Annotated in this window: 428 protein-coding genes, 32 pseudogenes, 4 riboswitches and 5 other annotated features (2 of these 469 only partly in view); of the genes and pseudogenes, 103 read left to right on the plus strand and 357 right to left on the minus strand. The window is 34.5% G+C overall.

The window, feature by feature from the left end; all coding sequences use genetic code 11:
- From ltaS to ACX9TM_RS14750, 11 genes are all read right to left on the minus strand, one after another.
- Nucleotides 1-1,529, minus strand: partial view of a lipoteichoic acid synthase gene (gene ltaS / locus ACX9TM_RS14700; RefSeq protein WP_000808770.1) — the 5' portion only. 445 nt of this gene lie to the left of the window's left edge; the window shows 1,529 of its 1,974 coding nt (coding positions 1-1,529); it begins with the start codon at nt 1,527-1,529; the stop codon falls past the left edge of the window.
- A gap of 527 nt (nt 1,530-2,056) precedes the next feature.
- Complete coding sequence (locus tag ACX9TM_RS14705) at nt 2,057-3,682, minus strand: ABC-F family ATP-binding cassette domain-containing protein (RefSeq protein WP_000633864.1); 1,626 nt, start codon at nt 3,680-3,682, stop codon at nt 2,057-2,059.
- A gap of 299 nt (nt 3,683-3,981) precedes the next feature.
- The gene (locus ACX9TM_RS14710) at nt 3,982-7,104 is read right to left on the minus strand and encodes an MMPL family transporter (protein WP_139256942.1); all 3,123 of its coding nucleotides are present in this window, start codon (nt 7,102-7,104) and stop codon (nt 3,982-3,984) included.
- A gap of 209 nt (nt 7,105-7,313) precedes the next feature.
- Nucleotides 7,314-7,880 carry a TetR/AcrR family transcriptional regulator gene (locus ACX9TM_RS14715; protein WP_001107309.1) on the minus strand — a complete coding sequence of 189 codons (567 nt, stop codon included), beginning with the start codon at nt 7,878-7,880 and terminating at the stop codon, nt 7,314-7,316.
- Nucleotides 7,881-8,109: 229 nt separating this feature from the next.
- Nucleotides 8,110-9,267 (minus strand): GNAT family N-acetyltransferase, encoded by a 1,158-nt coding sequence (locus ACX9TM_RS14720; protein ID WP_065382635.1) that lies wholly within the window; start codon nt 9,265-9,267, stop codon nt 8,110-8,112.
- Nucleotides 9,268-9,391: 124 nt separating this feature from the next.
- The gene (gene aroA, locus ACX9TM_RS14725; RefSeq protein WP_000664630.1) at nt 9,392-10,681 is read right to left on the minus strand and encodes a 3-phosphoshikimate 1-carboxyvinyltransferase; all 1,290 of its coding nucleotides are present in this window, start codon (nt 10,679-10,681) and stop codon (nt 9,392-9,394) included.
- A 17-nt stretch (nt 10,682-10,698) separates the two neighbouring features.
- Nucleotides 10,699-11,799: a prephenate dehydrogenase gene (tyrA, locus tag ACX9TM_RS14730; RefSeq protein WP_065382606.1), complete on the minus strand. Its 1,101-nt coding sequence runs from the start codon at nt 11,797-11,799 to the stop codon at nt 10,699-10,701.
- The gene (gene hisC, locus ACX9TM_RS14735) at nt 11,792-12,892 is read right to left on the minus strand and encodes a histidinol-phosphate transaminase (protein WP_001197280.1); all 1,101 of its coding nucleotides are present in this window, start codon (nt 12,890-12,892) and stop codon (nt 11,792-11,794) included. The genes tyrA and hisC overlap by 8 nt, the downstream gene beginning before the upstream one ends.
- Nucleotides 12,893-12,910: 18 nt before the next feature.
- A complete protein-coding gene (gene aroC / locus ACX9TM_RS14740; protein WP_072769980.1) occupies nt 12,911-14,083 on the minus strand; it encodes a chorismate synthase in 1,173 nt (390 codons plus the stop codon).
- 53 nt (nt 14,084-14,136) lie between these two features.
- Nucleotides 14,137-14,356 (minus strand) — a binding site (T-box leader).
- A 9-nt stretch (nt 14,357-14,365) separates the two neighbouring features.
- Nucleotides 14,366-15,442: a bifunctional 3-deoxy-7-phosphoheptulonate synthase/chorismate mutase gene (locus ACX9TM_RS14745; RefSeq protein ID WP_001273575.1), complete on the minus strand. Its 1,077-nt coding sequence runs from the start codon at nt 15,440-15,442 to the stop codon at nt 14,366-14,368.
- 194 nt (nt 15,443-15,636) lie between these two features.
- Nucleotides 15,637-15,872 (minus strand) — a binding site (T-box leader).
- Between the two features lie 54 nt (nt 15,873-15,926).
- Nucleotides 15,927-16,162, minus strand: a binding site (T-box leader).
- A gap of 107 nt (nt 16,163-16,269) precedes the next feature.
- Nucleotides 16,270-19,752: a DUF4020 domain-containing protein gene (locus tag ACX9TM_RS14750; RefSeq protein ID WP_100650505.1), complete on the minus strand. Its 3,483-nt coding sequence runs from the start codon at nt 19,750-19,752 to the stop codon at nt 16,270-16,272.
- A 181-nt stretch (nt 19,753-19,933) separates the two neighbouring features.
- Between ACX9TM_RS14750 and ACX9TM_RS14755 the strand changes: the two genes are divergently transcribed.
- Nucleotides 19,934-20,371, plus strand: a complete 438-nt coding sequence (locus ACX9TM_RS14755) for a YndM family protein (protein ID WP_000997702.1) — start codon at nt 19,934-19,936, stop codon at nt 20,369-20,371.
- Nucleotides 20,372-20,521: 150 nt separating this feature from the next.
- Here ACX9TM_RS14755 and ACX9TM_RS14760 read toward each other — a convergent pair whose 3' ends face one another.
- The 4 genes and pseudogenes from ACX9TM_RS14760 to ACX9TM_RS14775 all read right to left on the minus strand — a co-directional run bounded on the left by ACX9TM_RS14760 (nt 20,522) and on the right by ACX9TM_RS14775 (nt 22,094).
- Nucleotides 20,522-21,052: a cysteine hydrolase family protein gene (locus ACX9TM_RS14760; RefSeq protein ID WP_000709538.1), complete on the minus strand. Its 531-nt coding sequence runs from the start codon at nt 21,050-21,052 to the stop codon at nt 20,522-20,524.
- A gap of 34 nt (nt 21,053-21,086) precedes the next feature.
- Nucleotides 21,087-21,623 carry a GNAT family N-acetyltransferase gene (locus ACX9TM_RS14765; protein ID WP_065382445.1) on the minus strand — a complete coding sequence of 179 codons (537 nt, stop codon included), beginning with the start codon at nt 21,621-21,623 and terminating at the stop codon, nt 21,087-21,089.
- Nucleotides 21,624-21,635: 12 nt separating this feature from the next.
- A pseudogene (locus ACX9TM_RS14770) lies at nt 21,636-21,854 on the minus strand (YfzA family protein); the annotation flags it as partial.
- A gap of 138 nt (nt 21,855-21,992) precedes the next feature.
- Nucleotides 21,993-22,094, minus strand: a complete 102-nt coding sequence (locus ACX9TM_RS14775) for a YfzA family protein (RefSeq protein WP_000502345.1) — start codon at nt 22,092-22,094, stop codon at nt 21,993-21,995.
- A 101-nt stretch (nt 22,095-22,195) separates the two neighbouring features.
- Here ACX9TM_RS14775 and ACX9TM_RS14780 point away from each other — a divergent pair, with 101 nt between their 5' ends.
- Entirely contained in the window at nt 22,196-22,720 is a 525-nt protein-coding gene (locus ACX9TM_RS14780) for a kinase (protein ID WP_000070150.1), read from the plus strand.
- A gap of 18 nt (nt 22,721-22,738) precedes the next feature.
- On the opposite strand, the pseudogene ACX9TM_RS14785 reads toward ACX9TM_RS14780, so the two are convergent.
- The 3 genes and pseudogenes from ACX9TM_RS14785 to ACX9TM_RS14795 form a co-directional block, all read right to left on the minus strand.
- Nucleotides 22,739-23,074 (minus strand): annotated as a pseudogene (locus tag ACX9TM_RS14785) (hypothetical protein); the annotation flags it as partial.
- Nucleotides 23,075-23,184: 110 nt separating this feature from the next.
- Nucleotides 23,185-24,786 (minus strand): cell wall-binding protein EntB, encoded by a 1,602-nt coding sequence (gene entB, locus ACX9TM_RS14790; protein WP_077393156.1) that lies wholly within the window; start codon nt 24,784-24,786, stop codon nt 23,185-23,187.
- 213 nt (nt 24,787-24,999) lie between these two features.
- Nucleotides 25,000-25,491, minus strand: a complete 492-nt coding sequence (locus tag ACX9TM_RS14795) for a hypothetical protein (RefSeq protein ID WP_001071241.1) — start codon at nt 25,489-25,491, stop codon at nt 25,000-25,002.
- Between the two features lie 180 nt (nt 25,492-25,671).
- On the opposite strand from ACX9TM_RS14795, the gene ACX9TM_RS14800 reads away from it, so the two are divergent.
- Together ACX9TM_RS14800 and ACX9TM_RS14805 are read left to right on the plus strand one after the other, a co-directional pair.
- Entirely contained in the window at nt 25,672-26,052 is a 381-nt protein-coding gene (locus ACX9TM_RS14800) for a VOC family protein (protein ID WP_000687534.1), read from the plus strand.
- A 58-nt stretch (nt 26,053-26,110) separates the two neighbouring features.
- Nucleotides 26,111-26,401 carry a BBE domain-containing protein gene (locus ACX9TM_RS14805; RefSeq protein ID WP_002183659.1) on the plus strand — a complete coding sequence of 97 codons (291 nt, stop codon included), beginning with the start codon at nt 26,111-26,113 and terminating at the stop codon, nt 26,399-26,401.
- A 96-nt stretch (nt 26,402-26,497) separates the two neighbouring features.
- Here the strand turns inward: ACX9TM_RS14805 and ACX9TM_RS14810 are convergent, their stop codons facing one another.
- The 3 genes from ACX9TM_RS14810 to ACX9TM_RS14820 form a co-directional block, all read right to left on the minus strand.
- A complete protein-coding gene (locus ACX9TM_RS14810) occupies nt 26,498-28,045 on the minus strand; it encodes an MFS transporter (RefSeq protein ID WP_065382475.1) in 1,548 nt (515 codons plus the stop codon).
- Between the two features lie 20 nt (nt 28,046-28,065).
- Nucleotides 28,066-28,641 carry a TetR/AcrR family transcriptional regulator gene (locus ACX9TM_RS14815; RefSeq protein WP_000517411.1) on the minus strand — a complete coding sequence of 192 codons (576 nt, stop codon included), beginning with the start codon at nt 28,639-28,641 and terminating at the stop codon, nt 28,066-28,068.
- Between the two features lie 134 nt (nt 28,642-28,775).
- The gene (locus tag ACX9TM_RS14820; RefSeq protein WP_000337440.1) at nt 28,776-29,822 is read right to left on the minus strand and encodes a DUF2332 domain-containing protein; all 1,047 of its coding nucleotides are present in this window, start codon (nt 29,820-29,822) and stop codon (nt 28,776-28,778) included.
- A gap of 380 nt (nt 29,823-30,202) precedes the next feature.
- Between ACX9TM_RS14820 and ACX9TM_RS14825 the strand changes: the two genes are divergently transcribed.
- The gene (locus ACX9TM_RS14825) at nt 30,203-31,705 is read left to right on the plus strand and encodes a malate:quinone oxidoreductase (RefSeq protein WP_000069138.1); all 1,503 of its coding nucleotides are present in this window, start codon (nt 30,203-30,205) and stop codon (nt 31,703-31,705) included.
- A 47-nt stretch (nt 31,706-31,752) separates the two neighbouring features.
- Here the strand turns inward: ACX9TM_RS14825 and lsrB are convergent, their stop codons facing one another.
- Genes lsrB through ACX9TM_RS14845 form a run of 4 tightly spaced genes read right to left on the minus strand, consistent with a single transcriptional unit; the run spans nt 31,753 to nt 36,210 of the window.
- Nucleotides 31,753-32,796 (minus strand): autoinducer 2 ABC transporter substrate-binding protein LsrB, encoded by a 1,044-nt coding sequence (gene lsrB, locus ACX9TM_RS14830; RefSeq protein ID WP_000823660.1) that lies wholly within the window; start codon nt 32,794-32,796, stop codon nt 31,753-31,755.
- The gene (locus tag ACX9TM_RS14835; protein ID WP_000878529.1) at nt 32,793-33,782 is read right to left on the minus strand and encodes an ABC transporter permease; all 990 of its coding nucleotides are present in this window, start codon (nt 33,780-33,782) and stop codon (nt 32,793-32,795) included. Before ACX9TM_RS14835 ends, lsrB begins: the two co-directional genes overlap by 4 nt.
- Nucleotides 33,779-34,732, minus strand: a complete 954-nt coding sequence (locus ACX9TM_RS14840) for an ABC transporter permease subunit (RefSeq protein ID WP_000682148.1) — start codon at nt 34,730-34,732, stop codon at nt 33,779-33,781. Before ACX9TM_RS14840 ends, ACX9TM_RS14835 begins: the two co-directional genes overlap by 4 nt.
- On the minus strand, nt 34,729-36,210 hold the full coding sequence (locus ACX9TM_RS14845) for a sugar ABC transporter ATP-binding protein (protein ID WP_000432617.1): 1,482 nt from the start codon (nt 36,208-36,210) through the stop codon (nt 34,729-34,731). Before ACX9TM_RS14845 ends, ACX9TM_RS14840 begins: the two co-directional genes overlap by 4 nt.
- A gap of 197 nt (nt 36,211-36,407) precedes the next feature.
- On the opposite strand from ACX9TM_RS14845, the gene ACX9TM_RS14850 reads away from it, so the two are divergent.
- From ACX9TM_RS14850 to lsrF, 4 genes are read left to right on the plus strand one after another with little or no spacing between them, the layout of a single operon-like run.
- Entirely contained in the window at nt 36,408-37,340 is a 933-nt protein-coding gene (locus ACX9TM_RS14850; RefSeq protein ID WP_000192709.1) for a sugar-binding transcriptional regulator, read from the plus strand.
- Nucleotides 37,340-38,902, plus strand: a complete 1,563-nt coding sequence (gene lsrK / locus ACX9TM_RS14855) for an autoinducer-2 kinase (protein ID WP_000018817.1) — start codon at nt 37,340-37,342, stop codon at nt 38,900-38,902. The genes ACX9TM_RS14850 and lsrK overlap by 1 nt, the downstream gene beginning before the upstream one ends.
- 25 nt (nt 38,903-38,927) lie before the next feature.
- The gene (locus ACX9TM_RS14860) at nt 38,928-39,290 is read left to right on the plus strand and encodes a cupin domain-containing protein (protein ID WP_000909986.1); all 363 of its coding nucleotides are present in this window, start codon (nt 38,928-38,930) and stop codon (nt 39,288-39,290) included.
- A gap of 6 nt (nt 39,291-39,296) precedes the next feature.
- The gene (lsrF, locus tag ACX9TM_RS14865; protein ID WP_000219765.1) at nt 39,297-40,079 is read left to right on the plus strand and encodes a 3-hydroxy-5-phosphonooxypentane-2,4-dione thiolase; all 783 of its coding nucleotides are present in this window, start codon (nt 39,297-39,299) and stop codon (nt 40,077-40,079) included.
- 109 nt (nt 40,080-40,188) lie between these two features.
- Here the strand turns inward: lsrF and ACX9TM_RS14870 are convergent, their stop codons facing one another.
- From ACX9TM_RS14870 to ACX9TM_RS14885, 4 genes are all read right to left on the minus strand, one after another.
- On the minus strand, nt 40,189-40,608 hold the full coding sequence (locus ACX9TM_RS14870; RefSeq protein WP_065382449.1) for a VOC family protein: 420 nt from the start codon (nt 40,606-40,608) through the stop codon (nt 40,189-40,191).
- 235 nt (nt 40,609-40,843) lie between these two features.
- Complete coding sequence (gene hmoA, locus ACX9TM_RS14875; protein WP_000469498.1) at nt 40,844-41,170, minus strand: heme-degrading monooxygenase HmoA; 327 nt, start codon at nt 41,168-41,170, stop codon at nt 40,844-40,846.
- Between the two features lie 96 nt (nt 41,171-41,266).
- Complete coding sequence (locus ACX9TM_RS14880; protein WP_000769173.1) at nt 41,267-42,487, minus strand: MFS transporter; 1,221 nt, start codon at nt 42,485-42,487, stop codon at nt 41,267-41,269.
- 51 nt (nt 42,488-42,538) lie between these two features.
- On the minus strand, nt 42,539-43,582 hold the full coding sequence (locus ACX9TM_RS14885; RefSeq protein WP_017673827.1) for an ArsR/SmtB family transcription factor: 1,044 nt from the start codon (nt 43,580-43,582) through the stop codon (nt 42,539-42,541).
- A 303-nt stretch (nt 43,583-43,885) separates the two neighbouring features.
- Here ACX9TM_RS14885 and ACX9TM_RS14890 point away from each other — a divergent pair, with 303 nt between their 5' ends.
- Both ACX9TM_RS14890 and ACX9TM_RS14895 read left to right on the plus strand, forming a co-directional pair.
- On the plus strand, nt 43,886-44,377 hold the full coding sequence (locus tag ACX9TM_RS14890) for a DinB family protein (RefSeq protein ID WP_000532733.1): 492 nt from the start codon (nt 43,886-43,888) through the stop codon (nt 44,375-44,377).
- A gap of 332 nt (nt 44,378-44,709) precedes the next feature.
- A complete protein-coding gene (locus tag ACX9TM_RS14895) occupies nt 44,710-45,903 on the plus strand; it encodes a NupC/NupG family nucleoside CNT transporter (RefSeq protein WP_000545478.1) in 1,194 nt (397 codons plus the stop codon).
- 49 nt (nt 45,904-45,952) lie between these two features.
- Here the strand turns inward: ACX9TM_RS14895 and ACX9TM_RS14900 are convergent, their stop codons facing one another.
- Both ACX9TM_RS14900 and proB read right to left on the minus strand, forming a co-directional pair.
- On the minus strand, nt 45,953-47,200 hold the full coding sequence (locus ACX9TM_RS14900) for a glutamate-5-semialdehyde dehydrogenase (protein WP_001006612.1): 1,248 nt from the start codon (nt 47,198-47,200) through the stop codon (nt 45,953-45,955).
- A 16-nt stretch (nt 47,201-47,216) separates the two neighbouring features.
- Nucleotides 47,217-48,320: a glutamate 5-kinase gene (gene proB, locus ACX9TM_RS14905; RefSeq protein WP_000744808.1), complete on the minus strand. Its 1,104-nt coding sequence runs from the start codon at nt 48,318-48,320 to the stop codon at nt 47,217-47,219.
- Between the two features lie 139 nt (nt 48,321-48,459).
- Nucleotides 48,460-48,670: a binding site (T-box leader), on the minus strand.
- Nucleotides 48,671-49,010: 340 nt separating this feature from the next.
- Here proB and proC (ACX9TM_RS14910) point away from each other — a divergent pair.
- On the plus strand, nt 49,011-49,829 hold the full coding sequence (gene proC / locus ACX9TM_RS14910) for a pyrroline-5-carboxylate reductase (RefSeq protein WP_000360723.1): 819 nt from the start codon (nt 49,011-49,013) through the stop codon (nt 49,827-49,829).
- Between the two features lie 178 nt (nt 49,830-50,007).
- On the opposite strand, the gene ACX9TM_RS14915 is transcribed toward proC (ACX9TM_RS14910), so the two are convergent.
- Entirely contained in the window at nt 50,008-51,648 is a 1,641-nt protein-coding gene (locus ACX9TM_RS14915) for a M20/M25/M40 family metallo-hydrolase (RefSeq protein WP_000049571.1), read from the minus strand.
- Nucleotides 51,649-51,722: 74 nt separating this feature from the next.
- Entirely contained in the window at nt 51,723-52,472 is a 750-nt protein-coding gene (locus tag ACX9TM_RS14920; protein WP_000250758.1) for an IclR family transcriptional regulator, read from the minus strand.
- Between the two features lie 267 nt (nt 52,473-52,739).
- Here ACX9TM_RS14920 and ACX9TM_RS14925 point away from each other — a divergent pair, with 267 nt between their 5' ends.
- Both ACX9TM_RS14925 and ACX9TM_RS14930 read left to right on the plus strand, forming a co-directional pair.
- Nucleotides 52,740-54,164: an amino acid permease gene (locus ACX9TM_RS14925; RefSeq protein ID WP_000079991.1), complete on the plus strand. Its 1,425-nt coding sequence runs from the start codon at nt 52,740-52,742 to the stop codon at nt 54,162-54,164.
- A 305-nt stretch (nt 54,165-54,469) separates the two neighbouring features.
- Nucleotides 54,470-54,928 (plus strand): VOC family protein, encoded by a 459-nt coding sequence (locus ACX9TM_RS14930; protein WP_065382385.1) that lies wholly within the window; start codon nt 54,470-54,472, stop codon nt 54,926-54,928.
- 253 nt (nt 54,929-55,181) lie between these two features.
- Here ACX9TM_RS14930 and desA read toward each other — a convergent pair whose 3' ends face one another.
- The 4 genes from desA to ACX9TM_RS14950 form a co-directional block, all read right to left on the minus strand.
- Nucleotides 55,182-56,213, minus strand: a complete 1,032-nt coding sequence (gene desA / locus ACX9TM_RS14935; protein ID WP_000171504.1) for a Delta(5) desaturase DesA — start codon at nt 56,211-56,213, stop codon at nt 55,182-55,184.
- 307 nt (nt 56,214-56,520) lie between these two features.
- Nucleotides 56,521-58,908, minus strand: coding sequence for an immune inhibitor A domain-containing protein (locus ACX9TM_RS14940; protein WP_000727440.1), 2,388 nt, complete (start codon nt 58,906-58,908; stop codon nt 56,521-56,523).
- Nucleotides 58,909-59,141: 233 nt separating this feature from the next.
- Nucleotides 59,142-59,972, minus strand: coding sequence for a VanW family protein (locus ACX9TM_RS14945; RefSeq protein WP_001028241.1), 831 nt, complete (start codon nt 59,970-59,972; stop codon nt 59,142-59,144).
- A gap of 473 nt (nt 59,973-60,445) precedes the next feature.
- Nucleotides 60,446-62,119 carry an alkaline phosphatase gene (locus ACX9TM_RS14950; RefSeq protein ID WP_000935916.1) on the minus strand — a complete coding sequence of 558 codons (1,674 nt, stop codon included), beginning with the start codon at nt 62,117-62,119 and terminating at the stop codon, nt 60,446-60,448.
- Between the two features lie 298 nt (nt 62,120-62,417).
- On the opposite strand from ACX9TM_RS14950, the gene ACX9TM_RS14955 reads away from it, so the two are divergent.
- Together ACX9TM_RS14955 and ACX9TM_RS14960 are read left to right on the plus strand one after the other, a co-directional pair.
- Nucleotides 62,418-62,900: a DUF2975 domain-containing protein gene (locus ACX9TM_RS14955; RefSeq protein ID WP_000809113.1), complete on the plus strand. Its 483-nt coding sequence runs from the start codon at nt 62,418-62,420 to the stop codon at nt 62,898-62,900.
- 10 nt (nt 62,901-62,910) lie between these two features.
- A complete protein-coding gene (locus ACX9TM_RS14960) occupies nt 62,911-63,126 on the plus strand; it encodes a helix-turn-helix domain-containing protein (protein WP_000974619.1) in 216 nt (71 codons plus the stop codon).
- 40 nt (nt 63,127-63,166) lie between these two features.
- Here ACX9TM_RS14960 and ACX9TM_RS14965 read toward each other — a convergent pair whose 3' ends face one another.
- From ACX9TM_RS14965 to ACX9TM_RS14985, 5 genes are all read right to left on the minus strand, one after another.
- Entirely contained in the window at nt 63,167-63,478 is a 312-nt protein-coding gene (locus ACX9TM_RS14965) for a hypothetical protein (protein ID WP_063220882.1), read from the minus strand.
- 357 nt (nt 63,479-63,835) lie between these two features.
- Nucleotides 63,836-64,414, minus strand: coding sequence for an HAD hydrolase-like protein (locus ACX9TM_RS14970; protein WP_063220881.1), 579 nt, complete (start codon nt 64,412-64,414; stop codon nt 63,836-63,838).
- 23 nt (nt 64,415-64,437) lie between these two features.
- Nucleotides 64,438-65,019: a kinase gene (locus ACX9TM_RS14975; protein WP_000106113.1), complete on the minus strand. Its 582-nt coding sequence runs from the start codon at nt 65,017-65,019 to the stop codon at nt 64,438-64,440.
- Complete coding sequence (locus ACX9TM_RS14980; protein ID WP_063220880.1) at nt 65,019-65,561, minus strand: GNAT family N-acetyltransferase; 543 nt, start codon at nt 65,559-65,561, stop codon at nt 65,019-65,021. The genes ACX9TM_RS14975 and ACX9TM_RS14980 overlap by 1 nt, the downstream gene beginning before the upstream one ends.
- A 14-nt stretch (nt 65,562-65,575) precedes the next feature.
- Complete coding sequence (locus ACX9TM_RS14985) at nt 65,576-65,959, minus strand: glyoxalase/bleomycin resistance/dioxygenase family protein (protein WP_001049849.1); 384 nt, start codon at nt 65,957-65,959, stop codon at nt 65,576-65,578.
- A gap of 280 nt (nt 65,960-66,239) precedes the next feature.
- On the opposite strand from ACX9TM_RS14985, the gene ACX9TM_RS14990 reads away from it, so the two are divergent.
- Both ACX9TM_RS14990 and ACX9TM_RS14995 read left to right on the plus strand, forming a co-directional pair.
- Nucleotides 66,240-66,485 (plus strand): hypothetical protein, encoded by a 246-nt coding sequence (locus tag ACX9TM_RS14990; protein ID WP_000433602.1) that lies wholly within the window; start codon nt 66,240-66,242, stop codon nt 66,483-66,485.
- Between the two features lie 145 nt (nt 66,486-66,630).
- A complete protein-coding gene (locus ACX9TM_RS14995; RefSeq protein WP_063220879.1) occupies nt 66,631-66,924 on the plus strand; it encodes a hypothetical protein in 294 nt (97 codons plus the stop codon).
- Between the two features lie 118 nt (nt 66,925-67,042).
- Here the strand turns inward: ACX9TM_RS14995 and ACX9TM_RS15000 are convergent, their stop codons facing one another.
- Both ACX9TM_RS15000 and ACX9TM_RS15005 read right to left on the minus strand, forming a co-directional pair.
- Nucleotides 67,043-67,579, minus strand: a complete 537-nt coding sequence (locus ACX9TM_RS15000; RefSeq protein WP_000448416.1) for a DUF2812 domain-containing protein — start codon at nt 67,577-67,579, stop codon at nt 67,043-67,045.
- A gap of 7 nt (nt 67,580-67,586) precedes the next feature.
- The gene (locus ACX9TM_RS15005) at nt 67,587-67,904 is read right to left on the minus strand and encodes a PadR family transcriptional regulator (RefSeq protein WP_000991882.1); all 318 of its coding nucleotides are present in this window, start codon (nt 67,902-67,904) and stop codon (nt 67,587-67,589) included.
- A 206-nt stretch (nt 67,905-68,110) separates the two neighbouring features.
- On the opposite strand from ACX9TM_RS15005, the gene ACX9TM_RS15010 reads away from it, so the two are divergent.
- From ACX9TM_RS15010 to ACX9TM_RS15020, 3 genes are read left to right on the plus strand one after another with little or no spacing between them, the layout of a single operon-like run.
- A complete protein-coding gene (locus ACX9TM_RS15010) occupies nt 68,111-69,040 on the plus strand; it encodes an AAA family ATPase (RefSeq protein ID WP_000608783.1) in 930 nt (309 codons plus the stop codon).
- Nucleotides 69,037-70,203 (plus strand): DUF58 domain-containing protein, encoded by a 1,167-nt coding sequence (locus ACX9TM_RS15015; protein WP_072770338.1) that lies wholly within the window; start codon nt 69,037-69,039, stop codon nt 70,201-70,203. The genes ACX9TM_RS15010 and ACX9TM_RS15015 overlap by 4 nt, the downstream gene beginning before the upstream one ends.
- On the plus strand, nt 70,175-71,284 hold the full coding sequence (locus ACX9TM_RS15020; RefSeq protein ID WP_000860489.1) for a DUF4018 domain-containing protein: 1,110 nt from the start codon (nt 70,175-70,177) through the stop codon (nt 71,282-71,284). Before ACX9TM_RS15015 ends, ACX9TM_RS15020 begins: the two co-directional genes overlap by 29 nt.
- A gap of 56 nt (nt 71,285-71,340) precedes the next feature.
- On the opposite strand, the gene ACX9TM_RS15025 is transcribed toward ACX9TM_RS15020, so the two are convergent.
- Entirely contained in the window at nt 71,341-72,798 is a 1,458-nt protein-coding gene (locus tag ACX9TM_RS15025) for an MFS transporter (protein ID WP_001186926.1), read from the minus strand.
- 402 nt (nt 72,799-73,200) lie between these two features.
- On the opposite strand from ACX9TM_RS15025, the gene ACX9TM_RS15030 reads away from it, so the two are divergent.
- Nucleotides 73,201-73,461 carry a hypothetical protein gene (locus tag ACX9TM_RS15030; protein ID WP_000889737.1) on the plus strand — a complete coding sequence of 87 codons (261 nt, stop codon included), beginning with the start codon at nt 73,201-73,203 and terminating at the stop codon, nt 73,459-73,461.
- Nucleotides 73,462-73,544: 83 nt separating this feature from the next.
- Complete coding sequence (locus ACX9TM_RS15035; protein WP_000335242.1) at nt 73,545-75,041, plus strand: glycosyltransferase; 1,497 nt, start codon at nt 73,545-73,547, stop codon at nt 75,039-75,041.
- Nucleotides 75,042-75,184: 143 nt separating this feature from the next.
- Here ACX9TM_RS15035 and ACX9TM_RS15040 read toward each other — a convergent pair whose 3' ends face one another.
- The 6 genes from ACX9TM_RS15040 to ACX9TM_RS15065 form a co-directional block, all read right to left on the minus strand.
- The gene (locus ACX9TM_RS15040; protein ID WP_000752474.1) at nt 75,185-75,427 is read right to left on the minus strand and encodes a hypothetical protein; all 243 of its coding nucleotides are present in this window, start codon (nt 75,425-75,427) and stop codon (nt 75,185-75,187) included.
- Nucleotides 75,428-75,537: 110 nt separating this feature from the next.
- A complete protein-coding gene (locus ACX9TM_RS15045; RefSeq protein WP_001277646.1) occupies nt 75,538-75,738 on the minus strand; it encodes a hypothetical protein in 201 nt (66 codons plus the stop codon).
- A gap of 305 nt (nt 75,739-76,043) precedes the next feature.
- On the minus strand, nt 76,044-78,365 hold the full coding sequence (locus tag ACX9TM_RS15050) for a glycosyltransferase (protein WP_002025986.1): 2,322 nt from the start codon (nt 78,363-78,365) through the stop codon (nt 76,044-76,046).
- Between the two features lie 52 nt (nt 78,366-78,417).
- The gene (locus tag ACX9TM_RS15055; protein ID WP_000839298.1) at nt 78,418-79,935 is read right to left on the minus strand and encodes a glycosyltransferase family 2 protein; all 1,518 of its coding nucleotides are present in this window, start codon (nt 79,933-79,935) and stop codon (nt 78,418-78,420) included.
- A 221-nt stretch (nt 79,936-80,156) separates the two neighbouring features.
- The gene (locus tag ACX9TM_RS15060) at nt 80,157-81,179 is read right to left on the minus strand and encodes a hypothetical protein (protein WP_000429607.1); all 1,023 of its coding nucleotides are present in this window, start codon (nt 81,177-81,179) and stop codon (nt 80,157-80,159) included.
- A gap of 271 nt (nt 81,180-81,450) precedes the next feature.
- Nucleotides 81,451-82,668, minus strand: a complete 1,218-nt coding sequence (locus ACX9TM_RS15065) for an aspartate aminotransferase family protein (RefSeq protein ID WP_001286475.1) — start codon at nt 82,666-82,668, stop codon at nt 81,451-81,453.
- 301 nt (nt 82,669-82,969) lie between these two features.
- On the opposite strand from ACX9TM_RS15065, the gene ACX9TM_RS15070 reads away from it, so the two are divergent.
- Entirely contained in the window at nt 82,970-84,349 is a 1,380-nt protein-coding gene (locus tag ACX9TM_RS15070) for a catalase (RefSeq protein WP_001003610.1), read from the plus strand.
- A 218-nt stretch (nt 84,350-84,567) separates the two neighbouring features.
- Here the strand turns inward: ACX9TM_RS15070 and colA are convergent.
- The 31 genes and pseudogenes from colA to ACX9TM_RS15225 all read right to left on the minus strand — a co-directional run bounded on the left by colA (nt 84,568) and on the right by ACX9TM_RS15225 (nt 112,056).
- Nucleotides 84,568-87,204 (minus strand): annotated as a pseudogene (gene colA / locus ACX9TM_RS15075) (collagenase ColA).
- Nucleotides 87,205-87,693: 489 nt separating this feature from the next.
- A complete protein-coding gene (locus tag ACX9TM_RS15080; RefSeq protein ID WP_000719375.1) occupies nt 87,694-88,206 on the minus strand; it encodes a hypothetical protein in 513 nt (170 codons plus the stop codon).
- Between the two features lie 108 nt (nt 88,207-88,314).
- The gene (locus ACX9TM_RS15085; protein ID WP_000517626.1) at nt 88,315-90,069 is read right to left on the minus strand and encodes an adenine deaminase; all 1,755 of its coding nucleotides are present in this window, start codon (nt 90,067-90,069) and stop codon (nt 88,315-88,317) included.
- 356 nt (nt 90,070-90,425) lie between these two features.
- Entirely contained in the window at nt 90,426-91,592 is a 1,167-nt protein-coding gene (locus ACX9TM_RS15090) for a serine hydrolase domain-containing protein (RefSeq protein ID WP_000710640.1), read from the minus strand.
- A 258-nt stretch (nt 91,593-91,850) separates the two neighbouring features.
- Nucleotides 91,851-92,357, minus strand: a complete 507-nt coding sequence (locus ACX9TM_RS15095; protein WP_000843838.1) for a DUF3902 family protein — start codon at nt 92,355-92,357, stop codon at nt 91,851-91,853.
- A gap of 183 nt (nt 92,358-92,540) precedes the next feature.
- Nucleotides 92,541-93,281: a hypothetical protein gene (locus ACX9TM_RS15100; RefSeq protein WP_000247497.1), complete on the minus strand. Its 741-nt coding sequence runs from the start codon at nt 93,279-93,281 to the stop codon at nt 92,541-92,543.
- A gap of 15 nt (nt 93,282-93,296) precedes the next feature.
- Nucleotides 93,297-94,406 carry a DUF58 domain-containing protein gene (locus tag ACX9TM_RS15105; RefSeq protein WP_001075941.1) on the minus strand — a complete coding sequence of 370 codons (1,110 nt, stop codon included), beginning with the start codon at nt 94,404-94,406 and terminating at the stop codon, nt 93,297-93,299.
- Entirely contained in the window at nt 94,403-95,335 is a 933-nt protein-coding gene (locus ACX9TM_RS15110) for an AAA family ATPase (protein WP_000105657.1), read from the minus strand. Before ACX9TM_RS15110 ends, ACX9TM_RS15105 begins: the two co-directional genes overlap by 4 nt.
- Nucleotides 95,336-95,635: 300 nt before the next feature.
- Nucleotides 95,636-96,883: a PoNi-like cognate immunity protein gene (locus tag ACX9TM_RS15115; RefSeq protein ID WP_001205551.1), complete on the minus strand. Its 1,248-nt coding sequence runs from the start codon at nt 96,881-96,883 to the stop codon at nt 95,636-95,638.
- Nucleotides 96,884-96,911: 28 nt separating this feature from the next.
- Entirely contained in the window at nt 96,912-97,118 is a 207-nt protein-coding gene (locus ACX9TM_RS15120) for a hypothetical protein (protein ID WP_000063993.1), read from the minus strand.
- A gap of 498 nt (nt 97,119-97,616) precedes the next feature.
- Nucleotides 97,617-98,144 (minus strand): hypothetical protein, encoded by a 528-nt coding sequence (locus ACX9TM_RS15125; RefSeq protein WP_001278748.1) that lies wholly within the window; start codon nt 98,142-98,144, stop codon nt 97,617-97,619.
- A gap of 12 nt (nt 98,145-98,156) precedes the next feature.
- Nucleotides 98,157-98,732 carry a hypothetical protein gene (locus ACX9TM_RS15130; RefSeq protein ID WP_013142011.1) on the minus strand — a complete coding sequence of 192 codons (576 nt, stop codon included), beginning with the start codon at nt 98,730-98,732 and terminating at the stop codon, nt 98,157-98,159.
- Nucleotides 98,733-99,049: 317 nt separating this feature from the next.
- Nucleotides 99,050-99,328 carry an RNA 2'-phosphotransferase family protein gene (locus ACX9TM_RS15135; protein WP_000747779.1) on the minus strand — a complete coding sequence of 93 codons (279 nt, stop codon included), beginning with the start codon at nt 99,326-99,328 and terminating at the stop codon, nt 99,050-99,052.
- Nucleotides 99,329-99,432: 104 nt separating this feature from the next.
- Nucleotides 99,433-99,771: a hypothetical protein gene (locus ACX9TM_RS15140; RefSeq protein ID WP_000540189.1), complete on the minus strand. Its 339-nt coding sequence runs from the start codon at nt 99,769-99,771 to the stop codon at nt 99,433-99,435.
- A gap of 24 nt (nt 99,772-99,795) precedes the next feature.
- A pseudogene (locus tag ACX9TM_RS15145) lies at nt 99,796-100,410 on the minus strand (polymorphic toxin type 50 domain-containing protein); the annotation flags it as partial.
- A 413-nt stretch (nt 100,411-100,823) separates the two neighbouring features.
- A complete protein-coding gene (locus ACX9TM_RS15150) occupies nt 100,824-101,138 on the minus strand; it encodes a hypothetical protein (RefSeq protein ID WP_000350221.1) in 315 nt (104 codons plus the stop codon).
- A gap of 26 nt (nt 101,139-101,164) precedes the next feature.
- A pseudogene (locus ACX9TM_RS15155) lies at nt 101,165-102,270 on the minus strand (EndoU domain-containing protein); the annotation flags it as partial.
- Nucleotides 102,271-102,473: 203 nt separating this feature from the next.
- Nucleotides 102,474-102,812, minus strand: coding sequence for a hypothetical protein (locus ACX9TM_RS15160; protein WP_000872895.1), 339 nt, complete (start codon nt 102,810-102,812; stop codon nt 102,474-102,476).
- A 16-nt stretch (nt 102,813-102,828) separates the two neighbouring features.
- Nucleotides 102,829-103,389 (minus strand): annotated as a pseudogene (locus tag ACX9TM_RS15165) (polymorphic toxin type 50 domain-containing protein); the annotation flags it as partial.
- 326 nt (nt 103,390-103,715) lie between these two features.
- Nucleotides 103,716-104,174: a hypothetical protein gene (locus tag ACX9TM_RS15170; protein ID WP_000409336.1), complete on the minus strand. Its 459-nt coding sequence runs from the start codon at nt 104,172-104,174 to the stop codon at nt 103,716-103,718.
- Nucleotides 104,174-104,578, minus strand: a complete 405-nt coding sequence (locus tag ACX9TM_RS15175; protein WP_000745181.1) for a hypothetical protein — start codon at nt 104,576-104,578, stop codon at nt 104,174-104,176. Before ACX9TM_RS15175 ends, ACX9TM_RS15170 begins: the two co-directional genes overlap by 1 nt.
- Before the next feature lie 99 nt (nt 104,579-104,677).
- Entirely contained in the window at nt 104,678-105,913 is a 1,236-nt protein-coding gene (locus ACX9TM_RS15180; protein ID WP_000551898.1) for an IS110 family RNA-guided transposase, read from the minus strand.
- Between the two features lie 156 nt (nt 105,914-106,069).
- Nucleotides 106,070-106,855, minus strand: a complete 786-nt coding sequence (locus ACX9TM_RS15185) for a recombinase family protein (protein WP_065212578.1) — start codon at nt 106,853-106,855, stop codon at nt 106,070-106,072.
- A gap of 204 nt (nt 106,856-107,059) precedes the next feature.
- The gene (locus ACX9TM_RS15190; RefSeq protein ID WP_306292718.1) at nt 107,060-107,266 is read right to left on the minus strand and encodes a hypothetical protein; all 207 of its coding nucleotides are present in this window, start codon (nt 107,264-107,266) and stop codon (nt 107,060-107,062) included.
- Nucleotides 107,267-107,614: 348 nt separating this feature from the next.
- Nucleotides 107,615-108,052 (minus strand): SMI1/KNR4 family protein, encoded by a 438-nt coding sequence (locus ACX9TM_RS15195; RefSeq protein ID WP_000190068.1) that lies wholly within the window; start codon nt 108,050-108,052, stop codon nt 107,615-107,617.
- A 5-nt stretch (nt 108,053-108,057) separates the two neighbouring features.
- Nucleotides 108,058-109,743 carry a T7SS effector LXG polymorphic toxin gene (locus ACX9TM_RS15200; RefSeq protein ID WP_065212577.1) on the minus strand — a complete coding sequence of 562 codons (1,686 nt, stop codon included), beginning with the start codon at nt 109,741-109,743 and terminating at the stop codon, nt 108,058-108,060.
- A complete protein-coding gene (locus ACX9TM_RS15205; protein ID WP_000077520.1) occupies nt 109,740-110,102 on the minus strand; it encodes a DUF3958 family protein in 363 nt (120 codons plus the stop codon). Before ACX9TM_RS15205 ends, ACX9TM_RS15200 begins: the two co-directional genes overlap by 4 nt.
- A 40-nt stretch (nt 110,103-110,142) precedes the next feature.
- Complete coding sequence (locus ACX9TM_RS15210; RefSeq protein WP_000503635.1) at nt 110,143-110,418, minus strand: TIGR04197 family type VII secretion effector; 276 nt, start codon at nt 110,416-110,418, stop codon at nt 110,143-110,145.
- 212 nt (nt 110,419-110,630) lie between these two features.
- Nucleotides 110,631-110,924 (minus strand): putative quinol monooxygenase, encoded by a 294-nt coding sequence (locus ACX9TM_RS15215; RefSeq protein WP_000583805.1) that lies wholly within the window; start codon nt 110,922-110,924, stop codon nt 110,631-110,633.
- Nucleotides 110,925-110,970: 46 nt separating this feature from the next.
- Nucleotides 110,971-111,609 (minus strand): nitroreductase family protein, encoded by a 639-nt coding sequence (locus ACX9TM_RS15220; protein WP_000185392.1) that lies wholly within the window; start codon nt 111,607-111,609, stop codon nt 110,971-110,973.
- Between the two features lie 18 nt (nt 111,610-111,627).
- The gene (locus ACX9TM_RS15225; protein ID WP_000204162.1) at nt 111,628-112,056 is read right to left on the minus strand and encodes a MarR family winged helix-turn-helix transcriptional regulator; all 429 of its coding nucleotides are present in this window, start codon (nt 112,054-112,056) and stop codon (nt 111,628-111,630) included.
- Nucleotides 112,057-112,321: 265 nt separating this feature from the next.
- Here ACX9TM_RS15225 and ACX9TM_RS15230 point away from each other — a divergent pair, with 265 nt between their 5' ends.
- Entirely contained in the window at nt 112,322-114,265 is a 1,944-nt protein-coding gene (locus tag ACX9TM_RS15230) for an elongation factor G (RefSeq protein ID WP_063220522.1), read from the plus strand.
- A 45-nt stretch (nt 114,266-114,310) separates the two neighbouring features.
- Here ACX9TM_RS15230 and ACX9TM_RS15235 read toward each other — a convergent pair whose 3' ends face one another.
- On the minus strand, nt 114,311-114,976 hold the full coding sequence (locus tag ACX9TM_RS15235) for an alpha/beta hydrolase (RefSeq protein ID WP_167316397.1): 666 nt from the start codon (nt 114,974-114,976) through the stop codon (nt 114,311-114,313).
- The gene (locus ACX9TM_RS15240; RefSeq protein WP_063220521.1) at nt 114,977-115,444 is read right to left on the minus strand and encodes an NUDIX hydrolase; all 468 of its coding nucleotides are present in this window, start codon (nt 115,442-115,444) and stop codon (nt 114,977-114,979) included. It lies immediately after the preceding gene.
- A gap of 193 nt (nt 115,445-115,637) precedes the next feature.
- Between ACX9TM_RS15240 and ACX9TM_RS15245 the strand changes: the two genes are divergently transcribed.
- Complete coding sequence (locus ACX9TM_RS15245) at nt 115,638-116,429, plus strand: DUF4240 domain-containing protein (RefSeq protein WP_065382346.1); 792 nt, start codon at nt 115,638-115,640, stop codon at nt 116,427-116,429.
- A gap of 64 nt (nt 116,430-116,493) precedes the next feature.
- Here the strand turns inward: ACX9TM_RS15245 and ACX9TM_RS15250 are convergent, their stop codons facing one another.
- The 10 genes from ACX9TM_RS15250 to ACX9TM_RS15295 form a co-directional block, all read right to left on the minus strand.
- A complete protein-coding gene (locus tag ACX9TM_RS15250; RefSeq protein ID WP_063220519.1) occupies nt 116,494-116,925 on the minus strand; it encodes an SMI1/KNR4 family protein in 432 nt (143 codons plus the stop codon).
- 52 nt (nt 116,926-116,977) lie between these two features.
- Nucleotides 116,978-118,003: an SDR family oxidoreductase gene (locus ACX9TM_RS15255; RefSeq protein ID WP_063220518.1), complete on the minus strand. Its 1,026-nt coding sequence runs from the start codon at nt 118,001-118,003 to the stop codon at nt 116,978-116,980.
- 166 nt (nt 118,004-118,169) lie between these two features.
- Nucleotides 118,170-118,841 (minus strand): ABC transporter ATP-binding protein, encoded by a 672-nt coding sequence (locus tag ACX9TM_RS15260; RefSeq protein ID WP_063220517.1) that lies wholly within the window; start codon nt 118,839-118,841, stop codon nt 118,170-118,172.
- Entirely contained in the window at nt 118,841-120,103 is a 1,263-nt protein-coding gene (locus tag ACX9TM_RS15265; RefSeq protein ID WP_065212574.1) for an ABC transporter permease, read from the minus strand. The genes ACX9TM_RS15260 and ACX9TM_RS15265 overlap by 1 nt, the downstream gene beginning before the upstream one ends.
- Nucleotides 120,104-120,108: 5 nt before the next feature.
- Nucleotides 120,109-121,194 (minus strand): FtsX-like permease family protein, encoded by a 1,086-nt coding sequence (locus ACX9TM_RS15270; protein ID WP_059303694.1) that lies wholly within the window; start codon nt 121,192-121,194, stop codon nt 120,109-120,111.
- A 65-nt stretch (nt 121,195-121,259) separates the two neighbouring features.
- Entirely contained in the window at nt 121,260-121,541 is a 282-nt protein-coding gene (locus tag ACX9TM_RS15275; protein WP_224742150.1) for a hypothetical protein, read from the minus strand.
- Between the two features lie 294 nt (nt 121,542-121,835).
- On the minus strand, nt 121,836-122,783 hold the full coding sequence (locus ACX9TM_RS15280) for a serine hydrolase domain-containing protein (protein WP_063220514.1): 948 nt from the start codon (nt 122,781-122,783) through the stop codon (nt 121,836-121,838).
- Nucleotides 122,784-122,807: 24 nt separating this feature from the next.
- Nucleotides 122,808-123,698, minus strand: coding sequence for an AraC family transcriptional regulator (locus ACX9TM_RS15285; protein ID WP_063220513.1), 891 nt, complete (start codon nt 123,696-123,698; stop codon nt 122,808-122,810).
- A 48-nt stretch (nt 123,699-123,746) separates the two neighbouring features.
- Nucleotides 123,747-124,217, minus strand: a complete 471-nt coding sequence (locus ACX9TM_RS15290) for a GNAT family N-acetyltransferase (protein WP_016122751.1) — start codon at nt 124,215-124,217, stop codon at nt 123,747-123,749.
- Between the two features lie 17 nt (nt 124,218-124,234).
- Nucleotides 124,235-124,642, minus strand: coding sequence for a DUF3980 domain-containing protein (locus ACX9TM_RS15295; RefSeq protein WP_042990604.1), 408 nt, complete (start codon nt 124,640-124,642; stop codon nt 124,235-124,237).
- Between the two features lie 96 nt (nt 124,643-124,738).
- On the opposite strand from ACX9TM_RS15295, the gene ACX9TM_RS15300 reads away from it, so the two are divergent.
- A complete protein-coding gene (locus ACX9TM_RS15300) occupies nt 124,739-125,206 on the plus strand; it encodes an NUDIX hydrolase (RefSeq protein ID WP_000623966.1) in 468 nt (155 codons plus the stop codon).
- A gap of 18 nt (nt 125,207-125,224) precedes the next feature.
- Here ACX9TM_RS15300 and ACX9TM_RS15305 read toward each other — a convergent pair whose 3' ends face one another.
- On the minus strand, nt 125,225-126,136 hold the full coding sequence (locus ACX9TM_RS15305; RefSeq protein ID WP_063220512.1) for a DMT family transporter: 912 nt from the start codon (nt 126,134-126,136) through the stop codon (nt 125,225-125,227).
- A 125-nt stretch (nt 126,137-126,261) separates the two neighbouring features.
- Between ACX9TM_RS15305 and pdxR the strand changes: the two genes are divergently transcribed.
- On the plus strand, nt 126,262-127,704 hold the full coding sequence (pdxR, locus tag ACX9TM_RS15310; protein ID WP_000454914.1) for a MocR-like pyridoxine biosynthesis transcription factor PdxR: 1,443 nt from the start codon (nt 126,262-126,264) through the stop codon (nt 127,702-127,704).
- 81 nt (nt 127,705-127,785) lie between these two features.
- On the plus strand, nt 127,786-128,226 hold the full coding sequence (locus ACX9TM_RS15315) for a YaiI/YqxD family protein (RefSeq protein WP_000708762.1): 441 nt from the start codon (nt 127,786-127,788) through the stop codon (nt 128,224-128,226).
- A gap of 86 nt (nt 128,227-128,312) precedes the next feature.
- Here the strand turns inward: ACX9TM_RS15315 and ACX9TM_RS15320 are convergent, their stop codons facing one another.
- The 7 genes from ACX9TM_RS15320 to ACX9TM_RS15350 all read right to left on the minus strand — a co-directional run bounded on the left by ACX9TM_RS15320 (nt 128,313) and on the right by ACX9TM_RS15350 (nt 133,451).
- Nucleotides 128,313-128,627: a DUF3892 domain-containing protein gene (locus ACX9TM_RS15320; protein ID WP_063220510.1), complete on the minus strand. Its 315-nt coding sequence runs from the start codon at nt 128,625-128,627 to the stop codon at nt 128,313-128,315.
- 80 nt (nt 128,628-128,707) lie between these two features.
- Nucleotides 128,708-129,532 (minus strand): DUF2785 domain-containing protein, encoded by an 825-nt coding sequence (locus ACX9TM_RS15325; RefSeq protein WP_000141231.1) that lies wholly within the window; start codon nt 129,530-129,532, stop codon nt 128,708-128,710.
- Between the two features lie 92 nt (nt 129,533-129,624).
- On the minus strand, nt 129,625-130,086 hold the full coding sequence (locus tag ACX9TM_RS15330; RefSeq protein ID WP_000490271.1) for a hypothetical protein: 462 nt from the start codon (nt 130,084-130,086) through the stop codon (nt 129,625-129,627).
- A gap of 27 nt (nt 130,087-130,113) precedes the next feature.
- A complete protein-coding gene (locus ACX9TM_RS15335; RefSeq protein ID WP_001080563.1) occupies nt 130,114-130,782 on the minus strand; it encodes a nucleoside/nucleotide kinase family protein in 669 nt (222 codons plus the stop codon).
- Nucleotides 130,783-130,952: 170 nt separating this feature from the next.
- Nucleotides 130,953-131,696 (minus strand): metallophosphoesterase family protein, encoded by a 744-nt coding sequence (locus ACX9TM_RS15340; RefSeq protein ID WP_000357656.1) that lies wholly within the window; start codon nt 131,694-131,696, stop codon nt 130,953-130,955.
- A gap of 13 nt (nt 131,697-131,709) precedes the next feature.
- Entirely contained in the window at nt 131,710-132,639 is a 930-nt protein-coding gene (locus ACX9TM_RS15345; protein ID WP_072770002.1) for an aminoglycoside phosphotransferase family protein, read from the minus strand.
- Nucleotides 132,640-132,653: 14 nt separating this feature from the next.
- Nucleotides 132,654-133,451 carry a VOC family protein gene (locus ACX9TM_RS15350; RefSeq protein ID WP_065382379.1) on the minus strand — a complete coding sequence of 266 codons (798 nt, stop codon included), beginning with the start codon at nt 133,449-133,451 and terminating at the stop codon, nt 132,654-132,656.
- Between the two features lie 97 nt (nt 133,452-133,548).
- Here ACX9TM_RS15350 and ACX9TM_RS15355 point away from each other — a divergent pair, with 97 nt between their 5' ends.
- Nucleotides 133,549-134,559, plus strand: coding sequence for a sulfite exporter TauE/SafE family protein (locus ACX9TM_RS15355; protein WP_002024365.1), 1,011 nt, complete (start codon nt 133,549-133,551; stop codon nt 134,557-134,559).
- A 36-nt stretch (nt 134,560-134,595) separates the two neighbouring features.
- Here the strand turns inward: ACX9TM_RS15355 and ACX9TM_RS15360 are convergent, their stop codons facing one another.
- On the minus strand, nt 134,596-135,045 hold the full coding sequence (locus ACX9TM_RS15360) for a GNAT family N-acetyltransferase (protein ID WP_000764604.1): 450 nt from the start codon (nt 135,043-135,045) through the stop codon (nt 134,596-134,598).
- A gap of 320 nt (nt 135,046-135,365) precedes the next feature.
- Nucleotides 135,366-135,559: riboswitch (Lysine riboswitch) on the plus strand.
- A gap of 112 nt (nt 135,560-135,671) precedes the next feature.
- Between ACX9TM_RS15360 and ACX9TM_RS15365 the strand changes: the two genes are divergently transcribed.
- The 3 genes from ACX9TM_RS15365 to ACX9TM_RS15375 all read left to right on the plus strand — a co-directional run bounded on the left by ACX9TM_RS15365 (nt 135,672) and on the right by ACX9TM_RS15375 (nt 138,362).
- Nucleotides 135,672-137,138, plus strand: coding sequence for an amino acid permease (locus ACX9TM_RS15365; RefSeq protein ID WP_001083397.1), 1,467 nt, complete (start codon nt 135,672-135,674; stop codon nt 137,136-137,138).
- A 114-nt stretch (nt 137,139-137,252) separates the two neighbouring features.
- Nucleotides 137,253-137,558 (plus strand): iron-sulfur cluster biosynthesis family protein, encoded by a 306-nt coding sequence (locus tag ACX9TM_RS15370; protein ID WP_002026004.1) that lies wholly within the window; start codon nt 137,253-137,255, stop codon nt 137,556-137,558.
- A 33-nt stretch (nt 137,559-137,591) separates the two neighbouring features.
- Entirely contained in the window at nt 137,592-138,362 is a 771-nt protein-coding gene (locus tag ACX9TM_RS15375; protein WP_000521693.1) for a DNA alkylation repair protein, read from the plus strand.
- Nucleotides 138,363-138,471: 109 nt separating this feature from the next.
- On the opposite strand, the gene ACX9TM_RS15380 is transcribed toward ACX9TM_RS15375, so the two are convergent.
- Nucleotides 138,472-139,452, minus strand: coding sequence for a hypothetical protein (locus ACX9TM_RS15380; protein WP_000827149.1), 981 nt, complete (start codon nt 139,450-139,452; stop codon nt 138,472-138,474).
- Between the two features lie 214 nt (nt 139,453-139,666).
- Nucleotides 139,667-139,948 carry a hypothetical protein gene (locus ACX9TM_RS15385; protein WP_000714730.1) on the minus strand — a complete coding sequence of 94 codons (282 nt, stop codon included), beginning with the start codon at nt 139,946-139,948 and terminating at the stop codon, nt 139,667-139,669.
- 311 nt (nt 139,949-140,259) lie between these two features.
- On the opposite strand from ACX9TM_RS15385, the gene ACX9TM_RS15390 reads away from it, so the two are divergent.
- A complete protein-coding gene (locus tag ACX9TM_RS15390) occupies nt 140,260-141,021 on the plus strand; it encodes a class I SAM-dependent methyltransferase (RefSeq protein WP_000817566.1) in 762 nt (253 codons plus the stop codon).
- 180 nt (nt 141,022-141,201) lie between these two features.
- On the opposite strand, the gene ACX9TM_RS15395 is transcribed toward ACX9TM_RS15390, so the two are convergent.
- Nucleotides 141,202-141,726, minus strand: a complete 525-nt coding sequence (locus ACX9TM_RS15395; RefSeq protein WP_002182860.1) for an NUDIX hydrolase — start codon at nt 141,724-141,726, stop codon at nt 141,202-141,204.
- Nucleotides 141,727-141,884: 158 nt separating this feature from the next.
- Here ACX9TM_RS15395 and ACX9TM_RS15400 point away from each other — a divergent pair, with 158 nt between their 5' ends.
- Complete coding sequence (locus tag ACX9TM_RS15400; RefSeq protein WP_265736937.1) at nt 141,885-142,508, plus strand: cephalosporin hydroxylase family protein; 624 nt, start codon at nt 141,885-141,887, stop codon at nt 142,506-142,508.
- 34 nt (nt 142,509-142,542) lie between these two features.
- Here ACX9TM_RS15400 and lepB (ACX9TM_RS15405) read toward each other — a convergent pair whose 3' ends face one another.
- The 13 genes from lepB (ACX9TM_RS15405) to ACX9TM_RS15465 all read right to left on the minus strand — a co-directional run bounded on the left by lepB (ACX9TM_RS15405) (nt 142,543) and on the right by ACX9TM_RS15465 (nt 154,328).
- Nucleotides 142,543-143,064, minus strand: coding sequence for a signal peptidase I (gene lepB, locus ACX9TM_RS15405; protein WP_002094069.1), 522 nt, complete (start codon nt 143,062-143,064; stop codon nt 142,543-142,545).
- 81 nt (nt 143,065-143,145) lie between these two features.
- On the minus strand, nt 143,146-145,299 hold the full coding sequence (locus ACX9TM_RS15410) for a peptidoglycan D,D-transpeptidase FtsI family protein (protein WP_001249191.1): 2,154 nt from the start codon (nt 145,297-145,299) through the stop codon (nt 143,146-143,148).
- A gap of 324 nt (nt 145,300-145,623) precedes the next feature.
- Nucleotides 145,624-146,352: an NAD-dependent protein deacylase gene (locus tag ACX9TM_RS15415; RefSeq protein ID WP_001183803.1), complete on the minus strand. Its 729-nt coding sequence runs from the start codon at nt 146,350-146,352 to the stop codon at nt 145,624-145,626.
- A gap of 75 nt (nt 146,353-146,427) precedes the next feature.
- Nucleotides 146,428-147,075, minus strand: coding sequence for a pyroglutamyl-peptidase I (gene pcp, locus ACX9TM_RS15420; protein ID WP_000859710.1), 648 nt, complete (start codon nt 147,073-147,075; stop codon nt 146,428-146,430).
- 16 nt (nt 147,076-147,091) lie between these two features.
- The gene (locus ACX9TM_RS15425; RefSeq protein WP_001021642.1) at nt 147,092-148,054 is read right to left on the minus strand and encodes a DUF979 domain-containing protein; all 963 of its coding nucleotides are present in this window, start codon (nt 148,052-148,054) and stop codon (nt 147,092-147,094) included.
- A gap of 1 nt (nt 148,055) precedes the next feature.
- Nucleotides 148,056-148,751, minus strand: coding sequence for a DUF969 domain-containing protein (locus ACX9TM_RS15430; RefSeq protein ID WP_000593392.1), 696 nt, complete (start codon nt 148,749-148,751; stop codon nt 148,056-148,058).
- 22 nt (nt 148,752-148,773) lie between these two features.
- Nucleotides 148,774-149,535, minus strand: a complete 762-nt coding sequence (pxpA, locus tag ACX9TM_RS15435; RefSeq protein ID WP_000207320.1) for a 5-oxoprolinase subunit PxpA — start codon at nt 149,533-149,535, stop codon at nt 148,774-148,776.
- 18 nt (nt 149,536-149,553) lie between these two features.
- Nucleotides 149,554-150,543 (minus strand): 5-oxoprolinase subunit C family protein, encoded by a 990-nt coding sequence (locus ACX9TM_RS15440; RefSeq protein ID WP_000382245.1) that lies wholly within the window; start codon nt 150,541-150,543, stop codon nt 149,554-149,556.
- On the minus strand, nt 150,534-151,247 hold the full coding sequence (pxpB, locus tag ACX9TM_RS15445; protein WP_000672280.1) for a 5-oxoprolinase subunit PxpB: 714 nt from the start codon (nt 151,245-151,247) through the stop codon (nt 150,534-150,536). Before pxpB ends, ACX9TM_RS15440 begins: the two co-directional genes overlap by 10 nt.
- 14 nt (nt 151,248-151,261) lie before the next feature.
- A complete protein-coding gene (locus ACX9TM_RS15450; protein ID WP_000026361.1) occupies nt 151,262-152,014 on the minus strand; it encodes an IclR family transcriptional regulator in 753 nt (250 codons plus the stop codon).
- 155 nt (nt 152,015-152,169) lie between these two features.
- A complete protein-coding gene (gene lepB, locus ACX9TM_RS15455; protein ID WP_000662501.1) occupies nt 152,170-152,721 on the minus strand; it encodes a signal peptidase I in 552 nt (183 codons plus the stop codon).
- A 23-nt stretch (nt 152,722-152,744) separates the two neighbouring features.
- Complete coding sequence (locus tag ACX9TM_RS15460; protein WP_000895121.1) at nt 152,745-153,422, minus strand: copper homeostasis protein CutC; 678 nt, start codon at nt 153,420-153,422, stop codon at nt 152,745-152,747.
- A gap of 198 nt (nt 153,423-153,620) precedes the next feature.
- Nucleotides 153,621-154,328 (minus strand): ArsR/SmtB family transcription factor, encoded by a 708-nt coding sequence (locus ACX9TM_RS15465; RefSeq protein ID WP_001103807.1) that lies wholly within the window; start codon nt 154,326-154,328, stop codon nt 153,621-153,623.
- Between the two features lie 69 nt (nt 154,329-154,397).
- Between ACX9TM_RS15465 and ACX9TM_RS15470 the strand changes: the two genes are divergently transcribed.
- Complete coding sequence (locus tag ACX9TM_RS15470; protein WP_000991272.1) at nt 154,398-154,868, plus strand: DinB family protein; 471 nt, start codon at nt 154,398-154,400, stop codon at nt 154,866-154,868.
- 215 nt (nt 154,869-155,083) lie between these two features.
- On the opposite strand, the gene ACX9TM_RS15475 is transcribed toward ACX9TM_RS15470, so the two are convergent.
- The 8 genes and pseudogenes from ACX9TM_RS15475 to ACX9TM_RS15510 all read right to left on the minus strand — a co-directional run bounded on the left by ACX9TM_RS15475 (nt 155,084) and on the right by ACX9TM_RS15510 (nt 162,445).
- Entirely contained in the window at nt 155,084-156,232 is a 1,149-nt protein-coding gene (locus tag ACX9TM_RS15475) for an acyl-CoA dehydrogenase family protein (protein ID WP_001218362.1), read from the minus strand.
- A 301-nt stretch (nt 156,233-156,533) separates the two neighbouring features.
- Complete coding sequence (locus ACX9TM_RS15480) at nt 156,534-157,166, minus strand: YdcF family protein (RefSeq protein WP_000662215.1); 633 nt, start codon at nt 157,164-157,166, stop codon at nt 156,534-156,536.
- A 329-nt stretch (nt 157,167-157,495) separates the two neighbouring features.
- Nucleotides 157,496-158,083, minus strand: coding sequence for a GNAT family N-acetyltransferase (locus ACX9TM_RS15485; protein WP_000402585.1), 588 nt, complete (start codon nt 158,081-158,083; stop codon nt 157,496-157,498).
- Between the two features lie 388 nt (nt 158,084-158,471).
- Nucleotides 158,472-159,800: a YjiH family protein gene (locus tag ACX9TM_RS15490; protein ID WP_072770346.1), complete on the minus strand. Its 1,329-nt coding sequence runs from the start codon at nt 159,798-159,800 to the stop codon at nt 158,472-158,474.
- A 111-nt stretch (nt 159,801-159,911) separates the two neighbouring features.
- Nucleotides 159,912-160,790 (minus strand): aminoglycoside phosphotransferase family protein, encoded by an 879-nt coding sequence (locus ACX9TM_RS15495; RefSeq protein ID WP_072770345.1) that lies wholly within the window; start codon nt 160,788-160,790, stop codon nt 159,912-159,914.
- Nucleotides 160,791-161,306 (minus strand): GNAT family N-acetyltransferase, encoded by a 516-nt coding sequence (locus ACX9TM_RS15500; protein ID WP_000440749.1) that lies wholly within the window; start codon nt 161,304-161,306, stop codon nt 160,791-160,793.
- A 23-nt stretch (nt 161,307-161,329) separates the two neighbouring features.
- Nucleotides 161,330-161,794: a DUF2691 family protein gene (locus ACX9TM_RS15505; protein ID WP_000820201.1), complete on the minus strand. Its 465-nt coding sequence runs from the start codon at nt 161,792-161,794 to the stop codon at nt 161,330-161,332.
- Nucleotides 161,795-162,010: 216 nt separating this feature from the next.
- A pseudogene (locus ACX9TM_RS15510) lies at nt 162,011-162,445 on the minus strand (ferritin-like domain-containing protein).
- 309 nt (nt 162,446-162,754) lie between these two features.
- Here ACX9TM_RS15510 and ACX9TM_RS15515 point away from each other — a divergent pair.
- Nucleotides 162,755-163,261 (plus strand): GNAT family N-acetyltransferase, encoded by a 507-nt coding sequence (locus ACX9TM_RS15515; protein ID WP_001139523.1) that lies wholly within the window; start codon nt 162,755-162,757, stop codon nt 163,259-163,261.
- Nucleotides 163,262-163,366: 105 nt separating this feature from the next.
- Here the strand turns inward: ACX9TM_RS15515 and ACX9TM_RS15520 are convergent, their stop codons facing one another.
- On the minus strand, nt 163,367-164,548 hold the full coding sequence (locus ACX9TM_RS15520) for a YhgE/Pip domain-containing protein (RefSeq protein ID WP_065382595.1): 1,182 nt from the start codon (nt 164,546-164,548) through the stop codon (nt 163,367-163,369).
- A gap of 171 nt (nt 164,549-164,719) precedes the next feature.
- Between ACX9TM_RS15520 and ACX9TM_RS15525 the strand changes: the two genes are divergently transcribed.
- Nucleotides 164,720-165,337, plus strand: coding sequence for a TetR/AcrR family transcriptional regulator (locus ACX9TM_RS15525; RefSeq protein WP_001205504.1), 618 nt, complete (start codon nt 164,720-164,722; stop codon nt 165,335-165,337).
- Between the two features lie 103 nt (nt 165,338-165,440).
- Here ACX9TM_RS15525 and ACX9TM_RS15530 read toward each other — a convergent pair whose 3' ends face one another.
- Both ACX9TM_RS15530 and ppsA read right to left on the minus strand, forming a co-directional pair.
- Nucleotides 165,441-167,828, minus strand: coding sequence for an immune inhibitor A domain-containing protein (locus tag ACX9TM_RS15530; protein WP_016122771.1), 2,388 nt, complete (start codon nt 167,826-167,828; stop codon nt 165,441-165,443).
- A gap of 242 nt (nt 167,829-168,070) precedes the next feature.
- Complete coding sequence (gene ppsA, locus ACX9TM_RS15535; protein WP_072770344.1) at nt 168,071-170,677, minus strand: phosphoenolpyruvate synthase; 2,607 nt, start codon at nt 170,675-170,677, stop codon at nt 168,071-168,073.
- A gap of 488 nt (nt 170,678-171,165) precedes the next feature.
- Here ppsA and ACX9TM_RS15540 point away from each other — a divergent pair, with 488 nt between their 5' ends.
- Nucleotides 171,166-172,023 carry an MBL fold metallo-hydrolase gene (locus ACX9TM_RS15540; protein WP_065382536.1) on the plus strand — a complete coding sequence of 286 codons (858 nt, stop codon included), beginning with the start codon at nt 171,166-171,168 and terminating at the stop codon, nt 172,021-172,023.
- 311 nt (nt 172,024-172,334) lie between these two features.
- Nucleotides 172,335-172,811: a YndM family protein gene (locus ACX9TM_RS15545; RefSeq protein WP_000680664.1), complete on the plus strand. Its 477-nt coding sequence runs from the start codon at nt 172,335-172,337 to the stop codon at nt 172,809-172,811.
- A gap of 35 nt (nt 172,812-172,846) precedes the next feature.
- Here the strand turns inward: ACX9TM_RS15545 and ACX9TM_RS15550 are convergent, their stop codons facing one another.
- Nucleotides 172,847-173,362: a DUF3231 family protein gene (locus tag ACX9TM_RS15550; protein WP_001986359.1), complete on the minus strand. Its 516-nt coding sequence runs from the start codon at nt 173,360-173,362 to the stop codon at nt 172,847-172,849.
- A 294-nt stretch (nt 173,363-173,656) separates the two neighbouring features.
- A complete protein-coding gene (gene sasP, locus ACX9TM_RS15555; RefSeq protein WP_000517671.1) occupies nt 173,657-173,869 on the minus strand; it encodes a small acid-soluble spore protein, SasP family in 213 nt (70 codons plus the stop codon).
- A gap of 265 nt (nt 173,870-174,134) precedes the next feature.
- Here sasP and ACX9TM_RS15560 point away from each other — a divergent pair, with 265 nt between their 5' ends.
- Nucleotides 174,135-175,268, plus strand: coding sequence for a zinc-dependent alcohol dehydrogenase (locus ACX9TM_RS15560; protein ID WP_000649086.1), 1,134 nt, complete (start codon nt 174,135-174,137; stop codon nt 175,266-175,268).
- Between the two features lie 233 nt (nt 175,269-175,501).
- Nucleotides 175,502-176,356, plus strand: coding sequence for a manganese catalase family protein (locus tag ACX9TM_RS15565; protein ID WP_000500358.1), 855 nt, complete (start codon nt 175,502-175,504; stop codon nt 176,354-176,356).
- Between the two features lie 260 nt (nt 176,357-176,616).
- Here the strand turns inward: ACX9TM_RS15565 and aspA are convergent, their stop codons facing one another.
- Both aspA and ansA read right to left on the minus strand, forming a co-directional pair.
- On the minus strand, nt 176,617-178,047 hold the full coding sequence (aspA, locus tag ACX9TM_RS15570) for an aspartate ammonia-lyase (RefSeq protein WP_001251924.1): 1,431 nt from the start codon (nt 178,045-178,047) through the stop codon (nt 176,617-176,619).
- 53 nt (nt 178,048-178,100) lie between these two features.
- A complete protein-coding gene (gene ansA / locus ACX9TM_RS15575; protein WP_000722302.1) occupies nt 178,101-179,105 on the minus strand; it encodes an asparaginase in 1,005 nt (334 codons plus the stop codon).
- Between the two features lie 183 nt (nt 179,106-179,288).
- Between ansA and ansR the strand changes: the two genes are divergently transcribed.
- From ansR to ACX9TM_RS15590, 3 genes and pseudogenes are all read left to right on the plus strand, one after another.
- A complete protein-coding gene (gene ansR / locus ACX9TM_RS15580) occupies nt 179,289-179,666 on the plus strand; it encodes an HTH-type transcriptional regulator AnsR (protein WP_000893569.1) in 378 nt (125 codons plus the stop codon).
- A 57-nt stretch (nt 179,667-179,723) separates the two neighbouring features.
- Nucleotides 179,724-179,939: pseudogene (locus ACX9TM_RS15585) on the plus strand (DUF1304 domain-containing protein); the annotation flags it as partial.
- Between the two features lie 103 nt (nt 179,940-180,042).
- Nucleotides 180,043-180,129, plus strand: a pseudogene (locus ACX9TM_RS15590) (IS3 family transposase); the annotation flags it as partial.
- Nucleotides 180,130-180,254: 125 nt separating this feature from the next.
- Here ACX9TM_RS15590 and ACX9TM_RS15595 read toward each other — a convergent pair.
- The 11 genes and pseudogenes from ACX9TM_RS15595 to ACX9TM_RS15645 form a co-directional block, all read right to left on the minus strand.
- Nucleotides 180,255-180,387: pseudogene (locus tag ACX9TM_RS15595) on the minus strand (excinuclease ABC subunit C); the annotation flags it as partial.
- A gap of 148 nt (nt 180,388-180,535) precedes the next feature.
- Nucleotides 180,536-181,615 (minus strand): Ger(x)C family spore germination protein, encoded by a 1,080-nt coding sequence (locus ACX9TM_RS15600; protein ID WP_000832873.1) that lies wholly within the window; start codon nt 181,613-181,615, stop codon nt 180,536-180,538.
- A 2-nt stretch (nt 181,616-181,617) separates the two neighbouring features.
- A complete protein-coding gene (locus ACX9TM_RS15605) occupies nt 181,618-182,700 on the minus strand; it encodes a GerAB/ArcD/ProY family transporter (RefSeq protein ID WP_072770270.1) in 1,083 nt (360 codons plus the stop codon).
- 20 nt (nt 182,701-182,720) lie between these two features.
- The gene (locus tag ACX9TM_RS15610; RefSeq protein WP_000802295.1) at nt 182,721-184,220 is read right to left on the minus strand and encodes a spore germination protein; all 1,500 of its coding nucleotides are present in this window, start codon (nt 184,218-184,220) and stop codon (nt 182,721-182,723) included.
- Between the two features lie 360 nt (nt 184,221-184,580).
- Nucleotides 184,581-186,986: a PAS domain S-box protein gene (locus ACX9TM_RS15615; protein WP_065382271.1), complete on the minus strand. Its 2,406-nt coding sequence runs from the start codon at nt 186,984-186,986 to the stop codon at nt 184,581-184,583.
- Nucleotides 186,987-187,416: 430 nt separating this feature from the next.
- Nucleotides 187,417-187,644 (minus strand): annotated as a pseudogene (locus ACX9TM_RS15620) (hypothetical protein); the annotation flags it as partial.
- A gap of 20 nt (nt 187,645-187,664) precedes the next feature.
- Nucleotides 187,665-189,065 (minus strand): hemolysin BL regulatory component HblB, encoded by a 1,401-nt coding sequence (gene hblB / locus ACX9TM_RS15625; RefSeq protein WP_065382270.1) that lies wholly within the window; start codon nt 189,063-189,065, stop codon nt 187,665-187,667.
- Nucleotides 189,066-189,440: 375 nt separating this feature from the next.
- Nucleotides 189,441-190,568 (minus strand): hemolysin BL binding component B, encoded by a 1,128-nt coding sequence (gene hblA / locus ACX9TM_RS15630; RefSeq protein WP_000591977.1) that lies wholly within the window; start codon nt 190,566-190,568, stop codon nt 189,441-189,443.
- A 36-nt stretch (nt 190,569-190,604) separates the two neighbouring features.
- A complete protein-coding gene (gene hblD, locus ACX9TM_RS15635) occupies nt 190,605-191,825 on the minus strand; it encodes a hemolytic enterotoxin HBL lytic component L1 (protein WP_000714435.1) in 1,221 nt (406 codons plus the stop codon).
- Between the two features lie 61 nt (nt 191,826-191,886).
- Nucleotides 191,887-193,206 carry a hemolytic enterotoxin HBL lytic component L2 gene (gene hblC / locus ACX9TM_RS15640; protein ID WP_000850223.1) on the minus strand — a complete coding sequence of 440 codons (1,320 nt, stop codon included), beginning with the start codon at nt 193,204-193,206 and terminating at the stop codon, nt 191,887-191,889.
- Between the two features lie 1,180 nt (nt 193,207-194,386).
- Entirely contained in the window at nt 194,387-195,616 is a 1,230-nt protein-coding gene (locus ACX9TM_RS15645) for a helix-turn-helix domain-containing protein (RefSeq protein ID WP_001097917.1), read from the minus strand.
- A 435-nt stretch (nt 195,617-196,051) separates the two neighbouring features.
- Between ACX9TM_RS15645 and ACX9TM_RS15650 the strand changes: the two genes are divergently transcribed.
- Complete coding sequence (locus ACX9TM_RS15650; protein WP_003288606.1) at nt 196,052-196,180, plus strand: hypothetical protein; 129 nt, start codon at nt 196,052-196,054, stop codon at nt 196,178-196,180.
- 679 nt (nt 196,181-196,859) lie between these two features.
- Here the strand turns inward: ACX9TM_RS15650 and ACX9TM_RS15655 are convergent.
- The 12 genes and pseudogenes from ACX9TM_RS15655 to ACX9TM_RS15710 form a co-directional block, all read right to left on the minus strand.
- Nucleotides 196,860-197,090 (minus strand): alpha/beta-type small acid-soluble spore protein, encoded by a 231-nt coding sequence (locus ACX9TM_RS15655; RefSeq protein WP_000897399.1) that lies wholly within the window; start codon nt 197,088-197,090, stop codon nt 196,860-196,862.
- A 166-nt stretch (nt 197,091-197,256) separates the two neighbouring features.
- On the minus strand, nt 197,257-197,898 hold the full coding sequence (locus tag ACX9TM_RS15660) for a GIY-YIG nuclease family protein (protein WP_001292165.1): 642 nt from the start codon (nt 197,896-197,898) through the stop codon (nt 197,257-197,259).
- A 165-nt stretch (nt 197,899-198,063) separates the two neighbouring features.
- Nucleotides 198,064-199,479, minus strand: a complete 1,416-nt coding sequence (locus ACX9TM_RS15665) for an amino acid permease (protein ID WP_000067463.1) — start codon at nt 199,477-199,479, stop codon at nt 198,064-198,066.
- Between the two features lie 133 nt (nt 199,480-199,612).
- Nucleotides 199,613-200,430, minus strand: a pseudogene (gene proC, locus ACX9TM_RS15670) (pyrroline-5-carboxylate reductase).
- Between the two features lie 324 nt (nt 200,431-200,754).
- Nucleotides 200,755-201,948, minus strand: a complete 1,194-nt coding sequence (locus ACX9TM_RS15675; protein WP_000680795.1) for a Ger(x)C family spore germination protein — start codon at nt 201,946-201,948, stop codon at nt 200,755-200,757.
- Complete coding sequence (locus tag ACX9TM_RS15680; RefSeq protein WP_065382611.1) at nt 201,945-203,036, minus strand: spore germination protein; 1,092 nt, start codon at nt 203,034-203,036, stop codon at nt 201,945-201,947. Before ACX9TM_RS15680 ends, ACX9TM_RS15675 begins: the two co-directional genes overlap by 4 nt.
- Before the next feature lie 26 nt (nt 203,037-203,062).
- Complete coding sequence (locus tag ACX9TM_RS15685) at nt 203,063-204,637, minus strand: spore germination protein (RefSeq protein WP_139256981.1); 1,575 nt, start codon at nt 204,635-204,637, stop codon at nt 203,063-203,065.
- Nucleotides 204,634-204,768, minus strand: a complete 135-nt coding sequence (locus ACX9TM_RS15690; protein ID WP_000267088.1) for a hypothetical protein — start codon at nt 204,766-204,768, stop codon at nt 204,634-204,636. Before ACX9TM_RS15690 ends, ACX9TM_RS15685 begins: the two co-directional genes overlap by 4 nt.
- A 552-nt stretch (nt 204,769-205,320) precedes the next feature.
- A complete protein-coding gene (locus ACX9TM_RS15695; protein ID WP_000274085.1) occupies nt 205,321-206,265 on the minus strand; it encodes a response regulator in 945 nt (314 codons plus the stop codon).
- Between the two features lie 4 nt (nt 206,266-206,269).
- Nucleotides 206,270-207,586, minus strand: coding sequence for a sensor histidine kinase (locus ACX9TM_RS15700; protein WP_000584790.1), 1,317 nt, complete (start codon nt 207,584-207,586; stop codon nt 206,270-206,272).
- 233 nt (nt 207,587-207,819) lie between these two features.
- The gene (gene glsA / locus ACX9TM_RS15705) at nt 207,820-208,800 is read right to left on the minus strand and encodes a glutaminase GlsA (RefSeq protein WP_023521957.1); all 981 of its coding nucleotides are present in this window, start codon (nt 208,798-208,800) and stop codon (nt 207,820-207,822) included.
- Between the two features lie 124 nt (nt 208,801-208,924).
- Complete coding sequence (locus ACX9TM_RS15710) at nt 208,925-210,349, minus strand: alanine/glycine:cation symporter family protein (protein ID WP_065382360.1); 1,425 nt, start codon at nt 210,347-210,349, stop codon at nt 208,925-208,927.
- Nucleotides 210,350-211,303: 954 nt separating this feature from the next.
- On the opposite strand from ACX9TM_RS15710, the gene ACX9TM_RS15715 reads away from it, so the two are divergent.
- Nucleotides 211,304-212,455, plus strand: a complete 1,152-nt coding sequence (locus ACX9TM_RS15715; protein WP_000659298.1) for an anion transporter — start codon at nt 211,304-211,306, stop codon at nt 212,453-212,455.
- A 164-nt stretch (nt 212,456-212,619) separates the two neighbouring features.
- Here the strand turns inward: ACX9TM_RS15715 and ACX9TM_RS15720 are convergent, their stop codons facing one another.
- From ACX9TM_RS15720 to ACX9TM_RS15740, 5 genes are all read right to left on the minus strand, one after another.
- Nucleotides 212,620-212,880: a cytochrome gene (locus tag ACX9TM_RS15720; protein WP_063220672.1), complete on the minus strand. Its 261-nt coding sequence runs from the start codon at nt 212,878-212,880 to the stop codon at nt 212,620-212,622.
- Nucleotides 212,881-213,223: 343 nt separating this feature from the next.
- Complete coding sequence (locus ACX9TM_RS15725) at nt 213,224-214,381, minus strand: serine hydrolase domain-containing protein (RefSeq protein ID WP_000857790.1); 1,158 nt, start codon at nt 214,379-214,381, stop codon at nt 213,224-213,226.
- 588 nt (nt 214,382-214,969) lie between these two features.
- Entirely contained in the window at nt 214,970-216,298 is a 1,329-nt protein-coding gene (locus ACX9TM_RS15730) for an erythromycin esterase family protein (protein ID WP_072770303.1), read from the minus strand.
- A 521-nt stretch (nt 216,299-216,819) separates the two neighbouring features.
- Complete coding sequence (locus ACX9TM_RS15735; RefSeq protein ID WP_072770302.1) at nt 216,820-218,409, minus strand: bifunctional metallophosphatase/5'-nucleotidase; 1,590 nt, start codon at nt 218,407-218,409, stop codon at nt 216,820-216,822.
- Nucleotides 218,410-218,813: 404 nt separating this feature from the next.
- Nucleotides 218,814-219,650 (minus strand): bromoperoxidase, encoded by an 837-nt coding sequence (locus tag ACX9TM_RS15740; protein ID WP_001074300.1) that lies wholly within the window; start codon nt 219,648-219,650, stop codon nt 218,814-218,816.
- 501 nt (nt 219,651-220,151) lie between these two features.
- Between ACX9TM_RS15740 and ycaC the strand changes: the two genes are divergently transcribed.
- The 4 genes from ycaC to ACX9TM_RS15760 all read left to right on the plus strand — a co-directional run bounded on the left by ycaC (nt 220,152) and on the right by ACX9TM_RS15760 (nt 224,044).
- The gene (gene ycaC / locus ACX9TM_RS15745) at nt 220,152-220,796 is read left to right on the plus strand and encodes an isochorismate family cysteine hydrolase YcaC (protein WP_000131229.1); all 645 of its coding nucleotides are present in this window, start codon (nt 220,152-220,154) and stop codon (nt 220,794-220,796) included.
- Nucleotides 220,797-220,960: 164 nt separating this feature from the next.
- Nucleotides 220,961-221,605: a hydrolase gene (locus ACX9TM_RS15750; RefSeq protein WP_000067162.1), complete on the plus strand. Its 645-nt coding sequence runs from the start codon at nt 220,961-220,963 to the stop codon at nt 221,603-221,605.
- Nucleotides 221,602-222,195 (plus strand): antibiotic biosynthesis monooxygenase, encoded by a 594-nt coding sequence (locus ACX9TM_RS15755; RefSeq protein WP_000806860.1) that lies wholly within the window; start codon nt 221,602-221,604, stop codon nt 222,193-222,195. The genes ACX9TM_RS15750 and ACX9TM_RS15755 overlap by 4 nt, the downstream gene beginning before the upstream one ends.
- 13 nt (nt 222,196-222,208) lie before the next feature.
- Nucleotides 222,209-224,044 carry an amidohydrolase gene (locus tag ACX9TM_RS15760; protein ID WP_001052854.1) on the plus strand — a complete coding sequence of 612 codons (1,836 nt, stop codon included), beginning with the start codon at nt 222,209-222,211 and terminating at the stop codon, nt 224,042-224,044.
- Nucleotides 224,045-224,350: 306 nt separating this feature from the next.
- Here the strand turns inward: ACX9TM_RS15760 and ACX9TM_RS15765 are convergent, their stop codons facing one another.
- The 7 genes from ACX9TM_RS15765 to ACX9TM_RS15795 all read right to left on the minus strand — a co-directional run bounded on the left by ACX9TM_RS15765 (nt 224,351) and on the right by ACX9TM_RS15795 (nt 231,398).
- On the minus strand, nt 224,351-225,229 hold the full coding sequence (locus ACX9TM_RS15765) for a LysR family transcriptional regulator (RefSeq protein WP_063220668.1): 879 nt from the start codon (nt 225,227-225,229) through the stop codon (nt 224,351-224,353).
- A 219-nt stretch (nt 225,230-225,448) separates the two neighbouring features.
- Nucleotides 225,449-225,892, minus strand: a complete 444-nt coding sequence (locus ACX9TM_RS15770; RefSeq protein WP_000111421.1) for a MarR family winged helix-turn-helix transcriptional regulator — start codon at nt 225,890-225,892, stop codon at nt 225,449-225,451.
- A gap of 441 nt (nt 225,893-226,333) precedes the next feature.
- Nucleotides 226,334-227,284, minus strand: a complete 951-nt coding sequence (locus ACX9TM_RS15775; RefSeq protein WP_000388923.1) for a magnesium transporter CorA family protein — start codon at nt 227,282-227,284, stop codon at nt 226,334-226,336.
- A gap of 305 nt (nt 227,285-227,589) precedes the next feature.
- Entirely contained in the window at nt 227,590-228,615 is a 1,026-nt protein-coding gene (locus ACX9TM_RS15780; protein ID WP_063220667.1) for a ParM/StbA family protein, read from the minus strand.
- A gap of 35 nt (nt 228,616-228,650) precedes the next feature.
- Nucleotides 228,651-229,052, minus strand: coding sequence for a hypothetical protein (locus ACX9TM_RS15785; RefSeq protein WP_000683216.1), 402 nt, complete (start codon nt 229,050-229,052; stop codon nt 228,651-228,653).
- 85 nt (nt 229,053-229,137) lie between these two features.
- On the minus strand, nt 229,138-229,524 hold the full coding sequence (locus tag ACX9TM_RS15790; protein WP_065382324.1) for a YflT domain-containing protein: 387 nt from the start codon (nt 229,522-229,524) through the stop codon (nt 229,138-229,140).
- 335 nt (nt 229,525-229,859) lie between these two features.
- Complete coding sequence (locus ACX9TM_RS15795; protein ID WP_017673630.1) at nt 229,860-231,398, minus strand: alpha/beta hydrolase; 1,539 nt, start codon at nt 231,396-231,398, stop codon at nt 229,860-229,862.
- A gap of 555 nt (nt 231,399-231,953) precedes the next feature.
- On the opposite strand from ACX9TM_RS15795, the gene ACX9TM_RS15800 reads away from it, so the two are divergent.
- The gene (locus ACX9TM_RS15800) at nt 231,954-232,319 is read left to right on the plus strand and encodes a YxeA family protein (protein WP_065382364.1); all 366 of its coding nucleotides are present in this window, start codon (nt 231,954-231,956) and stop codon (nt 232,317-232,319) included.
- A gap of 87 nt (nt 232,320-232,406) precedes the next feature.
- Here ACX9TM_RS15800 and ACX9TM_RS15805 read toward each other — a convergent pair whose 3' ends face one another.
- From ACX9TM_RS15805 to ACX9TM_RS15815, 3 genes are all read right to left on the minus strand, one after another.
- On the minus strand, nt 232,407-233,117 hold the full coding sequence (locus tag ACX9TM_RS15805; RefSeq protein ID WP_025688069.1) for an alpha/beta hydrolase: 711 nt from the start codon (nt 233,115-233,117) through the stop codon (nt 232,407-232,409).
- Nucleotides 233,118-233,220: 103 nt separating this feature from the next.
- Nucleotides 233,221-233,676 carry a TspO/MBR family protein gene (locus tag ACX9TM_RS15810; protein ID WP_025688067.1) on the minus strand — a complete coding sequence of 152 codons (456 nt, stop codon included), beginning with the start codon at nt 233,674-233,676 and terminating at the stop codon, nt 233,221-233,223.
- Nucleotides 233,677-233,787: 111 nt separating this feature from the next.
- Entirely contained in the window at nt 233,788-235,218 is a 1,431-nt protein-coding gene (locus tag ACX9TM_RS15815; protein WP_001179969.1) for a cryptochrome/photolyase family protein, read from the minus strand.
- A 213-nt stretch (nt 235,219-235,431) separates the two neighbouring features.
- Between ACX9TM_RS15815 and ACX9TM_RS15820 the strand changes: the two genes are divergently transcribed.
- A complete protein-coding gene (locus ACX9TM_RS15820; RefSeq protein WP_065382363.1) occupies nt 235,432-236,001 on the plus strand; it encodes a DUF3841 domain-containing protein in 570 nt (189 codons plus the stop codon).
- A gap of 136 nt (nt 236,002-236,137) precedes the next feature.
- Here the strand turns inward: ACX9TM_RS15820 and ACX9TM_RS15825 are convergent, their stop codons facing one another.
- The 9 genes from ACX9TM_RS15825 to ACX9TM_RS15865 form a co-directional block, all read right to left on the minus strand.
- Nucleotides 236,138-237,355 carry an NAD(P)/FAD-dependent oxidoreductase gene (locus ACX9TM_RS15825; RefSeq protein ID WP_000365634.1) on the minus strand — a complete coding sequence of 406 codons (1,218 nt, stop codon included), beginning with the start codon at nt 237,353-237,355 and terminating at the stop codon, nt 236,138-236,140.
- Nucleotides 237,356-237,654: 299 nt separating this feature from the next.
- Nucleotides 237,655-238,176, minus strand: a complete 522-nt coding sequence (locus ACX9TM_RS15830) for a carbonic anhydrase (protein WP_001086255.1) — start codon at nt 238,174-238,176, stop codon at nt 237,655-237,657.
- 79 nt (nt 238,177-238,255) lie between these two features.
- A complete protein-coding gene (locus ACX9TM_RS15835; RefSeq protein ID WP_063220664.1) occupies nt 238,256-240,862 on the minus strand; it encodes a DUF2309 domain-containing protein in 2,607 nt (868 codons plus the stop codon).
- On the minus strand, nt 240,862-242,394 hold the full coding sequence (locus ACX9TM_RS15840) for an NADH dehydrogenase subunit 5 (protein WP_065382459.1): 1,533 nt from the start codon (nt 242,392-242,394) through the stop codon (nt 240,862-240,864). Before ACX9TM_RS15840 ends, ACX9TM_RS15835 begins: the two co-directional genes overlap by 1 nt.
- Before the next feature lie 627 nt (nt 242,395-243,021).
- Entirely contained in the window at nt 243,022-243,384 is a 363-nt protein-coding gene (locus tag ACX9TM_RS15845; protein WP_000798162.1) for a Na-translocating system protein MpsC family protein, read from the minus strand.
- Between the two features lie 366 nt (nt 243,385-243,750).
- Nucleotides 243,751-244,839 carry a GerAB/ArcD/ProY family transporter gene (locus ACX9TM_RS15850; protein WP_000703146.1) on the minus strand — a complete coding sequence of 363 codons (1,089 nt, stop codon included), beginning with the start codon at nt 244,837-244,839 and terminating at the stop codon, nt 243,751-243,753.
- Between the two features lie 27 nt (nt 244,840-244,866).
- On the minus strand, nt 244,867-246,054 hold the full coding sequence (locus ACX9TM_RS15855; protein ID WP_000052112.1) for a Ger(x)C family spore germination protein: 1,188 nt from the start codon (nt 246,052-246,054) through the stop codon (nt 244,867-244,869).
- Nucleotides 246,051-247,643: a spore germination protein gene (locus ACX9TM_RS15860; RefSeq protein WP_025688055.1), complete on the minus strand. Its 1,593-nt coding sequence runs from the start codon at nt 247,641-247,643 to the stop codon at nt 246,051-246,053. Before ACX9TM_RS15860 ends, ACX9TM_RS15855 begins: the two co-directional genes overlap by 4 nt.
- A 343-nt stretch (nt 247,644-247,986) precedes the next feature.
- Nucleotides 247,987-248,829: a polysaccharide deacetylase family protein gene (locus tag ACX9TM_RS15865; RefSeq protein ID WP_063220663.1), complete on the minus strand. Its 843-nt coding sequence runs from the start codon at nt 248,827-248,829 to the stop codon at nt 247,987-247,989.
- Nucleotides 248,830-249,224: 395 nt separating this feature from the next.
- Here ACX9TM_RS15865 and satA point away from each other — a divergent pair, with 395 nt between their 5' ends.
- A complete protein-coding gene (gene satA, locus ACX9TM_RS15870; RefSeq protein ID WP_001054996.1) occupies nt 249,225-249,782 on the plus strand; it encodes a streptothricin N-acetyltransferase SatA in 558 nt (185 codons plus the stop codon).
- Between the two features lie 79 nt (nt 249,783-249,861).
- Here satA and menA read toward each other — a convergent pair whose 3' ends face one another.
- The 3 genes and pseudogenes from menA to ACX9TM_RS15885 all read right to left on the minus strand — a co-directional run bounded on the left by menA (nt 249,862) and on the right by ACX9TM_RS15885 (nt 252,110).
- On the minus strand, nt 249,862-250,773 hold the full coding sequence (gene menA / locus ACX9TM_RS15875; protein ID WP_000526090.1) for a 1,4-dihydroxy-2-naphthoate polyprenyltransferase: 912 nt from the start codon (nt 250,771-250,773) through the stop codon (nt 249,862-249,864).
- Nucleotides 250,774-250,930: 157 nt separating this feature from the next.
- Nucleotides 250,931-251,074: pseudogene (locus ACX9TM_RS15880) on the minus strand (DJ-1/PfpI family protein); the annotation flags it as partial.
- Nucleotides 251,075-251,126: 52 nt separating this feature from the next.
- The gene (locus ACX9TM_RS15885) at nt 251,127-252,110 is read right to left on the minus strand and encodes a phosphotransferase (RefSeq protein ID WP_065382515.1); all 984 of its coding nucleotides are present in this window, start codon (nt 252,108-252,110) and stop codon (nt 251,127-251,129) included.
- Between the two features lie 147 nt (nt 252,111-252,257).
- Between ACX9TM_RS15885 and ACX9TM_RS15890 the strand changes: the two genes are divergently transcribed.
- A complete protein-coding gene (locus ACX9TM_RS15890; RefSeq protein ID WP_000826917.1) occupies nt 252,258-252,743 on the plus strand; it encodes a hypothetical protein in 486 nt (161 codons plus the stop codon).
- A 63-nt stretch (nt 252,744-252,806) separates the two neighbouring features.
- Here ACX9TM_RS15890 and ACX9TM_RS15895 read toward each other — a convergent pair whose 3' ends face one another.
- The 17 genes from ACX9TM_RS15895 to ACX9TM_RS15975 all read right to left on the minus strand — a co-directional run bounded on the left by ACX9TM_RS15895 (nt 252,807) and on the right by ACX9TM_RS15975 (nt 273,273).
- Nucleotides 252,807-253,367, minus strand: coding sequence for a class I SAM-dependent methyltransferase (locus tag ACX9TM_RS15895; RefSeq protein WP_065212229.1), 561 nt, complete (start codon nt 253,365-253,367; stop codon nt 252,807-252,809).
- A gap of 109 nt (nt 253,368-253,476) precedes the next feature.
- Complete coding sequence (locus ACX9TM_RS15900) at nt 253,477-254,307, minus strand: GNAT family N-acetyltransferase (protein WP_065212230.1); 831 nt, start codon at nt 254,305-254,307, stop codon at nt 253,477-253,479.
- 299 nt (nt 254,308-254,606) lie between these two features.
- Nucleotides 254,607-258,077 (minus strand): glycosyl hydrolase family 95 catalytic domain-containing protein, encoded by a 3,471-nt coding sequence (locus ACX9TM_RS15905; RefSeq protein ID WP_072770299.1) that lies wholly within the window; start codon nt 258,075-258,077, stop codon nt 254,607-254,609.
- A 161-nt stretch (nt 258,078-258,238) separates the two neighbouring features.
- Nucleotides 258,239-260,308 (minus strand): bifunctional aldolase/short-chain dehydrogenase, encoded by a 2,070-nt coding sequence (locus ACX9TM_RS15910; RefSeq protein WP_063220658.1) that lies wholly within the window; start codon nt 260,306-260,308, stop codon nt 258,239-258,241.
- Between the two features lie 191 nt (nt 260,309-260,499).
- A complete protein-coding gene (locus ACX9TM_RS15915; protein ID WP_063220657.1) occupies nt 260,500-262,290 on the minus strand; it encodes an L-fucose isomerase in 1,791 nt (596 codons plus the stop codon).
- Nucleotide 262,291: 1 nt separating this feature from the next.
- Complete coding sequence (locus ACX9TM_RS15920) at nt 262,292-263,785, minus strand: rhamnulokinase (RefSeq protein WP_072770298.1); 1,494 nt, start codon at nt 263,783-263,785, stop codon at nt 262,292-262,294.
- Nucleotides 263,786-263,813: 28 nt separating this feature from the next.
- A complete protein-coding gene (locus ACX9TM_RS15925) occupies nt 263,814-264,464 on the minus strand; it encodes a class II aldolase/adducin family protein (protein WP_063220655.1) in 651 nt (216 codons plus the stop codon).
- A gap of 53 nt (nt 264,465-264,517) precedes the next feature.
- On the minus strand, nt 264,518-265,513 hold the full coding sequence (locus ACX9TM_RS15930) for an ABC transporter substrate-binding protein (protein WP_063220654.1): 996 nt from the start codon (nt 265,511-265,513) through the stop codon (nt 264,518-264,520).
- 47 nt (nt 265,514-265,560) lie between these two features.
- Nucleotides 265,561-266,565, minus strand: a complete 1,005-nt coding sequence (locus ACX9TM_RS15935) for an ABC transporter permease (RefSeq protein ID WP_077393162.1) — start codon at nt 266,563-266,565, stop codon at nt 265,561-265,563.
- A 34-nt stretch (nt 266,566-266,599) separates the two neighbouring features.
- Nucleotides 266,600-268,105 carry a sugar ABC transporter ATP-binding protein gene (locus ACX9TM_RS15940; protein ID WP_063220653.1) on the minus strand — a complete coding sequence of 502 codons (1,506 nt, stop codon included), beginning with the start codon at nt 268,103-268,105 and terminating at the stop codon, nt 266,600-266,602.
- Between the two features lie 59 nt (nt 268,106-268,164).
- Entirely contained in the window at nt 268,165-268,596 is a 432-nt protein-coding gene (locus ACX9TM_RS15945; protein WP_063220652.1) for an RbsD/FucU family protein, read from the minus strand.
- A 41-nt stretch (nt 268,597-268,637) separates the two neighbouring features.
- Nucleotides 268,638-269,648 (minus strand): LacI family DNA-binding transcriptional regulator, encoded by a 1,011-nt coding sequence (locus ACX9TM_RS15950; protein ID WP_063220651.1) that lies wholly within the window; start codon nt 269,646-269,648, stop codon nt 268,638-268,640.
- A gap of 323 nt (nt 269,649-269,971) precedes the next feature.
- A complete protein-coding gene (arsC, locus tag ACX9TM_RS15955; protein WP_000428364.1) occupies nt 269,972-270,376 on the minus strand; it encodes an arsenate reductase (thioredoxin) in 405 nt (134 codons plus the stop codon).
- A 20-nt stretch (nt 270,377-270,396) separates the two neighbouring features.
- Nucleotides 270,397-271,437, minus strand: a complete 1,041-nt coding sequence (arsB, locus tag ACX9TM_RS15960; RefSeq protein ID WP_063220649.1) for an ACR3 family arsenite efflux transporter — start codon at nt 271,435-271,437, stop codon at nt 270,397-270,399.
- Between the two features lie 18 nt (nt 271,438-271,455).
- Nucleotides 271,456-271,893 carry an ArsI/CadI family heavy metal resistance metalloenzyme gene (locus ACX9TM_RS15965; protein WP_001271013.1) on the minus strand — a complete coding sequence of 146 codons (438 nt, stop codon included), beginning with the start codon at nt 271,891-271,893 and terminating at the stop codon, nt 271,456-271,458.
- A 60-nt stretch (nt 271,894-271,953) separates the two neighbouring features.
- On the minus strand, nt 271,954-272,259 hold the full coding sequence (gene arsR / locus ACX9TM_RS15970) for an arsenical resistance operon transcriptional regulator ArsR (RefSeq protein WP_002026021.1): 306 nt from the start codon (nt 272,257-272,259) through the stop codon (nt 271,954-271,956).
- A gap of 504 nt (nt 272,260-272,763) precedes the next feature.
- Nucleotides 272,764-273,273: a DinB family protein gene (locus tag ACX9TM_RS15975; RefSeq protein ID WP_050229045.1), complete on the minus strand. Its 510-nt coding sequence runs from the start codon at nt 273,271-273,273 to the stop codon at nt 272,764-272,766.
- A 348-nt stretch (nt 273,274-273,621) separates the two neighbouring features.
- On the opposite strand from ACX9TM_RS15975, the gene ACX9TM_RS15980 reads away from it, so the two are divergent.
- The gene (locus tag ACX9TM_RS15980; protein ID WP_050229042.1) at nt 273,622-274,167 is read left to right on the plus strand and encodes a dihydrofolate reductase family protein; all 546 of its coding nucleotides are present in this window, start codon (nt 273,622-273,624) and stop codon (nt 274,165-274,167) included.
- A gap of 224 nt (nt 274,168-274,391) precedes the next feature.
- On the opposite strand, the gene ACX9TM_RS15985 is transcribed toward ACX9TM_RS15980, so the two are convergent.
- The 3 genes from ACX9TM_RS15985 to ACX9TM_RS15995 all read right to left on the minus strand — a co-directional run bounded on the left by ACX9TM_RS15985 (nt 274,392) and on the right by ACX9TM_RS15995 (nt 277,957).
- Nucleotides 274,392-276,248 (minus strand): alpha/beta fold hydrolase, encoded by a 1,857-nt coding sequence (locus tag ACX9TM_RS15985; RefSeq protein WP_063220648.1) that lies wholly within the window; start codon nt 276,246-276,248, stop codon nt 274,392-274,394.
- A gap of 58 nt (nt 276,249-276,306) precedes the next feature.
- Nucleotides 276,307-276,873 carry a TetR/AcrR family transcriptional regulator gene (locus tag ACX9TM_RS15990; RefSeq protein ID WP_001072320.1) on the minus strand — a complete coding sequence of 189 codons (567 nt, stop codon included), beginning with the start codon at nt 276,871-276,873 and terminating at the stop codon, nt 276,307-276,309.
- Between the two features lie 319 nt (nt 276,874-277,192).
- Entirely contained in the window at nt 277,193-277,957 is a 765-nt protein-coding gene (locus ACX9TM_RS15995; protein ID WP_000793421.1) for an SDR family oxidoreductase, read from the minus strand.
- 167 nt (nt 277,958-278,124) lie between these two features.
- On the opposite strand from ACX9TM_RS15995, the gene ACX9TM_RS16000 reads away from it, so the two are divergent.
- Nucleotides 278,125-278,565: an Lrp/AsnC family transcriptional regulator gene (locus ACX9TM_RS16000; protein ID WP_001181719.1), complete on the plus strand. Its 441-nt coding sequence runs from the start codon at nt 278,125-278,127 to the stop codon at nt 278,563-278,565.
- Nucleotides 278,566-278,733: 168 nt separating this feature from the next.
- Here the strand turns inward: ACX9TM_RS16000 and ACX9TM_RS16005 are convergent, their stop codons facing one another.
- From ACX9TM_RS16005 to ACX9TM_RS16020, 4 genes and pseudogenes are all read right to left on the minus strand, one after another.
- The gene (locus ACX9TM_RS16005; protein WP_000501343.1) at nt 278,734-279,939 is read right to left on the minus strand and encodes a M20 family metallopeptidase; all 1,206 of its coding nucleotides are present in this window, start codon (nt 279,937-279,939) and stop codon (nt 278,734-278,736) included.
- An 88-nt stretch (nt 279,940-280,027) separates the two neighbouring features.
- Nucleotides 280,028-280,129, minus strand: a riboswitch (SAM riboswitch).
- A 76-nt stretch (nt 280,130-280,205) separates the two neighbouring features.
- Nucleotides 280,206-280,733: pseudogene (locus ACX9TM_RS16010) on the minus strand (phospholipase D-like domain-containing protein); the annotation flags it as partial.
- A gap of 143 nt (nt 280,734-280,876) precedes the next feature.
- Nucleotides 280,877-282,007 (minus strand): RNA-guided endonuclease InsQ/TnpB family protein, encoded by a 1,131-nt coding sequence (locus tag ACX9TM_RS16015; protein WP_000599325.1) that lies wholly within the window; start codon nt 282,005-282,007, stop codon nt 280,877-280,879.
- Nucleotides 282,008-282,648: 641 nt separating this feature from the next.
- Nucleotides 282,649-284,430: pseudogene (locus tag ACX9TM_RS16020) on the minus strand (DEAD/DEAH box helicase); the annotation flags it as partial.
- A 111-nt stretch (nt 284,431-284,541) separates the two neighbouring features.
- Between ACX9TM_RS16020 and ACX9TM_RS16025 the strand changes: the two are divergent.
- Nucleotides 284,542-284,934, plus strand: a complete 393-nt coding sequence (locus tag ACX9TM_RS16025; RefSeq protein ID WP_001145268.1) for a VOC family protein — start codon at nt 284,542-284,544, stop codon at nt 284,932-284,934.
- 351 nt (nt 284,935-285,285) lie between these two features.
- Here the strand turns inward: ACX9TM_RS16025 and ACX9TM_RS16030 are convergent.
- A pseudogene (locus ACX9TM_RS16030) lies at nt 285,286-285,468 on the minus strand (hypothetical protein); the annotation flags it as partial.
- Nucleotides 285,469-285,877: 409 nt separating this feature from the next.
- On the opposite strand from ACX9TM_RS16030, the gene ACX9TM_RS16035 reads away from it, so the two are divergent.
- Together ACX9TM_RS16035 and ACX9TM_RS16040 are read left to right on the plus strand one after the other, a co-directional pair.
- Nucleotides 285,878-286,969 (plus strand): low temperature requirement protein A, encoded by a 1,092-nt coding sequence (locus ACX9TM_RS16035; protein WP_000391548.1) that lies wholly within the window; start codon nt 285,878-285,880, stop codon nt 286,967-286,969.
- Between the two features lie 69 nt (nt 286,970-287,038).
- A pseudogene (locus tag ACX9TM_RS16040) lies at nt 287,039-287,219 on the plus strand (alpha/beta fold hydrolase); the annotation flags it as partial.
- Nucleotides 287,220-287,787: 568 nt separating this feature from the next.
- On the opposite strand, the gene ACX9TM_RS16045 reads toward ACX9TM_RS16040, so the two are convergent.
- From ACX9TM_RS16045 to ACX9TM_RS16055, 3 genes and pseudogenes are all read right to left on the minus strand, one after another.
- On the minus strand, nt 287,788-288,141 hold the full coding sequence (locus ACX9TM_RS16045; RefSeq protein ID WP_000833211.1) for a YxeA family protein: 354 nt from the start codon (nt 288,139-288,141) through the stop codon (nt 287,788-287,790).
- A 270-nt stretch (nt 288,142-288,411) separates the two neighbouring features.
- Nucleotides 288,412-288,915: pseudogene (locus ACX9TM_RS16050) on the minus strand (YdcF family protein); the annotation flags it as partial.
- Between the two features lie 94 nt (nt 288,916-289,009).
- A pseudogene (locus ACX9TM_RS16055) lies at nt 289,010-289,197 on the minus strand (hypothetical protein).
- 99 nt (nt 289,198-289,296) lie between these two features.
- On the opposite strand from ACX9TM_RS16055, the gene ACX9TM_RS16060 reads away from it, so the two are divergent.
- Nucleotides 289,297-289,428 carry a hypothetical protein gene (locus ACX9TM_RS16060; RefSeq protein ID WP_255309955.1) on the plus strand — a complete coding sequence of 44 codons (132 nt, stop codon included), beginning with the start codon at nt 289,297-289,299 and terminating at the stop codon, nt 289,426-289,428.
- 1,202 nt (nt 289,429-290,630) lie between these two features.
- On the opposite strand, the gene ACX9TM_RS16065 is transcribed toward ACX9TM_RS16060, so the two are convergent.
- The 3 genes from ACX9TM_RS16065 to ACX9TM_RS16075 all read right to left on the minus strand — a co-directional run bounded on the left by ACX9TM_RS16065 (nt 290,631) and on the right by ACX9TM_RS16075 (nt 293,457).
- A complete protein-coding gene (locus ACX9TM_RS16065) occupies nt 290,631-291,371 on the minus strand; it encodes a YrrS family protein (protein WP_000532032.1) in 741 nt (246 codons plus the stop codon).
- A 237-nt stretch (nt 291,372-291,608) separates the two neighbouring features.
- Complete coding sequence (locus ACX9TM_RS16070) at nt 291,609-292,043, minus strand: hypothetical protein (RefSeq protein WP_002164503.1); 435 nt, start codon at nt 292,041-292,043, stop codon at nt 291,609-291,611.
- A 604-nt stretch (nt 292,044-292,647) separates the two neighbouring features.
- Entirely contained in the window at nt 292,648-293,457 is an 810-nt protein-coding gene (locus tag ACX9TM_RS16075; RefSeq protein WP_059303649.1) for a CPBP family intramembrane glutamic endopeptidase, read from the minus strand.
- A 588-nt stretch (nt 293,458-294,045) separates the two neighbouring features.
- Between ACX9TM_RS16075 and ACX9TM_RS16080 the strand changes: the two genes are divergently transcribed.
- Both ACX9TM_RS16080 and ACX9TM_RS16085 read left to right on the plus strand, forming a co-directional pair.
- Nucleotides 294,046-294,636, plus strand: a complete 591-nt coding sequence (locus tag ACX9TM_RS16080) for a TetR/AcrR family transcriptional regulator (RefSeq protein WP_065212240.1) — start codon at nt 294,046-294,048, stop codon at nt 294,634-294,636.
- Between the two features lie 245 nt (nt 294,637-294,881).
- Nucleotides 294,882-295,644: pseudogene (locus ACX9TM_RS16085) on the plus strand (transposase); the annotation flags it as partial.
- Between the two features lie 352 nt (nt 295,645-295,996).
- On the opposite strand, the gene ACX9TM_RS16090 reads toward ACX9TM_RS16085, so the two are convergent.
- The 9 genes from ACX9TM_RS16090 to ACX9TM_RS16130 form a co-directional block, all read right to left on the minus strand.
- Nucleotides 295,997-298,081, minus strand: a complete 2,085-nt coding sequence (locus ACX9TM_RS16090) for a serine hydrolase domain-containing protein (protein ID WP_063220643.1) — start codon at nt 298,079-298,081, stop codon at nt 295,997-295,999.
- Between the two features lie 91 nt (nt 298,082-298,172).
- A complete protein-coding gene (locus tag ACX9TM_RS16095) occupies nt 298,173-299,339 on the minus strand; it encodes a serine hydrolase domain-containing protein (RefSeq protein ID WP_063220642.1) in 1,167 nt (388 codons plus the stop codon).
- A gap of 375 nt (nt 299,340-299,714) precedes the next feature.
- On the minus strand, nt 299,715-300,020 hold the full coding sequence (locus ACX9TM_RS16100) for a monooxygenase (protein WP_000323757.1): 306 nt from the start codon (nt 300,018-300,020) through the stop codon (nt 299,715-299,717).
- Between the two features lie 223 nt (nt 300,021-300,243).
- Nucleotides 300,244-300,594, minus strand: a complete 351-nt coding sequence (locus tag ACX9TM_RS16105; RefSeq protein ID WP_025686870.1) for a DoxX family protein — start codon at nt 300,592-300,594, stop codon at nt 300,244-300,246.
- A gap of 331 nt (nt 300,595-300,925) precedes the next feature.
- Complete coding sequence (locus tag ACX9TM_RS16110; protein WP_001048566.1) at nt 300,926-301,345, minus strand: MarR family winged helix-turn-helix transcriptional regulator; 420 nt, start codon at nt 301,343-301,345, stop codon at nt 300,926-300,928.
- A 505-nt stretch (nt 301,346-301,850) separates the two neighbouring features.
- Nucleotides 301,851-302,249, minus strand: coding sequence for a DUF1259 domain-containing protein (locus ACX9TM_RS16115; protein WP_000589729.1), 399 nt, complete (start codon nt 302,247-302,249; stop codon nt 301,851-301,853).
- A gap of 405 nt (nt 302,250-302,654) precedes the next feature.
- A complete protein-coding gene (locus ACX9TM_RS16120; RefSeq protein ID WP_000441009.1) occupies nt 302,655-302,816 on the minus strand; it encodes a hypothetical protein in 162 nt (53 codons plus the stop codon).
- A gap of 241 nt (nt 302,817-303,057) precedes the next feature.
- Nucleotides 303,058-303,381, minus strand: a complete 324-nt coding sequence (locus tag ACX9TM_RS16125; RefSeq protein ID WP_065382430.1) for a PepSY domain-containing protein — start codon at nt 303,379-303,381, stop codon at nt 303,058-303,060.
- Between the two features lie 20 nt (nt 303,382-303,401).
- Nucleotides 303,402-303,872, minus strand: a complete 471-nt coding sequence (locus tag ACX9TM_RS16130) for a hypothetical protein (protein WP_000521304.1) — start codon at nt 303,870-303,872, stop codon at nt 303,402-303,404.
- A 264-nt stretch (nt 303,873-304,136) separates the two neighbouring features.
- On the opposite strand from ACX9TM_RS16130, the gene ACX9TM_RS16135 reads away from it, so the two are divergent.
- Together ACX9TM_RS16135 and ACX9TM_RS16140 are read left to right on the plus strand one after the other, a co-directional pair.
- Nucleotides 304,137-304,811, plus strand: a complete 675-nt coding sequence (locus ACX9TM_RS16135) for a response regulator transcription factor (protein ID WP_001264526.1) — start codon at nt 304,137-304,139, stop codon at nt 304,809-304,811.
- Nucleotides 304,808-306,181, plus strand: coding sequence for a sensor histidine kinase (locus tag ACX9TM_RS16140; protein WP_025686867.1), 1,374 nt, complete (start codon nt 304,808-304,810; stop codon nt 306,179-306,181). The genes ACX9TM_RS16135 and ACX9TM_RS16140 overlap by 4 nt, the downstream gene beginning before the upstream one ends.
- A 191-nt stretch (nt 306,182-306,372) precedes the next feature.
- On the opposite strand, the gene ACX9TM_RS16145 is transcribed toward ACX9TM_RS16140, so the two are convergent.
- From ACX9TM_RS16145 to ACX9TM_RS16155, 3 genes are all read right to left on the minus strand, one after another.
- Nucleotides 306,373-306,588 carry a hypothetical protein gene (locus ACX9TM_RS16145; RefSeq protein ID WP_001104104.1) on the minus strand — a complete coding sequence of 72 codons (216 nt, stop codon included), beginning with the start codon at nt 306,586-306,588 and terminating at the stop codon, nt 306,373-306,375.
- Between the two features lie 346 nt (nt 306,589-306,934).
- Nucleotides 306,935-308,380, minus strand: a complete 1,446-nt coding sequence (locus ACX9TM_RS16150; protein WP_001064061.1) for a L,D-transpeptidase family protein — start codon at nt 308,378-308,380, stop codon at nt 306,935-306,937.
- Nucleotides 308,381-309,016: 636 nt separating this feature from the next.
- Nucleotides 309,017-309,895: a CPBP family intramembrane glutamic endopeptidase gene (locus ACX9TM_RS16155; RefSeq protein WP_063220639.1), complete on the minus strand. Its 879-nt coding sequence runs from the start codon at nt 309,893-309,895 to the stop codon at nt 309,017-309,019.
- Nucleotides 309,896-310,254: 359 nt separating this feature from the next.
- On the opposite strand from ACX9TM_RS16155, the gene ACX9TM_RS16160 reads away from it, so the two are divergent.
- The 3 genes from ACX9TM_RS16160 to ACX9TM_RS16170 all read left to right on the plus strand — a co-directional run bounded on the left by ACX9TM_RS16160 (nt 310,255) and on the right by ACX9TM_RS16170 (nt 314,419).
- The gene (locus ACX9TM_RS16160) at nt 310,255-311,592 is read left to right on the plus strand and encodes an erythromycin esterase family protein (RefSeq protein ID WP_072769970.1); all 1,338 of its coding nucleotides are present in this window, start codon (nt 310,255-310,257) and stop codon (nt 311,590-311,592) included.
- A gap of 345 nt (nt 311,593-311,937) precedes the next feature.
- Nucleotides 311,938-312,516, plus strand: coding sequence for a sensor domain-containing protein (locus tag ACX9TM_RS16165; protein WP_000842190.1), 579 nt, complete (start codon nt 311,938-311,940; stop codon nt 312,514-312,516).
- Nucleotides 312,517-312,631: 115 nt separating this feature from the next.
- Entirely contained in the window at nt 312,632-314,419 is a 1,788-nt protein-coding gene (locus tag ACX9TM_RS16170; protein ID WP_072769969.1) for a helix-turn-helix transcriptional regulator, read from the plus strand.
- A gap of 321 nt (nt 314,420-314,740) precedes the next feature.
- Here the strand turns inward: ACX9TM_RS16170 and ACX9TM_RS16175 are convergent, their stop codons facing one another.
- A complete protein-coding gene (locus ACX9TM_RS16175) occupies nt 314,741-315,169 on the minus strand; it encodes a DUF5412 domain-containing protein (protein WP_065382547.1) in 429 nt (142 codons plus the stop codon).
- A gap of 550 nt (nt 315,170-315,719) precedes the next feature.
- Between ACX9TM_RS16175 and ACX9TM_RS16180 the strand changes: the two genes are divergently transcribed.
- A complete protein-coding gene (locus tag ACX9TM_RS16180; RefSeq protein WP_139256940.1) occupies nt 315,720-317,831 on the plus strand; it encodes a TerD family protein in 2,112 nt (703 codons plus the stop codon).
- Nucleotides 317,832-318,041: 210 nt separating this feature from the next.
- On the opposite strand, the gene cypD is transcribed toward ACX9TM_RS16180, so the two are convergent.
- The 3 genes from cypD to ACX9TM_RS16195 all read right to left on the minus strand — a co-directional run bounded on the left by cypD (nt 318,042) and on the right by ACX9TM_RS16195 (nt 323,599).
- Nucleotides 318,042-321,239 (minus strand): bifunctional P-450/NADPH--P450 reductase, encoded by a 3,198-nt coding sequence (cypD, locus tag ACX9TM_RS16185; protein ID WP_072769968.1) that lies wholly within the window; start codon nt 321,237-321,239, stop codon nt 318,042-318,044.
- Between the two features lie 569 nt (nt 321,240-321,808).
- Nucleotides 321,809-323,287: a DHA2 family efflux MFS transporter permease subunit gene (locus ACX9TM_RS16190; protein ID WP_000005110.1), complete on the minus strand. Its 1,479-nt coding sequence runs from the start codon at nt 323,285-323,287 to the stop codon at nt 321,809-321,811.
- A gap of 72 nt (nt 323,288-323,359) precedes the next feature.
- Entirely contained in the window at nt 323,360-323,599 is a 240-nt protein-coding gene (locus tag ACX9TM_RS16195) for a hypothetical protein (RefSeq protein ID WP_000243463.1), read from the minus strand.
- Between the two features lie 114 nt (nt 323,600-323,713).
- Between ACX9TM_RS16195 and ACX9TM_RS16200 the strand changes: the two genes are divergently transcribed.
- On the plus strand, nt 323,714-324,310 hold the full coding sequence (locus ACX9TM_RS16200; RefSeq protein WP_072769967.1) for a hypothetical protein: 597 nt from the start codon (nt 323,714-323,716) through the stop codon (nt 324,308-324,310).
- A gap of 130 nt (nt 324,311-324,440) precedes the next feature.
- Here the strand turns inward: ACX9TM_RS16200 and ACX9TM_RS16205 are convergent, their stop codons facing one another.
- The 5 genes and pseudogenes from ACX9TM_RS16205 to ACX9TM_RS16225 all read right to left on the minus strand — a co-directional run bounded on the left by ACX9TM_RS16205 (nt 324,441) and on the right by ACX9TM_RS16225 (nt 330,703).
- Nucleotides 324,441-324,989: a hypothetical protein gene (locus ACX9TM_RS16205; RefSeq protein WP_001201796.1), complete on the minus strand. Its 549-nt coding sequence runs from the start codon at nt 324,987-324,989 to the stop codon at nt 324,441-324,443.
- A 260-nt stretch (nt 324,990-325,249) separates the two neighbouring features.
- A complete protein-coding gene (gene cuyA, locus ACX9TM_RS16210; protein WP_001046615.1) occupies nt 325,250-326,245 on the minus strand; it encodes a D-cysteate sulfo-lyase in 996 nt (331 codons plus the stop codon).
- A 356-nt stretch (nt 326,246-326,601) separates the two neighbouring features.
- Nucleotides 326,602-327,834 carry a DUF4073 domain-containing protein gene (locus ACX9TM_RS16215; RefSeq protein WP_065382365.1) on the minus strand — a complete coding sequence of 411 codons (1,233 nt, stop codon included), beginning with the start codon at nt 327,832-327,834 and terminating at the stop codon, nt 326,602-326,604.
- A 197-nt stretch (nt 327,835-328,031) separates the two neighbouring features.
- Nucleotides 328,032-329,572: pseudogene (locus ACX9TM_RS16220) on the minus strand (serine hydrolase domain-containing protein).
- A 210-nt stretch (nt 329,573-329,782) separates the two neighbouring features.
- Nucleotides 329,783-330,703, minus strand: a complete 921-nt coding sequence (locus ACX9TM_RS16225) for a class I SAM-dependent methyltransferase (protein ID WP_072769966.1) — start codon at nt 330,701-330,703, stop codon at nt 329,783-329,785.
- Between the two features lie 203 nt (nt 330,704-330,906).
- Here ACX9TM_RS16225 and ACX9TM_RS16230 point away from each other — a divergent pair, with 203 nt between their 5' ends.
- Both ACX9TM_RS16230 and ACX9TM_RS16235 read left to right on the plus strand, forming a co-directional pair.
- Entirely contained in the window at nt 330,907-331,509 is a 603-nt protein-coding gene (locus ACX9TM_RS16230; RefSeq protein ID WP_139256938.1) for an AAA family ATPase, read from the plus strand.
- Between the two features lie 140 nt (nt 331,510-331,649).
- Nucleotides 331,650-332,762, plus strand: coding sequence for an LPXTG cell wall anchor domain-containing protein (locus ACX9TM_RS16235; protein WP_000851004.1), 1,113 nt, complete (start codon nt 331,650-331,652; stop codon nt 332,760-332,762).
- Between the two features lie 49 nt (nt 332,763-332,811).
- Here ACX9TM_RS16235 and ACX9TM_RS16240 read toward each other — a convergent pair whose 3' ends face one another.
- Nucleotides 332,812-333,483 carry an ABC transporter ATP-binding protein gene (locus ACX9TM_RS16240; RefSeq protein ID WP_000202606.1) on the minus strand — a complete coding sequence of 224 codons (672 nt, stop codon included), beginning with the start codon at nt 333,481-333,483 and terminating at the stop codon, nt 332,812-332,814.
- Entirely contained in the window at nt 333,483-334,547 is a 1,065-nt protein-coding gene (locus ACX9TM_RS16245) for an ABC transporter permease (RefSeq protein ID WP_072769965.1), read from the minus strand. The genes ACX9TM_RS16240 and ACX9TM_RS16245 overlap by 1 nt, the downstream gene beginning before the upstream one ends.
- 185 nt (nt 334,548-334,732) lie before the next feature.
- On the opposite strand from ACX9TM_RS16245, the gene ACX9TM_RS16250 reads away from it, so the two are divergent.
- Together ACX9TM_RS16250 and ACX9TM_RS16255 are read left to right on the plus strand one after the other, a co-directional pair.
- The gene (locus tag ACX9TM_RS16250) at nt 334,733-335,356 is read left to right on the plus strand and encodes an ArsR/SmtB family transcription factor (RefSeq protein WP_000805797.1); all 624 of its coding nucleotides are present in this window, start codon (nt 334,733-334,735) and stop codon (nt 335,354-335,356) included.
- Between the two features lie 69 nt (nt 335,357-335,425).
- The gene (locus ACX9TM_RS16255) at nt 335,426-336,685 is read left to right on the plus strand and encodes an MFS transporter (protein WP_072769964.1); all 1,260 of its coding nucleotides are present in this window, start codon (nt 335,426-335,428) and stop codon (nt 336,683-336,685) included.
- A gap of 104 nt (nt 336,686-336,789) precedes the next feature.
- Here ACX9TM_RS16255 and ACX9TM_RS16260 read toward each other — a convergent pair whose 3' ends face one another.
- From ACX9TM_RS16260 to ACX9TM_RS16280, 5 genes are all read right to left on the minus strand, one after another.
- The gene (locus ACX9TM_RS16260) at nt 336,790-337,260 is read right to left on the minus strand and encodes a DinB family protein (protein ID WP_000820996.1); all 471 of its coding nucleotides are present in this window, start codon (nt 337,258-337,260) and stop codon (nt 336,790-336,792) included.
- A 201-nt stretch (nt 337,261-337,461) separates the two neighbouring features.
- Nucleotides 337,462-338,838, minus strand: coding sequence for a sensor histidine kinase (locus ACX9TM_RS16265; RefSeq protein WP_000839517.1), 1,377 nt, complete (start codon nt 338,836-338,838; stop codon nt 337,462-337,464).
- A gap of 1 nt (nt 338,839) precedes the next feature.
- Nucleotides 338,840-339,517, minus strand: a complete 678-nt coding sequence (locus ACX9TM_RS16270) for a response regulator transcription factor (RefSeq protein WP_000781961.1) — start codon at nt 339,515-339,517, stop codon at nt 338,840-338,842.
- A 152-nt stretch (nt 339,518-339,669) separates the two neighbouring features.
- Nucleotides 339,670-340,509, minus strand: coding sequence for a YitT family protein (locus ACX9TM_RS16275; RefSeq protein ID WP_000747495.1), 840 nt, complete (start codon nt 340,507-340,509; stop codon nt 339,670-339,672).
- A 340-nt stretch (nt 340,510-340,849) separates the two neighbouring features.
- Entirely contained in the window at nt 340,850-341,119 is a 270-nt protein-coding gene (locus ACX9TM_RS16280; protein ID WP_000440733.1) for a 2TM domain-containing protein, read from the minus strand.
- A 265-nt stretch (nt 341,120-341,384) separates the two neighbouring features.
- Between ACX9TM_RS16280 and ACX9TM_RS16285 the strand changes: the two genes are divergently transcribed.
- Nucleotides 341,385-341,639, plus strand: coding sequence for a SunI/YnzG family protein (locus ACX9TM_RS16285; RefSeq protein WP_063220630.1), 255 nt, complete (start codon nt 341,385-341,387; stop codon nt 341,637-341,639).
- Nucleotides 341,640-341,833: 194 nt separating this feature from the next.
- On the opposite strand, the gene ACX9TM_RS16290 is transcribed toward ACX9TM_RS16285, so the two are convergent.
- Nucleotides 341,834-342,460 carry an ATP F0F1 synthase subunit alpha gene (locus ACX9TM_RS16290; protein ID WP_063220629.1) on the minus strand — a complete coding sequence of 209 codons (627 nt, stop codon included), beginning with the start codon at nt 342,458-342,460 and terminating at the stop codon, nt 341,834-341,836.
- Nucleotides 342,461-342,923: 463 nt separating this feature from the next.
- Between ACX9TM_RS16290 and ACX9TM_RS16295 the strand changes: the two genes are divergently transcribed.
- The 3 genes from ACX9TM_RS16295 (at nt 342,924) to ACX9TM_RS16305 (ending at nt 345,701) form a co-directional block, all read left to right on the plus strand.
- Nucleotides 342,924-343,421 (plus strand): hypothetical protein, encoded by a 498-nt coding sequence (locus ACX9TM_RS16295; RefSeq protein WP_063220628.1) that lies wholly within the window; start codon nt 342,924-342,926, stop codon nt 343,419-343,421.
- Between the two features lie 655 nt (nt 343,422-344,076).
- The gene (locus tag ACX9TM_RS16300) at nt 344,077-345,108 is read left to right on the plus strand and encodes a S66 family peptidase (protein WP_065382325.1); all 1,032 of its coding nucleotides are present in this window, start codon (nt 344,077-344,079) and stop codon (nt 345,106-345,108) included.
- A gap of 197 nt (nt 345,109-345,305) precedes the next feature.
- Nucleotides 345,306-345,701, plus strand: a complete 396-nt coding sequence (locus ACX9TM_RS16305) for a DUF3224 domain-containing protein (protein WP_063220626.1) — start codon at nt 345,306-345,308, stop codon at nt 345,699-345,701.
- A 61-nt stretch (nt 345,702-345,762) separates the two neighbouring features.
- On the opposite strand, the pseudogene ACX9TM_RS16310 reads toward ACX9TM_RS16305, so the two are convergent.
- The 18 genes and pseudogenes from ACX9TM_RS16310 to ACX9TM_RS16395 form a co-directional block, all read right to left on the minus strand.
- A pseudogene (locus ACX9TM_RS16310) lies at nt 345,763-345,936 on the minus strand (hotdog family protein); the annotation flags it as partial.
- Nucleotides 345,937-346,022: 86 nt separating this feature from the next.
- Nucleotides 346,023-347,270 (minus strand): DUF1015 domain-containing protein, encoded by a 1,248-nt coding sequence (locus ACX9TM_RS16315; protein ID WP_001063074.1) that lies wholly within the window; start codon nt 347,268-347,270, stop codon nt 346,023-346,025.
- A gap of 13 nt (nt 347,271-347,283) precedes the next feature.
- Complete coding sequence (locus tag ACX9TM_RS16320; protein WP_000490228.1) at nt 347,284-348,456, minus strand: 3-phosphoglycerate dehydrogenase family protein; 1,173 nt, start codon at nt 348,454-348,456, stop codon at nt 347,284-347,286.
- Nucleotides 348,457-348,468: 12 nt separating this feature from the next.
- Nucleotides 348,469-349,551, minus strand: coding sequence for a 3-phosphoserine/phosphohydroxythreonine transaminase (serC, locus tag ACX9TM_RS16325; RefSeq protein WP_065382345.1), 1,083 nt, complete (start codon nt 349,549-349,551; stop codon nt 348,469-348,471).
- A 208-nt stretch (nt 349,552-349,759) separates the two neighbouring features.
- Entirely contained in the window at nt 349,760-349,951 is a 192-nt protein-coding gene (locus ACX9TM_RS16330) for a DUF378 domain-containing protein (RefSeq protein WP_000670804.1), read from the minus strand.
- Nucleotides 349,952-350,040: 89 nt separating this feature from the next.
- The gene (locus tag ACX9TM_RS16335; RefSeq protein WP_000739790.1) at nt 350,041-351,108 is read right to left on the minus strand and encodes a glycoside hydrolase family 113; all 1,068 of its coding nucleotides are present in this window, start codon (nt 351,106-351,108) and stop codon (nt 350,041-350,043) included.
- Nucleotides 351,109-351,309: 201 nt separating this feature from the next.
- Nucleotides 351,310-351,549 carry a cupin domain-containing protein gene (locus tag ACX9TM_RS16340; protein ID WP_000997182.1) on the minus strand — a complete coding sequence of 80 codons (240 nt, stop codon included), beginning with the start codon at nt 351,547-351,549 and terminating at the stop codon, nt 351,310-351,312.
- A 293-nt stretch (nt 351,550-351,842) separates the two neighbouring features.
- Nucleotides 351,843-352,670 carry a helix-turn-helix transcriptional regulator gene (locus ACX9TM_RS16345; protein ID WP_000762815.1) on the minus strand — a complete coding sequence of 276 codons (828 nt, stop codon included), beginning with the start codon at nt 352,668-352,670 and terminating at the stop codon, nt 351,843-351,845.
- Nucleotides 352,671-353,205: 535 nt separating this feature from the next.
- Nucleotides 353,206-355,596, minus strand: coding sequence for a penicillin acylase family protein (locus ACX9TM_RS16350; protein ID WP_065382344.1), 2,391 nt, complete (start codon nt 355,594-355,596; stop codon nt 353,206-353,208).
- A gap of 102 nt (nt 355,597-355,698) precedes the next feature.
- A complete protein-coding gene (locus ACX9TM_RS16355) occupies nt 355,699-359,112 on the minus strand; it encodes a DUF4132 domain-containing protein (protein ID WP_072769961.1) in 3,414 nt (1,137 codons plus the stop codon).
- A gap of 111 nt (nt 359,113-359,223) precedes the next feature.
- A complete protein-coding gene (locus tag ACX9TM_RS16360) occupies nt 359,224-360,084 on the minus strand; it encodes a DnaD domain-containing protein (protein ID WP_100655473.1) in 861 nt (286 codons plus the stop codon).
- Nucleotides 360,085-360,466: 382 nt separating this feature from the next.
- A complete protein-coding gene (locus ACX9TM_RS16365; protein ID WP_002026061.1) occupies nt 360,467-362,266 on the minus strand; it encodes an S-layer homology domain-containing protein in 1,800 nt (599 codons plus the stop codon).
- 334 nt (nt 362,267-362,600) lie between these two features.
- Nucleotides 362,601-363,059 (minus strand): hypothetical protein, encoded by a 459-nt coding sequence (locus ACX9TM_RS16370; protein WP_000591625.1) that lies wholly within the window; start codon nt 363,057-363,059, stop codon nt 362,601-362,603.
- 155 nt (nt 363,060-363,214) lie between these two features.
- A complete protein-coding gene (locus ACX9TM_RS16375; RefSeq protein ID WP_000992196.1) occupies nt 363,215-364,171 on the minus strand; it encodes a DUF3994 domain-containing protein in 957 nt (318 codons plus the stop codon).
- 56 nt (nt 364,172-364,227) lie between these two features.
- Nucleotides 364,228-364,557 (minus strand): hypothetical protein, encoded by a 330-nt coding sequence (locus ACX9TM_RS16380; protein WP_065382314.1) that lies wholly within the window; start codon nt 364,555-364,557, stop codon nt 364,228-364,230.
- Between the two features lie 101 nt (nt 364,558-364,658).
- On the minus strand, nt 364,659-364,997 hold the full coding sequence (locus tag ACX9TM_RS16385) for a DUF4064 domain-containing protein (RefSeq protein ID WP_000831725.1): 339 nt from the start codon (nt 364,995-364,997) through the stop codon (nt 364,659-364,661).
- Nucleotides 364,998-365,118: 121 nt separating this feature from the next.
- Nucleotides 365,119-365,493 carry an immunity 22 family protein gene (locus ACX9TM_RS16390; protein WP_063220623.1) on the minus strand — a complete coding sequence of 125 codons (375 nt, stop codon included), beginning with the start codon at nt 365,491-365,493 and terminating at the stop codon, nt 365,119-365,121.
- Nucleotides 365,494-365,586: 93 nt separating this feature from the next.
- Nucleotides 365,587-366,075, minus strand: coding sequence for an antitoxin YezG family protein (locus ACX9TM_RS16395; protein ID WP_000403551.1), 489 nt, complete (start codon nt 366,073-366,075; stop codon nt 365,587-365,589).
- Between the two features lie 224 nt (nt 366,076-366,299).
- Between ACX9TM_RS16395 and ACX9TM_RS16400 the strand changes: the two genes are divergently transcribed.
- Entirely contained in the window at nt 366,300-367,007 is a 708-nt protein-coding gene (locus tag ACX9TM_RS16400; RefSeq protein WP_063220622.1) for a DNA alkylation repair protein, read from the plus strand.
- A 110-nt stretch (nt 367,008-367,117) separates the two neighbouring features.
- On the opposite strand, the gene ACX9TM_RS16405 is transcribed toward ACX9TM_RS16400, so the two are convergent.
- Nucleotides 367,118-367,441, minus strand: coding sequence for a DUF3895 domain-containing protein (locus ACX9TM_RS16405; RefSeq protein ID WP_063220621.1), 324 nt, complete (start codon nt 367,439-367,441; stop codon nt 367,118-367,120).
- 307 nt (nt 367,442-367,748) lie between these two features.
- Here ACX9TM_RS16405 and ACX9TM_RS16410 point away from each other — a divergent pair, with 307 nt between their 5' ends.
- A complete protein-coding gene (locus tag ACX9TM_RS16410) occupies nt 367,749-368,003 on the plus strand; it encodes a SunI/YnzG family protein (protein WP_000900616.1) in 255 nt (84 codons plus the stop codon).
- 184 nt (nt 368,004-368,187) lie between these two features.
- Here ACX9TM_RS16410 and ACX9TM_RS16415 read toward each other — a convergent pair whose 3' ends face one another.
- The 52 genes and pseudogenes from ACX9TM_RS16415 to phaZ all read right to left on the minus strand — a co-directional run bounded on the left by ACX9TM_RS16415 (nt 368,188) and on the right by phaZ (nt 403,238).
- Nucleotides 368,188-368,661 (minus strand): Imm30 family immunity protein, encoded by a 474-nt coding sequence (locus ACX9TM_RS16415; protein ID WP_065382315.1) that lies wholly within the window; start codon nt 368,659-368,661, stop codon nt 368,188-368,190.
- 91 nt (nt 368,662-368,752) lie between these two features.
- Entirely contained in the window at nt 368,753-369,250 is a 498-nt protein-coding gene (locus ACX9TM_RS16420; protein ID WP_016124884.1) for an ankyrin repeat domain-containing protein, read from the minus strand.
- A gap of 59 nt (nt 369,251-369,309) precedes the next feature.
- On the minus strand, nt 369,310-369,765 hold the full coding sequence (locus ACX9TM_RS16425; RefSeq protein WP_065382494.1) for a YrhA family protein: 456 nt from the start codon (nt 369,763-369,765) through the stop codon (nt 369,310-369,312).
- A 254-nt stretch (nt 369,766-370,019) separates the two neighbouring features.
- Nucleotides 370,020-370,490 (minus strand): Imm30 family immunity protein, encoded by a 471-nt coding sequence (locus ACX9TM_RS16430; RefSeq protein WP_016124886.1) that lies wholly within the window; start codon nt 370,488-370,490, stop codon nt 370,020-370,022.
- A 102-nt stretch (nt 370,491-370,592) separates the two neighbouring features.
- Entirely contained in the window at nt 370,593-371,027 is a 435-nt protein-coding gene (locus ACX9TM_RS16435; RefSeq protein ID WP_016124887.1) for an SMI1/KNR4 family protein, read from the minus strand.
- Between the two features lie 114 nt (nt 371,028-371,141).
- Nucleotides 371,142-371,609: an Imm30 family immunity protein gene (locus tag ACX9TM_RS16440; RefSeq protein ID WP_065382493.1), complete on the minus strand. Its 468-nt coding sequence runs from the start codon at nt 371,607-371,609 to the stop codon at nt 371,142-371,144.
- Between the two features lie 87 nt (nt 371,610-371,696).
- Entirely contained in the window at nt 371,697-372,221 is a 525-nt protein-coding gene (locus tag ACX9TM_RS16445; RefSeq protein ID WP_000415780.1) for a hypothetical protein, read from the minus strand.
- A gap of 56 nt (nt 372,222-372,277) precedes the next feature.
- Nucleotides 372,278-372,733, minus strand: coding sequence for an immunity protein YezG family protein (locus ACX9TM_RS16450; protein WP_065382492.1), 456 nt, complete (start codon nt 372,731-372,733; stop codon nt 372,278-372,280).
- Nucleotides 372,734-372,761: 28 nt separating this feature from the next.
- On the minus strand, nt 372,762-373,229 hold the full coding sequence (locus ACX9TM_RS16455) for a DUF2004 domain-containing protein (RefSeq protein ID WP_065382491.1): 468 nt from the start codon (nt 373,227-373,229) through the stop codon (nt 372,762-372,764).
- 72 nt (nt 373,230-373,301) lie between these two features.
- Nucleotides 373,302-373,955: an SMI1/KNR4 family protein gene (locus ACX9TM_RS16460; protein WP_072769959.1), complete on the minus strand. Its 654-nt coding sequence runs from the start codon at nt 373,953-373,955 to the stop codon at nt 373,302-373,304.
- A 113-nt stretch (nt 373,956-374,068) separates the two neighbouring features.
- Nucleotides 374,069-374,179: pseudogene (locus ACX9TM_RS16465) on the minus strand (cytoplasmic protein); the annotation flags it as partial.
- 144 nt (nt 374,180-374,323) lie between these two features.
- Nucleotides 374,324-374,425 (minus strand): annotated as a pseudogene (locus tag ACX9TM_RS16470) (cytoplasmic protein); the annotation flags it as partial.
- 6 nt (nt 374,426-374,431) lie between these two features.
- Nucleotides 374,432-374,623, minus strand: a complete 192-nt coding sequence (locus ACX9TM_RS16475; protein ID WP_000152601.1) for a hypothetical protein — start codon at nt 374,621-374,623, stop codon at nt 374,432-374,434.
- A 32-nt stretch (nt 374,624-374,655) separates the two neighbouring features.
- Nucleotides 374,656-375,052: pseudogene (locus tag ACX9TM_RS16480) on the minus strand (immunity 22 family protein).
- Between the two features lie 108 nt (nt 375,053-375,160).
- Nucleotides 375,161-375,583, minus strand: a complete 423-nt coding sequence (locus tag ACX9TM_RS16485) for a hypothetical protein (protein ID WP_016124895.1) — start codon at nt 375,581-375,583, stop codon at nt 375,161-375,163.
- Between the two features lie 11 nt (nt 375,584-375,594).
- Entirely contained in the window at nt 375,595-376,011 is a 417-nt protein-coding gene (locus ACX9TM_RS16490) for a tetratricopeptide repeat protein (protein WP_016124896.1), read from the minus strand.
- Nucleotides 376,012-376,917: 906 nt separating this feature from the next.
- Nucleotides 376,918-377,400: an antitoxin YezG family protein gene (locus ACX9TM_RS16495; RefSeq protein WP_016124897.1), complete on the minus strand. Its 483-nt coding sequence runs from the start codon at nt 377,398-377,400 to the stop codon at nt 376,918-376,920.
- Nucleotides 377,393-378,090 (minus strand): annotated as a pseudogene (locus ACX9TM_RS16500) (DNA/RNA non-specific endonuclease). Before ACX9TM_RS16500 ends, ACX9TM_RS16495 begins: the two are co-directional and overlap by 8 nt.
- Nucleotides 378,091-378,458: 368 nt before the next feature.
- Nucleotides 378,459-378,926 carry a DUF6985 domain-containing protein gene (locus ACX9TM_RS16505; RefSeq protein ID WP_089603457.1) on the minus strand — a complete coding sequence of 156 codons (468 nt, stop codon included), beginning with the start codon at nt 378,924-378,926 and terminating at the stop codon, nt 378,459-378,461.
- Nucleotides 378,927-378,941: 15 nt separating this feature from the next.
- Nucleotides 378,942-379,733 carry an HNH endonuclease gene (locus ACX9TM_RS16510; RefSeq protein WP_072769957.1) on the minus strand — a complete coding sequence of 264 codons (792 nt, stop codon included), beginning with the start codon at nt 379,731-379,733 and terminating at the stop codon, nt 378,942-378,944.
- Complete coding sequence (locus ACX9TM_RS16515; RefSeq protein WP_370685259.1) at nt 379,700-379,879, minus strand: hypothetical protein; 180 nt, start codon at nt 379,877-379,879, stop codon at nt 379,700-379,702. The genes ACX9TM_RS16510 and ACX9TM_RS16515 overlap by 34 nt, the downstream gene beginning before the upstream one ends.
- A gap of 80 nt (nt 379,880-379,959) precedes the next feature.
- Nucleotides 379,960-380,478 carry an SMI1/KNR4 family protein gene (locus tag ACX9TM_RS16520; RefSeq protein ID WP_065382265.1) on the minus strand — a complete coding sequence of 173 codons (519 nt, stop codon included), beginning with the start codon at nt 380,476-380,478 and terminating at the stop codon, nt 379,960-379,962.
- A gap of 428 nt (nt 380,479-380,906) precedes the next feature.
- Nucleotides 380,907-381,119 (minus strand): annotated as a pseudogene (locus ACX9TM_RS16525) (hypothetical protein); the annotation flags it as partial.
- A 470-nt stretch (nt 381,120-381,589) separates the two neighbouring features.
- The gene (locus ACX9TM_RS16530; RefSeq protein WP_065382264.1) at nt 381,590-381,898 is read right to left on the minus strand and encodes a hypothetical protein; all 309 of its coding nucleotides are present in this window, start codon (nt 381,896-381,898) and stop codon (nt 381,590-381,592) included.
- Nucleotides 381,899-381,912: 14 nt separating this feature from the next.
- Nucleotides 381,913-382,293: a hypothetical protein gene (locus ACX9TM_RS16535; protein ID WP_065382263.1), complete on the minus strand. Its 381-nt coding sequence runs from the start codon at nt 382,291-382,293 to the stop codon at nt 381,913-381,915.
- A gap of 55 nt (nt 382,294-382,348) precedes the next feature.
- Nucleotides 382,349-382,579 (minus strand): annotated as a pseudogene (locus ACX9TM_RS16540) (DNA/RNA non-specific endonuclease); the annotation flags it as partial.
- Between the two features lie 614 nt (nt 382,580-383,193).
- Nucleotides 383,194-383,649, minus strand: a complete 456-nt coding sequence (locus ACX9TM_RS16545; protein WP_001113308.1) for a hypothetical protein — start codon at nt 383,647-383,649, stop codon at nt 383,194-383,196.
- A gap of 16 nt (nt 383,650-383,665) precedes the next feature.
- A complete protein-coding gene (locus ACX9TM_RS16550) occupies nt 383,666-384,640 on the minus strand; it encodes a hypothetical protein (protein ID WP_000609922.1) in 975 nt (324 codons plus the stop codon).
- Nucleotides 384,641-384,657: 17 nt separating this feature from the next.
- Nucleotides 384,658-385,182 carry a hypothetical protein gene (locus ACX9TM_RS16555; RefSeq protein ID WP_236783525.1) on the minus strand — a complete coding sequence of 175 codons (525 nt, stop codon included), beginning with the start codon at nt 385,180-385,182 and terminating at the stop codon, nt 384,658-384,660.
- A 71-nt stretch (nt 385,183-385,253) separates the two neighbouring features.
- A pseudogene (locus ACX9TM_RS16560) lies at nt 385,254-385,428 on the minus strand (HNH endonuclease); the annotation flags it as partial.
- Between the two features lie 187 nt (nt 385,429-385,615).
- Nucleotides 385,616-386,056 (minus strand): hypothetical protein, encoded by a 441-nt coding sequence (locus ACX9TM_RS16565; protein WP_059304301.1) that lies wholly within the window; start codon nt 386,054-386,056, stop codon nt 385,616-385,618.
- A gap of 598 nt (nt 386,057-386,654) precedes the next feature.
- Nucleotides 386,655-387,353, minus strand: a complete 699-nt coding sequence (locus ACX9TM_RS16570) for an SMI1/KNR4 family protein (protein WP_016124901.1) — start codon at nt 387,351-387,353, stop codon at nt 386,655-386,657.
- 38 nt (nt 387,354-387,391) lie between these two features.
- Nucleotides 387,392-387,838, minus strand: a complete 447-nt coding sequence (locus ACX9TM_RS16575) for a hypothetical protein (protein ID WP_224742191.1) — start codon at nt 387,836-387,838, stop codon at nt 387,392-387,394.
- Nucleotides 387,839-387,870: 32 nt separating this feature from the next.
- Nucleotides 387,871-388,527, minus strand: a complete 657-nt coding sequence (locus ACX9TM_RS16580; RefSeq protein ID WP_065382261.1) for a hypothetical protein — start codon at nt 388,525-388,527, stop codon at nt 387,871-387,873.
- Between the two features lie 36 nt (nt 388,528-388,563).
- A pseudogene (locus tag ACX9TM_RS16585) lies at nt 388,564-388,971 on the minus strand (pentapeptide repeat-containing protein); the annotation flags it as partial.
- Nucleotides 388,972-388,990: 19 nt separating this feature from the next.
- Nucleotides 388,991-389,770 carry a hypothetical protein gene (locus ACX9TM_RS16590; protein WP_016124905.1) on the minus strand — a complete coding sequence of 260 codons (780 nt, stop codon included), beginning with the start codon at nt 389,768-389,770 and terminating at the stop codon, nt 388,991-388,993.
- A 48-nt stretch (nt 389,771-389,818) separates the two neighbouring features.
- Entirely contained in the window at nt 389,819-390,688 is an 870-nt protein-coding gene (locus ACX9TM_RS16595) for an ADP-ribosyltransferase (RefSeq protein ID WP_224742190.1), read from the minus strand.
- 397 nt (nt 390,689-391,085) lie between these two features.
- Complete coding sequence (locus ACX9TM_RS16600; RefSeq protein ID WP_000049179.1) at nt 391,086-391,574, minus strand: SMI1/KNR4 family protein; 489 nt, start codon at nt 391,572-391,574, stop codon at nt 391,086-391,088.
- Entirely contained in the window at nt 391,571-392,398 is an 828-nt protein-coding gene (locus ACX9TM_RS16605) for an HNH endonuclease (protein ID WP_072769954.1), read from the minus strand. Before ACX9TM_RS16605 ends, ACX9TM_RS16600 begins: the two co-directional genes overlap by 4 nt.
- A gap of 241 nt (nt 392,399-392,639) precedes the next feature.
- Nucleotides 392,640-393,338 (minus strand): endonuclease V, encoded by a 699-nt coding sequence (locus ACX9TM_RS16610; protein ID WP_033690210.1) that lies wholly within the window; start codon nt 393,336-393,338, stop codon nt 392,640-392,642.
- On the minus strand, nt 393,331-393,783 hold the full coding sequence (locus tag ACX9TM_RS16615; RefSeq protein ID WP_063220681.1) for a toxin-antitoxin system YwqK family antitoxin: 453 nt from the start codon (nt 393,781-393,783) through the stop codon (nt 393,331-393,333). The genes ACX9TM_RS16610 and ACX9TM_RS16615 overlap by 8 nt, the downstream gene beginning before the upstream one ends.
- A 1-nt stretch (nt 393,784) precedes the next feature.
- Entirely contained in the window at nt 393,785-395,467 is a 1,683-nt protein-coding gene (locus tag ACX9TM_RS16620; protein WP_063220617.1) for a YwqJ-related putative deaminase, read from the minus strand.
- A gap of 32 nt (nt 395,468-395,499) precedes the next feature.
- Nucleotides 395,500-395,826: a hypothetical protein gene (locus ACX9TM_RS16625; protein WP_059303594.1), complete on the minus strand. Its 327-nt coding sequence runs from the start codon at nt 395,824-395,826 to the stop codon at nt 395,500-395,502.
- Nucleotides 395,826-396,545, minus strand: a complete 720-nt coding sequence (locus ACX9TM_RS16630; protein ID WP_065382103.1) for a DUF5081 family protein — start codon at nt 396,543-396,545, stop codon at nt 395,826-395,828. Before ACX9TM_RS16630 ends, ACX9TM_RS16625 begins: the two co-directional genes overlap by 1 nt.
- A gap of 22 nt (nt 396,546-396,567) precedes the next feature.
- Entirely contained in the window at nt 396,568-396,873 is a 306-nt protein-coding gene (locus tag ACX9TM_RS16635) for a WXG100 family type VII secretion target (RefSeq protein WP_000014538.1), read from the minus strand.
- Nucleotides 396,874-396,899: 26 nt separating this feature from the next.
- A complete protein-coding gene (locus ACX9TM_RS16640; RefSeq protein WP_000883457.1) occupies nt 396,900-397,322 on the minus strand; it encodes a hypothetical protein in 423 nt (140 codons plus the stop codon).
- 646 nt (nt 397,323-397,968) lie between these two features.
- Nucleotides 397,969-398,700: a M15 family metallopeptidase gene (locus ACX9TM_RS16645; protein WP_000241995.1), complete on the minus strand. Its 732-nt coding sequence runs from the start codon at nt 398,698-398,700 to the stop codon at nt 397,969-397,971.
- A 48-nt stretch (nt 398,701-398,748) separates the two neighbouring features.
- A complete protein-coding gene (locus tag ACX9TM_RS16650) occupies nt 398,749-399,984 on the minus strand; it encodes a CapA family protein (protein ID WP_072769951.1) in 1,236 nt (411 codons plus the stop codon).
- A gap of 563 nt (nt 399,985-400,547) precedes the next feature.
- The gene (locus ACX9TM_RS16655) at nt 400,548-400,748 is read right to left on the minus strand and encodes an NETI motif-containing protein (protein ID WP_000166303.1); all 201 of its coding nucleotides are present in this window, start codon (nt 400,746-400,748) and stop codon (nt 400,548-400,550) included.
- Nucleotides 400,732-401,928 (minus strand): MFS transporter, encoded by a 1,197-nt coding sequence (locus ACX9TM_RS16660; RefSeq protein ID WP_065382101.1) that lies wholly within the window; start codon nt 401,926-401,928, stop codon nt 400,732-400,734. Before ACX9TM_RS16660 ends, ACX9TM_RS16655 begins: the two co-directional genes overlap by 17 nt.
- 118 nt (nt 401,929-402,046) lie before the next feature.
- On the minus strand, nt 402,047-402,274 hold the full coding sequence (locus tag ACX9TM_RS16665) for a hypothetical protein (RefSeq protein ID WP_000549500.1): 228 nt from the start codon (nt 402,272-402,274) through the stop codon (nt 402,047-402,049).
- Nucleotides 402,275-402,335: 61 nt separating this feature from the next.
- Nucleotides 402,336-403,238 (minus strand): intracellular short-chain-length polyhydroxyalkanoate depolymerase, encoded by a 903-nt coding sequence (gene phaZ / locus ACX9TM_RS16670; protein WP_000594877.1) that lies wholly within the window; start codon nt 403,236-403,238, stop codon nt 402,336-402,338.
- Nucleotides 403,239-403,427: 189 nt separating this feature from the next.
- Here phaZ and ACX9TM_RS16675 point away from each other — a divergent pair, with 189 nt between their 5' ends.
- The 3 genes from ACX9TM_RS16675 (at nt 403,428) to ACX9TM_RS16685 (ending at nt 406,419) form a co-directional block, all read left to right on the plus strand.
- On the plus strand, nt 403,428-403,844 hold the full coding sequence (locus ACX9TM_RS16675) for a MarR family winged helix-turn-helix transcriptional regulator (RefSeq protein WP_000343680.1): 417 nt from the start codon (nt 403,428-403,430) through the stop codon (nt 403,842-403,844).
- Between the two features lie 15 nt (nt 403,845-403,859).
- Entirely contained in the window at nt 403,860-405,059 is a 1,200-nt protein-coding gene (locus tag ACX9TM_RS16680) for an MFS transporter (protein WP_001190318.1), read from the plus strand.
- A 100-nt stretch (nt 405,060-405,159) separates the two neighbouring features.
- Nucleotides 405,160-406,419 (plus strand): serine hydrolase domain-containing protein, encoded by a 1,260-nt coding sequence (locus ACX9TM_RS16685; protein ID WP_065382100.1) that lies wholly within the window; start codon nt 405,160-405,162, stop codon nt 406,417-406,419.
- Nucleotides 406,420-406,510: 91 nt separating this feature from the next.
- Here ACX9TM_RS16685 and ACX9TM_RS16690 read toward each other — a convergent pair whose 3' ends face one another.
- Genes ACX9TM_RS16690 through ACX9TM_RS16700 form a run of 3 tightly spaced genes read right to left on the minus strand, consistent with a single transcriptional unit; the run spans nt 406,511 to nt 408,437 of the window.
- Entirely contained in the window at nt 406,511-407,299 is a 789-nt protein-coding gene (locus ACX9TM_RS16690; RefSeq protein WP_001065773.1) for an ABC transporter permease subunit, read from the minus strand.
- The gene (locus tag ACX9TM_RS16695; protein ID WP_000764116.1) at nt 407,296-408,201 is read right to left on the minus strand and encodes an ABC transporter ATP-binding protein; all 906 of its coding nucleotides are present in this window, start codon (nt 408,199-408,201) and stop codon (nt 407,296-407,298) included. The genes ACX9TM_RS16690 and ACX9TM_RS16695 overlap by 4 nt, the downstream gene beginning before the upstream one ends.
- On the minus strand, nt 408,198-408,437 hold the full coding sequence (locus tag ACX9TM_RS16700; protein ID WP_001175971.1) for a PLD nuclease N-terminal domain-containing protein: 240 nt from the start codon (nt 408,435-408,437) through the stop codon (nt 408,198-408,200). The genes ACX9TM_RS16695 and ACX9TM_RS16700 overlap by 4 nt, the downstream gene beginning before the upstream one ends.
- A 125-nt stretch (nt 408,438-408,562) precedes the next feature.
- On the opposite strand from ACX9TM_RS16700, the gene ACX9TM_RS16705 reads away from it, so the two are divergent.
- Entirely contained in the window at nt 408,563-409,108 is a 546-nt protein-coding gene (locus tag ACX9TM_RS16705; RefSeq protein ID WP_001060889.1) for a transcriptional regulator, read from the plus strand.
- 250 nt (nt 409,109-409,358) lie between these two features.
- Here ACX9TM_RS16705 and ACX9TM_RS16710 read toward each other — a convergent pair whose 3' ends face one another.
- Nucleotides 409,359-409,841 carry a hypothetical protein gene (locus tag ACX9TM_RS16710; protein ID WP_000597307.1) on the minus strand — a complete coding sequence of 161 codons (483 nt, stop codon included), beginning with the start codon at nt 409,839-409,841 and terminating at the stop codon, nt 409,359-409,361.
- Nucleotides 409,842-410,189: 348 nt separating this feature from the next.
- Here ACX9TM_RS16710 and ACX9TM_RS16715 point away from each other — a divergent pair, with 348 nt between their 5' ends.
- A complete protein-coding gene (locus ACX9TM_RS16715; RefSeq protein WP_063220613.1) occupies nt 410,190-411,536 on the plus strand; it encodes a short-chain fatty acid transporter in 1,347 nt (448 codons plus the stop codon).
- A 40-nt stretch (nt 411,537-411,576) separates the two neighbouring features.
- Here the strand turns inward: ACX9TM_RS16715 and ACX9TM_RS16720 are convergent, their stop codons facing one another.
- From ACX9TM_RS16720 to ACX9TM_RS16735, 4 genes are all read right to left on the minus strand, one after another.
- Nucleotides 411,577-411,930: a hypothetical protein gene (locus tag ACX9TM_RS16720; RefSeq protein ID WP_001006477.1), complete on the minus strand. Its 354-nt coding sequence runs from the start codon at nt 411,928-411,930 to the stop codon at nt 411,577-411,579.
- Nucleotides 411,927-412,502 (minus strand): NAD(P)H-dependent oxidoreductase, encoded by a 576-nt coding sequence (locus tag ACX9TM_RS16725; protein WP_001101572.1) that lies wholly within the window; start codon nt 412,500-412,502, stop codon nt 411,927-411,929. The genes ACX9TM_RS16720 and ACX9TM_RS16725 overlap by 4 nt, the downstream gene beginning before the upstream one ends.
- Before the next feature lie 23 nt (nt 412,503-412,525).
- Nucleotides 412,526-412,915, minus strand: a complete 390-nt coding sequence (locus tag ACX9TM_RS16730; protein WP_000271526.1) for an SWIM zinc finger family protein — start codon at nt 412,913-412,915, stop codon at nt 412,526-412,528.
- Nucleotides 412,916-413,177: 262 nt separating this feature from the next.
- A complete protein-coding gene (locus ACX9TM_RS16735) occupies nt 413,178-413,435 on the minus strand; it encodes a hypothetical protein (RefSeq protein ID WP_000171476.1) in 258 nt (85 codons plus the stop codon).
- 100 nt (nt 413,436-413,535) lie between these two features.
- Nucleotides 413,536-413,634: riboswitch (SAM riboswitch) on the minus strand.
- Nucleotides 413,635-413,765: 131 nt separating this feature from the next.
- On the opposite strand from ACX9TM_RS16735, the gene ACX9TM_RS16740 reads away from it, so the two are divergent.
- Nucleotides 413,766-413,957 (plus strand): hypothetical protein, encoded by a 192-nt coding sequence (locus tag ACX9TM_RS16740; RefSeq protein ID WP_000554032.1) that lies wholly within the window; start codon nt 413,766-413,768, stop codon nt 413,955-413,957.
- Between the two features lie 30 nt (nt 413,958-413,987).
- On the opposite strand, the gene ACX9TM_RS16745 is transcribed toward ACX9TM_RS16740, so the two are convergent.
- The 7 genes from ACX9TM_RS16745 to rraA all read right to left on the minus strand — a co-directional run bounded on the left by ACX9TM_RS16745 (nt 413,988) and on the right by rraA (nt 421,653).
- A complete protein-coding gene (locus ACX9TM_RS16745) occupies nt 413,988-414,710 on the minus strand; it encodes a YwiC-like family protein (RefSeq protein WP_063220612.1) in 723 nt (240 codons plus the stop codon).
- A gap of 182 nt (nt 414,711-414,892) precedes the next feature.
- Nucleotides 414,893-415,594: an ECF transporter S component gene (locus tag ACX9TM_RS16750; RefSeq protein ID WP_000043896.1), complete on the minus strand. Its 702-nt coding sequence runs from the start codon at nt 415,592-415,594 to the stop codon at nt 414,893-414,895.
- The gene (locus ACX9TM_RS16755) at nt 415,567-417,228 is read right to left on the minus strand and encodes an ABC transporter ATP-binding protein (RefSeq protein ID WP_065382099.1); all 1,662 of its coding nucleotides are present in this window, start codon (nt 417,226-417,228) and stop codon (nt 415,567-415,569) included. The genes ACX9TM_RS16750 and ACX9TM_RS16755 overlap by 28 nt, the downstream gene beginning before the upstream one ends.
- The gene (locus tag ACX9TM_RS16760; RefSeq protein WP_002178524.1) at nt 417,201-418,079 is read right to left on the minus strand and encodes an energy-coupling factor transporter transmembrane component T; all 879 of its coding nucleotides are present in this window, start codon (nt 418,077-418,079) and stop codon (nt 417,201-417,203) included. The genes ACX9TM_RS16755 and ACX9TM_RS16760 overlap by 28 nt, the downstream gene beginning before the upstream one ends.
- A gap of 22 nt (nt 418,080-418,101) precedes the next feature.
- Nucleotides 418,102-418,938, minus strand: coding sequence for a DUF4430 domain-containing protein (locus tag ACX9TM_RS16765; protein ID WP_033695789.1), 837 nt, complete (start codon nt 418,936-418,938; stop codon nt 418,102-418,104).
- A 57-nt stretch (nt 418,939-418,995) separates the two neighbouring features.
- Nucleotides 418,996-420,834, minus strand: coding sequence for a DUF4430 domain-containing protein (locus tag ACX9TM_RS16770; protein ID WP_065382098.1), 1,839 nt, complete (start codon nt 420,832-420,834; stop codon nt 418,996-418,998).
- Nucleotides 420,835-421,173: 339 nt separating this feature from the next.
- Nucleotides 421,174-421,653 (minus strand): ribonuclease E activity regulator RraA, encoded by a 480-nt coding sequence (gene rraA, locus ACX9TM_RS16775; protein WP_000266037.1) that lies wholly within the window; start codon nt 421,651-421,653, stop codon nt 421,174-421,176.
- A 200-nt stretch (nt 421,654-421,853) separates the two neighbouring features.
- On the opposite strand from rraA, the gene ACX9TM_RS16780 reads away from it, so the two are divergent.
- Nucleotides 421,854-423,284, plus strand: a complete 1,431-nt coding sequence (locus tag ACX9TM_RS16780) for a YfcC family protein (RefSeq protein WP_072769948.1) — start codon at nt 421,854-421,856, stop codon at nt 423,282-423,284.
- Between the two features lie 157 nt (nt 423,285-423,441).
- Here ACX9TM_RS16780 and ACX9TM_RS16785 read toward each other — a convergent pair whose 3' ends face one another.
- The 3 genes and pseudogenes from ACX9TM_RS16785 to ACX9TM_RS16795 form a co-directional block, all read right to left on the minus strand.
- The gene (locus tag ACX9TM_RS16785; protein WP_000672193.1) at nt 423,442-424,269 is read right to left on the minus strand and encodes an endonuclease I family protein; all 828 of its coding nucleotides are present in this window, start codon (nt 424,267-424,269) and stop codon (nt 423,442-423,444) included.
- Between the two features lie 499 nt (nt 424,270-424,768).
- Nucleotides 424,769-425,125 carry a hypothetical protein gene (locus ACX9TM_RS16790; protein ID WP_001229415.1) on the minus strand — a complete coding sequence of 119 codons (357 nt, stop codon included), beginning with the start codon at nt 425,123-425,125 and terminating at the stop codon, nt 424,769-424,771.
- A gap of 287 nt (nt 425,126-425,412) precedes the next feature.
- Nucleotides 425,413-425,502: pseudogene (locus ACX9TM_RS16795) on the minus strand (transposase); the annotation flags it as partial.
- Between the two features lie 134 nt (nt 425,503-425,636).
- Between ACX9TM_RS16795 and ACX9TM_RS16800 the strand changes: the two are divergent.
- Entirely contained in the window at nt 425,637-425,966 is a 330-nt protein-coding gene (locus ACX9TM_RS16800) for a hypothetical protein (protein WP_000566271.1), read from the plus strand.
- A 293-nt stretch (nt 425,967-426,259) separates the two neighbouring features.
- Here the strand turns inward: ACX9TM_RS16800 and ACX9TM_RS16805 are convergent, their stop codons facing one another.
- Both ACX9TM_RS16805 and ybaK read right to left on the minus strand, forming a co-directional pair.
- Nucleotides 426,260-426,400, minus strand: a complete 141-nt coding sequence (locus ACX9TM_RS16805; protein ID WP_001156925.1) for a hypothetical protein — start codon at nt 426,398-426,400, stop codon at nt 426,260-426,262.
- Between the two features lie 303 nt (nt 426,401-426,703).
- Nucleotides 426,704-427,180 (minus strand): Cys-tRNA(Pro) deacylase, encoded by a 477-nt coding sequence (gene ybaK / locus ACX9TM_RS16810; RefSeq protein WP_000710860.1) that lies wholly within the window; start codon nt 427,178-427,180, stop codon nt 426,704-426,706.
- A 340-nt stretch (nt 427,181-427,520) separates the two neighbouring features.
- On the opposite strand from ybaK, the gene ACX9TM_RS16815 reads away from it, so the two are divergent.
- From ACX9TM_RS16815 to ACX9TM_RS16825, 3 genes are all read left to right on the plus strand, one after another.
- On the plus strand, nt 427,521-428,798 hold the full coding sequence (locus tag ACX9TM_RS16815; protein WP_000425988.1) for a histidine--tRNA ligase: 1,278 nt from the start codon (nt 427,521-427,523) through the stop codon (nt 428,796-428,798).
- 160 nt (nt 428,799-428,958) lie between these two features.
- Nucleotides 428,959-429,270 (plus strand): hypothetical protein, encoded by a 312-nt coding sequence (locus ACX9TM_RS16820; RefSeq protein ID WP_000860726.1) that lies wholly within the window; start codon nt 428,959-428,961, stop codon nt 429,268-429,270.
- Nucleotides 429,271-429,491: 221 nt separating this feature from the next.
- Complete coding sequence (locus ACX9TM_RS16825) at nt 429,492-430,091, plus strand: hypothetical protein (protein WP_000914420.1); 600 nt, start codon at nt 429,492-429,494, stop codon at nt 430,089-430,091.
- 91 nt (nt 430,092-430,182) lie between these two features.
- On the opposite strand, the gene ACX9TM_RS16830 is transcribed toward ACX9TM_RS16825, so the two are convergent.
- Nucleotides 430,183-430,563: a winged helix-turn-helix transcriptional regulator gene (locus tag ACX9TM_RS16830; RefSeq protein WP_000340581.1), complete on the minus strand. Its 381-nt coding sequence runs from the start codon at nt 430,561-430,563 to the stop codon at nt 430,183-430,185.
- Nucleotides 430,564-430,692: 129 nt separating this feature from the next.
- Here ACX9TM_RS16830 and ACX9TM_RS16835 point away from each other — a divergent pair, with 129 nt between their 5' ends.
- Nucleotides 430,693-431,376, plus strand: coding sequence for an NAD(P)H-dependent oxidoreductase (locus ACX9TM_RS16835; RefSeq protein WP_000185713.1), 684 nt, complete (start codon nt 430,693-430,695; stop codon nt 431,374-431,376).
- A 154-nt stretch (nt 431,377-431,530) separates the two neighbouring features.
- Nucleotides 431,531-431,812 carry a DUF1292 domain-containing protein gene (locus ACX9TM_RS16840; protein ID WP_002026117.1) on the plus strand — a complete coding sequence of 94 codons (282 nt, stop codon included), beginning with the start codon at nt 431,531-431,533 and terminating at the stop codon, nt 431,810-431,812.
- Between the two features lie 50 nt (nt 431,813-431,862).
- Here the strand turns inward: ACX9TM_RS16840 and ACX9TM_RS16845 are convergent, their stop codons facing one another.
- On the minus strand, nt 431,863-432,921 hold the full coding sequence (locus ACX9TM_RS16845; RefSeq protein WP_065382073.1) for a pyruvate kinase: 1,059 nt from the start codon (nt 432,919-432,921) through the stop codon (nt 431,863-431,865).
- A 282-nt stretch (nt 432,922-433,203) separates the two neighbouring features.
- Here ACX9TM_RS16845 and ACX9TM_RS16850 point away from each other — a divergent pair, with 282 nt between their 5' ends.
- Entirely contained in the window at nt 433,204-433,680 is a 477-nt protein-coding gene (locus ACX9TM_RS16850) for a hypothetical protein (protein WP_001056353.1), read from the plus strand.
- Nucleotides 433,681-433,751: 71 nt separating this feature from the next.
- A complete protein-coding gene (locus ACX9TM_RS16855; RefSeq protein ID WP_065382074.1) occupies nt 433,752-434,684 on the plus strand; it encodes a hypothetical protein in 933 nt (310 codons plus the stop codon).
- A 61-nt stretch (nt 434,685-434,745) separates the two neighbouring features.
- On the opposite strand, the gene ACX9TM_RS16860 is transcribed toward ACX9TM_RS16855, so the two are convergent.
- The 5 genes from ACX9TM_RS16860 to ACX9TM_RS16880 all read right to left on the minus strand — a co-directional run bounded on the left by ACX9TM_RS16860 (nt 434,746) and on the right by ACX9TM_RS16880 (nt 439,282).
- On the minus strand, nt 434,746-435,468 hold the full coding sequence (locus ACX9TM_RS16860; protein WP_065382075.1) for a hypothetical protein: 723 nt from the start codon (nt 435,466-435,468) through the stop codon (nt 434,746-434,748).
- 338 nt (nt 435,469-435,806) lie between these two features.
- Complete coding sequence (locus ACX9TM_RS16865) at nt 435,807-436,565, minus strand: SDR family oxidoreductase (RefSeq protein WP_000716965.1); 759 nt, start codon at nt 436,563-436,565, stop codon at nt 435,807-435,809.
- 57 nt (nt 436,566-436,622) lie between these two features.
- Nucleotides 436,623-438,281 carry a putative ABC transporter permease subunit gene (locus ACX9TM_RS16870; protein ID WP_065382076.1) on the minus strand — a complete coding sequence of 553 codons (1,659 nt, stop codon included), beginning with the start codon at nt 438,279-438,281 and terminating at the stop codon, nt 436,623-436,625.
- Nucleotides 438,274-438,999, minus strand: a complete 726-nt coding sequence (locus tag ACX9TM_RS16875; protein ID WP_000570204.1) for an ABC transporter ATP-binding protein — start codon at nt 438,997-438,999, stop codon at nt 438,274-438,276. Before ACX9TM_RS16875 ends, ACX9TM_RS16870 begins: the two co-directional genes overlap by 8 nt.
- Nucleotides 439,000-439,087: 88 nt before the next feature.
- Nucleotides 439,088-439,282: a hypothetical protein gene (locus tag ACX9TM_RS16880; RefSeq protein WP_000958863.1), complete on the minus strand. Its 195-nt coding sequence runs from the start codon at nt 439,280-439,282 to the stop codon at nt 439,088-439,090.
- Nucleotides 439,283-439,461: 179 nt separating this feature from the next.
- Between ACX9TM_RS16880 and ACX9TM_RS16885 the strand changes: the two genes are divergently transcribed.
- Nucleotides 439,462-439,821 (plus strand): DUF3796 domain-containing protein, encoded by a 360-nt coding sequence (locus ACX9TM_RS16885; protein ID WP_000859213.1) that lies wholly within the window; start codon nt 439,462-439,464, stop codon nt 439,819-439,821.
- Nucleotides 439,809-440,012 (plus strand): helix-turn-helix transcriptional regulator, encoded by a 204-nt coding sequence (locus ACX9TM_RS16890; RefSeq protein ID WP_000896308.1) that lies wholly within the window; start codon nt 439,809-439,811, stop codon nt 440,010-440,012. Before ACX9TM_RS16885 ends, ACX9TM_RS16890 begins: the two co-directional genes overlap by 13 nt.
- Nucleotides 440,013-440,059: 47 nt before the next feature.
- Here the strand turns inward: ACX9TM_RS16890 and ACX9TM_RS16895 are convergent, their stop codons facing one another.
- The 6 genes from ACX9TM_RS16895 to ACX9TM_RS16920 all read right to left on the minus strand — a co-directional run bounded on the left by ACX9TM_RS16895 (nt 440,060) and on the right by ACX9TM_RS16920 (nt 445,613).
- A complete protein-coding gene (locus ACX9TM_RS16895) occupies nt 440,060-441,025 on the minus strand; it encodes a tubby C-terminal domain-like protein (protein WP_065212037.1) in 966 nt (321 codons plus the stop codon).
- 329 nt (nt 441,026-441,354) lie between these two features.
- Nucleotides 441,355-442,065, minus strand: a complete 711-nt coding sequence (locus ACX9TM_RS16900) for a YjjG family noncanonical pyrimidine nucleotidase (RefSeq protein ID WP_000875906.1) — start codon at nt 442,063-442,065, stop codon at nt 441,355-441,357.
- Nucleotides 442,066-442,171: 106 nt separating this feature from the next.
- Nucleotides 442,172-442,630: a DUF2262 domain-containing protein gene (locus ACX9TM_RS16905; protein ID WP_063220412.1), complete on the minus strand. Its 459-nt coding sequence runs from the start codon at nt 442,628-442,630 to the stop codon at nt 442,172-442,174.
- 260 nt (nt 442,631-442,890) lie between these two features.
- On the minus strand, nt 442,891-443,910 hold the full coding sequence (locus ACX9TM_RS16910) for a tyrosine-protein phosphatase (RefSeq protein WP_065212038.1): 1,020 nt from the start codon (nt 443,908-443,910) through the stop codon (nt 442,891-442,893).
- Nucleotides 443,911-443,999: 89 nt separating this feature from the next.
- The gene (locus tag ACX9TM_RS16915; RefSeq protein ID WP_065212039.1) at nt 444,000-444,839 is read right to left on the minus strand and encodes a hypothetical protein; all 840 of its coding nucleotides are present in this window, start codon (nt 444,837-444,839) and stop codon (nt 444,000-444,002) included.
- Between the two features lie 51 nt (nt 444,840-444,890).
- Complete coding sequence (locus tag ACX9TM_RS16920) at nt 444,891-445,613, minus strand: GNAT family N-acetyltransferase (RefSeq protein ID WP_065382077.1); 723 nt, start codon at nt 445,611-445,613, stop codon at nt 444,891-444,893.
- A 123-nt stretch (nt 445,614-445,736) separates the two neighbouring features.
- Here ACX9TM_RS16920 and ACX9TM_RS16925 point away from each other — a divergent pair, with 123 nt between their 5' ends.
- Together ACX9TM_RS16925 and ACX9TM_RS16930 are read left to right on the plus strand one after the other, a co-directional pair.
- Nucleotides 445,737-446,576, plus strand: coding sequence for a DUF2785 domain-containing protein (locus ACX9TM_RS16925; RefSeq protein WP_000355451.1), 840 nt, complete (start codon nt 445,737-445,739; stop codon nt 446,574-446,576).
- 17 nt (nt 446,577-446,593) lie between these two features.
- Nucleotides 446,594-447,040, plus strand: coding sequence for an NUDIX hydrolase (locus ACX9TM_RS16930; protein ID WP_000540452.1), 447 nt, complete (start codon nt 446,594-446,596; stop codon nt 447,038-447,040).
- An 8-nt stretch (nt 447,041-447,048) separates the two neighbouring features.
- Here the strand turns inward: ACX9TM_RS16930 and ACX9TM_RS16935 are convergent, their stop codons facing one another.
- The 4 genes from ACX9TM_RS16935 to ACX9TM_RS16950 all read right to left on the minus strand — a co-directional run bounded on the left by ACX9TM_RS16935 (nt 447,049) and on the right by ACX9TM_RS16950 (nt 452,500).
- On the minus strand, nt 447,049-448,047 hold the full coding sequence (locus tag ACX9TM_RS16935) for a tryptophan--tRNA ligase (RefSeq protein ID WP_065212041.1): 999 nt from the start codon (nt 448,045-448,047) through the stop codon (nt 447,049-447,051).
- A gap of 44 nt (nt 448,048-448,091) precedes the next feature.
- Nucleotides 448,092-448,299: a binding site (T-box leader), on the minus strand.
- Nucleotides 448,300-448,642: 343 nt separating this feature from the next.
- Nucleotides 448,643-450,595, minus strand: a complete 1,953-nt coding sequence (locus ACX9TM_RS16940) for a hypothetical protein (RefSeq protein ID WP_065382078.1) — start codon at nt 450,593-450,595, stop codon at nt 448,643-448,645.
- Nucleotides 450,596-451,066: 471 nt separating this feature from the next.
- Nucleotides 451,067-452,188: an AI-2E family transporter gene (locus ACX9TM_RS16945; protein WP_000411484.1), complete on the minus strand. Its 1,122-nt coding sequence runs from the start codon at nt 452,186-452,188 to the stop codon at nt 451,067-451,069.
- Nucleotides 452,189-452,251: 63 nt separating this feature from the next.
- Entirely contained in the window at nt 452,252-452,500 is a 249-nt protein-coding gene (locus ACX9TM_RS16950; protein WP_000539727.1) for a GlsB/YeaQ/YmgE family stress response membrane protein, read from the minus strand.
- Between the two features lie 209 nt (nt 452,501-452,709).
- Here ACX9TM_RS16950 and ACX9TM_RS16955 point away from each other — a divergent pair, with 209 nt between their 5' ends.
- A complete protein-coding gene (locus ACX9TM_RS16955) occupies nt 452,710-453,171 on the plus strand; it encodes a GNAT family N-acetyltransferase (protein WP_065382079.1) in 462 nt (153 codons plus the stop codon).
- Between the two features lie 38 nt (nt 453,172-453,209).
- Nucleotides 453,210-453,352, plus strand: a riboswitch (cyclic di-AMP (ydaO/yuaA leader).
- Nucleotides 453,353-453,448: 96 nt separating this feature from the next.
- Entirely contained in the window at nt 453,449-453,592 is a 144-nt protein-coding gene (locus ACX9TM_RS16960) for a hypothetical protein (protein ID WP_000945243.1), read from the plus strand.
- A gap of 73 nt (nt 453,593-453,665) precedes the next feature.
- Here ACX9TM_RS16960 and ACX9TM_RS16965 read toward each other — a convergent pair whose 3' ends face one another.
- The 4 genes and pseudogenes from ACX9TM_RS16965 to ACX9TM_RS16980 form a co-directional block, all read right to left on the minus strand.
- The gene (locus tag ACX9TM_RS16965) at nt 453,666-456,179 is read right to left on the minus strand and encodes a BC_3345 family exosporium-associated protein (protein ID WP_050279510.1); all 2,514 of its coding nucleotides are present in this window, start codon (nt 456,177-456,179) and stop codon (nt 453,666-453,668) included.
- Nucleotides 456,180-456,201: 22 nt separating this feature from the next.
- Entirely contained in the window at nt 456,202-458,709 is a 2,508-nt protein-coding gene (locus ACX9TM_RS16970; protein WP_050252092.1) for a collagen-like protein, read from the minus strand.
- 146 nt (nt 458,710-458,855) lie between these two features.
- A pseudogene (locus ACX9TM_RS16975) lies at nt 458,856-458,984 on the minus strand (ubiquinone biosynthesis protein UbiE); the annotation flags it as partial.
- Between the two features lie 42 nt (nt 458,985-459,026).
- Nucleotides 459,027-459,941 carry a tetratricopeptide repeat protein gene (locus ACX9TM_RS16980; RefSeq protein ID WP_063220402.1) on the minus strand — a complete coding sequence of 305 codons (915 nt, stop codon included), beginning with the start codon at nt 459,939-459,941 and terminating at the stop codon, nt 459,027-459,029.
- 299 nt (nt 459,942-460,240) lie between these two features.
- Here ACX9TM_RS16980 and ACX9TM_RS16985 point away from each other — a divergent pair, with 299 nt between their 5' ends.
- Both ACX9TM_RS16985 and ACX9TM_RS16990 read left to right on the plus strand, forming a co-directional pair.
- Complete coding sequence (locus tag ACX9TM_RS16985; protein WP_065382499.1) at nt 460,241-460,615, plus strand: hypothetical protein; 375 nt, start codon at nt 460,241-460,243, stop codon at nt 460,613-460,615.
- Nucleotides 460,616-460,692: 77 nt separating this feature from the next.
- Nucleotides 460,693-460,932 carry a DUF3923 family protein gene (locus tag ACX9TM_RS16990; protein ID WP_000747696.1) on the plus strand — a complete coding sequence of 80 codons (240 nt, stop codon included), beginning with the start codon at nt 460,693-460,695 and terminating at the stop codon, nt 460,930-460,932.
- 122 nt (nt 460,933-461,054) lie between these two features.
- On the opposite strand, the gene ACX9TM_RS16995 is transcribed toward ACX9TM_RS16990, so the two are convergent.
- A protein-coding gene (locus tag ACX9TM_RS16995; RefSeq protein ID WP_000938438.1) for a DUF2179 domain-containing protein crosses the window boundary here: on the minus strand, nt 461,055-461,373 show its 3' portion. Its footprint extends 230 nt past the window's final position; the window shows 319 of its 549 coding nt (coding positions 231-549); its start codon lies off the right edge, out of view; it ends in the stop codon at nt 461,055-461,057.

A 461,373-nucleotide genomic window follows, 5' to 3' on the forward strand; every position in this document is an offset into this window, starting at 1 on the left:
GGTACACGTTGTAACTGTGCATTTTCAAATGAGTTCATTTCTTTACCCATTACTTTTGACATTGCTGCGTTATGATTATCTGAAATACCGTAATGGTCTCCGTACATAACAATAATTGAGTTATCATATAAACCAGATTGTTTCAAGTAATCGATGAAGCCTTTTACAGATTCATCTAAATAGCGTGCTGTTTGGAAGTACGTATCTACTGATGAATCACCTGTTGTTGCTGGTTCAATCGTTGCTTCTGCCTTATCGATTGGATAAGGGAAATGGTTCGATAACGTAATAAACTTCGTATAGAACGGTTGTTTCAACGTTTGTAATAACGGAATAGATTCATTAAAGAACGGTTTATCTTTTAACCCGTAGTTTACTACGTCTTTTTCATTCATATCGTAGTATGACGCATCAAAGAATTTATTAAAACCAAATGATTTATAAATATCGTCACGGTTCCAGAATGTTTTGTAGTTACCGTGGAATACTGCTGATGTGTATCCTTGTTGTCCTAAAATAGCTGGTGCTGATTGATACGTATTATGAGATTTCGTTGTAAAGACAGAACCTTGCGGTAAACCAAACATTGAATTCTCTAACATAAACTCCGCATCAGATGTTTTCCCTTGTCCTGTTTGATGGAAGAAGTTATCAAAATAAAGTGTATTCGCATCTTTTGTAAATGAGTTTAAGAACGGTGTAACTTCTTGACCATTTAATTTGTAATCAATTAAGAAGTTTTGGAATGACTCTAAATGAATGTAAATTACGTTCATTCCCTTTCCTTTACCGAAATACTCAGGATTTGGACTTGCATAAGTTGATGTTAAATAATTTCGTACTTCTGTCATATTATCGCCATCAGCTAATGCTCGTTCTGTCGATGCTTTCGCACTTTGAATTCCATCATAAATTGTGTAGTTGTATGCACCTAAATATTTCACAATATAATTACGGTCAAACGTTCTTGTTAATAATTCAGGACGGTCAGACTCTGCAAGACCTAAGTTAACACTGAATAATAAAATACCTGCTACAAATACTAGAGATAATTTATGCTTCGCAACACGAATTGGTTTTGGATTTGCAAATTTTGTTGCGACTAACACAATTAATATAATCGTGTCTAAGAAGTATAATGGATCATAAAGATGTAGCAACGCAAGAATACTACCACCTAAATCTCCAAAGTTATTCGTTTGTGTTAATGTCGGGAACGTAATAAAGTCACTGAAAAAGCGATAGTATACTACGTTTGCGTATAAAAGAATCGACAATAACAAATTAATGATAATTAACCAAATATAAGATCGTTTCCCTTTTGCAAATAATGCAAGTCCTAAAAATAGAACTGCTGAACTAAGCGGGTTAAAAAACAGCAAGAATTTTTGAATTGTGTTTGAAATTCCTAAATTGAATTCCGTTACATAAGCTGCATATGTTTTGAGCCACAATAAAATAACGGCAAACAGAAAGAATCCAAAATGATTGCTTAACACGCTTTTGCTCTTTAATAAGAACTGTTTCATTTCTCCACCTCTTTTGATCATCCAAGGCTTATTTTTTTATAAGTCTGTCTCTCTATTCAAATTTTCTTCTTCAAATAGATTATCTTTATTTAACTATATGAAGAATATTAGTAATTATAATTTGAAGCTAGTATTTATTCAACTATTTCTTTCTAGACATTTTGACCTTGGTTTCTATTTAACAAAATAAATTTGTAACATTTCCTGTTTTCCCCCAAGATTCATCCACTAATTATGACACCCCATACTATATACCTTTATAAACTCATTCGCAAACTATTCTATCTCCAAATTTGGTACATATTTCACATGACAAAATAATACGATTTGATTATATTACTCCACTTACATTTCCCTTCTTCAACTAACTCTTTAAATCTTAAAGTCATTACATCCCTTCATACATGAAAAAATTCTCCTGTTCATTAATATTATATTTGAATAATTATTCATTTGACCGACCAGCGATGTTACGTTTTCTCGACAAAAAAACTCGCTCTAAAAAGAGCGAGTTTTTTCATTATATATTATTGACCTTTGTACATTGCATCTACTTGTTTTTGAAGTTCCTCATTTTCTAAGAACTCATCATAAGTAGCCTCTTTATCGATTACGCCGTTTGGTGTTACTTCGATAATGCGGTTTGCAATTGTTTGCACGAACTGATGGTCATGAGATGTGAATAAGATTGTACCTTTGAATGCAATTAAACCGTTATTTAATGCTGTGATTGACTCAAGGTCTAAGTGGTTCGTTGGATCGTCAAGTGTGATTACGTTCGCACCACTTAACATCATTTTAGATAACATACAACGAACTTTTTCGCCTCCAGATAATACAGAAACGTTCTTCTTAACTTCTTCACCTGAGAATAACATACGGCCTAAGAAACCACGTAAGAAGCTTTCAGACTCATCTTGTGGAGAGAATTGACGTAACCATTCAACTAAGTTGTAATCACTGTTCTCAAAGTACTTAGAGTTATCTCTTGGGAAGTAAGATTGAGAGGTTGTAACACCCCATTTGAATGAACCGCTATCCGGCTCCATTTCACCCATAAGAATTTTAAATAATGTTGTCATCGCAATATCGTTACGGCCGATAAATGCAACTTTATCACCTTTATTTAAAGTGAAGTACACATTATCTAACACTTTTTCACCATCAATTGTTTTAGAAAGACCTTCAACAGTTAATAAGTCATTTCCTACTTCACGCTCAGGTGTGAAGCCAACGAATGGGTAACGACGTGATGACGGTCTAATATCATCTAATGTAATTTTGTCTAATAATTTTTTACGAGAAGTTGCTTGTTTCGCTTTAGAAGCGTTTGAACTAAAGCGTGCAATGAAGTTTTGTAACTCTTTTACTTTCTCTTCTTTTTTCTTATTAGCATCTTGTGTTAATTTTAAAGCTAATTGGCTTGACTCATACCAGAAGTCATAGTTACCAACATAAAGTTGAATTTTACCGAAATCAAGGTCAGCCATGTGCGTACATACTTTATTTAAGAAGTGACGGTCATGGGATACTACGATAACTGTGTTTTCAAAGTTCATTAAGAAGTTTTCTAACCATTGAATCGCTTTTAAGTCCAAGTGGTTGGTAGGCTCATCTAATAATAGAATGTCAGGTTGACCGAATAAAGCTTGAGCAAGTAATACTTTTACTTTCTCTGCCCCAGTTAATTCTGACAATTTCTTATCATGAAGATCTTCACCAATACCTAAACCTTTAAGAAGAATTGCAGCTTCTGACTCAGCTTCCCAACCGTTAAGCTCAGCGAACTCACCTTCAAGTTCAGCAGCGCGCATTCCATCTTCATCACTAAAGTCTTCTTTCATGTAAATAGCATTTTTCTCTTGCATTACTTTGTAAAGTTGCGTGTGACCCATAATTACTGTTTCTAATACTGGGAACTCTTCATATTCGAAATGGTTCTGTTTTAATACTGCTAGACGCTCACCTGGCGTAATATGTATGTCACCTGTTGATGGTTCAATTTCCCCAGATAAAATCTTTAGAAATGTAGATTTACCAGCACCGTTTGCTCCGATTAAACCGTAGCAGTTACCTGGCGTGAATTTTATGTTAACATCTTCAAATAATTTGCGATCCGCGAAACGCAAACTAACGTTACTTACTGTAATCATTTGTGTCCTCCTACTAATACCGCTTATTTCAGCGTTTTCTCACCGATTGTCTTAAAAAATCGCATATTACGACTCAATTATTGTAGACTATAGCTATTATATAGTAGAAGCTGGATGAATAGCAACGGTTGATTACCTTTCTACAATGAAATCGGATAGTTTTTGTCCATTCCCCTAGCTATTGTATGTATATCATCGACCTCTTTCTCATATAACCTTTCACTGCTCATTCTGTCATACATCGGATTCATTTTCATCTGAAATATTATATACCGAAAAAACTGTAGAGAAATCATTCCCTACAGTCTCTTCTTATTTCTTATTTTCTCTTTGTAACTCTTCATTTTACTCGTTAACCCTATTAACGCCGGTAATAATATCGGCATCACAATTAAAGCTAATAGAAGAAGTGCAACGCCAACTACGGATGCTACTTGTATAAGCGTTAATACACCTGAAGGGATTAATGCAGCAAATGTACCACCTAAAATAAGTGCCGCTGATAATACGACTCCTCCGATATGACGAGAAGCAGTTACAATTTTCGTCGCTGGGTCCCCTTCTAACTCATTGTATCTCATCATTACAAAAATACTATAATCCACTCCTAAAGCGACAATCATTATGAAACTAAAGAATGGAACATTCCAGCTTAATGAATCTACATGTAAAATATGCGTACTAATTTGTTCACTTATCCCTAATGATGCAAAGTAAGCTAATAGTAACGATCCAATAATAAAGATGGTGTTTAATAATGAACGTGTAATCACAATTAATACAATCGCGATTCCAATTAACATAATTGTAGCTGTACGTAAGAAATCTTGCCCAGTTACTTCTTTTAAATCAACGTTTCTAGCTGTCGTTCCTCCGATTGCTGTTTTCGCATGATTTAATTCCGACCCCTTCAAAGTACCATCTATTGTGTTATTGATTTCTTGAATAATTGGCATCGCTTCTTTTGAATACGGATTTACGTCTAAAATGATTGTCATTTTAGCAGTCTTTCTATCATGTGACATGTACGTATTCAAAGCTTTTTGGAAATCTTCTCCCTCCAAAACTTCTTTTGGAATATAGAATTTCTCAGAGCTTTTTGATTCGTTCAGTTCTCCTAAATATTTCTGAGCATCCCCTAGGCCATTACTTACCTTTTCAAGGCCTTCTGTACTTTTAGTTAGTCCGGATTGTAATTGACCCATCTGTTCTTGCAAGTCTTTCAGTCCGGTTAATAGCTGACCTTGCCCATCGTTTATTTTCGTTAATCCGGTTTGTAACTCAGATGACTTGTTCGCAATTTGTTTTGAACCTGAAGCACCTTCATTTAATCCATTTTTAAGATCAGCTGCTCCTTTTTGTAACTTAGTAACTCCATTGTTCATTTCTTTTAAGCCATTATCCACTTTCAATAACGATTGATTCGCTTCTTTAAATGATCCCATCGCCGCATTATGCTGCGCTTTCAATTTATTTAATTCATTTGAAAGCCCACCTAATTGCTTTTGAGCCTCTTTAGCAATTCCTATCGTCTGCAGAATGTTAGGATCATTTGCTAATTCTGGTTTCGTTTGAATGAAATTGGTCATTAACATTTCAATTTGTTCATAACCTTTCTTCGCACCGTCAATCGCTTGAGAAATACTTCCGAAGTATTGATCGTAAGAACTTAAACCTTTTTCTAACTGTGTATAGCCAGCATGAAGTTGTGAAGTTGCTTGAGATAATACACTTATATTTTCATTTACTGAAGTTAACCCACTCTCAATTTGCCGCGCACCTTGTGCTCCGTCATTTATGCCATTGGATAGTTGATTTAAAGCTGTTCCTAATGCTGATACACCACTTTTCGCTTCATTTGTTCCATCAATTAACTTTTGAACGTTCGCAAGACTATTTGAGTCCTTATTACCCATCTTATCTTTCGCAGTAGTTAATCCATCATTAATTTCCTTTATACCACCATTGGCATCTCCTAAACCTGTATTTAGTTCACCCGCTTGTTTATTTATATATAGTTCTTTAATCCTATCACCAGTTGGACGTGTCGGTGAATATACTTCTGAAACACCTTTTACTTTCAAAATCTTATCAGTTAGTTCATCTAAAGCTTGAAGCGAACTCGCCTCATCTAACTTGTTATTCGATTGAATGACTAACGTACTTGGTGAAGAAAAACCAGGTGGAAAATGTTCTTCTATTACGTTAATCCCCATTTTCGACTCATATTTATTGTCTACTTCAAATAAATCGTTGTAATTAAGTGTATTAGAATACTTTAATATGAAAGGAATTGATATCACGAATACAATAATTAAAGCTACAAATGGTCTCACTACTGAGTTTTTCGCAAAGAATCCCCATAGACGACTGTCTTCATGACCTTTAAATGTTTTAACGGGATAAAACATCCCTTTTCCTAAAAGCACCATAAAAAACGGATTTAACGTAGTTAATACTAGTAATAAAACTGCGACACCAATTGCTACCGCTGAAGTAGATTGATATAGTTTAAAACTCGCTAAAGCAAGAGATGCAAAACCAATTAGTACTGCTATCCCGCTATATAAAACGGTTTTCCCTGCCGATTTAAATGTTTCTTTCGTAGCCAAAAATGCGTTTTCTCGTTTACTTAATTCTTCTTTAAATCTCGTAAATAATAAAATGTTATAGTCTGTTCCAACCCCAAACAGGACAACAACGACAAACACTTGTGTAAAGTTAGAAAATGGAAAATTAAATTGATCTACTAAATGAGCAATAATCCCCATTGAAACTAAATATGATACCCCAACAGTAAGAAGAGAAACAATTGGAACAATAGGTGAACGGAATACAATGATTAATATTACAAGAATGAAAATGATTGAAATAACTTCAGTCTTTTTCACTCCCTCTTGAGAAGATGTAAGGAAATCTCCTGCTATTAAATCACTTCCTGTTAAGTACGTTGTTACCCCTTTCATTTTCACTTTATTATGAAGGTTATTTGTAACTTTCGATATTTCACCATGCTTTTTATCTATCGATATTTGCGTTAAAATAGTCGTATTATCTTTAGAAACTAATTGTTTCTCTAATTCTTTATTATCTAAATGTGAAACAACTTCTTTAATTCCTAATTGTTCTTTTTCATTTTGCAAAGCGTTGATTGTTTTTATTATTTCCTCTTTTTGCTCAGTCGTTAAAGCTGTTTTACTGTCACTATTAAAAACAACTATAATGTCATACTTTTCTGTCCCGTCTTTATCCATTTCTTTTATCATTTTGTCAGCAATACTACTTTGTTCTGTATTAGGAATCGTAATGTGCCCTTTTTCTTTCACTAATTTATCCATATTAGGCATCGTTACGATCATTGTAATGGTAATAACTATCCATAATAGAAAAGATAAACTTCTCCAATTTTTCAGCTTACTCATTTGCATCATCTCCCGCGATTAAAATTTACGTTAGTTAAGGAATGAATATTCATTCCTATTATTCTATTACATTATTTGTAAACTCTATTAAACTAGTCTTTCCGGAATGAATATTCATTCCTTTAGTTGCACAAATACCCTCTCCTACTCTCATTTTTTAATTCTATTTAGGAATGAATATTCATTCCTGTCCTTATAAAGCTATAGAATCAAATGATTCTAATAGCGTTCCAAGAGCTTTCTTCCAATTCTTTTACTAACTCTTTCGAGTATTCTAATTGCCCTGTTGCAATTACTTTCGTTAATTTTTCTAACGGTTGATATACAATAATAATTAAAGCAACTGGAGGCAATGGACGAAGCAAACCTTTTGCGATTCCATCTTCAATAATATTCATAAAGAAGCCTATAAAATCGTCAAATATTTTCTTACTCTGCTCATCAAGAAAATAACTATCACAGTGAGAATTTGTAAATAAAAAAGCATCCACATTGTTTCTCGCAAATTCAAATAAACGGTTATACGTATGACTAAACTGTTCACGAATATTTGCTTCAACAGGAAAATCCGTTTTTATCATTTCAGAAAGCTGTAACATACTTTTTGAAAATAATGAGTTAACAAGCGCCTCTTTATTTTCAAAATAGCGATAAATAGTACCCGCACCGACATTTGCTTTTTCAGCGATCATTGGAATTGTCGTACCATCGTAACCACGCTCTGCAAAAAGTTGCATCGCAGCATCAAAAATATCCTCTTGTTTGTTTTTAGCCATTTTTTCCACCTCTATTTTCAGGAATGAAAATTCATTCCGTTTTTAATTATAAATTACAGGGAATAAAAGTCAAGTGCGTGACAACGTATAGTTGCGATTCTATTCTCTTGTATGTGAATAAAATTATATCAGCGATTTTCAGGATATATCAACTTACCGACAAAAATTAATACAATGAGATGGAGCTATCCCAAAATTTTGTTCGAAACAACTCCATCTTATATGCAAATTAAAAGAAATCATAAATAAACGACTTGCGCACTGGTACTACATTCTCAAATGCCCGTATTTCCTCTTCGCTTCCGCTAATTAATTCTAATTCATTTAGTTCTAATGGGCGTTTGTATCCAAGCAGTATTGTAGATAGTGCATTTATATCTAGGTTGATCCCTTTATCCATTGGTTCTTCTATAATTGCTATTTCATAATTTGCAAGTCTCACCGATACATTATTCCACGGTGCAAATGAATCTGTAATATGTAAAATGACTTCTTGTTGTACATTGTTCCAGTTTAACTCATACTGTTTTAAGAACTGCTCTACATCTACAATTCTTCCCATAAAATATGGTTTTATTTCTGTTTTCACACGTGGTTCTTGCAATGTATATAACAACTGTTCGTTTTCACTTACTGTCATTTCAAGCTCTTTAATCATAGAATCATGCTGGCAAATAAAATTCCATAGACCATTTCGTGCTTCATTATGCAGTGGAACAAATTCATCTACTGTCATTTTATAGTTTTCTATTTTATATAACATATAGCCGGCTGCAGTTTTATTTTCATCGTAATAAATTGCTAATGTTAAATCCTCATAAACAGCTTGTAACCACCATTTTTCATTGCGAACTAGCATACCAGAAAAACGTTCTGCAAATGTTTCATAAAGCTTCTCGACCTCTTCTGGGTGATTTTCTTTATTGAAACGTTTCACAGTACCATTCACTTGTTTTTTCATAACTAAATCACTCTTTGTCAAATGACATACGAGAAGATTCGCACAAAGTTCCCAGCCGTATTTACGGTAAAATGTAACAGCAAATGGGTGTAACATAGAGACTGTAAAGCCATCTTTTTTCATTGTTTGAAGTGAATGTTGAAGTAGCTCTTTTACATACCCACTTCTTCTGTACTCTGGATACGTCGCTACTCCTGCAACGCCACCCATTTTAAATTTTTCTTTACCTATGTAAATATGAAACGGGATGAGGTGTAGTTTTGCAGCTAAGTCCTCACCTTCCATAATACCGTATACTTCATGACTTTCCTTCATTTTTGTAAGTTGTTGCTGCATTCGTTCTTCTTCTACTTTATATTGAAAAGCGTATTCTGATAAGCGTAGTGCTTCTCTGAATTTATCTTCTTTTAATTGTATGACATTCATATAATTCTCCTCCATTCCCTTTTTGAATTGTATCATAATTCTTACTATTATAGTTCGGTAAGTGAAATTACAAGGACGTTTTAACAAAAAAGCAGATACATCACGTATCTGCTTTCCACCCTTTTTATTTAGCTAACTTTTGAAGTTCGTCAAAGAATGTAGGATATGATACACCTACTGCTTCTGCATCTTCAATAATTGTTTTTCCTTCTGCTAGGCAGCCAGCAATTGCAAGCATCATTCCGATACGGTGATCACCATAACTATTTACTGTATTGCCTTTTAGAGCTGATTTTCCGTAAATGATCATACCGTCATCAGTTGCTTCTATTCGAGCTCCTAGTTTCGTTAACTCAGCAACGACTGTATCAATACGGTTTGTTTCTTTTACTTTTAATTCGTGTGCATCTTTAATTACTGTAATTCCTTCTGCTTGCGTTGCCGCTAATGCGATTACAGGAATCTCATCGATTAATCTAGGGATAATATCTCCGCCAATTTCAATTCCTTTTAATGAAGATGTTTCGATTGTAATATTTGCAGCTGGTTCCGATGCCCCTTCGTTAATTAGGTCTACAGTGAACGTAGCACCCATTTTTTCTAAAACATCAATAATACCTGTACGGGTTGGATTCATTCCTACATTTTGTAATACTAGTTTACTATTTGGGATGATTGCACCTGCTACTAAGAAAAATGCTGCTGATGATACGTCACCGGGCACTTGAATGTCTGTTGCTGTTAATTTTTGTCCACCTGACAGCTTCACTGTTTTCCCTTCGCGAGTTACTTTAACACCAAATGCTTCGAGCATTCTTTCCGTATGGTCGCGTGAAATATGTGGTTCTGTAACAGCTGTTACACCTTCTGCACGAAGACCTGCAAGTAAAATAGCTGACTTTACTTGTGCACTTGCAACAGGAGAAATATATTCAATTGCTTTTAAATCTCCGCCACGTATTGTTAACGGTGTAAATGTTCCTTCTTCTCGGCCGTCTATGTTTGCGCCCATTTGTTTTAATGGGTTTGTTACACGCTTCATCGGTCTTTTTGCGATAGATTCATCACCTTGTACGCAAGAGAAAAATGGTGTGTTAGCTAATATACCTGACATTAATCGGATTGTTGTACCAGAATTACCAACATCTAATACAGCTTTCGGTTCTTGTAAACCTTCTAATCCTTTACCAACTACAGTAACCTCATCACCGTTTTGCGTAATTTCTACTCCCATTTCTTTAAAACATGAAATCGTACTTAAACAGTCTGCACCGGGCAAGAAACCTTTAATTGTTGTTTTCCCTTCTGCAATAGAACCGAACATAACAGCACGGTGTGAAATGGATTTATCACCTGGGATTGTAATATTGCCATTCAATCCGTTATTAACAGGTTGTATTGTTCTTTCTTTCACGTTTTTCACCTTCTCATTTAAATTGTTTCATAAGTTTGGTATTCTTCTTCTCCAAGCGCTAGTTTTGCTTTCATACGATCTTCTTCCCTTTGGAAGCTAATACGTAATACCCCAAGCAGTCCTTCACGCGCTTCTAATATTTGCAAGTTCGTAATACTAATTTCCTCGCGCGCCAAAATACTCGTAATATGAGCCAATGCCCCCACCTTATCTAATACATCGACGTATAAGTCGTGATAGGCAGGAATTGCCCCTCTCTTTCTTACTGGTAAAGAATCACGGTATTCTTTCGCATCTGCAAAATAGTTTTGAATCTCGCATGCATCTCCGGTAGAAACTGTTTTATATAAATCTTCCATTTCAGAGATCCACTCTTTTAATAATACCATTAAATGCTCACGATTTTGCTTTACAATATCACTCCACATTTTCGGACTACTAGATGCGATACGTGTAATGTCTTTAAACCCTCCAGCAGCTAGCTGATGAATGAGCGGATTATCTCCTGCATGTTTCTCTACTTGCTTCACTAAACCTGCAGCGATAAGGTGCGGGAAATGACTAACGATCCCTGTTACATAATCATGTTCTTCTGTATTTAAAACAAGGAAATGTGACCCTGTTCCTTTTAACCAATCTTTTAACTCTTCCACTTGTTCATTTGGCACATGATGCATCGGTGTTAAAATGTAAAATGCATTTTCAAATAAATGCGCTTTTGCACTTTCAACTCCCGTTTTATGAGAACCTGCCATTGGATGTCCACCAATGAAAGATACTTCCTTTGAAAATAAAGTTTCTGCTTCATTCATAATCGTGCCTTTTGTACTACCAACATCAGTCACTATAACATCTTCTCGTAAACGGAATGACGCAAGTTTGTGTAATAGCTTCTTCGTTTCTTCAACTGGAGAAGCAAAAACAATTAAATGTGCCTTTTCACATGCAAGCTGTAAATCAACTGCTATTTCATCTACTACGTGTAATTCTTTTGCACGCTCTACTTGTTCTTGAAATATATCATAACCTGTTATCGTTACATCGTGCTCTTTCTTAATTGCTAATGCGAGAGAGCCTCCGATTAAACCAGTTCCAATTAATACTACCTTTTTACGCATTTTCCTCATCTCGAGACTTTCTTTTTTTATTTTCAAAGTGTTGTTGTAACACTGAAATCACCCCTTCATTTTGCTCCCTTGTTCCGACTGTAATACGGATACCATTCGGGAACGGACGAATAATAAATCCTGCGTGTGCACAAGCTTCATAAATCTCTCCAGCATTCTCAACTGGCAAGAAGATGAAATTTGTTTGCGATGGATAAAATGGAATATCATTTTCCCTACAAAAGCTCTCGTATTGTTGTAATCCTTCTGTATTCACACGAACTATTTCTTCAATAAACTCGTCATCACCAAAAGCAATCGTCGCTGCTTTTTGCGCTAATGAAGATACGTTAAATGGCAAACGAACGACATTTAATTTTTCGATTAACTCTTCCTGTCCAACCGCATATCCAACGCGGAAAGAAGCTAATCCGTACGCTTTAGAAAATGTTCTAAGTACAAGAATATTTTTATGTTTTTCTAAAAGCGGTAATGTCTCTGGGAAATCTTTTGCTGTTACGTATTCATAGTACGCTTCATCAATGACAATTAACGTATTTTCACTAATACCTTCAATGAATTGAGTCAATTTTCGGTCATTCACATATGTGCCTGTTGGATTGTTCGGGTTACAAATCCATACAATTTTTGTATCGTTATCTACTACTGAAGAAATTTCTTCTAAGTCGTATACACCGTTATTTAACGCAATTTCCTTCACTTCGCAACCTTCTATAATGGCATGATGACGATACTGTGGGAATGTTGCACCTGCTGTTACAATGTTATCTCCCGCTCGTAATACGGCGCGGCTTATTATTTGAATGATTTCATCTAAACCACTACCACAAAGTACTTGTTCCATTTTCACATGTAACTTATCTGCGATTGTTTGACGGAGCGTTGTAGCACCTCCGTCAGGATATAAAGCATGTTCCAACCACGATTTTTGCAACTCATCTAAAACACGTGACGAACAGCCGAATGGATTTTCATTCGATGCTAATTTCACAAACGAATGATCTCCGTACACTTCTTTCATTTGTTCTGGTGATTTACCTGGTTTATATGGTTGTAATGATGATAGTTGATCTTTTACTTGCACGTTAAACCCACCTTTTTATTAAAATTCTTTTGCGTAGTTATTGTGTTGCATAATGTTTTGTTTTAATAATTCCATACGATCTTTTCCGAATTGTTCGACTAGTGCATCTGCAAGTTCCCATGCCACAACAGATTCAGCTACTACACCCGCCGCTGGTACTGCGCAACTATCAGATCTTTCAATACTCGCTTGGAATGCTTCTTTCGTATCAATATCAACGCTTGCTAACGGTTTGTATAAAGTAGGAATTGGCTTCATCACGCCTCTTACGATAATTGGCATACCTGTTGTCATACCGCCTTCTAAACCGCCGGCATTATTCGTTCTTCTCGTGTATCCTTTTTCTCCATCCCACAGAATTTCATCATGCACTTTGCTTCCTGGTTGTCGTGCCGCTTCAAAACCTACGCCGATTTCAGCACCTTTAAATGCATTTATACTCATAATTGCACCAGCAAGTTTTGCATCTAATTTACGATCGTAATGGACGTAACTACCGACGCCAATCGGCATACCTTCTGCAATGACTTCCACAATACCACCGATTGAATCTCCACTACTTTTTGCGTTGTCAATCGCATTCATCATTTCTTGCTCTACTTCTTTATCTAAACATCGAACTGGTGAGTTTTCAGTAATTGTTTGAATTTCTTCAATTGATAAGTTTGAAATATGTTTTGCTTTTACTCCACCAATTTCAAGAACATGTCCTGCAATTTCCACGCCTAATTCGCTTAAAATTTGTTTTGCAACTGCACCAGCAGCTACACGAACTGTCGTTTCTCTTGCAGATGACCGCTCTAATACGTTTCTTATATCACGATGACCATATTTAATTGCTCCATTTAAATCTGCATGTCCGGGACGTGGTTTTGTAATTGTACGTTTCATGTCTTTACTTTCTTTTTCCGAAATTGGCTCTGCACCCATTACTTTCGTCCAATGTTTGAAATCATCATTTTTTACAATTAACGTAATCGGTGATCCAAGTGTCATCCCGTGACGAACACCACTTACAATTTCAACTGTATCTGTTTCAATTTGCATACGTCTTCCGCGTCCATGACCTTTTTGTCTTCTTAATAATTCTTTATTAATATGTTCCGCCGTAAGTGTCAAACCTGCTGGTACACCTTCTAAAATAACTGTTAACTGCGGTCCATGTGATTCTCCAGCTGTAATGTATCTCATTTCTCTTGCCCCTTTACTATTTTTTTGTACAAAAAAGTCCCTACTGAGCGCTCAGTAGGGACGATGTTTATCGCGGTACCACCCTAGTTGTAGACTTCTTTCGTCTACCTCTCTTCTTCTTTAACGATCGTTTGACCGTCTTCCCCTCCAAAAGTTGTCGGGAAAGATGCTCCAAGGCTGTAATTCATGCTTACCTTTGTACTGATTCACACCGACCATCAGCTCTCTTTAACAGTGAGATAAGCACTACTGTTTCCTCTTCAACGCATATATGATATGGAATTAAGATAATTTATTTTTGAAACCTTTTAACTCATCCATGAATCTATGGAATTCTGGAATGTCCATTTGTTGTGCAGAATCTGATAATGCAACTGCTGGATCTGGATGAACTTCAGCCATTACTGCATCTGCGCCAATTGCAAGTGCCGCTTTCGCTGTTGGTAATAATAAATCTCTGCGTCCAGTTGAATGTGTTACATCAACGATAACTGGTAAATGTGTTTCTTTCTTTAAAATTGGTACTGCAGAAATGTCTAATGTGTTACGTGTTGCTCTTTCGTATGTGCGGATACCGCGCTCACAAAGAATAATTTGATCGTTACCTTGCGCAATAATGTATTCCGCTGCGTTAATGAACTCATCAATTGTTGCTGCTAATCCACGTTTTAATAATACTGGTTTGTTAACTTTACCTACAGCTCGTAATAAATCGAAGTTTTGCATGTTACGTGCGCCAACTTGAATTACATCAACGTAGTCTAATGCCATTTCAACATCGTTCGGATTTAAAATTTCACTAATAATTGCTAAGTCAAACTCGTCTGCTACTTGACGTAAAATTTGAAGTCCTTCTACTCCTAAACCTTGGAAATCATATGGAGAAGTTCTCGGTTTGAATGCACCACCGCGCATTAATTTTAAGCCTTGGTCTTTCATCGCTTGCCCTACTTGACGAACTTGTTCTAAACTTTCTACTGCACAAGGTCCCATGATGAACGTTTGTGTTCCGTTTCCAATCAATTCACCTTTTACATCAACGATTGTATTTTCTTGTTTCTTTTTACGTGATACTAGTAACGCTTTACGGTTATCATCTTCTTGTAACTCTAAGCTTGCTTTGAAAATCGTTTTGAAAATATGTTGAACTGTTGATGTTTCGAATGGTCCTTCGTTATGCTCTGCGATCATATCAAGTACTTCACGCTCACGTACTGGATCAAAGCGTTTCGTGCCTTGTACTTGCTTTTGCTCTCCAATTTTTTGAACAATTTCACCACGTTTGTTTAAAAGGTGTAATAGTTGTAAATTAATTTCATCTACCTGTTTACGTAATTGATCTAATTCATGATTTGCCATTTGGAAATCCTCCTCTAATGTTTTAAAAGTATAGTAAGAGAATAAAAAATTCTCTATTTTCTGAACTGACTAATTATACAAATTTATAGTGGAATCGATACCTCTTCTTATTTTAAACTAATAATTCGTACACAGACATAAACTACTAGTTAAAAATCCACTTTTTTGTACAAAAAAGCCCTACTGATCCAATCAGTAGGGACGATATTTATCGCGGTACCACCCTAGTTGTAGACTTCTTTCGTCTACCTCTCTTCATTGTTAACGATCATCTGACCGTCTTTCCCTTCATAAAGACAATACTATCTTTACTACGAAAAAGATGCTCTAGGACTGTAATTCGCTCTTGTTTATGTACTGGTTCGCACCAACCACCAGCTCTCTGTTACAGGGAAACAACAACTACTGCTTTTCCTTTCAATGCATGACTATTTAATTTTCAAGTTGGACCACTAAAATACAAAAAGTCCCTACTGAATAAATCAGTAGGGACGATATTTATCGCGGTACCACCCTAGTTGTAGACTAACTTTCCGTCTACCTCTCTTCACTGTTAACGATCAATTGACCGCTTTTTCCTCATAAAGAAAAACTATCTTTATTACGAAAAAGATGCTCCAAGACTGTAATTCATGATTATCCCTGTACTGGTTCACACCAACCACCAGCTCTCTGTTACAGTAAGACTAACCACTACTGTGATCTCTTCATTGCACTTTGTTTATTCAAATGTTTTTGAAATTGAATAAGTATGATTCGTATTATAGAACGCTTTTCAAAACACTGTCAACAACTTTTTATATATTTTTTAAAATTCCACTTTCGTCCTATAATTCTTTTTGTAAATCACCCATTACAATTCCTATGCGAATTATTTCATTTTCTAGTAAATGTAAAACATATCCCTCTACTTCATACTGAACTAATAATTCTTTTATTTTTATGATTTCTTTTTCAAATAAAACGGCTTCGTGACATGTTTGTAGTAAAATAAAAAACACATTTGCAAATATTTCTTTATGCGCTTTCATACTTTCTTTTTTATGAAGCATTTCAATCAATAACTGCTTCATTTCCTCACCTGCACATTTACCATGTACACTTGAAAATGCACGAGACATAATACATAATCCTTTTTCTAATATTTCATCCATGTATAAAATAATACGTAAAAGCATTACATATTCTCTTGCAGTTATCTCACCCATTTTTGGTCGTTCTCGCAAAAATACACTGAGCCAAGCTGTCCAAAATTTTTGTTGTTCTTTTACACTTAATGTTTTGACGTAATAGCATAAAAACTGCATAAACTTAATTTTATTTTCTTCATTTTCTAGTATGAGTAACGGGTATAACCAATCTGTTTTTTGCTCCCAATATAGTACACATTTAATAAATACAAAGCTAAGCCATTTCAAGAAAGCTTCTCTCGTATGCGGATGTAATACTTCCAAATGTTCTATCGCATACTTAATAAATCGCTTCATTTCTGTAAATAAAGGTAGATTTATTTGCGTGTAACATAAGCCGGCCCATGCATATTCCGTAATCTCATTTTGTTTTTTTAAATCTAAGTATGGTAACAAATATTTTCGGCACCACTGTTTTTCAATATGATATAGGAATGTAATATCTGCTATTAAACGAGCAAACATAAAGTTTGTTCGTTCCGAATTAACTCTTACTTGTTCTTCAAATAAAAATAAATATTCATATACATTACGATCGTATAAATGATCATATGATAACAACTTTAATAATACAGCTGTCATTTTTCCAACTGGATGCTGAATTGATTCATTGTAAAAATCTTGTTTCCCAAGCTTAAAGTCTGTATCACTCTTCATAACTTGAGGAAACACTGAAAAAGCAAATCGTTTTACAACACGTATACTATTCTCTTCTAACTCTTCTAGTCGATTACTAATTTCATATAGAAAACTACTAATTAACCAATGAAAAGCAGTATTTCTAATAAATTTCTGCAATAGCGGAATAATTTTTTGGATTTGCTCATTCGTCAATCCCCGATTATTTCGCCATTCTCTAATACAAACAAACCATACTTCATTACTTATTTCTTGCACTCCTACTAATTGGTATGCAAATGAAATACTCCACTCTGTGTTTAATTTACATGCTTTTGATAACATCTCTAAAAAATGGCGTTGTTCAAAAACACCATCTTGCGAAAATTGCTGAACTTGCTTCATAATTTCAACATCTTTCAGCTGCAATAATCCGTCAGCAGTTACATTACAAGTAATGCTTTGCTCTGTATCCTCTTTCTTTTGTACACTGTATCGTTCAGAATGAAAATGAGGATGCTTTTGCTTCATTAACTCATACCCATTTGCCGTAGATGGGCTATTCGAATCACACTTGAATAATAAGTCTAATACGAGACATGCATCAAATACCCTCTCTTCTGTAAGATGCTTTATTACAGTTCGAGTGACTTCTTCTTTTGTTTTTTCTAAACAATGTGCATAATGCCTTTTTAAAAGTTGAAAAACTTCGTGTTTATAAGTGAAATCTAAAAGAAGCCCTTCATGTAACAACCATTTCATTTTGTCATCTACACGAACAAAAATATTTTTATTCATCGCATCAATTGCAATTCGCTTTTGAAGTACACTATTTGCTTCTATCATTTCTGTAATATAATAATCCGCTTTTTTCTCATTGTTTTCGCATAAATAAGTTAGACACTCTTTTACAATTCGTATTAAAAATGCAAGGTCATTTTGATGAAACTCTTTCTCTACATTTTCCTTATTTCTTTTTTTCAGTGCCGTTTGTCTTAACGACAACATTCTCAATTTTTCTAATCCAATCATCATAATTGGAACAGCATAATAAGCGATATATGGCCTCATCTTTTCGTTCCAAATTTGCTCCACATGAGAAAATGTAGATACTGGTAAGCGACTCGATTCCTCGAGTTCTATTGATTCTTGCGTATCATTTCCCCATTTCCTTACACGTTTCAACTTCAGTTTTCCGTCTAAAATAAAAGTTAGTAACAATAAGGCAATTTCTTTATGCTCAGGAAAAGAACATTTTTGCAGTAACTTAGAAATCTTTTCTATAGAGCTACTATCTTTTTCAGCTGTTTCTAATAAAAGGAGTGTCCACCTTGCAAACAACAACGGGTCCATCTTACTCTTCGTTTCGGTTAAGTAGTTACAAATTGTTCTCCATAATAACGGTGATATTTTAGAATAGTTTTTATAAATTAATTGAAATAATTCTTTCTGATGACTAAAAAGAAATTGTTCGACTAACCATTCTGCAAGTAATTCATCTACTTCATTATAGTTTGGCGTAAGCATAAACAAATTTTGTAATTTACCTTCTACTTCTAACCATTCGACCCATTCATAATCATGAGCAAATTCCACAAAGTAACGAACTGTTTCAATTTTTTTAATTGATTGCTTTATGTATGATAATTGTTCCTGTTCTACTGACGGGGGAACCGTTACAATATCCCGAATACGCATTCTTTTCGTAATATAATTATCACCCATTAATTCCGCCCAGCGTTTTACCGCTTTTACGAGAGATTGATGATTATTTACTTTATTCGGATACACAATTGGTCTTATCCCTAAATGTTCCCAGTGGTACGTATTTTCTCCTTGTGCGACAAAAGCAAATCGTCTTGTACTTGGTGGTAAACCAGTTGCTAAATATTTCATTACTGGGTCATTATGACTATATCCAACGAATAAAACGGTGTAATTTGAGAATAGATCAACTAAAAATCTTCTTGCCCACCCTTCTGTTAAGTAAGCCCTTCCAAAATCACCGTCTGTTAAAATTAAAGCCTCTTTCTCCTGTTCTACATTACCATGTATGTAAGCAAGACCTTTAAAAGCTCTCCCAGTCGGTAAAGCTGGAGCGTAATAAACATTGATATCTCTATTTATTTCTTTAATTGCAGTTGTAAAATGTTGATCAAAATTTGTTGTTACAATGCGGATATCTGTATCTAAAGGAAATAACCTTGGAATTGCATAATGCAATGGATTCGGTTTTGATTTCTCTATATGAACGAGATCTCTTGCGACTTGATGTACATCTTTTGTTTTCGCAATTTTACCAAGATAATAATCATGTGGCTCTGTTATTTCACGTTTTTCGACATATAACGTTTTTGCAATTTCATCAACTAAATCATCAAAATTCGGTAAGTTTGATTTCCCTTTCATAGAAACTCCCGCTCCAACAAATAACACTAACTTTCCTTGCTCAAGGTGATCAATTAACTCATCTGGAATTTCTACTTCTGAAGTAATCCACATTTTGGATTCCCCCTTACCTAAAAATGTCATACACTCTCATTTTACTATAACATTTTTTCATTGTTTTTATAATATTTAGACTAAATTCCGAACATGAAAAAGTTTTATGTAAATAAATCCGTTACAATGTATGAACTCCAGAATTTATTGAAAAACTATGTATAAATCGGAGGTGTAAATTTTGAATGATTTCACAGTAGTGCTTATCAAGTTTATATCGTGCATTATCGCATTTAGTATTGGGCTTGCTTTATTTTTCCCTGCAACGTTTGTTCAAATTATTTCATTCAGTCTCTTTGTTACAATCGTATCCTACATGTTCGTTGATAAAATTATTTTAAATCGAATTGGCAATACTGGTGCCATTATGTCGGATTTCTTATTAACATATTTAAGCGTATGGATTTTCGGTAATATTTTATTAGACAACTATATGCAAATTGCATGGGGCAGTATCCTTTCTGCCATCGTCTTCACTTTATCTGAAGTAATCGTTCATCGCTTCTCTAACTCTCATACAAGGCACAACAATGATAACATTCGTATTAATCGCCGCTTTGCATATGGTACAGAGTTTGCTGAAGAACAAAATATATTGGATAAAGATAAGAAAAAGTAACGTTTTAATGCAGGAGCGCCCTTTTTAATTATGTGGTGCTCCTTTTTTGTATTTTTTCATTATGGTACGTGAAATTATATAAGTGATTATTTCAAAATACCGACTTACTAACAATATTTGACGCTATTTTTTCTAATAAAAAACTGCCTCTTATTTAGAGGCAGCCACTTTTAAGTCTTTTACTGCAACAACATCCGCAAACGCTCCCAATACTGCGTTATGATGTTTCACAATATCTTCAGCACGTAACACTTCTGTATTAAATGTACTATGCGCATCACTCACTAACGTTACTTTATACCCTTCACTACATGCTCTGCGCGTTGTCGTATCTACACAATACTCTGTTTGCATTCCCGAAAGAATAACGTGTTCAATTTCTTTCTCTTGTAACACTTCGCTTAAGTTTGTATTATGGAATGAATCTGGAGTCGTCTTTTCAACTATATTATCTCCTTCTTGCGGAGCGATGGCCGCATGGATTCGCCATCCATCCGTACCTTTTTCTAACGGATGGTCTTTAGGACCGTTATGTTGGATATAAATAACTGGAATATCATTTGAACGACATTCCCTAATAAGCTCTTGCAATGTTTGTAAAAACTTTCCCCCATTATGTACTGGCATTCCAGCTGTATACATACCCGCTTGCACATCAATTACGATTAATGCTTTTTTCATTTCACACATCCCCCTTTATTTGTATAAGCCATTATTATTGTTTATATTCCATCATCCAACAATCTTCTAATTTCCCCTCATGCAACTCATGTTCCTTTAAAATCTTTACTTTTTTAAATCCACTTTTTTCATAACACTTTATTGCTCGTTCATTATTTACTTTCGGATCCATTGCAATTGCTTCTGCTCCCATTTCACCCATAATATATGTAATTGCTGCCTGAACGAGTTTTGTTCCAATTCCCTTTCCCCAATAGGCTGGTTCACCGATAAATTGGTCCATACCCCATACATTTTGCGATTCTTTATAGCCATATAACGCTTTCCACTCTGAATCCACTGGGTACATTTGTATGTAACCAATCGGAATGGTATCAAATTCTATTAAACATCTTTTTTCATTACTGTTTGGACTATGTATAAAATGATCAAGCACCTTTTCTACAGGTTGCGGATTATCTCGTCCTTCGTAATACCGCAGGACTGCTGGGTCCGTTAACCATTTAGAAATGATAGATGCATCATCTTCCATTACGTATCTAATCAATAAACCTTCTTTTTGAAAAAGCATATTATACCTCTATTATTTCTTTATATTTTTTCTTGCTGTTACATCTTTCATTGCACCTACTAATGCATATGGTAGTAATGTAATCACAAAAAATGCTGTAAATACGTTAAATTGCGGGATTGTATAGAGTGTGAACCATTCAGTGAAAAATTGAGAATTTAATATTCTATTAAAAAACTCTCCGCCTGGCCTAAAGTTTGGCGCCCACGCAGTGATTTCACACAAAATAAAGTGAAACTTTAATCAGTGGGGGTTTTGTTCATCCCCCACTGATTATTAGTTGAACCAATCGGGCTTTTACGGGCAGTTGATCCCCCCACCTAACTTCTTCGCTTTCGCTGAATTTTGAGGTGGGGGTCTTACTGCCCTTTAATGCGGGGTAAACAGTAACTGAACAATAAAAAATGCGCCTAGATAACGAAACCAAGTCCGTTTCCATATAGGTTGTGCATTTTTTAATATATCTCCCATCTTACCCCCTCCTTAAATATCCATCATATTAATTATACACTTTCCTCACTTTATTTGTTAAAATTTTCTATATAATTAATGCTGTTGGGGGGAAATACATTATGTCTAATCCTATACTTACATCCACTTTAATCATTCTTAGAGGAAACTCCTCAAGTGGTAAAACAACGATTGCAAAACAACTACAAGAACATTTCGGACAAGGAACACTTTTAGTATCACAGGATGTTGTACGTAGAGATATGCTTAGAGTACACGACACAATGGGTAATTTATCACATGATTTACTATTTGAAATTACGAAGTACGGAAAAGGAAAATGTGAATTTGTTATTTTAGAAGGTATATTGAACAGTCATAGGTATGGTGAGATGTTAAAAGAATTAATTCGTTATTTTGATGAAAATGCATTTGCATATTACTTTGATTTATCATTAGAGGAAACTATTAGACGACATAACACAAGAGACAAACGACATGAATTTGGTGAGGATTCCCTACAAAAATGGTATAATCCGCACGATACTATTAAGGTTGCCACAGAAACTATTTTTACAGATAACTTTACGCAAAAAGATATATTTGATGCAATTCTTAATGATGTTGCGATCGAAAAACAAGCCTAACATAATATGTTAGGCTTGTTATGTATTTTGTATTTCAGTTTTTATAATTAAACAATCTATACATAAATAATAGTATATATTCATTTCCCCAAACTGGAAATCAACTACTGAAATAAGTCCACGTTCCTCAATATCTTGAGTAATTGTAGCAACATATTTCATCTCTTTCGCACAAGTTGGACACGCCAAATCCTTTGGAAGATCATCATATAATGGTACGTCTAATAATCTACATACATATTCAGAACCGAACAAGTCAAAAGCTTCCCAGTAACTATCTTCATCTGTAGGTATATCTTCATTTTTCATATTTATAAGCTTTACCGTTGTTTTTGGTAATGAAGCTGGTAACTTAATTACAGATTTAGTAATAAGCCCTTTAAAAATCCTATTATCCTTCTACTAACAAAATAAAAGCCAGCCTCAATAAAGAGAACTGACTTCTATTTGGATAATTATTGTTATTATAAAATTTTCACTTTAACAGTTTGTCTTCCCCAATTCATAGCTTTACTTTTTGAACCCATTAAAACATCAATACGATTACCTTTAATTGCACTTCCAGTATCACCAGCGATCGCTTCTCCATAGCCTTCTACCCATACTTTAGATCCTAATGGGATTACTTTCGGGTCAACTGCGATAATTCTCATATTCGGATTTGCCGTTAAATCATGCCCCATCGCAGTTAAAACGCGTCCACCATATGTACCATTTTCACTTGGATCAGCAGTATACGCTGTCGCTACTACCGTTAATTCACGTTTAGCAGACTGTATGTTGTTTTTAGATGCTTCTTTCGCTCTCTCTTCTTCTTTAGCCTTTGCTATTTCTTGCGCTTTCTCTTCTTCTTTAGCTTTTGCTATTTCTCTTACTTTTTCTTCTTCTTTAGCCTTTGCTATTTCTTGCGCTTTTTCTTCTTCTTTAGCCTTTGCTATTTCTCTTACTCTCTCTTCCTCTTTAGCCTTTGCTATTTCTTGCGCTTTCTCTTCTTCTTTAGCTTTTGCTATTTCTCTTGCTTTCTCTTCTTCTTTAACTTTTGCTATTTCTCTTGCTTTCTCTTCTTCTTTAGCTTTTCCTATTTCTCTTGCTTTCTCTTCTTCTTTAGCTTTTGCTATTTCTCTTGCTTTCTCTTCTTCTTTAGCTTTTGCTATTTCTTGCGCTTTCTCTTCTTCTTTAGCTTTTGCTATTTCTCTTGCTTTCTCTTCTTCTTTAGCTTTTACTATTTCTCTTGCTTTCTCTTCTTCTTTAGCTTTTGCTATTTCTTGCGCTTTTTCTTCTTCTTTAGCCTTTGCTATTTCTTGCACTTTCTCTTCTTCTTTAACTTTTACTTCTTCTTTGATTTTTGCCTCTTCTTTAGGCTTTACTATTTCTTGCGCTTTTTCTTCTTCTTTAACTTTTACTTCTTCTTTGACTTTTGCCTCTTCTTTAGGTTTTACTATTTCTTGCGCTTTCAGTTCTTCTTTAACTTTTACTACTTTTGCCTCTTCTTTAGGCTTTACTATTTCTTGTGCTTTCGTTGTTTCTTTCGCTTTTGCTACTTTCTGCGTCTTTATTTCTTTCTTTTCTTTAACTGATTTTTGTACTTTCGCTACTTGCTTCGTTTTCTCTTCAGTTTTCTTTTCAGTTGGTGCTGTACTTGATAGGAAAGAAACGTTTGCATAAGCAGTTTTTCCTTTATACTCAAATTGCAGCCATCCGTCTTTTACTTGATGCGTTGATTCAATTACATCATCTTTTTTTAGTCTGCCAAGAATTTCTGAATCTGTGTTTGCTTCAGTACGTACATTTAACAAATTCGCCGTTACATGATATACATCTTTTGTAAACTCCGAACTTACAAACACTTCTTTACCATTCAACTCAATTTTTGACCAGCCATCTTCGGTATTTATGACTTTTAACTCTTGCCCATTCTTTACTTTTTCGACCACTTTTGATTCTGTAGTCGGTTTTTCACGTACGTTAAGTACATCTGCTGTTACGATTGTTTCTGCGGTAGCAGTTGTGGTAAACGCTCCTAATCCAAAAACAGTTGCTGTTGCTGCGCCAATTACTTTTTTCATATTAGCCTCCATTAAATTTTTTTGAATTTTATCAAATGCCTCCGTAAAATTGTATAATTTTACATAATATCAAAACATTTGCAACAGTATATTAATATTGTTTAATATACTGTTATTAAAACTCCTTACTCCAATACTATCAAATTCTCATTTCTAATTCTATATATTATAAATCTCCTTATCTTTTATAAAAGCTCCATGCCCTTCTTCACACTAAATAGTTGTGGCAATTCCCGCCAAAAATAAACTTACGATTGCTAAAATTTGAGTAGCGACAATAGCCCCTCTTAAATGAAACTTATAATCTTTATATCCTTTCATACCTTCCGTACTAGGAATCACAACAAACCTTGGAGTAATCCAGCAAAAAATTAGCCAATCAATTATAAGTAAATCTACTAAATTGAAAATCATTAAAATACCAAAAGTGTGTAAATAGGCATCCATATACATTAACTTTTCATGCTTATGTAGTATATATGTAGAAATGAAAGGAGTACCGAAAAGAATAGTATTATATACAATATTAAAATAAATGGTTTGCTTTTTTTCATGAATCGATTTTGGAAAAACTACTTTTTGAATATCTTTCGGATAATCAGTTAACGAAAGTCGAGGATTATAATATAAGGACCCTAAAATCATTACGGATAGTACAATAGACATGATGACACCAACGTACATCATTTGCTCAAATTGATTCATATGCTTCATTCACCCTTTTCTGTAATTACTATGATGGTCATTCACTTAATTACATATTGTATGTACGTACATAATCAAAAATTAACAACTAGCTTTAATAGCGAAGCAAAATTGTTGCAATGCAAATGCAAATTTAATACAGTGGAAGCCTAATTGATACAGATAGGATTGGTGAAACCTATGAAAATTGAACATATTGCAATTTGGGTAAATGACTTAGAATGTATGCGTGATTTTTATATGAAATACTTTAATGGTAAAGCAAACTCTTTATATCATAATAAAACGAAACAATTTGAATCTTATTTTATTACGTTCGAATCTGGAGCAAGACTTGAACTTATGCGTAAAAAAGGGATTGAAAATAAGCCTAATTTAAACATAACTGGCTATGCTCATATGGCTTTTTCTGTCGGTAGTGAAGAACGTGTGAATGAACTGACAAAGGTGATAAAAGATGCTGGTTATCCTTTATTAAATGGACCACGTTTTACTGGAGATGGCTATTATGAAAGTGTAATAGGCGATCCAGAAGGCAATCAAATAGAAATTACGATTTAACTTACCCTTTTCCACCACCTCCGTATTTTTCCACAGATTAGGCGGTGCTGTTGTTGAGGTGCCAAATGAGGCAACTGCTTACTTTTACCGAAAAGCACTATCAAACATGCCAATATTCGCTACTTGGGAACAGCCAGAAGGTTCTGGTGGAAGTATTCGATGGGTTGAAGACTTCCGCTTAGCAATGCTTCCATTTACAAAAGGTGTCTATGTTAATACTCCTGACCTATCCATTAAAAATTGGCCAGATGCATACTTCAGTTGCAACTTTGACCGATTAATGGAAGTAAAAGCGGAATACTTTGCGAAAAATGTCTTTAACTTTCCGCAAAGTATTCCGCTTTTTTAACTGTTTAAATATTTTTTCAAACTGCTAAATAAACATTCATTTTATATTGTTTATTTAGCAGTTTAGTATAAAGACTCTTTTGTTTACATAATAATATTAAGGATTATAAGATATTACTCTTTTACTTCTCTTTTTACTTATAATTACTCTTCCTATATTAAAAGCAAAAGCGATAAAAAAGATAATACTACCCATTAGAAACACTTCATTATAACTACGAATAATTCCTTGCTTATATTTCTCCTTTAGTTGTTTGTAAGTCTTGCTCTCCTCATCAGTTTTTAATACTATCTGTTGTTTTTTATTTATTGCTTGCAATACTTTTTCCCTTTCTAAATTTGACAAATCACTTTTTTTAATCACCGTCACTACTTCCCTATTTATCTTCTCTTTTTCAACTAACAACTGATGATTCAGAAACATCACCAGTATTGCTACCCCAACAATACTTCCAACTGTTCTAGAAATATTACATATACTTGCAGCAACACCTGACTTTTCAATCGGTACACTTAAAACTGCTGTTGTTGTATACGGTGCTAATGTGCACCCAGTTCCAATCCCAACGATTATTAATCGCCAAATATAATCCCATGTAGTAAAATTTGAATCTATTTGACTAAATAAATATGATGCTACGATAAATGTTAATAGCCCTATACTACCTACTAATGAGCTTCCCCGATTTGCTGCAATTGGTGTTACGATTACTGTAACAAGCATTGAAACAATCGCTAGTGTGCTAATTATTAAACCTGACTGTAATTCAGACATACCTTCTACTTGAACGAAATAAAAAGCAAGTATAAACAAAAAGTTCATTAATCCCATTCCAACAAAGAATAAAGAAAAATTCGAGATTGAAAACTCTTTATTTGTGAATAACTTTAATGGCAACATTGGATTTTCACTTTTCTTTTCAATGATAAAAAATAATATAAAACCTATGAGTGAGAGCATAAAAAGAAATATTAAGCCTATTGTGCTTAAATGGTTTATATTTACTTGTATGAGTGCATATACAAGTAAGCATAGTGCAGATGCTGAAGTAATCATACCTGCCCAATCTATTTTAGAGCTTGCAGCATGATCATAGGATTCCTTAATACAAAGAATCACGAAGATGAAAGATAATATACCAACTGGAACATTAATAAAAAACACCCAGCTCCAATTCAATTTGTCAGTTAAAATGCCTCCAAGTGAAGGGCCAATTGCCGCTGCTAATCCCCCAAAAGCTCCCATGATGCCTCCTATCATACCTTGTTTCTCTCTCGGTACTAAATTAAGACCTAGCGGCATAGCAACTGGTACGATAACTGCTGCGGAAATTCCTTGTATTATCCTAAAAGCTACTAATGTATGAAAAGAAGTGGCTATACCACACATAAACGAACTAATAGAAAATCCCAATAAACCAATAATATATAGCTTCTTGCGACCAAACTGATCCGCCAGACGTGCTGCAATTAATAAACACGATACAAAGGCAACATTATAAGTATTAGCAACCCAAGAAATTGTATCAATTGAAGTATGAAATGTCTTTGTCATTTCTGGTAATGTGATATTCACAATATTTGAATCTAAAATCGCCATAAAAAATCCTGCAATTAAAGCTATTAATGCAAATTTATTCCTCATTTCTGCCACCCTTATTCGTTTTATTGATTTAAAATGCCACTCACAAATAAACTTACACATGTCTCTATATACTCTTCTAATTGAATTTCTTCTTCCGATATACTTACATTCATAATGTATAAAAACAATTGTCCATAAAACATATTCGCTATCAAACGGTAATTACAGGTAGAAATGTGTCCCTTCTCACCAAGTTGCTTTAAATATTTTTCTAAGTGATTCACTAGATGTGAATTCAACTCATGTAGTAATGCTTTCATCTCACTATTTTGTCTTGATTCTATTAATGCAGCCCAAATATAATTTAGCTTTGGTAAATTGGTTTGAATATATGTTTCCGCCACTTTCGTAAGGTCCTTATGTAAATCACCAGTAAATTGCTCTTCTATTTCCTCTAGCAAAGCAACTGGTGTCGTCCGTAAAATAATACTCTCCCTAAAAAGATTTTCCTTATTTTTAAAATTACGGAATATCGTTAATTCGCTTACTCCTGCTTTTTCTGCCACTTCACGAATGGTTGTCGCTGTATACCCCTTTTCCCCGAATAATAAAGTAGCAGCTTCCATAACTTTTTCTCGTGCTGTTAATTTCCCCATCTATATTCCTCCATTCAATATGTAAGTAAGTAATTACTAACATATTATCACAAAAGAAAAATGAAAGTAACTAGTTACTTTCATTTTCTGGAATTTCATTATCTAATTTCTTGAAAATAAAAATTTCTCAAATATTAACAAATCGTCTCATTTCCAATCTTCCAGCTAAACCATCTCCCGTGCCCTTCTGTTTCTCCAACCGTTTCACGATATTCGTTTCCGTTAATATAATAATCAATATGAAGGTCACGATCCCACATGTTGTTATACAGGTGGAATACATCACGTTTTGCGCCAATTTCTTGTATTTGTTTTTCTAACTTATGTTTTACTTGTTCTGGTATTTGATTTGCAACATGTGTATGGAAAATACAAATAACAGCTTCTTCACTTATTTGTTCAATAATAGATGATAATAGCTCTACACCGTCTCCTTCTATTAATTGGACAGATTCATTTTTCACTAAAGATGCAGCTTGATCAAACATCTCAAGCCTTTCTTTATGTTCTGGCCAAATTAAAGCACGTAACCATAAATAATCTTCCTTATTATGTAAATCATTCACATGTAAGTCCAGTCCAATTCTTTCTACGACAGATGGGCTTTCTTTTAGAAAATGCGGCACATTCGTCCCTCTTATTTCAGAAGTTACATGCACATTTGAATTTATATTTCCGTACATTTCATCCGTCCCGTACGAATAACTATATTGGTCCCAGAACAGTTGCAACCCAGAACTTGTCCCAATTTCAATTAACGCTAACGGCTTCTTCACTTTGTTAAATATGTAGCAGAAACTTGGGTATAAGTATGCGCACCGTCTTACTTCATTTGTTTGAACGAGTTTCGTTTGTAACAAAGTAATGATTTCTTCTCGGTACTCTTTACAGAAATCTTTAAAATGATTAAAAGCTTTATCTAAATTTGTATCAGCATTTTCAACTAAACTACTATAATACGTTTTTAAATGATGTTCTTTCCCTGCTAGCAATAAATAATGTACTGCACCTAATAGTAAGTTTGGGACTGGTTGACCTACCTGAGCATAGGACGATAGTGTAAGTACTTCCTCATCTTCAGCAATTTTCATTGATAAATATTCATATAAATCACTTGACCCTTTACATTCCTTTATTGAAAAGTTTCGAAATAAGTTTGAAATTTGTTCTTTTGTACACACTAGAGTCCCTCCTTTTTATTTTTCAGAATAATCTTACCATTACAGAAAGAATAATTCCATAAAAAGGTACTCGATTTAGTCCCTTAAGGATACGTAAGCTTTTTCGAGATAATTTCAAACTGTAATTTTTTTCTATTTATCACCTTAAAAGAGCTTGTTAAATAAGATTTTTAGCGAATAAAACGTTAAATAGTTTAAAATTATCAGATAACACTAGATATTTTAGTCTATTAATTATTATAATAGAGTATGAGATGGTTATATAATTGAGACAAAAAAGGTATACACCTAGGTGGGGCCTAGGCGGTGTTTCTCTTTTACGGCTTAGACATAGAAAACACCTACACTTTTTTGCCAATATAGGGGATGGAGAGATTATCATGAGCAACATGCAGCAAAAAACAGACGTTATCTTAATTGGTGCAGGAATTATGAGTGCAACATTAGGCTCATTACTAAAAGAATTAGCACCAGAATGGGAAATTAAAGTTTTTGAAAAACTCGCAAGTGCCGGGGAAGAAAGCTCTAACGAATGGAATAATGCAGGTACAGGGCATTCTGCGCTATGCGAACTGAACTATACTTCCGAAAAAGCTGACGGATCTATAGATATTAGTAAGGCTGTAAAAGTGAATGAGCAATTCCAGCTTTCAAGACAATTTTGGGCATATCTTGTAAAGAGCAAATTAATTCGTAATCCACAAGATTTTATTATGCCACTACCTCATATGAGTTTAGTACAAGGGGAAAAAAATGTTGAGTTTCTAAAAAACCGTTTTGAAGCGCTTTCAAAAAATCCACTGTTTCAAGGAATGGAATTTTCTGATGCTCCTGAAACATTAAAAAAATGGCTTCCACTCATTATGGAAGGCCGCACATCTAATGAACCGATGGCGGCAACGAAGATTGACTCTGGAACAGATGTTAACTTCGGTGCATTAACACGTATGTTGTTTGATTACTTAAAAACAAAAAATGTCGAGCTAAACTACAAGCATAGTGTCGAAAATATTAAGCGCACGAAAAATGGTTTGTGGGAAGTAAAAGTACACGATATGAATAGTGGTAAAATTGAGCATCATACTGCTAAATTCGTCTTTATTGGCGGCGGTGGCGGTAGCCTACCTCTACTTCAAAAAACTGGTATCCCTGAATCAAAACATATTGGTGGATTCCCGGTAAGTGGACTATTTATGGTATGTAAAAACCAAAAAGTTGTAGAGCAACATCATGCGAAAGTGTACGGTAAAGCTAAGGTTGGTGCTCCGCCAATGTCTGTACCTCATCTAGATACGAGATATATAGACAATAAAAAAGCTTTACTGTTTGGACCATTCGCAGGCTTCTCACCTAAATTCTTAAAAACAGGTTCAAATCTTGACTTAATCGGTTCTGTAAAACCGAATAACGTCTTAACGATGTTAGCCGCTGGTGTAAAAGAAATGGGACTTACAAAATACTTAATTCAGCAAGTTATGTTATCACATGAAAAACGTATGGAAGAATTACGCGAATTCATTCCGAACGCGAAAAGTGAAGATTGGGATATTGTAGTTGCTGGGCAACGTGTACAAGTAATTAAAGATACTGATGCTGGTGGTAAAGGGACACTTCAATTTGGTACAGAAGTAGTAAGTGCAGCTGACGGCTCAATCGCCGCATTACTAGGCGCATCACCAGGTGCTTCTACTGCTGTTCACGTCATGCTTGAAGTATTAGAAAAATGTTTCCCAAGCCGCATGGTAGAATGGGAAGAAAAAATAAAAGAAATGATTCCTTCATATGGCATTTCACTAACTGAAAATCCAAGATTGTTCCAAGATCTTCACACTTCTACTGGTCGTACACTTGGATTAAACGAAAAAGAAACTGTTCATAATTAATGAAGAAATAAAAAAACGTCCGATATATTCGGACGTTTTTTTGTCTACTAAAAATTATACTTATCAATATTATCTTTCGTAAATACAACTCGTTCTGGTAATACGATAATTCCATTCCCTTCTGCCTCATAATCATATCCTTGAATGGAGTTTGGCTCTACCTTCACTTTTCCAATTCCTTTTACTTCGAAGCTATCCCCTACTTTTAACTTCTTCCCTTTTACAACAATTTCATTTGCTACATACGTTGCGAGAGCACCTTGTTGTTTTACATCCCATAAACCAAATTGTGCTACTGTTCCTCGTTTTACGTAATCACGCATAACGTTTGGTGTAGAGAAGCCAGTTACGACAACCTTTTTATCCATTTTTAAATTTTCAGCTGCTTGTGCCATTGCCGGAAGTGCCGTTGCATCTGGACAAATGACTGCATTAATATCAGGATACGTTTTTAAAATATTCTCTCCTACTGACAAAGACTTTTGCGCATTATTTTCACCGTACTGCGTCGTTACAATTTCCCAGTTCGGATATTTCTTTTTAATAATTTCTTTCGCTTTCGTTACCCATTGGTTTTGATCCGTTACTGTCGGGCTAGAATAAAAGAAGGCTACTTTTCCTTTATCTCCAATTTGCTTTGAAGTCATTTCTATTAATAAATTAGCAAGTTGGTCTGGTGTTCCTTGGCTGATATAAAAGGAACGGTCTTTCGGATTCACATCAGAATCCCATGTTAACACCGTCATCCCTTTTTTCTTAGCACGTTGCAGTGATTGCGATAACCCATCCACTGACGTAGATGAAACCATAATCGCATCATAGTTTTGATTAATGAAATTGTTTATATATTTAACTTGCCCTGAAACACTCGCTTCAGACGGTCCATCATACTTCACTTGCACGCCTAACTTATCTCCCATCTCTTTTGCCCCTTCACCACCCGATGTGAAGAAACCAACTCCTGTTAATTTCGGAATAAATGCAAATTTCACATCATCAACCTTTTTCTTATCTGCCGTTTGGCTAGAACACGCAATTAAACCGATTAAACAAATACATACAATCAATACAATCCCCAGTTTTCTCTTCATGACATTTCCCCCTTATGCAAATTCTTTCTTTTCTCCGCTAAGAATTGATGTAATTTGAAATGTCTCATAATAATTGAAAGAATAAGGATAATACCTATTACTACATTGGATTGTTCATTTGTTAAACCCGTCATTTGCAAGCCATACTGCATGAGCCCAATGAAAATACTCGCCAGTACAGTACCAATAATACTTCCTTTTCCCCCCGTAATAAGTGTCCCGCCTAATACGACTGCTGTAATGATTGGTAAAATTGTTTCACTTCCCATATCAGCACGTGCGGAACCAAAATATGCGGTTAAGAAAGCACCTCCTAATCCACCTCCTAACCCGGAAAGTATGTAAGCGATAATGACTACTTTTTTCGTTTTAATCCCGGTGTATTTTGCTGTATTTTCGTTCGCACCTGTTAATTTTACATGGCGCCCGTATATAGTTCGGTGAAATAATACAGTACATAAAACTGTTAATACGATCAGTAGCCATAATAAATTCGGTATTCCTATAAAACTACCGTTTGCCAGTTGTACAAATGTGTCAGGTAAACCGCTTATTCCTTCGTACCCAGAAGCACCTGCCCCTCCTGAAATGACGAGGGCAATTCCCCCGTATAAAAACATCGTTCCGAGTGTAACGACGAGTGGTTCTACATCCGTCATTTTTATAATGAGTCCGTTTAAAGCGCCTGCTAAACAACTAATTATTAGGGCGATTATAACAGCAAACAAAATAGGTATTCCGTTCATCCAAAGTACACCGATTAAGATTGAAGTGAGCCCCATTATTGAGCCGATCGATACATCAATTCCTCCTGTTACTATAACAAAAGTCATTGGTATCGCCGCAATTGCGATAAATAGGAAATCATTTGTACTAAAAAGGAGATTACTAATATTTAAGAAATCACTATTCATTAAACTAAAAAGGATGAATTCTACAAGAAGTAATACAATTAGAACCCCTTCCCATCTATATACATACTTCATAGATTCATCCTCCTTTCTGCCTTCCACTTTTTCATAACACTATCTAATATGATGATAAGTAATAATAAAAAACCTGAAATAGCATTATTCCAAAATGCTGGTATTTTTAAAAAGACGAGTGAGCTACTTATTGTTTCTAAAAATAACGCTCCTAATGCAGCTCCAAATAAAGATCCTGTTCCTCCTTTTAAATGAATTCCTCCTAGTACAGCGGCTGCGATTACTTGTAATTCTAATCCTGTACCTGTTTGATTTGGCACGAAACCGATATTCATAACAAATATGCAACCAGCGAGCGCAGCGCTTATGCCTGAAATCATAAACGCATATATCTTCACTTTATTTACAGGTATACCAATAAGCCTCGCGCCATCTTCATTATCACCTACCGCATAAAAGTATCTTCCCAATGGCACTTTTCTTAAAAAGAAGTATAGTAGTAGTAAAATAATAAGAACGAACCATACAGTTATAGGTAAACCAAGAATGATGATAGATGACAGCTGCTTAAAATCGTTTGGAATATCTTCAATCCACTTCCCGCCTGTGAAAATTAACATTGTACCTCTAATAATTCCTAACATGCCTAATGTCATAATAATGGCTGGTACCCGAAACTTCGCAACTCCAATACCATTTACGAAACCAATAATGGCCCCAAGTATAATAGCTACAAATATCGACAAGAATGCACTATACCCATTCGTTAACATCATTCCGCAAACTGCTGCACTTAACCCCATGCTTGAACCAACTGATACATCTATATTTTTCGTAAATAAGACGAACGATTGACCGATTGCTAGCACGACTAAAATAACGCTTGATTTCATCAGTAAAGATAACGAGTTAAATTGAATAAAACTAGGGTTTATCATTCCTACAATAGCTATATACATTAGTAGTAACAGTATGATAGACGTTTCATGCATTTTTAACATATGTTTCATTCCGCTACACCTCCGTATGCAAGGCGTGTAACTTCATTCACACTCAGTTGTTCTTTTTCCATATGAGAAACAAATCGCCCATTTCTCATTACATATACACGGTTTACTAATTGGACAATTTCTTCAACATCTGAAGAGATTAATAAAATTGCGAGTCCTTCCCTTTTCATTTTTTTTATCGTCTCATACACTTCAAGCCTTGCTTTCGCATCAATTCCGCGAGTCGGCTCATCAAGAATAATAATTTTAGGATTACATGCAAGATACTTCGCAAGCACGACCTTCTGCTGATTACCTCCTGATAAAGATGCCAGTTCTTTATTCATATTCTGTACAACAATTCGGAACTGTTCTATAAACGAATTAACTAAAGCGCTTTCTTTTTCTTGATTTATAAAAAAGCGATTATTTTGATATAAACTTGCTGCTGCAATATTTTCTTTAACAGAAGCAATTGAGAAAATTCCATTCCTCGCCCTATCCTCTGGCACATAAACTAGTCCTTCGTCTAGCCTTTTATGCAAAGAACACGTATCAATTGATTTTCCACCCAATAAGATAGACCCTGATTTTATAGTTTTCAATCCAAATATTGCTTCTGCTAATTCCGTTCTGCCAGATCCTATAATGCCAGCAACACCTACAACCTCACCCGCATGTACAGTGAATGATATATTTTCGAATGCGTGACCATTTATATCAACCACTTCTAATATTTTTTTCGTCTTTACTGTCTCTTGAACTACTTCTATTTTCTCTTTCTGTTTATATCCTTTTGGCAATAGTCCCTCCATCAGCATGTCATATGTATAGTCACATACATCACCTTGGCTTACAACCATTCCATCACGTAGTATTGCTACTTTGTTGGCAATTTCAAAGATTTCTGGAAAACGATGCGTAATATAAATCATCCCAATTCCTTTTTCTTGTAAACTTTTCATCAACACAAAAAGACTCTTAATTTCGTGTGTTGTTAATGTCGATGTTGGCTCATCTAGAATAAGAATCTCAGCTTCTCTTATTAATCCTCTAACGATTTCTACTAACTGTTGTTGCGCAATCGATAATGTTCCTCCTAGTTTATTAAGGTCAATATCCCATCCTAAGCTGCTAATCAATTGCTGAATCTGTACTTTTAGTTTCTTTTTCTTTTCTTTTAACCCGATACATATATTTTCTTCAATAGTCATATGCGGAAAAATGAGTGGTTCTTGCGGTATTAAATAAATACCTTTTCGGTGTGCTTCTGATGGATTTGAAAACTGTTGCTTCCTTCCTTTTACATACATCTCTCCATCATCATACGAATATAACCCCGTTAATATTTTCATTAATGTTGATTTCCCGGCGCCATTTCCCCCCACTAAAGCGTATATATCTCCGCGCTCTACTTGTAAGTTCACTTCTTTTAATACAAGTTGATTTAAAAACGCCTTACTCATTTTCTTTACTTGTAATAAAGGTACGTTCTCCACATGATGTCACCTGCCTTTATCCAGAACATTTTTTGAGAAAATGATTATTTGTTCTACTTGTTTTGTAGCATTGTATATTCCTTTTTTTATATCTAGAACACTTTTTTCTACGTACTATTAATCGTTTCAACTGGAATAAACAAAATATATGGTACATATGTTTAAGCTGTGGTCAATTGTTGAAAGGGATGAAGAGTATGACTCAGCTGAACTTTGAAGAAAATTTATTAACTAAAGTAGCTTGGTACTATTATAAAGACCAATTAACACAACAGGAGATCGCGTCACTTCTTCATATTTCAAGAAATAAAGTCGTCCGGTTATTAGATAAAGCGCGGAGTGAAGGTATCGTTACATTTCACGTAAAAGGGACTGGTTTGCACTGTTTAAGTATTGAGCGTGACCTAATGAAAAAATTCCACTTAAAAGATGCTTTTATTATCCCTACCCCAGTAAACAATTATCATGCTTCTCTCGGAAAAGCTGCTGCACAATATTTAGAAACTCATCTCCAGCAAGGCGATTTACTCGGTATTGGCTGGGGAGAAACAATTAGCAAAATGCTAGAAAACATTCATTTTGAAAGTTCTATCAACCTTTCAATCGTAACGCTCACAGGCGGGGTAAATCACTATCTCCCGAGAAAACAAAACTATTTACACTACATGCAAGGCGAACTTCACATTATCCCTACGCCGTTTCTAGCGTCTACAACCGAAATGGCACAAAGTATTCTATCAGAACCGAGTGTAAAAGATATGCTTCAAGTCGCTTCACTTGCTCATACGGCTGTTGTCGGTATTGGGGGATTATCTCAAGACGCTACGATTGTAAAAGAAGAAAAATTAACACTACGTGAGATGACATATATTCGTAGTCAAAACGGTGCTGGCGATATTTTAGGACAGTTTTATAATACAAATGGCGATTTATTAGAACTCTCGCATCACAATCGTCTAATTGGCACGCCCCTCTCTATTTTGCGCAATATGAAGCATGTCGTCGGTGTTGCTGGAGGTACTGAAAAGATAGATGCAATTTATGGTGCCTTAAAAGGAAAGTTTATTCATTCATTAATTACCGATGAGGAAACTGCCCTCTCCTTATTACGAAAGGATGGTGATTGTTAATGTCCCATTTATTAGCTTTCGATGCTGGTACAGGGAGCATTCGAGCAGTTCTTTTTGATTTACATGGTAATCAAATTGCAGTAAGTCAAAAAGAATGGATTCACAAATCTGACCTTCGTTATCCAGGCTCTATGAACTTTGATGTAGTAGAAAATTGGAAGCTAGTACAAGAATGTACGAAAGAGGTGCTTCAAAAAAGCAACACTCCTGCCTCTTCTATTCTTGCTATTAGCGCTACAAGTATGCGAGAAGGATTTGTTTTATATGATCAAGATGGGCAAGAAATATGGGCGTGTGCAAATGTTGATGGGCGCGCATCCGTCGAAGTTAGTGAATTAAAAGAAATTCGGTCACATCTTGAAAAAGATTTATATACAAAGTCTGGTCAAACTTTTTCATTAGGTGCTTTACCACGCCTACTCTGGATAAAAAAACATGAACCCGACGTCTATAATACTATTCACTCTTTTACAATGTTAAACGATTGGATCTTATATAAATTAAGCGGAGTGCTGCAAATCGATCCTTCAAACGGATGTACGTCAGGTATTTTTGACTTACAAAATAGAGTGTGGGATAACGATGTCGCTAAGGAGTGCGGTCTATCTTTGCCATTTTCACCAACAGTAAATGAAGCTGGTACAGTAATTGGCAACGTTACAAAAGAGTGTGCAGCATTAACTGGATTACGTGAAGGGATTCCTGTCGTCGCCGGGGGTGGAGATGCTCAAATGGCATCGCTCGGAACAGGAATCGTGAAACCAAATCAAACGTTAATATGCGGGGGTAGCTTTTGGCAACAAGAAGTGAATGTTACTGAGCCAATAACAGATCCACATGCTGCGATTCGAGTAAATTGTCACGTCGTTCCGAACCTATGGCAATATGAAACAATCGCCTTTTTCCCAGGTCTCGTTATGCGCTGGTTTCGAGACGCTTTTTGCCAAGAAGAAAAGAAACTTGCTGATAAACTTGGTGTAGATGCTTATGAATTACTAGAAGAACAAGCGAAAGACGTACCTGTCGGTTCACATGGCATTATCCCTACTTTTTCAAACGTTATGAACTACATTTCTTGGCGTCATGCCGCACCTTCATTCTTAAATTTAAGTTTAGACGCTGACAAATGCGGAAAAAAAGAACTGTTTCGTGCTATTGAAGAAAATGCAGCCTTCATTACACTTGGAAACTTAAAATTAATAAAAAATCTAACTGGCACATTCCCTTCTGAAGTTATTTTTGCTGGCGGTGCCGCTAAAGGAAAACTATGGCCACAAATTCTATCAGACGTACTCGGTATTCCTGTAAAAGTACCTGTTGTGAAAGAAGCAGCTGCTTTAGGAACTGCGATTGCTGCTGGAGTTGGTGCTGGCATATATTCATCTATGGAAGAAACTGCCGAAGAGTTTGTACAGTGGGAGCAAACATTCGAACCAGTTACTGAAAATCACGAACTATATAAAGAGTTCTATGAAACATGGAAAACTGTATATGACAGTCAGCTCGCTTTAGCTGATAAAGGGCTCACCTCACATATGTGGATTGCGCCTGGTGCACTGTAACACATTACATAAAGGAGTGAACTGTATGTTAAAAGCGAATGAAAATGACTTCTCCTATCGCTTCGGTGATAACGGGCCGAAATATTTAATACAAGGGCCAAATATTGATCTTGGCCTTGTTGTCATTCAACCGGGCCAGGAGTTTCAAAACCATTATCATACGACGTGCGAAGAGGTCTTTTATGCATTAGAAGGTGAAATAGACTTCTATGTAAATAACGAAAGAGTTCCGATTAAACAAGGTGATGTCCTGCAAGTTCGCCCTCATGAATCTCACTATCTGATTAACCATTCTGACAAACCTTTTAAAGCTGTTTTTATAAAGTCACCACATTTACCAAATAAAGATACGGTACAAACGGAAAATCCAACATTAACGAAGGAGTGATTTTGAATGACTTGGGGATTTAAAAATCGATTAAATACAATTTTACCTGATGGTAGAGCGGTTATGTTAGCAATAGATCACGGTTATTTCTTAGGACCAATTCACGGATTAGAACAACCACTTGAAACAGTTAAAAACTTACTTCCTTATACAGACTCCCTCTTTTTAACACGCGGTGTACTTAGCTCCTGCATTCCTGAAAACTGCAACACACCGATGGTTATGCGTGTATCTGGTGGCGCTACTGTCGTCGGTAAAGATTTAGCGAATGAAACAATTGTTACACCTGTGAAGGAAGCAGTGAAGCAAAACGCAATTGGCGTTGGCGTTTCTGTTTTTGTCGGATCAGACTATGAAACACAAACTGTTACAAATCTCGCAAATGTAGTTTCTGAAGCTCATGATTACGGCCTACCAGTACTCGGCATTACCGCAGTCGCAAAGGAATTACAAAAACGTGAAGCTCGCTTTCTAGCACTTGCTTCCCGCGTATGTGTTGAAATGGGTGCTGATATTATTAAAACGTATTACTGCGAAGGATTCGAAAAAATAACGAGCACATGCCCTGCCCCAGTCGTCATCGCGGGCGGCCCAAAACTAGATTCAATTGAAGACGCATTAAACATTACGTACAATGCATTGCAAGAAGGAGCAATTGGAGTAGACATGGGCCGAAACATATGGCAATCCGAGCACCCAGCTGCGATGATCCAAGCAATACATGGCATTGTGAAAAATGGATTGAATGTGAAAGAGGCACTTGAACTTTATGATGATGTGAAGAATTAATGTGAAAAGACAGACTATTTATTAGTCTGTCTTTTTTACTTTACAGTGAAACTTTCATAATCCGTCTTCTAATATGATACATACTTAAATTTTATACACCTTCAAATGATTACTCTTGTTGATCGCTATTAAGCTTTGAAACTTTCTTACCTTCTCTATAATCAAGACAAGACACTTCAATTAATAAGCCATTAAATACTGTAAAATAAAAACCATAACTACTACCTCTCATCGTATACGGTTCCTTGTCTATTTCAATGCCACCAGCTACTAAACGATTATACGCTTGATCAACTTCATTTGAAGTATCCACTAAAAAACCAATATGAAAAGCTTCAGGATACATCACTTCCTTATTTCCCTTAAATGCTTTTGGATCGCTCAGCACAAGTATAAATCCACTTTCATCACTCATTACTAATAATGCCTTTCCCTTTTGCTCTAAAAATTGAAAATCAAAAAATGTTTCAAAGAAATGTCTCGCTTCTGATAAGTCATCAACACATAAATTTAAATGATTCAGCTTCATGTACTCATCTCCTTTTAAAAAGAAGGGATATAGACTCATTTTCATAACCCTTAAATATGTAAGGCAAGATATTCAAGCGTTCCGTCTAAGACTATGCTTTATAAGTCTAATACTTTTCTCCATAGCCTAGAACGTTTTTTTAAATGAATGAAAGATTTCCTATCATTCCCATCCCCCCAGTCATAAAAAAGAGGATACATGATTGCTTCTACAACATGTATCCTCTACTTATATATTACGACTGTTGATAAGCCGATTTCGATGATTTCACATAATAAACTGCATGATCCACATTAATAATATGATCTGGCTTTGGTTTACCACGGCCCGCTCTATGTCCAGCTAAGTGTTCTTCACTTGTTTCCCAGTTTTTCCATGCTTCTTCAGATTCCCAGCGAATCATTACGACAACTTCTTCGTCGCCGCGTCTTACTTTTTTCACGAGAACACTTAAATCGATGAAGCCTTCAAATTTTTCAATAATACCTTCTCCAGTGAAACGTTCTACAACTATATTTGATGTACCTTCTTTTACTGTAAATGTTTTCGTTTCGATAAACATATATCCCACTCCCTCTTTGTTATACGAATACTAGTATTCTTCTATTATAATTGATTATGATAATTATTTTCAATTGTAAAGTTTTAATTTTTTGAATTATGCTGATTTCTTTTCTATCGCCTCATCTAAAAATTTGAAATATGGAAGTAACATCCCTATTAAAGATGTAACACATATAATTGCACCGATGATTACATATAGCGCTCTTACTCCCCACATTTCACTCAATATCCCCCCTACTAACACACCTAATGGCATAGCGGATCGTATAAAAAATAAACGCACTGAAAATACTTGTCCTATCATATTATTTGGGACGGTTTGTTGGCATATTGTCGTGTTATGAACATTGAAAAATGCAATACAAATCCCTGCTATTACTTCAATTATTATTGCAATGATAATACTATGATTGAATCCTAATGAAATGTATGTGAGTCCCCCTATAAACAATCCTCCAAGCATCAGTATACGCCGGCTTTTATATGTTACTTTTCCGACTAATACTGAGCCAATTACGTAGCCAAGTGGAAAACCTGCCATGAAATAACCGTACTCTGCATATCCCGCTGACAGCTCGTCTTTTATATAAGGAAGATTTGTGACCATCGTTACCCCTACTCCAAACTGCACGAAAGTAAGAAATATACCGAGCCAAACGATGATTGGTTTTGTGAAAAAATATGTAAAACCGTGAAAAAACTGTTCTAGCCACGTTTTCCGAATAGGTTGCGACGTTCTATTTTCTTTTATATAAAATAAGAAAGTGCCACTAACAAATAAACATATGCATACGAAAGATAATGTAAGTTCTGTTCCAATCAAATGAATGACTACTCCGCCTAATACTGGCGCAAGAAACATCATAAGGCGAGTCATTCCATCAATGTACGCATTTGCATCTTGAAGTTGTTCTTTCCCTACAATGCTCGGTGTAATTGCTTGACTTGCAGGTGTATAAAGTGGTGTAATAAGTCCCACTACAATTTGAACAACATAAATGTGCCAAACTTCTATACTACCCGAAACTAGCATCACCAAAGGTAATAAAAATACGGACGCTCGTATCCATTGTGAAAATATCATAATCCACTTCCGGCTCCATTTATCAATAAATGGGCCACTTATTAATTGCAATATGAGTGATGGGATGAAATATAATAACCACATACTACTTAAAGCCATTTCTGATCCTGTTAACTCATATACTAGAATTGAATTACATAACGTTCCGAAAGCCCCTCCTAATTCAGAGATTGCACTACCAATCCACATAAAAAAGAACGAACGATTTTTCAATATATTTTTCAATTTCACACACCAACTTTTCTTTTATATTCCTCCCTTTATGTACATTCTCGTTGTTAATTATCTATTCAAAAACATATCTAATTCTTTCGCTAAAGACTGTACTGCTTTCTTTCTTAATACATATTTTCCGTCATGTATATCAACTAACTTCGCTGCACGTAACAATTTCAAATGATGGTGTACAGTCGATTTACCGAGTTGCAATCTTTCCGTTATTTCCTGTAATGTACGTTCTTTTTCAAACAACATTTTTACAATTCGCAATCTCGCTTCATCCCCAAGAGCCTTATGTTTTTGAACTAAAAAATAATTCGGTTCATACGGATCTTCAGGATGAATACTTTCATTCGCAACTGGATAATGAAATACTTTCGTATCATCAATATCTGCTTCAATATTCCACGGTCTGTACGTCATTTGCGGAATAAGAAGTACGTGATGAACACTTGGCTCTGGCATATAGTTCACTCCGCCAGTCGCCCACTCGACAAACTCTTCCGGCTTCATCTTTTTATTCATTTCATTTTTTGCTTCATAATCTCGTTTTAATATAGAAAGTATTTCTTCTTCCTCACTCTTAATTACACTCTCATACCACCCTGTCATTACAGCGATTAAATGAGATTTCAGCACTTGTACATCTACATCACATATAAAGCGAATGTACGTAGAGAAAAACTGATGATCATGTGTTAATTCCTTTAGTTCATGTATTGCAGTTCCATCTCTACTTGCGGCTAAACGTCTTTTTTTCTCATATTTCTCCCCTAAAAACGGTAAACATGTATACTTCAAATCTTCTTCTGAAAGTGAATCGATTTTAGCATGAAACTGCGATACACCCTGTATGTCTTCTTCATACAACAACTGAAGCAATGCTTTCCACGTATTATTTTCTTCGACAAATTGTAAGTGCTCTCTCATTTCTTCTGTTAATGATTTCTTAATTTCTTCCCATTCATTTTGACTCTTTTCAAGTGTATCAATTAACCTCTTATGAGTAATTGCTGCAATGCCAAGCGCACATTCGAAAAGTATCGAATATTTCACTTGAACGTTATACGTTTCCCTCTTTCTACTCGTTATGTGATAGACCTCCATTTTTATCCCCTCCTTGTTTGCTATATATCAAATTCTATTTTTATCGAATTTAACCTTCTATATTTTTAGAATTATTTTGCGACTTCAAAAAAACTCTAATCCATGAGCAAATAGAGAAAAGGTTATACTCTTTTTCATTCTGACTCAATTAAAGCCTTGATTATTAAGTATCATATTAAAAAGAAGTTTTTTAATGGCTCTGTTATAAGTTGTCTTTCACCCTCTTGTGCAACTATAGAAAAGGTTTATTGAAGAGAAAAGAGAATTGGTTTTATTAAGAAAAATGAACAGGAGGCTATACGAATGGGAAGAAAAGAAATGTTGCAAAATGGAGTCCAACAAGTTTTTTACGAAGAAGAATGGTACCCACCAATATCAGAAGCGTTAAAGAATCTTACGGTTGAACAAGCATGTTGGCAACCAGAAGGTGCTGCCAGTAATACGATTTGGGAAAATGTGAACCATTTATTAATCTTTAAAGAACGCCTACTTTCCCGTTTACATGAAGACGACACATTTGTTGCTCCACAAAATAATGATGAGACGTTTATCCAAGGTGGACCTAATGATGATGCCGCTTGGCAGCAAACCGTAAAGCGAACGCTTCAAGTACATGATGCCTTACAATCTTCATTAACCGCCCTTCAAGAAGCAGAACTAGATCAACTAAGTCCTTCTCTACCAGTTTGGCAACAATATATGAATATCCTTTTGCATGATGCTTATCATACAGGACAAATTATACAGCTTCGGAAACTTCAAGGTTCATGGCCAACTCACCGTTCTTATTTATAAAGTGAAATTTTAATCAGCTCTTACCAATCGGGATTTTGCGGGCAGCCCGTCCCCACCTCACTTCTTTGTTTTCCTTGAATTTTGAGGTAAAAATCTTACTGTCCGTTAATCCGGAATAAACGATGTTTAAAATCGCATACGTTTAATATCCAACAAAACAATTGAAAACAGCTAATTGTTCGATAATTACTGCGATTGCTCAAAATAAAGCAAATTAAAATACATTGATTCCTAACATAACTTACATGCTTCATAACTTCTAATCATAATCCAAATTTGGAAGAATAGATGCTTTTTTATATACAAATAATAACTCTCAAGGAGTTGTTGACATGCATTTCATATTGAATATGTTAGGGATTTTCGTTGTCATATTAATCATTTTCTTATGTTCGCCTAATAAAAAACATATAAAATGGAGACCAATTGTAATTCTCATCCTATTGGAGCTTTTTATTACGTGGTTTATGTTAGGCACAAAGCTCGGCAGTATTATCATTAATAAAATTGCGTCATTTTTCAGTTGGCTACTAGCATGTGCGAATGAAGGTATTCGATTTGCATTTCCTTCAGCTATGGAAAGTCAGCACATTGATTTCTTCTTTAGTGCGTTACTTCCTATCATTTTTGTTATTACTTTTTTCGATATTCTTTCTTATTTCGGAATCTTAACTTGGATTATTGATAAAGTAGGTGCAGTTATTTCAAAGATTTCTCGTTTACCAAAGTTAGAAAGTTTCTTTTCGATTCAAATGATGTTTTTAGGAAACACCGAAGCACTTGCGGTTGTTCGTGATCAATTATCTGTTTTAAAAGAAAATCGATTATTAACTTTTGGAATTATGAGTATGAGTAGCGTTAGCGGATCCATTCTTGGTGCTTATTTATCAATGGTTCCAGCAACATATATTTTCAGCGCAATCCCATTAAACTGTATTAACGCATTAATTTTAGCCAATGTATTAAATCCTGTGGAAGTTTCGAAAGAAGAAGACATTGTTTACACACCTTCAAAACATGAAAAAAAGGATTTCTTTTCTACTATTTCAAACAGTATGTTAGTTGGGATGAATATGGTTATCGTTATTTTAGCTATGGTAATTGGTTATGTAGCTTTAACAGCATGTTTAAATGGGATTTTAGGATTTTTTGTAACGGGGTTAACAATTCAAAAAATCTTCTCCATTATCTTTAGTCCTTTTGCATTTTTACTCGGTTTATCAGGCAGTGATGCTATGTATGTAGCTGAATTAATGGGGATCAAAATAACGACGAATGAATTTGTTGCAATGATGGATTTAAAATCAAACTTAAAGTCGCTACAACCGCATACGGTTGCGGTTGCAACGACATTTCTAGCTTCTTTTGCTAACTTTAGTACAGTAGGTATGATTTACGGAACTTACAATTCATTATTTGGCGGAGAAAAATCATCAGTCATCGGTAAAAATGTTTGGAAGCTTCTTGTTAGCGGGATGGCTGTTTCTTTATTAAGTGCTATGCTCGTTGGGCTATTTGTATGGTAATTAATTTTAATAATAAAAGACACCCAAGCCAATTGAGTGTCTTTTATTATTATTTTCGAATTTGTCCATTTCCACGAATCACATATTTTGTAGAAGTTAATGCTGGAAGCCCCATTGGTCCTCTTACGTGTAACTTTTGTGTACTGATACCAATTTCCGCTCCGAATCCAAATTCGGATCCATCTGTAAAACGAGTCGATGCATTATGATAAAGTGCCGCGGCATCTACAGAAGTAAAAAACTTGCTGACGTTTTCCTCGTTTTCAGTAATAATTGCTTCAGAATGCATAGATCCATACGTATTTATATGATGAATCGCTTCTTCAACAGTGGAAACCACTTTCACTGCTAGTGTGAGAGATAAAAACTCAGTTTCCCAGTCTTCTTCTGTCGCAAGTAAGATAGAAGAATCAATCGCCACTGCTTTATTATCACCACGTAGCTCCACTCCTCTTTCATTCAAGGAAGAAAACAACTCGCTACCATATTGCTCTACCCAATTCTCATGAAGTACAATCGTCTCAATTGCATTACATACAGATGGACGCTGTGTTTTTGCATTTATAATAATATTAAACGCCATTTGTTTATCTGCTGTTTCATCAATGAATATATGACAATTTCCCGCACCTGTTTCAAGTACTGGAACAGACGCTTCTCTCACTACTGTATCAATTAATTGTTTACCGCCTCTTGGTATAAGAACATCCAAGTACTCGTTCAATGTAAACAACTGTTTTGCACTATCTCTCGTTGTATCTTCTATGAGCTGTACACTTTCTGAAGGCAAGCTAGTTTGCTTAAGCGCCCGGTGAATAACGCTAACGATGGCTTTGTTAGAATGGATAGCAGAAGAACTACCACGTAGTATTACTGCGTTTCCTGTTTTTAAACAAATTGTAGCAGCATCAACAGTTACATTCGGTCTTGCCTCATAAATCATCCCGACAACACCAAGTGGTACGCGCATCTCCTGAATAGATAGTCCATTTGGCCTTTCCCATGCACTTACACATTCTCCTACAGGATCACGTAATTCAATTAGCTGCTTAATCCCCTCTGTCATATCAATAATACGATTTTCAGTTAGCAGAAGACGATCAAGGAGTGAATCAGAAAATCCTTTTGCCTTACCTTCTTCAATATCCCTCTTGTTTTCTTCTAAAATATAAGCTGTTTCTAATATTAACTGATCAGCTATTGCGGAAAGTGCTTCGTTTTTTTGCTCTGTAGATTTAAGCACAAGCTCTCTAGCAACCTCTTTTGCTTTTATCCCCTTTGCCAACACTTCATTCATTTTTATTTCCTCCTTTTTAAAGTGAAACCCAATGATCCCTATGGATGACTTCATAACTATGTCTCTCGCCTCTTACTTGAATATCTTGGCTTTGCATACCTTTTACATCTATTAGTTCCTCTGCACTATATGTGCATTGTCCTTTTCCTATTACGCGCCCTTGTTGCGTTACAACCTCTACAACTTCACCCACTTGGAAAAATCCTGATACATTCGTAACACCAGCTGGAAGTAAACTCTTACCATGCTGAATGATGGCAGTAGCTGCCCCAGCATCTACTTCAATTTGTCCGCTAACAAGCGAATGTAAGGCAATCCATTGCTTGTTCATCTTCATTTCTTTTTGAGGAGCATTACCAACATACGTTCCATCACCCTTACCCTTCAAAACATCTACAAACTTTTCCTGTCCACGTCCTGTTCCGATAAATACACTCACACCAAGAGAGAGCGCTGTCTTTGCAGCGTCGATTTTTGATTTCATACCGCCAGTCCCAAGTTTTGAGCCAGCATCTCCTGCAAGAGAAGAAATTTCTTCCGTAACTTCAGGAAGAAAATAATATTTTTTTGCATCCGGATTTTTCTGAGGATTTTTGTCATATAACCCGTTCACATCCGTAAAGATCATAAGCATATCCGCCGAAACAAGCCCGCTTACTAAAGCTGACAGCATATCATTATCACCGAACGTCAGCTCCTCTAAAGAGATGGAATCATTTTCATTAATAATTGGAAGAGCGGAGCGGTTTAATAATTCTCCTAACGTAGCGTAAGCATTACTATATTGTTCTTTTCTAGAAAAATCACTCCTCGTCAGCAAAAGTTGCGCAGTAACGATGCCATATTTACGGAATTCCTCCGTGTACGCCTGCATTAACAAACTTTGTCCGACAGCTGCTGCAGCCTGTTTCCCTTTAATCGTTACAGGTCTGCTAGGATATCCTAGCGCTGAAAAACCTGCAGCGACGGCTCCAGATGTAATTAACACAACCTCGTGCCCCTCTTCTTTCAACCGAGCCAATGCGGCAACGTGATCTGAAAGCTGTTCTGTAGAGATGCCTCCGTGACTATCTGCCAAGGAACTACTCCCAATCTTTACAACAACTCGTTGTTTTTTCACTTTTTTATCCCCCAAGTCTAAAATCAAAGTTTTTTATAAATTACACTTCATTCACTTTGTAACTATATCTATTCTCATCAATGCTGCAATGAGGTATTTAAGAGCAAAATAAAAATGACCGCTTCGCCCTTAATAAAATAAAAAGGACGAAACGGTCATTGTTCCGCGGTACCACCTTAATTGATATACATAGATATCCACTTGGTGCCTATAACGCAGGCGAACGCCTAAACTTTCATTTAAGACTCAGGGATAGGTTCGATATATTCTATACGAGGAATCTTTCAGCCGGTGAATTCCACTCTCTTTCGCAAGAAGACATATGTACTAATTCCCTTCAACGATTTTCAATCTAATTTTTTTATATTATGCGATATAGTTCGATTCGGTGTCAAGAGGTATTTTTAAAAATAAATAGAGCCGCAAGTTATTTGTATGAAATTATCGCCCTACTGAATGAAAATACAAAATGATATAAGTTTAACTCATATTCATAAACATAAAACCTTACATTATAGTGTATATATTTACATAATGTCGAATATAATTAATTTTTATCTTTTAGTGTTGCAAAAAGGAATATATTCTCTTAGAATGTTTCTTTATATTGCACAGGGATGTTATTCTTATTCTAAGAAAATAATATCAAACCGATATAATTGATTATAAAAGGAGCAAGATTGAGTTATTATGGATAAACAAATTGGATTCATCGGTTGCGGAAATATGGGAATGGCTATGATTGGCGGAATGATAAACAAAAATATAGTGTCTTCAAATCAAATTATTTGTTCAGATTTAAACACTGCTAATTTAAAAAATGCTAGTGAAAAATATGGGCTAACTACAACTACCGACAACAATGAAGTAGCTAAAAATGCTGATATTTTAATTTTATCAATCAAACCAGACCTATACGCGTCAATAATTAATGAAATAAAAGAAATAATCAAAAACGATGCTATCATCGTTACGATCGCTGCTGGGAAAAGTATTGAAAGTACTGAAAATGCCTTTAATAAAAAAGTAAAGGTTGTAAGGGTAATGCCTAATACTCCTGCTCTTGTTGGAGAAGGAATGTCTGCATTATGCCCGAATGAAATGGTGACAGAAAAAGATTTAGAAGATGTACTAAACATTTTCAATAGTTTTGGTCAAACAGAGATCGTAAGTGAAAAATTAATGGATGTTGTCACATCCGTAAGTGGTTCTTCACCAGCTTATGTATATATGATTATAGAAGCGATGGCAGATGCTGCTGTACTAGATGGTATGCCAAGAAATCAAGCATATAAATTCGCTGCTCAAGCTGTGTTAGGCTCTGCAAAAATGGTACTAGAAACAGGAATACATCCAGGTGAATTGAAAGATATGGTTTGTTCTCCTGGCGGAACGACAATAGAAGCTGTAGCAACATTGGAGGAAAAAGGACTGAGAACAGCGATTATTTCAGCTATGCAGCGTTGTACGCAAAAGTCTGTTGAACTATCTGGTCAAACTAAAAAGTAAAACTGTAAAAGAGATCGCGTTAGCTATGAATTCATATGAATTTAATTAGAAATTCACTACATGATAAACGGCCAAACTCATATATAATTGAGTTTGGCCGTTTCAGTTTTAATTATATTAAAATAATTTCATTCAAATCTTCTTTACAGGTTCTGTTTTATCCCTTACCTATTCCCTACTATGATTGTGTAATTTTATTAGAAACTAATAATTTTTCAATGCACTTCGGTAACATATCTAATAGCGTTTCAAATGCGTAGTTTACATCTAGACGTTCTGTCCATTGATGTGCATCTTTTCCTACCGGCCCCATATTTAATACTGGAACATCAAACTCTTCTAATTCCTGAAGCGGAATTGAATAACCTTTATCCCATAATGGCATATTGTCTACAAGCGAACTCATTGAATCCAGTGGATACTGCAAGCCTACATAACTTAAATCTGAAATCCCCCCAAAATAATTTTGGTTTTCAAATGTAATTTTATGATTGTAGTGTGCATACTTTTCCATTTCTACAACTACCTCTTTTATTAAAGGATTGTTGCGTGAACTCACAGCTGGATAGTACGGCGGAGCGAAGAAAAGTACAATCATCGGTGCCTTTTCTTTACATAAAATCGCTAATTTATCTACTAAATCAATGGTTACCGCACGATCATCTTTATCTCCTCTATTTTTTATAATATTAGATTGAATATGATTTATTTTTTCTCGTCCATGTTGCTCAATTGCATATGTGATAAGCTCTTCATAAGTTAATACATTTACTTTGAGATTAGGTGGTATAAATGGATTATATTTAGAAAAACGATATGCATGTTTTTCATACGACTCTTCTATTTTCTCTGCTACTTTCGTTACTTTTTGACGTAACAATGAAACTACATCTGTCATTGATTTTTCTAATAAAAACAAATTAAATAATGTAACTGCACGATGCGGAATTTGTACAGAATAATCCTCTTTTAAGTCCCTTTGAAGTAAGTTAGTTGGCGGAGGACTCGCTTCCCCTTCTACAATATCACAAAGGTCTGTGTTTAACTCTAATTCTGCTGTTATTAATGAAGCCATATAACTCCCATTTAACCCTGCAAAAGGTTCACCTACATGTGTCTCTTTTCCGTAGCAAAGAAAACCAGGTAACACTTTACCAATAGAGCCAGTGTAAATATACTTATTTTGGTCACCAGGATGTCTTGAAAACATAGGCTCTGAGTTTAGTACCGTTTTATACTCTAAATCATGTTCTCTTGCTAACTCTAGTAATCTTGGAACAGCAGCTCTCATCCCTACAGAGTTTACTTCTTCATCTGGTACAGCCAATAAAAGAACATTCCCATCAAATCTTTCTTCGCAAGCTTGCTCAATCATTGCCATTTGTAATGCGAGGCCGCATTTCATATCCATTGTTCCTCTACCAAACAGCCATTCTCCATGTTCTATATCTTCACGTACATGGTCTGGAAGTTCATCTTTATGAGAATAAAACATAGATGTTAACTTTTTAGGATTAAATGCATCTTCTTTCCACATTCCGTAATCTTGTACATCTACAACATCAAAGTGACTTACTAGAATTACAGTATTTTTTGTACTATCGCTTTTCTTTACTAGTGCTGTAACAAAATATCGTCCGTCCCCTGTCGGATTTTTTTGCAAATGGTGCGGGTTTTGTTTGAAATACTGTAAGTCAGATAATTGTTCCACAACAAAGTCTGGCAATATTACTTCAGCTTCTGAACCGGTAATACTAGGAATTTCAACAAGACTGCTTAATAATTGAACCAATTGTTCTTTTGATTGCCACTTTGACATATAAATCCCCCTATTTTCCGCATTATGAAAACTAATTCCAGTATATGAATAAAAAATGACGACAGCTATCAAAATTATAGTTCTGATGTACTGCCGATTTTTATTGATATTTCATGAGCCGCTTGTTTTACCTTGCTAATAAGAAAAGATAGTCGATCATCATTAATACGATGACTAATTAACCCAACACTTAATGCTCCTACTACTTTATGATTAAATCCGATAATAGGTGCAGCTACTGAAGCTGTCCCTTCTGTTTTTTCACCATAACTGACAGCATATCCTTCATTTTTTATTTGCTTTATTTGATTAAGAAGAATTTGCTTTTGTTCTGGTAATGAAGGAAGTAAATACTCTACAATATGTTCCATTTCATTCGTTTTCATATTGGCAAGCATCGTTTTATTTGCAGCACCAATTGAAAGTGGAATTTGTTCTCCTAGATTATCGATAACTCGAATTTTTAAAGGACTATCAATTCTTTCAATGATAATAGAATGTGTTCCGTTTGGAATATTCAAATAGACACTTTCTTCCACTTCAGAAGCCAAACGTTTCATCACTTCTCTTGCAACAGATCTATAGTCTACCTTCTCCAATTGACGCAACCCTATTTCCATCCACATTGGTCCAATTTTGTACTGTTTTGTCTCTGTAATTTGTGTAACTAACCCATGCTCCATTAGAGAGTTAAGTAATCTATGTACTGTACTAACCGGGAGATGTGTTCCATCAGCTATATCAGAAATAGCCCAATACTCTTTTTCATTTGTAGAATTCAATAATTTAATAATACTTATCGCTCGATCAATGGACTGTACCATAACTCGCCTCAACTTTACTCGTAATATGTTAGTACGCTTAATTAACTATCAATTTAGCAAACATTCGAAATGAAATCAATCTATTTATTTAATTTTCTAACAATAAAAACATATCACTAACAACGAATTGAAAACGCAAACAAAAAAATATTGACTTTTCTTTTTAATTATCTGAAAATTATAACAAGATTTCACATCACGGAATACATTCCATAATACGGAAAAACATCAAACGTTATTCTATCAACTACGAAAGTGAGGAAAACAATGGCGCAAGTAAGCAATACAAACAATGAATTAAAACGTACGATGAAAAGTAGACACTTATTCATGATTGCACTCGGTGGTGTGATTGGAACCGGGTTATTTAACGGATCTGGCTTTATTATAAGTCAGGCTGGACCTGGTGGATCCGTACTTGCCTTTATTGCTGGTGGATTATTAATGTATTTCGTTATGCTATGTCTTGGTGAACTTGCTGTAGCCATGCCTGTTTCAGGTTCTTTTCAGGAATATGCTACTAAATTCATCAATCCTGCAACTGGCTTTACAATCGGATGGTTGTATTGGTTAAGCTGGGCGAATACGACCGGTCTTGAATTTACAACTGCCGGTATTACAATGCAGCGCTGGTTTCCTGATATTCCTGTTTGGGTTTGGTGTTTAATATTTGGCGTTACCATCTTCACTATTAACGCATTATCTGCTCGTAGTTATGCAGAAACAGAATTTTGGTTTTCAAGTATAAAAGTATCTGCCATTATAGCTTTTATAATTCTTGGTGGCGCCGCTATGTTCGGTTTTATTGATTTAAAAGGCGATGAACCAGCTCCACTTCTTTCAAATTTCGTAAATCATGGTGGTTTATTTCCGAATGGACTTGCAGCTATTCTATTAACAATGGTTACAGTCAATTATTCCTTCCAAGGTACAGAGCTTGTCGGAATCGCAGCAGGTGAAAGTGAAGATCCAGCAAAAACTTTACCTCGTTCTATTAGAAATATTATATGGCGCACAATGTTTTTCTTCGTCTTAGCAATCTTTGTTCTTGTTGCTTTAATTCCTTGGGAAGAAGCTGGATTAACAAAGAGTCCATTCGTTGCTGTTTTTGATAATATCGGTATTCCATATGCAGCTGATATTATGAACTTTGTTATTCTTACTGCTGTTCTTTCTGTCGCAAACTCAGGACTATACGCTGCTACTCGAATGCTTTGGTCTTTATCAAAAAACGAAATGGCTCCAGCATTTTTAAAGAAATTATCATCACGTGGGATTCCTCTCAACGCTTTAATCATGACAATAGCTATTTCTGCTTTTTCTCTTTTGACAAGTGTAGTAGCTGCTGAAACTGTTTACTTGTGGCTCATTTCAATTTCCGGAGTCATTACCATTATTGTTTGGATGTCAATTTGTGTTTCTCAATTCTTTTTCCGCAAACATTATTTAGCAGACGGCGGAAAATTAGAAGACTTAAAATTTAAAACGCCACTTTATCCACTCGTACCAATTCTTGGTTTTGGATTGTATGGCATTATATTAATCAGTCTTATTTTTATCCCAGAACAACGACTTGGAATCTATTGCACTGTCCCATTTATCATCTTTTGCTACACTTACTATCACTTTAAAGTTAAGAAAAGAAATTCTACTAACACTCATAGTGAAACTAAAATTAGCGAGACTTCGTAATATTTGACTATACATAAAAGACTACACATGGCGTTTCACTTCATGTGTGGTCTTTTTTTATCATTTTTATATGATTTCATCTGAATTTAATGAATATATCCCCTTTCCTACAAAAGTAGTAGAGTGTTCATTTAAACACTTACTACCTCAGTGGGATTTATCACATTCCAATTTCAATATAATAGTAAATAGGAATATCGGATATAGATGTACATTACTAGGCTTATACATATTTCAACTTTAGAATTATATTCACTATTGAATTGGTAGTTACCAATAAAGAAAGAAAGAAAGGAATGATCATAATAATACAGAACATATACGAAACTCATTTACATGTAAGAAATTTAGAGAAGGCAATAAATTTCTATCAAAACAAGCTAGGATTAACGTTAGCAAGAAAACTCTCCAAAAGAAGAGTGGCTTTCTTTTGGGTCGGAGAAAATAAACAACAAATGCTTGGACTATGGGAAGTACATAACATTGAAGACTTTGAGCCGAGACATTTTGCTTTTGGTGTAAATTTAGAGTTTTTAATGACTTCTAAAGCGTGGCTAGAGGAACGTGGAATAGCAGTGATAGGAAGTCAAGGAAAAGGAAATCAAAAGCCAATTGTCCAAAGGTGGATGCCTGCTGCAAGTGTATACTTTCTAGATTGTGATGGAAACAAATTAGAATTCATTTCTATGTTACATGAGAATCCAGATGAATTAGAATATGCGTCCTATTTAAGTGTATGGAATGCGGAACACCAAGAAAAATGAATGGAATTTTCGTTCAAGTCTTTTCTTATTTTTGGATATAATGTTGTACGATCCCCCCTTTTACTATGAATTTGTTAACATAATGCATTTACTGTCATCTTATATTTGTACTTACGTACGAGCAATTCCTAATCTGCTTCAATTACAATTTGAATTATGTAAATTTTCCTCTTATCTGGTCTGGCATCTACTCTTTAAACACAAACTCCCCTTAAATCGAAAATGATTAAGGGGAGTTTTATATACGATGCAATTATAGTTCAGATTTCACTCGAACAGAAACATTATTTTTAATTATATTTTTGACATCTTTAAAGCTAACAAAATTGTTACTTTTCTCATCCCAAAGACGGAAACGTAGTGATTGTAAGCTTGTAGCAAGCGTAATCGTTGGTACATTTTTTAACGGAAGCGTATTATTGTGTGCCTCTTCTAGTTTATAGTTAGGTACCCTTGGGCTTAAATGGTGAACATGATGGAATCCAATATTACCAGTTAAGAATTGCAAAATTTTAGGAAGCTTATAAAAAGAACTTCCTTCCACTGCCGCTTTCACATATTCCCAATCTTTATCCTCTTCAAAATAAGAATCTTCAAATGTGTGCTGTACGTAAAACAGCCAAATCCCTACTGAACCTGCTATTAAGAATATAGTACCATGTACTAACAGAAACGATTGCCACCCAATTGCCCAGCAAAGTATAGCTACTACAGCAACAATTATAATATTCGTCAAATAAGTATTCATACGTTCTTTCTGCCTTGCACCTTTTCGGTTAAATCTATTTTTAAGCAAGAAAACATAAATCGGACCTAATCCAAACATAACGAATGGATTGCGATATAAGCGATATGCTAAACGAAGTCTAAATGGTGCAGCTACATATTCATCAACTGTAAGCGTCCAAATATCCCCTGTACCCCTCTTATCCAAATTACCACTCGTAGCGTGGTGAATAGAATGTTCATGCCCCCACTGATCAAATGGGAATAATGTTAAAACACCCATACACGTTCCAACTATTCTATTTGCACGTCGACTTTTAAAGAACGAATAATGGGTGCAATCATGAAAAATAATGAAAATTCTTGTCATAAATCCAGCGGCTAACAGTGCTGGAACTAATGTTAACCAATAAGAAACTGACAAACTTTTATAAGCAAGGTACCATAAAATAATAAATGGCACGATTGTGTTGATCAGTTGCCAAACACTTTTTTTAATCGTTGATTTTTCAAAAGGAGCAACTTGTTTTTTTAAATTTTTAGTATTTTCTAAGGTCATTGTTCTAATTCCTTTCCTTTTTGTTGCTAATTCATATTATAGCACACTATTAGTATCAGGTGTTAAAAGTAGCTATAATAAATATTATATACTATGAAAATCTCTTTTTTCTTACTCATTACTTACAAATTACTTACGCCCAAAATAGCTTCTATAATTGGACAGGCGGAGTATTTTATTTATAAAAGAAACTTCGAATTTTTCCAATAAGTACATAAAAAAACAGCAAGTTTTTTCACAAGAAGAAAAAAGCTGCGATAAGTCAGTTTCACCGACTTATCGCAGCTCCTCTTCGTTTTACCTTATTTTATCGATGAAGCCACACTGCACCTGCAGACTTGTCTTCAGCTTGGCCTACCACTTCAAACTTCAGTCCTAGTTTCGGTAACTTACGTCCTGCATCAGGAATAATGCTGTTGATGTATTGCTTAGAATCATCAAATTTTGCCACTCCTGGTAATCCTTTATAATCGAAGATACCGCGAGTTGGTGAATTTACTTTCCATGCTGGTGTTTGATCAAATGAGAATGCCGCATCGGCAATTTGGTAACGCGTACTGCTCTTCACAGTAGGTTGTCCGTTTAATGTCCCTACAATTGCCTCTGGATGAGAATCTACTACTCCTAAGAACCCTTCACCTGGATGAACGCCTACCCAGTTATCTGTAAAGCTTTGATCCGCATACCATACAACCATTCCTGTATTAAATACTGGGCCACGTGCATGTTGTAACGCAGTGTCAGAACCAGCGTAATTTCTCCACTCTACATAGTAATTATGTTTTTTCTGTTCAAATCCGTTAGACACAGTAAAGCCTTTTAACGTCATTGCTGGCTGACCTTCTGCATCATCAGAGAAAACAACTTTTCCATCTACAGTTAATGCTGCATTATCTAACGCAAACCCTTTATAAGCTACTGCAATATCTGTTAAGTACTCAAATTGCAGTTTTACTTTTTTTCCTTTGAATTGGCTTAAATCGTATGATTTATCAACCCACTTACCATCAGTTGTATCCGCGCCGCCTTTTACATCTTTTTCGCCCATTCTATCAATGCGTGTCTTCGTTCCATCTTCTGCAATCGCATATACGTCAAGGAAATCATACTTCGCTTCAAGTTCGTAAAATGCCTTATAATCGAACTTAGCATCCTTTGCATTTGTTAAGTCAAATACTGGTGTCTCAAGTGTTGTATGAATGTCATTTCCTTTTGTACTGTAATAGAACTTCTTACCAAACGCTGATTCGATATTTTTTATATCTTTGTCCGGCAAGTTAACACGAACGATTCCAGGTCGTTTAGATTTTGTAGTACTTTGATCTACATATGTCGCAACACCGATTCCTTTGCTAAGTTTGTCATAATCTACTTCAAGGATATTCGCCCAGTTCCCCTTCATATTCTTTTGGAAAAATTCTTTATTTTGTGGTGAGAAACTCGTTGGCTCTGTTCCTGCAATTTTTCCAGCCCAGCTACCACCACTCATAATAGACCATGACTCAACAGGTTCACCTTGTCCTGAGTACTTTGTATCATATTCATCTGGTAAGCCTAAATCATGGCCATACTCATGTGCAAACACACCAACTGCCCCGTCTTCAGGCTCGATTGTATAATCATATGCAGCCATCTTTCCGCCCCAGTTCGAAACAGAAGATTTCGTGCCATCAATTGCATATGGTTTTGAACCTAGTTTTGAACGATGTGACCAAATCGCATCATCTTTCAATTTACCGCCGCCAGCTTCTTGACCAACGCCAGCATGTACAACCATTAAATGATCAATAATGCCATCTGGCTCATTTTTATTTCCATCACCATCTTGATCGTATTGATCAAATTGGTCATAGTCTGCTAAATTGATTCCTTTTGCTACCGCTGCTTTTAATGCTTCTTTCACAAAATCTTTTGGTCCTAAAGGCCCCTTGTTATCATGCCCAGTACCCGCATCAGCACCATAATCTGATGCTTTTCCTGGAACAGTAAGCCATTCTGTTACAGTCCCATCAACTGTGTAGCTACCACCAGATTGTTCTTCATAATATTGCTTAAATGTGTTAATCTTCGATCCATCAAATAAAGTAAATGGTTCATCACCAAATAACATTTTTTGATAATGTTCACGATTAAAGTCTTTAGAATACATGTATCCTGGCTCTTGATCAATATTGTTATGCTTAAAATCGCTAAATTCTACAAGTAAAACAAGTACTTTATCTTTTCGAACAGCTCCATTGTATTCTTCTTGCTTCGCTGATGTAGTAGGTACTTTTCCATTTAATTTCCCAGGGTTCAATGCTGCACCTTGTCCAGCTACTGGGCCTACTTCAGGCTGCTGCGCCTGTTCATTTTCCTTCATTTTTGCATCTTTTACTTTTTTCATAAAATCAGAAGCTTCTTGCGTAAGACTATCTCCTGTTAAAATTTCTTTCCCAGGGTTTTCCCCTTTCTTTTTCTCAACATATTTTTCGACAGCCTTTGACGTCTCAGCTTGCGATGCAGATTGATCAATTACCCCCCGTTGTTTTAGCGCTTCAGCCAAGCGCTCCTCCGGTATTAAGTGCTCATCTATTGGTAGAGATGATGTTGGTGTCTCAGCATGCGCTGCGTGACCTCCAAAAGCAAACGTACTACTTAGTACTGCTGCTGTTGTTAATACCGCTAATGGTTTTAATTTCTTTTTCTTTTTCAATGTATTTCCTCCCCAGTGTCTGCAAATTATCGTTTTTTGCCGATAACAACATAATATTCGTTATAATACGAATATTCAATCTTTTTCAACAAATAAAATGTTGAGAAATATTTTTTATGAAGGGTGAAATACATACGATAGAAAAACAAACTCACCTATAAATAACAGTGAACTTTTTTAGTAAAAATAAGAATTAAATATTCTCTATACTATTTAATCTATGGGTTACCATATTACTCACTATTCTCATTATTACAAGCTAATAGTGGTTCGTACATCATTATAGCGTGATTCTCTGTTACATATTGATCTTCTATTAACTGTTTCTGTAGATTATATACTTTACGTTGAATCACATTATGTCGTATATAACCGCCCCAGTATGCAGGTTGAATTGAGTGTTCTTTCTCATACACTTCATATTGATAAAGTTGCGGATAGACTGTTCTCCATTCACCAACTAAATGTTCATCTGTCATATAAAGGTGAAGTTGATACGGTTGGTCCGTTTCATTTTTAATTTGTAAATCCAAATAGTTATAGGAACAAGTCGCCCCACTCCCAAACGGTTGAGTTCGCCTAGAATCAGGAAAGACATCAAAGCTATGACGATATCGTTCGGTTACTGTCAGTGGTGTATGTAAAGTCATCCAATATATTAAATTCGAAAGCTGACAAAGACCTCCTCCAATACCTGTTTGAAAAGATCCGTAGTGTAATACCATACCTTCTACATACCCTTTTTTCTTCGTTGGCTTACCTATTAAACGCCAGTAAGAAAATGTTTCTCCCGGTCTAATGACGATATCATTTAGTTTTTTAACAGCAATTTTCAAATTAACAACCTTATTCTGTTGATACCACATATCTACATCTTTAAGCTTACGAAGTAATATCGTTTGGTGCTGAATTGCTGTACAAGGTAGCTTTTCTTGTTGGAACCTTTTTGCATATGTTTTTCCGTCTGCTAACCACTGAATGTACCTCTTTGTAGAGTAATACCACTTCCCTAGCATAATGCGATACTTAGACCGCTGTTTAGGACGTAAGTGCACTATATTCATTTTATTCCCTCTCTCTTTCTTCAACTAAATTCTAATATATTTCTAATTCAATAAACTACAGTTTTCTTAGCTGCATAATAATTTTCGCAAAAAAAATAATAAATTTACTCTAGTGGAGATTTTATTTTGATGATTGCTTTATAATTATATAAAACTGCGCTGAAATACAATAAATTGAAATAAATACATTATAAATATAACGGATAACCTTAAATAAAAAATAATGAAAATTAAAGAAATTCTAAAGTATTAATATATTTTTCGTAAATATTAATTGATAACACATTAGACTTTACTATATGTATAAATTCTCTATTCTACAAAACGAAATTTTTTAATGTAAGAAAAAATATAACTCCCCTTTCACATTTATACAAGTCTCATCTGGAAAACTTTCCAAAACAATCCGAACCCTTATATTTAGAATAAACACAAAAAATTGCCGCCAGTTAGCTTAACTGGTTGGCAATTTTTTAACGAGAATGCTTTACAAATAGTTGAATTGCTTCTTCTGGTACATAGCACTTTCCATTACTCTCTACAATAATACTTCTTAATTCATGTCCTTTACCATTGATACGAATTATATTTTTGTTACCAAATAATTGTGCTTCTACTTTATTACGTTTTACTACGAGTAACGGGTTTGCTCCTTCGGTTTTGTCGGCTGTTACAGTTGCACCGATTTTCTTAAAGACTTGTTCACTCTCTAAAAATATTTTATTCGTTACTTCTTCTAAGTTAAAGCCCATCGCTTTCGCCATCGTCTTCGCAATGTCTGTATTTTGGATTAAGCCTTCTGGTTTTTGAGGTCCATAAGAATGTAAGAATACATCCTCACCTGTATGTCCTCCTGTCGTAAAGCCGATATTTGCACGATTAGCCAATAATGTAGTAAGAATTCGTCCTACATCCATTTTCTTTTTTGCCGCTTTTAATTTTTCTTTTTCATCATGAGTTAGATTATCCAAACCATATAGTTTAGCTACATCTTCTACATTTGATAAATCAGATTTCAGTTTATTTATAGTTCCTTCAAGTGTCATTTTCGCCTTTTTCAATGGATCAATGTATGCAGAAACCGGTGTAGTATTGTATCCTTTTGTCGTATTCCTATTCCCTATAGAGATGCCGCTGTTACCATGATCAGTTAAAGCGATGAGCATCGTATCCCCATCTTTCTTCGCAAATTGTAACGCCTTTGCTACCGCTTCATCAAATGCCAATATATCACTAATCATCCCAATTGGGTCATTAGCATGGGCTGCCCAATCAGGCTTACTACCTTCTATGAATAAAAAGAAGCCATCTTTATCTTTTGATAATGTTTGAATTGCTTTTTCTGTCATTTGAGAAAGTGTTGGTTGTTCTGGGTTTGTTGCTATACGATCCATATCAAACGCAAGAGCATGATGTGAGAAAGAGCCCCAAATTTTATTAGATTTGGAGTTCAATAACGCATCTTTCGTTTCAACGAAATCGTATCCTTTGTCTTGAATCACCTTCACTAAATTTTCACCATCTTTTCGGATTCCATTACTTTGCATAGGTAGCAGCGCTGCTTTTCCCCCGCCTAATACGACATCTATATTTTGATATACTTGCTGCTTCGCAATTACGTCAAATTGCTTGCGATTGACATGGTGAGCCGAGAATCCCGCCGGAGTAGCATGCTGAATTTCAGATGTAGCAACAATTCCAGTTGCACGACCAGTACGTTTTGCACCTTCTAATACGTTTGCGACCGGCCGTAACTTGTCCTCTTCTTTTATTGGCTCTAAGCTAGGCGAACTTACAATAGAAGGTAATACACCTACATATCCTGAATTTGATTTATTTCCAGTTGCTAATGCTGTTGCTGCTGGCGCTGAGTCTGTAATAGCTGATTCCGCCGAAAACGTACGAACTCCTCCTGTTACAATTTGATCTAACGTAAGCGGTGCCCCTTTATACCAGCGAGCCAATGTTGCCGCCGTTGAACTCGTTCCGTCCATAACCATTATAATTATATTTTTAGGCTGATGTTCTACTTTTTTCACCTTAGCTTTGGCCGCATGATAATTCATCATACTTTCCGTACTTAATACGCTTACTATTATAGCTGCCACTAATAGCAACTTTTTCATCTTCACACCATAATTCAACATGATTGTTCCTCCATAAACTTTGCATTCATTTTAAATACACACTATTTCCTTTTCCATACCAAAACCTACATATGTTTTATTAGTTCCCAATTCTCATAAAGCTAACAATAGTTACTTTCCCTTTCTTTCCTTTATTAAATATCGGTATGTATCATCTATCTTATAAAAAAGATTTAACATCCTTTTCATTAATTACTTGTTTAACAATAAATCCTCGATCAAAAGAAATAAAAATTTATTGTTAAACAATAAATTTCGTGTTAAATTAATAAGATATTAAATAAATGAGGTGCTTTTTATGAAACAAGGATCCACACTCTTTTTAAAGACCGTTGTGATTCTGATCGGAATCCCCGTTCTTGCTATGTGCATTTTTTTAGTCCCTAAAATAGGAGCTTTCGCTGCAGAATTATATCCAGATATTGCATATATTAAATATCTTGTATTTATCAATTTATATGCAACAGCAATACCTTATTACTTCGCACTGTACCAAACATTTAAGCTTTTAAACTATATTGATAAAAATAACGCATTCTCAGAGTTATCTGTTCAAGCTTTAAAAAATATTAAGTACAGCGCATTGGCAATTAGTGTATTATATGTATTAGGTATGCCACTTTTCTATCTCGTGGCAGAGAGAGATGACGCCCCTGGCATTATTATTATCGGAATGATTATGATTTTTGCTTCAATGGTAATCGCGGTCTTTGCTGCCGTTCTCCAAAGACTATTAAAAGATGCTATAGATATAAAATCAGAAAATGATTTAACGGTCTGAGGTGAATAATATGGCAATTATTATTAATATTGATGTAATGTTAGCAAAAAGAAAAATGAGTGTAACAGAGCTTTCGGAGAAGGTTGGAATTACAATGGCTAACCTTTCTATCTTGAAAAATGGAAAAGCAAAAGCAGTCCGTTTTTCAACTTTAGAAGCAATATGTAAAGCATTAGAATGCCAACCGGGGGATATTTTAGAATATCAACCTGAAGATACCGAGTAAAAAGAGTCCTTCATACGAGAAGGACTCTTTTTATTACACATTACGGTGCAAAACTAATTTGACCAGTAAACAATAGGATAATTGCTATGATCCAAAATATAAAAAATGATGCGGACAGTATTAATGAAAGAATAGCAATTCCCTTCTTCTCTGTTCTTTTCGTCATTGTGATTATTGAAAGTATGATACCTACACCTGTCAGGGCAATTGTAATATAATCTCCAACTATATTACCTGCATTGGCTATCCTTGTTGGCGTTATAAAAACGAATAGAAAACACAAAATGCCGATGAGTAAAGATACATAGCTTATTATACTGTACTTCTTTTTAGGAACTATTTCAGTTTTCATACTAACCCCACCCCTTCTATATAGCTATGAATTCATATTAACATGAATAACCATAATTTGGTTAAAATATAAAAAAGATAAAGTAGACGCTATCACTTTATCTTTCGGTTTATTTCTATCTAACAATTAACCTGGCTACTTCCTTAATAAAGATGGACGATCATTCTTTAACCTCTAGTAATTATTATATACAGAAAATAAAGTGAAACTTTAATCAGTGGAGGTTTTGTTCACCCTTCACTGATTATTAGTTGAACCAATCAGGCTACCCGTTAATGCGGAATAAAATGAAAGAGTTCTAAAAAATAAAGACTGTACCTTTAAAATGAAAGATTCAGTCTTTATTAATAACTTTTTTTATAAAGAAAACTCTCTATCACTCACTATCTTAAAAAACTCCGAGTAATGTGATAAAGAATAATCCGCTACATCACAATCACCTTGAAACATACATGTTGAAATACCTAATTCTTTTGCAGGTAATAAATCTAATTCTCTATTTCCAATAGCTAAATCAATATTGTATTTTTTATGCAGATGATTATAAGCTAAAGAGTTTGGCTTTCGAGGAAAGCCATCGTCAATTGTAACCATATCTACGAAGTATTTTTCCCAGCCGTAATATTTTAAAATGCCCATAACCCCTTCCCTATGTTTATGGGTCATAATCACATTTTTATTTGCAAATTTCAAAACCTCTTCGACACCTGCAAAAGGTTTCATATCTTTTGGCGTGAATTTCCCCTTCAAAACTTTAATCTTTTCTTCCTGCTCACATGAAATATTATAATACTGAATTGCATGAGAGTATGATATTTTTAAGTTTTTGTATATTTCTTGTTTTTCTACTGAATCACCTAATATTTCAGAAAGCATCATTGTATATGCAGGATACGTATCAAATAACGTCCCATCAAAATCCCATAAAATATTCATTCTATTCACCTTCTATTTTCAAATCATTCAATGACTAAATCCGCCCTATCCCTCGGCAATTCCGTTTTTAAGTAATAATCCTCTGCTTTCCAATACCTATTTTCAAACTTTGAAAGGTTTTTCTGCGTTTTTTCACTCTCACGTAGAAACCTTGTCTCTCTTGGACAGTCCAAATAGACCATATAATGAAAAAAATCTCTCCATTCTTTTCGCTGCAGAAAAACTCCTTCAATAACAATTACGCCTACAATAGGAATCTGTACTTTTTCCATTTCACATATATCTGTTTCTTCATGAAAGAAAGGTAATTTCAATTTTGTTTCATGTTGTAGCTTTTGAAAAAATTTCCGCCTTAGCCATTCAATGTCCCATTGTAAATAATAATGCTCATACCATTCTTCATATCCAGTATGATATCGTTTATTACGCTCCACTATATGATCATCAATATGGAAAATACGAAACGGAATGCCTTCTTGTTTCATATTTTCTTTTAAATTGGCTACGAATGTTGTTTTTCCAGATCGACTTAAACCATCTATACCTAAAATGAATCTATTTTCCCTATGCTTCTTCATAATCGTTATAAGTTCGTTTGTACTCATTACTTCTTCCACTCTTCTTTTAATAAAGAATATAAAATGGTATCATGAGCAACTCCATTTTGAATCATATGTTTTCGAAGTAATCCTTCTTCTTGAAATCCTGCTTTTATTAATAATTTTTGAGAAGCTTTATTTTCTACATATACAACCGCTGCGATTCTTATTAGTTGCAGTATTTCAAATCCGTAAGCTAAAATTGCTTGTAATGCTTCCAATGCATATCCTTGTCCCCAATATGTATCATCTAATTCATAACCAATTTCAGCTCGTTTATGATGATTATTAATTAAATGAAATCCGCACGTTCCGATTAATTGGCCCGTCCCTTTTTTCTCGACTCCCCAGCGAAATACACTGCCCTCTTCATAACGATTTTTGAACGTTTGAATCGTTGTTTTCGCTTGCTCAATATTTTGGAAAGAATCCATTCCGAAATAACGTATAACTGATTCTTTCGAAAAATATTGGAACATCGTTTCTGCATCTAATAGTGTAAGTTCTCTTAAGAATAAACGTTCTGTTTCTAGTTTCGGAAATCCCATCTCTCTTTCTCCCTCTATTCTAATGAACTGCAAATTTCAATATAATTTCCATCTGGATCAGCAATGTAGGCAATTGTTTGTCCCCACGGTTTTACAATTGGCTCCACTAAAATTTTAATACCTTGCTCTCTAAATTGCTCAATCGTTTCTTGTACATTCTCAACAACGAATCCTAACTCGAAATGAGAAGACTGTAATTCACCTTCTGTAAGCGGTAGTCCTGTTAATTCTTTCACATCTTGCCGCGTATTCATCGCTAAAATGGTAGTTCCAGTATTAAATTCAATATATGTGCCGTGCTCTGCTTTTATAGGTAACTGTAAAATATCTTTATAGAACTTTAAACATTCCTCAAACTTTTCTACATATAAAATGATGTACTTCATTTTCAAATTCATTTTACATCCCCCTTTGTATCTATCCCTAAAATTTCGACAAAAGTCTCATAAAACCTTGTTCCTTGTAGTAATGAGCAAAAAAAATGAGGCCGATTTCTCGGCCCCCCAGCTTATTGGCATAAAACAGGAGATTTGGTTTGGACATAACCAGTTCGTACTTTTATTATATTTTATTTTTTCTGAATTTTAAATACATTAAACACCTATTTATATTGAGAAAGTTTTTTGCTTGCATAAAATTAAAGATTTTAAGAAATGATACAAATGGAGGTGTATACATATGGAACCAATGCTATGTCCAAGTTGTAAAACGAACCGTACTCGCTTTAATATTCTTGAGCAACAAGTAAAACCAGTCAAAATAAATCCACAAACTGGTCAAGTGGAAGAAGAATACACAAATGAAACGATGAATGCTTTTCATATGGCTTATCAAGGACCTACATACCGTGTCCAATGTGCTGTATGCGGACTTGTTGAAAACCCTGAACAATTTATTAAACCTGCGCAAAATCAGTCTTTCTAATAAAAATATGATTATCCCTTGTAGAAATAGATTTTTCTATAAGGGATTTTTTCGTTTAATACGTTAATTAAAAATGTATTTCTTCCTTATTATATGTTAAAATCCACACCATTTTAGTAATATTTACATAAGGGAGGTGAAACAAATGATTTTAAATAAAAAGATAATGCTTCCATCAACATTTCTACTATTAACTTGTCACATAATAAGCTTTTACTTTTGGATTTCCGATTGGAAGAAAATCTCGACTTCTTACGGTTTAGCTATATGGATACTTTCTACTGTTTGTAGTCTTTTACTTTATTTCCTTTACAAAAAACAAAAATCTAATAAAGTGATATTCATTGCTAGTTCGTTATTATTAATTACTTCTTCATTTATGATTTTTTTAGGTATTGTTACTGGTATTATCTTTGTAACTGTTAGTTCTATGCCTTAAATATATAATGTTTTATTATATAAAAAATAGTTAACAAAATAGAATTACATAAAAATTAAAGAAGATAATATGTCATTGTTCATTGTCATCATTATCTTCTTCTAGGGTCTAATCTTTATTATAATATTTCACTTTTCAATTTCTTGATTTTCCAAAAAATCCTCATGAAGAAATAAGCATACATACAACCTACAAACCCTGTCATAACTTTCGCCCAAATTGGCACCCTTGATTCTGTTGAACTTAAAAATACGCTATACATTGAGGGTAATATAGTTATTGAAATCAATGCGAAAAATTGTAATAATTCCTTCATTTTTTGTACCTTCGTGTCCTTCTCTGAATATATGTCAGGTAACTCAATTCCCTTCTCTACTTCCTTACAAAAATAATTCCATCTTGTAAAACTTGTGACACGTTTCCAACCAGACATTTCATATATTTCAAAGTACTCCTGTTGTTTTTCTTTTGAATCCCTATAAACCAATCTAAAATCCGCTTTATATATTACATCTTTCGGTTCTGTTTTCTTAAACGTATACAACAAATTATATCTTTGTAACGCCCAACCTTTTTGATGCATTTTCCGTAAAAAAGCTTCTTCTTTTTCTAAACTCCATGCCATGAAAAATTTAAATACCTTCTTTGTCTCCATCTCTCATTCACTCCCCTAATATACTATTTCCATTCCTTACAGATCTCTGCAATCTGTTATACTCGAGCTCTAACACTTCTCTCCCAAACGGCGTTAACTCATAGCACTTCTTTCTGTCTGTAGAGGCAACTTCAACAATTAACTTCTCTTTTAGTAATTTCGTCGTATTTCCATATAAAGTACCAGGGCCGAGCTTTACTTCCCCATTTGTCATCTCTTCTACCATTTGCATAATTCCGTAGCCATGCAACGGCTTCACGAGTGACAATAATATGTAATATGTCGCCTCAGTTAACGGAATATATTTTTGCGCCTTCGCATTCATTATAACTACCTCCGATACATCGATATATGATATATCGACTCACGATACATCGTATATCGATATTGTATAATTATATTCCAAAATATGCAAGAGTAATTTAATAATTAAATATCCATTTCTTTGAATTAAAAAATCATACCAATTTTCTGAATAATTTGTTAAAATATAGAAATATTAGCTCTTTTATAATGAAAGGAATGGTACATATGATAAATAAATTGAAAGAAAACATCGGATCTGTGTTTGTTGGTAAAGAAAATGTTATTGATCTACTGCTCGTTTCACTTCTTGCTGATGGACATGTACTACTCGAAGACGTGCCTGGTACTGGGAAAACGTTACTGGCGAAAACCATTTCAAAAAGTATTGGTGGTAGTTTTTCTCGCGTTCAATTTACCCCTGATGTACTTCCAAGTGATGTAACAGGTATTGAATACTTCAACCCAAAAACAAGCGAATTCGAATTAAGAATTGGACCAGTTATGACAAACATTTTGCTAGCAGATGAAATTAACCGTGCAATGCCGAGAACGCAGTCGAGTTTGTTAGAAGCGATGGAAGAACGACAAGTGACGCTGGAGAAGCAGTCAACTCCTCTTCCGAAACCGTTCTTTGTTATTGCGACGCAAAACCCAATTGAATCACAAGGGACTTTCCCTCTTCCAGATGCACAGCTTGATCGCTTTTTAATGACGATTTCAATCGGTCATCCAACTCCTAAAGATGAGTTACAAATGATGCGACGTTTTCGGAACGATTTACCATTAGAAAGTGTCACATCTGTCATCTCATTAGAAGATATTTTAGAAGCTCAAAAACGAGTAAAAGAAATATTTGTTTCGGAACCGTTAGAACATTACATTATTAAACTTGCTCATGCTACAAGAAATCATGATTATATCGCTAACGGTGTAAGCCCACGTGCCACATTAGCTTTAGTACGTGCTGTTCAAGCTTTAGCCTTTTTACACGGGAGAGAATATTGCACACCAGAAGATATACAATTGTTAGTTCCTTCTGTTTGGAATCACCGTATCGTCTTATCAATGGAAGGTGCCCTGCGTACGACAAAGAATGATATTATGCAAAGTATTTTAAAAGAAGTTGACGTACCTGTGGAGATTGAACAAGCATGAATGGACAGCGTGTTGTAACTGTGCCTTTATTTTTTCAACTCCATATTATTCAACTAACCGTTCCAATCGCATTACTTTTCACATTCTTTTTCCCGCAACGAATGCTTATGTTTCTCTTTTTCTTCTATTATTTATTTGCGATTTTTATTTATAAATATGTCGCTTTCATAGAGAAGAAGTTTCAAATCATAAATGAGAAACAAACTACACGGATTTTTCCTGAGGAATCTGGACAGTTTTTTATTCATTTAAAAAATGGAGCCAGCATACCAATCGTTAATGGTGTTTGTTACTTTCATTTAAATTCGTCCCTTATACCGCATAAAGAGCAAGGCATTGAACAAATATCAAAAACGTTATTCTCTTTCCCATTTTCACAACTTGCACATTCGGCACAAAAATGGGGGTTAACATTAACCGCCACGAAGCGTGGCGTGTTTCAAATTGAACAATTTGAATGTGTATTAAAAGATCCATTTCATCTATTAACTGTACATTTACCTGTTTTTGATAAATTAAGGACTGAAATTATTGTGTATCCTTCTCCTAAAGAAGTAGCAGGTTTGCAAGAACTTCAGCAACTTTTGAATGGATCTTATCGAACGAATTTTTCTTTTTACAATGATGAAACATCTATTATCGGTGTAAAGCGATATGAGCGTGAGTCTTTCCGCTCTATTCATTGGAAGGCATCTGCTAAAATGCAACAAGTACAGGCGAAGCAATATGAACCTGTAAAAAATTATAGTTGGACGATTTGTCTTTCTTTAGCTGCCGATCGTGGATTTGGTTGGAAAGATAATGTAGAAGAACTTATTTCATATGCAACATACATTTTCCAGTATGCAACGAAGCACCACATTCCGTTTGAATTGTTTATTAGTGTATTAGCAGAAGGCGGTGCATTACATGTACCGTTAAATGAAGGACAAACACAATATGCAAAAGCTTTAGAAGAATTAGCCCGTATTTCAGATGATAGTACGTTACTTCCGAAACAAGGATTCCTTCATTATGTAAAGAGAAAAAGAGAACGATCGTCTACAATGATATACATTGGTTTACAAAGAAATGAACTCCCTCTTCTCTCGCAGCCAACGTTTCTCATTACTAGTGAAGGGATGGTGGAACCAGTTGAAAACTTGGCTATATCACATTCATGATTTCATTCTGCTCCTTCTGCTTTCATTATTAACAGAAAGAGATGAACTAATTAGTATTGCAATATTTTTAACAACAGGCTATATTGGAGTATTTCTTATTCATAAATTTATGCAGAAAAAAACAACAGGATTTGTAATACTTTTAGTTCTTCAAATCGTTCTTTTCTCTTTATTTTTACCTTTTTCTCTATTTGGCACAATCATATTACCACTATTTTTCTTTATCGTACATGTGGTCGGACCTGGATATCCAGTTCAAAAATCTTTAGGTGGTATTGTATGGTTTGTCGTTTCAGCTATATTTTATGCACCCTTTCCACCGTTGTGGAAACTATTAATGTTAGCCTTGCATCTTATGATTACATTTTGGTTAACCGGGGCCAATCGCAAACAACAACTATTACGTTTTTCTTCTATCATTACGATTGGCTTAATGAGTATATTAATTGTTCAAGTATTTCCTTTCATTCGACTTATTTTTGGTTTTATAACGGAAGTAGTCGCATTAGGCTTCGGCTATGCTTTAATGCCATTAATTAAAGCAGCGGAATTAAAAGATACTGAAGATGTTTGGGCAAATAAAGGACATCTCTTAAAACCAAAAATTGAAGACGGAAAAAAAATTCCTGATTTTGATCCAATACTCATAAATAGCACTACAATAATAGTCTGTACAGCTATCGCTATTTACGTCGTTTGGAAAATAGTAAAAAAACGAAAACATTTAAGTTTACCAAATATGCCCGCCTTCGAATCTACTATCATTACTGATAAAGAAGGAATGAGCCAAAATCGTTTTAAACGAAATAAACCGCCACATAACGAAATTCGGAAGGAAATTTTTAAGCTAGAGAGTAAGTTAACCCCTCCTTTAAATAGAAAACGGGGAGAAACTGTTGAGGCTTGGCTAGAAAGAATAAACGATGAAGAAGATGTAAATATTCAAAGTGATATTATTATAGATACTTATAATACGGTGCGTTATTCAAATAGTGCAAACACTGTACTTCTACATGAATTTAAGGAAGAGATTCATAAGCTTTATGCATATCAAAAAAGTTTGAAGAAACGAAAGAAATAACGTAACAAAAAGACTCCTATATTCATAGGAGTCTTTTTGTACTTCTACGTTGCTTTTTAAATGGAAGCATTCTTCCCTGCTTCAATTTCTAATGACTCTTCATGCCACCAAAGTGTTTCTTCAGGGTCTTCTTTAGCGATTTGGTGTGCTTCTTTTTTCGTTTCTACTGTAGGATATGAACCTTTTAGCGCACGCCCTGAAGTTGTAACGAATAGTACACTAAATACAACTAATCCAATAATACTTACACCTGCTAAATAAAATGCCGGTGCGAGCGGGTTACCAGTTGCATGAACTAAGTATGAACATACAAGCGGTGTTGTTCCACCGAATATCGATACAGAAATATTAAATGAGATCGAAAGTGCTCGATAACGTACATCAGTGAAAAAGAGTGATGGTAATAATGAAGGTAATGTTCCTTCATATACACTTAAGAAGAAACCTAGTACGAAAATACCTGCAAATATAGCTGCAATATGTCCGTTACCTATTAGTAAAAATGCTGGAATTGCAAATACAGTTAAACCAAGTAAACCAATTTGCACAACGCGTTTATTACCAATTTTATCACTTAATTTACCGAAATATAGTGCTAGTGGAATCATAAGTGCCATCGTAATAGAAATAATTAATAAGCCTGTTGTTTCTTCGACTTTAAGTACTTGAGTTAGATAAGAAGGAATATACGAAAGAATCATATAATTTGTAATATTAAAGAAGGCGACAATTACTGTGCTTAATAAGAAGTCTTTTTTGTGATATTTAATAATATCCATGAATGAAAATTGTTCATTGTCTTCAGATTCCTCTTGTGCTTTTTCCATCTCTTCAAAGATTGGAGATTCATCTAGATGACGGCGTAAGTATAAACCGACCAAACCAATTGGTGCAGCTATTAAGAACGGAATACGCCATCCCCAGCTGAGCATTTGCTCATCTGTTAACAATAACGTCAAAATGGTAACAATTACCGATGCAGCAATGTAACCTGAGAGTGTTCCAATTTCAAGACCACTACCGAGTATACCACGCTTTTTATCTGGAGAAGATTCTGCGATATAAACCATTGCTCCTGAATATTCGCCGCCTGTAGAGAAGCCTTGAATCATTCGGGCAACTAAAAGTAGTATTGGTGCCCATACACCAATTTGTTCATAGGTTGGTAGTAATGCGATGAATAATGTAGAAAGTGCCATTAAAATAATAGTAGTACTTAACACGATTTTTCGGCCGTACTTATCTCCTATTCTACCAAAGAATACACCTCCGATTGGTCGAACGAGGAAGGCTGCTGCAAATGTACCGAATGTAAGTACAAGTTGCAATCCACTATTATCAACACCAGAGAAGAATAATTGACTTAAAATTACCGCTAAATACGCGTATAATCCGAAGTCAAACCACTCCATTGCGTTCCCTATACCAGTAGCAATTACTGCTTTCCTGGCTTGTTTAGGATTAACAATATTAACGTCTTGAGGTTCAAAATTTAAATCATTATTTTGTTGCATATAATAAAACAGCTCCTTATTTAATTTAACTTCTTTAAGCACACCTTCTCTTATTGAATAAAATTAATTCGAAGCACTTAAGGAAAAGCAACGTCTCCTTATCTGTTATTATTATTTCACATAATTAATTATTTGTCCAATTAAATGCTCTTTTTATATAAAATTAAACCCTGTTTAACTTGTTATAGAATGACGTTCAGCTTATATAACACATACCTTTACACTACAAATGAAATTTTAATTTATTTATATCTATACGTTTCTGTAATTGCTTCCTTTAACCTAGAAATTAGTAACTTTTACTAAAGATTTGCATATATTTAAAAAGTGAACTCATTAGCTCGAATTTTGTCTTATTACATTCAAATATAGTATTATTATAGATTTAAAGGAGGGTGTTTTATGTTGGAAATAATACTTTTACTTGCTACTATTTCTTTTCTCTTCATTATTTCTGGATTTTTCATTACCTTAAAACAATATAAAGAAATAAAAAATATAAAGACTATATTAACTACCAAAAAAGAAAATGAGAAAACTACATCCGAAAACTCAATCCCTATGCAATTAGACCTGAGCGTTCTCAATAATTTACTGGCTTCTGGAATAAATAAAGGTACTAATTCAGGTAATGAAAATTCTAAGTCTGAGAAAACTAAATAGTCGTTACGTATTTAATAAAATATATATCTCCTATTTTATCTAATCTTATTAATAACTACCTCTGATTAAAAAGGAGACTACTTATGTGTAAAAATCCGATTTCTATTATTATTCGTATACAGCATAACATAAAAGTTTTACCTGAAATTTTGAAAGCCTGTGAACAACTACACCCTTTAGAAATCATCCTTACTATTAACGGATATATCGATGATTCCATTGATATTGCACAATCTTACAATTGTAAAATTATCACATTAGAAGAACCGTCAGAATTAAATAATTGTTATGTAATTGGTGCCACAAAAGCAAAGGGTAAGTACCTCTTATTTTTAGATGCAAATTACATTATCCAATCTTCCTTACTTACACAATTTCTTCAACCATTACTAGACGAATCAGCTGACATAGTATTAAACAATTTAGATGACTTTTTTTATCAAAAGCAAAAGCCAACTATAGAAATGATTTGGCAGCAGGTTACGAATCATTTTTTTCATCGTCCAGATTTACATGTTAACTCACTATTATTTCCTCCCTATGCAATAACAAAAGAGATTCTTGATGCAATTACTCCAGAAAGTTTATTAAATCCGATATTGGCACAAATGAAAATTATTAAAAATAAATTTCGCATTAGCAATCATTTTAAAATTTCTATACCGCAAATTCCCTCCTTCCCCTCAAAACAACTCATTCGTTATCACCTAGAAGCAATTGAAAATTGGGTAAATATATTACAAAATTCAAGAGGAAACTATACTGATAATAATCGAAGGCGAGATATTATTTTAGAACTTCAAAACGGCGAACAAAGAGCTATACCCAAAATAATTACAGGTAAAAAGTTTTATTCAAATACTTATGGAAATAAACAATTATCCATCATTATCCCTGTTCAAAATGAAGAAAAAACGATAGAATCTATCATTTTTGAGGTGCAGAAATTAAAACCTTTAGAAATCATCATTATTGTTAATGGATCAACAGATAAAACAGAGGAATTGGCGAAGAATTGCGGTGCAACAGTTATTACTTACAAAGAAGCACTCGGCATTGATACCGGACGTGCCGTTGGTGCATATTTTGCAAAAGGTGATATATTATTATTTATTGATGGTGATTTCTTAATTCCTAGTTCTGATTTATTACCATTTGTACAATCTGTTCAAAATGGAACCGATTTAGCTTTAAATAAATTAGAGCACTACTACATGTATCGTGTTCCTTATACTATCGTAACTGCATGTAAGCATGTTGTTAATTTAGCATGTAATCGAAAAGATTTAGGTATGGGCTCCACAACTGCTGTCCCTCATGCTTTTAGTCGAAAATGCATTGATACAATTGGGTTTGATTCTCTTCTTTCACCAACCTTAAGTCAAGTTAAAACAATTTTAGCAGGATTGCATGTACAAAATGTTCATTCTATCGACGTTGACAAGATAAATCGAGTTCGACCAGAAAAACACTTCTCGCAGGAAGGCTACCTTTCATTAGCAACGCAACAAATCATTGGTGATCATATAGAAGCAATTTCTTACCTCATTGAACAAAAAAGAAACACTGAATACTTTTAATTGTATATTCTTACCACCAAATAATATATGAATTCATTTTAAATATATAGCAAAATAAAAAAAGATGGTTGTAACCATCTTTTTTATTTTTACATTAGATCAAAAGAAAAGTAGCAGGCAGGCTTTTCATTTCTGTATCTTTCTTAAGAAGTTTGAAAATAGAGGCTTGTTAATGAAGAGTCAACACTTAAATCATCTTTTAGTGCAATTGAGAAACATGCAACTAATGGTAAAGTAATAACAATTGATCCACTAGGACTAATTACAATAGTAGGACTTGTCCCACATGTGCCTCCACAATCGACTACTGCATCAATTCCACTACCAGGGGTAATTGTAATTTTAAGACACACATCTAAACAAACATTATTCGTAGTACATGCCATAACTCTCCCTCCTTTCTTTTAACAATATATGCAGTTAATTAAATTCGGACACGACTCTCTTACTAAGTCTTATAAATTAGATGTTATTTTATTATTAACTGCATAGAAAATTAACGTTTTATTAAACTATCTAAATCAACTAAAAAACTCAAATCATCCTTTACTGAAATAGAAACACATGCAATAAACGGTATTACATTAAAATTAGATAAACATTCATCATTGCACCTTACGAATATTTCTGCCCCACCATTTGGATTGACTTTAGTTTCTAAAGAAATATGAAAACAACTTTTATTGATGCAAGACAAGATATTCCCTCCTTTCTTATATCTAATATCAATTTATCCAAAAATAAAAATACCGTTACAACTTTATTTACTCTTTACCTTCCATACTTAAAATAAAAAAGATAAAAGCTTCTTCATATATATAAAGAAGCCTTTACCTTTTAGTTACTTGTTCATTTACTATCAGTCAGTGAAACATGCTCTTCACTTGTACCTGAGCTAAAAATAATAAAAATTTTTGATTTTAGTTTCATTGCAATACTAAATATTGTCAAGTTGCATAAATGAAATGTTTAAGTTACTCATTCAATAGACAAATTTACCTTTTAAAATAAATCTTTAAAATCCTTATTCTTCAATAAATATGAAAGTCCTTCTAAATGATCCCCAGTAATTCTCAATACAGCTGGTGGATGTCCTATCGTCGCAAAATGCTCTTGTGGCCGAATACGATTTGGTTTCATTACATCTACAAAATGGACACATTCGACTTTATACCCTTCTAATATTGCCTTTACTTGTGCAACACACGCTGTGTGAAGAGTGTCCCAGCCAATTCCCTCTAAACATTTTCTACTAATAGCATGGGGAACAGCAATTGTAGATCCTACCCCTAAATCTTTACGGTTACAAGCAATATTCAACATATATTTATATAAACTTACAATATATAGAGGAAATCTAAGATTTAAATTTAAATCATTTAAAACCATATCAACACCATCCGCAACAGCTTGCGTTAACGGATGAAGATCTTTTGCTGGAATAGCAAAATCAGCATCAATAAAGAGAAGTATATCTCCTGTCGCTTCTTGTGCACCGATTGCCCGACCTATATCATGCCCTAATCTTTCTTCATAAACAATTACTGTTGCCCCTGATTGCTTAGCAATTGCTTCTGTTTGATCTGTTGACCCATTAATGACAACAATTATTTCTTTCGGTTCAATTTTTCTTGCCTCAAGAATAACTTCTTTAATCGTTGATTCTTCATTTTGTGCTGGTATAATAATTGATAACTGTTTTCCATTATAAATAGAGGAATTCATTCCCCATCCTTTATGGAAACGTGAATAATTCTTTTGGTTTTTTAACTGCTCTATAATTTCTCTTTTTCTTCCTCCATCTGTATAATTACCTCTATCATCTTTTCGTTGTAACCAACTCTCCAAAGCTTTTATATTTTCTTTAATCTCATATACTTCTAATTTAGTTAATCCATTTTTATAGAAAGAGGTTTTGTTTGCAGGCATATTATTCAAGGAGGTGTTAGTGATGGCTGACGAGGATTGTAGTCGCCACCCTTTCTCAATAAGAGTTACTTGGGACAGAATAGGATTCTGCAAGATATCATATCCAATGTCTTCAATTGCTTTTTTAGTAATAGCATATGGCATAGATAACATCGAATCATATTTTAAATCCATACGCCCCAATACATCGTTTACTATTTTTCTATACACCATAGCAATGCTTGGCCATTCTACTCTCATCTTTTCAAAACAAAACGAGTCTATATTATTTAAAATTACATCCTGTTCCTTTTTTAGTAGCGGTTCTATAAATCGTTCTAATTCTACCGAAAAAATAACATCTTCTCCATTTAAAAATAAGACTACATCACCATTGGCGACTTTTGCCCCATGAACTGGTGCTTTCCATTTACTTTTCTCCTCAATCACAACAACGTTATTTTCAACAAATGTTGGTATAGATTGTATCGCACTCATTCTATCATCAGCTACAATAATAATTTCTAGTGGTTTTATATGCTGCACTTTATTTAAAATTTGATTCAATTTTGATTTTTCTTCTCCTAAAACTATAACAACTGATAGGTCCACTTCTTTTTGTTCTTCTTTTACAGTCTGATTAGGTTTTACTTTTTTTATATATTCAATTGTTTCACTCTTCCCTACAGCTGCATGCCCTGCTTTTTTATCAAAATATAAGTCAATTATAATTTGATTTACTTCCGTGTCTTTATCAAGTTGCTCTAATTCGGAAATAAATGGTAGCAAATGATTTTGCACATCAAATTCACACGCGAAATTTTGCAAAAAATAAATATTCGGTACATATTTAATGTGATTAAAAAATTTCACAACATTAATTCTTTCGCCAAATTTCTCTTCAACTTCTTCTCTTGATAAATTTGGATAAGACAAATCGAAAACTAGATTTATTGGTACAGGTATCCATTTTAATAAATTTGTTTGAGGATTATTAATGAAAGCTGTGGAGCCCTTAACGAATCCAGCTAAAATTAAAGACATAAATCCTCCCCCAGAGCTGCCATAAAACAACACATTTTTCGAATCAACTTTTAACTTTACAAATACTATTTCTAAAATATTTGCTATATCTTGTAAATAAAATCTATTTAACTCTCCCTGTCCCCAACCTAAAGATAATTTTCCAAGATATAACGTAGGGTCATTATAATATATAACAGTATCTTCAAATTCATCCATCCAAGAATGTCGATGAAAAATAGGTGGACCAATTGGCTGTTCTTGAAACCCACCTGCTCCGGATCCAAAAACAATAGTGTTAGAAGCATCGGGCTTAATACGAATTAAAAATTCATACGTTACTTTATCCCAATCAACCTTGAGTATAAATGGTTCTGTAATTTGAAAATCCATTTGCCATAATTGTTCATATGAAATGTTAATTATTTTATACTGGTCTAACAGTTTAATCACCCTTTCCATCCATTTCAAGTTGTTCTATCAAGTAAGAGAGAGCTTCAACGTGATCACCAATGATTCTTAATACTGCCGGAGGATGCCCATTGTGACTTACATTCTCCATTAAACGAATTCTATTCGGTTTTACAACATCAACGTAATGTACACATTCTACTCTATACCCTTGTAATATTGCTTTTACTTGTGCAAGACTAGGGCATAGTAAGCTTTCCCAGCCTATTGCATCTAAACATGATCTACTCATAGCATGTGGAATTGCTACTAATGAGCCATTGCTTAATTCTGGACGATTATATGCTAAATTAAGCATATATTTTACGACGTCTACAACATAAAACGGAGGGTGTAACATCGGATTCAAATCATTTAATGCTATGTCTACACCAGCTGAAACTGCTTTTGTAAAATGATGCAAATTACTTCCTGAAACACTAAAATCACCATCAATAAATAAAAGAATATCTCCTGTAGCTTCAAGCGCTCCAATAGCACGTCCAACATTATGACCAAGTCGTTCGTTATATTCAATAATAGTAACACCAAGTCTTTTAGCAATATTAGCCGTTTGATCTGTCGAACCATTTACAACGACGATGATTTCTAGTGGTTCTATTTTTCTCGCCTCAAGTATTACTTGTTCTATAGTCTCTTCTTCATTTTGTACTGGTATAATGACAGAAAGTTGCTTCCCATCATAAATTGAAGAATGCATTCCCCACCCTTGATGATAGGAAGGGTATCGCTTACATTCACCTAGTTTTTGAACAATATCTCTTCTTTTTCCTGCATCAGTAAACCCTACTCTTCTTCCTTTTTTCTCTATCCATTTAGCTATACCGCGTAAATATCTTTCTACTTTCTCTTTTTCATTTTTGGATAACTCTTTTTTTATTAAATATCCTCCTTCCTCTATAGTCTCATCTTTAGATAACGTATTGATTGCATATTGATCGTTAATCCGCCACCCTTGATTCACAATCTTCATATGAGATAGAACGATATCTTCCATATAATTAAAGCCGATATTTTCCACTACTTCTTTCGTAAGCGCATATGGTAACGAAAGTATTGAATTGCTTTTTAAATCTGGTCGACTTAAAATTTCATTTAACATTTTTCTCCATACAATATCCATATTTGGACATTTACCTATTTCTATCAATTTATCTATTTTATTTAAAACTACATCGGCTTGATTTGTAACAATTGGCTCAATAAATCTCTGCATTTCATTTGTGGATAACGAAAAATTGCCATCTAAAAATAATAAAACTTCTCCTTTTGCTGCCTTTATACAAGCTCCATATCCATCATAATGCTTATTATATTTGTCCATAAAAACAATATGACATTTATGTTTCTTTGCTATTTCATACAAATTACTTCTATCGTTAGGAACGAAAATTATAATTTCAAGAGGATTTAGCTTCCATATAGATTGAATTGACTCTTCTAATATTTGCTCTCTTTCACTGTACAAAATAATAACCGTTAACGATTTCATTACACGCCCCCTTTACACATCATGTGACATAAAATATTAAGTATTACCATTTCCTATGAATTTGCTACTTTATTAACATATTCAAAAGTGAATTATACTGTGTGAAAACAAACGTCTATTTTTAAAAATATAATTCTGCACTTACCTCCTTTCTCTTATCATTGTTTGTTACAACTCTCACCATAAAAAACAAAAAAAGTCCTAATTTCTTTAGGACTTTTTTAAATAAATTTATCAATATTATTAATTTTATATACTACCTTTTTCCATGTTATACCGCGATCTTTTGTAGTAAATATTTCTTTTTTATTACACGCCCAACCTTTACGCCGATTAAAAAAATGCAAACAAAATACATTTTTTAACAATGGATTACTTGATACTTTAATCCATTTTGCTCCTTTTTTTATTATTTGATACACACTTCCATTTTCACTATTTATAACCCAGCCATAATAGGAACTAAAAAACGAAACAGCCACTTTACTAGTATTTATTGTTTTATTTGAAATATGCCACGAATTCCCCTTATCAAATGAGTAATTCATTAAAAATACATCATCATTCTTTTTAGTTGGTATTACTAATAAGTTATTTTTATAGATTGCTTTATAAGCCATAGCAGTCCCATTGTTAATTCCTTCAATACTTGGAATATCTTTTGTAGGATGCCAACTTTCCCCACCATTTATTGTTTTAAATACCGTTGATGTTTCATAATGTTTTTGTAATGAAATAAACCCAATTAGATCGTTTATAAATGTTATCCCTGAAATACTATCACTAATACTTATATTTTTTATTACTTTCCAAACTTTCCCTTTCGTTTTCAAATAGTATAAATTATGTTCAAATTTATTTGATGCAAGCTTTCTAGATAATACAATCCATATACTATCCATATTCGTAGCATGCAATTGTACTTGAACATCAGTCGATTTCTCCCAATCTTCTTCAACCGGTAAAATAAACTCACTCCACCTTTCTCCTCTATTAACTGTATAAAATATAGCTGGCAATAAATCGTCATTCTTTTTTGTTAAACCATATGCCCAAGAGCTTCGAGCGTTTATTGGATACCCAAATAATACAATTGAATTAAGAGGATTGACAATATCCCATTCTACTCCTCTATTTTGAGTATATAAGATAGCCTGCTTTTTATTTGTATATTGAATACTAGCCCAACCATATTTATCCGTTCTCATTTGTAAAGAAGTAAATTGAATATCATTATTTTCCAATATATCACCTCATTCTTATTATTTATATATTCGTATGCTATTATTTTCAAAACGTTCTATCATTAGTTATTTAAACCACCCGCTTTATCTACTATCTTTATACTTACTTTCCCTTTTCTTCACCACTCAAATATAACGAAATTCCTTCTATTTTTCCGTTATCATATAAAAACGACTGTATTTTACAAAATTCAACTATAAAAAATGCACCCCAATTGTAAACTATCCCCAACAATTAGAGTGCACTTTATATAAAATATAGCTTTAATTTTTAAGCACTTACTACAGCAGCAACTTTATCTAAACAAATAATAAACTGATTCATAAATGCGTCAATTTCCTCTTTCGTAATAATATACGGCGGAAGTAATCGAATAATATTCCCTTTTGTTACATCGACTAACATTCCTTTATTCATTAGCTCAACCTGTAATTTCTTCACATTTTCATTCGTATCATTCAGACTAATTCCAAACATCATGCCAGCATGACGCACTTCCTGTATATAATAAGAATTTTCTTTCTGAATGTCTTGCAGTTTGCCATTCAAATATAGTGACGTTTCATAAGCTTCTTGCATTAACCCATCATCAAGTAATGTATTTAATACCGTTAAACCTAAAGCTGTTCCCATTGATGAATGAGCAAACGTTGTCCCGTGATCTCCTGGTGAAAATACATCACATAACTTTTCACCTACAATAATCCCTCCTAGCGGTATCCCGCCTCCTGCTCCTTTACCAATTTGAATAATGTCCGGTGTGATATTAAAATTTTGATAAGCAAATAGTTTTCCCGTTCGACCCATACCACTTTGAACTTCATCAACGACAAGAAGTACATTATATTTTTCACATAAATTTTGAACACCATGCAAATATTTACTTGATAAAGGATAAATTCCCCCACTGCCTAAAACAGGCTCTAGCATAATCGCAATTGGTTTTTCTTTAATAATGGTCTCCTCTAATTGGTCTATATTCTCACGCTCTACTTCGTATACAGGAATAGATGTTTTAGGGAAATTTTGATATACCTTTTCTTGTCTCGTAAAATGTAGTGCCCCTAACGTCCTCCCGTGAAAACTATCTTTTAACACAACTACTCCGTCACGCTCTTCATTCGCAATAGATCTATATTTATCAATTAATTTTAATGTCGTTTCTGTCGCTTCCGTACCAGAGTTTGTAAAAAAGACTTTTCCGCTTTTTAAAGTACACTCTACTAATTTCTTTGCATACTCAATTGCAACTGGGTTTAAGAAATGAAACGGTAAATGCAACGATTTCACAACTTGCTCCATTGTCGTTTGTACAATTTTAGGATGATTGTATCCTAGTACATTTACTCCTACGCCAGAAAATAAATCTAAATACTCTTTACCATCTACATCATATAGTTTACATCCTTCTCCTCTTTCCATTGCAACCTCTGTCCGACAATATGTAGACATCATATATTCTTTATCTAATTGAAACCAATCCGACATGTTAAATTCCTCCTAGTTATTTTTCCTTTTTTAACGTTTATTCTCTATATAATCGTTTATAAATTAAGTTTTAAGATTGAAATTTTAATAGTGGTTTTCTTCCACATTTTTTATTAAAACGTGTGCTTTCTCTTCCCGATATTCATTTTTCCATAATTTCTTCTATTTCAACAGGTCCACTACATATGTGTTTTTTTCATCTAGCGGTATGTTACTGCTTTGAACTTTGTATGTCATACATAATCGAGACTATAAAATCATATTTAGTAACAATCGACGAAAAAATTTGGAGGCTATATCGATGAATGAAAAATATGATAAACATAGGAAAGAATTATTAGAAGAAGACTTTAATAAACATCGAGAACTTACTGAACCAGCTAAATTTCACTCTCAAACAGTTGGTTCACGTGGACCTGTACTAGAGCAAGATAGTGTACTGCATGAGTCATTACAACAATTTATTCATGAAAAAATTTTAGAAAGACCTGTTCATGTAAAAGGATTTGGTGCGTTCGGTTATTTTCAAACGATATATTCGATGTCTGAACATACTAAATTAAGTTTTTTACAAAATTCTAATGAGAAAGTTCCTGTTATGGTTCGATTTTCGTTAGCTGTTAGTACGAAAGGAACACCGGATACTGCTAGAAATGTACGCGGTTTTTCCACAAAATTTTATTCAAAAGAAGGCATTTTTGACCTTTTATGTAATCACATTCCTGTTTTTTCTGTCCGTGATCCAATGCGTTTCCCTGAAACGATTCAAGCATTATTGCCTTCACCTAAAAATAACTTAATAGACCCTAATAGATTTTGGAGTTTTGTCGCTAAAGCACCTGAATCTATTCATTTTGTTGTCCGTTTATACTCTAATAATGGTACGGCCAAAAGTCTTCGCCACATTCCAGGACATAGTGTTAATACATATGTATGGAGAAATGCGGAAGGTAATCGAAAGTATGTAAAGTATCATTGGTACCCGTTTGAAGGTGTACAGTACATTACTAGTAAAGAAGCAATTAAACTAGCTGCCGAAAATCCTGATTATAGCGGGAAAGATTTATATGATGCAATTGAAAATGGTAAACCAGTGGAGTATGGTTTATACGTCCAGCTCATGGATCCGAAAGATGAAGCGCATCTTTCTTATGATCCTTTAGATGACACAAAAGTATGGGATGAACAGACGTATCCTCTCATACCAGTCGGGAAAATGGTATTAAATAAAAATCCTGAAAATTTTATGGAACAAGTAGAAAAGGTCGCATTCTCTCCTTCTAATTTACTGGATGGTGCAGAACTATCAGATGATAAAATGCTGCAAGGGCGCGCTAACATTTACAGTGATTCACAAAGAAGAAGAATTGGTCCAGAATTTCGCAAATTAACGATTAACCAGCAGCAAGATTGGACACCTGCTAATCAAATTACAACCGGTGAAGGAAGGTACGTTGAAGGTAAACTTGAAAGAACTTCTATAATGAAACAGGATGACTTTACGCAGGCTGGTGAATTTTATACGAAGTTACAGCCAATAGAAAAAGAACATCTCGCTGAAAACTTAGCTAGTGATTTGAAAGTTATATCCGATGATATTAGGGAGATCGTTTTGGGGTATTTCAATCAAGTATCAACTGATTTGAAAACAAGCATTGAGACAAAAATGAAAGAGCATTAAGAAGATTAAAACATGCTTTACGAATGAGAATTCAAATCTATATTAATTATTTTCTTGTCAAAATCCAATGAGGTTATTTAATTTGAAAATATAAAGCCAACATATCCCTGTTCTATAATTAGAACAGGGATATGTTGGCTTAGTTTAATGTTTAACATTACATACTTTATTTCGCTAAAAAATGCGATAAGTAGCCTTTCAAAACAAACTATAGTAAACTATTTTACTTGTACCGTATAATTCCCTGTTCCACCACCATACTTATATACACTTAAGTAATATTTCCCTGGCTTTGCATTATAATTTCCAAGCAATTTGTTTCCATCACGTTTTGTTGCATAAGCTACATAATTATTTAAATCTGATTCAGAATATAATACCCAGTTCAGTCCAAGATTTTGTTCGTTCGTAACAGAAATTTGTAAATCTTTTTGATCCTTTACATCAATAACAAATTTATCCCCCTGATCTTGATCGCTCAAGGTTCCTCTTAACAAAATATTCAAAGATAGTGGGTTTGCTGTTTCAAATGAATTATTTGGTTCTTTTTATACAGCCGTACCTTCTTCCGTATTCACTCCGCTAAACACAACATCATATTCAAATTGCCCAGCATTATTTACACGGTAATTTACAAAATAAGCAGTCAATGTTTTATATCCAGTCCACTCTTTTCCTGAAAGACGTTTCAACATATCATTTGTTGCTTCATTCATCACTTTCCAGTCCTCAACTTCTCCTTTAGCCACACTTCCTGTATATGTTCCCTGTAGTGTAAATGTATTAAAGAATTGTGATTTATTCTTTGTTACTTTCACATCTTTTAATTTCGCTTCATTCGTAATATCTGAAGTAACGTCCGAAAGCGATTTTGGATCATGTTGAGTTAAATATTCATCTGATACTTGTGGAATCGTATACTTATCGCGATTATCAATAAGCATTTGCATATAAGATTGATATTCTTCATTTAACTTATTATCTTTGCTTAATGTAGCACGGTATGCATCGTAACTTGAAACATCATTTGCGCGAATTAAATCATGTACTTTATCGAACATTTCTGGGCGCTTATTATACATATATGATTGCAGCGCAAACGAATAATTATAAAAATCCCACGTTCCATATTTCGCATTTAACGTTTGTGATGCTGTATAACGTTTTGCAGGATCATTAGATAACCCGCCAATTATACTTTTTCGCGGTACTACACTATCTAATCGAGTTGCACCTGCAAAGAACTCTGCATTCCCTTCTTCAAACCATGTTAAACGTTCATTTTGATACATTTCCCCTTGGCCCCATAATCCCTGAACTTCGTACCTTCCCTGTAAGTAGTGCGTAAATTCATGGCGGAACAATTCTTCCAGACTATAAATACTTTGCTCTGGTGTACGTTCATATGTAAAGAAAGTTCCTGTCCCTTCAATATAAATCCCACCATTATTCGTTTCATATCCGTACAGTTGACGATTAAATTGATACTCATCTGGGCTATTATAAATAACCATCGTTAACACATCATCAGCATGTCCACTTTCAAGTGGTTTATCGCTACCAACTGTACGATAAAATTGAGAACGCACCTCTTTTGCCGCCCAGTATAGACGTTTAATTTTCTCTTCGCTAACTTTATCCCCAGCTTTAAAGACAATTGCTCCATCATCAAACGTATACGTTTTCGGTAAATATTTCTTTTTACCTTCTTCTCGAATTTGATCTAAATTTACAGTTTTTCCATTCGCATCTATTCCTCCATAATTTGTAGTAATTTGTTCTGCCGCAACAAAGTATTGCTCTCCTAAATATGGGTAAATTCGCATTGCATCTGTAACAACTTGTTGTCCTTTTGTCGGCGTGCTATGAAGCTTGCCCAATCGACCAGCATAATAAATTCCATTATTAATTAACCATCCGTTTTTATTTGTTACTGTACCAAGTAGTGCAAAACGATTTACTTCATTAATAAAGTTATCGATATTCCGAAACCACATCGTATCTTTTGGCTCTTTTCCAGTCGTGTACATATCCGTCTGAATATCAAAGTCAATTCCCTTCATCAACTCATATATAGCGTCTCCTTTTGTTCGGTCTTCAATGAAAGTTGCAAGATTATCGTTATATTGTTTAAAAATTTCACCTGCATATAAAACCGTTTCAACATCTGCTGATGCATTTCCAATTAATTTTCCATATGATGCAATTATTTTATTTTGTTCTGATGTACCAAGTTTGAAATTTGGATTTTTTGCAATTGTTTTTAAAGCTGGTAAACACTTATCATGGTAGCTACGCTCATTTAGTTTGCTTAATTCATCATGGTAAAAACCTAAATAAAATGCTGCACGTAGAGCTTCTACTAATGTTTCAATCCCTTTTGAATCATCTTTCGTATAAGCTTGTCCTTGTTCTGCTAGTTTATTAATAATTGCTTGCATTCGGCTATCATCTTGATAGAATTTAAGACTATCACTATTAAACTGAAATAATTCCGGAATTTGATACCATTTAATTGTCACAAGAAGATCAGTTAATTGTTTATTATTTAATTGATTTAACTCAGCCATTGAATACTTTTTTTCTTCAGCTAACGATTTAATATTATCAGTTGGTGCTAGTGGACGCTGTGATAAATCCGCTAATTTTAACCGTTTTGTAAAAGATGCATTTTCTTGTACTTTTGAAGGGTGCGCCAATTCATCAACAGATTTCTGTATTCCTACCGGCTCCATTTGTAATACGTTCTTCACATTTTGCTCTTTTGTCTCTGCTTGAATTTGCAAACCATTACATGTTATTGTCACTAATCCAACACCAAGAATCCACTTAGAAATTTTCGAATATTTAACCATCCCATTGCCCCCTAATAACTTAAAAGAAAATTCAGAATTTTAAATTCAAAAAAACCACTTATTTGTATGTATTTACAGTTCCGCTATAAATACAACTATGATTAATAATGCAATAGTAGCTTGTTTTATACTATTACGAGTACAGATTCCTTACATACAATCTCCCTTCCTTACATGTAATACAAGCAAAAACCGTGCCAATCATATTTCTTATGAATAGCCAACATTCTTTTATAAATACTGTAGAATAAAATATACATAGGTGGTTCGGTAATGTATAAATCATTTGACACAAAATCTAATGTTTATGAAGAACAAATTCATTGAATATTATAAGTTCATTAGCCAGTAAATAATCCCCAATTATTAAATCTCTCAAAAAAAGGTAAACAAACATATTCCATAAAGCTAATATGTTCGTTTACCTTTTTCTATTTCACATCAACAGCAAAATATCGTTGAATAAAAACAGTATGAATAAGTATTTTGTTATTCATTTCTCTTTTTCATATAATCTTTTTCACATTGCAACAGCTTGAATTTCACTTTTTTCCCTTTCTTCTTTTTCGTTTTTATAACGAGCCATTCCCCTTTTTCAACGTCTAGTTTTAGGCGTTTCATTACATTGATATTATCTTTTTCTTTATAAAGTAAAAATGCTTCTTGTGCCCTCACAAATAAGCTGGGCTGTTCGCTAAATCCACCACTATCATAAATTTTAGTTAGCGAATTATAATAAGAATCATTTTCCTTTCCACCATACATCAAATGAGCAGCCTCCAGATTTCTTTTACTTACTTCCCAAAAACTATGTTCATCAATATTTAAATTAAATGTGGATTTAATGTCCTGTATTATATTCTTCACATGCTTTTCATCTCTAACTTTTCTTTCTTCGAGACAATCCGAAGATAATTCTGGTGCATCTGATTGGGAATGTACAACGTGTTGTATCGATACACACAGAATAAATACGCTTAAAATGTAAAATATTTTTTTCATATTTACATATCACCTCAAATGATTTAGATACTATATCATTTGAGGCTTACAATATTCTTATGCTAATAATGAGAAAGATCCTATAAAATTTTTATAGGATCTTTCCTTTTAATATTGCTTTATCAAATTCACGGGCGGGGCAACTACCTTACTACTTTTCACATCATATAATCCTATAGGTGTTACTCGTATAAAAGGCAAGTGCGTCGCAGAAAAGAATAAAATTGTAAATGCTGGATCATCATGCGCGTAGCCACGCTCTTGTAGTAATTTCACCATCTGTTTCTCTTCCTGTATTAATTCTCTCATTTTTAAATTAGACATAATCCCGAGCAATGGTAATGCTATTTCGTGTAACACTTCATTGTTTTCTGCTACGACCATTCCACCACCGAGCTCTTTTACTCTACGAAAAGCTGTGAGCATATCTTCTTTTCTTTTTCCGATAAGAATGATGTCACCTGTACCAGAATAAGAGCTAGCAAGCCCACCTAGTTCTTTCGCAAAACCTTTCACAGCTATATTCACTTGCCAACTGCCATCACGAGCAATCATCATAAAGAAACATTCATCATGATCTGTGGACAATTCATCACAGTCTATATTAATTTCACTAGTGTATGGTTTTGTAATAACGTTGTTTAATAAGTGTATCCCCGTTTTATTAGAGAAAATCATATCCTCTTTTTCTATTGACCAATCTAATAATAATGGAGTTACTTTATGTTTACTCCAGTCTATATGTAATGCTTCATGTGTATTTACACCGTCACGCTTCACCCATTTCCCCTTTGCAAGGACACTGATTGGTACTGGGTTTTCTTTACTTTCTAAAATATTGATATTAGCAATTCTACCTGTCGCAATCGAACCATGTACATGTTCCATATTATAATAGCGAGCAATATTATAACTTGCCATATCGTATGCATCTATTACTGGCACTCCTTGTTTTATCGCGGTAGAAATCATAACGTTTGTCATTCCATTCTCATAAAACGAAGGATGTGAGCCGTCTGTTGTAAAAAAGAATCTATCAAACTGCTTTACGCCTAGTTCCAACAATTCTTTCAGTAAAACTTCTAAATCTGGGCGGATTGAAGAATTTCTTAGGGAAACAGTGTAACCTTGCATAAGACGAGTGAAAACTTCCTGCCCTGTCATCGCTTCATGATCACAATCTGTACCTAACAGTTTTAACTTCGCTAAAGTCGTTTCAGATGCACCCGGAAAATGTCCTTCTACTTTCTTTTGCAATCGCTTCGTTTCCTGCACCCAAGTTAACATTTCATCATCGCCATGTAATAGTTTTGGCCATGCTGTTAGCTCGCCGCCTTGAAGAACCGCTTCATGCTGCAGCCACTCTATTATTTCTTCACGATTAAACAAAGATTCTCCGTTTTGCAATTCAGTCTGTCCATCAAAACGGCACCACCAATACATACTTGCTGGAATCTTATTGAATTCATCTAATAAACGAAATGCTTCTTCACGCTTTAATGTGAAAAATAAAGTTAAATTATCATTAATAAAAGTTGTTGTCCCAAACTGCATCGCATGATTCGCTAGCGTCTCTGGGTTATACAACTGATACGGATGTGCATGTGGTTCTATGTAACCGGGTACGACATACTTTCCTTCGCAATCAACAACTTCACACTCCGTTAATTGCTCTGGCAGCTGCTCCCCTACGTATACAATTCGATCATTATATATCCAAATATTCGCTGTCATCCACTCGCGCATATAAGAATTTAAATATGTTGCATTCTTTAATAATATGTGTGTGCTTCTCTTACCATCTAGTACTTCAACATGTTCTCGTAATTGTTTATTACTCCATTTATAATGATTTTTCCCCATTGTATTCAACTCCAAATCAACTCATAATTATTTTGATTAAAACGAGTAATATTTAACTAACTAAAGTATTTTCCATTCATAACTCCCCAATTGGTGCCCCTATACCCTTCATTATATGTAAAAATTTAAAAAATAACAATTTTCAGAACTATATACATACCTCTTTTATCCAAAATAAAAAGAATGTCATGTAACTGACATCCTTTTTTATTTTGTCGTAAGCATTAAGATTGATTTTCACTTTGGAATACACTTGATGTCATATCATAAATGCAACTACTGTCCATAGTTGCGAACTTAAAAAAGCACCTCTTTTAAATACAACTATAACAAAATTCTATTCATTTTCTTTTCATCTATTTATTAAATTCAATTTGCATCATTTTATTTAACTGTGGAACAATATCGACCCCACCTATTGAGTTAAGACTGATAGCTAATGTATGTTTGCCTCCAATTACTCCCCCAGCAAAAGTTGCAAATCCAGGAATTCCTCCTCCATGCCCCCAAACTGAAACACCGTTTGGAAGTTTAGTCTCATAGATTCCAAGACCGTATGCGTCACCAACCCCTTTGCCTTCTATAGGAACTGTAGTAAGCATTTCTTTTAGCTCGCGTTCCTTCAGTAACTTACCACCAAGTAAAGATGAAAAGAACTTATTTAAGTCATCCGCATTAGAAATCATATCTCCAGCTGCATTAGCTAAACTCGGATTATAATACGTAATATCTTTGAACTCGCCTGTCCCTTCCATTTTCACATATCCACGAGCATGATTCTTTCCTGGGATGACGGGTGAATTTCCTGGTAAAAACGTATTTGATAGATCCAAAGGTTCAATAATTCGCTTTTCGATTTCTTCCGCATAACTATTTCCAGTTATTTTTTCAATAAGCATTCCTAGTATTACGTATCCTGTGTTTGAATACAACCAATCTTTACCCGGCGAGAAATCTGGAGGCAGCGAAAGGCCTATTTTCACTATTTCTTCTGCTGTATACGTTTTTTTCGAATTCATTATGTCCGCGTCTTTTGACTTTAAGTATTCAGCGATACCACTCGTATGATTCAAAAGTTGTCGTATCGTAATTTGATTACCATCATACCCATTTCCTTGCACGAGACCCGGTAGCCACTTTTCAATTGGATCGTCAAGTTGTAAGCGATTTTCTCCTACTAATTGAAGCACAGTCGTCGCAGTAAACGTCTTCGTCACACTACCAATCCGAAAGCGATAATCCGAATTCACCGGTTTCTTTGTACTTAAGTCCGCCACGCCAGCAGTAAAACTACTAGTTTTTCCGTTGTTAGACGCCTTAGCTAATATTCCTACAGCACCAAGCTGTACTGTTTCCTGCATTACTTGTTTCCAGCCATTACGATTCTTTTGATCATGTACTTGTGACGAACTAGAAATATTTTGAGTTGACTCTGCAGTCACAGTAAAACCAGGTGTGAATAGAACAGTACCCGCTAATAAAACTGCAAAACTTGCTAACTTAATTGAATTACATTTTTTCATAAGGCTTTCTCTCCTCCATTAATATCGGATTGATTCAAGCTATACTTTCATCCTATATGATAAATCTCTCTTTTTTCTTATCCATTCCTTACGAAATACTTACGTTTAAATTTAAATACGGTAAACTGAGGAAGAGTTATGCATGCAAATAAAAAGAGAACATGTTTTCATTTTTTATGTAAACATGTTCTCTTAAACATTTAAAATTCTATATCAACTTTTCATCCTATTCTTTACACAACTAATTTATATTCCTTTTTACCAGCCCGCACTAGCATTCATACCATTTCCAATAATAGAAAGTAATAGCGGCCATAATACTGGTCCTAGTGTAAGAAATATATTTAGAAGTATGAGCATTCTATATCCAACGGTGAAATTGTGATTTTTACGATTAACAAATACTAAACTGATTAATGATATTATAGTTGTTAAAAATAATACTAACATTAGCAACCAATACCACACCATTAAACTAAGACTCCACGGTGTTAATAGCTCATGTATGATACAAAATGAGATTCCTAATACAGCAAAACTAAAACTAGTCACCGATGTTTTTATAAGCCATTTATTTATTTTTTTATCGTATGTATTTTTACAATATAAATCTATTAAAGTATATAAAGATAAATATGCCATTAATACACCTATCCAAGACAATAACCAGTCTCCGTCTCCTTTGAATAATACGTACAGTAACCAACACATACCTACTGCTGAAAAAACAAAGGAAATAAGTATGCTTTTTAATACCGATTTCATTACATTTTCACACCCTTAAAAAATCAAAAATTAATTATAATTTATAAAAATTAAGTATAGGTTAACATGTAATGAAGTATAAGTAAATAAAGTTAATTTTGTTTACCTATTTGAAGACGGTTTCATATAAGAAAATAATTCATGTTAATCAAATTTCCGTATAAAAATAGAAAAGGTGGATATTTATGTATCCACCTTCCCGTCTCCCTCTACCCACTTCATTATTTCTTCCACATCTAAATCCGTATACGTCTTTTCACCATAACGAACAGACTCATATAACGAGATAATATCCCTTGTTCTACAAATTCTTTTTAACCATTGTTGTATCGTTTCATAGGACCTTCTCTGTTCATGAAATGGTAATGTTCTTTCCCATTCAACTAACGTTTTTCTTATCTTATCTGTCGGTAACGGCCGTTCTAACTGATGAATGACTTTTTCATTCTTTATGCTTCTTACCGCAGTTTGCTTTGTGATTGATTCTTTCTCCTGTACTATTTCTGTTCTCATCAATTTGTTCCTAATATACTTGTAGATGGCATATATAATTAATATTGCGATTATCACATAAAAAACTATAGTAATCCATACATTTGAAAGAACAGAAAGCACGTCACTCCATAGACTTTCTCTTTCGAAAGGTTGAAATTTTTTACCCGTTTTCGTTCTTATACCCGTATCTTTTACTTCTTCATATTCATCTTCATCTATTTTGGAATCATCAAAATTTTCACCTATACTAGTAAAGTCATAATTTCTTTCCGATATTGTCTTAGTCTTACTGAAAAAACGCTCTTTTACTATGTCTTGTACATACACAATACCTTGTGATAACGTTATCGCACTAATCGCAAAGAAAAGTATGATTAAAGTTCTCACACTCCATAACTTCACTTTCATATGTCGCTTTTTATTCACCATGACATAAGCCCCTTCTTATTCTTTCATTACAATCCATTTATTCGTTCTACTGTATTTCTTTGGTGAAGTACCAATAATTAAAGGAACCGCATCCAGTTCCTTTCGACGAAAGCCTGCTGTGTAAAAGTAAGAAGAAGATATAGGCGTATCTTGGTCTGATATCGAGGCAAGTACCCTTAATACATTTTGCAAATGTTTCCGATTATCCCCATTTTTTATATGTAGCAAACCGTTATCTTTTACACTATTGATCCATACTTCAAACGAACAGTTTTGCATAAGAAGTTGTTTGCATATACCTGCTGTTAATTCAATTAGTTCCTCTATATCATTTCGCAAAGAAACACCACTTTTATTTTGCAAGTTGAGATAAATCGCGTATTTATCACATTGTGTTCGCTCATACTTTTTCGCAATTATCGTCCCTGTTTTCGCTGTTGCACTCCAGTGGATGGAACGAAAATCTTCATTTTCATAAGACTTTACTCCCATTACTTTCGTTTCATCATATAAGGGTGAAGACATCGCTTTTCGAAATCCTCGTGACCATTCTTGTAATTCAGGAACTTGTATTTTCGGAACAGCTGGTAAGACTAAATAAGAGGGCGTATCAACTTGTTTATATGTTATATGGTTCGTTATAAATCCAAAGAGATCAGTAATAACAATTTCAACTTCTTCCCATTTCGCGATGCCTCTTTTTAACGCTACAGCTTGCAAATCAAATGAAACTGACTCCCTTCCTTTTAAATTAAAATTCATATAATAATTTGAACCTGTACTATGATTTTTGTTTATTTCATCATGATTCCAAGTTAGCTTATTTTCACATTTAAATCGAAATACGATATTAAGAATAGGAAATATCGACTTGTTTGAAATTTTCATTTTGCACATATTCGTTTCACCTATAAAAACATTCGAATTCCCTTGACTGTATTCCCATTCAACACGAGATACTTTACGTATATATACATGCATAGCACCTATTAAAATTACATATAAAAATACGAGAGATAAAAACAGTAGATTACTTGAAAATACACTTAAAATAACGGCTACAACTGACATAACCCCCATTACGAAAGGCTCCGCTAAAGGTGTATACACAAGCTGTTGATTCATCGTACATTCTCCACTGGCACACTAATCGTATGAAGAATTTCTTTCATAATTTGTTCTTTCGTCGTTTTCATCTCTCCCTCAATTGTTAACGTTAAACGATGAGCACAAACGGATGCAGCCAGCGTCTTAATATCATCTGGCGTACAGTAATCTCTTTCATTTAATATTGCCCGTGCTTGAATTGCTCTCATAAATGCCAACGTTCCCCGAGGGCTTACACCAATTTCAATTAACTCATGGTTACGAGTTGCTTCAATAATTTCAAGGAGATAATCTTGCACATCATTCCCTACTAACACTTCTCTTGCACGCTTTTGCATCGCAATAATTTCTTCACTTGAAATAATAGAATGTAACGTTTCTAATGGATCATTCATTTGAAGCCGATTCATCATTTCCTTTTCAGCTTCTCTCGTAGGATAACCTTGGCGTATTGTGAGTAAAAACCGGTCTAACTGAGCATCTGGTAAAGGAAATGTGCCCGCTGATTCGAGTGGATTTTGCGTTGCTATAACTAAAAAAGGGTCTGGTAATGAATGTGTCTGTTTCGCAATTGTAACAGTACGCTCTTCCATAACCTCAAGTAACGAAGATTGTGTTCTCGGTACAGCTCGATTAATTTCATCCACTAATACGATATTTGCAAAAATGGGTCCTAACCTCGTTTTAAAATCCGATTCCTTCACATCAAAATATTCAAGGCCAATAACATCTCCAGGCAAAGTATCCGCTGTAAATTGTATTCTTTGAAATTTAGCGTCCACACTTTTAGCCAAACTTTTCGCTAATGTTGTTTTTCCTGTCCCAGGTACATCCTCTAATAAAATGTGTCCTCTTGCTATTAGAGCAATGGCTGCTAGTTCTATCGATTCGTCTTTTCCTATAATAACCTTCGAAATATTATTAGTAATTTTCTTTAATGTACTCATATAGTATCTACCACCTTTTAATTATCTAAAAATTAAGAATATACTTTTTCCAAATTATAACATGTAATTCGAAGATGAAATAGAGTGAAAATGAATCTTTTATTTTTTCTTCATTGCACGCAAAAAAGCACCTATTGTCGTATATTGACAATGAGGTGCTTAACTCAATCCAACAGCCTTCTTTCCCTCTAATTTTTAGTAACAATACATCCTTTTTACTCCCACGCATACATTGTTTTCAATTAACTAGTAAAATGCATTCTAATATTACATATAATAAAAACCATTTCGATTTGTTCGTTATAGAACTTCCTGTACATCGACACTCTCAATCTTCACTTCATACATATTTGGGATGCTTGCTTCTTTTGGTACCCATGCATAATAATTTTGATCATTTTCTAATATAAATTGAACTAACTTTGTTTCTGAAACATTCCAGAAATTTTTAAGATTATCAATGTAGTCTTCTAAATCGTCTTTATAGTCCAGTTGTAATATATAATCTCTTACCGTCAGGGCAAACACAATTAAACTTCCTAATAGATTTTTTTGCTCATTTTCTTCTTCATACTCTTGTGGTAAGAACCACACTTGACCTATTCCTATTGTTTTTTTGTATTTTTCATAAAAACTACTATCATCCATATTCTCATAATCATGTATTAATTCATTGACCAATGAATGCCATTTTGGCGGAATAATATTTTCCAATGCAGGATTATGTTCAATTCCTTCTACTATATCCTCTATTTCTTCTGTCTCATCTTCATAGTGATATTCACTTAGGTCTATATGCTTGAATTTCATTTCATTTTTATAATGTGCCAAATCATATGGATAATGATTATTATCTTTTAAACTTGTATCATCAAGTCCGAGTATCTTTACTATTGCAGCTGTCTCAAAGCTCCAATACCCCACATATCCAGGTTCTTTATGTGCATTTTTCCATTCATAATCATAATGGCCTCTAAACCATTCTTTCTCCATATACGTTTGTAATCTTTTAGACGCTTCTTTTTTATCTGTTTGTGCAAGTTCTATAATCTCTCTCGTTTTTGCATATGGATTTTCTTTAAAATAAACATTCGTCATTTTTGTGTATCCGATATCACTAGCGCATAAGAGGAAATCGATTACTGCGTCGTTCATATTTTCCTTCTCAACTAGCTTGGCTAAACTTACAAGATTCTTTTTATCTGTTTCTAATAAAATCCCTAGAGATATCATCCAAATTAGATTTAAATATCCAACTTCATTTTCCCCTATATGCCTCAAATCAATAAGAGCTTTGTCAAAATCTCCTTCTATTGTATGGATAGCTTCTCCTAGGGAATATTTTGCGTTAATATCCTCTAACTCATAATTAAAATTTAATAGATACCTTCCTTCTATAAGACTTTTATTATCTTTAGCCTTTCTTTGAATACCATTCCTTTCATCTTCTTCAAAACTTTTAATCTCCTCTCTATTTTCCTCAATAAACTCTTTATTATATTCTATTCCTTCTCTACATTTTTCTTCTATACATAAAGGATCTCTCATACTATTCAATTCCTCCTAGTTCCTTAAATTATGGCCATTCTCCAATTATGTCTCCCTTTGCATCTATTCTAAATGTTTTCACATTTCCACTACTATCAACCTTTGATAACACTCTCTCAACTTCCTGATCTTGTAATGCTTTCGTAATCTTTGATGCTAATTTTGCATCTCCATCAACTGCCTTCAATATTCTACTTTTTCGGGTCTTCGCACCATTCAACCAATCATTTGACATTTGTCTTCCATCTTTAGTTTTACTTAGTTTAGCACCACCACATAATCAATTTGAACAGACGAAAGGTGAGCCCACATTTCTCGCAAGCCCACCCTGTCTATTTCTGATGCTTCTTCATTCATTTTTGCGCAATTAATTTCTTTATCTCTAAAAATATACATCGAGTACAATCCTTGTTCTTCACAGTATACTTTAATTTCATCTTTTTAATATCTGAAGCTACATCCACCTTTAACTTGCCCTAGTGTTGAAACTGGTTTATCCCTAGAAATTTTTAACTTTCATCTTCCTATTACATAAATTGTAATTTTCGTAACGATTTTTAGCAAATATTCGGACATTTACCCTATGGAGTACACTCATAAAAGTTTTCTAAAGAGGGTCACTCTTTTTAATGAGACTACATTTTCGAACTGTAATCACTTCTTAACAACTACTAATCTACCTCTATTATTTATATCCCTTCTTTGGTTTCTGCACAATCATTAATGTTTCTTTTTAATACTCATCTTCAAATAGACAATTATATATAGTAACACCTGTTTCCTTTAACTCTAACGAAACATCCTCCACTTCAATACTTAACGTTTCTTTATCAAGATTCTTTATTCCGTTACTATCTAATAATTTTAAAATACTACTTCCTATTTTCTTAGATTCATCATTGTATGGCGAGGACTCTTCAACTAGCTCGATTGTACCATTAGTATATCTATATCTTAAATATTTAACCACTGCATATGGCGCGATTGCCGAAATCATTAGCATTACACAATTAATTTCTGATTGCTTCCGAACGTACTCACTGAATTCTACACTACCAAAACGAAATTTCACATCTAGTGGTAGAAGAATGTAAGAAAAACATGTTGAATAACTAAAATCAGTAATATTATCAACGTTTATATTTGATATTTTATTAATTTCTCCATCCCAAAAATGTTTATCAACAAATTTCCCCAAAACATATTGGAAATCACCTTGTTTATATAATTTATTAACAACTTTTAGTATCTCATCACTCATAATTATTCTCCTTTATTGTACAGGGTACCCATGTATATTTCCTTTACCATCCATATGAACCTTTACCCTCGTTTCTCCATTTGGACCTATTGGCTTTCCAAAATCATGCACTCTAACACTTCCGTCTGGCTTTACTGGTGTTCCTTTCACCCATGCTTCTTGTGTCTCTACTACTCCATTTTTCCCTCCTCCCCACTGCGATTTGGTTGAGACATTATTCCCATGACCAGGAACATGTTTACCCTGTTTTCCTGCATCAACTTTTGGAGCACCTGAAACGCCAGCATCAACATGCCCTTGACTTGCTAGTTTATCATTTTTTCCAATGTTCCCTGCTACACTGGCTCCCTGACCATCAACACCTGTACCCTTACCCCCACCAGAAGACTGGATTTCTTGAATAGTATCCTTAGTATTTTGAATCGATTTATTCCAAATAAATCTACCATGTACAAAAAGACTTGCCCCAGTAGCTGTTGCTGCTATATCTAATGGAATAACAATTGGTGATGCTAACCCACCAGTTCCTACTTCTGCCACGATAGTTAAGAAATTAGATCCGCCTATGAGCGAGATACCTTCAAACATTTCTAGAATGGACCCGGCTATTTAATAATTTTGCCCTGTTTTTTTAATGTTTTTTGACATTGAAAAACATACTATATAGCATCAATTGAAGCCTATGTGCCTGTGAAATGCAAGGTACGAAAGTGCATTCGCTCAAATAATAATTTTCAATTTAAATCAACAAAAGAGACCTCAAATGTGAAGTCTCTCTTGTTGATTATTTTCCATAAGTAACTCGCCATTTATTTGTTTATTTTAAGACAGATAACATGGTTCATTCAAATATATCCTAAAGAAAAAATTTTTCCTGCCTTCATAAGCTAGTAGAATAGATTCAATTAATTCTTATTAATTGCGATAAACTCACTAGGAATCTCATCTGCTAACCAAACTTTTTCATTTCCTAAATAAAATTTAACGCCTTCTTCTCTAGCTTTTTCAGTATTAACTTCTAAAATAATAGGATGCTTATCTTTTCTTTGTTCAAAGCCTTCAGAAGCAAAATCATGAATAAGTTGAACTTTACTTCCTTTGCCGATTTCAAAACATGCAGTATCATCATTATCAACTCTTTTAGCAAAAGGAATCAGCTTACGATTAGGATATCTTTTCTTCATACCAGAGTATATGTTAGTAGCCTGTTCTGATTCCTTTAAAAACCATATATCAAAATTAACTAGATCTAATTTGACTAATAAGGTAACAGTTTAAATGCCACCTATTATTTACACATTTTTCTTTCCCATACTCTTTTTCCGTCAGTTAAAAACACTGCACTTGGCGGATCATCATAGAGAGAAATTTCAACCAATGAACTTTTTTCTTGTTTTAACCAATTATATACAGTACCTTCGTTTGTATTAGGTCGAGATAAAATATTATTTACTCTAAATACAGCTGCATCATATTCTGTATAATTTATATCATCCTCATCTAGTCCATTGTCTGTTTCAAAAACTGTATCTAGTTCTCCAATAATCCTCAATCCACTTTTCCATTCTAGTATCATGTCACTATGTTCATAATTTATTAATGTTCCAATTAAAGAATCGTACCCCATTTGCATCCTCTTTTCTTATGATTTTTATGGTCTTGATGGTACTATATGAGCGCCATCTTTTCCATAATGGATCAACCCTTTAGTAGTCTCATAGTATTCACCAGTATTGCGGTCATAATATTTTCCTATTGGCTCACCAAAGTCTACTCTTTCTCTACCGTTTTTTAATAGTTCACCTTTCCCGGCGAACTTATCAAGCAATTCTTGCGCTATTTTATTATCTCCATAGAAAATGCTCTTATTTTTTCCATTTGCTAATTCTTTTTTATAGTTCGGTGTATCGGGAATATGCTTCTCTTGAGCTCCTGCTTTCACTTTTATTGGATAACCATTTACTTCACGGTATAGACCTTTAGGTACTGAATCTTTTCCATAAGAAGGTATTCGATTACTCGCACCCTTACCTCCACCAGAAGACTGGATTTTTTGAATAGTATCCTTAGTATTTTGAATCGATTTATTCCAAACAAATCCACCATGTGCAAAAAGACTAGCCCCAGCAGCTGTTGCTGCTATATCTAATGGAATAACAATTGGTGATGCTAACCCACCAGTTCCTACTTCTGCCACGATAGTTAAGAAATTAGATTCGCCTATGAGCGAGATACCTTCAAACATTTCTACAATGGACCCGGCTATTTAATAATTTTGCCCTGTTTTTATTAATGTTTTTTGACATTGAAAAACAAACTATATACCTGCAATTGAAGCCTATGTGCATATTCTGTTAGTTTTAATTCATAAAAATAATTTCGATAAATTTATAGCTTACCTTTCAATTAAAAAAGCACTTATTGTCTCAAATAGACAACCAAGTGCTTTAAGTTCATATATTTTTAAGTAGCATAAATTTGTAAATTTTTCCCATTCCAAGTCTTTAATATTCGTCGTACAGTAAAATGTCATCTCGCCTAAGCTCGTACCTCGTTTTCTATTTTCTATCATTGCACATAACACTCTATGATGGTACAACCATCATGATCTATGAATTTCAAGAAAGTATCATTATATCCCATGGTTCTATACTTAAGCACACCAACTATTCCTTTAATTTAAGGATTTTCTATATAACTTTCTGCAATATCAATATCATTTGTCATTTCTAATTCTGGAAATTTTCCATCTAATTTTCTTAAGCAATTAATTAGTTCTTTACTTTGTATAATTTCTACTATATCTTCCAAAACTTCACTTATCCAATATAACTCTTCTTTACTACAGTTCTCTAAATATCTTATAGTATTTCCCTCATTTTCTGAGAGAACTTCTATTATTTCATTCCAACTTTTTTGTATCCCATAGTCATCATTCAAATTTAATTTTTTTCTTTCATTTAATATAACTTCCATTTTATTTGCTATATCCATATTAATCCTCCAAACTCTATCTACGGTTATTTAGTCGCATCTGGAAAAATAGTCCCTATCTCTCCATTTGTTTTTATAACTCCAACCCTAACCCCATTATACTCTCCAAAAATAGCCACACCATTTTCTGTATTCGCAAATCCGGGCAATTCAGCAATCTTAGCACCTGCTGCTGTAATATCAGACTCTGTCCAGCTTTCTGGAAACCATGATTGATTGGAACCTGTTCTTTTTGCTTTCACCTTGTGTCCAGGCACATTACCTACCCTAACACCGTTTTCGTATACTTTATTTATATTATAATCTACATTATTTTTTTCCAAAAATTCAATATTACTTTGTCCATGTCCTCCACCCTTCATTTTTGAAATATCTCCTGTTTTAGGATGTGTTGTAAAGTCACCTACATTTGAATGTTTAATGCTACTTTCGGGTATATTAACCTTGTTAGCCCGACTAGTTCCATTACTGAATCCACCTGTACCCTTACCACCATCTTTAGACTTCGCAAACTTATAATAAGCTTCTATCAATTCACCTTGTGGTATTTTGGTTATGATAGTTCCACCAACACTAGAGAATGCATAGGAAGCCTCTCTCTTAAATGATTGTAACATTTCAAGCGTAGGCTTCAATTCTTTTGCTAGTTTTACTGCATTAGCAAATGTACTTACTCCACTTGATGCTTTTGCTCCTTTTGTGATATGGCCTACTTTATTTAGTGCCCTATCGCCTAATATTGTGGTAGCTATTTGTGTTAATCCATAGGTAGTCAATTCTGTACGACTCTCTGCATCTCCCTCTATCATATCTCGTTTTATTTTATTTGAAAATGCATGCCACATATTTTTTGCAGTTTCATCCAAATGGAAAAGTGCATAGGTTACATTAATAAAAGTTCCTATGTCCATATTACTTAAAGCTATTGCGGACTCGATTTCATCACCAATAGCTTTCCCCGAGCCTCTTTGAATAGCTTCCCACATCTTTTTCGCTGTTTCAAACGTGCCAACTATACCGTCTGCCACATCGTCCCAAGCATTTCTAACCGGAGATTTCTCCTCAATTATGTTATTTGTTTCTATATCTTTAATTGACTGATCATTTTTTGGGCTGTTTCTTCTATAATCCCCTAAGTTCTTCTCATTGTTTTTTCACAAAATCGGCATTGAGATTTCTTATTAGATATCCTAAGTACACTCATACTCCCACCCGTCTCTTTTTCTTATAGCCAATTTTATACCACCGATGAACACCCTTTACAGGTGTAAAAACATAGAAAAAAACCTTGATTGGTATATATGCCAATCAAGGTCTCATTTTAAATACCACCTATTATTTACATATTTCTCTTTCCCATACTCTTTTTCCGTCAGTTAAAAATACTGCAATTGGTGGATCATCATAAAGAGAAATTTCAACTAACGAGCCTTTCTTTTGTATTAACCAATTATATAAACTATTTTCTTCCCTAGTAGGATGCGCTAAAATATCATTCACTTGAAATGTAACGGCATAGTATTCGGTATAATTCACATCATCGTCATCTAACCCATTGTCTGTTTCAAAAAGTGTGTCTGGTTCACCAATAATTTTCAATCCACTTTCCCACTCTATTATCAAGTCTCTATCTTTATACTCTTTTAACGTTTTTATTAAAGGATCATATTTCATGTATATCCCCCTCTTATTACTTCTTTAGTGGTTCTGAAGGCACTATATGTGCTCCGTCTTTTCCATAATGAATCATTCCTCTAGTAGTTTCAAGGTATTCACCAGTATCACGATCATAGTATTTTCCAATTGTTTTACCAAAGTCTACTCTTTCTTTTTTACCGTTTGGTAGTAGTTGACCTTTCCCGGCGAACTTATCAAGCAATTCTTGTGCTATTTTATTATCTCCATAGAAAATGCTCTTATTTTTTCCATTTGCTAATTCTTGTTTATAGTTCGGTGTATCGGGAATATGCTTCTCTTGAGCTCCTGCTTTCACTTTTATTGGATAACCATTTACTTCACGGTATGGGCCTTTAGGTACAGAATCTTTTCCATAAGAAGGTATTCGATTACTCGCACCCTTACCTCCACCAGAAGACTGGATTTTTTGAATAGTATCCTTAGTATTTTGAATCGATTTATTCCAAACAAATCCACCATGTACAAAAAGACTTGCCCCAGTAGCTGTTGCTGCTATATCTAATGGAATAACAATTTGTGACGCTCCCCCCCCAGTTCCTACTTCTGCTACGATAATCCAGTCGTTGAAAACTTCTTCATATCATGAAAGAGAATTGTGGAAGCACTTCATCATTTGAAACTTTTGTTTTGGTATTTTTGGATATATAATTCACCAAATATTGTAATTCCGAAATAAAAAGCACTTGTTGCTTTTAGTCGGCAATCAAGTGCTTTAAGTTCATCTGCTTATTAAGTAGGATCATTTGAGGGGATTTTCAATTAACTTTACAATATCTTTAAAACTTAGGAATTCATTAGTTTCATGTTTATTCCATTTATTTATATTCTTAGCTCACTAATAGCTATCTCGCCTAGTTATTGTTCTTATATTCAAAAGAATTATCTCTCTTCTTTGCACAAATATAAGTATTGGCCAAACTCAGGGAATGTATCCCAATTTCTAGATACATCATCTTTTGTCTCTCGCTCTTCTACTTCTCCAGTTTTAGAATCTTTTTGCTCCATAGCAATATGACCATTTTCTTGATACCCCAAAATCATACTTTTTAACTGTGTATCCCCGTCATATTCCCAATACATTATTGTCCTTAGGAATAGTCTATTATCTTCTTTAACAATAAAATCGTAGTGTAAATATTTACGAAGAAAATCATCCAAAAAACTTACCGATACCCATTTCTCAGTGACATTTACTAAATACTTTGGCTGCTCTCCATCACTAAGAACAGCAGTATAAGAATGACGATTTTCATGAAGTGTCTTGGCTGCATTCTCATCAATAATATTCCAAGGCTTCTTTTTTATATTAGACCACTTATCACAATAATAAATTTCCATTAATTATACACCTTCCCATTAATATCACGAATAATAATCCCTTTCTCATTCGCCTCTTCAATAATTTTTTGTGGAACTGGCTTTGTTTGTACAGGGATTTCCAAAATTAACTCTCCATCTAGTCGACCACCTTTTAAAGCATTAGGATTAAATTTACCTGAAGAAATTTCTGAACCGGAAGAATACTTTTTAGTAAACTCACTTAGATAACTTAATGCCGTCTTTTCTTTTACTTCAGCCAATTGGGTAAATTTCCTCGAGACAATTTCTTCACCCGGAATATAAGAATCTACAACATATTTCTTCCCATTGATTTCCTTTGCCTCTAACTCTACTTCATTATAAGGATATCGAGGACGATTTTCCTTATTAAATCTATTCCCTGCTTCCCATTGCTTTTTCACAAAGTCCGGTATTGATTTCTTTTTAGATAGTGTTTCACCCGTACCCTATGTTGTAATCTTAAACTCTCACAATAAAAAAACAAACCATATAAAACCTTATTAAACTACTTCCTTCTCTTGTACTACCGGCAATTCATATGCTGTTTTATGTTTCATCATTCCATAAACAATGTTTACAAGTCTTCTCATAATACATACCAATGCTTGTCCTTTTGTTTTCCCCTCTTTAAGTTTCTTTTGATAGTATGCATGAAACACTGGGTTTCGTGGCATCTTACTTCCTTTTGCTACTTGTACTTGCTGTACTGCTAAGTTATAAAATAAAGCGTGTAACGCCCTGTTTCCTTGTTTACTTTTATGTGCCTTACCTTTCCCACCAGAACCAAAGTAAACAGGCGCAATCCCCGCAAACCGTGCTAATTTATTGGCATTTGGAAATCGCCTTACATCCCCAATTTCTGCGATTAATGCTGATGCCGTCACAAGTTCTATTCCCGGCATTGTGTCTAATTGATAATCTAATACATTCATTAACTGTTTTAGTTCTCTCTCAATGTACTTCATTTCCTGTTTTTTAAATACAATGTCCCTAACAATACTTCTCACTAAAAAGTCTCGTGTTTCTTGATACTCCTTCATTGTTTGTCCATCTTCTTTTACAAGCTTTAATATGTCACTTGCTTTCTTTACTGAGCATGTATTGTTGCTAACATCTAATAAAAAAGCTGTCAATCGCTTTATATTCGTCCCCTCTAAACAAGAAGGTGACGGATATTGCTGCCAAAATGCCAATGCCGTTTTGCCATCTATCTCTGAGAAAAACTTTTTATAACTTGGATAATGGTGGTTCAATTGAATATGTAGTTGATTTTTCAAAGCTGCTTGTGCTTTTACTAATGCATTCCTTCTTGAAACTAGTTGTTGTATCGACCAAAATAAATCGTGCGGCTTTGCATCTGGTAGTTGATTAAATTTGCTTACCAATATGCGTGCTACACATTCTGCATCCCAGCTATCGTTCTTTTTAATCATTACCTCACTTTTACGTTCTAAAAATGATAAAGCTGGATTTACTTCTTTCACCACTCGTTCATGATCTACTAAATACTTCGCTAACGCTCTTCCATAACCACCAACATCTTCTAAACCAAATACAACTGATAATCCATCACTCACATATGTCTCTACTTCTAATAAAAACTTCGAAAATGCAGATGGTTTATTCTCAAATTGTATTTCTCCTAGTTTCTCTTGCCAACAATTAATAATAACAGCCGTATGATGCTCCTTATGTAAATCTACTCCTACATACAAATAGTTCTGCCTATTATGCATAACTCATCCCTCTATTCAATGATTTAGTCATATATAAAAATGTCGGCAACCTTAGTTCGAGCGTTCATCTTCCGATGCGCATAGGTACGCAAGCCTATCCATTTTTCATCACTCTAGTAGTATGTATAGTAAAATGAGCTAATTTTTTAAGTGAGTTTATAAAATAATTGCTGGATGTTTCCCATTTGCCTGTATTTGACCATATGTGTATATCCCTCGATAAAAACTCTCTCGGTCTAACATGCGTTTCACTTGTACTTTCGTAAATTGTTTTCCTTTCTCCGTACGATAACCCTCTACATTCAGTCGTTCTGCCAATTGAGAGAGTGACCAATGCCTAAAAAAGTATCGTAACTCAAATAGTCTACGCACAACCACCGCTTTCTCCGCATCTACTTCTAATACTTTCTGTCCTTTGTTTGCCCTGTAACCAAACATCACACCGCCACCTGCATATCCACCTTGTTCCGCTTTCTTCTTTCTACCTCGACTTAGCTTTAATGAAATCTCAAGACGTTGATATTGATCTAGTAGTTCTAACATGCCATTTACTAAAAAGTCATTCGGGTCATGTGTGTATATACTGTAATTTGGTTGTTCAATTGCTTTCACATCTACCTTGTATTTCTTTAGCTCTCGTTGTATTAACACTTTTGCCATATCAGAGCGCCATAACCGAGATGTATTTAGTACAATCACGTGGCTCACTTGATGATATGTCATATCTGACAATAATTCTTGTAAACCTTCACGTTCAACTGTTAATCCATCTTCATCTACTGTCGCTCCACTAATTCCTTTATCTTCGTATATGTGAAGCAGTTGTAGTTCATTTTCAATGCAGTACCGTTCAATTTCTTCTACTTGATATGTTAAGCTGTACCCTTCACGTACTTGCCCTTCTGTTGAAACTCGTACATAACCAACTACTTTCTCTTCCATATTGAGTCCTCTCCCGTTACAGTAATTACAATCCATGTAACGTTTACCCGTTTTTTTTGCGGATAACGTGTGCATAACGTCCATCCGTTAAAACGTACTTTACGATGACTTCAAAAAGTAACACAACCCTTTATTTTTCCCTCTACTATCGTCGTACCCTGTTCACAACCATTACAATCTATAAAAATTTAATACTTAGCACACTTATAAAATTATAATGTGTCTACTCATTTCTATCCTAAAACGCAAAAAAGCACTTGTTGCCTTTAATTGACAATCAAGTGCTTTAAGTTCATATGTTTTTAAGTAGCATAAATTTGTAAGTTTTATAGTAACAGTATGACACCTTTTATATGTCGTGACAACTACTATGTTAAAACTTACGAGTTTGTACGAGTTCGTTAATTTAATGTCCATTCCATGTCTTTATATTCGTCGCACAGTAAAATGTTTTCTCGCCTAAGCTCGTACTTCATTTTCTATTCTATCATTGCACGTAATACTCTATGATGGTACAACCATCATGAAGTATATACTTTTTAACAGCCTATTCTTTTTCTGTCCACTTCAAAAATAAGTGCTTTTTCGTTTGCTTGTCTTATGTGTCAGTGTATATTTAACTTTAGCACCACGAACTTTGTCATTCTCGTGTGTAAAGTATACATTGAGTAGTAAGTATGACTATAATACTTATAAAGTTACTATAACCAATCTCGTTTGTTTACTTATTACTGTAGACTTTTAATCTATACTAGAGTATTAATCAACCATATTCACAAAGTATTCAGTATCCTGATTAATTTTTCGTATAAATTCCTCCAATGAATCAGCTATTTGAGTCTCAAAAAAATATACAGGAGTTTGTTGAGGAGTATTCAAATCAAGTGTTAAATATACACCCTCGTTTACTTCATAAAAAACCAATTTATCTTCTTCCTCGTATATCCCCTCTAAATCTGGATCAAACTCGTAAATACCTTCTCTCAATGTAATATCTGCTATAGTATCTGGATCCATTATTCTATTTATTGCATCCACATTATTTCCTTTTATGAAACCATAGCCAACTTCTAAGTAAAAATTTCTAAGTTCATTAGGAAATGCAAATCCAAGTCTCTCTTCTGCCACTATAAGTTCATTTTCTTGTAATTTAAAAAACTTATGATGACTATTTCTTATAAAATCAAATGTAGCCATTAAAACTACCTCCTTGGAAATAATTTATTTGATGGTGACCCTTTACCATGAATTCCTGCCTGATGTTCATCAGGAAATTTAGCTGGATGTATATTCCACCATTCATGAGGCCCACCAAAATTATTCTCTATAATATGATGCGCATCATAGGGTTGCCCAATATCCCTTACTACTCTACCTTTTTTATCATAAACTTCCTCAGTATATCTTGGCCATGTTTGCCCTGTTTTTTCTTCCCATTCACTTATCAATTTGTTTTTCACACTGTTAAATTTATTTCTGTGTTTTAACGTTTCCAATGGCGTCATTTTTTCATACTTATGTTCCCTTAGAGCAGCCTTTAATTGTTCTACTTGGTTTTTATGAAGCTTCAATCCTGTTTTTGACTCTACATCTCTAATATAATCTTTAGCTAAATCGTAATCAATTTTAACCGTACCCTTACCACCATCTTTAGACTTCGCAAACTTATAATAAGCTTCTATCAATTCACCTTGTGGTATTTTGGTTATGATAGTTCCACCAACACTAGAGAATGCATAGGAAGCCTCTCTCTTAAATGATTGTAACATTTCAAGCGTAGGCTTCAATTCTTTTGCTAGTTTTACTGCATTAGCAAATGTACTTACTCCACTTGATGCTTTTGCTCCTTTTGTGATATGGCCTACTTTATTTAGTGCCCTATCGCCTAATATTGTGGTAGCTATTTGTGTTAATCCATAGGTAGTCAATTCTGTACGACTCTCTGCATCTCCCTCTATCATATCTCGTTTTATTTTATTTGAAAATGCATGCCACATATTTTTTGCAGTTTCATCCAAATGGAAAAGTGCATAGGTTACATTAATAAAAGTTCCTATGTCCATATTACTTAAAGCTATTGCGGACTCGATTTCATCACCAATAGCTTTCCCCGAGCCTCTTTGAATAGCTTCCCACATCTTTTTCGCTGTTTCAAACGTGCCAACTATACTGTCTGTCGCATCGTCCCAAGCATTTCTAACCGGAGATTTCTTCTCAATTATGTTATTTGTTTCTATATCTTTAATTGACTGATCATTTTTTCGAGCTTGTTCTTCTATAATCCCCTGAATCGAACTCACCCAATCCATATTCAACCCTTGTGTACTAAACGTCCCACTCACAGGACTAAATCCTTTCCCGCTTTGCACTTCAGCGAGTCCGGCTGTGATGCTAGCTGCTAATTGGAGAGCGGTGCTGTAGTTGTTGCTGGATGAATGATTGAATTCATATAAATGCTCTAGTTTTTCTTCCAGTTTTTTTCTCATTGCACCTAATACCGTTACAATTGCACCTACTCCGGGCATTGGTGTAAGTACTTCTATTGCTTCTATACTTGTAATCGATTGATTAATTCCCCTTATTTGTTCTCTTATTTCTTGTTCAATCACATCTGTCGAAGCAACTTTCGCTTGGAACTCATTTGGAAATGCTTCGTTTTGGCGAATTAATTCTTCACATAAGCATATAATTCCTTGCGCTAATGGCCGAAATGTTTGGACAAGGTAGGATTTTGCACTACTGTATGTTTGTCCTTGTAATACTGTGTCTATCGCAAAGGCATCAATAGATTGAATGACTTGTTCCATACTTTGAATCGTAGCATTACATATAGCGTTCATACTTTGAGTTTGACTTTGTACTTCTCCCAAATACATGTTTAAACTCATGTATTGGCCTCCCTTTGTAGTTGCTGCTGTTCATAGGAAAGGTCGTTTTCTTTCTCACTGAGATGCCGTTTTTCTTTAAGCAACGTCTCTTTTTCATTTTCTAATTCGAATGTAAGTTTTCTTTCATACTGTCCGATTTCTTGCCGCATATTCGTAAAAAGGTGAAACACTTCTTTGTCGCCGTGCCAAGTTTCTAGTATTCGGTTAAATAAACGATTACTTCTATTTTTCCATTCATGAAAACTAGCCTCAGCTCGTTCTTGATTTTGCAGCGCGATTCGGTTTTCATTTTGTTCTTCAAATATAATTCGTAATTTTTGATTACATTGATTGATTCTCGTTTCAATTCCTTGACTCATCTTTTCCCCCTACCTTTTCCCCTTTACGTAGGTTGTTACATTATTGAAAAGTCTTTTGAAGTCCTGTATCCATTTTCTCAAATTCATTTGCTACGGAATGGATATTATCAATTGTTTGTTGAAAAGCAGTACAAAATTGTTTCGTGATCTGTAAATTTTGTTGATTTGCTTCTTGTGCCTTGAAGTTCACAGATAGTGTAGTACGCGTTGCCTTATTTATAGAGCGACTAGTAGCACTTTTCATTCTATCTGAAGCATTTCTCATTTTCGTTGCAAGTTGCGTTGCCGTATGCAAATTACTTTGAAATTCTCCCATTACTTGCTCCTCTCTACCTTTTATTTACAAGAAAATTATACCACGGAAAAATATCCCAATAAACCGAATGTTCGAATTTAACATACAATTCAGCACTGTTACTGAGGATACGAGCAACGCTTATCTATCAACATAACTGAGTCCAAAATGGATTCTACTTATACAAAAAAGATGACTTCAGCCATATGCTAAAGTCATCTTTTTCTACCTTATTATTTTACTAACTCTCCATTATAAGCTTTTATATTAAGCGGAGCAGTTAAAAATTGTGCTGCTTTACTAACGAAAGATGTGAAGTGTTCACTCGTATTATGGCTCGCAACTGCTGCTTCATCTTTCCATACTTCTACCATCGTATAAACACTTTCTTTTTCTGTATCTTTATATAAGTCATAAGATACATTTCCACTTTCTTCTCTTGAACCATGAATGAGTGGCTGAATTTCTTCTAAAAATGCTTGTTGTTTTGCTGGGTCTACTTGAAATATTGCGTGAATAATAATCATGGTGTTTCCCCTTTCATATTCCATATATTTCTATGACCTAATTAGATTACTTCCACTCAGCAACTTTGTCAATTGGAAGACGTACTGATTGGTAACCACTGTCTGCAGCTTTCCCGATTGAAATTAACATAACTGGTACGTAGCTTTCTTTATCTAGTCCAAATGCTTCTGCGATTTGATCTTTCTCAAATCCACCAATTGGACAAGTGTCATAACCGTGCGCACGAGCTGCTAGCATAAATTGCATTGCTACAAGACCACCGTCAATTAATACCGTATCTTTCATTACTTCTGGTGTAACCATAGAGAAGTAAGCTGAAAGTTTTTTCATTTGATCTTCTTTTACTTCTGCTGGCATAAGTCCACGCTCTACTGCTGTACCGTAAATTTCTTCTGCGTTATCAAAGTTGTTTAAATCACCAAATAAAGCAATCATTGCTGAAGACGTTTCTACTTGAGATTGATTGAATTTCGCAAGTGGCGCAAGTGTTGCTTTCGCTTCGTCACTTTCAATCACTACGAATCTCCATGGTTGCATGTTTACTGAAGATGGTGCAAGTGTTGCTTCTGTAAGAATTTCTGTCATTTCTTCTTTGCTAATTTTCACTGAAGGGTCGTACTTACGAATTGAACGACGTCCTGTTAAAATTTCGTTAAAATCATTTGTTTTTACTGAGTTAGTCATAGTTGTATTCTCCCTTTTTTATAATTCTTTTATATTTTCTTGAATGTGATTTAACATATTTAAAAGATTATCGCGTTCTTCCTCACTTAATCCTTTAAATGCAGATGCTGCAAAACGTTCTTTTTCTTCTTGAAACGCCTGAATTTTATTTCGCCCCTCTTCAGTAAGAGAAACTAACGTAATTCTGTTATCATCTGGATTTTTACGTCTTACAATCATTTCATTGGCCTCAAGCTGCTTTAAATGCCTTGTTATCGCAGCATTATCAATATTCACTTCTTGCTGAAGTGCTTTTTGACTAATTTCACCTACTTCAAATAATTGAAGTATAAGCTCTAATCGAGACTGGCTCATACCCGTACACCCTTCAAATTTCGAACTTACTTCTTTATTTAGAAAGTGTAATTTATATAAAATAATCGCTTCTTTTGAGCATGAACTTGTCAAATTAACCCTCCTTTACAATCAAAATAAAAACATTTGATGTATCAATAGTTGATATGTCAATTAATATAATCTATATCGATTTAGAATGCAAGCATTTTGTTTTTATTTTATTTTTTCCAAATTAAGGCGCTTTGTAGCGTTACAAATAATGTTAATTGCACTATAATAGTAATAATTTAAATGACTGGAGAGTGATTGATAATGCGGCAATACACAAATAGAAATGAGGAAATGAAAATGGAAAATGAAATGAGGATATTCACAAATGACAACAATAAATATAGGGATTGTCGCGCACGTAGACGCTGGCAAGACGAGTTTGACTGAGCGTATTCTTTATGAAACGAATGTGATTAAAGAAATTGGCCGAGTAGATAGTGGTAATACACAAACTGACTCAATGGAATTAGAAAGACAACGCGGCATTACGATTAAAGCATCTGTCGTTTCTTTCTTTATTGATGATGTAAAAGTAAATGTCATTGATACACCTGGACACGCTGATTTTATCGCTGAAGTGGAGCGATCATTCCGCGTTCTAGACGGTGCGATTTTAGTTATCTCTGCCGTTGAAGGTGTGCAAGCACAAACAAAAATTTTAATGCGAACATTACAGAAACTAAACATACCGACTATTTTATTCGTTAATAAAATTGATCGTAGTGGCGCAAACACTGAAAAAGTTATGAAACAAATAAAAGAGGTTCTTTCAAATGAAGCATTCCCCTTCTACTCTGTTCTAAACGAAGGAACGAAAGAAGCCCGGATCATTGAATACAAATCATATGACGATTGTATGGAACTGTTAACACCATTTAATGAATCGTTACTTGAATCATATGTAAATAACGAAATAATACCGGACGCACTATTAAGAGAAAAACTAGAACAACAAATACAGCAAGCAAATGTGTATCCAATCTTTTTCGGTTCAGCAATGACAGGTATAGGAGTAACTGAAATACTTGAAAAACTTCCGGCCCTAATGCCAGCTCTTACATCGGCACAAGAGGAACCATTATCTGGTGTTGTTTTTAAAATTGAACGTGAACCTTCTGGAGAAAAGGTTGCGTATATAAGAGTTTTTTCAGGTAGCTTACATGTTAGAAAATATGTTGATATACAGCGCGATGAGTCTCTACCACATAAGGAAAAGATAAAAAAAATGTGCATATTTCATAATGGAGATGCCGTTCAAACTACTACCGTTCCTAGCAGTGAATTTTGTAAAGTGTGGGGACTGAATGATATTAAAATTGGTGATATTATCGGTGAACGTACGGATTATATAAAAGATACTCACTTTGCCGAACCACAAATGGAAGCAGCCATCAATGCAGTACCAAAAGAACGAATTCATGATTTATACGCTGCACTTATGGAACTATGTGAAGAAGATCCGCTCATTAAAGTGTGGAAAGATGATATTCATAATGAACTTTATATTCGCCTTTTCGGTGAAGTACAAAAAGAGGTTATCGAAACAACACTTTATGAGAAATATAATTTGCAGGTTACTTTTTCAAGTACGCGAGTTGTATGTATGGAGAAACCAATTGGCATTGGGAATTCCGTTGAAGTCATGGGTGAAAAAGCGAATCCTTTTTACGCAACAGTTGGATTCAAAGTCGAACGTGGTGAACTTAATTCTGGCATAACATATAAATTAGGCGTTGAACTTGGCTCACTACCTTTAGCATTTCATAAAGCAATTGAAGATACTGTATTTCAAACGTTAAAACAAGGTTTATACGGATGGGAAGTTACGGACATTTCTGTCACGTTAACACATACTGGTTATGCTAGTCCTGTTACAACAGCGAGTGATTTTAGAAACTTAACACCACTCGTACTAATGGATGCCTTAAAGAAAGCTGAAACATATGTATATGAACCAGTAAACGAGTTTGAATTAACTGTACCGAAGCAAGCAATTAGTACCGCAATGTATAAACTTGCTACTATTCCAGCAACTTTTGCAGAGCCTATATTATATAATGATTCTTACCAATTAACAGGATCATTACCTGTTGCGAAAACAGAGAATTTTAAACGCATGCTTCATTCATTTACAGAAGGAGAAGGCATATTTACAACGAAGCCAGCTGGTTTCACAAAGCTTATGGCTCCCTTCCCTACTCGAAAACGTGTTGATTATAATCCGCTGAATCGTAAGGATTATTTACTTCATGTTTTGAAGGCTTATTAAAGTAAAAGAGGTGCAATTCGCACCTCTTTTGCATGTATTAATAGGTTAGTTTGTCCTAACAACTTCTTTAAGTTTTCCTATTATTTTCGCTATAGCCTCAATTGAATTTTCCGTTTCATATCCCCCAACATTTACAGAATGATTTACATTTTTGACAACTTCAATCTGTAAATTCGTTTTATATAACTGATCAATTTGACCTGCATTGTATTGGTGATCTTTATCCCCAATTACTAAAAGCCCTTCGTGACTACTATGTAAAATAGAATCAAAAATGGAATCAAAAGTTAGTAAAGGTGTAAGTACTATCATTTTTGACTGTAAAAAATCGTCTCTCCTCATTAAATCATTTGCAATCGGAATTGTTCCAAGTGACTTCCCTAAAAACATAGTCTCGTTGTATTGCTCATCTTTTAATACTTCATTTATTACCGGATTAATATCATCCATCATTACTTTCGTTACTTCTTCCATTGGTTTATTCATTACTTGTTCGTCGTAAGAATAATGAATATGTACAACATCAATTTTATGTTCAAGCATAAGCATCGTCGCGTAATAAAATAACGGCTTATCATAATTGTATCCTGAACCTGAAAACATAAAGCAAACGGTACTAGAACCTTTTTCGATATGTGTGTAATAAATTACTTTGTCATTTATATGTATCTCTTTTTTAGTTCCCTTCACCATTTTCCCCTCCGAATACATTTACTTTTGTAATACGATATGTTCTGTGTGAACTGATACATCCTTTACTTTCTCTTTTATAAATGCAGGCTGTAAGTTATATGTATGCAGTTCTTCTACTGGCACCCATCTAAACAAATACGTTCTACCCTCTTCTTCCAAAATATATTGATCCGCTCCACTCGCAGGTAACTCATGTAGCTCTACTTCATAATAAAAACTAATTTCATGAAACTTTCGCTCAGAAAGTGTAAAGAAATTTTCTACTGACCATATTAACCTTTTCCTTTTAATAGGAACACCTATCTCTTCCGCAAGCTCTCGTTTTAATGCATCTTCACTATTCTCTAGCATTTTTACTCTACCACCGGGTACGTACCAAAAATCTTCACCGTCACCTTGCAGAATAAGTATTTTATTATCCTGTTTACAAATTGCTCCAACGCGGTAATTAAAACATGTTTCCTCAACTTTAAACGTAAGATCCATCCGTAACGCCCCCTTATATAAATATCGAATTATTACAAAACAATTATGTAATTACTGTACAAATAAGGTTACTAAATTTATCCACTCCATTCAACGGTTTTTGAATTTTCTAAACTATTATTTTCCATCATTACAAGTGTATATACATATGTTACAATCACATTGCACACTAGAAAACATTATGGGGGTACGAATGGAAACGTTATTAATCCAGCAAACTGAGAAATCAAATAAGTTTTGGAAAATCGTTGTGAAAGAAAAAGACTATGTTGTGTTTTACGGAAAAATTGGCACAGCTGGCAGTGTGAAAGCGAAAGAGTTTGAAACAGAAGAAGAATGTATGAATGAAGCTACTAAACTAGTTGCTTCCAAACGTAAAAAAGGATATATAGACCCTATTCAAGGGGAAGATTACATAAAAGAAAAAACGATAACCGAAGAAGAATTTTGGGAACTACTTAATCGTGCAAAAACGAAAGGTGAGGACCAAGAAGAACAAATAGAATGGCTTACTTCTCACCTTGCTAAACGTACAGTACATGAAATTGTAGCTTTTGATACGCATATGCACCGTCTTTTGAAAGAATCCTATACCTCCCGTTTATGGGCAGCAGCCTATATTATTATGGGTGGCTGTTCAGATGATACTTTCGATTACTTCCGCGGATGGTTATTATATCAAGGAAAAGAGACATACGAAGCTTGTATTGAAGATCCAGAACGATTAATTTCTGTATTAGAAAATTTGTGTGAGTATGACGTTCCAGAGATTGAAGAGCTTACTCTATATTTCGGGCAAGAAGCTTACATGGAGAAGACTGGGGATGAAGATGATACATACTTTACACTATACCATGTCTTAACAAATGAAGAGTTTGAGGAAGTTGATATCGAGTTAGATTGGGATGAAGACGATGAGGAAGGTTTAAAAAAGATGTTTCCTAAGCTATGGGAGATGTATGGGGAAGAACCAATTGAGTGGTAGATTAATTATTCGTGAAAAAGTGCCTTGTTTCTTTAGTAACAAGGCACTTTTTTTGATACTATATTTAAATTATTATCTTTCCACTCTCCCACCACTCCATAAAAGTCTTTAAAGAAGGAGCAACCCACGTTCTACTATCATTTTCATGGTTCCATACATATATATCATCTCTTTGTACTTTTCCATTCAAAATAGAATAGCCAAACAAATCACCATTTCCCCCATCAGCAAAAAATAATAAACAGTCAAAAGGCATGTATAAATCCTTAAAATCAACTATATTTCTCATATTCATATTTTCAGTTTTAATTTTTGAAGCAGACCATATAAAGTCGCCGTATTCACCTTCTATACCGTTTGTTTCCTGTAATAATTGATATAAATCATTCGGTAACTCCACATGTAAACATTTTTGTATATCAGTAAGTTCATCCTTCGTAGCTGGGTTTTTCAAGCTTAAATTTGATGAGATACTGTGAATGGTGTCTTTCCACATCACCTTTTCCTCCTTATGTGCAATCAAGCATATTCAAAGAACTCCGCTAAATTTATTGATACCATCTTTCTAACAATTCCTTCTCCCTTTCGCCTGAAATACCTGCTTTTAATTCCCATTCGTCTGTACTCTCCATCCACTCATACACATCTGTAACTGTCTCTTCTATTCTTCTAAAAGTAAGCCCTTCATTAACCGCACTTTCGATACAAATAGAAAACCCGCCTCTCCACGGCTTCGTCTCACCATCTAATGGGAAAGTTTCTGGAATCCACAAAGGCATTTCTGTCCAAGGCTGCACATTATGTTCACTCATAAACGATTCGTCTACCCAAACAAATTCAGCATCACTATTCGTAACCTTTTTACACGTATTTAATAGCTCTTCCATCGTCAATTCATCATTCGGACCTGTTACATTGAATATACCTGCTTTATTGTTTTCTGCCATGTTGAGTCCAAAGTATGCAACATCTTTTATATCAACTATCTGCACTGGACGGTCTTTTCTTCCTGGAACTAACACTTCTCCTCCCTTTGCTATACGCCCAATCCAGTATGGAAGTCGATCCGTATAATCAAACATTCCCGAAAGAAGTCCCGCTCTTACGTGTAAAACACGCCCCGGCCAATACTTCTCTGCTTCTTTTTCGCATAATACTTTCAGTGCGCCATAATGCTCATAAGGAGATATTTCACCATTCTCTACACCCTTTATTTGCTCTTCCGTTGGTTCAGGTTGTAATATATAGTCTTCTTTTATGTCATGCGGAATCCAATCTTTATATACGGAAAGGCTTGAGATGAATATATAATGTTTTATATTATCTTTTAAGACATCTCCAATATTCCGAATGTGATGTGGAGAAAACCCACATGTATCCACGACAACATCCCATTTTCGATTTTCTAAACTTGATACATCGTTATTTCTGTCACCGATTAATTGCTCTACTTCAGGAAAAATTTCTTTGTTCGTTCCGCGATTAAATATTGTAACTTCATGCCCTCTTTTTAAAGCCTCTTCTACTAATGCTCTTCCTAAAAAACGTGTACCACCTAGAATTAGAATTTTCATGGTTCTCCCCCATTCATCATTAAAAACCCTTTCTTTTGTTAAACGAATTTCTATCATAAAAAGTTACGGGGGATTTGTTATTTTACTTTAATCCTACAAATAAAAAGAATCCATTTTGAAAAATTAATCAATACGGATTCTTACATTAGATATAATTATTGAATTACTAACTCCGCACAACTTCCCCATCAACTAACTCAATAATTCTATTACACTTATTTGCTACCTCAATATCATGCGTTACAATAATAATCGTTCGTCCTTCTTCATTCAGTTGTAATAATAGATCCATAATTTCTTCTCCTGTTTTTCTATCTAAATTCCCTGTCGGTTCATCAGCCAAAATTATTTCTGGTTCACCTACTAACGCTCTTGCAATTGCGACTCGCTGCTGTTGTCCACCTGATAGCTCGTCAGGTGTTTTATGCATATGTTCTTTTAAACCTACTTTTTCTAAATAGAACTTCGCCTTATTTTTTCTTTCCCGTTGCTTTAACTTTCTATATGTGAGTGGTAGCACTACATTATCCAGTACAGTATGTTCTTTTAACAATGCAAAATATTGAAAAATAAATCCGATCATTTCATTTCTTGTTTTATGAACTTTATTTGCTCTAATTTCAGTTAATGATTTTCCATTTAACGTATATTCACCCTCATTTGGCATATCAATTAGCCCGATAACATTTAGTAATGTACTCTTCCCTGAGCCTGATCGCCCCATTACCGCTATAATTTCGCCCTTATTTATCGTTAAATTTATACCGTTTAACGCGAACGTATTGTAATTCTTATTACTATACACCTTCTTAATATCTTTTAGTTCAATTAACCCCATTATTCCATCCCACCTATTAATGTTTTCGGTTCGAGCTTTCTAATAAACAAAAAGACAATTACATTCGAGACAATGATAATCAATAATAAGAAAAGAAATACTAAAAACAATATAGGCATATCCAATTTAAAGTCTAATACCGTTGCTTCCTTTAAATCCTTCGACATTTGTAATAGAACCCCATACCTCCATGAAAAGTAAGCTATTGACATTCCTAAGCCAACTATTGCTACAATAATGTTTTCTATAACAATTTGAATAAACATTCCAAATTTACTTTCGCCAAAAACTATTTTTATACCAAATTCCCGCTTTCTCATCAAGATAGAAACAATGGTCGTTACTACAATTCCGACAATCGAGAATACAATGAATAAGATTCCTACTATAAGTTGAGGTATTTCAGAATAGCCGTTAAGAGTAACATCTTCATTTATTTCATCACCTAAACTTTTTAAATGAAACGTACCGCCGTTTCCTTTAAGTTGAATTGATTCTTCTAGTTTCTTTACATCTGCACCTTTTTGTAAATATAAAACTGTACTTTGATGTAGCCTTAAAAACATTGCTTCATATTTTTCAAATCTATCAAATGACATAGGCATTATCATTGCGTAATCCAACTTCAAATATGTGTTCGTCGTATTATTATTTACGATAAATTTATTTTCTGGCAAAAACCCTGTAATTGTATATTGATTATTAATTGTATCCCCAACTTGAAAATATTTCTTAAAGTAAGAACCCATTAAAACTTTTGTTTTTTCTTCATTATTTTTTTGAAAGTCATCATGCGCGAAACCTTCTTCAGGTTTTAAAGGTAAATGTAACATTTTATAGTAATTTTCATCTACAAAAATTGTTTTAATAGTAGGTCTTTCGTCATGAAACGTTTTATTTTTCAAATCAGTAATCATACTGTTTTGAAATGGTCTATTACTTGACTCTATTTCAATAACTCGCTCCTCGTATGTACCATACGAAATCACATCTTTATTTTGATAAATTGTATTATAAACCGCTTGAATTTTCTCTTTATTAAATTGATTGCTTTGTAATCTATCTGTCGTCATTTCAAAAGTAACTAAATATGTTTTATCCCCATTTAATACCGAGCTGGATTTATCGTTTAGATAGTGTAAATTATAAAACACATTAATTGAACTCGTTATAGTTGCTAATCCAAATGTAATCTGTATTAGAAGAAATACGGAAAATAGAAACCTCTTTTTTAATGCTAGGAACGCACTTTTTATTCTCATCGTTTTTACTCCTTTAATGCTTTAGCAGGTTCACTTTTAAGCACATATACAAATGGTATTACAGAGAGAATGAAAGCTATAGTAAGTGAAAAAAATACACACATTACAATATGAGTAGACTGTAAACTAATATTATAGCTTGTAAACTCTATAATACTTTCACTCAAAATGCTAAAAATCCATTGTATGCATATTGCACAGGCTGATGCAGTGATTGCACATAAAAATAATTGACTAAATATAAAAATAAAAAGATTTACATTACTTGCTCCCAAAGCTTTCCTTAACGACAAACTTTTTTTCTTCGTATAAATCCAATAATAACTTACTATTATACTGGTAATGAAAGCTATACATAAAAGCCTATATGGAAAACTGAGTAACTCTTCTACGGCTTCACTTGAGTTTTTTTCCTTCTCATAGTTCTCTTTTTCACTAATTACTTTGGCATTTATATCTTTATTGTTCTGTTTCATATGCTGTATGAAAGTTTCTATTTCCTTGATAGGGTTTTCGTTAGAACGAACAATCATTTGGAATGTATTATCTTTTTGTATCATCTGTTTCACTTCATCTGGCATGTCATTTAGAGAGACGTAAATTTTAATATTATACTCATATCCAGTATTTTCTCCAGCTACGCCTTTAACTGTATATTCCTTATTAAATAATTTTATTGTTTCCATATCCTTATAAATTTTCTTCCCCACTATTACACTATTTTTTTCATCTTGTCCCATCTGAGAACCTTTTAGTAAAGGTGGAGACCAATTTTTATTAAGGAGACCATTCATTATTACGTGGCCGATATCCGGAATAGTAATACGAATATCATTTGTAATAACGCTAGCGTTTTTAAAATCAGATTCTACTAACGTCTGAAATTGTTCGAAATTGATTTCCCCCATATTAGTAAGTCGAACAGAATAGTAATAATTAAAATAACCATTCTTACTATCATAAAATTTCTCATCATAATAATCTCGCGTCGATATTGCAATCAGGATTGGCCATATTGTCAATACAAATCCAATAAATAACATAATGAATATTGTTTTGTTCACCACTATTTCTTTTAATACTAGATTCATATATCCTCCTCATTTTAAAAACCGTGAAAATGGTATTTATCCTTTTTCACGGTTTTTGTTGATTTTTATTTAATTACCATTTCCTTAGAAGTGTACGCACTATCCCCTACCATTATCCATTCATGACCCGAATAACCTCTGGTCACCGGTCCTTTGGATGCAACGCTAACGTTTATACGATCTGAAGTTTTAGCATCATACAATGCTAACTCTTTAGAAGTCCCATCATCAAAGCTAGCTCTTACAGTCATCTTGTAAAAATGAGGTTCGTTCTTTTTCGCAGTATAGGCAGTTGCCTTAGCTTTTGCTCCGCTTCCTGTCCACGTTGCATTATTATCCCAACTAATCGAAGCAAATCAAACGGAAGAAACCATACCTAATAAAGAAGCAGTTAATCCTATAACAGCTAAAGTTTTTTGAAGTAGGCTTTTCATATATTCTTAATCTCCCTTTTTAAAATATTCACTTAAATATTTAAGTATTTTTAGGCCTTGTCCTCATTATACATAAAAAAAATAACCATATATCGATAAAGTTTAATATTTACATTTATTCACGCAATTCTTACATTCCCCTGAAATTTCCGTCATAAAACAAAAAGATGGTATGAAGCTCCAATTCACACCATCTTTTTACTAAAATTATTTATTTAACCGTATACAAGGAAGAATATATTCCACAATCAATTCCCATCTATCCCGTGCATTCGGCATAATTTCAGAAGCAATTACTACAACCAAATCCTGCTTCGGAATACAACAAATCATATTCCCACCATCACCCATTGCACAATACGAATAGACACCCTCTTCTTCTCGTAACCACCATAAGTAACCATATTGATTTTGGTTCATTTCTGTCGATTCTTTTATCCATGATTTTGATAGAACTTGTTTTCCATTATGAATACCTTCATTCAAATACATCTGTCCAAACTTAGCCATATCCCTAACCGTTAACGTTACTCCCCAGCCGCCCGTCGAAATACCATTTGGATCGTGAACCCATCCTTTCACATCTTTTCCGAATAAGTCATCGAACCCAAATGCTTTCGTATTGTAGTTTGGAATTTCGCTCATGCCCAGTGGTTGAAATAAGTACTCATTCGCAAATTCACGTGCACTTTTCCCTGTTGCATTCGTAATAATTGCTGATAGTACATGCGCTCCTGCAGATGAGTATTTAAAAGATCCAATTTCTCCACCGTTCCCCATTCTATTAAGTGTATGCTGTACCCAATCCTCTTGTGTACATAGTTCTTCTAACGGTTCCTGCCAGTCTACAAAAGGATATGGCGCTGTCATTGTTAGAAGATGGCGTACGGTTACTTCAGATTCCTTACATTTATATTCCGGGAAAAATTCTATTACTTTTTGATCAACACTTTTTATATAGCCCTTATCTATACATATCCCAATTAACGCAGAGATTATCGTTTTTGTAACTGACGCTACATGAAACGCATTATCTGGACTGTAACCATTATAATAATTTTCAAAAACAACATTACCTTTCTGCACTACTAACATGCCATTCATATTTTTATATTCTTCTTGTATAATTTGATCTAACTTTTCAGCAGTTTTCATTATTCCTTCCCCTTTAACCTATAATTAAAAAGGTTCGATAGGTACATATATATCAACTATATGTTTATTTTCCGGGTGCTGCTTTGGATCATTTCTATATACTTCAAAAGGATACGAGTCTCTCGGTTTATATCCGCTATTTGGCAGCCATTCACCGTATAAGAAATCCCATGCTCCTTTATATTCATTTTGAAATATTTCAAAATGTCCTACTACATACTTGCCTGAAGGTATTACCATTATTCCTATGTCGTTCGTTTCTATTGCGGACGCCTCCGGAATTGTTATACATAAACTTGTTCTTAAATGATAGTCCTCAGTAAATTCATGATGATCGTGGTAAATGGTTAATACTTTAATATCATCAAATACATGATAGTTTTGCTTAGCTGCGTAATGAAATAGTTTTTCTATCATTTTTGGAAAAGCTATAGTTAACTCTCCATATGTACCGATATGTCTTATGTATGCGACGTTTATATCGTCCGCTGTTACAATTTCAACATTTCCTCGAACCTTCTTACATTCATTGTATTGAGAAGTTCTTCTTACGTCTTTGCAATTCTTGCTATTGTCGTTTCGATATTGAGATGGACTTACGCCGTAATAATTCTTAAATGTTCGGGAGAAAACTGCTGAATCTGTGAATCCGAAGTGATACGCAATATCTGTAATCGTCATATCTGTCCGATATGTAAGTAGATGTGTTGCCCTTTCTAACTTCAATCGGTTTACATACCGTGATAATGACTCGTTTACTATCCCCTTAAAAATCCGATGAAAATGAAACTTTGAAAATCCTGCTACATCCGCTAACTCTTCAATTGAAAGTGAATCATTCATGTTTGATTCTATATAATCTTGCACTTTATAAATGCGTTGTAAGTATTCATTTCTACTTTGTTTACTCTCCATATTTCTAGCTCCTCACAACAAAAAGGCTAACTTTTCGCTAGCCTACTTTTACACATGTTTCAAAAATAAAACTCTACTACCGCCGTTCCCATCATAATTTGTATGTACCGATACACCCTCTATCTCATCATCCCCAGCCTCAATTCGAAAACCGATTTCTTGATGAAACTGTATCGATTTTTTATTAACTGGTGACGTAATTGCTTTTACAACTTTACAATTATTTGCACGTGCGACATCAAAGAAATACGAATACAATGTCGATGCAATTCCTCTTCTTCTATACTTCGGATTTACCCCGATAAAATGAACGTACGCTTCCTCTTTATGCGTTTGCGAAAAGAATCCGCATAAGAAACCTAACGTTTCGCCATCTTCTTCAATGATAAAACTCGTTTCTTGAAAGTGAACGAAAAACAATTTTGGCAACATGGCAGCCATGTCTCTCCCGCCCCACCAATCATTTAAAACAGAATGAATCTTTACATAATCTTCCCCTTGGATGTTTCTTACTCGCATACGTTTCTCCCTCTCACTCACTTCATTTTTTCATAAATTTTAATGACTGTTTCTACTAAAAGGATAAATACCCATATCCCGCAAAATACAAGAACTGACTGAAATATAGAACCTAACATAACAATACTTATTAAACCTAATTCCGATCCCGAAATAGATATTTCATCAAACCCAAGATTATGTATAAATGGACCAGTTGAAAAAGCCATTAAAATTGATCCTATTAAATAAATCACACTCATTATTTTTAATATTTTTATAGAAAGATATGAAGTTTGTTTTTCTTCCACTTGTGATAATTCGATTTCCCCACTCGCAATTCCTTTTTGCAAACAGTCCTCACATAGAAATTCTTCCTTAATTTTTTTACCACCGTGCAATGTACCTGTAATTTCTTTACAGCGCGAACACTTTCGATTTATCATTTTGTTATCACTCCAATCTCGTAAGATTATACTTATACAATTCTATTTTTACCTTATTATTCCTTTTGTGTATTTTATAGAGAGGTGACGTGTTTTATGATATCTAAACTTATTTTTGGTTATAAAAAGCCTACTGAGCAATATGTATTACGGCCTAGTTGTTATGCAATTATTTTTAACTCAACTTCTTCAAACATTGCTATTATCCAAAAAGGAGACCGTTATTTTTTACCTGGTGGCGGTATGGAAGGTACCGAAACAAAAGATGAATGCTTACATCGTGAACTACTAGAGGAATTAGGATGGGCAATTGAAATTAATCAATATATCGGTAATGCAATGCGATATTTTTATGCGGAAAAAGAAGATACATATTATTTAAACGATGGATTTTTTTATATTGCGAACATGGTGCAGACACAAACTGAAAACTGTGAGGAAGATCATGTTTTGCGGTGGATGTCTCCTTTACTTGCTGTAGAGCTTCTCATTCATGATCATCAAAAATGGGCTGTTGAACAAGCGCTTTTATTACAAAAACCAAAAGGATCTCCTTCTATATAAAAGAGATCCTTTTTATTGTTAACTTACTTTTTTCAAATTGAGAGCTGGCTTTTGAATTCCACCCTTTTTTACAACATATAAGCCGATAAAGATTATAAGTCCGCCAACGAGTTGCATCATGTTGATTTGCTCTCCGATAGTTACTGCCGCGAAGATAACTGCGAACAATGGTACAAGATACATATAAACCATTACTTTCGTTGAGCCTATTTTACTAATACCGACATACCACATTGCAAGTCCGAAGATTGTCGCGAAGACGATTGAATATGCTAGAGACCCCCAGCTTGGCATGTCTACTGGCCACGTTAATGTATTTACGTTGAATAAACAATATACAACGAGAGGTACAATTCCAATTAAAGTTGACCAAGATGTGACTCTCATTGCGGAATATTTTGTTATAAGAGGTTGCGCTAATATTGGGTACCATCCCCACGCAATCGCTGCGACTAATCCAATTATGTTTCCGAGCCACGCATATTCGTAAGTAGCTCCTCCTGTATGCCCTGTTAATAAAACGAATGCTGCACCAATAAACGCTACTATTGAACCAATTTGTACTTTCATCGAAAAACGTTCTTGTTTGTGTAATACCGCTAATATCCCTGTAAAAATAGGTGACATTGCAATTAATAATGAGGCGTTTGTTGCTGAAGTATATTTCACAGATAGCATAAACATCGTTTGATACATTGTTGTACCAACGATACCGACTGCTACTAATCGTAACCAATCTTTTCTTTCAATACGTAATGAGCGTTCCATTATAAAAGTAATAAGTAATAATACCGGTGATGCTACTAAAAATCGTAAACTATTAAATTGAATGGATGACATAAATGCCACTCCATACTTTCCTATTGTATAATTTGCTCCCCATACTAATGCAACTGATACTAGGAGCCATTCCATTTGCCATCGTTTCATCCGAATCTCCCCTTCCCTATTTAGCATAGTAAAATTGGCTGGATATAACACCGTCCAATTGGCTGTTTTTTTACCCAGCCAATTTGCTATACTTGATGTATATAAGAGATACGGAGGCGTTTTTTATGGAATGGAAACTAGATAGTGACAGTAAAATCCCTATTTATCAGCAAGTTGTTGACTTTATTGAAAAACGTATTACATATGGAGAACTTCCTCCAGGAAGCTTCCTCCCTTCAGAACGGAAATTAGCTACGCAGTTAAATGTAAACAGAAGTACAGTAACGACTGCTTATAATGAACTACGTGCTATGGGAATTGTAGAGAGTACGACTGGTAAAGGAACACGCGTGAGTACACATATGTGGGGTGTTTCTCCAACATTAACACCCAACTGGAGAAATTTCGTAGAAGGTGGTACTTTTTTACCAAACTTACCACTACTCCGCCATATTCGGGCAGAAGTACAACAAAATGAAAATATTATTGATTTTGCAAACGGAGAGCTCGGTTGTAATCTTTATCCCCACGATCAACTACAAGCGATTTTACGTGAACAACCGTTAACGCATTCATTAAGTTACGATCATCCGCAAGGCTATCTCCCGCTAAGACAAGCGGTCGTAAAATATATGAAGGAATATTTAAAAGTTGAGGCGACTGAACAATCCATTATGATTACATCTGGCGCACAGCAAGCACTTCACCTTATCGTGCAATGTTTATTAAATCCAGGTGATGCTGTTGCTTTCGAAAGTCCTTCACACTGTTATTCCCTGCCTCTATTCCAATCAGCAGGTATTCGTATTTTCCCATTACCTGTTGATGAACACGGCATTAACCCAGATGATGTACAGGAGTTATATAGAAAGCACCGCATTAAAATGATTTTTTTAAATCCAAATTTCCAAAACCCTACGGGGACGATGCTTCATCCAAACCGTAGAAAAAAACTATTATCACTTTGTGCAGACTTACGAATTGCGATTGTGGAAGATGATCCGTCTAGTTTACTTACGCTAGAAAAGAAACAACCTTGCCCTACTTTGAAATCAATTGATGAAAATGGAACTGTCATTTATGTACATTCTTTATCAAAAATGATTGCACCAGGCTTACGAGTTGGTTGGCTCGTTGCCCCGCAGTCTGTAGTAGAAAGGTTATCCGACGCAAGGCACCAAATGGAATTAGGAATGAGTATTTTCCCGCAGTGGCTTATGCAACAATTTTTTGAAACTGTACCATTTCAGTCGCATATCGTACCGTTACGAAAACAACTAGCAGAAAAAAGAGACGTTATCGTCCACGCTCTAAACGAGCAACTTCATGATAAAATCTCTTTTTCAAATCCGACCGGTGGAATATACATATGGGGAAAATTAAAAGAACCGATAAACGAAAAGCAACTTATTATGCAAAGTTTAAAACAAGAAATTGCTTTTATGCCAGGTAGTATTTTCGGCGCAAAAGATGGTTATATACGTTTATCTTATGGAAAAGTGAATATTAATCAAATTGAGGAAGGTATTTCTCGTTTGCGGGAGGCTATTTTGGTTTGTGAAAAATAACGTGAGATAAAGCTTTCTCGTTTGACAAAAGAAAAATCTACCATTATTATCAACACGAACCTAGTTATAGGAGTGATAAAAATGAAAATTTACGTTGATGCAGATGCTTGTCCTGTAAAAGATGTAATTATTTTTGAAGCTACGAATGCAGAAATCCCTGTAACCCTCGTTACTAGCTTTTCTCATTATTCTAATGCGGAACAACCAAAAGGTGTGGAAACAATATATGTTGATTCCGGAGCAGATGCTGCTGATTACCGAATTATGCAGTTAGCAAAAAAAGAAGATTTAATCGTAACACAAGATTACGGTCTTGCTTCGCTCGCTTTAGCAAAAGGCTGTATCGTTCTACACCATAAAGGCTATAAGTATACGAATGATAACATTGAACAATTGTTACAAACACGATATTTAAGTGCAATGGTTCGAAAAAGTGGTAAACGTACAAAAGGACCGAAACCATTTACAGCAGAAGATAAGGAGAAATTTAGAGCACTCTTTAAAAGTATGATCTCACTTTAAAAATGAATCGTCTATTTGCTAGGAAAACTTCGCAAAACAAAGAAGAGAATATCGTAATGAACATTCTCTTCTTGAGGTTTACCCGTTTAAAATGAAGGTAAATTATCTAAGTTATTTTCTTTTATTCCATCCGGTTCACTACGTATAATATCTCTGCCATACTTATGAAATACGTCCACATGAGCTAACTTCCCTGATTTTGCTTCATTAAGAGCAGTCATATAATCTAACTCTCTCCCGCTACTTGTTTTAAACGCTATTAAATCTCCATCATCATTTTTACGAACAGCAACAATTTGTTCTGCTCCTGTATTGACTTCATGGCCTACTTCAAATTGAGCTTGCTCTTCTCCTTGATGTAAATAATCATTATATACTTTTTCAAAGTCTTCTTTGTCCATTAAACTCACCTCCAACACATTTTATTAGTATGGTTGGGAGGTAGTGGTTTTATGTACTTTTCTCTTAGAAAAACGTATTTTTAATACCTACGCAACCCTTTCAAAGTCTCCAATATATCATCTGTAAAGGCTGTGCTACCCTCTGTCTCTAAAACTCTAAAATATAAACTTCTTAAGAAAGCTCTAATATTTTGTACTAAAATATCATATTGAGGATGCGGGATGTCTTCAACAATTGCTATACTATGTAACCAGTTGCTCCACTCTTCTTCAGTTAAAAGATTTTGGTTACGTAACGACATAATTGGTGCTACTAATCTCTCATCCTCAAAGTGAATGTATACATAGTCATGTAAGCGTACCTTCTGACGAACGGCAGCTAGTATTGCATATGAGAACTCACGATTTTGGATTGTACGCGCTAAAGCATCAAGCGCATCTGCTGCATGTGCAGTAGAGTGTGCCCAGCCTTTTCCTTCTACGTAGCCCCTTACATCTTCTTCTAAATATACATATTCCAACACTTGTTCTGCCACACTGTACAATTGTTCTTCCGATAACAACGGTTCTCTTTCATGAACAGATAAAATAAGTGGTGGAATTAATACGGAGAATGCACGTTTAAATACAGAGTCTGTTCCCTTTTCACCAATTTTATAAAATAAATAATCAGGACTAATTGCTTGTAGCATTAACCCTCGTAATTCTTTTTGTCTAAACACATCATTTGTAATCCATGTATGAAGCGTACTATAAATTAAATCATCACGTAATTCAGCATCTGGTGATCCGATATAATCTAGCATCCACTGCGCATACGGATATGCATCTACGTCTTCTGGTACAGCATAATTATTATTTTTAATTTGTAGTAGTTCTTCTTTTAGTTCTAGTACTTCTGTCATTTTTTTATCCCCTTTAAATTTCTCTTCCTAAATTATTCCCTATTAGTATCATAAAATTAAACCCATTCTTAACGCAATATAAAATGGAATCATTAATTATCTTCACTATGTAACAGTTCTTCCAATGTTGCTTTAACTTCTTCTTCTAATTCATTAATCGTTCCGCTATAAAGTGTTCCTATGCTACTACTTTTTCGATATCCTTGGTAATAATACCAAAGCGAAATAGTACAGACTTCCCATGATTTTGAAGCATCATATTCAAAATTAATTTCTGATCTATATTCATACTCTAAACAATTCTTAGATGTTAGTTCTTCTAATTCATCACCGTCTATATCTCTTTTAATTGACAGCTTCAAATTTAATTTACCATTTTGCGCAAAACGTTCTTCATATATTTTTTGATACTTACTGCAAATGTCTTCACTTATACTCTCTAGTTCCATTATTTTTTGTTTTAACTGTTCATTTATCTGTTCATTTTTGATTTCTAAATATTGTCCATCCTTCTCTTCATTCACTTTATTATTTTTTTGAAACCATCTAAACAAATGTTCATTCCCCCTATATAAACTGTATTAATGTCTTTTAAATAGAACTACTGGATCATCAAATTTACTATTTTCAAATAAAACATCTGCAAGTTCTTTCGGATTATGCTCATCTATATACAACTTACAGGCCGCATGATATCTGTTCAAAAACATCTTCTCTGCTTCTTCATAACTTCCAAAAGCTTCAGTTTCCCGCTTAGCACCACGTTTTCTCGCAATCTCAAAATTTGTATCTACAAAGATTTTGTAATCAAATAAATACGCAACGTCTTTTTTCAATAGAAACGTTCCATCTACTATTAATATCATATTTTGCGTGGCCAATAGCGGCTCATTATGTACAGACATATCCGTTATTAAGTTATGAGAAATCGTTTCATACTGTAAATTCCCGTTAGGTCCTAAAGGCATTAATAATCTTTCTTTGAAAGCTGTATAATCGTGTGCATCTTCATAATACCCTCTTGCAGATTCTTTTCCTTTTGCATAGCGAATCACTCTTGGATTATGAAAATCATCAATGCTGGCGCGTGTTACTGGTAGTCCTCGTTTTTTTATTTCTTCCGCTAGTTCGTTTGCAAATGTTGTTTTTCCTGATGCTGTAATACCACTTACTCCAACTCTTGTTGGATAGGTTAAGTTTAGCTTTACAATATGATCTGCAATTTCTTTGATTCGTTGTTTTCGGTTCATGATATCTCCCTTTATAATTAGTTTACATAATATAATTATAAGTAACAATTCATGTCACTATTTGTCGGTAAATCGATATCCTTTGTCGAATCGTTGATATATCGAAAAAATCGTTGATATATTTTAAGTTATGATAGATATATTTGAAAAATCGTTGATATATTATTAGCTTACTTCCCCTTAAACCCCCGATATAAGGCCGTCCGTAACTCTTGCTTATACTCTTCAATTTCTGGCATTTCGAGTTCTTCTGCTAATCTGATAGCTAATTCAATATCATACGGTACTCGTACAAGTTGAATAGAAAAGCTCGCCGCTTCTTTTTCATTATATGTTCCTTCAAATATTAAATAGGAAGCTTGCGTTATTTCAAGTGGGTTTCCTACGCTACCGGCATTACATAACGTTTTCCCTCTGAAATTTTGAACGAACGCTTGGTGAACATCGCCGTAACAAACGACATCTGGTTTTCTTTCTCCTTCTATATTTTCTGTCAGATCACTATTTTCGAACATACTAATACGTTCTTCTCTTGAAGCGTGTGGTTGAATTCTTTCATATAAACTTCTCGGTGAAGCGTGAAACATACGAATGAGTTTTCCACTCATAAAAAATTCGATTGAAAATGGTAAACTTCTTAAATAATCATTTTGTTCTTCCGATAATTGTTTTTGATGCCATTTTAATGCTTCAAATTCAGTCGGCTTTGTAATAAAATCATCCCAGTTTCCCATTACGACTACTTCACATTCTTTACGAATGATTTCAATTGCTTCACTGGAATGAGGTCCTTTTCCTACTAAATCTCCAAGGCAAATAATGCGCTCGATTCCTCTTAATTTAATATCATTCAACACGGATTCTAATGCTTGAATATTACCGTGAATATCTGAAATTACTGCTATTTTATCCATATAAATTACTCCTTTATTTATTAAATTCGCTTGATTGATACCATTTTGGAATATAGGATGAAAAATCATTATGATCTTCTAAAATTCCATTTAATCTTTCCTTCATATCATCTAATAAATATGGTGTGCTTCGGTTTGTCCATACGATATCAGCCGGGAATATCATTGCTGCATATAATGAGTACAGTTTCCAAAAATGTAGATCAGGTTCTCCTCCGCAATAACCGTGAACTTGTCCAACCGCAAATGGTTTGCTTATATTCGTTGTAAATAGTGCTACTTTATAAAAATCATGAATAGGATCACCAATATCGAATCTAGCAAAATCAATGACAGCCCGAAACTCATTTTGGTCAATCATTATATTAGCCGGATGAAAATCGTCATGTAAAAATACGATGGGACGATTTTTTAATAAATCTTTATGATTTCCTACAAAATCTATCACTGTATTTAAACGAAAAAAGTCTACTTCATATTCTTTCAACGCTTCTAAGTATCTCTCATATTTACTCCATATAGAGATTTCCCATGAATTACTTTTATCTTCTTTTTCAACTAAATGAATCTTTTTTAGTACTTCTCCAGCCTTTTTTCCAGCCCTATACTGCTCTTCTGTAGACAACGTTCTTAATATATCTTCACCATCTAATCCATCAATCCATTCAAAAACTTGTACACATTTATTGAATTTAGTAAGACTAATAAAATGAATTAATTTTGGCATAGGAATATGTAAAGAATCTAGCTGCTGCATATATTCATATTCTTCCTGCTTCCGTTCAAAATATGATGAATCGCATACTTTAATAAAATACGAGGCCCCACTCTCTAATTCAATTTTATATTTCTCATCGAATGAAAAGCCTTTTGAAATAACAGTCGCTTTTAACATACGAGGCCATTCTAGTATTCTCTCTATCTCCCTAAGCATTTCTTTCACAACGTTCACCTCTATTAATATATGTACAAACTACCTAGCACTTCATGCTCTCGTTTATTTCCACCTTTAAACTCTACTGCAAATGGATATTCGCCATTCTTATTCAAATGTTCTAGTACTAGCCCTTCTCCACTCGGTTCACAAAACTGCACATGAACATCTCCAAATACTACACTTTGACACTCAGCATTCCATTTTTCATTTTTCACAACTGAGCTTGTAGATAGTCCCATTACTTTTTTCCATTTCCGTACTGTTTCTCGAACGTTTTTTACTGCGTAATGAATCGTTTCAATTTGTTGCACTTTGTTTTTATGTTCAGTGATCATCCCACTGTTACGTAAATCGTTTCTTCTTTCTTCGTCCGTTTCATTCCACTGTATAAAGAAAGGTAATTTCGGTCCGTTCTCTTCTTGCTTAACGAATAACATTTTCCATTCTAAAAGTCGGCCATCTTTTCTCATGCGTTTCCCTTCAAATGGCCCTATCGTATGTAAGCCGTACTTATTAAAGTTAACTGCTAGCTCCTCAATTGCATCTGTTCGGATCGCGATTTGTAGCATTCCTTCTCCATTTTGTAGTTTCACCACTGTTTCTTGTACTAATGGATTTTCTGCTTCTTTCGCTTTTTCTTCATATTGAACTGCTAAAAATTCTATATATGATAAATCAAAATAACTTAAACTATTCCAAGTACCCCAATTCGTATGCTCTCCGCCTAATACAGTATGAAATCCAAGTTCCTGCATTTGTTTTGCCGCTTCCTCCGGTGTACCATGAACTGCGTGAACAAGATGATCAAATCGTAACATGTCTTTCTCCCCTTTCTCTCCATCCTTTTATTGTATATTTTATTTTTCTTTCATTCAATTCAAAAACTTTAAAACCTAGTTGATTTATACGATTAATATGTATTATAATGAAACAAATTTAATTATTGCTGATTGGAAAAACCAAAGGCACTTTTCTCATACGGGAAAAGTGTCTTTTTCATTTATTATTACAGGGGGATTATTTATGCAGAAATTAATTGTCTTTGCTATTATTGGATTTTTCGCTCAACTGATCGATGGAGCACTCGGAATGGCGTATGGGGTAACGTCTACTTCACTATTATTAATGTTTGGTATTGCACCGGCTGTAGCTTCCGCATCGGTTCATTTAGCTGAAGTCGTTACAACTGCAGCTTCTGGCGCATCTCATATCAAATTTGGAAACGTTGATAAATATACAGTTTCCAGGCTTACATTACCTGGGGCAATCGGCGCATTTGTTGGGGCATGTTTTTTAAGTAATTTGCCTGGAGATGTAATCAAACCGTACATTTCCGTATTTTTATTTACTTTAGGGGTTTATATTTTATTAAGATTCATCATTCAAAAACAAATTGTCACTTCAAATAAGCGTATGTCTGCAAAACAACTTGTGCCGCTTGGTTTATTCGCTGGATTCGTTGATTCAACTGGTGGCGGTGGTTGGGGGCCGATTACGACACCTGTTCTTCTAGCAAGAGGAAATGAAGCTAGAAAAGTTATTGGATCTGTAGATACGAGTGAATTTCCTGTTTCACTCGCTGCAACAATCGGCTTCTTCATCTCACTTGGCTGGGAACAAGTAAGCTGGGTTTGGGTATTTTCTCTCATGCTCGGTGGTATCGTAGCGGCACCAATCGCGGCATGGCTAGTTCGCATCGTTCCTTCTCATTTACTTGGCGTATTAGTTGGTGGTCTTATTATCTTTACAAACATTCGTACACTGCTTACTACATTTAAAGTGGATCCAACTATTATTTCACTTTCTTACGTTGCAGTTGGTCTTGTCGTTATTATTTCTATTTTCATTGCTGTTCGTAATCATTCCAATCGTCCTAATACGTCAACGGCTGAGTATCCGAATGATCAGAAGCAAATGCTACCATAACTATAAAAAATACCGCTCAATTTAGAGCGGTATTTTTTATTTTTCTATTTTCCAATTAATCATCATTTCTGTAGCATTTACTCTCTTCATATGTAACTTTTCTAAAACACGCATCGAACTATAATTATCTAGAAGTGTCTCTGCAATTATTGTTTCTACCTCACCTGTTTTGAAAGCCCAATCGATTAGTTCTTTTACAGCTTCTGTTGCATAGCCCTGATTCCAATATTTCTCAATGAATCCATAGCCAATTTCTACTGTTTGATCCTCGTTTGGTTTCCCTTTAAACCCAATATCACCTAAAACGCTATCGTCTTCTTTTCGAAGAACATACCACGCCCCCCATGGTAATAAAGTTGCATCTTTTTTTACATTCTTTACATGCCCTACAATATGCGGACCGCTATTATATCCTTGCTCGTTAGCGACTTGAATCCTCTCTTCTGTACACGGCACTATATAGAGCCTTTCTGTTTCTAATTTCATTTTGATTTCCCCTTTTTGCTTAAACGTTACCCTAATTATAACAAATAATATGACTTTATTATGAATGTCGAATTATATTTTTCTGAATTTTCTTTTAATTTAGAGGGTTTTTCAATATTTTTTGCGAAACATTTGTATAACAATTTTTTCTTTGCTTATTGCTACATAATAGTAGGTTCGGGTGGAGTTTTGCAAGCGTTTCCTATACAATAACCGATATTTTTTGACTTTTCCTAACAAAATATCTTGCAATATATTCAGAAAGTCATTACAATTGCCATATATTAAAAATCTTAGCAATATATAAATCCTCATCAATCCGATGAGGTAGAGGTTGCGACTTTTAATAGTAAAACGGACGAGACACAGAGAATGTCAGCTGACTCCGTTTGAAAGGAAAAGTTGCCGAAGTTTATATTTCTTCTCTGGAAATATGAGCTGGGGCTGTCTCCGAAAGGAACAGAACTGTCACGTTTACAAAATTACCGTGTAAACGTGGGGTGCTATCTTAACGGAAGGGTATGATGGGGTGGTTATTTGTGAAACGTTCCGCCAAATTCCTTTGGCGGTTTTTTGTATTTTTCTCCCCCGCTCCTTCCTAACCTACAAGAAAAGGAGTGTTGAACATGAATAGCGCAACAAATCAATCTACCTCTAAAACGCAAACTACACAAGGACAAGGTGAATTAAAACGCGGATTAAAATCTCGTCACCTTACGATGATTTCTCTCGGTGGTACAATTGGTACCGGACTATTTCTTGCCAGTGGTGGTGTCATCCATACAGCTGGACCTGGTGGCGCATTAATTGCATACGCCGCAATTGGAATTATGGTTTATTTTTTAATGACAAGCTTAGCTGAACTTGCAGCTTACATGCCTGTTACTGGATCTTTTAGTACGTATGCAACAAAATTTGTTGATCCATCACTTGGCTTTGCACTTGGATGGAACTATTGGTATAACTGGGCAATTACGATTGCTGCTGAACTTGCAGCCGTAACATTAATTATGAAATTTTGGTTCCCAGATACCCCTTCTCTTATTTGGAGCGGATTATGTTTAGCTATTATTTTCCTTTTAAACTATTTATCTGTTAAAGGGTTTGGTGAATCTGAATATTGGTTCGCACTTATTAAAGTAGTTACGATTATTATCTTTTTAATTGTTGGTTTCATGATGATTTTTGGAATTATGGGCGGTGAAACGGTTGGATTTAAAAACTTCACTGTTGCAGATGCACCATTTAACGGCGGTATCATGGCAATTATCGGTGTGTTTATGGCAGCTGGTTTCTCATTCCAAGGTACTGAACTATTAGGAGTAGCTGCTGGTGAAACTTCTGATCCAGAGCGTAATATTCCGAAAGCGATTCGTTCAATCTTTTGGCGTATTCTTTTATTCTATATCCTTGCAATTCTCGTTATCGGTTTATTAATTCCTTATACAACTGAAAGCCTTGCTGCAAGTGATGTTACAGTAAGTCCGTTTACACTTATTTTTGAAAAAGCGGGCGTTGCCTTTGCTGCTTCTGTTATGAACGCTGTTATTTTAACGGCAGTACTATCTGCTGGTAACTCTGGTATGTATGCATCAACTCGTATGCTTTGGGATTTAGCTCGCCAAGGAAAAGCACCAAAGTTTCTTGGTAAATTAGATAGCCGCGGTGTACCTGTTAACGCATTAATCGTAACATCAATTGTCGGTAGTATCGCTTTCATTGCTTCTTTATTCGGTGACGGTGTTGTATACATTTGGTTATTAAATGCATCAGGAATGTCTGGCTTTATCGCTTGGGTCGGCATTGCAATTAGTCATTACCGTTTCCGTAAAGCGTATATCGCACAAGGAAAAGATTTAAATGACTTACCATATAGAGCAAAATGGTTCCCATTTGGTCCAATCTTCGCATTTACACTTTGTATCATCGTAATTTTAGGACAAAACTACGGCGCATTTATGGGTGAATCAATCGATTGGAATGGCGTACTCGTTTCTTACATCGGTTTACCACTCTTCTTAGTACTATGGTTAGGATATAAATTTACGAAAAAAACAAAAGTGATTCCACTTGATAAATGTGAACTAAAATAAAGTGAAACGAGCAAACAAATTTGTTTGCTCGTTTTTTGTTGCAAACCTCTTTCCTTCCCTATTGCTCCTGTTTTTGCCATAATAGAAGAAATATAAATAAAAGGTTGGGATACAATGAACATTCGCATTACTGATGAAGCAAAAGCAGCTATACATAGATTAGAACGTGAAGACAAAAAGATCATTCGCATTAGAGGAACAATGACAAACTCCTGTAGTATTTTCGTTGATGTCGATTTAATTTGGGATACATTTAACGCAGATGATGTTGTATATGAAGATGCGGAGCTTATCGTACAAATGGATTCATTTACGAAAGACTACACTGGTGATACAGTGAAGCTTGATTATAAGACGACAGGTTTTAGTATTACGACTCCGAGTGAGACTTTGGTTTATGGATTGTCGATTAAAAAATAAAAATTGTTTTCATTTGACCACCGAGGTGAAAAAATGGGTAAATATGTTCCGTTAAAATTTTTATTTAATGAAGAATTAGCAGAAAAAATAGCTGATTCTATTTGTAAACACGATCCTTGTTTCTCTAAAAGCATCTTTGTAGATTCTGTAGCTTGTAAAGTTGAAAATTTAGAGTTAAAACAGCGTATTGAAGTAATTGCAGATGAATTACACAATGCTTTACAAAAAGATTTTAATGCCGCAATACATATATTACTGAAAACATTAGGACCAGAAAATACAACAGAAGTAGGCACATTTACAAATGGATATATGTACATGCCTGTTGCAAAATACGTTGAAAAATATGGGCTTAACGATTTTAAAATCTCGTTTAATGCAATGTATGAAATAACGAAAAGGAATACTGCTGAATATGCCATTCGGCCCTTTCTTGAAACATACCATGAAGATACACTAAACATATTACAACAGTGGATTCATGACGAAAACAGCCACATTAGGAGATTAGTTTCTGAAGGTACAAGACCAAGGCTTCCTTGGGCTAAAAAAATAGGAGCTCTAAAAGGTGATTTTCAGTACAATTTACAACTTCTTGAACCATTAATGAATGACCCTTCTAAATATGTTCAAAAATCTGTAGCCAATCATATTAACGATATTACGAAAGAAGATAAAGAACTCGTTTTTCAGTGGTTACAGCAATTACGTGATAAACAGCATCCTATTAATCCTTGGATTATAAAACATGGGTTAAGAACAGTTATTAAAAATGGTAATTTACCAAAAGATTTTTGTTTTTAAATATTTTAAACAAAGCCGCTTATGCTTCAAAAATGAAGTATAAGCGGTTTTCCTTTTGAATACAGAAATAACAAACGTAAAAAGCACTTTAAATTTCTTCTTTATATCATTATTTTACTAGCTCTTCTATGTTATTACTTTCCTTAATTTTTTCGGATGATAGCCAGAGTGAATAACTTGTTCCATCCTTGTTCCTTAAATATATGTTAAATTCCTTATTATATAGTTCTTCTTTAAGAATAGTGACTACCTTTCTCAAATCATCTATTACATATGGATCATTTCTATATTTTATCTCACTGTCATTGAAAACTAATGTCAATTCATACTCTAGACAATTGCCGTCTTTCGGGTGTGGACAAGTAATATCCTCAATTTCAAAACGATCATTTTGAATTTCATTTAACCTTACGCCTACTTTTGTTTCAGTTTGAACCAAATATGTCCAATAACCGCTTACTGTGTTTTTCATTGTTAAAAGCAGTTCTTCTTTCGTTATAGCTTTTTGCACATTTTGAAAAGGCAAGCCTATAGATTCACCATTATAATCCTCAATTTCAAGTGTTGTTATCTTTCTATTACTCTTCTGAATGAATTGGATTAGAGCATATAAACGATCTAATTCTTTTGATTCAAATTGACTGTAATCAATCTTGTCACTCGTTTTTAAAGTTAATAATAACGTATCCGTTGGTTTCTCCTCTATATCATCATCCACTATATATTGAAAAACATTTTTATTTTCAGGTTCCACGTAACCTAATTTTTTAATTTCTTCTAGCATTGGTTTAAATTTCTTATATTCCTCATATGTTTTTTTTCCGTATTGATATTCATCACCTTTTATTCTTGAATATAAGAAGCCATCTACCTCTACTCTAAATTGAATATTTTTGTTATTTTTTGCTTGAACAGTATGATATGTATGCCCCATATTCCCTTCGTTTATAGCACCCCAATGTGTTACAATCACATCAATTCCGTGCTTTTTTTTCACATATTTTTTCACCTGATCGTCATCTTTATAATTACACCCACTTAAACATAAGAAACATAACAATAGTAACATTACATTTTTCATTCTTTTCATATAGCACCTTGCCCTCTTTTCGCATAAACAAAATATTCCATATATAAAGAATACTAAATCGCTGAATGTTTTCAAAGAATTAAAATATTTTTACACTCGGTTTATATATCTATTTCTTTTATTAATGGCTCTAATAAGTTTTACTATTGATAATCGAATATAATAAAAAGAAACCTAAATTTAAGTTTTCCCATTTTTACCAACAATTTAAATTTTAATAGATATTTTTTAGCCAAGTAATAATTCGTAGTACCTGAAACGACTCAAACCAAGTAATGAAAAACAGGAGAACAAAGAAAGAGATAAGTGATATGAATTTTAATCTTCCATCTTCACGTCTAGCAATCGCTATAATACTCAGAACCACTCCAATTAAAAAAGAAATATACCCTAATAGGATAATAGGCTCAGAATAGCTATCTATTATCCTATTTAATCCAAATAATAACATTCCAAAAGTCATCAATGTTATTGAAAATACACTAAATTTTTTCATAATTCAACCTCCAATATAATTTTACTATTTTATGGAGAGAATAATTTTTTTATGCGTATGGATGAACAATTACACTATAAAATTAGATAACTCAATTTATTTTTTCATTAAACAACTGCCTTCTTTTATACCCTCAAAGGATTCCCACTCGATTATCCCGAATATATAAATAACCATTCTCACAAGGAGCAAATTTATATGAATCTATTCGAACACGAAACGTAAAACCGCTTCTCTTTCATGAGAGGTCCTCCCGTTCTCCGTTCTCCTTTCTCATCATATCATTCATTGAAAAATAGGAGGACATAATTATGAAACGTGATCCATTATTTTTAACTTTATTAGAAAGTGCAAATACACATTTTAGCGGTTGGGATTTTTCTTTCATTTCAGAAACGGGCCGAATGAAGAGCGAGCCTTTATCATGGTCGTACGGCAGCATTGCTTTCCTGCTTATGCAACGTGCAAAGTCAATGCTCGATATGGGTACTGGCGGCGGAGAGTTTTTATCTATGTTACAACCGTTCCCGTCAACTATTTATGCTACTGAGGGTTATGCTCCAAATGTGCCAATTGCTCGGAAGAAATTAGAGCCTTTAGGAGTTACAGTCGTCAAAGTGATTAATGATACTGTATTACCATTTCAAGATGGGCAGTTTGATTTCATTATAAATCAACATGAATCCTATGCTGCCTCTGAGGTAAAACGAATTCTTTCTCCACATGGCGTTTTCCTTACACAACAAGTTGGTGGTCTCGATTGTGTGGAACTTAATGAGCAATTTAACGCACCGCTAAATAACGAATTTGCAAGTTGGTCACTTGAAGCAGCATGTAGTGAGTTAGAGGAAAATGGATTTACTATCTTAGATGCAAAAGAAGAATTCCCTTTCCAACGCTTTTATGATATTGGCGCTATTGTCTATTATTTAAAAGCGATTCCGTGGCAAATTCCTGATTTTACTGTCGAAAGGTATTATAAGGAACTATATCGTATACATGAAATCATCTTGCAAAAAGGATATTTTGATGTGAAGCAACATCGATTTATGATTAAGGCGATTCACAGCTAACAAAAAGGGGGCGGCAAAGCCACCTCTTTTTTGTTCCGTTTACGTATGTTCTCTACGCTTTCACCATAAGAAAAGTTATATCATACATATTACAATTCTGACCAATAAATTGTATTTCTGAAACATATAATCACTTCGTATATATAATGAGAACAAAACGTGATTTTTCACTATCCTCTTCTATTGAGAAATGAGTTGTTTTTCATATCGCTTGTTCGCATCATCTTCTGTCAAACATGCAGTTGTGTAATTAATAATATTCCGGTTATCGTACGTGAATATATGTTTTAACTTATTTTCTTCTGTTATTACTGTCGGTAAGTATTTTGGTAAGTTGCTAACTACACCTCTATTATCACCATCTAATATCCAATCAATTTCTTTCCATTCTAATAATCCTTCAGCCGTACGTAATGGTGTATTCATTTGCATTCCATCTGGAAAATCAGCAACGAACACATACATTCCTTCACTAGCCTGGGGCTCATCTTTACCTTTAAAAACAACAGTCCCTTTATACGTTACACTTGAAAGTTCTATACCCGTTTCCTCAAACGTTTCTCTAATTATTCCTTCGTATGGCGTTTCATTCTCTTCTATTTTTCCTCCAACACCATTCCACATCCCCATATTCGGCTTTTTATTTCTATTTAATAGCAGTATTTTATCGCTTTTTCTAATAAAACAAATTGTGTATTTGTACATACGATCATTTCCTTTCATTTTCCACATGAGTTATTTGGCTTATTTTCAAGTAAAAACACTCGCCTTACAATTCCTTACTACATAATATATAGTACAACTTTCATGCGTAAACACTTTACGTCAAACGAGAGAATCCTTTTTAGAAAGGAGAATTTAAAATCGATAATATAAGCAATGAATTTCTAAACCAATATTACAACAGCCTCGTGTGGTTAAACGATACACACTGGTTCGGGGTTCCAATCTGTAAACTTCCCTCTGATCTCTTTTTGTATCAAGAAATTATTTATGAATTAAAGCCCGATTTAATTATTGAATGCGGGACTTTTCACGGTGGTAGTGCACTGTATTTAGCTTCTATGTTAGATTTAATTGGAAAAGGTCACGTACTTACTATCGATATAACTCCGCAGCCAAATCGGCCATCACATAATCGGATTACGTATTTAACAGCATCTTCTGTTTCTGTGCAGGCCATCCAAACAATTGTAAGCATGCGCAAACCTGATGATGTGGTTTTAGTTATTTTAGATTCTGATCATAGTAAAGAACATGTTTCCAAAGAACTATTACTATATAAATCTATCGTCACTACTGGCAGTTATATGATTGTAGAAGATACCTCCATTAATGGAAATCCGCTTCTTCCCGATTGGGGTCCTGGCCCGATGGAAGCTGTGGATGAGTTTTTAACTAAAAATAATAACTTCATAATCGACGAGTCTAAACATAAATTTTTCATATCATTTAATCCAAAAGGTTTTTTAAAGAAAATAAAGTGAAACTTTAATAAGTGGGGTTTTGCTCATCCCCCACTTATTCTATCATTTTCATTTTTGAAAAAGGATAATATACAAATTCCACCTTGCCTATTATGTTATCTTCTTCAATATATCCTAAGCCATTTCGACTATCTCTACTTACTTCGCGGTTATCTCCCATTACAAATAACTTATTTGGCGGAATTTTTGTCTTTTGAAAATTATAAAACACTTGTGTGTTGTTAAATAAATCTTTGTTTGTATATGGTTCTTCTTGCTTTTTATCGTTCACATATACCTTTCCGTTCGTTATGTTAATTACATCACCAGGAAGCCCTATTACACGTTTCACATAATATTTCGATTCATCCTCTTCTTTTATAATGACAATTTCTCCGTGTTGTAAATTAGAAAGACGTACTACCGCTTTATTTACAAATACGTAGTCTTCTTCATATAAAGTCGGCTGCATCGATTCCCCTTCCACCTTACATAAAGTAAAAGAATGGTAGCCTATGACTATCACCAATATAAATAGTATGTACTTTCCCCAGCCTCTCTTAATCTCCTTTTTCATATCCATTCCCACCTTATAAAGCGCTTTTTAACTCAAAAAATATATCACTGCACAATATGTTTCCATGCAGTGATACTATTTTTACTGTGCCTTGTTCGGTTGTTCTACTGGAATTGAATTTGCATTTGATCTATTTGTTTTTAATTCAAAATACGCATCCAAAATCTCTTTACCAATCGCAGAATTAATTCCTGATTTATCATCATTCACCCATGGTACAACAACTGAAAAAGCTACTTCCGGATCAGCATCATATGGTGCATAACCGGCAAGAGTTAAATTATAACATTTTTTTCGGTTGTTGTTCTCATCTCTTCCAATATCACTTTCTCCACCATATACTGTCTCAGCTGTTCCTGTTTTTCCCGCTGGTTTATATGGTAGACCTTTAAACGTTCCGGTACCTGTTCCGTCAGCTTCTTGAAAAACTCTTCTAAATCCTTCTTTTACATGATTAATGTACGAAGTGTCCATATCCACTCTATTTAATACAACTGGTTCAATCGACCGAACGACTTTTCCTACATCCTCTGGTCTATTCGGTTGCTCTCTAACTTCTTGTACAATTTGTGGTTTCATTCGGTAACCGCCATTTGCAATGGTTGAAATATATTGTGCAAGCTGAAGCGGCGTATATGTATCATACTGTCCAATCGCGTAATCAAGTAAAAATCCGGGTATGTTATCAGTTCTACCTACTTGACCAATTGATTCATTTGGCAGGTCAATACCAGTCGACACACCTAGGCCAAATTGTCTAAAATAGTAGCGCATTTTATTAAATGTTTCTTGTTTAATGTCTAATGGATTGTTTGGGACATAATTAATGCCTGCCATTTTTAAAGCCGTATTAAACATATAAACGTTCGATGACACTTGCAAAGCTCTTAAATCATCAATATCCCCAAATTCTTTCCACGATTTCTTCGGCTTAGAACTTCCTTTAAAATACATTGGCGCATCAAAGAAATGTGTATACGGCTTAATCGCTTCTGTTTGATATCCAGTTAATAAAGTAGCCCCTTTTACAGTTGACCCTAACTCATAAGAACTTGTCATCGTTCCTAATGCATAATCTTCTATTTGCATACCGCCATCTTTATTTACAATTTTCTTTCCTGCCATTGATAAAATTTGACCGTTTTTCGGATTCATCATTACTACGAACGCACGATCCATCATCGGCTCTGCAGCATGAAAGGCTCGTAAATTCTTTTCAAGGCTGCCCTCTACTCTTTTCTGTAAATCCATATCGACTGTTAACATCAAGTTATTTCCACTTTTTCCTTCAGTCACTTTTTCTGTTCGAACAATCTTCCCTGCTTTATCCATAATATTTTTAGACTGTTCCTTCGTTCCATGTAGTGCATCTTCATATTGTTTTTCAATGTAACTTTTACCAATACGGTCGTTTCGATTATAATCACGAACTAAATAATAATCTAATTGTTCTCTTGGCAATCCTTCATTTTCATTAGAAACGCTACCTAGTATAGAGCGCAGTATTTTATCATTTGGGTATTCACGTTCCCAATCTACTGTCGTATCTACCCCTGGTAAGCTTGCCAACCTTTCACTAACGACAGCATATTCATTTTGACTTACATCTTTTTTAACGATTTGCGGCGTCATTTTATATCCCGCATTCATTTTGCTTTTAATTACTAATACTTCTATATCTTCCTTTGAAAGCTCATTTAGTTCTTCTTGTGTAATTCTTTCCCGGCGCAGTTCTTCTACTTTTTTATCTAACTCTTTTCCTTCTATTTCTTGCTTTCTAAATTTACTCTCATCTTCTTTCGTTACTTTCGCCGCTGCCCGCTTTTCATTTAACTGCATCCAAAAATCTTTCTTATCTGTCTCTGTTAACTTATCCATGTCCTCTTGCGACATTTCAATTAGCTTAGCTAAATCTCTTGCTACTTGTAAAACTTCTTTCGAGTCTACTCCTCTCATTTTCGTATATGTAACGGTTCGTAATGGTTTATTATTTACAATAACGTGACCTTGCCGATCAAACATTTTCCCTCTAGGAACGGGAGTACTTACCGTTACATCTTCCTTTTTGTTTACTTCATTTCTATACGTTTCTCCATCAATGATTTGTACTTTACCTAATTGAATTATAATAGCTGAAAATAAAAGAAAGACAATAAAAAATAGTACATTTAACCGAAATGGAATATGAGTCTTTTTCTTTTTCGATTGTTTTTTCTGCTCCTTTTTCTGTCTCATTTCGCTCCCTCGCTTCATTCTATTAACATTTCTACGCAAAATCATTATGTATCAAATTTATTTATATGATATATATAGAATTTTATATTAATTATAAAAGAAATAAAAGATTTAATTTTCAGTTTTTTGTTTTTTACATCCTATTTATTACCATTCCCTTAATGCACAATAACATGAATATTATTCTAAAAGAAAAATGGGGCAAATTGATTTTTATAAATTATAGAGATGTTGTTACTACGTTATCAAAATGTTTTCATATGGCTTAAAACAGTGATTACTCAAATAAAAAACTGAGGCAGATACCTCAGTTTTTTCGATAACTTATTTCATTGAAGATAACCCTTCAACAAACTCACCAATCTTATTTTGAAAAACAAAATCAAAGTTATATTCCTGTCCTGTTAACTCTTCATTTACTAAAATAGTTGTTGCTCCTACTTCCCTCTTTGCAATTTGCGGGAATGAAGCGACAGGCTGTACTTTTAGTGATGTTCCCATAACGATAAGCACATCTGTTTCATATAAACGTTTGATAGCATTTTGATATTGCGGCAGTGTATCTCCGTATAAAACAACGTCTGGATTTAAAATGAAATTACACTTCTCACAACGCGGTACTTCATGATCAATCATATACTGTAAATCATAGCCTGATTTACATTTTGGACAATGTGCTGTTTGAAGTGTTCCATGTAAATCAATGACATGCTTACTGCCACCTAATTGATGTAAACCGTCAATATTTTGCGTTAAAATCGTAATATCTTTCCCTTGTTCTTCTAGCTCAGCTAAAAAGCGATGGCCACGATTTGGTTTATATTGATGGAACGTATTAATTTGAAAGATTTCTTTATAATGCTTCCAAAATTCTTTCGGACTTCGGTTATAGTACCCTCTTGATAAGTACATCTCCACATTCGCATCAGCATACAATCCATTTGCTGAACGAAAATCTGGAATACCACTTTCCGTACTTGCACCAGCGCCTGTTAATACTGTAATTTTCTTCGCTTTTTCTAAAATTGAACGTACTTCTTCAAATTGTTGCACAAAAATCACCTCTATGTATTTTCCTATTCTTATTATACCAGTTGTTTACAGGAGGTGTTGTACAATTCATTTTACTTAATGCGTTGCGCCCCCAACCTCTACAATATCTACCTTAACTGTCGTCGTTACTTCGATTGCCAATTCTATCCCCTTACGAATAGTAGAAAGTGACATACTCGGTTGCCCTGGATAATTACTCGCTTGTTCTGGTAAAAACGGAATATGAATGAATCCGCCTTTTATTTTCTTATCATGTTTCTCTAGTTCATGCATAAGTCCATAGAATAAGTGATTACAAACGAATGTGCCTGCCGTCTGTGAAACAGATGACGGTATACCCTCTTCGCGAAGTTTTTTCACGATTGCTTTCATCGGAAGTGTAGACCAATATGCAATCACTCCTTCTTCTACAACTGGTACATCTACCGGCTGATTGCCTTCATTATCAGCAATTCTTGCATCATCAATATTAATTGCGACACGTTCTATCGTAATATCTGGCCTGCCCCCAGCTTGTCCAATGCATATAATAATTTCCGGCGCTAGTTCTTCTATATACTCTTTTAATACGCTTATTGATTTATGAAATACAGTTGGTACTTGTTTGCTTATTATCTTGTATTCTCCAATTGTTTTTTCATGCAAACCTTTTGCTACTTCCCAAGCTGGATTGATATTTTCTCCGCCGAACGGATCAAACCCTGTTAATAATACTGTTTTCATAGTTTTATCCTCCTAATTAGAAACGATATACTAGGCCGTACATAATAAACATATTTATGATAAAAATTGAAAGAGCAATTGGTACTTGCGCTTTAATAACCGCATTTTTATCCTTTAGCTCTAAAAGCATCGCAGGTACGATATTAAAGTTTGCTGCCATTGGAGTAAGCAGCGTTCCGCAATATCCAGCAAACATACCGAGTGCTGCCATAATTGCTGGGTTTCCGCCGTGCATTTGAACTATTAAAGGTAAGCCAATTCCGCCAGTAATAACAGCAAACGCTGCGAATGCATTTCCCATTACGACTGTAAATAGCATCATGCCTAAACAGTACGCCATAACGGCAACGAACGGATACTCTGTCGGTAGCACTTGTCCGACTAAGTCTGAAACAACTTGTCCAACGCCAGACTTCGCGAATATACCGCCAAGTGCTGCTAACATTTGTGGTAAAATTACAGCCCAGCCAACAGCTTGTAATAGTCTGCTTCCTTCTTGTACAGGTGTTGTTATTTTTGATTTTGTAATACGCATCGCCGCAACAAATGCGAGTAATGCACCAAGCGCTAGTGCAACTAATGTTACTTTATCTGGATCAACAAGAGAGACATTTCCCCATTTAATTTTCCCTAAGGTCAACGTACCGATAATTGTAAAAATAGGAATTAATAGTGCAGGCATAAAAATTTTATTTTTTAATTTCTCAGCATGTTTCACACGTTCTTGTACTGGAACTTCTTTTTCCTCTGATTTTGTTACTTTATTTAGCGAGGCTAAAACGACCATAGCGAGCACGATACAGCCAACGTAAAACGAAGGAATTACATTTCCAAATAAAAATGTAACTGCAAACAATGCCCAAAATAAACTAGAACCGAATCTGTTTGGATGTTTACAATCGAATGCGATACGAACAGCGATAAAAGCAACGATTATCCCTAATACATAATAGATTGTATCCATTGTGATGATGTTCATATTAGATTGCCTCCTTCTCTTCTTTTCCTTCTGCCTTCATTGTTTTCTCTATATATTTATCAAACCTTCTAAATCTAATCCAGCTTACAATAAGTGCAGATATTGCTGTCGGAATGCCCCAAAGTGCCATATCCCATACTCCGACATGCATACCTACTGAATCGAAGAATCCTTTCATTAATAAAATAGCTCCAGTTGCGATGAAAATATCTTCTCCGAAAAACCAAGCTGTATTTTCCGCAGCCGCTGCGTTTGCTTTAATCTTTTCTCTTAATTTTTCAGGAAGTTTACCGTATTTACCTTGCGCGGCCCCTTCTGCCATCGGTGCAACGAGCGGCCTTACTGTTTGCGCATGCCCACCAATATTAAGCCCTAGTGCTGCTGATGATTCTCTTATCGTAAAATATGACATTAATACTCTTCCAGTTGTTGCTCCTTTTGATTTCGTTATAAGTGCTTCGGCTCTTTCTTTTAAACCGTAACGCTCTAAAATTCCGATTACCGGTAAAGTTAATATAATTGGCATAGACATATATCTATTCTCTATGAAAAATTTACCGAACATGCTGATCACATCATAAAAACTTAATCCTGAAACCATACCAGTAACAATACCTGCAACCATAACTACTAAAAGTGTATTTAATCTAAATAAAAAGCCCACTGCAACAAGTAGTATTCCGATTAATTTAATCATTTCTAGCACTTCCCCCTATTTTTTATTTCGGTGCACAAATAGAAATACCATTGAGTTTGAATGTTCTGTATATTCTTTCTGCAAATTGTACTGCTTTTTCCCCATCACCGTGTAAACAAATCGTCTGCGCCTGAACTGCTACTTTCTCACCATTCACCGAATTTACATAGCCTTCTTTCACCATTTGAAGTACTTGCTTTATCGCTTCGTCTTCATCTTTTATAAGCGCATTTTCTTCTGTACGGCTCGTTAATGTACCATCTTGCTTATATGTACGATCCGCAAAAGCCTCTTGTACAAGAGTTACTTTGTATTTTTCTGCAGCCTGTATAAACGCCTCGCTATTTGCTAATCCATAAAGTAATAGACTTGGATTTATATGATAAATTGCCTTTGCAATTGCATCTGCAATTTCCGGATTAGACGCCGCCATATTATATAAGGCACCGTGCGGCTTTACATGCTGCATTTTCCCGCCTGCCGCTTTCACAAATGCGTCTAATGCGCCTGTTTGATATAGAACATAATCGTATACTTCACTTGCTGAAACATTCATGTTTCTTCTACCAAATCCAATTAAATCAGGAAATCCAGGATGCGCCCCTATTGCTACGTTATGCTCCAAAGCTTTTTCAACAGTTTGACGCATAATAGACGGATCACCCGCATGAAAACCGCAAGCAACGTTTATAGAGGAAACGAACGGAAGAATCTCATCATCATTCCCCATTTTATAAGCGCCAAAACTTTCTCCTAAATCACAGTTTAAATCGATTGTAGTCATAATGTATTCCTCCTAATTTCAGCTTCGTAAAGCGATGAATTTCTTTAATAAATTCATATTTACTTCTTGTTCTATGTACAATTGTTCCGCTTCTTCAAGCGTAATTTTCTCAAAAGAAACATAGTCCCCCGGCTTTAGCTGGGCAAGAAGAGGTAAATCTACTGAAATGATATTTCCCATTCTCGGATAGCCACCTGTCGTTTGCCTATCTGCCATTAATATAATCGGCTGTCCACCATTAGGAACTTGAATGGTTCCAAATGTAACAGGACTCGATAAAATCTCTTTTTCTTCATTCCTATTTAAAACCTCTCCCTCAACCCTATAGCCCATACGGTCAGCATAATTAGATACCTTATACTCTTTCGTAAAAAATGCCTTTCTACTTTCTTCTGTAAATTGATCGTATTCAAAGTCAGTTATGACACGAAGCTTTGGATGTTTCTTATACTTTGGTAGTACGCTGTTGCTAATTGCCCATTTCGTTTTTATTCTCGCATCTTTTTGTAAGTCTAGAATGAAACGACTCGCCATTTCTGGTTGTGCACCAATTTGGAAGTAGTCACCCTTTTTCAGCATTCTTCCTTCTATACCACCAATCGCAGCACGTATGTACGTACTTTTGCTTCCCATTGTACGCTCAATATGTATACCACCCGCAAAAGTTACATACGCTCTGCAACCACTTTTCACTTTTCCAAAACAAAGCATACTACCTTCTTCCGCTAAAATGGGACGCCATAACGGGATACGTTCTCCATTCAATAACGGTTCCATATCTGCTCCGCCAATCGCAAGTAAAGTCGTTTTCTTTATTAACAATTTAGGTCCCATAATCGTCATTTCGAGTCCCGCTTCATTCTCTTCATTACCAACTAACATATTGATCATCCGAAGTGCACTTTGATCCATCACCCCGCCAACTGGCACACCGTATTGTTGATAATGAGATCGCCCTAAATCTTGGACTGTTGTAAACATTCCCGCATGCAAAACCTCTACATCCATTTTTTAGCCCCCTCAAGCGATACGTACTCTTCCTTCGTTATTGGAATAAATCGTAAATACATACCACTTTGAATATATGTTGGTATTTCTTCTTCCGGATTAAATAATGAAATAGGAGTTCGGCCGATAATATTCCATCCTCCTGGTGTTTCAAGCGGATATATACCTGTTTGATTTCCGCCAATACCTACTGAACCAGGAGAGATTTGTAACCGTGGTGTTTCTTTTCTAGGTGTTTCTAATTCTTTTGAAAGTCCTCCTAAATACGGGAACCCTGGTGTAAAACCTAGCATATATACAAAATATGTAGTTTCACTATGTATTCGAATCACATCTTCTACTTGTAAACCGTGATAATGCGCGACTTCTTCTAAATCAGGTCCATATTCTCCCCCGTAGCACACTGGTATAGAAATATGTTTCACATCCTGTTTTACTTCTTCTTTATAAGAATCACACAGCTCCTTTATATACTGGCGAACGTAATCATGTGACCTTTCACTTCTCTCATTTCCCTTCCATACTTCGTATACATTGTAGTAAACAGCTAATGAAGTAAACGACGGAACGCACTCTATCATTCCTGCAAACGGATGTTGCTGCAGTGCTTGAAATAACCGCTGTACTTTCTCATATATATCCCTCTTAATTTCTTCACCAAATGTAACAATAATTGCTTGATCCCCTAACGCAGAAAATTTCATCCTACTCCCTCTTTCTATGCCAAAAAGCCGAGTTCTTTCGAAATGCGATGCGCTGTTTCTTTCACCTTCGCAATAAAATATGAAATGTTACTTTCGTTGTACTCAATTGCTAATCCCGAAATACTAATGCCTGCTACAACCGTTCCATCGCTCGCGAAAATGGGTGCTGCTATCGCGGCTGTATGATTTTCTAACTCAGAATAACTAATGGTGTAGCCTTCCTTTTTTGCCATTTGCAACACTTCTAACAATTGTTTCTTATCCACGATTGTTCCATCTGCAAACTGTTTTAAATCCACTTCCTCTATGTATCTCCGTTTCTCTTCCTCAGAGAAATACGATAGTAAAATTCTTGGACATGCGCCAGCATAAAGCGGTGCTCTTCTTCCAACCGCCGTATACACGCGTACCGGCTGAACACCTTCCATTTTTTCAACATAAATTGCGTCATTTCCATCCTGAATTATTAAATTAACTGCCTGTCCTAAACTATCTCTAAGTTCTTTCATATAAGGAATTGCTATATTTCTTACTGATAATCGGTGTGAAACAAGTTGACCGAACCGTAAAAATACGACCCCTAAACGATATTTCCCCTTTTCGTTTTTTTGTAAAAACTCCATCTCTTCCAACGAACCAATTAAACGATAAACAGATGTCTTCGGCATATTTGTAAGCTGAACCATCTCAGTTAAACTTAGCTCTTCATGCTCATAAAACAACTCTAAAATATCCATTGTCTTAACTGCCGTTTTATTTATACTCATTCTATCTCCCTTTCGTTCCGAATTACGGAACTTAAATTCCGTTTTTCGAAACAAACATATAATTTAAAATTATAAAATATTCTTTCAATTCAATCAATAGATTTTAAGCAAATAAAAAAGTATGGAAGAATATCTCTCCCATACTTCACCACACTTTATAACGCTCTTACTTGTTCCAACGGCCAGAAAACAGCTTGTCCTTTTCCGACAATTTCATCTTCTGAAATAAAGCCAAACATGCGACCATCCTTAGAAACTTCACGATTATCCCCTAAAACAAATACTTGGCCTTCTGGCACTTTCGTTTTCCCAGTGATTTGTTCTAACGTAAAGTCTGGAGTTAATACACGGCCTACTGCTTTTTCTTTAAACTGTTTTAAATATGGTTCTTCCATCGCTTTTCCGTTTACATATAAAACATCATTTTTATACTCAACTGTATCGCCTGGCAAACCAATTACTCGTTTTACTAAATCGTATCCTTCTTTCCCGTGGAAGACGATAATATCAAAGCGATCTAATCCACTTATACTATAACCAATCTTATTCACGAGAACTCTTTCGTTATTTTTTAAAGTGGGCATCATTGATTCACCTTGTACTAAAGAAGGTGTAAATAAAACACCGCGAATAATAGCAATTAATACAAGGGTAAAACCTATCGTTTTAGCCCAAGAGAATAATTCTTTCTTCGTATTTTCCTTCATCGTTTCTCCTCTTTCTTAAGCACTTATTTTATTATTTCAACTAATTCTTGTACTAAATTAGGATCTATTTCAGAAAAACATGATTTTCCTTCTCTTACCGCTGTACCGACATGCGCCTGCGTGATTCCAGTTTCATCTAGCAATCGCTTTATATTTTCTTTCGTCACGCCAGCTCCAGCTACAAGCTGAATTTGACCCTCACTTACCTTTTGCATTTCTGTAAGCACCGGAATATTCTCTACTATATTTCCTTGTCCACCTGAAGTTAAAACGTGAGTCACTTTATGAAACTTCTTTAAAGTGCTCATCGCTTCTACTGGATTTTTTATATCATCTATCGCACGGTGGTACGTTACATTTATTCCATCTACAACAGATAGTAAATCCGCTAATTTCTCTTCATCCACTTCATTTCGTTCGTTTAATACGCCTAATACTACCCCAGCTGCTCCTAACTTCTGTGCAACTATAATATCTTCTTTCATCATTTCAATTTCTTCTTCCGTATATGTAAAAGACTTCGCATGCGGACGAATCATAACATGAATTGGTATACTTACCACTTCTACCGCTTTTTTTATAAAAGCATAACTCGGTGTTAAACCACCTTCTGTATAAGATGAAATTAATTCAATCCGCTTCCCGCCAGCACTTTCAATTCGTTTTACATCTTCTAAACATGTTGCAATAACCTCTAGCATGAGATGACCTCTTTTCGTGCTTTTTTCTTATTATAACATTAGTAAAAATAAGAAGCCTAGCTTTCTCCTTTAAAACTTAAAAAAGAAGAATGAAAAGAAAGATTTTTTATTGGCAACGATTATTGGTAACATCCTATTATTCATGTACACTCCTACCATAATGAAAAAAGCCCTTCATTTTGACGGATTTTTCTAATTTCAAGCTTTTCTTTCCTCAGTTTTCATATCAATGCCTAATTGATCTTCCAATAACTTTACACCTTTCTTTGTAAGATGGACAGCTCGGTTCTTATCCGTTTTCGTAATCCATCCCTGTTCAAAAAGCAGTTTTGCAATTGCAGACCCTAACCAACCAGAAATATGGTAACGCCGTTCACTCCAATCAAGGCAAGGTTTTGCAAATACCCTCCTTTTTGTATCTGCCTCATCAACATTTATTCCAAAATTCAGAAACCATTTCTTACCTTGTTCCGTTACAATGTATTCTCCATCCTCTAAAATTATAAATTGCCTATCTAGTAATTTTTCAGTTATCTCTACACCGAGTTTGCCTGCAAGATGATCATAACAAGTTCGAGCATAACGAATTTGTTTTAGTTGGCTTGATTGTTTTAAAGAGCGAACTTGAACTGTTGGTGCAATTGTCCCTAACTTTTCAAGCACTTCTGCAACTTCTTGATTAGCAAGTCGATAGTAACGATGTCTACCATGTTGTTCAACTGTAAGTAAATTCCCTTCTACTAATTTAGAAAGATGCGAACTAATTGTTGGATGTGACACTTTTGCCATATAAGCCAATTCACTAGCAGGTAGTGCCTGATTATTCATTAGACAATCTAAGATGATTGCTCTTGTAGGTTCAGCAATTAGTTTAGCTATATATGAGATATTCGGATATACATTCATATTTCGATGATACCCTAACTATTAAATTGATACAATTATTTTAAGTTTAATAGTAAAGGAGAATGTATTATGAATGCAATTGATCTTAGTATATTAAATTTAAAAGAAACGAGAAGGCGCTCAGAAAAATTATGGAATTCTCTTCCCGATAATTTTCTTAATTGGAAGCCTGATCCTGAGGCTATGTCCTTTGGTGAAATGATTCGTCACGTATGGAGCTCAACTTTTTACTATCATATGATTATAAAAAACAACGGTTCAATAAACGACATACGTACCCCGTATGATGACGAGCCAATTACTTGTGTAAAAAAAGAAATTGAATTGGCACAATCACACTTTACTGACTTCATAGAATATGTTCAATCAATAAGCATAGCCGAGCTAGATTCAAGACTTATTGATCGAAGCGATGTTGGCTATCAACGATATTTAGGTGATATGCTATTACGAATTGCCTATCATGATGCGGTCCATGCGGGTCAATTTTTACAATATTTGCGAATGGTTAACTTGGAAAGACCTTTAATTTGGGATTAAATACGAAAAATGTTTATACAGCCTCCAAACTGGCATTACAATAAGAATTTTTCAACAAGAAACAATCACAACACCATGATAATCATTTATATTAAAAACCTACATCTCCATTAAGTACTTCATACACATAAAAAGCACGGGTTTGATTACTAATCAAACCCGTGCTTTCAAAACAACTATAATATCCATAAACAATAAAATGTAAACTTCAAAAATCACGACCGAAACGCCGCATCCGCCAGCATAGACAATGTTGCATCATCCATCGGTGGATTATGCAGTCCTGCTCTGACGTTTAAATAGTAACGATGGAGCGGATTTTTTTCTGATAAACTTTTTGCTCCTACGATGCGCATTGATTTATCCACTATGGATATCGCCGCATTTGTTACGGCGTATTTCACTGCCGCTAATTCTGCTTGCAGTGACAGTTTATCTTCTGCCTCATCGTATTTTTTCGCAATTTGATATAAAAAGACGCGAGCTTGCATAAGCTCGAGTTCTAATTCTCCAACTAATCTTCTAACATTCGGTAATAAACTAATAGAATGGTTTAAACTATTTGGTTTGTATGATCCCGCAAACTGAACTGCATAATTTCTTGCTGATTGTGCAATTCCTAAATAACATGCTGGTATATGTAGCAACCAGCCAATACCCTTTTGTTTCACTTTCCCGCCTTTTACATCCGTAAAAAAGCGGTTGTCTATCTCTACATTTTGTAAGACAAGGTCGTGGCTAGCAGTCCCTCGCATTGCAACGCTATCCCACGTTTCTTCAATAGATACACCGAGTGTATTTCTTGGAATAACAAACTCACCAACTTCTTCACGGCCTTCCATACTTGCTGAAATAATAAAATAATCAAGTACTGGCGCCATCGTTGTAAAATTTTTTCTTCCATTTATAACCCACTTCTCGCCTTGTTGAACCGCTATTGTTTCTGGTTTGCCGCCACGCGTCGGACTCCCTGTTTTCGGTTCTGTTGCTGCCCTGTTAAAGAGCGCACCATTACGTACTTCTTCGCAAAACCATTTGAACATCTCATCATTCCAAGAGCGATTTTCCGCTAGCTCCTTCACAATGCCAAGATGCCAGCCAATCGATAATGCAGTAGCTCCACAGCCTTCCGCGATTTTCTCTTGAAATAAAACGAAGTCATATAAAGAAATGGCACTACCACCAAATTCCTTCGGTAACGTTAATTTCGTATATCCGATATCTTTCAAATCATTTATATTTTCATACGGAAATGATCCTAATTCACTTAGCTGATGCTCCCTTTCCATGAACTTCGGAATCAATTTATTTATTTTCTCAATAATTAAAGACTGTTCTTCTGTTTCAACAAATGAGAGTGCCATACTATAATCTCCTTTATCCCGCTATTTGCGAGCAGTAAAACTCCCACCTAAAAATTTAGGTGAAGCAAAGGAAGTTAGATGGGAGATCAACTGCCCGTAAACGCCCGATTGGTTCAACTAATAATCAGTGAGAAACCCACCCACTGATTAAAGTTTCACTTTATGCTCGATTCATAAACCGTTCATTTTGTCATTATGATTATATGAAGCTACCTCTCTATTGTTTCACTATTCCGATAAAAATACAATGTTTTTGACTAATAAGAAAAGTTCCTATTTAAGGATAGATCCTTTTCTTATATTAGTCCCCCTTCAATGCTTTTAATGGCAAAGAGGTTACATATCCAATATACGAGAATAATTCTTTAAAGAAGAATGGTATTTCTGTATCTAACGTTTTATATGCTGATGTCGGCGTTGGTGAAGCATACGCTTCAATATTAATATGTTTTGCGATTCTCATTGCGCGTTTCATATGAAGTGGATCACTTACAATCGTGTATGTTTGTATGCCGTTCTCTATTCCAACTTGCTTCGCATTTTTTAAATTTTCTTCAGTGAAAAGGGATTTAGTTTCAATTAAAATATCTTCCTCTTTTACACCTTGTTTCATTGCATATACTCTTGCAGTACGTGCTTCCTCAAGTTCTGCCTCGAACTTTGTACCACCTGTAAAAATAATCTTTTTAATATTTCCGTTCTTATATAAAGAAATCGCATGATTAATTCTTTCTTTAAATACAGGAGATGGTTTTCCGTTCCATGAAGCTGCTCCTAGTACGATACCAGCATCCGTTTTCACGTCATCATTTGCTTTAAAACGATAACTCCAAATATCGTAAGCTGCATAACTTACATATAAAATAGCAGAACAAATCATTAGTAAAAATACTTGAAAGATTCGTCTTTTCTTACTCTTCTTATTTTCTTTCATTTGTAATTGCCTCCGTACATCATCCATACTTCTATAAAAAACATTTATATCAAATCGTTTTGTTTGAGTTTATTTAAAAGAAGGAACTTTACTTGTTATTTATGTATAAAAGGGTTTTCATTTAAAATTGAGGATTATCAATTCATTTTCATTTGCGGTTTTCATTACATTTTTTAAATTCATAAGTTTATTACCATACAACTACATTGTAACGAATTTTTTCTCAGAAGGGAACGATGAAACAAAAGGAATTAAAATAAAGTAGCATTTTGTAAGAAAAAAGGTATATTTTTCATATCTCACGAACAATATACCTTTCAAAACACGAATTATAACTTTTCTTTATACAACTCTAATTTTTCTAACAATTGTTCTTTTACGCCTGGCCATTCACTCGAGATAATACTGTACACCACCGCATCTCTCACATAACCATTCGGTAATTTTCTTTCATTTCGAAGCACACCCTCTTTTACTGCGCCTAACCGTTCAATTGCTCGTTGTGCTTTTTCATTTCTTGCATCCGTCTTAATTTGCACTCTCAGCATATGCAATTTTTCAAAAGCATACTGAAGAAGCATATACTTACACTCTGTATTTATACTCGTACGTTGCACACTCGGATGATACCACGTTTGCCCTAACTCAACTGTCTTATCTTCTACTGAAATATTATATAAACGTGTACTTCCTACAATCTTATTCGACTGTTGATCTACGACTATGAAAGGTATTTGAGTACCTCTTCCGTAACCCTTTATAGCTTTTTGAACGTATTGTTGCATATCTTGCACACTATCCATTTTAGAGATTAAATACGCCCAAATATCCCGATTTCCTTCTACAATCGAAAACAAAGTTTCGACATCAGTATTATCCATTAACCGCAACTTTGCTCTTTCGTGAATAATTTCCATTTTTAAGCCCCCTTTGTTGTTACTATATCATAAGAATCAAAAACGCATTATAAGAATAAAAAAATATAAAGAAAAGAATTCTTTTCAAATATATTCTTCTCGTATAAGGTAGGAAGACTCATCAGTAATCATTAAAAAAGAATTTTTTGATAATTTCCAATAAATTCTATATAATGATAAACGGGAGGGGATAAAAAATGCTAGATCAAATTACTTGGGGAACGCCAGGCAGCTTATTATGCTTAGGATTCTTTTTTGCAGGACTAGGAATCTTCTTAAGAAGCGTTACGTCATATACGAAAAATAAATAAGAATATCCCGCTTTTAAACAAAAGAAGCCCTCTTTTTACAGACGGCTTCTTTTGTTTAACTTTATCTTATTAAAACTTCAAAGCAACAAATAAGCAATCGGCGTAATAATAAGCAACGTTAAAATCGTTCTCTGCACATATAAAATAATGAGTTCAGATACTTTTAACGGAATATCTGTTGATAATATACAAGGAATGGAAGCGGAGAAAAACAAAATAGATGATACGGAAACAACTGCAATAACAAACTTTGTCACGAGTGGTGCACTTACTACTAATAATGACGGTAAAAACATTTCTGCAATGCCAACTGATGCGGCTTTAGCAGCTAAGTCTGCTTCTGGTAATTGTAATAGCCATGTAAACGGATAGAAAATATAACTAATCCAATCAAATGTTGGCGTGAACTTCGCTAAGACGATACCAATTAATCCTACTGACATAATGGATGGTAAAATTCCCATTGTCATAATAAATCCGTCTTTTAAATTCATTGCAATATTTTTCATAATGCTCGGTGCAGACTTTGATACTTCTAACGCATCTTCCCAAGCACGTTCTAACATTTTCTCTTTATAAACAGGCTCTGGGAACCCTTCTTCTGTTACATATGTATCTGGTTTTCTACTAAGGGGCGGGATTCTTACGGTGATAGCAGTCACGATGAATGTTACAACAAGTGTAGTCCAAAAATAAACATTCCATAAATGCATAATATCTAATGTTTTTGCGATGATGATCATAAATGTAGCGGATACTGTAGAAAATCCTGTAGCGATAATCGCCGCTTCTTTTGTCGTATACTTTCCTTCTTTATACACGCGATTCGTAATAAGGAGAGCAAGCGAATAACTTCCAACGAAGGACGCAACTGCATCAATCGCCGATCTCCCCGGCGTATTCCATAATGGCCTCATAATTGGACGACAAAATGTACCGATAAATTCAAGCAATCCATATCCGACTAATAACGCTAAAAACGCCGAGCCAATTGGAACGAGCAAACTTACTGATATGACTAGCTTCTCATATAAAAACGGTCCAACATCTGGCGCAAAGAACCAAGCTGGTCCTACTTTTAAACAATATAATATGCCAAAAACAACGCCAACTACTTTTAAAATAGAAAAACAAATGTCTACGATAGATGCATTCCATTTCTTCGTATAAAATGGATAAATCGCACCAATCGCCATAACAAATAATGCATAATAAGGTACTATGCCAGGAACCGAAGCCCTAATCCACGATACGATATGATCAATCATAATAGACGATGCACCATTTATCGTAACAGGAACGAAAAACATAAACACCCCAACGAGACTAGCAAGTATAAACCGAAGAATAATCCCCTTCTCTCGCCCTGTCTTAATTACATTACTCTTTAATTCAATTTCACTCAAAATTCGACACCTCCTATTATCTAAATATTCTGTATAATAATGTTGTATTCCTTCTTTCCATTTCTACTATTTAATCATATGAAAAAGCCTATTTTAAAATAGGCTTTTCTATTACCTCTCATAATCATCCACAAGCACTTGAATGATACGATAAGATTCTTCTGCTACTTTTTCATTACTATCCCTATTCGTATCATATGTAATTAACGCCTTCCAAAGTGCCCATCCTCTCGCTCTATTCCACGTTTCTTCATCCATGCGTAATACTTCTTTAAATACATTTCTACTATTTTCATCAAAAAACGTCCAAGCCATCGCTGCATCACAAGCAGGATCTCCTACACCTAAAATACCAAAATCAATTACAGCACAAAGTTTTCCATCTTTAACGAGTAAATTCCCCGGTGCTACATCTCCATGAATCCAAACTGGCTTACGGTCCCATATTGAACTAAGTGCTACATTCCAAAGGTGCTTTAATAATGCCTCGTCAAAAACATCATTATTATTTTCAATAGCAACTCTCGCCTCTTCATCATATACAGATATAAGTCCGCCTCGGTAAAAATTATGTGTTCCAGCTAAAGGTCCGTTACTCGCATTAATAGATTGCAATTCTACTAAAAAAGATCCTAAGTCCGCCGCAAATTCATTTAAATCCCGAACGTTTTGTTTCGTAACTGTTTCTCCCTCTATCCACTTATTAATAGACCAAGGCAATGGATACGCTTCAGACGGATTTCCTTTCGCAAGTGGGGTAGAAATCGGTAAAGAAAGCCCCTTATTTAATATAGGAAGCCAACTATTTTCTTTCTCTACTTGCGGTGCATATGCCACATCACTTGGCAATCTTACACTCATCTCATCCCCTAAGTGAAACGTCCTATTATCATGCCCACTAAACTTTACAGGTTTCACTTCTAAATGGGCCCATTCAGGAAACTGTTCCTGTATTAACTTTTCAACTAAACTTACGTTAATTGGATGCATTCACATTCTCCTTTTCTTTTGAAACTTACTAAGCCCATCCGTACTTCCAACATATTCAAAACTATTTTTCTTATAAAAATCATTCAACGTACGATTATGCCCCACGCAATCTAACTTCAAATACTCTTTATCACATTGCACATTCTCTTCTACCCACCGTAAAATCCATTCTCCTATTCCATTTCCCTTATACTTCCGTTTCACCGCAAATCTATGAATATATAATGAATTAGAAACTTCCTCTTTACCAAAAATATGTTCATCCCATTCATTTTGTTTAGGAGAAACTGTAACCGTACCAACTATTTCAGCTTCTTTCAGAACAACATATGTATATTTCTCTCTTATACATTCTAGTATTTCAGCCGTAGCTTCCTCTCCTAAAAGATACTGCCACTGATCCACTTCTTTATATTGTAGCCATTGTGCTACCTCTTTTAATAAAAGGATAATACTATCACTTTCATTTTCAGTAGCAATTCGAATTGCATATTCTTTACTTATATTTCTCTCCATATTGCCTTTCCCCTTTCAAATTGCTACCATACTGACAAACGAGTCCTTCCATCATTTTCATCTGTAATATATTCTACATAAAATCCTTGATTCACTGCGTTTTCATACATTAATTCAATCGATTTTTGATCTTTCGCATAAATTTGTATGTATTGAGCATCCACCGCTAATACAACTACCTCACACTTGCTTTCCTTAAACTCTTCGTATGTTTCAATATCTATCGCTATTTCTCCTTTAGGATATGCTTTTAAATCTGCAAAAATAAGATAATATATGTTGTCTTTAACTAACTTTTTCAACGCTAACCCTTCCACTACACTTGGTTCTTCTGGAAATAATGCCTCATCCAATTCACCACGTGCTATTAAGTAGGACTCCTCATCCCTCACTCGCCAATCAAATACAGTAATATCAATTGGCTTTAATACTTTCCAAAGTAAATTATCATATCCATCTAGAATATCTACTGTAATCCCTCTTTTCATATGTCTGCTCCTAGCTTATTTATTTTTGTTCTATACATTATATATGAAATGTAATTACTATATTTTGTCGATACATAAGTACATCATAAAAAAACCGCTCCACGACTAGCGAAACGGTTTCCTTCTGCTTATATTTAAATATTTCATTTAATTGTTGCACTACGTTTTAAAATATTTTTTAATATATGCACCACATCAGTCGTTCATTCTTAATGCTCACTTCGACTTTACAAAGTAATATAAAAACCATACTGCATGATTTTGTTCATCCGCAGCTATTCTCCGTAACAACCCTTTCAAATGTACATCCGATGTCTCATCTGAAATTTCCAAATAAAAATCTACTGTTTTTTGTTCATCTTGTATAGCGAACTCTAATCCTTGTAAATACGTATTTGGGCAGTCTTCAGTAATTTGTGGTTTTGGCTACCTACCAGTTAAGTTCATATAAATTTGTACAAAGTTGTGGAAATGCTTTATTTCATCATTACGAATTTCAAGAATTTGTTTTTGTTCTACTTGATTTGGAGCCATATTCGCTAATTTTGCATAGCAGCTTATAGCGCTATACTCTCCATTTATAGCTTTTTCAATATCACTAATTAACTTATCATTCTGCCTATACCAATCATAATAATTCGAATTATACATCATATCCCCCCATACTTTCGCTTAACATTTTATGCATTTAGAAATAGTAGGAGCCTGTGTATATAACGGGACGGCTTTAGATTGAAAGAAAAGTTTGAGAAAAGGGTCTATTTTGTAAAGGAATTGCTTATTCATAAAGTGAAACTATAATCAGTGGGGATTTTACTACACGGCAAATAGCGGATAAAATATCACTATTTTTTTGTACGCTGTTGCTATAAATTCGCGAATGAATCAGGTTTCCAACCAGATGTGGTGTTGAGATGCGAAGCTATTATGAATCCAGTCATATAACTAGGAGGTACCACTATGCCATCTTTATTTAAAACTATGGCCTTCCAGCTGAAAACCGAAAGACTTGAGCTTAGTATGTGGGAGGAATCCGATTCCGTTTGGCTGAGCAAATTAATTGGCGAACGTGGCGTGGACATTCCAGCCGTTGATTCCGTTCGTAATCGGCTTATTGAGATGCGCAAGAAGGCAGACGAAAATGGTATTTCCCTTCTCACTATTCGAAGGAGAGACGAAGGCGATTTCATTGGGTACTGTGGCTTAATTATCGGTCGTTCCACACTTGAAGAGCCGGAGATTGCATACGAGTTGTTCCGCAGCGCTCATGGTAAAGGTTATGCGACTGAGGCCGCATCTGTTGTACTGGACGCGGCGATTGCTACTGGGCGCCAAAGACTTTGGTCGACTGTAGGTGCTTGGAATATCGCTTCCCTCCGGGTACTAGAAAAGATAGGATTTAAGCGGCATCACAGTACGTGGGATGATGAACGTGGTGAGATTGTTTGGAACGTACGCGATCTTTAAAGATTTCGCCTTAATTCTAAACACTACACTTTTCAACAATCAAGCATTTACATTGAGAAAAAATCACAAACAAGCCGTTTCACTAATTAGTGAAACGGCTTGTTTTTAAGCGTTCAATTCTGTTTTATGCCCTTTTACTACACTACGTTTGAGTGCAGTTGCTAATATAGTAACCATACTTACTATACCAATCCAAACGAGTACAGTAACAGGTGTATTCCAGCTTAACCCTTTTCCGAAGAAGAAGATTTCTCTTAGGCCTTCAATCATAAATTTCATTGGTAACCATGAGTAAACCCAGTCTTGATAAAACGGAGACAACATCTCAGGTGCTAATGATAATAACGGTGCCCCGAAGAATAGTAATAAAGCGAATAAACCGATTCCTTTTAACCCAACTAATGATAGTACTGCAGATATCATTAAGAAGAAACTAAAAGAAGTAATGGATAAGAATAGAGCTGTATCCGTGAAGTTCGAAATATTTAACCCTACCATCCCATCTGCAATCCATGTAAGACCAAACCCAATTACAAGTGTCGCAATAGCTCCTGTTACGATTTGTTTTACTTTTAACAGAAAGTTTTCTTTTCTTGAGCTTACTGGCATTTTACTAATCGCAATAAAAATAATCGCTGCACTAGCTAAACTTGCAATCCATAACGGCTGGAATAATGATATTGGTGAGTTACCGTTCGCACTATTTTTGCCGACCTCATTCACATTTTTCACGTTCTTTACAATAGGTGTTACTAATTTCTCAGCTTGATTTGTTGTTACAGTAGCTCCTTTTGCTTTCAACCCTTCTAATATTTGTGTACGAACAGTATTGTTCATATTATCAACAATCGCCTGTAATATTTGCCCTGCCATAGTTGATGCAGCAGTATTCATTCCTTGATTAATATATATTTCTATCTCAGGTGAAGATGGCTGTGGTGTTCGTAACGACGCTTGTTTTGCGCTAAATTCTTTCGGGATGACTAATGCCGCGTAATACTCTTTATTGTTTAATCCCTTTTGAACGGCTTCTTTATTTTTTACTTCTACCCACTTCACTGCGGGTTCTTCCTCTGATTTCGCTGTTTTTTTCATGTTATCAACGATCGTTTGCCCCATATTCATTTTCGGTTGATTTGGAATTTCTACACCTTGATCCTCATTTACAATTGCAATTGGCAAGTTTTTCGGCTGCGGTTGAACAGTTGGAAATAGCGTTAATGAAAAAATAAAAACAACAAGTAGTACAATAACTGGTGATAAAAATAAAAGTTTATTTTTAAACATTTTCTTTTCTCCTCCCTTAATTTGATCTATAATAACCAACAACGTGTTGTTTATTTATATTTTGAATTATATGTTCGAGTTGAACCTTATACAATAATCAAAAATCGTGAATGTGTTGGTTATAAGACACATTTTCCAAATGTGTTGAGTAAAATTAAGGAGGGATATGCTTTGCGCGATAATAATTTAGATTTGCGTGTTGTTCGTACGAAAACTGCCATACGAAATGCATTGGTGGAGCTAATTGAAGAAAAAGGTTTTGACGCCATTACAGTGAAAGATATTACAACGAAAGCAAACATTAATCGCGGTACTTTCTATGCGCACTATCAAGATAAATTTGATTTAATGACAAAATGCCAAGAAGACATTATGTACGAGTTTTCTAACATTGCTAAACAGAAATTCCCGGAAGTTATTGCTGACCTTGGATCAAATCCTTCTCCAACAATGCCATTTATACTTATCACTTCTATTCTTGAATTTCTAAATGAAAATAGTGATTTTATGAGAGCTGTACTAAGTCCGAAAGGAGATTTATCTTTCCAAACAAAACTGAAAGACTTTATGTGGAAAACATTATTTGAAGATACGAATGGTCCTCTCATTAATAAGGAGAATTTACTTGTTCCAAGCGAATATTTAACTTCTTATATGGCATCTGCACATATAGGTGTCATCCAACAATGGTTAAATAATGGACAAAAAGAAACACCTGAGGAGATTGCTCGCTTTTTATCAACAATCGCAGTTCATGGACCTTTTTATGCTGCTGGCTTAAAGAAATAAGCCCGCTTGCTTAGTAATTTCTATTATTTTATTAATAACTTGAAATTTATGTTTCTGTAAAAAAAGCTGTTGAAAGGACTCCCCTTCAACAGCTTCTACATTATTAACGATATAAACGAACTGCACCTGCAGAATTATCATCTGCTTGTCCAACTACTTCAAATTTCAATCCAAATTTCGGTAATTTACGTCCTGCATCTGGGATTAAATCATTTATATACAATTTAGAGTCATCAAACTTCGTTACACCTGGTAATCCTTTGTAATCATATGTTCCGCGTGTTGGAGATACCACTTTCCATGCTGGCGTTTGGTTAAGGGAGAACGCAGCATCTGCGATTTGGAATCGTGTACTATTTTTAACAGTTGGTTTGCCGTTTAGTGTTCCAACAATTGCCTCTGGGTGAGAGTCAACAACTCCTAAGAAACCTTCACCTGGATGTAAACCAACCCAATTATCTGTAAAGCTAGAGTCTGCATACCATACTAGCAGACCTGTATTATATGGTACACCACTGCTATATTTTAACGCTTGATCAGCACCAGCATAGTTTCTCCACTCTAAATAGTAGTTATGCTTCTTCTTATCAAAACCGTCTGCTACAACAAAACCATTTAATTTAAATTTCGTTTCGCCTTCTGCATCATCAGAGAACACAACATTTCCATCTACAGTTAATGTAGCATTATCAAAAGTAAAACCGGTCGGCGCTAAACCACCATCTGTAATGTATTCGAATACTAATTTTACTTTTTGACCTTTAAATTTGCTTAAGTCATAAGACTTATCTACCCATTTACCATCTGTTGTGTCTAGACCATTTTTCACATTTTTTTCACCAATTCGATCCACTAACGTTTTCGTACCATCTTCTTTCACTGCATGTACTTCAAGGAAGTCATAATCCGTTTCAATTTCATACATTGATTTATAATCAAACCTCGCATTTGTTGCATTTGTTAAATCAAACACTGGCGTTTCTAATGTTGTATGAAGGTTATCACCTTTTGTACTATAGTAGTACTTCTTACCGAATGCAGGCTGAATACCTTTTACCTCTTTATCTGGTAAGTTAACACGAATCAGACCAGGACGATTTGATTTCGTTACACTTTGATCTAAATACGTCGCATAGCCAATACCACGATTTAATTTATTATAGTCAACCTCTACAATATTGGCCCAGTTTCCACCCATGTTCTTTTGAAAGAACTCTTTGTTTTGCGGAGAGAAACTCGGTGGCGTTGTTCCTGCAATTTTACCAGCCCAGCTACCGCCACTCATAACAGACCAGGAGTTAATTGGCTCACCTGCTCCTGTGTACTTCGTATCATACTCATCTGGAAGACCTAAATCATGACCAAATTCATGTGCGAATACACCAACCGCTCCGTCTTCTGGCTCAATTGTGTAGTCGTATGCTGCCATCTTACCGCCCCAGTTATCAACTTTTGCTTTTGTTCCTTCAATTGGATATGGTGTTCCAAGGTGCCAACGATGTGACCAAATTGCATCATCACCTAGTCTACCACCGCCCCCATCTTGCCCAACTCCAGCGTGAATGACCATTAAGTGATCAATCAGACCATCTGGTTCATTTTTATTGCCATCACCATTATTGTCATATTGATCGTATTCGTCAAATTCAGATAAATCAATACCACTTTCTACAGCCGCATTTAATGCCTCTTTTACAAAATCACGAGGTCCTTTTGGTCCCATATTATCATGACCGCCATCTCCTGCATCTGCGCCATAATCTGCCGCATTACCAGGAACTGTCAACCACTTTGTTACTGTGCCATCTACTGTATAACTACCACCAGATTGCTCTTCATAATATTGTTTAAATGTTGGTACTTTTGAACCATCAAAGAGTGTAAATGGCTCATTACCAAATAACATTTTTTGATAATGTTCTGGATTAAAATCATTTGAATACATATAACCTGGTACTTGATCAATATTGTTATGCTTAAAGTCCGCAAACTCTACTAGCAATACGAGAACTTTATCTTTACGAACATCACCGTTATATTGTTTTTGCTTCGCTGAAGTAGTTGGTACTTGGCCGTTTAATCCCCCTTTAACCGGCTCTTGTCCCGCTACTGGACCACTAGCAGGTTGATCTGCTTTTTCTTTCTCATCTGCTTTTGCATCTTTAACTTTTTTCAAAAAGTCAGCCGCTTCTCTCGTAACACTATCCCCCGCTGCTGGTTCTTTTCCCGCATTTTCTCCTTTTTTCTTCTCTACGTATTTTTCAACAGCTTTTAATGTGTCTTCTTTCGACGTAGATTCATTAATTACACCGCGTTTCTTGAGCGCATCTGCTAAACGCTCCTCTTGAATTAAATTTTCATCAATCGGACTTAAAGTTCCTCCATTAGACGGCGTTGCCGCATAAACAGATTGACCCCCATACCCAAATGTGCAACTAAGCACAGCTGCCGCCGCAAGCGTAGACAGCACTTTAAAAGGTTTTTTCTTCATCCCTATTCCTCCCCAATATTAAATACGATACAACGTTTATATATTACGGAAAATTCAGAAAATTATCAATGCATTGTCTGAATTTGTAATATTTTTGAAAAAATCCTTTGTTTTAGATGAACATACATTCTGATTCATCAATATTTCAGAAAATATTGACGAAAGTTGATAAAACTATTAAAATCATAAAGAAATCGTCCACTATATTTAGTGGACGATTTCTTTATTTATCTAAAATACAACTACAACACTTCAATATATCCTTCTGTTCCATGTACCCGAATTCGTTGCCCGTCTTTTATTAGTTTCGTAGCGTTCTCTACTCCAACAACTGCTGGCAGGCCATACTCACGTGCAATCACTGCTCCGTGCGTCATAAGCCCGCCGACTTCAGTGACTAACCCTTTTATAGAAACAAACAAAGGTGTCCACCCAGGATCGGTAAATGCCGTAACTAATATATCTCCATCTTCCAAATTCGCGTCTTCCATGTTTAAAATAACGCGTGCTCTCCCCTCAACCACTCCAGAAGAAACAGGCAAACCTACAATTGCTTCAGCTGGGAGATTTTCGCGTTTGTACTTACCTGTAATGATTTCTCCATCAGACGTGATAACACGCGGAGGTGTTAGTTTTTCATATAATTTGTACGCATTTTTTTGTTTATGAATAATCTTGTAATCTAGTTTATTTGTGCGAACGACTTCGTGAAGTTCTTCAAAAGTTAGATAGTATATATCTTCTATTTCATCCAGAACATTATTTTGCACAAGTTTCTCTGCTTCTTTCAGTAATGCCTGCTTATATATGAAATAACGATGAATCATGCCGTATTTCGGATATTCACGATAACCGATGAAATTGCGGATGTTACGAATCATTCTCTTCGTCTCTTCTACTTTTTGTTCCCCATCCGGCAAGTGCTGCAATCGCTCTAACAACTCTTTTTCTTTTTTCAAAGCTTCCTGCAGCCCTTCTTCAAACTTCCGCTTACTAGCACCATATTCAAAGTCTCTTATATGATTTAAAATCATCGGTATAATTGTAGCTGGCTGTTCACTCCAGCGCGTTTTCGTAATGTCGATTTCTCCGCTGCATCTCATTCCATATTTATTTAGAAAAGCATCGATTGCATCCCGAACTTTTTCCCCGCCTTTAAACTGAATTAATTCATCTAAAAAGCTGTCATCTTCTACATGCTGTAAATACGCAATGACTTCCGGATACGGCCGAATCACATCTGCCACATCCAATAACGCTAGCCCCATTTCTGACGTAATATTATGTTGTACAGATTGTGAAAGTACATCTGCTGCATTTTTTTCTCCTAGCCACTGCTCCATCTTTTCATTAATCCATGATGAAGCATTCATACCTGCCATAATAATAGCTATACTTTGCGAGTTAAATAATACTTTCTTTAATTGCTGAATGTCTTCTAAAATAAAATCAAGTACATCCACCCCTGATTTCGTTTGCATGTTTCGTTTTAATTCTTCTATTGATAATTCACTATTCTTTATTAAATTCGTAACGATTTCCGGATCGTTTTCAGGTTGTTGTTGCGAACTTGCAGGTGGCACATTTTTACTAAGATCCTTTTCTTTTTCATCATCCGATAACAATTTAATAAAATTCTCTCGCTCAATTACAGTCGTTAATGCATCTCGTATGAGCGGATCCGATTTACCTAAAGTGTTTATTAAGTAATCTCTGCTAGCAGGTGAAGCTAGTCTTTGCGTAGCATCAACAAATAGTCTTCCTCCGGCTTTACACATAGGTGCACTAGTCGTTAACAGGAAAAAAGATAAACCTAATGGTTTCATCGCATCGGTCATCATTTGTTGGTGACCAACTGATATATACACGTGATTTTCCCCATCATTTACTTCTGGAATTGGATATAAAGTCGTAATCGGTCTGCTTTGGACTATATAAATTGTATCATCAACTAAGCACCATTCAATATCTTGCGGACAACCAAAATAAGCTTCGATTTGTCTTCCGATGCGTGCTAGTTGTAAAATCTGTTGTTCAGTAAGTGTTTGAAATTTTTGCTGATTAGGAGCAATTTTCTTTCTCTCTGTTCCGCCTTCTTTTCGTCCATAGATGGCTAATTTTTTCGTTGCGATGACCTTTTCGACGATTTCGTCTTCTTTTACCTTATAATTATCGGCAGAAACCAATCCAGATACTAGCGCCTCGCCAAGTCCAAAGCTGGCATCGATTGACAACACCTTCCTATTCGAAGTAATCGGATCCGCAGTAAATAAAATCCCTGAAGCCTCAGGGAAAACCATTTTTTGAATGACAACACATATAGAAACTTGATTATGATCAAAACCGTTTTGCATTCGGTATATAACCGCCCGATCTGTAAACAAAGAAGCCCAGCATTTTTTAATATGCTGCAAAATGTTTTCTTTTCCAATAACATTTAAATACGTATCTTGTTGACCAGCAAACGAGGCATACGGTAAATCTTCAGCAGTAGCACTCGAACGCACTGCATATGCATGTTCATCGCCAAAGTGCGAGAGATAATGAGCTACTGATTCCACTACATCAACTGGAATTTCCACCGCCATAATGACTTCTCTAATCTGCTTACTAATTTCACCAATTCGATCTCGTTCCTCAATTTTTAGCATTGCTAATTGATTCAATAAAGTTTGAAACGCTCCATTTTTTCCGATGACCTGTTCATACCCTACCGTTGTAACACAAAACCCTTCTGGCACTTGTATCCCTTGAATATTGGATAACTCCCCTAAATTCAATCCTTTTCCACCAACGAGAAAAAGCTGCGTTTTTTCTATTTCCTGAAAATCGAGAACGAAAGAACTCATTTGGCACCTCTCCTTACTATTCATGTGTTCTTGATTGTAACAGTAGTAAATGAGAAGAAACAGTCTATTTCGAACGTAAATTACATGATATAATTAAGTTAGGAAGAGATTATCACTTCTATTTCCCCTCTAATTCACTTCAATTACATCACCAAACTTAAACATTCTTTTATTATGAAAAGCAATCATTAGACATAATGGATTTCTATCGAACTTTGTTATGTATTTTTTATATAAATCCATATTGTAATATCTTTATAAATCTTTTATTAAGCCATAAATTCGCCTCAAAAAATAGTAGAATCTGTGACTTTAAAAGCAATATTTTTTGTTTGCACTTTATATAAATTGATATGAATCCTTCTTAATTCTAGGACTAAATTATTGTTTTTAATCCCACATTAATTCTTTTCTCAAATTCGCCAAAATGAATTTTCAAGATTAGGGAACTATAATGTCGTATTAAAATATATTAAGGGGGAGAAAAATTGGACAATGAAATGAATTACGGAAGCGATTACAAGTTTATTCCAGCAACTTCAATTGAAAGTGGTCACGGCATCGAAGTATTACGTGATTTATTTTGTTACACGATTCAAATCGTCAATATATGCTTTGTTGGAAATCCTAAGACCAATGATTTTGTTTTAGTTGATGCTGGAATGCCTAAATGTGCAAATGAAATTATCTCTATCGCTGAGGATCGATTTGGTACCAATAGTCGCCCAAAAGTAATTATTTTAACTCACGGCCATTTTGATCATGTTGGGGGAATAATTGAACTCATCAAGTATTGGGATGTTCCCGTCTATGCACATCAAATGGAGCTACCGTTCCTGACTGGACAACAAAGCTATCCAGAACCAGACCCTACAGTTGAAGGTGGTATGGTAGCGAAAATGTCTCCTCTGTTCCCAAACGAACCAATTGACTTAGGAAATAACGTAAAAGCGCTACCTACCGATGGAAGTGTTCCCCATATGCCAGAGTTTAGATGGATTCATACACCAGGACATACTCCAGGGCATATTTCATTATTCCGAGAAAAAGACCGAACTTTAATTGCTGGGGACGCTTTTGTTACAGTGAAACAGGAGTATCTATATAAAGTCATAACTCAAGAACAGGAAATAAGCGGTCCGCCTCGCTATTTAACAACAGACTGGAAAGCCGCTAAAGAGTCCGTTATTAAGCTAGAGAAGTTAAAGCCTTTAACCACTGTTACTGGACATGGCATACCGATGTCAGGTGAATTGCTATCAACAAGCCTCAAAACACTCGTTCAAGAATTTGATAAAATTGCTGTACCTGATTACGGAAAATATATAGATAAAAAGATGCATTAAACGCGGAAATACTTTGTTTATTTTTATATTAACGAATCAGAATATGATACAAAATCAAAACACCAAAAAATATTAAGTTTAATATGAAAAAAACTGTACTTAGGCAACCTCTCTATTATAAGAATGGAACTATCCTTTGTGAATAAAGCTCGATATTCCGCAAATACTATCCATAGTATAAGCCTGCTTCTTACCCAGGTTGTACCTCTTACCATTAAAGGGTGATTAAAACGGGTTACGCTATATAAAAGCATAATCCGTTTTTAATGAAATATTGTATTCCATATACATTTAAACAATGGAGGAAAATAATGAAACATATTGTTGCCTTATTAATTAAGTACACAGCGATAACTGCAGTATTGCTAATCATGCTCAGTATCTTTCAAGGCATTTCAATTCCTAAAGTATTATTAATTTCTCTTTTCCTTACGGGAACTGCCTATTTAATCGGAGATCTCTTCATTTTACCTAAATACGGAAATGCGATTGCTACAATGGCAGATTTCGGTTTAAGCTTCTTTGGAATTTGGTTATTAACATCCTTGTTTACTAATTTAGATGCTACTCATAATATTGGATTTTCTTCATTTTTAGCTGCTTTAATTATTGGCGGAATAGAAGTTTTCTTCCATATTTATATGCAGAAGTTAGTACTGCGTAATGACAATGAATTAAGAGAACATAATCATATTCACCATGATAAATACGCTATGGAGATATCAGATGAATATATGGATTCTTCCACAATAAATAAGTCCAAGCTTGAGGATACACCTAAAAAATAAAAAAGTGGCCAACGCCACTTTTTTATTTTTGTTTATTACGCTTGGTCAGAATTTCTTACATGTAATGGAGGTGGAACTACCCATCCCTTTTTCTTACTTAAACGTAGCAGAGTTACACCTGCCTGCGCTTTTTTCATATGAAATTGTCCGAATAGCATACCTACATCTTCTCGAAGGCATTTTCCCATTACTTGACTACATGTCACAAGTCCAGCTGCTAATCCTGTAGAAACAGCTGCAGCAATTTCAACATCATTAATACGTGCTCCAGGAGGAATGTCTTCGATAGATGCAACTGGTCGTTCTGGAGGAGCAGGCGGTAAAGCGACCCCATTAATCTTTAAAAGAGCTTTTAATTCTTCTATTTCCGAATTCATATCATTTTCAATTAAGCCTTCTAAAAACTTCTTCAAATCTTCATCACCTGTGTGATTCATAAACACTTGATGGCTTGCAATTGCACCCTGTGCAGCAAGAAGATAACTCCAAATGTCAAATACTTCTCCGTAATGTAAAGGTTCATTTTGAGGATTTCCACTTAATATACCCATTTTTAAATTCCTACCTTTCGAAAATATCATAATAAATATTGATTTCAATATTGAAATCAAATTTTTAAGTATGCTTTTTCCTGCAAAAGATTTTCTACTATGCATGGAAAACACCTTTCCAACACTGCGTGTTTATTGTTTAGGAAAGTAGTTTACAAATTAAATACTCAAAGATTATGAAAGAAGATTATCAATAATCTTTGAGCGAGAATCTGTTTAATATAAGGTTTTTTATTTTTATGAATACACAAAAGAAATTGATTTACATATTTGCTATATTTTAAGCCAATTTACTTAGCGGTTAGCTCTACCACCAAGTTGTTGTTCTGCCATTGCTACTAAACGTTTTGTAATTTCACCACCAACAGATCCGTTTGAACGAGCTGTTGTATCTGCACCAAGTTGTACACCAAACTCTTGTGCAATTTCATATTTCATTTGATCAAGAGCTTGTTCAGCGCCTCGAACTAATACTTCATTACGACTTCCACTATTATTTTTTCCCATATTGTTTCACCTCCGATGTTTTTAATATGCTACAAATTATGAAATAATAATTATCCTTTTTATGGAAATTAAATTATGAATAAAAATTGATTTTTTTCTTAAAGTAGGGCAAAACATATAAGAAAGAATAACTGATATAACATACTTTCATAACAACACTATGTATACTTTCTAATTCCCTTCAGTAAACAAAAGAAAGATTTCTATTTCACCAAGAGATTAAATAAAATTATGTTTTGAGACATAATCCAAAAGGAGATATGAGATGAAAGCTGTAACCTATCAAGGACCAAACCAAGTACAGGTTAAACAAGTGGATGATGCAAAATTAGAGAAAAAAGATGATATTATTGTAAAAATTACTTCAACCGCTATTTGCGGTTCTGATTTACATTTATATCAAGGCAACATGCCCTTACCTCAAGGATACATTATCGGCCATGAACCAATGGGAATCGTTGAAGAAGTCGGGCCAGATGTCACTAAAGTGAAAAAAGGCGATCGTGTTGTCATCCCATTCAACGTTTCTTGTGGACATTGTTTCTATTGCCAACATGAAATGGAAAGTCAATGTGATAACTCAAACCCTCATTACGATTCTGGTGGATACTTTGGTTATACAGAGAAATTTGGTAATCATCCGGGCGGACAAGCAGAATATTTAAAAGTTCCTTTTGGAAATTTCACTCCATTTGTTATACCGGAATCATGCGAACTTGAAGATGAATCCCTACTATTTCTATCAGATGTTTTACCAACAGCCTATTGGAGTGTAATAAACGCAGGCGTTAAGCCAGGTGATACTGTTATCGTCCTTGGTTGTGGACCTGTTGGATTAATGACACAAAAATTCGCTTGGATGCAAGGTGCTAAACGTGTAATTGCAGTGGATTACTTAGATTATCGGATGAATTATGCAAAAAAGATTAACAATGTTGAGGTATTTGAGTTTACAAAATTCCCCGATATGGGAGAACATTTAAAGGAAATTACACGTGGCGGTGCTGATGTAGTTATTGATTGTGTGGGGATGGATGGAAAAAAATCGCCTCTAGAATTTCTGGAACAAAAATTAAAATTACAAGGTGGAACTCTCGGTCCTATTCAAATCGCTACGAAAGCCGTAAGAAAATATGGAACGGTTCAAATGACCGGCGTTTATGGTGGCAATTATAACGCCTTTCCACTCGGTGCATTTTGGGTTAGAAATATTAATCTTAAAATGGGACAAGCACCTGTCATTCATTTTATGCCGGAACTATTTGAAAAAATAACAAATAAAGAATTTGATCCAAAAGAGATTATTACACACAAAATTCCCCTTGAAGAAGCGAGTTATGGTTATCAGATTTTTAATAATCGTGAAGACGACTGTATAAAAGTCATTCTGAAGCCTTAAAGCTACAATTCATTATTCTTAATAAAAAGATAAGATTACATTTCGTAATCTTATCTTTTTTTATTAAATGCTAAGTATCTATCCCCTATTTTCATCTCACATCTAAAATAGTTATTTTCAAAAACTTTGCATTTTGAGGTAATAAATAATTGGTAAAAACATGAATTAAAGTATTAAGTAACCAAATAGCGGACACGATAACAATGTTAACTAACTTAAAAGAGGTGTACTTCATGTTTTATTATAAAGAAGAACTGATTAATATTATCAAGCCGGACAAGCCAGATCCAGCTGCCGCAAAAGTTTTACAAGAAATATTAGGTGGGCATTATGGCGAAATGCGTACAATGATGCAATACTTCTTCCAAAGCTCAAATTTTAGAGGGAAAGAGAAGCAATATCGTGATTTACTTCGAGGTGTTTTTTTAGAAGAAATAAGCCATGTAGAACTTGTACAACATACAATTAATCAACTATTAACTGGATCTGGTGAACCTACACCAGGAAATGCAGGTGTTGACACAGCACCACTTGATGAAGCGGTTAAACATGCCAATCCTCATCACTTTATTGTAGGTGCTCAAAGTTCATTGCCCGTTGATGCAGCTGGCAACCCATGGAATGGATCTTGGGTATATAGCCATGGGAATTTAATTAGCGATTTATTAGATAACGTAGTACTTGAATCTACAGGTGTACTTCAAAAAACTAGAATTTATGAAATGAGTTCCAATCAAACTTTTAGAGAAACACTTGCATTTTTAATTGTACGTGATAATGCACATCAAAATGCTTTCGCAAAGGCTTTAGAGACATTGGGTGTTGAATGGGGGAAACTCTTCCCTGTGCCGAACTATGATATTAATAAATACCCAGAGTGCAGAAAGTATGTAGACATGGGATTCCATAACGCACAATTTAATTTTAGCTTAGATCCAACAAGAATGGGAGAAATATTCCAAGGTGAATCACCAAGTAGAAACAAAGGAACATTAGCAGTAACGGACCCGCCAAAAGGTTTTCCTGTACCAGAACTTCCTGAAATGCCAAATGAGCATAGTCCCGGATTAAAAGATATGGATCTTTAAGATCATTATGGCCAACTATTGATTCATGGTTGGTCATAGTTATTTATAAAGATTCATGTAAACTTGTTGTTAACATGATAAGATGTTTTAATAAATCCTCTTTATTTAAAAGTGATGTTGATTATATTGCTGCTCCTCTTAATTTTGTTTCTATGAACTATTAAACGCCACTGTTACTTACTTATAATCTCCCTACCTCTATTCACATATAAAATCCCTATATTGTAAACAAAGAGGAGGGACTTGTCCCCCCTCTTCTTTTAATTTTTCTTTAAAAGAGTTGCTCCTGCAATCCCTGGGTGTGTCATTTCGAATGGATCTAGAATTAACTCTAAGTCCTCCTGTGACAATACACCATTTTTCACACAAAGTTCTCGAACAGATTGCCCTGTCGCGATTGCTTCTTTCGCAACGCGAGCTGCTGCTTCATAACCGATATGAGGGTTCACGGCTGTAATAATTCCTACACTTTTCTCAACATACTCTTTTAAGCGATCTTCATTCGCTTCAATTCCTTTTAAGCAATTATCTGTAAAGGCACGGAAACCGTTATTCATAATGCTAATTGATTGCAGTAAGTTGAAAACAAGTACTGGTTCCATCACGTTTAATTCTAATTGTCCTGCTTCTGAAGCAAGGCAAATTGTATGATCATTACCTATTACTTGGAACGCAATTTGATTAATAACTTCTGGCATAACAGGGTTTACTTTCCCTGGCATAATAGATGAACCTGGTTGACGAGCTGGTAACATAATTTCTGCTAAACCAACACGTGGACCTGATGCCATTAAGCGAAGGTCATTCGCAATTTTAGACATATTCATCATACATACTTTCAGTGCTGCAGATACTTCAGTATAAGCATCCGTATTTTGCGTGGCATCTACTAAATCTTCTGCACCAACAAGCGGTAATTCACTGATTGCAGCTAAATGTTTTACAACTGCTTCAATATATTCTGGATCTGCATTTAAGCCTGTACCAACTGCAGTTGCCCCCATATTTACTTCATATAAATGTTGACGCGATTGTTGAATTCGTTTCATATCACGTTCAAGTACGCGAGAGTATGCTTTAAATTCTTGTCCAAGACGGATTGGCACCGCATCTTGTAAATGTGTACGACCCATTTTAATAACATGGTCAAACTGTTCTGCTTTTAATTCAAATACATCATGCATATAACCCATCGTTTGTAATAAGCCTTCTAATGCATTTAATGTTGCGATATGAATCGCCGTTGGGAATGCATCGTTTGTTGATTGCGCCATGTTTACATGACTATTTGGACTAATATAATGATAGTCTCCCTTTTCCATCCCTAATAATTCAAGCGCACGATTGGCAATGACTTCATTTGCATTCATGTTCATTGAAGTACCCGCTCCGCCTTGGATTGGATCTACGATGAAATGATCATGCCATTTTCCATCAAGAATTTCTTGAGCAGCTTCTGCGATCGCGCCGCCCTTGTTCAATTCCAATCTTCCTACATCTGTATTCGCAAGCGCTGCTGCTTTTTTTACAATTGCGAACGCTCTAATTAAACTTTCATGAATTTTATACCCTGTAATCGGGAAATTTTCAACAGCGCGTAAAGTCTGAATTCCGTAATATGCCTCAATAGGTAATTCCTTTCCTCCCAAAAAATCATTCTCCACTCGCACGTTCTTGTTTGTCATTGCCATTTTAATTTCTCCCCCATATTAAATGTAAAACCTAAATAAATCATATGAAGTCATTACCAATCCTTATCAGATTTTATTGTTAAATCGTAGGCTAAAGGCTCTTCAATAATTTTTTTAATCTCTTCTAATTTATTAGTTTTCCCAAGCGCCCACATCAATTTTGCTATGATGGCTTCCGTATTCATATCTCCAGACAATATTACTTGATGTTGCGCCACTTTCCGTCCTACTTCATAGAGAAGTATGTCTTCTCCTTCTTCCAGGCATTGAGTAGTAATCACTACAGCAATCCCCATTTCAGTCAACTCTTGAATTTTCGAAAGCAAGTTCCTTCCTTCAAAAGGTAATCCACCGTTTCCAAAACTTTCAATAATAATCCCTTTATACAAATCTTTTAAACAATCAAATACCTCAGGCTTTGTACCTGGATACAATTTCATAAGAAAAACATCCGTACATAAATTAGTATTTATTGAAAGTTCACTATGTGAGGAAGTTGGCTTCCAATGATATTTCACTTCATCTTCATTTACCTCAGCAACATATGGATAATTCACACTTTCAAATGCATCATAACTTTTTGTTCGCATTTTAACTGCTCTCGTCCCAATAATCACCCTACTATCAAAAACAATAAACACACCGCCAACATCCTCACAGGCAAACCTAAGAGCATCAGCTACATTTTTTTTTGCGTCTGTCTTTTTAAAACTAATAGGTACTTGTGAACCTGTTAAAACAACTGGTTTTCTTAAACCTTGCAGCATATAAGATAACGCAGAAGATGTATAAGCTAACGTATCCGTTCCATGTGTAATCACAAACCCGTCATAGTCATCATAGTGATTAAAAACAGCATTAGCTATTTCTTTCCAGTGCTCAGGTTGCATATTGGTACTATCAATATTCATTAAGATTTTGCAATCTATTTCTAAGTTTCGAGAAGACTTCGAAAAATAATTCAATAATTCCTCAGCGGACAATCCTGGAACAAGCCCCTCATTCCCCTCCACAGATGCAATTGTCCCACCAGTTGCAAGTAATAAAATTTTCTTCATACACAACCCCTCCATAAAATAAACAACGATATAGCGTTCGCGTAATGCGTATTTATATTTATCATTATAGAACTTAATTTGAATTAATCAAGATTTTGTATTCAATACGCGTACTTTTTTCTATTCTTGATTCTTTTTCTATGTTATAATTAATTTAATAAAATTAGATGGGGTATGAGACGAATGCTGGAACGTTTATCTAAATTAAGAAAAAATCAAAAATGGTCCTTACAAGAGACAGCAGATCGACTTGGGATTGCGAAAAGCACCTATGCCGGGTATGAAAATGGTTATAGATTACCTTCATTACAATCTTTATCAAAAATAGCCGATTTATTTGATACATCTGTAGATTATATATTAGGCCGAATTGAACATTCACATCAAAACAAAGATGTAATTGATATTACAAGACTCCTAAACGATCCAGATCCAACACTTTTAATAGATGGAGAAGCACTGTCAACAGAAGAGATAATAGATTTTATTGCTTTTGTGAGAAGTAAACGAGAACTAAGTTCCAAGAGAATAGAAAATATTGAACCAACATGTAAAAGTTGATTCAATAAAAAACGAAGACACTGTACTCTTTAAACTTAGAAATACTTAGACAATTAATTTGCAAACGGTTTATATAATGAATTCTTAGCAGCTGGCCTCATTCGGGGACTTATACTTGGAAACAATCCCATTGGTTATATGATTCAATTATTTTTCATCATTTGTATAGTGGTAGCAGCTATTTTCGGAGGTTTCACATCCAATAAATCAATTATCATGAAACAAGGATTTCTCGCTATTTTAGCGTTACTTGCCCTTTTATCTGTCATATAGAACTAAAACTTTTCAATAAAGGAACTCACTTTTGAAGAATACGCCATTCTTTCTGTAGATTTATAAGAAAGAATGGCGTTTTTGTATGTCTATTTCTGTATCGAAAGAATTTGAAAGTATAACAGAATTTAAACAAGAATTAGCAAAGTATATAAAATACTATAATCATGAAAGAATCAAGGAAAAATAAAAGGAAATGAATCCAGTATTGTACTAGGCTCATTCCCTAGAGGCTACTTAATAAACCGACCTTTCTAACTTTCGGGGGCACAGTCTAGCTGAAGTGCTACAAGCAACGAATTTACTACTTTAAAGTTAAGTGTTTAACCTTGAAGTACTGAAATTCTTTTTTTCCAGACAAAACATACATTATATCTTGATGCTTTATTGTCCTCTTATAATTATGTGGTATCGGGAATTTGTTTCGTTGTTCTTTTATTATAATTATGATTACTATAAGTGATAAAGCTACAGGTATAAAAACGATTAACAAAGCATCTTACTATTTATGAAATTCTTTGTTAATCGTTTCTCTTCTCCCTAATCTCCTGCGAGACTATATTTTTTTTGTTAAAATTTCCCATATCTTATTTGATTTATTCTGTAACACCAGATTGGGTTACTTTTACATCAGCTGTTACACGAAAACGTAAATGTTTATAGGATTCTTCCCATTCTTGACTGTTCCATTTTCTTACGTGAGTTCTACCAAGCTTTCTAAGTCCTATAGGATCTGTGTCTTTTTTAATAAATCTCTTTATCAATGTAGTTGCTTTTTTTTCTATTTCTTTTTCCATAATTTTTTCTAATTTTTTTATTTCTTTAGGATTATCTAGATTTTTTGTTTTTGTAAATTCTTGAATTTCAGCTTTAACTTGAATATGAGCATTTATGAATGGATGCTTACTATTCCCCTCCATCTTATATTTTGTTCTAGCTTTTATATTCTCTATCGTGGCGTAAGTATTTGAGGAACCAGGTAGTTTGAATTGGTATGTACCTTGTTTAAAATTATCTGTCAACAATTTAAATACAAATAAATCTTTAGGGTTTACTTTATCAACCATTTTACATCTTTTAAAAAGTGCTATTCCATCTAACTCCAACACATTACCTTTTTTAGATATTATCGGTAAATATGAATCTCTCGCATCATCATTAAGTTGGTTTAAAAACATAAAAAAATTTGTTTTTGGCTGCGTTCCATTATCCATATTTTGCTCCAGTAAAGAGGATAGATAGGAAGCAATTTCTTTTTCTTCAGAATAATTCCCCTTTAATAGTGATTCCCCTTTTACATTTGTAATTGCTAAATAAATTGCATTTCCTACACTAGGATTTCGGTTCAAAGTCTCTAAAATTTCCTGCATTCCCTTATCAATTATTTTTTCATTAAATATAATAACACGCAATTGCCCCAACTCTAGAGGTCCAGAAGATTTTTCGGATGCTCTTGCAAGAACTTCTCTACCAGTCTGGCCTGATGCTGAATAGATTTTCGTTTCACCTTCCCCGCCTCCTTTATAAGCTGAAATCGCAAAGGTTCCTTTTAGCTTACCTTTTGCTTCGGTATCATATGCCGCAACTTGAACTAAGTCAATGTCATCCACAATTTTCGTTTTAGCACAACCTATTAAGAAGACACTTACTATAAGGAAAAGTATCCATCGCTTCATGTTTATCTCCTTAACTTTATTTTGGCGGTTTGAATTAGCCATAATATAGGTAGGTATACATATATATATACAAAGCCAATTTGACCTGTCCAAGTATTTAATAAGTTAATTTTATTACGGTTATTCAAGAAAAATGATAAAACAAAGATGAACAGGATGATAACTGGCAAAACATATTTTTGCTTTATTCCCAGTGCCTCTTTTATACCACGACTTACTCCCCATAATGTAAAGGAAACATTGGGTAATATAAAAAAAGCCCAAACAGAAACAATAATGTATTCAAACCGCTCTATAAAGGGAGATTGTATAATTTTAATCATGCTTAAATATGCCCATATCGCGCTCGCTAGTTGTTTTTCACTAAAAAACGCAAGAGTTAAAATCATAAGGTATGTGTAGACAATAGTCGTTACTAAATTTGCATAGTGCGCATATTTTTGAGACGTTCTTGCCTTTTTAATAAATGGGTAGTATAACAATAACATTTCAAATCCAAAAAAACTAAACATATTTCCTTTCATTCCTTTCATAATTTCTAGGAATGAATGCTGTGCAATTGGAAATAAATTTTGGAAATCTGCATACTGCAAAGGATAAAAAAATGTGAAGATTAGAATGCTTGGGATAACGATTCCAAAGAAGCCGATTCCAGCAACTACACGAAATCCTCCAGTCACAATGTAATAACATAGACCCAAAAAAGCCCCTGCTATAATCCAAGATGAAATGGAAGGAAACATCCAAACATGTACTACTTCGATATAGGTATGTAGTGTTGTTGCACCTAACAATACAATATAAGATAAAAAAATGAAGTTGAACAATCCACCAATCCATTTTCCAAGTACGTCTTGATTGATTGCAATGATATCTCCATTACCCTGATTTAAAATCTGATATATGATCCAAATCATAAGATTAACAGATATTCCAAAAAGCAGCGTGCTAATCCACGCATCATTTCCAACTAATTTTGCACTAATCCTTTCAAAACCAAGCATACCAACCCCCATCTGTATAGTAATAATTAAAAAAAACACCATATATGGAGAGACTTGATACTCAATTGGGATCTGTTTCATAATGCTCCTCCCTGTTAATTTCAATCATCAAAATCATTTCGTGATTTAATTTTATTTTTCTCTACCTCTTCTGGATTAAAACGAAAACGCTGTTTAGATCTTGAAAAAATAGGACGTCGAAACATCGCTGAGATCGGCAAACGGATAATGCTGTCTTTCCAATCTGTAGGGCGTGTAGGATAAAAAGGAAACAAATAAGGACGTCTTAATGATTCTGTACGTAATAAACGTGCTAAAAGCAAAGAGCTTGTTAAAACAATTCCTAATAAACCCAACAGGTGTGCAGATATTATAAAAGGAAAACGAATTACTCGAATTGTATTACCAATTCGATATATTGGTGCTGTAAATGAGCTAAGAGCTGAAAGTGCAACAATAATAATAAGTACATTACTTGTAAGACTTGCCTCTACAGATGCCTGTCCAATTACAATACCACCTACTATACCGACAGTTAGACCCACTTTAGTTGGTAAACGTGCCCCCGCTTCTCTCAGTAATTCAATCGTTATTTCTAAAAAAAGCGCTTCAATTAATGGAGGAAAAGGTACTTTACTTCTCGATATGATTAACGTTTCAAGAAGTTCTTTTGGAATAAGCTCGTAATGATATGTTAAGATTGCAACATATAATGGAGTCGTTAAGACAGAAAACATAAAAGCAAAAAGCCTTAATAGACGAAAAAAAGAGGCAATAATCCAAGGCATGGTGTAATCTTCTGTCGTAGAAAAAAAGTCAATTAATGTTGTTGGAAGAGTGATTGCATAAGGTGAGCCATCTACAAAAAGTGCAATTTTCCCTTCTGCCAATACAGCTGCTACACGGTCTGGTCGTTCTGTATTCAAAAATTGAGGAAATATAGAATTCGGGTTGTCTGCAATTAACTGCATCAAATACGTGCTATCCAAAACGTGGTCTGTTTTTATTAGACTCACCCTTTTTATAATTTCTTGTAGATTTTGATCATTTACAATTCCCTCAATATATACAATCGCAACGGTTGTGTTAGATAGAGAGCCTACTTTCAATTCCTTCATTTGTAAATAAGGTGTTGGAAGCTTTCTACGTACTAAATTTAAGTTTACATCTAAATCTTCAACAAACGCGATTTGTGGACCCACGATATTGTATTCAATTTCAGCTTTTGTAATATCTCTTTTTTCTTTCTTTGCCACATTGATTAACAAGCCATTTAATTTATCTGTATCGAACTGAATAAGTATATAGCCGTTTAAAATACTATCCTGAATATCTTCCATTTGATTTGTTATTTTTGAATTTTCAAAGGGTAAGACAGACCGAATATCTTGTAATGAATCGAAGCTCTTCTCTTTTATATAAGTTAAAACCTCTTCATGAAATATATTTACATCGATTAAGGTTCTAAAATATGAAATGACTATAGAGGATTTGTTTGAAGCGATCTCCAACGTTATAAAATCTTTAGATTTTTTTAGTAATTGCATTAATTCCTGCAAAGATTTTATAGAGTGAACAGGTACTTTTTCATGTGGTTTCAATTGATAATACCCTTCCTTTCAAAAAGAACCTATATATAGTTTTTAGAAATTTCTATTTTAAAAATGAGGGATATTTATATGTCAATATGCTCCTTAAAAACAATGCCTTTTTAACTAACTTAACCAAAATTAGTTAAAAAATGTATTACAAGTAAAAATTTGAAATGTCTCCAAGAAAAATTACAATATTAAAAACATCCTTTCTTTTGGTTCTAAAGAAAGGATGTTTTTATAACAGGCTTTTTCAAGTGTCTATTCTATAGGGTACATTTACCAGTGTTCTTCTCTTTATTATTTCATTAAGTAACATTGGCATTACATTCTGTATGGTTTCTTAAAAAATTTCAGTAAGAGAATATCTTAATTTTGAAGTGTACAAATAGGGAGAGTGACTTCAACTGTAGTCCCCTTATTCATTTCACTCTTAATAAATATCTTTCCCTCATGTGTTTCAATGATTTTATAACAGATCATTAATCCTAAGCCAATCCCCTCTTCTTTAATACTATAAAAAGGTTCTCCGAGGTATGGTATACGTTCTTTTGGAATCCCACACCCTTGATCGATAAAACGAATGCTTACTTGATTATTATCAAGTATATTTATTTGAATCAGAATTTCCCCTCCCATCGGCATAGATTCAATTGCATTTTTTAATATATTAACAAATACTTGTTTTAATTGATTTCCTTCACATGAAATCAATGGAATACCAGGGTTAAGATCGATTCTAAATTTTATATTATGCATCATTGCTTGAGGTTGTAGTAGCATTAAAACTTGATCCATTAGCACACTAATGTTATTAGGTTGCATTTTTACTACCTGTGGTTTGGCTACCGCCATAAATTCAGTTGTTATGCTCTCTATACGCTCAATCTCTGATGATACTATATTAATATAACCCTGATTATTCTCATTTTCCGTTGATTTTAGTAATTGCATGAACCCTTTCATTGCAGTTAATGGATTATTAATCTCATGAGCCATTACAGTCGCTAATTGTCCTACAACAGCAAGTTTTTCAGATTTTCGTAATAATTCTTCTGTTTTTAGCCGTTCAGTGATATCACGAGAAATACTTAGAAAAACTTTTTTACCATTTAAGTTAAAAACACGAACACTAAACTCAGTTGTTATTACTTTTCCTGTTGGAAAAACATATTCATCTTGCAAAGTGAAGGAAGTTTGTCCTTTTTTAATTTTTTCTAATAACCTTACGATTATTTGAGAATCTTGTGGTACTATATTTGAAAATGATAATGAAAGCAACTCTTCTCTACTATATCCAAATCTTCTACACCCAACAGGGTTTACCTCAATAAATCGACTTGGAGTATTATCTTCATTCAGCTCTACTACATATACCGCATCAGTTGCTTGTTCGATTAGTGCACGGTACTTCATTTCACTATCTCTTAATTGCTGGTGTAATTGATGCCGTTCTCTTTCTGCTTGTTTTCTTTCAGAGATGTCTCTACATATTGCTGATAAAGCTATCACATTTCCTCTTACATCTAGTATAGGAGAAACTGTCAGACTGATATCAAGAAGACTCCCATCGCTCCGTTGTCTAACAGTTTCTAATCTAGTAACCACCGATTCTCCTGTTAGAATTTTCTGAATATTTTCAAGTGATTCTTCCATTAAAAAATCTGGTACACAAGGTAATCTCTTACCTATGATTTCTTGTGATGACCACCCAAATATCTTTTCATAAGCTTTGTTGGCTTGTAAAATATGCCCTTCTCGATCAGAAATGGTAATAGCATCTAGATTGTGCTTTATAAATGATTCCAATAATTCTTTGGTAGCGCTTAATTCTGATTCTACCTTTTTTCTTTCGGTTATATCAACTGTAGAACCAACAACTTCAATAACTTGTCCATTTCGTTTAATCGGCCTAAGCGCAATAAGAATAATAGTTTTATCATTTGGCCAAGGTAATTCAAATATAATTTCTTTTCCTTCCCATGCCTGAAGATAGTACTTCATCAATTGTGGAACTAAATGTGGAGGAACAATAGAAGCATCAATAGTACGTAAGCTTTTTCCTACCACCTGTTCAGAATAAAATCCGTTTTGATAATAAAACTGTCCATCACATAAAGTGTGTATAAAGTGCTTATCCACTTTTTTAAATTTAAAAATTCCTCCTTGAAGCTCATGTACGGTATCTGCAAGTTCTTGCTTCGATTTTTTTAATTCTCGATTCATTTTAGATAAGTCCTGTGTTAAATAATACAATCTCTGGTAGGCTTCCATAAGAAATAGCCCAATTAAAAGTCCTAACGCTATATATAATAGGCCTCCTGTGTAAAGTAATGTAGTATTAAATAATACGCCAACTAACCACTTTATTCCAATAAAAACAGAAAAATATAACGATGCACTTTTAAAAGGATGTAGTTTTTTAAAATAAGTTTTAAAAGTAGAAAATAGAATCCCCATACATAAATAAGCAATCACAGGAGGTTCCCAATACTCTCCAATGTAAAAAATACGCATTAATATTATGCTAATTAGCGTAATCCAACCAGCAATACGACCAAAGTAAATAAAAGATAGAATAAGAGGAACAACTCGAAGATCGTAAGAAAATCCCATGTATGGAAAAGAAAAGAACATTAACGTAACTGCAATAATCCCTCCATAGAGCTTTTCGAAATATCGACTAGAATTAATTGTAAACACTTGAATAAATATTGCTGCGCTAACTAATAAAGAAAAAATAGAAAGGTTGATGAAATAATCTTTAATAATCATGTAATGTCCCTCCTTGCATTAAGTGTATTCGACAAAAAAGCTAAAAATCCTACAAATTGTATAAACAGTTCAAATGCATAAATTTTAAACTAGGCTAAAATCTGGAAAAGTAAATAAGGAACACAGCAGATGGGATATTTTAATGAAAAATAGTTCAAAAAAGATAATAGTAACCGTTGACTACTATTATCTTTTTTCTTTAAGTTATCGTAATATGTATGAAACTCTAAGGGACGTGGTATGTCATTTCATCAAACAATGATTATATACTGAGTCATGAATATAGAAATTTCAGCAGTAATTTTTGAAAAATAACATAAAAAACAAAACTATCTTTGAAAATGGAAAAAATCTATATGAATGTCAACTAATCTATGTACAAAAACGTTCACTTAATTTTGCATAAAATCACTCGACTTAGGAAGCTAAGTAGTTCTTCAAGGTCGATAAGAACACCTGTAGATGCTTCAGGATAACTACATAATTGTATGGTTAATGTACTTGAAACCTTTCAGTAAAACCATACACATAATACAACTAACTCCTTGGTTCAATATTTACTTTTTCGCTGAACAAATTCTTTTTCTTGAGCAAAATATTCTAGGATATAAGGAGATTTTTCGATTAACTTGGTGTCTAGTTTATTCTCCAGCTCCAATTACTTCGTTACTTTCAGATTCAGTTCATTATATTTTGTACTTTGTCTTTATACACAACATATTCTTTACCATCCACTACTGCTACTACCGCAAATTCATCATTTGGATTGAATGAAAGCCAATCAGCCCACATGTTAGTATTAGCCCCTCCACTCCACATATTATGAACAGTGTTTTTCGTTAAATTCATAACTTTATAAGACGCATTTGGCGCATTTGTTCCAGTCTTTATTTCAAAAGTGTATGCGTTATGAATTTTTTTATAAAAGTAGAAAACGTTTGATGGACGAAGCTGATTCAAAAAATCCTGTTCTTTTTTCTCTGCAATTTTTATCCCTTCTTGCAAAGTGACAACATCTGTTTTTAATGTTTTCCAACTGTTTTTCGCTGCATTCAAGCTAGGGGTTAAGAATTTATATTTATTTTGATCAGCTTTTTGATCAGCTTTATCAATATGTCCCAGTACACCCGAATATTGAGAATCTAAATCCTCCCATTGCGTAGACATATAAGTAAGAGCAGTGATAGCACTATCAAGCATACTATGCATATCACTAATATTATGAAATGCAACTCCAACTACACGATTCAATGTTATTTTATAATCTACAGTCTGACGCAATTTTGCTAATTCAGGTTCTAGCCAACCTAACTTACCTCTTGCATCACCTATCATTATGCCACCAGCAATCAAGGTTGGAATAAAGGGGATTTTCACCATGTCTAACCCCTTAGATTCTATGTCTTTCTGATATTTTACTTGTCCTAAAAGGTCCTCTAGACGCTTTTGGTCAGCCTCCACATCGGCACCTTGGTTTTTTAAAATCGATTGCAATGTCTCTTTATGACTTCCAAATGTTCTAACATCTTCTCCAATAGCATTTTTTAATTGAATTAATTCTTCTATTAATGCTTTTGCAGACTTTTGATTTTGTTGAATTCCTCCCTGTAAATCTGTAATCCCTTTTTTTAAAGTATCTCCATTTCCAGTATTGATCGCCTCTACTAATGTTTCATAATAATTTTCAAATTTTGTATCGTATTCTATAATGCCTGTCAATGTATCTAAAAGCTGTTTTTTTACTTGTGTATTCCATGTAACAGCATGTGCTCTTGCATTCTTTTGATCTTGTACAATTTTACTAGGTAAATCCGCATTTCCATTAATAGTTATTCCTTCAAAACTCACATCTGGATTATTAATTAGCAAATAAGAATATTCATTCATAGCTTTTGCAAATAAACCAGCATCTTGCAAAGCTTTTTTCATCTGTTCTTCATTTGCTGAAAGAGACATATTTTCAGTGTTCGTTTGTTCAATTTCAATTGCAAAAGTTTCTAGTGGTATGACTGCATAAGTAGTTGTTATAGTTAAAAACGCTGATATAGCGAGTAGTTTATTAGGGATTTTTTTCATCATTTCGTATTCCTCCTATATAAGGTATGGTTTCAAGTTCTAATCTTATTAAAAAGCGATGTCTTTCAAAATGAGTTCTACATCTTTTATCAGTATCGTTTGAACTTTCTTTAGCAGCCTTCAAATCATTAAGTATTAAAGAAAATGTATATAATCTACTTCAAATTAACCGATTCTGTTGCAAATTTTAAAAAAGCAATTAAACTACAAGGTTATTTTTTATTCGAATCATACTTATATATAATTGAAAGGCGAAGTCTTTAATGAGACTCCGCCTTTCTGTTATATAAGGATTTATTAATTATTACTTTTCTGTTTAACAGTGTAATCATAGACTTTCCATGTTTTAGTTCACTTTACAACAGAATTAATATTTCCCTATTTTTGTGGAGTAACAGTTTCCACTTTTAATTCCTTTATTCCTTCTTTTAATGTAACAGCATCTGTTCGTAATGTTTTCCAACTGTCTTTCGCTGCATTTAAATTAGGCTTTAAGAATTTAAATTTATTTTGATCGGCTTTTTGAGCTGCATTCTCAATATGCCCTAGAACGCCCGAATATTGAGAATCTAAATCATGCCACTGCGTGGACATATAAGTAAGAGCGTTAATAGCATCATCAAGCGCCTTGTGCATTTCATTAATATTACTGTAAGCAACTCCAACTACACGATTTAAGGTTACTTTATAATCCACGGTCTGACGTAATTCTGCTAATAAAGGCTCTAACTTACCTAAATTATCCCTTGCTACTCCGACTATAATACCGCCAATTATTGGTAGACCCAAAATAGCACCCTTCATTACATTAAACCCATCAGATTCTAATTGTTTATAATAGTTTACTGATCCTAATACTTCTTCTAGACGCTTTTGATCGGCATCAACATCTGCACCTTGATTTTTTAAAATTGACTGCAAGAGCTCTTTATTACTTCCAAAAGCTCTAACATCATGTCCAATAGAGTCTCTTAATTTAGTTAATTCTTCTATTAGTTGTTGTGCATACTTTTGATTTTGTTGAATTTCACCTCGCAAATCTGTAATCCCTTCTTTTAAAGTTTCTCCATCCCCTGTATTAATCGCTTCTACCATTGTTTCATAATAATTGTCAAATGTTGTATCGTATTCAACAATACCATTCAATGTATCTAAAAGCTGTTTTTTTACTTTCGTATCCCAAGTAACAGCATGTGCCCTTGCATTCTTTTGATCTTGTACGATTCTACCAGGTAAATCTACATATCCATTAATGGTAATTCCCTCAAAATTCACATCAGGATTCTTAATTAACATATAAGAATAGGCATTCATAGATTTTGCAAATAATCCAGCCTTTTGCAAGGTCTCTTTCATTCTCACTTCATTTGCAGAAAGAGCCGTATCTCCATTGTTCGTTTGTTCAATTTCACTTGCAAAAGTTGTTACTGGTGAAACTACATTAGCAGTTGTAATAGTTAATAGCGTCGATACAGCGAGTAATTTGTAAGGGATTTTTTTTATCATTTCATTTTCCTCCAATTTAGGTGTTAAATTTCAGTTCTACTCCTGTTTAAAAGCAATATCTTTTGAAATGAATTCTGCATCTTTATGAATATCATTCCAACTTTCTTTAGCGGCTTTTAAATCATCTGGTATTAAAGAGAATTTGTGGTCTTGCATAGAATCGATATTATCCAGTAAATCTGTATAATTTGCGCCCATTGTATTCCATTGCTTTTGAATATTTGTTAGAGACAATATCGCTTGATCTACAGTCTGATATAAATATGCCAATGTTTCTTTCGCGTTAGTAAGCGAAAGAACTGCTTGATTAGCACGATCTGCTTTCATACTTAATTCTCCGATTTTATTAGAAATTTCATTATAGGAGTCCATATGCTTAGATGCTGTGACACCAGCCGCAGTTCCTAGACCGATACCAGCTGCACCAAGAGCCGAGAGTCCACCAACAACAGCCGGTGTTGCTGTACCGCCAGTTACAACAATAACTACCGCTCCTCCAATAGCTGCAATAACTAAAATAGCTGCTCCCAATCCACCACCAATTGACCATGCTAATACATCATCAAAATGTTTTTTCTGAGTAGAACGAAGTTGCTCAATTTCAGCTTGAAGTTGTGGAATCGTTGCCTGTTGACCTGCTAATATTGCAGTTAATCCACCTTTCCCATCTGGACCACCAACATTATTTTTAAAATCTGTAGAATTTTGATATAGTTTCCCTTTGAAGTCTTGTAGCATCTTAATCACATCTGTAACTTCTTTTGAATTTGTATTGATTGTAGTAATTAAATCATTTATACCCTCTTTTAGACCTGCCTTATCTTTCTTTTGTACAGTTTCTACTAATGTGTCGTAATAATTTTGAAATTGTTCATCGTAATTTACAATATTACGAGCAGTTTTTTGAATCTGTGGCTTCGCTGTATCTAACCAGTAATTCGCATTGATTCGTGACAGCTCTTGATTAAGGTGAATATTTTTGAGCAACTCTCCCCCCTCTGAGCCTAAATCGATATTAGATAAATTTACATTTGGTTGCTTAATCATTGTTTTTGCGTATAAATCCATTACTAGAATATGAGACCCTGTTTCAGCTAATGCTTTCTTCAGTCCTTCGGGGCCTAATGCATAATTGCCTACTTTTTGTTCTTGAGCGGTCGTTTCTTGTGCAAATGCATGAATAGTGTTACCGGTAGTAGCAGTTATAACAGTTGCTAATGTAGCTAAAGTTAGTACTTTGAATGGAAATTTTTTCATGACTATTCTCCTTCTTTCGCTAAATGCTTATAATCTTTATGAATTCCGAAAAAACGAAATATTAAAATTTATATACTTGTTCTTCAAGGTAACTTATTACATTTTTTAATTGTCTTAATGTATCTTTTTGAGACTGCTCGCTAGTTGTATCAACATTAGTAGATAATTTTGTAATGCTATTTTTTATTAGATTTAAATCTTCTTTATAGCGCTTTAGTAGATCAAGTTCTACATCTACTTGATTTGCAAACGTATGCAAATCATTTTGTGTAAGAAGAAGCATTGATTTTTGTAAATCAGCTATTGATAATTTCGTTGTTAAATCATATATTTTTTGATTTTGTTTCTCTAAATCATCTAAATATGCTCGCTGTTCTGCTGTTAATTTATTTACTTCAGCAAAAACGCCAAATGTTTTCTTAATCTTTTCGGTATCAATGACCTTCATCAGGTCATACTCTTGTGTTTTTGCTGCGGCTGCGGCTGCTATTTCACCTTGTTTGCTTTTCTCAATTGCTTCACGAGCTGCTTTTTTTGCTGATTCAATCTCTAGAGCAGTTTTACCTTGTTCTGTCGCTTCTTGCGCCGCTTTTTTCTCCGCTTCTAAAATAGAGTTGTTAATTTCTTTTCCTTTGTTATACGCTGCCACCCCTGCTTGAGCAGCCGGTTCAATAATTTCTTTTGAAAGACTATAAACTTCTTTGAATATAGCAAATCCCTGTTCATTTAAAGCCCCTGGTATTAATGCAATTTGCTGTAAATCATTTTGAATTGCTTTTTTGGTATTTAATATTTCATTTTTTAACTGGTCTATTTTTCCTGTTCCGTCTGTACTTAGTATGCCTTGAGCAGTTGCCACATTGGTATCAAAATCTTTTAATTTTTTATCAAGCTGTAATTTAAGATCTGTTAATTCATTGATTTGCCGTTGCGTATTTTCTTGATTCGTCATAGCCATTTCTTGAAGTACTTCAAGTCTATCCGAAAACCCTTCTCTATCTTCTTTATTGTCTACAAACGATTTTAATGTCGGGTAATAGCTATTAAATTTTGTTACAAATCCTTTACTTTTTGAATTTAATAGAATTAACTGTGGATAGAGTTCCGATGACCATTCCTTCATATCTTGTTTGATTAGGAATTGATTGGTATTTAAAGCTGGGACTTCCTCTAGCTGTACATTAGGACTCATTAAAGATTGATCAATATACGTTTGGATTAATTTAGATTGCGCACCTAATTTTCGTAATGATGAAGAAATATCCATGCCTTCCTGTTGAGTTTCCGCTTGAACGATTGGTGTTGCGAGAGTATTGATAGGAATAGTTGCTCCAGTTACTATGGATGTTATTAAAAATCCTGTCATTATTTTAGTTTTCATTCCGTACACTCCTTTACCATTGTTTTTATAACTTAATTCATATAACTTGTACGACCTCTCTCTTTGTAAACTGGTTAAGAAGGAGAAATCTTTCAGATAGAATAATATCGTTATTTTTTACTTCTAATAGGATGTAAGGATTTTACTTACTTCTCACTTCGATACTTTATTTTTTCAAATATAAATAACAAAAATTTATTAACTATATTTGAATCAAGCACCCTATGAATAGTAAATCAGTAATTCTTCCCTAGAATTGCGGTTTAACTTACAGAACTGCGAGAATCAATAAACCAATGCTTACAGTTAATCTTGCCATAACATTGTTTAATTTAAATTTAATAATATTACTCTTAGTTTTATCAGCAAGCTCCTTACTAGACTACAAAAGGTGAAATTATACTGTACATCGCTTATACTTTTATTGCGGAATAACTTCACTTTTGTTATGCAGAAACTTAGAACAGGTTTATTACAAATTTGATTCTTGACCTCTTGTAAATAAATTGACTATTTATAAAATTATTAACGACATAATGTTACTTACAACTTCACTATAATTCCTATTAGCGTAACCTTATCCTTTCTGTCTGGTCATACCAGTTATGTTGTTCATTAAAACATTAAATTTTTAATGCGTAAATAGAAAAATTTTGTCGATTACGATCGATAATTTACTGTTAAATAAAAATATGAACCGAAAAAAATTATATAAATATAGTTATTCGTAAATTTCATTTCTGTAATTGTAATGATTACAAATTAATGTGTATACGGTTAAAAATAACTATTTTAGCTCAACCAAGAAATTTTATTTTAGAAAAAATACTTATAGAATAATATAATAGGTCTTTTTATACTTTTTTACCTTTATTTAGTTATGTATAATTGCATAAAATGTAGATATATTTAGTAATATATGTTATATTGTTGATTTTTTCACAAAACATCCTAATATAATTATTAACAAATATTCAGTATGAAGATATTAGTCTATAAACTTATCATCGTTATAAACATAGGTTTTAAATTACAAAAAAGCTGCAAAGCTTACTTGAAACACTTTGCAGCCTTCTGTCTTTTTGTTTTCTTTAGCAAAATAATGGTTAGTGTATTTTCATTTTTTGGGATACTTATACCCATGTTTAAGTCTTTACATTGAAGACAGCAGATAACAAGCTTATATTACTGTATATTTTTCACGGTACTGCCTAGGAGTCATACTAGTGATTTTTTTGAAAACTCTTATAAAATAACTTTGGTCATTAAAGTTAAGCCACGCACAGATATCTGATAACGAATAAGTAGTGAGTGTTAATAATTTTTTTGCTTCTTCCACTCTTTCCCTTTGAATATATTCGCTTAAAGTAATTCCCATTTCTTTTTTAAATAGTTTAGACAGATAAGTAGGCGTAATTTCTAAATGATTAGCAAGTTCATTCAGAGATATTCCATCGTAAACATTTTTATTAATATGTTTTATACATGTAGTAACCGCGTAAGAATACTTTTTTGCATTGTATTCTTTCACACGATCTGCAAAGGTACGTAAAGCGTCCCCTGATAATCGCTTTACAGATTCTACATTATCTAATTGTTCTAGGGTTTGTATATATAAAATACTATGGGCAAAAGCAATATCTGGTGGCAGGTTTCCTTCTATTGCATATCGAGTGGCTAAGGTAATCGCAATAATTCCAAGGTTTTTTTGATTCCTGAGCGGGTCCTCTATTAGCATAAGTTCAACATCTTCTTGCGAAACCGCATACATATACTGTATTAACTTTTTTTTATTTCCTTCTTTAATAGTCGAAAAGAAATCATTTACTAATGCCATATTGTGCGTTTTAGGTTTGTTTTGTCGGCGTTTTAAAATATATAAATCCGGTTTCACAATTTTATTAGGAACTTCCTCTAGTACTTTATTTTTTTCCAAGACAATATCTACATCTAACTTTTCATTGAAAATCATGTAATGTAATAAAATTCCCATATCAATTAATGTAGTTTTTTTAATCTCAGATAAACACTGATAATAGGCAAGTCTTTCTTGAATGTTATCATTTGATTTAAATTCTTTCTGAAATTTTATGATCATATCATCTGAATCTTTTGAATGTATAGTAGGACCGATTATAATAGTCCCTTTAATATCATCATGATTTTCTATATGAATTAGAACAAAATTTTCAAGATAGTTGTTACTTCGGAAAAGTGGCAAGTTAAAGGGATCGTTTTCTTGATAAATATCAGTAAGATGTTCTTCTTTTGAAGAATAAAAAGGACTACAAACATTATCAGATGTAGAATGATATAAAATTTTTCTGTCTGCAGATAAAATATGTACAGGGGCATTAAATGCTTTATGTGCAAGATCACACAAGTGTTGTATATCGATAGAAGTATTCATTACATTCTCCTTTATAGATCTATAAAATATATTCTGTTAGATATAATTCACGACAAATAATACTATAAAATATCAAATTAGTACAATTCACAACAAAATATTACTATATCTTTTTTATAAAAATCATATATTATTTAATTGTAGTTAGCATCTAAATATCAGAGTAGATAAGATAAGTAAAGGAAATAAGCTAAGTTCTTTTCTTAATTCTACAAAATATAATTATTGAACTTGAGAAAACAGTGAAATACTACAAAATACAGTGGTAGTCAATGCGAGGACCAAGCTGGAAAAAGATTTAAAATAAAGCGAAAGTAACAGGAGATACTGTACCACCGCAAGAAATAACAGTCAAAGTTCCAATTCAATCACTTATACAAATTGAATTCAAAAAAATAAATACTGCTAATTTAAATATGAAACTGAAAAACTATTTTGCTCCAAATTTTAAAAAAAGATAATAAAGAAGTTGTGAAATTGGAAACAGATGAAAGCGATACGGCTATTTTTGAAGCACTATGCTTTGAAAAGTATAAGGTGGAGGAAATTCAAGTACTCAACTAAACATTTAATTGAGAGAAAGGTCTTTTCATTAACTAAAAATAAAAAAACGAATGGAATTTTCAAAAAAATGACACTATATTACTGGTCGCAACATTAGCTTACTTTCCACAAAAGAGGAAAATATATATAGACTTTACAAATACTAAAAATAGCAAACTAGATAGTTTTATTACCGCATCACATAAAGTGAAACTTTAATCAGTGGGGGTTTTGTTCATCCCCACTGATTATTAGCCCACACCAATCGGGCTTTTACGGGCAAATAGCGAGATAAACTTATTATTAATTTCCAAATACAATAGTTGTTAATCAACCAAAAACTTCAATAACCAAGGTGCACAGTAAATTGACATCAAAACAATTCTTACTACAATATCAGGTTTTGCTTATTCTATAAAAAAAGAAATATCACTTAAAAACTATTCCTTTATATCGATTTAGACATAAAACATTTTATTATATCGGCTTAAGTATTATGGAATTAAAATTGCAAATAACACCAAAACTCTTTAAAGGGTTCATACATCGCTCGTATCGAATTTATCACCTTTCGATACCTACGTCATTAACATAACTAAAAAACATCATTACAAAGGAATCTGAGAGGTTTTTTCAATTCCGAAATTTATTTTTTTGTAAATTAAAGGAAAAATAATCCGTATATATACGGATTATTTTCTTAGTGTAGTCTGTATTGACCTGTTAACTGTTTTTCAGCCATTCGAACTAAGCGTTTTGTAATCTCTCCACCGATCCGAACCATTTGCAGATGATGTGATGTATCAGGTCCCAGTGTGACTCCTAGTTCAAAAGCAATTTCATACTTCATTTGCTCAATAGTACTTGTAGTAGCAGAAATAAGAATTTCATTTGTATCACTTTCGTATCTTTGAATATTTATAAATAACATGTGCCTAATTATGCTATTTATGCATGATCAACCTAATTTATTCCAGTATTTTTATAGGAACCCTTTCCCTCCCCTTATTCCACCAATTAAATTTGAAACACAAATGTACATTGCATTTCAATATAACAATAAAAGCTACAAAAGCAACGAATTTACTACTTTAAAGTTAAGTGTTTAACCTTGAAGTACTTAAATTCTTTTTTCCAGATAAAGCATACATTATATCTTGATGTTTTATTGTCCTCTTATAATTATGTGGTATCGGGAATTTTTTTCGGTATTCTTTCATTATAATTAAAGTTTGAAGTTCTATGCTCAATACTTTTGCGAGGATATGATAGTTATATCCATTGTTTAACAGAGAAATTATGTCATAAAACATAGTTTTTCCACCCACTAATTTTACTAATTTATTCTTTAACTCATCCCCCTTTTCTTTAGCTTTATCAATTTCTAACAACATAGATTTTTTATTTGTCTGCTTAATGTATTGAGTATACAACTCTGGGAATTCTTTTTGTACTTCTTTGTTTAATACTGGTCTATATTTAATCATATAAGTAACTTGTAACAAAGAGCGTTTTAACAAACTATCTTCAATGAGATACGCTACTTTATTAAATAAATGTACATATTCCTCAATATTGGAATAACTATTAAAATGAGCTAATACTCTACTTTTTATACTAAAAGCCTTGCCTACATAAATAATATTGTCATTATAGTCTTTAATGAAATAAATACCACTGTCAGATTTTTTCAATTTATTATCCAATTCTTCTATACTCATAAAATGCAATTCACTCATACTTCTCTCTCCTTAGCAGTGTTAAATCGTAAAAAACAAGCAAGGTTTCTAAAAAAGTACTTAGCTGCCCTAGCATCTCTTATTTTATCTCTTGCTAAATGTCAAAAAACTGTTTCTATGTTACTCAACTATCAATATGATTATTAATAAAATTTTCGATCGTTATTATCTCGCTATTTTATCATGTAATTTCGAGATCGTTTCCTCATTTAAATTACTGTATTTTATCGAATAAAGGAAATATACTACTACCCCAATAGTAATCCAAATACTAAAGTACACCCATGTCCTTAACGGTAAATTTAGCATTAAAAACACACAGCATACAATTGCAACGCATGGTAATACAGGTACAAAAGGTACCATAAATCCACGTTTTAAATTTGGGTGTGATTTACGAAGGATAATAACTGATAGACAAACTAACGCAAATGTCACCAAACTACCGATATTAACTAAATTAACTAATTCTTTCAAATCAATAAACCCAGCTATTATAGAGCTCCCTATTCCTGCTAATCCAGTTATAAAAGTGGGTGCTCCAGTTTTCTTATTAACTTTCGCAAATGATTTCGGTAACAATCCATCACGACTCATTGCAAAGAATACTCGTGTTGCCGCATACATATTGGAAAAAATAACAGCCATAAGGCCAATTACAGCACCTGCAGCAATTGCACCAGCGACTTTTCCTTGTCCTACAACTTCCATTACATAAGCCATTGCCTCAGGAACATTTAATTCTTTATAGGAAACCATTCCTGTCATAACAAGGCATACCATAACATAAATAATTGTACATATGATTAATGATGCAATAATACCGATGGGAAGATTACGTTTCGGATCTTTTACTTCTTCTGCTGAAGTTGCTAATATATCAAAACCCGTAAAAGCGAATAAAATAGCTGCTCCACCCGTAAAAACTCCACTTAAACCGTATGGTGCAATTGGTATCCAGTTCATTGGTTTTACATAGAATATACCAACCGTAATAAACAACAAAATCATTCCAATTTTAATCAATACCATTATATTATTGATTCGTTTACTTTCTCTCGTACCACGAGATAACATCCATGCCAATATCAATGTAATAATTACTGCTGGTAGATTCACAATACCACCATGCGAAGGAATCGTTACTAGAGCTTTAGGTATCTCTAATCCAAATCCCTTTATTAAATTGTGGAAATAGCCTGTCCATCCAGCAGCGACAGCTGCTGTTGCCACGATATATATTAACAGCAATGACCAACCTACTAGATGAGCAACAAACTCACCAATTGTTGCATATGAGTACGTATATACACTACCAGACGCCGGGAGTGTAGAAGCAATTTCCGCGTAACATAATGCTATAAATCCACATATAATTGCTGCAAGTATAAATGAAAAAACAACTGCTGGACCAGCATTTGTTGCTGCTACTAATCCAGTTAACACAAGAACACCCGTTCCAACTATCGAGCCTACCCCTAACATAATTAAATCAAATGCTCCTAATGTTTTCGTTAAAGTCTTGCTTTGATTATGCTCTAACAATTGTGTAACGGATTTCTTTTTTAGTAAATTACTCATATTTTCTGTATCCCCTTTAAAATAAGGTTTGTTCTTCTCGTTAGTGTTGTATATAAATTTACTTAGTTATTAACTAGCCTCATAATATTTCTTTTACATTAAATAGATTTGAAATATTATATAAATTCGCTTCTCACTTACTAGTTAAACTAGACATTTCCATAGATTTTTGCGTACAACGTTTCATAGCTGAAATGATAGCTGTTCTTAAACCTTTTTCTTCTAGCGTTACTACAGCTTCTATCGTCGTTCCACTTGGAGAACAAACCATATCCTTCAATTCACCTGGATGTATTCCTGTTTCCAATACCATTTTTGCAGAACCTAATACAGCCTGAGCCGCAAATTTATAAGCTTGTTTTCTCGGCATACCGCCAAGTACAGCAGCATCTGCCATGGCTTCTATAAACATATACACATATGCTGGAGAAGAACCACTAATAGATGTAACAACATCCATTAGTTTTTCATTTATGACCTCCGTCTGGCCGAAAATATTAAATATGTTCAGTACCTCTTTTATATCTTTTTCTGTAACCATTTCATTAAAACATAACGCAGACATTCCTTCTCCAACAAGTGCCGGTGTATTAGGCATTACTCTAACAACCTTTAACTTTCTACCAAATTCATTCTCAGTGCTCTTAATACTTTTTCCTGCAGCAATAGTTACAACGATTACATCATTTTTTATTTGATCTTTTATTTGGTTAATTACCGATGAGTATAAATCTGGTTTGATTGATAAAATTAAAATGTCAGCACTGTTAGCGACTTCATTGTTGTTAGTAGTTATAGTTATGCCATATTCATTACTAGCATTTTTTAAATTAATGACGTTTAAATCTGAACAAATTATTTGATCTGGAGAAACTATATTTTTTTTATCATCCCACCTATCATAGCAATACCCATGTTTCCACATCCGATGAATCCTATTTGTTTATTCATAATAATTTGCTCTTGCTCCTTCTACTCTAAATTTTATTGATTTTGAAATTATTATTCTAAATAAGGGCTATTACAATTACTTGGTTTATCAATAGAATTTCAAAATTCTCCTTCCTATATAGAGCTTACATATACCTCTAATAACTTCTTTGCTTTCGCTGAATTTTGAGGTGGGGGTCTTGCTGCCCGGCAAATAGCGGGATAAAATCATTTCTTTAATCTATAATAAGAAGGACATAAAAAAACAAAAAGTTACAAAAATTTTTAAATTAAAATTTTTGTAACTTTTTGTTTTGATGCAAATATAATTTCAATTAAGGTATCTCACCGTTTTAAACTTGACGCTCCATAATCTTGTATAGTTACATTTATATGATATTTAATCGGTACCTTACTAAATGTTTGATCCCAATTTTTTTTGACTTTCTCCCATGTTCTCGGGTGTTTAATTCTTAATTGGTTGCCAAAACCCGCAATATCGACTTGGTATTCTTTTTGTATTTTTTTTGTAACATGATGTACTAAGTGCTTTACTTCTTTTTCAATAGCTTTTTCTTCCCTTTTTAAAAATTCATTTTCAAAATCTTTTCCTGATTGTATCCAATTTTCAGACAAACGCCCTTCTGATTCAATGTTTACATCAAAGGAAATATTATTTCCGTTAACATGTGGTATGATTTTGCTTTTTATTGACTTTATTTCGTATATAATGAGTTTCTTTGATTCTTTATCAAAAGTTTTTACCACACCACCATTCCTTTTTCCGTTTATCCATACTACTCCTTCCAATTCCTGTTCATTTAAAAAGCCCATCAACTTTTTTGTCTTTCCTTTAATTACAGCAGCTCCTGCAAATTTTGTTTCTCCTTTTATCGAGATTACATTTTGCAAAAGAAAACTGGACCCTGACCGCATCTTTCCTTCCAATTTAGCGAGCGATACAGGAGGTAAAATCCTTGTTGTTCTATTTCTATTATCTGCAATTCCAGACAAACGAAATGCTGGGATTTCTCCTTTTTTGTTTGATTCCAGTACCTCCTTCGCTAGACCCTTGCTAATTAAGAGCATACAGCTAAGCCGAACTTCATTGTCACGGAGATACTGTTCAAGTAATTGTTCTAAACTGTATGTACGTACAAGACTATCACTAATAACAATGTTTTTTAAATGTGGGCTGAACATTGTGCTCTCTCTTTTCAATGAAAACTCACGAACAATTTGATGAATGGAATCACCGGTCTCAGAAACATTTATATAACGTTTTTGTTGTCCATTTCCTTTACTTTGTGCTTGCGAACTAACAATTTGATAAGTAGCTGTTATAAGATTTCTTTTAGGATAACCTCCTTCCTCATCCTCTTTCTCAATTGTTGAATCCTTCCCTTTATCTAGTGCTATACCTGCAGTTAAACTCAACTCTTCTACTTCTTTACTGCTCCAACATCCTGTTAAAAATAGAAGCAAAAGCGTCCATAACAAAGCCAAATAGAACCGCATATAATTAAATTTATGTTTCACACTACTCCTCCTTTTAATCGCGTAATAATAAGAAGAAGCAGTGGTAGTAAACCAAATAAAAATAATGCAACATTACCGAGCATATCCCCCAATTTAAGCAAGTCATTTATATTTTTCGAAGTCATAGCAATGATGTAAATGATTGGAATCAAAGCAAAAATAAACGGATGAATACTCTTTTTAAAGAGTTGCGCTAATCCTAATGCAGCTGCATAATAACTAATCGTATAGGTAGCAAATATTTGCATAATCCATATTACAAGCAGTAAAGATTCAAAACGTTCAAATATCAAACCAGAAATTTCAAAACTGCGCATAAGGTCAATTGTCGGCCATGTTCTTGTTACAACCCCATCAATTGATAATGCACCAATGACCATTACAACAGTTATTACATAAAAGATTAACGGAATAGAAATTCCAACTAAAATAGCTTTTACTGCTTTCTTTCGTTGTTCCATAAATACCAAAAGAATTAACATAATTTCAGGACCTGTATATGCGAGAGACGTTGTTTTTATCCCATCTAACACTGGTTTAATTCCCAAACCTAATACGGGACGGAGATTATCTATCTCGAATATTCCGATACTCATAAAGGAAATGATTAAAAAAATAAAAACAGTAATAGGAAATATTATTTCAAACATCCGTGCAATTGAATTAATACCACCCATAATCAAAAAGAGACCTATCCACATAAAAGGCATAACAATAGCCCATGTGGGGGTTCCTTCGAGCAAAAAAAAGCTTATTACTTCTGCCATTGAACGAATTTGAAATGCTGAAGTTGTAAGAAAATACCCTATAATAAGAAAACTAAGCAATCTGCCTATCCATTTCCCTACAATATCTTGACTGTATTGGTAAAATGTTTTTTCTGGAAACTGCTGACTTAATTTGACCATAATTACTCCTGAAACCATTGCGAGTATCCCACCTAATATCACACTTAACCATACATCTGGTGTTTTCACTTTTTCCACAGATGCTCTGGGCAAAGTAAGAATTCCTGTCCCAAGTATGTAATTTACAATAATAACAACTGCTTGTGAAGTTGTTATTCGGTCTTTAGGTATAGTAATCATTGAAGGCCACTTCCTTTCGTCATCAGCTACCTTTTGCGGATAGTTTTTTTGGTATGCATTATTTTCGGTCGACGTCTCATTATTTTTAATGGCATGCGAACCATAAAATCTTTCCAGTCACTGAATCGATATGGAACAGCAGGGCTGGTATAAGGAACGCCAAAACTTTTCAGTTTCACTAAATGACTGCAAAGTAAAAGAAAGAAGAGAATAACTCCATACAAGCCAAATATCGCAGCACAAAACATAGCTACAAAACGAAGAATGCGTAACGTAATTCCCACACTATATTGCGGAATAGTAAAAGAAGAAATAGCTGTTACCGCAACAACAATAACCATTATTGGACTAACAATTCCTGCTTCTACGGCAGCCTGACCAATTATTAAACCGCCCACAATTCCCATTGCCGGTCCAATCGGTTTAGGCAGACGTAAACCTGCTTCTCGTAAAACTTCGATAGCTATTTCCATAATTAACGCTTCTATTAAAGCGGGAAAAGGAACTCCTTCTCGCGATCCGATAATAGAAATAGCGAGCTTAGTGGGAATTAATCCTGGATGAAATGAAATGAAAGAAATATACAGTGCTGGAGCAAATAATGAAACAAAAGCTGTCATGAAGCGTAATAAGCGGAGAAGTGTACCAGGAAGCCACCTTTCATAATAATCTTCTGGTGATTGCAGCAGCATGCTAAATGTAACTGGAGCAATTAAAACAAATGGTGTTCCATCTAACAAAATAGCTACTCGACCTTCCATCAAAGCACTAATAACACGATCAGGTCGTTCTGTATTTTGAATCTGCGGAAAAGGACTGAGATAATTATCTTCAATAAGTTGCTCTATATAACCAGATTCGAGTACACTGTCTATGTCAATTTTCTGAATTCTGTTTTTTATTTCATCCACCAATTCTGTACTAGCAAGATCTTTAATAAATGCGACGACTAACTCTTTCTTTGCACGTTCTCCTACTGGTAGCTTTACTAATGATAAGCTCTCATCCGCACAATGCCGTCGCAAAAGTGAGGTATTATCACTTAATACTTCAGTAAAACCGACCCGTGGCCCTCTGACTAATGCCTCCGATACTGGTTCTTCAATGTTTCGTTTATTTGCTTTTGTTGTACCAAGAATAAACACATCTGCTAAACCATCAATTAAAAGAGCTGTTGAACCTATCAATACTTTGGGTATTAAATCTTTTATGTAATGGACTTCTGCTACTTCACTAATTGTAAGAACTTTATTTTTAATATATTCTTTTGAAACAGTACCCTCCACATAAGAAGATTCATTTTTATATTCATCAGAAAAATCATCCATTAGTAATTTCATAATATGTTTGTCAATTATCTCTTTATCTGATAGACCATCAACAAAAACGATCCCAGCCTGAATATCTGTGCGTCCAATATTAAACTTCCGAAATCGAACATCAGAATTATGTCCGATTTGTTGCTTTATAAGTTCTAAGTTAGAGGCAAAGTCATTTGTGAAATGAACGGTTGCATTTTGAGAAGGTTTATGCTCTTGTTTCGTTTTACTTTGAATATTATTTTTTTTCACTTGTTTGTCTCTTGACTTCCACCAACTCATTCTTCCCACTCTTTCTCTGACATACGAACCCAATGAAAAAATCTTGAGATAGTATACGGAATTAAAAACAAGATAAACGCTTGTACAAAGACTTTCCAATCTGGAAGATAAGAAGTAATTATGTTCCACATTTTTATCACCCAATTTATATACTCTGCTAGGATTGAGATTTCTAAAAAACGATATGTACTTAATAAAAAATAACGATAAGATTAAAGAGCAGAAAAGCGAGACATTATGCTTATTTAGTACCAATAACCTAATTAGTATAAAAACATTTCTGACCTAAAATACCATTTCCAATTATAATTTGTTAAATATTATCTCCTTTTCCCTTATTTATATGCCCGCATTTGAATTTCAAATAATATAAGGATCAATGATATTTCCTCTTAAAGAAAAAAAGATGCTAGAAGATAGCATCTTTTTTTCAATTCAACTTACTATGTATTTATATTTTATTGTGAAAATACTCGTTTTTTTAATGAATATTAATGTTGAAAAAAATAAAAACTACATATTCTTTTGTTCTAAGTTCCTACACTTCTACCGAATCGATACGGAATTTTCTGATTTTAAAACTAATATGAAATAAAGGAGAATAAAAAGAAAAATTATATAAAAAAATAACATTAAAACAATTATCAATCTATCAATTGAAAATAATAATTAGCAAGAGTTTATCATCTTAACTCCAAGTGTATTCGTTTTGCTTCAAAATAAAGAACTTGAATAAATTTTTTCGTATCAATACGAGCAGGTAATGTTGGTTCATTATTCAATTCTGTCATCTTTCTCCTTACGGTAGTAAAATCAAAAAATCTAGAAGCATAATTTTCGAACTTCGGGTTTAAAAAATCAGTAAGTCCAAGGGATGCTAAATGGTTTAATGATTGATAAATTGCTCTCCGAATCCGTTGTTTGGAAGCTTCTATGAACCTTTTTAATTCGGCATCTTCAGCTGAATCCCCAAGTTTTTTTTGAGCCAAATTCATAAAAATCTCTTTTAGTGAGGGAAAGCCTTGTTCCAACGTGTTATCTTGTTCATATTTATATAAATAATCTAGCATATCCATTAAATCTTTACTTCCACTTTCACTGGCTATTCCTAATTCAGACAAAAGAAAATGAATGGAATTTTGAAAATGATTGAAAGTATTTAAATGTTTTTCACTACGGTATTTTTCTTGCGTACTTAAATTACTATCCAATTTTAGTACCATATTAAGCGATTCTTGAATGTTTTTTATTGATTTTTCCAAACGAATTCGTTCAATGACTTTCCGAACAACTGTTAATACTTCAATCCGGTTAATTGGCTTAATAATATAGTATTCAACACCAAGCGAATAAGCTTCAGCAATTAATTCTTTTGATTCTACTTGAGAGACCATGATGATTTTCCCTTTAAACGAAGGCTTTATTTGACGAATTGTTTTTATTCCATCTTGATTCGGCATTAACAAATCGATAAATAAAATGTCTATATTTTTAAGGATTACCATTTGTTGCTCTAAAGATAAACCATCCTCAGCTTCTCCTATAACCTCCCCAAGATCTTCATCCTCGATAATTTGAGCCAACATTGAGCGAACCGCTTTTTCATCATCTACTATATAAAAATACATAGAATCACCCTTTCGAAATTATATGATCAATCCCTAATCTAATTATAAAAATTGATCCTTTTCCTTCGGTTCTGTCCTCAAGCGTAACATCACCTTCAAGTTGTTCGACCATTTCTTTAACATACGATAATCCGATACCTGTCGATGGGTTGCCTAAATCATCATATTTAGAAGTAAACCCAGGCTCAAAAATTGAATCTTTATATTTTGAAGAAATACCAGGACCATTATCGCCTATTTGAAATTCAACAAAATGGTGGTCTTTATTAATGTCAATTGTGATGGTTCCCATACCTTGGATAGCTTCTACAGCGTTTGTAACGATATTATTTATAATAGATAAGATTGTGTAAATATGATAATGAGGATGCACCCCATCAATTTTATACACAAATTGGATGTCTTTCTCTAGCAACCGTGCATATTTCGTATTTGCCCGTATAATGATATTTACTAGTTCATGCACAGACATATAATCTGTAAAACTTTCATCAGAAATTAATTTTGAAAGTCCCGCAAAAATACGTTGGTTATCCTTTTTAACATCATGGACCTCACCAGCAATTTGTAATGCCTGTTGCCTTAAATCCTCAAACTGAAAATCCATCTGTTTGTGCTCAAAAGAGTCTAAGGTTTTATATAAATCATAGGATTTTTTTGTTATATTCTCAGCATCTTGTAATGTTTTCTTTAAATGAACAGCATCTTCATATAAATTAGAGATGAGCATGAGCATGTGTTCATTTTGCTTCTTTATATGTCTCTCCCTTGATTGTGCTTCATACAATTTCATCATATTGAAAAAGCTTAGAACTATAAAACTATGGGAACATGCGATAACAATGATCTCATTTATTGCCTCGGATGTGATCGATGTTTTTAATACGAAATATTGAATCATTAATTCCACACAGTCTGACAGTATTTCAATCATGCAACCAATAAAACCAATCATTAGTGGTTGATGATAAAAACGTTTGATTTTTGCTAAATGAAAGAGATACGAATAAGTAAAATAAAAGAAAAAACTAGGATAGTGAGTATGAAAAGCGGCTAGCCAATCCATATTTCCCTTTATAATGACATCCATTGAGATACGAAATACTACCACGACTATCGCTGTTAAAAAACCCGGTAAAAATGCTGGAATTCGTCGAAACAATAACAAAAAAAAGAAAAATGTTGGTGCGCCAAAGCTCATTCTAAATGTTTCATTTAAAGGAAATGACTTTATTTCACCTACTAAGGGTACTGTAAGTATCATTAAAACGAGAATATAGATGTCTTTTTTTACTAAATTACTAAGATTCAAAATAATCACTTCTCACTTTCGCCTAACAGTCAGTATACAAACCTATTTGCATTAATACAATACTTACTCTATTTTTTTCAAAAACTGATAAATAAGATATAAACGAAAGCATTATAGATTGTGAGTATTCATTACACCCTTCTACTTTAGAAAGATACTTTATAACTCAAAAATGTTCAGACACAATATAAGGTCTGAACACTTTTGGACTCGCTCTAACACCAAAATATCTGTGCTCCTTTTTAAAATATACTTAAATCCCATTCTTTTGCAATATGTTCTAACAACATAATTCCTGGTAAACTATTCCCATACTCATCAATGGCTGGTCCGTAAATACCAATACCACATCCATCTTGAAACGATAAATCCTTCCTAGATTTTGAGGGAACAAGTGTCATAATTCCGCCCGATACCCCACTCTTAGCTGGTAATCCAATGAAAGCAGCAAATTTTCCAGAAGCATTGTACATTCCACAAGTAAGCATTAAAGCTTTTGTTAACCTAGCTACTTCTTTAGGGAGCACTTGTTCTTTGCGAATAGGATGATATCCATCATGTGCTAGTATAAGCCCTATTAAGGCAATATCTTCTGTATTTATTTCAATCGAACATTGTTTTAGGTAAACCTCTAGTGTCTCCTCCACATCTGATTCTAGAAAACCATTCTCCTTTAAATAGTATGCTAATGCTCTATTACGATGAGCCGTTTCCCATTCTGATTGAAATACTATTTCATTAATAGCGGGACGCTTCTCTATCATTTTTTCAATTAATACGTATAGAGATTCTAATTTTTCTTGCACCGATGTCCCTGGCAAAAGTGAAGCTATCGTAATTGCTCCAGCATTAATCATAGGATTAAAAGGTTTTCCTGGTTTATGTATCTCTAAACGAATAATTGAATTAAAGGCATCTCCAGTTGGCTCTACGTCAACTCGTTCTAATATATAAGAAATACCGCGACTTAAACAAGCGGCTATAAAACCGATTACTTTTGATATACTTTGTAATGTGAAAGGTATCTCCCAATCTCCTGATTTTATCATTGTTCCATCTGGCTTTACTATACAAATACCTAACTGCGATACATTTATTTCCCCCAGAGCAGGAATATAACTGGCGCTTCGTCCCTTAGCTGCATACGTTCGATAATGAGCTACCCATTGATCTAAGCAAACTTTTTCTTGACCCTCAACTTGAACGCTAGAATCCTTTATCATTTAATCATATTCCCCCGTACTATTAACTTTATATAGAATGATTTTTTCTTTACTATAATCAATACTATTTGCACTAGAACCAAGAAAAATATTCAGACATATTGCAGTCTGAATATCCTTCTTATTACACACTTTTCTTTTTTGAAGTTTTCTCATAACTATCCCAACATTCAATATTTTCAAGTCCTTTAATGTTTTCTTTATAAAAAATAGGATCTTTACCAGCTTTTTTCTGGTTTATATAATCTTGTAACGCCGCAAATGCTACTTTTGAAAGTAAGGTAATAGCAATTAAATTAATAATAACCATAAAGCCCATAAATAAGTCCGCTAAATCCCATACAATTTGAATCTTGGCAACAGAACCAAATACAATCATAGCCAACACACTTATTCTGTATATCATTAACCACACTTTACTTGTATGTAAGAAGCGAATATTTGTTTCACCATAATAATAGTTGCCAATTAACGCACCAAATCCAAATAAAAAAACAAAGATAGCAAGACAACCCGATGCCCAAGGACCTATGTGTTCACTTAATGCTGCTTGTGTAAGTGCAATACCATTTAACCCCGGTTGTTTATATGCATCAGACAGCAAAATAATAAAGGCAGTGCTAGTACAAATGATCAGTGTATCCGTTAATACACCAAATGCTTGAATCAGTCCTTGTTTCACCGGATGACTTGTTGTTGCTGTTGCGGCAACGTTTGGTGCACTTCCCATACCAGCTTCATTTGAAAATAAACCACGTTTAACTCCATTCATAAGTGCTGCACCAATTGAACCGCCTGCTATTTGTTTAAAACCAAATGCGTTTTGAACAATAAGAGAAAGAACTTCCGGCATTTTTGATATGTTGGTAACTACAACAAATAATGCAACTCCAATGTATAATACCGCTAAAAATACCACCTTGTATTCAGCCATTTTTGCAATACGTTGTACACCACCAAAAATAATCGCAGCGAAAGCAATGGCCATGATTATCCCAACTGTTAGACGATCTGTACCAAATGAGTTTTGAAAAGCAATTGTAACTGTATTTGATTGTACTGAATTGAATACAAGACCAAAAGTAATTGTGATTAAAATAGAGAATAATACTCCCATCCAACGTTTATTCAACCCTTTTTCCATATAATAGGATGGACCACCGCGGAAACCAGTTTTATCTTTTACTTTATATATCTGTGCTAATGTGCTTTCGACAAAACTGGAGGCCGAGCTAATAATAGAAATAATCCACATCCAAAATACAGCTCCAGGACCACCTAATGCAATTGCAATCGCAATTCCTGTGATATTCCCTGTTCCAACGCGGGCTGCCATACCAATACAAAACGCTTGAAAAGGAGAGATTTGATCTTTAGAACCACTTTTCCCCTCCATTAATACACGGACCATCTCTTTTAACATTCGAAACTGTACAAAATTCAATTTAAATGTAAAATAAATTCCGCAAATAACAAGCATAATAATTAACAATTTAGACCATAAAAAATCATTTGTTGATCCGACTAAGTCTACAAAAAGCCTTTCCATACCATCACTCCATGCCAAAATTTTTATATCATAATCTATATAAAATCACCTATATTTCCTGGTACAAATACCTCTTTCATATTCAAATACAACAAGGATAAAAATTTTCTATATGAATCGGATTGGCCTGTTTAAGCAAACATCACAACATGTAACCGTAAAACTGAAATTTTGAAGTACTTAACGCTTATACAAACGGATGCTCTACCCCTTTCTGCAAACTAATATTTTTATCCACTAACATTGTTGTACTATTATGTTTGTTTCGTTTACCGGTGATTTAAATCATAATAATCAATAGTGATTAAGTGTTTTTTTGTTAATTGTCTCAAGAACATGGAAATATCTCCTTTCTCGCTACTAATCTCAAGAATAGGCTAGGTAAAAACTTCGCGAAAAATCTATAAAGCGCTTTCACTATTCAACTAAGAAAACCTTGTCTTTAATTTATAATTAAAAGTACAGAATGTTACGAAAAAGTACAGGTTTTTATAAAAACAAAAAAATATTTTAAGTTTTTTTTCATCTAAAAAACACTGAGATTTTGTGAATTTTATACAGTATCCAAACGTCGCAGATTCCGTTCTACCTAACCTTTGACAAGCCTCTATTTTCTTCATAAAAACATGCATACTTTTCTCTTTTAGAAGTTCATATAAAGGATTTGAAATCAAGAATCAACGGAATATTATAAGAATATTAAAAAAATAAAGCATTTAATTTATTTATGGTATCATACAAAAAACATTTGTTTTCTCAATTAATCCCCCTAGCTGGATTCGTCTATATTGCACATATTTACAACATGAAAGACACTAAGCAAAAAAGGATTTTATTGAAGGGATGAAACATTACAAAACTCTTATTTAGGAACTTATGACATCCTCTTTTCTAGCAATATCGAGTTATCCCAAAAAGTGTATATTTACTAACATAGATTACAGGTGGTGTATTGTGAAAGAAATAGTATTCGTTCAAAATAAAAAAAGACTCCTTATGAAATTCGGATTTTTAAAAAAAGATTTAGTACTTACCATTTCACTAATACTAGCAATTGTAAGCTGCTTAATACATTCGCCAAAGATCGAATATATTAACTTTGAAGTGTTAATTAGCTTATTTAATCTAATGGTGGCCATTAAGGCCTTGGAACAGCTAAAGATATTAGACAAACTTGCCGTTGCCATTTTAAATAAATGCAATAACAGCAGGTCAATATCTATTATTCTAATTTTGTTATGCTTTATTTGCTCCATGTTTGTAACAAATGATGTCGCTCTCCTCACTTTTGTACCAATAACACTTGTCATTAGTAAAAAAACACAAATGAACATGATGGATACAATCATCCTGCAAACAATTGCGGCAAACATCGGTAGTAGCTTGATGCCTATGGGAAACCCACAAAATTTATACTTATACTCTTACTATGGAATTAAGCTCATCCCATTTTTAGGTTCAATCCTGCTTTTAGCTGTACTTGGAATTAGTTTGTTATTTATATGTACTCAAAAACTTCAAAAAACAGATTTGAAAATAGAACTACCTGTTATTACCGTGAAAAATCGAAAAAAAGCTACCGTCTGGATTTTAATACTTCTCACTATCATTGCATCTATTTTTGGTGTCATTAATTATTACATTGCGCTAATAGTTACATTAGTGGCAGCATTTACATTAGATAGAAACTTACTATTTAAGATCGATTACTTTCTTCTAATAACCTTTGTCTGTTTTTTTATTTTCATCGGAAACATTTCGCATTCGGATGCACTGGAGACATTTGCTCGCGCTAATTTAAGAGGAGATACTTCAGTCTTCTTTAGTTCCATATTTTTGAGTCAATTGATTAGCAATTTTCCTACTTCAATTCTTCTATCAAACTTTACTTCTGATTGGAAAGCTTTATTACTAGGAGTAAATATTGGAGGGCTCGGAACAATTATCGCATCTTTAGCCAGTGTAATCTCCTATAAACTATTCATTCAGGCCAATGTTAAAGAGAGTAAGGCGTATTTAATTAAATTTAGCATTTACAACTTTTCATTTTTAATCATACTTACATGTATACAATACTTTATGTTTAAATTTCTAAAAATTTTTTAAAAAATTAATTCCTTTAGAAAAACCCAAATTCTCAATTTAATGCTGAGATATTTGGGTTTTAATATAGGTATGTTTAAAGAGCTACAACAAAGTTACCATCAATTTAATATTTTGAGATGTTCTCACAGCGAAAATCTTTTAGCTTTTACGTTGTTTATTAGATTTCAGTTCATTTTTGAAGTCTTCTTCACAAAATCCTTAATGCCCCTCAATTTTTTCCTGCTAATATTATCTTTAATGGTTGAATCTATTTCAATTTTTAATTTTGCAAATGCTGCTCCTACACAATTATAGATACTTAATCCAAAAGCAAGATGTCTTGCAGTACCACTAAATGCCTTTTTAATATCAATGTCAGGACGATAAACGTTGAATTTATCAGGACTTTCAAATACGTTAGAGTCACAATCTGTTGCACCAATCATACAGTAGTATCCACATAACTAGTTACATTCTCCTTTTTTCTATTGTTAATAGCTTCGTAATAAAAGCTGTTAAACAGCAAAAGTGCGAAGTCTTAAATTAGACTTCGCACCTTATACAAATTTACAATCCGTGAAGATACCAATACAAATGCAATACTAGATACATACTAATCACTCATTATATCTGTTGCTCTTTTAATTGGCCAATGTATAAACAAATCCTTTTACTTAGCCATTCTTCATGATTGGCTTGATTGTTTCTAGATACTTAATCCCTCTATACTCTTTCAAGCGGTAATCCATTCCGATGGAAATTACAAATGACAAAATTTATCCGTTTTTCCTACTTTCTAAATTCAGCAAGTAAAATGTTCTTAAAAACTTCCGGGTTATTAAGGTTTAAACTGTTCGAATTGATAGCGAGTGTATGTTTACCTCCAAGTGTTCCACCAGCAAAAGTGGAAAACCCTGGAACGGCACCCCTGTGTCCCCATACCGAGACACCGTTCGGAAGCTTAATTTCAAGTATTCCAAGACCATATCCGGTTCCCTCTCTATTTGTAGGAACTGTAGTAAGCATTTGTTTTAACTGCTGTTCCTTCAGTAATTTGCCACCTAGTAAGCAAGAGAAGAATTTGTTTAAGTCGTCAGCAGTAGAAATCATATCTCCATCCGAGCTACCTGGGTTAATATAAGTAACATCTTTTAGCTCACTCGCTCCGTCTAGTTGCAAGTAGCCACGGGCATGCTTGGTGCCTGGAATCACGCTTGAATTACCAGGTAGAAATGTATTTGACAAATCAAGCGGTTCAATAATCCGATTTTCAACCTCTTCCGCATAGCTGTTTCCTGTTACTTTTTCAATAAGGATTCCTAGTATTACATATCCTGTATTTGAATAAGACCAACCCTTTCCTGGGGCAAAGTCTGGGGGAAGTGAAATCCCCATCTTTACAAATTCTTCAGCCGTATACGATTTTTTTATATCCGTAATATCGAAGTCTTTTGAATTTATATAATCAGCAATACCACTTGTATGATTCAATATTTGACGGATCGTAATCTGGTTACCATCATATCCGTTTCCTTGAATAACGCCAGGTAACCATTTTTCAATGGAGTCGTCTAGATTCAAACGGTTCTCTCCAGATAATTGAAGTAGAACTGTTGCAATGAACGTTTTCGTCACACTGCCAATGCGAAAGCGGAAATCTGCTTTCATTGGTTTCTTAGTTTTCAGATCCGCTACCCCAGCTGTATAACTCCAAGTTTTACCCCCCTTAGAAATTTTAGCGAGTATTCCCGGGTATCCAAGTTGCAGTTCATCTCGCATTGCTTTCTTAACGGAAGTACGATCGCTTTGCGTACTTGTTTGTAACGAACTAGATACATTTTGCGTAGGTTCTGCTTTTACAACTGATGTTGGTGTTATGTATAACAGGGAACTTCCAGCTATTAAAAGTGCTAGACTTGCACATGTAATTTTACTGCGTGTTTTCATAAAGAATTCCTCTCTTCTATTTAAATTGTATTGATGGCTAATAGCTGTCTCATATACGAACCACACAGCTATCAACTCTCCCAATGATAAAAGTCAACACTGAATTTGCAATCAACGTACTAATCATTATTTTCACAAACACCATTGTGTTCTAACAATCTCTAAATCACTCTTTTTCTACATACATATTAACCATAGAAATTACTTCTTTTCCTTAAAACACTCTTGTTACTGATTATTTGTTTTATATGTAGGCCGTACTTGTTCCCCCCTTCATGCCTCCTTATATTTTTATCCTACACAATGAAAATCTCTTTTTTCTTACCTATTCCTTACAAATTCCTTACATACAAAATCACTTCTACAATAGGATTGAAGTAGCATCTGTGCCCGAAAGCGCAAAAAACACCGATGCTTTTCGCTTCAGTGTTTTTTGCGCTTTACATATTGAAGATTCATTTTACTCTTAACAGGTTAAATTACTGATTTTTTCTAATACGATTATTCTTCTTACTATATAAAACAAATTTCATAGTATTATATGAAACACTTCTCAAGTTGTCATTAAGGCACATTATTCTAAATTTATTAATGTAGTTGAGATGGACTCACTTTTTGAATTTGAACGAGTATATCAAACGCTTTACCTAATGATATATCAACAGTTTTTGGTATATCAGGCCCTTCGGTAGTTATTCCAGCGAAAATTGGATGTTGTTCGTTTAACCAAGTTTTTGTCACGCCGTTCGCCTTACGTAAATCAATAAAAAATTGATCTTTTTTAACTTGTCCAAAGATGTAGTTATAACTGTTTGGATCATCCGATTTTAATGTTCCATAGGGGCCAAATTCACCATTGCTATTCTTCACATTGTATTGTCCTTCATAAACTGACGTTCCAATAGATACGTACCGTTTTCCGTAATATTCTGCTAAATGCTGCCCTGCTACTTTAGGGTATATAAAAGAAAGCATATTTGTTTTCGAAACGTGTCCATTATGTCCCCATACAATGGTTTTTCCTAAATGTTCTTCAGTCCACTTCGCATTTTCATACATTGCAATATCATGTTTCAAATAAAAATCCGCTGGTTTATCAGGAGGTGTCGCTAACATTGTAGTAAACTGTTCAATAATACGAGCATTTTGCTTTATCCATACGAACTCTTTAGATTTCCCATTTAAATGACTTTTATTTTCCTCTAATAAAGCACTAATTTGTTTAGCATCTAAAACATACTTTTCTTTTTCTTCTTTCGTAAGGCTTTCAAAAGTATTCATATCCTTTGTTACAGGAATAAGCCCTTTTATCTTCTCTTCTACTCTAGGCAACAGTTTTGAATTATTCGCTTTAATATATTCTATTATATTATTATAAACATTTTCGTTTACTGATTGAACGTCCATCCCGATGACACGTACTTTCGATTTATGTTTTGGATTAGCATTATATTGCCGAATCCAATCAAGTAAATCTAGCATTTCTTTCGTCTTAAATACAGGTGTTAGATGTTGGCTTGGGTTTCCCTTACCAGTAAGAACATATCGATCAAGTTCCAAGGCCCTGTCCCATCCCTCTTCTAAAACTAGATTGGTAAAGCCCTTTTCAGATACTAAATACTTAACAATGCGGTGTTTCATCGTAAAAACTTCATGAGCCCCATGCGTAGCTTCACCTAAACCTACAATTGAAGCTGAACCTACCATATCCTTAAGTGGTTTCAAATCATTAAGAGATGCAGTTGGATTAGTTGTTTTTAAAGGCTTTGCATGTGCTTCTAACCATTTCGCTATTTGATTTGTATTATAGGGAGCTGTAACAGAAACCTCTGTTTTCGAATCTGCATAAGTATTTCCTACAAAATGAGTCATTGTTATAGCAGAAACAACAATTGCAATAATCATTTTCTTTTTCATAAAAAACCTCCTGAAATATTTACTTATAGCTTTTTGACATACTCTGCCAACTTCCGTTTAAAATATTCATTTTCTTATTACTGTTAAGATACATTTATTCTAGTTCCTAAAACTCACTTATTTCTTAATAGGTTCTTAAGAAATTCTTAATTCATTTATACAAATATAAAACTAAATAAGCTTCAATTCATTGTATTGTAAATTCCTCATTGCATAACATTATAATGTACAGATATTCGTTATAAATGATGTTATTAAAAGTATTCAATTTCAGTATGTATTATTAACGTAGTTAATATATGGTTAATATGAAGTTCCAAATTTTGATTGTTTGTAGTCTCTTTATCATAGAGTTAATTTAGGGGTTATTTTTTGTTCACTTCATTTTTTTCGGCACTCTGCATCTAGACGGTATACCCATTGGCCACAGTTAGACTATTTCAAATCAAAAAAATAGATTACCTGCACACTAAAGAGTATAGCGCACAGGTAATCTAGTTGTTTTTGAGATTAATAAAAAACTAATTTATCTTTTGAATTCTTCCATCAATAATAGACTGAATTGGTTCTTTTGATTTTTTTATATAATCTACTAATGCTTCAAAATCAGTTGGTCCTGTTTCAGCATCTTTACCGTTTTTAAAGGATACAAATCCATCTCCACCTGAAGCTAGAAATGCGTTCGCAACGACGCTGTAAGTTTTAGAAGGAATAATTTCTTCTCCATTTGTTAAGCGAATACTTGTTACTTTTTCTCCATTAGGCTTGTTCGCATCCCAAGTGTATTGGATACCTGAAATTTGAAGCATTCTTGTTATGTCTTTTTGCCATTGTTGATTTAAAATATCACGAATGTCTTGACCTGTTAAATTTACTTTTATTAATTGATTTCCGAATGGTTGAATACCATATATCTCTCCCCATGTAATATCACCAGCATCTAAGTCATTACGAATACCACCAGGATTCATAAGTGCAATTTGGGATTGCATTGTTGTACGCTGAGCATCAGCAACTAAATTTCCAAGAGTAGATTCACCAGCCATATTTTGTTTGCGATCTAGTGGAGCGATAGACTTACCTACAACTTCATTAACAAGAGGTGCGATTTTTGCTTGATATTTCTCCATCTTCTTCTTTATTTTTTTATCAGGCTCTATGCCTTCATGATAAGTTGTAACAATTTCTGCTTTTTTCTCAACAATATCTTGTGTCTTACGATCAATCTTTACATCAACATCAGCAAAAGCCATACCATAAGAATTTGCTTGTACGACAAGTTTATTATTAACAGTTCCATTTACATAGGTGTGGCTATGGCCACCAAAAATAACATCGACTTCTGGATCAGTCTCATTTGCTAATCGGACGATATCACCATTTGTTACGCCGTTCCCATCTGTTATACCTCCGTTATGTGCAAGAACAACGATAGATTTAACGCCTAGTTTTTTTAATTGCTTTACGGATTTGTTAATAGCTTCAACTTCATCTGTAATTTCTACATTCTTTAGCATAGTAGGCATAACAAGGTTAGGAACATCCGTTGTTACGACTCCGATAAAGCCAACAGGAACTCCTTGTACCTTTTTTATAGTGAATGGTGGTAAAAATAAACGACCGGTGGATTTATTATAGAAATTTGCAGCAACATATGGGAATTTTGCTCCTTTAAAATTTCCTGTTTTCTCATGGTATCCACCATAAATAAGGCGGTTCATTTCTTCAACACCTTCATCAAATTCATGATTTCCTATCGTTCCAACATCGAATTTCAAATCATTTAGAAATTCAATTGTAGGTTCGTCTTGTAATAATGCTGAAACAGGAGTACTTGCTCCAACAACATCTCCAGCATGTACCTTTAATGTATTTGGATTTTGTTTTTCACAATCACGTAAATAAGCCCCTAAGTACTCAATTCCCCCTGCATCTTTATTGTTAATTTTTTTTACAGTGTCTAGTTGCCCATGAAAATCGTTAATACCGAGCATTTGTACATCTATGTAGCGATTTTGTTCTGTACTTGCTTGGATTGAAGGCGCAGCAAATACACTAGTAAAAGTAACTGTACTTAATGCTAAAGCAACTGGAATAATTTTTTTCAACATAAAATTTCTCTCCCCTAATTAAAATCTGACATAATACGATGTTATTTTAATATATTAAGAGAATTATTTCCATAAAAATTCTACCAATTATAAAAATTAATAAGATTTTATTGTTTTCTGACAAGATATTTCTTCCTCAAAAAATGTACATTTCTTTGTTTTGAGGAAGAAATATTATCTTGATAGTAATATAGCAATACATCTAAAAGACCTAAAAAAACTCTAAACAATAAATTTTTGCTGTTAAGAAGAATATTCAATTCGAAACTAATGAAGATTTATCAACCTAACATATCAATACCACCATTTAAAAAGATGCTCCTGGATTTATCCAAGAGCATCTTTTATAAAGCTTTATTTTTTACTTATTTATAATTTATCAACTAACAATTATATAGTTGTAATCAGTCCTTTAAAAATAATAGGAGTGCTTCATTAAATTCTTTAGCATGCGTTGCATTTAGCCCATGTGGACCACCCTTTATTAAGGCTACTTTAGAATTAGGAATTGCTTCATGTGTTAATTTCCCACTATATTCATATGGTACAGTTGCATCAGAATCACCGTGAATAATAAGAGTAGGTATATTAAACTTCTCCAAGTCTTTTCTAAAATCTGTCTTACTAAAGGCGGTAATACAATCAAGTGTTCCTTTAGGTGATGCACTGGCTGCAATATCCCAATTATATAAACGGAATGGCTCACTAACTAAATCTGTTCGATTACCAGCCGCGAAAAATCCCTTAGTAAATTCATCAAGAAATGCAAGGCGGTCATTTATCACACCACTTTTGAATGCTTCAATTGTTGCATCATCTAAGGCCCCTTCAGGATGATCCTCTGATTTGTATAAATACGGAGGAACTGCCCCAGCAAAAACAGCCTTTTCAATACGATCTGTTCCATACGTACTAATATATCGGGCTACTTCGCCTCCACCCATAGAAAAACCAACAAGTGTGACATTTTGAAGCTCTAAATGTTCTAATAGTTGATGTAAATCAGAAGTAAAGGTATCATATTCATACCCTTCCCACGGCTGAGATGATTGTCCAAATCCTCGACGATCATATGTTATAACTCTGTATCCAGCCTCAACAAGAGCAGGAACTTGGTATTCCCAAGATCGACCACTTAACGGCCAACCATGAATGAGTACAACTGGTTTTCCTGTGCCATGATCCTCATAATATATCTCAATTGGTTCTTGCTTTTCGGTTCCTACAGTAATTTTAGCCATGCTTCTACCCCCTAAAAATATTCCAATATGTATCCTTTTCTTCAATAATCTGGATGAATGTCATAACCTATTCATGCACGTTTATGTTGTGAATTCTAAGTATGAAACTCTATTGTTCCAATGCATTCATTTTCTCCTTTTGGAACAATCCCCCCTCTAATACCTTTTGCATCATAAAATAATTACTGAACATTACTCCTATTCAATTGTAATAACAAAAATAGGTGACTATCAATATCGTTCTATCTATAGGATGTATAGGTAAAACCAATCTATTTTATAGTGAAACAACTATAGTTACGACCTATACAAATTATAGATAATTTAGAATTGATTAACGAATCAGTTTTCAAATACTATAAATTTGTATAGTACTTCATGTTCTGTGAATGCTGCTATAACCAATATTATTGGTCAGCTTAGTTATAAACGAAGAAACTTATGATAGTATCCGACTATTTAAACTTTCTTCGATTACTTAATTTTTAGGAGGAATACATAATGACTGATCTCTATTCTCGTATTAACAAAGATGATGCTGTTGTGCTTTTAGTAGATCATCAAACTGGTCTTATGTCCGGACTAGTACGTGACTATGGTGTTGATGAATTCAAGAACAATGTTTTAGCTCTTGCTCATACTGCTAAGTTTTTTAATTTACCAGTTATTTTAACAACAAGTTTTGAAAACGGGCCTAATGGACCTTTAATGCAAGAATTGGTTAATCTCTTTCCTCATGCACCAAAAATAGCTCGACCTGGACAAATTAACGCATGGGATAATGATGATTTTGTAAAAGCAATCGAAGAAACTGGAAAAAAACAACTTATCATCGCAGGCGTAGTTACGGACGTTTGTGTTGCTTTCCCGGCACTTTCCGCTATAAAAGCTGGATATGAAGTATTTGCTGTTACTGATGCTTCAGGAACTTTCAGTAAACAAGTTGCAGATGCTGCCAATACACGTATGGCACATAGTGGCGTGCAACTTATGAACTGGTTTAGCGTAGCTTGCGAATTACAACGCGATTGGCGCAACGATGTCGAAGGTTTTGGCAATTTGCTTGCTAGCAATCTTCCAGGCTATCAAAATATAATTGGAAGCTATAGAGGAGCTCAGCGAGATCTTAGTAAACAAAATGCATAAATGTATCTCAAGGAAATAGCTTTAAATCACCTTTTTTAAAGTAGATAGTATAAATTTAGTGCTGATTAAATCAGCACTAAATTTAAATTAAAAAGTATAGTAGAGCTTCAATTGACAGAAGATACATTACTTTCAATAAACAATTGAAAAAGGAGCATTTTATTATGAGTAATTTAGAATTGTTAAATCCGGAGAACAGTGCCTTAATTTTAATTGATTTTCAACCTCAAATGACTTTTGGAGTTGCAAGTATTGATAGACAAACATTGATTAATAACGTTATGCTACTTGCTAAATCAGCAAAAACTTTTAACGTACCTACTATTCTTACTACAGTTGAAACACGCAGCTTTTCTGGTTATTTTTGGCCACAAATTCTTGATATATTCCCAAACCATGAAATTATAGAACGTAGTTCAATGAACTCTTGGGAAGATCCGAAATTTGTTGAGGCAGTTAAAGCAACCGGTAGAAAGAAATTAATATTTGCAGCACTTTGGACTGAAGTTTGCCTTGCATTCCCTGTGCTTGAAGCAATTAAAGCTGGCTATGAGGTATATGCAGTTGATGATGCTTCAGGTGGTACTAGTTTGACAGCACATAACGCTGCTATGCGTCGTGTAGAACAAGCTGGTGCAATTCCAGTGACAGCAATTCAAGTTTTACTTGAATACCAACGTGACTGGGCACACAAAGACACTTATGATGCTGTAATGGAGATTGTAAAGGAACACACTGGTGCTTATGGTCAAGGTGTAGAATACGCATATACTATGGTGCATGGCGCGCTTCCAAGCAGGAAAATATGAAACAAGAAGGAGTAGCTGTCGAAGAGACTTATACAGGGAACACGATGGATGCTGGCAATCCAGTAACAACCATTGTTACATGGGAAATTCAAGAAGGTAGAGAAAAACAGTTTGAAACATGGAGACATGAAATTGAGGCTGCGGCTACTAAATTCCCAGGACATTTAGGTGTAAATCTAATAGTCCCAAGTAACGAATCCAGAGAGTATACTGTTATTTTTCGCTTTGATACGTATGAGCATCTACGTACTTGGCAAGAATCAGATGTTCGCCGGGATTTGTTAAAAACGGCGGAGCAATTTCAAGCCACTAATCCAACTTACAAAACTGAAAGCAGTTTGGCTTATTGGTTTGTTACTCCGAAAACGCCAGTTCCACCGCCAAAATGGAAAATGTCTATCGTTACCCTTCTGGGTGTATGGCCTCTTAGCATGTTAGTTCCTAAAGTGATAGGACCTATTATAAAACATATGAATCCTATTATGTCAGCTTTTTTTGTTTCTGTATGTATAGTGTCCTTGCTATCATGGGTAGTCATGCCGATTTTCGGTAAATTATTTCATCCATGGTTACAAAATAATAGAAAGTAGACGAGGTGTGAACATGAATTTACCGGATATGATCTTATATAACGGAAAAATTACTACCCTTGACCCTTCTCAGCCTGAGGTATCTGCTATCGCCATAACTGATGGTTTAGTCACTGCAGTAGGTGGAGATGAGCTTCTTAATAGTGCCACGGAAAAAACAAAAAAAATAGACCTTAAAAGAAAGAGAGCTATTCCAGGCCTGAATGACTCCCATATACACGTGATTCGTGGTGGTCTGCATTATAATATGGAATTACGTTGGGAAGGCGTGCCATCACTTTTTATTGCTCTAGAAATGCTCAAAGAACAGGCAAGGCGTACACCTGCTCCTCAGTGGGTAAGAGTAGTTGGAGGTTGGTCTGAATTTCAATTTAAAGAGAGACGGATGCCAACATTAGAAGAGATTAATGCTGTTTCTGAAGACACGCCTGTCTTTGTGCTACATCTTTACGATAGAGCACTTGTAAATCGTGCAGGGCTACGTGCACTGGGATACACGAAAGATACCCCAGACCCTCCAGGCTGTTTAATTCAGCGGGATAAAAGAGGTAATCCAACGGGCCTTTTAATTGCTAACCCTAACGCTTCTATTCTTTATTCAAGTTTGGGTAAAGCTCCAGTACTTAATCTTGACGACCAGATTAACTCAACTCGCCATTTTATGCGTGAATTAAATAGATTAGGTATTACAAGTGCCATCGACGCAGGTGGTGGTTTCCAAAATTACCCTGATGACTACAAAGTTGTTGAACATTTAGCCGAGAAGGAACAATTAACTTTGCGTATTGCTTATAATCTATTTACGCAAAATCCTAATCATGAATATGAAGACTTTGCTTCATGGGCAAAAATTGTTTCTCCCGGTCAAGGAAATGATAAGTATAAAATGAATGGTGCCGGAGAAATGTTAGTATTCTCGGCAGCCGATTTTGAAAAATTTCAAATGCCACGGCCCGAACTAGCTACAGTAATGGAAGCCGACTTAAAGAAAGTAATTTCTCTATTGGTGGAAAACCGTTGGCCATTCCGTTTACATGCAACTTATGACGAGTCAATCACACGTTTCTTAAATGTATTTGAGGAAGTTAACAGAGAAATTCCTTTTAATGGGCTACGCTGGTGGTTTGATCATGCAGAAACAATCTCAGATCGTAGTATGGAACGTGTTAAGGCTTTAAATGGCGGTATTGCCATCCAAGACCGCATGGCTTTTCAAGGTGAATACTTTGTTGACTTATACGGAAAGGAAGCTGCAAAGCATACTCCTCCAATTTATCGTATGTTAGACCTTGGTATACCTGTTGGCGCCGGTAGTGATGCAACCAGGGTTTCCAGCTATAACCCTTGGGTTGCTCTTTACTGGATGGTTGCTGGAAAAACCATTGGTGGGCTTTCCATATACGATGAAAAAAATAAACTTGATAGAAAAGTAGCCCTGGAATTATATTCAAAAGGAAGTGCGTGGTTCTCTGGCGATGAAGGTAAAAAAGGAACCCTGGCAGTAGGTCAGTTTGCTGATATTGCTGTATTGTCTGCTGACTACTTTACTGTGCCGGAAGAAGAAATCAAAGACCTTGAATCATTGCTCACCATTATGGGTGGGCAGGTTGTTTATGGAAATAATGAATTTAAAAACTTATCACCTGAATTGCCGCCAGCATCACCTGATTGGTCACCGACGGGCGTTTATGGGTATGGTGGTGCTAACCTAGCCAACACTATACTTTCTCACGATTCCCATGATAACAAGTTACATAGTTGTAGTAACCCTCTCCATCAACACACCCATACCGTAATAGGAAAAGATGGAACTAAATGGGGTATTGGTTGTACTTGCTTTGCTTTCTAAATCAAAACCACCGGTATAATGCCGGTGGTTTTCTTTCTACAATAAGGATATATAAATTCAAAATAGCAGTGTATATCCCTACATGGAATCTGTTACTATGCGATAAGACCGAAGAATTGATTGATTAACTTAACTTGTTTTTGATAGCCTTCTCTCCTTGCAAAGTCTGTCCTTTTTTCCTTAATTAAAAGTCAATGGTATCCCCCTTTTTGATCGACTACACCACACATATAAATCCACTGTCCTTCGACTTTAATATAGATTTTAATTTTTTCAATTGTTACACTAGGATCATTATTATTTCTATTACACTGATACTTTTTGAGAATCATTTAACTTCTGCATAAAGATGCGTGCTGCAAAACTTAAAAATTTATCATCAAAGTGTATAAGATTAATATCTTGACTTGGTGTTGGATCAGTAATACGAACTATGCTCAAAGTATCATTATTAACAAAGTTAACCAGTGAAAGAGGTATTATGGCAACACCATGTCCATTGTATACAAGGCTCAATAGAGAAATAGAAGATTTTGTTTCTATATTTGCTTCAGATAAAGATAACCCTAAACTCTCACAATATATCTTAATAGATTCACGACAACTACATGAAACCATTACTCTACTGAGCCCTACTAATTCTTGAAAAGAAACAAATGATTTTTCATTCAAAGGATGATTTTTTGGAATTACAAGGACGAGCTCTTCACTATACAAAAGGGTGTTTGTTAATGTGTCTGGAATTTGAGCACTACGTGTAATCCCGAAATCAATATTTTTGTCAACGATTTGATTTACAGCAACTTCGGATTCTATAATCTTTACTACAATGTTGGGATAATGTTGTTGAAACTTCATAATATAAGGTGTTAAATAAGTGAGATCCTCTAATAAACCTCCTATAGTAATCACACCTCTTTTTACACCCTTTAATTCAAAAATTTCATTATAAACGTCATCAAATTGTTGCATGATAAATTTTCCTTTATCAAATAGCAGCTTACCCGCTTCTGTCATTTTGATACCTCTTCCAACTCGATGAAACAAGGGTGTATCAAGTTCACCTTCTAAAACTCGTATTTGTTGACTTAAAGTCGGCTGTGAAATACCTAGAACTTCCGCAGCTTTAGTAAAACTATTATTATTACAAACTTGAATAAAATACTCTAAATGACGTAATTCCATTCTTGATACCCACTCTCCGCTTTATGAAAGATTTATAATTTAAAGGACGATATGTATACATTAACATAACAACTTTATTTCATATTATACCGATTGAAATTACACGCTTTATTCATTTTGTATTATAATAAATTTACTACCATTTATTAATTTTTCCTCCTATTTATTTAAATTATATTTAATTAGGACATTACTAATTCGAGATATATTTCTAAAGATTTATAGTTCGAGTGCATAATACCCTAATTTTTTCAACTTTTCGATTATCATTTTTTTCTCAGTATAGTCCAAACCACCAAATATTTGCTGAATCGCCTCTTTATGCTGAGGAAAAATAATATCCATTAGTTCAATACCTTCTGAAGTAATTGACGCATACGTGACACGGCGGTCTTTAGGACATGGTTTTCGTATTAAGAACCTCTTCTTTTCCAACTTATCCACTACATACGTGATACTACTACTTGCAAGTAATATTTTGTCTCCAATTTTTTGTATAGGCTGATCGCCTTTACTATACAGTAGCTCAAGCACTGCAAATTCAGTTGGATTAAGTCCATAACTTTTTATATCCTCTTCAATACGCTTAGTAATTGACTGTATTGCCCTTGATAATATAACAAATAACTTTAAAGATAAGCTCTCATCGTTAATCACGCTCATAATTACCAATCCTTTACAAGTTATCTTGAATTCGAGATTCATTATATTATCGTCAAAATATTATGTCAATCATTCGTTTTAGCTTTATCAATCCATTTATAATTTATTTCTCAACATATGACATATGGAATTAGAAGAAAACAATTGTTACTATATAAGTATCTCAATTACGTTATTTCTTTTAAAGAGAGCTTGTTTTTAATGGTAAGTTCTCTTTTGCCATATTCTAAATTGAATCCGGACAAATTTCAGAGTATATGATATAGTTTTTAAACAAAGATTAGAGCTCTCCTACAGGAAGGAGAGCTCTAATCTTTCATATAAATATTCACCATTTTTATCATTGTGAGGACATCAAAACTTTAACTTGATGGGGATATGGGCTATCTCAATTAATAAATATTACAAACCATATATCTATCATATTTTTTATAAACAGGATTAATTAGATTTAAAAAAAGATTTCTTTTTCTTTACTCGTAATAAGTCACCTGTCCATCCTTTGAATCGCATATACATATACATACCCGCTGTTGTGAAAATAATAAATAAGAGAGCGATTAAATAGCTATATTTCCATTCTAGTTCAGGCATGTATTTAAAATTCATACCCCATAATGCTCCTAAGGCTGTCAAAGGCGTACTCACAGCAGTTAATACAGTAAGAGCTTTCATAATTTCATTCCCACGATGAGAAGAAACAACTTCTTGTAAATGAATCATCGTGTCTAATTCTTCTTGGTACTCTTTAACAAGTTGTAATCCACGCTCTAATTTTACGTATGTTTGTTTATAACAAAGGGTGTTTGTTAGTTTTTCTAACCAAGCTTCTTTTAGGCCTTGTAACACTTCTTGTATTAAGCGAAACACATGTGTGTTCATAAATAATTCATGACGAATATGATAAATCCTTTCTAAAACTGCTATGTTATTATGATGATAAAAATCCCATAATACATTTCTGAAATTGTTTTCAAAGTAGTCAACCTTTCGCAAATAATGAGATATAAACATTGATAAGATAGCACATAATCCTTCAGCGGAACTATTACAATTTTTTGTACCCATAGGGAAATTGTGTATTATTTTTTGGAAATCCTCTTCCTCTTTTTCCTGAACTGTTATCAGTATTCCATCAGCTACGAAATAATGAAGAAATTTTTGAATTTTGGCGTCCTTTTTATCTTGATCATATAAAAACGAACCATATACACAAGTTTGACTTGGTGATAACGTATAAACATATAATCCATTTTCACAAGGAGAACTTATTTTCTTTACAAATTGAGCGAAATAAGATGTTACATCACGAGGGATTATAGAAGAAAGTTTTTCAAGCTCACTAGTTTTCACATGATACCAACTCCATTTCGTCATTTTTATGCATTCCATATTATTCTTCCTTTCTAAATAGTTTTATGTTTGATCGAATCATATCCGTAATACGAAATTTGTATGTAGGTATTCATGTCTTGGAGGAAGAGTTTTTAGATCATCTAAATTACAAAATAAATAACATAGGAGGTCTTATTCTTTTAAAAGGAAGACCCCCTATATATTAGTTATTTTTATTTTCAATTTTAAACATTTCCTCTATACAAGCACTTTTTATCTTTTCTTATAAAGAATTTATTATATGTGGAAAAGAAGCTACATAATTTGGCACGTCTATTCAACGAACTCCATTTCATTCGTTATTATAATTTGGATTCATATGCAGATTGATTGGTGATGTCCTCAAATACTTGACTCCCAATAATGTAGTATCCATGGAGTGCAGCCTCTTTCGAAGCGTCTACCATACGGAAAGAAGAAATTTCACTTTGCATTTTTTCAATTCGTTTTTTGTGGAGATCTACTATTCCTCCTGTCCAAATAATAGTGTTATACTGTTCTAACTTAAATTGTTCTTGTAATACACGCATGACGTCTTGGAAGTGTGCATCCAACTCTTTTTGAATCAAAGTATGAACCTGACTTGCCTCATGATTTTCTTCTCGACATTCATATCCTTTTTCTAATATGTTTGGCATGTCGTTAATATGCAATTGATTACTTTCACCCTCATGATTCTGCACGATATTCTTAATATTTTTCAAAGGCTTGCTACATCCTAGTTCCGCCTCATAATGATTTAAAATGACATTCTGTTTCATATCTGTCATTTCTACTGTACGAAATCCGCCATCAATAATTAAGATGCGATCTCGTTCCTGAATGATTCCCTCTTTTAAGAAATAGGCATGTAAAGCGACCGGTTGCTGAAGAATCAAAGCATTTTCCACCGTAATATGAATAAATTTCCCATCAATTTGTACGGAAGTCTCTTTTTTTAGTGCACGTTGTAATTGCTCATGCTGACTACCAAAACAAGTAACGGGGAGCCCAGTAACAACTAGAGGTAACACGACATTTTCTTTATAATCCTTTGCAATGCAACCAAATATTTGTTGTTTAAATCGTTCGCTTTCATAATAATTTTCTATTTCTTCGTCAAATGGAGGAAGAAACGAAGCGTCAGATTGATGTGCTTCATTTCCCATGTAGTATGCAAAATCTAAGTCTATAAAACTTACCTTTGTTAAATCTTCACTTTCAGCATGATTAGGTACAGGGGCTAGTGTGGAAGCTTCACTCTTGATTGTCATCTCAGAATCTACATCCTGTCGATATGCCCTTTTGGTAAAGCCAATTCCTACATCAATTGCATACAGAGATTTCATACTTTTTTCCTCACTTTCTATTTTTAGAATTACATCTAGGCACTCTCTTCTTTCCCTTCTTTCACATATTTCTTTTCATTTTTCGTTTTTTCCCCGTCTAAGTTCTTACTATTTTCATTTATTTCGTAATCCTTTTCACCTGTTTTCTTTTTATTATTTTCGTTTTCTGTTAAGTCTTTAATGGTAGAAATGACAACTGGTGTGGCTGTAAGCAGTTGTGGTAATGTTTGTTTTGCAACATTAGCTGCAGTTACAGAAAATTGTTTACTTGTCTCAGTTACCTTCTCCAATGTTTCCTTTATGTTTCCTTCTTGTAGTTTTTCTTTTACGCTTTTTCCTTTTGTTTGTATAGCTTTCCGATTTTCTTTTTTTAATAGGGAGACTATGACTCCGGTCGTAATTCCAATCACAGCATATTTAAATATTGTATGTTTCATTTTTCTCATCCTTTTCTATTTTTATTTTCTTCCATGCTACAAACTAAAATAATTCCCTTACCTATTTATCAGATGTTGCAATCTATTACAGAGAATGATAGTTTTGCGGCTGCCTAGCATTCGCCATTGGTACTTCAGCTGTTACTAGGAGTAAAATCTTCCCTTGATCTAGTTTTTCTTCATATAAGTTAGCTTCCTCCTTCGACAACCCCATTTCTTCCATTTGATTTCGAAGTTCGTCCCCTTTTTTGGAGAAAAAGTTGATAATACTTGTTCCCAATCCTTGTTCTTTTACTCCAATCGTATTTGTGTTTGTATCATCCGCAATCCTTTTTGTTATATGTTTTTCATGTGCTAAAACATAAATGTCATCGTGGCGAATCCCTTGCAATTCTAGCTCTTTTACTTTCATAACTACTTCCTGTTCATTTTGATATTCATAAACTACCGTTTTTCTTTCATTCGTATGCATCGTATCTTTCCTCCTTTAGATTTTTTATTTTTTTATTTAGTTGTTATGTAATATGTAATACACCTATTTTAAAGATGTTAAACCTAAATTTTCAAAAAATTTTACACAATAAGTTATTCATGTTTTTAATATCAAAGAAATGTCACAAGCACTTTGCTTTGATAAAAGCGCTCCAAATAACGATTTGTTTGGAAGGTAAGCCCATTGTTTTATAGAAATCATAGCAAAATAAAAAAGCACTCCTTTTCAAAGAGTGCTTTAAAAAAACATACAACCTAATCAAAATATTTCTATTTTGATTACGGAAAGAAAGTCCTTATTAAAACATATGGTTGCTAATTTAATTGCGATCTGCCTTGCACCCAAGCAGCAATATCATTTATAACATACTCAGGGATATTAGCAGGACTATAATATTCATCTGGCTTACTTATTTCCCCATCACCCTCTGTAAAGAAATGATTTAACTTTGGATATAGTCGATAATCTACGTTATCTCGTTCTTTTAATTGTTCTTTCCAAAGAGGAATTTCAATTTTTGATTGAACTTGATAGTCTCTTTCTCCTTGAATAATAAGAAGCGGTGTCTTTTGTTCTTTTGACATTTCTGCCGCTTTAATTTTCCGTATAGAATCCCAAAATACTGCTGACCCTAAGTAAAAATCTTTTGGGGGATTCTGACCAGAGAAATTGGGATCATTTAATAATTCAAATTGCGATTTGTAGAATTTATATTGATCCAGGTTCATTGCTCCAATAGAGAAAAGGTACTCAAATTGATCTAAAACAACGTCTTGGATCGTACGAGCTGGCCCTCCCATTACAATTGCTCCAGCAATATTTTTATTTTGGTCTTTTTCAATCATTTTCGGAAGCATCATTCCACCTTGACTATGACCAAGAATATATATTTGATTCTTATTTATTAGAGGCTCATTTTTAAGAAATTGAGTTACAAGAAGAGCATCATCTGTTGTCTCTTTATCAACTGTATAAAAGGGACTGAATTGTGTTTTCAACCCATGTTCATACGTTCTTTTATTATAGCGAAGGACAGCAATTCCCTTCGATGCAAGACCTTCAGCTAAATCGCGAAATGGTTTTAAAGCAAACGCTGTTTCATCCTGATCAGTTGCTCCTGATCCTTGAACAAGAATAACCGCTGGAAAAGGCCCCTTTCCTTTTGGAACCGACAATGTTCCTGGTAATGGAAATGCACCACTTCCAACTACTACTTCTTTATCAACAAATGACTCAGGCTTACTATATGATGGACGCTCTGCAACAGGACTAAACGACATGCTGAGTTGAAAATCGTCTATTTTTCCAGATGGATCTAGTTTAATTAGTAAAGGTACAGTCATTTTTTCAAAAACTAATTGAATCTCCACATTTGTATGAACAGGATTTGTCTCTTTTTGTGTAACCTCTCCAATTTCTATAAAAGAACCTGCTTGTAATTGCACTGGGAGTCCCCCCCAATAGCTCTTCAACCATTCTTCGGATATTATTTTCTGTAATGACCTTGAGGTTAAATCAAATGCAGATTTATAATCTTCACTATTCATATGGCGAATAAATGAAAGAGTAGTAGATATAATAGGATTTTCATCATCACTATTGTCTACTTTTTTTATAGTTGTGTTTGCTTCCTTTAATTTCGAACTAAATTGGTAGTTAAACGGATAGTTATATGTATCAGGATATAAGCTTGTTTTCAATACTTCCGTATTCCGTCCCTCATACAAACTTGAAGAACTCGTAAAATTTTCAGGTGAAATTACTTCCTCCGCATATGAGACTGAAGGAATTGCTATTGTAAAAATTGCACTGACAAGTAATAACTTATTACTTATTCTTCTTTTCTTACCCATAATTATTGATTCTCCTTCCAAAATTTAAAATTTCTAATAGAACATGCCAACTATAAGGAAAATAAAAATTATTAAAGAGATTAATAATCTATTTTACGCTCCCCCCTAACTAGTTAAAAATCTATCATTAACAAACTTCAATAAAAAATGCCTTCCCCCTCTTTTTTTTATCATTGGATTTTTCAGTGACATAGAAGCGCAGCGCTGCATTACATGTAACTGACCCATGGGGTTCTCTATTCTAAAAGAAAGCAGCACCCCACAAGATACTTTCTTTAATTGTTCTCACTCTAATTTATTTAGATAATTCTCTTATTACTGTAAGATACATTTATTCTAAATCCTAAAACTCACTTATTTCTTGATAGGTTCTTAAGAAATATCAAAAAATAAAGAAAAAAGTTATTTGGTTATTCATTCCGCAAGCTTAATGCTCAAGTTAGTTTTTTTCACACGGTTAAACTTTATTAAGAAAACCTTAAGAAATTTCCCTCTATATTTATAAGAATTTTTTTCTATACTGAAGCATGTAAATGAACAAGAGGAGAAACGATAATGAAAAAATTTGTAATTTGCATATTAGGAATAGGCCTTCCTATATACTTACTACCTTTCATATTACGCGGGGATTTAGACAGATTTAATCCGATTGCTGAAGAAAAAAATGTATATGCCGTTGCGAAAGGATATGGTGTTCCGGATTATCATCAAAAAGGAAAAGCTATGTACTCACTAAAAGCTGTTGATGAATTAAGCAATGAAAAAGAATATAATGTTGGAACGAACACGCCTAATGATTTTATAAGAAAAACTTACTTAAAAATTCATGTAAAAGGAAAGTATGTGTATTCTTACGATATTATTTCTAAAGAGGATATTCCGGAGAAAATAAGGGGACAATTGGAGATAGCAAATAAATAAAAGAGCCAATTCATACGAGTTGGCTCTTTATTCTCTCTTCCATCTACCGCTGGGAGAATTCTTTCGGTAGATTTATTAAATTCGTTATCATTGTTTCAATAACCATTCTTCAATTACTTTCACTGTTTCATCTCGTTGTGCTTTTGGCGTAATTAAACTCGCATTATCACCTTTTTGCTCACCGTACATGCCAAAATTAGCATGATTCCCCCCTTTTATCATGTGCATAGTATTATTCTTTGACATTAACTTTTTATTGTTCTCTATTTTTTCTACAGTTGCTAAAGCATCTACTTCCCCGTAAATTGATAACATTGGAATCGACTTAGTAGAGAAGTCATCTGCAGGATACGAACCTAAGAAAATAATCCCGTCTACCTTTTCTTCATGTTGAAAGGCATACCTAGAAATCATAGCTCCACCCATTGAATGCCCAGCAACATACCATTTTTGAACTTCAGGATACTGTTCAATTACACTATCTACCTCATTTATTCCAAATATCGCTAAATTTAATGGTAACTTAGGCATTACTACAAAATGCCCATCTTTTGCAAGAGCTTCTCCTAAGTAACTATAAGCCTCGGCTTCTACTTTAGCTCCTTGATAAAAAATAACTCCTATTTTTGCATCTTTCTCTCCAAAAACTATATAATCTGCATCTTTTTTATCATCTACTAAAGACAAAGCCTCTTTCGTTGGTTTATAAGTAAACTGAGACCAAGTTAAAAAAGTAATACTTCCGATCATTAAAATACCTAATACAGAGTACAGAACAATTTTTATCCATTTCTTCACACATATGACCTCCCTAAGATGTGTATATTCTATACTTTAGATTATCATTAATAAACATAAAAACTCGAGCATTTTCTTTGTGCTCAAGTTTTCATTTACGTCTTTAATTTATACTATAAATTGTCCAAGATAAATATGTAGCAAATGCAGACCATAAAAAATATGGGATTAGCAACCATGCCGATACTTTAGATAAATTGGAAGAAAACATAATGAGAAGTAACGTAGTAATAGCGACTAGTAAACAATCTACTGTTGCTAAAAATAAATTTTTTTGGCTAAATTGAAAGTAGCTGAACGCTTGATTGAACATATAATTTAAAAGGAAAATAAACCAAAATGTTTTTGGCTTGAATCCATAGTTGTTGTAAATAATTGCAACTGATAATGCAATAAGTCCAAATAATACAGCCCATATCATTCCGATTGTCATACCAGATGGTGTCCAAGACGGCTTTTCTAACGCATCATACCAAGTACGATCAATAGGGAATAAAACACTAGAAACATAAAACAAACCATATGTTAGTAAAAATACTATAATACTAGATTTTTTCATAAACATTCTCCTTTTTACTAGAAGATTATAGAAACTTTATATGATTAGTATGTCCTTGTAATGGATAAAATTCTAATATTAAAATTCAAAATACATATTGTTTAACCTATTTCATACAAATTCTTTCATACTTTTATATGCACAAAGGGCTCTCTCCCGTGCTGCCTTATGATCAACAATCGGAAAAGGATATGTATCCCCAAGTTTTATATTGGATTTTTGTAAAATATGCTCAGGTGCTTCCCAAGGCTTATGTATATATTTGTTTGGGATATCTCTTAATTCTGGTACCCATCTTCTTATATACTCTCCATTTTTATCAAACTTTTCTCCTTGTGTGATTGGGTTAAAAATACGAAAGTACGGTGATGCATCTGCTCCACTTCCAGCAACCCATTGCCATCCCATTGTATTATTTGCAATATCAGCATCTAGTAGTGTATCCATAAACCATTTTGCTCCTTCTTGCCACGGAATTAACAAATGCTTTACAAGAAAAGAGGCTACAGCCATTCTTGCCCGGTTATGCATAAAACCTGTTTGCCATAGTTCTCGCATTCCCGCATCAATAAACGGATAACCCGTTTTCCCCTTTTGCCATACTCTTAATAACTCCTCTTCCTTATCCCACGGGAAATTTTCAAAGCTCTTATTAAGAGGTTTATATACTGTAAATGGATAATGATATAGTAAATAATAAGAAAACTCTCGCCAAATTAATTGACGTATAAAGCTATTAACTTGTTTTTCAAAAAGACTACATTGTCTTTCGGTACTTTTATTTATTAAGTAATGAAACATTAGCTTTACTGATATTTGACCAAATGAAAGATACGGTGCCAACATCGAATGGACATTTTGACCTGGAAAATCTCTTCCTTCACTATAAGAGACTAATTTACTAGAGAAAAATTTCTTGAATGTTTTATATGCCCCTTCTTCTGTCGGATCCCATATTACTTCCATATGAGATGTCCACGGTATAATCGGCAACAATTGTAATTCTGAAACAGATAAGCTTGCTGGTAAAGAGTTCCCCCACTTTATACTCTGCACTCTGCTAAAAGGTTTAGGTATTACCTGCTTTTGAAATGCATTGTAAAAAGGCGTAAACACCTTATATTCAGTGTTATCTTTCTTTTTAATAATCCACGGTTCTAATAATAAATGCGAATTAAATTCTTTACAGATAATACCTTTATCCTCTAACATCATTTTCATTTTTTGATTAGATTGTAATCTGTCCGGATCATAACAAATATTCCAATATACAGCCGTTATATCTAATTGCTCTATGAGAGAAAGTATTTCTTCCTCCGTACGTCCTTTACGAATTATTAAAGTAGAGCCCAATGCCTCAAGTTGCTTCTTTACATCTATTACAGCATGGTGCAACCACCACTTTGACGCACTTCCTATTGAAAAAGTTTCATCTTGTATATATACAGGAAGAACCTCACCAGACTGAACAGCCTCAAATAGAGCTGGGTTATCATATAAACGAAAATCTTTTTGAAACATAACAATAATTTTATTTTGCATGGCTATCCTTTCTAATTCTTAAAGCACAATTCATTCTTTATTAGAACAAATACTTCTGTTATTTTTAAATGATTATAAGAATCATTTTTTGTAATTGCAAACAAACTCTTCTATCTTTAATGGATTTTTCCAACTCTTAATAAAGATAAAAATATAATGCACTTTGTACTTATCTTAAACTCTTATAAAATAAAAAAGAAAATGGAGAGAAAGATGAAAAAACAATTTTATAAACAATCAAACTTAAATACATCTATAGATTCAACAATCCTATGGACTTTTCAAAACCAAAATGCCATAAATACACTTTTGAATGAAGGTAAGCTTATAGCCGATCCTATTTTTGTTAGTAAAGAAGATTGCACAGCATATAAATACATTGTAAGACACATGAAACAGAAAGGTATTGAATTTATTATAGATTTACCCATTTGGGCATGGCATTCATGCAATGGTTACCAAAAGAAGCCTACTTATGAGACTGCAAGAGAATTACTATCAGATATTCAATTAGAGAAAGAAATATACCTCATCGAATTCACATGTCCTAATTTTTTATTCATGTTAACAAACTATAGCGGATGGTGCGACATTTATTTTAAACTTACTGGCAATCCTAAAGCAAGTGTAACAAATGATGAAGAAAAATACTTATTTAATCTTTACCCTACCATTGAGGAAGAATGGGAATATCATCATATCCAAGCAACTCTACCCTACCTAAAAAAAGAATGGATTATACAAATAACTGAACTTAGTAAAATGAATGGATTTAACAAATAATATTGTTTATGAATGCTTTATTTAAGCATTCATAAACATAACAAATAGTCACATGAAACTAATACATTTAAAATAGCTTTTTTATAATGGAATCCTAAATATGCTCCTTACTACTATGATTTTGTATACATGCAGTTTACTCATTTAGTTTTGGTCTAGTTTGTAAATATAAATTCAAATCTGGACTTGAACCGTTAATAATTATATCTCGAACAATTTTAGAAAGTACCATACTATAAACTAATCCATTATCTCCATACGCATAGATAAAGTGACAATTTGGAAACTCTTCATACATTCCAATTATAGGTAAACCATCATGAGTACCACCATAAAAAGCACTTAAATAAAATTCAGGTTCAACTGTTATATTGGGAAAGAGCTTATTAAATTCATTCACTAATTTCTCTTTTTTATGGATTAATTTTGAATCTCTTTCTTGAGCAATGTTTGTATCTTCATCTAATCCACCTATAATAATCCTATTATCTACAGTAGTTCTCATATAAATATATGGTCTCGCAGTTTCCCAAATGAGAGTGCGTTTATACCAAGAAGATAAATCTTCCACAGGATTAGTAACAATTGCATATGAGCTAATCAGTGTAGCGTTCTTTTCCTTTTTAAATTCCAATCCTTCATATCCTGCAGCCACAATTACTTTATTGGCAGTAATAGAATTGCCCTCCTTTGTATAAAAGATAGCACATTCTTTCTCTAACTTTTTGCCAACAATCTCTGTATCTTCATAAATGTGAACTCCTTTATTAGAGGCTTGTTCTAATAAACTATGTGTAAATTTATAAGGATTTATTTCACCATCATTATACGTATAAATAGCTGCACGTTTTTTAAATGGATATCTCTGTCCAATTTGTTTTTCTGATAACCAAGCCGCTTTAAAATCATGCTTATGTAAATAATACAGTTCCTTTTCTAATTTCTTTATATCCTCTTCATAACTTGCATAATATAAGCTGTCACGTCGTTTAAAGTCAGAGCAATAAGGCAAGTTTTGATCAGCATATTCAATATCATTAATAGCTTGTTCACATAATTTCATATGCTTAACTGCATACTCTTCCCCAAATGTATTTACAAGTTCATAAAACATCTTATCACCTAAATATTGAATAAGTGCTGTATTTGTAAGGTTACTTCCATGTCCTACCTTTCTTTTATCAACGATAACAATATTTAAATCTGATTCACTCAAATAGTATGCTGATTGAGCACCCGAACTTCCTGCTCCTATTATTAGTACGTCACATTTTATATCTTCGTCCAAACGAGGATAAGAAGGTGTATTAGAAAAAGTCGTGTTCCAATATAATTTCCCTTTCTGTAAATCCATTTTAATTGCACCGTCCTAAATAAAATAGTTATATCCCCATCGGTATCTCCAAATCATTCTTACTATATACTTCTTATCAAAATTATCTTGCTATCATGAATAAAGGTTTTCATAAACCTAAAAGCCTTGTCTTAAAAATTTTTTCGAAAAAACGTCAAATAATTTTTTATTTTTATTATAAAAAGAGCAAAAGACCTCCATTTATAGAAGATTTCTTTTACTCTTTTTAAAGGAAATAAATCCAAATATTTAACATATTATAGTATCTACCAAATAAAAGTTGCTTATCTATCGATAACTTACACATAAGAATGCATTTGTTTCACTACTTTATTAACAGAAACTTTAACAACCGTTTCTTTTTCCCCTGTTCTATCAATCTTGAAACCATGAACTTTAACATCAGACGGTACTAGTGGATGATGACAAATCATATCTATACTCTTCTCAATATTTTCACTAACATTTTCTTTTCCACTTAGCCATTCATCAAGGCTACCACTTGAAAATTCAGGCATGCAATTTTCAAAGAGATAGTCTAGTTCCCTGTTATTTTTTATGGAATCACGTTGAATTTGTAGATTAACTACATCAGTTTCTTTATCCTCTATTCCTACAACAAAAATTTCTTCAACATTTTCTTGATAAATAGCAATAATAATAGATCTCATTATATCTCCATAAGGATGTACAATTACAGAATCGTAGCTGTGTATAGTCAACATGTTTTCTTGTTGAATGTTAGTTACTTGTTGGATAATAGGCTCTATTTCATGTTTAATGTCTGTTAACAATAAAACTTTTTTATTCTTTGAATTCATATGGAGCACTCCTTCTTCATTATTGTATTTATGAAACTTTTAAGTTAGTAACAATAGTTGATAATTCATTACATGATTGTTACCAGTTTTTCCAGTGTCCCTCTGGATCAACACTTGCAAGTCTAACCCATCCATTTTGAACTTTTTCTCGAAATGTGAAATCATTATTTAGCAAACGTTCTATATATTGACTAGGCGCTTGAATTACAATTAGTAAACGAAGTGGTGAATGATACGTCTCACTATCTGACTGCATAACGGATTGCCAAGGTAAGCCTGGCAACAAATCACTTGCATTTCCCTGCATAACACCTAGACCCGCGGTTACGGTTTGGGTTGTTTTGTTTCCACTACCATAATAATGAGGAGCTACAGTTGAAGCGTAATATTGTAGATTTATCCACTGAGCTACTGTTCCTGGTCCTGCAATAATGTTAGCTAATATATCGCCACTTTCATCCTGTTTCCAATCATAATTATGGAGGAAAGCCCTACCGTCTAAGTCACAATCCTGAGTTAATTCTCGTTGCCCGATAATAAAAGATGCATTACGAGCTAATCCCCATTCTGGACGTATTTCACTCCAATCTTCTGCAAATCGATGTGCCTCTTTACTCGCATTTTTTATTTTCGTTTTAAAATTTGGTAATTGCGTTAAACGCTCTCTATTTGCATGTTGGCTCACATTTGGCATAATCGATTCGATACAATCAAATGCTTCTTGCGCAGTTTCCGAAAGTTCTGGGACGTAAATCCATTCCAATTCATCCACTGTTGTTTTATGTTCAGCTGCTGCAAAAATGGTATCCTCAGGAATTTTAATACCTTCCGCAAACAACGCCTCTCTCACTTCTGGGAGATTACATAAAGTAGCAAAAACTCTTGCATTGAATCCTCCTGCTGCTCCGCCACAAGCACCACACTCAAGTGCTGCAGCATAAGGATTGTTCGTACTTTGACTACTATGTCCGCACATTACAACTAAAGGAGCAAATTTTTCTGTCAGTCCCACCATTTTTAAAGCTTGACGCACATAGTTCACTTTTTCTTCTTTCGTAAAACCGATAGGTATCTCACCCTTTGTGTCATGAGCATGATTAAGCGAGAATGTTGTATCAGGTTTTTGTAACATAGTTTTACGAAGGTTACGAATGAAACCACCAACTCCTCTTGGAACAAAGCTTCTTGTCACCATCTGTAGACCAAGTAAAGGACCACTTAACTCAGGTAGCGCCATACTTGTCAGTACGTTCTGTTTCATCGTTTTAAAAGTATAACGCACCGAACTGCCTACCCTCTTACGTTGCTCATAAGATTTAAGTTCATTTTCATTTGTGAGCTCTTTTATTTGATGTTTCGGTTTGAGTATAACTGGCAAAGAAGGATGGTTGTTATTACTACCTAGTTCACTAGTTGCAATTGGTAACCCAAAGAAACCAGCTATTCCAAATGTTTCAAACGGACCTAATTTTTCAAGGTGGCGACGAAACGGTTCTGAACGTACATCAATACAGAATGCTAATTGAGCTAATACACGCTTTTTATCATTGGTTGCACGTTGTGTAGAAGCAATCTTCTCCCTTAATTGCTCTGCATGCGTTTGTTCCCAAGCTTCCAGCCAAAGTTTCTTGCGAATATTTTCATCAAAACGATAAGCGAATACTAATAATTCACTTTGTTCAGTAGCAGGCATTTGTAACCATTCCCGTGTTGAAATATTCCCCCAATAAATCCAAGAAGCTATAAGTGGGACGATCGAAACTTTTTTCTCAACCTTTTGATTTTTTAAAGGTAAATAAGGTTTTACAATAGCCAGCTCCATAGAAATTCGAACTGCTAAATATTCTATGAGAAGTTCCTGTTCCTGAATTGATTGTTGTGAGCGCCATCGTATCATTCCTGCCCACCCAGGCAAAGAAAGTAAGTGCCCTTCAAGGTAAGATTGTATGTTAGATTCAGAAATTCCTAGTTCAGATAATGCTCTCGCTAAAGCTACTTCGGCATCTTGTGCCCAATTTTTTAAAACTTTACGCTCATTTTTACTGAGCGCTGGATCAAATTTAATAAGGTGTTGCCATGCGCGATAAAAACCTTTCTCTCGATTTGGCATCGTCCAATTTGATCCGGATTCATCAAGATATAATTTACACCATTTAATGATATGATAATTAAGAACATCAGATAGGTTTTCACTATTTTGACTCTCTATAAGCGAACTTATTGGCTGCATAACAGAGGCTTGCATACTTGCTGTATTTATATAATTCATTTCTTCTGCCAATTTATTTACTTCTGGCGATGATAATAGACTAGAAGGTAATTTTTCTAACTTTAAAGCTGCTTGGCAAAATCGCTCTGCTTTCTCTCGCGGAATATGAAAAGATTGTGAATCCAGCCAACGAGACAAACTCATTTGTAAAAATGATTCCTCAATCTCACCTTTCGCTTTTGCCGAATGAATCATGGAGGCACTAGGATAAATATCCACATTACGAGCTTCTTTTAACCAATTTGCGACTTGTTCAAATGATTGCTTTTCAAGTCCCATCCAAGGGTGGTGAGCTGCAAACGTAGAGATAGGCCAAAGTGGCGCAATAACTCGGCTAGCAGATGCAACTAAATCATTTATATTATTTTCTTGCATATCAATGTTTGTATCTTTCTTTAATATTGACGGTATGCTCATCACGAATTACCTCCCTTTGATACATAATGTTTCAGATAGCTTGGGTGACTTTCTACTGACTTTCGTCTCGCCTCACCTACTCGAACTAACCAAAGATAAAGTACAGCGAATAAAGTAGAAGATTGATGACGAGTAACGAAAGTACTAATAACACTACTAAATAGTAAAATACATATAACAAAGATAACGGCTGGAGCTGAAGGTTGAACACTTTGATAAATATCAGTATGCAACCATTTATAAAGAGAATTATGAACGGTAAAGTAAATGAGAGAAAATCCAATCAAAACAATTACGCCAGCAATTCGTCCCATTCTTCCCTCTCCAAAAACAACAAGCTGTTTCCATGAAAAGTATAGTGACCAGCCTAAGATTAACGCACTAACTAGTTGATACCCCTCTCCAGAAGTCATAAACCAGAAAGTAATTGCTATAAATAATCCTAAAACACGCCCAACTATAATCCATAAATTGGACATCTTTTCATTAGACTGATTCACTACCCCAAAACGTTGCACGGAAGAACCAGCTTGTAAAAATAGTGTAGCTTTAAACAAACCATGTAAAATTAAATGAATAATAGCCGCTAAATAGGCGCCTAATGCACATTGAATAAGCATAAATCCCATTTGTGCAATAGTTGAACCTACTAGCTGACGTTTATAATCAACTTGGACTAAACTAATTCCTGTACCTATTAAGATAGAAATACTAGAGAAAATTAGTAAAATTATTTGTGCAATATCATCATGAAAAAGAGGTGAAAATCTAGTTAACATGATACCGCCAGCATTTACTAAACCCGCATGCATAATAGCAGAAACAGGAGTTGGAGCAACAGCAGACTCAATTAACCATCTTTGAAAAGGCCATTGTGCTGCTGGAATCATCACCGCTAATATAATTAATAAGTTAATTCCTGTTCTCTCCAATGTTCCATGTAGCACTACATTTTCATTCGTTAAAACTGATGTTAACTGCCACTGTCCTGTTACTTGAAAAAGCCAAATGATAGCTGATAGTAAGGCAATCCAACTTATTGTAAATAGGTAGCCAGAGATTTTAGTTGCTTCACTAACTACTTTCCACCCTTTATTTAGCCCTATAAGTAGAACCAATCCTATAAGCGTTGCTCCCCAACAAATGAGCATTAAGCGAAGATCATCACTTAACCATGCAACCGAAGATACACCTGTAGTAAATGTAAAAAGTGCAAAGTATTTTCGATATGAGCGATCTCCCATTAAATAACGTACAGAGAAACGCTGAATGATTAAACCAATTGTAAGAACAAAGAAAGCCATTAACCAAGCTAAAGTATCTAGATGCCAAGGCCCCACAATTCTATCTCCATTGTTATTAACAAGTGCGAGTAAAGAAACCAATGAAGGTAAAGCAGCGATACCAATATGGATATGAACAAAACGTAAAGGTATCCTTGCATTTAAAAATAATAATCCACTTAGCCAAGAAGCACTAAGCGCCATAAAAAATAAAGTTAACAGTGTTGATGAACTCAGCGAAATTAACATGTTAAATACTCCCTTCTAAGCGAAAATAGCCTATAAAAATTCCTTTTCATTACGATAGTTTTTTAAATTTCAATTTTCATTCACTCTTTTTCGTGCATCGTTTTTTCCCATAAAAAAAACCGACAACTTCCATAATTCAATGATTTTATATCATCATTGAATTATGGAGATTGTCGGTTTCACTTCAACTAACTTCAATAAAGTTTTTTGAAGAGCTCCCATTTTATAGAGGATAGTAATGTATGTATTACTCCTATTAAAAATAACAGTATATCTCTGATCTCCTAGATTATGCAATCAATATATCAATTTATGTTATGCGCTATCTTTCAATTAAGAAACTTTTTCATTTAGTCAATATTACATATTAAAAAAATGCTAAAGCCTTAATTATAGCAAACAGTTAAAATAAGCATCTATTAATTTTTTAAAACAATTATAAGATAAACTATATTAAGCAGTTTGTCAATTTATTTATCAGTTTTTTTGAGCGTTATTCCAATTAAAATTCAGTATACGTAAATAATTTCAAGTTATTAATTATTATAATGTTAATAAATTTAAATACAGCGCAAAACTTTTAGGTTTCTTAATTATCTCCCACTAACCCTACGGTGGTTTTAATTTTTAAAATTTTTCCTCAAGATTATGAAACAATTTAAAAATCATTACTCGTTCACCAGTACGGGAGCTTATATCCGTATGAAAACTTTTCACTTTTTCTCCAGTTAATTCTAGTATAATCTCTTTCAAATCTTCAATTCCAGATTCAACTAGCTCCGAACGATTTTTCTTTATCGTTAGCATACCGTCTTTTGTTTCGCAAACCGTATATTCAGCCGGCGTTAAAATACCTTGTAGATTTACGATAATCATATCCCTTAATATATCTGTCTTAACGGATATAGACCCGCGTCCTAGGTAGTCTTTTTCCCAGTGAGTAATTGCTTTGCTTATCTCTGATTCAATAGAGCCTTTTGAGTTTTTCATCTTTGTATCCTCCTTCAATAAAATGTAATTACATTTATAATTACAATAACAATATAATAATCTGGATTGATTTTATTTTCAATTATTGAGAAGAATTTATAGGAATCGTTCTCATGTATCCTTTAGTATTAAAGTGAATTTTTATATTGCGATATACGTTTTTTTGATTATCCAAAACAAAATACTCTTACTATAAAGACTCTGTTGCATAGATTTCTAAAAAGGACATTCCGGAGAAAATAAGGAAACTCTTGTAACGTAATATACAAACAAAAAATCCTACACTTATGAATAGGATTTTTCTCTTTTTATATTAGTCAAAAAACTAAAAGTATACCTGCCCTCCAAACATATTACCGATTGAGTTTATGCATATTTCCTTCGAATTTTGCCAACCACCAATAACAGTAAAGGAATCCCTAGCTCATAAACGGGAAATGCAATTGGAATTACGAAAAATATGTAGTAATAATGGGTAAATGTTTGGATATTTTTAACTGACACAGCTATGATGAACGAAATAGGAGCAAGAACTAACGCTACTTTTCGCCAATCCTTCAAATGAAATATTTGTGCTGTTCCATAACAAGCGATAAACATGTATAACGCCAATTTCACAAAAATACTAAAAAACCAAATAATAACTATCAAAATATCCACATTTTGAATGAACTCCATGACAGATATGTATCGGCTCAAATCGTAAACCGGATACAAAAAACTTGAAGATAAATTCGGACCGAATGTTAAAATGACCGCTAATGTTCCAATCGTTACCATGAAAACGGCTAATCCTACCCCCAACATCGCCCTTGATGACGCTTGCTCTGGTTTATCCATAAAGAAAACGAACATCATCATCATAACAGCCTCTCCAAAAAATGCGGCTACAGGAGTATAGGAACCTTTAAGGATGGGAAGCCAGCCAGAATCGTGATAAATAGGCCGCATATAATCCCAATTCATATTGCCAACATTCAAAATGATTACAAACGTTATCATTAAAAGTACAATTGGCCCTATGATTTCACTTAAACGTCCAATACCTTCCACCCCTCCTTGGTAAATGATAAAAATGAGCAATAACATCGCAGTAAAGACAATGACCCACAAAGGTGTATTATGAAACAAAGCGATAATAATGAATTCACCAAATTCACGGACGGTTATCCAAATTATCATGTACCACCCAAAGAAGTAAGGAATCATCAGTAGCTTTCCTAGCCATTTACCAAGAATAGTTTGACTAAATTCAATGAGAGTTTGTTTCGGATAAAGCGAACCAAGTGTAGTTGCCAAAAAAGTAAGAGCAACCCCTATCACTCCTGCAATCAAAATCGAGATCCACGCATCTTGTTTGACAGTACGAATCGTCGCTGGAATAACTAGAAGGAGCGATTGTCCCACTTCAAAAGTGAACATCATCCAAAAGATTTGCCTGCCAGAGATTTTCATCGAATTTCTCACACTCTATATTCCTCCTTATTTTTTCATTTCATTTTTCTTCAACTGCAACGGTGGTCCAGTCAGTCCTACTCGCCGAATAGTAAGCTTTGTATGAAGAGAAACCTCCACTTTTCGAAATTGTTTACTCCAATTCTTTTTTAACTCTTTCCATTCAGATGGATATTTTTGATGAATGGCTTCTCCAAATCCAAAGATATCGGTTCCGTATTGTTTTTGAACCTTTTTAATAGTTTGGAGAGCTTCCTTTTCGGACTGTTTTTCCAATACATGTTCTAAAAGAGTAAGATTTTTTGGCTGCGAAAGATCTAAATTCGTATTGTTCTCCTGAATTGTTCCTTCACCAGAAAAAACAATGTCACACTTAATTGTGTCCCCTTGTATAGTAGGTATGATTTTTCTATTGATCTTTGTCATATATAAACTTGCACTACCATTTCCTTTAGAGGCCGTTGCTGTAACTGTCTGTTTACTTAAACGATTCACTATCCAAAGAGTAGTTAACCATTCCTGCATGTTCAAGTATCCTACCAATTTGAAATCGTTGTTAAATATAGCACCGCCTACAATTTGAAACCCTTTGACCTCAGTTTTTCCTTTTTTATGAGACACATTTAGTTTAATAACGGGCAAAATCGGGGTGATTCCATCACTCGTACCAGCAATAAGAAAATTTAATAAAGACATATCTCCCGCTGCCTCTATTTGCATATGCTCTTTAAGTGCCCCAAGTGCCGGGATAGACTCTAAAGGGATGGATGCTTTCAGAAAATCTTTTGCAGTATTCCCTTTTATGACAAACACACCTGCTCGTAATCGAATATCAGGATCGCGGCTATATGCATCTAAAACTGGAGCAAGACCACTTTTAGCCATTTTTTCTCCAATCAATATTACACGCTGGTGCCCTCGAAAAATTTCTCTCGACATTTTTGTTTGCATCATTTGTATAGCTTCATGTGTATCCCTTCCCGTTCCCGATTCTGTAAAAAACGCTTTTCCTGCATTACTTCTTCCGCTCTGTCCCATTCCCATTTTTGATGGAATAATAAACTGAGCACTAATTTCAATCTTATTATTCTTCGCTTGATCAAGTCCCCATCCTAATTCTATTGCCAAATCATTTAATTCTGTCCGATCCCAACATCCCGTCAAGAAGCATAAAGAAATGACCAGTATCATACAGAGTGCCTTGTGCAGGCTCATTCTGTTTCCCCTCCCCGTTTCTCATCTGGCTTTTGTCCACCTGGAAAACGGACTTTCTCTTCACCAGATACCATTATTGGGCGGTGGGTCATATTCCAACGAGGTGTTCGGAGAAAAACATCCTTTAAATCACGAGGAGTTTGTGGTGCAACTGGACTTAAATACGGAATGCCAAAAGAACGAATGTTAGTTAAATGAATCAAAATCGCAAGGGTACTTATTGCAACACCGTATAGCCCGAGCATCCCTGCCAATAACAGCATCGGAAAGCGTAACATCCGGTAAGCTGTTCCTAAGTTGTAGCGCGGGAACGCAAATGACGCAATACCGGTCGTCGCCACAACAATGACCAAAGGTGCGGAAATAATACCTGCTTGCACAGCAGCTTGCCCGATAACAAGTGCTCCGACAATACTAACTGCTGATCCAACAGGTTTTGGTAACCGAACCCCCGCTTCCCTCAAGCCTTCAAATAAAAACTCCATCATTAGCGCTTCTATGACAGCCGGGAACGGAATGCCTTCTCGCGCAGCTGCAATACTAATAAGCAAATTTGTCGGAATTAATTTAGGATGAAAGGTTGTAATAGCAACATAGAGAGAAGGAAGAAATAATGAAATATTAATTAATATTAAACGTATCCATCGAACAAAAGTTGTGTAGATGGAGCGTTCATAATAATCCTCCGCTGCTTGTAGACCAGTCCAAAATGTCATAGGAACAATCAAAACGAAAGGTGTGTTATCTACTAAAATGGCGACTTTTCCCTCTAATAAACTTGCACAAACCGCATCTGGCCGCTCAGTATTTTGAATTTGTGGAAAGGGTGAAAAGGGTTGGTCCTCAATAAACTCTTCAATGAAAGCTGACTCCAATACTCCATCAATTTGAATTCGCTTTACCCTTTGGCGAACTTCATCCAAAACCGAATCAGGTGCAATTCCCTCAATATAGGCAATTACCACATCTGTCTGTGACAATTCCCCAATCGAATAAGGTTCCATTTTTAGTTTTTGGCTTCGAATTCTTCGGCGAATCAGGCTCGTATTGACCCTTATCGTTTCCGTAAACCCGTCCCGAGGGCCACGAACAGAGATCTCGGCAGCCGGCTCTTCAATACCTCGTTTTTCAAAACCTTTTAAATCAGCGACTAGAGCTTGACTTTCTCCTTCTGTTAAAATGACAACATTCGCTTTCAATACTGCTTCTATAACCTCACGAACTTTAGAGATTGTCTTTACTTGAGAAACCGCAATTAGCTGATTTTGTATAATTTCTCCTACCGAATCCACACTCTTTACTCCACTAGGCAGACCTTCGAACATCATTGGTTTCAAAACAACTTGTTCCACAACTTTAGTGTCAATTAATCCATCTATATAAATAAAAAGAATTTTATTTTGACTATCTATGATTATTGGACGAAAAACAATATCGGAACAATTTTCAAAAACTTGTCTCAAAACTTCTTCATTCGCAGATACACTCTGCTTGAGTTCGCACTCTTGATCATTTTGGAGCAGCATACTTGCACTCTCAAGTTCCTGAATATCTTTTCTCAAACGCTTTCTACTAAGTTTTTTCATCATACTACCCCATTTATCGAGTGGTTTATGTTTTGAGCCCAATTGTTAGTAATTTCTTGACAGAATAGCTTTAAAAAACCGTTCCACTAAATGTTTTTTTGTAAGTAATCATTTATCTAGAAAACAAAAGGAAAATATCCCCTCTATATCCTTCTTAAAATTTCCTTACACATGAAAATTATTCAATTTTTTCTATAAGTTAGTTATTCTAAAATGAGGTATCCATAAAGTAACTTGTAAATTCTGCTTTGTTAAATTGGTAGTAATAAGCTTATAGAAGCGAGCAAAAAAAGCATGTTCTGAAGAAAGATAAATCAGAACATGCTCTTAATTTATTTATTTGATACTATAGACGTTGATCTTTCTGGAAGTTTAGTTGAAAATGATCCGCTTCATTGTATACCCCGAATTCATATCCTTTTTCCTTATAAAATTTAATAATTTCCGGAAGCGCTTGTAATGTCTGTAGTTTTTCATGCATTAGAACTACTTCCACATCTTCTGTTGTTGTACGCTTTACATTTTCTATAATTTGCTGTGGGTTACCTTTTAATTTCCAATCATTTGAATCTATCGTCCAATCCCAAACTTTTATTCCTGCTTCTACAATTTTGTTACGAATGTCCTGCCCCTTTAATCCTGGTGCAGATCCGTATGGGGGACGGACTAGTTTAGGAGTTGTACCTGTAATATTATGAATAAGAGCTAACGTTTCTTTCATCTCCGTTACAAATTGTCCTTTTTTGTATAGCTTATCACTATTATGTGTCATACTATGTGCACCAATATAATGTCCTTCTTTTACTGCTCGTTTTACATTTTCCTGAAAACCGGTATTCTGTAAATTGCTACCTTGCATAAAAAATGTCGAAGCAACATGTTGCTCTTTTAGTACATCTAAAAATTTCCCAGTTAATTCGCTAGGACCGTCATCAAATGTTAAATAAACAACCTGTCCTACTGGTTTTCCATCAGCTCTTTTCTGTTTTGCCAGTGATGTGTCCTCTTTCTTTTTTTGTTGTTGCGTATTAGCTAGCCTAATATTTTCATTAGCTACCCCTTTCGCTGGGATAGAGTTCCATTTCCCTATTAAAAAGAACGTGAAAAAGGTCGTTGCTAAAACAACTCCTAGAGATAGTATTGCCTTAGTTACTACACTTGTTTTTTTCTTATTTTGTGATTCTTTCATTATGTTTCGATCCTTTCCCTACTCATTTTCATATTCATTATTTATGCAGCTAAACATTAACTTCAGCTGATATTTACAATAAATAGATTAATAGAGGAAGGTGAAGATAAAATGCAGATAATGTCGAAATTAGTTAAAGAATAGCCTATTACATCCACTCTTTAAAAAAATATTTGTTTCTCTACTACAGTTAAATTTGAAAACTGGATATACATCCAAAATAAAAAATACTACTCTTTCTAAATAACATTTTCACCTCAAGATAATAGCATACCGGTATAAAGATAAAATACAGAGATGGCCGTACTATTGAAATTCTATTATAATTTTGTAATTGGAATTCATTTGAACCAAATGAAGAACTAGAAGAAATATTATTATGTGGAGGTACTCCGATGAACCTTGTAATTAGAGAGTTAGAAACAAATGATTTAGATAATCTCCCGGAGATTGATGACAGTTTTATAGTGAATGCTCGGTTAATTCTTTCTCTTTCCAAAGGAAATAGACGCATAGAATATACAGTAGAAGACGTTCCAAGTTATGAAAAAAGTTATTTACAAAATCAAGATGATAATGAAGAACTGGCTTACAATGAATATATAAATAAACCTAATCAAGTCATTTACATAGCTCTGTTACATAACCAAATCATTGGATTAATGGTATTAAAAAAGAATTGGAACCACTATGCTTACATAGAGGATATAACGGTAGATAAAAAATATCGTACAATCGGAGTTGGCAAAAAATTAGTTGATCAAGCAAAGCAGTGGGCAAAAAAAGGAAATATGCCAGGTATCATGCTTGAAACGCAAAATAATAATGTCGCAGCATGTAAATTTTATGAAAAATGTGGATTTGTAATTGGTGGGTTTGATTTTCTTGTTTATAAAGGTTTGGATAAGACAAGTGATGAAGTTGCAATTTATTGGTATATACATTTCAAATGATAATAGTTTATAACGTAAAAAACTCAAAATAAAACCCCAATTTCTCTATATTAAAATCGAGAAATTGGGGTTAAGTTATTTAAAACAAATAACTAATTAATAATCCTGCTGACAACAAGAAGCCGAAAATCGTATTTGTCATCGCTGTTGATTTCATTGCGATGCGCATATATCCAGGATCCTTTGCCCCTTTTTGGAAACTTTGAATCGCAGAAATTGGCTTTCTCAAACCTAAGAACATAACTAATGCCCAAGGGCTTATATAACCCATTAATACAATTACGGCAATCCATAAATACGCAATGAAAAAGGCTACCGCTAGTGTTACCACAGCTTTTTCTCTCCCAAGGAGGATTACTAATGTCTTTCTTCCACCTTTAATATCTTCTTCGATATCTCGGATGTTATTTGACATATTGATTGCACCTACTAAAATTCCAATTGGAATGGAAATCAATACACTTTCAATCGTTACAGTATTCGTTTGAATAAAGAAAGCAATGAGTACAAAACATGTCCCCATTAACAACCCAGAAACTAATTCTCCAAACGGGGTGTACGCAATTGGTAATGGACCGCCTGTATATAAATAGCCAACTGCCATCCCAATTAAACCAATAACCACTAACCACCAACTACTATTCATACAAATATAAATGCCAATAAAAGCTGCTACGACATATAATAAAAGCGCAACTGTTAACACATTTTTTGGCTTCAATCCATGACGGACAATTCCGCCACCGATGCCAACAGATTCAGCAGTGTCTAATCCACGTTTGAAATCATAGTACTCATTAAATAAGTTCGTTGCTATTTGCAGCGCTAAACATGCAAGCATCATCGCAATAAATAAAAGCCAATCAATTTTGGCAACATAAAGTGATGCCACTGTCCCTAAAATTACAGGAGAAAACGTCGCCGTTAATGTATGCGGGCGCGTCATCTTCCATATTAATTTAGCGGAACTAATTTCCTTTTCATTCCCCATAACTCTGTTCAATCTCCCTACATTTGAAGTATAAATTACTAGCAGTATCTTTCTATCTATTTCCTGCCACGCATCCATTCATTATAGCAATAAATGATTATCCTTTCTAACAAATCAACTTTTAATAAAGTAAAATTTATAAAATGAAACTTTAATCAGTAGTAACTTCTTGTTTTTGTTCACTCGAAACGAATTCAATTGTAAATGGAGCCCCTTCTTCTATCGCTCTTTTCAGTACCTCAAACGGTGCGAATGAGACAAGTTCTCCAAAACCATCAAACAATACAGTTTGTATTTTCATTTTTAGAACACCTCATATGTTTTGTTTTATAAATCCCAAAGGAGAAGAAAGGTTATCTACAAATTAATAATGAAGACAACCTCTCTCCCCTTACTCTATAAACCTTCAAATGTTCCTCTAACTGCCTCGCATCTTCTAATACACTTAGCGTTTTCTTCACAAAATTCCAATTCAAACTACCGGATAACCATAACAATGAAGAAAGTCTCTTATAATCATTTGGTGTTACAATATTATGTACCGTATACCCTTCTAAAAATGAACTAGCAACACTTGAGCATACTTCATGAGACTGTATTCCTTCTGTTCGCGAGTACCATTTTATTAAAAAGGCTAGTCCTTCAATACGATCAACATATCCAATTGATTCAAAATCTACAATTCCTTTTACACATTGACTTGAGTCCCATAAAATATTCAAAGGATTTAAATCTGTTTGTACAATAAACTGTAAATTACTCGTATATGCGCACTCTATATGATATGTAGCAAGATTTATGTACTCCCGTAATTCCTTACATGCGCTTACCTTACTTTCTAGCATATCAATAAACTGGGCATACCCATCTAAATGGGATTTCTTTTGAAAAATCGAGCTTTGAAATGTACTAGAAATATCATGAATCTTTCTTGCCTTCTTTCCAAACGATTCTGCAATAGATTCTGTGCAGTGTGTAAGATGCTCTCCTTCAATCCAATTAGACAATACAAATCGGTACTGTTCATCATTCCAAGTGACTAATGTAAATGACTCCCCTGACGTATTCTTGTTAATTTGCATAAAAGGAATTCCATGCCCTCGTAAATAATAGGTAAAGCGTACTTGCTCTTTCAATTGTTCATTTGATAACGCTCCAAAAGCTGGATTGATTATTCGATTGTTATTCATAAACCGTGCGGAATATCGCTTTCCATTTACCATGATTTTATAGTGTAAATCTGTATGCCAGCTATTTATATGTAATTCTTCTTCTATTACTAATGAACGGATTTCTGTAAAATAATTCATTAATACATCTTTTATTATGTGCTTCACTTCCTTCTCTCCTTTCATATAAAAAATTAACGTACATGCAATCCATTCTATTCCCCATAACAAAATGTATTTCACTTCATTAAGCATAGCTAGGATATTTCAAATAGGAAATAGAATTATAGAAAATAGTAGATGGGGGGCATATTATTGAAGAGATTAACATTCGGTATGATTGGAGCATTAAGTATCACCTTATTAATTGGATGTACAAGTAATTCAAATGAAACGAAAGCTTCCAATAAAGAAGCATCCACAACAGTGAAAGAAAAAGAAATTGTATATGAAAACGTTATGTTTGAACAAAAAGAAGTGAGAAAACTTGAGATTAGTCCTGTAAATTCAAAAGGGAGTAATAAAATAGTAAATAAAACAAATATGAAAACAATTTTTACAAGTATGGAAAGCGCAGAGAAAAAAACACTCCTTCTAGATCAAGATGCAAAAAAACATATGCATTCAAAAATGAAGGTTACTTATCAAGATAAATCTATGCAGGAATTTTTTGTTTGGATAGAATCGGATGGTGACATCGTAATGGCAAAAGCGAGCGATGAAACACACGGTGAAGGTTATGATTTAAGTGAAGATAATTCTAAAAAAATCATTCAGTTTTTCGAAAAGGCATCCCAGTAATAATTATACAATAGATAAAAAGCCGCATTTGCGGCTCATAAACTTATTGAACTAACGAATACCTTACCGTTTAATCGCATCCACAATTAACGATGGGCAACCAAGTTTATCTCCTTGATTTCTAGGATCATATCTTTTTGATCGGAAAATAACGCCATCATTTGCATCCCATTCTTTGTAATAAAATTGCCCATTTTCATCGCAATATTCCAGTAAAACTATTTCAAATCCAGCTGTTTCAAACATTTTCGTTAATGTTTTATAATTATAAACGATTTTATGGCTTGCAGCTGGATGGTCTTTCGGGCCAGGTCCGCCTACTTGCACTATATTTTGATATGTTTCATCTTGGAAAAATGCATCAGGGACACCGCACCGAATATGGCCTGACGGTTTTAAAAATTTATAACAAATGCTAGCTGCTTTTACCCCTTCTTCAAAAGTAAGGTGCTCCCATACATGCTCTGCTAAAATAGCTGAAATGGAGTTATATTCAAATCTTGCTTCCCACATTGTTTCAACTAATAAGTTAAGATCATCTTCTTGCGTTTGAATCCAGCCCGGATTGTTATTAAATGCCCCAGCTGCCACTACTACTTTCATTTCGTCTTGTTTTATTACCATTATTTTCACCTCGTATGAATTTTAAGTCATTAGATTTTTCGTAAAATCGGATTTGCATGTCCTTTTCTTACATGTATGAATTAAAAAAACTACTTCTATATTCAACAGATTATTCAAATAGAAAATAATATCCTACATAATTAAAAACATTTGTAAACCCTACATTTTCCACAACTGCAACAGAAGGCTTGTTCAATTCCATACAGTCCCAATATGGAATAATATCATTCTCCAAACAATCTTTTACAAAACTATGCGCTATCTTTTGAGCTAATTTCCTCCCCTGGTAACCCTCTATTGTTTCAATATCTATGCAGTGTATATTTTCAAATACAAACCCTGAAAAACAAACACTCACAATTACATCATCATAAACAATGCAATAACCGATTCCCTCATTGAAAAAACGATCCGATGAAGACCAAAACTCTAAAATTTTTGATTGTAAAAAATCAATATTCTTAAATGTATTATTACTATTTTCATAGAGAGCTTTACTCATTTTCAGCACAGTATATTCCTGTTCAATTTCAGGTTCATGATGATTTTCATAATCCTTTTTTCTTAGCGTATACACTCTTTGATTCCAACTCTTTAAGTTACGGTGCTGAAATATTCTTTCAATTGTTTTGTTCCACTTTGAATGATTTCCGATCCCTTCAAAGCAATCTAATCCTGCTTTCCTCGCCCTAGGTACTATTACATTATTAATAAAACGATTCATTTCTTTATTAAACTCTTCATTTTCAGCATCTCCAATAAAGAAGAAGCCATCATTATTACCTAACCAAATGAGTCCCGAATTAGGAGAAGACACGTTATCTACAAATATACGACCAGGATTCACTCCTGCAATTACAGCTTTGACTTCTAATTGACCGTGTTCATTTATTAAACCACTACATTTATAAAAATCATTCTTGCTTAATTCAGAAATCATAAGTTAAACCACCTTCCTGAAACCACTCTATTCTAACTTTATCATTTTATCGGAATATTCTCTATTCACTTAAGTGATTTTTGTAAATCAATGCAGCCTTGCTTATGTATAGTAAAAAAGAGTCAATCCTCTATGCAATAGAAGATTGACTCTTTCCTTTATTTATAAAAATTGTTTCATACATTGAAACTCAGACCACTCTTTTTCCTATCTGATCATCAAATCCCCACTGAACATGTGAGGGTATAATTGGAGACATATAATCCGTATGACTACAAAGAGTAACGACTAAATCAACGCTATTTAAAACTCAACCAAGCATCCGCCCAGTCCGCATGATCATTTCCGTTACCGTTACCTGCATCATCAACGACTAGTTTTAATTCTTTTTTACCTGTAAGGTCAACATCAACAAATTTTGCTGGCGTATTATAGTACATTGTACCGCTATTAAATACTTCATCCCCATCAAGTAGTACTTTGAACACGACTGAACCACCTTTACCGCCAGGTTCCTGGTCGATTCCTACATATGAATTAAATCGTTTGTAAGTTGCATTTGATATATCATAGGTGATTTCTGACTTCGAATGCGTTCCGATTCCTTTTTTATACGTAATCGGTCCTGTCGTTCCGAGTAATGAAAGCGGGTTTTTGTCAGTGCTTTTATCTTTTTGAACCGTTGCCCATCCAGCGGTTGCTTTTATCCATGAAATATCACTCAGGTAGATGCCGCCGGAAGCCACTTGAACTTTCGTTGATGTTACCACCGCATTCCCTAATTTTACAGAGACCCCAACTTCTTTCACTCCTTTAAACTCGGATGGCGGAGTTATAACAAACGAATATGTGTCCTCTCCTCCTGCAGTTAATTGAAAGTCTGTTGTTAATGGCTGCGCATTCCAGCCATCTGGTAATTGCAGTTCAATCTTTCCAGGTGTCACTTTTTCCCTTATTTCATTTTGAACCTTTACCTTTAATGTAGTCGAACCCCCTTCAACAATAATTGGATTGGGTTCAACATTTGCTGAAATTAGCTTTACTGCTGGCGTTACTTCTATTTGATTCGTTTTACGAACAGTCCCGCTATCTGTATTTACTTCAGCTTCAATGGAATAATTATTAGAAGCCACATCAATCGGGACCGGTAAATCTGCCTCAATTGTTTTCGATTGCCCTGGTTCAACGCCTTCAAAAGCTACTGTAATCGGTTTAACATTCCAGCTCTCTGGAGCCTTTACAACCACTTCTCCGGAAGAAGATTTCAATGAACCGAAGTTTGATAAATTTGCCTTTACTTTAACTGTACTTCCTGCCGTTATACTACTCGGAGACTCTAGATCGAAACTAAGCATAGACTCAATTTTATAAGTTTTACCTTGTTCCGTTTTAAATGAAATCGTATCTCCATCTTTCGTAAATGGCACCGGTGTATTCGTTCCGACTCTTGTCACAGTAACTGGTGTATTGAACATTGGACTTTTTAACTTTACATCGTTTCCGTGATCAGAATTCACCTGAATGACTGTAGGCATACCATTTTTCCAGTTCGCATCAATCGTAAATGCACCGCGTGCTCTTAGTCCTTTATAAGAACCGTCCTTCCAAGCTTTCGGAAGTGCAGGCAATAATTGAATGGAGTCGGTATGGCTTTGAATTAACATTTCAGCAATTCCCGATGTTGCGCCAAAGTTTCCATCAATTTGAAACGGTGGATGCGTATCAAACAGGTTACTAAGCGTACTTCCTGTAAGTTGCCCTTGCAAAATTTTATAAGCATGGTCACCATCTAATAAACGTGCCCATAAATTAATTTTGTTCGCTTTACTCCAGCCCGTTCCCTCATCACCACGATGGTTTAAAGTAACTTTAGCAGCCTCAAGCCATTCCGGTGTATTGTGATTAATCATACTTCCTGGATATAGTGCAACTAGCTGAGATATATGCCTATGCGTTTCGCCAGGGTCATCTATATCATCCTTCCACTCTTGCACTTGACCATATCTACCAATTTGAATTGGTGGGAATAATCGATCCCTTTTAGTCTTTAACTCATCTCGAAACGCCGTATCAATCTGCAAGATTTCACTAGCTTCAATTACATTTGAGAACAACTCATACACTAACTGTTGATCAAAAGCGCATCCATTCGAGATACCACCAAGCTCTGGAGACCAGCACGGAGAAACAACTAACTTCTTATTTTGATCTTCTACTAAAAACTTACTATGAAACTCCGCCGCTTCTTTCAGTATCGGATAAATCTTTTCTTGTAAATATTGTTTATCATCCGTAAATTTATAATGTTCCCATAGGTTTTGACCGATAAAAGCATTCGCACTAGGTGCCCAACCCCAGCCTAATCCCCAGCCAGGCGCTGTAAATCCAAATGGATTATTCATCGTATTAACGGTCCACCCGCCACCTGTAACACCGAAATGTTTTTCCGCCGAAACCCTTCCTGGTGCTCTTAATGAATCAACATAGTCCATTAATGGCTCAGCTGTTTCGGACAGATTCGCCACCTCTGCAGGCCAATAATTCATTTGCAGGTTAATATTGAAATGATAGTCACTTTCCCACGGTGGTGTGTTCGAATTATTCCATACACCTTGTAGATTTGCAGGAAGCGTTCCTGGTCTTGAAGAAGAAATGAGCAAGTATCTTCCATATTGGAAGAATAGTTCTTCTAAATACTTACTGTTTTGTTTACTATAAGATGCTAGTAGTTCATTTGTTGGAACAGATGGGTTTTCCCCTCCTAAATTTAAAGAAACACGATTAAATAAAGAGTGATAGTCTTTAATATGCGTATATTTTAAAATCTCATAACTCTTCTTAGAAATAGAGGCCATGATTTTTTCAACCTTTTGATGTGGATCTTCTCCTTTATAAGTAGGGTATTTATTTTCATAATCAGTAGCCGCAGTCATAATAATTGTTAAACTATCTGCATTCGCTACTTTAATTTTCCCATTCTCCGCTGTTAAAGTACCTCCCTCATTCAATACTTTAAATTCTGATTCATATTTCATTCCGTTATTCGCTATTTGTCCTTTAATAGTGATTTTATTATCTTTGGACGTTACTTGCCCTCCCTGCGCGCTCGTTGGTCTAACATCTAATGAAAGCTGTTTAGATTCACTAGCTGTTAAACGCATAACCATAACGCGATCAGGATAACTTGTGAAATATTCCCTATTATATTGAACACCTTTATAGTTATAGGAAACAGTAGCAATACCTTCATTTATATTTAATTCCCTGCGATAATTTGAAAATGCAGATGGATCTGGCATATTAAAATCTAAGTAAATGTCCCCAAAATTTTGATAGGACCCAAACCCTTTTTGAAGACCTGTAAGAAATTGCGAAGATTCCCTTTCCGCGCCTGATTTATCACCTTTTGCTAACTTTTCCCTAATGCTACCTAAGTGACTCGCTGCTCCATCACGATTCCCGTACGTATACTCACTCGTACTGCTTGGTCCGCCAGTCCAAAGCGTTTTTTCATTAAACTGAATACGTTCTTGCTGGACTCCGCCAAATACCATGCCGCCCATATAACCATTACCGATTGGCAATGCTTGTTTTTCCCAATCTTTTGCTGGCTCATTGTACCAAAGCGATAGTTTCTTTCCCTCTGATTTTGGAGTGTCAATCGTAATAGGTGATGTTGCCTCTACCCTATTAAACTCTCCAGTGCTTCCTAAAGAGAATAATAACGTACCAAAGAGCAATCCCCCTGTTAATAAGTTCCTAAGTTTCAAATTTCCATCCCCTTTTGAAAAGCGAATGTAAAGTGTCCCCTTCTGCGCATTGACTTATTTTATTCTCTCCTTGAGATTCGCTATTCTTTTATATGGAAGCATAATAGGCAAACGTACATTTGCCTATTACACCTCTTTTTCCTTTTTAAAAAAAGAAATAATTATCTAGTAAATGCCGCTGTTACACCACCATCAACTGTAATCATACATCCAGTTGTTTTATCCGCCTTTGAAGAGGCAAAGAAAGCAATTGATTCAGCGATATCTTTCGAATAAATATTAACCAATAATGTTGTACGTTTACGGTAATGTTCCTCTAACTGGTCCGGCTCAATACCATATGCTGCGGCACGTTCTTCACGCCATTTCGAACCCCAAATAGCTGATCCTTGCAGAACCGCATCTGGAAGAACTGAATTTACACGAATACCGTACTCACCGCCTTCAGCTGCAATACATCTCGCTAAATGTGTTTCGAGTGCTTTTACAGAGCTGTATGCTGTAGCGTTTTTCCCGGCATACACAGAATTTTTTGAGCCGACAAATACCATATTCCCCCCAATGCCTTGCTGTTTCATTTGCTTGAACGCTTCACGTGCCACTAAAAAGTATCCCGTTCCAAGCACGTTCATATTTAAATTCCATTCTTGAAGCGTTGTTTCATCGAATGGACTAGACGTCGCAAGCCCTGCATTGTTTACGATACTATCAACGCCTCCGTAAGTCAGAGCTGCCTGTTCAAATGCCGTCTTCACTTCTTCTTCTTTTGTTACATCCATTTTTACCGCAATAGCACGGCCTTCACCATACTTATCATTAATTTCCGCTGCAACTTTTTCTGCCCCTTCAAAATTCAAGTCAGCAAGCACTACATGTGCACCTTCTGAAGCAAGGCATCGTCCCGTTTCACTTCCAATTCCGCCAGCACCACCTGTAATAAAGGCAACTTTGCGGGAAAATTCCGCTTCTGCTGGTGCCAACGATAATTTATATAGCTCTAATGGCCAGTACTCAACATTGTAAGATTCGTTTTCATTTAAAGAAACAAAACTTCCAAGTGTTGTGGAGCCTTTCATTACTGAAATTGCCCTATGATACAGCGCACCACTTACTTTTGACATCGCCACATTTTTACCGGTATTCACCATACCGATACCAGGAATTAAAATAACGCGCGGTGCCGATTCAAACATTTTGTCTCCTTCGTATTTGTTACGTTCAAAGTAAGCTTTATACTCTTCTTTAAAGCTTTCAACACCAACCTTTATGCTCTCTATTAATCTGTCCATATCTTTCGTTTGCGGATCCCAATCAATATAAAGAGGACTGCGCTTTGTGTGAACTAAATGGTCAGGACAAGCCGCTCCAACTTGAGAAAGTTCTCGTGCATCGCGGCTGTTTACAAATTGAAGTACTTCATCTGTATCGTCATAGGATAATAGCATTTTCTTTTCATCACTAACTGCCCCGCGAATAATCGGCATTACTTTTGCAAGAATACTTCTACGCTCTTCTCCTGAAAGTGCTTCGTATTTTTGACCTCCGAATACAGTGCTTTCATTCACTCGCTCATTAATATATTGTTCTGCCTCATTAATGACCGCAATTGTTTTTTCATAGCTTTCTTTCGCTGTTTCTCCCCAAACGACTAAGCCGTGTTTTTCCATTAATACTAGTTCAGCATTTGGATTATTTTTCACGCCTTCTGCAATCATTTTTGATAATGTAAATCCCGGACGCACATATGGAACCCAAACGAAGCGATTACCGTAAATTTCTTCCGCAATTTGTTTTCCATTATGTGCGCAGCAAAGACTAATAATAGCATCTGGATGTGTATGATCCACATGTTTAAAAGGTAAAAATGCATGTAATAACGTTTCGATAGACGCACGCGGATGTTTGCTGTCAATCATACAATGAGATAAGTACTCTACCATTTCTTCATCTGGCATTTCTTCGCGCTCCATCAATAAACGAATGTCTTCCATTTTTAAACCAGTAAAGTTTTGCACTTTCATAGTCGCTAAATCAGATCCGCTTCCTTTCACCCACATAACCTCTACATCATGACCACGAAAATCCTTTTCAACTGTCTTTACCGATGTGTTTCCACCGCCCCAATTACATACAGCACGGTCTGTGCCAATTAAATTTGAACGATACACTAATTGTTCCAATCCTTGCGATAATTGAGATGCTTTTGCATCTTCCCATAAACTTTTCACCATATTTTTTACCCCCGCTATTTTTTATTGTTCTATTATTTCGGATACTAAACTCTTTAAAATAGTAGTATCCGTATGTTCAAGAGTTTGCTATTACTTGCACTTCTTTTACATGTAAAACACTTTCATTCCAGTGCGAAAAAATATGCTCTATAGTAACCCCCCGACATATTATCAGGGGGAACTTTTTTTCCTTAATGGTATAATGGACCAAAGTTTTGGCAGGCACGGTAATCTGCTGCTTCTGGATCGTTTGTTCCGAACATGCCCCATGCACTCGGTCTAAAGATTTGTTCTTCTTTGACGTTATGCATATTTACAGGAATTCGGAGCATGGAAGCAAGCGTAATTAAATCACTACCAATATGACCGTAGCTTATTACACAGTGGTTAGCACCCCAATTATTCATCACGGTGTAAACATCCTTAAAAGCACCTTCTCCCGTTATATTTGGAACGAACCAAGTTGTTGGCCAAGTTGGATCTGTTCTCTTATCCAATATGTCGTGCACCTCTTCTGGGATTTCAACTGAATAGCCTTCTGCGATTTGTAAAACAGGACCTAAGCCTTTAACAAGATTGAGACGGGCTGCTGTTACAGGCATATTTCCCTTTGTTAAGAAATCACTTGAGAATCCGCCCCCTCGGAAATACCCTGTTGAAGCCGGTCTCCAAGAAGTAGCTGCTAAACAATTTTGAACTTCTTCCTCTGTAATTTCCCAAAACGGTTTTATAGCAGGCTTTCCATCTTTCGTTTGTTGTCCTGTCCCATCAAGTGCAGCTGAACCGGAGTTAATCATATGAATAAATCCCTTTTCTGCTAATCCTTTAGGTTTATGCCCTGTCACACGTTCTACTGCCTCCGGACTCCAATACGTTCTTACATCAGCAAAAACTTGAGCTGTATTTGTTAATAAATGGCCAAATAGCATCGTAACTCCATTTAAACTATCATTTTCAGTAGCCATAATGTATGGCGGGCGAATTCCGTTCCAATCAAAGGAGGAATTTAAAATTGTCTCCATAAAATCACCATTTGGGAAATGATCCGTCCATTGACGCTGACCTTGGAAACCTGCGGAAATAGCATTGTATCCTAGCGCTTCCTCACCATAGCCAAGTTCCGCTAGTTTTGGATTTCCAGTCATAAGATCCCTTGCAATTAAAGTCATTTTAACGCTAGTTTCCCAGTCTTTATTTTTTTGCTCCCGTGACCTTTGCATTTCTTCCGCATTATTATCTGGACCTTCTGGACAATACTCTTTTACCCAGTTTAAAGCTTTTTCATATTCTTCCTTATCATAAATCTCTTCATCTATTCTTCTTACAAATTCGGTCATATCAATATATTCATTTCTCATTCCTAAATAATCTTGGAAAAATTCAGGTTGAACGGTACTACCGGCAATCCCCATAGATACAGACCCCATCGACAGATACGATTTTCCTTTTAAAGTAGCAACGACAAGGCCAGACTTTGCAAATTGAAGTAGTTTTTCCTGCACATCTTCTGGAATGGATGTATCACTTAAGTCTTGCACATCTTTCCCGTATATGCCGAAAGCTGGAATGCCCTTTTGATTATGGGCAGCTAAGACAGCTGCAAGATACACTGCCCCTGGACGTTCTGTTCCATTAAATCCCCATACTGCTTTTGGAATATCAGGATTCATATCCATTGTTTCAGAACCATAGCACCAACATGGTGTAACAGTAATAGAAACACCAACTCCCTCTACTGCAAATTTTTCAGCCGCTTTGGCCGCTTCCGCCACACCGCCAATACATGTATCAGCGATGACACATTCTACTGCCTCACCATTGTAATGACGCAAGTTTTCGGTTAGTAGATTTGCTACCGATTTTGCAAGATTCATCGTCATATCTTCAAGAGATTCACGTACACCATTTCTTCTGCCATCAATTGTTGGTCTAATTCCGATTTTCGGTAATGTATTGTAGAATCTATTATGAACTGTTTTCATTTTAAAGCTCCCTTCTTACTACATTGTTATCGATTATTTCAATAAAACGGCCGTATGCTTCCTGCCATTCTAATTGGTTTTGAGGTTGATAATGTTTAACAGGAAACGAGTTTTCAACAATCTCTCTACCTTCCTTTAAATCCTTTATTTTTCCTAGCGCGATCCATTGCGATAATGAATTTCCAATCGCACTCGCTTCAACTGGCCCCGCTACAACAGGACGGTTAGTCGCATTTGCGGTAAATTGACAAAACAGATCATTCTGAATGCCACCGCCGCCCATGTGGATAACTTCTATTGACTTTCCAGTTAAAACTTCCAGCTTCTCTAACACCCACCTATAACTTAGTGAGAGACTCTCCAAAATACAGCGGAGGAAACTTCCTTCCGTTTCAGGCGGCTGTTGACCACTCTTTATACAGAAATCTCGGATTTGTTTTGGCATATTTTCCGGATTGAAGAAAGAAGGATCATCTGGGTCTATGAAATGTGCAAATGGCTTTGTATTTCGAATCAACGTTGCTTCTTCTTCGTAAGTAAAAAGCTTGCCTTCTTTTGCCCAAGTCCCCCTACATTCTTGCATGAGCCATAACCCCATAATATTTTTAAGTAGCCGAAACTCGCCATCTGCCGTTCCTTCATTTGTAAAGCCCCATTCCAAAGCCTGTTCATTAATGACTGGATTCTTCACTTGAACTCCCATTAAGATCCATGTACCACAACTCATAAACGCAGAACATTCTGACTTTATAGGCAGTGCGGCAAGAGCACAGGCTGTATCATGTCCTGCACCAGCAATAACTTTAACAGGCTTCATGCCAAATTTGTTATGAATGGAAGAAAGTGTCGGACCGAGAGTTGTTCCTGGCATCACAATATTTCCCATGATTTCTTTAGGTAGCTTTAACTTAGTCATAAGGGCGGTATCCCAATTATGCTCATGAATGTGAAATAATGATGTCGTTGTACTAATCGTATATTCATTCGCCTTTTCGCCGGAAAATAAATAACTCAATAAGTTTGGTGTTAATAATAGAGTTTTTGCCTTTTCTATCAAATCTGGGTTATTCTTTTTTATCGTATAAAGCTGGCAAATCGTATTAATTGCTGCTGGCGTGACGCCCGTTCGAGAGAACAAAACATCCCTCGGAATGACTTCCGTGATTTCTTTTAAACTATCATTTGTATGCGGATCTCTATAAGAATAAGGATTGCTAAGCAATTCTCCTGTTGCAGAAAGAAGTCCGAAATCAACGCCCCACGTATCGATAGATAAACTTTCTATCGACTTATGACCGTTTCTAATACTTTTCCCTATTCCATTCTTCATTTCTTGGAAGATCCTTAAAATATCCCAATAATAATGACCAGTTGCGTAAATAGGGCGATTGGAGAACCGGTGAACTTCTTCAAGATAAAGGCGTTTCCCATCAAATCCACTTACCATTAAACGCCCATTAGATGCACCTAAATCAAAAGCCAAAACTTTTTCCATTCCTTCACACCCCTCGGAAACACTTCAATTACTCCGCATCTTTTAGTAGTTGTAATCTATATTTCTCAGAAGATAGATTTCTTAATTCGTGACATTCTTCCTCTGTCAAAATTCTTGGCACGCCCACAGTCGATGCAATCGTATATACTTTGGCCGCCTCTTCTAGAATTTGCATTAGAAAATATGCTTCTTTCATTGTTTTACCAACCGTAAGTACGCCATGATTCCTCATTACGACTACATCATTTTCTTCAATCACATTTGATACAGCGTTAGCCAATACTTCTGTAGTCGGAATCATATATTCAAGATAAGATACGCTTTTGATCATTGCTGGAAAATCTGGGAATAGACTCGGAATGGTATGACCAGTACATGATACACCTACCGAATAACTTGGATGAGCATGTAAAACAGCTGTTATATCAGGACGTTTACGAAAACATTCCAAATGCATTAATATTTCAGAAGATGGTTTTAAATCATCCAATATCTCACCAGTTTCAATATTGACACGTACCCACTCGTGGTCTTCTATCTCTTGCAAATCAAAACCACTAGGAGAGATATACATCATATTCCCATCTCTCATACTCAAATTTCCACCTGCTCCTACTACAAGTCCTGTTTGGACAATCTTATTTGCATATAATTTCAAATCATTTATTACATTAGACAATGTTATACACCTCAGTTTCTCTCTTATTTGCACCGCTAGTTTCGTTTTAGATTTTATTGATATAGCACTTCCTTAATCTTTGGATCATCAATGTTCTTTTTATCGTACCAATAGAAACCAGTGTCAATTGTTTTGGATACTTGTTTCCCATCTAGGTTCTCAACAGCTGCTTTCACAGTTTCGTAACCAATTCCAATTGGATTTTGCGTAATCGCACCTGCCATCACTCCGCTCTTAATCGCATCAATTTGTAGTTTTCCAGAGTCAAAGCCAACTACTACTACACTCTTTTTGTTCAATTCTTTAACAGCATTTACTACCCCTATCGCAGAACCTTCATTTGTACCGAAAATACCTTTTACATTTGGGTGCGCTTGCATAATTGCCTTAGCAGCGTCAGTCGATTTTAATTGATCGCCGCTACCATATTGAATATCGACAAGTTTGATGTTCGGATACTTTGATTTGATTGTATTTACAAAGCCATCGCGGCGTTCAACACCTGTTTTACTTGTCTGGTCGTGAGCAACTACTGCTACTTCTCCTTTTTCACCAACTAATCCAGCCATTTTCTCAGCTGCAAGAGCTGCTGCTGCTTTATTATCCGTTGCAGCTGTTGCTACAGGTATATCTCCCTCAACACCTGAGTCAAATGCAACAACCGGAATTTTTTTATTTTTTGCTTGTTCTAATAAAGGAAGAGCAGCCTTAGAGTCTAATGCCGCAAAACCAATCGCATCTGGTTTTTTATCAAGTGTGCTACGGAGCATTTCAACTTGTTTATCAACCTGCGCTTCCGTTTCAGGACCTACAAATGTAATATTTACTTTATACTCATCTGCTGCTTGCTCAGCTCCTTTTTTAACTGCTTGCCAGAACTGATGCTGGAACCCTTTTGAAATAATAGCCACATAGCGCTTACCGTCATCTTTTGTAGGGGCATTACTATCCTTACTTCCTGTGCTTGCACCATTTGAAGAACACGCTCCCATAAACATTGAAATTGCGAGAATTGACGATAAAACTATGCCCTTTTTTGCTTTCTTCATCCAAAATTCCCCCTATATATTGTTTTATTTAAAAAGCAGTATCGCAATTAATTCTTTGCTTTTTTGTTTCGTAACACATCTGCGTAAACTGCTAATAAGATAACCGCCCCAACAACTACCGTTTGCCATTCTTGAGGTACCGAAAGAATTTGAAGACCATTTGTTAACACACTCATAATCAATGCACCGATAACAGTACCAAGAATTGTTCCTTTACCACCACTTAAAGAAGTTCCTCCGATAACGACTGCTGCGATTGCTTCTAATTCATATCCTGCACCTAAAGCTGGCTGAGCAGAATTTAGACGAGATGCCATGATAATCCCTGCAACACCAGTAAAAACACCTGCAATCATATAGATAATGATTTTCCACTTATCAACATTCACTCCAGAAAGCCTGGTTGCTTCTTCATTGCTTCCTAGTGCAAATGTATACCTTCCGATAATCGTTTTATTTAAAATTAAGCTTGCGAAAATAGCCATTCCAAAAAAGATGAAAACAGCATTCGGAATAGCAAAGCCAGGAATAATAGAACCCATCGCAATTTTGTTAAAGCTTGGTATAGAAGTGAAATAAATTGGAGTGGCTTTCGAAATAACAAGTGCCAATCCTTTTGCGATCATCATCATCGCTAACGTTGCAATAAATGGGGGAATCTTCAACTTTGCAATTGCAGCTCCAGAAATTAAACCTACTACGGCACCTATTAAAATACCTCCAAGTACAGCTATCCAAACTGGTAAACCTAAGTTGACAGCAAATACACCTGTCATAACCGAAGACAAGGTTAGTACGGTTCCACAGGATAAATCAATTCCACTTGTAACGATAATCATCGTTGCCCCTAAAGCAAGGATGCCTGTAACAGCTGTCGATAAAAAGATTCCTATAATGTTATCAAATTGTAGAAAATTAGCTGAAGTAATTGAAAAAATGACAACAAGTACAATTAAACTTGCAAATGCTAGAAGCTGTTGAAGCGCGTTTGAATTTATCCCTTTCCTCATCTTCCCTTCAACTGGAAGTTCGACTACCTTTTGTATTTCCATTTTTGTTCACTCCTTTATCATCCGTTACTATTCATTACATCATTCGTTTTGTTGCAAGAGTCATAATTGCTTCTTGCGATGCTTTTTCATCATTTTTCAATTCTCCTGTTATTTTGCCTTCACACATAACAATCACGCGGTGACTGATCCTTAAAATTTCAGGAAGCTCTGAGGAAATCATAATAATAGATTTTCCTTGCTGTGCTAAATCATGTAGTAACTTATAAATTTCGTCTTTTGCCCCGATATCAATACCACGAGTAGGCTCATCAAAGATTAAGACATCTGAATCTCTAGTCAACCACTTGCCAATAACAACTTTTTGCTGATTCCCTCCTGAAAGATTTTTCACTAATTGATTACCTGATGGTGTTTTTATTTTTAACCTCTTAATTAATTCCTCAGATTGTTGATCCACTTTCGATACATGCATCCAGCCGAAAGGTTTTACATAATCTTTCATCGATGCCATTGCAATATTTGTTTTGACATCCATCCCAACTAGAAGTCCAAACTGTTTTCGATCTTCAGACAAATAGCCAATTCCATTTTGTACTGCATCAGAAGGATTCTTAATATTCTGTCTTTTCCCCTTAATAAAAATCTCCCCTGAATCTAGTGGGTCTGCCCCAAATATGGCACGGGCTACTTCTGTTCTTCCAGCACCCATCAATCCAGCAAAGCCAACGATTTCCCCTTTATACAGTTCAAAACTTACATCTTTTATCGTGTTCCCTCTCTTTAAATTTTTTACTTCAAACACTTTTTCTCTCGTTCTCTCTTTCATTTCTGGTTTTTGATTGTTATCAATTTTCCTTCCAACCATCATCGAGATAATTTGTTCAATCGTTGCATCCTTCGTGTTCATCGTTCCTACGTATGTACCGTCTCGCATAATCGATACACGGTCCGTAATTTTCTTAAGCTCCTCCATGCGGTGAGAGATATATACAATTCCCACACCATCTTGTCGTAATTTCCGAATCATAACAAATAATGCATCGATTTCAGTATCCGTTAAAGCTGCGGTTGGCTCATCCATAATCAGTACTTTTGAATCAAAAGAAAGAGCTTTAGAGATTTCCACCATTTGCTGTTTCGCAACTGTTAAATTGCCTACCAATTCTCTTGGGTCTAGATGAATGTTTAACCTTTCAAATAGTTTTTTCGCTCTGTTATTGAGTTCTTTTTCATCCAAAAAAAGATTAAATAGCCCTTTAGGTTCTCTTCCAATAAAAATATTTTGGGCAACTGTTAAATGCGGAGCCAAATTAAGTTCCTGATGAATAATGCTGATTCCGAGTCTTTGTGCTGCTTTTGTATCTGGAACCTCTATTTCTTTTCCTTCATACGCAATGGTTCCAGCATCTCTTTGATAAATTCCTGTTAAAATTTTCATTAATGTAGATTTTCCGGCTCCATTCTCTCCCAAAAGTGCGTGAACTTCGCCTTTTTTCAATTCAAATCGCACATTAGAAAGCGCTTGCACTCCAGGGAACGCTTTACTAATTCCATCCATTTTCAGCAATAATTCACTCATCCTATCACCTACTACCCTATCAAATTTTTAATGAAACAATATATTAGTTTAATAATGCGTTAATCAGTAACCACGCCCTTTTTTAAAATCATATTGGCATAGAGAGCACTTTCACTCGTTGCAACAATTGCATACGCCTTCTTTGCCCTCTCATAAAATGCAAAGCGGTCAATCATCTCAAAACCATCAAAATGAGTATCATATTTTTTAATTGTCGCATCATATGTTTCCCAAATGGAGGGCGTGGTAGGATCCCCTTTTACGACTTTCATTAATGAAACAGAATGATTACTATACGTATCGAGTGGAAAGAATTGCAAAATTGCCTGTAATACTTCAAGAACCCCATGACCTTCACATCGAATGAGCTTCGTCCCGCAAGAGGCAGCGGGGAAATTGCCATCCGCTAAAACAATCTCATCCCCATGCCCCATTTCTAAAAGAACCTTCATTAAATCCGGACTCATTATTTTCGGTATTCCTTTTAGCATTTCTATCTCCCTTCCGATTTTTATCTTAACGAAAATACGTTTCAACTACTTACACTTTGTGCATCTATTTGTAACCTCGGTGTAAATATTTCATTAAAGGGACCTTCTTCATTATTTAAGCGTTTCAGTAATATATCGCCTACCCTTTCTCCCATTTCGTATGGTTTGTGCGCTACCGATATAATCCCAGGCGCTTGTAATAATTGTGCTGCTTCCACATCACCAAAAGAAGCGATCACGATGTCCTCTGGTACAGAGTAGCCTCTCCTCGTTAATTCAAGAAGAACACCAAATGCCATTTCATTGTTCAAAGATAGAATAGCTGACGGTTTCTCAGTGAAATTAAGAAAATAATCAACTGCTTTCATACCACCTTCTCTTGTGAAAGTGCTATTAAACGTATAGTTTTCATCTTCTTGAATCCCAAACTCTTCTAAAGCTTTCTGAAATCCTTCATAGCGCTCTTTACCTGTACTAACGTTTAACAATCCATTTACAAGACCAATCGATCGATGCCCCTGTTGTAAAAGATAGCTCGTTAATCTATAAGCACTTTCAAAATTACTTTCTACAACCGAATCTAATTTTGAATCTCCAATCTCAACAGTCCGATCAACTAAAACTATTGGTACACCAGCTTGATGAATACTTCTTACTCTTTCTTCACAACCTCCAGCAGTAGCCAACACAATTGCATCTACCCGTTGTTCCACTAGTAGCTGCAACAATTTATCCTCTTTTTTAGGATTTTCATGACTGCTACAAAAAATAAGGTTATAGCCCTTTTGCTGCACAATATCTTCAATCGCCTTTGAAATTGTCATGTAATAATGATTTGTGATATCCGGAATCACAACACCAATCGTGTATGTTTTATCTTGCTTTAAACTTCTAGCAATCGCATTTGGTTGATAATTAAGCTTTTTCACAGCTAAAAAAACACGATCTTTAATGTCGTCACTTACAAATCCACTTTCGTTTAACACTCGAGATACTGTAGCTGTAGACACATTCGCTTCCATTGCAACATCTTTAATTGTAGACTTTGCCATTTCATCACTCTTTCTTAGTTTTCAAGAAATCGTTTACTTCAGTTTTGTTTAAACCCTTATTCCATCCATGTAAACGATTACTTAGTAGTTTACATGGATAATAATAATTTAATTTTCAGAATATTTCAAGGCTTTTTATAAACATTTTTTTCTCAAAAAATTCACCTATACATCAGATAACCTGAAAAACGTGAATGGAGTCATTTTTTTCGTGATTAAATCCACGTTTATTACAACATTCTACTGCCGTCATACCGTTCTATTTTGAAGTTTCATAGCACATAAAAAAGAGCCTACTCGATTGAGTTGACTCTTTCCTTTATTTACTCACCTGTTTCAGAAAATCGTTTTATACGTTCACCAATTTCATCGCGAACACGTTGAAATTCAGACCATTCTTTTCCTGCCGGGTCATCAAATCCCCAGTGAACACGATTTACGTGCGAAGGTGTCGAAGGACAAACAGAATCCGCATGACTACAAAGTGTAACGACTAAATCAGCATTATTTAAAATGTTTGTATCAATCATATCTGATGTTTGATTTGTTATATCGATATTCACTTCATTCATTGCTTTAATCGCATTTGGATTCACTCCATGTGCTTCGATTCCTGCAGAATATACATTCCACTTACCTCCTAAATATTGTTTACCCCACGCTTCTGCCATTTGGCTTCGGCATGAATTTCCTGTACATAAGAAATAGATTGTTTTTTTGTTTTCCATGTTGTTTTCCACCTTTGTTTTTAAGTTGATTGATCATTAAAATATTTACGTTTAAACCAAAAAGCGACATTTACAAGTGCAATCATGACAGGTACTTCGACTAACGGTCCAATGACAGCTGCGAATGCTGCGCCCGAATGAATACCAAACACACCAACTGCTACAGCAATTGCTAACTCAAAGTTATTACTACCTGCTGTAAATGCTAACGTTGTCGTCACCGGATAGTTTGCACCAATTTTTCTTCCCATAAAGAAAGAAACAAAAAACATTACAATAAAATAGATTAATAACGGAATCGCTATTCTTACCACATCTAGTGGCACGCTAACAATCATCTCTCCTTTTAAAGAGAACATAACAATGATTGTAAATAGCAATGCAAGTAATGTAAGTGGACTAATTTTAGGTATAAACACTTTTTCATACCACTGTCTTCCTTTTAACTTAACTAGTACAAAGCGTGTCAACATACCTGCTATAAAAGGAATTCCTAAATAGATACATACTGATTTTGCTACTTCTATCATTGTAATATTGACAATAGCACCTTCAATCCCTAACCATTCTGGAATTACAGTTACAAATACGTATGCATAAACTGAGAAAAAGAGCATTTGGAATACCGAATTAAAAGCAACTAAACCTGCCGCATACTCTTTATCCCCATCAGCAAGATCGTTCCAAACAATTACCATTGCAATACAACGTGCTAACCCAATCATAATGAGACCAACCATGTATTCTGGTTTATCAGGAAGAAAAATAATTGCTAACACAAACATAAGTACCGGACCAATAATCCAATTTTGTACTAAAGATAGCACTAACACTTTTACATCTTTAAATACTCGGCCCATTTCCTCATAGCGAACTTTCGCTAACGGTGGATACATCATTACAATTAAACCAACAGCAAGCGGAATAGACGTCGTTCCAACCTGTAATGTATTCAGTCCGTCTACTACACTAGGGAACACAAACCCTAAACCAATCCCAACAGCCATCGCTAGAAAAATCCATAGTGTTAAATATCGGTCTAGAAAAGATAAACGTTTCATTCTATTTTCCATCTCCTATTAACAACAAGAATTTTTAGCTACCTCATTTGAAGTCGCGCAACAAGATGACTCTTCAATTTTGTGAACATTACTATCTGCTTTCGTATAAAAGAATTCCCACTCATTCCCATCTGGATCTGTTACCCAAAACTTATCTTGCACTGCATAGCAACAAGTCGTATCCATCTCATCACGCGCGAAGAAACCTTCTTTTTCTAATCGTTCTTTATGCAATGTAATTTCTTCAGCTGTATCCACTTGGAAACCAAAATGATTTACCTGATTTCCCTTCACTTCATCTCGCACGTTCAGCGTAAAATTAAGTCCTGGCGTCTCTAATAAAAATTTTGCATAATCTGTTTTCACTTTAACTGGTGAAACACCAAATACCTTTTCATAAAATTCAATAGACTTCTCTAAATTCGTAACGTTTATACCGACGTGAACATATCTCATACCTTATTCCTCCTTTTTATATATCATTAATCAATTTTTTTTGATTAATAACTCAAAATTTTAACAGCAACTACCTTTCCCTGTTTTTCTAAAGATACAGCACAATTCTTCTGATAATAAATTATTCACTTCCGCATCATTTAAATCATAATAACTCCACGTACCTTTTGTTTCTTTTACAATCAAACCTGCATCTAATAAAATTTTTAAATGATATGATAATTTAGATTGCGTCATTTCAAAAACTTCTGTTAAATCACATACACACGTCTGTCCTCGCTGGCAAAGTTCATACATGATTTCTAAACGTTTCTGATCCGCCAACGCTTTAAACTTTTTCTCATAGAGCTGAAAATTTTGTGCCACTGTAGTTCACTTCCCTTCATCAACTTTTTTTGATGTTTATAGTATATACGTAGATGAGTTCTATATGCAACTTATTAATCAAGTTTTTTTGATTTATCTAAAAAACTTCCTCGCATCATATCTTTGTTACAATTAAAAAAGACCATAACCTTTTCAAAAATGAAAAACTATGGTTCTTTTTACAACTTAATAGTTACAATATTTCCGAGAAATGGAGTCTCTATAACTATTTTAAATTTTAATTTGATCATTATAGAGTAGTGCCCCATCACCCTCAATCTAAGAAAAACAAATACCCCAAAATGAGAAAAATCGATATGCTCTTGTTTTTGGTGCATATTCATAAAAAGCACGTCAACCTTTCTCATTAACATAAGAGAATAGTAACGTGCTTTTAATTTCAAAAATTGTCTAAGATGGTTGTGGGGCGGGCCCCTCATAAGAACGGTATCTAAAAGATTGTATGATAGGTGTTAGTTCCATTCCAATGGCCTCAGCCGGCAATTAACTCAAATACCGATTTCGGATGACCGCCATGTGATGAAGTTCGTGTCCTGCGACGCCGTACGCGAGGGCGCGCGCCGTAATGCTTAGGTTGTTGGCTGTGCCCTTGCGGGTCCACGCCTCAGCCGGTAGCCCGCGCAGCAATGTGATCGTTGATTGCCGTACGGCCCGGTAGTCTTCGGCCAATTGTGCGGTTGTCCAGCTTCCGAAAGGAGGTATGAACAATTCCTGATCGAAACCAGTCAGAGGTGTCTGGTCCCCTCTTGCGAACCGGAGCAGGCGGTAGGTCATGACGCGTTCCGCGTCTGCAATGTGGCCCACGACTTCTTTCAGCGTCCATTTCCCTTCCGCATACCGATATGCGGCCTGGCTTTCGGTCAACGATGCCAGGAGCTCGGTCATTTGCTTTTCCTGGGCGAGCAGAATATCGATGATGTTACCGTCCGGCACCAAACGGATATATTCGCCGGAGCTTCCGGCGTATTCTTCTTCTGACGGTCTTTGATTCATGCGTAGTCACCTCTTATATGTAGATATAGAAAATTATAGCGCTCGTCTATGTCTAACAAATTCGCGAAATGATAGAACTTCCCTTCTAATAAATGAGGATAAGCAACTATTTAGTCGGTCGCCACACTATCCTGATTCGTTAGCACAATAAGCAATGCTAATCAATGATGCATAAAAATTAGAAGTTATACAATATTTCAAAGTTATTAATATATATTAGATTATTCCGAAACATATATAAATACATTTTGTCGAAACTATTAAAAAGGGAGAATTTCTCTAGCTAGAGAATTAATAATTGTGTTACCAATATGTAAAAATCTCAATTTAAAATTAAAGGAGAACAAAATGGGACAAATAATTGTATCGATGTACCTCTCACTAGATGGTGTCATGGAGGAACCAGCTTGGACTGCTCCATATTTCAATGAAGAAGTAGCAAAGTTTCAATCCGATTTACTGTTTGAAAGTGAAGCGCTTCTACTAGGGCGAGTAACCTATCAAGGTTTTGCAGCTGCCTGGCCTTCTATGACTGATGAAGAGGGTTTTGCTGATAAGATGAACAGCATACCTAAATTTGTTGCTTCAACAACTTTGGAAAAAACCGAATGGAATGCAAATCTTATCAAGGGTAATATTGTAGAAGAAATATCGAAACTGAAGGAACAGCCCGGTCAGAACCTTTTAATTTATGGTAGTGGTGAGCTTATACAGACATTGATGCAACATGACCTCATTGATGAATATCACTTTATAATCAATCCCGTTATCGTAGGAAGCGGAAAGCGTCTCTTTAAAGACCAGAGCAATACAAAAGCATTAAAACTTATAGAAACAATAACGACCAGTTCAGGTGTCGTTATTCTTTCCTATCAGCCGGAGAAAAAAGAATAATTATTGATAAATTATATAAAAAAAGATTGACTCTTTCAGATCAGGAAAAGTTAAAAATAACTTCCAATAACGAGAATAATGTAAATAAGCTGTCCATGTGGACAGCTTATTGTTTTTTTGCTTAGCGTGCAAAATTCGCGTCTTGTTCGCGGGACTCCAAACAGTACGATTTTATTTCAAAGACACAACGATCTTACTACACACTTTTTATTTATCCCACACTCTCATCTGCTACTATTACTATTTTTTATTACTAATGTTGCCGTTTCACTCGGGTGGCTAAGAGGAAAATGATGGCCATATGGAACAAAATCAACCTTACCAAGATGCGATGGAGCAGAATAGGCTCTGTCATAATCCCCCCAAATAATGTGAAGATTATACTTTGTTACTTCATTGAAATCACCTTGATCGTTTTTCAGTAGTAAACTGTTAAGCTGAACCGTAGTATTTAAAATTCTAGGAGAAGTAAAACTTTTACTTATCTTTTCAATATAATGTTCAGGGATGCTCTCCGTACTTTCAAACAAACCATTACTTAATAAATAACGCCCTATCAAATTAGTAGTTGCTAATTTTAATGTCCATTTGTTCATAACTTGAGGAACATTTAGCGATTTAGCATTTTTTTTAGCAACAGGTGGCTGAAGTAAAGTGATTGAATACTTCTTATCTATGTACTCTTGTACCAATGCTTCCAGAAGAATAAACGCACCGAATGAATGTCCAATTAGATGCGCACCATTCGTAGCTTTCTCCAATAACTTTTTCACTACATTCAAATAGATATCTAGAAGATTTTTCTCTCGTTTAAAAGGAGACCGTCCCAAACCTGGAAGATCCAAGATCCATACAGGTTGACCAGTTTTTTCATGAAGCTCTTGTGCTAAAGGAAATAAATCCTCTCCATCACTCAATAAACCATGTAATAAAATAAACGGTTTACCCTTTCCTTGTAATTGGTAAAGGGTAGTGTTATCGCATAATGTTCGTTTAAATAAATGATTATGCCGGCCATTTTGATACATTATTCGATAATCCAGATCAGCTACTACGGCAGGGAAAAATTTCATTACACTCGTCTTCTTAAACCAATCTCCTCCCATAATTTTTTTCGCTGAAACATTTGAAAATTTTTGTTTTGTAATAAAATTCAGTCCATCAGAAGGAATTTTTGTTATTTTACTTCCTCCACTATTCATAATTGCTTTCATAAATGGCATTGGAACAGAGATTTTTGGTGCCCTCATATTCATACTTTCCGACATAATACTTAATAATTCAGCAATGTTTTGATCGTGCTGTTTGTCTTCAACAAGTGTATATGTTTGAATAGTCGGTTGCTCCAATCTGAAAACCTGCACAATAAACTTCGCAAGCTCATCGTTTGAAATAAGTGGTAACCTATATCCCTTACCTCCAGGAATCACTGGCATGAGCCCTCTTCGCATACTCAGCACAAGCAAACCTAATCCTGCTATCTGCTCTGTACTCCCTGTTTTACTACTACCGACTACAGTTGGCGGATTAATTACAGAAAGCGGATAACCTACTGCTGATGCCTGCTGACGGATATAAAGATCTGCTAAAAATTTTGTTCTCTCATATGGATTTTTTATTTTCAAATAATTGTTTCCTTCTTTAAACACATCAATTGCAATCTTGCTATTTTTATCATCAAAGGGACTCATATAACCTACAACATGAATAAATTGTTGCAAGCCCTTCAATTGATGAATACTTTCAGCTAATTCACTAATATGTTTGGCACCATTTAAAAATACGGAAGCTGCCTCTTTACTTGTCGCTTGAATATCCATGGGGCCTCCTGCGTGAATAATCACATCCGTTTTCAATACCCTCTCCTTATCTTCAGCACTTAGACCTAAATCTATTTTCGTCAAATCACCTTCAATAAAGTGCATAACTTCCTTTTTTAAGATGCCTCTTTCTTGAAAAAGGCGTGTTGCTTTATTTTTCGACCTCACTAAAAGAAGAATTTTAACATCCTCTTTGGCTAATTCTTTTACTAATTGCTTTCCAATAAAGCCTGTTCCACCAGTTAAAAATACTGTTCTCATATAAAATCCCCCTTTTAGTACTACTTAGTACTAATTTGATGTAAAAAAAATGCTTCTTTTATCGAAGCAATTTTAAAAAATGATCTGCTGTTTTCGTGATTACAGTTGCATCCTTCAATGTTTCTGAAATAAATAACGCTCCTTCAAGATTTGTAATAAAAAGTGATGCAACCTCATCAATATTAATCGTATTTCTAAATTCTCCATTCTCTACCCCTTGTTTAAGTAATAGAGAAACTTTCTTTTGTAATCCTGTAAAAAAAAGACCTATTTTTTCTTTTATTTGCGTGGCCTGTTTAGGACTTTGAATATAAAGAGTAATAAATGGACAGCTTCCCTTATACTCTCTCGATTGAACTCCTTGTGATAATTGCTTTAAAAACAGTTGGATACGATCTTCAACTAAAAATTGGTTCTGAGAAAGTACGTCATCAATTGCAGATTGATACATTTCAATCCAATAATCAACGACCCCTTCTAATAATACTTCCTTATTAGAAAAGTGATAATACACATTAGACTTTGAAACTTTGCTTACACGTACTAATTCATCCATACTTGTATAAGCAAACCCTTTTTCTAAAAATAATGTTGCAGCTACTTCAATCACACGTTTTTGATTCATTAATTTTATCTTTGTCATAACTAGAACTATATAGTACTAATTTAAATATTGCAAGTATTTATGTTAATTTTTAAAAAAGTTCCACTAACATTGATTTTACTGCAAAAAATCTTATTTTGAATAAAGTTGAACTGAACCCCGAAATTGTTCATTCACTATCGTCTAATCGGGGGCACCATACATACCCGTCAACTTAAGAAAAAGAAATGCCCCCTGATTCAAGTTGCCTAGCGAAAAAATCACGTTTTAATAGACTTCTTTAGTATGCCTATCTTTCTATAAATTACTAGATTAGCTTGATGGCTATGGAGTAGTGACCCTATAAACAAAACCCGCCAGAAACATCTAAAATCTGCCCCGTTACCCAGCGGCTATCAGAAGAAGCAAGGAATGCTACTGCATCTGCAATATCTTCAACTTGCCCTATTCGTCCGAACACAGATGAGTTGGTAGCAAAATTTCGTATTTCCGGATCATCTAGCAATTTTGCATTGATATCTGTCTTCGTATATCCAGGCATAATTGTATTCACTGTTATACCTCTTTCTCCAAGATGTTTAGCTAGAGGCAGTGTCATCGTATTAAGCGCACCTTTACTTAAGCCGTATGCAATTGAGCCTGTAAAACCAAGCCTTACTTCAGCTGATGAAATGTTAATAATGCGACCCTCTGCTCGTATTAATGGTAATGTTTGCTGGATTAAAAAGAATGGTGCTTTCATATTTACAGACATGATTTCATCAAAAACTTCTTCTGTCGTATTTTCAATCGTTCCTTGTGTACCTATCCCTGCATTGTTTACTAAAATATCAATCTCTGATGTACCAACTTTTATTTGTAATTCATGCTTTAACTGTTCTACTAGCTTTTTGACACCATCAATTGAATTGAGTTCAGCTTCAATTAAGAACGCTTTTCCTCCATTAGATTCAATCTCACTAATCGTTTCATCTGCAGCTGTTTTATTTCGACCGTAGTGAATCGCAACTAATGCTCCATCTTTCGCCAATCTCATCGCAATCGCACGGCCAATTCCGCGACTCGCTCCTGTTACTAATGCTACTTTTCCATTAAGATTCTTCATTTCTTCCATCCTTCCTAAATTTCCGTTTGATGAATGCCATACTTATATTTTCATGCAAAAACCAATCATTTTAAATATAGATTTATAGGTAATTTAGTTCGTTCACTTATGATATTATAGTTATAATTTATGATTCACTTTAGAAAACAAAATAAGGAGGCTACACAATGCAAAACACAGTAAAACTGGATGAAATCGATCATAAAATTATGAACTTGTTGTATGAAAATGCGAGAATTTCCGTTTCAGAAATAGGACGAATTATATCCATGACGCAACCTGCTGTAAAAGAGCGTATTAATAAACTTGAAGATCAAGGAGTTATAGCGGCTTATCGAACGAAATTTGAGCCTGCAAAAATTAATAAAAACATTCAAGCATTCATCATGTTTAAAACGAGCCAATGCTCTGATTTTATTCAATTTTGTAATGCCGCTCCTGAAGTAACAGATTTATATCGAATTAGTGGGGAGTTTAATTATATGATGAAGGTCATGAGCGATTCGATGGATTCTCTCGCTACATTTTTAGACTCCTTAATGCAATTTGGCTTGTCATCTCCTTTAATTGTTTTAAAGAGTGAGTTTGAGGAGAAATTGTCGTTCTAATAAAGGGATACGTATTATCCTCCGCTAACAGTACAAGCTTTTCCTTTATGAGAAAATCCAACAGAATCAATGATTAGTAACAAAAAAAAGAACATTGATTTTCAATGTTCTTTTTTATATCTCTACTTATTAATTAGATCTCTATTCGAAAAAAGTACCTTAATCCCCTTACCCTTGATTCCTCTGCGCCTCTCTAAACTCCTCCTTCACCTTCTCTAACAACCCTTCTTCCGTAATTAATCGATACGCCGTATTTGCTAATGCTTTTGCCGATGTAATTAATGCTTTATCTCCAAGTTCTGAACGTGCTGCTTCTCTAAATTCATTCGTATGTGCAATTAAATCATCTGGTCCGATTTTAATGTACGGATGAATTGTCGGTACGACTTGACTTACGTTTCCTGCGTCGGTTGAACCGATTCCTACTCTTTCTGTACGATTTACATCTTCACCTAATAGTTCTAGTTCTTCCGCTACAATATCGTTATATGTTTTTGTTACGAGTAATTCATCGATTTCATTTTGGAATTGATGGATTTTTACTTTCGCACCTGTTGCTAACGCTGCTCCCTCAGCAATATTTTTTACTTTTTCTGTTACTTCTGCACATCTTTTTCGCGTTGCTGCACGGATGAAGAACCTTGCTGCAGCGTAGTCAGGAATAATGTTAGGTGCTTTTCCTCCTTCTGTAATGACGCCATGAATTCTCACGTCTGACGGAAGTTGTTGGCGAAGTGCATTAATACCGTTATAGAGCTGAATAACCGCATCTAATGCGTTAATCCCTTCTTCTGGCGAAGCTGCAGCGTGAGCTGTTTTTCCGTAAAAATGAAAATCAAGTGGATCGACTGCTAGTGAAGGACTCGTTGTCGCTGTTTTTCCGCTCGGATGAATCATAAGCGCCGCATCAATGTCTTTAAATAAACCTGCCTTTACATAACTTGATTTCGCGCTACCATTTGGCCCGCCTTCTTCTGCTGGCGTACCAAACACGACAACTTCTCCGCCAATTTCTTCAAGTGTTTCTGATAATGCAATTGCTGCTGCAACACTAATTGTGCCGATTAAATTGTGACCACACGCATGACCGAGTCCTGGTAAAGCGTCGTACTCCGCTAAAAATGCAATTGCCGGTCCTTGTTTTCCAGAGCTTTTTCGCGCGATAAATCCCGTTTCATGTCCAGCTATATTGTGCTGTAACTGAAACCCTGCACTACCTAGTAATAAACTTAACGTTCTTGATGCGTAAAACTCTTGGTTTCCAATCTCCGGATTCGCATGAATATCATGACTTGTTTCTATGTACTTTTCCTTATTTCTTTCGATACTCTCTTCAATTGTTTTTCTTTGTGACGCTACTCCTGTCGCTCCCATTGTTCTTCCTCCTTTTATTTTCACGTAAAAAAGCCTCTTTCTAAAAGATAGAAAGAGGCTTCTGTATATACAGTCAAAATGAGCTTCTTTCTTATCTTTCAAGTTACCTTGCTGGAATTGGCACAGTATTCATAACGAATCCGCTGCCGAGGTATCATAGGGCCAGTCCCTCCACCTCTCGTGATAAGAATTTTCATAAAATTATATTAAATTATTTTTTATTCTAAGTTCATTCCAAGTAAAAGTCAAGGAATTCCTATCCGAATTTACCGAATATCTAAAAATCCTTTTAATACACCAATTGTCTCAGGTGCTTGCAGTCTTGCACATACGTACGGAAATTCCGTACTACCTTCAAACATCATTTGAGATGTAAGCGGTGCGCCTGCCCAGAAGATTTCATCATCGATTACTAGGAACGGGAATGCTTTATTTTGTCTTTGTAACTTTACATTTTTCAGTGGAACTGGTCCGTCACTATACACTGTTATTTGCGCATTTGTACGCATTAACGCTTGCCATACTCGCTTATCCACTTGTTTTGTACTTGGAAGTGAAATAATAATTTTTCGTTTTGCTGCTAAAATATCTTTTAATAGCCCTTTCGTTTCCTCAAGATTCATTTCCATAAACCAGCGTAAACGTTTCGATATTTTTCGTTCCCACAATTGTCTTGATGTCGTGCGATCATACACATCTCCGTGACGTTCTATATGAGCTGTTAATTGTGATAACGCTTGTTTTCTCGATAAATTTTTGCGCATGTAGTGGCAATCTGATAATTGAATGAACTTCCGATACGATAAACTTAACTAAATCTATACAATTCAATCAAATTTACACGAGTTAGTGCTTCATCGTGTTCTCGCAACCCCGAAGGGACGAGGGGTATAACACTCCACACGAGGCAGTATCGTTACCTCCTATTATCAAGCATTTATTTTACCCATCTTGATAAATTTATCGCAGCATTTACATCCCTATCGTGATGGCTATTGCATGAAGCACAACGCCATTCACGAATCTTTAAACTCCACTGTCCTTCTGGTTGAACTGAATGGTCGTATTTTACGCCGCAACATGAGCAAATCTTGCTTGAGGCGAACCATTTATCAGCTTTTACATACGCAATGCCGTACTTCTCGCACTTGTATGACAAACATTGAAAGAAGAAGTTTAATTTTTGAAATGAAAATGCTTTCGATAGCTTTTTGTTTTTTAACAGGTTTGAGATAGATAAGTCTTCCACAACAATCCTCATTGGTTTGGTTTTCACCAATTTAGCTGTTGCTTGATGGATATGGTTATTTCGGATATTCGTAATTTTCCTAGATAACCGCAGGTGCTCAGCTTTCGCTTTTTCATATCCGGCAGATTGAATTTTTACACCTTTTTTAAATCGCCTAGACATATCTCTTTGTGCTGACTTTTTCCTTTTCAAAAGCTTTTTAACCTTGGCATCTTTGTTTATATTTCGTTCTTTCATACCATTAGAAGCTACAAACAACTCTTTTAACCCAACATCCACACCAATCAACTCGTTCGTTAGTTCTTGGAATTCAAAGTCTTCTTGGAATCCTACACTAATCCACCAGTGACGACCATCAAAGGTAACTCTTGGATTGGATGGTTTTTTGTTTCTTGGTAGTTGTTGGCTTGTTTTCACTTCTCCAATAGACTGAATATGAACGACTTTCTTTCCTATAATCAGTCTTTCATAATTGGCATAAAATCCTTGGATTAAATCTTTTTTGGATTTATAAGAAGTGTGAGAACCATTTTTGTACTTTTTGAACGAATTTTTTCTCGCCGTATCAAAATCTTTTGAAGCCTGTTTGGGAACTTGTGCATTAATGTCTTTTAACCACTCATATCTCTTTCGCTTCTTGATCTTTGTAAATCGTTTCTGTAAAGCTAACTGTGAAACAGATTTTCCAAATAGCTTATAGTATCTATCACTCATTCTTTTACAATAGTTATAAGCAAATCTTGCAGCACCAGCATGGTTTCTAAGCACTTTTTCTTGTTCAGGCGTTGGAATCAGTCTAACTTTCTTCGCCAATATCATCAGAATGTAACTCCTTTAATGAAAGATTTGTTCTTCTGAATCGTAGCGTGTTCCACCAGCATTCTCCTGAGACTACCAGGATACAAACCTGTTAATTCCGATACTTGACTAACTCGTGAAAATTTCATTATTATTCTCACCTCATTGAACCTATCGCAGCACGTACGTTCGATGAATTCAATGAAGTTTGATAGATTCAATAAAATTTATCTTGTTCAACTAGGGCCGCAATTCCTTAGCCAGTTCTCTTATGAACTTCTCATGTTTTCACATGAGCGCAGACTATATGTTTATCTACTTAGAGATAGAGGATTTTTCCACCACCATAGGCTTGTGATGTACTCTCGCCAGTTATACGAGATAGTCGTTGAACGTTCATCTTATCACTTTTGACTTAGATGATTCGAGGCGGAAGACCCATTGTTCTAGTGTTTAGGATTTAACCTTGCACCATCTGATTGATTTTTTCTGCTTTCGCGACATTCACGCTCGCTATTTCTAGCCACGTTGTAGTTCAATCAGCTTTAGGGATTGCCCGCAGTTAACCCTCACTACTAGCCAATCACTTGACTAGCAGGGCTTACTGATATATTTAATTAACTTTCGTTATAATTGGTTAAATAAATCGTAACAGTTAGTTACCCTCTCGCTCTCGTCACTGCTACATTGACGAGGCGATGGTTTTTATGGTCAAAGAATAATACGCCAGGTCGTTCTTGCGGATAACTGTCAACCGTATCAAAGATCATCATATCTCTTTCAGAACCTTGGAACTTATGAACTGTCGCCGCTAAAACTGGTATGTTTTGATATTTCGTTCTCTGCAACATTTCTCTAATACACGTCGATAAAAAGCGTGACTGCGCCCTGTAAGGTGTCACAATACCAATTGATTGAACACCGTCTAACAATCCGATTAACATCATTTGCATTGCTACTAAACCAGACATAATGTTAAAACGTGAACCAGAAGCAGCATCTTTTAACGAAAAAGCTCCCATTTGGCTCGTATCAAATAAAACACTCGCTTCATTTGCAAACGGCTGCAATTGCGCAAGTTCTTTACGCTCTGAAACAGACGGATGATCGTATACTCTATTTTTATAAATAAACGAATTCGTAAACTTCGATATATCCGCATGCATACGTCTTTGTTCCTGCAACATAAATAGGTTTGGGTGTGCTTCTGATTTATTAACAGACTCCACAATCCCAGCATGGTAAAACATATCTTCTCCAAGCCATTTGCGAACGAGTTCATGATTTGCCATCGCAATTGGAGGTAACTGTAAAAAGTCACCGCAAACGACGATACGTTTTCCAAGTGAAGCAGCTAATGCAATTTGCGGAACGAACGCCATACTCACCTCATCTACGACAACTAAATCAAATGTACGCTCATAAATTAGCGCATCAATGGCACATTTCGATAAAGTTGCGCCGATTACTTTCGCATTTTCAATATATTCTTTTTCTACTTCTTTAATTTTAGCCTTTTGCTTTCGAAGATCACTTTCAATCTCCTGCATACGCTTCTTATCAGAGGACGTTGCCTTATACGATAAGATTTTTTCACGAAGCTCTTGGCGTGTCTCTTCTAAATAGAGTCTTTCCTCACCCCATGATTCGTTCGTCGTTTCAACTAACTTAGATGCAAGTAACGTTTCATGATTTCGTATATGTTCATGTTGACTATAACCGTAGCGAACAATTTCGCCAGGCGTCCATTTCTTTTTCTTCTCAATTTGCTTCGTTACTTCACTCATTAATACGTCTACTGCCGCATTACTATGAGCTAACACAAGTACCGATTTTCCTTTTTGATAATGGGCCGAAATAATACGTGATAAATTGTAAGACTTCCCTGTTCCCGGCGGTCCCCATACGTACGTTGTCGGATTATAAAACGCGCGATATGCCAGTTCATTTTTTGGATTTTTCATCTTCTCAATATGTTTCGGGCTGCTCGTCCCATCAACAAGACGCTTTATACGATTACGTTTCAGCTTATCTTTACGCGCTTCTTTCAATCGCTCTTGCAGTTGCTCTAAAAGTTGCCACGGTTCACTGTATAAAACCGATTCTCTTATTTCACCTTGTATATAATCATTTAATTTCAGTTCTATTTCTAATCCATGTACAGATAATACTTCTCCTGTCGCTTCCTCACCATCGAACTCAATTCGAATCGGTGAACCTTCAGGTAAGCTTACTTCCGAAATAAGCTGAAATACGTATACTGTACTTTCATAATCTGTATATAAAAAACGACCATTCATGATAGAAATTTTACTACCACCTATCGTTTTCCAATGTTTAATTTCATATGCTAATGCATAATGCCACTCTTTCATCGTTTCCGATAATGAAGGAGTTTGAGTAGTTGTATTCATCGTATAATCTCCTTCCTTCTCCCCAAACATACTTTCTCACTATACCATATAACACGCTAAAATTTGTAAGGTTTTTATCTTGCTTATTTTCTTAATTTTCAATAATATATTGTATATAATTTTCAGAAAGAAGGAATCTACATGCCAGTTAGAAGAATAGAACACGTTGGACTTATGGTTGCAAACTTAGAAGCATCTATCTCATTTTATGAAGAAGTAGTCGGCTTACAGCTCCTTAAACGTATGGGGCACCCGAACCCAGACTTAAAACTCGCTTTTTTAGGTGTGGAAGAATCGAAAGAAACGATACTCGAATTAATTGAAGGCTACAACTCTTCCCTTCCGGCAGAAGGAAAAGTACATCACATTTGCTTTAAGGTAGATTCATTAGAGGATGAAATTGAAAGAATACAAAAACACGGCGTAACCTTTTTACTAGGAGAAGAAATCGAAACATTACCAGATGGAACACGTTACATATTCTTCGCTGGCCCTGATGGAGAGTGGATTGAGTTTTTTGAGACGGAGAGATAAAGTGAAACTTTAGTCAGCCCACAATAAACGGGATAATAACTTTATGATTCACATAAGGAGTAGAAACTGATGAATACAGTTTTTATTATCGTTTTTTGGGTACTTATACTATTTCCACTTCTTAATATAATTCTGATAAAGAAGTGGAATATAAGTCCCATTGATCTCATGGGGGTATTTGGCAATTTAAAAATGCTGTTTACTTATAGCACTTTTACGAATGCAAAAATAGCCAAAATACGCAAGCAGTTTCGCATAAAAACTTGCATATTTTAGGCTGTTTAATTGTACTCCTTATTTTGTTAAAGTTACCCGTCAGTTCAATTCCAAAGACCTCATGTGATGAAGTTCGTGTTCTGTATCCGCTACACTATCTGTAGCAACAGTTGCTATCTCATTTTCTTCAACACTTGACATTGCTCGATTTATAGCCTGTTCTAGCTTTACGTTCTTCTTGTTCATAGCTGTTACTAAGCGTTCTATAGTTGCTACATCTTTATGATAAAAAATTCTAGAATTATTATTGCTACATTCTTTCATTTTATTAATTAGTATGATATACCATCACAGCACCAGAAAGACTAATATAAGCTAGTATCATCCATACGTTATCATTTCTAATCTATCCTGTTTAGAAATGATAACGTTTTTTTGTACTTAAAGGTATTAAAATTTCTTAAGTTGATGGGAATATAGGGTGTCCCCTATATGGTGGAGATAAAATCGTAGCGGATAACAAAGGAGAAAAACTAAACGGTCTAAAAGTATTGTATTTTAATATTAAAATTTTAAAGGTAGCCAACTATATAAAATGTAACACTGACGTTCCAGGGGATTATGTTGAATACAATAATGAGGAAAAATGGTTTATGTCTATATTATTTTCTCTTCCAATTACTATATCTTTTTAGCATACTATTAACTATAAGGAGGGAGTGCAGAAATGGAAGAAAAGAAAGTGACGTGGTTAGAACTCTTTTATGATTTGTTATTTGTGGCGGCAGTGACGGCTGCGACTCATGTTTTACTTCATGTTGAAGATGGTCAAATCCATGCAGAGTATTTAGTAAAATTTGTCTTAATTTTTATTCCGATCTGGTGGGCTTGGGTAGGGCAAACCATCTTTGTTAACCGGTTTGGAAAAGATTTATTTCATCAAAGAATTTTTTTGATCCTGCAAATGTTTTTTGTCCTAATAATGACATCAAGCTTATCAGCTGATTTTGATCCTTATTATCTTTCTTTTTTAATTGGCTATATTGGCTTAAGGGTCGTGACTGCAATTCAATATCTTGTTGTCCAGCGTATAGAAGAGGGAGCTCGAAAAAAAGCAGCACTCTTTTTAGGAAGATATTTTTGGATTGGAATCGTTATTTCATTATTATCCGTCTTTTTTGATTCTTGGATTCGATATGCTGTGTTATATTTTGGGATTCTTATCGATATTATTGTCCCACTGCTTGGAAGGAAGTGTTTAGAAAAGGTTCCTACAAATACAGCCCACTTGTTAGAGAGATTTGGTCTATTTTCCATTATTCTCTTTGGGGAAGCTCTTGTAAGCACTCTTGTGGTCATTCAACCTAAACAAGGAAATTGGGATTCAATAAGCTTTGCGATCATTTCATTTATCCTCATTATTTCGATGTGGTGGCAATATTTCGATAACATGGAGAAGAAACTCGACAAGTCTAGACAAACTTCTGGTCAAATTATTATTTACGGTCATCTATTTATTTTAATGTCTTTGAGTATGGTTGCAGCATCCATTAGATTATTATTTTTACATGAGGTCTATTATTCTTTTATCTTATATTTTGTTTTTGGTTCTGTATTGCTCTATTTCCTGTCAACTACAATTGTTTTTCATCAATACAGGTTTGAACAACACCGCTTGAACATTTATCATTTGTGCTTGTTTTTAGGAATTTTAGCAGTCTTTTTTGTTATTAATTTAATTATAGTAGTGCCGAATATTGTGATAATAGGACAATTAACCTTATTTTTTATCATCTATGCTAAATTAACAAGCACATAAATAAAAGAATCAAATAAATTAGTATCAAACTATAATACTGGTTTATATATATTGGTAAATTTTATATTTATATTAAATCTTATAATTCACGGTGACTCTGATGCAACTGTACCTTTTGAGTTAAGTGGAAACGCACATATGATTCCATTCCTGATAGTAAACTTGCTCTAATACAAGTTGTCCTCATGGATTAAACGCAACTCCTACAAAAGAATTTAATGAAGTATTATTAACATTTTTAAAAGAATAATCTTTGAGGAACTACCAGAGGCGGTTCAACAGCAATATCAAGAATAATAACACGAATTTATCGATTAGGGTTTTCCAAAAAGAGTAGCGCTATGCCTAATCTTTTGGAAAACCTTCTTTACATAGTTTTTTTAGGTCTCTTAGGGGAATCGTCACAGTGCTATCAAGTTAAAAAATACATTCTTCCCATAAACGAAAAAACGAACTGAACTTCTATGGACAACTATGAAAGAATGAAATTTTCGTTTTGGGGATAATTCAAAATCTTAGGTTGATGGCGATGTGGCAGTACCCCAAATCCAACATCTCTAGCTAGATTCTGTAAGGTATTTGGTGATAAAAGACTCTTAATCTCCTGTGCAAATAATTGTAAGTCGTCAGATACAGAGTTAGACATAAAAAAACGTCATCCTTTCCTATAATTCTACCGTAAGAATAACGTCTTTATGGCGATATGGTGGTATACCTACTTAATTTAGCTTATTCTCCATTTTCGGGGATTTGGGCAAAATTACCCCACAAAAAAACAGCGAACCCTTCGAATATGTGGGTTCGCCATTATAAATCATTTATTTCACGTCTAATTTTTCTTTTACCTTCCCAGGAAGCTCGTCTTTCTTCACCTCTTCCCAAGCAGTTACACCTTTTTTATCGGAGTGGAATACGCGTAAGAATGCTTCTTTACGAAGCTCTTTAAATCCATTAAATTTCACTGTTTTTTCATTACCATTTTCGTCAAATCCTTGTAATTCATAATTATACTCTGTGTATTTATTTCCTTCTTTAGATACCCCTGACTTTATTTTCGCATCAGTTGTAATTTGAACATAGTATTCATCTTTTCCCATACGATTCACATCGCAACCAACTAACATTGTAGCAAATACAACTAGAATACTAAAAAGTGTAATATATCTTTTCACATCATTCACCTCATGTGTTTTTTATTATGCTGTTATCATAACCCCTTTTTATTTGAGAAGAAATTCAAGAACATGACATGAAGATTACACTTTTGTAAGATAATAAAAAGACGACTACAACAGCTGCCTTTTTAATCACCATCATAACAATCACTTGCATTGTAGTCTAACATTTAAATAAACCAACCCATATAAACACAAAAAAGAGGAGTCATCCTAAGGTGACTCCTTACCTAAGATAACTCCCAAAATATAAGTTATACAACACCCTTAAAAAAATAAATAATTTACTCCGGTTGCTATGATAGAGAATCCCATAATAATTGCTATTACAATACTGTGACGTACACGATTCATAACGAAGATTGCGATATACTCTCGAATCATCGCATTTGGCCAATAATAGAAGGCTGTTTTTGAGCCAATTCCTTGGCTATTTAATCCTACTATTTTAGCGTATAATCCGGCGCGAAACACATGGAAGTTGTTTGTAGAAAAAATGCAGTTATACTGTGTTCCTTTTAATGATTCCATAATTCTCTTTGAAAAAAGCATATTTTGGTATGTTGTAGTAGAACGGTCCTCTTTTATTGTATTCTCTAGAGGAATCCTATTATTCACAGCATACTCCTGCATAGCTTTCGCTTCAGAAATATTTTCATCTGATCCTTGTCCACCAGAGAAAATAATCTTAGGTGGTGAGGAAACTGCTTCTTGTTTCTTATAAAATTCAATAGCTCTATTAATTCTGCTAGCTAAAAGTGACGTAACCTTAAATATTTAGAAATTTAAAAAGCCCCCTAATATTGTTAAAGGGGCTTTACTCATACGAATGATAATTTTTATAAATAATTGCTAAATAGTGAATTTACATAAATGCTTTTAGAAGCTCTTGAACTAATGGGATTGCTCCACCTATAAATTTTAAAACTGCCATTGCGATTTCCATATTATTTCCTCCTCTTTTGTTAATACTGGGATGTGATTAAACTTTATACCTTCATTATAGTAAACGCTTACATTTGTAACAATACATTTCTGTATGCAATATTGCATATTTATACGTTTTGACAATATTTGACCTCTATTAGCCATTCTTTAATGGTACCATAACGAAGTGAGAGTCTTTAAGGGTTCTCCTTAATAGGAGGAAATATGGAAAAAGTTCAAGATATTTACAGTAATATAAAATTTAAAAGTTGGTTTAAACAAGTATTAGCTGTAGGAGGAATATTAGGATTCTCCTACTTGGTGTTATATGGTTTTTGTTTTTTAGTTGATATGTAAATATTATACAACGATACTAGTGGAGTCTTGCCTACAGAGGTAAGACTCTTTTATTGTACTTGAGATGAACAAACTACATACAATAGCTTTCAGGTTCTTCAAATTTCTCTGTATGGTTCTTTGTTCCTCTATGTTCTAGACCCACTATTTCCTATCATTGAATATAAATGAACTTCCATTTATATTGAAAATACAATTTTATTGATAAAAAATGTCTTTTTACTAGATACATATTAAAAAGAAAAGTATAAGTTGTATTCCATTTCGGTACAATCTTTTTATCTTTGAAAAGGACTTAAATCTTATTAATAGATTTGAGTCCTTTTTGTATACATCAATCTCTATATAACCATATAAATATAATATATTAAAAATAATTTAAATGCAAGAATACTTGTAGAGGAACCGCCAGCACTTCGAAAAAAACAAGTTAAGCCAAAAAATACAATAAGCTGCCCATATGGACAGCTTATTTACACAATTTTCTTTATGGGAAGTACACTTAAGGTCATTTTTAACTTAATAGGAGTCTAATATCTCAAGTTTCTTAGCTAATACCCAGCTATTTAGGCCTAAAGATGCATAAATATTGTAATAAAAATAATTCCCGTTTCTCAATGTTTCCTATAATTCTTTAGTATCTTCATAGAACATAGGCCAACCTTGCATTAAGATATTATATATATATTTCTTACTACAAATATGGACGGTATTATCCTTGTTGCAGTTTTAATTTTAATCAAGTCTATTGTAATTACACAGATTGAAATATCTATTCAATTTTAAAAATAGTAAAGGAAATGTATATAAAAAGATCACTTGTCTTAGAAACAAGTGATCTTTTTATTAGATAAACTGCAACTTGCTAACAGCAGGTAATTGTTATCCTATTCATATGTTCAATAGATATCATAATACATTTTTTAGTTATATAGACGGAATTGTTTCTAATAAAATGAGACCAAAAATATTTCAAAAAGTACCATTAATTATTTAATGCTTTAAAAATGCAATTTTGAACCTTTCGAAGCACTAAATTAGATAGCTTTTAATAAGCTTCGAACTTTGTCTGCATCAGGATCTCACAATTGAGCCTGAGTAATTAAACCTGTTAACATAGCAAAAGAGTCCTGATTGAAACAAACTCTTTTATGAGTTTTTACAAGAGTAAACTTTTAAGCACATAATTACATTTCTATTATTTATTTTACCACTTGTACAGATGCTGGTTTCCACCCTTGATTCTCTACCCAATCAATATTAACCTTATATTTTTTATTACTTTGTTTATCTCGTACATTACCGTAGGCTTTATTATTACCATTATTTCCAATAAAATCGAAAATCAATTGGCTCTCTGGAACATCAACAGCATAAGAGATTGCTTTTTTCATCTCACTCCAATCTACTGTTCCTTCTTTAAATTTCATATCAGGTTTTGCTCCTTGCTCTGTACCAATTGGCTTCCATGAAGGATTAGTTTGAGGATCCTTTTCTTGAGATACCGTTTTTTCTTCCTCTTTATTTTCAGTTCCGTTCGTTTTTACCGATTTTTCTACTTTTTGTTTCCCTTCTAACTGTGCTGCTTCTTTATCTTCGCTTTTCTTTTCTTCTATCTTTGCTATTTCTTTATCTTTAGTTTTCTTCTCTTCTAACTTTGTTGCTTCTTTATCTTCAGTTTTCTTCTCTTCTATCTTTGCTGTTTCTTTATCTTCAGTTTTCTTCTCTTCTATCTTTGCTGTTTCTTTATCTTCAGTTTTCTTCTCTTCTATCTTTGTTACTTTCTTTTCTTGAGCAATTGCTTTCGTTGATGTATTAGAAGGGGTAAACAATTGGTATGTCACTATACCAACTGTCACTAATACCAAAGTAAATGCAATATTAAAAATTGCCTTTTGACGACGATTCTGTTGTTTTTCTTGAAATCTGCTTACTTGTCCCATTCTTCAAACCTCCGTGTTTACTTTCTCCTCTACTCTTTATGTATTATCCCTAAAATTCTTAATATTTTTATTAAACAATAGAAATAAACTACACTTTCCATACAGGATTTCATATCATAATAAAATTTGTGTTTTTTCAAGTATCTGACATATGTTATTCAAAATAGTTTAATACATTAAAAATTGATAAGCTTCTGCACTTAAGAAACCTTCAATTTTATTCAAAGGTGATTCCAATTACGTCCACATTAGATCTCCTGTAGAAAGCTTTTTAACAATTAAACCTCTTCTTCCCTTATTAATAATTTTAAAATTAAATTTCCCTCTATAGTATAATAAAGATGTTTCGTTTTCTAATGGGGTATGTCGTAAAATCAAAAGAGATTTTATCTCTTTTACCTTCTTTTCAGAGTAAAGTTCACCACTAGGAAATTCTATTATTCCTAATGTAATCTTTAATTCGCTCTCATCAAAAGCCCACTCTTTATTAAGTTCTCTTATCTTTTGTATAAAGCTTCTTTTAGTTTGTCCTATATAGAGCAATGTTACATTCTTAGCATATACTCTAGAGATTGCAAATATCCCCTTCTTAGAAGCTTCTTCCCTATTATAAAAGTCATTTATACTATACATGCCATACCACTTAATATGTACTGTTTCTATGAATCTCACCTCGTTTTTAGACAATATTATAATTTCTGAATGTTCAAATTATTATGGGTACATATGCTTGATTACTTGAATTATAAATTGTGCTTTTCAATAATACATTTTATTATTACTAATTTCAATAATGAAGAAAAAATACAATATTATAGTTTAATTACAAAGCTGTATAAAAACAAAGTGATGTCGTGCCACATATTTTCTTTTTTTACAATTTCAAACTATTGTGAACAAAATTTTAAAATTTATGGAATAAAAATATAATGTGTATGTACATACATTTCTATTAATTGAAGAAACCTTCTTAATTGAGGTCGTACCACATGCCCATCAACTTAAGAATTCAGAATTACCCCAAAACGAAAAAATGAGCTTTTTTGCTACAAGTTAAAACAAAATTTCGTTCTGAGGGTATTTACCTTTCTTAGCTTGATAGCGATGGGCTTTACCTCTATTTAAAAAAGAATCCATTTTAATCAAAATGGATTCTTTTTTGCTTATATAATATTTTCTCAGTTTTCTTGTCTTATTTATTTTCTATAATATAAAATTCAGTTTTATATGTATAAATTACTTTTAATATCTTTATGATTAACTAAAGGTTCTAATCTTACTTTATATTTAAGTTTAAATCATTAACTTCAGCAAGTTTCATCTTGCGTAAATAAATCATCGCAAATACAAAAACGATGCCTGATGCCACCGCAATAGCAATAAGAGCCTTTCTAACATCATCTCCTGCGCTAACATGACCCGTAACTTTCTCTGGATCGATGCCCATATCTTGTAATACACCACTGAAATTTATCACGAAGTGACCGATAATTGGTATTAATAGATTGTTTGTTCTTAAATACACAGCCGCGAAGAGGAAGCCCATTGCTGTTGTATAAATAAGCTGTAATAAAGTTGCATCTAAAGGTGCGCCAGAAAGTAAGTTTATAGCATGCACTAATGAGAAGAGTACACTTGACCATATAACAGCTAACAAAATACCGTTCTTTTTCTGGCTCCAAGCTTTTAACAATCCATTTAATAGAAGCCCACGTAATAGAATCTCTTCATATGAAACAGCAGCAATTGTAGATACTACCGCTATTAGATAAGCTTGCATACTTGCTTTCATTAAATTATCAAATTCAACACCTATTAAATTTAGTACAACATAACTTAATCCTGGAAGTAATAACAGAAGGCCTAATCCAATTCGATTCATCATATTTCCAAATTTCAGTTTGAACACTGTCACATTAACTAGCAACATAATTACAATTAGAACAAAACGCGCTACTAATTGCGCTACATTATCATCAGTAAATATAATCGAGAAAACTGAATCTACTACGATTGTAAGTACCATAATTACTGCAAAAAAGCTAAGTATTACACCGGCTGGTGACTTTTCAAATAATTTTTTCATTAAATATCCTCCATTTTAATATATATAAATAATCACCCGAACCGAACGGTTCGGTTCGGATTCTAATAATACTATAAGTTTCTAGTTTTTTAAACCCTTTCTACAAATTATTAACAAAATTAACATAGTAAAAACTAAATGTAATTATATCTCAGTTGCTTATTTACAATCAAATTCCAGTAATCAGTAATCATTAATGATTACTGATTACTCTTTTATAGAATGAAATGAAGGTGTGAGTAACTCGCCCACTTTAGATAAACATATTAATAAAAATTATATATAATAGTTAAATGTCTATACATTAAAATTAACTATATATTTTTACTTTTTCTATGATTTTAGGTGAAATTAGTTGTATAACATGACTGAATTAACCAATTGGCCAATTATTATTGACAGAAAATTCTTTCATGCGATAAAGAATATATAATTTAATGAATCTCAAACTGTATTGGTTCCTATAAGATAGGGATTGATATGATAATTTTGCTTCAAACTTATTTATACCTACAATAAAAATTTTAAAAAATTATAGTGAAAATCACCCTAAATATTAAGTTCTTTTTATTAGGAGGACCACAAAGCATGACTAAAGTTGATAAGGTACAAGAAAAGATCATTGAAACATCTTTATATTTATTTAATACTAATGGGATAACTTACACATCCATTCAGGATATAATAACAGCTACTGAACTATCTAAAGGAGCTATTTATCGTAGATTCAAAAATAAAGAAGAAATTGTGCTTGCTGCCTACGACAAAAGTGGTGAGATTATGTGGGGGCATTTTCATACAGCAATGGAAAAGAAAAAGACAGCAATCGATAAAATCCTTGCAATTTTCCTTATATATCAAGATGCAGCTAATAATCCTCCAATTGCTGGAGGCTGTCCATTACTTAATAGCGCAATTGAAAGTACTGGAGTATTTCCAGAATTACAAAAAGCAGCAGCAAAAGGTTATGATGATACAGTAATGTTAATGGCCTCTCTCATAAAGGAAGGAATAGAGAAACAAGAACTTAAAGAAGATATAGACATTATATCGCTCGCTTCTTTTCTTGCATCTTCAATGGAGGGAGCTATTATGGCAAGTCGAGTATCTAACGATAATATACACCATCAATATTTTATTGAACAAATAAAGCATCATCTTTACTCTTATTCTAAATAAATGAGTACTTGCATCGCCTTCATTCAATTTTTATAAACTTAAATTGAATAAATACTCCTCATAAAAAGTACTTTCTGTTTATGAGGGAGGGATCATTTTTTAGCAGAGGTAGCTTACAGAAGAAATAGGGTTGTTTAATTAGACGAATAGCAATTATAGCAATTACAGGTATTTTGGAATTTCTATACCTAGTTTATGGCTAAGTGACCAACTAAAGAAATTCACGCTAACTTTGTATCTATATGTTGAATACACGCATTTATATCAAGAACCCTGAACCAGAATACTTCAACAATGGTACATTAAAAAAGCAAACAGAATACATCCAGCTTGATATGACACAAATGATGTCTGGTCTAATCCCTGGTGAAACGATAGAAATCCCCGAGGCATACATTGGCCAAAATCAGAAACTTCCAGCACGTGTTATTATCCATCGTTTAACCGATGATCAAACGCAAACACGTCTGAAAAACCAGGCTATACGTGAAAAGAAGAAAGGCATTATCATGAAGGATAAAAGTAAACGTTTAATGGGCATGAATGTATATATCACGAACACGTCGCTAGAAGAAGTACCGACGAACTACGTGCATTCATTATATTCACTTCGTTGGCAGATTGAAATTTTGTTTAAAACGTGGAAGTCATTCTTTGGAATTGATGAATGTAAAAATATAAAAAGAGAACCCTAGAGTGCCATTTATATGGACAGCTCATCGGCATTCTCCTCTGTTCTTCTACGATATTTCAAATGCGACAGTTTCTACTTGAAAAGAAAAAACAGGAGCTGAGTGAATACAAAGCGATTTATATGATTAAAGATTACTTTCCTTTACTGTTTCAAGCGATAGCCGTTGGCACAGAAAAACTTTTAAAAATTCTGCATCCCCTTTATCAGCTGCTCAAAAAAACGGTCGTAAATGTCATAGGTATAAGAAGATGACGGTCTTTGATATTCTAGGGATTGTGTATAAAACGACGGTGAAGCAAAGACAAGCTGCCTAGCGAAAAAATTACGTTTTAATAGGCTTCTTTAGCATGCCTAATTTTTTATCACTTGCTAGTTTTGAAACAAAGGTCATTTCGTATCTAGTAATTTACTTGGTTAGCTTGATGGGTATGAGGTCGTACCCCAAAAAGAGTAGAAATTTAATCTCTCTACGCTGTTAAAATTATTCAACTCCCAAAAAACTGTACATCTTCTAGAGATACTAATTTTCTAGTTTTGATGTTTTTATAGTGCTTGAGAGTGATATTATTCAAGCTTTTTCATTGAGAATGCATAAATACAAACAAAACCAGTAATACATCTTTTCTGTACCGTACTGGTTTTGTTTAAGATCATCTTAAATTATAGCTAGTTCACCGAGATTGCAAATTCCGATTTCGGTGCCCCAGCGAATACGATTGTTCCGTTCTTCGGAAGTTCCACCTTGTTATTGCCACTCACAATGGTGAAGTTGACGCAAACTCCCTTCTCATCATACACCGCAAATGAACCATTTGATGGCAGCGTCACGGTCATCCTTTTGTCTGTTGCCGCTTGTGGAATTGTAAACCATTTCGCATGTCCATTTGCTCCCAGCGTAACTTGGGATGATTGGCCTACATCAATTGGTTTCACATTAGATTCACTTACGTATAACAATCCAGCCATCTCCATATATTCATTGCCGCCTTCTGTATAGAAATGCGTTTCCGTCGTATCACGACCATTCATCACGGGTACTTGTATCTGATGCACCGCGGTGTTCGGACCTGTAATTTTTCTGCCATCCCAATAGCCTGCTGGGCCTTCCTTGCGAGTAATTTGAGTACTAAGATGTTTCGACTGAACAAGATATTGAATAGAACTAAATTTCTCGTTTACACGATAAAACTTGACACCTTCCCTCTTTGCCCATGCAGCAGCGGTTTTCTTCGAAAGCACGTTGTCTTCTAGTTTCTCAGCTAAATAGTGGGTCATCACACTTTGCCCTAAACCTGGATAAGATTTATATGCGCTCTCCTTCAAATAAGTTCTTCCATTCTTCTCGGTTACGAAGTTGAGCTTGGAAGTACCCCCCTCATTAATAAAGCTTCCATCAGCAGTATATACATATTTTTCTTCTGGATTAGATGGTAAGAATAGTTCACCGTTCTTCATAATTTCAATTTTGAAATGAGTTTCGCTATTGCCATAAAATCCTGCTTTCTTTGCTACGCCTTGAGGCATTTTGACTTTGACCGGCTTACCAAAGGATTTGTTCGGCTTGATTTCCTTAATAGTACCTTTTTCTTTAAGCGTAGCGAGCAGCAATTCAGTTGCCATTAGCTGATTTGTAGAGCTCCGTCCACCAGATGTCAATACAGCCGCTGCTATTTTCTGTTCCGGAAGCACGACTAATATAGCATGTTGCAATGCCGTATCGCCGCCCTTAGCCAAAGCTTTGATCCCATATTCACTGAATGGGTATAGTTTCACACTATCCCAGCCAAGACCATAGTTAAAAATATTCTCGCCAGCCCCCGGCCACATTCCTTTTTTATATTCCTCTTGCTCCATTGCCTTAACTACCTTATCAGAGAGGATTCCTTTTCCCTGTCCCATAAATAGTTGTGAGAATCGCACCATATCTTCTGCCGTGGAAGATATACCGCCCGTACCAATAACATTCACCGATTCAATTGGAAGTTGCCCTTGGTACGCCGGGTAATATAGTCCAGCCCGATTTTCATCCCTCCATTTGTCCTGCGGCGTTTTCGTATGATTCATCTTTAAAGGCTCTGTAAAGTTTTGATGTAGAAATTCAGTAAAGCTCATACCACTAACTCTTTCCACCAAAATTTCGGCCAGCGTAAAACCATCGTTACAGTATACCGAGAAAGCACCAGGATCCGCCTTCAAGTTTTGATTTGACAATTGCTGTAACAAGGTATCATGGGCATAGGTATCATTATCGTTAAATAAAAATGCATTACCTAACGTAGAACCTTGCAATCCAGAGGAGTGATTCAATAACATACGCGGTGTAATACGTTTGTATCGACCGTCTTTCATCTTAAAATCAGGAACATAGCGGACAACAGGAGCATCCAAATCGACTTTTCCTTCATCGACCAATTTCATTACAGCCGCTGTTGCATACATTTTACTAACTGAACCAATCCCGTATAAAGTATCTTTGGTTAGCGGCTTTTCCCCTTCCATATCGTTCTTGCCAGCCTGACCCGACAAAATAAGTTTTCCATTATCAATTAGTGCATACTGCACGCTAGCTGCCCCATGGGACTTCGTAAGTAGCTCCGCCTTCTCTGCTGCAATCTTCTTCAGTTCCTGACTAACTACTTCTTCACCAGTTACAACAGTAGTCTTACTTTCAGAAAATGCTTTCGCTCCTGTTGGTAGAATCATAGTTACCGCTAATGCAGTGGCTAACACACCAGTTAGCTTATTTTTCATCACGGATACCTCCTTAAATAATTGATCGTTTTCATCATTCATTTGTTTAACTATGAAACTATGATAAATTTTACCCGTTTTTACTTTTAGACTACTTGCTAAATTCAGCAAGTAAAATATTTTTAAAAGGATCAGGAGTATCAGCTTTAAGGCTGTTCAAATTGACTGCCAATGTATGCTTGCCTCCAAGTGTGCCTCCAGCAAAAGTTAAAAAGCCAGGAATGGTTCCTCCATGCCCCCATATCGATTCACCGTTTGAAAGCTTCATTTTGAAAATTCCAAGCCCGGAATCACCAAGCTCATTTACTCCTGTAGGGACTGTTGTAAGCATTTGCTTTAGTTGCTGTTCTTTCAATAATTTGCCCCCAAGTAAATAAGAAAAGAATTTGTTTAAATCATCAGCTGTAGAAATCATATCTCCGGCTGAGCTCCCCATACTTGGGTTATAATAAGTAACATCTTTCGGCTCACTTGCTCCGTCTAATTGGATATATCCACGGGCATGCTTGGTTCCTGGAATGACGCTTGAATTTCCAGGTAAGAATGTATTCGCTAATTCAAGTGGTTCAATAATTCGATTTTCAATCTCTTCCGCATAGCTGTTCCCAGTTACTTTTTCAATAAGAATTCCTAGTAATACATATCCTGTATTTGAATACGACCAGCTCTTTCCTGGAGCAAAATCTGGAGGCATGGATATTCCCATCTTTACTAATCCTTCAGCAGTATAAGATTTTTTTGTATCCATCATATTAAAATCCTTTGACCTTGTGTAATTAGCGATACCACTTGTGTGATTCAATAATTGCCGGATAGTAATCTGTTTATCATCATATCCATTTCCTTGAATGACACCAGGTATCCATTTTTCAATAGAATCGTCTAGATTTAAGCGGTTTTCTCCTGCTAATTGAAGTATAACTGTTGCAGTGAACGTCTTTGTCACGCTGCCAATTCGAAAACGAAAATCTGTTTTCATTGGTTTCTTGGTACTCAGATCAGCTACACCAGCTGCATAACTCCATGTTTTTCCACTCTCAGAAGTTTTAGCAAGTATCCCTGGATATCCTAGTTTCAATGTATCCCGCATTGCCTCTTTGACGGAATTATGATCTCTTTGGGTGCTTATTTGTAACGAACTAGATACATTTTGAATGGACTCCGCTTTTACACTTGAGGTTGGAGTTGTATAAAACAGGGAACCTCCAGTTATTAAAAGAGCTAAACCTGAACATGTAATTTGACTATGCTTTTTCATCAAAATAATCCTCTCCCCTATTCATATTGTATAAATAGTTATTTGCTGTTTGGAACTAATCACACAGCTTTCTTCTTACCCCACTGCAAAAGGACGACATTGAATCTGTAATGTCTCTTTTCCTCCAAACAAATCTTATTAATTGATTTGTTTTTTATAGAAATATATAGTATTTTTCTCCTCTCACTCTTCTTTACATTTTCATCTTACACAAGGAAAATCTCTTTTTTCTTACCTCTTCCTTACAAATTCCTTACGTTCAAAATCACTTTTATAATTGATTATTTTTTATGCGAGTCCCCTCACCATCAATTTAAGAATTAAAAAAAGAGGGGATTATCCCCCTCCTTTTTACGCTTACTCCAACTTTCGAAATTATTTAATATACCCACGATTCAGTTCCGTTAACTTTTCATTGATGTTAAAAATTTTCACTCTAATATCTTTTACACCAGCTGCTTCAAGTCTGCTCTTGTGCATTTCCGCGTATTTTTCAGCATCTTGTTTTTCTTCAAATACATAAATGCCTCCAGCTTCTTTTGTTTCTTCATTCTCAGTCCATATTTTCCAATGGAATCCTTCTTCTTCGTTAATACTTTTTGCTAAATCCCAAAATCCTTTTTCCATTTCTTCACCAAAAGGACCTTCAAACGGAAAATCAACTTGTAATAAATATGCCATTTTCACTCACTCCTATTTTTAATATAAAATTCATCGGGAATTCCTTTGTATAAAAATTCTTCCCATTCTTTTACTGATCATGATTCAAATGAAAGTAATGTCTAAATCCATATTGCTATTATTATTCAAGCACTAATTGGAGAATCCCCCTATTTGTAACATAATCACAAAACGATAGTAACTTGAACGCATAAAGTGAAAGTTTAATAGTTTTCAGTTATGTTTAAAAAATGTGATACAAACTTATCCCTAAACTAAGGACAAACAAAACAAGTGCAGGTATTGCTTTCTTAAAGGGATCTCTCGCTAATACAATTAGAGTTAATGCGGCTGCAAGCATCGTACCGCCTAATAACAATCCTGCTAATAAAGCTATTGTTGGAATCCAAATTCCTATCAACATTCCAATCGCTCCTACAATCTCAAAAGCTCCAGTTAAGAAATTAAAAAACGAAGGTAAACCAAATCGTTTGAATTCATCTGCCATTTTCCCCGATATAATTTTCGTTCCTGTCATTAAAAAGAACAGAAACAACACTACTTTTACAATATTGATGAAAATTAAAATAGTAATCACACCTTTCTTATTATTTGATAAAAACTCAGTATTGTTCAGGTAGTAGTCACTACCTTTACCCTATTTCCTGAGATTACCCGTATGGAAGTCGCTTCCATTTTCATTACCCTTTTCAATATTAAAGGGCTGAAAATTATATGCTATAGCATATATAATACAAAAATTTGACTGGTACTAGGCAAAAAAGTGAACCTGAATCAGATATGATACAAAATAAAGTTATCTTTCCATTCGTCCAAACAAACAAAAATTATATGCTATAGCACATATAATACCTAAAACAAAGTTTGTTCCTTATGAATAGCATAGCATCAATAAGGAACAAATATTAATAGTGTGTATCATACAATTTGTTTAATAACGATTGTAATACTTTAATTTCTTCCTCGCTCAAATTACTCGTAACGAAATGGTGAGCGTCTTTCACTACAGGCAAGATTGTTTTCTTTAACTCGTCACCTTTTTCAGTTAAAAAAAGGTTATGTGAACGCCTATCTTGGTCATTCAAAGCCTTCCTTACAATCCCTTTTCTCTCCATTGACTGTATCATTCTAACAACAGTAGTTTGATCTTTATCAATAGCTTCCGCCAACTCTTTTTGAGTAGTGCTCCTTTGGCTACAAAGAACACTAATAATCCCCCACTGCTCTGGCGTAACTCCATACGGCTTTAATTTCTTCGTAAAATAATTGGTCATTTTCACATCAGTACGATGAACAAGATAGCCTATTAAATCATGTAAGTTCATATATCACCTCTATAAATTAAGATATAAAAGGATATAGCATACCAGTCAATCATTCACAATGAATGTATTTGTTTCACCATATATATGCTATGGCACATATAATAAAGTAGATTATTTTAATTGTCAAATGATTTACCTATTATTTTTCAAAAACAAAATCGCCTCCTTAGATTATAGAAGGAATGACTAATTTGACGTATCTCTCTGACGATTTCTCCCTTATCATTTTATGATATGCTAATAACATTTGATAAAATATGGTATCTACAAATAGTCAAACACCTTTAAAGATACCTCGTCCAGTTCTTGCTGTTGCAAGATAAACAGCATATAATCCGTTAACCACCCACATTAGCAACGAAAACATAAAGAAAAGGCATTCCAAATATGAAACACCTTCTTTCGTTTTATAAAACCATCCACTTAAATCTATTTTACAAATATAACATTCAACACGCTGAAATCTTCTATTTAACGTAATCACTCATTTAACTAAAAAACTTAGTTAATTGCACAATGCTCTTCTCACTTTTCTTGCAAAATTTAGTGGATCATCAACGTCTTCGATATTAACGTAAATCAAATTTGGATCATCACATAACCACTCATTGTGTATAGACGAAACGATTATTCCTTGTTTAATAATTGTCGCCACAAATTCAGTGACTTCTTTTTGTAAGAGTGCTACTCGGCCTAGGCATAATGCCCGTCCAGTTTTATTGTCTCGTGATTCGAATGAAAAGGAAGTTGTTACTCTAAAACGTTTTCCCAAGATTGTTGCTCGTATTTCATCCCTGTTTATTGTTGCCACGCATTTCCCACCGGCGAATCCTTCTTGCCCGCCGATAATTCTTGCAAACTGTTGACAAATTAATTCATCATTAAACGCCATACCTTTAATCATTCCCCCTTTTACTGTTAGGTTATGAATGAATACATAGGTCTGAAACGGTAATGAATCTAATGTATTATAAAAAAATGATGACAATCTACCGAGAGCTATTAGCTCAATTATTCTTGATCGTATGAATTGTTATCAGAGTTTAAATGGTGCAGAATTTTCATTTTATGTTTAATGGGCATCGGAGACTGAAAGCAAAACTCAGCTATTATATGATAAGACATTTTTAAAAAGCATAAAAAAGACACCCTAAGGTGCTATCCTCCGACTTGAGAATCTTATCTATGTATGGAGAAATTTAGAAAAGACAAATACAAAAGAGAAAATTCTAACTATAATTTATAGAACTCTTATGCCATGAATTACTTACATATTTCCTTATTTACCAAAAGAAGAATCTCAGTTACATTATTTTCTGAACAGTCTCGTTAAAGCCATCCCAAGAAATCCAATGCCCATTCCTATTAGCCATCCAGTTTGGGCATTACCTAACATAGATCCCACTCCTCCACCAAGAAACATACAGCCAACGAATACTAATCCTCCAATTCCCCAATTTGGCCGTTCCATAATTCAATCACATCCTTTCAATAAAACATATGCGATTAGCTCCCTCAACTTTCTTCTATAGGATAGTTCATTATTTTGCTTAAGTTTAGCGCTTCAAGGAATTCATAAGATGTGAAGCTTGAGCCATTTATATAGATTGTAGAAGTATGAAGATTTTCCACATTTTAAAATAGTAAAGTATAAACATGAAAAAACTCCAAACAAATTTTGTTCGGAGTTTTTTCAAATACGCGATATTTATTTAATCTTCATTATCAATTTCTATTGTACCTGTCCTTGCACTAACTTTTAAAATATTTAACAGATTATCAGGTGTCTTGATTTCCACTTCATATTCAAATTTTGATTGTGCTAAGTTGTCATCTTCTAATTCGAATTCTTTTTTCACATTAATAATTTCTCCATTTGTATGAGCTAAAGAAATTTCACGAACTTGTTTCTCTGTGTAGTTTTCATTCTTTTTTGCATAATTGTAACCCATACCATAATATCCACCAACAATAGCAATACCACTTACTAAAATAGCAATTACACTTATCATTATTTTCTTTTTATGTTTTAACATTTCCATCCACTCCTTAATGATTAATCCTCTATTCCAAATCTTGCTTCAAGTGCATTTTCTGCTTGTTCTAATTGATCTTCCAGTATATCGTGTTCTCTTTCTTGCGTTTGATATTGTTCAACAGTTATCGTTCCAGCGTGATAATCTGCTTCTAGCTGATTATCAGATAGATCTATCTTGTCATCCAGTTGGTCAATTTCTTTTTTTACTGCTAAGTACGTATTTAGGTTTTCTTCTTTTGCTCCAACTGGTTTCGTGTTATTTGCCTTTTCTACAATAGATGTGACTTCGTTTTTGAAATCTTGTGTTTGCTTCGTATCATTCGTAGCAGGCCCTATTTTGCTTGGTTCTTGTTGTAATTGAGCAACTTCTTTTTGTAATTTATCATTTTCCACTTTCAGTTGTTGTACTTCTGTATTGTTATCAGCTTGAGTAGAACAAGCTGTTAACAATACACAAGACATTGCTCCAATCAGCATCCATTTTCCCATTCTGTTTTCCTCCCTTTACATGTGCACCTTATCCTTGCCTTTATATTACTTAACAAACATTAAAGGAAGATTAATGTACAAAAAAATAAAGTGAAGGCTTTTACAAGTAGCCCGACTCCCCCCTCGCATTCGCCGAATTTTGAGTGAGGAGTCTTACTACCCGTTAATACGGGATAAAATGATATAATTAACTAGTTTCTAATCTTTCTTTAATGTTTCGGAATTATAGTGATACATATTAATAAGAAGAAAAGGAGAATGTTAATGCGAGTTCTTATCGTCGAAGATGAACAAGACTTACAAAATATATTGGTAAAACGATTAAATGCAGAACATTATAGTGTCGATGCATGTGGGAATGGTGAAGATGCCCTGGATTATATAAACATGGCTACCTACGATTTGATTGTACTTGACATTATGATTCCAGGAATAGATGGTTTACAAGTATTACAAAGATTACGCGCGGACAATAATACAACTCCTGTCTTGCTTCTTACAGCTAAAGATACAATTGATGATCGTGTAACAGGGCTCGACTTAGGTGCGGATGATTATTTAGTAAAGCCGTTTGCTTTTGATGAACTGTTAGCAAGAATTCGAGTGTTAATGCGAAGAAAAACAGGAAATACATCTAATGTGTTTGAAATCGCTGACCTAGTGGTAGATTGCAATATGCATAAAGTAACAAGAGGAGACCAAGTTATCACTCTTTCCAGTAAAGAATTTGCTATTTTAGAATATATGATTCGTAATAAAGAAGTTGTGCTGACACGAGATAAAATTGAGCAACATGTGTGGAATTACGACTATGAAGGCGGATCGAATATTATTGATGTTTACGTCCGCTATCTTCGCAAAAAAATTGATAGCCAGTTTGAAACGAAGTTAATTCATACAGTACGAGGAACTGGTTACGTATTGCGAGTAGAATCATGAAAAGACTATCAATAAAAATGAGAGTAACTCTGTGGTATACGGGGCTAATTGTAATTATTATGGCACTCGTGTTAGCTTTTATTTTAACTTCTTCAGATAAAGTTTTGCTTTTTAATATGAAAGATCAATTGAAGAACACAGTAAAAGAAAGCATGGAAGATATCGAATATAAGCATGGGCAGTTAAAGATTGACGATGATTTTGAAACCTTAGAAGATGGAGTAAATATAAGCATTTATAGTAAACAAGGTGAGCTGTTGGTAGGACATAGTCCAACAAGCTTTAATAAAAAGATATCGCTTAAATCCGATGAAATACAAACCATTAAAGACGGCAATAAAGAATGGATAGTATATGATTTTCTCCATAATGCAGGCGGCGATGAGCAAGTCTGGGTTCGTGGAATAATGACTATGAACCAATTATCCTCAACGATGAATACGCTTATCGTGGTAACAATCATCTCATTCCCATTACTTATTCTTATTGCGGCATTCGGAGGATATTTTATTACGCAAAGGGCGTTTCGACCTGTGCAACAAATGAGTGATTCAGCCAGTAAAATTGGTGATGGTAAAGACCTTTCAAAGAGAATTAATTTACAAGGTTCACCGAAAGACGAAATGTATCATTTAGCACAAACCTTTGACAAAATGTTTGAGCGATTGGAGACATCATTCGAAAGTGAAAAACAATTTACATCTGACGCATCTCATGAATTAAGAACGCCAACATCTGTTATTATTTCGCAATGCGAATACGCTTTATCGCAGAGGAATAACCCGAAAGAAATGGAAGAATCGTTAGAAGTAATTTTAAAACAATCACGTAAAATGTCCGCTCTAATCTCACAACTCTTATTATTAGCAAGAGCTGACCAAGGAAATCATAATACTTTCCAATTTGAATGTATCAATATGAGTGAATTAACGGAAATCGTTGTAGAAGAACTTTCATTAATGGTTCAAGAAAATTCGATTGAAATAACAACTAATATAGAGGAAGACCTATTTATTAAAGCCGATCAAACATTGATGATGCGTTTATTAATGAATTTACTAACGAATGCGATTGCTTATAGCAAAGCGAGTGGAACTGTGAATATGCAACTATTCCGTGATGAAACCAACATAATAGGTAAAGTCTCCGATAATGGCATCGGCATCAGCGAGCAACATATTACTAAAATATGGGACCGCTTCTATCGAGTTGACGCAGCACGAACATCTTCAAACATCGGAAACACAGGTTTAGGATTGTCGATGGTAAAATGGATTGTCGAACTACATGGAGGAGAAATTACGGTTGAAAGTAAATTAGGAGAAGGCAGTACTTTTACATTTAAACTACCAATTGAAAAAAGAGCATAATTTATACGTGTCTGTCGCTTCAGAATAAAGATTGATTCAAAGGCTCTCTACAATCCTTATGTAAAAATAACTGAAGCATTTTAAACATCATCGATTTTATCATTTTGGACAACCTATTCTGTTAAATTAATATACATGCGAAAAAACTATCAAAATAAAACCCCAGAAATCCAATGGTCTCTGGGGCTTCATTATATATTTAGCTCTTTTTGCTTTTTGTTTTGTTTATGTCTATAGAGCAATTTACGACTTATTAGAGAAATCACTAATAAGGTCAGAATTAATAAGATAAGTTGCATAAATGATAAATCAAAATATTTAGCACCTGTAACGATTAAAAGTGTAGAAATCGTGCCTTTTACAACGAAAAAAATAATAACCCATAATCCGCCTTTTTTCCAGTTCATTTTATATTACCCTTTCCTACGTTTAAATTCTTAAAATATTTAATGATAGTTCGTAAATATGACAACTTAATAGAAATCTATTATATTAACAAAAAATTCATGTCTAATTAAATGCGACGATTCTATATTAAGTGAAAATGATATTCATTGTCAATTTTATTGATTATTTGAATACTTATTCTTAATCTCTTTCTACTTTGTTTCTTATAAGCAATACACTTTTGTATTCAAACAAAAACACCTCCATTGCATTTGCACACTTAGTATGCGAATGCAAGAGGTGTTTTTTCATATACCATCAGATAAGATTTCCTGCTTTGTTTATTTCTTGATACGTAGCTATTTTCTAGTACACGATAACTGGATCATACGTGTTCAAACTATCATATACAGTTTTTGCAACATTAGGAAGAAGGTTCACACACCCACCTGATCCTCCTGTTAAATAAGCATTATTTCCCCAGTCTTTTCGCCAGCCGGCATCGTGGAATCCTTGACCGCTATTTGTGAATGGAACCCAGTAATCTACTTTAACTGCATAATCAGCTTTTCCTACTGCGTTACCTCTTAGCGTATATGGTGTTCGTTTATATAGAACGTACCACACACCTGGTGATGTATCTTCACCAGTACTATGTTTACCAGTTACTACATTTGTTGTAACAACTAATTTTCCATCTTTGTAAATCCAAATTTGTTGCTCTGCAATTGAAACTTCCGCATACGTGTCTCCGATGCCATTATTCGCTGTTGTTTTATAACCGATACCTTCCTTCTCCCAACCATTTCCGTGAATATTAGAAGCAGAAAGCGCCTTTTCGCCTTTCTCAAAGGCTTGTTGAACTTGTTTAGTTTCTTTTTCAACATCTAGTGCCCAGCCGTAGCCTTGCCCTTTTACTGATATGACTGAACCGGAATGCGTTTTAAATGAGAAATCTTTATTTAAGGTTGATTTGGCATTATTAATTTCAGTAATTTTCTTCTTAATGTCACTCGCATCAATTGTAACTTTCATATCCTTTGACATAGAGGCATTTTGAATTAAATCTTTCGCTTTTAAAGGATAAACTTCATCCTGCACTTTATACTCAACAGACTGCCCAAGAAGATTCTGTAGTGCTTTCTCCTCTTTTTTGACAATCGGGTCGTCTTCTTTAATAGGTTTTATGTATGCAGACTTCAGATGAATTTCGCTTTTATATTTTTGCTTATCGTAATCTTTCAGTAGACTAGTAACATCATACTGTTTTCCTTCAACACTTTTCGAAATAACAATTTTCCCTTGTTCTAGCTTCGCCATAGCATCTTGAGGCGCTTTTAATTTCTCATTCATAGAGATGAGCTTTTCTTCTACAAGTTTTTTCATCGTTTCACTACGATACTGATCTGCCTTCTCTGGTAGCAATGAATAATTTTCTCCCTTTGAGGAAGGGAAAAATGTCCACTGACTTTTTAATAGTTTCTTAACTTGAGGCAAATCTTTTTCCGTAAGTTCCGTTTTTGTATCTTTTTCATCTAAAATTTGTTGTTGATCAACATAGACTTTGTTTGCTAGTCCAGATGTCTTTAATTTCTGTATTGCCTGATCAGCGCTCAGACCACCAACTTTTGTGTCATTAATTGTAACATTCGAATTGAAGTGAGTTGCCTGATAATAACTCATTCCCCCAATAAGAAGTGCAATTACACCAATACCTGCTGCGATAAACTTCCAATTTGTATAACGTTTTTTTGATCTTACTCGTTTTTGATCAATTTCTTCAACTGATTCATTTGTTGTATTGTTGTTCATCAATCTTTCCCCCGTATGCATTAACGTCAAACGATTTTCAACTAAAATCATAGACTAGTGTACCTTATTTTTCCTAAAATTTCATTATTTCCGACCACATTTTATCTCAATTTAATGATTTAATTTAGATTTTTTAATAGTACGATGCATTGAACAGCCCTTTACAAGTCATAAAGTGAAACTTAAATTAACCGTCACACCAAGAGATTTAGCTTAATATTCTAGGGGGAAATTTTTCTCTTTACGTAAAATACGAATTATATTATCCATTTTTATGAACATCAATCCCTAATTTTGTCAAAAAAAATAAACGATAGTCCTTCTACATTTTTGATAAAAGGACTATCGTTTTTTCAGTTAGAGTATTTATATAATCGTTTAACTTTTTATTTCCTGAAGGTCAAACGTGATGAAGATGATGAAATTTCATCTCCAAGACTTTAAATGAAAACATTATGTTTTTTTATGGCAACCAAGTTTATTTTCTTAGCTTGATGACGATGGGATATCACAGCATGTCCAGCAGCCTAAGATTAAGTAAGAGTCCGTTCAACTAGATTTTTTCTAATATTTTTAGGAGCATCTTATTTCAGCCTCGTCATATTACACTAACTGAATTTAAAACAAATCCGTATGCTATTTAGTAAAATTTACGATTCGAGACATAATTATTGCAGTAGCCAAGATAATAATAGCGGTTATCAAACCAGATTCTCCAATCCAAATCTCAGTTTGATCTCCTGTACTTGCACGTGCGAAAGGTCCTTGAATAATGGCATTCCAAGTAGTATGAATGATAACCGAAGGCCAAACGCTACCTGTGATAAGTCGTAAATAAGCTGTAATATAACTGAATGGCACAATACAAAAATAGATGCCAAGTACTGAAAGTAGGGCAGATGTTCCTTCTACATATAGACCAGCTATAACAATTGGAACATGCCACGTTGCCCAAATCAATCCGCTAATAAGGATTGGGCGTGAAAACTCTGCATCGATTAGTCTTGTAAGCATATAACCTCGCCAACCCATTTCTTCTCCCATAACTGGAATTAAGTTAAGCAAGCTACCTAAAACTCCGCTCAATACTACTATAAAAATGAAACTTAATGGTATCGGTAGATACTGAAATCCAAGTATATTGTAAATAGGTTCTAGCATACCACCTTGCGGGGGCTGAAACCTCGCAATTCCGCTCAACCAGGCGATAGAATAAGTAATTCCACATATTATCATAGGTATTAACAGCGCAAAACCAATCCCCTTCCATATCTTTAAGTTACCGAGACTAAAAGATACATCTTTAAACCCTTCTTTCAATATTATGCGAGTCAAAATAGAAGAAAATGCTGGGGTAAACATATATACCACAATAAGCGGCATACTGTTAGTAATCATTACTACTACATTTAGAATAATAGAAGTAATGGTTAAGATACTTAGAAAGAGTTGAAGTCCTATTTTAGCACGTTGGATTTTATCTTTATTGTGGAATGCTTCTCCGTGTAATAACATTGTAATCCCCCCTTCCCCTTTTATTCATTTGTTTATCAAATTTACTTCCTGTCATTTCAACAGCTACAACTTAGAATAAAAATATTTTGACATACAGATCATTCATCTTTAAAATCCCTCCCAAATTCATAATCTAGTCTTACTTGCGATTCAACAATTTAATTATTATTTATAAACTGTCATAGCCGATAGTACAAAAGTGTAATGATTAACCTATGACTTGTGTCAATTAATCTTATGACAATATGTAACTAGAAAATATGATATGGAATAAATAACAATTGAATTAAGGCAATTGATTCGTGCAAGTACATGAATCAATCTTGCTTTTGAAAATAATTCAATTGAGGTGGGTAAAAATGAATAAGAAAAGAATGATTGCAATGGTTAGTACAGCTTTATTAGTCACAGGATGCGCGGAAGTAGGAAACGCTCAAACTGTAGCAGTCGAAAATTCAGGTCAATCAGTCCAAAAAAATATAGTTAAATCAATACAATCACAGGCTAACCCATTAAAAACGATAGAGCCGTCAAAACCATTTGAAGATTTAAAACCACTTAAGAAAATGATTGGGAACGCGCAATATGTAGGATTAGGAGAGAATACTCATGGAAGCTCTGAAATTTTTACTATGAAGTTTCGCCTTGTGAAATATTTGGTTACTGAAATGGGTTTTACGAATTTTGCAATGGAAGAAGATTGGGGAAACGGCTTAAAACTAAATGAATATATCCAAACAGGAAAAGGAAACCCTAGGGAATTTTTAAAATTGTTATATCCTACTGATGAAATTATAGCCATGATTGAGTGGATGAAAGATTATAATGCTGATCCATCCAATAAAAAAAAGATCCAATTTATTGGGCTCGACTTAAAGGCGTTGGACCAAGGTAGCTTTAATAAAGTAATTGATTATGTAAGGCTGCATCGACCAGATTTGCTGGCAGAAGTAGAAGAAAATTATAAAGAATTGTCTTCTTTTACTGGAAGTATACAGGAATATATGAAACTTGCTCCTGAAAGGAAAGAGAAGTTTAAAGCAAACGCTGAGAGAGTAGCCCGATTACTAAAAGATGAGAATGAACAAGCCAACACAGAAATAATTCCATCCGAGTACATCTGGGCGAAAGCAACGGCAAGTGCAATAGAGAAATTTACCACAATGCTACTCCCTAACGACTATCCAAGTATAATAAAACTACATGAACAATACTTGGCCGATCATGCAATGTGGGCACAAGAGACATTTGGTGGTAAAACGATGGTATGGGCACACAATATTCATATAGCTAAAGGAATTATCGATGAGAAATTATACCCTTATGTTGCGGGGCAGTTTTTGAAGGAACGTTTAGACAATAATTATGTCACAATTGGTAGTACAACTACGGAGGGGAATTTTACCTTATACAGCGAATATAATCCTTCCACTGGAGGTAAGATTACAACCGACACTATTCCACAAGATGTAAAAAGTTTCAATTATACTCTCGGAAAAGTGCCATGTAAAATGTTTTTATTGGATAACCGTCACCTTAAAGGACAAGCAGAAAAATGGGTTAAAGCAAAAAGACCATTACTAAGTATAGGGGGACAAATCCTCCCGAACAGTTCGGTGTATTTTGATACTTCATTGCTTGAGCAATTTGATATTATTTTTCATATTCGAAAAACAAGTCCATCTCATATTAAATAAAAGTACAAAGCAATCCCGTTCTTGCAGATGTAAGAACGGGATTGCTTTGTGGAGGAGTAATAAAGTGAAACTTTAATCAGCAGGTTTTTGTTCATCCCCCACTGATTATTAGCCTTCACCAATCGTGCGTTTACCGGCAGCCCGCCCCCCACCTAACGCTGAATTTTGAGGTGGGAGTCTTACTGCCCAGTAAATAGCGGGATAAAAGCATCTTTTTAACCAGAAGTAAGCTGCTCTCCCCTTTTTAACATCATTTAGAACTGTCATATGACACTTTTACACTAGTGAGAATGACAAAAAAAGCAGTATGATTCGGTTATTACACAGATAGGAGCGATGAACTTTATGAAATCAAGATTCATCCATAATGGTTATTTTTTATTGCTAACTTTCGGTACAGGATTGTTTTATTTTTGTTTTTACCTAATAGCTCTGCTATTTAGTTTAACCCTTTCATTTACTGTTGTTGGGATTCCATTAATTATGCGCGTACTACAGACTACCACACCCTTTATCCAATTCGAGCGCATACAGACGAAAATTTATACAGATATTTCAACAGACTCTTACGATAGAAGTATAACAATGGATACATCGAACTGGTCTCAGGTGAAATTAGTGCTAACAGATCGTCGCACTTGGTGTGCTGTCTATTGGCTAATGCAGAAATTTACGATTGGCATTTTCAGTCTCATTAGTGCAATCATTTTTTACGTAATGCCACTTATGTTCCTGTTGGCACCACTACTGTATCGATACATCGATATGAATATTATATTTATACAAATAGATACTTTTGCCAAGTCACTCTTTGTAATGTTTATGGGTATAGTATTTACCGCCATAAGTATTAGAATAGTCGATGGTTTGACAAAGAAAATTGGGGGCTATACACGTAGTATGATTCGGCAACTAAATCAATAGAAGTTTGCAGTCTGTGAGTAGTATCGTAGTTTTAAATTAAAAAGTATAATAAGGCAGGAAGGATTAAATTATTATATAGGAAGTAAAATGGTAGGCTATTTAGGGGGTAAAGGACTTGTTAGATATGGTTAAGTATTGGTTTTGGTATGATTGGATTATGTTAGGGGTACGCCTACTTGCTAGTGTGTCTATCATTCTAGCTACATTAAATTTTCAGGATGGTTTAACATTACCACTTTGGATTATTATTCTTTGGGAAATTATTGCCTTCTCTGTTCCATGGGTAGCCTTACTATTCAATTATAAATATTATTTGTTCACAGAAATACTGCTATATGGTGGACTATGTATATATTTAACCTTATTATTTCCAGAAGCTTACAACACATTTCTTATATCGGTGTTTCTAATTGCTGCGAATAGTAAGCATTTGTCCTATTATTGGACAGCTCCAATAACGGTTTTTATAACAACTGGAATTTTCTATGCGGTTGCGCCAAGTAATAGCTATTGGATTATGGTCACCTATTATGGATTCGCATATGTAATGGGCTTCGCTTTTCATTTATTAATCGTCAATCATAAACAAAATGAATCAATTCGTAAACAAAACGCGGTACTTGAGCAATATATGTCTCAGATTGAACGCATTACACTGGCGGAAGAACGAAACAGACTGTCGAGTGAGCTTCATGATACAGTTGGTCACGCTTATACATCTATTATTATGGGGATGGAAACGTTGCGCACCGAACTTGCTACTGAAATGGGTATACAGAGGCTAGATTCTCTGCTTGAAATGGGACGTAAAAGCATCGAGGACGTGAGAGGTTACCTACATCAAATGGAGTCTCCTTGCCAATCGCCTTCCTTAATTCAATCTCTCCAAAATCTTGGAGCCGAATTTCAGGAGCACGCTCAGGTTAATGTAAGTTTTCGGGCATACGGAGAGGAATATGAAATGTCTCGGCAAGCGAAGATAGCGTTCATTCGTTGCTTACAAGAGTCCCTTACGAATGCAGTACGTCATGGTCAAGGAACTGAAATTATAGTTTCATTGCAGTTTGAACAACAATATACGAGATTAGAAGTTCAAGATAATGGAAAAGGAAATGTAGAATGGCAGGAAGGCTTCGGTCTGAATGCAATGAAAGAACGAGCAATGAATTTGCAAGGTCAATTGTCTGTATATACAAAGCCAGATGAAGGAATGCTTGTTACATGTACCATACCGCGACAAACTGAAATAACAGATGGACTTATTCGTTTGTTAATTGTAGACGACCAGCCGTTTGTTCGGGAAAGTTTGAGGACACTACTCGATAGATATGAAGATTTAAATGTAGTCGGTTTAGCCGAGGATGGCAATGAAGCCATCGATTTGTGTGGGCGCCTTCAACCCCATGTTATACTTATGGATTTAGATATGCAGCACATGGATGGAGTCGAAGCAACCAAAAAGATTAAGCAACAATGGCCACATATCCGCATATTGATTTTTACCACTTTTCAGGATACCGAACAGGCGTTGGAATCGCTTCGCAACGGTGCGGATGGTTTTTTACTCAAATCTATTGAAACATTGGAGCTAGCTAATACAATCCGACTTATTCACAAAGGTGGGACACTGATTGATCAGGGAATGTCTCACAAAATATTTGAAAAGTTTGATGCGCAAAAAGAGACACCACAATCGAAAGCAACCGCTTATGAGCTAACAGCTAGGGAGATAGAAATATTGCAACTAGTAGCCAAGGGACTTCGATACACTACCATAGCATCAAGGTTATATTTATCGAATGGTACGGTCAGAAATTATGCTTCCACAGCTTATACAAAGCTAGGAGTCCGCAACAAAGAAGAAGCTGTTCAAAAAGCTCTAGAAATTGGAATTATTGAATAAGAAAAATGTTTTTTGTTTCTTTACAGCAAGGCAAAATGTAGTTACAAGATACAGTAAAGGATAAAGTGAAACTTTAATCAGCCCTCATCAGTCGGACTTTTACGGGCAAATAGCGGGATAAAATGAGCGAACTATCATGAACACCTGTTTTATACGTATACTTAATAGACAACCTAAGTAACAAGTTTGTTCCATTTTTATCAGTAGTCGTATCTAGAAACCTAAAAGAGTCCATTTAGAAGATTTAAATGGACTCTTTCACTCATATAATACTATCTATTGTTAAACAAATAAGATTAAATACATTTAAATTTTCTTGTTTTATCTACTAAACTGTTTAGGCATTTCTTTAACGTGCTTATCATCATCACGCCAATCATAGGTTTCTTTCTGCGAAACATCTAAAGTTTGATCTCCAATTCTAACAATATTCTTATTTACCCATTCAATATATGGATCGGTATCTGGATAATTCCAATATATATTTTTCTCTGAATCTGTATCAAGGTTAACTAATTCACCCCTAACAGCATCCGCACTTAATGATCCTGCATTATGAAAATAAGTCTTGATGAGATATTTTCCATCTGGAGATTTCACTGTTCGAATTAATTCCCCTTTTGGAACACCTTGCAAACTAAAAAGTTTCCAATATCCAAATCCAATTATAATTACTAACACAGTAAGTATAGTTAGTAATACTTTTCTTTTTGTTTTTTTAATTTCACCTTTTGTATTTATAATACTCATTCAACTCCATTCCATAATATATCAAAAATAAAAATCCTCCGTTAATACGGGATAAACATGAAAATTCCCATTTAGGAAAACTTTAAAAAATCAGACTGTATACTTGAATTGCTCTTCGCAAGAGAATATACTAATAAAGCAGGCTATGACGTTCCTTCCTTCTAACTTCTTTGGCGAAATAGGGATGTTACTTTCCTGCTAAACACATAGGCTATGACAATTCTTCCTTCTTTGTAGAAATTTCAAATTGTTTTAGAGTTGTCAATTTCCTATGAAAATAATTAGACTATAAAACCTCTTTCTTCTTTGGGTTTGAATAAACTTTAGTTTATCAACCATTGATGTAGAGGTTTTCTTTTCTTAATTAACAAATTACCACTTAACAACTAAATGTTACACCCCTAATTTTTCACTAAAAAATAGCTTTATACCCTCAGTGCATTTCTCTACAATTAGTGTGTTTATGCATGTAAAAATAAAAATCTACCACTGAAAGGAGGACAGTCGGACTATTCCCCTCTTTTATAAGGAGTGAATAATCGGCGTTCTCATGAAAAATTCTATTTACATAAGAAGAAGTTTGAAAGTAATTATAAAAAGAGAAGAAAATAAACTACCGAACATGTATTTAGCCACTGCTTTAAAAAACTTGGAAAGTTTAGGATTTACTTTTTCTGAGCCTTTAATAGAAGAGTTGCAAACACTTTCGGTTGGTGCATTCACATCGTTTTACAAAGAGTTGGTAAAACATTTAAAAGAAATGGTTGGTGCACATATTCAGTTTACTCCTATGTATCCAAACTTTCCGCAACAAATGATGGATTTAAGTAACGCTGATTTATACATCAATGCCGTTATTCATTATGTGACGTTGCGCCTACCTGTATCAAAAGTAGAAGAACGACTTCCTCTTTTAGATAGCGTTGATTTGAAAGTTATTGACTTAGGAAGTGAAGAAGATTTCAATCAAATGATTTCTCAATTGATTCGTGCAAACAGCTCTATTTCCTCAACTGATAAGACAGATGTAGAATGGGCTATTACACACACTGAAGATGTTTCCTGTTTTCTACCTAATGTAATTCCCCATAAGGAAAATATGTCTTTTATAATTGGGGTTTTATTAATAAACAGAAAAATATCAGCCGATGCTGCTGCAAAGTATTTTAAAACAGCAACTGATGTTCTTCGCCTTGCAGTTGCTTTATCTGAAGGTGATGTGAGTTTAGCATCCTCCGTTCGATTCAAGAAGTTTAACCGAGTAGAAAGACGCTTTCTTTTAGGATTGTTAGAGCAATGCGGAAACATTACCGAAGATATGATTCGATACAAAAAACGTTGGATTCGTTTAGGTGAAATTCTTCATCCAGCAGAATATCATACTCGTTTCCCAAAAACCCACCGAGCATTTGAGATGCTTCGCAACAACATTAAAGTTGAAACATTTAATGGAAAAATAGAAGCAGCTTTGTTGAATCGTGATATCATGACAGCGAAAAATCTTTTAAAAACTCGCCCGGGGGAATTTGCCAGACGCTTGGATCATTTAATCCGTTTATGTAGTGATACGTCAACAGATGTTTTCAATATTCTCGAAGAGTTTCTAAGTATAATAGGAAATGTTTCTACTCCTGTATTACTTCAACTCACGGCTCATTTTAAGCATCGAAATGATAAAAATGAATTTCGCACCTTTTTTCCAAAGGGAAATGTAGCAAAAGCTATAGGTATTGAAAATACACTTCCATTTATCTCAGAGGATATTTGTTTAATGATTGTAAAAATGTGTGAAGATACTTTAAAAAATCGCTTCGCAGAACTTCCAAGTCTCGGAAAAGTATTTTTGGATGAACAGTTAAAAAATCACTTAGTTCCCTTCTCTCAACGTTCAGCCAGCAAAGCGCTTCGCACATTATCTCGAGGAAGTAAAGTAGATTTGCCAGAAGGAGATACGATTCGTTTTTTCCTATGGTGGAAAGAAGGCTATGTGAATGGACAACATACAGGACGTGTTGACATTGATTTGTCTGCTGCAATGTACGACGAAGATTGGCAATACAAAGAACATGTATCCTTCACGAACTTACGTTCAAAAAATTTCAAAGCCTACCATAGCGGAGATATTACTTCTGCACCAAAGGGAGCATCTGAATTCATTGATTTCGATATTCCGTCTGTGCTGAAATATGGTGGACGCTATGTAGTTATGACTTTGCTTTCTTACACAGACCAACCATATAAAGATTTACCAGAATGCTTTACTGGTTGGATGGTTCGTCAATATCCTGGTTCAGGTGAAATATTTGAACCTTCTACTGTTCAAGATAAAGTGGATATTACTGCCGACACCCAAATCTCTATTCCAGTTATTTTAGACTTAAAGGAACGAAAATTGATTTGGACAGATTTGTCTCTTACAAGAGATCTAACTTATGATAATACCATCGAGGCTAATCAAAAAGGTATGATACTAGTTGGAAAGGCTTTAACTAATTTAGTTAAACCAAATTTATATGACTTGTTCCGATTACATATTGAAGCTAGAGGTGAACTCGTTCAAGACATCGAAGAAGCAGAAACTATTTTCTCTTTGAATAAAGGGATTACTCCTTTCGATATCGAAAAAATAATATCTGATTTTATAGCTGACTCAAAAGGCTAACTACATTACAAACATTGATAATGTGTGGAAAATATCGATGTATAATGTCTATGTGAAACAGGACCTGATAGATGTTATCAGGTCCTGTTTTTTATTTAGTAGATACTAAATAATCTGGTTAATCACTATTCATCTAAATACACTATACTAATAAAGTGAAATTTATTCGAAAGAAGTTCATTAGTTAATATGTATCTAATTAAGAAACATTCATATACCAGCCCAAACATCTTTTCCATATCGCCCTTCATCTTGCACACGATTCAACCAATTTCTTGCTTCTTGTTCACTGACTTCATGAATTTCTTGATATGCTTGACAAAGGGTATCTTCTACATCCGGAGCCATTTTACTTCCATCACCACATATATAAAGATGAGCTCCATTATCTAATAACGAAATTAAATTGATTCTATCTTGTTTTATCAAATGCTGTACATATGTTTTTGGATGTCCCTCTAAACGAGAAAAAGCTGTGTGTAAAGAGATTAATCCATCTCTTTCATCATTTTCTAGTTCTGTACGATAAAGATAATCTTTTTCAGGATGACGACAACCAAAATATAGATGCGCTTGTCCTAAGTTAATACCTTTTTGCTTTTGAACACGACGCGCTTGCAAGAATCCACGGAATGGTGCAATTCCAGTACCTGGCCCAACCATAATAATTGGTGTTTCTGGATCTTTAGGTAATTCAAAGTTTGATTGTGGCGTTCGAATGAAACAGATAATCTCATCTTTATTATGACGCTGAGCTAAGTAATTAGAAGCGACTCCTTCATATGTCCCTTCCCCACTCCATGCAGGCGCATTAACAACACCGACCGTAATGCTCAGACGATTGTGTGCAACGAGTGGAGAGCTTGAAATAGAATAGTAACGCGGTTTGAGCGCAGGAAGAAGTTCTAAAAAGCGTTCAAATCGGATTTCACAAGCCTCATACTTTTCAAGAAGGTCCAACATTGAAATCCGTTTCTTTAATATTTGTTCATGATAAACTCCTTCTTCTAATAATGCTTCCAATTCTTTTTTATGAGGAGGACATGCTGTGAATGTTACCATTTCTCGTATTTGTGCTCGAGTGGCAGCTTCTTGAACTTCAACACTATAACTAAGAAGGTCCAATAAACTAACAGGACTGTCTAAAGGTATGTGATTTATACTTCGTCCACTTGCACTCAGTATAACTTGATCCTTCCCATTTAATCCAAAACGTTTTAAAATTCGGTTGATATTTTTCTCGCTATTAACTGGCAACACTCCAAGGTGGTCTCCTTCTTTATATGTAGCGCCTTCTGGCAAAGATACCTCGATATGTCGTGTACTTCTATCACTGCTGGATGATTGAAGTTCACGATTTTCTAGTATAGATGCATAAACTGCTTCATATGTTCGTGCAAGAGGAGATCCTCCAAGACGACTGACAAATTGCAGACTCAAAGTACTGCGCTCTTTTTCCATATTTTTGTTGAGCTCCAATCCAAATGCCTTCATCGCATCAGACCACATGTTTTGTTTCCATTGCTCAAGCTGTTCCTCGAAATCACCACTTGCATCTGCTTCTCCGCGTTTAGAAAATCTTGTTGCTCCTTTTTGAGCCATTTGCTCATCAATGTATCTTGGAATCCGTTGGTAGGTACTAGCCCAATTATGATCTCCACAACCAAAAACTGCGTATTGAACCCCTTTTAGCTCATCTGGTTTTAGTTCCTCCAACCATTGCACAAACTGCCCTGCATTACTTGGCGGTTTTCCATTATAAGAAGAAGTCACAATAAGTACCGCTCCTTCTTTTGGCAAACTTCCAATTCGATCGTTAAGAGCTACCACTTCCGTTTGAACTCCTTCTAAACTAGCTGTATCTGCTAATTCTCTTGCAATACCTTCTGCTACACCTGTATCCGAGCCATACAGAACAAGAAGTGAAAGATTATCGGCCCCAATAATAGAAGGTGTCTTCTGGACGTGTTGCTTAATTTCATCGTTTTTCAGCTTGTCCTCTGTAGGTGCAAGAACAGTAGGATGACTAATAGTTTGTTTTCGGGGTAGAATCCTAATCTTAAAATCACCGGGCTTTAGCGTTAATGTTTGTTTTACGTCCAGCTGATAGTTTTGATAATCGATTAATTCAAAATGTTGAAGAAGCATTCCCATTACAAGAGTGGCTTCATGAAGTGCAAATTGCATACCGATACATGCTCTCTGGCCATTTCCAAATGGCTTATAAGCATGATGAGGAACCTTATCCAGCTCTTCAAATCGTTCAGGTTGGAATTCTTCCACATTGTCTCCCCATGCATCTTTATCCCTATGTAGCTGTGGAATAAGAACAGAAATACGATCTTCTCCTTTCTTAATTGGGTATTTCCCGCCAATCACTGTATCTTCTTTTGCATAAAGACTGAATGCTGGAGCGGTAGGCCATAGACGTAGCGATTCATTTAAAATCATCCGCATATACTTCAGTTTCATAACTTGTTGGTATGTTGGAGTAGGATCTGTCAAAACACGGTCTACTTCTTCATAGGCTTTTTTCAATTTATCCGGATTCTTTAATAAGAAGTAAATTGCAAAAGATAACAATCCACTTGTTGTCTCATGTCCAGCTATTAAAAAAGTAATAATTTGGAAACGAATGTTTTCATCATCTAATTTTTCACCAGTTTCCGGATCTGGCACATTTAACATACGGGAAAGTAAATCATTTTCTTCCTGATCTCCACTACTTTTACGTTCAGCAATAATATTATCTACTAAAGAAAACATAGATTGGATATCATGCTGAAATTGACGTTTCGTTCTCCACATAAGTTTGTCTTCTATATCCAGCCGCTGCAATTGGTGCATCGCCTCATCTAGAGCACGGGTCATGCTAGTAATAAAAGGATGAGGTGTCTCACGATAAAAGCTATTGAATCGGTAATTAAAACCACATAGACCAATTGTATCTAACGTAAGACGTGTCATATCCTCCGGAACATCTACGTTTTCATTCGGATTAAGCCGTGCCCATTTTTGAACGAGTTGTACAGCAATATCGACCATCATGGCATGGTAATCTTTCATTGCCCGTTGGCTGAATGTAGGCATCAAAATATTATGAGCTTTTTTCCAGTTAGGCTCGTGAGTCTCGCTAGTAAATAATCCGTCCCCAGCAAAGGCACGAACTTTTGCTAAAGCACCCTCTATACTTTTATCGAACCGTGTTTCGTCACAGACTTCCGCTACCAATTCATGTCCAGAAACGACAATGATGGTATCACTTAAAGTTTGAATTTGAAAAATGGGACCATACTCTTCCGCTATCTTGATAAAGGATAGGGTCGGTTTATCTTTATCGATTAATGGGAGATTACCCAGCGGTCCATATGTTTTCGGCTGAGGAATGGCAGATACTTTTTTTTCCATTAAAAACACCCTTTCAAAAAAGCATGAAATAAAGATATGTAATTGATTACCTTATTTTATCTTTTCCCTAACTATTCATGATTATGATATTGCGTATAAGCTTGGCAATTAGATTTATAACTTGTAGAAAAATACTAAATTAAAATGAAGCGAATAAATATAGTTGGAGCCTTTTAATGTTGGTATTAAAAGATAATCTAAACTTGTAATGTTTATGAGAAATTGCAAACGGATCTCATCTCTTGTATTTGTTCATAAAAATGATTATTTTGATTCATTTTCTTCTAAAACATCCCAAAATAGAGAAGTTGACGAGCTTAAGATTGTAGTATTTGAAAAATCAGTGGTTTAGTTAAACCAATACAATAAGCAATATACCGTGTTACTAATGAAAGAGGACCTGATATGAACATCAGGTCCTCTTTCACTATATAATTATGTCACTGCTTCTTTCAGTTCTTTTCCCATTTTAAATACCGGCGCCTTAGTAGCAAAAATTTGTATTTCTTTATAGTTTATCTAATCAGCAAACAACTTGTAGGAATCATTATCTAACGTTTTATTCTTCTCTACCGATTTAACTTCTCGACGGCTTCCGCACTTGTGTCTACACGTTTAACGAAAAAAACTAATAGTAGTGCAACAACATTCATGCCAAGCGCTACATAGAATGAATATTGAATTCCGGATAATAAAGCCTTCTGAGTTACTATTGCCTTCGTAGTTTCTGTGAAGGTTGTTGGATCTATATGAGACATTAAACTTTCAGCTTTTGTTTTTGTTACAGAGTTCATAATCGTAACAAGAATAGCAGTACCAATGGAACCGGACACTTGTTGAGCTGTATTATTAACAGCTGTACCGTGCGGATTTAAGCGAGTTGGCAATTGATTAAGACCATTTGTCATAAGTGGCATCATCACCATCGCCATCCCAAACATCCGCAGTGTATAAATAAGAATAATATGTGTATGACTAGAGTCAATTTGCAGACTTGCCAACATATAAGTTGAAACAGCTGTAATGGAAAGCCCTACTATGCCAAGAATCCGAGGACCATATTTATCAAATAGTTTACCTGTAATTGGTGACATAATCCCCATTATTACCGCACCTGGAAGCATCATCAGCCCAGAGCTCAGCGGCGAAATACCACGGACGTTTTGTACATAAGCTGGTGTTAAAATCATACCTGAAAACATGGCCACCGCGTTAACAATTGCAATTACAGACGCAAGTGCAAACATTGGGTACTTGTAAACACGTAAATCCAATAACGGCTCATCCATTTTTAATTGACGGATAATGAAAGCAATTAAGGCAATAGCGCCTATGATTAAGGCTGTTAAGACAACTTTATTCGTCCAGCCATCGGAGCTTGCAGAACTGAATCCATATAACAGACCGCCAAAACCGACAGAAGATAATAGTAATGAGAGATAATCAAGTTTTGCATTTTTGTTTTGTTTCATGACATTCTCAGATTTCCAAATCCCTAACAGTAAGCTAATGATTGCTAACGGTAAAATCATTTCAAAAAGCAAACGCCAGTCATAATACTCTACAATATAACCTGATAGTGTCGGCCCAATTGCTGGAGCTGTAATCATAACTAGTCCAAAAATCCCCATTGCTGTTCCCCTTTTTTCTCTCGGAAAGCTTACTAGCATAATATTCATTAACAAAGGCCCCATAACTGAAGAGCCTGCCGCTTGAACCATCCGACCAGTAAGTAATAAACCAAAGTTCGGTGCTACAGCCGCTAAGGCAGTACCAAGAATAAAAATCACCATAGATGTAATAAATAGGCTCCTATTTGAAAAACGCGTTATTAAAAATGCTGATGCCGGAATTAATATACCACTTACAAGCATATACCCTGTAGAAAGCCACTGGATCGTTGAATAATCTTGAATGTTTAAATCTTTCATTATTGATGGCAAGGCTACATTTAAAAGGGAGTTATTTAGAAATGAAACAAATGCCCCAATAAAAAGGATTACAAGCATTAAATATGGTGGTTTTCTTTTATGTAATGTTTCACTCATATATTTAATTGCCCCTTCATTATAAATTTCATTGATTCGTTTAAATCGTTTACATATTTGCACAAGAAAACATTACCCTTGCAGTATTTTGCCAAACTCTTCGAATGGATATTCTCTTTTTAGCAATTCCACTTGCTCAACATACCATTTTAAAATCTTTTTGTTGATGAAACCTTTATAAAAACGTTTGTTAACGGAATTTAAATTAGGCTGAAATACAAAAAGAAGCAACTGAAAATACCCTTCTAAAATAAATTGAAACTTTAAATCAATGGGAATTTTACAGGCAGTGAGAAAAATCAACAAGACCACGCACCCATTCCTTTAAATACAGGCTTGTAGATCTAGTTATGTAACCATCCAAAAAAAGGAATATTACATAGGCTAAGTCTAACATTACATTTTTAAAGTGAGGGGAATTAGCGTATGCACCAATATTGGTATTTGAAGTCACAGGGAAACGGGGAACAATATACTAACCAAATTTCATTATATTCACAGCCCGAAATAACTACGTCTGAGGTAATGAATGATTTAAAGCTTCCTGAGAATTGGAGTTACCGAGTCTATCCAGTTAGTTGGGATTCATCAGCCAATTATACGGGGTTCAATCCCCAACCTCCTCCCTTCTCTTGGGGGCAGCAGCCAATTAATTATGCAGGGATAATACCACAAGGCCACCCTGCTAATTGGACTCCATTACCAGGTCATGCAGGTTTTAATTTTCAAAAACCTCCCTTCCCCTGGGCGCAACCATTCAATCACACAGGGATGTTCGCACAAGGTCATCTTGCCGCTTTACTATCGCCGCCAGCCAAGCCTTTTCATTTCAATACCAATAACTCGGGTGTTTTTGGAAACCCTCCAGGATGGGGTAGTCCGTGGGCCCCAATGGGATGGGGAAATAACGGAGGTAACGGTCAGCTTGGAATGCTTGGAAACTTACTTACAGCAGGAAAAGGCACCATGAGTGGAATAGGAATGATCAGTAGTTTAATCGGGATGGGGAAGTTCTTCTTTTAGTTAATTAGAACAGGAGAATGTGGCTGTAGCTTTAATCAGCCACATTTAAGGACAGTAATCTCCCACCTAACTTCCTAGCATAGCATTCGCGGAAATTTTAGGTGGATATGTATTGTTACAAGTTACTGTTTTACTTTGAGTACTCCTTTACTTTCTTATCAAGTGCCTTACTATAAGCATCTTTGTTTTCCTGTGATAACTCATAAACTGCTTTTTTCCAATGCTCTCCGTCTACACCTGATAAAAATTCAGTACCTTTCATTGCAGCTTCTTGAATCTTCTGTTTATCTTCTTTACCAGCATCCTTAATTAACTTCGTTGCTTTTCTTGCCTCTGTTACCCCTTCTTGTATGGATTTGTGAATGTCTTTGTATGTATCAGGTACTTTTATGTGTTCCATATTATCTAAAATTTTATCTATCTCGTTTGATGTTTTTAAAACAGCTTTTGCTTTTTCTTTATCCTTTAAGGATTCTCCTAAGTTTAGTAATAGTTCATCCTTCTTAAATTGGAACTCTACCACTTGCTCACATATGTAGTACGGATACTGTTGTTCGGAAAGTATTGTTATTGCTTTACTAGTTTGCTCAGTCTTATGAGTAGAATCTTTATCTCCTACCTCGCATCCGACTAACAGCATAAATGGAACTGCTAACGTTACTAGTTTCTTTGCTCTCATTATGTATTCTCCTTGTGGAAAGTATTGTAAGTAATTAACATATCAAACTATAACATACATTACATTATGGTTCACTTCCATTACGCTTTTAAAATGTAAAATAAGAATACACCCCATAAGCCACAAATAAGATTAATAGAATAGAAATGCCGAGTACCGTATATATAATCCATTTTAAATTTGAATTCATATCATCCTCCTACCTCTCAATAATTCCAGTATATAACAAAAAAGCATTGGATACCCAATGCTTTTTACACTTACGCAAATAAAGAAGTATTCGCATATAAAGCTGGTGAACCACCTGAATGTACGAATAAAATATTGTCTTCCTTATTAAAATTACCTTTTCTAATTAAGTCGATTAATCCCGCTACTGCCTTACCTGTATACACTGGATCAAGTAAAATACCTTCTGTTTTCGCAAGTAACTGAACTGCCTCTACCATTTCCGGCGTTGGTAACGCATAGCCTGGTCCTACATATTCATCAAAGCACGTAACAGCGTCGCGCGAGATAAAGTTTGGAATACCAACATGTGCTGAAGTTTCATCTACAAGTTTTGCTACTTTCTCTTCTTGCTCAGCTTTTCCTCTACTTACATTAATCCCGATTACAGGAATATGGCTTTGTGTTCCAGAAAAACCAGTAATTAAACCAGCATGCATACCGCCGCTACCACTTACACAAACAACTGAACTGAAATCAATTCCTTGCTCAAATGATTGCGCCATAATTTCTTGCGCACAAGCAACGTATCCCATAGCGCCTGTAGGGTTTGATCCACCAACTGGAATTACATATGGTGTATTTCCTTTTTCACTTACTTCTTTTGCTACTTTATGCATTTCTTCCATCAGGTCTGCTCCGTTCGGTACAACAATGACGTTTTCAGCACCTAATAAGTGATATAAGAAATAGTTTCCGTTAAAGTCTCTCTTCTCTTCTGGCTCAAGCCCTTCCTCTAATACAAGAATACATTTCATTTTTTCTTTTACCGCAGCAGCAAGTGTCAGGCGGCAATGATTTGACTGAATACCACCAGCTGTAATTAACGTATCTGCACCATTTTCCTGTGCATCTGCAACTAGAAATTCTAACTTTCTCGTCTTATTGCCACCGGCTGTTAAACCAAGTAAATCATCTCGTTTAAAATAAATAGTCGGACCACCAAGTGCTTCAGAAAAGTTGTTTAACTTTTCAATTGGTGTATATGATTCTGTATATTTTTTCCTCGGGAATTTAGCTAAATTCATTGTAACGCTCCTTTTGTACTTCTTTCACAATATATGTAACGTTACTATTATTACACGTAAAAATGGTGAAGTCATCTTTCTCGGTTAAAAATGTATTAGAATTTCATTTTGATAAGTAAAACCGTATTAATGATTTTAACTTAATTACGGTACATGAAATTTATATCAACGATTTTTTAAATATATCGTTCATTACTTACAATATATCAACGATTTTTCAAATATATCGATCGTAACTTGCAGTATATCAACGATTTTCTTAATATATCGATCTATCGACAAAAAACGACAGACAGGCAACCCCTTTCTCATCAACAAAAAAAGAGCCCACACATTCAAATGCAGACTCCCTCCAATCACTTATTTACCGAAAAACGAAGTAACTGCGTTAATCCCGGCTCTAAATTCATTTCACCTTTATGGCGTACGTATACGACTTTATCTCCATCAAATTTCGGAGGATTTGCTTTACTATACGTATGCCACTCATTCGTTCCTTCTATAGAATACTCCATATATTCAGTTGCACCGACAATTATATTTTTACTATCATCTGCCGTTACATTTGGTGCCATCTGCGCAATTTTTGAATCACTAATTAATAACTTCTTTATATCCTTATCACGTTTGTAATCGTAAGCTGTCACAATTACATCGTTACCATATGCTTTCACTTGTAACCCTTGTTTAAATGAATAGCCATCTGGAGCAGTTTTCTCTCCTCCATTTGGTCCTGCTGACATCCAGCCTGTTTCAATCCCGCCCGTATTTACAACGGTGAAACCTTTTTCATCTCCGCCTGTAATTTTCTTTTTACCAGCCCAGTCAGGTAAGTTTAAATCCCAATGTGTATGACTCGTGAAGAAAACAACTTGCGGATAGTCTTTTAATATATCGTACAATTTATCCACGTTTAAATAATCTTGTAAATATGGTGATTGTCTTGATCCAGACACAGTATCGGGTAAAACGTGATGAGAGAAAATGAAAATTGGTTTATTTTTATCTTTTTGGCTGTACTCTTCTAAATTTTGTTTTAACCAACCTAGTTGCTCATCACTCATATATACTTCATCCCACATTTTTGAATCATGGTATTTCATATATTTTTCAGTTCCTAAAAATAGAAACGGATAACCGTCTAATTCTTTTTTATGATATACCTTTTCTTGTCCACTAAATTGTAAGTAGCGACCAAATAGCGTTTCTTCCGTTACACCATTTGGCCATGTACTTTGAGAAAGTTTTCCATCCGCTGTCCATTTACCAGCATAAAACTCATGATTCCCAACAGTAGACCATACATTTTCTGGATGCTTATTTTTATTTAACACACGCTTTACATCATCATATTGTGACTGTTGTCCAGTCGGCGTTATATCCCCATTCATAATAAGTGCTCTAGAAAGTGGCGTCACTTTGTTCATATCTTTTAGCACATGATCAAAATCCCCTAAATCACCTTGAATATCACTAATAACATTAAAAGTTGTAGCTGATTTTCGGGCTTGCTCTTTCCCTTCCGCATGTGCTGAAAACGTCGGTAATAATGCCGCCATAACTGCTAACGAAGCAACTGTCTTTTTCATACAAATTCTCCCCCCTAATAATAGAAAGTACAAACTGACATGTTCTGCTTTCTCTTAGGTGCTTGTCCAATTCACATTATAAGGAGGGATTGTAAAGATAGATGGAGTTAAAAGTTAAGTGTTTTTTAAGAGATTTTGTCGTTTTTTGCACTCCACAATTCGCGATTCACGCCAATCTAACTTTCTAGTCTTTTACATTACATACATGTAAATTTTGATGTTAAATCTTTTCGTTTCATACGTTGTTTTTATTACTTTTAATTTTCGGGAAAAATCCACTAATTAATAATGTTATAATCCATACCATTATTAGAATGAAATTTATTTTATTACCGGAATTCAAACTAAACACTCTCCACAAATCGGCAGCACAAAAAACGAGAACAGCAGTAATAATAAGTAAAAATGTCCTAACTACTAATCCGATGTAAGATTTCTTCTCTTGCTTAAAAATGAACGTTCTTCTACCTTTGTACAAACTAATCACAAACAGTAGCAAATATATACTAAATGTGGCGCCAATAACAATTGATGTAATGAAGTTAGTTTTTCTCTGCTCAGCTAGAGCGAAGTAACTTTCAGGTAATTTTCCAGTTTCATATTCAATCCATGCGTGGTAAATATCCTGTCGTAAGTCTATACCACCTTCACCATTTGTAAGGATTACCAATCCATCCTTTGTATTAGGAATAAAACCATAAAAAGAATGCCAGCCACGATTGTCACCAGAATGATAAAGTAATTTCCATTGATTAGATAGTTTTTTTTCAAATATACCTAAACCATTCTCCCCTAATATCGGCTTTTGCATTTCCTCAACACGTTCACTTTTGATGACACCATTCCCTTTATTATTTGCATCCATGCTTGCAAGTATCAATGCCATCATATCGGTAACATTTGTCTTAAGACCTGCAGCAGCCTGTTCGGTAAATTGGTAACTAGGGAGCTCCTCTCCAAAATAACCATAAGCTTTTGAAAGGTTATGGTTTTCAGGACGTTGTAAAAATGAACTAGATTTCATTCCTAAAGGTTTCATAATTTGTTCTTCCATATAACGATCAAACGGTATTCCGGTAACTTCTTCAATTACAAGTTGTAAAATTGTATATCCGCCACCAGAGTAAATTGTTTCTGAACCTGGTTTATTGGTAACTTCCACTGGTTCATTAAGCCATCCTTTTCCAGACAGAGACTCCTCAATAGAGTCAAGATGTTTCCCTGGTGCAACCCCGAGATATCCTTTATGTGGAGACAGCCCTGCTGTATGACTTAACAATCTTCTTATCGTAACTTCATTATTATTAAACTCTGAATTAGATAATTTCCATTTGGTCAGATATTTTCCAACGGGATCATCTAGTAATAAACGCCCTTCATCTACAAGGTGCAAGATTCCCCACGCTGTAAGACTTTTAGATATGGAACCAGCCTGAAACAAAGTATCATCACTCACCGCTTTTTTTGTCTTTTTATCTACATAACCGTAGTTAAGTGTATAAGCAATACGTCCCTCATGCACAATTCCTATTGCAACCCCGGGTACCTCATAATCCTCCTGCCATTTTGGTACCTGTTCATCCAGCTTTTTTTTGAAATCCTCTATACTCCTATCAGTCAGCGTGCCCGATTCTGCCCTCACCACATTTGTAAACCATGCTTCATTCATAATAAATATGCAAATAATTAAACATAAAATACTTTTGCATATTATCGATGCTTTTTGTCTATTCTTCATTTGCTCCGCCCTTTTTTTCAGAATATTCTATCCGTTAATCAGAGTATCCTATTCACATATCTAGTTCTATCGATTTTCATTACTTAACCTTACAAAATTGTAATAAAAATCAAAGATCTACATGCTTAGGGGTTTTACTGTTCTTTATTCGAGGGCAGGAAATTTAATACAAAAAAGACACAGAGATTCCTCCCCATGCCTACTAATTCCTTACCTCTTCACCGCATGTACATAATGCACCGTCTCAAAAGCTTTCAAATAATCATTTCGTCCTTCAAAATATAATGTATTTATGTCCTCTGGTGATAAATGCTCATAAATGAGTAAGCCCGCCTTCTCTAACAGTGCTTCCATTTCAGCATAAGAATAACATGATTTCATCGGTTCTCCGCCCACCGCAGCCATTTTCACCATATTTTCAACTCGATTGGACAGTCCCTTTTCTGTAAACAAGTTTTCATCGGGATAATCAAAAACGATAGAACTGCCTGCCGGAACCATCTCGAATAAACATTCTAATAAACTAGCAAGTTCCTCTTTCGTTAAATAGTACGTAACACCTAAAAGGCTAAAGAAAGTCTTTTTATGTTCAAATCCTTCATTGCGTAACTGTTCATAGGAAAATCCTTTCGTAAAATCCATTGAAACAAAATGAAGGTTTTTTGGAACTTCAAGTTCTGTTTCTTTTATTCTTTCCTTCTTAAACGCCTGCGTAGAAGGATGATCCACTTCAAATATTTCTATTTTATTTTCTAATTCTTGGTGTCTAAAACTGAACGTATCTAAGCCTGCACCGAGTATGACGTATTGTTTCGCTCCCAGCGTAATCTCGTGTAGTAATACTCTTTCACAATATGCCGCACGTGCTAAAGGTGTTGGTGATAATTGCACTTGTGTAATCCATTTTAATATTTCTTGTGGATTATCTTGAAACTGCTGTGCAATGTCTGTATTGAAGAAATGTATCCCTTGAACCATGTTCGTTTCAATATTGTTACGTTCTTTTTGTGAAATGAAATCTTTAGCTACATAATCATCAAAGATTTTAGGATTATCAAATTCACTATGATACGCCCTTCCGAAAGCTGATACTAACGACGTTACACTTGCTTCACCTTGTTTCACGCACATACACTCTCCTTCATTTTCACAACAAAAATAGGGTTCCCCTGGCCAGGAGAACCCTATTATACACCTTATTTTTATATTGGTAAATTATAGCACAAATAAGTTTTTTTGTCAAGTTTCCAGCCTACTAACGCTCCAACAATTTGTGTAATCTCTAGCAGGAAGATTTCGATCTACACCGAATATTCCAGTTCATAACAATACAAATGGAGGCCAATATGAAACGATTCGTCATTATTACTGTAGGAAAAACACACAGCGGTAAAACTACATTTGCAAAAGCTTTAGAAAAAGAGTTATCCCACTCTTTCGTTATGGATCAAGATAACCAAGCTGAATTTATTAACACGCATTACGAAAAATTACAGCCGGCTGAAGGTGCTAATACATTTAAGCACGGTCTTTCAAAATTCATTGTTGATTATGCGAAAGAACATACAAATTTACACCTTATTATTTGTAATTCCAATCGCAGTAAAAACGGAAGATTCTATTTACTAAACGAATTATTTCCACAGAATGAATATGTACGCATATTAGTTCATTTTGACATTCCAGATGATGTACTTTACGAAAGAGTGGCTCGAAGCACGCGAAGTACGAATATTTTTAGAGGTGGATATTCTAGTTTCAAAGAAGTACTTGATCGACAACAAACTGAATCACTTCACGATGATGTGGTAGATCCTTTAGAAAACGAGGCTGATTATTTGTTTGTTATTCGCAATAATAAAGATGTAAGCTTTACTATAGAAGAAATTGTTCATCTAGCTAAAGGTTTATCCCCTACCCCAAATAAGAGATTATAAAAATTACATAATCATAGATTATTATGCAAATCCTTCCTCTAAGCGCCTAACATAGTATATAATAATAAGATAATCTACTTCTATATGCTCATTTTTACACAAAACAGTTCATGCATATGAAAGAAAAGAGGTACAAAAATATGAAAACAAAACAAACAATCGCTGCGTCTACACTAGCTTTAGCAATGATTGCTGGCGCAAACTCTGCTCATGCGGAAGTAAATGATGCTACTCCTCAGCAAAGTACGGGAGATCGATTAGCTGAAATTAAGCAACATAAACAAGAGTTAGATGCTAAATTGCAGCAACACAAAGAAAACGTGGATCAAACATTGAATGAACTTAACAAGGTTAAGGAAAATGTTGATACGAAGGTGAATGAACTACATGAACGTAAACAAGTTGCTGATGAAAAAATTAACGAGATTAAACAACATAAACAAGAGTTAGATGCAAAACTTCAGCAAGACAAACAAATCGCCGAAGATAAAATCGCGGAAATAAAAGAGCATAAAAAACAAGTAGAAGATAAAGTTGCTGAAGTAAAAGAGCATAAACAAAATATCGATAACAAAGTGAATGAGATTAAAGAACATAAACAAACTGTCGATGAAAAAGTGAATGAAATGAAGCAACATAAAGAGAACATTGATCAAAAGGTTAATGAACTTAAGGAAGTTAAAAAACAAGTAGATGAAAAATTAGCTGAGTTAAAGAAAGCGAAACAAACTGCTGAAGACAAACTCGCTGAACTAAAAGAAAACAAGCCGAATACTGGTAACACGTTAGAGGAACTTAAGAAAATTAAAGGCAATTTAGACAGTCTTTCCGCTAACTTAGAACTAGCTAAACAAGATGTAAAAAACAAACTAGCTGAATTACAAAAGGCTAGAGAAGATTTACTAAATAAAATTAACGAAATTAAACAATCGAAACAAACTGTTTCAGACGATTTAACAAAGAAAAAACAAGACTTAGATATTAAAATCAACGACTTTAAGCATACTGAGAAAAAAATTGACGACAAATTAGCTGAGTTACATACAACGAAGCAAAATGTTGATAACAAGATTAATGAAGTATCACAGTCCAAACAAACGCAAGCAGATAATGGTACTAAAAACAATAACGCTAAAGAACTTCCTAACGCTGGTAGCGAGCAATCAAACAATATGGCTCTAGGAATGCTATCTGTATTAGGCGGGATTTTATTACTTACTCGTAATAAAATTAAAACGTTATTCTCTAAATAAATCCATTAAAAAAAGGAAAACCGCACATACATGTACGGTTTTCCTTTTTTTATATTAACTGTCCATCTCGAAGCGTCAATATACGATCACATACATCAAGCATTCTTTCATCATGTGTAATCATAATTGCTGCTTTTTGGCTCTCTTTCACTTCACGTTTCATCATTTCAACAACTTCACGTGCGCGTTTTGAGTCTAAGCTTGCCGTTGGCTCATCCGCTAATATTAAATCTGGGTTGTTCATGAACGCACGAGCGATTGCTACCCTTTGTTTTTCCCCGCCAGATAGTTGATTTGGATAATGATTTTTTCTTTCTCCTAATCCAAATGCCGCTAATAAATGATCCGCACGCTTTTCTGATTCTTGTTTACTTTCTTTTTTTAACTTAGCAATGTAAAGTAATTGTTCTTTCACATTTAAATATGGAACAAGATTTGCGAACTGGAAAATGAAGCCGATTTTTTTCAAACGAATGTCTGTCATTTCCTTTTCTGATAGCTTCGTAATATTTTGCTCACGAATGTAAATATCCCCTTTTGACGGTGATAATAGTGCACCCGCGATTGATAATAATGTACTTTTCCCTGATCCAGAAGGACCGACGATTCCGATAAACTCTCCAGCTTTCACATCAAGCGACATCGGATGAAGGGCTGTTACTTCCGTATTCCCTTCTCCGTACACTTTACTTACTTTGTCTAATTTCAATAATGAAGTCATTACATCCCGCCTCCAATTGCTTCTAATGCATCAACTTTTAATACTTGGTATAACGAAATAAGTGTTCCTAAAATACTAATTACGATAAAGATTGCTGCGTATTGTGCAATCATCGGTGTTGTTAATAAGAACGGCATACCCGCTGGTAAAATTTGTTCTAATCCTTGTACAAGAACGATACTAATTACCATCGCAACGACTGATAAGAATAACGCCTGTACGACTAAACTATTTGCTAAATACGAGTCCTTCGTACCAATTGCTTTTAATACACCTAATTGCTGTGTTTTTTGTAGTGTAATAACATAGAAGAATACACCGATTAATAACGCAGCGATCACAAGTAAGAACGCAATGATCATCGTTAAAGTTCCTTGCTCTTCTTTAAATCCTGGAATACTTTGCAGTACTTCTTTTTTATCAATAACGTGAGCATTTTTAATTTCTTTATCTGTGTTAAGTGCAATTGCACTATAATCTTTTTGGTTTGGTTGTGAAATAGATCCCCATACGTCTTCATTTACATAAACGACTGGTGTATGGCTAAACATTTGATCTTTCGTAAATCCGACGATTGTAAATTCTTTCTTTGAAACAGGATCGATAATTGTATCTCCAATATCGATTCCCTTCTCTTTAATCGATTCATCAGCAACCATCTCGTTGTTTGCTGTACCTAATTTCTCACCTTTTACAATGTTCGGTTCTAAAAATGAATCTCGTTCGCTTGAGAAAATAGCGATATCAACCTTTTTCGAACTATCTTTCTTTTCATATGTTGAAACTTTCACACGAAATGGAACTGCCTCTTTCTCGCCTACTTGACTTACTACGTTATCTACATCGTCTTTCTTAATTTGTGAACGAAGTAATTTATTTTCCGCATCATCTGCTAAAACGAACTTATTTGCCTCCATATTTTGAATCGATGAAGCATTATCATATGATAATCCATTTGCTAATCCTGAAATAACAAGGACTAAAAATGATAATAACACCATAATCAATCCGATTAATCCGTATCGTAATTTTGATTGTTTTAATTCACGCAGAGCTAAAAACATTTCGCTCGCTCCTTCCTCTTTCTTTCTATGCACTTATCATAAAAAAGAAATATGAACGGAATATGAACAGAAGATTACAGAGATTAAGATTAAATTTTCAGAAAGTATTGAAAATAATTAAGATCCTTGATACAATTCAGTCAAATAATCTTGACCGAGTAATTTAATTTAAGGAGTTGATCATTTTGAAGCCCGTATTAACACTAACTACTTATAGCCAACTAAAAGCATTAAGCGATCCACTACGTTCCGAAATGATGATACGTCTATGCGAACGTCCTTATACTGGACAATTACTATCTGAGAAATTCGGCATTTCAAGGGCGAAAATTCATTATCATTTAAAAGAATTAGAAAAGAATGGTCTTATAGAGATCGTTTATACAGAAGAAAAGAATGGGATTGTTCAAAAGTTTTATCAATCTGTCGCGAAAGGCTTCACCCCTGCTGCAGATCTATTACCTCATTTAGAAATAGTAAGCGAATCAGGTCGCCAAATCTTTTTACAAATGATAGAAAGAACGAAAAGCCAAATTCTCGCTGCACCAGAAGAAGCTTTTACATTACGAAATGCAAGTGAAGATCCAGCTAAGTGGAATTACGTTTCATCCTGCTGGGAATTTGATGCTACGCCAGAACAATTTCAAGTGTGGGTAAAAAAGTTTTATGAATTAATGGCTGAATTAAACGAAATCACAAAAGGTGCAGATAAAGATCCGAATAGTAAACCTTATTATATTTCTACTACTGCACTTCAAATCGCTGAGAGAACAATGCAGCAATTTATTAAAAAAGAAGAAAAATCGTAATACGATTTTTTTTACATAAACGGTCAAATTTATTTTACCGAATAAATTTATTATAAAGGAGCAGATAAAGTGGACATATTAAAAAACCGGAATTTCCGCTTATTATTTTTAGGGAGAATTTTTACAAACATAGGAGATAGTTTGTATTATGTAGCAGCGATGTGGCTCGTATACAAATTAAGTGGTAATCCTTTTTATTCTGGATTAGCTGGTTTTCTTACATTATTACCTTCTGCACTTCAATTTCTTACTGGTCCATTCGTTGATAGATGGTCCATTAAACACACCCTCGTCATCACACAAGTTTTGCAATGCATTCTTATTTTAATCATTCCTATTACACACTACTTCGACCTATTAACAGTCCACCTACTACTCATCATCATGCCAATCGTAGCCTTTATTGAACAATTCGCCTATCCCGCACAATCAAAAGCTTTACCACTTCTACTGCATAAAACACAATTATTAAAAGGAAATTCACTCTTTTCATTTGCGTATCAAGGCATTGATTTAATTTGTACGACGCTTTCTGGAATATTAGTAGCACTATTTGGCGCGATCACTTTATATGTAATTGACTCTTTCACATTCGCGATTACTGCCCTTTTGTTCTTTTCATTAAAAATGCCAAAGCAAACCGAAACGGGCACATCACTTTCAACTAAACAATATTTCTCTGATTTAAAAGAAGGTTTTTCAATTGTCTTCCGTTCCTTAATGGGCGTATTCTTAATCGGTTCCGTTGTCGCTAATTTTTCAATTGGTATGACGATGGCCATACTCCCTTCTTTCGCTGATTCTTTAGGGGGCGTGAAATCATATGGCTTCTTCTTAGCTGCTATATCAGCAGGTAGTCTCATCGGTGCATTATTCAGTTCATGGGTTGGTAAACGTAATGTTGGCCGTGTCTCTATTATTGGCTTTGCGACTGGCGCTACCTTTTGGTTTCTCTCTACAATCGTACCGTTTCAATGGCTATCTATTCTCTTATTCGGCCTAGCTTGGATTCCAATTGGTGCAACCAACATATTATTTGCGACAATTAGCCAAATTGTAATTCCAAATCAATATATTGGCCGCATCAATTCAGTCATGCGAAGTATGAGCACAATTGCTATGCCGATCGGTTCTTTAATTGGCGGATACACTGCAAATGTATTTAGTAGCCAACTCATTTTCGCGCTCGCTAGCATCGGGATTTTATTTATTTCTCTCGTATGGCTACTTCATCCGAAATTACGAGCATTGCCGAAAGCTGATGAGATTACAGCGGATACTTTTGGGGTGCAGTTTAAGGAGGAGCGCAGGAAAGGTGCTGCTTTATAGCCAGCAAACATAACCCCGTTCTAAATTTGGGACGGGGTTAAAAATATAATAATAAAGTCGTTTGAATATCTAAATTTTATTCAACAAAAGCACCAAAACGGCAGTTAACGCTTTGATGGCCATGCCCCCTGCATTTTCCTTAATTGAATAATTTGGCCTGTATGATAAGCATCATGAAGCATGATGTCCAGTAATTTACCTTCAAGTGAATTTTGTTCAAGCTCTCTTTCAGAAATTGCACTTAATACCTGTCTTAAATTACGCTGAGCATTTTCAGAGCGTTCAACGACTTCCTTCCATTCCGTATCATTATTAGATTGCTTAGTCAGATAAAAGGTGTCATTACCGTCAAGATTATGTGTCCATTCACGTCCTTCCAAGTTTGCAGCAAGTCTTTCTTTGTAATAAGTGAGATGATTAACATTCTCCCAAATGGTATTCGTTGTCTCTCCAGCTGGTTTCCACATAGCCTGTTCAGCTGTAAGTCCTTCTATAGCATGTTTAAACGGTGCATACCAACTCTCTTTATCGAATGTTGAATCTAGTTTATTTAATAACAAGTCAATTCGTTTCAAAGTAATTTCCTCCCTACACAGTTCAAGTTTTAATACACTTCCTCTAACTCTGTAGAGATTCTACATTTTTAAATAAACTTCCTCCTAATCCCACTCCATAAACTCATCCGATTATGCAATTAAAATGACTCATATTTTTTCATTTTACACGTATACTAGCGACAAAAAAAGAAGAGGCTGTTCCCAAACAGCCTCTTTCATCTATTTAGGAAGTTCAACCCGAACAGTCGTCCCTTCCCCTTTCGTGCTATATACCGAAACGGTCCCTTTATGCAGTTCAACAATCTTCTGCACGATTGATAACCCTAAACCGCTACCTTCTACGTTTCTTGCTCTCGCTGTATCCACCTTATAAAAACGATCAAAAATACGATCCATTTCTTCTTTTTCCATACCGATTCCGTTGTCTGATATAGAAATTATAACGCTAGACTCTAACTCTTCCACGAAAAACTCAATCGTTCCACCATCGTTTGAAAACTTAATGCTATTCGTGAAAATGTTACTCCATACTTGATGAAGTAAGTTTTCATCACCTTGAATTGTAATGTCCGGCACATCAAATTCAACGGCGATATCTTTTTCCCGCCATTTCCATTCAAGCATAAAAATGGCGTCTTTTATTTGTTTTTGTAAGGAAAAGTCTTTTATTTGTAAAACCTTTTCCTCCTTATCTAATGAAGCGAGCGTAAGTAACTGTTTACATAAACTAGACATTCGCTTACTTTCACCTTCAATAATTTGTAAGTAATGATTTCTTTCTTCCTCACTCATCTTTTCTGTTTGCAACGTTTTTGAAAAACCTTGTATGGAAGAAAGTGGTGATTGAAATTCATGTGAAACGTTCGAAACGAATTCTTGTCTCATTTCATCTAGTTCTTTAATACTTTTCGTCATCTTTTGGAAGCTTGTAGATAACGTTCCTATTTCATCTTTTCGTTTTACGTCTAATTCAATTTTATATTCCCCACTCGCAATTTTTTGCGTAGCCTTCGTAAATTTACGGATTGGGCGAACGATATAACCTGCTGCAATCGCTATAAAGATAATGCTTAATAGTACGATAAACCCAAGTAATACCGCTAAGAAAATTCGCATTTCGCCAAATTGGTTCTGAATGTCGGGGCGAATAAATAACGCGTACTGTTTATCACCGTGCTTTACCGGTACACCAACACTATTTATTAATTCATTATCGAAAAATCCTGTAATAAAAAGACGCGTTGGATACGTAGAAACACCATTAAACGTTTCTCCTTGCAATACTTTATGAACAGTAGCATCGCTAATAGACGTCTTACGAAACGCATTACCGATACGCTTTCCATTCTTTTGATCATCGACAATATAAATTTCATACCCTAACTTTGCAATAGAATGCAAATACGTCTCTTGATTTTCTTCACTTTGCTTTTCATATAACGATTTAACTTCTTCCGCATACTTTAAAATCTTTTCACTATTATACGGTTTTAACTTCACTTGATAATATACGTTCGTTAATAAAAAGCCGATAATACTACTAAGTAGCATAATGCCGACCGTCATAAATACAAATCTAGAATATAGTGATTTCATCTTATTTCAACTCCAACTTATACCCGAGGCCGCGCACCGTTGTAATTTGAAAATCATCCGTTCGTTTTGAGAAACGATCTCGGAGCCTTTTCACATGAACATCAACTGTTCGTTCATCTCCTTCAAAATCCATTCCCCATACTAATTCAATTAATTCTTCTCTTGAAAATGTTCTCCCAGGATAACTAGCTAATTGTGATAATAATTCAAATTCCTTTAAAGGAAGTAAAATCGTCTGGCCGTTACACTTTACTTCAACACCTTTACGATCAATTGTCGTTCCATGGAGTGTAATTATGTCAGCGCTCAGCATTTGATAACGGCGTAATAAAGCTTTCATACGGAAAATCACTTCAGCTGGTTCAAATGGTTTTACGATATAATCATCTGTACCAGAAATGAATCCTTTTTCTTTATCCACTAACTGGTCTTTCGCAGTTAATAAAATAACAGGAATATCATGATACTTCCGAATTTCTTCACATAACGTATAACCATCAACAAAAGGCATCATAATGTCTACAATCGCAAGATGAATATTTTCCTTCTCTAATACGTCTTGCGCTACCTTTCCATCTTCCGCCTCAAAAACTTTAAACCCCTCTTTTTGTAAATGATAATGCAATAACTCTCTTATATGTTTATCGTCATCAGCTAATAAAATATGTATCATCTTCATTAAACCCTCTCTCGTTCATCCTTCTACATCACTACATTAAGAAACAATTGGATTTTTTGCAAGAAAAAGAAAAAGAATCTATTTTGAAAAAAGATTATTCAAAATAGATTCTCACGTTTTAGTATTAAGATTATTTTAATCAAAAACAATTTTTAAGCCTTCGAAATATCAACAAATCCTTCTCCGAACACATCACGAACATCGTGTATAGCGATGAAGGCAGCCGGATCTGTAGTTTGAACAATCCGCTTTAGCTTCACTACTTCTTGCTTATTAATAACAACATAAAGAATGTCCTTCGGCGTTTTCGTGTAATAACCATGACCTGAATACACAGTAACCCCTCTACCCATTAAAGAAGTTACCTTCCCGGCAATTTCATCTGGTTTATCAGAAATAATTGTAATGGCCTTTTTCGGATTTAAGCCTTCAATTACAAATTCCATTACTTTCGTTCCTACATATAACATAATAATTGTCAGCATCAGTTTTTCTGCACCAATGATGAAATAAGATGAAAACGCAACGATTAAATCGAAGAACAGTAGACCATAGCTAATACTCCAGCCTAAATACTTATGCGTCATTCTTGCTAAAATCGTAGTACCTGCAGTTGTTCCACCAACGCGAATGATAAGACCAATACCACACCCGATAAATATTCCACCGAAAATGGCATTTACGAGCATTTCATCAGAAGCAATCGTCCAGCCTTCTGTTAAATGAAGAAATAGCGAGTTAGTCACTACAGCGATAATCGTATAAATCGTTGTAATCTTATTTAAAAATTTATAACCGACTATTAACAAAATCGCATTTAAAATTAAGTTAACTAAACCTGGTGACCACTCAAATAAATAGTACGTAATAATCGTGATACCTGTTACCCCGCCCTCACCAAACTCGTTCGGAATAACAAATAAATTGACACCTAACGCAAAAAGAAATGCACCGATAATAATAAAAATAATGTCTGTCGTTCTTTTTTTCATACAGTACCTCACTTCTTATGTAAATATTTATTCTGCCATAAACTCTCACTATTATATCGTGGAATATTCAAATCGAACAGTGGTTTGTTTTTATTTTAATATAGGATGATAAATCAACTTTATCCTATATCCACATGTAATTTTAAAAGGGTAACAACTTTATTTATTATGTACTACAAGTAAAGTTTTGATTTCATTTGCAATTTACGCTGAAAAGTGAATAGGAACACTCTCACTCGCGCAAACTTCGAATACAAAACAAATAGGCGAAGCTATAGAATAGGCTTCGCATCAAGCATTTGATTGTAGAGATTTATATTCATACATTCCAAAAATAAATTCACTTATCTTTCTCCATATACTCTTTAATCTTTCGTTCTTCCCACTCTTTTCCGAATATCCCAAATGGAAAAGTTGTTAAACCGTGTATAACGATACCAATCCCCCAACCTCCAAGTGGATATAAAAACCATAATTTACTTGAATCAGAACTTATATTTATAAAAAAAAGCATTAAGTTCACTAATATATAGACCGTTAAATGAATGTAAAACGCTTTTAAATTCTCCACCCTTTTTTTAGCTCGTAAATAATTCTCATTTCGCTCCATATGTAAACACCTCTTTCATTATTGTATTTTTTAAATCCGCTCCGATTTAAACATCATATTCTAGTCAGGAATCCCTTATTCTCAAAAATTCACAACATAAAAAAGACCATCTTCATTGCAGAAAAATCACAGTTGTCAGTGGATACCTTTATTTGTTCGTAGTACGATACCTTGTGAAAAATCAAATTTCACAATAGAAATAAAACCCTTAAATCTGTATAATTAAATTAATAGTGGCATTTTAATAGAGAAAGGTTTTGATAACATGCTAGGTATCGATGTCAAAAAAACAGATGAAGAATTAATTATTTCATGGCAACTAGCTAAGGTTCAAATTCCATTAAGTGATATTATTGAAGTTACAGAAGATGAAACTTATGCTGGTGTAGAAGAAGAAAACGTAATCCGAGTCGGAACAGCATATGCTACAACAGATCGAATCTTAATCAAAACAGTAAAACAAAATTATCTATTATTTACGACGAATAGAGTAGCAGTTTTGAATAAAATCAATGCATAAGCATTACTTGAAAACACTTGTCTGTATAGATTTATTCGATTCAACTGTGTACCGGGATTTTAAAAATTATTATAGATACAATGATGTACCTTAGCCCCAAATATAAAAAAAAGAAAAAAGTACTCAGCAAATGGTCATACACATGACCATTTGCTGAGTACTACATGATACATTTATTATTTACAGAAGTCTAATTAAGACCAAATCCAAACATCATCATTATTCACAGCGTTGTTCTTTACCTCATAAACCTTTTCGATATGATCCGTTGTGTTCCAGTTAATAGAACTTCCACCCCAGCCCACATAATTCATATCAATTTTCACTTTCTCACCCACATTAAATACTTGTCCCTTTGTTAAGAAAACATCAATAATATCTTTCTTCCCGTTTAACGATGGATACCCCACTACGACATATTTAGTAGCACCGTCTGTTCCAACTTTTGATACTTCCCCAATTACATAATCAGGTGAGCCATCTTCTTTCATGTGCATGCCAAACTTGTTTGTTGTATTTTCAATTGCAGTTGCAACCATATATTCTGTAAAATTACGCATCATAGATCCAGTAGCTTTAACCTCATCTCCTACTTTCACATTTGAGAAAGTATCCATGTATACACTAACAGGTTCTTCGTATTGCTTAGATTTTACGACAATTACACCGTTATCTACTTCTACTACTCGTCCTTCTAACGTCGAGAAATTCGATTCAATAGAAGCTGCACTCGCTTTTGTTACTTCTAGTCCTGGTAAATTTGTTCCTGATAATGCTGCGATTCCTAAAGCACCTGCTAAAATTAATTTTTTCATACCCATTATGAAACATCTCCATTCATGATGATTTTATTTTTGATTGGATACGACCAATCTGTAACTATTATAGTTACAGGTTGTAGAAAATAGCAACCCTCTTTCTTATGCAATGTTGCATACTGTAATTTTTAAATATACAGCAAGAGGAATAAATTCTCGAATTATAATAGTTAATTCAAAGCTAAAATAACCTTATGGGCACGTTATAAAGAAATTAAGAACTACTTTTGATCCTAAGGTTAACCAATAGCTTTATAAAAACTCAATCAAATTCTATTCAACTAGTTGAAAACTGAACCGTGTCGAATTTTATTTTCATAAAATTCAAATTCCAAGGAGGTTTTACAAAATATTACACAGAATTATTCGTATATCGTAATATAATTGGTAATTTTTTACGATTCATTTCATTTTATCTACCACGTTTAGACAAAATGAAAAAACATAACAAAAGGAGAGATATAGATTGAAAAGAAAAATTAGTACAGCTGTTGTAGGGTTATCAGTGTTTAGCTTTGGTCTTTTTGGTGTAAATATTGGGGATGGCGGCGTTGTAAAAGCTGAGCACGGTGAAACTTTTGCTCCGAAATTAGAAAGCCATGGGGACCACGGCGGGGCTCCTGCTTATACAAATACTCATGGAGAAGGAATGGCTCCTAAAAAAGAGAGTAATACTGACTTCTTTGCTCCTACGTTAGAAGCGCATGGTAATACTGGCGCTCCTGCTTTAAATGTTGGTGATACGCCGACTCCGAAACTTGAGGGGCTCGAACATTTCCCTGCTCCGAAACAAGAGACACATGCTGATTTAAGCTCGAAATTAGATTCACGTGGTACTGGCAGCGCTCCTGCTTTAAACATCGGTGACACTGGTGGGGCTCCTAAACAAGAAGGACATACACATTTCCCGGCTCCAAAATTTGAAGCTCATGGCCATACTGGCGGTGCTCCTACTAATTCTTAATATAGTACAGGTATTTAAGTTACCAATATTGAGATTTATTTAGTTTTCAATTTCCATATATATTTGGAAACCATTCAATATAGCACCTATTATGTATACGCATGATTTCTGTAATGATACGCTGTACCCCAGAGAAATCTCCAATACATATGTGGTTTTCAAGTCTAAAAAATACACCTATTAATTAGGTGTATTTTTTCACCTCTCTATCTACTACTCAAAGAATAATCCCCTAAAAATCCCAACAAAAAAACGAAGAAATTATCTATACTTCGGACACTTAAAGTACCACGAACGTTGCGATTTTTAGTGACACTCCGTATCCAACTTCCCTTACCTCTCCCATGCCTAAAGGCGCTAGCTTTCTTGTTCAGGAAAAGCTGTAACCTCTCCATTCATGATGATTTTATTTTTCGGATTGAATACGATTAACTTATAATCATTACAGTTACAGATTGCAGAAAATAGCAACTTTCTTTCTCATACAATGTTGCATACTGTAATTTTCAAATACAATTCAACACTAAGATTGAATTCTTAAATCCCAGCAGGTAAACGAATTGACGATGAAGAAACTAATGTCATGCATCATATTTTTTCAATGATACATTTTGTATAATCGTAGTCTATTACATTATGTAGGAGCGGGGTTAACATGTTAATAAAACCAAAGAGGTTACAAGCAGGAGATATTGTAGCAACAGTAAGTCCTTCATGGGGAGGAGCAGGTGATCCTGAAATAAGATGGCGATATGAGCAAGGAGTAAAAAGATTAGAAGAAGTTTTTAGTCTTACGGTTATCCCCATGCCAAATAGCTTAAAAGGTAGCGAATACCTTTATAACAATCCAGAGGCTCGTGCGGAAGATATAATGACAGCATTTAAAGATACACGTGTGAAAGCAATTATCGCGAATATTGGCGGTGAAGATAGCATCCGGTTACTTCCCTATATAGATTTTAATGTGATACGCGAAAACCCGAAAATTTTTATGGGGTACTCTGACGTTACTATTACACATTTATTTTGTCATAAAGCAGGGCTTTCCTCTTTATACGGTCCAGCAATTCTGACCGATTTTGCCGAAAATGTAGAAATGGATCCATACACAATTGAAATGGTAAATCGTACCCTCTTTTCAAATGAAACGATTGGCGAGATTCAACCAGCTCATGAATGGACAAGTGAGCATTTAGAATGGATTGAAATAAATAAGGATACAAGACGTACGATGCAGCAAAACAATGGATATGAGGTACTTCAAGGCTCTACCACTGTACAAGGGCACTTAATTGGTGGTTGCATTGAAGTACTGGAATTTGCAAAAGGAACGGAGCTTTGGCCTGAGAGAAAACATTGGGAGGATAGTATTCTCTTCTTTGAAACTTCTGAAGATCATCCAGAACCAAGTTATATAAAGTATTGGTTACGAAATTATGCAGCGCAAGGCATTCTGCAAAAAGCAAAAGGAATCATTTTTGGTAAACCGAAAGATGAACAATACTATGAAGAATATAAACAGGAAATATTGCAGGTTATGAAGGAACATAACTTAGAAGATTTGCCGATTCTTTATAATTTAAATTTTGGCCATACTGAACCGAAGTTTATTTTACCTTACGGTGCAATGGCAGAAATTAATTGTGAAAATGGATCTTTCTCTATTTTGGAGAGTGGTGTGGAATAAAGGAAAACTTTAAATAAGTTTAGCCATAAGTTTTATAATTTTTTTTCATTTTAGGGTGTATTTTATTTTGATGAGCTTGATAGCAATATGACAGGACTCAAATAAATAAAAACACTCCTATGAGATATGACAGTGAATTGGTACTTTTTAAATGATATGGAGATTACTTATCTAATGATAAAGGGGGATTTACGTGTATGGAAGTAACATTTACAGTAAGTAAATGGGATGAAAAACCAATTGATGATACTAGAAAAGATTTTCCTATTAATATTGCTCATGTTGAATATGATATCGATGGGGAATTACAAGGAAAAGCTTTTGTTGAATACTTATTATATTATTTGGACTCAAATATAAATGATGGTCACTTGGCTACTGCTAAAATTTCTGGTTTTTTACACTTCGAAGGAATTTATAAGGGGCAACAAGGGACATTTACAGCTATAGAGCAAGGAATATTTGATAAAGGAAATTTAGATTCCCCAGGAACAATTATTAAAGCTACCGGTAACTTAGAAAACCTGAGAGGATCCTATCATTATCAGTTTACAGGTCAAACTAGTAAACTAATTTTAGAGTTTGAATTTTAGCGAAATACCTTATAATTTAGTGGAAAGGACATTTCTTGTAATACTCGGAATGTCCTTTTTGTTGACGAGCTAGTACGTTATAATCTCCGCCAATTTTTGTAGGTAGTGTTGATGTTAATAGGCCTTGTACAGCGAATCTCCCCTGCTCATCTTTAGATACTTCTGTAAATAAAACAACATCCTCTCTCGTAAAAGTTCTTTCAAAGGTAATTTTTTCGCCTACTTGCAATTTCATCGATCCCCCTCCTCAAAAACACTTGTAAAATAAGAAAAACCGAAACTCAAATCATTTCGGTTTTTCAAAACTATAGAAGTCAATATTTACTTTAAAGAATGGACAAACAACCCACTACGCAGTTTCGGTTCAAACCACGTTGATTTCGGCGGCATGACTTCACCGGCATCTGCGATTGCTAATAAATCTTCCATAGATGTCGGATATAATGCGAATGCTGCTTTGTATTCGCCGCTGTTCACAAGTCGTTCTAGTTCTTCTAGCCCCCGTATTCCGCCAACAAAATCAATGCGTGAATCAGAACGCGGATCATGTATTTCAAGCACTTGGCTTAATAAATGGTCTTGCAGAATAGATACATCTAAACCTCTAACAAGATCATTCGCATCAAACGTTTCCTCTTTCACTGTGAGCTTATACCACTTCTCATTTACATACATACCAAATGATTTGGGCTCATTTGGTTTATACGGAGAAACAGGTGCTCCTTCTACATAAAAGTACTGCGTAATTTGATTTAAAAACTGTTCCTCTGATAAGCCATTTAAATCTTTCACAACTCGGTTATAGTCCCAAATCGATAATTCATCATGAGGGAATAGAACCGATAAGAAGAAATTAAATTCCTCTTCTCCTGTGTAATTTGGATATTGTTCTCTTCGCATAAGTCCTACTTTTGCAGCTGATGCAGAACGGTGATGCCCATCTGCAATATAAAGATTAGGAATATCTTCAAATGCGTTTACTAAAGTCGTAATTACATCTTCATCTGCAATCTTCCACGCAACATGCTTAACACCGTCTTCTGCTGTAAATGTATAAATTGGCGCATGCTCTTCTTTCCAGCTTCTAATTAAATGCTTTACTTCATCTTTTGTACGGTACGTTAAAAAAATCGGACCTGTATTTGCGTCACACACATCTACGTGGCGAATACGATCTAGCTCTTTTTCATGACGTGTTCTTTCATGTTTTTTAATTGTATCATCTTCATACTCATCAATAGATGTACAAACGACAAGGCCTGACTGCGTTCTTCCTTGCATCGTCAGTTCATAAATATATAGCGCTGGCTCTTCATCTTGTATGAACACTTCTTCTCGTATAAATTGCTTTAAATTGTCTCCCGCTTTTTCATACACGCGATCATCATACGGTGACAGTTCAGGATCTAAATCAATTTCTGCTTTATCAACATGCAAGAAAGAATATGGATTCCCTTTTACAACTTCCCTTGCCTCTTCACTATTTAATACGTCATACGGTAAAGCTGCCACTTGTGCCGCTTTTTCCTCTACTGGACGAATGGCCCGAAACGGTCGTATTTTTGCCACATTCCTCTCTCCTTTACACAATCATTCGAACGGCTACAACACCTGTAATTTTGCTTATATTTTCTACAATATTCTCTTTTATTATATCATCAATTCCGTTATCGATATCAATCATTGTGTATGCCCAAGAATGTTTACTACGATTAATCATATCGGCAATATTAATATGATGTTCCGCTAAGCATCCTGTAATTTGCCCTACCATATTCGGGACGTTTTGATGCATAATTGTAATGCGTTTCTTTCCGATATACGGCAGCTCAACATTTGGATAGTTGACTGAATTACGTATATTTCCTGTCTCTAAATATTCACGTAATTGACGTGCTGCCATTACTGCACAATTTTCTTCTGATTCAGACGTAGATGCACCAAGGTGAGGCGTCGCTGTTACATTTTTCATCTTTATTACATTTTCATTCGGGAAGTCCGTTACGTAATGTGTAATAATATCTTCTTCTAATGCTTTTTGAAGAACCTTTTCATCTACAAGTTCTCCTCTAGAGAAATTAAATAGACGCATCCCTCTTTTCATCTTCTCTACAGCGTGTTCCCCAATAATCCCCTTCGTTTGATTCGTAAGAGGAATATGCAATGTAATATAATCACATGTTGCAAAAATTTCATCAAGGCTAAATGCTCTTTGCACATGTGTAGAAAGACGCCAAGCTGTTTCAACTGAAATGTAAGGGTCATATCCGATAACATCCATCCCTAACGCTAACGCATCGTTCGCAACTAAAGCACCGATTGCGCCAAGTCCGATAACACCTAGACGTTTCCCTGCAATTTCTGATCCAACAAATTGTTTTTTTCCTGATTCAACAAGCTGTGGTACTTCTTCACCCTCTAAGTTTTTCGTCCAACTTACACCATTAATAATGTTACGTGAAGACATAATAAGACTGGCAATAATGAGTTCCTTTACAGCGTTTGCATTTGCCCCCGGCGTGTTAAATACTACAATTCCTTTTTCTGTACATCGCTCGACAGGAATATTATTTACACCAGCGCCAGCTCTTGCAATCGCCTTTAAGTCTTTTGAAAACTCTTCTTGATGTAAAGAGTAGCTACGAAGCAAAATTCCATCTGGATGATTGATTCTATCTCCTACTTCATAACGTTCTTCAGTAAAAACTTGCAAACCTTTTTCTGCAATTTGATTTAACGTTTGAACACGAAACATATCCCCATCTCCCTATCTATTCTCAAGCTCAAATTCCTTCATATAATTTACTAATTGCTGTACGCCTTGTACTGGCATCGCATTGTAAATACTAGCGCGCATACCACCGACTGATCGATGCCCTTTTAACGTAACAAGTCCTCGTTCTTTCGCTTTTTGTAAAAACTCACTGTTCAGCTCTTCTGACGGTGTTGTAAACGGAATGTTCATAAGTGATCGATACGTAGGATTAACTGGTGAAGTAAACAATTTTGATTCATCTAAGAAATTATAAAGAAGTGAAGATTTCATTCTATTTTGTTCTTCAATCGCAGATACTCCGCCTTGCTCTTTCAACCACTCTAGTACAAGTTTCGTTACGTAAATACTAAAGGACGGCGGTGTATTATATAAGGAGTTATTTTTACTGTAAGTTTCATAATTTAACATTGTCGGACAAGAGCGATCTGCTTCCCCAATTAAATCTCTTTTTATAATAGCAATCGTTAAGCCCGCAGGTCCTAAATTCTTTTGCGCCCCCGCATATATAAGACCAAACTTCGAAACATCATATCGCTCTGATAAAATATTTGAGGACATATCCGCAACGAGCGGCACTTTTTCTACATGTGGAATGTCCACATATTTTGTCCCCTCAATTGTATTATTCGTTGTAATATGTACATAATCTAGTTTTTCATCACTTAATAAACCGTCCAGTTTAGGAATCGTAGTAAACTTCTCTTGCTCGGAAGAAGCAATCACTTGTACTTCCCCAACTTTTTCGGCTTCTTGCAAGGCCTTTTTAGACCATGAGCCAGTTAGTACGTATCCAGCTTTTTTATACGTATTCATTAAGTTCAACGGTATCATAGAGAATTGTAATGACGCACCGCCTTGTAAAAATAAAACTTCATACTCATCAGGGATGCTCATTAATTCACGAAGTAAGTTACTCGCTTCCTCTATAATACTTTGAAAATAAGAAGATCGATGACTCATTTCCATAATAGACATGCCTGTCCCGTTATAATTTAATAGCTCCTTTTGCACTTTCTCTAAAACTGGCAAAGGGAGTATTGATGGTCCTGCTGAAAAATTATAGACTCTCTCCATTACCCTCATAACCTCCCTATTTCTCATCGGATTATTTTTTAAACTTTCTGAATTATAACCTAAAATATAATATGTGGTCAATTTGTTTTCTATTATTAGAGCGCAAGACGCGATGGAATCGCTTGCAAGTGCAGACTTTTTTATGGACATATAAAAAAGTGTTAAGTACATAATCGTACTTAACACTCTAATAATGAAAGAATAATAGCTAATCGTTCGTAAAGAACCGATCAAAAATTTGATAAATAGCAGAGAGACCAATGAGCCAATAAATAGTGTCCACAAGCGCCGGCATAGAACCAAACCATTTCTCAACTACATTGTAATCTAACGCTACAAATAACCAATTCAAACCGCCAAGAATCACCAAAATTACTGTAAGGTAAGACAAAAATTTCATTATGATTGCCCCCTAGGTGATAAGATGGTGAAAGGCCTTTCACTAGAAATATATGTAGTAAACTTTAAAACTTACCTATTTTATAAAATTTATTTTCTGTACCACCCGTTAATAACTGCCGCTGCTTCTTTACTATGTATTTGATACGCATGTGTACTATCATTAGAGCCAATAAACCAAATTGAAAAACCTTTAAAATATGGTTTCGGTTCTAATACATCGCGGTAAGCACTCCATCCATTTAATTGCACATCCTTCGAAAACACATTTGAAACATCTGGATTCCATGGATTTTGTAATCCAAGTTCACGTGCTGGAACGTTAAATCCACCGAAGTAAACTGGCTTTCCTGTTGCATTATGTAATTGTTCCAATTGCTGAACAACATTTTGCCCACGATTATATACTGTTGTCGCAAATAAACTTTGCTTCACTTCTTCATATGTTGGATTTCTTTTTCCTGAAACTTCAAACCAACTGTCTATGCTAACAATATCCACCTTTTTTAAATACGGGCGATTGATTTTCTCTTTAAACTTCGCTTCATAAGAAGGGTCCCAGCTTGCTGTTAACCACCAGTTCATTTGATACAAAACATTTCCTTTATACTGATTACGAACAAAATCAATTGTATCGCTCCAGTATCCTTCTGCATACTCCATATTCACGAAATTAGAAGCAATCTTTAGTCCATACACATTGTATTTACTTGTAATGGAATTAAAAATATCTTGCAGAATAACCGTCTTCCAATTCCAGAAGAAATCATTAATGTTACTTGGGTTCCATTCTGTCTCTCCAACATTCCCCTGCTGAATATACGGGAACGGTTCCACTATAACTTGAATATTACGCTTTAATAATTCTTGAATTAAAATAATAGCTTGTTGCTTTTGCGCTTGATTAATTACCATGTTCGTAGAAGTCACATTTGGGATATCTACTTGAATCGGTACATTTACTGTATTTAAATTTAAACGCTCTACATCAGCTAACACTTTCGCTACATTTCCAACTTCCCATACTGTTACGTTTCCTGATTTGATTTTTCCAGATTGAACAGTATTTACATCTGCCTGTACATTTCCTTGAAAACAAAAAGAAAACAACATAAGAAACACTCCTAAAAAACTTATTAAACTCTTATTTTTCTTCACAACTTTCCCCCTATAATTTTTGGCTTTCTTGATTATTTTATACAACGTTTCATATATATTCCACAAAAAATCCAATAAATTTTTATTGATAAAAATGCTATTCATCCTTTATTCACATCTTACTCATACTAAGCTCCTAAAAATAGTAAGATAAATAAAAAAGGAACGGATTTCCGCTCCTTTTTTATCTTTTTACAATTATCAATCCATTTCCCTTTTAGGCTCTACCAACATGATATGGGATTCCTTTTCAGTGAAAGGTTTATGCTCAACGCCTCTCGGGACAATAAACATCTCGCCTTTAGAAATTTTCACCTGTCCATCACGAAAATCGATGAACATCTCCCCTTCAAGCACAATAAATAGCTTATCTGTATTAGGATGCTCATGCCATATAAAATCTCCATTAGCTTTAAAAAGCTGAATTTGATCGTCATTCATTTCACCAATCACTTGTGGATACCAATAATCGTTAATTTTAGATAACTCGTCATTTAGTTTAATAGGTTGGTAATGGATAATAATCCCTCCTCACTTTCAAATTCCACTATATTACAGTAATATAAGTAAAAAAGTCGTTATTACGCTTAAAAAGAAAATGCTCCGGCCAGAACTTTTCATTCAGATAGTACAAAGGAGTGATTTCAATGAAAGTACTTTCAATCCAATGTTTCCTTTAACTCTCCATAAGTATAGAACAGTGATTTTCAAATAAGAATGGACCCCTGTTGACATTAGTATGGATTATTGATGAACTTCTCGCGATATTTAGTAGGCGAAATGCCAACTCGCTTCTTGAAAACTCTACTAAAATAAAAAGGGTCTGCGATTCCAACAGCCTGCGCAATTTGTTGTACAGGCACATCACTTGTACATAACATTTTTTGAGCCATCTTTATACGATAGTTCAATAAATATTCTGCTGCCCCCATACCTGCATGCTTTCTAAACACGTAAGAAAGACGATTTCGATTAACATTATTTTGTTCTGTAAGTGTATGAATTGTAATATCTTTATAATAGTATTTACGAACGTAACTAGATATTCGTTCAAATAAAGTATGCGACTCATAATTGCTTTCTCTATTGAAAACACTTAATAAAGCTTCATTCAACGCTTCGCGAAACAGCATTTCGGTCTGAAACATCGAAATGCCTCCACGCTGATTATATACATCCCAAAGACGCATAAGTAATTCGACAAGACGAGGAGATTGTCCTGTTAATAATTCAAAATGCTGATGAGTAAAGCCAGAGTCTTCTCGTTCTGAATTGCTTATCCGATATAAAACAAGAATATATTCCCAGTTTATTTCACCAAGCATTTTATGGGCTAATGTCATTTTTGCACCCCCATGTATAACTTTTCCTGGGGAAAGAGTATACGGCGTACCATTAAATTGAAATTGCGTCTTCCCTGTAATTGGAAATACAAATCCTGGGAAAGAATCTGTAGACTCAGCAAAAGGCACACCTGGATTTTTAGCATAACGATATACTCCTTCTACTCGGAAAGGAGTATTGGCAAGATACTCTGCTAACTCATTCACGTCTAACTTCACAATACACGCCTCATTTCAATAATAGTTTTCTTGTAATTCGCGAGATTAATTGGTGTACATTCTGGGAAACGCTAAACTAAAAATAGTACATACAACTTAACAAGATCTGATTATTAACCTATAAATATATTGTTTTTCATTTATTGACCAAAGTATCCTCCCTATATTATTGATAATGATTTTCATTGTAGTTTGATAAAAAAACATTTGTCAAGTTGGCTGGCCTAAAAAAATGATGAAACAAGGGGGATAGAGGAACAGTTCTGTTGCAAATAATACCTAGTCTTTGTTAACTAATTCCCCTCAAAACTGGAATGATCATGTTAATAGTTACAGCACTTACAGCATGTGGAAATAATCGTAATCCTGAAGAAGTTGCTACAGCGTATTTCGAAGATGGAAACAGCCTACTATCAAATTAAATGATAGTAGGCTGGCTGTTAAAATTATTTAAGAACTGGGTTATGTTCTAAATGCTAAGCTTTCATTATCAAAAAGAGTATTACTAGTTCCCTCCACAAACAAAAACACCCTATCACTTCGGTTCTAAATTTAGCACCTTCCCCTCTATCCCCTCCGTATTCAATGTAGTCGTATGATACGTGCCATTTACCCAATCATCTATTTGATCATGATACCAATCGCTTCTAAAATGGCCCGATTGTCCTGGCCCTACGATATGATAACCGTTTGACATATCTTTCGTATCAATAATGAATCGCCAAGAAGCTCCGTGATTTACAATACCGTTATCTCCGTAACTCGCCGCTTGAACGGTAACTTGACTTCCGCCAATTGGAACTGGTTTCTCACGATTAAAAGCGAGTAATGCTAACATACTCGATGATTTCGAAATTGGATGTGTAAAAGCGAGTTGATGGTAATCGCCCCACTTCCACTCTCCAATATCGGGTCCATATTCCTTCTGCAATTTCTTCATTACATTCTCGTACGATGTATGCACAACTTTTGTGAAACCTCCGTACTTCGTAAACCAAACGCTATTTTCTCCCGCTACTTCTTTTCGAATCAATTCATCAACAACTTGTGACTTCCCTTCAAATAACTCCATTACATCTTTCGGTATTTCTTTTGAAAATAACGTATTTGAAATCTCTTTCATTAACAAATGGAATATTAATGGTGCCGCTTCATCTTTACTATCGTAAAAATTCCACTTTGTTAATTGGTCTACGCCTTCTTTCTCTACCTCATTTAAAGATGCTTTATTTAACTCTTTTAAAAATATAGGAGTAAACTCTTTCCCATATAAATTCTTTTGATCCATCTGTAACTCTTCTAAATCTTTCACCGTATACTTTTCCTTCTCTTGCAAAAATTCTTGAATACGCATTTGCCTATATGGCTGCGCCCACGTATTGCTAATATGATACGGATAATCATCATCAACAATTTTATTATTCGCAGTTGAAATAAACCCTTGTTTTGGATTAATTACTTTTGGAAGTTGATCAAACGGGATATACCCTTCCCATTCATATTCATCTGTCCATCCTGGAACAGGTAAGCTACCATCACCTTTTTTACGCACTGGTATGTTTCCATTCGCTTTATAAGCAATTGTGCCATCGTTTGATGCAAACACAAAGTTTTGGGTTGGTGTATGAAAATCTTGAAGAGCGGTTTCAAACTCATTCCAGTCTTTTGCTTTGTTCATATTTAATACAGCTTTTAACTCAGCTGACGGTTCTAAAGCTGTCCACTTTAAAGAGAATACTGTTTTCGTTTTCTCCTTCCCCTTATCCGCAAACTCTGAAATTACTGGTCCATGCCTCGTAATCGTAACGTTATAAGGAATTGTCTTCCCGCCTTTTACTTTAATAGACTCGTCTACAACGGTAGCTTTCTCCCATTTATCGTTATACAGAAATTCATTTTCATTATTAGGATTTCTCTTCTCAATATATAAATCTTGCACATCAGGCCCTGTATTCGTAACACCCCACGCTATTTTGTCATTGTGTCCTAATATAACACCTGGTACTCCAGCGAAAATAACGCCACTCACATTTAAACCTTTCATTTCAAGTCTCGTTTGATACCAAATAGAAGGCGTCGCAAGAGATAAATGAGGATCATCTGCTAAAATTGGCTTACCTGACGCACTCTTCTCACCGCTCACAACCCAGTTATTACTACCGTTAAACTCCGGCGGAATTATCGTTTTTGAAAAACTTTGTGCTACGTCCACATTTGTATTTTTCAGTTCAGCTAGCAATCTAGGAGCATCTTTCGGATATGCAGGAAATAGCTCATTCGCTTGCTCTTTCGGAAGATTTTTCAGCGCCCAATATCGAAATGCCTGTCCGTGCCAATGTCCTCCTAAGTCAAACGCCATATACTTCCCAATCGTTAAAGTATCAACAATTGACCACTCAGCAGGTTCATAACCTAATATAGTAAACTCAACTGGTAATTTCTTTTCCTTTTTCGCCTCACGTATAAAAGCGTTCACCCCATCAGCAAATGACTGCAGGGCATATTTCGCTTCTCCATTATATTGACTAACTGAAGCTTCGGCCGCTCGCCGTAAACCGAGTGTTCGAAACAATTTATCTCGGTCAACAGCTGCTTCCCCAACAACTTCACTTAACATACCAGACGCTTGTCTTCTACTTAAGTCCATTTGAAACAAACGATCTTGCGCTTGTACATATCCTTGTGAAAAATATAAATCATGTGCATTTTCCGATTTAATATGCGGGACACCTTTACTATCCCGCTTCACCGTAACAGCGTGTTGTAAATCCTCTAGCTTTATCGTTCCATCTATCTTTGGCATAGATTTCAGCGTATATATGTTCAAAAAAATCGCAGCGGAAATAACTAACAAAAGAACGATACTACTAGCCCAAATAAAAATTCTTTTTCCCCTTTTTCGTTTCTTCTTTATAACGACTTCCATATAACCACCCCTTTCTCACACTATTCGCTTCTTTTTGAGAAAGAACCTTTTAAAGACATTGAAAAACCCCCTTCATTTTCCTACCAATGAAGGGGGTTTTTCTTATCGTTCGCTACGCCAACTTTCATTATGCCCAAGATTTGAATCTGTCGCTACTTGGACATCATATAACATTTCACTAAAGAAGCGTTTATCTACTTCTTTTGGTACAATGCGTCTTTCATCATCAATCTCATCGTATTCATATGAACCACGCTTCACTGTACCTGCTTTATAAAATTGAATGTCAAATACACATACATCTTCTTCATCTTCATAACCAATCGGAGCTCCGCTAAATGACAATTGCACGCCTAATCCGGTACGAGTATCTTCTTTGTAAAATGTATAATATACACCGCCATCTTGAACAGACCCACGGATCCATCCAAGCTTCGTCATCTTACCGAATAACGAACGACCATTTAGTAAAATACCGCCAAATCTCTCAATAGCACTCTCATCATTCTTTTCTACTACAAACACTGGACGCTCAATTTGTAGGAACGGCTGAACAATTCCCGTACTTTCTAATTGCTCTTTCCATAATTCCTTCTCCGCCCCAGACAATTCTAACGGATGAACGAAACCAATAACAGTGCCAGATGAAAGTTCATAACTCTTCCCGTCAATTGTACAGAACACGCCACCTTCTGCATAACGGAATGCCTTCAGCAACTTCCCTTCCTTATACTCACCCCAAATGAGTGAAATAGAAAATTGCTTCATAATTGGATTATCCATAAATACAGATTTCCATGCATTATGTGACCAATAACGCTTTAACGAAAGTGCCGCTTCTAATCGTTGTTTTTGCATTGAAAGAGTAGTTCGGAGTTCCTTCTTTAAAGAGGCTAATTCTTTTTTAGCCTCTTCAGCCTTTTCTACATCATCTTTTGCATTCGGCTTTGGAAGTGACTTCATACGTTTTCCTTCTTCTGTCTCTAATTCAATTTTTGACTCTGTAGTTAAAATGGCAGTAAAACTTCGATTCCCGAAATCAATTATCTTTTCACCCTGTATAGTAAAGCCGAGGTCCGGCACCAATTGATCTTCCAGCTCTTCCTCTGTTATACCACGTGTTTTCGCAGCAAGACTTAGCGCTTCTTTTGCTGCATTACGTACTTGCTTATGTTTATATTTAAATGCTATTGCATGAATAGACATAAGTGCAAGCTTAGATGAAGACAAACCTAAAGCACGAACGGCATCCGCTGCTATCTTTCCTCTCATTTGAAGCACCCATTCATCAATTTGCTTTATAAGTATGTCGACCATTTTTTCGTCACTATACATTCCGTATAACGAAAGAATTCCACGCTTCTTCACATCTGCGTCTTGAGAAATCCATATTTGATATATTGTTTGCACACATTCTTTTAAGTCCTCTTCATTTAAAGCTCTACCAATTACTTCTGCCGTTCCTTTCTTCTCAATAACAGCATCTGAAATATACTGTTGTAAATAGGCTAACGGAATTGCAGCATCAGCAATTTCATCAGAGTCACGTAAACGGATTTGTGGCTCATCCCCAATCAATTGCAGAAGTGAATTTCTTATTTGTTCAGTTAAAATACGTGCACATAGTTCTTCTATTTTTTCTTCCTCCGTTTGGAATAAAAACGAGAATTTTCCTGCGAAAGATTCATTTTTACTTTCTTGCAAAGCTTCCTGTACAATTTTCGTATATTTTTCAAGCTTATACTCTATTAGTATTTTCATCACATTTTCACGAACAATCTTCTTTTTATTATGAAGTTCAACTGCTACATCTGCTGCAGCTTCCACATCTTTTGAAAGCAGTTTAACTACAGACTCACGCATTTTTTTAGATGAATCTCCTAAGCTTTTAATTAAAATTGGACGCATTTTAATCATGTTATCCTTTGCTAACTCTTCTAAAATATATGCTTTTGCCACAGCAGAATACTCATCAAATCTTTCAATGATGTACGCTTGTTCTTTTACAATTACACAAACAAGCGCTTCCTTCGCCTTATTTCTCTCTTCACTGTAGCATGCAGCTTCTTCAACTGCATAAGCGATAAGCTTTTCCTTACTTAACCCATACGAAAGCAGATCTTCTAATACTTGTTTCGGTTCTACTCCTCTGACAGAACATTCGTAAAGAAGTTCGTATAAATTAACACTATCATCATCTCCAAACTGTAGTGTAAGTACAGCTTCCCTCTTCGCTACATCATCTATATCCCAAAGAAGCGCAACCTCTAACACCGGCATACCCCAATACATACTCCTATATTTCGGATTTTTAAGTATTTGCTTCATATCCTCAAGTGACAATTTCCCTTGTAAATAATCACGATATGTATCCCGCACTGTAGACAATTTTATTTGCAAAGCAGCAACAAAAAATTCTTCTCGCATTTTCCCTATATTTAGCTCATATCCTTTTTCAGCTAACGTTCGTGCGATGATGAGATAATTCATTTTACTTACATATTGCAAAGTATGTTGAATACATTCAGGATCTTCCTCCAACATAAAGCATAGCAATTCATATTCATACGTCTTACAAAAATCCTCACTGTTCAAATCATGTTGCCTTAGACGATGCGCAAAAAATCTTTCCTTAGAAATCCAAAACTGTGTACAAAAACTTTGAATTTCTTCATATGTTTCTCTATTTACACTACCAGTTTTTTTGTAGTTTTGAGACTGACCGAGAGTGTGACACATATAACGTGTTGCATAGTTTATAAAACCCCAAACATTTTTCTTCGCCAATATTTCAATATATCGCCTCGCAACATCCGAATATTTATGAACACAAAATAATAGCCGCCAAATATGTTCCGGTAAATTCCCACCTATAAATACTTCACTATCATCTTCACCTTTTAAATACCGTTTAACTGCTTCAACCTTTTCCTTTTCCCCTAGCAGTTTTAATATAAATTCTGTATGTTCTTCTAACCTTTCATTCAATAAAGAACTATATGTACGAAACTTTTCATAATCTACATCAAACATTATGAGAAGTAATGTTAATTGTTGCTTAGTTGGTAAAGTATGTAATTGTCCCTCTATATAGTTCGGACTCTCTTTTGTTAACTCTCTAAGAAAAACATCTGCTTCATTTACATAACTTGAAATACTGGATAAATATTTACATGCGATTGCTACAAGTTTGTCCAAAGGAAGTGCACTTTTTTCTAAATAAATCTTCATTTTAGAAAAACTGACATGCGCAAAACGGACTACAAGAACATTTAATAATTGCTCCTCGAGTATATGGTAAAATAATCGAAAAAAATCCGGATCTTGTTTATGCACTTTCCTAAAATCGTTTATAAATCTCTCCGCAAAATCACTTCTTTTTTGATCACGAATTGTCGTTAGTTGAATATTTTTTAAAATCTCTTCTTCTTTTGTCTGTAAATATCGTTGTGATAATTGTTTCTGTTCTTCTGTCATATTAATATATTGAAACAACTCAGATGTACTAGTAGTCAAACTTTGTACCCCCCGCATCTTTTTATCTATTATAAAAATACCCTTATTTAATGGTAGTATAGCATAAAACTCACAAAAACGAACATACATTCTGTATTGAATTAATGTAAATTAAAATACACTACTCAACATACATTTCCTTCTCTCTAAACTTCCCATTACAGACTTCCCCCCACTAAAATCCTTTAACTTTTTGCTACACCAATTCCTCAAAATCCCCTTCACATAAGCTAACGTTTTCTTATCATTTTCAAACGCAATTTTAAGTGCCTCTAACACTTTCTCTCCAGAAAGTCTTTGTATCCAATTCTTCAATTCCTTCACAATATATGGGGATAAACTACTAATATTTTGTTCATAAAACTTATAAACTTCACTATTTGGAACGTCCTCTTCTATGGTTTCCACCTCTTCCGCTTCTTCTTTCTCTTCAATAACTACTTGTGAACTACTATTATCCTCTTCTTTTGGCATACCAAAATGCTGCAGTACTAATGGAATCTTGTATTCTTTTTCAAGGCATTTACGTAAAAATATATGTATGAACTCATTACTTTTTACAGTCTTTAACTCACGTAATACGCACTTCTCCACATTCGTATTTGAAATAGGGTTATAGTGTAACCAATTTATTATGAATACCTCTTTCGTTTCCGTATCATATAGAATCTTTCCATACTCAACAAACCTGTTTAGCAACTTCTCAACAGTCTCCATACTATAACCTGTTTCAAGCTCTGCCACACGCTTCGGTAATATGTAGATACCACATTGCTTCGTTTTCGTACCAGTTAACAAATATATGTAAAAATAACGCTCCTCTGGCGTTAAATCTAATATGAATTCATCTTGCCAAAAGTTCACCTGCACATTACGGTATACCGCCATATGTTTCCCTCCACTCTTTGCTAGTAAATAGGAAAATTTTAATCCTTCATTATAAAGATAGGCATGCGGGAATGGTTTTGGCATTCGAATTACAATTTTTTTTACTACTACAACGCCGGTTTCATTTTTTCGTGCTTGTTTTGTTCTTGTAGTTGTTTTTGTTTTTGTTTTGCTTTTGTTTTTTCTTAGTGATTTATTACTTGATAGGGGCTTATGAGGGGCTTGGAAGGGCATTCTACATTACAATCTATCAAATACAATTGTTCTTCCTACTAAATAGGAGCTATTCCAAATTATTATTTTGGATAGCTCCTTTCAAATTCTTCTTATTTTTTACTTCTACCAATGTCAGCTTCTACATACAATTTCTTCTGCTATTTGCGGGCAGTAAAACTCTCATTTCAAAATTTGGTGAATAAACTGCTTGATGTAAGTGCGAGTGGCCCTCACTGATTAAAGTTTCCTTTTATTTTTGCATTGAATCTAACATCTTCACAATAAAGGCAGCCGCCTGACCACGAGTTGCTGTGCCTCGAGGATCAAACTCATTATTTCCAATACCATTAACTACCTTTAAGCTGTATAATCGTTGAACCGATTCTTTGTATGTTATTAAATGCTTATCTGTAAATGGTAATGCTACTAACTCACCTGTAATTCCTTTATATCGTAATGCTTTGTCAATCATAATAGATACTTCTTCACGAGTAATTGGTGAGTTAGGATCAAAAATCCCTTCACCACGACCATTAATAATTCCTGCACTTGCACAACGTTTAATACCGTCATGAAGTGATGGATGTGCCTCATTGATATCTACAAATGACTTATTTCCCTCTGGTAGTTTAAGAGCATTCGAGATTAATTTCGCAAACTCCGCTCTCGTTACATTTCGATATGGAGCAAATACACCATTGCCTTCGCCTTGCATAATACCTAGACTGTTTAATTTACGAATATGCCCTTCAAACCATCCACCTGTAATATCATCTTTTGGTTTTTGTACTTCTTCCTTAGGCTTTTGTACTTCTTCCTTTGGTACATTGTAGTTAATTTTAATCCAACTTGGGTCATAGAAAATCCATTCTCCATTACCTACTTTATACCAACCATTTTTAACCGCTAATACTTTGTAACGATCTCCGTTTGAAGCTTTACGTACAACACGATGTTCAATGCCCGCATCACTACGTACATTGATGCCACTACCATTTACCACTAGTTCCATGCTAGGTTCAGCTGGATTATTTTCATTTGGATTAAATGAGTCATTTTTATCTTGTAAAGGCGTATCAATCTGCGCATTTATATTTGCATACCACTGAATTCCTTGTACGAAACCAGCCCAATTACCTCGTGAAATTAAAATGTCAGGACATTTTTTCCCACTCCATTGTTGATGCTTGTATATATGATCTGCACCAATTCCTTCTTTGTTCATTAAATAACCTGCAAGTCGTTTTGCATTTTCTAACGCTTTATTGTAATCACCGTCTTGGTTAACCGCAATCTCGATACCGATAGACTCCCTGTTTCCTGAACCATCTCCATCTCCTGCATGCCAACCATTTTCGTTTGTTGGTAAGTGTTGATAAATTTGTTTATCATCTACAGTAAAATGCCATGAAGCTGTTCGGAAAGTGCCTTCAGTTGCTTGCTTGTATAAATATTTCGCATGATTTTCAGCATTAGCACCAGCGGCTGTATTTGCGGTCTCATGGATTGTAATGTAACGTGCTTTCATCGGATTCGCAGGACGAATATCAGGATTTCCTGCTGGAACAATCCACTCCACAAATGGAACTCCTGCAAGTGTTCCATATTTCTTCGTACTCTGTGCACTATATTGAATACCTCTTGGCTTTGCAACAGGTTTCATTTGACGATCAGATCCATCATTTCGACCATCTACAGATTCAAATGCCTTTTCAATGTTTGAAATAGCTTCCTTTTCTGCTACTTGTCCCTTCTTAGCATCTTGCATTTTGTTTAATTCTTCTGTTTCATCATGTTTATGCTTATATTCTTCTAAAAGCATTTTTTCATTTTCAGATACTTCTGCTTCGTTAATTTGTACATGATCAGGAACTTCCAACTTGAAATTAGAATAATTTAATCCGCTCGTTCCGTGTTCTCCTTGGGCAATATTAAGTTGATCAGTTTGAGATTTGTTGATCTCTTCTGCTGATGCTGATAAAGGTACACTTCCTAAAATCACTAGACTTGTTGATAGTGCGATTACTTGTTGTTTGATTGTCTTATTCATTATTATAATAAATACATACACATTCCCGCCGTGTATGTATCTCAACCTCCCTTTATTGTCACAATAATTTTTAAAAATATGAATCTACTATGTACTCCTAATATATTTTCTTTTTATTCATATATTTAAATTAAAATATTTTATACCTATTAAGAAAATATTTATATGTCATCCCTACAGATGAATTTCATCTAACATACTTTTTATAAAATACATCAACAAACATTATTTTACAACTAATTACAAATACCGTCAAAATAATCAATTTAGACTTAGACAAATAACTGGCATACAATTTCATAATAAGAGATCCTATACTATCGAAATACATCTATTACAAATTCCCTTTAACGTTTTCAACAATCTCATTTATCGTATTCCGATCAAACTTATCACTAATTTCATATGACTCACGATCTCCTACGAATTGCACGCCTACGATATCATTGCGATCCTTACCGTATTGCACTTCAATAATAGATCCTCGCTCTATTTGTTTCCAAATGAGACCTGCTTCATCTTTATTATCTAAAATAATGCAGTCTTCAATATTTTCATCAATCCCAATTAATTTATTATCATCCATATATCCAATCTCGTATTGTTGCCGTTCTTTCGCTTTGCCACTTACTAATATACCTTTGCTACCATATGAGTAATCCATATAGTCCTTTTTCTCCGTTTGTACCGCTTTCGGCTTTTGTGCTTCAGTTTTTTCAGCAGCCCCACAACCTGTAATAAGACTGATTGGGATAACCACTATTAATACGAATCTAGTAAATTTTTTTATCATTTGTAACCAACCTCATATATTTAATGCAAAACTCCATTTATTACTCTATTAAAGAATAACATGATATTAAGTAAACAGAACGAAAGATAACATATTCTTTACATACCCACACTTTAATGAAGGACTAGGCCATTTAAACCTAGTCCTACATAACTTTAACTTTGCTTCACATACTTAATTGTATGAAATGACGTCTCATTAAATAATTGCAAGTTTTCCCCATCATAATCTTGAACTTTATATGCTATTTTCTTTTTTTGAATTGTATCTTCTACACCGTCTACTAAACGTTTATTGAGATGTAAATAGATTGTAAAAGCTTCCTTATCATATTCCCAAGTTCCTTCAATATAATTCTTTTTATTTGGATACTCACCTTTACCATACGTTTCAAATGTCTTATCACCTTTTAAAATGAGTGACATATTGAAACCGTCTGTTCCTTGGAATCCCCAATTACCGATTAATTCCGTACCATCTTTCACATTCTTCATAACGTTATCTGTATTAATTCCAGCTTTCTTATCTAACTCTTTCAAATCTTTCATAGATACTGTACCGTCACCGATTTTAATATCCCCTTCAAGATCTTTGAATGCCTTAAGCCAGTAAATATCTCCTTCTTTCACTAGCTTTTCAGATTTCTCTATTAACTCTTTATCAGTCTTATCACCTTTTTCTCTTTTTTCTTTTCTGGTGAATACTTCATTTATTAAAGAAAAAGACTCTCTAAAATAACTAATTGCTTTTTCAAAATCTTTTTGTTGGTTTACATACTCTGTAGGGGGATCTATCGACTCAAATTTATCTAACACTTTGTTTAATTCTTTCACACTATCTACTATATCTGATTTCTTTTTCTTACCGTCAAAAACCTCTCTTGTAATATTGTTATGCTCCGCAAACAACTTATCAAACTCTACCCCTAATTTATACACTTTATTAGGATAGTCTTCCTTTGAAACTTTTTCTTTCTTACTATTAGACTTCGATTCTTTTACTTTAGACTCTTCCATTTTCTCCTGTTTAGAAGTGTTCGTTTTCTCAGAAACTCCACAACCAAATAACAACATGACCGGAACTGCTACCCCTAGTAGTTTCTTTGCATTCATGACTGATTTCTCCTTCTACTTGAATAGATTACTCTTACTATACCCATCCTCTTTTTTTATCTTGTAATTAAAGTTACAACTGCAATAACTCCTAAAATTGGTCCCCAATATTCCATTTTTATAAAAAATAGCGAGTGTTTTTTTTTAAACATAACTTTTTCACCAGTTTCGGCATCTATATAAACTTTACCATCTGGCTTATTAATATATTTACCTAAATACCAAGACATAACCCCTGATATAATAAACATTACCGCCATTGGCCAACTATGATTTTGAAAATATGTAGCGTCCCCCGTTATAGATCCAAAAATAGCCTTACCCAAAAGAGTATTAATAATTACAATAATTGCGACTAAAAAACCCCAACCAGACCAAATAATCATTTATTTCTCCTCCTAAAGCATACAACTTTGTGCTTTATGTTAATTTGAACTACAAACGAAAATGTTTAAAAAACCGAATATTCAGACGTTAATAATTATATTTAGCTTACATTCGATTCTAACTGTAATGTTCTAAATGCAAATGAACCAGATATAATTTGTAAAATTGTCGGAATAAGTAAAAAGAATAATGACATAAATAACATAACTATAGGAATCACAATCATACAAACTCCATAAACTTTATTATTAACCTTGTTTACTAAACACGATAAAATGAACAACCCTATTTGAACCGTTAAAATAATAGAGTAATAAGCTAAAAGTTCGTAATCAACACCTTCCATAATATTAAACGCTACAACTATTAATATTATAGAAATAATAATTCCCAAAATGCCACCAATTAAACCTAATACAAATTCAGGCGTTCTTTTCAATTCAATCCCCCTTTTATGAACCACTAACTGCTTGTATATTTTTCCCATTCACCATCATACCAAATATTCATTGGAAAAACTATACAAATGTATTTTTTATTCTACTGCAATTTTCTTGTATCTATAGATAACTTGTAGCAGTTACAAAATTAAAACCTTCACAATTACTTACTGAATTGTCATATTGAAAATTATAAATTAAAACGATACAATTATAGGATTTATTTAATTTAACTACTTCCTTAATTCGAGAAAGTATTTTATCATCATATGAACATCCCGTTAATAACATAGAAATGTCATCACTCGCTTCTTCTAACACTTCCTTTTCAATAAAATCTTCATCTACATCAATCATATCAATATTAAAATCAACAAAAAATCTTGCTGGTATAGCGTCTCCTTCTTCATCATACGTAACATCTATATATGTATCCAACTGATCTTGCGTTTGCATATTACCGAACCATATTGAAACCATTCCGTGTACTTCCATTAATAGCGTCCTCCATTATGAATATATATTCTCATTCAACTTACGCTTTAAAATTCATGATTTTTATAAAAACCATTTCTTCTTTCCTTTCAGTCAAATAGGATTATTCGGAAATTCATTGTCATACTTATGAATTAGCGCTTTATCATTTTCATCAATTGGTACTTCACCTAAGTATTTATGTTTCCAAATAATCATCTGATCACTAAAACTATATTCTGTATCGAACCAATTTGTATAATCGAAATGCATGTTAAATTCCCCACTATGTTCCAGAGACATTGTAAAGGAGTACCAAAGCTCTTGCTGATTATCTTTGAAAACATTTCTTAATTCCTTACTCAATTTATATAAAAAATCTTCTTTCCTTTCAAACTCCTCTTCATCAACTTCGTATTTAAAAGGAATTTCTACACTATACTTATAATTTTCTTTATTTCTGAAGTTGTTATAGAAAAAGTAAGTTCCCCCTCCAGCTTCTGATATTTGTGCATAAAAATAAAATTTCTCCCATTCTTCTGGAATCATGGCATAAACCGTTTCCGCTATCTCTCTATATAATCGATTCAATTTTATTTCCAATTAAATTCCCCCTATTTAATTTTCATCACTTACTTTTTCTATATTATACCATTCTTTTAATTAGCTCTTTATTTACACTAAAGTGTAATGTAGTTCATCTAAAAATCAAACCAAGTTTCGATGCCTTTAGAAAGTAGACATACCTCTTAAATACAATTAGTATTAAAATAAGAAATATGAAAGACTTAAAAAGGCTCTTACATGAAGGAAGGAAGTGCACAACTTTGGATTTTAAAACAGTTATGCAAGAACTTGAGGCTCTAGGTAAGGAACGAACGAAAAAAATATACATATCTAACGGCGCCCACGAGCCAGTTTTTGGCGTAGCTACAGGCGCTATGAAACCAATCGCTAAAAAAATAAAAGTAAACCAAAAGTTAGCTGAAGAACTGTATGCCACAGGCAACTACGATGCTATGTATTTTGCAGGGATTATTGCGGATCCAAAAGCTATGAGTGAGTCTGATTTTGATCGCTGGATAGACGGGGCATATTTTTATATGCTATCTGATTATGTGGTGGCAGTAACTTTATCGGAGTCAAATATCGCACAAGATGTTGCTGATAAATGGATTGCAAGTGGGGACGAGCTTAAAATGTCTGCCGGCTGGAGTTGCTACTGTTGGCTATTAGGAAATCGCAAAGACAATGAATTTTCCGAAAGTAAAATTTCCGATATGCTTGAAATGGTGAAAGATACAATTCATCATTCTCCAGAACGAACAAAATCCGCTATGAATAATTTCCTAAACACCGTGGCAATTTCATATGTACCACTACACGAAAAAGCAGTCGAGATTGCAAAAGAAGTTGGTATAGTTGAAGTCAAACGTGATAATAAAAAAAGCAGTTTGCTAAATGCTACAGAGAGTATTCAGAAAGAACTTGATAGAGGAAGACTAGGTTTTAAGCGTAAGTATGTAAGATGTTAAAAGTATGAAGGTGTCAATCTAGGAGAGATTGACACCTTTTTAGTGGACATTACTAGACTAACGGAGCTACAAGTTAAAGGAAACCAATCATTCATCTCCCACTATACATCTCAAACTTCTTCTTTCAATTTATATACCCTATCTCTTTTCTCATCATCTTTGATAAAAATAAGTTTTCCTTCTGTAACAAAACCTTCTAATAGTAAGCATACTTGCCCATATGCTTTAGGCTTATTCGTTGTGAATCTCTCATCTGATATTTTACCAGCTCGTATTAATTGTTCGCATAACTCAAGTGCACTTATTTCTTCAGAATTAATTAATTCTAAAATATCCTTTTGTAAGGGCGATAAAGGCACGGGGGTCTCAGCTACCTCCACCTTTTCTGGTTTGTTTTCTTCTTCAAATAAATCTTCGAATGAAATTTGATTCATACTTCTTTTCCTTTCTAACGATTGATTTGTATAACATGAACTGAATCCTATAGCGTATGTATTATTAGGTTACCTTTTTTCATAAATCTCAAACTCATGTACATCGTTTCATATAGTATATTTCGATTATACCAAATATACGTTCTGTTTTCTATTGTAGAATTCGTTATAATAGGAATGAAAGTAATGATGAACATTTTTCTCGTTGTTAATTGTATACTCTCTGTAAAAAAATAGAAATTCAATTTATAAATTTGTATAATAAAATAGTACGAGTGAAATTTTATTATAGAAAGGTTCTGTTAATATGTTAGGTATTCATGTTGAAAAAACAAAAGATGAACTAATTATTTCATGGCAATTCTCTAAAATTCATATTGCATTATGTGAAATCACTGAGGTAACGGAAGATAATACATATGCTGGTGTTGAAGAAAAAAGCGCCATCCGAATTGGAACAGCATATGGTACAACTGATCGTATTTTAATTAAGACAGTAAAGCAAAATTATTTATTATTCACTACTAATAGAGTATCCATTTTAAATAAAATAAAAGCTTAATTGTTTTTCTTCCTATATTTAAACGTTAAACACTTTCATTCTATTATAGGAAACGCTACAAAAGGTTTGTTGATTACTCCTGCTCCTAATTCGGAAGCATATGGTGAAACTATATAACACAAACACCCTAGCTCTTCGCTAGGGTATTCTTAGTTTTATCTATAATACAGTAGTTCTACAATTCTTATTTATTTTTATGAACTCCTTGTAATTGACTAAGAACCTCATTGGCAGTCCTCTCAAATCTTTTAGGGTTATCAGCAATAATTTCATTAAGTAAATTAATTATCGTTAGTTGTATATCATGATTCATTCCTACAAGTACTTTAGCATACTCACTTCTATATAAATCATTATTTAAAATTCTTATGTTTAGTAGCATTGCCCACTCTTTTGCACTCTCAACCATTTTTGGTAAAGCTTTAGGCATCTCTGTTAGATATTTTCCCATTTCAAAATCTTCAATAAAATGAACTAGACCAAACATAACTTCTTCCTCTTGTGTTTCATCCTCAATTACTATACACAACTCTTTAATAAGCTTCTCATCATCACAATCTGCTAAGTTTTCTAATACACTGTCAAATTCTTCACATTCCGATTGATTTTTTAAAAATCTACAACTATATAATCTCTTGATCTCAGATTTGCTGTCCATATAAATTTCTCCTTTTAAATGAATTGGATAATTAAATTAATATGATCATTAGTTTTCAACTTTTCTATTACATCAATATATGGCTTCCATCTCAATTGGACATTTTTAAATATTCAGCAATTTCTACTTCTCCTCTTTCAATAGCAAATTCATAAGCTCCCATATCTTTCATAGTATCTCCTGTATACTTAACAGTAATATCAATACCATTCTGAACAAGATACTTTACAACATCAAGATGCCCACCATAAATCGCTGAGAATAAAGGATTCCTATTCGGGTCACCAACATCTAATATTGCACCCTTATTAAATAAGTACTCTACAATACCAATTTCACCTTCACTAGCTGCATGTGCAATAGGCGCTGATTTTGGTACACCTTCATTACGGTTAATATCCATACCAGATTCAACAAGAAATTTTATCATATCCAGTTCACCAGCTCTAGCTGCAGCATGTAGCCACGTTCCATAAGGCGTTACAAAATCAAGCAAACTTTTATCAGTAATAATGATCTCTTTCGCTTGTTCTATATCACCTTTTTTAATGAAATCATAGATTTTTATCGCTTTTTCCTTACTTTCCATAGAATCCTCCTGCACTATTTTCATTTAGCTTAAACAGTTAGACATTGACTACGATACATTTAGCTAAGTGCTACTGAGAGAGCAGATTTAAGCATAGTATCAAAATCGCAAAAAATTTCCATCTGCTCGCCTGAAGGCTTGTCTAGTTCAACAAATTTCTTTTTGGAAACATTATAACAATACCAAGCTATATCTGAATCTCCGAAAAAAATCAGTTCATCTTCGTCTTTAATTGATTCCCATATTTCATTAGCATCAAAAAAACTATCTACCTCATTTATTGGCTTAAAATCTAAAAAACTTTGGTCAATCCCATATATTATTAATCCATTAAATTCAATTCCATTAACTGTTTGTAAAAATTCATAGTACTGCTGTGGCAGGACATCTTCACCAAATTTTTCTACTACAGATTTACGAAATTTTGATAACTCCCTTTCGTTGATAGGTAAATTGAGTTTTCGATTTCGTTTCTCTCTTATTTTGGATATATGACTAATCTTCTCTCTCCACATAACTTCACCTTCTAATAAATATTCAATCCTTTTCTAGGCTAGAATTACACAAAGTAATCCTCAATAGTACACCCCATTACAAGGATTGGTTTCAAATTCCCCATTGCTTTTGGCGTGCTATTTAAATATTTTTCGAAGCCACTCTAGCTAGTATTAACCATATAATTTATCTAGATTGATATTTTAATGAAACATATTAAAGCTATTTTCATGATCCTACACGCAAACTTTAAAGTTATTTTATAATTAAAGTATTAAATAACCTCTTTACAAATCAAATCAACTTTTTCAAAATATTGTTGTGGTTGTTTCTCACTTATTTCTTTCAAAATTTTAATAACGTCTTCTTTATTCGTAGCTTTAGCCTTCTTCAATACATTAATAAATGGAATAATAAAATCATCTGAAGCTAGAAGACTTCTATAGAATCTTTTAGCACAATATTTAGCTTGTGGCAAAACAATGCTTATCCCTTCAATCAGTTTACTTAAACCATCTTCAACTCCATTTTTTTCGATTATATAAAAAATCGATTCAATTAAATCACCAACAATCGAAGGTTCATCTATTTCATCATGAAATACACTGCACAAATCAATAATCACTTTATTATCTGCCGTTTGCAATATTTCATTTAAGATTTCCTCAAATAGCTCAATACTATCATCTTCATGATCCAGAAAACATATTCTTTTTAAAATAAATATCTTTTTTTCTAATGACATTTATTTCCCTCCATACTTTGAGTAGAGTTTATTGAAGAGTTTCAAAAAATTTATAGTTTAATAAAAGAATTAATTTCTAGAATACAAATCTATCTTTAGTTATTAATTCAAATAGGTTGGTAATTGATTTAACCATTCTTCAAAATTATCCGCTTCCTTAGTTACACAATTCTCCTCATGAAAATAAAAGTAAACTCCCGTTCGCTGGCCCTCTTTTGAATGAAGACAAAAGTAATCTCCATTACCTATACTATAAAAAGGGATTAGTTCGTTTTTCCAAAAACCTTCTTTCATTTCATAATCATAAATAAATTCAATAGTATCATTTCCGTTTGTCTTACCACTAGAAACATTTAAAATATCCCCTGGAAATACATATTCAGACATTAGTTCAATAAAGCATTTAAATTCTTTAGGAAATTGACATCCAAATTTTTTCTCTAGTTCCCTCCAATCATTATCTGAAGGGGAATCTAAATCCTCTAATTCTTTATCTAACATACTGTCTAATAAGTTTGCAATTTCATCTTTTCCCACAAACTATCCCCCCTTATACTAGAAAAAAGGCTAAATTTTATTTTAATTACCAGTATTCTCTCGATTAAAGTCAAATGCTACTGAATATGTGTTCTTTTCCATAGTATCCCCTTATCACAATTTCTCTAAGATTAAATTTACTTTTTCTAAATATAAATCTGGATCGTCCTCTCTTATCTCGAGAAGAATTCCTTTAATTATTTGCTTTGTTGAACTATTTATATTTTCTAAAACATTCATATACGATACGACTAAATCTTTTGAATGTAAAAGTGTCCGATGAATTCTTTCCACCCAGAATTCTGCATGAGGTAACATTTTAGGAATACTAATAGCTAATTTGCATAGCCCTTCCTCTACTCCGGAATGTTCAGCAATATAAAAAATCGTTTCAATAAGGTAGTCACCCGCTGATGGCTCAGCAATATGATCCTCAAAAATTATACATAGATCAGGAATTATATCATTTGTCCCTTTATTTGCTAATTCATTAAGAATACTCTCAAAAACTTCAATATTATCCCCTTCATTCTCTAGAAAACGCATTTTATATAGAACGGAAATTTCCCCTTTAAAATCTATTAACTTCTCCTCCTTTTTACAACATCGTTATTATAATTTATCACATATCTTCACATCATTATGTTCATAATACGTTCAACTAATCTATTATAATAAATTATTACTTTCTAATAACTGATACCAATCATCCTCTTTGCTTCCTACGGTTTCACTAATTCCTCCAAATTGAACAAACTTATTACCTAATTCACAATATCTTTTTCCTACATAATAATGTTGTAAGAAATTATTAAAATCACCATATGACTCAATAATAAAATTTTGATTAATTAAATCTCCATACAAACAAGAAACTTCTCCATTAATCTTATTAATAAACAATGGATATCTTTCAATTTTCCCTATACAAACCCACTTATCAGTACCACCTGGCATGTCCTCCGTATAAAATTGAATACTTTCGCGTTTTAGATGACCATATATAGTAATTACTCCACCGTTCAACAATTCATATTTTTTTATAATAAAATTATAATCTTTCAGAGGGTCTTCTTCTAATCTTTCATCAATCTTTTTTTCTGCCTCTATAATTTCACCAATAAGCAAACAAAATGGATCATTATCTAAAATATCCTTAATTAATTCTATTTTTTCTAATACTGATTTCTCCATTTTCTACTCCCACTCATTATCTATTTAACTAAGATATAACTATTGCTTTACCCCTTTTAAAGGTTATTATTTTTCACTTCCTCAAACCACTCATCAGCAATATGGCTAGCTGTTTTAACTTCATCATTCGTATATACTAAATCATACTTATATTGAGCTTTAAACTTGCCACTTTGAACATCATATATCAATTTCATCTCAGTTGGCATGTCGCGCTCATATCCTTTGCATAATTCTTCGATTTTCTCAATATCTTCACATATAATGCGCAATATCATAGACTGTCTTTCGGTAGACACATCATATCTTCCGTCTTCATCTTCCAATGCATCATTTACTTTATGACATTCTACATACTTATTGTTAATGCAATAAAAGTAACTTCCCGAAATAATACCTTCCTCACGTGAAGCATAAACGTACACTTTATCTGCTCTATCTTCAACATATTCCATGCATATAGATATCATATCAGCTTGCAATTCACTAAACCTTTCCTCAAATTCTTTCATATTACTTTTTCACTCCTTAGATTAAAATTCAAATAGCAACGTCTTGATACCCCACTTCAGTTACTTTTTCATTTAGTAAACGTATTCCTAATCCATTCTCTGTATCCCACGTACAATCGAAAGTTATCCCAATATCTCGTTCTTCATGAATATCTCCATATGGGACTACAATTCCAACTAAAGTGATCCTCTTAAGTAATTGATCAATTGTTTCGATATGCGGATAATTTTCATTAAATTCAATATCATATCCTAATTGTTGACGCTCTTGCTTGTAATAGTCTAAAATCGCTTGTAAAAAACCGTGCTGTAGTCGTTCCCAATTTTGCAATAATGAATTATAAGCAGTATATTGTCCTTCATCAAACTTACCGTCTTCTTCACCTTTCACTATCAATGCTATTTCAACTTCTTTTCGACAAAATTCAACGTTAATGTCCTTAACCCATCCATATGTATACTCAATCTCACCAAAAACTGCATCATTTATAATCATTTTTAACTCTCCCTATTTACTCCCTTGGATCCATATAGATTTCTCTATTCGTATAAAAGTTACCCTCTAATATTAACTGTTTTTTCCAGTCGTTTCTATACTCAGTATAGTACTATCAATTGCTAATTTTTCAATAAGTTTTTTCGCCTTACCGTATGGAAATCTCTCTACTAATATATAAGGAAGATTTTTTGAACCCTTTAGCAAATCAATTGCGGAAATCTCAAGCCCTAATATGTTCTTTATTCTTATTAAATCTTTCAAACCTTCACTAGGAGTTTTCACTAACACTATATTACATATATCAGACGACTTATGTATCGCTTTCTGTTCTATTTCACTTACACAACCACTATTCACCCATTTTTTAAAATCAGCGGTAATTACAGTAGCATGGTTTGGATTCATGTCCCCAGAATCAATTACTACCACCTCTTTTTCCTCTGCATGTTGAGCCATTAAAAATACATTACCCCCACCGTCATCACCAATTGAGACATACCCCCTCGCATACTCATCTACTTCCCAAACCTCGTTCCTTTCTGCAATATGCTCCGTACCATAAATAAGTAACCCACTACCGATTGAAAAGCCATTTGTACATCTCAATAATCCCTTATATACATTAGGTAATGTAACATTCATACGATTTTCTACTGCTTGGATTTCAATATCACTCGCTGCTGACTTTTCTATCAAATCTGGAATATTAAATAGATTAATCATTTAATAATTCCTCCTAAACTATCAAGATATTTAAACGTATCGCCTATCATCTCTCTATAATCGTTTCGCAATAGATTTCATGAAATTCATAAAGTATGTCGGTATGTAAGCCTTCATTTTTCATTTGGTAAGTAGACAATCATTTTCCCTTTCATGTACTCACCTTTCCATCCACAAGGCCATCCTCCCATTTTATACACCTTAAATACCTTTTCATAAAGTGAAACTTTAATCAGTGGGGGTTTTGTTCATCACCCACTGATTATCAGCCCTCACCAATCGGGCTTTTACGTGCAGTTGATTCCCTACCTAACTTCTTTGTTTTCGCTGAATTTTGAGGTGGGGGTCTTACTGCCCGTTAATGCGGGATAAAAATTATCCACTTTTCCATTTACTAAACGATTTAGTGCACGCATCTCTAGATCTCTTTCTACTTCTTCAAGAATGTTTATATGATCAATAGAAATAAATTCTAATCAAAAACAACTCTCAATCCTAAGTTTTACGATAAATAAAAAACATCCATCTTGAAATTCATCTAATTGCTCAAAAGAACATACATCAAAATTCACATACTCTCTAAGTTTTTTATGCTCTAAGTTCATAAGTTCTAAATTTCTCTTTACCTCTACTTTTTGATGATAAGAATTAAATTGTATGATTGTCATTTTTACTCCATCCCTATTATTACATTAAACTTCTAATCTTCATAAATTACCGATCCCATATACTTCAGGCTTCTACCATCCAGTTTTGCTTCTTCAACAAGTTCTTCATATTCAAAATCATATAACCTAATGACAGTATTGTATTGTTCTTCTAAATTTCCAACATAAAATTCTATAAGTTCACTTATAATTGATTCAGAATACGAAGCATTCTGTAGTAATTCAGACAAAGAAGATGTAACATGTTCATTATATGTACATTCTAATAAGTCTTGGTTTATACTCAATGAAATCTATTTGAAAGTCAGTCATAAAACGTGAAGGGATTCTGTTCCCCTCATTATCATATTTTATTTCTACATACTTTCTTAACACCATTTCGCTAGTACTACTTCCAAACCAAAGAGAAACAGCTCCTGGACTTTCCATATTAATCCTCCTTTCCAATTTTTCTATGTTCTAATGGTAATAAATCAGGCATACTGTTTCAGATATAATGTAATCAGCTTCTTAAATTCTTTTTACGCAGCTAAACATTTAACTTTTTAAAACTTTCAGATACTTAGTATTCTTCGGATTCCCAAAACATCTACCCTCTGATTTTTTATTGGCAATACTAAAAAATTCTTTTGCGGTTTCTAAATCACCTAATTCAAAAGAAACTTTTCCTGCAATAAATTCCTTATCACCGGAATCTATACGTGCAAATCCAGTTAAAAATATTTTATCTGCCCACTCCTTTGCTTTTTTTAAATCATTTACCATAAAACAAGTGGAAATAATATCCTTAACTAAATGGTAACTCTCTTCACAATAAATACCTTTAGGGTCAGGAATTATATCCCATGCCTCTTCTAATAACACAATAGAGTCATTATAGTTACCATTATTGAATTCTTCATTGCTTTTTTCTAAAAGACTTTCGAATTCTTCTTTCATATGTGATTGTAAAATAGCCATATTTACCCTCCTCAAATCATATCCTTAATCAATTCAAAATACTTATCATCCTCATTAAAAAAGAGTTTATAGCCTTCTAAAATATATGCTCTTAGCAAATACTCTCTAGCTTTATCAAGCTCCCCGCACTCGAATAAACTCTCTCCAAGTCTCAGTAAAATAAATGGATTTGAAATACCATCCGGACAGTTTCGTGCATTATATAAATTACTTTTCGCTTTCTCATACTCACGATTTAAAAAATAAGTATCTCCTAATGCTGTATAAATCCATGTACTTGTTTCCCAATCGGTCTTCGGTAACGGAACCAAATCCAGAGCAGCGATATAGCTCTCTATTGCTTTATCATCTTTTCCTTTTTCAACAAAAGCATCTCCTTCGTTACATAATCTCACAATTCGGTCATACACTTGATCGTTAAGTTCCAATATAAATCCTCCCAATAATTATTTATTTGGTGGCAAGTAATTTTCATCGATTGTTAATATTCGAACATTTTTATTGTACCTTTTTAAATAAGTAAGTTTTTGATCCATCTACTATCCATCTCCCATTTTTCATTGTTTATTAAAGTCGTTAATCTGTTTTTGTATCTTTCTTTCAAGTTCTTTTTCTTTAACCAGCATTTATTTGAGCTAACCGATTCTGCTTTATTTAGATTTTTATACGTTCCTATGTCACCTTCTCTTGGTAACAGTTTTTTGAAGCTACTTTTTTTACAATATTACCTGTTCCCTTAGCAACACACCTTTCCAAGTTCGAGGTTCTACTCTGCATACTGAATACCCTCCTGACAGGCCACAAGAACTTCTTTTTACACTTTCATTAATTCATACTTCTCCCCCTTTAATGAAGAGTTATTATCACAATATTTCGCTAGTTTATTTTTAATTATATAATACTACCAATATATATTAGACTTAATTCATAAAAATAATTAAATGTATAAAAAAGCACTTGTTGCCTCAAATAGACAATCAAGTGCTTTAAGTTTCATCTGTTTTTAAGCAGCATAAATTTGTAAGTTTTGTAGTAACAGTATGACACCGTTTATATGTGGTAACAACTACTACGTTAAAACTTACGAGTTTGTACGAGTTCGTTAGTTTAGTATACATTCCGTGTGTTTATATTCATCACTCAGTAAAATGTCATCTCGCCAAAGCTCGTACTTCTTTTTCTTTTCTATCATTGTACATAGTACTCCATGATGGTACAACCATCATGGAGTTTATTCTTCAAAATAGCCATTTCTTTTTCTACCCACTTCTCATATATGCTTATGCATGTTTACGTTAAACCACTATAAACTTTTATCATATATGGTATTGCACTCAATTTTTTGTATCTTCAAGATTTTTAAGATGCTTTTCTAAGTATTTTTTCCCTGAATTACTTTTAGGCATAAGACCAAGATGTTCATATTCCCAAATAATCATTCTCTCGTGGGAATTTTCATCTGAAAGGTCATCATAATTAAAGTCAATATTAAACTTTCCTGTATTATCAAAAATCATAGTGAAATTTGTCCAAGCTTCTTGATCATTATCAATAAACTCTTTCTTCATTCTCTTAATACAATCTAACAAACGATGCCACTTCTTAAAATATTCTTCTTCTGGGACATTAAAGAGTTCAACAATACTATGACTGTAAATAGGAGTACTATTCTCTTCAGGATAGTAATAAAAATATGACTCTTGAGCACCTTCCCCAACCTCACCATACAGGTAAACCTTAAACCACTTCTCTGGAATTGTATCAATTACAACCTCTGCTATTTCATTGTATAACTTGCTTAATTTTTCATCATTCATCTAGTTTTCCTCCTGGTACATTATCAAAATTCTTCAATCTCCATCTATCTTCATCACCAATTTTATATCTAATAACAAAACTGTCTGGACGTTTTGAATTCCCGCTATAATTCGGCGTTATTTTCACCCTAACTTTATCACCATCATTAAGAGCATTAGCCCATTCATTCTCTAGTTTTTTCCATTCTCCTCTGTTTAAGTTACTATTCATTGGAACTAAATTATCCATATTACCAGAGCCTTTAAATATAGTTGCAATTAAATGTCCGCCGTCATCATCATCCAAACGATCATTCCCACCTACCACTCTCTGAGCGTAGTTATTCCGCTTACCATCACCTAATTGAAGGCTACCCTCGCAACTTGCAACACACCCTTGACTATCTGTTGTATATGTATATCCTTCTTTACTTGTTCAACATTTGGCTTTAATATCTTTTTACGTTTTTCCCTAGCATATTGTTCTCCATAGTTTACTTTTACAGGCCCTTCACCCGTACCCTTAACCCCACCACTCTCCAAATTCGAGACCCTACTCTGAATACTCGCCTTTGAGGCATCATGGGCTTCTTGGAATTTTCCGCTATAGTTCGTTCCAGTTCTAACGACACTTCCATCTGGCAGTATTTCTACACTTTTAACGAATGGGGATACGGAGTCCGCACCTTTCGCTAATGTATTTTCAATTATATAATACCAGTAATTTGGGTTAGCCTTAATTCACAAAAATAATTTTTATAGATTTATAGCATGCCTACCTATTAAAAAAGCACTTATTGCCTTTCGTAGACAATCAAGTGCTTTAAATTCATCTGTTTTTAAGCAGCATAAATTTATAAGTATTTTAGTAAAAGTATGACACCTTATATGTATCGTGACAAGTACATTAAAACTTACGAGCTTGTACGAGTTCATTAGTTTCAGGTTCATTTTAAGTGGTATATATTCGTAGCCAAATAAAACCTCATCTCACCTAAGCTCGTACTTTGTTTTCTGTTCTTTCATTGCACTCCATGATGATACAACCATCATTAGTCTGTACTTTTTAACAGCCCATTTTAAATAGCGACATCTTGATAACCTACTTCATCTACCCTTTCATTTATAAGACGAATTCCTAAACCATTTTCCTCATCCCATGAACAATCAAACGAGATCCCTACATCACGTCCATCACGAAGGAAATCATACGGAACAGAAATACCTACTAATGTTATATGTTCTATTAATTGATCAACTGTTTCAATTAATGGATAATCTTCATTAAATGCAACATCATAACCAAGCTCATGCCTTTTTTGTTTATAATAATTTAAAATTGGTTGTAATATGTTATGTTGGATTTTCTCCCAATTATCCATTAATGAATTGTATGCCACATATTGACCTTCATCAAATTTACCATCATCTTCTCCTCCAATTAATAATGCTATCTCCGTGTCCTTTCCTAAAAACTTTATGGTTCTGCATCCTACCCATGTATACTGATAATCAAGTTCTCCAAAAATTTTATCATTTATTGTCATTTTATAATCTCCTTATTATTTATTTGCAAATCCTCCAGGTTCAAAAGCTCCTGCGTTTATTTCACCAACTCCACCAAGGTGTCCAAATTTGGCGTTTATTTCTGTTGGCACAAGTTGTATAGTAACTCCATCATTTAACTCATGCCATGTTAATTTATTTTTCACTCGGTATTTTTCTATATCTTTTGTCGTAATTCCACCAGCTTCCATTCCAAATTGGTTTGCCAATTCTGGTGAATTATTAAGCTGAGCTGCTAACCTTTCATTTGCTTGCTTAAAATTATAATCTCTAGCAGTATTTCCTTTAGCCCCTTTTCCACCTAGCATATAATCGATTTCCAACTGTGCCTTTGCTACTGGTGAAAAATCAGGAACTCCATTTTTATACTCAATTCCATTAATACCAGCTTCATTTAAGATTTTCTGTAACGTAGGATCTGGTGGTGGTTTTAGGGTACATAAAGACTCACCTCTAACCCCTTCAAAAACGACATTTGAATTCGTTTCTGCGAGTGTTTGCTTAAATCTCGATTCATATGTACTGGCAAATTCCTCTTGCTTGAAGGCTGGTGGAACTTCAGCCTCTCTATTACCCGTACCCTTAGCAAGTTGATAAGCGTCATCCTTAGCTGCCGTACTTGCCTTTAAAAACTTTCCAGCTACTTCTCCAACAGTTGAAGATTCTACATAAGGAATCTTCACTCCTATTCCAGTATCCACCGTCCTAACTGCTACTGGAATAGGAGTATTTTTCATAGCATCTAGTGCATTTTTTAAATTCTTATTTTCCTTAAGCGATTGTACCACATTATTTCTACGCTAAAACGCAAAAAAGCACTCGTTGCCTTTAATTGACAATCAAGTGCTTTAAGTTCATATGTTTTTAAGTAGCATAAATTTGTAAGTTTTGTAGTAACAATATATCTATTTTGTTTTCTGTCCACTTCAAATATATTTTGCTATAGATTTATCAGTATTTATGTTTTTATAGCTGTACAGTAAAATACACTTAAAACAAGCATAATTGTATAAACTACCCCTTTAAAGCTAATATTTCTTCTCTATTATAGTCAATCATTGCTAAAAAGTACTCGTCAAAGTTCTCAAATCTATCTATTTCTTCGCCCGCAAACCAAATAATCTCTCCTGGTCTAGAAGAAGAAGGTAGACATAAAACAAATAAATCCCTATCAAATTTCGAAACTGCAATTGGTAGTAGCTCATGTCTTAAAACACCACTACCCTCTAAAACAACATCATCTATAGCTTTTAATAGCATCTGAGCATAATCCATTATAGAAGATTCCTTTAATTGCTCCGTACCAAATAAATCCACCGTTTGATAAAAACCTGCCCAACCATTGGCATATTGAAAAAAATCTCGATACATTGAATCAAGTTTATATCCCAATTCTTGTTCAATAGTGCAAATAGATTTTTCATTTGCTCCCACCTCTGGAAAATGGTGTGGCCATATTTTTTCTACATCTTGTTTCATTAGCTCCTGCTTCACTAAAATCATTGTAGCTATCTTATCTTTCCAATTATTCACCGTCTACTCCTCCTCTACAAACTTAAATTTTGTAGGTTTATAACCAATTGGATATTTATTAGCCTGTCCACCTATGCTCATATTAACTTCTGGGTCAAGGTCTAACCAACTATGAGGATCCGGTTTCCCCATCCAAGTTGTATCGGGAACATGACCAACATGTCCCTTGTATGCTTCTCCATTATCGGTAGCACGCTTGCCTTCTAGTCTTGCCGCACGTGAAGCTTCTTGTCTTAATTTACCTTTAGTTGATACTCTTCCTGTTGGTGATAAAGCACCCGCTTCTAAAGCTTTATCACCAACATAAGCCTTAACTTGTGCTATCTGTTCATCTGTCGCTCCTGGTGGTGCTTTGACTTCAACAGGTCCCCCAGTTTTACCCGTACCTTAGCCACACTACCTTCCTTACTAACTCCTGAACCACCACTACCCTTAGCAAGTTGATAAGCATCATCCTTAGCTGCCGTACTTGCCTTTGAAAACTTTCCGGCTACTTCTCCAACAGTTGAAGATTCTATATAAGGAAGCTTCATTCCTATTCCAGTATCCACCGTCCTAACTTCTACTGGAATAGGAGTATTTTTCATAGCATCTAGTGTATTTTTTAAAGCCTTATTTTCCTTAAGCAATTGTACCACATTATTTCTACGTTAAAACGCAAAAAAGCACTTGTTTCCTTTATTTTACAATCAAGTACTTTAGTTCATATGTTTTTAAGTAGCATAAATTTGTAAGTTTTATAGTAACAATATGACACTTTTTATACTTCATAACAAATACTACATTAAAACTTACGAGTTTGTACGAGTTCGTTAGTTTCATAAACATTCCATGTGTTTATATTCATCTCCCAGTAAAATGTCATCTCGCCTAGGCTCGTACTTTTTTTCTATTCTATCATTGCACATAGTACTCCATGATGGTATTACCTTCATGAAGTACGTATTTTCAAATACCTTATTATTTTTAAGTCAAATGCAAATATACTTCAGTATTCGTTTCTGTATATGTGCTTATGCACATTTAATTTTAACATCACAAGCTTAGTCGTTCTCATAAATAAAAACAGTTAGTTTTATTTTCCTCTCTCTTCAATGTCCTGTATTATTACCTAATCAATACCATCTTCCAACTCATTTTCAAGTTCTTCTAACAACTTAAACCCTTCTTGTTCAATACCAGCATCATATCCATAAACTTCAAAATATCTTTTCTTATATTTTGTATACCAATAATATTTACTGTACAATATGGTATTTTTATCTTCTTTTCCCACTAAATCTATTACATTATTAGTAAAGAACTCATAATAACTTAAAAATCTCTTTAATTTTTCATCACTAATATCCTTTCTAACGACTAAGTTATCTTTTTCTAGTTCAATCATTTTCTTCAATTCTAATTCACTTATTATTTTCATAGTGCTACCCCTTTCTATTCTGGATAATACTTCACTTCTATATCAATATCCATTTTCTTAAATAACCTTTTTAGTTGTTCTACAGCTTTTTCTTCAGATACTAACCATTCAACTTTATATTCCGCTACTTTAGCAGCATCAATCTGTCTTAATGCTTCTTGAATCACCTTATCTTGTGCAAACTTAGGCATTTCTTCTACATGATAAAATGATTTCTGTTTAATTATTAATTTACCATCTTGAACTACATCTCCAACTAAATTTTCAAATTGTACAAATCCACCCTTAGGATGTGGTAAATAGAAACTTCCATCACTTGGGTTTATCTTTAACTCAAATTCATCAACTCTTGGATTTTTTTTGAGGTATTCTTTTTCCCCAATATCCCTTCCCATATGGCCTTGCTTCTATATCATTGATTCCCCATTTTATTTTAGTTGTGTACTTAGAATTACTCGTACCCTTAACCCCACCACTCTCCAAATTCGAGATCCTACTCTGAATACTCGCCTTTGAGGCATCATGGGCTTCTTGGAATTTCCCGCTATAGTTCGTTCCAGTTCTAACGACACTTCCATTTGGCAGTATTTCTACACCTTTAACGAATGGGGATACGGAGTCCGCACCTTTTGCTAATGTATTTTCAATTATATAATAATAGTAATTTTCATTAGCCTGAATTCATAAAAAATAATTTCTAAAAATTTATAGCATGCTTACCTATTAAAAAAGCACTTGTTGCCTTTCGTAGACAATCAAGTGCTTTAAATTCATCTGTTTTTAAGCAGCATAAATTTGTAAGTTTTGTAGTAACAGTATGACACCTTTTAGATGGTAACAAGTAATACATTAATACTTACGAGGTCATTATTATTATGTCCTTTCCATGTCTTTTCAATAAAATATCATCTCACCTAATTCTCACGCTTTTCTTTCTAATACAGTTGTAAAAATAAAAAATTCAATAGCCACTACGTTCTCCTAACGTTGCCATTGAATTCCTTTACTAAGCATGTACCTTTGTCAACGTGCAAGTAACCAACAAAATAGGCACATTTCTCAATTTATTTTCTATCTTTATTTTCTATCTCTATTATCACCCCTCCCAAATCCAAAACATTTTTATTATTTCGAATTCAGGAGGTGGAAAGTTTAAATGCATTTGTAGTAACACATGGTGTTATTAAAATTGTACGTGGCCAAAAATAGCACATTCTAGGTGGTTATGCAATCTTGATATTAACTTATAAAAAAATCTTGATCGGATTCAAGGGTGAAGGCATACAACCTTAGGCCTATCTATAATATTTGATACACCTTTCTTGAAAAGGAATTCTATCATCAAGCAACACCTCTTCTTGCAGGATTTTTGTTATATTCTCTATTTTCCCAATGAATAATGCATAAAAGTCGCCCGAATTTGGATATAAAAACAGACCAAATCCCTTTGGTGACAGTATTTTGTTGGCCATCTTGATCTTATCGGGTAAAAATTCATAATTAAATGCTTCTAATCTCTCAAGTTCTTCTTGTGTTGCTAATTCAATTTGGTGGGCAAATTCGTAATCAAGAATAAAATTGACAATTTCTTGGTATTGCTCACCTTTATAGTCAACGTATAAAAACTGTTTCGTTGTCAATCCATATTTTAATAGGTCTTCATGTAAGTCATAACTTCCTTGTTCCTTCAAAAATGTTTCCAAATCCTTGCTATCAGGAAATATAATCTGCGCTATCCCTTGATCAGGCATCTTAGCTTCCTCCCTTTTATTGAAATAATTCTCCATGCTTGTTAGGAATATATTCCGGATAGTTTTCACGATAAAATTGATCAATCATCTGAAGTACGGGATCCCATTCAGGATATGACTCATGTTCCCCAAATACCATTCTAGCTTCTGAAGTATTCATCAGAAAATTATCGATTTGAGTAGGTACTGGCAACCCTAGTTGTTTCCTTACATGGATTAAAAATAATATTTCAAAAGGATAAAATCCGTATCTGAAATCACCAAATTCACCTAGCTGTCCGATTTCAGAAGCTAACGCAGAATGATACTGAGACATTATCGAAATTAGATATTCTATTTCTTCTAAGTCACGAGTCGACCAACGTCCTAACACTTCATCATATATATTTAGGTCTTCAGGGATTAAATCGCATCGCAGTTCAGCTTCTTTAAACTTATTTTTCACGACTAGATGCAATTTTTCATTTGTCCCCATGATGGTTTTATTTCTATACTGCGAGTATAGCTCTAGCAAAAACCAAATATGTCTATTCTCTTCATTAGCATCTATTAAATGTCCACCGAAGTGATGAACCATAAAATCATATAATATATTTTCTTCTTTCTCCCATCCATACATTGCAAAATGAACTAATGTGAGGACGACTTCTCTAAACGTATACCCCAAAATCATCTTTGGATATCTGATTTTATAAAGATCTTGTCCCATGCACTGGTAAAATAAGACTTTCTGCATGTTCTTTAATCCTTCTACATTGTTTCCACCGCTTATCAATACATCGTTTTTCCATAGTGACAAGTGATATGAGAAAATTTTGCTTAAATTTATTAGTAGGATGTGATCTTTCTCTGTTTCATTTTGCTCAACGATTTTCTCAATCTTTCTTCTACTGACATTATATTTATCTTTCACATCTTCAAATTTGATTCCATCCACAAAATTTTTGCTATATTTTTTAAAAGCCATTTCTAACTTTTTTTGGTTTATCATTGTATCCTCCCTATGAATTAATCTATTTCCTTCCATTCCTTTACCTGTAACTCATCAACGCCGAATCCAATATCAGTGATCTTTATATCTGTTTCAACTCTAATAAAATCGAATTGTAGATCCGGACGCTCCTCCATCAGATTCTCTAAGTTATCTCTAAAATTAGCATACCTAGGATCATCGCTGTTAACCATGTCTTGAAAATAAGTATCTCCACCCTTTTTCTGTTTATCCGAGTAACTAAAACTAGCGGAATCTGATGCCTTTGATTCAATAATAGTTAACTTTGGCGGCGGCCCTTTCGATAGGAATGCTGCATCTATACCATTTCTCCCCACTTGGAACAGATCGGAAACATCTTTACCTAAATCACCTTTATCCTGAGAAAAATTTTTAGAATTATCGATTTTTCTTTCATACTCCTTTGCAACCTTCAAGTCATAATGATCACTAATAACATCTTTTGTATCCAACTTGTTGGCCAATTTATTTTTTTCTCGCGTTAATCTTTTGACTTCTTTGTCATTTCCCTCTATTTTCAATCTATTTATTTCTTTATCTAACTCTTTAATTTCTTTTGAGATATTGTCTGAAATGTTACTGCCATAACCAACTTTCCCCGTACCCTTAACCCCATCACTCTCCAAATTCGAGATCCTACTCTGAATACTCGCTTTTTAGGCATCATGGGCTTCTTGGAATTTCCCGCTATAGTTCGTTCCAGTTCTAGCGACACTTCCATCTGGCAGTATTTCTACACCTTTAACGAATAGGGATACGGAGTCCATGTGCAGTGATAATCAAGTTGTTTAATTTTGTGTCTAGAAATGCAATACCCTTCTGCCTGTTAATTTGGTACGAGGTTATTAAAGTTGTTTAAAAATAAGTTTTATTTGTTGCACTTTTTCATTTAAGTGAATAATAAAAGTGTTTAATTTCTGGATAGCTAATAATTAATAATCACCCCTTTAATATTCAATCCCAAACATTAAAAATTACTTCACCGATATTTTCTGATCGCCAATATTTAGCATCTTTTAATTCTTCTTCTGTTAAGTTGTGTTCCCTAGGTATAAAAGGCTTTTCTAAATAAGCTTTCGACAAAACTTGATAGTACGCTTCAAATTCACTTTCTAATATGGGCATATCAATAAAACTAAAAATAATTTTTCCTTCTACATTTTTATCCGCAAAAGCTAAGAAAGGATAAAACTCATGCAATAAAATAATAAATTCCTTATCGTCTATTATCACTATCACTTCAAAAAAATTTTTGGGATAGTGTGGTTGTATCCATTCTACTATTTTGAATTTACATGTCCTCAATACATCATAAAATATTCTCTTTGTTTCATTTTCATTATGGGAATTTAAATGTATTGCTTTCAAACCTGTAATATGTGGCGGTATTTTCACTCCCAAAACCTCATTCCCTTTTATTAACTAACCACAGATATCGAAACATTATTCCTTTTATTATACGAGAAACTCAAAAGATGGTATTAAATTTCAATTCTGTACGATTTTTTAAACAACTTTATTATTCGTGGTCAGTCCACACCTTTGGCTAATATATTTTCAATTATATAATAATAGTGATTTTCATTAGCCTGAATTCATAAAAAATATTTTCTAAAAATTTATAGCATGCCTATCTAATAAAAAAGCACTTGTTGCCTTTCGTAGACAATCAAGTGCTTTAAGTTCATATGTTTTTAAGTAGCATAAATTTGTAAGATTTATAAGATCTGTAAGTTTTGTATTAACAGTACGACACCTTTTACATGCCATGACAACTACTAAGTTAAAATTGACGAGTTTGTACGGGTTCTTAGTTTAATATACTTTCCATGTGATTATGTTCATCACCCAGTAAAATGTCATCTCACCTAAGCTCGTACTTCGTTTTTTCGACGTACAATGAATTAGAGAATCTATTCAAAGTTGTATAAACTCTACCTACTAAATTAGGATTTTTTTGTTTATATAAAAACTTTGCAACAGAACCTTTAAACTAAACTTCAAATCCAATTACTATCCATTCATCAACAATGTCCCAAAAATTCATATTATATCTAGGCTCTTTATTCGTCCACCATAAAGTCGCATTATCATTATTAGAATTCTTATAATCTACTGCAACATAACCACCCATACCACTTTTAAAGAAACCAAAAGTAGTTTGTAAATCAATTTGTAAAGGTTCTTCTAACTCCTCAATAATACCCCATTCATCATCATCAAAAAAAGTTACATTTTCTAAAGGAACTAACCCCATAGATTGACTCGCATAAAAATAGAAACCATTATGAACAGTTCGATAAAAATTTCGTATTGTTGAAGGAATCTTATCCCAAGATTTTTCTAATTCTTCATTATTAAACTCATCTTTGGGATTTCCCCCCTCATAATATAGAATTTCCCCATTATCTGTTTTAATAGTGTATAAAATTGAATATCTACCATTTGTGTTCATAAGCTCTACTTCTTCAAGGTGCCTAGACAAATAAGAAATAGTGTTTCTTAATTCCACTCCTACTTGCTCTTTCCATATCGATAAAATACTCTCAACTCTCTTGTCTACGTTTTCTTCTTGAAACAATTCACACCATGAATTTGGTATTTTCTCACAATCAAGTTTATTAATCCCATGGCATGATATAAGTTGTGCATTTCTTTTATATTTTCTTAAAAAACCAAGTTTTTGTTCCATAATGCTATGTCATCTCCTTTATTTATCTATATCCTTTTTTATTTCCTTTCAACAAAATCATCAATTTGTTTTTGTAAATTCATTTCTAATTCTTTTTCCTTCTTTATCATCTCTTCTCTAAACTTAGGATTAACTTCAATTTTTTCTTTCTTATAAATTGTCCAATCAGAATAAGATTTAGCCCCCTTAGATTTATTGGCTGCTTCACTTAAACCTAAAAAATTCTCTTCATTATTTAAAACCTTAAGTTGTTGTTCTTTTGTTAGTTTATCAAAATTCTCCATCTTTGCTATATTTTTCATTGATACGATATGATCAGCTTGAAGTCTATCTGTAATATACTTACCAGGTATAGCAGGGTCAGGCGTTCCATCTCTTAATTCATCATATAATTCCTTTGAGATTCTTCTTTCCCCGTATCGAGGCTGTGTTCCAATATCACCCGTACCCTTATTTAAAACCAAAAGCGATAATTGTGTTACCAATTATCGCTTACTAAGTCAAACCATTTTATGTACTATAAAGTAACAATTATTTTATTATCTACGATAGTTCTAAAATTGGTGTAATTTCTCATCATATTATTACCATATGCACTAACTGCTTCATTACCACACACCATACTTTCATAGTTACCTTTAAATTCTTTTTTTATTGACTCTTCCAAACTGTCATAGTATCTTTTGATAGCTTCCTCTGCCAATTCACGCGACCCGTGCGTTAATATAAAATTAATATCTACCATATAACCCTTTTGAGGATAAAAACCCCTTTCAACAACCTCTTTTACAAAGTTGTTCAAATCATTCGTACACCTTTCTACAATTGGCATAAATACACTATTTAACCAATTAGTGAATTCGTTAACTGTCCTCTCCCACTCTTCCTCATTTGCTATGTTCCAATATAACTGACCGCTTGGTACATTGCACTGACGTGTATTAATATGAAATATTTTATCTTTAGATTTTAAAGGAAGAATTGCGCATTCACCATAAAATACTACATTTTTATCAGATATATTATTCCAACTTGTATAAAAGAGTACCTTATAAATGAAATTTTTATCTTTTTTCCTCATCCAATGACCAGACTTCGAATATTTCCAGCCATTATCTAAATACTTTTCAGATATTAGATTACATACGCATTCAAATGCTTTATTAGCTTTCACATTACCCCTCCAATAATTCCATGCAATTTCCAATTATTTTATATTTACATCATTTAATACAGTTCCAACTAATTCTCCATATGAAAAATCAACTTCATCAAAACAAGTTTCAAAGCAACTACTTATATTTACCTTTGCATATTTCATATTGGCTTTTGAGAAATTAGCTTCACCAAATCTACAATCTGCAATATGTATTTCCTCTAAATTACAGCTCCTGAAATCAGCCAACTCAAAATCACAATCAAAAAAAGATGCTCTCATTAGTGAAGAAGCTCTTAAATGGACTTGTTTTGCCATGATACCCTCTGCCATCACCTCTGACAAATCTGAAAAAGTAAGATCTAAATCACTCATATCTAGTCTATCTATAACCTCATCATTGTATTGAGATCTATTTAATATTTCCATGACTCTTATTCTATCATTACCATTCTCATTCATTATTACGATCTCCTTTCATTTAGCTTTTCAGATAGTCCTTCCAAGCAATATTTGGAGAATAAGTTACACCCATTTGATCTTCATCAAAACTTGGTATAGCCATTACTTGTGCTGGTTCCAAATACTTCATTACTTGTAGCCAATTATCAAGTAATGTATCACTATCACTCCCTAATGGATTATTTAAAATATCAATACAAAGCCCACCCCAATCTAGCTCAGATACCACAGCTGGACTATTTTGTAATAATTCCTTATCAAACATTTCTAAAATATGACCACTAAAGTATGTTCTAGCGCCTATCCCTAAGGGACCGTTAGGAAGAAACCTAACCGGTATTGGCTGGGAAGATATTTCCATCCACATCTGTAAACGTTCACGGTCGGTATTCCACGGATATGATAAAGGCCAAAAAATTTGAGTTACTCCGTAACTTGGTTTCGCAGCTTCTGCGATTTGATCAGATAACTCAAAAAAAGCAGACCATAATTTTTTAGGTATTGATTTATGAAACTCAAACTCTAAAAATGAACGATGGCTCCAGTTAACTTGAAAACGTCCTGTGTAGTTCACAGATTTATCACGATACAGGTAAACTTCTGATACTATACGCTCTGAAACTACTTTTTCCAGGATTTCCTGACGATTATATTCTACTCGTACCATTTCACTGTTACCCCAATGAGTAGGAGCAAATTTTTCATTTGACTCAAACACATCCAAAAGACGACCTAATACTTCTTCTTCGTTAAAAGATACTGTAGGATACATTGTAATTGAGAAAAAATCAGGTTTCATGTATATCCTCCTTAATACTAAAAAATATAGTCACATAATAATTTTTATTCATAGTTTTTTCCATCGACCTCCACCAGGTAAACGTGAATTGCCCTCCCATTTATGAGTCACTTTTCCACTACTTGGGTCAGTATAGTAAATCCCACTCTTTTCTCCTAAAGGCCCACTTGGTCTTGGTTTAGGAGGAATCCCATTCAAATCAGGTTTATCACTTGATATTATCACAATATGATTTCCACTTTTATCTTCGAGCATCTCTCTTTCAGCTCGCATTTGGCTGTCATTATGAATAACGTGTTCTTTGTCACTTATTTTGTGTTTGTGATCATGAACTAAATCGATTTCATCCTTAGCATTACGACCTATACTATCTGGACGCGTAAGATGCCCTTCACTGGATGTATACGTAACAACCTTGCCAGAGTTATTGTCCTCTAATGTACGATTTAGGTGTTCTCCCAAAGCTTTTCTTCCTTTTATTTCTTCTTCTCTTCCACGCTCTTGACTTTTCTTTAAATTTTCACGCTTAACATCCCACTCTTTACGTTCTAAAGGCTCTTTTGTTTCTTCACAATGACGATTATACCTAATGTTATCTGCTTCCTTATAATCCCCCCGTGCTTTGGCTTCATCTATTTTTATTCGATAGTATTTTTCTCTTTCCGGGGTTAGTTTAATTTTGTTTGGGTTTGCGTTACTACCACCACTACCCTTAGCAAGTTGATAAGCGTCATCCTTAGCTGTCGTACTTGCCTTTGAAAACTTTCCAGCTACTTCTCCAACAGTTGAAGATTCTATATAAGGAAGCTTCATTCCTATTCCAGTATCCACCGTCCTAACTGCTACTGGAATAAGAGTATTTTTCATAGCATCTAGTGCATTCTTTAAAGTCTTATTTTCCTTAAGCGATTGTACCACATTATTTCTACGCTAAAACACAAAAAAGCACTTGTTGCCTCAAATAGACAATCAAGTGCTTTAAGTTCATATGTTTTTAAGTAGCATAAATTTGTAAGATTTATAAGATCTGTAAGTTTTGTATTAACAGTACGACACCTTTTACATGCCATGACAACTACTACGTTAAAACTTACGAGTTTGTACAAGTTCGTTAGTTTAATGTACATTCCATGTGTTTATATTCACCGCCATATAAAATGTCATTTCGCCTAAGCTCGTACTTCGTTTTCTATTCTATCATTGCACACAGTACTCCATGATGGTACAACCATCATGGAGTATCTATTTTCAAACACCCTATTATTTTTTCTATCCACTTCACATAAACTTTATTTTTCATTCATCATTATATTTTTTAATCGTGTAATTTACTTAAAAAATCAGTAAATGTATCTGCAATGTAAAATACATTTTCTCTTGCACGTTCTTCCACTTGTTCTTCTGTTAATCCTTCTTCTCGCATCAACATTTCTTTTTCACCAGCATTTTCATGTTCCCAAAATACCACAACAGGGTTATTTTTGTCATTTTTATAGTCAAAACATATTAAATTTCCCGCTGGGTCAAAAGCAAAAGGAACTAATTCTGCCGGTAGTGTATCCTTGTAATCATCAAATACTTCTATAATATTTTCATCATCATCCATATCGTAACTTAATAACGTTCCAAAAACCTTTCTTTTCCCTTCAACTTCAAACACCTCTGGACTAACATGCGCTCCATTATTCTTCATCACACATTCTATATAATCTAAAGGAAAATTAATGTTCAATTCCTGTTCAACATTCTTTACATCTTCTCGTATAATAGGTTCATCTGGTGATCTCCATTGTACCTTACTCATCTGATTCCATCCCCCCATAATGCATTTCCACCTAAATGGTTAACTTTATGCGTTTTAGACACTACTAACTGCATTTTACCAGGTACTTGATGATGATGCCAAGTCAATCCTTTTATTCTAGCTTCCTCATTATAAATATCCCGGAGCTGTTTCTCTGTAAAGATTTCCTTTGGTATATCTCCCTTCTCTATTGCTTCTTTTAATGCCTTTGTACAGAACTTAAACTGTTTATCATCAGATGCTATAAACATCCCTTTATCCAACTTTGTTTGAAACTTAACAGCATCTCCTTTAAAAATAGGAAATCCTAGTACATCGTAGTCTACACCTTTCACATGTGTACCTCCCGCTAATGATTTATTTAAAATATTATTTTTAGGTGAGGCATTCAAATATTCATCAACATAACCTACCACTTCTTTAAACTCTTCAACACTATCATACCCAAATTCTTTGATGGTAGTATCATCTACTTGTTTTAAGAAATCTTCAACACTATCATATCCCTTAGGAACAATTGATCTATTAATCAAGTTCCCGTCTTTATCGTAATTATTTTTAATTACTTCGTCAATTTCAGATCTATGAACAGCGTTACCCGTACCCTTAACCCCACCACTCTCCAAATTCGAGATCTTACTCTGAATACTCGCCTTTGAGGCATCATGGGCTTCTTGGAATTTCCCGCTATAATTCGTTCCAGATCTAACGACACTTCCATCTGGCAGTATTTCTACACCTTTAAAGAATGGGGATACGGAGTCCGCACCTTTTGCTAATGTATTTTCAATTATATAATAATAGTAATTTTCATTAGCCTGAATTCATAAAAAATAATTTCTAAAAATTTATAGCATGTCTATCTATTAAAAAAGCACTTGTTGCCTTTCGTAGACAATCAAGTGCTTTAAATTTATATGTTTTTAAGTAGTATTTAATTTGTAAGTTTTTTAGTAACAGTTCGACAGCCTTTACATGTTGTGACAAATACTAGGTAAAACTTACAAGTTTATATAAATGCATTCTACTTATATTTATTGCTTAATAAATATAGAATACACTATTTTATCCTTCCATTAACTTCTTCCTCATTTTATGTGTTTCTAAATCTGCTAATCTAACAGGAATAGGTAAACGACTTTCATTATTAATACAGTTCATAACAATTTCAGTACTTGTATCTAAATCAATCCAGTTCCCACAAGAAACAAAAATAGGTTTAACATTTTTGGTCGTTCTTAAAGTTCGACCATAGACTTCATTATTTATTACAATATCAGTGTAAGACCCTTTTAGATTCTCTGGCATAATAAAATCTACATCTCGAATTTTAAGATAACTTTTTGCTACACCAATAGTTGGTTTATTTAGAAGAAAGGAAGCATGAGTAGCAATACCCATGTGACGATAATGTAAATATCCATTACCATCAAAAATATATATATCTGGTTGCTTTGTTAGCTTTTTAACTGCCTCTATTATTAAAGGTAACTCTCTAAATGCAAGGAAACCTGGAATATAAGGGATTGGTATTTCTCCATAACTGTATACTTTTTCGACAACTTCCTTTGTACCATAATCAATGATTACAATACAACATGTACCATACTTAGTTTTATTCACATCCCAATAAGCCAAATCTACCCCTGCGATAAATTGTATCTCTTCTATTTGAAAATTATTTTCTAATTTAATTCTAGGTGATAATTCACTTTGGATTTTTGAAAACTCTTGTATTAATTTCTTTTCATCAAAATTATTCATTATCATCACAATCAGATAATCGGGTAATTAGTCTTAATTCCTCTTTTGTTGGAGCAACTTTTTGCCTAATTATATTCCCTTGTTTATCCCATTCAGTATATTTTAAACAAACGCCAAACTTAAACGTTCCTTCATATTTGAGTTCTTCGCTTTCATACCAAATTTTTCTTATACCTCTTGTTTGTCCTTTTATCATGTAATCTATAGATTTAACTTTCCCATTATGGTGAAATTTAACATAATTACCTTCTTTAAAACCATTCTTATAATAACAGTAATACGCTAGATTCCCATTTTCATATAACTCATAAGCTAATCCAGTAAAAGGTTTTCCACCTTCATCTTCTGGGTTATCCAGCACTTCATCGCTGTAAGAGGTAAACCATAGTTCCTCATCAAAATCTATACCCTGTTCTAATACATATTCTTTACTTAATACATCCATCTTATTTTCCAATTTTTCTCACCTCTGAACTAAATTCAAATCCTTCAGTAATAAAATTACAATGTGGACAGGTTGGCATCATCATACCAGCCGGTTTCAATTTCTTACCAGATCTTACGACGTGGGTAATAAAATCTGTTGGCTGTGCGTTGGGATTCGCAAGTAATGCCTCATTCAAGGAGTATACCTCTGCGTGGGAACCTGCTCCATACGTAAATTTATAACCATCTCTAACACTACTAGGCATGTTCTCTATCCGATCCCTAATAATTGGGTGCAATGTAACTGGAATATCACCGTCAGTATTGTTAATTCCAAAATAATATTTTCCAGTATTTTTATCAAATGTTCCTGCAACCGCTGGACCCATTTCGTTTTTTGTTAGCCCTAATGTATTTAATCTTTCAACCTCTTTTTCTACAGCACCACGCAAATTAATTCTATGATTTAATTCTTGTGGAGTAAATCGACCATATTTATTACGCAAGTATTCTATTCTACTTAATTTTTCACTACTATTAGAAACTTCACCCGTACCCTTAGCAAGTTGATAAGCGTCATCCTTAGCTGCCGTACTTGCATTTGAAAACTTTCCAGCTACTTCTCCAACAGTTGAAGATTCTACATAAGGAATCTTCACTCCTATTCCAGTATCCACCATCCTAACTGCTACTGGAATAGGAGTATTTTTCATAGCATCTAGTGCATTTTTTAAAGTCTTATTTTCCTTAAGCGATTGTACCACATTTTTACCCAAATTTGGATTAAAACCAGGCATTCCTTCTTTGAATTTTAATAATTTGGCTAAATCAGCTAATTCACTCGTCCCTTTGAATGCTTTTACTCCTTTTCCTACTGCTCCAACAACTGGGATTGCGTCTAATCCACCAAAAATGATGTTTCCTACCCGCTCTTCTTGGCTCAATTTCCTATGTGTTCCCCAGTCTTCTCCGTCGATACCGCTTTTTATTTGTACACCTCCGTATACTACTGCGGCAGCGGCCCCAAGTGGTGGACAAAGGATTGTTGTGATGATGATTCCTACGCCTATTCCTATGTCTCGCACCATTTCTAGTTTTTTCTGTTCATCTTCTATCGATTTGTATTCAAATCCTCGTGTGGATGGGACTACTTTCTTGTATTCTTCATAATTTAATTTTGCATCTGGATTTTGTTTTTTTAGTTCTTTGTACTCCCCTCTCAGTACGTTATCAAATGCAGGTGAATCTTTAAAAATATCTTCTACTGTTATTTTATCTTTCTTCTTCTGTATTGTTTGTGGTACACTCCCGTAGCCTGCATGCGCACCTGGTAATACTGTCGTTGTTGTAGAGCCAATTCGGTTATTTGTTTCGAAACTGAGAATAGATGTATCTCTCATTTTTTGAGCGAATTTATCCATTTCTACTAAAAAAGGTTTATCTATATGTTCAGAGACTATTCGCCCTACTTCTCCGCAATATTTTTGTAATGTCGTATAACTATCAAGTAATTCCCCGATTTTTTGCGATTGATCTTTAGGATTAAAATGTATACTACCATCCGAGTCTAAATCTCGTATTCTTCCATCAATTCTTTTTAATGACTCATTTGCTTCCCGTAATTTCATGAGTGCATCTTTTGTAATTCGATTCATACCTTCTCCCATGTTTTGCCATGGTTCAGGTCTATATTTCACATCCATCTCGTTTTCATCCCCCAGCCGTATGGTGATTTCTACAACTTACTTAATATTTCACGTAATTGTTCGTCCTTTTCAAGCATTTCTACACATACATTTCCTACAACTTTCGCCGACCTCAAATAGTGTTCAGACAATTCAAGTGTTTTGTGTAATATATCAGGATATTTTTCAATTACTCTCATCGCTTCACCTTTTTGATAAAAATCACAGCTTAATAAACTCTCAATATTCGTTCCAATGACGTCTAAATGGATTTTATATATATTTTCTAATTTCATTACTATATCAAGTAGTTCTTGAAAATTAACTAATACTTCTTCTCCACCACCAGAACCACCATCTCCCATTGATACTTGCATTATTCAATACCTCCTAACGAAAATTGTCTCGGGTCAATTAACTTTTTATATGGCATTTTTAACACGTCATACAATTTCTTATTTACAGCATAGAGACTCACCCAGTCATATCGATTACGTTCTACATCAATTTGAACGAAATCTTCTCCTTCAGTGAAATATAAGAAACATTCCCATTTTCCTCCTCTATTACTTCGAGGCCTCGTATACGTTTCTATCGCTATAACATCTTTATTTGATAAATCTTTTTCCTCAAATGTTTGTTGTTCTTCTTCTGTCATTCTCTTTGAGAAAAATGTATCTTCTATTTCCCTTGGTTCTCTCAATAAGAAAGGGATGCGTGTTAATAATGAAAAATATACGTCTGGCTTTGGTATGTAGTCGATCTCGTATTTTTTATTTGGCTCTATTTCCGTTAATACAGCCACTCGATCTTTATCCTCTTTTAAAAAGCCAATTAATACATTATTCATTCTCGTGTATTCATGACAATTTTCATATTCCTTTAATAGTTCAATTATTTGAAAAGCTGCAGGGGTAATTCCATTTTCACTTATAAGTAGGCCTTTTTCTTTTAAACTCGTAGTTGCTTTCGTGACACATTCTGCATCAAGTAAAATAATTACGTCACGGTTTGGCAATCCAAATATATCGGTAACCCCAGCTGCACCTGCGAGAACATATAATTCAGCAGGTGCAAAACTCATTTCTTTCCCCATTCTTTTATCCCTCGTTTCTCCATCACAGTTGTTTTATCGCTCTTACTTCCGATCTATCTCCGTACGTTTGAATGCTTTTATCTAACTCTTTCAAAGCTTTCGTATGCCCTTCAAATGCCTCTACCATTTCTGAATTATATTGAATGATTAAATCAAGATAACTTAAAAAAGCATCTCGCGTTTTTCCATTCCATTTCGCACCTGTGACATATGCTTTTAAGTCTTTCGCTTGGTTTAAAGAATCCTTCATACCATTTTCAATGTTTTGTGCGTAAGAAATGGCACTTGCAGTGTTACTTCCTATAATTTCAACCTCTTTACCACTCATGTTGGTTCCCTCCATTCTTTGTATGCTTAATGGATAAAGTTTTCAAATTCCTTTTTCTTTTCTTCAAAAGCCTTGGTCGCTGCAGCGTATGCTGACGCTTTCTCCGATTCTGCTTTCGCTTTATATTCCAAATACTTTGCATAAGCTGTACTTTTCGCAGATCCAATATCGCTTAATGCACTTTTAAAATAGGATAATACTGTATTTAAGTCTTCATCCTTTTCATGACGTTTTTGTTCAAATTCAACTGCTGGAATTTTATTAGCTTCTAAACCATTACTTTTACTCTCATAATCTCTCTTCGCTGATTCAGCCTCTTGAATGAATTGCTTTAACTCTCTTTCTTTATCTTTTAAATAATCATGTAAATCATCATACCGATCTCGTTTCCTCGCACTTTCTGTAAAACCAGACGCATTTAAAAAAGCATTGTACAATTCATCTAACATCTTTCTCCCCCTTTAGCACAATAACTATGTAGTTAAATCCGTATATTTAAACATGAATATTCATTACATTAAGAATTAACAAATAATTATTTTTACATATTGCTATTTTATCAAAGGGATTTTAACATTTCCATATTTTATGAATGGCTTTCGCATTTTTCTTCAATAAAGTGAAACTTTAATCAATATGACTATGTATTTATGTGCAGAAATAATAAAAAACACTGCCAGGCGCAGTGTTTTTTATTACTACCTTTTATCCAATTCATTCGTATTAAATCCTTGCTTGAGAGTAAGACCAGTTCTTTCTTATTTCATCAACAACTATTTCTGGATAATCCCAATGAAGCGTACGAGTAGGCTCCCTGATTCGTTATACTATTTCTTGGGCTGTTTTGTTTTCTATATTCATTCCAATATTTTGGCTCAGTCGCTCTTAAAAGAACGATAGAAAAAGGATCTGATATGAATATCAGATCCTTAACTTTAATTTCTTAATACATACATCTTTTTACACGATAACTGGTTCATACGTGCTCAAATTATCATACTCAGTTTTTACAATACTAGGCGTAAGGTTAACACATCCTCAGATTCACCTTTTCCTGTAGCAGTGCATAATGTTTAATAAAATTAAAGCATATTTTTACTTACCAGACTTAATTTTTTCGTTATATTCTTCTAAAGTTAACCCTTTTTCTTTTAGATAAACAGCAACTTCTTTTCCTACATAACGATAGTGCCATGGCTCATACTTAATGCCAGTAATATTCTCTTTATCTTTTGGATAGCGGAGAGTAAATCCATATTCTGCAGCATTCTTATCTAACCATTTGAATGCATCGGTAGTTTCAAATTTTGCATTTAAATCTTCTACAGTATTCTGCCATTCAACTGAAATAATGTCTAACGCTAATCCAGTATGATGTTCACTTGCACCAGGATACTGAAGATATTCCAATGCCTTAGCACTAGCCTCTTTATCCGACAAACCTTGAGATTTATAGCTTTTAACTGAAGCATCATAATAAGTTTGTTGTAATTTTATAGCTCGATAACCTGATCTTAAATAAAGATTGATTCCCTCTTTTTTTGCAGCTGCTACCATATCCTGATAGGAAGTTGCAATTCTACTATCTATTTTCATATTTGGCTTCGCATTTTGGGTGATACTTGTTAATTCAATTCCTAGTTCCTTTGATAACATATGCTCTCTATTTACAAGGATAATTCTCCAATCATTAACATCAGAGATAGGTAAAACATCTTTTTTCTTCGCATGTATTTCATTTTTATTTTTATCGTTATTATTAGTAGTTTCCTGAGATGTTTGCTTTCCACTACAAGCAGCAAGACTCCATCCCATTGCCAATACCAATACTAAAATTATAAATTTTTTAATTGTATCTCATTCCCTTTTTGTTTATTAGTCTTTATACCAATTTCCCAACACGTCTCTAGGAATCTCCTTGAAATCCTTCAAAGAAACGGGGCCGACAAACTTTTTAATTCCATGTTTTTTAGAATTTTCATCCGAATAATCTTTTAAAAATTGAATTTTAAATTGTTTCTTACCATCAGCATAGTCGGTTACTGTCGGTACGATTGCCGCTTGTCGTATACCAAAAGTTTTATCTTCATACTTAACAAATTGTACATAAGATAATCCTCCAACCAATGTTTCTAGTTTTTCTTGCGCAGAAATAAGATTTCCAAGAGAATAATAGATTAGCGTTTCATGTCCATCTTTATTTTGTTTCCACTCAATTGGTTGAATTACATGTGGATGATTTCCAATTACTACATCTACACCTAAATCTGTTAAATATTGAGCAACTTCTTTTTGTTGCTTTGAAGGTGTTGAGGTATATTCTACTCCCCAATGCACCATAACAATCACCATATCAGAGCTACTCTTTGCCTTTTCCACATCATTTTGTATCGCTTTTTTATCAATTAAATTTAAAGTCCAAGACTTATCAGCTGGAATTTTAATTCCATTCGTACCATATGTATAATTGAGTAACGCAAAACGAATACCATTTTTTGTAATCGTTTTTATTTCATTACGCTCGTTTTGACTCTCATTAATACCTACCGGGATAACATCCGGATATTTCTTCCAGTATTCTCTTGTATTCGCAACACCTTTAATACCCATATCCATAGCGTGATTTGTCGCTTGCGTCACTATATTGAACCCAGTGTCCACTAAAGATTGGCCTACTTCTTCAGGTGTATTGAAAGTCGGATATCCCTGTACTTTTAAATTATTTCCGGCAATCGGAGTCTCCTGGTTCACGATAGCAAGATCACTTGATTTAACAGCTTTTTTGATATTTTCATAAATATAATTATAATCATATGAACCGTCTTTTTGTTTGCCATCTTTAATTACTGCGTCATGATATAAATTATCACCCGTTGCTATTAAATTCACAACCGATTGTACTTTTTTATCTTCCGTAAAATTAGGAGACTGTTGGATAGGACTTTTCTCTACCCAATTCGGTGCTTTTAATGATGTATCTATATTGGATTCAGCCGGTGGTAATGAAGCTTTAGATGTCTTAACATCTGTATTACCACAAGCGGTTAAAAGCACTAAAAAAATAAGACATACTAAAAAAAACTTTTTACTTTTCTGTAAAGTATCTAACATGTGATCCTCTTTTCTGTTTTATTCCTTATAACCAGTTCTAACAAATCATTCTTTACAACAACGTATTTTGGTTTTACCCTTAATTATGGAAGGACACTCTGTTACACCTGCTTCGGAATATACTAATAATTGTTTTCCGCTTTCTAGCAATCTATCGATTCCATCAGGATGTCGACTAGTTTGATATACCTATTCCAATTGCAATAACTTGTTTAATATTTAAACAAGATAGGAGAATCGTTCATATAGCCTCTTCTCTCGCTTTATGTTTAAAGTGCCTCCAAAAAAGGGATCGTTGCTGTACCCCTTTGCATAGTGCGAAATTTTTGTAACTAATTTCTTTCATTCAAGCGACAAACATTATACCGATAACAATAAGTAAGACCCAAGAACTTATTTTACCAATATACGAAAAAAGTAGCAATCTTTTGTCCCATATAAAGAAGCCCATTAGGAGAAATGAACGAGAGATTCATTCTATTCAATTCCTTCATTGATTAATAAAAAAACAAGCCACCCAACTATTGGATGGCTCTATACTATAAAGAGAATTTGTTATTGGATTACTTCAATTTCCCTTCAAAAACAATCTTCCTACCGCACGGCTCAACTACTGTTTTGCCGTCTTTCTTTACTTCATGAAAGATTGGCTCTTCCATACGACGAGACGGAGCGTAGCCTTCTTGTTCCATACGTGCTAAGCAGTCTGTAATTGTTTCATTTTCAAGTACTTCAAATTTCTTTTTATTAGGTTGTTTTGTCATGCCCTAACCTACTTTCTATTTTTCTTGATGCAAATTGATTTTTCATGTAGACCATATATAACATTGCGAGAATTCCCATTATAATCATAACCGCAATAAAAAAGCTTGTATACTGTATTTTTTCTATAAATACGCCGCCTAATACAGGTCCCATAATACTTCCTAAACTAAAAGCGATTCCGGATAATATATTACCTGCCGGTAGTAAATGTCTCGGTAATAAATCAGTCATAAATCCAAGCCCTAAAGAGAAGCACGATCCAATAACCATACCCGCTAAAAGCATGCAGGCAAAGACGATCCAGTAATATTGATCAAATACGGCGGCAAGTAGAAAAATGCCCGTACTTATGCAGAACGTCCACGTTAAAATACGATCCCTTCCGTATTTGTCACTTAATATACCGAGCGGAATTTGTGTAATAATACCCCCAACTGCAAATGCTGGTAACAAGAAGGATACATCTGAAACAGACCACCCTTTACGAAGTGCGTATACTGGTAAGTTACTGTTTAACATCGCTTCAAGTACGCCATATGCAAGTGGACCTAGCAATGCAATCCATCCTAATCCAACAACTTGTTTATAACGAGAAAATGATGATTCACTCTTCACTTCTCTTTCATCTTGCGCTGGGAATGCATTTTTTGTTGGAAGTAGTAAAAGCCAACCTATTAGACAAAGTATAGTAGATATAATAAATGGTGTTGCAAGACCGTACTGCACAGTGCTTGCTAAATACGGACCAACGGCAAAACCAATTCCGAAGAATACACCGTATATCGATACTTGTCTCCCTATTTTACTTGGGTGTGATGTTGTCGTGATCCATGTTTGTGTTCCGACATGAAGCATATGATCTCCAACTCCAACTAGAAATCTAAGGATAAACCATACCCAAAATGAAAATGTTTGTGTAAAAAAGAATAATGAAATAATAACGAGAAACCCACCTATAACAATAATCGGCTTCATTCCAAACCTTTGCATCGGTTTTTCAAGAAACGGCGAAATAACTAATATCCCAATGTACAATGCCGTCGCATGAATACCATTAATACTTGAACTAACCCCTTCTTGTTCAAAAATCATTGCAATGGCCGGTAAGAGCATTCCTTGTGACAAACCCGAGATTGCTACAATCCCAACCATAATCCAAAAAGTAAAACGCATTGACATCCTCTGTCCCTCTCCTTCTCACGCTTCCACTTTTCATTATAAACTGTTTCTTCAAATGCGTGTACGAATATTCGCAATAAAAAACAAGCTAAAAGAATGAACCTTTTAGCTTGTTATCTTATCCTTCCCAAACTTGCGCTTTCACATTGTAATGAAAATGTTTAAAATATGGATTTTCATAAAATGAAGGTCCATATAAGTAATGTTGCATATGAGCTGTTAGTGGCTGCTGCATTTGTAAAGGAACTACAGCTGGTGAAACTTGCATATACATCGGATCTATCATTATTTTTGTATAGATATGATGATTATATGGCGAATAAGCGATTAAGGATGGTTTATGCATTGATAATCTCCCCTTATACATACAAATGTTATAGTATATGCAACACTTCTCATTTCGGGGATTATTTCTGTTCTAACCAATCCTCTACATGTTTTATAAATACATCTAAACAATCAATAAACGGCGAGTGTCCGCAATCTTCTAATACCTTCAACTCTGCATTTGGCAAATGTTTCGCTAATTCCTCACCGACTACTTGCGGTACGACATAATCTCTATCACCTTGTATGACGAGTGTTGGCGCTTTAATACGATGAATTTGTTTACTTCCCTCTACAACCCCATTATGTTCATCTGAAATATTAAATGTAATGAGCGCATAATTCACATCTACGAAATTACGTTGCGTTAACATATCATCTAAATACTTTTCATAACGATCCGGTTCAGGTTGATTATGTGTATATATTAATAGATTCCATACTGTACGGTAATATAGTTTGTTCATATTTTTTATCGCATCTAATACTGGAGCGATTTGTACTGGATCTTGCGCAATTTCTTCTTTCGTCTTTACTAAACTTGATACAATCGGCTGCCCATTCGTATCTTTTTTAAAGATTGGGTATCCTTTCATTCCTACTGATTCTACTAAAATTAACTTTTCTACAAAAGTTGGGTGATTCGCTGTAAATTGCATCGCAACGCCACCACCCATTGACCAGCCCATTAATGAAAATTTCTCTAGCTTTAACTCGTCAATAAATAATTTTACATCGTCTGCAAAGTCTTGTAATGAATCTATCGACTGATTATACGTTGATTGTCCAAACCCTCTTAAATCAAGAGCGTAAATATGGTATTGATCTTGCAACTTTTCAATAACTAAATCCCAATGTTGTGACGATGTCATGTTCCCGTGAATGAGTACAAGAATATCTGTATTTCGCCTTCCAACTTCCTGATATGCAATCGTTTCTCCGTTCGATAGTGAAACAAACTCCATTGTTGCAGGCTTAATCATCACAAGTTCCCCCATTCTATTTAATAGAAAGAAAATTCTTTACTTAATTAAAGAATAGCACGTAGAATATACGTTCGCAACATAAAACCTATAAGAATTTTTTACATAAATCAACATGTCTATTACTAGACAATTATTATAAAAAAGTATATAGTTAGCTAGGTAACTAATTTGAAAGGATCAAAATACATGGACGAAAAACAACATTTTTTTCACATCGTCAGCCAGACTTCTCGAAAGTTTACGAAGAAATTTAATGAACGTGTATCTCCAACAGGGTTATTTAGTGCGCAATGGGCTGTTATTTTCCGCATTAATCAAACTGGTTCTTGTACGCAAACAGAATTGTGCCAGTATTTAAATGTTGAATCACCAACGATGACTCGTACGTTAACACGTATGGAAACGATGGGATGGATTATTCGTACAGAAGGTAAAGATCGCCGCGAGAAGCTCATTTCTTTATCCGAAACAGCGATAAAGATGATTCCAGTATGGCAAGAAGAAGTTGATACTTTCGAAGAAAAAACGCTAGAAGGTATTAATGAAGATGATTTACATCAAGCATTTCAAGTGTTACAACAAATTATTAAAAATTTAGATTAAATTGGAGGGATGACGATGCAAAGTGAGAAACTTTGGACGAAGGATTTCCTCGGAACTTGTTTTAGTAGTCTATTTCTCTTCTTAACATTTTACATGCTTATGACTACTCTGCCTGTCTATGTTATAGACGGCCTAAAAGGAAAACCTGAGGAAATTGGTTTAGTTGCAACTGTGTTTCTTATTTCTTCTGTTTTATGTAGACCATTCACAGGAAAATGGCTCGATGATTTAGGAAGAAAGAAAATATTATTTATTTCACTTTCATTATTTTTAGCCGCTACTGTTATGTATTTCGGTGCGCAAAGTTTATTCTTATTACTTGCCCTTCGCTTCTTGCACGGTATTGGGTTCGGGATGGCAACGACAGCTACTGGTACGATTGTAACTGATGTTGCGCCAGCTCATCGACGAGGCGAAGCGCTTGCATATTTCGGCGTATTTATGAGTCTGCCGATGGTAATTGGTCCTTTTTTAGGTTTAACAATTATTTCTCATTTTTCGTTTACTGTATTATTTATCGTTTGTTCCGTATTTTCATTACTTGCATTTTTATTAGGACTACTTGTAGATATTCCGCACGAAGCACCTGTTAGCAAACAAAAACGTGAAAAAATGAAATGGAAAGACTTAATCGAACCATCTTCTATTCCGATTGCACTTACAGGATTTGTTTTAGCCTTTTCTTATAGTGGTATTTTATCCTTTATTCCTATTTATGCGAAAGAACTCGGTTTAAGTGAAATTGCAAGTTACTTCTTTATTTTATACGCACTTGTTGTTGTCATTTCTCGTCCATTTACAGGAAAGATTTTTGATCGCTTCGGTGAAAATGTACTCGTTTACCCTGCTATCATTATTTTCACAATCGGAATGTTCATATTAAGCCAAGCACAAACTTCATTTTGGTTCCTTGGCGCAGGTATGCTAATCGGTTTAGGTTACGGGACATTAATTCCGAGTTTCCAAACGATTGCGATTTCTGCCGCTCCAAACCATAGACGTGGTTCTGCGACAGCTACGTATTTCTCATTCTTTGATAGTGGTATTGGTTTTGGTTCTTTCATTTTAGGTATTGTCGCAGCGAAATCCAGTTATCATAATATGTATTTTATCGCAGCTATTATCGTTGCGTTCACTTTACTTTTATATTATGGATTACACGGACGAAAACAAAAATTCAAGAAACAACCTACAGACGGAAAAATTTCCGCTTAGCGTTAATAAGGAAAGTAAACTTCCCCGTTTACTTTCCTTATTTTGTATTTCTTTCAAGACGAGCGTATACTTATAGTAGAAATAAAAAGGAGGGCCATATATGAAACTAAAAAAATCTCCCCTACTCTTACTTATACTAACATTCATATTTGTAATTACAGGGCTTGGGTTTACTTACTTCAAACAAAATAAAACGACCCCATCAAAACATAATGTGACAAAAGAAAACTGGTTAAATGACCCTTACTTACGTTGGTCGTACACACACATGAAAGAATTCACTTTAGTTAATGACGTAAAAAACAATCCTGACCAAATTGCTCACTTCCCTTCCGCATTGCAAAACTTAGACGATTTTGCTGTGGAGCGTAGATTCGGAAATACAACTCCTCTAAAAAAACTTTTAGATGATAACAAAACAGATGCTTTTGTCGTTGTACATAATGGACAACTTGTTTACGAACGATATTTCAATGGGTATAAACAGAATGAACCTCATGGTATGGCATCATTAGCAAAAGTCTTTACCGGGGCAATTATACAATCTCTCGCTGAAGAGAATCGTATCGATTTAGAGAAAACAGCTGACACTTACATAAAAGAATTAAAAAACACACCGTTCGGTAATGCCACACTTCAGCAATTAATGGACATGCAAGTTTCAGCTGAATATCCTACTCATGGATATGAGCAACCTGGGCTAGAAAATCAAGATGCACAATTATATTTAGCTAGCAATATTTTACCCCGCGGCAAAAATTACGACGGTCCGATGAAAATTTATGATATGTTACGGGAAGCCGAAGAAACGGCACCGCCTGGTTCTGCCTTTTCTTACAATAACGGATCAACAGAAACGCTCGCTTGGATTATTAGAACTATTACTGGTAAATCACTAGCTGAAAATGTAAGCGAACGAATTTGGTCTCAAATTGGTATGGAAGAAAACGCGTATTACGTTACAGATGAAACGAAAATAGAACAAGCAAGCGCTGGCTTAAATGCAACTGCTAGAGATATGGCGAAATTCGGGCAATTACTATTAAACAACGGGGAATATAACGGAAAACAAATTCTCCCTTCTTCTATTACTGAAGATATAAAAAATGTCCAAGAAGGTGAACTTGCAATTAGCCCTGGAGCTTCCATTTCTTATCATAATCAATGGTGGATTCCCCACAATGAACAGGGTGCTTTTGAAGTGTTAGGTAGTTACGGACAAACACTTTACATCGATCCGAAAGCAAATATGGTAATTGTCCACTTCTCTTCTAACGCTATGCCAAGTAATGAAATACATTCGACTTACTCAAATATGTATATTGATATTGCACATCATTTAGAAAAGCTTCCACAGTAGTGGAAGCTTTTTCTTATTTCGGTGTTTTATTTGAATCCATTATATTATTCCAGGTTTAAAAGCATTCGTAAATCTACTATACTCATCATGGTTATTCATCATTAAACTTTTTATTAGCAATCCAATAAAACGTTACGAAGAGTGTCAATAAAATCCATACTATAGTTAGTAATCCATTGATTATTGCGTTTGAATTTACTCCCCCCGTGACTAACATTTCCATTGCATACTTACTCATACTGGCTGGATTAAGCTGATCCATTATTGGATTCAAACCGACGATTACTCTACAAGCTAAAAGGAAAACAATTGAAATTAATGCAATCATACCTTGACTTTGAAAAATAGCACTTATCATTGTTGTGAAAGATACGATAAAAAGAACCCAAATTAAATAAAATAGTAATCCAGTAATTAGGTGTGCGAATGGAACAACAGTAAAAAGATAATTTACATATATATAAGAAGTAACGAATCCAATTGTTACACTAAACGCTACCATTAAATAGTTCGACACTATTTTCCCACCTACATATGAAGGAACAGTAACAGGCCTTGTTAAAATAAAGGCCAACATACCATTAGCTTTATCTGTTTGAATAGCACCCATCATAGAAATCACTAGAATCATAAGTCCAAGCTGATCAAACTGGGATCCCAAAGTACTCGCTAATACTTCGCCCCCTTTTTGCGTTGCCATACTCGAATCAATGGTAATTCCCTGTCCTCCACCTAACGCTTCTAAAATTGATGGCAAATAATGAGTTACTATCGGTTGTGTTGCGCCTAAAAATATAAAAACAATTGGTAGCCAAATAATCTTGAAATCACGTAACATTTGAACACATTCTTTTTTTATCAATACAATTGAGTTATTCATTTTTGCACCACCAATTTCAAGAAGATTTCTTCTAAAGTATCGTTGCTCATTTCAAATTTAACGATGTTCACTTTATGTTCGAGTGCATTTTGCAATAACATATTTTTATTTATTTCAATGCTTTCAACCTTCACTTTGATTTTAAGCCCAACCACTTCAACGTCCTTCACATACGGTAATTTTTTTACAATTTCAATCCACTTTTGATCTTTAGCTGTTATTTCAATCATTAATTTATTTTCACTATTACGATGTAAAAGTTCCGTAATCGTTGTATCTTCTATTTTTGTTCCATCTTTTATAATGACAAATCGTTCACAGATTTCTTCCGCATCGCCTAATATATGGGTTGATAATAAAATGGTTGTATCTTTTTTTATTTCTTCAATTAAATTCAATACTTCCCGTCGGCCGATTGGATCTAATGCGGATACCGGTTCATCCATGACAATAAGTGACGGTTTATGCAATAATGCTTGTGCAATACCAAGTCGTTGTTTCATTCCACCAGAAAATGTACTAACCTTTGCGTTTTCTTCGTCCTTTAGTCCAACTTTCTCCAAAATCTTTGGAATCGACTTTGACAATTCTTCTTTTTTCAATCCCGAAAGTTGGCCCATAAAGGTAAGCGTTTCTCTCGCTGTCATCCAATGGAAAAAATTAGGATATTGCGGTAAATAACCAATTTCACTTTTCATTTTTGATATTTTTATCCCATTCAATAAAACTTCACCAGCAGTTGGATGAATAATATCCGAAATTACTTTTATTAATGTGGATTTCCCTGCTCCGTTCGGTCCAATTAATCCGACGCATTCCCCCGCTTGCAGTTCCATCGAGAAATTATTAACCGCAATTTTTCTTTTAAATACTTTTGTTACATTTTTAATCTCTAATTTCATAATTTCTCACTATCCTTTCTCCCTATAACGAAGTAGAAAATAGGTCCCAATACATTAATGAAAAGAATAATGAACGTCCATACAAGTACATTTTTTCTTGTTTTTCTATGTCGGTATAAATCAATGAATGCAATGAAAACTAAAAGTACCCCCACTGCAATAACTGGCAATATAATGGGTAGAAAAGTCATAATATCAATGTCTTTAAGATCATTCAATCCATAATGTAGTTGCATTATTGTCATTCCTCCCTAAATTCATTCTCATTATTGATAATGATAAAACACAAACGAATGAATTGCAAACTTTATTCTCATTATTTATAATGAGAATAAAAATACATAATAAATAAGGTGAGCGAATGAATAATAAAGTTGAAATTTTAATGCATCCGGTAAGAATGAAAATTTGCCAAGTGTTAATGAGAAATAAGGAAGATGGGCTAACACCATTAGAAATGGTAAAAATCATTAAAAATGTACCACAAGCCACACTATATAGACAGCTACAAACTATGGTTGATTCTGGTATCGTCCATGTAATTAAAGAAAAAAAGGTGAAATCTGTTTCTGAAAAATATTACGCAATCAATGAAGAAGATGCAAAAATTGAAGGAAGTGAATGGAAAGGATTATCTGATGATGAAAAGTTAAACTACATTTCCTATTATCAGTTATCACTTATGACACAATATCAAAGTTACCTTAAGAAATTAGAGGAACAAAACAGTCAAGAAGATACTGCTACTTTTTCTGTAGTAGAATTAAAGCTAGATGAAGAACACTTTGGAAAATTTCAAAACGAACTTAACGAATTAATGATTAAATACTACAATAGCCAAAGTAAAGGCGACGAAATAGAGACTCCGGTTCGGACTGTCGCTATTACAATTATTCCAGAAACTTAAATTTACTCGATATAAAAATGCAAATCAATAATTTGAACTAAATCCTGAAAACAGGATACCTCTCAAAACACCTAAACCATCTGCTTCCTATATTCTCTTTAGGGGCTAGGTGGTTTAATTTTTCTTGAATTCACACACAAATGTAGTAATGAATGTATTACTTTTGTTATCTTTTATAAGTAAAAAGCTTCATCTTTTTAATGAAGCTTTCTATCACTTTATTAAAAAGATAATAAATTAATCGTTTCCTTTAAAACACTTCCCTTACAAAGATTGTCTGTTCATATTGGTCGAAAATTTCTTCTATAGATGAAAATAAAGTTTCTTCCGGGATGATGAACTTTATTTTTTGACCATTTTTTAACATGAAGGAAATCGTTCCATTATCATTAAAACCTGTATGAAACGTTCCTCGTTTATTTAATAGTACCTCTTCAATTATATTTATTTCAATTGAAAAGTTATTCTTTAATTGCAAGAGTTCATGTACATCGCCAGTATGTATTTTTGCATCTATTTCAGTTTCTAAGTTTAATTGTTTTTTCTCAATTTTTTTGAACCAAAACAAAAACAATAGCTCTGAAATACCAGGTAATTGTTTTTTATAAGCATGTCGGCTATGAAACTGTCCGCCAATCTTTATAAAATATATACAGTCACCTGTAATAAAAACTTTATAATATATATCTGCCGTAAACATTTTAGGCTTTAAAAGATAAAAACTTTTGATCATAATTCCCCCATCAATTTTAAATGTATTTGTATAAACATTTTTAGCTAGATTTGTGCTAAAACATATTTCTCATGTAATGCAACACTATTGTATTGAATCTCCTCTCCCTTTGCAACAGTTGCTTTGAAGCCAGCTAGTAACCTTTCTCTATACTATCCCTATAAGTGCTACCCCATTTCCAACCGTTTTTCTTCTAGTATATTAAAAGCAGAATTTGATACGAGGCTCTATATCAATCTATCAATAAATTACCACTCTGTAAATATCTGAATTTTCTTTACATTGAAGGTTATCTCCTAAACAACCTCGAATAATTGTAATACATATACATAAGGAGGTTGATCTATTTTGTTTCGTTCCTTTACAAATGGTTGCGTCGCCTTAGTGCAACGCTTCTTGCCAGAACCGTTTATTTTATCATGTTTACTAACTGTTTTCGTTATCTTCTTTGGTATGTTTGCGACTCACCAAACACCTGTAGAAATGATTAATCACTGGGGTAATGGAATTTGGGGACTCCTCGCCTTTTCTATGCAAATGGCACTTGTACTCGTGACTGGATCTGCTTTAGCAAATGCTCCTCTTATTAAAAAAGGATTAACGAAAGCTGCCAGACTACCAAAAACAACTGGACAAGGCATTATTGCCATTTCAATTGTAAGTTTACTCGGTGCATACATAAACTGGGGCTTTGGAATTGTTGTATCTGTTTTATACGCAAAAGAAGTGGCAAGGCAGCTGGACGGATTAGATTATAGACTAGCAATCGCCTCTTCTTACTCTGGATTTCTCATTTGGCATGCCGGTCTTTCTGCCTCTATCCCTCTTACGTTAGCAACAGGCGGTGAAACGTTAATTAAAACGACTGCTGGAAGTATTAAAGAGGCGATTCCAATAACAGAAACGTTATTCTCACCATACGCTCTCGTTCCAGTTATTATTTTTCTCATTACGATGCCTCTCATTAATAAAGCGATGCATCCAGATGAAAAACATACGATAACTGTAGATCCTAGCGTGTTCCATGAAGAAGCTGCTGCTCAAGAAGTAGAAAAAAATACGTTCGCTGAAAAGATGGAAAATAGCATTATTATTACACTTTGCGTTGGATTGTTAGGTCTCATTTATATTTTCAATTACTTTTATACGAAAGGATTTAATCTTACTCTCGATATCGTGATTTTTATGTTATTAATTACTGGACTTATTTTCCACCGCACTCCGATTCAGTATATTCGCGCTTTTTCAGACTCTACGAAAAGTGCCTCTGGCATTTTACTTCAATTTCCGTTTTACGCAGGAATTATGGGCATGATGATTGGAGCAAATAGTGAAGGACTTTCACTTGGAGGAGCTATTTCTAATTTCTTTATTAGCATTTCAAACGAATCAACTTTCCCGCTCTTTACTTTTTTAAGTGCTGGTATCGTTAATATTTTCGTTCCATCTGGTGGCGGTCAATGGGCTGTGCAAGCACCAATTATGATTCCAGCTGGCGCTGAACTTGGTGTACCTGCTGCAAAAACAGCAATGGCAATTGCATGGGGCGATGCTTGGACGAATTTAATTCAACCTTTCTGGGCATTACCAGCATTAGCGATAGCTGGTTTAGGTGCTCGTGACATTATGGGATTTTGTGTTGTGAACTTACTATATGCGGGTTTTATCATTAGTCTATGTTTCTTATTTATTTAAACAAAAAGCTAGTTTTATACTAGCTTTTTTACATAATAAATCACTTATTTCCCACGCAATTTATAATCTTCTCCCACTCTAACTCCGTAAGATGTAATGACTCAAATGCAAAAAAATCTTCGCAAATTTTTCCGATCAGGTGTGGATGTTCCCTCAAAAAATTCCACTGTAACGCTTTAGGAAGAAAATATGTTTCATATTCTTTACTTCCCCTTACTACCTGATCAACTTCTCTTTCACAAATTCCTCTTATTAAATAATCATTTCTTAACTCTATTTGAATTTGCTGAAATGTTTCGCTGCATTTTTTCAATTGAAGTAAACACGTAACATACTTCCGAAAAAGTTCGCCATCATACTGAACACAGTTTATAATACGATCGACTTCATTCATAATGCACGAGCCTTTTCTTCTATTTGTAATAACCATTTCTCACGCTTTGATACTTTACTCGTTTTCACAGATTGAAACACTGACCGTTTTATATCGCGAATGCCACAAAAACGTAAAATACCTCTCTTCATCATAATCCAATCTGCTGATCGATATAACAATGCGACGTACCATAGAGGCGAGTCTAACGTATTAATAACCCATGCTTTTTTCCCTTGCAATAATCCTTTCGGCAGAGCCCCTTCATATTTATAAGCAAATCCAGCTACGAAAATACGATCGATAAATCCTTTTAAAATTGCTGGCATCCCCCACCACCATATTGGATAGATGAATAGAAGTGTATCTGCTTCTTCTACTAACGTTCTATACCGAGCTGTTTCCTCTTCATTTACTAAATCGCGTCTTTTCTTCTCTTCATTAAATACGAGGACTGGATCAAATTGTTCTTTGTATAAATCAAGTACGGTAACTGAATGATTTGTTTCCTGTAGTCCTTTTTGCACATGATTGAAAATCGCCGCGTTAAAACTTGAAGGATTAGGATGAGCATATATAATTAGTACGTTCACTACAAAACAACTCCCTCTATACGTTAAAGTTTCTCCTTCTTTAATAACTTCTCTACAATTTGTACGTTTTTCGAACTTTGCAACAATCGATTTAATAATATAAGTAACTCTTCTTTTTCTAAATCTTTCAGTTTCTCTTTAACTGCACTCTCACCAGCACCTTGCATATCATAAACAACTGCCGCCATATGTTTACAATAATTTTCATAGGGACACTCACAGTTACTTTCTGAAAAATCTTCGAGATCGATAACTACTTCATAATTCCCTGCATTTCCAGTAACGAAAGCAAACACTTTTTTATCTTGTATTTCAACATCTTCTACATGCCCATCTTCATAATATTCATATCCCTTATCTACAATGTACTTTGGGATCCATTTCGTTATATCTTTTAATAAGTAAGCGTACATAATTGTACCCCTTCCTTTAATTCCCTTTTGACTTCAAAAATCCTGCATGTTATTCTAATTACTGTTAAGTAGCAAGTCTACGTGACAAAACGACTGACACCTATTCGGCGAAGGTGTCTCTTTTCATTTGCAGCCGATATGAATTGCCTCTTTCAGGCACATTCAATTTTTGACACTACACACTCAACACCATTCCCTGTATCAGGCTGCTTTAGCAGTCTTTTACTCTACATACTCCGTTATTTTAAGAAAAAAAGAGAGCTTAGCTCCCTTTTCTCGCCTTATACAATACCCCTTTTTCAGCATAGAGATATTCATCAGCTAATGTAATTTTCCCATCCAGTTTTAGTTCGTCTAATAATCTTGATAAATAAAATTGATGCAACATCTTTTTCGTGAATTTTCCTTCATGATGCGAAACGATATGTTCTTGAATATCTAACAATGATATCGGCTTATCTTGCTCTATCATATATTCATAAACTGTACTACGCAGTTTTACGTATTTTTCGAGTGTCACAGTAATGCGCAACCCCTTTCTTCTTAATATAAATTTTCGTAATCGGTTTTTTTGCAATAAAAAAACCTCTCCGATAAGAAGAAGTTACGTATATATCTTCGTCTTATCTCCCAGAACAAATATGTTCTGCTGGAATTAGCACCTGCATCGCGGTTGCTGGGTTTCATCGGGCCAGTCCCTCCACCTCTCTGGATAAGAAAATATTCACTTAATTCTTACTATACGTAATTCCACTTTAATTGTCAAACAAATATAATAAATATAACAAATTATATTTTCTTCCTTACTGTTCATACTACCCATATACGAACATGCAAGGAGGATTATGAAATGCATCAAAATGCTCGCGGATATGTACAAGATTCTTTTCAATCATTACAAGAAGCTAAAAATTGTTTAGAAGAAGCGCTCGAAACAGTTGAAAAAGATTTTAATCGCGCTCGTATTGAACAATCACTTTATGCTGTTGAACAAGCTATTCAACGTTGCGAGTACACCGTTCACATTTTAGAAAAAGATTAAAAACTTCCCATCAATTGATGGGAAGTTTTTTCAAATGGCATACTTCATAATTATTGCCGTTATGATTAAAAAATATACAGAATTAGCAATTTCTAAAATTCCTACTTTTTTAATAGAAATTTTTTTGCCATACAACACAATTGCTCGAATGACACTTGGTATAAAAATAAGAGAACACCACGGATTAATCACAAATATGATTATCGTTAATACGATATGATATCCCCAAGATATAAGACGATACTTCGGGTTATTTTTTTCACGAATCATCGTTTTCACATAGAACGTACTACCTAAAAAGTATAAAAATGAAATAAGCGCAATGAATAATGCTGTATGATCGATTTGCTTCATTGAAAAGGAATAACTAATTAACCCACCGATACAAAACACAATAATCGCACAAATATCATTTAATAGTGCTCTTTCATTTTTTTGACGAGCGTAATACATATTCACTATAAATAATGGAATCATTACTATTACGAATAAAAGAATTCGCCACTCATATAATAAAGAAATCATCCCAAATAGGAACGCAATAAGAAAATAAATAATGGAAACTTGTAAAAACTCTTTTTTTCGTCTTTGCTTTATGTACGTAAGAAATGGGTACGTAGCTAAATAGATAAAGAACCACGCTAAAAACAATGGAATATGATAAATAGTAGGTTTCCCAAGTATGACACTTAATAAAAAAGGAATAACAAGCATGGCCCATGCACCATGTTGCTTCGGAATAACTAACTTCATTAACTATACACCTCCCTTTTGAAAAAAGTTCTCACCTACAATTATACAAATAATTTTATATAATAGCGGATGCATATTGAATCGATTTTTTGACAAAAAAATGCTCCTTACATTATGTAAGAAGCATGAAAGAGGCAAACGAATATGTAAGTCGCGACCCTACCTTATATGAGTATGCTTTTCTATGTCACGTTATGCTCATCTAATATACCGTATTTCTTTTTAAATCTTGTAAGAATCGTAATCCATGAAGTACTAAATAGTAATAAGAAAATAACATTCGAAATCGCATGGCTCAAATCAAAGTAAAAACTTGCGATATAATACGAAATGACAGTTTCCCATGTTGCTTCTCGTATAAAACCGAGAAGGCCCCAGAAATTCATAATCCAGCCAAATAAAAAGCCAACAATTACTCCGTAAAGAAGTCTTCCCCATAGCTTTTTCATAAAAAATGTATTACGAAGTAAACCTGCTATAAAACCAATCATGCCCCACGAAAACATTTGCCACGGTGTCCATGGACCTTGTCCTAAAAAAATATTAGATACGATTGCTGCTGTAGCACCAATCATAAAACCAGTTTCACTTCCAAATACAATTGCAGAAACGATAATGACAAAAGAAGTTGGTTGTACACTTGGTAAAATAGAAAATGGCACCCGGCTTACTGCTGCAATTGCCGCTAATACAGCAACGAGAACAATTTCACGTGAAACAAACGCCTTTCTTTCAAAACGGATATAGAAAGGTAACATAATAACCGCTAATAGAAACAAACTACTTAACATGTAATAACCATCCATAACAAGTGTCGTAAAGAGTAATGTGCCGATTATTACTGCAAAGATACATATTATGAATGCAACATATTGTTTGGACAAGCTTCGTACACATCCTCCCACGTTAATGCATATGGCAATTCTTTTCGAATGAATCGATTAATAGATGTTGTATAAAAGAAGTTGCCGCTAAAAAATTCTTTCGGTGCATCATTCATAATGACTGTTCCATCAAATAACATCATACATTGATCCACGTATTTCGCTGCAAACTCAATATCATGCGTTGCCATTACAATTGTTGTACCTTCTTTTTGCAGCTTCCTAAATAGTTCTCCTACTCTTTCTTTCTTCCATGGATCCAATCCCTTTGTCGGTTCATCAAGTAATAATAACGTTGGCTTTGATAATAACGTTGTACATAACGCAAGTAATTGTTGCTCTCCTCCGCTACAATCATGCGGATGGCGTTCTTTAAGCGAGTACAACCAAAACTGTTTTAGCGTATCTTCTGCTATTTCTTTTCCTTGTTCTCCATATAATTCACGCGCACGTTCATAAACCTCGTCCCATACTGTATCAAATGTAAAATGGTAATACGGATGCTGCGATACATACCCAATACTTTTAAACCGTTCTTTCGAATCGATTTTATGTACCACTTTTCCGTTCCACTTTACTTTTCCTCTTCTCGCTTTTTGTAATCCTGCTAAAATCGTTAACAGTGTAGACTTACCTGTACCGTTCTTCCCAACGAGCGCTACCCATTTTCCTTTTTCAATTGGAACTGATAAATCACGTAAAATAAGCGGACTATTTTTTTCATATTGGAAGGAAATATGCTCTGCGCTTAAAATTACCTCTTGCTTTTCACTTTGTGCTATTGGGTCATTTACATATGATATCGCTGCAAAATCATTCATTTTCATTTGCGCCTCTCGCACTGTAAACGGAATATCTCTCACATTCCACTCTAAAAATAGCCTTGGAATTTGCGGAATAAATGGACGGAATGTTTCTACTCCCCACATATCCGTAATAACAATTTTAGGACTACCATCATACATAATACGGCCATTATCCATACAAACAACGCGTGTTGCAAGCGGGATAACTTCATCTAAACGATGTTCACTTAAAATAATCGTAATTCCAAGTTCTTCATTAATCCGTTTTAATAATCCTAAAAACTCTTTTGCAGCGATTGGATCTAACTGCGCTGTCGGTTCATCTAATAATAGCAATTTCGGCTGCATAACTAATACCGCAGCTAAATTGACAAGCTGCTTCTGCCCACCAGATAACGTATGAACAGATTGATGCAATAAATCTTGAAATCCTAAAAAGCTAATAAGCTCTGCTATTCTTTTTTGAATAATATGTGATGGTAATCCGATATTTTCTAAAGAAAATGCTAATTCTTGAATCACTGTATCCATAACAATCTGGTTTTCTGGGTTTTGAAATACCATCCCAATTTCTTGGGCAGATAACAAATCAGCTACTTCCTCTATTAAAACACCCTCATAAAATATCTCTCCAGAACGCGTACCAATTGGAAGTAACTCCTTTTTAAAATGTTTTAATAACGTCGTCTTCCCAGATCCCGATCCTCCAGCAAGTGCAATAAACTCACCTTTTTGAACAGAAAGAGAAATATGCTGTAACGCTTTTTTATTTTCATCAGCATATACAAATGATAAATTGTTTATTTCTGCATGCGCCACCATATCCATTCCCTTCCTTCCATCATAATTGGTAAACTAATAAACAGTGTAAATAATACAAACATCATTCCATCGTATTGCTGGAATAAAATAGATTCGACTTTCGGATAAATAATCAATTTCCCTCCGCCATAATTACTACATACAATAGCAGCTATAAATAAAATGATTAAATAACTGAGCGTATACCAATCACGCCTTTCCATTCTATAGCGAATATACGTCGTACGCTTCGTTACACCAAATCCACGAGCTTGCATAGAATCTGCCGTTTGCAGTGCATCTTCTAATGAACAAATTAATAATACTTGCAGCAATTGCATACCATTTTTGACGCGTTCTATTATCGAACCTGAATCTACCTGCACACCTTTCGTTTTTTGGACGAGTGTGATTTTCTTTAATCGCCTTATAAACAAAGGAACAAATCTCACTGTAATCATCGTTAACAATGCAACTTTCGGTGAAATTCTTGAAAACAAATATAAAAATTTATGACTGGAAATAATATCATTGTATGACGCAAACGTAAACATAACTGCAACTAGTAATAACCCCATTACTATTCCAAACATAATCGCCTCAAGCTTAATACGGCTATCACCTAACCAAAATAACGTAGTTCGACCTCTATGCGTTAATAACGAATTAAATAAAATTACCATAAAAAAGAAAACAATTGTGCTCGGTAGCATCTTTCTTATCTTTTCGCTATTTCCTTGCATCACATTTAACATAATAATTAATACTATTGCTCCAATTAAAAAAAGAGGATGAAGACACATCGTACATAGTATCATCACCCCGATATAATAGAAAAAATTCACAAAAGGATGTAAAGAAGAAAAACTTATTTTCATAGCCCTTTACCGAATGCCTTTCTTATTGTAATACGTATACCCACTCAATTGTATCTCCTGGTTTTACCGTAGCTACACCAGCACTATGGTTTGGAAAAGCACCGTTCACACGATATTTCCATCCACTAGTATCCGCAATATCTTTTTCATATAAATCATTAATACCTTTTACATAAATACTATCTCTAGATCCGCTTGCATCAACATCTAATCCTGTACGTTGTAATACTTTATACACAGTATCGCCATCTTGTACATCCATCTTTTTCGCACCCATTATATATCCGTTATTTCCTTTTACCGAGATTGTTACTTGTTTTGCTTTAGGTACTGGTGGTACTGGTGGTGGCACTGGGTTTAGTGGTGGTACCGGTGTTGGTGGAGCTGGTACACTATTGTTCTCTTCTGGCTTTTTCTTTTGCTCCTGCTTCGGTGTTTCTTTCGGCTGATTCACAACCTTTGCTTCTTCTTTTACTTCTGGTGCTTTCGGTTGTTGTTTCTCTTCTTGTGCTTGTTGCTGCTCTGGTTGCTTATTTACAGCCGGCTGTTCTTTCGGTTGTTCCTGTTGTTTCTCTTCTTTCTTTACCTCTGGTTGTGCCTGCAGCTTTTCCTCTTTCGGCTTCTCTTCTACTTTTTGTTCTTGTTTCTCTTTCTGTTCTTCTTGTTGCTTTTGTTCTGATTCAGCTTGCTTTTCTTCTGTTTTTTCTTCCGGCTTCGCTTCATCTTTTTGTTCTTCTTGTTTCGCTACCTCTTCTTGCTTCGGTTCTACCTTCTTCTCAGGCTTTACAGCTGCCTCTTCACATCCGGCAAGTAGCCCGAGCGAAAGCAGTAAAGAAATGAACCATTTCACCTTACTCATCCTATCTCTCACCTTTCATACGAAAATTAGGAGCAAATAATTGCTCCTAATTTTTTGTTAAGCTGCTTTACGTCTCCATAATACATATGCAGAAGCAATACATAATACACCCATACCTACTTCTGTTGCTGCGCTATGAGAAGATGCTCCTGTTTTTGGTAGACTGTTACCGTTTCCGATTTTTTTATTCTTAACCGGTTCGTTATCTACAACTACTTTTAGATTTTCATCTTTTGTTTCTTGTTGTACTTGTTTTTGTTCTTTCGGTTCTTCAATAACTTCTTTTTCTACTACATTATTTTCTGGTTCAACGACCTTTTCTGGCTCTTCAATCGGTTTTGGCTTAATTACATCACCAGCGTCTACATTAGACCAATCATAAATAGATTTTCCCATTTCCTTAAATTGAAGTAATGCTAAAAGAGCCTGTTCTGTAGCCATTCCGTTACCATTTTGATCACTTGGTAACCATTTAAATTCACCATTTGAAAGTTGATATGATAATAGGTTTTGCATTGCCTTATGAAGACGATTTTGATCTACATCTTTAACAAGCGATAATCCAATAATTGCTTGCGCAGTACTATTTGAATTTTCTTGTCCATCAGCTGAAAAACCGCCATTTTGCAGCTGTTCGTTATATAAATATGCAACAGCTTTTTGTATAGCTGGTTTCACATCTGATCGCTCTTGATAAGGAGCTAATGCTGATAAAACCATACCTGTTACATCAACGCTACTAGCACTATCTTTACTACCTGAACTATTATAAGTCCATCCACCGTCTGTATGCTGATTATTTAACAGTGCTTCAACTAAAGCAACTCTGTTCCATTTTGATTCAACTGGAATCTCATACTTCTTCGTATCAAATGCAAGTAAAGCAAATGCATAACCTGTAACAGAATTCACTTTATCTGACTCATACAATTTTTGAACTAAATTATGCCCACCTACATTTTTAGGGTCTGCACTCATTGCATTCATCATAATAATTGTTCTAGCTAAATCTGTCGCTGAAAAACGATTAATGCGCTTTTCTACTTTTTCAGTTACTGACTTAACATAATTTAATTTTGCCTCAATTGGCACATTCTTTCCAGAACGAGAAAGCGCTACAGCTACCCAGTCACTTTCAATTCCATCTTGTAACATCTTATCTGATGTTTTAGAAATGGCTTCGTTTAATTGTGCACTTGGATTTTGAATGTTCTCTTGCTTTGGTTGTTCTGGTTTTTCATCATTTGTTTTTGTACCATCTGGTTTTTCTTGTTTTGAACCATCCGTCTTTGGTTCTTCTGGTTTTTCTTGTTTTGGATCATTCGTCTTTGGTTCTTCTGGTTTTTCTTGTTTTGGATCATCCGTCTTCGGTTCTTCTGGTTTTTCTTGTTTTGGATCATCCGTCTTTGGTTCTTCTGGTTTGCCACCGTTAGGTTCTTCTGTTTTACACGTCCCGAACTTATCTAACGTTTCTTTCAATGTTTCCTGGCTTATATTGCTCCAGTCTGAAACAAAGCGAAAGACAACAACATCTCCAGATTTTAATTTATAACTATCTGCTCCGACTTCTGCAGACTTATCATTTACATCATACAGCCAAGCACTTGTAGCCCCGGCCATTAAACCATCGATTCCTTTTACATATGTTCCAAACGACATCGTTTCAGATTCTACTTTGTCCCCCATGACCTTTTGCAGCAAACTTAAAGCTGTTTCCCCATCTTTAATTTGCTCTTCTTTCGGACATAACATAATGCCCTTTTGTGATTCCCCAATAATTGCAAGTTTTGCTGTATTTTCTTCAGCAAACGTAATATGTACTGTATTCGCAAAAGAAACAAATACAAGTGTCACTGCCATTAACGACGTAAGCAGCCACTTTTTCAACATTGCCATCCCAAAATTTCCTCCCTTACTACCATTTACACAAAAAAAGGCCCTTCAAGGGCGTGCGATTGACACTCTCTTTTTGTAAGTGTCGAACAAAAATGTACAACACCTCCTACCCGCATTATTCGCGGCTATATTTGTATAGGAAAAATAATTTTGTTTATGAACGTATCATTGTGATAACATTCACTTTTCTTGGCACAACTTACTTCCATTTAAGTTATCGTAAAACGATAAACCTATACATTCTGTAAATTTTAAATTTCTGTATTATTTTACTATTGACAAAGAATTTTGTCCATGCTTTATCGGATTTATTTTCTAAGAATAATAACTTATTAACTCTTAACGATGTAAACTCTTTTCACTAATAATGACGCCATCTTCATCCGCATAGACATATTCATTTGGATTCCAATCCACTTGTCCAAAGTGCAATGAAATATTTCGTTCTCCTTTTCCTTCTTTCACACTTCTATTTGGCATCGTTCCTAACGCTAAAATACCAATATTAATATTCTTTAGTTCACTAGAATCACGAACATACCCATTCACAATAATTCCTGCTAGCTTTCTTTCTTCCGCAATAGCTGCCAAATTATCACCAAGTAACGCACAATTCGTAGACGCTCCGCCATCAACAACTAATACTGTTCCTTCTGGTAATGTTTGCAATCCTTCCTTCACTAGTACATTATCATCTTTCACTTTTACAGTTGCAATTTTCCCGTGGAATTGTTCTTTCTTCCCAAAAGACCGAAAAGACTGGCGACATATTTGTAATTCCTTTTCAAATTCATCACATAGATCAGTAGTTTTCCACATCTTGTTCCCTCTTTTCCTTTTTCTTTCTACATAACATATTCTTGGCTTATTATCGTTTCCCTGTCTAATATTGCAATAATTTGTACGTGCGGGAAAAGGATACAAAAACTATTGCCTTAAGAAGCTACCTTTATTATAATCTATTTCACAGATTAAATTCAGAATATTAAAAATTAACCAAGTGAAGAAGGAGGGATTTTATGCAAATACAAACTGAGGCAAAAAAACAACCTAGTAAACAAAAGTTTAAAATGCCTGATGCGTACGTACTACTATTTTTTATTGCCTTACTTTGCGCCATTGCTACGTACTTCGTTCCTGCTGGAGAATTTAAAAGGGTTACAAACGGGACCGTTACAACGACAATACCAGGTAGCTACCATTCTGTTCCGCAATCACCCGTAGGATTTGTTTCTTTTTTTACCGCTATTGAAAAAGGAATGACACTTGCTGCTCCTATTATCTTTCTAATTTTATTTACAGGTGGAACTATTGCAATTCTTGAAAAAACAGGTGCTCTTGACGGTTTAATCTATCATGTTATTAACAAATTTCGTAATCAGCAATTACTTTTCATTTGTATAGTTGCTGCGCTTTTTTCTATTCTTGGAACGACTGGTATTATCGTTAACTCAGTTATCGGTTTTATCCCCATCGGCATCATCGTTGCACGCACGTTAAAATGGGACGCTATCGTCGGTGTAGCAATTATTTATTTAGGCACTTATGCTGGTTTTAATGCTACTATTTTATCTCCCTCACCTTTAGGCATTTCACAAAAGATCGCAGAACTTCCGATGTTTTCCGGGATTGGTTTACGCACCGCAATCTATATATCTTTTTTACTTGCCACTATCCTTTATATAAATTGGTATGTAAAACGCTTGAAAAAATCAAATAAAGGAAGCATCCTTGGCGACAACTGGTTTCCCAGTAACGCTCTTTCAAGCGAAAAAGAAGCAGAGAAAAAAGAAGTCCCTTGGACGATACGTCATAAATTAATTTTACTCGTTTCAGCTTTATCATTAATTGCATTTTTAATAGGCGCTTTTCGTCTACATTGGACGGACGCAGAAATGACCGCTACTTTTATTTTCATAGCAATTACAGCAGGAATAATAGGTGGCATGAAAGCAAACGATATCGCATCCACTTTTCTAACTGGCTGCCAAAATCTTATCTACGGTGCTTTAATCGTCGGAATGGCTCGCTGTATTTCAGTCATTTTAGAACAAGGCAAATTACTTGATACTATCGTTAACCAGCTCGCACAGTCTCTTGAAGGACAAAGCCCTGTATTTGGCGTTATCGGTATGTACGTAAGTAGTGCTGCATTACATTTCCTTATTTCATCCGGGACAGGAGAATCGGTTATTTTTATTCCGATATTAGCTCCATTAGCTGATTTCATGCACATTACACGCCAAGTTACAGTACAGGCTGTTATGCTCGGAGAAGGTGTAGTAAACTGCTTAAATCCAACTTCCGGTGTTTTAATGGGCGTTCTCGCAGCAAGCGGGATTTCTTATGGAAAATGGATTCGTTTCATGGCTCCACTTGCACTCATTTGGTTTATCATTGGACTTGTTTTTCTTATTGTTGGGGTGAATATTGAGTGGGGACCTTACTAAATACTTAACTAGATAAATAAGTACTATCGTTCCATATAAATATCTATTCTATTTCCCTCACTAGTCCTATAAAAATCATTTATTCTAGTAAAAATATAAGAAGGGATTGATCATAATGATCAATCCCTTTTATCAAAATATAATACCTTTAAAAATCTTAGTTCCAGATTTTATTTACCCATTCTGGATGATCAATAAAAGGGTTGCGGTTATGTTGATATTTTGTAAAAATCACTTCATTACGCTTTCGCTCTAAATCATCGACCGGGTCTTGTTCATTCCATTTTAATAAGACAGATAGTTTCCCCATGTATGGATCTTTATTGTTATTCACTTTTTCATTTAGTTCTAAATCTATTTCGCCGTTGTCTCCCTCGTAACGAACAGCCATATAAAACAGCATTCTAGCAATATCTCCTTTTACACTATCACGAGGTTCCCAAGAATCACTATCATATTTACATTCTGTCGCTTCAGAATGATTTACACCACCGTTATCAAAATCTAGATTTCCACGTGAACTATTTACAGATACATCCGTCGCTCTTAAATGATGTAGATCTGTTCCAGGTCCTGCAGTCGTTCCAAAGTCACCGTGAGATTTTGCCCAAACATGCTCTCGGTTCCAGTTATTTACTCCTGATCCATTCGTAAGTTTCCCTTGCGAACGACCAGTATATAAGAGTATCACATTATTTTTATTATTCGGATCTTCATCAGTATCTCTTAACGCTTCCCAAACCGCACTGTATGATAACTTTGTATGATTATCAATAATATTATGCAATTCCTTCTTTAATTCTAACCCCGTTTTTCCTATTGCGTTATTATAATATGTATCGTCATAATTTTTTACAATAATCTCCTGTGCTGATGCAGGAACCACTTCACCATGTATAGTATCTGTGAATGATAGAGATGCAGAACCTAAAATAAAAAATGAAGATAGTGTAACCATAGCAATCTTTGTATTTCGAAACTTCATATACCCATTCCCCTTTAAAATATAATTTAAAGCTATTAACTAAAACGTGCTTTCTAACCCCCGAAACCTTTTAGAAACCCATACCCCTTTTCTGTTTATTTAATACAAGACTCTATCCAGTCTGTATCACTTCTAAACTTTTTGTTTATTCACATTCCAAACAATTTCACTTTTTACAAGGAATATCCTTTTCTTATAAAGATTATTAACATATTCTTTACAACTAAAAAGTAGTTTAATATTAACTTATAAATTTAAATTTATTTATGCAATAATGCATATTTGATAAATACTTTAAAAAACAGTTTGAATAAAATGCATTCAAAGAAAACCGTGCCACAAAACAGATACGGTCTAAGACAGAAATAATAAAAATTAAGATGATAGCTCGACTTTTCCCTTTTCCATAACTATCTTTATTTTTGTGTAAAACCTTTCTTTCTCTGAATAATACGTATAAAAATAGATTGGATACCATGTAGGCACCAATCTATTTTAATTAAAGAAACTGTGTCAATTCTGAGTTCACAACACGTTGTGCAGTAATAATAACATTTTCAGCTGTTAGTCCATAAACACTATATAGTCCACCAGGTTGATTAGGAACAATTTGAACTTCATATTCAAATGCTTGTCCAAGAGCAGGATGAACTAAACTTAGAGTTGCAAAAGTAGAAGCATTAGAATTCACATTGAAGTTTACCTGTTCAATTAATACTAATGAACCGTCAAGTCTAAAAACTCTAGCTACTCCAGTAAGTGGGCCCGCAGTACGGTTAAGGATCTTCACCCTAACTTTATTTGCATTAGCAGGTTGATTTCCTACGTTTTCAATTGGTCCTGTAGTAAGAGCCATATAACACCACCTCCATTATATTATTATTATATTCAATGATAAACATTAATGTTATAGTCTAATTACCCAATTTATTTAAAATAAAAAGAAGCTCCAAATTCTATTATATTTAGGTCATAGATATTAAACTTAATAAAATCAAAGGCAGGAACATATTTGATATGTTCCTGCCTTTTTATTGTGGGATACCGATAAATAGCCCTCTAGCTAAGATTTTAAAGTGCTACAAAATCAAAAATTTTATCTCACCAAAGTTTTCTACGAGAATCCAGTGAACAGCTTATTTACATAATTTTTGTTCTCAGAAGTTGATCTTGTAGCGCTCTTTCTCGTAATTCACTATGTTTTCCAAAGAAAATAGTGAAAAACAGGGCGGAATACATTTACAAAATGACAAAACTGTAAGAATACACGAATGTTTGTAAGAAAGTTCGATGTTTTCTTTTTCCTTTTTTTATTATAGTGAAAAAGAAGAACAAAATATTCTCTTATGTAGGAAAGGAAGATAATAATGATCGATCTATTAAATAAATGGATGTTAGAAAGTACAGCCAATTTTAATATCGTTGTAGGACTTACAGCACTTTTATTTTTGGGTTCAGTAATTGCACTTATTATTATTTACAAAAAAATTGGTAAACCGGTTGAAAGAACAAATGCTATTTATTTAAAAATTACTTCTCGTATGTTTACTACTCAAATTCTAATGAATGCTATATTTATTTCTTTAGTTGGTAAAGATATTGAGAATTTCCGTCAAATCTTTATATTATTTGAAGCTTTTGTATTCTTTATTGGAGCTATTTATTCGTTTAAATTATATAGACAGGAGTACAAATGATTCACTTATAAGAAACAATAAAAAACAGTAGTGATTTTACATTACTGTTTTTTATTGTTCATTTTTAATTGTAAACTTTTCATTTTTAGTTAACTGTATATTCTATACATATGAGGTTAACATAACCCATCATTAGCGTTAGCGAGGAAAAAGGACAACCCTGCTCTCACAAGTGAACCCTTTTTTAGTTCTATGAATCTATACATATTATATACATTCCTATCCTAACGTGGTTTTAGTGCTCTTGTTTGTTACTGGATTAGCCAAAAAACTGTATAAAATCTTGCATACTATTAGCTTGTTTTTTCAAAAATACTGGCATCCCCCAATTTGTGCTTTCTTATGGATATTTCTTGACTCCTCATTAAAACACTCTCCTGTTCTTTGTCTATCTTTAAGAATAAACCCTGCTTGTTTATTTCAAGTTCTTGCATCGAGGTTTTACCTTCTCCCAAAGCCAAACAAACAATTCAGATTACATGCCTATATCAAACTAAACATTCAATCTTTATCCAGTTTGTAAATAAAATAGGATAATCAGCCCCATAACGGACTAACTATCCTATAAATTATTATCTAAATTCAATAAAGTGAAACTTTAATCAGCCCTCACCAATCGGGCTTTTACGGGCAGTTGATCCCCACCTAATTTCTTTGCTTCCGCTGAAATTTGAGATGAGGGTCTTACTGCCCGGCAAATAGCGGGATAAAACTAGAACTTCTTTTCCTATGTATATTTACTTCGTTACCTCTCCAAACTGCGCTCTCGTCACTTTCGCCAAGTCATCTACTTTAAGCTCAATTTGTATACCAATTTTCCCGCCACTTACTATCATCGTTTCAAGTGATTGGGCACTTTCATCAATACATGTAGAAAATAACTTCTTCATTCCGACTGGTGAACAACCACCACGAATATATCCTGACACTTTCGTAATATCTTTTACAGGAATCATTTCAATTTTCTTTTCACTTACTGCTTTTGCGGCAGCTTTTAAATTTAGTTCCTCATCTACCGGAATAATAAACACATGATAATTTTTACTATTCCCTTGAGCGATTAACGTTTTATATACTTCTCTCACTTCTCGTCCAATTTTCTCGGCTACTGATACGCCATCAATTTTCCCATCGTCTGGATCATATGACATCATCGAATATTCAATTTTTTCTTTATCTAATATTCGCATCGCATTTGTTTTATCTTTTTTCATAGTGATCTCCTTAAAAGGTTATTTCATATTATTAAGTTTTATTATACACCCTTTTCCATTTCTCCTACATAACTTCACGTATATTTCAAAACTAAAAATATTGATAATTCAAAAATCATCTGATATAATTTGGAAAAACTTACGTTAAGGAGAGATTTGCAATGCTAAATTTTAATACTTCTTTCCAACTTCATCATCAAACGTAACGCCGTGTATCCGAAGAAAAATTTTTCTTCGTGGGTACAGGGCTTTTCCTGTTGACCCACGAAGCGTTCATAAAGCTATGTGGGTATTTTTATACCTGCATAGCTTTTTTTAATTTGAAAAAGGAGTGATTATGATGGAAATGAGAAATGTAAAAGGAACGAAAGACTATTTACCAGAGGAGCAAGTGCTGCGAAATAAAATTAAAAGAGCTTGTGAAGATACGTTTGAACGATACGGATGCAAACCTTTAGAAACGCCGACGTTAAATATGTATGAGCTTATGTCTTACAAGTACGGCGGTGGCGATGAAATATTAAAAGAAATATATACACTTCAGGATCAAGGAAAACGTGAGCTCGCCTTACGATACGATTTAACTATTCCATTCGCAAAGGTTGTGGCAATGAATCCGAACCTCCGCCTCCCTTTTAAACGTTATGAGATTGGGAAAGTATTTCGAGATGGGCCAATTAAACAAGGAAGATTTCGTGAATTTATACAATGCGACGTTGATATCGTCGGTGTTGAGTCTGTCATGGCAGAAGCTGAACTTATGGCTATGGCGTTTGAGCTGTTCCGAACGTTAAACTTAGAGATAACGATCCAATATAATAACCGAAAATTATTAAACGGTATTCTCGAGTCTATTAACATCCCTACTGAGTTAACGAGTGACGTCATTTTGTCATTAGATAAAATCGAAAAGATTGGGATTGATGGTGTACGAAAAGATGTATTAGAGCGCGGGATTTCTGAAGAAATGGCTGATACGATATGTAATACCGTATTATCTTGTCTAAAGCTTACTATCGCTGACTTTAAAGAAGCTTTCAATAATCCACTCGTTGCCGATGGAGTAAACGAATTACAACAATTACAGCAATATTTAATCGCCCTTGGAATAAATGAAAATACGATATTCAACCCGTTTTTAGCGCGAGGACTCACAATGTATACAGGTACTGTATATGAAATCTTTTTAAAAGATAGATCGATTACATCTAGCATCGGTAGCGGCGGCCGTTACGATAACATTATCGGAGCATTCCGTGGTGATAACATGAACTATCCAACAGTCGGTATTTCATTCGGTTTAGACGTTATTTATACAGCACTATCACAGAAAGAAACGATATCATCTACAGCGGATGTATTTATCATCCCGCTCGGAACAGAATTACAATGCTTACAAATCGCCCAGCAATTACGTTCTACCACTTCCTTAAAAGTCGAACTTGAACTAGCAGGACGCAAATTAAAACGCGCCCTTAATTATGCCAATAAAGAAAATATCCCTTATGTGCTTATTATTGGGGAAGACGAACTTAGTACAAACACTGTTGTGTTGCGGAATATGAAGGAAGGTAGTGAGGTGAAGGTTCCGATTTCTTCTTTAAGTAGGTATTTATAATACGAACCACCCTCGTTTGGGTGGTTTTTCTATTTTATAGATACCTAACAATTAGTTTACATAAAATTATTATAATCTATTAAAAATACAAATAAACAATATCCAATTACCTATTATTTTTGGTAATATATAGATATGAATTATTTTAGGAGGATTAACTTTGAAAACCTACATCCAATTACTAAAGTGGACTACAGGGATCTATCATCTTTTATTACTTCCTTGTTATTATGTATTTCCAAGTCTTGTTAACCTATATGGGTTACCTTTACTACTATTGATTGTTTTTCATATCACTACTATTTTATTAGCTAAAAAAGAAGGCATGAATACGTACCCTCATTATATCGGTATTATCGTTACTCTAGTTGCCTTCTTTCCTTATATAGACATCTTTCTACATATGATAGCAGCCATTTTCCTTTTATTAGATGCTGCTTCTACGAATGCAAAAGAAGTGTATGATTCATAGATGGATAAAATGAAACTTTCATCCATTGAGTTTTGAAATAGGTCAGCAAAAAGGGTTTACTTTTTAAGTAAACCTTTTTTCATTTTTAATTACTCTCCTTACTTCAGAATAATAAAAGAATATTCTGTTTAATTTTTATAAATTTCTAAATATTTATAAAACATTCAAATTAACATACATTTTAGTTATGTAAAAAATCTAAGTTTTAAGGAGATGAATCCATGCTGAAAAAGTTGGTAGCAGGTGCATTATTAACTGTTTCGTCGTTAACTGGAGGACTGGGATCAGTATCAGCTAGTACCGAAAAAGATTATACGATTTCCTCTTTCGAATATGTAACTGTAGATGAAAAGACTGTTGATTCGTTTAACAAATTGAGTGCTCCATCAAAGGAAGACATAAAAATAACGTTAGTTCTACCGAAACAAAATCAAAATGGAGACTGGTTATCTTATGGATTTTCGAGCAAAGAAAGTTTAGAGTCTTTTATTGAAAAAGATAAACAAAGGTTGAACAATTCAATCACTCCCCTTGGTGTTGGAGGAAGCGGACCTGGTAGTACAGACTTCTATAAACGCACAAATCAAGGTAGCGAGTATTTTTCTCTAAGTAGTGGTTATAAAAACTTGTCTGCTAGTTGGCAAAATCAAATTGTTTCTGTACGTACAGCAGCTCCTACTGCTAGCTACTCAACAACACTATGGGAACGTACTTCAACTGACGGATATGGAAAAGGTGTTGTTTTTAAACATGCTGATTGGTATGGTCAAACTGCAAACTTAAATAACTTTCCAACTTCAGCAGTTGAAGTTAAAAAGTAAAAAACATAGAAATAAAAGGTGTTTTCACGTATGGAAACACCTTTTATTTCTACAACTATTTCACATAACTCGTCTATACCAATTTCAACTCTTAACTATTATTTTTCGTATTCCTACTCTCCAAAACTTTCTCCATATTATGAGTTGCCCATTCCATCATTAATAGAATCACTGGACGTAGTGATTCACCAAGCTCAGTTAACGAATATTCAACTTTAGGTGGCACTTCACGGTATACTTCACGATGTATAATGCCATCAGCTTCAAGTTCTCTCAGCTGCAGCGTTAACATTCTTTGTGTGATATTTGGTTTTAATCTTTTTAATTCATTAAACCGCTTTGTACCATCTAATAAATGATACAAAATTACCCCTTTCCATTTCCCTCCAATCACCTCAACCATAGCTTCAACTGGACAAGAATATTTATTTAAAAATGGATAATTTATATTATTTTCGTTTGGACAATCCATAATAAATCCCTTCCCTTAACATTAGTATATTTTTTGATACTATACCACATAAATGTGCGTACTTGTATCTATGTTACTTTAAAAATATAATTTACTTACAAAAATAAATTCATGAAAAGAGGAACTTTTATGACAAATACAAACGAAATTACAAAAGAAAAGATTATGGAGGCTTTTCATTTCAGACATGCATGTAAAGAATTCGATCCTATGCACAAAATTTCAGAAGAGGATTTCAAATTCATTTTAGAAACAGGCAGACTATCTCCTTCTTCTTTTGGATATGAGCCTTGGAAATTTATTGTCGTACAAAATAAAGAATTAAGAGAAAAACTACAACCGTATTCATGGGGCGCTGGTGGGCAACTTGCAACAGCTAGTCATTTTGTTATTGTTCTTTCAAGAAACATTAAAGATATGCATTATGATGCAGAGTATATTAAATATATGATGAACGATATTATTGGATTGCCTGAAGACACTCAAAAAATTAGATATGAATTCTTCAAAAAGTTCCAGGAAACAGATTTTAACTTATTACAATCCGATCGTGCTGTATTTGATTGGGCATCTAAACAAACTTATATTGCTTTAGGTAATATGATGACGAGCGCAGCTCAAATCGGTATTGATTCTTGTCCAATAGAAGGATTTGATAAAGAGGAAGTAGATTCTTTACTTCGTCAAGAAGGCATTATACAAGACGATAACTTTGAAGTATCAGTTATGGTTGCCTTTGGTTACCGTAAAGAAGAGCCAAAGCGTGATAAAACAAGACAGACTATGGATACAATTGTTGAATGGATTAAGTAATATAGCACAGACAAATAATGCTCCTAATAGCTGGATACTTATACTAAAGAACTATCAGTCGTTTTTCTTATGTATGAATTTGGTTTTTCATGGAAAGATATGTTAGTATGTATACAGTTTGAGTGCTCTATTTTTAGAGTCGAACAGGAGGAGAATGAATATGTCTGATATTGAAGTTGGCGAAGTGTTTACTCTTAGTGATGAGAATAACGAAGAGCAAGAAGTAGAAGTACTTGGAGCGATGGATGTCGAAGGTGCAGAGTATATTGCAGTTGCCTTTGTTGAAGATATCCAAACAGAAACTGAGGAAGACATTGATATTTTCTTTTTAAAAGTAGAAGAAGATAATGAGTTTTCATACATTGAAAATGATGAAGAGTTTGATAAAGTATCTACTGCGTTTGAAAAGATTTTGGATGAGCAAGAGCAAGAATAGTATGAATGAAAAACACGCGGGCGGATGTATATCCGCCCTCTTTTTATTTATTACTCATCCAGAGACTCACGCAGTAATTGCAGTACATCTTTCATCGCAAAAGGTCCATCTTTTTTAACATGTTCCGCAAATTCTGAAACGAGACGTAATGTTCTCACACTTTCGATTGGATGCTCTCCTGATGCACTTTCAGCTGAAAGCATAATTGCATTCGTCCCGTCCAGTACAGCTTGAAACACATCAGTCACCTCTGCCCTTGTTGGAATAGAATGATCTACCATAGATTGAAGCATTTGTGTTGCTGTAATGACATATGTATTCGTTCGATTACATTCCTGAATCATCATTTTCTGTAAAAGCGGAATGCATTGATACGGTAACTCTACTCCTAAATCGCCCCTTGCAATCATAATTCCATCTGCTTCTTTACATATATCTTGAAAATTCTCGATTGCTTCCATCGTTTCTATTTTTGCAATTACATTAGGTGACGTTTCTTTATACTGTTGTATAAAATCTCGTATTTCTTTTATATGACTAGGTTTTCTTACGAAAGAACACGCGATAAAATCAACATTCTCTTCTAAAAGAAACTGAATATCTTTTTTATCTTTCTCTGTAATAGCTGGTAAACGAACAGCCGCATCTGGTAAATTAACTCCTTTATGAGATGAGATATTGCCACCTGTTTTTACCTTCGTTTCTATTTTGTCCGTACTTATCTTTTCAACAATTAATTCAACTTCTCCATCATTAATTAAAATTCTACTGCCTACTTTCACATCATTCGCAATTCCTTCATAATCAACACTCGCTTCTGTATTACTCCCTGTAACTGGTTGTGTATGTAAAATAAAAGAATCTCCTGCCTGAAGTGTAATTTGCTCTCCCTTCACTTCACCTAATCTTATTTTAGGACCTTGTACATCACCCAAAAATTTAATAGAGTCATCTAATGATTTCACTAAACGAATGATGTCTTTATGACTTTCATGCGTGCCATGCGATAAATTCAGTCGAACAATTTTCATACCATTCTTTATTAACTGTGCTAATGTTTCTTTATTATTACTTGCGGGTCCAATTGTACAAATTCGATCGATTGTCATTTTTGTCACCATCCTTTTTTTAATAAGTTTCCCATATGAACTTAAAAATAACAGAGATTCTGACATGAATAGATTTAAATTTACATGAATTTCATAAAATTAAACCTGTATCCCTTGCTGGCTAAGCATTAGAAGATATATTCGCTTTTTTGCAAATGAAGACATGTTGAATCGAAAGTAAAAGAAACGTTAAGTATGGGATAAACCATTGAGAGTTTCGAAATTTTCATATATTGTATGAATTGAGTTCGAACTCAAAAATTTAAAAAGGTGGGAAAATTAGTGAATATGAAAAAATCTTTATCGGTGACAACTTTAGGGTTAGCGGTTTTAGGTTTTGGTTTTACTAATAACGCAAGTGCTTCAGAGGTCGATACTGTAGACAAGCAGCCCGTTTTAGTTGACTTTGATACAATTCAATCAACAAAAACATCTAGTGTTCCTAGTTTGACTATTGCAGCTGCACCTAAGAATGACTCTAACATTAGCGTATATACTCCCTTTTTTGGTAACCCATATGCAGTTGCTAAATCGAAATCAACTACGACCGAAGACTATGTTTATGCAAAAGCAAGAACTTTCAATGGCGATGGCTCATTAGTGAATACGAAAAGTAATAGTGCAAAAAAATCATCCTTTGTAAGTGCTACAGCGACCAACACAAGCATTTATTATGGAGATGATTACGCTATCGGTAATCATACCTATAAATTAAGTGGTTATAATGATGTGAATCACGAAACAAAAGCTTTCTGGTAAGAAAGAGAAAAAAGATATGCATCTTGCATATCTTTTTTCTCTAATATTTTACATATATTGAGGTGCTATTTATGAAACAAATATATATTATTAGCGGTGTTTTACTTATTTCATTACTTACAATTTATATTTTGTTCAATACTTCATTCATACAACCTCATCCACCTTCCATAGAAAATAAACGAGAGCAACAAACCAATACTATTTCTTACGGATTGAAGGATAATCAAGGCCAACATATTAACAATGGTAGTACAATTACTAGTGAGGATAATAAAATTAATGTAACATTATCATTCGTACATACTATTAATGAAAACCGAAAATATGGATTAATTGTTCTAGAAGATTACGAACAAAAACCTTTTAAAATAGAAGATACTACTACTGAAATATCACACTATTTTTTTGATATGAAACCAAACAGTTCAATGACTACGAAAATCTCTTTACACACTTCTCCTGATGCAAGTGAATTAACCTTTTTAATAATTAAAAAACCTGAATACAAATTAAAAGATAATAACTTAAATAAAGCAGCTATTTTAGAAGATATTCTAAGTATGCGGTATTCAATGCATCTTCTTCAGAAAGAAAACGAAAAAATAAAACTCTCCCTTATAGATCCAAATGCTATTTTAAAAGATGGTCTTTACGAACCAGTATTTGTTACGAACCGTGAAGAGAACTTACAAACTGTCTTCTTTGAAAAGGAAGGCAAGCAATTAATTTTATCAAACGGTAATGAAAAAAATGATGAAATGACTTACGCAATCGTGGCTTTTAAAGATTGGAAACAAGTTGAAATATTTAACAATAGAAAAGTCGTTTATACTAAGGTTGCACCTGAAACGAGACAAATCTTTAATTTCACATTGCCTTCAGTAGATCAGGAAAGTAATTTTCAACTCGTCGCTTTTCCATTTCCTTTTAAAGTTAGCGAAGAAGATTATGTTAGTCAACAAGCATTCAGTTCCTTTCGTATCGTAATTGAAAATGAATAAGTTATACTGTGCACATTACAACAACCAAAAAAAGCCTACTCACACGAGTAGGCTTTTGAAACTATGAAAGTTTCGTCAATAACTGATTTAAATCTTTTTTCGTTTTCGTCGTTAATGATTTCATTTTATTAATATCGATTTTTTCTTTCTCCGCTCCTACAATTAACGGATACATACTTTGACCGATTGTTTTAGAATCCGTCGGATGTGATGCTTCTAGCTCTTTTTCAATCACATCCCACTTTTCATTAATTTGTTTGCCAAGCTTATTCACTGTTTCCAATTTTGGATTAGCAGCTAACTGCTTGTCCAAGCTATCAATTAATGCTACAACTTCTTTAACATTCGTTTTCACAGCAACACTTTTCTTCGGATCTTTCGTTGTCTTTCCGTTATTGTTTGTGCTTGTACTTGTACTTGTGCTTTGATCTGTTGTTTTCCCGCTAGTCGTTTGATCATTCGTTTTTCCTGTCGTCTCTTTTTCTTTTGTTTTTACATTTTCGTTTTGAGTTGACGTTTTGCCGTTACTTTCTGTCCCTGATGATTCTTTCGTATTTTTTGCATCCTTATCTGTTTTTTCATTTGAAGAAGTATTTGTTTCTTTTTCAGTATCTTTCGTTGTTTTTGACGCTTCATCTGCACTTGTCGTTTTTGCTTCTCCATCATTTTGCGCAGTTACTTGCTCTTTCTTTTCCGTTTCTTTATCTGCTGAAGGACTACAAGCTGCCATAGTAAGCATTGTACCAATTGTTATCGATGCGATAGCGACCTTTTTCATTTTCATATAAATCCCCCTATGTTTTACATAATTTATCCTCCCCTTTACGATTCGATTCCCCCTTAAAAAATCCCTTTTCATACGAATTATCATCTTTCCGACAGTAATCTTCATAATAATACGTACAAAAACTGATAAACTCATTTTAATATTCGAGTTTCTTCTACTTCATTTTTCTACTCGCAAGTAAAAGAAAAAGAGTATATTGTCACATTAAGAATTACTATCTTCATATGACGATATACTCTTCTATCAAATTTTTATCTTTCTTGACATTTTATTTATACAAAAAAATAAAATTTTCTTTCGTTTTTTGTTTCTCAACATTTGTTAACATAATATTTTTATGAATAACCACCATTCGAGTGAATGACTTGCCCAGTAACCCATTTCGCTTCTTCACTTACTAAAAAAGAAATTAAGCGCGCAGCATCCACCGGTTCTCCTACTTTACCTTGTGGGAACTTCCATACTAAATGATGCTTCAGCTCCTCTGTAATCCATCCTGTATTCGTCGGTCCTGGATCTACAGCATTCACTGTAATCCCCTTCTCCATCGCAACTGGTGCTACTGACTTTGTAAATGCTTCAATTGCCCCTTTCGTTGCTGCATATGCAAGTTCATCTGGCATTGGACCTACTGACTGTCCCGAAGTAAGATTAATAATACTCCCGCCCGTTTTAAGTGAATAATGTTTTATAAACAATGAACTTAATAGCATAGTAGCCCGAACATTAACTGTATAATGTTTATCCAACTGCTCTACATCTAATTCCTCAATCCTCGTATGAGTAGAATATACTGCATTATTAACTAGAATAGATGGATCACCTAACCGTTCTGATACCATATAAAACAAACGATTTGGCGAATAAGACTGCGATAAATTGATTTCTGCCATTTCACATCGAACATCGTAACTTTCAATTTCCTTTTTCAGCAAAAAGGGTTCTTGATCACTCATTCCCCATGGCATCGCTTTATCATACTTTGGCCAGTACGTGAAAAAAATGTCTATCCCCTTTTGAGCAAGCACCTTGCATACAGCTGCACCAATTCCATTCAGACGAGTTGCCCCTGTTACAATTGCTATTTTCTTCACCTTTTTCTCCTCCATCTATACACAGATCCCCTGCATGAATACAGAGGATCTATCTTCTTATTGAATATTTGACAGTATACGTTCAGCACCTAATTTTAACATTTTAATAAAGATATAATTTACAATCGTAAACATTACAAATAAAACGATAAACATAACCCACAGTCCGACATGAAGGAAGAAGTATAATACACTTACTCCCCCCACAATAATTAAAGCTATTAAAATATTAGCTAAAAAATTCCACAAAGTTGTATATCGACTTTTAAATAATTTCTGCTCTGTATCCCAATGAATATCTGCAGTTTGCGCGTCCCAGCGTGTTCCGATTAAATTAATTAATAACAACCCGTTCGCACTTAGTAAAAACCACAGTATCATAAAGACTGGAGAAATCCCAGCTACAACTGCCATCGTAATACCGAATACTGCTAAAATGATCACATTAATTAACCAAGCAGTGATTGCTTTCGCAAAAAAGATATCCGAAGCCTTTACTGGTAAATAACGATTCACAAACCAAGAGCTTCCATCTCGTGAAAATGACGTTGTTGCAATGACGTTACTACCCATTAAAAATAACGATGCACAAAGGCCAACACCAATTGCAAATCCCGTTGTCTCTGGATTGTTAATATACTCTGTAATAAACTTTAAATTTCCATCTTGCACAAATAAAATAAAGAACAACATAATTGGCATAACGAAAGTTTGTACAATGCAATTTAAGAAAAATTGTGGTGTACGGAATAACGTTTTAAATTCTTTTTTCACATACGCTTTTAAATGCGAACTTTGTACTGTTGATTTCTGTAAACCTTCCGCCGAAATAACTTGTTTCTTTGCTGTACTCGTTGAAAGTCCAATAACCCCTTTTAAATATGTACGCTCTGCTATGTAATAAAACAACACAAAGAAGACAAATGAAATAACTGCAAAGATTATTACATATAAAGGTCCCTTCCAATTTGCATTTTCTACTAATGCTACTGCTCCAAAATATGTAGTTGGAAAATAGTTTGTCATTTGTACTAAAAGAGAAGACTGGTTGTTTGCAAGGTAATCCGCAATTGCATCTTCAGAAAACGAACTTTTATTTTTCCACTGCAAAAATAAGTTAATTCCTACAATAAATAGTATACTTACGATTCCAATAAATATATTTCCTCGGTCTTTATTTTTCGCTATATTTGTATACCTCATAATAACTGTCATCAGTAACGAAGCTAGTACTAACGGCACAATTGGGAAGAGTAAGTAAATGAAAATCATATATATGTAATATGTAATAAATGCGCCACTTTTTAAACCGTACGTAATAAAGATCGGTAATAAAATAAATGAACTCATTACGTATTGTGTAATTAATACTGTTAAAAATTTGGCTGAAATAATTTGCGCTGGTTTTAATGGTAATGGTAATAACATTTCAATGTCATTGCTGTAGTAAAATACAGTTAAAATGTTCGTAATACTCATTAAAAATACCCATATACTCGCAATCGCAAGTCCCATTGCGATAATCATTCCTGGATCTTGCCCTAAATGTATCATTCCCTCATACATTGCATGCGTGATAGAACCAAACAGTAAAAAGCCGACAAATAAAATAGCTGCAAATGAAAATACATACGCCCATCGCTTCTTCTTATCTGTTATAAAATCTGCGTAATTTAACTTTAATAGTACCTTCGTTAACGTCCAAATTTTACTCATTGCCCGTCATCTCCAAGAACATTTTTTCAAGTGATTCATTGGATTTAAAATGATCTCTCATTTCATCTAAATTTCCTTTAAACTGCAAATTCCCCTTATTAATAATAGCAACCCGGTCACATATTTTTTCCGCTACTTCTAATACGTGTGTAGAGAAAAATACAATCTTTCCTTTATCCGCATGCTCTCTCATCATTTCTTTTAAAATATATGCAGATTTCGGATCAAGCCCAGTTAATGGTTCATCTAAAATCCATACATCTGGCTCATGTACGAGCACACCAATAATAACGATTTTTTGTCTCATACCGTGCGAATAACTTTGAATTTGATCAGATAAAGCATTATAAAGATCAAACTTCTTCGCTAAAGACTCTATTCGTTCTTGTCGTACTTCTTTCGGCACTTCATACATATCGGCCATAAAGTTTAAATATTCAATTCCTTTTAATCGTAAAAACATATCTGGACTATCTGGTACATAACCAAACGTCTTCTTCGCTTCCATCGGCTCTTCCATAATATTTTTTCCGTTAATCGTAATAGTCCCTTTGTCCACCCCGTGAATACCAGTAATCATCTTAATTGTCGTTGATTTACCCGCACCATTCGGTCCTAAAAATCCAAAGATTTCGCCGCTAGGTACAGATAAACTTAAGTCTTTTACTGCATAGGTAGACCCATTATAACTTTTTGACACATTCGTAATTTCAATCATTCCATCCAATCCTTTCCTTAATTACCAAATAACTATATTGATATTATAGCATAGTTCTATTTTAAGATTTTTACATTTTTCAGTATATTTAACCTTTAAAATAAATATACACCCCTAATCCAACAACTAAAACGACAGCTAGTATAATATAAATCATTGTTAAGCGTTTAATATTCCCCTTTGTCGCTTTGCTATAATTTGCATCACCATTCCGCCCAATTAACACCGTCGCAATGACAGTAATCACTACAAGTAATACAACGATCATGATCCAAGTTAGCATTTCTTCCTCCCCCTCCTTACAACCATTTTACAATATTATCCTCTTTATTTCGCAGCATATTTCCTCTTTTTACTATTATTATGAAGCAAACTGGAAAACTATTATTACCATTCCTATCCAATTGTGATATATTTGTAACATAACGTGACTTATTTCTAACAACGTAAGGAGGACCTATCATGAAAACAACTTGGATAAAATATTTAGGATTTCTCGGTTTCTTCGGTTTCCTCGGATTTTTTTATGAAAAAGGATTGTTTACTATGTTCTGTTTCTTCTCCTTTTTCACATCGTATAGAACAGTTCAACACGATGAACTGTTTGAACAAATTGTCAATAAATCGTGCCGCAATGCATTTATCGTTACGTTACTAACTACCGCAATCATTATGTTTATTGAAATGTTATTTCCAAACCCGGCGCTACAAGAAATTGATATCGCTCTTATTTTCGGCACACTCATTCTTACATTCGGTTTTTCTATGTTCTTTTATGATAAACCTGTTGATGAAATGGAAGATGCACCATGGCGTTCGTAACGAAGATAAAAGAATACCGCGCAAAATTGAACATGACACAAGAAGATTTAGCGAAGAGCGTTAGTGTGCGACGTGAAACAATTAGTCATCTCGAAAAAGGTAAATACAATCCTTCCTTACAACTTGCTCACGATATAGCGAAGGCACTACATAGTACGATTGATGAGATTTTTATTTTTGAGGATAAATAAAAAATACCGTCATTCTTTCCAAGAAGAATGACGGTATTTCTCATTGATTATCCATATAAAACCGCATGAAATACGCCTAATAGTAAGTATTGATCCTCCATGTAATCTCCATCATATGCATTCATCTCGATGTAATACATATCTTCCTCAAGACGAATATTCCAATCTGCAATTACATAGCCCTTTCGTAATAATTTTCCCATTCCAAATGAAGTTTTATGAACAACATATTCTTCTGCCTTATATGTAAAGGTAAATAAGAAATTTGCATCCAATAACTTTCCGTCACATACAAGTATTTCATGCTCTGCATCATGATTATCTTTGTACATTACTAAAATCCTTCTTTGGCGCTGCCTACTTACATCCTTTGCAATGACGCGAATATTGTCCTTACTATCCTTTATTTCATAAATAATATTACTACCAATTTTCGGAATAAAATCCAGCACTCTCATCAGCGTATTTTTATAATAGCCCCTTACTACACCTACTTGCTCACTTCCATTATAAACCTCTATCGGTGTCGTATCTGCTTTACTATCACACGGTCGTTTGTAAGAGAGCTGCATCATTCGCTCTCCTCTTAAGTACTGATCAAACGTCACAGGATATTCTATCATGCGCAGTTCTTTATTTAACTCATACAAATAGCGTTGAACACTCTCTATTAATGTTGTAGTAGCTATACGCTCTTGAAGTTCAAATTCTTGCCAGCTGGAAAAAACATTCCATTGATTATGATCCTCTTCATAGAAGAAACCAAGAATTACCTCTTCACGGTCAGCCGTTTCATATTTCATAGGCACGTTCTGCCCATGTTGAACTTGTTCCATCCACTGACCTAAATAAATCCCCAGCTCTGCAACCTTCATACATGATTTTTGAAAAAATACGCTGTCACTCGCGCAAATCGTTACATCTCCTTCGATAAAGCCCTTTGAATAAGCATCATACCGTGGCTCATCCTTCTGCGGGAGATTTTTGTCTAACTCAAATAAAAACGTTAACATCCTTTATTCACCTCTAGTTGTTACACTAATCATACATGACATCGCATCACGCTAGGAAACTATTTATATACGCATATTTAATTCACGCATTATAACACGTGAATGACCTTGTATAGTAGCTCTATTTTTTTGTTCTATATCTTAGTATATGAATTTATATGAGCAATTTTTCAAATATATCTATCGCAACTTACAATATATCAACGATTTTTCAAATATATCTATCACAACTTACAATATATCAACGATTTTTCAAATATATCTATCACAACTTACAATATATCAACGATTTTTTCAATATATCGATTTTTCGACAAATATCAGCACAATTAAAATGAAGCTACCTTTTCTTCAGCCACTTCTACAATTTCTAAAATTTGTAGCAGACTCTCCACTTCATAAGTCGGGTTAACATCTGTCCCGTTTTCTTTCAAACTCGGATTATACCAACACGTATCAATGCCGTAATCTTCTCCGCCTTTCATATCAGAAGTTAACGAATCTCCAACCATTAGTACGCTTGATTTATCAGTAATCCCAAACTTCTCAAACGCATAATCAAAAATCTCACGTGCTGGTTTTTGATGACCAACTTCTTCAGAAATAATAATGTGATCAAAGAAATTACATAAAGGCGAATTTCCGATTCTTGATTGTTGCACCTTCGTATATCCATTCGTAATAATACCTAACTTGCAATCTTGTAGATTTTCACATAATTGTACTGCGCCTTCTATAAGATGTACTTCTTTCCCTAAGTTTTCAAGATATACATCACTAAATTGCTGTGCATCTACGTCTATATTATGAAGTGCAAATAATTGTCTAAATCGATCTACTGCTAATTCACTTAGCGTAATCATTTTATTTTCTAAATCTCTCCATAATCCATTACTAATCTCTTTATAGCTTGCAAGATAATCATTATACCCTGTAGGCATATCAAACTGTACAAACGCATTATGTAATGCGTGTCTTTCCGTTTCAGGGAAATCTAATAATGTATCATCTACGTCGAATAATATAACTTTGTATTTCATGATGTTCTCCTCAATTCCTATTTTAAAAGCTTCGTTCTCATTGTTTAAAATTTATTTAATTCTTTTAACTAAAGCACACTTTAATTCAATTTTTATATAACTAAAACTACACCTCTGCGTTTAATAACTTATAATCATTATTAAAATAAGCATGTATCATGTGTCCACCAAATAAATCTCCATCATGATATTCACAGTATATATCATTTTCTCTAATTTCAATTTCATAGAGCGTAATTGCTTTTGCAAATTTTTCTTTCGTTATATCATATTCTCCTGCATCTACAGCATCCCAATTTAAATGTTCATCATTCTCATCATACTCAGGCCAAAAATCATTTTTGTAATTTATCAATTTTTCTGCTATGGCTACTTTAGCCTTTTTATCAAATTCTTCTATACATAAAAAAAGCTTCTCTGCCCTTTTAATCATCTCATTAACATCTACATATTCATTTCTAATATCCAATTGCCAATGTATTTCCCCATTTTTTTGGTGATATGCTTTACATGTCTCATTAAAGGTAAACAATCCTATTAATTCACTTTTTATTGATTTCCCCATCTCCTAATTTCCTTTCTATTATGATAACCCTCCATCAAATACATAGACATTTTCTTGCTTTTTCCCTATAGTTCATTATAGAAATCATTATAAATCACACGACTTTACCGTCACTTAACATAATAACACGATAGTAATATAAGTTTATATATTTCATTATGAGGCGCTTAACCTGCTCTTTATTGAATACACCATTATCTTCTATTTTCAACTACGCTATAAGTAAAAGGAGGCTAATTCGCTCAGCCTCCTTCTCATTATTAATCTTCTAGCAATAACTCTTTCATTTCCTCTAACGACTCTTTCGTAAAGCCAAGGGCCCTTTCAGCGTATGCTTCAACTGATCTGTATTGCTTTTGAATTTCACCAATCGCAGCTTGCAAGTATTCAGCACGTGCTTCAAACATCGCACCTAATATCTCTCTACTCTCATCGTTTTGTAGTTTTGCACCTAAAAAGGCCATCATTTTCTCGTTTAACTTTTCACGGAAACCGTTACTTAGTAAATAATCTTCCATTACTGTTTTCTCTGGTACACCTAGTAAAAGTAATAATAATGCTGATCCAAATCCAGTACGATCTTTTCCAGCTGTACAGTGGTTTACTAACGGTAAGTTTTCCGGGTTTTGCGCTAAGTTTAAGAAGCTTACGAACGCCTCGTTGCCACTTACGAAATCTTGATTCATTTTCACAAGATACTCACCTGGTTTTCCTAACATAGAAAGGTCACCAACTTGGAAAAACTCATTTATATTTAAGTCTTTCGCTAAGTCTTGCATAACTGGTAAGCACACTTGACGAGCACCTGTAATTTCTGGATTCGGCTTATGCTTCACTTCAAAGTCTGTACGGTAATCACAAATTAACTTTAAGCCAGACTTTTGTAAATACGCAATATCCCATTCTGTTAGTCCTGCTAATTCTTCAGAACGGTATAATTTGCCCCATTTCACTTTACGTCCATCTGTCGTTTCATATCCACCCATATCACGGAAGTTAAACGCACCTTGTAATGGCAATCTACGCTCAGCTACTGTCACTGCTTGTCCATTACTTCCTACTAGTCTAAAATATGGACGTTCATTTTCACTCGGGTTTTCAATTGTATATGATAATTCTCCATTTACCGTTGCAAGTAATTCTCCAGTTTCTTCAATATGTTCTGGTGAAGTACTCCAATAAATACGAACTTCTTCTATATTATTTTCCCACTTTATTTGTAACGTATTATCTTCAATTCTTTCTACAGTTGCTTGTAGCCAATTTCTTTGCTGCTCCATTCTTTCACCAACGCTTTCTCTTATAATTGAATCTTACCCTATTGTATTATGGGAATATCCATTTTGTCGTTCTCATTTTTCTTTTTATCTTACAAACAGGCGAAAAGTTCTTTTACTTGTTCAAAATTTGTACATGGATTACCGCGAAATACGTATGCGATTTGTTCATTACCTAAATCTTCGTATACAACTGTTCCGCGATTAGGGTGCGAATAAAACTCTAACCCGTTTATAATTTGTTTTGGACCATAGTTCATTGTCCATGAAGAAATAGGATAATACGCTTTGTTTTTATGTCTACAAACCCAAAGTGCATATAGTTTATTAACTTCGTCCCAATATACATACTGCATTTCGTCATTTCCGAAACCGACCGATTCAAGTTTCCAATTTAGTTTTTCATGAATTAACAAATTTACATAGGATACGTCATCTGGAGCATTCCACTCTCTACATCTTCCTATCTCACCCATTTCACTTCTCTTCGCTTGAAAGCTTAATAAGTGAAATGATGTATGTAATATCGTTTTCCCAAGCTCCATATTTACTGGTTGTAATTCAAATAGAAATCGTTCCATTTCGTCTTGGTTTACATATCCATGATCAACAGAAATTTCAACTTGTGTTTTCCATATAGATGTAACGTAACTTTCTTTTCCTTTATAATTTATACCTTTCCAATACACAAGCCCTTTATATTGAAAACAATCTCCTTTTGCTTGAGAAATACAGCTATCCGGAAATACTGGTTCCATTATATCGAGAAAAAATTCCTTTACTCGAAACATCCCAGTTGGAGTAACAACCTGAAACCAAAAAGTTCCCCACTTTTCACCTTCATAACGTTCTGAAACTTTTTCAACATTCCAGCCTTCTAACAATACATTTGGATACAATAACACGAATGAATGCATGGATTGCTTTAACATATATAGTCCCCTCCCGCTATACGAGTTCGAGAGTATACATCATTCATCCTCCTAAAACTTTCTCACATATCTCTCAGTTGAACTAAACAACTGACATCCGTTCTTTTCAAAAACATCCTTCATCCACTCATTTTGTATATTTGTCTCACCAATATAATAAGATGCACCTATTTCCTTTAAGACAAACATCGCACCTGCAAATAACGCAGCTTCATATCCCTTATTACGCATATTTGGAGTAACTGCGAAGTACATAAGTTTCCCTTCTTCTAACGTACCTCTTTCAATATGCGGGATTACAATTCCTATCGGCTTTTCATCGACATCCGCTGTTAAGCAATGTTCTTTCCATTGCTCACCAATTTCTTGTAGCATCATATGCACAAATTGATCATGAGCGACTGGTTCTCCCGTCGCTTCATTCCACAGTGAATAAAAAGCCTCTTCTCCAACTTCTTCAATAAGCTTAAAATCAATTTCACTTTCTACATCTTCTACTTCGTATATATCTTTAAATACAATCATGTTTTCAGTAACATATTCAAATGAATACGTTTCAAAACATTTTTTATACACATCATAATTTGGACTTTTTGAAGAGATTTCAAAATGTAGTTTTTCTAATCCATCTTTTTCAGCTTCAGCAACGCAATATTGCATCATTTCCTCTAATTGCTCTTCTGTAAAAATCTCTGCATTATTTTCTTTTATCATAATAGAAGAAGCACTTCTTCTTATTTTAAAATGTTTTTCTAACTGTTCTATCGTCGTCATATTCTTCCCTCATCTATATCATACTCGAATTTCTAATCGTTCTCCTTGCATGAGCAGGATTGTCCTTGAATATATAGAATACTAGAAAAGATCGCATCTTTAAAGTGCGGAGGAGGTTCTCCATTGGATATTACAGCATTGCAACAACAGTTAGAGCTTATACAACAAAATGACTACACGCAACTGCAACATATAGACGTAAATGAGTTAACTTTGAACATGCTTCAGTATATCGGAACGACTGATAGCTACGTTCGTTACCAACTTATATATAAATGTTTTGCGCATTTCATTCATCATGAATTCCTTATGGACGATCAGCTGAAATTACTTCTGCAAACTTGTTTAAGTGATGAGTATTTATATTGTGACATTTACTCCCCACATACAGATGGGGTTTTCACACGTTCTTACACTGTTTCGTTAATTGCGTTAATACTCCAATTCGCTAATTCGCACTACTTTTGTACAGAGGAGGATATCGAAGAAATAAAAAATAAACTCATTACATACACAAACTTAGAAACGGATTTTCGGGGCTATATTGAAAATAAAGGATGGGCTCATTGTCTTGCTCATGTATCTGATGCCTTTACTGAAATTGTTCATAATACGTATACAACTTTTGAATGGTACGAAGAATTAATTCATTGTTTATTAAATAAAATCTTTATTCCATCTGACCTTTTTCATAATAACGAAGATGAACGCATTGTTACTCCATTACTAGCAATGCTGTATCATGATTTTCCTCAGAACGATTTAATTTCTATTATTCATAAAAAAATAAAAAGGCTTCCTCAAATTAGAAAACGCCTTTCGCTTAATGAGTATTGTATTTTATGTGCCAATATTAAAACCTTTTTACGCACATTATTTTTCAGAACGAAAGATGACCATAACTTAGCCTTTACAGCACGTAAAACAGAAAGAATGTTAAAAGAACTTCCTAACTATTATTAAATACAAGGAGCAATGACATGGGTTATATTGAAGATATGAGAAATCTAGTAGGAAATCATCCACTTATTCTAATAGGATCACACGCCATTATATTAAATGAAAAAGATGAAGCATTGCTGCAGCTCCGTACAGATTTTAACCGCTGGGGCATTATTGGCGGTGCCTTAGAATATAACGAAACATTAGAAGATGCTTTAAAACGAGAAGTGTTTGAAGAAACTGGACTTATTATTAAAAATCCAGAACTATTCCGTACATACTCAGGACCAGATTTCTTTCAAATCTATCCAAATGGCGATCAAGTACACGGTGTACTCGTTGTTTATATTTGCCGAGAATTTTATGGGGAGCTTGTATGCGATCAAAGTGAATCAAAAGAACTACGCTTCTTTTCACTTGATGAATTACCTAATAATCTTCCTCCTGTTATCGAGAAGATTATTACAGATTATCTAAAAAAATAAGGGAACGCTTAACGTTCCCTCTCAAATCCAATCCGTTTTTTAATTTCCGCTAAATTTACCTTCGCAATAGCGCGTGCCTTCTCAGCACCGTTTTCTAATGCTTCATATAATAAATTCGGCTCATTCATATACATTGCGTACTTTTCACGAGGTCCAGCTAACTCACGATCTACAACGCGAAACAACTCTTTTTTCACATCGCCCCATCCGATTCCAGTCTCATATTTTTCACGTAATGACTGTACTTCGTCTTCTGTCGCAAACTCTTTATATATCATAAATAATGTTTCTAATTCTTTCGGTTCATTTGGAAGTGAAGAGTCTGTTTTGATTTTAAATATTAACTTTCGAAGTTTTTCTTGCTCTGCAAATAATGGGATTACATTTCCGTAACTTTTACTCATCTTCCTTCCATCAAGACCAGGTAAAATAGCTCCTTCTTCTTGCACTACATACTCCGGTAGTGTAAATGTCGTGCCAAATGTATGATTAAAATACGTCGCAATATCACGCGCAATTTCAATATGCTGAATTTGGTCTTTTCCAACTGGTACATGAGTAGCTTGAAATAATAATATGTCAGCTGCCATTAAAATCGGGTACGTGTATAACCCCATATTCACTCCCGCATCGACCTCTAACCCTGCTTCTTTATTTTGCTCCACCTTCGCTTTATACGCATGAGCACGGTTCATAAGACCTTTCGGAGTTAGGCAAGCTAAAATCCAAGCTAATTCTAGAATTTCCGGTACTTCTGTTTGCCGATAAAAAACAACATCTTCCCCAAGTCCAAGCGATAACCAAGTAGCTGCTACCTCTTTCGTATAACTGCTGAACTTTTCTGAATCATGCACAGCATTTAATGCATGATAATCAGCTATAAAGTACAATGCTCTTCCTTCATTATTCTTTGACATTTGTAATGCAGGTTTAATCGCACCAATATAATTCCCTAAATGCGGATAACCTGTCGGCTTAATTCCTGTTAACATTATTTTTTCACTCACACTAACTCCTCCTTTCTCAAAATAAAAAGAGCCCCTCATCCTAAAAAAAGGACGAGAGACTCCCGCGGTACCACCTTAATTAGCTATCATTAGCTCACTTCATACTTCAATAACGTGAAGTAACCGTCTTTACCTACTCATTTCAGTTAGAAGCTCCAGAGCCCATTCCATATTCATCCCTTACTGATTTCCACCACATATCAGCTCTCTGAAAAGTTTCGAATATGTACTCTTCTCTTTCATTGCTTTTTCGTTATTTTTTACAGTTTATCACATTTCTCATTGACTTGAACATAAATTTTCTGATTTATACAGTAGAAAATTTTCACTTGAACTGTCTAATAGTATGTAATTTTAATATTATTACTGTTTCCTTTTCTGAATCACTTATTACAGTATGAATTACATTTTGCAAATTTATCCACACTCGAGATATCCTGTTCTACATATACAAAATACCTTCATTTCTTCAAATAATAAAAAAATTACTAAACACCGTAAATTTATATACAGTATAATATATAGTTCAATCAGGGCTGTCTATATTATATTTACATTCATATCATTTCACCATAGAGACTCACTTCATTTTATCCTACTTTATTAATTCTTCACTATGCACTTCATATCGATATTTCGGATTTATATGGGAGTTTCTCGCTACAATTTGAAACTTTTTATCACCATGTTTTAATTCATCTGTTGTCAACGTGAATTGCTGATTAGAGACGTTTGTTTCTACTAACTTAGTATCCCCATATTTCAGCACTACACTTCCAACATCTTTTCCTGCCTTTCCAGTTACTACGCCTTCTTTAGTATCCCATTTCAATTTACTTAATCCATAATTATACCCATTCTCATCATATGGTTTTCCTGTTCTCCATTTATTTGATTCTATACCTCTTAATTTATTATTTGTATAATCTCCATATTTTTCATCATTGATACCAACTTTATTATTTTCATTCCAACAATTATCCGTAACAGTCCCATTATTTCCTGTTTCAATTATCTCGACGGGTGCATGTCCTTTTTGCTTCGTATCATCTGTAATCAGACTAGATTTTTGAATCCACCCCACCTGATTCCCTCGAATCTCAAACTCTTTATTAGAATTATTTAAAATGATACCACCACGCTTCACAGAATCACTTTTAACCCAACCAATCTGATTGTTCTCTACTAGAATTCCTTCAGTTAATTTTAGAGCAACACCACCAAACCTCGAGGAATCATCTCCTGGTTCTACTTGTTCAATAACATTATTCATAATCTTTGTTTCTTTAATATAACCAATATTTTCTTTATACCCTTCATCTAATGGATTTAATAGTTTGCCATTTTTCTCAATAGGGAAGGTCTGGTTAGTACCCCAAACCGCAATACCTACTTCTGATTTTTTGTTATTCTTCGGCTTCCATTTATCAATATGCTCAGCAGCATTTATATAATTCTTTTCCACTGTAATTTTCTTTGGTGGATAGTAATATTTCCCTCTATATTCGAGTCCACCTATTACAATTGGACGAGCAATACCTACAAAAATATTATTAGTAAATTCCATGTTCTCTCCACTGTGAGTATCCAATCCTTCCCAATAGCAATTATCAATAAACACACTGTCTCGCACCTTCACATTTTTACTAATTGGATATTTTGCTTGTAATTTATAACCCGGATTTGGAGGTTCTTTCATTTTGCGCATGGAAAGCGCTATGTTATAGTTCTTACCAATCTTTCCTTTCTTATCTTCACCTCCAATGTTTCTAGTCACCACATTTTGTATCTCTGCCGTTTCTATAGAATACCCTATAATTCCGCTATTTCCGGCATTTTCAACCAACATCCTCTTTTCTCCATCTACTGCCACAGATTTAGAACCCTTAATATGTAGTTCCTTAATTAAATCAAGCGTTATTCCATCTCCTGTAATATTTCGAATAACAACATCCTCTATCATAATATCCTTAAGATAATCGCTCTCATGAGGTAAAGTTGCTTCTCCTCCCTCGGTATAATGTCCTCTTGCAACAATACCATTTTGATGTGGATTAGACTTTTCATTACCTTTCTCTCCATCTAAAGTGATATTTTTCAGTGCCGTATGACTTTGCATACGGATAATCCCCTGATAATATTCTTTGCCATCTATAATTTCAATTGGTTTTTTTGGAAATTCCCCAAAACTCCGAACTAATATTGTCTTTTGACTTTTCCCACGTAATGTAGTTCCTTCAGGTAAAAAAATTTCATTTTTAAAATTCCACTTACCTTCTGGTACCTCAATGGTTCCCTTATTTCCTTGCTCATTTACAGGTAAAGACTTTACCTTATCTGTAGCTTGCTTCATAGCCTTATCATTACCTTTTACCATTGAATATGTATCTATTTCATGGCCTAAGTTGTTTAACACCCGTATTAGTGGAGCATTTTTATTTTCTGTTTGACTAGTCGAAACCGCAAAAGCTGACGAAGGTAAATAAGCATTCCAAATAAAACAGATAAATGCGAAACTAAACAATCCAACCTTATAAATAAATTTCATTTTATATCATTCCTTTCTATATTTTTCATTTTCTTCCAATTACTCTCCCTATTTTACATTTCCTTTTATTGTAATTAAAGGTTGTATTGTGAACAAAATAGTAATTTTTTACTTTCTTATAAAAAGTATCAACTATCACACAGTTGTTCTTAACGTTGCAAAAATTATTGTCAAACTTGTTCCGTTATATTAATTCTTAAGTTTCCGTCTTCTATCAAGAGCTTATACCTTGACAAATCATAAATATGATTTGTGATTAACACATCTCTTATAATTCATTCCATTTATTTCACTCCCTTTGCATTTTATATTTCTTTATGAGGAGTTAATGGTGAGAGAACCTAACTTAAACACCATGCTTATACTTAATTTAAAGTAATCCTTAGAAATGGATTAATAGGCAAGTACATACGCTAATCACCTATTAATAAAAAAGCGCTAAAACAGTTCCCACTGTTTTAGCGCTTTTTTTCACGTATTCAACTTAACAAATCTATAACCGTGTGTAACTAACACTTTTAATATCGCATATCCTGGAATGGCTAAAATAATGCCCATAATCCCGAATAAGTTTCCGGCAGTTAAAATGATAAAAATGATAGTAATCGGGTGAATATCTAACTTTTTACCCATGACTTGCGGAGAAATAAATTTACCTTCTGCTAATTGTACAACCATCATAACAATAATTACTTTTAACACCATTGCTGGCGAGTCGATAAATGCGATAATTAACGCTGGTGTAATCGCGATAATTGGTCCTACGTACGGAACGATATTTACAATCATCGCTAAAATCGCAAGTAATACCGCATATTTAATACCAATAATAAGATAACCAATTAATAGCATAATACCGATAAATAAGCTGACGATAATTTGACCTCTAATATACGAGCTAATCGCATAATGCATATCATCTAGTATTCTCATTGCTGCTGGTTGTCTTTGCTCTGAAATAAACTTTAAAAAGTGATTCGGCAATTGCTCACCATCTTTTAAAAGATAGAACAATATAAATGGAACCATTACAAATGTCAAAACAACCTCTGTAACAGTACTCAAAAATCCAGTTACATTCCCAGTTACTGATGATAATGACTTTGTAAAATCAACTGTGTATTCTTTTACCATATTCGCAACATTAATATTTAAATTCTCCTGAATTTTACCGAGTAAATTACTTTCCCCGAATCTACGTGCTGCTTGTTCAATCTCATGGCCAAAATACGGTAAGTTATCAATTAATGCATCAATTTGATCTTTAATAATAGGGATAACCGTTACAACTAAAAATACAAATAATCCTAGTACGATTAAATATATGGAAGCTATCGATACGATTCTTGAAACACCTTTCTTTTCTAAAAGCGAAACGAATGGATGTAAAATATAAAATAGCACGCCTGCTAATAGTACTGGGAAGAAAATTGTTTTTAAAAATACGATAAACGGTGTAAAAACAAATGATATTTTTGTTAGCAATAAAATATTAATGAACAATAACGCAAATCCAAGTAATACCGCCAAATAATTTTGTTCTCTAAAAAACTTTCTTAACTTATCTCTTTTTCTTATATTTATTTTCTCCAACGAAACCACCTCTTCGAATGATGAAAAGCCCTTATTCAGGGCTCTTCATCATAATCTATATATCTATTTCTTTGCAGCTTTCACTACAAATGATACAATAAAAATTAACACGATTGCACCTAATAATGCTGGCACGACATGAATCCCACCAAAAGACGGCCCAAAAGTTCCAAATAATTTACCACCTAATGAAGCACCTAATAAACCTGCGATAATATTTCCGAACATACCACCTGGGAAATTTTTACCCGTTATAGAACTAGCAATTGCACCTATAATAGCACCAACTATTAATGTGATAATCCATCCCATTTTTAGTCCTCCATTTCTATTATAGTTTGTATGATTTAATACAAACATATGTATTTATCATTGCTAATCATATTTCACTATAGAAATATATTTACTACTATTTTACATATGGAGATACATATATTATATGCAAAAAAGAAAAATATTGTCAAACTCACCCATAAAGCAATTATATTCATATACCATATTTAAAGGAGGCTTCATTATCTATGATTCTTAAGTTAAATTCCACTTCTTTTGAAGTAGCAACATCCATTTTACAGGTTCAAATTCCAGCTTATAAAGTTGAAGCAGACTACTTAAATAGTACTGCCATACCTCGTTTATATGATACTGTAAACGATATTCAAAATTGCGTTGAAACATTCTATGGATATTTTTCTGAAAATAAACTTGTCGGTTTTATTTCTTTTGTACAAGAAGAAAAACTAATCGATATCCACAGGTTAGTTGTATCGCCCAATTTTTTTCAAAAAGGAATCGCAACGAAACTCCTAATTTATATATTTAACATGTTTTCCTCTTCAATGGCATACATTGTACAAACAGGTAAAGCGAATACCCCTGCTATTACTTTATATAAAAAACACGGATTCATTACAGTATCAGATACAATACTTCCTGACGGTATGATTCTTACGCAATTAAAAAAGACAGAATACACAAAATAATTTGACTTGTTCGCTCCTTTATGTTATTTTTTACTTTATAAAACCTTTTGCTGAGTCCAAATTTTGGAGCGGGGGAACCATTTTTGTAGCTATGCTACTTGGGGCGAATCTTTTTTAAGTAGGGAAACTCTCACTTCCCGAGTCCGACAGCTAACCTCGTAAGCGTAATGGGAGAGGAAGGTGCTTTTTGCCTATGTTACACATTTTGCCTCCTTAATTATAAATATGGGATCGATATCAAATAGTCACCTATATTTATAGAAAAGGAGAATGTATTATGTTACGTTTATCTGATCACGCAATTAAAATGATGGAGCAAAGACTTCGCATTGAAAAACAACGCACATATCAAGCAAATAAGGTTGTAGATAACTTACATCACAAATACTTCTTTCAGCATATTTTTCAACCGAAAAGATAAAGAAAATGTTTATTTAATATTAAAAAACACAAGGTGTGTCTTACAAAGACATTCCTTGTGTTTTTTATATTCTTTATAAAATTCTCACTACATTTAAGCTTGCTGTAATCGCACCTGCTATAGTAGTCACATGCCCTACACCTAACGGGCCATTTTGTAATATTAATGTTGAATTGGCACTCGTCACATTCACAAGAAGTGTATTTGAAACGGCTGGTTCGATTACTACAGTTGATGTCGTTACGTTTTGTATAAAACTCCCTGTTAGTTGCGTTCCATTTAATAGCAATCTAACAGATACTGTCTCATTCCCACCATTTGCATCCCCTTGAAAATAGTAGCTTACTAAATATATTCCTGGCGTCGTTACTGTGACTGTCGTAGCACTAGTTAAAGATACACCAGTTCCATATACAGTGGATCCAGAATTAATTGGGATGTTGGCATTTGCTGCAATTGTGCTTGTTGATGTAGAAAAGAAATATCCGCCACCTGTCGATATAGCAGATGATCCTGTTGCTCCAGTTAAGCCTGTTGGACCCGTTGCTCCTGTTGGGCCTGTTACTCCCGTTCCCCCTGTTGCTCCAGTTATTCCTTGTATGCCTTGTATTCCGGTCGGTCCAGTTGCACCAGTCACTCCCGTCTGACCTGTTGCTCCCGCCTGACCCGTTACACCTTGTGGACCTTGGATTCCCTGTGGACCTTGTGGACCAGTTGCTCCAGTCGGGCCGGTTGCTCCAGTCGGACCCGTTACCCCCTGTGGACCTTGGATTCCTTGAGGACCTTGTGAGCCCGTTGCTCCTGTCTCGCCGGTTGCTCCAGTTGGACCGGTTGCTCCTTGTGGTCCTTGAATTCCTTGTGGACCTTGAGGACCCGTTGCTCCCGCCTCGCCGGTTGGACCGGTTGGACCGGTTGGACCCGCCTGACCAGTTATTCCTTGTAGACCTTGAGGGCCTGCCTGACCAGTTGGGCCTTGTGGACCTTGCACGCCTTGTATCCCCTGAATTCCTTGGGGGCCGGTTGGACCAATTGGACCTTGTATTCCCTGAATTCCTTGAGGACCCGTTGCTCCCGCCTGGCCGGTTGGGCCTTGTGGACCTTGCACACCTTGTATTCCTTGAGGACCAGTTGGGCCTATACTTCCTTGTGGTCCCTGAATACCTTGTATTCCTTGAGGACCCGTTGGACCTGTTATGCCACTCGGACCTTGTATGCCTTGCACTCCTTGAGGACCGGTTGAACCACTCGGACCTTGGATTCCTTGTAGCCCCTGTAAACCAGTTGGACCGGTCGCTCCCCTTACTCCTTGCTCACCTTGTATGCCTTGTATCCCTTGAGGGCCGGTTGGACCGATTGGCCCCTGTGCCCCTTGCACTCCTTGTGGACCAGTCGGACCGGTTGCTCCTACCGGTCCCTGGATTCCTTGTAGACCTTGCGGACCAGTTGGACCGGTTACCCCTTGTATCCCTTGTGGACCTTGAATGCCTTGATCACCCGTTGGACCCGTTGCCCCCATCGGTCCCTGTACTCCTTGCAAACCTGTTACACCAGTTGCTCCGGTCGGTCCCTGTATTCCTTGTACCCCTTGAATTCCAGTCGCTCCTGTCGCTCCTGTCGCTCCTGTTGCCCCTGTTGCTCCAGTCGGACCAGTTGGACCCCCTGGTGATCCTGCTGGACCGGTTGGACCAGTTGGACCTCCTGGTGGACCAGTTGGACCGGTTGCTCCAGTCGGGCCAGTTGCAGAACCTGTCGGACCAGTTATCCCAGTGGCTCCTGTTGGGCCGGTTGGACCTGGATCACCTTGTAAACCGGTTGGACCAGTCGGACCGATTACACCTTGCACTCCTTGTATTCCTTGTATTCCTGTTGGACCTACCTGCCCCATTTCTCCCTGGGGACCTTGTAAACCTTGAACACCAGTTTCCCCTTGCGGCCCTATTGGCCCCTGTTCCCCTTGAATTCCTTGAGAACCAGTTGGACCGGTTGGACCAATCGGACCCTGTATTCCTTGTATTCCGGTTACACCTTGTAAACCACTACCTCCTAAATTACCTTGCACACCTTGTATACCAGTATTTCCAGTTGGTCCAGTCGGACCAATTTCCCCTTGCACTCCTTGTATTCCTTGTATTCCTGTTGGGCCGGTTGGACCGATTTCTCCTTGCATTCCTTGTATGCCTTGTATTCCTGTTGGACCGGTCGGACCGATTGGGCCAGGAATTCCTTGTATCCCTTGAATACCAGTTGGACCAGTCGGACCTCTTTCTCCTTGTATTCCTTGAACACCTTGTATTCCCTGTGGGCCTCGTTCTCCCATAGGTCCTTGATTACCTTGAGAACCTTGTGGTCCAGTTAAACCAGTTGGGCCGGTTGGACCATTTTCTCCTTGCACCCCTTGCACTCCTTGTATTCCTTGTGGGCCGGTTGGACCGATTGGACCTTGTACGCCTTGTATTCCTTGCGGTCCAGTTGGTCCACCTAAAGCACCAGTTGGACCGGTTGGACCAGTGGGCCCCGTAATACCTGGCGGTGGAAAAGGAATAGGTGCTTGAAACTTACTACACTTATCTTGATTCTTCACAAGCATCTCCCCCGTTATAACTAACGTATCAAACTATTTTTAATACATTTAAACTAGCTGTTATCACACCAGATAATGTCGTTACATGCCCGATAGCTAACGGACCATTTTGTAAAGACAAAGTTGCATTTGAAGAAGTAACTTCAATGACCATCGTATTCGAAACTGCTGGTTCTAATATAAAAGTACCTCCTGTAACATAAAAAATAAAACTCCCTGCGACTTGTGTTCCATTTAAAGTAAGCCTCACTGAAATTGTTTCATTTCCGGCAGTTGGATCACCTTGAAAATAATAGCTTACTAAATAAATTCCCGGCGTACTTAACGTTACAGTTGTTGCATTTGTTAAACTGACATCAGAACCAAAAACTGTAGATCCAGAATTAATTGGTATTAACGCATTCGCTGCAATTGTACTCGTTGAAGTAGAAAAGAAATAACCGCCCCCACTAGGTAAACCAGTCGCTCCTGTCGCTCCCGCTATTCCAAAGAAACCTATTGAACCTGCACTACCAGTTGCTCCTGTCGGTCCCACCACGCCACTTGGGCCCTGACTACCTTGTGCTCCAACTGGGCCTATACTACCACTAGCACCTGTCACCCCACTCGCTCCAATTGGGCCTTGCAACCCTTGAATACCTTGTATCCCTTGTATTCCTTGCGGACCCGTTGCACCTGTATTGCCTGTCGTTCCCGTTATTCCTTGTATTCCCGTAATCCCTTGAACTCCTTGCACACCTTGTGGTCCAGTTGCCCCGGTTGCTCCAGTAGCCCCAGTTTCACCCGTTGCACCTGTAATTCCAACATTTCCTTGTGGGCCTTGTGGGCCTTGACTACCTTGCGCCCCTTGGACTCCTTGTGGGCCTGTTATACCGACTTCCCCTGTATTTCCTTGGGGACCTCTAATTCCTTGTGCACCTGTTGGACCGATAATTCCTTGCACACCTTGTATTCCTTGCACTCCTTGCGCTCCTGTTGGACCCGTTATTCCTTGTAATCCTTGAGGACCTTGCAAACCGATAGCTCCAGTCGGTCCTATTATTCCTTGCACTCCTTGAGGACCTTGGGCACCTTGTGTACCTGTCAATCCGGTAGTCCCTTGTATCCCTTGAACACCTTGAGGACCTTGTGTTCCAGCTGCCCCTGTTTCCCCTTGAATTCCTTGTACGCCTTGGATTCCTTGTGCTCCAGCTGGGCCGGTTGCTCCTCGGATTCCTTGTGCTCCTTGAGCTCCTTCCGCTCCTGTAACACCAACTGGACCAGCTATCCCTTGTATTCCCACCATTCCTTGTGCACCTGTTGGACCTATCACACCTTGAATACCTTGAATACCTTTAGGACCTTCTGCACCAGTTGGACCAGTTACTCCCAGCGGACCTTGTATTCCTTGAGAACCTTCTGCACCCGTTGGACCTGTTATACCTTGGTTACCTTGAGGACCTTGTGCTCCTTGTACTCCAACTGCTCCAACTACACCTTGGGCACCTTGCGCTCCCCTTACACCTTGATGACCTGTTGGACCTGTTATACCTTGCACACCTTGCCCTCCAATTGGACCTATCCCTCCGCTTACACCTGTTGAACCGGTCGCACCCGTTGGACCTGTTGGACCTCCTGGTGGACCGGGTGGGCCAGCTGGTCCAGTCACTCCACTAGAAGGGCCAATTGGACCGGTCACTCCCGTCGGACCGCCCGGTGGTCCTTCTGAGCCTTGAGTACCAATACTACCCGTCGCTCCTGTTATACCTCTTATTCCCTTTATCCCTTGAAAACCTGTTGCTCCCGTTATACCTTGTATTCCTTGCACACCTTGTGGTCCTTGTAAACCTATTACACCTGTTATCCCCTTTATTCCACTTATACCTTGGGCACCTTGCATTCCAGTAGAACCAGTTGGACCCACTTCACCTTGTATTCCTTGAGCTCCTTGTGGGCCTTCCTCTCCAGTAATTCCTTGTATACCTTGGAAGCCGTCTTCTCCTTGTATACCAATAGCCCCTTGCTCTCCTTGTATTCCTTGAACACCTTGAGGGCCTTGTGGACCAGTTACACCCGAGACTCCAGTTACGCCTCTTTCTCCCTGCATTCCTTGTGCCCCTGTTTGTCCTCGCTCACCTATTTCCCCTTGTATTCCTTGTATACCTTGTATTCCTTGACTACCAGCAGGACCCGTAGCTCCTTGTATTCCTTCTAATCCTTGTACTCCAATATCACCAATTAGACCTTGGTTTCCGATTAATCCTTGAGCACCTTGGAGACCAGTTGGGCCAGTTATACCTTGCTCTCCTGTATCACCAATAACTCCTTGTATTCCTTGTGCTCCTGTTGTCCCTCGGGGACCTTGTATCCCCCTGATACCTTGAGGACCTTGGGGCCCAGTTGCTCCCGTCGGTCCAGTCACCCCTGTAGGACCAACAGGACCTTCATGCCCTCCAGTTGGACCGATTGGACCACTATTACCTGTCGGACCCGTTGCTCCTATAAGCGGAAGAGGCAGTGCCACTCCAAATTTTTTGCACTTTCTATGATGACGCACAACAATCCCCCTTCCCCAAAATAATTACACCTTTTATATGAAATGCATTTTTATAAGAAAAGTACACCTTTGACCTCATTTTTTTAAAATAAAGAAGCCTATCATTTCATCTATTTGAAACGATAGGCTGCTTTTTATAAAACACTTTACTTTCTCGCCTTAATAATAAAAGTAATTGGCACCATTCTAGCTTTATATAAAGAATAGTATTTCGTAGACATAGACAGGTCAGCTAGTTCTTCATCAAATGAGCTCGATGGTCCAGGCTCTTCTATTAATAAAAAGATTCGACCATCGTATGTGACAGTCGAATCTTTTTATTGTTCATATTCAAGATGATTATGCCTTTTACAACCAAACAAATAGCACCCACCTATAAAATCCGTTTCAAATTCTAACCCTGGAACATATCCAGATTTGATACGTTCTACCATTGTTTTATAACAATTATTCTCTTCTGTATATTCCTCAATTAACTCTTTCTTATCGTTTTCTGTCCAGTTTTCTTCTACTTCTTCATTCTGGACATCTTCTATTTCTGCTGTTTTCGCTTCGATACATTCCCGTATAACTTCATTTATACGGGAGAAATTATTCGTTTTATATAGAGCATACACAAATCTACCAATCCAATTAGGACTTTTCCAGCATTCTTTATATCCCTTTTCGAACCATTCAATTGCTTCTTTATAGCAATTCAACTCAACATATAAATCTGCTACATTAATTTCCCCTAAAAAATTATCAGATTCCCTGTTAAAAGTATCTAACTTCTCTTTTGCTTCTGTCGTTCGTTCTAAATCAATTAAACATTTTACATAGCTATACATGATATAGTCCGAATCCCCTGCAACTCGCAAGAAAAAGTCTGAAGCTTTTTCCAGCTCTCCAAGGTTATAATGCGCTACAGCTACATTATGATATGCTTCATCTGATGGTTGAATCGAAATAGACTTTTGTAATGCTTCTTTCGCTTCTGTCCATTTTTCTTGTTTCATGTAAATGTCCCCTAAGATGTTATAAGGAAAGTATGAAGAAGGATTAAACTTAACAACTTCTCTTATTAATTCAAGAGCTTTATCATCATTCTCTTCCTCATAAAAGTACATCCAAGCCAGATTATTGAGAGATTGTACGTCTCTAGATTCATGTACTGCTTGTTGAAACAGTTCCATTGCTTCCTCATATTTATTTTGTTCAAACATTTCAATTGCCTTCTCATTAATGTTCAAATAACTACCTCCGAAGTAAATGAATTCATCTATCCCCTATCATTATTGTAAAATGTAAAAATTATAATTTCTATAAAAAAATTTCTTTCTCTCGTCTACATTTCGATTGAAATAGAAGCTAAAACATACGAATTTACAAAAATCAGTAAATTTTTCATTCTCCCTTAAATTGGATATACCTCCTGTTTCATTTTACATATTATGGTACAATTAAGAGGGTACTAACTAAACATTTACGCTCCGCACTAGTAATCTAGCAATACAAAAATCAAAAATCACATGGAATCGGAGGGGATGTTATGAAACAGAAATTACTTGTTCTTCTATTCACCGGAATCATATTATCAGGATGTTCAACTATAGCAGAGAATTCTTTAGAAAGCGGGAAAGGCAGTATGGAATTACTAACACCAACGATCACAGCAAAAGATAATGAATTAGAAATTAAAACTAAAGGCATTGATGAAAATAAAGTAACTTTTATTTATGTTGCTAATAAAAAAGTGTTAGAACAAAAGCTAAAGAATGGTGAATCCTACAAGCTTAACATTAAAGATATCGAACACGCTCATCGGACAGACTACAAACCAAAAGTTCAACTTTTACAAACGAAAGACGATGATGATGGAGAAATAGTAACCTTCAAACAAGTTAGATATACAGTTAAAAACTGATTTTAAAGTTGTTTCATTATAAATGTAACAAAAGAAAATATACTTTTAACAGTAGGATAAATGTAGGGGGTGCTAACATGAAAAAACGATGGATTTCTTGGTGGATTGGTAACCTATTTTGGATTATCGTTTTTGGAATATGGGCCGCTATTATTTGGTTACGAGAGGTTGATGGTGCTGGTGTTATTCAAACACCTGAAATTAAATCAATATCACTTATCGTTTTATTAATCACGTTTATCATACCGGTATTTTTTCAAATTATATGGCTAATCATTAATTTGAGAATGAGTAAAAAACATAATTATACGATTTAGTTTTTTTGAATTAACAGATGAATATTTTTCATAAAAAAAGAGAGGAATCTACATCAAAATAGATTCCTCCCTTTTACATTTAGACTTATACTGCGCTTTTAATGCATCACTATTCCTCTTTTTTACGATGCATGTTCATCTTTCTTCTTCATTAACGCTCTTTTCTTCATCGCCTTCGTTAAATATCCACCCTTAAACGAGCGAATTTCATACGAAGACATAAACGCTTTCGGTGCAATTTCATTAATGATTTCTAAAAGCTCTTTCTCTCTAGAACGCTTTGCGACGATATCTAAGCGATAACGTATAGAATTAATACCTTCGCCTTCAAATACTGTAACGCCAAATCCAGAGTGACGTAACTCATCTACTAATTCATTACAACGGTCTAGTAAACTAACTTGATACGTAATATAACCAATTGCTAATTTATTCTCTATA

Source organism: Bacillus sp. LH1 (assembly GCF_057924895.1).

Coding starts and splice junctions, on each gene's coding strand:
- ACX9TM_RS14705 (WP_000633864.1), bottom strand. CDS start 3,682: ATGATTACAGTAAGTAACGTTAGTTTGCGTTTCGCGGATCGCAAATTA.
- ACX9TM_RS14710 (WP_139256942.1), bottom strand. CDS start 7,104: ATGAGTAAGCTGAAAAATTGGAGAAGTTTATCTTTTCTATTATGGATA.
- ACX9TM_RS14715 (WP_001107309.1), bottom strand. CDS start 7,880: ATGGCTAAAAACAAACAAGAGGATATTTTTGATGCTGCGATGCAACTT.
- ACX9TM_RS14720 (WP_065382635.1), bottom strand. CDS start 9,267: ATGAATGTCATACAATTAAAAGAAGATAAATTCAGAGAAGCACTACGC.
- tyrA (WP_065382606.1), bottom strand. CDS start 11,799: ATGCGTAAAAAGGTAGTATTAATTGGAACTGGTTTAATCGGAGGCTCT.
- aroC (WP_072769980.1), bottom strand. CDS start 14,083: ATGAGATACATTACAGCTGGAGAATCACATGGACCGCAGTTAACAGTT.
- ACX9TM_RS14745 (WP_001273575.1), bottom strand. CDS start 15,442: ATGGCAAATCATGAATTAGATCAATTACGTAAACAGGTAGATGAAATT.
- ACX9TM_RS14750 (WP_100650505.1), bottom strand. CDS start 19,752: ATGTGGATTACTTCAGAAGTAGAAATTCCAGATGAGTTAATTGATCAC.
- ACX9TM_RS14760 (WP_000709538.1), bottom strand. CDS start 21,052: ATGAAAAAAGCATTAATCGTAATTGATGTGCAAGCGGGTATGTATACA.
- ACX9TM_RS14765 (WP_065382445.1), bottom strand. CDS start 21,623: ATGCTTTTTCAAAAAGAAGGTTTATTGATTAGATACGTAATGGAAGAT.
- ACX9TM_RS14775 (WP_000502345.1), bottom strand. CDS start 22,094: ATGGGAGATATATTAAAAAATGCACAACCTATATGGAAACGGACTTGG.
- ACX9TM_RS14780 (WP_000070150.1), top strand. CDS start 22,196: ATGTCTAATCCTATACTTACATCCACTTTAATCATTCTTAGAGGAAAC.
- entB (WP_077393156.1), bottom strand. CDS start 24,786: ATGAAAAAAGTAATTGGCGCAGCAACAGCAACTGTTTTTGGATTAGGA.
- ACX9TM_RS14795 (WP_001071241.1), bottom strand. CDS start 25,491: ATGAATCAATTTGAGCAAATGATGTACGTTGGTGTCATCATGTCTATT.
- ACX9TM_RS14800 (WP_000687534.1), top strand. CDS start 25,672: ATGAAAATTGAACATATTGCAATTTGGGTAAATGACTTAGAATGTATG.
- ACX9TM_RS14810 (WP_065382475.1), bottom strand. CDS start 28,045: ATGAGGAATAAATTTGCATTAATAGCTTTAATTGCAGGATTTTTTATG.
- ACX9TM_RS14815 (WP_000517411.1), bottom strand. CDS start 28,641: ATGGGGAAATTAACAGCACGAGAAAAAGTTATGGAAGCTGCTACTTTA.
- ACX9TM_RS14825 (WP_000069138.1), top strand. CDS start 30,203: ATGAGCAACATGCAGCAAAAAACAGACGTTATCTTAATTGGTGCAGGA.
- lsrB (WP_000823660.1), bottom strand. CDS start 32,796: ATGAAGAGAAAACTGGGGATTGTATTGATTGTATGTATTTGTTTAATC.
- ACX9TM_RS14835 (WP_000878529.1), bottom strand. CDS start 33,782: ATGAAGTATGTATATAGATGGGAAGGGGTTCTAATTGTATTACTTCTT.
- ACX9TM_RS14840 (WP_000682148.1), bottom strand. CDS start 34,732: ATGAAACATATGTTAAAAATGCATGAAACGTCTATCATACTGTTACTA.
- ACX9TM_RS14850 (WP_000192709.1), top strand. CDS start 36,408: ATGACTCAGCTGAACTTTGAAGAAAATTTATTAACTAAAGTAGCTTGG.
- lsrK (WP_000018817.1), top strand. CDS start 37,340: ATGTCCCATTTATTAGCTTTCGATGCTGGTACAGGGAGCATTCGAGCA.
- ACX9TM_RS14860 (WP_000909986.1), top strand. CDS start 38,928: ATGTTAAAAGCGAATGAAAATGACTTCTCCTATCGCTTCGGTGATAAC.
- lsrF (WP_000219765.1), top strand. CDS start 39,297: ATGACTTGGGGATTTAAAAATCGATTAAATACAATTTTACCTGATGGT.
- ACX9TM_RS14870 (WP_065382449.1), bottom strand. CDS start 40,608: ATGAAGCTGAATCATTTAAATTTATGTGTTGATGACTTATCAGAAGCG.
- hmoA (WP_000469498.1), bottom strand. CDS start 41,170: ATGTTTATCGAAACGAAAACATTTACAGTAAAAGAAGGTACATCAAAT.
- ACX9TM_RS14885 (WP_017673827.1), bottom strand. CDS start 43,582: ATGGAGGTCTATCACATAACGAGTAGAAAGAGGGAAACGTATAACGTT.
- ACX9TM_RS14890 (WP_000532733.1), top strand. CDS start 43,886: ATGGGAAGAAAAGAAATGTTGCAAAATGGAGTCCAACAAGTTTTTTAC.
- ACX9TM_RS14895 (WP_000545478.1), top strand. CDS start 44,710: ATGCATTTCATATTGAATATGTTAGGGATTTTCGTTGTCATATTAATC.
- ACX9TM_RS14900 (WP_001006612.1), bottom strand. CDS start 47,200: ATGAATGAAGTGTTGGCAAAGGGGATAAAAGCAAAAGAGGTTGCTAGA.
- proC (WP_000360723.1), top strand. CDS start 49,011: ATGGATAAACAAATTGGATTCATCGGTTGCGGAAATATGGGAATGGCT.
- ACX9TM_RS14915 (WP_000049571.1), bottom strand. CDS start 51,648: ATGTCAAAGTGGCAATCAAAAGAACAATTGGTTCAATTATTAAGCAGT.
- ACX9TM_RS14920 (WP_000250758.1), bottom strand. CDS start 52,472: ATGGTACAGTCCATTGATCGAGCGATAAGTATTATTAAATTATTGAAT.
- ACX9TM_RS14925 (WP_000079991.1), top strand. CDS start 52,740: ATGGCGCAAGTAAGCAATACAAACAATGAATTAAAACGTACGATGAAA.
- desA (WP_000171504.1), bottom strand. CDS start 56,213: ATGACCTTAGAAAATACTAAAAATTTAAAAAAACAAGTTGCTCCTTTT.
- ACX9TM_RS14945 (WP_001028241.1), bottom strand. CDS start 59,972: ATGAATATAGTGCACTTACGTCCTAAACAGCGGTCTAAGTATCGCATT.
- ACX9TM_RS14950 (WP_000935916.1), bottom strand. CDS start 62,119: ATGTTGAATTATGGTGTGAAGATGAAAAAGTTGCTATTAGTGGCAGCT.
- ACX9TM_RS14955 (WP_000809113.1), top strand. CDS start 62,418: ATGAAACAAGGATCCACACTCTTTTTAAAGACCGTTGTGATTCTGATC.
- ACX9TM_RS14960 (WP_000974619.1), top strand. CDS start 62,911: ATGGCAATTATTATTAATATTGATGTAATGTTAGCAAAAAGAAAAATG.
- ACX9TM_RS14965 (WP_063220882.1), bottom strand. CDS start 63,478: ATGAAAACTGAAATAGTTCCTAAAAAGAAGTACAGTATAATAAGCTAT.
- ACX9TM_RS14970 (WP_063220881.1), bottom strand. CDS start 64,414: ATGAATATTTTATGGGATTTTGATGGGACGTTATTTGATACGTATCCT.
- ACX9TM_RS14975 (WP_000106113.1), bottom strand. CDS start 65,019: ATGAGTACAAACGAACTTATAACGATTATGAAGAAGCATAGGGAAAAT.
- ACX9TM_RS14980 (WP_063220880.1), bottom strand. CDS start 65,561: ATGGGATTTCCGAAACTAGAAACAGAACGTTTATTCTTAAGAGAACTT.
- ACX9TM_RS14985 (WP_001049849.1), bottom strand. CDS start 65,959: ATGAATTTGAAAATGAAGTACATCATTTTATATGTAGAAAAGTTTGAG.
- ACX9TM_RS14990 (WP_000433602.1), top strand. CDS start 66,240: ATGGAACCAATGCTATGTCCAAGTTGTAAAACGAACCGTACTCGCTTT.
- ACX9TM_RS14995 (WP_063220879.1), top strand. CDS start 66,631: ATGATTTTAAATAAAAAGATAATGCTTCCATCAACATTTCTACTATTA.
- ACX9TM_RS15000 (WP_000448416.1), bottom strand. CDS start 67,579: ATGGAGACAAAGAAGGTATTTAAATTTTTCATGGCATGGAGTTTAGAA.
- ACX9TM_RS15005 (WP_000991882.1), bottom strand. CDS start 67,904: ATGAATGCGAAGGCGCAAAAATATATTCCGTTAACTGAGGCGACATAT.
- ACX9TM_RS15010 (WP_000608783.1), top strand. CDS start 68,111: ATGATAAATAAATTGAAAGAAAACATCGGATCTGTGTTTGTTGGTAAA.
- ACX9TM_RS15015 (WP_072770338.1), top strand. CDS start 69,037: ATGAATGGACAGCGTGTTGTAACTGTGCCTTTATTTTTTCAACTCCAT.
- ACX9TM_RS15025 (WP_001186926.1), bottom strand. CDS start 72,798: ATGCAACAAAATAATGATTTAAATTTTGAACCTCAAGACGTTAATATT.
- ACX9TM_RS15030 (WP_000889737.1), top strand. CDS start 73,201: ATGTTGGAAATAATACTTTTACTTGCTACTATTTCTTTTCTCTTCATT.
- ACX9TM_RS15035 (WP_000335242.1), top strand. CDS start 73,545: ATGTGTAAAAATCCGATTTCTATTATTATTCGTATACAGCATAACATA.
- ACX9TM_RS15040 (WP_000752474.1), bottom strand. CDS start 75,427: ATGGCATGTACTACGAATAATGTTTGTTTAGATGTGTGTCTTAAAATT.
- ACX9TM_RS15050 (WP_002025986.1), bottom strand. CDS start 78,365: ATGGATTTTCAAATTACAGAACCATTTATACTCAAGGTTGATTGGGAT.
- ACX9TM_RS15055 (WP_000839298.1), bottom strand. CDS start 79,935: ATGAAATCGTTAACGGTTATTATTTTGTACAGTGAAAGAGAGCAAATA.
- ACX9TM_RS15065 (WP_001286475.1), bottom strand. CDS start 82,668: ATGTCGGATTGGTTTCAATTAGATAAAGAATATATGATGTCTACATAT.
- ACX9TM_RS15070 (WP_001003610.1), top strand. CDS start 82,970: ATGAATGAAAAATATGATAAACATAGGAAAGAATTATTAGAAGAAGAC.
- ACX9TM_RS15080 (WP_000719375.1), bottom strand. CDS start 88,206: ATGAAAAAAATATTTTACATTTTAAGCGTATTTATTCTGTGTGTATCG.
- ACX9TM_RS15085 (WP_000517626.1), bottom strand. CDS start 90,069: ATGGGGAAAAATCATTATAAATGGAGTAATAAACAATTACGAGAACAT.
- ACX9TM_RS15090 (WP_000710640.1), bottom strand. CDS start 91,592: ATGAAAAAATGTAATTCAATTAAGTTAGCAAGTTTTGCAGTTTTATTA.
- ACX9TM_RS15095 (WP_000843838.1), bottom strand. CDS start 92,357: ATGAAATCGGTATTAAAAAGCATACTTATTTCCTTTGTTTTTTCAGCA.
- ACX9TM_RS15100 (WP_000247497.1), bottom strand. CDS start 93,281: ATGGTGAATAAAAAGCGACATATGAAAGTGAAGTTATGGAGTGTGAGA.
- ACX9TM_RS15105 (WP_001075941.1), bottom strand. CDS start 94,406: ATGAATCAACAGCTTGTGTATACACCTTTAGCGGAGCCTTTCGTAATG.
- ACX9TM_RS15110 (WP_000105657.1), bottom strand. CDS start 95,335: ATGAGTACATTAAAGAAAATTACTAATAATATTTCGAAGGTTATTATA.
- ACX9TM_RS15115 (WP_001205551.1), bottom strand. CDS start 96,883: ATGAGAGATCCTTTATGTATAGAAGAAAAATGTAGAGAAGGAATAGAA.
- ACX9TM_RS15120 (WP_000063993.1), bottom strand. CDS start 97,118: ATGTCAAATGATTGGTTGAATGGTGCGAAGACCCGAAAAAGTAGAATA.
- ACX9TM_RS15125 (WP_001278748.1), bottom strand. CDS start 98,144: ATGAGTGATGAGATACTAAAAGTTGTTAATAAATTATATAAACAAGGT.
- ACX9TM_RS15130 (WP_013142011.1), bottom strand. CDS start 98,732: ATGTTTGAAGGTATCTCGCTCATAGGCGGATCTAATTTCTTAACTATC.
- ACX9TM_RS15135 (WP_000747779.1), bottom strand. CDS start 99,328: ATGAAGAAAAGATATCCTAATCGTAAGCTGATTCCTTTTGCTAAAAGA.
- ACX9TM_RS15140 (WP_000540189.1), bottom strand. CDS start 99,771: ATGGGGTACGATTCTTTAATTGGAACATTAATAAATTATGAACATAGT.
- ACX9TM_RS15150 (WP_000350221.1), bottom strand. CDS start 101,138: ATGGATATAGCAAATAAAATGGAAGTTATATTAAATGAAAGAAAAAAA.
- ACX9TM_RS15160 (WP_000872895.1), bottom strand. CDS start 102,812: ATGAAATATGATCCTTTAATAAAAACGTTAAAAGAGTATAAAGATAGA.
- ACX9TM_RS15170 (WP_000409336.1), bottom strand. CDS start 104,174: ATGGAAATTTATTATTGTGATAAGTGGTCTAATATAAAAAAGAAGCCT.
- ACX9TM_RS15180 (WP_000551898.1), bottom strand. CDS start 105,913: ATGCATAATAGGCAGAACTATTTGTATGTAGGAGTAGATTTACATAAG.
- ACX9TM_RS15185 (WP_065212578.1), bottom strand. CDS start 106,855: ATGGAAGAGAAAGTAGTTGGTTATGTACGAGTTTCAACAGAAGGGCAA.
- ACX9TM_RS15195 (WP_000190068.1), bottom strand. CDS start 108,052: ATGGCTACATTTGATTTTATAAGAAATAGTCATCATAAGTTTTTTAAA.
- ACX9TM_RS15200 (WP_065212577.1), bottom strand. CDS start 109,743: ATGAGTTTAAACATGTATTTGGGAGAAGTACAAAGTCAAACTCAAAGT.
- ACX9TM_RS15205 (WP_000077520.1), bottom strand. CDS start 110,102: ATGAGTCAAGGAATTGAAACGAGAATCAATCAATGTAATCAAAAATTA.
- ACX9TM_RS15210 (WP_000503635.1), bottom strand. CDS start 110,418: ATGGGAGAATTTCAAAGTAATTTGCATACGGCAACGCAACTTGCAACG.
- ACX9TM_RS15215 (WP_000583805.1), bottom strand. CDS start 110,924: ATGATTATTATTCACGCAATATTTCAAGTAGACCCAGCAAAACAACAA.
- ACX9TM_RS15220 (WP_000185392.1), bottom strand. CDS start 111,609: ATGACTAACTCAGTAAAAACAAATGATTTTAACGAAATTTTAACAGGA.
- ACX9TM_RS15230 (WP_063220522.1), top strand. CDS start 112,322: ATGACAACAATAAATATAGGGATTGTCGCGCACGTAGACGCTGGCAAG.
- ACX9TM_RS15235 (WP_167316397.1), bottom strand. CDS start 114,976: ATGTATTCGGAGGGGAAAATGGTGAAGGGAACTAAAAAAGAGATACAT.
- ACX9TM_RS15240 (WP_063220521.1), bottom strand. CDS start 115,444: ATGGATCTTACGTTTAAAGTTGAGGAAACATGTTTTAATTACCGCGTT.
- ACX9TM_RS15245 (WP_065382346.1), top strand. CDS start 115,638: ATGGAAACGTTATTAATCCAGCAAACTGAGAAATCAAATAAGTTTTGG.
- ACX9TM_RS15250 (WP_063220519.1), bottom strand. CDS start 116,925: ATGTGGAAAGACACCATTCACAGTATCTCATCAAATTTAAGCTTGAAA.
- ACX9TM_RS15255 (WP_063220518.1), bottom strand. CDS start 118,003: ATGAAAATTCTAATTCTAGGTGGTACACGTTTTTTAGGAAGAGCATTA.
- ACX9TM_RS15260 (WP_063220517.1), bottom strand. CDS start 118,841: ATGGGGTTAATTGAACTAAAAGATATTAAGAAGGTGTATAGTAATAAG.
- ACX9TM_RS15265 (WP_065212574.1), bottom strand. CDS start 120,103: ATGAGAATAAAAAGTGCGTTCCTAGCATTAAAAAAGAGGTTTCTATTT.
- ACX9TM_RS15270 (WP_059303694.1), bottom strand. CDS start 121,194: ATGAATCTAGTATTAAAAGAAATAGTGGTGAACAAAACAATATTCATT.
- ACX9TM_RS15280 (WP_063220514.1), bottom strand. CDS start 122,783: ATGAAAACTGCTGAAAAGTTAGATCAAATTATACAAGAAGAATATAAA.
- ACX9TM_RS15285 (WP_063220513.1), bottom strand. CDS start 123,698: ATGGAGAGTAAACAAAGTAGAAATGAATACTTACAACGCATTTATAAA.
- ACX9TM_RS15290 (WP_016122751.1), bottom strand. CDS start 124,217: ATGCGAGTAAGAAACATCCAAGGGGAAGATTATGTAAAGATTCATTCT.
- ACX9TM_RS15295 (WP_042990604.1), bottom strand. CDS start 124,642: ATGATAAATCGAAAGTGTTCGCGCTGTAAAGAAATTACAGGTACATTG.
- ACX9TM_RS15300 (WP_000623966.1), top strand. CDS start 124,739: ATGATATCTAAACTTATTTTTGGTTATAAAAAGCCTACTGAGCAATAT.
- ACX9TM_RS15305 (WP_063220512.1), bottom strand. CDS start 126,136: ATGAAACGATGGCAAATGGAATGGCTCCTAGTATCAGTTGCATTAGTA.
- pdxR (WP_000454914.1), top strand. CDS start 126,262: ATGGAATGGAAACTAGATAGTGACAGTAAAATCCCTATTTATCAGCAA.
- ACX9TM_RS15315 (WP_000708762.1), top strand. CDS start 127,786: ATGAAAATTTACGTTGATGCAGATGCTTGTCCTGTAAAAGATGTAATT.
- ACX9TM_RS15320 (WP_063220510.1), bottom strand. CDS start 128,627: ATGGACAAAGAAGACTTTGAAAAAGTATATAATGATTATTTACATCAA.
- ACX9TM_RS15325 (WP_000141231.1), bottom strand. CDS start 129,532: ATGACAGAAGTACTAGAACTAAAAGAAGAACTACTACAAATTAAAAAT.
- ACX9TM_RS15335 (WP_001080563.1), bottom strand. CDS start 130,782: ATGAACCGAAAACAACGAATCAAAGAAATTGCAGATCATATTGTAAAG.
- ACX9TM_RS15340 (WP_000357656.1), bottom strand. CDS start 131,696: ATGGATAAAATAGCAGTAATTTCAGATATTCACGGTAATATTCAAGCA.
- ACX9TM_RS15350 (WP_065382379.1), bottom strand. CDS start 133,451: ATGTTACGATTTGATCATCTTGTTCACGCAGTTCATGGTACACCGGAG.
- ACX9TM_RS15355 (WP_002024365.1), top strand. CDS start 133,549: ATGTATTATAATGAAACAAATTTAATTATTGCTGATTGGAAAAACCAA.
- ACX9TM_RS15360 (WP_000764604.1), bottom strand. CDS start 135,045: ATGAAATTAGAAACAGAAAGGCTCTATATAGTGCCGTGTACAGAAGAG.
- ACX9TM_RS15365 (WP_001083397.1), top strand. CDS start 135,672: ATGAATAGCGCAACAAATCAATCTACCTCTAAAACGCAAACTACACAA.
- ACX9TM_RS15370 (WP_002026004.1), top strand. CDS start 137,253: ATGAACATTCGCATTACTGATGAAGCAAAAGCAGCTATACATAGATTA.
- ACX9TM_RS15375 (WP_000521693.1), top strand. CDS start 137,592: ATGGGTAAATATGTTCCGTTAAAATTTTTATTTAATGAAGAATTAGCA.
- ACX9TM_RS15380 (WP_000827149.1), bottom strand. CDS start 139,452: ATGAAAAGAATGAAAAATGTAATGTTACTATTGTTATGTTTCTTATGT.
- ACX9TM_RS15385 (WP_000714730.1), bottom strand. CDS start 139,948: ATGAAAAAATTTAGTGTATTTTCAATAACATTGATGACTTTTGGAATG.
- ACX9TM_RS15390 (WP_000817566.1), top strand. CDS start 140,260: ATGAAACGTGATCCATTATTTTTAACTTTATTAGAAAGTGCAAATACA.
- ACX9TM_RS15395 (WP_002182860.1), bottom strand. CDS start 141,726: ATGTACAAATACACAATTTGTTTTATTAGAAAAAGCGATAAAATACTG.
- lepB (WP_002094069.1), bottom strand. CDS start 143,064: ATGAAAAAGGAGATTAAGAGAGGCTGGGGAAAGTACATACTATTTATA.
- ACX9TM_RS15410 (WP_001249191.1), bottom strand. CDS start 145,299: ATGAGACAGAAAAAGGAGCAGAAAAAACAATCGAAAAAGAAAAAGACT.
- pcp (WP_000859710.1), bottom strand. CDS start 147,075: ATGAAAACAGTATTATTAACAGGGTTTGATCCGTTCGGCGGAGAAAAT.
- ACX9TM_RS15425 (WP_001021642.1), bottom strand. CDS start 148,054: ATGAACATCATCACAATGGATACAATCTATTATGTATTAGGGATAATC.
- ACX9TM_RS15430 (WP_000593392.1), bottom strand. CDS start 148,751: ATGATTAAATTAATCGGAATACTACTTGTTGCAGTGGGCTTTTTATTT.
- pxpA (WP_000207320.1), bottom strand. CDS start 149,535: ATGACTACAATCGATTTAAACTGTGATTTAGGAGAAAGTTTTGGCGCT.
- ACX9TM_RS15440 (WP_000382245.1), bottom strand. CDS start 150,543: ATGGATGTAGAGGTTTTGCATGCGGGAATGTTTACAACAGTCCAAGAT.
- pxpB (WP_000672280.1), bottom strand. CDS start 151,247: ATGAAATTTTCTGCGTTAGGGGATCAAGCAATTATTGTTACATTTGGT.
- ACX9TM_RS15450 (WP_000026361.1), bottom strand. CDS start 152,014: ATGAGTATAAATAAAACGGCAGTTAAGACAATGGATATTTTAGAGTTG.
- lepB (WP_000662501.1), bottom strand. CDS start 152,721: ATGAAGGAAAATACGAAGAAAGAATTATTCTCTTGGGCTAAAACGATA.
- ACX9TM_RS15460 (WP_000895121.1), bottom strand. CDS start 153,422: ATGCTAGAGGTTATTGCAACATGTTTAGAAGATGTAAAACGAATTGAA.
- ACX9TM_RS15465 (WP_001103807.1), bottom strand. CDS start 154,328: ATGAATGTATATCCGAATATCTCATATATAGCTAAACTAATTGCTGAA.
- ACX9TM_RS15470 (WP_000991272.1), top strand. CDS start 154,398: ATGAATGCAATTGATCTTAGTATATTAAATTTAAAAGAAACGAGAAGG.
- ACX9TM_RS15475 (WP_001218362.1), bottom strand. CDS start 156,232: ATGGCACTCTCATTTGTTGAAACAGAAGAACAGTCTTTAATTATTGAG.
- ACX9TM_RS15480 (WP_000662215.1), bottom strand. CDS start 157,166: ATGAAAGAAAATAAGAAGAGTAAGAAAAGACGAATCTTTCAAGTATTT.
- ACX9TM_RS15485 (WP_000402585.1), bottom strand. CDS start 158,083: ATGGAAATTATTCACGAAAGAGCAAAGTTGCGGTTAATGGATAATACT.
- ACX9TM_RS15495 (WP_072770345.1), bottom strand. CDS start 160,790: ATGCATCCAATTAACGTAAGTTTAGTTGAAAAGTTAATACAGGAACAG.
- ACX9TM_RS15500 (WP_000440749.1), bottom strand. CDS start 161,306: ATGGAGAGAAATATAAGTAAAGAATATGCAATTCGAATTGCTACTGAA.
- ACX9TM_RS15505 (WP_000820201.1), bottom strand. CDS start 161,794: ATGAAAAGAGGGATTACAGTAGATATTCTAGATGGATATGATAATTTA.
- ACX9TM_RS15515 (WP_001139523.1), top strand. CDS start 162,755: ATGCCATCTTTATTTAAAACTATGGCCTTCCAGCTGAAAACCGAAAGA.
- ACX9TM_RS15520 (WP_065382595.1), bottom strand. CDS start 164,548: ATGTTTAAAAATAAACTTTTATTTTTATCACCAGTTATTGTACTACTT.
- ACX9TM_RS15530 (WP_016122771.1), bottom strand. CDS start 167,828: ATGAAGAAAAAACCTTTTAAAGTGCTGTCTACGCTTGCGGCGGCAGCT.
- ppsA (WP_072770344.1), bottom strand. CDS start 170,677: ATGAGTTCTTTCGTTCTCGATTTTCAGGAAATAGAAAAAACGCAGCTT.
- ACX9TM_RS15545 (WP_000680664.1), top strand. CDS start 172,335: ATGAAACATATTGTTGCCTTATTAATTAAGTACACAGCGATAACTGCA.
- ACX9TM_RS15550 (WP_001986359.1), bottom strand. CDS start 173,362: ATGGGTATATTAAGTGGAAATCCTCAAAATGAACCTTTACATTACGGA.
- sasP (WP_000517671.1), bottom strand. CDS start 173,869: ATGGGAAAAAATAATAGTGGAAGTCGTAATGAAGTATTAGTTCGAGGC.
- ACX9TM_RS15560 (WP_000649086.1), top strand. CDS start 174,135: ATGAAAGCTGTAACCTATCAAGGACCAAACCAAGTACAGGTTAAACAA.
- ACX9TM_RS15565 (WP_000500358.1), top strand. CDS start 175,502: ATGTTTTATTATAAAGAAGAACTGATTAATATTATCAAGCCGGACAAG.
- aspA (WP_001251924.1), bottom strand. CDS start 178,047: ATGGCAATGACAAACAAGAACGTGCGAGTGGAGAATGATTTTTTGGGA.
- ansA (WP_000722302.1), bottom strand. CDS start 179,105: ATGAAGAAAATTTTATTACTTGCAACTGGTGGGACAATTGCATCTGTG.
- ansR (WP_000893569.1), top strand. CDS start 179,289: ATGCTGGAACGTTTATCTAAATTAAGAAAAAATCAAAAATGGTCCTTA.
- ACX9TM_RS15600 (WP_000832873.1), bottom strand. CDS start 181,615: ATGAAGCGATGGATACTTTTCCTTATAGTAAGTGTCTTCTTAATAGGT.
- ACX9TM_RS15605 (WP_072770270.1), bottom strand. CDS start 182,700: ATGAAACAGATCCCAATTGAGTATCAAGTCTCTCCATATATGGTGTTT.
- ACX9TM_RS15615 (WP_065382271.1), bottom strand. CDS start 186,986: ATGATTATTAAAGATTATTTCATCAACCTTTCTATTTTTTCTTTATTA.
- hblB (WP_065382270.1), bottom strand. CDS start 189,065: ATGATGAAAAAAATCCCTAATAAACTACTCGCTATATCAGCGTTTTTA.
- hblA (WP_000591977.1), bottom strand. CDS start 190,568: ATGATAAAAAAAATCCCTTACAAATTACTCGCTGTATCGACGCTATTA.
- hblD (WP_000714435.1), bottom strand. CDS start 191,825: ATGAAAAAATTTCCATTCAAAGTACTAACTTTAGCTACATTAGCAACT.
- hblC (WP_000850223.1), bottom strand. CDS start 193,206: ATGAAAACTAAAATAATGACAGGATTTTTAATAACATCCATAGTAACT.
- ACX9TM_RS15645 (WP_001097917.1), bottom strand. CDS start 195,616: ATGAATACTTCTATCGATATACAACACTTGTGTGATCTTGCACATAAA.
- ACX9TM_RS15655 (WP_000897399.1), bottom strand. CDS start 197,090: ATGTTATTTATAAATATTCAAAGATACGAAAGTGATACAAATGAAATT.
- ACX9TM_RS15660 (WP_001292165.1), bottom strand. CDS start 197,898: ATGAGTGAATTGCATTTTATGAGTATAGAAGAATTGGATAATAAATTG.
- ACX9TM_RS15665 (WP_000067463.1), bottom strand. CDS start 199,479: ATGAGTAATTTACTAAAAAAGAAATCCGTTACACAATTGTTAGAGCAT.
- ACX9TM_RS15680 (WP_065382611.1), bottom strand. CDS start 203,036: ATGATTACTATACCTAAAGACCGAATAACAACTTCACAAGCAGTTGTT.
- ACX9TM_RS15685 (WP_139256981.1), bottom strand. CDS start 204,637: ATGAGTTGGTGGAAGTCAAGAGACAAACAAGTGAAAAAAAATAATATT.
- ACX9TM_RS15690 (WP_000267088.1), bottom strand. CDS start 204,768: ATGTGGAACATAATTACTTCTTATCTTCCAGATTGGAAAGTCTTTGTA.
- ACX9TM_RS15695 (WP_000274085.1), bottom strand. CDS start 206,265: ATGTATTTTTATATAGTAGATGATGAAAAAGCGGTTCGCTCAATGTTG.
- glsA (WP_023521957.1), bottom strand. CDS start 208,800: ATGATAAAGGATTCTAGCGTTCAAGTTGAGGGTCAAGAAAAAGTTTGC.
- ACX9TM_RS15710 (WP_065382360.1), bottom strand. CDS start 210,349: ATGGAAAGGCTTTTTGTAGACTTAGTCGGATCAACAAATGATTTTTTA.
- ACX9TM_RS15720 (WP_063220672.1), bottom strand. CDS start 212,880: ATGATTGGTGCAACAGATTGTGACTCTAACGTATTTGAAAGTCCTGAT.
- ACX9TM_RS15725 (WP_000857790.1), bottom strand. CDS start 214,381: ATGAAAACACGCAGTAAAATTACATGTGCAAGTCTAGCACTTTTAATA.
- ACX9TM_RS15730 (WP_072770303.1), bottom strand. CDS start 216,298: ATGAAAAAGAAAATGATTATTGCAATTGTTGTTTCTGCTATAACAATG.
- ACX9TM_RS15735 (WP_072770302.1), bottom strand. CDS start 218,409: ATGTTGAAAAAAATTATTCCAGTTGCTTTAGCATTAAGTACAGTTACT.
- ACX9TM_RS15740 (WP_001074300.1), bottom strand. CDS start 219,650: ATGGCTAAAATTACTGTAGGAACCGAAAAGCAAGAACCAATTGAGATA.
- ycaC (WP_000131229.1), top strand. CDS start 220,152: ATGACTGATCTCTATTCTCGTATTAACAAAGATGATGCTGTTGTGCTT.
- ACX9TM_RS15750 (WP_000067162.1), top strand. CDS start 220,961: ATGAGTAATTTAGAATTGTTAAATCCGGAGAACAGTGCCTTAATTTTA.
- ACX9TM_RS15755 (WP_000806860.1), top strand. CDS start 221,602: ATGAAACAAGAAGGAGTAGCTGTCGAAGAGACTTATACAGGGAACACG.
- ACX9TM_RS15760 (WP_001052854.1), top strand. CDS start 222,209: ATGAATTTACCGGATATGATCTTATATAACGGAAAAATTACTACCCTT.
- ACX9TM_RS15765 (WP_063220668.1), bottom strand. CDS start 225,229: ATGGAATTACGTCATTTAGAGTATTTTATTCAAGTTTGTAATAATAAT.
- ACX9TM_RS15770 (WP_000111421.1), bottom strand. CDS start 225,892: ATGAGCGTGATTAACGATGAGAGCTTATCTTTAAAGTTATTTGTTATA.
- ACX9TM_RS15775 (WP_000388923.1), bottom strand. CDS start 227,284: ATGGAATGCATAAAAATGACGAAATGGAGTTGGTATCATGTGAAAACT.
- ACX9TM_RS15780 (WP_063220667.1), bottom strand. CDS start 228,615: ATGAAATCTCTGTATGCAATTGATGTAGGAATTGGCTTTACCAAAAGG.
- ACX9TM_RS15785 (WP_000683216.1), bottom strand. CDS start 229,052: ATGAAACATACAATATTTAAATATGCTGTGATTGGAATTACGACCGGA.
- ACX9TM_RS15790 (WP_065382324.1), bottom strand. CDS start 229,524: ATGCATACGAATGAAAGAAAAACGGTAGTTTATGAATATCAAAATGAA.
- ACX9TM_RS15795 (WP_017673630.1), bottom strand. CDS start 231,398: ATGGGTAAGAAAAGAAGAATAAGTAATAAGTTATTACTTGTCAGTGCA.
- ACX9TM_RS15800 (WP_065382364.1), top strand. CDS start 231,954: ATGAAAAAATTTGTAATTTGCATATTAGGAATAGGCCTTCCTATATAC.
- ACX9TM_RS15810 (WP_025688067.1), bottom strand. CDS start 233,676: ATGAAAAAATCTAGTATTATAGTATTTTTACTAACATATGGTTTGTTT.
- ACX9TM_RS15815 (WP_001179969.1), bottom strand. CDS start 235,218: ATGCAAAATAAAATTATTGTTATGTTTCAAAAAGATTTTCGTTTATAT.
- ACX9TM_RS15820 (WP_065382363.1), top strand. CDS start 235,432: ATGAAAAAACAATTTTATAAACAATCAAACTTAAATACATCTATAGAT.
- ACX9TM_RS15825 (WP_000365634.1), bottom strand. CDS start 237,355: ATGGATTTACAGAAAGGGAAATTATATTGGAACACGACTTTTTCTAAT.
- ACX9TM_RS15830 (WP_001086255.1), bottom strand. CDS start 238,176: ATGAATTCAAAGAATAAAAAAGTTTTATTGTTAACAGACATTAAACAT.
- ACX9TM_RS15835 (WP_063220664.1), bottom strand. CDS start 240,862: ATGAGCATACCGTCAATATTAAAGAAAGATACAAACATTGATATGCAA.
- ACX9TM_RS15840 (WP_065382459.1), bottom strand. CDS start 242,394: ATGTTAATTTCGCTGAGTTCATCAACACTGTTAACTTTATTTTTTATG.
- ACX9TM_RS15845 (WP_000798162.1), bottom strand. CDS start 243,384: ATGAAAAACTCAAAAGGCTCTATTGAATCAGAGATAAGCAAAGCAATT.
- ACX9TM_RS15850 (WP_000703146.1), bottom strand. CDS start 244,839: ATGAAAATCTCTGGCAGGCAAATCTTTTGGATGATGTTCACTTTTGAA.
- ACX9TM_RS15855 (WP_000052112.1), bottom strand. CDS start 246,054: ATGAGCCTGCACAAGGCACTCTGTATGATACTGGTCATTTCTTTATGC.
- ACX9TM_RS15860 (WP_025688055.1), bottom strand. CDS start 247,643: ATGATGAAAAAACTTAGTAGAAAGCGTTTGAGAAAAGATATTCAGGAA.
- ACX9TM_RS15865 (WP_063220663.1), bottom strand. CDS start 248,829: ATGAAAGAATCACAAAATAAGAAAAAAACAAGTGTAGTAACTAAGGCA.
- satA (WP_001054996.1), top strand. CDS start 249,225: ATGAACCTTGTAATTAGAGAGTTAGAAACAAATGATTTAGATAATCTC.
- menA (WP_000526090.1), bottom strand. CDS start 250,773: ATGGGGAATGAAAAGGAAATTAGTTCCGCTAAATTAATATGGAAGATG.
- ACX9TM_RS15895 (WP_065212229.1), bottom strand. CDS start 253,367: ATGGTAATAAAACAAGACGAAATGAAAGTAGTAGTGGCAGCTGGGGCA.
- ACX9TM_RS15900 (WP_065212230.1), bottom strand. CDS start 254,307: ATGATTTCTGAATTAAGCAAGAATGATTTTTATAAATGTAGTGGTTTA.
- ACX9TM_RS15910 (WP_063220658.1), bottom strand. CDS start 260,308: ATGGTGAAAAGTTTATGGGAAGATGCAAAAGCATCTCAATTATCGCAA.
- ACX9TM_RS15915 (WP_063220657.1), bottom strand. CDS start 262,290: ATGAAAACAGTTCATAATAGATTCTACAATACATTACCGAAAATCGGA.
- ACX9TM_RS15920 (WP_072770298.1), bottom strand. CDS start 263,785: ATGGAAAAAGTTTTGGCTTTTGATTTAGGTGCATCTAATGGGCGTTTA.
- ACX9TM_RS15930 (WP_063220654.1), bottom strand. CDS start 265,513: ATGAAGAAAGCAAAAAAGGGCATAGTTTTATCGTCAATTCTCGCAATT.
- ACX9TM_RS15935 (WP_077393162.1), bottom strand. CDS start 266,565: ATGGAAATACAAAAGGTAGTCGAACTTCCAGTTGAAGGGAAGATGAGG.
- ACX9TM_RS15940 (WP_063220653.1), bottom strand. CDS start 268,105: ATGAGTGAATTATTGCTGAAAATGGATGGAATTAGTAAAGCGTTCCCT.
- ACX9TM_RS15945 (WP_063220652.1), bottom strand. CDS start 268,596: ATGCTAAAAGGAATACCGAAAATAATGAGTCCGGATTTAATGAAGGTT.
- ACX9TM_RS15950 (WP_063220651.1), bottom strand. CDS start 269,648: ATGGCAAAGTCTACAATTAAAGATGTTGCAATGGAAGCGAATGTGTCT.
- arsC (WP_000428364.1), bottom strand. CDS start 270,376: ATGGAAAACAAAAAAACAATCTATTTCTTATGTACAGGAAATTCATGC.
- arsB (WP_063220649.1), bottom strand. CDS start 271,437: ATGAAACGTTTATCTTTTCTAGACCGATATTTAACACTATGGATTTTT.
- ACX9TM_RS15965 (WP_001271013.1), bottom strand. CDS start 271,893: ATGAGATATGTTCACGTCGGTATAAACGTTACGAATTTAGAGAAGTCT.
- ACX9TM_RS15975 (WP_050229045.1), bottom strand. CDS start 273,273: ATGAATCAAAGACCGTCAGAAGAAGAATACGCCGGAAGCTCCGGCGAA.
- ACX9TM_RS15980 (WP_050229042.1), top strand. CDS start 273,622: ATGGGACAAATAATTGTATCGATGTACCTCTCACTAGATGGTGTCATG.
- ACX9TM_RS15985 (WP_063220648.1), bottom strand. CDS start 276,248: ATGAGAACAGTATTTTTAACTGGTGGAACAGGCTTTATTGGAAAGCAA.
- ACX9TM_RS15990 (WP_001072320.1), bottom strand. CDS start 276,873: ATGAATCAAAAACGTGTGATTGAAGTAGCTGCAACATTATTTTTAGAA.
- ACX9TM_RS15995 (WP_000793421.1), bottom strand. CDS start 277,957: ATGAAGAATCTTAATGGAAAAGTAGCATTAGTAACAGGAGCGAGTCGC.
- ACX9TM_RS16000 (WP_001181719.1), top strand. CDS start 278,125: ATGCAAAACACAGTAAAACTGGATGAAATCGATCATAAAATTATGAAC.
- ACX9TM_RS16005 (WP_000501343.1), bottom strand. CDS start 279,939: ATGGGAGCGACAGGAGTAGCGTCACAAAGAAAAACAATTGAAGAGAGT.
- ACX9TM_RS16015 (WP_000599325.1), bottom strand. CDS start 282,007: ATGATATTGGCGAAGAAAGTTAGACTGATTCCAACGCCTGAACAAGAA.
- ACX9TM_RS16025 (WP_001145268.1), top strand. CDS start 284,542: ATGCCAGTTAGAAGAATAGAACACGTTGGACTTATGGTTGCAAACTTA.
- ACX9TM_RS16035 (WP_000391548.1), top strand. CDS start 285,878: ATGGAAGAAAAGAAAGTGACGTGGTTAGAACTCTTTTATGATTTGTTA.
- ACX9TM_RS16060 (WP_255309955.1), top strand. CDS start 289,297: ATGGAAAAAGTTCAAGATATTTACAGTAATATAAAATTTAAAAGTTGG.
- ACX9TM_RS16065 (WP_000532032.1), bottom strand. CDS start 291,371: ATGGGACAAGTAAGCAGATTTCAAGAAAAACAACAGAATCGTCGTCAA.
- ACX9TM_RS16075 (WP_059303649.1), bottom strand. CDS start 293,457: ATGAAAAAATTATTTGAAAAGTCACCAGCCGGTGTAATACTTAGCTTT.
- ACX9TM_RS16080 (WP_065212240.1), top strand. CDS start 294,046: ATGACTAAAGTTGATAAGGTACAAGAAAAGATCATTGAAACATCTTTA.
- ACX9TM_RS16090 (WP_063220643.1), bottom strand. CDS start 298,081: ATGAAAAATAAGCTAACTGGTGTGTTAGCCACTGCATTAGCGGTAACT.
- ACX9TM_RS16095 (WP_063220642.1), bottom strand. CDS start 299,339: ATGAAAAAGCATAGTCAAATTACATGTTCAGGTTTAGCTCTTTTAATA.
- ACX9TM_RS16100 (WP_000323757.1), bottom strand. CDS start 300,020: ATGGCATATTTATTACAAGTTGATTTTCCGTTTGAAGGTCCTTTTGGT.
- ACX9TM_RS16110 (WP_001048566.1), bottom strand. CDS start 301,345: ATGAACTTACATGATTTAATAGGCTATCTTGTTCATCGTACTGATGTG.
- ACX9TM_RS16115 (WP_000589729.1), bottom strand. CDS start 302,249: ATGATTAAAGGTATGGCGTTTAATGATGAATTAATTTGTCAACAGTTT.
- ACX9TM_RS16120 (WP_000441009.1), bottom strand. CDS start 302,816: ATGGAACGGCCAAATTGGGGAATTGGAGGATTAGTATTCGTTGGCTGT.
- ACX9TM_RS16125 (WP_065382430.1), bottom strand. CDS start 303,381: ATGTTAAAACATAAAAAGAAAATAATGATAAGTGTAATTGCTATTTTA.
- ACX9TM_RS16130 (WP_000521304.1), bottom strand. CDS start 303,872: ATGGGAAAATGGATGCTGATTGGAGCAATGTCTTGTGTATTGTTAACA.
- ACX9TM_RS16135 (WP_001264526.1), top strand. CDS start 304,137: ATGCGAGTTCTTATCGTCGAAGATGAACAAGACTTACAAAATATATTG.
- ACX9TM_RS16140 (WP_025686867.1), top strand. CDS start 304,808: ATGAAAAGACTATCAATAAAAATGAGAGTAACTCTGTGGTATACGGGG.
- ACX9TM_RS16145 (WP_001104104.1), bottom strand. CDS start 306,588: ATGAACTGGAAAAAAGGCGGATTATGGGTTATTATTTTTTTCGTTGTA.
- ACX9TM_RS16150 (WP_001064061.1), bottom strand. CDS start 308,380: ATGAACAACAATACAACAAATGAATCAGTTGAAGAAATTGATCAAAAA.
- ACX9TM_RS16155 (WP_063220639.1), bottom strand. CDS start 309,895: ATGTTATTACACGGAGAAGCATTCCACAATAAAGATAAAATCCAACGT.
- ACX9TM_RS16160 (WP_072769970.1), top strand. CDS start 310,255: ATGAATAAGAAAAGAATGATTGCAATGGTTAGTACAGCTTTATTAGTC.
- ACX9TM_RS16165 (WP_000842190.1), top strand. CDS start 311,938: ATGAAATCAAGATTCATCCATAATGGTTATTTTTTATTGCTAACTTTC.
- ACX9TM_RS16175 (WP_065382547.1), bottom strand. CDS start 315,169: ATGAGTATTATAAATACAAAAGGTGAAATTAAAAAAACAAAAAGAAAA.
- ACX9TM_RS16180 (WP_139256940.1), top strand. CDS start 315,720: ATGAAAAATTCTATTTACATAAGAAGAAGTTTGAAAGTAATTATAAAA.
- cypD (WP_072769968.1), bottom strand. CDS start 321,239: ATGGAAAAAAAAGTATCTGCCATTCCTCAGCCGAAAACATATGGACCG.
- ACX9TM_RS16190 (WP_000005110.1), bottom strand. CDS start 323,287: ATGAGTGAAACATTACATAAAAGAAAACCACCATATTTAATGCTTGTA.
- ACX9TM_RS16200 (WP_072769967.1), top strand. CDS start 323,714: ATGCACCAATATTGGTATTTGAAGTCACAGGGAAACGGGGAACAATAT.
- ACX9TM_RS16205 (WP_001201796.1), bottom strand. CDS start 324,989: ATGAGAGCAAAGAAACTAGTAACGTTAGCAGTTCCATTTATGCTGTTA.
- cuyA (WP_001046615.1), bottom strand. CDS start 326,245: ATGAATTTAGCTAAATTCCCGAGGAAAAAATATACAGAATCATATACA.
- ACX9TM_RS16215 (WP_065382365.1), bottom strand. CDS start 327,834: ATGAAAAAGACAGTTGCTTCGTTAGCAGTTATGGCGGCATTATTACCG.
- ACX9TM_RS16225 (WP_072769966.1), bottom strand. CDS start 330,703: ATGTGCGTGAAACAAGGTGAAGCAAGTGTAACGTCGTTAGTATCAGCT.
- ACX9TM_RS16230 (WP_139256938.1), top strand. CDS start 330,907: ATGGAGGCCAATATGAAACGATTCGTCATTATTACTGTAGGAAAAACA.
- ACX9TM_RS16235 (WP_000851004.1), top strand. CDS start 331,650: ATGAAAACAAAACAAACAATCGCTGCGTCTACACTAGCTTTAGCAATG.
- ACX9TM_RS16240 (WP_000202606.1), bottom strand. CDS start 333,483: ATGACTTCATTATTGAAATTAGACAAAGTAAGTAAAGTGTACGGAGAA.
- ACX9TM_RS16245 (WP_072769965.1), bottom strand. CDS start 334,547: ATGTTTTTAGCTCTGCGTGAATTAAAACAATCAAAATTACGATACGGA.
- ACX9TM_RS16265 (WP_000839517.1), bottom strand. CDS start 338,838: ATGAAATCACTATATTCTAGATTTGTATTTATGACGGTCGGCATTATG.
- ACX9TM_RS16270 (WP_000781961.1), bottom strand. CDS start 339,517: ATGAAGATGATACATATTTTATTAGCTGATGACGATAAACATATAAGA.
- ACX9TM_RS16275 (WP_000747495.1), bottom strand. CDS start 340,509: ATGAAAAAAAGAACGACAGACATTATTTTTATTATTATCGGTGCATTT.
- ACX9TM_RS16280 (WP_000440733.1), bottom strand. CDS start 341,119: ATGGAGCGAAATGAGAATTATTTACGAGCTAAAAAAAGGGTGGAGAAT.
- ACX9TM_RS16285 (WP_063220630.1), top strand. CDS start 341,385: ATGCTAGGTATCGATGTCAAAAAAACAGATGAAGAATTAATTATTTCA.
- ACX9TM_RS16290 (WP_063220629.1), bottom strand. CDS start 342,460: ATGGGTATGAAAAAATTAATTTTAGCAGGTGCTTTAGGAATCGCAGCA.
- ACX9TM_RS16300 (WP_065382325.1), top strand. CDS start 344,077: ATGTTAATAAAACCAAAGAGGTTACAAGCAGGAGATATTGTAGCAACA.
- ACX9TM_RS16305 (WP_063220626.1), top strand. CDS start 345,306: ATGGAAGTAACATTTACAGTAAGTAAATGGGATGAAAAACCAATTGAT.
- ACX9TM_RS16320 (WP_000490228.1), bottom strand. CDS start 348,456: ATGTTTCGTGTTCAAACGTTAAATCAAATTGCAGAAAAAGGTTTGCAA.
- serC (WP_065382345.1), bottom strand. CDS start 349,551: ATGGAGAGAGTCTATAATTTTTCAGCAGGACCATCAATACTCCCTTTG.
- ACX9TM_RS16330 (WP_000670804.1), bottom strand. CDS start 349,951: ATGAAATTTTTGTCTTACCTTACAGTAATTTTGGTGATTCTTGGCGGT.
- ACX9TM_RS16340 (WP_000997182.1), bottom strand. CDS start 351,549: ATGAATGACGATCAAATTCAGCTTTTTAAAGCTAATGGAGATTTTATA.
- ACX9TM_RS16350 (WP_065382344.1), bottom strand. CDS start 355,596: ATGGAAGTCGTTATAAAGAAGAAACGAAAAAGGGGAAAAAGAATTTTT.
- ACX9TM_RS16360 (WP_100655473.1), bottom strand. CDS start 360,084: ATGCCAAAACCATTCCCGCATGCCTATCTTTATAATGAAGGATTAAAA.
- ACX9TM_RS16365 (WP_002026061.1), bottom strand. CDS start 362,266: ATGAATAAGACAATCAAACAACAAGTAATCGCACTATCAACAAGTCTA.
- ACX9TM_RS16370 (WP_000591625.1), bottom strand. CDS start 363,059: ATGATAAAAAAATTTACTAGATTCGTATTAATAGTGGTTATCCCAATC.
- ACX9TM_RS16375 (WP_000992196.1), bottom strand. CDS start 364,171: ATGAATGCAAAGAAACTACTAGGGGTAGCAGTTCCGGTCATGTTGTTA.
- ACX9TM_RS16380 (WP_065382314.1), bottom strand. CDS start 364,557: ATGATTATTTGGTCTGGTTGGGGTTTTTTAGTCGCAATTATTGTAATT.
- ACX9TM_RS16390 (WP_063220623.1), bottom strand. CDS start 365,493: ATGGAAGTACACGGAATGGTTTCAATATGGTTCGGTAATATGCAAACG.
- ACX9TM_RS16405 (WP_063220621.1), bottom strand. CDS start 367,441: ATGAATCAAATTTCATTCGAAGATTTATTTGAAGAAGAAAACAAACCA.
- ACX9TM_RS16410 (WP_000900616.1), top strand. CDS start 367,749: ATGTTAGGTATTCATGTTGAAAAAACAAAAGATGAACTAATTATTTCA.
- ACX9TM_RS16415 (WP_065382315.1), bottom strand. CDS start 368,661: ATGGACAGCAAATCTGAGATCAAGAGATTATATAGTTGTAGATTTTTA.
- ACX9TM_RS16420 (WP_016124884.1), bottom strand. CDS start 369,250: ATGGAAAGTAAGGAAAAAGCGATAAAAATCTATGATTTCATTAAAAAA.
- ACX9TM_RS16425 (WP_065382494.1), bottom strand. CDS start 369,765: ATGTGGAGAGAGAAGATTAGTCATATATCCAAAATAAGAGAGAAACGA.
- ACX9TM_RS16430 (WP_016124886.1), bottom strand. CDS start 370,490: ATGTCATTAGAAAAAAAGATATTTATTTTAAAAAGAATATGTTTTCTG.
- ACX9TM_RS16445 (WP_000415780.1), bottom strand. CDS start 372,221: ATGGAGAAATCAGTATTAGAAAAAATAGAATTAATTAAGGATATTTTA.
- ACX9TM_RS16450 (WP_065382492.1), bottom strand. CDS start 372,733: ATGAAAGAATTTGAGGAAAGGTTTAGTGAATTGCAAGCTGATATGATA.
- ACX9TM_RS16455 (WP_065382491.1), bottom strand. CDS start 373,229: ATGATTATAAATGATGCAGTTTTTGGTGAGATTGAGTATACATATGGA.
- ACX9TM_RS16460 (WP_072769959.1), bottom strand. CDS start 373,955: ATGATTAATCTATTTAATATTCCAGATTTGATAGAAAAGTCAGCAGCG.
- ACX9TM_RS16475 (WP_000152601.1), bottom strand. CDS start 374,623: ATGACAATCATACAATTTAATTCTTATCATCAAAAAGTAGAGGTAAAG.
- ACX9TM_RS16485 (WP_016124895.1), bottom strand. CDS start 375,583: ATGGCTATTTTACAATCACATATGAAAGAAGAATTCGAAAGTCTTTTA.
- ACX9TM_RS16495 (WP_016124897.1), bottom strand. CDS start 377,400: ATGAATGATGAAAAATTAAGCAAGTTATACAATGAAATAGCAGAGGTT.
- ACX9TM_RS16505 (WP_089603457.1), bottom strand. CDS start 378,926: ATGACAATAAATGATAAAATTTTTGGAGAACTTGATTATCAGTATACA.
- ACX9TM_RS16530 (WP_065382264.1), bottom strand. CDS start 381,898: ATGAAAATAATAAGTGAATTAGAATTGAAGAAAATGATTGAACTAGAA.
- ACX9TM_RS16535 (WP_065382263.1), bottom strand. CDS start 382,293: ATGGGAAGGGATATTGGGGAAAAAGAATACCTCAAAAAAAATCCAAGA.
- ACX9TM_RS16545 (WP_001113308.1), bottom strand. CDS start 383,649: ATGCCTGATCAAGGGATAGCGCAGATTATATTTCCTGATAGCAAGGAT.
- ACX9TM_RS16550 (WP_000609922.1), bottom strand. CDS start 384,640: ATGATAAACCAAAAAAAGTTAGAAATGGCTTTTAAAAAATATAGCAAA.
- ACX9TM_RS16570 (WP_016124901.1), bottom strand. CDS start 387,353: ATGGAACAAAAACTTGGTTTTTTAAGAAAATATAAAAGAAATGCACAA.
- ACX9TM_RS16590 (WP_016124905.1), bottom strand. CDS start 389,770: ATGAAACCTGATTTTTTCTCAATTACAATGTATCCTACAGTATCTTTT.
- ACX9TM_RS16600 (WP_000049179.1), bottom strand. CDS start 391,574: ATGAGTAAGGTACAATGGAGATCACCAGATGAACCTATTATACGAGAA.
- ACX9TM_RS16610 (WP_033690210.1), bottom strand. CDS start 393,338: ATGAATAATTTTGATGAAAAGAAATTAATACAAGAGTTTTCAAAAATC.
- ACX9TM_RS16615 (WP_063220681.1), bottom strand. CDS start 393,783: ATGGATGTATTAAGTAAAGAATATGTATTAGAACAGGGTATAGATTTT.
- ACX9TM_RS16620 (WP_063220617.1), bottom strand. CDS start 395,467: ATGGATGTGAAATATAGACCTGAACCATGGCAAAACATGGGAGAAGGT.
- ACX9TM_RS16625 (WP_059303594.1), bottom strand. CDS start 395,826: ATGCAAGTATCAATGGGAGATGGTGGTTCTGGTGGTGGAGAAGAAGTA.
- ACX9TM_RS16630 (WP_065382103.1), bottom strand. CDS start 396,545: ATGGGGAAAGAAATGAGTTTTGCACCTGCTGAATTATATGTTCTCGCA.
- ACX9TM_RS16635 (WP_000014538.1), bottom strand. CDS start 396,873: ATGAGTGGTAAAGAGGTTGAAATTATAGGAAGTAACACTGCAAGTGCC.
- ACX9TM_RS16640 (WP_000883457.1), bottom strand. CDS start 397,322: ATGTTAGATGAATTGTACAATGCTTTTTTAAATGCGTCTGGTTTTACA.
- ACX9TM_RS16650 (WP_072769951.1), bottom strand. CDS start 399,984: ATGTTAGATACTTTACAGAAAAGTAAAAAGTTTTTTTTAGTATGTCTT.
- ACX9TM_RS16655 (WP_000166303.1), bottom strand. CDS start 400,748: ATGACAAAACAACCTAATAAAAAGAAATTTGAAGTACTTGAAAATGAA.
- ACX9TM_RS16660 (WP_065382101.1), bottom strand. CDS start 401,928: ATGTCAATGCGTTTTACTTTTTGGATTATGGTTGGGATTGTAGCAATC.
- ACX9TM_RS16665 (WP_000549500.1), bottom strand. CDS start 402,274: ATGCATAAACCATCCTTAATCGCTTATTCGCCATATAATCATCATATC.
- phaZ (WP_000594877.1), bottom strand. CDS start 403,238: ATGATTAAGCCTGCAACAATGGAGTTTGTTTCACTATCGAACGGAGAA.
- ACX9TM_RS16675 (WP_000343680.1), top strand. CDS start 403,428: ATGGACGAAAAACAACATTTTTTTCACATCGTCAGCCAGACTTCTCGA.
- ACX9TM_RS16680 (WP_001190318.1), top strand. CDS start 403,860: ATGCAAAGTGAGAAACTTTGGACGAAGGATTTCCTCGGAACTTGTTTT.
- ACX9TM_RS16685 (WP_065382100.1), top strand. CDS start 405,160: ATGAAACTAAAAAAATCTCCCCTACTCTTACTTATACTAACATTCATA.
- ACX9TM_RS16690 (WP_001065773.1), bottom strand. CDS start 407,299: ATGAATAACTCAATTGTATTGATAAAAAAAGAATGTGTTCAAATGTTA.
- ACX9TM_RS16695 (WP_000764116.1), bottom strand. CDS start 408,201: ATGAAATTAGAGATTAAAAATGTAACAAAAGTATTTAAAAGAAAAATT.
- ACX9TM_RS16700 (WP_001175971.1), bottom strand. CDS start 408,437: ATGCAACTACATTATGGATTGAATGATCTTAAAGACATTGATATTATG.
- ACX9TM_RS16705 (WP_001060889.1), top strand. CDS start 408,563: ATGAATAATAAAGTTGAAATTTTAATGCATCCGGTAAGAATGAAAATT.
- ACX9TM_RS16710 (WP_000597307.1), bottom strand. CDS start 409,841: ATGATCAAAAGTTTTTATCTTTTAAAGCCTAAAATGTTTACGGCAGAT.
- ACX9TM_RS16720 (WP_001006477.1), bottom strand. CDS start 411,930: ATGAATGAAGTCGATCGTATTATAAACTGTGTTCAGTATGATGGCGAA.
- ACX9TM_RS16730 (WP_000271526.1), bottom strand. CDS start 412,915: ATGTACGCTTACTTATTAAAAGATATAACGAAATGGATCCCAAAGTAC.
- ACX9TM_RS16740 (WP_000554032.1), top strand. CDS start 413,766: ATGCATCAAAATGCTCGCGGATATGTACAAGATTCTTTTCAATCATTA.
- ACX9TM_RS16745 (WP_063220612.1), bottom strand. CDS start 414,710: ATGAAGTTAGTTATTCCGAAGCAACATGGTGCATGGGCCATGCTTGTT.
- ACX9TM_RS16755 (WP_065382099.1), bottom strand. CDS start 417,228: ATGGATATGGTGGCGCATGCAGAAATAAACAATTTATCATTTGTATAT.
- ACX9TM_RS16760 (WP_002178524.1), bottom strand. CDS start 418,079: ATGAAAATAAGTTTTTCTTCTTTACATCCTTTTGTGAATTTTTTCTAT.
- ACX9TM_RS16765 (WP_033695789.1), bottom strand. CDS start 418,938: ATGAGTAAGGTGAAATGGTTCATTTCTTTACTGCTTTCGCTCGGGCTA.
- ACX9TM_RS16770 (WP_065382098.1), bottom strand. CDS start 420,834: ATGGCAATGTTGAAAAAGTGGCTGCTTACGTCGTTAATGGCAGTGACA.
- rraA (WP_000266037.1), bottom strand. CDS start 421,653: ATGTGGAAAACTACTGATCTATGTGATGAATTTGAAAAGGAATTACAA.
- ACX9TM_RS16780 (WP_072769948.1), top strand. CDS start 421,854: ATGCAAATACAAACTGAGGCAAAAAAACAACCTAGTAAACAAAAGTTT.
- ACX9TM_RS16785 (WP_000672193.1), bottom strand. CDS start 424,269: ATGAAGTTTCGAAATACAAAGATTGCTATGGTTACACTATCTTCATTT.
- ACX9TM_RS16790 (WP_001229415.1), bottom strand. CDS start 425,125: ATGGCTCTTACTACAGGACCAATTGAAAACGTAGGAAATCAACCTGCT.
- ACX9TM_RS16800 (WP_000566271.1), top strand. CDS start 425,637: ATGATCGATCTATTAAATAAATGGATGTTAGAAAGTACAGCCAATTTT.
- ACX9TM_RS16805 (WP_001156925.1), bottom strand. CDS start 426,400: ATGCAAGAACTTGAAATAAACAAGCAGGGTTTATTCTTAAAGATAGAC.
- ybaK (WP_000710860.1), bottom strand. CDS start 427,180: ATGAAAAAAGATAAAACAAATGCGATGCGAATATTAGATAAAGAAAAA.
- ACX9TM_RS16815 (WP_000425988.1), top strand. CDS start 427,521: ATGGAAATGAGAAATGTAAAAGGAACGAAAGACTATTTACCAGAGGAG.
- ACX9TM_RS16825 (WP_000914420.1), top strand. CDS start 429,492: ATGCTGAAAAAGTTGGTAGCAGGTGCATTATTAACTGTTTCGTCGTTA.
- ACX9TM_RS16830 (WP_000340581.1), bottom strand. CDS start 430,563: ATGGATTGTCCAAACGAAAATAATATAAATTATCCATTTTTAAATAAA.
- ACX9TM_RS16835 (WP_000185713.1), top strand. CDS start 430,693: ATGACAAATACAAACGAAATTACAAAAGAAAAGATTATGGAGGCTTTT.
- ACX9TM_RS16840 (WP_002026117.1), top strand. CDS start 431,531: ATGAATATGTCTGATATTGAAGTTGGCGAAGTGTTTACTCTTAGTGAT.
- ACX9TM_RS16845 (WP_065382073.1), bottom strand. CDS start 432,921: ATGACAATCGATCGAATTTGTACAATTGGACCCGCAAGTAATAATAAA.
- ACX9TM_RS16855 (WP_065382074.1), top strand. CDS start 433,752: ATGAAACAAATATATATTATTAGCGGTGTTTTACTTATTTCATTACTT.
- ACX9TM_RS16860 (WP_065382075.1), bottom strand. CDS start 435,468: ATGAAAATGAAAAAGGTCGCTATCGCATCGATAACAATTGGTACAATG.
- ACX9TM_RS16870 (WP_065382076.1), bottom strand. CDS start 438,281: ATGAGTAAAATTTGGACGTTAACGAAGGTACTATTAAAGTTAAATTAC.
- ACX9TM_RS16875 (WP_000570204.1), bottom strand. CDS start 438,999: ATGATTGAAATTACGAATGTGTCAAAAAGTTATAATGGGTCTACCTAT.
- ACX9TM_RS16880 (WP_000958863.1), bottom strand. CDS start 439,282: ATGCTAACTTGGATCATGATCGTTGTATTACTTGTAGTGATTACTGTC.
- ACX9TM_RS16885 (WP_000859213.1), top strand. CDS start 439,462: ATGAAAACAACTTGGATAAAATATTTAGGATTTCTCGGTTTCTTCGGT.
- ACX9TM_RS16890 (WP_000896308.1), top strand. CDS start 439,809: ATGGCGTTCGTAACGAAGATAAAAGAATACCGCGCAAAATTGAACATG.
- ACX9TM_RS16895 (WP_065212037.1), bottom strand. CDS start 441,025: ATGTTAACGTTTTTATTTGAGTTAGACAAAAATCTCCCGCAGAAGGAT.
- ACX9TM_RS16900 (WP_000875906.1), bottom strand. CDS start 442,065: ATGAAATACAAAGTTATATTATTCGACGTAGATGATACATTATTAGAT.
- ACX9TM_RS16905 (WP_063220412.1), bottom strand. CDS start 442,630: ATGGGGAAATCAATAAAAAGTGAATTAATAGGATTGTTTACCTTTAAT.
- ACX9TM_RS16910 (WP_065212038.1), bottom strand. CDS start 443,910: ATGGAGCAGCAAAGAAATTGGCTACAAGCAACTGTAGAAAGAATTGAA.
- ACX9TM_RS16915 (WP_065212039.1), bottom strand. CDS start 444,839: ATGTTAAAGCAATCCATGCATTCATTCGTGTTATTGTATCCAAATGTA.
- ACX9TM_RS16920 (WP_065382077.1), bottom strand. CDS start 445,613: ATGACGACGATAGAACAGTTAGAAAAACATTTTAAAATAAGAAGAAGT.
- ACX9TM_RS16930 (WP_000540452.1), top strand. CDS start 446,594: ATGGGTTATATTGAAGATATGAGAAATCTAGTAGGAAATCATCCACTT.
- ACX9TM_RS16940 (WP_065382078.1), bottom strand. CDS start 450,595: ATGAAATTTATTTATAAGGTTGGATTGTTTAGTTTCGCATTTATCTGT.
- ACX9TM_RS16950 (WP_000539727.1), bottom strand. CDS start 452,500: ATGGGATGGATTATCACATTAATAGTTGGTGCTATTATAGGTGCAATT.
- ACX9TM_RS16955 (WP_065382079.1), top strand. CDS start 452,710: ATGATTCTTAAGTTAAATTCCACTTCTTTTGAAGTAGCAACATCCATT.
- ACX9TM_RS16960 (WP_000945243.1), top strand. CDS start 453,449: ATGTTACGTTTATCTGATCACGCAATTAAAATGATGGAGCAAAGACTT.
- ACX9TM_RS16965 (WP_050279510.1), bottom strand. CDS start 456,179: ATGCTTGTGAAGAATCAAGATAAGTGTAGTAAGTTTCAAGCACCTATT.
- ACX9TM_RS16985 (WP_065382499.1), top strand. CDS start 460,241: ATGAAACAGAAATTACTTGTTCTTCTATTCACCGGAATCATATTATCA.
- ACX9TM_RS16990 (WP_000747696.1), top strand. CDS start 460,693: ATGAAAAAACGATGGATTTCTTGGTGGATTGGTAACCTATTTTGGATT.